Annotated in this window: 455 protein-coding genes, 1 tRNA gene, 14 pseudogenes, 5 riboswitches and 1 other annotated feature (2 of these 476 cut by a window edge); of the genes and pseudogenes, 74 read left to right on the forward strand and 396 right to left on the reverse strand. The window is 53.6% G+C overall.

The genetic code is table 11. From position 1 onward, the window contains the following. Positions 1–506, forward strand: the 3' portion of a protein-coding gene (locus B9L21_RS09425) for a hypothetical protein (RefSeq protein WP_413229274.1). 115 nt of this gene lie to the left of the window's left edge; 506 of the gene's 621 nt are visible here — the last part of the coding sequence; the start codon falls outside the window, past its left edge; its stop codon occupies positions 504–506. 32 nt (positions 507–538) lie between these two features. Here the strand turns inward: B9L21_RS09425 and B9L21_RS09430 are convergent, their stop codons facing one another. The 8 genes and pseudogenes from B9L21_RS09430 to B9L21_RS09465 form a co-directional block, all read right to left on the reverse strand. Beyond that, positions 539–1,504, reverse strand: a complete 966-nt coding sequence (locus B9L21_RS09430; RefSeq protein ID WP_063166157.1) for a siderophore ABC transporter substrate-binding protein — start codon at positions 1,502–1,504, stop codon at positions 539–541. A gap of 385 nt (positions 1,505–1,889) precedes the next feature. Continuing rightward, a complete protein-coding gene (locus B9L21_RS09435; RefSeq protein ID WP_063166158.1) occupies positions 1,890–2,645 on the reverse strand; it encodes an ABC transporter ATP-binding protein in 756 nt (251 codons plus the stop codon). Further along, positions 2,639–3,589 (reverse strand): iron chelate uptake ABC transporter family permease subunit, encoded by a 951-nt coding sequence (locus tag B9L21_RS09440; protein WP_063166159.1) that lies wholly within the window; start codon positions 3,587–3,589, stop codon positions 2,639–2,641. Before B9L21_RS09440 ends, B9L21_RS09435 begins: the two co-directional genes overlap by 7 nt. After that, on the reverse strand, positions 3,582–4,529 hold the full coding sequence (locus tag B9L21_RS09445; RefSeq protein WP_063166160.1) for an ABC transporter permease: 948 nt from the start codon (positions 4,527–4,529) through the stop codon (positions 3,582–3,584). The genes B9L21_RS09440 and B9L21_RS09445 overlap by 8 nt, the downstream gene beginning before the upstream one ends. 434 nt (positions 4,530–4,963) lie before the next feature. Next, positions 4,964–5,323, reverse strand: coding sequence for a hypothetical protein (locus tag B9L21_RS17940; RefSeq protein WP_225995646.1), 360 nt, complete (start codon positions 5,321–5,323; stop codon positions 4,964–4,966). Next, positions 5,280–5,835, reverse strand: a pseudogene (locus tag B9L21_RS09455) (aldehyde dehydrogenase family protein); the annotation flags it as partial. The gene B9L21_RS17940 and the pseudogene B9L21_RS09455, both read right to left, overlap by 44 nt. 100 nt (positions 5,836–5,935) lie before the next feature. After that, positions 5,936–7,657, reverse strand: coding sequence for an assimilatory sulfite reductase (NADPH) hemoprotein subunit (gene cysI / locus B9L21_RS09460; RefSeq protein WP_063166161.1), 1,722 nt, complete (start codon positions 7,655–7,657; stop codon positions 5,936–5,938). Positions 7,658–7,683: 26 nt separating this feature from the next. Next, complete coding sequence (locus B9L21_RS09465) at positions 7,684–9,513, reverse strand: assimilatory sulfite reductase (NADPH) flavoprotein subunit (protein ID WP_063166162.1); 1,830 nt, start codon at positions 9,511–9,513, stop codon at positions 7,684–7,686. 239 nt (positions 9,514–9,752) lie between these two features. On the opposite strand from B9L21_RS09465, the gene B9L21_RS09470 reads away from it, so the two are divergent. Continuing rightward, the gene (locus tag B9L21_RS09470) at positions 9,753–10,649 is read left to right on the forward strand and encodes a LysR family transcriptional regulator (protein WP_063166163.1); all 897 of its coding nucleotides are present in this window, start codon (positions 9,753–9,755) and stop codon (positions 10,647–10,649) included. A 30-nt stretch (positions 10,650–10,679) separates the two neighbouring features. On the opposite strand, the pseudogene B9L21_RS09475 reads toward B9L21_RS09470, so the two are convergent. Beyond that, positions 10,680–10,889 (reverse strand): annotated as a pseudogene (locus B9L21_RS09475) (cation transporter); the annotation flags it as partial. A 456-nt stretch (positions 10,890–11,345) separates the two neighbouring features. Here B9L21_RS09475 and B9L21_RS17335 point away from each other — a divergent pair. Then, positions 11,346–11,564: pseudogene (locus tag B9L21_RS17335) on the forward strand (IS701 family transposase); the annotation flags it as partial. A gap of 917 nt (positions 11,565–12,481) precedes the next feature. On the opposite strand, the gene B9L21_RS09485 reads toward B9L21_RS17335, so the two are convergent. The 5 genes from B9L21_RS09485 to B9L21_RS09505 form a co-directional block, all read right to left on the reverse strand. Continuing rightward, positions 12,482–13,732: an MFS transporter gene (locus tag B9L21_RS09485; protein WP_063166166.1), complete on the reverse strand. Its 1,251-nt coding sequence runs from the start codon at positions 13,730–13,732 to the stop codon at positions 12,482–12,484. Next, positions 13,729–14,988 carry an ATP-grasp domain-containing protein gene (locus B9L21_RS09490; protein ID WP_063166167.1) on the reverse strand — a complete coding sequence of 420 codons (1,260 nt, stop codon included), beginning with the start codon at positions 14,986–14,988 and terminating at the stop codon, positions 13,729–13,731. The genes B9L21_RS09485 and B9L21_RS09490 overlap by 4 nt, the downstream gene beginning before the upstream one ends. Before the next feature lie 15 nt (positions 14,989–15,003). Beyond that, positions 15,004–16,209 (reverse strand): ATP-grasp domain-containing protein, encoded by a 1,206-nt coding sequence (locus B9L21_RS09495; protein ID WP_063857349.1) that lies wholly within the window; start codon positions 16,207–16,209, stop codon positions 15,004–15,006. 15 nt (positions 16,210–16,224) lie between these two features. Then, a complete protein-coding gene (locus tag B9L21_RS09500; protein WP_063166170.1) occupies positions 16,225–16,815 on the reverse strand; it encodes an O-methyltransferase in 591 nt (196 codons plus the stop codon). Between the two features lie 163 nt (positions 16,816–16,978). Further along, positions 16,979–17,743, reverse strand: a complete 765-nt coding sequence (locus B9L21_RS09505) for a ferritin-like domain-containing protein (protein WP_063166171.1) — start codon at positions 17,741–17,743, stop codon at positions 16,979–16,981. 293 nt (positions 17,744–18,036) lie between these two features. On the opposite strand from B9L21_RS09505, the gene B9L21_RS17660 reads away from it, so the two are divergent. Together B9L21_RS17660 and B9L21_RS09510 are read left to right on the forward strand one after the other, a co-directional pair. Continuing rightward, on the forward strand, positions 18,037–18,174 hold the full coding sequence (locus tag B9L21_RS17660; RefSeq protein ID WP_156485821.1) for a hypothetical protein: 138 nt from the start codon (positions 18,037–18,039) through the stop codon (positions 18,172–18,174). A 334-nt stretch (positions 18,175–18,508) separates the two neighbouring features. Then, on the forward strand, positions 18,509–19,678 hold the full coding sequence (locus tag B9L21_RS09510) for an IS701 family transposase (protein ID WP_143424849.1): 1,170 nt from the start codon (positions 18,509–18,511) through the stop codon (positions 19,676–19,678). A gap of 185 nt (positions 19,679–19,863) precedes the next feature. Here B9L21_RS09510 and B9L21_RS09520 read toward each other — a convergent pair. Continuing rightward, positions 19,864–20,004, reverse strand: a pseudogene (locus B9L21_RS09520) (UPF0236 family transposase-like protein); the annotation flags it as partial. Positions 20,005–20,329: 325 nt separating this feature from the next. Further along, positions 20,330–20,402 (reverse strand) — tRNA-Arg (locus tag B9L21_RS09525). A gap of 751 nt (positions 20,403–21,153) precedes the next feature. Here B9L21_RS09525 and B9L21_RS09530 point away from each other — a divergent pair. Next, on the forward strand, positions 21,154–21,921 hold the full coding sequence (locus B9L21_RS09530) for a DODA-type extradiol aromatic ring-opening family dioxygenase (protein ID WP_063166172.1): 768 nt from the start codon (positions 21,154–21,156) through the stop codon (positions 21,919–21,921). Positions 21,922–21,983: 62 nt separating this feature from the next. On the opposite strand, the gene B9L21_RS09535 is transcribed toward B9L21_RS09530, so the two are convergent. After that, complete coding sequence (locus B9L21_RS09535) at positions 21,984–23,150, reverse strand: HEAT repeat domain-containing protein (protein ID WP_014195544.1); 1,167 nt, start codon at positions 23,148–23,150, stop codon at positions 21,984–21,986. A gap of 275 nt (positions 23,151–23,425) precedes the next feature. Between B9L21_RS09535 and B9L21_RS09540 the strand changes: the two genes are divergently transcribed. After that, positions 23,426–23,779: a hypothetical protein gene (locus B9L21_RS09540; RefSeq protein WP_047818198.1), complete on the forward strand. Its 354-nt coding sequence runs from the start codon at positions 23,426–23,428 to the stop codon at positions 23,777–23,779. 53 nt (positions 23,780–23,832) lie between these two features. Here the strand turns inward: B9L21_RS09540 and B9L21_RS09545 are convergent, their stop codons facing one another. From B9L21_RS09545 to B9L21_RS09555, 3 genes are all read right to left on the reverse strand, one after another. Further along, complete coding sequence (locus B9L21_RS09545) at positions 23,833–24,738, reverse strand: pseudouridine-5'-phosphate glycosidase (protein WP_063167368.1); 906 nt, start codon at positions 24,736–24,738, stop codon at positions 23,833–23,835. A gap of 2 nt (positions 24,739–24,740) precedes the next feature. Then, positions 24,741–25,676: a carbohydrate kinase family protein gene (locus B9L21_RS09550; RefSeq protein ID WP_172796409.1), complete on the reverse strand. Its 936-nt coding sequence runs from the start codon at positions 25,674–25,676 to the stop codon at positions 24,741–24,743. Between the two features lie 124 nt (positions 25,677–25,800). Further along, the gene (locus tag B9L21_RS09555) at positions 25,801–27,021 is read right to left on the reverse strand and encodes a YeeE/YedE family protein (RefSeq protein WP_063166174.1); all 1,221 of its coding nucleotides are present in this window, start codon (positions 27,019–27,021) and stop codon (positions 25,801–25,803) included. 150 nt (positions 27,022–27,171) lie between these two features. Here B9L21_RS09555 and mscL point away from each other — a divergent pair, with 150 nt between their 5' ends. Continuing rightward, positions 27,172–27,567, forward strand: coding sequence for a large conductance mechanosensitive channel protein MscL (mscL, locus tag B9L21_RS09560; protein ID WP_063166175.1), 396 nt, complete (start codon positions 27,172–27,174; stop codon positions 27,565–27,567). A 380-nt stretch (positions 27,568–27,947) separates the two neighbouring features. Here the strand turns inward: mscL and B9L21_RS09565 are convergent, their stop codons facing one another. The 15 genes from B9L21_RS09565 to B9L21_RS09640 form a co-directional block, all read right to left on the reverse strand. Then, positions 27,948–28,484: a DUF4871 domain-containing protein gene (locus B9L21_RS09565; RefSeq protein ID WP_063166176.1), complete on the reverse strand. Its 537-nt coding sequence runs from the start codon at positions 28,482–28,484 to the stop codon at positions 27,948–27,950. 140 nt (positions 28,485–28,624) lie between these two features. After that, positions 28,625–29,953, reverse strand: a complete 1,329-nt coding sequence (locus B9L21_RS09570) for a YjiH family protein (protein ID WP_063166177.1) — start codon at positions 29,951–29,953, stop codon at positions 28,625–28,627. 98 nt (positions 29,954–30,051) lie between these two features. After that, positions 30,052–31,326, reverse strand: coding sequence for an imidazolonepropionase (hutI, locus tag B9L21_RS09575; RefSeq protein WP_063166178.1), 1,275 nt, complete (start codon positions 31,324–31,326; stop codon positions 30,052–30,054). A 15-nt stretch (positions 31,327–31,341) separates the two neighbouring features. Further along, entirely contained in the window at positions 31,342–33,003 is a 1,662-nt protein-coding gene (gene hutU / locus B9L21_RS09580) for a urocanate hydratase (protein ID WP_063166179.1), read from the reverse strand. A 162-nt stretch (positions 33,004–33,165) separates the two neighbouring features. Continuing rightward, the gene (locus tag B9L21_RS09585) at positions 33,166–34,653 is read right to left on the reverse strand and encodes a helix-turn-helix domain-containing protein (protein WP_063166180.1); all 1,488 of its coding nucleotides are present in this window, start codon (positions 34,651–34,653) and stop codon (positions 33,166–33,168) included. A gap of 46 nt (positions 34,654–34,699) precedes the next feature. Then, complete coding sequence (hutG, locus tag B9L21_RS09590; RefSeq protein ID WP_063166181.1) at positions 34,700–35,680, reverse strand: formimidoylglutamase; 981 nt, start codon at positions 35,678–35,680, stop codon at positions 34,700–34,702. 162 nt (positions 35,681–35,842) lie between these two features. After that, a complete protein-coding gene (locus B9L21_RS09595; protein ID WP_063166182.1) occupies positions 35,843–36,259 on the reverse strand; it encodes a PaaI family thioesterase in 417 nt (138 codons plus the stop codon). 238 nt (positions 36,260–36,497) lie between these two features. After that, a complete protein-coding gene (locus B9L21_RS09600) occupies positions 36,498–36,953 on the reverse strand; it encodes an RNA-guided endonuclease InsQ/TnpB family protein (protein ID WP_225995647.1) in 456 nt (151 codons plus the stop codon). Positions 36,954–37,186: 233 nt separating this feature from the next. Next, positions 37,187–37,669 carry a PaaI family thioesterase gene (locus tag B9L21_RS09605; RefSeq protein ID WP_063166183.1) on the reverse strand — a complete coding sequence of 161 codons (483 nt, stop codon included), beginning with the start codon at positions 37,667–37,669 and terminating at the stop codon, positions 37,187–37,189. A gap of 325 nt (positions 37,670–37,994) precedes the next feature. After that, positions 37,995–38,378 carry a VOC family protein gene (locus B9L21_RS09610; RefSeq protein ID WP_063166184.1) on the reverse strand — a complete coding sequence of 128 codons (384 nt, stop codon included), beginning with the start codon at positions 38,376–38,378 and terminating at the stop codon, positions 37,995–37,997. A 16-nt stretch (positions 38,379–38,394) separates the two neighbouring features. Further along, the gene (locus B9L21_RS09615; RefSeq protein WP_063166185.1) at positions 38,395–38,730 is read right to left on the reverse strand and encodes a hypothetical protein; all 336 of its coding nucleotides are present in this window, start codon (positions 38,728–38,730) and stop codon (positions 38,395–38,397) included. A 71-nt stretch (positions 38,731–38,801) separates the two neighbouring features. After that, a riboswitch (SAM riboswitch) is annotated at positions 38,802–38,906 on the reverse strand. A 353-nt stretch (positions 38,907–39,259) separates the two neighbouring features. Next, a complete protein-coding gene (gene glpK / locus B9L21_RS09625) occupies positions 39,260–40,753 on the reverse strand; it encodes a glycerol kinase GlpK (protein ID WP_063166187.1) in 1,494 nt (497 codons plus the stop codon). A gap of 65 nt (positions 40,754–40,818) precedes the next feature. Beyond that, positions 40,819–41,643 carry an MIP/aquaporin family protein gene (locus B9L21_RS09630; RefSeq protein WP_063166188.1) on the reverse strand — a complete coding sequence of 275 codons (825 nt, stop codon included), beginning with the start codon at positions 41,641–41,643 and terminating at the stop codon, positions 40,819–40,821. A gap of 201 nt (positions 41,644–41,844) precedes the next feature. Beyond that, entirely contained in the window at positions 41,845–42,246 is a 402-nt protein-coding gene (locus B9L21_RS09635; RefSeq protein WP_063166189.1) for a sporulation protein, read from the reverse strand. A 194-nt stretch (positions 42,247–42,440) separates the two neighbouring features. Next, entirely contained in the window at positions 42,441–42,692 is a 252-nt protein-coding gene (locus B9L21_RS09640; RefSeq protein WP_020959480.1) for a hypothetical protein, read from the reverse strand. Positions 42,693–43,014: 322 nt separating this feature from the next. On the opposite strand from B9L21_RS09640, the gene cspD reads away from it, so the two are divergent. Then, entirely contained in the window at positions 43,015–43,215 is a 201-nt protein-coding gene (cspD, locus tag B9L21_RS09645) for a cold-shock protein CspD (protein ID WP_003251474.1), read from the forward strand. Positions 43,216–43,339: 124 nt separating this feature from the next. Further along, positions 43,340–43,609: a DUF2564 family protein gene (locus tag B9L21_RS09650; protein WP_063166190.1), complete on the forward strand. Its 270-nt coding sequence runs from the start codon at positions 43,340–43,342 to the stop codon at positions 43,607–43,609. Positions 43,610–44,072: 463 nt separating this feature from the next. On the opposite strand, the gene B9L21_RS09655 is transcribed toward B9L21_RS09650, so the two are convergent. Further along, complete coding sequence (locus tag B9L21_RS09655) at positions 44,073–44,288, reverse strand: zinc-finger domain-containing protein (protein WP_063166191.1); 216 nt, start codon at positions 44,286–44,288, stop codon at positions 44,073–44,075. Between the two features lie 6 nt (positions 44,289–44,294). Continuing rightward, positions 44,295–44,960: a ribonuclease H family protein gene (locus tag B9L21_RS09660; RefSeq protein WP_063166192.1), complete on the reverse strand. Its 666-nt coding sequence runs from the start codon at positions 44,958–44,960 to the stop codon at positions 44,295–44,297. A gap of 232 nt (positions 44,961–45,192) precedes the next feature. On the opposite strand from B9L21_RS09660, the gene B9L21_RS09665 reads away from it, so the two are divergent. Next, on the forward strand, positions 45,193–46,119 hold the full coding sequence (locus B9L21_RS09665; protein WP_063166193.1) for a DMT family transporter: 927 nt from the start codon (positions 45,193–45,195) through the stop codon (positions 46,117–46,119). A 297-nt stretch (positions 46,120–46,416) separates the two neighbouring features. On the opposite strand, the gene B9L21_RS09675 is transcribed toward B9L21_RS09665, so the two are convergent. Further along, on the reverse strand, positions 46,417–46,893 hold the full coding sequence (locus tag B9L21_RS09675; protein WP_063166195.1) for a divergent PAP2 family protein: 477 nt from the start codon (positions 46,891–46,893) through the stop codon (positions 46,417–46,419). Between the two features lie 81 nt (positions 46,894–46,974). On the opposite strand from B9L21_RS09675, the gene sspL reads away from it, so the two are divergent. Next, positions 46,975–47,112: a small, acid-soluble spore protein L gene (gene sspL, locus B9L21_RS09680; RefSeq protein WP_020959474.1), complete on the forward strand. Its 138-nt coding sequence runs from the start codon at positions 46,975–46,977 to the stop codon at positions 47,110–47,112. A 36-nt stretch (positions 47,113–47,148) separates the two neighbouring features. Here the strand turns inward: sspL and acnA are convergent, their stop codons facing one another. Beyond that, a complete protein-coding gene (gene acnA / locus B9L21_RS09685) occupies positions 47,149–49,869 on the reverse strand; it encodes an aconitate hydratase AcnA (RefSeq protein WP_063166196.1) in 2,721 nt (906 codons plus the stop codon). A gap of 233 nt (positions 49,870–50,102) precedes the next feature. On the opposite strand from acnA, the gene sspO reads away from it, so the two are divergent. Continuing rightward, entirely contained in the window at positions 50,103–50,252 is a 150-nt protein-coding gene (gene sspO / locus B9L21_RS09690; RefSeq protein ID WP_008879509.1) for a small acid-soluble spore protein O, read from the forward strand. Positions 50,253–50,323: 71 nt separating this feature from the next. Here sspO and B9L21_RS09695 read toward each other — a convergent pair whose 3' ends face one another. After that, on the reverse strand, positions 50,324–50,584 hold the full coding sequence (locus B9L21_RS09695) for a hypothetical protein (RefSeq protein WP_063166197.1): 261 nt from the start codon (positions 50,582–50,584) through the stop codon (positions 50,324–50,326). Positions 50,585–50,711: 127 nt separating this feature from the next. Here B9L21_RS09695 and B9L21_RS09700 point away from each other — a divergent pair, with 127 nt between their 5' ends. Next, complete coding sequence (locus B9L21_RS09700) at positions 50,712–50,858, forward strand: small acid-soluble spore protein P (protein ID WP_011230843.1); 147 nt, start codon at positions 50,712–50,714, stop codon at positions 50,856–50,858. A gap of 470 nt (positions 50,859–51,328) precedes the next feature. Here the strand turns inward: B9L21_RS09700 and B9L21_RS09705 are convergent, their stop codons facing one another. After that, on the reverse strand, positions 51,329–51,979 hold the full coding sequence (locus B9L21_RS09705) for a cell wall hydrolase (RefSeq protein WP_063166198.1): 651 nt from the start codon (positions 51,977–51,979) through the stop codon (positions 51,329–51,331). Between the two features lie 354 nt (positions 51,980–52,333). On the opposite strand from B9L21_RS09705, the gene B9L21_RS09710 reads away from it, so the two are divergent. Further along, on the forward strand, positions 52,334–52,768 hold the full coding sequence (locus tag B9L21_RS09710) for a DUF2621 domain-containing protein (protein WP_033023234.1): 435 nt from the start codon (positions 52,334–52,336) through the stop codon (positions 52,766–52,768). A 269-nt stretch (positions 52,769–53,037) separates the two neighbouring features. Here the strand turns inward: B9L21_RS09710 and B9L21_RS09715 are convergent, their stop codons facing one another. From B9L21_RS09715 to B9L21_RS09725, 3 genes are all read right to left on the reverse strand, one after another. Continuing rightward, positions 53,038–53,517, reverse strand: coding sequence for a CcdC family protein (locus tag B9L21_RS09715; protein WP_409071359.1), 480 nt, complete (start codon positions 53,515–53,517; stop codon positions 53,038–53,040). A 103-nt stretch (positions 53,518–53,620) separates the two neighbouring features. After that, positions 53,621–53,977, reverse strand: a complete 357-nt coding sequence (locus tag B9L21_RS09720) for a response regulator (RefSeq protein WP_063166199.1) — start codon at positions 53,975–53,977, stop codon at positions 53,621–53,623. Positions 53,978–54,043: 66 nt separating this feature from the next. Next, the gene (locus B9L21_RS09725) at positions 54,044–54,751 is read right to left on the reverse strand and encodes a cytochrome c biogenesis protein CcdA (RefSeq protein WP_063167370.1); all 708 of its coding nucleotides are present in this window, start codon (positions 54,749–54,751) and stop codon (positions 54,044–54,046) included. A gap of 170 nt (positions 54,752–54,921) precedes the next feature. Between B9L21_RS09725 and B9L21_RS09730 the strand changes: the two genes are divergently transcribed. Beyond that, complete coding sequence (locus tag B9L21_RS09730; RefSeq protein WP_063166200.1) at positions 54,922–55,101, forward strand: aspartyl-phosphate phosphatase Spo0E family protein; 180 nt, start codon at positions 54,922–54,924, stop codon at positions 55,099–55,101. 22 nt (positions 55,102–55,123) lie between these two features. Here B9L21_RS09730 and B9L21_RS09735 read toward each other — a convergent pair whose 3' ends face one another. The 8 genes from B9L21_RS09735 to yneA form a co-directional block, all read right to left on the reverse strand. Next, a complete protein-coding gene (locus B9L21_RS09735; RefSeq protein ID WP_063166201.1) occupies positions 55,124–56,902 on the reverse strand; it encodes an ABC transporter ATP-binding protein in 1,779 nt (592 codons plus the stop codon). Between the two features lie 20 nt (positions 56,903–56,922). Then, positions 56,923–58,662, reverse strand: a complete 1,740-nt coding sequence (locus B9L21_RS09740; RefSeq protein ID WP_063166202.1) for an ABC transporter transmembrane domain-containing protein — start codon at positions 58,660–58,662, stop codon at positions 56,923–56,925. A 125-nt stretch (positions 58,663–58,787) separates the two neighbouring features. Further along, positions 58,788–59,000: a YneF family protein gene (locus tag B9L21_RS09745; protein ID WP_063166203.1), complete on the reverse strand. Its 213-nt coding sequence runs from the start codon at positions 58,998–59,000 to the stop codon at positions 58,788–58,790. A gap of 88 nt (positions 59,001–59,088) precedes the next feature. Further along, positions 59,089–59,526 (reverse strand): sporulation inhibitor of replication protein SirA, encoded by a 438-nt coding sequence (gene sirA, locus B9L21_RS09750; RefSeq protein ID WP_063166204.1) that lies wholly within the window; start codon positions 59,524–59,526, stop codon positions 59,089–59,091. Between the two features lie 185 nt (positions 59,527–59,711). Continuing rightward, positions 59,712–61,721 carry a transketolase gene (gene tkt, locus B9L21_RS09755; protein ID WP_063167371.1) on the reverse strand — a complete coding sequence of 670 codons (2,010 nt, stop codon included), beginning with the start codon at positions 61,719–61,721 and terminating at the stop codon, positions 59,712–59,714. Between the two features lie 122 nt (positions 61,722–61,843). Further along, a complete protein-coding gene (locus B9L21_RS09760; protein ID WP_063166205.1) occupies positions 61,844–62,074 on the reverse strand; it encodes a DUF896 domain-containing protein in 231 nt (76 codons plus the stop codon). A gap of 98 nt (positions 62,075–62,172) precedes the next feature. After that, positions 62,173–62,823, reverse strand: coding sequence for a recombinase family protein (locus tag B9L21_RS09765; protein ID WP_063167372.1), 651 nt, complete (start codon positions 62,821–62,823; stop codon positions 62,173–62,175). A 29-nt stretch (positions 62,824–62,852) separates the two neighbouring features. Continuing rightward, positions 62,853–63,158: a cell division suppressor protein YneA gene (gene yneA, locus B9L21_RS09770; RefSeq protein WP_063167373.1), complete on the reverse strand. Its 306-nt coding sequence runs from the start codon at positions 63,156–63,158 to the stop codon at positions 62,853–62,855. Positions 63,159–63,315: 157 nt separating this feature from the next. Here yneA and lexA point away from each other — a divergent pair, with 157 nt between their 5' ends. After that, complete coding sequence (lexA, locus tag B9L21_RS09775; protein WP_063166206.1) at positions 63,316–63,939, forward strand: transcriptional repressor LexA; 624 nt, start codon at positions 63,316–63,318, stop codon at positions 63,937–63,939. A 62-nt stretch (positions 63,940–64,001) separates the two neighbouring features. Here the strand turns inward: lexA and glnA are convergent, their stop codons facing one another. The 4 genes from glnA to hflX form a co-directional block, all read right to left on the reverse strand. Continuing rightward, the gene (gene glnA, locus B9L21_RS09780; RefSeq protein ID WP_033010129.1) at positions 64,002–65,336 is read right to left on the reverse strand and encodes a type I glutamate--ammonia ligase; all 1,335 of its coding nucleotides are present in this window, start codon (positions 65,334–65,336) and stop codon (positions 64,002–64,004) included. Positions 65,337–65,375: 39 nt separating this feature from the next. Then, a complete protein-coding gene (locus tag B9L21_RS09785) occupies positions 65,376–65,777 on the reverse strand; it encodes a MerR family transcriptional regulator (protein ID WP_033010130.1) in 402 nt (133 codons plus the stop codon). A 76-nt stretch (positions 65,778–65,853) separates the two neighbouring features. Continuing rightward, entirely contained in the window at positions 65,854–67,125 is a 1,272-nt protein-coding gene (locus B9L21_RS09790) for an aminotransferase class I/II-fold pyridoxal phosphate-dependent enzyme (protein ID WP_063166207.1), read from the reverse strand. A 13-nt stretch (positions 67,126–67,138) separates the two neighbouring features. Then, entirely contained in the window at positions 67,139–68,386 is a 1,248-nt protein-coding gene (gene hflX / locus B9L21_RS09795) for a GTPase HflX (RefSeq protein ID WP_063167374.1), read from the reverse strand. 151 nt (positions 68,387–68,537) lie between these two features. Between hflX and B9L21_RS09800 the strand changes: the two genes are divergently transcribed. Then, the gene (locus B9L21_RS09800) at positions 68,538–69,155 is read left to right on the forward strand and encodes a trimeric intracellular cation channel family protein (RefSeq protein WP_063166208.1); all 618 of its coding nucleotides are present in this window, start codon (positions 68,538–68,540) and stop codon (positions 69,153–69,155) included. 95 nt (positions 69,156–69,250) lie between these two features. On the opposite strand, the gene B9L21_RS09805 is transcribed toward B9L21_RS09800, so the two are convergent. The 14 genes from B9L21_RS09805 to B9L21_RS09865 form a co-directional block, all read right to left on the reverse strand. Further along, positions 69,251–70,129 (reverse strand): DMT family transporter, encoded by an 879-nt coding sequence (locus B9L21_RS09805; RefSeq protein WP_063166209.1) that lies wholly within the window; start codon positions 70,127–70,129, stop codon positions 69,251–69,253. A gap of 98 nt (positions 70,130–70,227) precedes the next feature. Beyond that, positions 70,228–70,797: a Uma2 family endonuclease gene (locus B9L21_RS09810; RefSeq protein ID WP_062898541.1), complete on the reverse strand. Its 570-nt coding sequence runs from the start codon at positions 70,795–70,797 to the stop codon at positions 70,228–70,230. Between the two features lie 150 nt (positions 70,798–70,947). Then, on the reverse strand, positions 70,948–72,099 hold the full coding sequence (locus B9L21_RS09815) for a thiolase family protein (protein WP_172796410.1): 1,152 nt from the start codon (positions 72,097–72,099) through the stop codon (positions 70,948–70,950). Further along, complete coding sequence (locus tag B9L21_RS18080; RefSeq protein ID WP_257722305.1) at positions 72,081–72,206, reverse strand: hypothetical protein; 126 nt, start codon at positions 72,204–72,206, stop codon at positions 72,081–72,083. The genes B9L21_RS09815 and B9L21_RS18080 overlap by 19 nt, the downstream gene beginning before the upstream one ends. Positions 72,207–72,227: 21 nt before the next feature. After that, entirely contained in the window at positions 72,228–73,079 is an 852-nt protein-coding gene (locus B9L21_RS09820) for a 3-hydroxyacyl-CoA dehydrogenase family protein (protein ID WP_063166210.1), read from the reverse strand. 13 nt (positions 73,080–73,092) lie between these two features. Continuing rightward, a complete protein-coding gene (locus tag B9L21_RS09825) occupies positions 73,093–74,712 on the reverse strand; it encodes a long-chain fatty acid--CoA ligase (protein ID WP_063166211.1) in 1,620 nt (539 codons plus the stop codon). Positions 74,713–74,715: 3 nt separating this feature from the next. Next, complete coding sequence (locus B9L21_RS09830; RefSeq protein ID WP_063166212.1) at positions 74,716–75,789, reverse strand: CaiB/BaiF CoA transferase family protein; 1,074 nt, start codon at positions 75,787–75,789, stop codon at positions 74,716–74,718. A gap of 15 nt (positions 75,790–75,804) precedes the next feature. After that, a complete protein-coding gene (locus tag B9L21_RS09835) occupies positions 75,805–76,950 on the reverse strand; it encodes an acyl-CoA dehydrogenase family protein (protein ID WP_063166213.1) in 1,146 nt (381 codons plus the stop codon). Between the two features lie 24 nt (positions 76,951–76,974). After that, the gene (locus B9L21_RS09840) at positions 76,975–78,549 is read right to left on the reverse strand and encodes a fatty acid--CoA ligase (RefSeq protein ID WP_063166214.1); all 1,575 of its coding nucleotides are present in this window, start codon (positions 78,547–78,549) and stop codon (positions 76,975–76,977) included. 165 nt (positions 78,550–78,714) lie between these two features. After that, on the reverse strand, positions 78,715–79,647 hold the full coding sequence (gene spoVK / locus B9L21_RS09845) for a stage V sporulation protein K (RefSeq protein WP_063166215.1): 933 nt from the start codon (positions 79,645–79,647) through the stop codon (positions 78,715–78,717). A gap of 309 nt (positions 79,648–79,956) precedes the next feature. After that, on the reverse strand, positions 79,957–80,184 hold the full coding sequence (hfq, locus tag B9L21_RS09850; protein WP_063166216.1) for an RNA chaperone Hfq: 228 nt from the start codon (positions 80,182–80,184) through the stop codon (positions 79,957–79,959). Between the two features lie 34 nt (positions 80,185–80,218). After that, entirely contained in the window at positions 80,219–81,166 is a 948-nt protein-coding gene (gene miaA / locus B9L21_RS09855) for a tRNA (adenosine(37)-N6)-dimethylallyltransferase MiaA (protein ID WP_063166217.1), read from the reverse strand. A 199-nt stretch (positions 81,167–81,365) separates the two neighbouring features. Next, entirely contained in the window at positions 81,366–83,057 is a 1,692-nt protein-coding gene (locus tag B9L21_RS09860; RefSeq protein ID WP_063167376.1) for a methyl-accepting chemotaxis protein, read from the reverse strand. A 125-nt stretch (positions 83,058–83,182) separates the two neighbouring features. Then, a complete protein-coding gene (locus B9L21_RS09865) occupies positions 83,183–84,532 on the reverse strand; it encodes an MDR family MFS transporter (RefSeq protein ID WP_063166218.1) in 1,350 nt (449 codons plus the stop codon). A gap of 194 nt (positions 84,533–84,726) precedes the next feature. Between B9L21_RS09865 and B9L21_RS09870 the strand changes: the two genes are divergently transcribed. Continuing rightward, positions 84,727–86,247, forward strand: a complete 1,521-nt coding sequence (locus tag B9L21_RS09870; protein WP_063166219.1) for a BCCT family transporter — start codon at positions 84,727–84,729, stop codon at positions 86,245–86,247. 232 nt (positions 86,248–86,479) lie between these two features. Here the strand turns inward: B9L21_RS09870 and B9L21_RS09875 are convergent, their stop codons facing one another. The 37 genes and pseudogenes from B9L21_RS09875 to dpaA form a co-directional block, all read right to left on the reverse strand. Further along, positions 86,480–87,502 carry a LysM peptidoglycan-binding domain-containing protein gene (locus B9L21_RS09875; RefSeq protein WP_063166220.1) on the reverse strand — a complete coding sequence of 341 codons (1,023 nt, stop codon included), beginning with the start codon at positions 87,500–87,502 and terminating at the stop codon, positions 86,480–86,482. 200 nt (positions 87,503–87,702) lie between these two features. After that, the gene (gene mutL / locus B9L21_RS09880; RefSeq protein WP_063166221.1) at positions 87,703–89,634 is read right to left on the reverse strand and encodes a DNA mismatch repair endonuclease MutL; all 1,932 of its coding nucleotides are present in this window, start codon (positions 89,632–89,634) and stop codon (positions 87,703–87,705) included. Positions 89,635–89,647: 13 nt separating this feature from the next. Next, positions 89,648–92,371 carry a DNA mismatch repair protein MutS gene (gene mutS / locus B9L21_RS09885; protein WP_063166222.1) on the reverse strand — a complete coding sequence of 908 codons (2,724 nt, stop codon included), beginning with the start codon at positions 92,369–92,371 and terminating at the stop codon, positions 89,648–89,650. Between the two features lie 95 nt (positions 92,372–92,466). Then, positions 92,467–93,015, reverse strand: coding sequence for an outer spore coat protein CotE (locus B9L21_RS09890; protein ID WP_063166223.1), 549 nt, complete (start codon positions 93,013–93,015; stop codon positions 92,467–92,469). A 335-nt stretch (positions 93,016–93,350) separates the two neighbouring features. Continuing rightward, positions 93,351–93,782: a RicAFT regulatory complex protein RicA family protein gene (locus B9L21_RS09900; RefSeq protein WP_063166225.1), complete on the reverse strand. Its 432-nt coding sequence runs from the start codon at positions 93,780–93,782 to the stop codon at positions 93,351–93,353. Position 93,783: 1 nt separating this feature from the next. Further along, positions 93,784–95,355, reverse strand: a complete 1,572-nt coding sequence (miaB, locus tag B9L21_RS09905; RefSeq protein WP_063166226.1) for a tRNA (N6-isopentenyl adenosine(37)-C2)-methylthiotransferase MiaB — start codon at positions 95,353–95,355, stop codon at positions 93,784–93,786. A 230-nt stretch (positions 95,356–95,585) separates the two neighbouring features. Further along, entirely contained in the window at positions 95,586–96,452 is an 867-nt protein-coding gene (locus B9L21_RS09910; protein WP_063166227.1) for a 2-oxoacid:ferredoxin oxidoreductase subunit beta, read from the reverse strand. After that, positions 96,419–98,191: a 2-oxoacid:acceptor oxidoreductase subunit alpha gene (locus B9L21_RS09915; protein ID WP_063166228.1), complete on the reverse strand. Its 1,773-nt coding sequence runs from the start codon at positions 98,189–98,191 to the stop codon at positions 96,419–96,421. Before B9L21_RS09915 ends, B9L21_RS09910 begins: the two co-directional genes overlap by 34 nt. Positions 98,192–98,362: 171 nt before the next feature. Beyond that, positions 98,363–99,286, reverse strand: coding sequence for a dipeptidase (locus tag B9L21_RS09920; RefSeq protein ID WP_063166229.1), 924 nt, complete (start codon positions 99,284–99,286; stop codon positions 98,363–98,365). A 92-nt stretch (positions 99,287–99,378) separates the two neighbouring features. Continuing rightward, positions 99,379–99,639 carry a stage V sporulation protein SpoVS gene (gene spoVS, locus B9L21_RS09925; RefSeq protein ID WP_008878506.1) on the reverse strand — a complete coding sequence of 87 codons (261 nt, stop codon included), beginning with the start codon at positions 99,637–99,639 and terminating at the stop codon, positions 99,379–99,381. A 129-nt stretch (positions 99,640–99,768) separates the two neighbouring features. Further along, positions 99,769–100,563, reverse strand: coding sequence for a TIGR00282 family metallophosphoesterase (locus tag B9L21_RS09930; protein ID WP_063166230.1), 795 nt, complete (start codon positions 100,561–100,563; stop codon positions 99,769–99,771). A 109-nt stretch (positions 100,564–100,672) separates the two neighbouring features. Beyond that, positions 100,673–102,229: a ribonuclease Y gene (gene rny, locus B9L21_RS09935; RefSeq protein ID WP_063166231.1), complete on the reverse strand. Its 1,557-nt coding sequence runs from the start codon at positions 102,227–102,229 to the stop codon at positions 100,673–100,675. 476 nt (positions 102,230–102,705) lie between these two features. Continuing rightward, on the reverse strand, positions 102,706–103,521 hold the full coding sequence (gene recA, locus B9L21_RS09940; RefSeq protein WP_225995659.1) for a recombinase RecA: 816 nt from the start codon (positions 103,519–103,521) through the stop codon (positions 102,706–102,708). Positions 103,522–103,591: 70 nt separating this feature from the next. Further along, positions 103,592–105,409, reverse strand: a complete 1,818-nt coding sequence (ltrA, locus tag B9L21_RS09945) for a group II intron reverse transcriptase/maturase (RefSeq protein WP_063166233.1) — start codon at positions 105,407–105,409, stop codon at positions 103,592–103,594. A gap of 835 nt (positions 105,410–106,244) precedes the next feature. Further along, positions 106,245–106,538: pseudogene (locus B9L21_RS09950) on the reverse strand (DNA recombination/repair protein RecA); the annotation flags it as partial. A gap of 180 nt (positions 106,539–106,718) precedes the next feature. Beyond that, a complete protein-coding gene (locus B9L21_RS09955; protein WP_063166235.1) occupies positions 106,719–107,963 on the reverse strand; it encodes a competence/damage-inducible protein A in 1,245 nt (414 codons plus the stop codon). A 26-nt stretch (positions 107,964–107,989) separates the two neighbouring features. Then, on the reverse strand, positions 107,990–108,568 hold the full coding sequence (gene pgsA, locus B9L21_RS09960; protein ID WP_063166236.1) for a CDP-diacylglycerol--glycerol-3-phosphate 3-phosphatidyltransferase: 579 nt from the start codon (positions 108,566–108,568) through the stop codon (positions 107,990–107,992). Between the two features lie 78 nt (positions 108,569–108,646). Continuing rightward, positions 108,647–109,531 carry a helix-turn-helix domain-containing protein gene (locus tag B9L21_RS09965; protein ID WP_063166237.1) on the reverse strand — a complete coding sequence of 295 codons (885 nt, stop codon included), beginning with the start codon at positions 109,529–109,531 and terminating at the stop codon, positions 108,647–108,649. 24 nt (positions 109,532–109,555) lie between these two features. Then, positions 109,556–110,347 carry a DUF3388 domain-containing protein gene (locus B9L21_RS09970; RefSeq protein WP_063166238.1) on the reverse strand — a complete coding sequence of 264 codons (792 nt, stop codon included), beginning with the start codon at positions 110,345–110,347 and terminating at the stop codon, positions 109,556–109,558. A gap of 127 nt (positions 110,348–110,474) precedes the next feature. Continuing rightward, positions 110,475–110,723: a DUF3243 domain-containing protein gene (locus tag B9L21_RS09975; protein ID WP_063166239.1), complete on the reverse strand. Its 249-nt coding sequence runs from the start codon at positions 110,721–110,723 to the stop codon at positions 110,475–110,477. Positions 110,724–110,786: 63 nt separating this feature from the next. After that, entirely contained in the window at positions 110,787–111,503 is a 717-nt protein-coding gene (ymfI, locus tag B9L21_RS09980; protein WP_063166240.1) for an elongation factor P 5-aminopentanone reductase, read from the reverse strand. 57 nt (positions 111,504–111,560) lie between these two features. After that, on the reverse strand, positions 111,561–112,850 hold the full coding sequence (gene yfmH, locus B9L21_RS09985; RefSeq protein WP_063166241.1) for an EF-P 5-aminopentanol modification-associated protein YfmH: 1,290 nt from the start codon (positions 112,848–112,850) through the stop codon (positions 111,561–111,563). After that, positions 112,831–114,129, reverse strand: coding sequence for an EF-P 5-aminopentanol modification-associated protein YfmF (gene yfmF / locus B9L21_RS09990; protein ID WP_063166242.1), 1,299 nt, complete (start codon positions 114,127–114,129; stop codon positions 112,831–112,833). The genes yfmH and yfmF overlap by 20 nt, the downstream gene beginning before the upstream one ends. Before the next feature lie 164 nt (positions 114,130–114,293). Further along, positions 114,294–115,253 (reverse strand): ABC transporter permease, encoded by a 960-nt coding sequence (locus B9L21_RS09995; protein ID WP_063166243.1) that lies wholly within the window; start codon positions 115,251–115,253, stop codon positions 114,294–114,296. After that, positions 115,254–116,300, reverse strand: coding sequence for an ABC transporter permease (locus B9L21_RS10000; RefSeq protein WP_063166244.1), 1,047 nt, complete (start codon positions 116,298–116,300; stop codon positions 115,254–115,256). It lies immediately after the preceding gene. Then, complete coding sequence (locus B9L21_RS10005) at positions 116,297–117,826, reverse strand: ABC transporter ATP-binding protein (RefSeq protein ID WP_063166245.1); 1,530 nt, start codon at positions 117,824–117,826, stop codon at positions 116,297–116,299. Before B9L21_RS10005 ends, B9L21_RS10000 begins: the two co-directional genes overlap by 4 nt. Before the next feature lie 183 nt (positions 117,827–118,009). Then, a complete protein-coding gene (locus B9L21_RS10010; protein ID WP_063167377.1) occupies positions 118,010–119,101 on the reverse strand; it encodes a BMP family lipoprotein in 1,092 nt (363 codons plus the stop codon). Between the two features lie 82 nt (positions 119,102–119,183). After that, positions 119,184–119,915: a GntR family transcriptional regulator gene (locus tag B9L21_RS10015; protein WP_063166246.1), complete on the reverse strand. Its 732-nt coding sequence runs from the start codon at positions 119,913–119,915 to the stop codon at positions 119,184–119,186. Positions 119,916–120,124: 209 nt separating this feature from the next. Continuing rightward, the gene (locus B9L21_RS10020; protein WP_063166247.1) at positions 120,125–122,455 is read right to left on the reverse strand and encodes an FtsK/SpoIIIE family DNA translocase; all 2,331 of its coding nucleotides are present in this window, start codon (positions 122,453–122,455) and stop codon (positions 120,125–120,127) included. 108 nt (positions 122,456–122,563) lie between these two features. Beyond that, positions 122,564–122,788 carry a YlzJ-like family protein gene (locus B9L21_RS10030; protein ID WP_063166248.1) on the reverse strand — a complete coding sequence of 75 codons (225 nt, stop codon included), beginning with the start codon at positions 122,786–122,788 and terminating at the stop codon, positions 122,564–122,566. Continuing rightward, complete coding sequence (locus B9L21_RS10035) at positions 122,785–123,522, reverse strand: ClpP family protease (RefSeq protein WP_063166249.1); 738 nt, start codon at positions 123,520–123,522, stop codon at positions 122,785–122,787. The genes B9L21_RS10030 and B9L21_RS10035 overlap by 4 nt, the downstream gene beginning before the upstream one ends. Before the next feature lie 117 nt (positions 123,523–123,639). Next, complete coding sequence (locus tag B9L21_RS10040; protein ID WP_063166250.1) at positions 123,640–125,310, reverse strand: ribonuclease J; 1,671 nt, start codon at positions 125,308–125,310, stop codon at positions 123,640–123,642. A 172-nt stretch (positions 125,311–125,482) separates the two neighbouring features. Next, positions 125,483–126,358, reverse strand: coding sequence for a 4-hydroxy-tetrahydrodipicolinate synthase (dapA, locus tag B9L21_RS10045; protein ID WP_063166251.1), 876 nt, complete (start codon positions 126,356–126,358; stop codon positions 125,483–125,485). A gap of 5 nt (positions 126,359–126,363) precedes the next feature. Next, the gene (gene dapG, locus B9L21_RS10050; protein WP_063166252.1) at positions 126,364–127,617 is read right to left on the reverse strand and encodes an aspartate kinase; all 1,254 of its coding nucleotides are present in this window, start codon (positions 127,615–127,617) and stop codon (positions 126,364–126,366) included. 20 nt (positions 127,618–127,637) lie between these two features. Further along, a complete protein-coding gene (asd, locus tag B9L21_RS10055) occupies positions 127,638–128,681 on the reverse strand; it encodes an aspartate-semialdehyde dehydrogenase (RefSeq protein ID WP_063166253.1) in 1,044 nt (347 codons plus the stop codon). A gap of 119 nt (positions 128,682–128,800) precedes the next feature. Then, a complete protein-coding gene (locus B9L21_RS10060) occupies positions 128,801–129,409 on the reverse strand; it encodes a dipicolinate synthase subunit B (RefSeq protein ID WP_020959399.1) in 609 nt (202 codons plus the stop codon). After that, a complete protein-coding gene (gene dpaA / locus B9L21_RS10065; RefSeq protein WP_020959398.1) occupies positions 129,406–130,311 on the reverse strand; it encodes a dipicolinic acid synthetase subunit A in 906 nt (301 codons plus the stop codon). The genes B9L21_RS10060 and dpaA overlap by 4 nt, the downstream gene beginning before the upstream one ends. A gap of 190 nt (positions 130,312–130,501) precedes the next feature. On the opposite strand from dpaA, the gene B9L21_RS10075 reads away from it, so the two are divergent. Then, entirely contained in the window at positions 130,502–130,744 is a 243-nt protein-coding gene (locus tag B9L21_RS10075) for a YlmC/YmxH family sporulation protein (protein ID WP_020959397.1), read from the forward strand. 74 nt (positions 130,745–130,818) lie between these two features. On the opposite strand, the gene B9L21_RS10080 is transcribed toward B9L21_RS10075, so the two are convergent. From B9L21_RS10080 to B9L21_RS10530, 91 genes and pseudogenes are all read right to left on the reverse strand, one after another. Next, the gene (locus B9L21_RS10080; protein ID WP_020959396.1) at positions 130,819–132,066 is read right to left on the reverse strand and encodes a M16 family metallopeptidase; all 1,248 of its coding nucleotides are present in this window, start codon (positions 132,064–132,066) and stop codon (positions 130,819–130,821) included. Next, positions 132,053–133,036: a polysaccharide deacetylase family protein gene (locus tag B9L21_RS10085; RefSeq protein ID WP_020959395.1), complete on the reverse strand. Its 984-nt coding sequence runs from the start codon at positions 133,034–133,036 to the stop codon at positions 132,053–132,055. Before B9L21_RS10085 ends, B9L21_RS10080 begins: the two co-directional genes overlap by 14 nt. An 86-nt stretch (positions 133,037–133,122) precedes the next feature. Next, positions 133,123–135,291: a polyribonucleotide nucleotidyltransferase gene (gene pnp, locus B9L21_RS10090; RefSeq protein WP_063166254.1), complete on the reverse strand. Its 2,169-nt coding sequence runs from the start codon at positions 135,289–135,291 to the stop codon at positions 133,123–133,125. A gap of 137 nt (positions 135,292–135,428) precedes the next feature. Next, a complete protein-coding gene (gene rpsO / locus B9L21_RS10095; protein ID WP_020959393.1) occupies positions 135,429–135,698 on the reverse strand; it encodes a 30S ribosomal protein S15 in 270 nt (89 codons plus the stop codon). Positions 135,699–135,785: 87 nt separating this feature from the next. Beyond that, positions 135,786–136,766, reverse strand: coding sequence for a bifunctional riboflavin kinase/FAD synthetase (gene ribF / locus B9L21_RS10100; protein WP_020959392.1), 981 nt, complete (start codon positions 136,764–136,766; stop codon positions 135,786–135,788). Positions 136,767–136,807: 41 nt separating this feature from the next. Beyond that, on the reverse strand, positions 136,808–137,716 hold the full coding sequence (truB, locus tag B9L21_RS10105) for a tRNA pseudouridine(55) synthase TruB (protein ID WP_063166255.1): 909 nt from the start codon (positions 137,714–137,716) through the stop codon (positions 136,808–136,810). 53 nt (positions 137,717–137,769) lie between these two features. After that, positions 137,770–138,156 (reverse strand): 30S ribosome-binding factor RbfA, encoded by a 387-nt coding sequence (rbfA, locus tag B9L21_RS10110; protein WP_063166256.1) that lies wholly within the window; start codon positions 138,154–138,156, stop codon positions 137,770–137,772. Between the two features lie 15 nt (positions 138,157–138,171). Further along, entirely contained in the window at positions 138,172–138,450 is a 279-nt protein-coding gene (locus B9L21_RS10115; RefSeq protein ID WP_063166257.1) for a DUF503 domain-containing protein, read from the reverse strand. Further along, on the reverse strand, positions 138,447–140,660 hold the full coding sequence (infB, locus tag B9L21_RS10120) for a translation initiation factor IF-2 (protein ID WP_063166258.1): 2,214 nt from the start codon (positions 140,658–140,660) through the stop codon (positions 138,447–138,449). Before infB ends, B9L21_RS10115 begins: the two co-directional genes overlap by 4 nt. A 19-nt stretch (positions 140,661–140,679) precedes the next feature. After that, positions 140,680–140,982 carry a YlxQ family RNA-binding protein gene (locus B9L21_RS10125; protein ID WP_063166259.1) on the reverse strand — a complete coding sequence of 101 codons (303 nt, stop codon included), beginning with the start codon at positions 140,980–140,982 and terminating at the stop codon, positions 140,680–140,682. Beyond that, positions 140,972–141,262 carry an RNase P modulator RnpM gene (rnpM, locus tag B9L21_RS10130; protein ID WP_063166260.1) on the reverse strand — a complete coding sequence of 97 codons (291 nt, stop codon included), beginning with the start codon at positions 141,260–141,262 and terminating at the stop codon, positions 140,972–140,974. Before rnpM ends, B9L21_RS10125 begins: the two co-directional genes overlap by 11 nt. A gap of 12 nt (positions 141,263–141,274) precedes the next feature. After that, the gene (gene nusA / locus B9L21_RS10135) at positions 141,275–142,426 is read right to left on the reverse strand and encodes a transcription termination factor NusA (protein WP_063166261.1); all 1,152 of its coding nucleotides are present in this window, start codon (positions 142,424–142,426) and stop codon (positions 141,275–141,277) included. Positions 142,427–142,450: 24 nt separating this feature from the next. Continuing rightward, a complete protein-coding gene (rimP, locus tag B9L21_RS10140; RefSeq protein ID WP_063166262.1) occupies positions 142,451–142,924 on the reverse strand; it encodes a ribosome maturation factor RimP in 474 nt (157 codons plus the stop codon). Positions 142,925–143,122: 198 nt separating this feature from the next. After that, positions 143,123–147,427 carry a PolC-type DNA polymerase III gene (locus B9L21_RS10145; RefSeq protein ID WP_063166263.1) on the reverse strand — a complete coding sequence of 1,435 codons (4,305 nt, stop codon included), beginning with the start codon at positions 147,425–147,427 and terminating at the stop codon, positions 143,123–143,125. Positions 147,428–147,533: 106 nt separating this feature from the next. Next, the gene (locus tag B9L21_RS10150; protein ID WP_063166264.1) at positions 147,534–149,237 is read right to left on the reverse strand and encodes a proline--tRNA ligase; all 1,704 of its coding nucleotides are present in this window, start codon (positions 149,235–149,237) and stop codon (positions 147,534–147,536) included. A 30-nt stretch (positions 149,238–149,267) separates the two neighbouring features. After that, a complete protein-coding gene (gene rseP, locus B9L21_RS10155) occupies positions 149,268–150,533 on the reverse strand; it encodes an RIP metalloprotease RseP (RefSeq protein WP_172796412.1) in 1,266 nt (421 codons plus the stop codon). A gap of 2 nt (positions 150,534–150,535) precedes the next feature. After that, entirely contained in the window at positions 150,536–151,684 is a 1,149-nt protein-coding gene (gene dxr, locus B9L21_RS10160) for a 1-deoxy-D-xylulose-5-phosphate reductoisomerase (RefSeq protein ID WP_063167378.1), read from the reverse strand. Between the two features lie 20 nt (positions 151,685–151,704). Further along, positions 151,705–152,499, reverse strand: a complete 795-nt coding sequence (locus B9L21_RS10165; RefSeq protein WP_063166266.1) for a phosphatidate cytidylyltransferase — start codon at positions 152,497–152,499, stop codon at positions 151,705–151,707. Further along, entirely contained in the window at positions 152,496–153,269 is a 774-nt protein-coding gene (locus tag B9L21_RS10170; RefSeq protein ID WP_063166267.1) for an isoprenyl transferase, read from the reverse strand. The genes B9L21_RS10165 and B9L21_RS10170 overlap by 4 nt, the downstream gene beginning before the upstream one ends. 82 nt (positions 153,270–153,351) lie before the next feature. Continuing rightward, positions 153,352–153,909, reverse strand: coding sequence for a ribosome recycling factor (frr, locus tag B9L21_RS10175; protein ID WP_063166268.1), 558 nt, complete (start codon positions 153,907–153,909; stop codon positions 153,352–153,354). Positions 153,910–153,911: 2 nt separating this feature from the next. Next, positions 153,912–154,634 carry a UMP kinase gene (pyrH, locus tag B9L21_RS10180; protein ID WP_063166269.1) on the reverse strand — a complete coding sequence of 241 codons (723 nt, stop codon included), beginning with the start codon at positions 154,632–154,634 and terminating at the stop codon, positions 153,912–153,914. Between the two features lie 68 nt (positions 154,635–154,702). Beyond that, positions 154,703–155,587, reverse strand: coding sequence for a translation elongation factor Ts (tsf, locus tag B9L21_RS10185; RefSeq protein WP_063166270.1), 885 nt, complete (start codon positions 155,585–155,587; stop codon positions 154,703–154,705). Positions 155,588–155,743: 156 nt separating this feature from the next. Continuing rightward, entirely contained in the window at positions 155,744–156,451 is a 708-nt protein-coding gene (gene rpsB / locus B9L21_RS10190; protein ID WP_021322279.1) for a 30S ribosomal protein S2, read from the reverse strand. A gap of 153 nt (positions 156,452–156,604) precedes the next feature. Then, the gene (locus B9L21_RS10195) at positions 156,605–157,192 is read right to left on the reverse strand and encodes a hypothetical protein (protein WP_063166271.1); all 588 of its coding nucleotides are present in this window, start codon (positions 157,190–157,192) and stop codon (positions 156,605–156,607) included. An 8-nt stretch (positions 157,193–157,200) separates the two neighbouring features. Further along, a complete protein-coding gene (locus B9L21_RS10200) occupies positions 157,201–157,446 on the reverse strand; it encodes a hypothetical protein (RefSeq protein ID WP_063166272.1) in 246 nt (81 codons plus the stop codon). A gap of 21 nt (positions 157,447–157,467) precedes the next feature. Then, complete coding sequence (locus B9L21_RS10205; RefSeq protein ID WP_063166273.1) at positions 157,468–158,223, reverse strand: FliA/WhiG family RNA polymerase sigma factor; 756 nt, start codon at positions 158,221–158,223, stop codon at positions 157,468–157,470. Positions 158,224–158,253: 30 nt separating this feature from the next. Continuing rightward, on the reverse strand, positions 158,254–158,751 hold the full coding sequence (locus tag B9L21_RS10210) for a chemotaxis protein CheD (protein WP_063166274.1): 498 nt from the start codon (positions 158,749–158,751) through the stop codon (positions 158,254–158,256). Next, on the reverse strand, positions 158,748–159,380 hold the full coding sequence (locus B9L21_RS10215) for a chemotaxis protein CheC (RefSeq protein WP_063166275.1): 633 nt from the start codon (positions 159,378–159,380) through the stop codon (positions 158,748–158,750). The genes B9L21_RS10210 and B9L21_RS10215 overlap by 4 nt, the downstream gene beginning before the upstream one ends. A 23-nt stretch (positions 159,381–159,403) precedes the next feature. After that, positions 159,404–159,841 carry a chemotaxis protein CheW gene (locus tag B9L21_RS10220; RefSeq protein ID WP_063166276.1) on the reverse strand — a complete coding sequence of 146 codons (438 nt, stop codon included), beginning with the start codon at positions 159,839–159,841 and terminating at the stop codon, positions 159,404–159,406. Positions 159,842–160,037: 196 nt separating this feature from the next. Further along, positions 160,038–162,044 (reverse strand): chemotaxis protein CheA, encoded by a 2,007-nt coding sequence (locus B9L21_RS10225; protein WP_063166277.1) that lies wholly within the window; start codon positions 162,042–162,044, stop codon positions 160,038–160,040. A 13-nt stretch (positions 162,045–162,057) separates the two neighbouring features. Next, entirely contained in the window at positions 162,058–163,104 is a 1,047-nt protein-coding gene (locus tag B9L21_RS10230; RefSeq protein ID WP_063166278.1) for a protein-glutamate methylesterase/protein-glutamine glutaminase, read from the reverse strand. Between the two features lie 9 nt (positions 163,105–163,113). Beyond that, on the reverse strand, positions 163,114–163,977 hold the full coding sequence (locus tag B9L21_RS10235) for a MinD/ParA family protein (protein ID WP_063166279.1): 864 nt from the start codon (positions 163,975–163,977) through the stop codon (positions 163,114–163,116). Beyond that, on the reverse strand, positions 163,971–165,083 hold the full coding sequence (gene flhF / locus B9L21_RS10240; protein WP_063166280.1) for a flagellar biosynthesis protein FlhF: 1,113 nt from the start codon (positions 165,081–165,083) through the stop codon (positions 163,971–163,973). The genes B9L21_RS10235 and flhF overlap by 7 nt, the downstream gene beginning before the upstream one ends. Beyond that, positions 165,080–167,125, reverse strand: a complete 2,046-nt coding sequence (flhA, locus tag B9L21_RS10245; RefSeq protein WP_063166281.1) for a flagellar biosynthesis protein FlhA — start codon at positions 167,123–167,125, stop codon at positions 165,080–165,082. The genes flhF and flhA overlap by 4 nt, the downstream gene beginning before the upstream one ends. 18 nt (positions 167,126–167,143) lie before the next feature. Then, positions 167,144–168,226, reverse strand: coding sequence for a flagellar biosynthesis protein FlhB (flhB, locus tag B9L21_RS10250; RefSeq protein ID WP_063166282.1), 1,083 nt, complete (start codon positions 168,224–168,226; stop codon positions 167,144–167,146). Position 168,227: 1 nt separating this feature from the next. Continuing rightward, positions 168,228–169,001, reverse strand: coding sequence for a flagellar biosynthetic protein FliR (gene fliR, locus B9L21_RS10255; protein WP_063166283.1), 774 nt, complete (start codon positions 168,999–169,001; stop codon positions 168,228–168,230). Positions 169,002–169,007: 6 nt separating this feature from the next. Further along, a complete protein-coding gene (fliQ, locus tag B9L21_RS10260; protein ID WP_044741296.1) occupies positions 169,008–169,277 on the reverse strand; it encodes a flagellar biosynthesis protein FliQ in 270 nt (89 codons plus the stop codon). A gap of 15 nt (positions 169,278–169,292) precedes the next feature. Continuing rightward, positions 169,293–169,961: a flagellar type III secretion system pore protein FliP gene (gene fliP, locus B9L21_RS10265; protein WP_063166284.1), complete on the reverse strand. Its 669-nt coding sequence runs from the start codon at positions 169,959–169,961 to the stop codon at positions 169,293–169,295. Further along, the gene (fliZ, locus tag B9L21_RS10270) at positions 169,954–170,607 is read right to left on the reverse strand and encodes a flagella biosynthesis regulatory protein FliZ (RefSeq protein WP_063166285.1); all 654 of its coding nucleotides are present in this window, start codon (positions 170,605–170,607) and stop codon (positions 169,954–169,956) included. Before fliZ ends, fliP begins: the two co-directional genes overlap by 8 nt. 23 nt (positions 170,608–170,630) lie before the next feature. Then, on the reverse strand, positions 170,631–170,990 hold the full coding sequence (locus B9L21_RS10275) for a response regulator (protein WP_063166286.1): 360 nt from the start codon (positions 170,988–170,990) through the stop codon (positions 170,631–170,633). Between the two features lie 25 nt (positions 170,991–171,015). Next, positions 171,016–172,203 (reverse strand): flagellar motor switch phosphatase FliY, encoded by a 1,188-nt coding sequence (gene fliY / locus B9L21_RS10280; RefSeq protein WP_063166287.1) that lies wholly within the window; start codon positions 172,201–172,203, stop codon positions 171,016–171,018. After that, positions 172,193–173,197 carry a flagellar motor switch protein FliM gene (gene fliM / locus B9L21_RS10285; protein WP_063166288.1) on the reverse strand — a complete coding sequence of 335 codons (1,005 nt, stop codon included), beginning with the start codon at positions 173,195–173,197 and terminating at the stop codon, positions 172,193–172,195. Before fliM ends, fliY begins: the two co-directional genes overlap by 11 nt. Positions 173,198–173,224: 27 nt before the next feature. Beyond that, a complete protein-coding gene (fliL, locus tag B9L21_RS10290; protein ID WP_063166289.1) occupies positions 173,225–173,653 on the reverse strand; it encodes a flagellar basal body-associated protein FliL in 429 nt (142 codons plus the stop codon). After that, on the reverse strand, positions 173,640–173,864 hold the full coding sequence (locus tag B9L21_RS10295; RefSeq protein WP_063166290.1) for a flagellar FlbD family protein: 225 nt from the start codon (positions 173,862–173,864) through the stop codon (positions 173,640–173,642). Before B9L21_RS10295 ends, fliL begins: the two co-directional genes overlap by 14 nt. Positions 173,865–173,908: 44 nt before the next feature. Continuing rightward, on the reverse strand, positions 173,909–174,907 hold the full coding sequence (locus tag B9L21_RS10300) for a flagellar hook-basal body complex protein (protein WP_063166291.1): 999 nt from the start codon (positions 174,905–174,907) through the stop codon (positions 173,909–173,911). Between the two features lie 16 nt (positions 174,908–174,923). Then, the gene (gene flgD, locus B9L21_RS10305; protein ID WP_063166292.1) at positions 174,924–175,352 is read right to left on the reverse strand and encodes a flagellar hook assembly protein FlgD; all 429 of its coding nucleotides are present in this window, start codon (positions 175,350–175,352) and stop codon (positions 174,924–174,926) included. An 11-nt stretch (positions 175,353–175,363) separates the two neighbouring features. Continuing rightward, the gene (locus tag B9L21_RS10310) at positions 175,364–176,515 is read right to left on the reverse strand and encodes a flagellar hook-length control protein FliK (protein WP_063166293.1); all 1,152 of its coding nucleotides are present in this window, start codon (positions 176,513–176,515) and stop codon (positions 175,364–175,366) included. Further along, positions 176,512–177,123: a MotE family protein gene (locus B9L21_RS10315; RefSeq protein WP_063166294.1), complete on the reverse strand. Its 612-nt coding sequence runs from the start codon at positions 177,121–177,123 to the stop codon at positions 176,512–176,514. Before B9L21_RS10315 ends, B9L21_RS10310 begins: the two co-directional genes overlap by 4 nt. Beyond that, positions 177,124–177,570: a flagellar export protein FliJ gene (gene fliJ, locus B9L21_RS10320; protein WP_063166295.1), complete on the reverse strand. Its 447-nt coding sequence runs from the start codon at positions 177,568–177,570 to the stop codon at positions 177,124–177,126. It lies immediately after the preceding gene. Positions 177,571–177,610: 40 nt separating this feature from the next. Further along, positions 177,611–178,882, reverse strand: coding sequence for a flagellar protein export ATPase FliI (fliI, locus tag B9L21_RS10325; RefSeq protein WP_063166296.1), 1,272 nt, complete (start codon positions 178,880–178,882; stop codon positions 177,611–177,613). A 19-nt stretch (positions 178,883–178,901) separates the two neighbouring features. Continuing rightward, positions 178,902–179,681 carry a flagellar assembly protein FliH gene (gene fliH / locus B9L21_RS10330; RefSeq protein WP_063166297.1) on the reverse strand — a complete coding sequence of 260 codons (780 nt, stop codon included), beginning with the start codon at positions 179,679–179,681 and terminating at the stop codon, positions 178,902–178,904. After that, on the reverse strand, positions 179,665–180,684 hold the full coding sequence (fliG, locus tag B9L21_RS10335) for a flagellar motor switch protein FliG (protein ID WP_063166298.1): 1,020 nt from the start codon (positions 180,682–180,684) through the stop codon (positions 179,665–179,667). Before fliG ends, fliH begins: the two co-directional genes overlap by 17 nt. 12 nt (positions 180,685–180,696) lie before the next feature. Then, the gene (gene fliF, locus B9L21_RS10340; protein WP_063166299.1) at positions 180,697–182,283 is read right to left on the reverse strand and encodes a flagellar basal-body MS-ring/collar protein FliF; all 1,587 of its coding nucleotides are present in this window, start codon (positions 182,281–182,283) and stop codon (positions 180,697–180,699) included. Positions 182,284–182,373: 90 nt separating this feature from the next. Further along, on the reverse strand, positions 182,374–182,670 hold the full coding sequence (gene fliE / locus B9L21_RS10345; protein WP_063166300.1) for a flagellar hook-basal body complex protein FliE: 297 nt from the start codon (positions 182,668–182,670) through the stop codon (positions 182,374–182,376). A gap of 19 nt (positions 182,671–182,689) precedes the next feature. Beyond that, positions 182,690–183,142: a flagellar basal body rod protein FlgC gene (gene flgC / locus B9L21_RS10350; RefSeq protein ID WP_063166301.1), complete on the reverse strand. Its 453-nt coding sequence runs from the start codon at positions 183,140–183,142 to the stop codon at positions 182,690–182,692. A 3-nt stretch (positions 183,143–183,145) separates the two neighbouring features. Continuing rightward, on the reverse strand, positions 183,146–183,535 hold the full coding sequence (gene flgB / locus B9L21_RS10355; protein WP_063166302.1) for a flagellar basal body rod protein FlgB: 390 nt from the start codon (positions 183,533–183,535) through the stop codon (positions 183,146–183,148). Positions 183,536–183,741: 206 nt separating this feature from the next. Next, positions 183,742–184,521 carry a GTP-sensing pleiotropic transcriptional regulator CodY gene (gene codY, locus B9L21_RS10360; RefSeq protein ID WP_063166303.1) on the reverse strand — a complete coding sequence of 260 codons (780 nt, stop codon included), beginning with the start codon at positions 184,519–184,521 and terminating at the stop codon, positions 183,742–183,744. 16 nt (positions 184,522–184,537) lie between these two features. Next, a complete protein-coding gene (gene hslU, locus B9L21_RS10365; protein ID WP_063167379.1) occupies positions 184,538–185,932 on the reverse strand; it encodes an HslU--HslV peptidase ATPase subunit in 1,395 nt (464 codons plus the stop codon). Between the two features lie 19 nt (positions 185,933–185,951). Further along, on the reverse strand, positions 185,952–186,494 hold the full coding sequence (gene hslV, locus B9L21_RS10370) for an ATP-dependent protease subunit HslV (RefSeq protein ID WP_063166304.1): 543 nt from the start codon (positions 186,492–186,494) through the stop codon (positions 185,952–185,954). Between the two features lie 23 nt (positions 186,495–186,517). Further along, positions 186,518–187,420: a tyrosine recombinase XerC gene (gene xerC / locus B9L21_RS10375; protein WP_063166305.1), complete on the reverse strand. Its 903-nt coding sequence runs from the start codon at positions 187,418–187,420 to the stop codon at positions 186,518–186,520. Positions 187,421–187,514: 94 nt separating this feature from the next. After that, positions 187,515–189,590 carry a type I DNA topoisomerase gene (gene topA, locus B9L21_RS10380; protein ID WP_063166306.1) on the reverse strand — a complete coding sequence of 692 codons (2,076 nt, stop codon included), beginning with the start codon at positions 189,588–189,590 and terminating at the stop codon, positions 187,515–187,517. Between the two features lie 75 nt (positions 189,591–189,665). Then, positions 189,666–190,550 (reverse strand): DNA-processing protein DprA, encoded by an 885-nt coding sequence (dprA, locus tag B9L21_RS10385; protein WP_063166307.1) that lies wholly within the window; start codon positions 190,548–190,550, stop codon positions 189,666–189,668. 64 nt (positions 190,551–190,614) lie between these two features. Next, positions 190,615–191,517, reverse strand: coding sequence for a succinate--CoA ligase subunit alpha (gene sucD, locus B9L21_RS10390; RefSeq protein ID WP_063166308.1), 903 nt, complete (start codon positions 191,515–191,517; stop codon positions 190,615–190,617). A 17-nt stretch (positions 191,518–191,534) separates the two neighbouring features. Next, a complete protein-coding gene (gene sucC / locus B9L21_RS10395; protein WP_063166309.1) occupies positions 191,535–192,695 on the reverse strand; it encodes an ADP-forming succinate--CoA ligase subunit beta in 1,161 nt (386 codons plus the stop codon). Between the two features lie 115 nt (positions 192,696–192,810). Next, positions 192,811–193,098, reverse strand: coding sequence for an EscU/YscU/HrcU family type III secretion system export apparatus switch protein (locus B9L21_RS10400; protein WP_063166310.1), 288 nt, complete (start codon positions 193,096–193,098; stop codon positions 192,811–192,813). Further along, positions 193,095–194,648 carry a hypothetical protein gene (locus B9L21_RS10405; RefSeq protein ID WP_063166311.1) on the reverse strand — a complete coding sequence of 518 codons (1,554 nt, stop codon included), beginning with the start codon at positions 194,646–194,648 and terminating at the stop codon, positions 193,095–193,097. Before B9L21_RS10405 ends, B9L21_RS10400 begins: the two co-directional genes overlap by 4 nt. A gap of 62 nt (positions 194,649–194,710) precedes the next feature. Then, positions 194,711–195,508, reverse strand: coding sequence for a ribonuclease HII (locus B9L21_RS10410; protein ID WP_063166312.1), 798 nt, complete (start codon positions 195,506–195,508; stop codon positions 194,711–194,713). 94 nt (positions 195,509–195,602) lie between these two features. Next, positions 195,603–196,469: a ribosome biogenesis GTPase YlqF gene (ylqF, locus tag B9L21_RS10415; RefSeq protein WP_063166313.1), complete on the reverse strand. Its 867-nt coding sequence runs from the start codon at positions 196,467–196,469 to the stop codon at positions 195,603–195,605. A 12-nt stretch (positions 196,470–196,481) separates the two neighbouring features. Further along, complete coding sequence (lepB, locus tag B9L21_RS10420; RefSeq protein ID WP_063166314.1) at positions 196,482–197,036, reverse strand: signal peptidase I; 555 nt, start codon at positions 197,034–197,036, stop codon at positions 196,482–196,484. Positions 197,037–197,155: 119 nt separating this feature from the next. Beyond that, positions 197,156–197,512: a 50S ribosomal protein L19 gene (gene rplS, locus B9L21_RS10425; RefSeq protein WP_063166315.1), complete on the reverse strand. Its 357-nt coding sequence runs from the start codon at positions 197,510–197,512 to the stop codon at positions 197,156–197,158. 134 nt (positions 197,513–197,646) lie between these two features. Next, complete coding sequence (gene trmD, locus B9L21_RS10430; protein ID WP_168157897.1) at positions 197,647–198,381, reverse strand: tRNA (guanosine(37)-N1)-methyltransferase TrmD; 735 nt, start codon at positions 198,379–198,381, stop codon at positions 197,647–197,649. Beyond that, on the reverse strand, positions 198,381–198,899 hold the full coding sequence (gene rimM / locus B9L21_RS10435) for a ribosome maturation factor RimM (RefSeq protein WP_063166317.1): 519 nt from the start codon (positions 198,897–198,899) through the stop codon (positions 198,381–198,383). The genes trmD and rimM overlap by 1 nt, the downstream gene beginning before the upstream one ends. A 15-nt stretch (positions 198,900–198,914) precedes the next feature. Continuing rightward, complete coding sequence (locus B9L21_RS10440) at positions 198,915–199,301, reverse strand: YlqD family protein (protein ID WP_063166318.1); 387 nt, start codon at positions 199,299–199,301, stop codon at positions 198,915–198,917. 46 nt (positions 199,302–199,347) lie between these two features. After that, the gene (locus B9L21_RS10445; RefSeq protein ID WP_063166319.1) at positions 199,348–199,584 is read right to left on the reverse strand and encodes a KH domain-containing protein; all 237 of its coding nucleotides are present in this window, start codon (positions 199,582–199,584) and stop codon (positions 199,348–199,350) included. An 11-nt stretch (positions 199,585–199,595) separates the two neighbouring features. Next, entirely contained in the window at positions 199,596–199,868 is a 273-nt protein-coding gene (gene rpsP, locus B9L21_RS10450; protein WP_008878614.1) for a 30S ribosomal protein S16, read from the reverse strand. Between the two features lie 94 nt (positions 199,869–199,962). Further along, entirely contained in the window at positions 199,963–201,303 is a 1,341-nt protein-coding gene (gene ffh, locus B9L21_RS10455) for a signal recognition particle protein (protein WP_063166320.1), read from the reverse strand. Positions 201,304–201,315: 12 nt separating this feature from the next. After that, the gene (locus B9L21_RS10460; RefSeq protein WP_063166321.1) at positions 201,316–201,648 is read right to left on the reverse strand and encodes a putative DNA-binding protein; all 333 of its coding nucleotides are present in this window, start codon (positions 201,646–201,648) and stop codon (positions 201,316–201,318) included. 270 nt (positions 201,649–201,918) lie between these two features. Further along, the gene (gene ftsY, locus B9L21_RS10465; protein ID WP_063166322.1) at positions 201,919–202,908 is read right to left on the reverse strand and encodes a signal recognition particle-docking protein FtsY; all 990 of its coding nucleotides are present in this window, start codon (positions 202,906–202,908) and stop codon (positions 201,919–201,921) included. An 18-nt stretch (positions 202,909–202,926) separates the two neighbouring features. After that, complete coding sequence (smc, locus tag B9L21_RS10470; protein ID WP_063166323.1) at positions 202,927–206,490, reverse strand: chromosome segregation protein SMC; 3,564 nt, start codon at positions 206,488–206,490, stop codon at positions 202,927–202,929. Between the two features lie 172 nt (positions 206,491–206,662). After that, on the reverse strand, positions 206,663–207,403 hold the full coding sequence (gene rnc / locus B9L21_RS10475; RefSeq protein ID WP_063166324.1) for a ribonuclease III: 741 nt from the start codon (positions 207,401–207,403) through the stop codon (positions 206,663–206,665). Between the two features lie 177 nt (positions 207,404–207,580). Then, positions 207,581–207,814 (reverse strand): acyl carrier protein, encoded by a 234-nt coding sequence (locus B9L21_RS10480; protein WP_020959317.1) that lies wholly within the window; start codon positions 207,812–207,814, stop codon positions 207,581–207,583. Between the two features lie 60 nt (positions 207,815–207,874). Beyond that, the gene (fabG, locus tag B9L21_RS10485) at positions 207,875–208,618 is read right to left on the reverse strand and encodes a 3-oxoacyl-[acyl-carrier-protein] reductase (protein WP_063166325.1); all 744 of its coding nucleotides are present in this window, start codon (positions 208,616–208,618) and stop codon (positions 207,875–207,877) included. 2 nt (positions 208,619–208,620) lie between these two features. Further along, on the reverse strand, positions 208,621–209,562 hold the full coding sequence (fabD, locus tag B9L21_RS10490) for an ACP S-malonyltransferase (protein ID WP_063166326.1): 942 nt from the start codon (positions 209,560–209,562) through the stop codon (positions 208,621–208,623). A 17-nt stretch (positions 209,563–209,579) separates the two neighbouring features. Then, positions 209,580–210,566: a phosphate acyltransferase PlsX gene (plsX, locus tag B9L21_RS10495; protein WP_063166327.1), complete on the reverse strand. Its 987-nt coding sequence runs from the start codon at positions 210,564–210,566 to the stop codon at positions 209,580–209,582. Further along, a complete protein-coding gene (gene fapR, locus B9L21_RS10500; RefSeq protein WP_063166328.1) occupies positions 210,550–211,146 on the reverse strand; it encodes a transcription factor FapR in 597 nt (198 codons plus the stop codon). The genes plsX and fapR overlap by 17 nt, the downstream gene beginning before the upstream one ends. A gap of 625 nt (positions 211,147–211,771) precedes the next feature. Then, positions 211,772–212,071 (reverse strand): annotated as a pseudogene (locus tag B9L21_RS10505) (RNA-guided endonuclease TnpB family protein); the annotation flags it as partial. A 187-nt stretch (positions 212,072–212,258) separates the two neighbouring features. Next, on the reverse strand, positions 212,259–214,307 hold the full coding sequence (gene recG / locus B9L21_RS10510; protein WP_063166330.1) for an ATP-dependent DNA helicase RecG: 2,049 nt from the start codon (positions 214,305–214,307) through the stop codon (positions 212,259–212,261). Then, on the reverse strand, positions 214,304–215,188 hold the full coding sequence (gene sdaAA, locus B9L21_RS10515) for an L-serine ammonia-lyase, iron-sulfur-dependent, subunit alpha (RefSeq protein ID WP_063166331.1): 885 nt from the start codon (positions 215,186–215,188) through the stop codon (positions 214,304–214,306). The genes recG and sdaAA overlap by 4 nt, the downstream gene beginning before the upstream one ends. Before the next feature lie 73 nt (positions 215,189–215,261). Beyond that, complete coding sequence (sdaAB, locus tag B9L21_RS10520; protein ID WP_063166332.1) at positions 215,262–215,924, reverse strand: L-serine ammonia-lyase, iron-sulfur-dependent subunit beta; 663 nt, start codon at positions 215,922–215,924, stop codon at positions 215,262–215,264. A gap of 65 nt (positions 215,925–215,989) precedes the next feature. Continuing rightward, positions 215,990–217,660 (reverse strand): DAK2 domain-containing protein, encoded by a 1,671-nt coding sequence (locus B9L21_RS10525; protein WP_063166333.1) that lies wholly within the window; start codon positions 217,658–217,660, stop codon positions 215,990–215,992. Between the two features lie 17 nt (positions 217,661–217,677). Next, a complete protein-coding gene (locus B9L21_RS10530; RefSeq protein WP_063166334.1) occupies positions 217,678–218,040 on the reverse strand; it encodes an Asp23/Gls24 family envelope stress response protein in 363 nt (120 codons plus the stop codon). A gap of 229 nt (positions 218,041–218,269) precedes the next feature. Between B9L21_RS10530 and rpmB the strand changes: the two genes are divergently transcribed. After that, positions 218,270–218,455, forward strand: a complete 186-nt coding sequence (rpmB, locus tag B9L21_RS10535) for a 50S ribosomal protein L28 (RefSeq protein WP_008878630.1) — start codon at positions 218,270–218,272, stop codon at positions 218,453–218,455. 39 nt (positions 218,456–218,494) lie between these two features. On the opposite strand, the gene spoVM is transcribed toward rpmB, so the two are convergent. The 17 genes from spoVM to B9L21_RS10620 form a co-directional block, all read right to left on the reverse strand. Then, on the reverse strand, positions 218,495–218,575 hold the full coding sequence (gene spoVM / locus B9L21_RS10540) for a stage V sporulation protein SpoVM (protein ID WP_017437127.1): 81 nt from the start codon (positions 218,573–218,575) through the stop codon (positions 218,495–218,497). A gap of 81 nt (positions 218,576–218,656) precedes the next feature. Then, the gene (locus B9L21_RS10545) at positions 218,657–219,304 is read right to left on the reverse strand and encodes a thiamine diphosphokinase (protein ID WP_063166335.1); all 648 of its coding nucleotides are present in this window, start codon (positions 219,302–219,304) and stop codon (positions 218,657–218,659) included. 363 nt (positions 219,305–219,667) lie between these two features. After that, entirely contained in the window at positions 219,668–220,324 is a 657-nt protein-coding gene (gene rpe / locus B9L21_RS10550) for a ribulose-phosphate 3-epimerase (protein WP_063166336.1), read from the reverse strand. Between the two features lie 3 nt (positions 220,325–220,327). Then, positions 220,328–221,209: a ribosome small subunit-dependent GTPase A gene (rsgA, locus tag B9L21_RS10555; RefSeq protein ID WP_063166337.1), complete on the reverse strand. Its 882-nt coding sequence runs from the start codon at positions 221,207–221,209 to the stop codon at positions 220,328–220,330. Positions 221,210–221,213: 4 nt separating this feature from the next. After that, complete coding sequence (gene pknB / locus B9L21_RS10560) at positions 221,214–223,184, reverse strand: Stk1 family PASTA domain-containing Ser/Thr kinase (protein ID WP_063167381.1); 1,971 nt, start codon at positions 223,182–223,184, stop codon at positions 221,214–221,216. 5 nt (positions 223,185–223,189) lie between these two features. Continuing rightward, complete coding sequence (locus B9L21_RS10565; protein WP_063166338.1) at positions 223,190–223,939, reverse strand: Stp1/IreP family PP2C-type Ser/Thr phosphatase; 750 nt, start codon at positions 223,937–223,939, stop codon at positions 223,190–223,192. Positions 223,940–223,944: 5 nt separating this feature from the next. Beyond that, positions 223,945–225,045, reverse strand: a complete 1,101-nt coding sequence (rlmN, locus tag B9L21_RS10570) for a 23S rRNA (adenine(2503)-C(2))-methyltransferase RlmN (protein ID WP_063166339.1) — start codon at positions 225,043–225,045, stop codon at positions 223,945–223,947. Between the two features lie 2 nt (positions 225,046–225,047). After that, positions 225,048–226,382 (reverse strand): 16S rRNA (cytosine(967)-C(5))-methyltransferase RsmB, encoded by a 1,335-nt coding sequence (gene rsmB / locus B9L21_RS10575; RefSeq protein WP_063166340.1) that lies wholly within the window; start codon positions 226,380–226,382, stop codon positions 225,048–225,050. Further along, complete coding sequence (fmt, locus tag B9L21_RS10580) at positions 226,369–227,328, reverse strand: methionyl-tRNA formyltransferase (protein ID WP_063166341.1); 960 nt, start codon at positions 227,326–227,328, stop codon at positions 226,369–226,371. The genes rsmB and fmt overlap by 14 nt, the downstream gene beginning before the upstream one ends. 7 nt (positions 227,329–227,335) lie before the next feature. Further along, entirely contained in the window at positions 227,336–227,809 is a 474-nt protein-coding gene (gene def, locus B9L21_RS10585) for a peptide deformylase (protein ID WP_063167382.1), read from the reverse strand. Positions 227,810–227,825: 16 nt separating this feature from the next. Further along, positions 227,826–230,231 carry a primosomal protein N' gene (priA, locus tag B9L21_RS10590; protein ID WP_063166342.1) on the reverse strand — a complete coding sequence of 802 codons (2,406 nt, stop codon included), beginning with the start codon at positions 230,229–230,231 and terminating at the stop codon, positions 227,826–227,828. After that, complete coding sequence (coaBC, locus tag B9L21_RS10595) at positions 230,228–231,433, reverse strand: bifunctional phosphopantothenoylcysteine decarboxylase/phosphopantothenate--cysteine ligase CoaBC (protein ID WP_063166343.1); 1,206 nt, start codon at positions 231,431–231,433, stop codon at positions 230,228–230,230. Before coaBC ends, priA begins: the two co-directional genes overlap by 4 nt. A 49-nt stretch (positions 231,434–231,482) precedes the next feature. Further along, a complete protein-coding gene (gene rpoZ / locus B9L21_RS10600) occupies positions 231,483–231,683 on the reverse strand; it encodes a DNA-directed RNA polymerase subunit omega (RefSeq protein WP_063167384.1) in 201 nt (66 codons plus the stop codon). A 2-nt stretch (positions 231,684–231,685) separates the two neighbouring features. Then, on the reverse strand, positions 231,686–232,303 hold the full coding sequence (gmk, locus tag B9L21_RS10605) for a guanylate kinase (protein WP_081206827.1): 618 nt from the start codon (positions 232,301–232,303) through the stop codon (positions 231,686–231,688). Positions 232,304–232,314: 11 nt separating this feature from the next. After that, entirely contained in the window at positions 232,315–232,578 is a 264-nt protein-coding gene (gene remA / locus B9L21_RS10610; protein ID WP_063166344.1) for an extracellular matrix/biofilm regulator RemA, read from the reverse strand. Positions 232,579–232,634: 56 nt separating this feature from the next. After that, positions 232,635–233,510: a YicC/YloC family endoribonuclease gene (locus B9L21_RS10615; protein WP_063167385.1), complete on the reverse strand. Its 876-nt coding sequence runs from the start codon at positions 233,508–233,510 to the stop codon at positions 232,635–232,637. Positions 233,511–233,599: 89 nt separating this feature from the next. Further along, a complete protein-coding gene (locus B9L21_RS10620; protein WP_063166345.1) occupies positions 233,600–236,272 on the reverse strand; it encodes a cation-translocating P-type ATPase in 2,673 nt (890 codons plus the stop codon). 315 nt (positions 236,273–236,587) lie between these two features. On the opposite strand from B9L21_RS10620, the gene B9L21_RS10625 reads away from it, so the two are divergent. Beyond that, on the forward strand, positions 236,588–238,327 hold the full coding sequence (locus B9L21_RS10625; protein ID WP_063166346.1) for an NFACT family protein: 1,740 nt from the start codon (positions 236,588–236,590) through the stop codon (positions 238,325–238,327). Between the two features lie 200 nt (positions 238,328–238,527). Here the strand turns inward: B9L21_RS10625 and B9L21_RS17665 are convergent, their stop codons facing one another. After that, on the reverse strand, positions 238,528–238,686 hold the full coding sequence (locus B9L21_RS17665) for a hypothetical protein (protein WP_156485822.1): 159 nt from the start codon (positions 238,684–238,686) through the stop codon (positions 238,528–238,530). Between the two features lie 207 nt (positions 238,687–238,893). Here B9L21_RS17665 and B9L21_RS10635 point away from each other — a divergent pair, with 207 nt between their 5' ends. Then, positions 238,894–239,241 (forward strand): hypothetical protein, encoded by a 348-nt coding sequence (locus B9L21_RS10635; RefSeq protein WP_089135003.1) that lies wholly within the window; start codon positions 238,894–238,896, stop codon positions 239,239–239,241. Positions 239,242–240,123: 882 nt separating this feature from the next. Here the strand turns inward: B9L21_RS10635 and pyrE are convergent. The 46 genes and pseudogenes from pyrE to B9L21_RS10875 all read right to left on the reverse strand — a co-directional run bounded on the left by pyrE (position 240,124) and on the right by B9L21_RS10875 (position 286,801). Beyond that, positions 240,124–240,747, reverse strand: a complete 624-nt coding sequence (pyrE, locus tag B9L21_RS10645) for an orotate phosphoribosyltransferase (RefSeq protein WP_063166348.1) — start codon at positions 240,745–240,747, stop codon at positions 240,124–240,126. Positions 240,748–241,132: 385 nt separating this feature from the next. Next, on the reverse strand, positions 241,133–241,867 hold the full coding sequence (gene pyrF / locus B9L21_RS10655) for an orotidine-5'-phosphate decarboxylase (RefSeq protein WP_063166349.1): 735 nt from the start codon (positions 241,865–241,867) through the stop codon (positions 241,133–241,135). Further along, positions 241,839–242,780 carry a dihydroorotate dehydrogenase gene (locus tag B9L21_RS10660; protein ID WP_063166350.1) on the reverse strand — a complete coding sequence of 314 codons (942 nt, stop codon included), beginning with the start codon at positions 242,778–242,780 and terminating at the stop codon, positions 241,839–241,841. The genes pyrF and B9L21_RS10660 overlap by 29 nt, the downstream gene beginning before the upstream one ends. Then, positions 242,777–243,550, reverse strand: coding sequence for a dihydroorotate dehydrogenase electron transfer subunit (locus B9L21_RS10665; protein ID WP_063166351.1), 774 nt, complete (start codon positions 243,548–243,550; stop codon positions 242,777–242,779). The genes B9L21_RS10660 and B9L21_RS10665 overlap by 4 nt, the downstream gene beginning before the upstream one ends. After that, positions 243,547–246,744, reverse strand: a complete 3,198-nt coding sequence (gene carB, locus B9L21_RS10670; RefSeq protein ID WP_063166352.1) for a carbamoyl-phosphate synthase large subunit — start codon at positions 246,742–246,744, stop codon at positions 243,547–243,549. Before carB ends, B9L21_RS10665 begins: the two co-directional genes overlap by 4 nt. Then, entirely contained in the window at positions 246,737–247,831 is a 1,095-nt protein-coding gene (locus B9L21_RS10675; RefSeq protein ID WP_063166353.1) for a carbamoyl phosphate synthase small subunit, read from the reverse strand. The genes carB and B9L21_RS10675 overlap by 8 nt, the downstream gene beginning before the upstream one ends. A 2-nt stretch (positions 247,832–247,833) precedes the next feature. Continuing rightward, positions 247,834–249,120, reverse strand: a complete 1,287-nt coding sequence (locus B9L21_RS10680; RefSeq protein ID WP_063166354.1) for a dihydroorotase — start codon at positions 249,118–249,120, stop codon at positions 247,834–247,836. Beyond that, entirely contained in the window at positions 249,083–250,009 is a 927-nt protein-coding gene (locus B9L21_RS10685) for an aspartate carbamoyltransferase catalytic subunit (protein WP_033006049.1), read from the reverse strand. Before B9L21_RS10685 ends, B9L21_RS10680 begins: the two co-directional genes overlap by 38 nt. Positions 250,010–250,175: 166 nt before the next feature. Next, entirely contained in the window at positions 250,176–251,474 is a 1,299-nt protein-coding gene (locus B9L21_RS10690; RefSeq protein WP_063166355.1) for a solute carrier family 23 protein, read from the reverse strand. Between the two features lie 156 nt (positions 251,475–251,630). Further along, on the reverse strand, positions 251,631–252,170 hold the full coding sequence (gene pyrR / locus B9L21_RS10695; RefSeq protein WP_063166356.1) for a bifunctional pyr operon transcriptional regulator/uracil phosphoribosyltransferase PyrR: 540 nt from the start codon (positions 252,168–252,170) through the stop codon (positions 251,631–251,633). Positions 252,171–252,355: 185 nt separating this feature from the next. Next, positions 252,356–253,270 carry an RluA family pseudouridine synthase gene (locus B9L21_RS10700; RefSeq protein ID WP_063166357.1) on the reverse strand — a complete coding sequence of 305 codons (915 nt, stop codon included), beginning with the start codon at positions 253,268–253,270 and terminating at the stop codon, positions 252,356–252,358. After that, complete coding sequence (gene lspA, locus B9L21_RS10705) at positions 253,271–253,762, reverse strand: signal peptidase II (RefSeq protein WP_082816557.1); 492 nt, start codon at positions 253,760–253,762, stop codon at positions 253,271–253,273. It abuts the gene before it with no gap. Between the two features lie 82 nt (positions 253,763–253,844). Next, positions 253,845–256,619: an isoleucine--tRNA ligase gene (gene ileS / locus B9L21_RS10710; RefSeq protein WP_063166359.1), complete on the reverse strand. Its 2,775-nt coding sequence runs from the start codon at positions 256,617–256,619 to the stop codon at positions 253,845–253,847. Between the two features lie 55 nt (positions 256,620–256,674). After that, positions 256,675–256,897, reverse strand: a binding site (T-box leader). Between the two features lie 89 nt (positions 256,898–256,986). Then, positions 256,987–257,499, reverse strand: coding sequence for a DivIVA domain-containing protein (locus tag B9L21_RS10715; protein ID WP_025039064.1), 513 nt, complete (start codon positions 257,497–257,499; stop codon positions 256,987–256,989). Positions 257,500–257,575: 76 nt separating this feature from the next. Continuing rightward, positions 257,576–258,349 (reverse strand): RNA-binding protein, encoded by a 774-nt coding sequence (locus B9L21_RS10720; protein WP_063166361.1) that lies wholly within the window; start codon positions 258,347–258,349, stop codon positions 257,576–257,578. Between the two features lie 102 nt (positions 258,350–258,451). Then, on the reverse strand, positions 258,452–258,724 hold the full coding sequence (locus tag B9L21_RS10725) for a YggT family protein (protein ID WP_063166362.1): 273 nt from the start codon (positions 258,722–258,724) through the stop codon (positions 258,452–258,454). A 3-nt stretch (positions 258,725–258,727) separates the two neighbouring features. Next, entirely contained in the window at positions 258,728–259,159 is a 432-nt protein-coding gene (locus B9L21_RS10730) for a cell division protein SepF (RefSeq protein ID WP_063166363.1), read from the reverse strand. A gap of 12 nt (positions 259,160–259,171) precedes the next feature. Further along, on the reverse strand, positions 259,172–259,846 hold the full coding sequence (locus B9L21_RS10735) for a YggS family pyridoxal phosphate-dependent enzyme (RefSeq protein ID WP_063166364.1): 675 nt from the start codon (positions 259,844–259,846) through the stop codon (positions 259,172–259,174). Between the two features lie 2 nt (positions 259,847–259,848). After that, positions 259,849–260,667, reverse strand: coding sequence for a peptidoglycan editing factor PgeF (pgeF, locus tag B9L21_RS10740; protein WP_063167386.1), 819 nt, complete (start codon positions 260,665–260,667; stop codon positions 259,849–259,851). Between the two features lie 132 nt (positions 260,668–260,799). Further along, entirely contained in the window at positions 260,800–261,042 is a 243-nt protein-coding gene (locus B9L21_RS10745; RefSeq protein WP_063166365.1) for a YlmC/YmxH family sporulation protein, read from the reverse strand. A gap of 95 nt (positions 261,043–261,137) precedes the next feature. Then, the gene (gene sigG, locus B9L21_RS10750) at positions 261,138–261,917 is read right to left on the reverse strand and encodes an RNA polymerase sporulation sigma factor SigG (RefSeq protein ID WP_063167387.1); all 780 of its coding nucleotides are present in this window, start codon (positions 261,915–261,917) and stop codon (positions 261,138–261,140) included. 120 nt (positions 261,918–262,037) lie between these two features. Beyond that, complete coding sequence (gene sigE / locus B9L21_RS10755; protein WP_063166366.1) at positions 262,038–262,757, reverse strand: RNA polymerase sporulation sigma factor SigE; 720 nt, start codon at positions 262,755–262,757, stop codon at positions 262,038–262,040. Between the two features lie 50 nt (positions 262,758–262,807). Beyond that, complete coding sequence (gene spoIIGA, locus B9L21_RS10760; protein WP_063166367.1) at positions 262,808–263,716, reverse strand: sigma-E processing peptidase SpoIIGA; 909 nt, start codon at positions 263,714–263,716, stop codon at positions 262,808–262,810. Positions 263,717–263,940: 224 nt separating this feature from the next. Then, positions 263,941–265,074 (reverse strand): cell division protein FtsZ, encoded by a 1,134-nt coding sequence (ftsZ, locus tag B9L21_RS10765; RefSeq protein WP_063166368.1) that lies wholly within the window; start codon positions 265,072–265,074, stop codon positions 263,941–263,943. Positions 265,075–265,100: 26 nt separating this feature from the next. After that, entirely contained in the window at positions 265,101–266,369 is a 1,269-nt protein-coding gene (gene ftsA / locus B9L21_RS10770) for a cell division protein FtsA (protein WP_063167388.1), read from the reverse strand. A gap of 200 nt (positions 266,370–266,569) precedes the next feature. Continuing rightward, positions 266,570–266,932, reverse strand: coding sequence for a small basic family protein (locus B9L21_RS10775; RefSeq protein WP_063166369.1), 363 nt, complete (start codon positions 266,930–266,932; stop codon positions 266,570–266,572). 1 nt (position 266,933) lies between these two features. Then, positions 266,934–267,650 (reverse strand): DUF881 domain-containing protein, encoded by a 717-nt coding sequence (locus tag B9L21_RS10780; RefSeq protein WP_063166370.1) that lies wholly within the window; start codon positions 267,648–267,650, stop codon positions 266,934–266,936. A 30-nt stretch (positions 267,651–267,680) separates the two neighbouring features. Beyond that, positions 267,681–268,385, reverse strand: a complete 705-nt coding sequence (locus B9L21_RS10785; RefSeq protein WP_063166371.1) for a DUF881 domain-containing protein — start codon at positions 268,383–268,385, stop codon at positions 267,681–267,683. Beyond that, complete coding sequence (gene divIB / locus B9L21_RS10790) at positions 268,366–269,151, reverse strand: cell division protein DivIB (protein ID WP_082816605.1); 786 nt, start codon at positions 269,149–269,151, stop codon at positions 268,366–268,368. The genes B9L21_RS10785 and divIB overlap by 20 nt, the downstream gene beginning before the upstream one ends. 244 nt (positions 269,152–269,395) lie before the next feature. Beyond that, positions 269,396–270,496: a stage V sporulation protein E gene (spoVE, locus tag B9L21_RS10795; protein WP_063166372.1), complete on the reverse strand. Its 1,101-nt coding sequence runs from the start codon at positions 270,494–270,496 to the stop codon at positions 269,396–269,398. 52 nt (positions 270,497–270,548) lie between these two features. After that, positions 270,549–271,904: a UDP-N-acetylmuramoyl-L-alanine--D-glutamate ligase gene (murD, locus tag B9L21_RS10800; protein ID WP_063166373.1), complete on the reverse strand. Its 1,356-nt coding sequence runs from the start codon at positions 271,902–271,904 to the stop codon at positions 270,549–270,551. After that, positions 271,905–272,879 (reverse strand): phospho-N-acetylmuramoyl-pentapeptide-transferase, encoded by a 975-nt coding sequence (gene mraY / locus B9L21_RS10805; RefSeq protein ID WP_063166374.1) that lies wholly within the window; start codon positions 272,877–272,879, stop codon positions 271,905–271,907. Continuing rightward, the gene (locus tag B9L21_RS10810) at positions 272,864–273,331 is read right to left on the reverse strand and encodes a hypothetical protein (protein WP_063166375.1); all 468 of its coding nucleotides are present in this window, start codon (positions 273,329–273,331) and stop codon (positions 272,864–272,866) included. Before B9L21_RS10810 ends, mraY begins: the two co-directional genes overlap by 16 nt. After that, the gene (locus B9L21_RS10815) at positions 273,328–274,797 is read right to left on the reverse strand and encodes a UDP-N-acetylmuramoyl-L-alanyl-D-glutamate--2,6-diaminopimelate ligase (RefSeq protein WP_063166376.1); all 1,470 of its coding nucleotides are present in this window, start codon (positions 274,795–274,797) and stop codon (positions 273,328–273,330) included. The genes B9L21_RS10810 and B9L21_RS10815 overlap by 4 nt, the downstream gene beginning before the upstream one ends. A 110-nt stretch (positions 274,798–274,907) precedes the next feature. After that, the gene (locus B9L21_RS10820; protein WP_063166377.1) at positions 274,908–276,842 is read right to left on the reverse strand and encodes a stage V sporulation protein D; all 1,935 of its coding nucleotides are present in this window, start codon (positions 276,840–276,842) and stop codon (positions 274,908–274,910) included. 71 nt (positions 276,843–276,913) lie between these two features. Then, a complete protein-coding gene (locus B9L21_RS10825) occupies positions 276,914–279,124 on the reverse strand; it encodes a penicillin-binding protein (RefSeq protein ID WP_063166378.1) in 2,211 nt (736 codons plus the stop codon). A gap of 6 nt (positions 279,125–279,130) precedes the next feature. Then, positions 279,131–279,487 carry a cell division protein FtsL gene (gene ftsL, locus B9L21_RS10830; protein ID WP_063166379.1) on the reverse strand — a complete coding sequence of 119 codons (357 nt, stop codon included), beginning with the start codon at positions 279,485–279,487 and terminating at the stop codon, positions 279,131–279,133. A gap of 46 nt (positions 279,488–279,533) precedes the next feature. Next, positions 279,534–280,466, reverse strand: coding sequence for a 16S rRNA (cytosine(1402)-N(4))-methyltransferase RsmH (gene rsmH, locus B9L21_RS10835; protein WP_063166380.1), 933 nt, complete (start codon positions 280,464–280,466; stop codon positions 279,534–279,536). A 277-nt stretch (positions 280,467–280,743) separates the two neighbouring features. Continuing rightward, positions 280,744–282,372, reverse strand: coding sequence for a bacillithiol biosynthesis cysteine-adding enzyme BshC (gene bshC / locus B9L21_RS10840; protein WP_063166381.1), 1,629 nt, complete (start codon positions 282,370–282,372; stop codon positions 280,744–280,746). 73 nt (positions 282,373–282,445) lie between these two features. After that, positions 282,446–282,832 carry a DUF3397 domain-containing protein gene (locus tag B9L21_RS10845; RefSeq protein WP_063166382.1) on the reverse strand — a complete coding sequence of 129 codons (387 nt, stop codon included), beginning with the start codon at positions 282,830–282,832 and terminating at the stop codon, positions 282,446–282,448. After that, positions 282,793–283,716 carry a 2-dehydropantoate 2-reductase gene (locus B9L21_RS10850; protein WP_063166383.1) on the reverse strand — a complete coding sequence of 308 codons (924 nt, stop codon included), beginning with the start codon at positions 283,714–283,716 and terminating at the stop codon, positions 282,793–282,795. The genes B9L21_RS10845 and B9L21_RS10850 overlap by 40 nt, the downstream gene beginning before the upstream one ends. A gap of 97 nt (positions 283,717–283,813) precedes the next feature. Then, positions 283,814–284,389, reverse strand: coding sequence for an RsfA family transcriptional regulator (locus B9L21_RS10855; protein ID WP_063166384.1), 576 nt, complete (start codon positions 284,387–284,389; stop codon positions 283,814–283,816). A 70-nt stretch (positions 284,390–284,459) separates the two neighbouring features. Continuing rightward, positions 284,460–285,215 (reverse strand): enoyl-CoA hydratase/isomerase family protein, encoded by a 756-nt coding sequence (locus tag B9L21_RS10860; RefSeq protein WP_063166385.1) that lies wholly within the window; start codon positions 285,213–285,215, stop codon positions 284,460–284,462. 234 nt (positions 285,216–285,449) lie between these two features. After that, positions 285,450–285,746 (reverse strand): annotated as a pseudogene (locus tag B9L21_RS10865) (RNA-guided endonuclease TnpB family protein); the annotation flags it as partial. 189 nt (positions 285,747–285,935) lie between these two features. Then, the gene (gene rpmF, locus B9L21_RS10870) at positions 285,936–286,109 is read right to left on the reverse strand and encodes a 50S ribosomal protein L32 (RefSeq protein WP_063166387.1); all 174 of its coding nucleotides are present in this window, start codon (positions 286,107–286,109) and stop codon (positions 285,936–285,938) included. Between the two features lie 149 nt (positions 286,110–286,258). Continuing rightward, entirely contained in the window at positions 286,259–286,801 is a 543-nt protein-coding gene (locus B9L21_RS10875; RefSeq protein WP_063166388.1) for a YceD family protein, read from the reverse strand. A 363-nt stretch (positions 286,802–287,164) separates the two neighbouring features. Here B9L21_RS10875 and B9L21_RS10880 point away from each other — a divergent pair, with 363 nt between their 5' ends. Beyond that, complete coding sequence (locus B9L21_RS10880; protein ID WP_063857298.1) at positions 287,165–288,385, forward strand: nucleotidyltransferase; 1,221 nt, start codon at positions 287,165–287,167, stop codon at positions 288,383–288,385. Here B9L21_RS10880 and B9L21_RS10885 read toward each other — a convergent pair. Together B9L21_RS10885 and B9L21_RS10890 are read right to left on the reverse strand one after the other, a co-directional pair. Further along, a complete protein-coding gene (locus tag B9L21_RS10885) occupies positions 288,358–289,377 on the reverse strand; it encodes a SepM family pheromone-processing serine protease (RefSeq protein ID WP_063166389.1) in 1,020 nt (339 codons plus the stop codon). The genes B9L21_RS10880 and B9L21_RS10885 overlap by 28 nt on opposite strands. After that, on the reverse strand, positions 289,374–290,201 hold the full coding sequence (locus B9L21_RS10890) for a patatin-like phospholipase family protein (protein ID WP_413229273.1): 828 nt from the start codon (positions 290,199–290,201) through the stop codon (positions 289,374–289,376). The genes B9L21_RS10885 and B9L21_RS10890 overlap by 4 nt, the downstream gene beginning before the upstream one ends. Before the next feature lie 92 nt (positions 290,202–290,293). Here B9L21_RS10890 and ylbJ point away from each other — a divergent pair, with 92 nt between their 5' ends. Further along, entirely contained in the window at positions 290,294–291,529 is a 1,236-nt protein-coding gene (ylbJ, locus tag B9L21_RS10895) for a sporulation integral membrane protein YlbJ (RefSeq protein WP_063166390.1), read from the forward strand. A 150-nt stretch (positions 291,530–291,679) separates the two neighbouring features. Here ylbJ and coaD read toward each other — a convergent pair whose 3' ends face one another. Continuing rightward, positions 291,680–292,174: a pantetheine-phosphate adenylyltransferase gene (gene coaD / locus B9L21_RS10900; RefSeq protein ID WP_063166391.1), complete on the reverse strand. Its 495-nt coding sequence runs from the start codon at positions 292,172–292,174 to the stop codon at positions 291,680–291,682. Further along, positions 292,140–292,748 carry a 16S rRNA (guanine(966)-N(2))-methyltransferase RsmD gene (rsmD, locus tag B9L21_RS10905; RefSeq protein ID WP_063166392.1) on the reverse strand — a complete coding sequence of 203 codons (609 nt, stop codon included), beginning with the start codon at positions 292,746–292,748 and terminating at the stop codon, positions 292,140–292,142. The genes coaD and rsmD overlap by 35 nt, the downstream gene beginning before the upstream one ends. Positions 292,749–293,112: 364 nt before the next feature. On the opposite strand from rsmD, the gene B9L21_RS10910 reads away from it, so the two are divergent. Further along, positions 293,113–293,502, forward strand: a complete 390-nt coding sequence (locus B9L21_RS10910) for a hypothetical protein (protein ID WP_063166393.1) — start codon at positions 293,113–293,115, stop codon at positions 293,500–293,502. Positions 293,503–293,555: 53 nt separating this feature from the next. Here B9L21_RS10910 and B9L21_RS10915 read toward each other — a convergent pair whose 3' ends face one another. The 7 genes from B9L21_RS10915 to B9L21_RS10945 all read right to left on the reverse strand — a co-directional run bounded on the left by B9L21_RS10915 (position 293,556) and on the right by B9L21_RS10945 (position 297,208). Beyond that, positions 293,556–293,825: a YlbG family protein gene (locus B9L21_RS10915; protein WP_063166394.1), complete on the reverse strand. Its 270-nt coding sequence runs from the start codon at positions 293,823–293,825 to the stop codon at positions 293,556–293,558. Between the two features lie 19 nt (positions 293,826–293,844). Continuing rightward, positions 293,845–294,291 carry a YlbF family regulator gene (locus B9L21_RS10920; protein ID WP_063166395.1) on the reverse strand — a complete coding sequence of 149 codons (447 nt, stop codon included), beginning with the start codon at positions 294,289–294,291 and terminating at the stop codon, positions 293,845–293,847. Positions 294,292–294,525: 234 nt separating this feature from the next. After that, positions 294,526–294,897 carry a hypothetical protein gene (locus B9L21_RS10925; protein WP_063166396.1) on the reverse strand — a complete coding sequence of 124 codons (372 nt, stop codon included), beginning with the start codon at positions 294,895–294,897 and terminating at the stop codon, positions 294,526–294,528. 40 nt (positions 294,898–294,937) lie between these two features. Further along, positions 294,938–295,171, reverse strand: a complete 234-nt coding sequence (locus B9L21_RS10930) for a YlbE-like family protein (RefSeq protein WP_063166397.1) — start codon at positions 295,169–295,171, stop codon at positions 294,938–294,940. Positions 295,172–295,183: 12 nt separating this feature from the next. Continuing rightward, positions 295,184–295,567 (reverse strand): YlbD family protein, encoded by a 384-nt coding sequence (locus B9L21_RS10935; protein WP_063166398.1) that lies wholly within the window; start codon positions 295,565–295,567, stop codon positions 295,184–295,186. 80 nt (positions 295,568–295,647) lie between these two features. Then, the gene (locus B9L21_RS10940; RefSeq protein ID WP_063166399.1) at positions 295,648–296,655 is read right to left on the reverse strand and encodes a CAP domain-containing protein; all 1,008 of its coding nucleotides are present in this window, start codon (positions 296,653–296,655) and stop codon (positions 295,648–295,650) included. Between the two features lie 127 nt (positions 296,656–296,782). Further along, positions 296,783–297,208, reverse strand: a complete 426-nt coding sequence (locus B9L21_RS10945; protein ID WP_063166400.1) for a CBS domain-containing protein — start codon at positions 297,206–297,208, stop codon at positions 296,783–296,785. A 174-nt stretch (positions 297,209–297,382) separates the two neighbouring features. Here B9L21_RS10945 and B9L21_RS10950 point away from each other — a divergent pair, with 174 nt between their 5' ends. Continuing rightward, positions 297,383–297,742, forward strand: a complete 360-nt coding sequence (locus B9L21_RS10950; protein WP_063166401.1) for a YugN family protein — start codon at positions 297,383–297,385, stop codon at positions 297,740–297,742. Positions 297,743–297,779: 37 nt separating this feature from the next. Here the strand turns inward: B9L21_RS10950 and B9L21_RS10955 are convergent, their stop codons facing one another. The 8 genes from B9L21_RS10955 to cyoE form a co-directional block, all read right to left on the reverse strand. After that, a complete protein-coding gene (locus B9L21_RS10955; RefSeq protein WP_063166402.1) occupies positions 297,780–298,073 on the reverse strand; it encodes an Asp23/Gls24 family envelope stress response protein in 294 nt (97 codons plus the stop codon). A gap of 74 nt (positions 298,074–298,147) precedes the next feature. Beyond that, positions 298,148–298,603, reverse strand: a complete 456-nt coding sequence (locus B9L21_RS10960; protein ID WP_063166403.1) for a DUF420 domain-containing protein — start codon at positions 298,601–298,603, stop codon at positions 298,148–298,150. Between the two features lie 43 nt (positions 298,604–298,646). After that, entirely contained in the window at positions 298,647–299,549 is a 903-nt protein-coding gene (ctaG, locus tag B9L21_RS10965; protein WP_063166404.1) for a cytochrome c oxidase assembly factor CtaG, read from the reverse strand. Positions 299,550–299,656: 107 nt separating this feature from the next. Further along, positions 299,657–299,989, reverse strand: coding sequence for a cytochrome c oxidase subunit IVB (ctaF, locus tag B9L21_RS10970; RefSeq protein ID WP_063166405.1), 333 nt, complete (start codon positions 299,987–299,989; stop codon positions 299,657–299,659). Positions 299,990–299,993: 4 nt separating this feature from the next. Continuing rightward, entirely contained in the window at positions 299,994–300,614 is a 621-nt protein-coding gene (ctaE, locus tag B9L21_RS10975; RefSeq protein WP_033010279.1) for a cytochrome c oxidase subunit III, read from the reverse strand. Further along, positions 300,614–302,485, reverse strand: a complete 1,872-nt coding sequence (gene ctaD, locus B9L21_RS10980; RefSeq protein WP_063166406.1) for a cytochrome c oxidase subunit I — start codon at positions 302,483–302,485, stop codon at positions 300,614–300,616. The genes ctaE and ctaD overlap by 1 nt, the downstream gene beginning before the upstream one ends. A 22-nt stretch (positions 302,486–302,507) precedes the next feature. Continuing rightward, the gene (gene coxB / locus B9L21_RS10985) at positions 302,508–303,572 is read right to left on the reverse strand and encodes a cytochrome c oxidase subunit II (protein WP_063166407.1); all 1,065 of its coding nucleotides are present in this window, start codon (positions 303,570–303,572) and stop codon (positions 302,508–302,510) included. A 75-nt stretch (positions 303,573–303,647) separates the two neighbouring features. Beyond that, positions 303,648–304,577: a heme o synthase gene (cyoE, locus tag B9L21_RS10990; RefSeq protein ID WP_063166408.1), complete on the reverse strand. Its 930-nt coding sequence runs from the start codon at positions 304,575–304,577 to the stop codon at positions 303,648–303,650. Between the two features lie 382 nt (positions 304,578–304,959). Between cyoE and B9L21_RS10995 the strand changes: the two genes are divergently transcribed. Continuing rightward, on the forward strand, positions 304,960–305,913 hold the full coding sequence (locus tag B9L21_RS10995; protein ID WP_143424850.1) for a COX15/CtaA family protein: 954 nt from the start codon (positions 304,960–304,962) through the stop codon (positions 305,911–305,913). A gap of 86 nt (positions 305,914–305,999) precedes the next feature. Here B9L21_RS10995 and pyc read toward each other — a convergent pair whose 3' ends face one another. The 3 genes from pyc to B9L21_RS11010 form a co-directional block, all read right to left on the reverse strand. Beyond that, positions 306,000–309,443: a pyruvate carboxylase gene (pyc, locus tag B9L21_RS11000; protein ID WP_063166410.1), complete on the reverse strand. Its 3,444-nt coding sequence runs from the start codon at positions 309,441–309,443 to the stop codon at positions 306,000–306,002. Between the two features lie 58 nt (positions 309,444–309,501). Next, positions 309,502–310,713, reverse strand: a complete 1,212-nt coding sequence (ftsW, locus tag B9L21_RS11005; RefSeq protein WP_063166411.1) for a putative lipid II flippase FtsW — start codon at positions 310,711–310,713, stop codon at positions 309,502–309,504. 122 nt (positions 310,714–310,835) lie between these two features. Next, positions 310,836–311,123, reverse strand: coding sequence for a YlaN family protein (locus B9L21_RS11010; RefSeq protein WP_081206761.1), 288 nt, complete (start codon positions 311,121–311,123; stop codon positions 310,836–310,838). A 164-nt stretch (positions 311,124–311,287) separates the two neighbouring features. Between B9L21_RS11010 and B9L21_RS11015 the strand changes: the two genes are divergently transcribed. Beyond that, entirely contained in the window at positions 311,288–311,794 is a 507-nt protein-coding gene (locus B9L21_RS11015) for a hypothetical protein (RefSeq protein WP_063166412.1), read from the forward strand. An 85-nt stretch (positions 311,795–311,879) separates the two neighbouring features. Here B9L21_RS11015 and B9L21_RS11020 read toward each other — a convergent pair whose 3' ends face one another. Beyond that, the gene (locus B9L21_RS11020; RefSeq protein ID WP_063166413.1) at positions 311,880–313,211 is read right to left on the reverse strand and encodes a PhoH family protein; all 1,332 of its coding nucleotides are present in this window, start codon (positions 313,209–313,211) and stop codon (positions 311,880–311,882) included. Positions 313,212–313,348: 137 nt separating this feature from the next. Here B9L21_RS11020 and B9L21_RS11025 point away from each other — a divergent pair, with 137 nt between their 5' ends. Continuing rightward, the gene (locus tag B9L21_RS11025; RefSeq protein ID WP_063166414.1) at positions 313,349–313,951 is read left to right on the forward strand and encodes a YhcN/YlaJ family sporulation lipoprotein; all 603 of its coding nucleotides are present in this window, start codon (positions 313,349–313,351) and stop codon (positions 313,949–313,951) included. A 342-nt stretch (positions 313,952–314,293) separates the two neighbouring features. Next, a complete protein-coding gene (locus tag B9L21_RS11030) occupies positions 314,294–314,494 on the forward strand; it encodes a YlaI family protein (protein ID WP_063166415.1) in 201 nt (66 codons plus the stop codon). Positions 314,495–314,549: 55 nt separating this feature from the next. On the opposite strand, the gene B9L21_RS11035 is transcribed toward B9L21_RS11030, so the two are convergent. The 3 genes from B9L21_RS11035 to typA form a co-directional block, all read right to left on the reverse strand. Then, on the reverse strand, positions 314,550–314,834 hold the full coding sequence (locus B9L21_RS11035; RefSeq protein ID WP_063166416.1) for a hypothetical protein: 285 nt from the start codon (positions 314,832–314,834) through the stop codon (positions 314,550–314,552). Positions 314,835–314,853: 19 nt separating this feature from the next. Then, entirely contained in the window at positions 314,854–315,162 is a 309-nt protein-coding gene (locus tag B9L21_RS11040; RefSeq protein WP_063166417.1) for a YlaH-like family protein, read from the reverse strand. A 106-nt stretch (positions 315,163–315,268) separates the two neighbouring features. Continuing rightward, on the reverse strand, positions 315,269–317,113 hold the full coding sequence (gene typA / locus B9L21_RS11045; protein WP_063166418.1) for a translational GTPase TypA: 1,845 nt from the start codon (positions 317,111–317,113) through the stop codon (positions 315,269–315,271). Between the two features lie 117 nt (positions 317,114–317,230). Here typA and B9L21_RS17675 point away from each other — a divergent pair, with 117 nt between their 5' ends. After that, positions 317,231–317,404, forward strand: a complete 174-nt coding sequence (locus tag B9L21_RS17675) for a DUF5325 family protein (RefSeq protein ID WP_168157888.1) — start codon at positions 317,231–317,233, stop codon at positions 317,402–317,404. Positions 317,405–317,456: 52 nt separating this feature from the next. Here the strand turns inward: B9L21_RS17675 and B9L21_RS11050 are convergent, their stop codons facing one another. The 4 genes from B9L21_RS11050 to B9L21_RS11065 form a co-directional block, all read right to left on the reverse strand. Next, on the reverse strand, positions 317,457–318,251 hold the full coding sequence (locus tag B9L21_RS11050; protein WP_063166419.1) for an inositol monophosphatase family protein: 795 nt from the start codon (positions 318,249–318,251) through the stop codon (positions 317,457–317,459). A gap of 100 nt (positions 318,252–318,351) precedes the next feature. After that, the gene (locus B9L21_RS11055) at positions 318,352–318,567 is read right to left on the reverse strand and encodes a hypothetical protein (RefSeq protein WP_172796445.1); all 216 of its coding nucleotides are present in this window, start codon (positions 318,565–318,567) and stop codon (positions 318,352–318,354) included. Positions 318,568–318,664: 97 nt separating this feature from the next. Further along, on the reverse strand, positions 318,665–318,961 hold the full coding sequence (locus tag B9L21_RS11060; RefSeq protein ID WP_063166420.1) for a UPF0223 family protein: 297 nt from the start codon (positions 318,959–318,961) through the stop codon (positions 318,665–318,667). Positions 318,962–318,977: 16 nt separating this feature from the next. Next, positions 318,978–319,937, reverse strand: coding sequence for an NAD(P)H-dependent flavin oxidoreductase (locus tag B9L21_RS11065; RefSeq protein ID WP_063166421.1), 960 nt, complete (start codon positions 319,935–319,937; stop codon positions 318,978–318,980). Positions 319,938–320,093: 156 nt separating this feature from the next. On the opposite strand from B9L21_RS11065, the gene B9L21_RS11070 reads away from it, so the two are divergent. Beyond that, entirely contained in the window at positions 320,094–321,566 is a 1,473-nt protein-coding gene (locus B9L21_RS11070; protein ID WP_063166422.1) for an aminotransferase class I/II-fold pyridoxal phosphate-dependent enzyme, read from the forward strand. Between the two features lie 114 nt (positions 321,567–321,680). Here the strand turns inward: B9L21_RS11070 and B9L21_RS11075 are convergent, their stop codons facing one another. Further along, on the reverse strand, positions 321,681–321,806 hold the full coding sequence (locus B9L21_RS11075) for a GapA-binding peptide SR1P (RefSeq protein WP_063167392.1): 126 nt from the start codon (positions 321,804–321,806) through the stop codon (positions 321,681–321,683). Between the two features lie 201 nt (positions 321,807–322,007). Between B9L21_RS11075 and B9L21_RS11080 the strand changes: the two genes are divergently transcribed. Then, entirely contained in the window at positions 322,008–322,385 is a 378-nt protein-coding gene (locus B9L21_RS11080; RefSeq protein ID WP_063166423.1) for a DUF1885 family protein, read from the forward strand. A gap of 125 nt (positions 322,386–322,510) precedes the next feature. On the opposite strand, the gene B9L21_RS11085 is transcribed toward B9L21_RS11080, so the two are convergent. From B9L21_RS11085 to pdhA, 5 genes are all read right to left on the reverse strand, one after another. Continuing rightward, a complete protein-coding gene (locus B9L21_RS11085; protein ID WP_063166424.1) occupies positions 322,511–322,753 on the reverse strand; it encodes a hypothetical protein in 243 nt (80 codons plus the stop codon). Positions 322,754–322,969: 216 nt separating this feature from the next. Then, positions 322,970–324,382 (reverse strand): dihydrolipoyl dehydrogenase, encoded by a 1,413-nt coding sequence (lpdA, locus tag B9L21_RS11090; RefSeq protein WP_063166425.1) that lies wholly within the window; start codon positions 324,380–324,382, stop codon positions 322,970–322,972. Positions 324,383–324,386: 4 nt separating this feature from the next. Then, positions 324,387–325,682, reverse strand: a complete 1,296-nt coding sequence (locus B9L21_RS11095) for a dihydrolipoamide acetyltransferase family protein (protein ID WP_063166426.1) — start codon at positions 325,680–325,682, stop codon at positions 324,387–324,389. 72 nt (positions 325,683–325,754) lie between these two features. After that, positions 325,755–326,732: a pyruvate dehydrogenase complex E1 component subunit beta gene (pdhB, locus tag B9L21_RS11100; protein ID WP_063166427.1), complete on the reverse strand. Its 978-nt coding sequence runs from the start codon at positions 326,730–326,732 to the stop codon at positions 325,755–325,757. 3 nt (positions 326,733–326,735) lie between these two features. Continuing rightward, positions 326,736–327,845, reverse strand: coding sequence for a pyruvate dehydrogenase (acetyl-transferring) E1 component subunit alpha (gene pdhA / locus B9L21_RS11105; protein WP_063166428.1), 1,110 nt, complete (start codon positions 327,843–327,845; stop codon positions 326,736–326,738). A gap of 526 nt (positions 327,846–328,371) precedes the next feature. Between pdhA and def (B9L21_RS11110) the strand changes: the two genes are divergently transcribed. Then, a complete protein-coding gene (gene def / locus B9L21_RS11110) occupies positions 328,372–328,926 on the forward strand; it encodes a peptide deformylase (RefSeq protein ID WP_063166429.1) in 555 nt (184 codons plus the stop codon). A 178-nt stretch (positions 328,927–329,104) separates the two neighbouring features. On the opposite strand, the gene B9L21_RS11115 is transcribed toward def (B9L21_RS11110), so the two are convergent. Beyond that, positions 329,105–329,881, reverse strand: coding sequence for a Cof-type HAD-IIB family hydrolase (locus tag B9L21_RS11115; RefSeq protein ID WP_063166430.1), 777 nt, complete (start codon positions 329,879–329,881; stop codon positions 329,105–329,107). Between the two features lie 183 nt (positions 329,882–330,064). Between B9L21_RS11115 and B9L21_RS18085 the strand changes: the two genes are divergently transcribed. From B9L21_RS18085 to rnjA, 3 genes are all read left to right on the forward strand, one after another. Further along, on the forward strand, positions 330,065–330,199 hold the full coding sequence (locus tag B9L21_RS18085; RefSeq protein WP_257722307.1) for a hypothetical protein: 135 nt from the start codon (positions 330,065–330,067) through the stop codon (positions 330,197–330,199). A 145-nt stretch (positions 330,200–330,344) separates the two neighbouring features. Beyond that, positions 330,345–330,560, forward strand: coding sequence for a DNA-dependent RNA polymerase subunit epsilon (locus B9L21_RS11120; RefSeq protein ID WP_063166431.1), 216 nt, complete (start codon positions 330,345–330,347; stop codon positions 330,558–330,560). Beyond that, positions 330,557–332,224 carry a ribonuclease J1 gene (gene rnjA, locus B9L21_RS11125; protein WP_063166432.1) on the forward strand — a complete coding sequence of 556 codons (1,668 nt, stop codon included), beginning with the start codon at positions 330,557–330,559 and terminating at the stop codon, positions 332,222–332,224. Before B9L21_RS11120 ends, rnjA begins: the two co-directional genes overlap by 4 nt. Positions 332,225–332,369: 145 nt before the next feature. On the opposite strand, the gene B9L21_RS11130 is transcribed toward rnjA, so the two are convergent. From B9L21_RS11130 to B9L21_RS17685, 12 genes are all read right to left on the reverse strand, one after another. Next, positions 332,370–333,032: a potassium channel family protein gene (locus B9L21_RS11130; protein ID WP_063166433.1), complete on the reverse strand. Its 663-nt coding sequence runs from the start codon at positions 333,030–333,032 to the stop codon at positions 332,370–332,372. A gap of 40 nt (positions 333,033–333,072) precedes the next feature. After that, the gene (locus B9L21_RS17680) at positions 333,073–333,213 is read right to left on the reverse strand and encodes a hypothetical protein (RefSeq protein ID WP_156485823.1); all 141 of its coding nucleotides are present in this window, start codon (positions 333,211–333,213) and stop codon (positions 333,073–333,075) included. A gap of 73 nt (positions 333,214–333,286) precedes the next feature. Next, a complete protein-coding gene (locus B9L21_RS11135) occupies positions 333,287–333,835 on the reverse strand; it encodes a peroxiredoxin (RefSeq protein ID WP_063166434.1) in 549 nt (182 codons plus the stop codon). 242 nt (positions 333,836–334,077) lie between these two features. Then, positions 334,078–334,320, reverse strand: a complete 243-nt coding sequence (locus B9L21_RS11140) for a YkuS family protein (protein ID WP_063166435.1) — start codon at positions 334,318–334,320, stop codon at positions 334,078–334,080. Between the two features lie 52 nt (positions 334,321–334,372). Then, complete coding sequence (locus B9L21_RS11145) at positions 334,373–335,506, reverse strand: N-acetyldiaminopimelate deacetylase (RefSeq protein WP_063166436.1); 1,134 nt, start codon at positions 335,504–335,506, stop codon at positions 334,373–334,375. 309 nt (positions 335,507–335,815) lie between these two features. Continuing rightward, positions 335,816–336,526 carry a 2,3,4,5-tetrahydropyridine-2,6-dicarboxylate N-acetyltransferase gene (gene dapD, locus B9L21_RS11150; RefSeq protein ID WP_063166437.1) on the reverse strand — a complete coding sequence of 237 codons (711 nt, stop codon included), beginning with the start codon at positions 336,524–336,526 and terminating at the stop codon, positions 335,816–335,818. Positions 336,527–336,619: 93 nt separating this feature from the next. Then, on the reverse strand, positions 336,620–337,075 hold the full coding sequence (cbpB, locus tag B9L21_RS11155) for a cyclic-di-AMP-binding protein CbpB (protein WP_063167393.1): 456 nt from the start codon (positions 337,073–337,075) through the stop codon (positions 336,620–336,622). 104 nt (positions 337,076–337,179) lie between these two features. Continuing rightward, the gene (gene abbA / locus B9L21_RS11160; protein WP_063166438.1) at positions 337,180–337,377 is read right to left on the reverse strand and encodes an antirepressor AbbA; all 198 of its coding nucleotides are present in this window, start codon (positions 337,375–337,377) and stop codon (positions 337,180–337,182) included. A 124-nt stretch (positions 337,378–337,501) separates the two neighbouring features. Continuing rightward, on the reverse strand, positions 337,502–337,735 hold the full coding sequence (locus B9L21_RS11165) for a hypothetical protein (protein ID WP_063166439.1): 234 nt from the start codon (positions 337,733–337,735) through the stop codon (positions 337,502–337,504). A gap of 48 nt (positions 337,736–337,783) precedes the next feature. After that, positions 337,784–339,001, reverse strand: a complete 1,218-nt coding sequence (locus tag B9L21_RS11170; protein ID WP_063166440.1) for an EAL-associated domain-containing protein — start codon at positions 338,999–339,001, stop codon at positions 337,784–337,786. Between the two features lie 216 nt (positions 339,002–339,217). Further along, the gene (fadH, locus tag B9L21_RS11175) at positions 339,218–339,985 is read right to left on the reverse strand and encodes a 2,4-dienoyl-CoA reductase (RefSeq protein WP_063166441.1); all 768 of its coding nucleotides are present in this window, start codon (positions 339,983–339,985) and stop codon (positions 339,218–339,220) included. A 35-nt stretch (positions 339,986–340,020) separates the two neighbouring features. Further along, positions 340,021–340,176: a hypothetical protein gene (locus tag B9L21_RS17685; protein ID WP_156485824.1), complete on the reverse strand. Its 156-nt coding sequence runs from the start codon at positions 340,174–340,176 to the stop codon at positions 340,021–340,023. Between the two features lie 72 nt (positions 340,177–340,248). Here B9L21_RS17685 and B9L21_RS11180 point away from each other — a divergent pair, with 72 nt between their 5' ends. Then, positions 340,249–341,124, forward strand: coding sequence for a metallophosphoesterase (locus B9L21_RS11180; protein WP_063166442.1), 876 nt, complete (start codon positions 340,249–340,251; stop codon positions 341,122–341,124). A 52-nt stretch (positions 341,125–341,176) separates the two neighbouring features. Then, entirely contained in the window at positions 341,177–341,611 is a 435-nt protein-coding gene (locus tag B9L21_RS11185; protein ID WP_063166443.1) for a YkyB family protein, read from the forward strand. A gap of 199 nt (positions 341,612–341,810) precedes the next feature. Here B9L21_RS11185 and B9L21_RS11190 read toward each other — a convergent pair. The 6 genes and pseudogenes from B9L21_RS11190 to corA all read right to left on the reverse strand — a co-directional run bounded on the left by B9L21_RS11190 (position 341,811) and on the right by corA (position 348,579). Continuing rightward, positions 341,811–343,159, reverse strand: a pseudogene (locus tag B9L21_RS11190) (glycosyltransferase family 2 protein). A 53-nt stretch (positions 343,160–343,212) separates the two neighbouring features. Beyond that, entirely contained in the window at positions 343,213–344,238 is a 1,026-nt protein-coding gene (locus B9L21_RS11195; RefSeq protein WP_063166444.1) for a HEAT repeat domain-containing protein, read from the reverse strand. Then, complete coding sequence (locus B9L21_RS11200) at positions 344,238–345,878, reverse strand: diguanylate cyclase (protein WP_063167394.1); 1,641 nt, start codon at positions 345,876–345,878, stop codon at positions 344,238–344,240. The genes B9L21_RS11195 and B9L21_RS11200 overlap by 1 nt, the downstream gene beginning before the upstream one ends. Positions 345,879–346,390: 512 nt before the next feature. Beyond that, a pseudogene (locus tag B9L21_RS11205) lies at positions 346,391–346,687 on the reverse strand (RNA-guided endonuclease TnpB family protein); the annotation flags it as partial. Between the two features lie 174 nt (positions 346,688–346,861). Beyond that, complete coding sequence (locus B9L21_RS11210) at positions 346,862–347,512, reverse strand: glycoside hydrolase domain-containing protein (protein WP_063166446.1); 651 nt, start codon at positions 347,510–347,512, stop codon at positions 346,862–346,864. 71 nt (positions 347,513–347,583) lie between these two features. Then, entirely contained in the window at positions 347,584–348,579 is a 996-nt protein-coding gene (gene corA, locus B9L21_RS11215; protein ID WP_063166447.1) for a magnesium/cobalt transporter CorA, read from the reverse strand. A gap of 193 nt (positions 348,580–348,772) precedes the next feature. Here corA and B9L21_RS11220 point away from each other — a divergent pair, with 193 nt between their 5' ends. Then, positions 348,773–349,000 (forward strand): IDEAL domain-containing protein, encoded by a 228-nt coding sequence (locus B9L21_RS11220; RefSeq protein ID WP_063166448.1) that lies wholly within the window; start codon positions 348,773–348,775, stop codon positions 348,998–349,000. Between the two features lie 155 nt (positions 349,001–349,155). Next, positions 349,156–350,313 carry an aminotransferase A gene (locus B9L21_RS11225; protein ID WP_063167395.1) on the forward strand — a complete coding sequence of 386 codons (1,158 nt, stop codon included), beginning with the start codon at positions 349,156–349,158 and terminating at the stop codon, positions 350,311–350,313. Positions 350,314–350,490: 177 nt separating this feature from the next. Here B9L21_RS11225 and B9L21_RS11230 read toward each other — a convergent pair whose 3' ends face one another. The 11 genes from B9L21_RS11230 to B9L21_RS11280 form a co-directional block, all read right to left on the reverse strand. Further along, complete coding sequence (locus B9L21_RS11230) at positions 350,491–351,465, reverse strand: quinone oxidoreductase family protein (protein WP_063166449.1); 975 nt, start codon at positions 351,463–351,465, stop codon at positions 350,491–350,493. After that, positions 351,462–352,244, reverse strand: a complete 783-nt coding sequence (locus B9L21_RS11235; protein ID WP_172796403.1) for a 2-phosphosulfolactate phosphatase — start codon at positions 352,242–352,244, stop codon at positions 351,462–351,464. Before B9L21_RS11235 ends, B9L21_RS11230 begins: the two co-directional genes overlap by 4 nt. A 9-nt stretch (positions 352,245–352,253) precedes the next feature. Further along, a complete protein-coding gene (locus B9L21_RS11240) occupies positions 352,254–353,312 on the reverse strand; it encodes a phosphotransferase family protein (protein ID WP_063166451.1) in 1,059 nt (352 codons plus the stop codon). Positions 353,313–353,362: 50 nt separating this feature from the next. After that, the gene (locus B9L21_RS11245; protein WP_063166452.1) at positions 353,363–353,938 is read right to left on the reverse strand and encodes a TetR/AcrR family transcriptional regulator; all 576 of its coding nucleotides are present in this window, start codon (positions 353,936–353,938) and stop codon (positions 353,363–353,365) included. 96 nt (positions 353,939–354,034) lie between these two features. Continuing rightward, on the reverse strand, positions 354,035–355,654 hold the full coding sequence (locus B9L21_RS11250) for a long-chain-fatty-acid--CoA ligase (protein ID WP_063166453.1): 1,620 nt from the start codon (positions 355,652–355,654) through the stop codon (positions 354,035–354,037). Between the two features lie 22 nt (positions 355,655–355,676). Further along, complete coding sequence (locus tag B9L21_RS11255) at positions 355,677–356,459, reverse strand: SDR family oxidoreductase (protein ID WP_063166454.1); 783 nt, start codon at positions 356,457–356,459, stop codon at positions 355,677–355,679. A gap of 23 nt (positions 356,460–356,482) precedes the next feature. After that, complete coding sequence (locus B9L21_RS11260) at positions 356,483–357,691, reverse strand: acyl-CoA dehydrogenase (RefSeq protein WP_063166455.1); 1,209 nt, start codon at positions 357,689–357,691, stop codon at positions 356,483–356,485. Positions 357,692–357,823: 132 nt separating this feature from the next. Next, a complete protein-coding gene (locus B9L21_RS11265; RefSeq protein WP_063166456.1) occupies positions 357,824–358,690 on the reverse strand; it encodes an NAD(P)-dependent oxidoreductase in 867 nt (288 codons plus the stop codon). Positions 358,691–359,233: 543 nt separating this feature from the next. Further along, positions 359,234–360,517, reverse strand: coding sequence for a 2-oxoglutarate dehydrogenase complex dihydrolipoyllysine-residue succinyltransferase (gene odhB, locus B9L21_RS11270; protein WP_063166460.1), 1,284 nt, complete (start codon positions 360,515–360,517; stop codon positions 359,234–359,236). A 25-nt stretch (positions 360,518–360,542) separates the two neighbouring features. After that, on the reverse strand, positions 360,543–363,398 hold the full coding sequence (locus tag B9L21_RS11275) for a 2-oxoglutarate dehydrogenase E1 component (RefSeq protein ID WP_063166461.1): 2,856 nt from the start codon (positions 363,396–363,398) through the stop codon (positions 360,543–360,545). Positions 363,399–363,725: 327 nt separating this feature from the next. After that, on the reverse strand, positions 363,726–365,702 hold the full coding sequence (locus B9L21_RS11280; RefSeq protein WP_063166462.1) for a methyl-accepting chemotaxis protein: 1,977 nt from the start codon (positions 365,700–365,702) through the stop codon (positions 363,726–363,728). A 147-nt stretch (positions 365,703–365,849) separates the two neighbouring features. Here B9L21_RS11280 and B9L21_RS11285 point away from each other — a divergent pair, with 147 nt between their 5' ends. From B9L21_RS11285 to yyaC, 3 genes are all read left to right on the forward strand, one after another. Then, entirely contained in the window at positions 365,850–366,047 is a 198-nt protein-coding gene (locus B9L21_RS11285; protein WP_063166463.1) for a YbxH family protein, read from the forward strand. Between the two features lie 152 nt (positions 366,048–366,199). Beyond that, entirely contained in the window at positions 366,200–366,868 is a 669-nt protein-coding gene (locus B9L21_RS11290) for a GNAT family N-acetyltransferase (protein WP_063166464.1), read from the forward strand. A gap of 90 nt (positions 366,869–366,958) precedes the next feature. Further along, positions 366,959–367,507, forward strand: a complete 549-nt coding sequence (gene yyaC / locus B9L21_RS11295; RefSeq protein ID WP_063166465.1) for a spore protease YyaC — start codon at positions 366,959–366,961, stop codon at positions 367,505–367,507. A gap of 42 nt (positions 367,508–367,549) precedes the next feature. Here the strand turns inward: yyaC and ptsP are convergent, their stop codons facing one another. The 4 genes from ptsP to glcT all read right to left on the reverse strand — a co-directional run bounded on the left by ptsP (position 367,550) and on the right by glcT (position 372,760). After that, positions 367,550–369,271 (reverse strand): phosphoenolpyruvate--protein phosphotransferase, encoded by a 1,722-nt coding sequence (gene ptsP / locus B9L21_RS11300; RefSeq protein WP_063166466.1) that lies wholly within the window; start codon positions 369,269–369,271, stop codon positions 367,550–367,552. Beyond that, positions 369,271–369,534 carry a phosphocarrier protein HPr gene (locus B9L21_RS11305; protein WP_063166467.1) on the reverse strand — a complete coding sequence of 88 codons (264 nt, stop codon included), beginning with the start codon at positions 369,532–369,534 and terminating at the stop codon, positions 369,271–369,273. The genes ptsP and B9L21_RS11305 overlap by 1 nt, the downstream gene beginning before the upstream one ends. 112 nt (positions 369,535–369,646) lie before the next feature. Further along, positions 369,647–371,662 carry a glucose-specific PTS transporter subunit IIBC gene (gene ptsG, locus B9L21_RS11310; RefSeq protein WP_063166468.1) on the reverse strand — a complete coding sequence of 672 codons (2,016 nt, stop codon included), beginning with the start codon at positions 371,660–371,662 and terminating at the stop codon, positions 369,647–369,649. 240 nt (positions 371,663–371,902) lie between these two features. Beyond that, the gene (glcT, locus tag B9L21_RS11315; protein ID WP_063166469.1) at positions 371,903–372,760 is read right to left on the reverse strand and encodes a glucose PTS transporter transcription antiterminator GlcT; all 858 of its coding nucleotides are present in this window, start codon (positions 372,758–372,760) and stop codon (positions 371,903–371,905) included. 162 nt (positions 372,761–372,922) lie between these two features. Between glcT and B9L21_RS11320 the strand changes: the two genes are divergently transcribed. The 3 genes from B9L21_RS11320 (at position 372,923) to B9L21_RS11325 (ending at position 374,547) form a co-directional block, all read left to right on the forward strand. Continuing rightward, positions 372,923–373,699 (forward strand): alpha/beta fold hydrolase, encoded by a 777-nt coding sequence (locus B9L21_RS11320; RefSeq protein WP_063166470.1) that lies wholly within the window; start codon positions 372,923–372,925, stop codon positions 373,697–373,699. 15 nt (positions 373,700–373,714) lie between these two features. After that, positions 373,715–373,843 (forward strand): hypothetical protein, encoded by a 129-nt coding sequence (locus tag B9L21_RS18090; protein WP_257722308.1) that lies wholly within the window; start codon positions 373,715–373,717, stop codon positions 373,841–373,843. A 65-nt stretch (positions 373,844–373,908) separates the two neighbouring features. After that, positions 373,909–374,547, forward strand: coding sequence for a nitroreductase family protein (locus B9L21_RS11325; RefSeq protein ID WP_063166471.1), 639 nt, complete (start codon positions 373,909–373,911; stop codon positions 374,545–374,547). A gap of 39 nt (positions 374,548–374,586) precedes the next feature. Here the strand turns inward: B9L21_RS11325 and B9L21_RS11330 are convergent, their stop codons facing one another. From B9L21_RS11330 to B9L21_RS11345, 4 genes are all read right to left on the reverse strand, one after another. Next, positions 374,587–375,882 (reverse strand): ATP-binding protein, encoded by a 1,296-nt coding sequence (locus tag B9L21_RS11330; RefSeq protein ID WP_063166472.1) that lies wholly within the window; start codon positions 375,880–375,882, stop codon positions 374,587–374,589. Between the two features lie 55 nt (positions 375,883–375,937). Further along, positions 375,938–376,183, reverse strand: coding sequence for a YueH family protein (locus B9L21_RS11335; RefSeq protein WP_044745524.1), 246 nt, complete (start codon positions 376,181–376,183; stop codon positions 375,938–375,940). 66 nt (positions 376,184–376,249) lie between these two features. Next, on the reverse strand, positions 376,250–376,999 hold the full coding sequence (locus B9L21_RS11340) for an SDR family NAD(P)-dependent oxidoreductase (protein WP_063166473.1): 750 nt from the start codon (positions 376,997–376,999) through the stop codon (positions 376,250–376,252). Positions 377,000–377,273: 274 nt separating this feature from the next. Next, the gene (locus B9L21_RS11345; protein WP_063166474.1) at positions 377,274–377,948 is read right to left on the reverse strand and encodes a hypothetical protein; all 675 of its coding nucleotides are present in this window, start codon (positions 377,946–377,948) and stop codon (positions 377,274–377,276) included. Positions 377,949–378,120: 172 nt separating this feature from the next. Here B9L21_RS11345 and B9L21_RS11350 point away from each other — a divergent pair, with 172 nt between their 5' ends. The 3 genes from B9L21_RS11350 to B9L21_RS11360 all read left to right on the forward strand — a co-directional run bounded on the left by B9L21_RS11350 (position 378,121) and on the right by B9L21_RS11360 (position 379,482). Then, a complete protein-coding gene (locus tag B9L21_RS11350) occupies positions 378,121–378,315 on the forward strand; it encodes a hypothetical protein (RefSeq protein ID WP_063166475.1) in 195 nt (64 codons plus the stop codon). A gap of 193 nt (positions 378,316–378,508) precedes the next feature. Further along, the gene (locus B9L21_RS11355; protein WP_063166476.1) at positions 378,509–379,093 is read left to right on the forward strand and encodes a cell wall hydrolase; all 585 of its coding nucleotides are present in this window, start codon (positions 378,509–378,511) and stop codon (positions 379,091–379,093) included. A 212-nt stretch (positions 379,094–379,305) separates the two neighbouring features. Further along, positions 379,306–379,482, forward strand: coding sequence for a YkvS family protein (locus tag B9L21_RS11360; protein WP_082816559.1), 177 nt, complete (start codon positions 379,306–379,308; stop codon positions 379,480–379,482). Positions 379,483–379,513: 31 nt separating this feature from the next. On the opposite strand, the gene B9L21_RS11365 is transcribed toward B9L21_RS11360, so the two are convergent. From B9L21_RS11365 to B9L21_RS11405, 9 genes and pseudogenes are all read right to left on the reverse strand, one after another. After that, a complete protein-coding gene (locus B9L21_RS11365) occupies positions 379,514–380,209 on the reverse strand; it encodes an NAD(P)H-binding protein (RefSeq protein WP_063166477.1) in 696 nt (231 codons plus the stop codon). A 44-nt stretch (positions 380,210–380,253) separates the two neighbouring features. Continuing rightward, a pseudogene (gene queF, locus B9L21_RS11370) lies at positions 380,254–380,583 on the reverse strand (preQ(1) synthase); the annotation flags it as partial. Positions 380,584–380,881: 298 nt separating this feature from the next. Then, positions 380,882–381,055, reverse strand: a complete 174-nt coding sequence (locus B9L21_RS11375) for a hypothetical protein (RefSeq protein WP_370454522.1) — start codon at positions 381,053–381,055, stop codon at positions 380,882–380,884. Positions 381,056–381,102: 47 nt separating this feature from the next. After that, positions 381,103–381,837, reverse strand: a complete 735-nt coding sequence (gene queE, locus B9L21_RS11380) for a 7-carboxy-7-deazaguanine synthase QueE (RefSeq protein ID WP_063166478.1) — start codon at positions 381,835–381,837, stop codon at positions 381,103–381,105. Continuing rightward, positions 381,837–382,274 carry a 6-carboxytetrahydropterin synthase QueD gene (queD, locus tag B9L21_RS11385; RefSeq protein ID WP_063166479.1) on the reverse strand — a complete coding sequence of 146 codons (438 nt, stop codon included), beginning with the start codon at positions 382,272–382,274 and terminating at the stop codon, positions 381,837–381,839. Before queD ends, queE begins: the two co-directional genes overlap by 1 nt. Then, positions 382,271–382,936 carry a 7-cyano-7-deazaguanine synthase QueC gene (gene queC / locus B9L21_RS11390; RefSeq protein WP_172796402.1) on the reverse strand — a complete coding sequence of 222 codons (666 nt, stop codon included), beginning with the start codon at positions 382,934–382,936 and terminating at the stop codon, positions 382,271–382,273. Before queC ends, queD begins: the two co-directional genes overlap by 4 nt. Before the next feature lie 178 nt (positions 382,937–383,114). Further along, complete coding sequence (locus B9L21_RS11395) at positions 383,115–384,227, reverse strand: GerAB/ArcD/ProY family transporter (protein WP_063166481.1); 1,113 nt, start codon at positions 384,225–384,227, stop codon at positions 383,115–383,117. Between the two features lie 26 nt (positions 384,228–384,253). Then, a complete protein-coding gene (locus B9L21_RS11400) occupies positions 384,254–385,339 on the reverse strand; it encodes a Ger(x)C family spore germination protein (RefSeq protein WP_063166482.1) in 1,086 nt (361 codons plus the stop codon). Between the two features lie 11 nt (positions 385,340–385,350). Next, a complete protein-coding gene (locus B9L21_RS11405; RefSeq protein WP_082816561.1) occupies positions 385,351–386,862 on the reverse strand; it encodes a spore germination protein in 1,512 nt (503 codons plus the stop codon). Positions 386,863–387,003: 141 nt separating this feature from the next. Here B9L21_RS11405 and B9L21_RS11410 point away from each other — a divergent pair, with 141 nt between their 5' ends. Then, complete coding sequence (locus B9L21_RS11410; protein WP_063166484.1) at positions 387,004–388,614, forward strand: methyl-accepting chemotaxis protein; 1,611 nt, start codon at positions 387,004–387,006, stop codon at positions 388,612–388,614. Between the two features lie 126 nt (positions 388,615–388,740). On the opposite strand, the gene B9L21_RS11415 is transcribed toward B9L21_RS11410, so the two are convergent. Both B9L21_RS11415 and B9L21_RS11420 read right to left on the reverse strand, forming a co-directional pair. Continuing rightward, positions 388,741–389,778, reverse strand: coding sequence for a hypothetical protein (locus B9L21_RS11415; protein ID WP_063166485.1), 1,038 nt, complete (start codon positions 389,776–389,778; stop codon positions 388,741–388,743). A 110-nt stretch (positions 389,779–389,888) separates the two neighbouring features. Continuing rightward, positions 389,889–390,632, reverse strand: coding sequence for a FixH family protein (locus B9L21_RS11420; RefSeq protein WP_063166486.1), 744 nt, complete (start codon positions 390,630–390,632; stop codon positions 389,889–389,891). 279 nt (positions 390,633–390,911) lie between these two features. On the opposite strand from B9L21_RS11420, the gene B9L21_RS11425 reads away from it, so the two are divergent. Further along, positions 390,912–393,047, forward strand: coding sequence for an ATP-dependent Clp protease ATP-binding subunit (locus B9L21_RS11425; RefSeq protein ID WP_063166487.1), 2,136 nt, complete (start codon positions 390,912–390,914; stop codon positions 393,045–393,047). A gap of 281 nt (positions 393,048–393,328) precedes the next feature. On the opposite strand, the gene larC is transcribed toward B9L21_RS11425, so the two are convergent. The 9 genes and pseudogenes from larC to B9L21_RS17690 form a co-directional block, all read right to left on the reverse strand. Further along, positions 393,329–393,811: a nickel insertion protein gene (larC, locus tag B9L21_RS18095; protein ID WP_020959115.1), complete on the reverse strand. Its 483-nt coding sequence runs from the start codon at positions 393,809–393,811 to the stop codon at positions 393,329–393,331. Between the two features lie 25 nt (positions 393,812–393,836). Further along, positions 393,837–394,751 carry a LarC family nickel insertion protein gene (locus B9L21_RS18100; RefSeq protein WP_063166489.1) on the reverse strand — a complete coding sequence of 305 codons (915 nt, stop codon included), beginning with the start codon at positions 394,749–394,751 and terminating at the stop codon, positions 393,837–393,839. Positions 394,752–394,756: 5 nt separating this feature from the next. Continuing rightward, positions 394,757–395,506 carry a nickel pincer cofactor biosynthesis protein LarB gene (larB, locus tag B9L21_RS11440; RefSeq protein WP_063167396.1) on the reverse strand — a complete coding sequence of 250 codons (750 nt, stop codon included), beginning with the start codon at positions 395,504–395,506 and terminating at the stop codon, positions 394,757–394,759. A 4-nt stretch (positions 395,507–395,510) separates the two neighbouring features. After that, entirely contained in the window at positions 395,511–395,780 is a 270-nt protein-coding gene (locus B9L21_RS11445; RefSeq protein ID WP_063166490.1) for an FGGY family carbohydrate kinase, read from the reverse strand. Between the two features lie 147 nt (positions 395,781–395,927). Beyond that, positions 395,928–396,731: an ATP-dependent sacrificial sulfur transferase LarE gene (gene larE, locus B9L21_RS11450; RefSeq protein WP_063166491.1), complete on the reverse strand. Its 804-nt coding sequence runs from the start codon at positions 396,729–396,731 to the stop codon at positions 395,928–395,930. 27 nt (positions 396,732–396,758) lie between these two features. After that, positions 396,759–397,252, reverse strand: a pseudogene (locus B9L21_RS11455) (SDR family oxidoreductase). Between the two features lie 21 nt (positions 397,253–397,273). After that, positions 397,274–397,579, reverse strand: a complete 306-nt coding sequence (locus B9L21_RS11460) for a hypothetical protein (protein ID WP_174539025.1) — start codon at positions 397,577–397,579, stop codon at positions 397,274–397,276. 23 nt (positions 397,580–397,602) lie between these two features. Then, positions 397,603–397,830 (reverse strand): annotated as a pseudogene (locus B9L21_RS11465) (glycoside hydrolase family 2 TIM barrel-domain containing protein); the annotation flags it as partial. Next, entirely contained in the window at positions 397,808–397,966 is a 159-nt protein-coding gene (locus tag B9L21_RS17690; RefSeq protein WP_156487387.1) for a hypothetical protein, read from the reverse strand. The gene B9L21_RS17690 and the pseudogene B9L21_RS11465, both read right to left, overlap by 23 nt. A gap of 62 nt (positions 397,967–398,028) precedes the next feature. On the opposite strand from B9L21_RS17690, the gene mntA reads away from it, so the two are divergent. Together mntA and hepT are read left to right on the forward strand one after the other, a co-directional pair. Beyond that, complete coding sequence (mntA, locus tag B9L21_RS11470; protein WP_063167397.1) at positions 398,029–398,424, forward strand: type VII toxin-antitoxin system MntA family adenylyltransferase antitoxin; 396 nt, start codon at positions 398,029–398,031, stop codon at positions 398,422–398,424. After that, on the forward strand, positions 398,414–398,833 hold the full coding sequence (hepT, locus tag B9L21_RS11475) for a type VII toxin-antitoxin system HepT family RNase toxin (RefSeq protein ID WP_063166496.1): 420 nt from the start codon (positions 398,414–398,416) through the stop codon (positions 398,831–398,833). Before mntA ends, hepT begins: the two co-directional genes overlap by 11 nt. Before the next feature lie 27 nt (positions 398,834–398,860). On the opposite strand, the gene B9L21_RS11480 is transcribed toward hepT, so the two are convergent. The 6 genes and pseudogenes from B9L21_RS11480 to B9L21_RS11505 form a co-directional block, all read right to left on the reverse strand. Beyond that, the gene (locus tag B9L21_RS11480; RefSeq protein ID WP_063166497.1) at positions 398,861–399,514 is read right to left on the reverse strand and encodes a TetR/AcrR family transcriptional regulator; all 654 of its coding nucleotides are present in this window, start codon (positions 399,512–399,514) and stop codon (positions 398,861–398,863) included. A gap of 11 nt (positions 399,515–399,525) precedes the next feature. Continuing rightward, positions 399,526–399,996, reverse strand: a pseudogene (locus tag B9L21_RS11485) (ABC transporter permease); the annotation flags it as partial. Continuing rightward, a pseudogene (locus tag B9L21_RS11490) lies at positions 399,996–400,175 on the reverse strand (ATP-binding cassette domain-containing protein); the annotation flags it as partial. The pseudogenes B9L21_RS11490 and B9L21_RS11485, both read right to left, overlap by 1 nt. Before the next feature lie 24 nt (positions 400,176–400,199). Then, positions 400,200–401,405 (reverse strand): YhgE/Pip domain-containing protein, encoded by a 1,206-nt coding sequence (locus B9L21_RS11495; RefSeq protein ID WP_063166498.1) that lies wholly within the window; start codon positions 401,403–401,405, stop codon positions 400,200–400,202. 137 nt (positions 401,406–401,542) lie between these two features. Then, entirely contained in the window at positions 401,543–402,058 is a 516-nt protein-coding gene (locus B9L21_RS11500) for a GNAT family N-acetyltransferase (protein WP_063166499.1), read from the reverse strand. A gap of 220 nt (positions 402,059–402,278) precedes the next feature. Then, the gene (locus B9L21_RS11505) at positions 402,279–403,973 is read right to left on the reverse strand and encodes a M3 family oligoendopeptidase (RefSeq protein WP_063167398.1); all 1,695 of its coding nucleotides are present in this window, start codon (positions 403,971–403,973) and stop codon (positions 402,279–402,281) included. Between the two features lie 349 nt (positions 403,974–404,322). After that, positions 404,323–404,501, forward strand: a riboswitch (Lysine riboswitch). A gap of 88 nt (positions 404,502–404,589) precedes the next feature. Here B9L21_RS11505 and B9L21_RS11510 point away from each other — a divergent pair. The 3 genes from B9L21_RS11510 to B9L21_RS11520 all read left to right on the forward strand — a co-directional run bounded on the left by B9L21_RS11510 (position 404,590) and on the right by B9L21_RS11520 (position 408,721). Then, positions 404,590–406,014, forward strand: a complete 1,425-nt coding sequence (locus B9L21_RS11510) for an amino acid permease (RefSeq protein WP_020959096.1) — start codon at positions 404,590–404,592, stop codon at positions 406,012–406,014. 118 nt (positions 406,015–406,132) lie between these two features. After that, a complete protein-coding gene (locus B9L21_RS11515) occupies positions 406,133–408,151 on the forward strand; it encodes an alpha/beta hydrolase family protein (protein WP_020959095.1) in 2,019 nt (672 codons plus the stop codon). Positions 408,152–408,169: 18 nt separating this feature from the next. After that, positions 408,170–408,721, forward strand: coding sequence for a short-chain dehydrogenase (locus B9L21_RS11520; protein WP_020959094.1), 552 nt, complete (start codon positions 408,170–408,172; stop codon positions 408,719–408,721). Between the two features lie 61 nt (positions 408,722–408,782). Here B9L21_RS11520 and B9L21_RS11525 read toward each other — a convergent pair whose 3' ends face one another. Then, on the reverse strand, positions 408,783–409,352 hold the full coding sequence (locus B9L21_RS11525) for a phosphate propanoyltransferase (RefSeq protein ID WP_063166500.1): 570 nt from the start codon (positions 409,350–409,352) through the stop codon (positions 408,783–408,785). Between the two features lie 81 nt (positions 409,353–409,433). Beyond that, positions 409,434–409,895, reverse strand: coding sequence for a MarR family winged helix-turn-helix transcriptional regulator (locus tag B9L21_RS11530; RefSeq protein WP_063166501.1), 462 nt, complete (start codon positions 409,893–409,895; stop codon positions 409,434–409,436). Positions 409,896–410,109: 214 nt separating this feature from the next. Here B9L21_RS11530 and B9L21_RS11540 point away from each other — a divergent pair, with 214 nt between their 5' ends. Next, positions 410,110–410,841 (forward strand): ZIP family metal transporter, encoded by a 732-nt coding sequence (locus B9L21_RS11540; RefSeq protein ID WP_063166502.1) that lies wholly within the window; start codon positions 410,110–410,112, stop codon positions 410,839–410,841. 279 nt (positions 410,842–411,120) lie between these two features. Here the strand turns inward: B9L21_RS11540 and B9L21_RS11550 are convergent, their stop codons facing one another. The 5 genes from B9L21_RS11550 to B9L21_RS11570 form a co-directional block, all read right to left on the reverse strand. Next, a complete protein-coding gene (locus tag B9L21_RS11550) occupies positions 411,121–411,663 on the reverse strand; it encodes a 1,2-dihydroxy-3-keto-5-methylthiopentene dioxygenase (protein ID WP_020959090.1) in 543 nt (180 codons plus the stop codon). Positions 411,664–411,693: 30 nt separating this feature from the next. Then, entirely contained in the window at positions 411,694–412,329 is a 636-nt protein-coding gene (locus tag B9L21_RS11555; RefSeq protein WP_020959089.1) for a methylthioribulose 1-phosphate dehydratase, read from the reverse strand. Beyond that, a complete protein-coding gene (gene mtnX, locus B9L21_RS11560) occupies positions 412,326–412,988 on the reverse strand; it encodes a 2-hydroxy-3-keto-5-methylthiopentenyl-1-phosphate phosphatase (protein ID WP_063166503.1) in 663 nt (220 codons plus the stop codon). Before mtnX ends, B9L21_RS11555 begins: the two co-directional genes overlap by 4 nt. Continuing rightward, entirely contained in the window at positions 412,985–414,226 is a 1,242-nt protein-coding gene (mtnW, locus tag B9L21_RS11565) for a 2,3-diketo-5-methylthiopentyl-1-phosphate enolase (protein ID WP_063166504.1), read from the reverse strand. Before mtnW ends, mtnX begins: the two co-directional genes overlap by 4 nt. Positions 414,227–414,293: 67 nt before the next feature. Then, positions 414,294–414,401: riboswitch (SAM riboswitch) on the reverse strand. A gap of 97 nt (positions 414,402–414,498) precedes the next feature. Further along, positions 414,499–415,674, reverse strand: a complete 1,176-nt coding sequence (locus tag B9L21_RS11570; protein ID WP_063166505.1) for a pyridoxal phosphate-dependent aminotransferase — start codon at positions 415,672–415,674, stop codon at positions 414,499–414,501. Positions 415,675–415,790: 116 nt separating this feature from the next. Between B9L21_RS11570 and B9L21_RS11575 the strand changes: the two genes are divergently transcribed. From B9L21_RS11575 to B9L21_RS11600, 6 genes are all read left to right on the forward strand, one after another. Next, a complete protein-coding gene (locus tag B9L21_RS11575; protein WP_063166506.1) occupies positions 415,791–416,606 on the forward strand; it encodes a carbon-nitrogen family hydrolase in 816 nt (271 codons plus the stop codon). Between the two features lie 93 nt (positions 416,607–416,699). Then, positions 416,700–416,868, forward strand: a riboswitch (SAM riboswitch). Positions 416,869–416,953: 85 nt separating this feature from the next. Continuing rightward, complete coding sequence (mtnK, locus tag B9L21_RS11580; protein WP_063166507.1) at positions 416,954–418,144, forward strand: S-methyl-5-thioribose kinase; 1,191 nt, start codon at positions 416,954–416,956, stop codon at positions 418,142–418,144. A gap of 70 nt (positions 418,145–418,214) precedes the next feature. After that, positions 418,215–419,282, forward strand: a complete 1,068-nt coding sequence (gene mtnA / locus B9L21_RS11585; RefSeq protein WP_020959083.1) for an S-methyl-5-thioribose-1-phosphate isomerase — start codon at positions 418,215–418,217, stop codon at positions 419,280–419,282. Then, entirely contained in the window at positions 419,269–420,432 is a 1,164-nt protein-coding gene (locus tag B9L21_RS11590; protein ID WP_063166508.1) for a sugar ABC transporter substrate-binding protein, read from the forward strand. The genes mtnA and B9L21_RS11590 overlap by 14 nt, the downstream gene beginning before the upstream one ends. Then, the gene (locus B9L21_RS11595) at positions 420,429–421,979 is read left to right on the forward strand and encodes a sugar ABC transporter ATP-binding protein (RefSeq protein WP_063166509.1); all 1,551 of its coding nucleotides are present in this window, start codon (positions 420,429–420,431) and stop codon (positions 421,977–421,979) included. Before B9L21_RS11590 ends, B9L21_RS11595 begins: the two co-directional genes overlap by 4 nt. Further along, on the forward strand, positions 421,921–422,934 hold the full coding sequence (locus B9L21_RS11600) for an ABC transporter permease (protein ID WP_020959080.1): 1,014 nt from the start codon (positions 421,921–421,923) through the stop codon (positions 422,932–422,934). The genes B9L21_RS11595 and B9L21_RS11600 overlap by 59 nt, the downstream gene beginning before the upstream one ends. A gap of 61 nt (positions 422,935–422,995) precedes the next feature. Here the strand turns inward: B9L21_RS11600 and B9L21_RS11605 are convergent, their stop codons facing one another. Both B9L21_RS11605 and B9L21_RS11610 read right to left on the reverse strand, forming a co-directional pair. After that, complete coding sequence (locus B9L21_RS11605; protein WP_063166510.1) at positions 422,996–423,487, reverse strand: methylated-DNA--[protein]-cysteine S-methyltransferase; 492 nt, start codon at positions 423,485–423,487, stop codon at positions 422,996–422,998. Continuing rightward, entirely contained in the window at positions 423,477–425,693 is a 2,217-nt protein-coding gene (locus tag B9L21_RS11610) for a PAS domain-containing sensor histidine kinase (protein WP_063166511.1), read from the reverse strand. The genes B9L21_RS11605 and B9L21_RS11610 overlap by 11 nt, the downstream gene beginning before the upstream one ends. Positions 425,694–425,890: 197 nt before the next feature. On the opposite strand from B9L21_RS11610, the gene B9L21_RS11615 reads away from it, so the two are divergent. Next, positions 425,891–427,663, forward strand: a complete 1,773-nt coding sequence (locus tag B9L21_RS11615; protein ID WP_063167399.1) for a B12-binding domain-containing radical SAM protein — start codon at positions 425,891–425,893, stop codon at positions 427,661–427,663. Positions 427,664–428,022: 359 nt separating this feature from the next. On the opposite strand, the gene B9L21_RS17700 is transcribed toward B9L21_RS11615, so the two are convergent. The 10 genes from B9L21_RS17700 to B9L21_RS11655 all read right to left on the reverse strand — a co-directional run bounded on the left by B9L21_RS17700 (position 428,023) and on the right by B9L21_RS11655 (position 437,589). Further along, positions 428,023–428,175: a hypothetical protein gene (locus B9L21_RS17700; protein WP_168157889.1), complete on the reverse strand. Its 153-nt coding sequence runs from the start codon at positions 428,173–428,175 to the stop codon at positions 428,023–428,025. Further along, the gene (locus B9L21_RS17705; RefSeq protein WP_011230441.1) at positions 428,168–428,335 is read right to left on the reverse strand and encodes a hypothetical protein; all 168 of its coding nucleotides are present in this window, start codon (positions 428,333–428,335) and stop codon (positions 428,168–428,170) included. Before B9L21_RS17705 ends, B9L21_RS17700 begins: the two co-directional genes overlap by 8 nt. Continuing rightward, complete coding sequence (locus B9L21_RS17710) at positions 428,332–428,487, reverse strand: hypothetical protein (RefSeq protein ID WP_168157890.1); 156 nt, start codon at positions 428,485–428,487, stop codon at positions 428,332–428,334. Before B9L21_RS17710 ends, B9L21_RS17705 begins: the two co-directional genes overlap by 4 nt. Positions 428,488–428,547: 60 nt before the next feature. Then, positions 428,548–429,684 (reverse strand): zinc-dependent alcohol dehydrogenase, encoded by a 1,137-nt coding sequence (locus tag B9L21_RS11625; RefSeq protein ID WP_063166512.1) that lies wholly within the window; start codon positions 429,682–429,684, stop codon positions 428,548–428,550. Then, positions 429,656–430,924 (reverse strand): MFS transporter, encoded by a 1,269-nt coding sequence (locus tag B9L21_RS11630; protein WP_063166513.1) that lies wholly within the window; start codon positions 430,922–430,924, stop codon positions 429,656–429,658. Before B9L21_RS11630 ends, B9L21_RS11625 begins: the two co-directional genes overlap by 29 nt. A gap of 172 nt (positions 430,925–431,096) precedes the next feature. Further along, a complete protein-coding gene (locus tag B9L21_RS11635) occupies positions 431,097–431,924 on the reverse strand; it encodes a carbohydrate ABC transporter permease (protein WP_063166514.1) in 828 nt (275 codons plus the stop codon). A 15-nt stretch (positions 431,925–431,939) separates the two neighbouring features. Further along, positions 431,940–432,839 carry a carbohydrate ABC transporter permease gene (locus tag B9L21_RS11640; RefSeq protein WP_063166515.1) on the reverse strand — a complete coding sequence of 300 codons (900 nt, stop codon included), beginning with the start codon at positions 432,837–432,839 and terminating at the stop codon, positions 431,940–431,942. 125 nt (positions 432,840–432,964) lie between these two features. After that, positions 432,965–434,233, reverse strand: a complete 1,269-nt coding sequence (locus B9L21_RS11645; protein ID WP_063166516.1) for an ABC transporter substrate-binding protein — start codon at positions 434,231–434,233, stop codon at positions 432,965–432,967. A 61-nt stretch (positions 434,234–434,294) separates the two neighbouring features. Beyond that, a complete protein-coding gene (locus tag B9L21_RS11650; protein WP_063166517.1) occupies positions 434,295–436,391 on the reverse strand; it encodes an amylo-alpha-1,6-glucosidase in 2,097 nt (698 codons plus the stop codon). A 181-nt stretch (positions 436,392–436,572) separates the two neighbouring features. Next, a complete protein-coding gene (locus B9L21_RS11655; RefSeq protein ID WP_063166518.1) occupies positions 436,573–437,589 on the reverse strand; it encodes a LacI family DNA-binding transcriptional regulator in 1,017 nt (338 codons plus the stop codon). Positions 437,590–437,766: 177 nt separating this feature from the next. On the opposite strand from B9L21_RS11655, the gene B9L21_RS11660 reads away from it, so the two are divergent. Beyond that, positions 437,767–437,967: an alpha/beta-type small acid-soluble spore protein gene (locus B9L21_RS11660; protein WP_020959067.1), complete on the forward strand. Its 201-nt coding sequence runs from the start codon at positions 437,767–437,769 to the stop codon at positions 437,965–437,967. A gap of 12 nt (positions 437,968–437,979) precedes the next feature. Here B9L21_RS11660 and B9L21_RS11665 read toward each other — a convergent pair whose 3' ends face one another. The 3 genes from B9L21_RS11665 to B9L21_RS11675 all read right to left on the reverse strand — a co-directional run bounded on the left by B9L21_RS11665 (position 437,980) and on the right by B9L21_RS11675 (position 441,506). After that, positions 437,980–439,029, reverse strand: coding sequence for an anti-sigma factor domain-containing protein (locus B9L21_RS11665; protein ID WP_063166519.1), 1,050 nt, complete (start codon positions 439,027–439,029; stop codon positions 437,980–437,982). Continuing rightward, a complete protein-coding gene (sigI, locus tag B9L21_RS11670; protein ID WP_063166520.1) occupies positions 439,026–439,766 on the reverse strand; it encodes an RNA polymerase sigma factor SigI in 741 nt (246 codons plus the stop codon). The genes B9L21_RS11665 and sigI overlap by 4 nt, the downstream gene beginning before the upstream one ends. A 324-nt stretch (positions 439,767–440,090) precedes the next feature. Next, entirely contained in the window at positions 440,091–441,506 is a 1,416-nt protein-coding gene (locus B9L21_RS11675; protein ID WP_063166521.1) for an amino acid permease, read from the reverse strand. A 318-nt stretch (positions 441,507–441,824) separates the two neighbouring features. Here B9L21_RS11675 and B9L21_RS11680 point away from each other — a divergent pair, with 318 nt between their 5' ends. Together B9L21_RS11680 and B9L21_RS11685 are read left to right on the forward strand one after the other, a co-directional pair. Then, positions 441,825–442,166 carry a DUF485 domain-containing protein gene (locus B9L21_RS11680; RefSeq protein ID WP_063166522.1) on the forward strand — a complete coding sequence of 114 codons (342 nt, stop codon included), beginning with the start codon at positions 441,825–441,827 and terminating at the stop codon, positions 442,164–442,166. Beyond that, positions 442,166–443,701 (forward strand): cation acetate symporter, encoded by a 1,536-nt coding sequence (locus tag B9L21_RS11685; protein ID WP_063166523.1) that lies wholly within the window; start codon positions 442,166–442,168, stop codon positions 443,699–443,701. Before B9L21_RS11680 ends, B9L21_RS11685 begins: the two co-directional genes overlap by 1 nt. 61 nt (positions 443,702–443,762) lie before the next feature. Here the strand turns inward: B9L21_RS11685 and B9L21_RS11690 are convergent, their stop codons facing one another. The 6 genes from B9L21_RS11690 to B9L21_RS11715 form a co-directional block, all read right to left on the reverse strand. Next, complete coding sequence (locus B9L21_RS11690; protein ID WP_063166524.1) at positions 443,763–444,257, reverse strand: GNAT family N-acetyltransferase; 495 nt, start codon at positions 444,255–444,257, stop codon at positions 443,763–443,765. Between the two features lie 57 nt (positions 444,258–444,314). Continuing rightward, a complete protein-coding gene (gene menC / locus B9L21_RS11695; protein WP_063166525.1) occupies positions 444,315–445,442 on the reverse strand; it encodes an o-succinylbenzoate synthase in 1,128 nt (375 codons plus the stop codon). Positions 445,443–445,465: 23 nt separating this feature from the next. Then, entirely contained in the window at positions 445,466–446,278 is an 813-nt protein-coding gene (locus B9L21_RS11700) for a GNAT family N-acetyltransferase (protein WP_063166526.1), read from the reverse strand. Next, the gene (locus B9L21_RS11705; protein ID WP_063166527.1) at positions 446,253–447,422 is read right to left on the reverse strand and encodes a M20 peptidase aminoacylase family protein; all 1,170 of its coding nucleotides are present in this window, start codon (positions 447,420–447,422) and stop codon (positions 446,253–446,255) included. Before B9L21_RS11705 ends, B9L21_RS11700 begins: the two co-directional genes overlap by 26 nt. Before the next feature lie 115 nt (positions 447,423–447,537). Further along, a complete protein-coding gene (locus B9L21_RS11710) occupies positions 447,538–447,963 on the reverse strand; it encodes a threonine/serine exporter family protein (RefSeq protein WP_020279520.1) in 426 nt (141 codons plus the stop codon). 12 nt (positions 447,964–447,975) lie between these two features. After that, on the reverse strand, positions 447,976–448,719 hold the full coding sequence (locus B9L21_RS11715) for a threonine/serine exporter family protein (protein WP_063167400.1): 744 nt from the start codon (positions 448,717–448,719) through the stop codon (positions 447,976–447,978). Positions 448,720–449,045: 326 nt separating this feature from the next. Between B9L21_RS11715 and B9L21_RS11720 the strand changes: the two genes are divergently transcribed. Continuing rightward, positions 449,046–450,107 (forward strand): DUF5667 domain-containing protein, encoded by a 1,062-nt coding sequence (locus tag B9L21_RS11720; RefSeq protein WP_225995649.1) that lies wholly within the window; start codon positions 449,046–449,048, stop codon positions 450,105–450,107. Between the two features lie 349 nt (positions 450,108–450,456). On the opposite strand, the gene B9L21_RS11725 is transcribed toward B9L21_RS11720, so the two are convergent. Next, complete coding sequence (locus B9L21_RS11725; protein WP_063166529.1) at positions 450,457–451,395, reverse strand: diacylglycerol/lipid kinase family protein; 939 nt, start codon at positions 451,393–451,395, stop codon at positions 450,457–450,459. Between the two features lie 110 nt (positions 451,396–451,505). Next, positions 451,506–452,420 (reverse strand): UDP-N-acetylmuramate dehydrogenase, encoded by a 915-nt coding sequence (gene murB, locus B9L21_RS11730; RefSeq protein ID WP_063166530.1) that lies wholly within the window; start codon positions 452,418–452,420, stop codon positions 451,506–451,508. Between the two features lie 224 nt (positions 452,421–452,644). Between murB and B9L21_RS11735 the strand changes: the two genes are divergently transcribed. Next, positions 452,645–453,238: an IMEF encapsulin system ferritin-like cargo protein gene (locus tag B9L21_RS11735; protein WP_063166531.1), complete on the forward strand. Its 594-nt coding sequence runs from the start codon at positions 452,645–452,647 to the stop codon at positions 453,236–453,238. Positions 453,239–453,252: 14 nt separating this feature from the next. Continuing rightward, entirely contained in the window at positions 453,253–454,107 is an 855-nt protein-coding gene (locus B9L21_RS11740; protein ID WP_063166532.1) for a family 1 encapsulin nanocompartment shell protein, read from the forward strand. 155 nt (positions 454,108–454,262) lie between these two features. Here B9L21_RS11740 and B9L21_RS11745 read toward each other — a convergent pair whose 3' ends face one another. Then, a complete protein-coding gene (locus B9L21_RS11745; RefSeq protein ID WP_063166533.1) occupies positions 454,263–454,727 on the reverse strand; it encodes a hypothetical protein in 465 nt (154 codons plus the stop codon). A gap of 136 nt (positions 454,728–454,863) precedes the next feature. Here B9L21_RS11745 and B9L21_RS11750 point away from each other — a divergent pair, with 136 nt between their 5' ends. Then, on the forward strand, positions 454,864–455,217 hold the full coding sequence (locus B9L21_RS11750) for a 2Fe-2S iron-sulfur cluster-binding protein (RefSeq protein WP_011230415.1): 354 nt from the start codon (positions 454,864–454,866) through the stop codon (positions 455,215–455,217). 129 nt (positions 455,218–455,346) lie between these two features. Then, complete coding sequence (locus B9L21_RS11755) at positions 455,347–455,883, forward strand: HD domain-containing protein (protein WP_011230414.1); 537 nt, start codon at positions 455,347–455,349, stop codon at positions 455,881–455,883. Between the two features lie 459 nt (positions 455,884–456,342). Here B9L21_RS11755 and B9L21_RS11760 read toward each other — a convergent pair whose 3' ends face one another. From B9L21_RS11760 to asnB, 3 genes are all read right to left on the reverse strand, one after another. Next, the gene (locus B9L21_RS11760; RefSeq protein WP_063166534.1) at positions 456,343–457,383 is read right to left on the reverse strand and encodes a ribonucleotide-diphosphate reductase subunit beta; all 1,041 of its coding nucleotides are present in this window, start codon (positions 457,381–457,383) and stop codon (positions 456,343–456,345) included. Positions 457,384–457,493: 110 nt separating this feature from the next. Then, positions 457,494–459,776, reverse strand: coding sequence for a ribonucleoside-diphosphate reductase subunit alpha (locus B9L21_RS11765; RefSeq protein WP_063166535.1), 2,283 nt, complete (start codon positions 459,774–459,776; stop codon positions 457,494–457,496). A 128-nt stretch (positions 459,777–459,904) separates the two neighbouring features. Then, positions 459,905–460,100, reverse strand: a riboswitch (cobalamin riboswitch). Positions 460,101–460,302: 202 nt separating this feature from the next. Further along, a protein-coding gene (asnB, locus tag B9L21_RS11770) for an asparagine synthase (glutamine-hydrolyzing) (RefSeq protein ID WP_063166536.1) crosses the window boundary here: on the reverse strand, positions 460,303–461,373 show its 3' portion. 837 nt of this gene lie beyond the right edge of the window; the window shows 1,071 of its 1,908 coding nt (coding positions 838–1,908); its start codon lies off the right edge, out of view — the gene reads right to left on this strand; it ends in the stop codon at positions 460,303–460,305.

Genomic DNA, 461,373 nt, shown 5'->3' on the forward strand with positions numbered 1-461,373 from the left:
AACAGCAAGAAATGCGCAAAGAGCAGCAGGAGATCCGAAGAGAACAGCAAGAAATGCGAAAAGAACAGCAGGAGATCCGAAGAGAACAGCAAGAAATGCGAAAAGAACAGCAGGAGATCCGAAGAGAACAGCAAGAAATGCGGAAAGAACAAGAAGAATTCCGACTCATCCAGCAAGCTCTCCTTGAAGGCCAAAAGCGGTTGGAAGAAGAACAAGCCCATATCAAAGCCGGCCAAAAAGAGCTGTATGACTTGATGTCTGCCCTGCTTCACCGCCAGGATGAAACCGACGCTGCACTTGAAGCCCTCGCCATGGACGTGCATAAACTTCACGGTGAAGTCTCTTCCATCCATCAAAGGCTCGACTCCTTAGAGAAAAAGGTTGACGCCCATGTCCAATCATTCACCGACGAGCTGAACAACGCAAAGCTTGATATCGCCTTCCTCTCAAACAAAGTCATCGAACACGAACGGGACATCTATAAAATAAAACAGGTCATTTTATGAATACAGGCGGGCCGTCTAAGCCCGCCTGTTCCTCATTTCAATCCTTCTTCTACTTGTTTGATCATTTCTGATACCGATGTCAGACCGCCCCCCGACAAATACCAATAATTCGGGTCCAAGTACACAATATGGCCGTTTTGATATGCCTTCGTCTTTTTCACGAGCGCGTTTTCAATCGTTTGTTTCGCTGTCGGTTTTCCTTCGACAACGGCGTCACGGTCAATGACAAACAAGTAATCCGGATTTTGCTCGGCAATGTATTCAAACGACACGTTTTGCCCGTGCGGTGTATCCGCTTTTAAATTCGGGTCAACGGCCTGGACGCCAAGCACATCATGGATAATCCCAAAGCGTGACCCTTTTCCATATGCACTCACTTTCCCACCGGTCGTTAAAATGATCAACGCTTTTTTGTCGCCTGCTTTCGCTTTTACGGAGTCAATTTGTTTTTGGATATTCTCCAATTCTGCAGCGACTTCGTCTTTCTTATCAAAGATTTGCCCCAATAATCTCATGTTACTGGAAAAAGAATCAAGATAGTTTTTCGTATCAACAGCCATGTACACCGTCGGTGCAATTTCGCTCAACTTATCATACAGCTTGGCTTGACGTCCGGAAATAAAGATGACATCCGGCTGAATTTCACTTAATTTTTCAAAGTCCGGTTCCTGTAAACTCCCGACGTTTTCATAGCCACCGCTTTTATATTTTTCCAAATACGATGGCACGTTCATTTGCGGCAAGCCCGTCACGTTTACCCCTAAGCGATCAAGTGTATCGAGCACGCCAAAATCAAACACAACGACTTTTTCTGGATTTTTCTTCACTTTCACCTCGCCAAGTTCATGACTGACAGTGATCTCTTCGACTTGAACTGTTTTTTCCTCGTTGTTGTTATTGCTCGTATTGCCGCTTGCCTTTTCACTGTTGCCGTTTCCGCAAGCCGCTAATACAACAAGAAGCAAGGCAACAACAACCGATAACCACCGCTTTTTCATCAGCTTTTCCCCCCATTTGTATGATGATCGACATAATCAATATGTTGACAGCTTTTTCTCCTGCTTAGCCAGGGGCGCCCAATCTTGCCTAAGCAAATGCAAAAGCTGAATCAACCATAAGAATCTAGAAGGCCGGTGATGAAAGGAGCAAGTCGCTTTACTGCCTTGTTTCTCAAATGGAGAAACTTTGCGGCATCGGCTTCTCATTTCACGCGATCTAACGTCAGCTAGGAGTGATCGTTGTTTTTCACCAGCCTTGTTGAAAACCATGCACGTCATGCCGACAATGAAACGGGCGCACAGTCCGCCACGTTATGGATCACACAAGCTACATCTCGTCCGAATAAGTCTTCTAGCCATATTCGCGCCATTGCAATGACTGGTCTTAAAAATATACACAAATGCGTCTGTTCTCAATCGTTTGGATATGAACATCCATATCGTAAATGCCACGCAGTACTTGGCTGCGCATCATGGTGGATACATCGCCTTCGGAAACGACTTTTCCATCCTTTAAGGCAACGATGTAATCGGAATAACAGGAAGCGAAATTGATATCATGCATGACGATAACAATCGTCTTATCCAGCTGATCCACTAAGTTGCGCAACACTTTCATCATTTGCACCGAATGTTTCATATCTAAATTGTTTAGCGGCTCATCTAAAAAGATGTAATCCGTATCTTGCGCAAGCACCATGGCAATATACGCCCGCTGCCGCTGTCCGCCGCTCAATTCGTCGAGATAGCGGTGCTGTAGGTCATTAAGCTCCATGTAGTGAATGGCTTCGCGCACATATTCGTTATCTTGGCGCGTCAGTCGGCCGCGCGAGTACGGAAATCGGCCGAATGAAACGAGTTCCTTCACTGTCAGACGAGCGGCAATATGGTTTGACTGCTTTAAAATCGAAATCTTTTTCGCTAGTTCCTCTGTCCGATAATGGCTGATTTCTTTTCCATCGATCCATACTTCACCGCTATCTTTTGGAATGAGGCGGCTCATGATGGAAAGCAATGTGCTTTTTCCCGCTCCATTCGGACCAATCAGCGATGTCAATTGACGCCGGGGAATCGAAAGCGACACTTGATCAACGACTTTTTTTCCGCCGTATCGTTTCGATACTTCTTTTACTTCTACCATGCTTTTCGCTCCTTTAACAACAGATATAGGAAATATGCTCCACCTACCATATTGATAATGACGGACAATGTCGTCGAAAACGTGAACACCCGCTCAACTACCCATTGACCACTGACAAGAGCGATAACACCAAACAACGCCGCCCCTACGAACAAATACCGATGTTCATACGTTTGAAAAAACGCGTAAGCGACGTTCGCAACAATCAACCCGAAAAACATGACTGGTCCAACAAGCGCCGTCGATACGGAAACGAGCACGGCGATAATCATCAACATCCGCTTGACAACCGTCTCATAGGAGACGCCTAAGTTAATCGCGTGATCTTTTCCGAGTGACAATACGTCGAGCTCGGGAAGATGCCGGTATGTGTACCATATAGCAATCACAATGACAATGCCAGCCGGCCAAAGCAACTCGGTTTTCATATTGTTGAAACTAGCAAACATTCGGTCTTGGATAATCGAAAATTCATTCGGGTCAATCAAATATTGCATAAACGATGTCACACTTTGAAAAAACGTCCCCAGAATCATCCCGGCAAGCAGGATGAAATACACCGTCTGCCCTTCCCGCCGAAAGAGGAAAGAATAGAGAAGAATCGAAAAGCCAATCATGCTCCCAGCGGAAAGGAGAAAATGCACCGTATCGTTCATCATCGTCAATGTCGTCGACCCGAACAAAAACACAATCGCTGTCTGAATTAACATGTACACAGAATCAAGTCCAATAATGCTTGGCGTTAAAATCCGGTTGTTCGTTATCGTTTGAAACAAAACGGTTGAAATCGCTCCCGCCCAGCCAACGAGCACCATCGCCGTCACTTTTTCACCGCGGGAGCGTAAAATATATTCAATGTTGCCGCGCAGCTCAGTAAGCAAGAACAACGCAATAAAAGCTAAGGCCAGTACAACGAGCACTGCTGTTTTCATCCGGTTAGACATATTGCTTCGTTCTCCTTATAAGCAAATATAAAAAGATGCCGCTCCCGATCACCCCTACTGTTAAGCCGATCGGAATCTCATATGGATAAATGACAATCCGACCGAGCAAATCGCAAACAAGTACGAACAACGCCCCAGCAAGCGCAGTTACCGGTAATACTTTGCGTAAATGATCGCCATAATACATTGACACAATATTCGGAATGATCAACCCTAAAAACGGCAGAGAGCCGACCGTCAACACTTCAATCGATGAAATGATCGCAACAATGATCAGTCCTGTATACACAATCGATCGGTAACGAAGCCCTAAATTCGTGGCCATCTCTTCTCCCATGCCTGCGATGGTAAACCGATTGGCATACGCGTAAGCGACCACCATAAGCGGGACGCTAATGTATAACATCTCATAGCGTCCTTGCATCATAACCGAAAAATCGCCTTGTAGCCAAGCGGACAGCGATTGGATCAAATCATATTTATACGCCAAAAACGTTGTCACCGAGCCGACGATATTCCCAAACATGAGACCGACAAGCGGAATAAACACCGAATCTTTATATTTGACACGATCTAACACCGTCATGAACAACAGTGTTCCAACAAATGCAAACAAAACAGCAACAGCGGCCTTGACGATGGGCGCAGCCGAAGCGAACAAAATCATGGACACTAATAGCCCAAGCCGAGCCCAGTCCATCGTTCCTGCCGTCGTCGGCGACACGAACTTGTTTTGGCTAAGCTGTTGCATAATTAAGCCGCAAATGCTGACGCTCGCCCCAGCGATGATGATGCTGACGAGCCGCGGCAGCCGGCTGATCAAGAAAATTTCCCACGCATCACGATCCCTCTCCCACAGCTCACGGGGCGATAAATCATGTACCCCGACAAATAAGGAAAGAAGCGATAATCCAAAAAGCAACAACACCCATTTTTTCATCGTCCTCATCCTACCGTTTGTCTTCTTTTATCTGCGCTCATCCCATCCGTCCAACCGTTCCATAAAAACTAAATGAAGCGACAACCGAGCGCGATTTGACTATGTATCCTTTTTCTTTCTGTTGTCCAACCTCTCGCCGAAGCATTCAACCACGCTTGGCTTCTTAGCTCCCATTTTTCTACCTCTCAACTAAGCATGTAGAAACCAATACGTCGACAAATTATTTTGAAATAGATAATCATTATCACCAACACAGATTTATTCTAATTGATAAAAATTATCATTGTCAATATATTTGATGGTTTTTTTCATTTTCTCATTTTTTTCTCATTTCGAATGCTCCTCACCACGAAAACAGGCAGGCCCACCTCGGCCTGCCTGATCGCTCACAGAGCATGATATAGGATTGAGATAGAGAATGACATTCCCCCTTGCTATATGCCATTGGCCAGATCGATCTGCATCGTCAGCAGAGCATAGCTTAACGTTTTGCCGTGCGGATCAAGGGCCAGCGAAGTGGTGACACCACCATCGAGTGCGTTGTGGCAAACAAACTGCAGCGCTGCAATGTTAGGAAGCTCGTAGCGAACGATCTCTCCTTTCACAATGTCGCACAAATGATCCTTCACTTTTCTGTAAAGCAAAAAACAGCTGTTCTGAAAGGCTGCTTTCTTCAAGAGAAACAAAGCATTCTCCTCCTGCCTATATAAAAAAGGGCCCCGCTGCATGGAGACCCCTTTGGCTGCTTTCTTACCCTTTGACAAAGACGGTTTTGATGGCAGTGAAAAATTCAATGGCCGCCCGTCCTTGTTCCCGCGAATGGGAGCTCGATTGCTTCATGCCGCCAAATGGCGCCTGAAGCTCGACGCCAGCGCTTTCTTCGTTAATCCGCACGAGCCCGGCTTCAATATCTTGGATAAACGTTAACATTTTTTCCAATATTTCGGGTGAAAATCGAGGCGCTGAGGCCAAACGGCGTGTCATTGGCTAAAGCTATCGCTTCTTCAAACGTGTCCACTTTGATTAAGGCGAGCACCGGTCCGAAAATTTCCTCGCGGGCGATCGTCGTGTTTGGGGATACATTTTCAAGCACCGTCGGCTCCACATAAAATCCGTTGGCCAACTCCCCGTCGTCCAAGCGGCGGCCGCCACAAAGCAATGTCGCTCCCTCTTCGATCCCTTTTTCGATATAAGAAAGAACCGTCTCTAATTGCTTTTGGCTGGCACATGGCCCCATCCACACGCCTTCTTCCAGTTCGTTGCCGATTTTCAGCTGTTTGATCTTCGCTAACACTTGTTTTTTAAATTCAGATTCATTCAATGGCATTTACCATCTTGACAGAGAAGCGACAAAAAACCGGCCTCCCCAACACAAGAGAGACCGGTTCGAATGAAACCGCATCAGTTTAATCGTGAAAATTCGTCCCATCCGTCACTTCTTTAACGATGCCGGCGCGGATGACGAAGTCGCCGAAATGTTCGCCGTCAAGCCGCTCTTTGGCATAGCGGGACAAAAGGACGCGCAGTTCGCGCAAAATGTCTTCTTCGCCGATGTTTTCGCGGTACAGTTTGCCAAGGCGCGTGCCGTTGAAGGCGGCGCCGAGGTACATGTTGTATTTGCCGACCGCTTTGCCGACAAAGGCAATTTCGGCAAGCACATGGCGGGCGCAGCCGTTCGGACAGCCCGTCATGCGGATCGTGATTTCTTCGTCGCGCAAGCCGTTTTCATCGATGATTTCCTCGATTTTATCGAGCAGTTTCGGCAAGTACCGCTCCGCTTCCGCCATCGCGAGGCCGCATGTCGGCAGCGCGACACAGGCGAGCGCGTTGCGGCGCAAGGCGGTGTACCGACGTCCGTCGGTCAGGCCGTACTTGGCGATCAGCGCCTCGATTTCCGGTTTTTTCTCGCTCGTGACGTTGGCGATCACTAAGTTTTGGTTTGCTGTCAGCCGGAAATCGCCGGTATGAACGTTGGCGATTTCGCGCAGGCCAGTCATCAGCTTGTAATCGTCGTAGTCTTTGACGCGGCCGCCTTCGACAAACAGTGTGAAATGCCACGTTCCGTTGACGCCTTCGACCCAGCCGTAACGGTCGCCGTTATGCTCGAAATGGTACGGGCGCGCTTCGCCGAGCTTCCAACCGAGGCGGCGTTCAATTTCCTCTTTCACGACTTCAAGGCCAAGCCGGTCGATCGTGTATTTGAAGCGGGCGTTTTTGCGCGACGAGCGGTTGCCATAGTCGCGCTGAACGGTCATAATTTTTTCCGCCACCTCAACGACTTGATCCGGCGTGCAGAAGCCGATCACTTTAGCAAGCTGCGGGTACGTCGTTTTGTCGCCGTGGGTCATCCCCATGCCCCCGCCGATGGCGACGTTAAATCCGGCGAGCTTGCCGTCTTCCACGATGGCGATCAACCCGATATCTTGTGAGAATACATCGACATCATTGGACGGCGGGACGGCGATACCGATTTTAAATTTCCGCGGCAAGTACGTCGGACCGTAAATCGGTTCTTCCTCGCCGTCGACTTGCGGCGTGCCAGCTACTTTTTCTTCATCCAGCCAAATTTCATAATACGCCCGTGTCCGCGGCAACAAATGGTCGCTTAACAGTTTCGCCCATTCATACACTTCCGCATGCACTTCCGACTGGTATGGGTTCGGATTGCACATGACGTTCCGGTTGACGTCACCGCAGGCAGCGAGCGTTGTCATGAGCGCGCCGTTAATGGCTTGCATCGTTTTTTTCACGTTCCATTTCAGGACGCCGTGCAATTGGAACGCTTGGCGCGTCGTTAATTTTAACGTGCCGTTCGCGTACTTGCGGGCGATTTCGTCCATGACAAGCCACTGCTCCGGCGTCGCCACCCCGCCCGGTGTGCGGACGCGAATCATGAACTGGTACGCCGGCTCCAATTTTTGTTTTTGCCGCTCGGTGCGGACATCACGGTCGTCTTGCAAGTAGCTGCCGTGAAACTTCATCAGCCGGTTGTCATCATCCGGGATGCCGCCGCTGATCGGGTCTTCCATCGTTTCGGCGAGCGTGCCGCGCAAGTAATGGCTTTCCTGTTTAATGCGCTCGACATCGCTTGGCGGTCCGTCCGGCGCTTTTAACACGACTTTCGCCATTTCCGATTCCACTCCTTCTTTAGAGATTAATAGACGTCGCGTTGGTACCGTTTTTGTTTTTGCATTTCCGTCAAATACGCTTCTGCTTGTTCGCGGCTCATGCCGCCTTCTTTTTCAATAAGATCAATGAGCGTCTGGTGGACGTCGCGCGCCATGTGCTGCTTGTCGCCGCAAATGTAGACGACGGCGCCTTCCTCGAGCCAGCCGAACAGCTCTTTGCTTCGTTCAAGCATCCGGTGCTGGACGTATACTTTTTTCTCCGTATCGCGCGAGAAAGCGACATCCATTCTTGTCAGCACACCGCTTTTCAGCCAGGCGAGCCATTCCGTTTGATACAGGAAGTCAGTCACAAAATGCTGGTCGCCAAAGAAAAGCCATGATTTTCCGTTCGCTCCTGTCGCCTCGCGCTCTTGCATAAAGGCGCGGAACGGCGCCACCCCCGTGCCCGGTCCGACCATAATGATCGGCGTCGACGGATCTTTCGGCAGCTTGAAGTTCGGATTCGGTTGAATAAAGACCGGGAGCGTATCACCGATGTGAATGCGCTCGGCGCAAAACGTCGAGCACACCCCTTTGCGCAGGCGGCCGTAAGACTCATAACGAACCGCACCGATCGTCAAATGCACCTCGTCCGGATACGCAGCTAAGCTGCTCGCGATCGAATACAGGCGCGGCGGCATTTTTCGCAAAATGGAAATGACTTGTTGCGGCGCAGCGTCCCACGAGCCAAAATCGCGCAGGGCATCGAGCAAGTCGCGGCCTTTGGCGTATTCTTTTAATTTCGCCTCATTGCCCGGAGCAACAAGCTCTTGAAGCGCGCTGTTTTTCGATAACGGCGCCAGTTTTTGCAGCAGTGCTTTCGTCAAAACGGTGATTTCAAAATGGGACGTGAGCGCTTCTTTCAGCGACCGCACTTCTCCGTCCTTGTCAATCGTCACTGTTTCTTCCGGGTTCCATTTCATTTCTTGGATGACAAGGTCAACAAGCTCTGGATCGTTTTTCGGGAAAATGCCAAGCGCATCGCCCGGCTCATATTTCAAACCCGATCCTTCGAGCGACAATTCGAGATGGCGCGTTTCTTTATTCGATCCGCGGCCGTTTAAGTTAATGTTTTCCAACACCTCAGCTAGGAACGGGTTTTTCCGCGAATAGACGACGGCAGGCTCAGCTTTCGGCGCCGCAGCCACAGCCGACAAGAGCGGAGTTGTTCCACCGTTGGCATTGGCTTGTTTGCTCAACTCGCCAAGCACGCCATCGAGCCATTTCGCCGCTGCTTCCTCGTAATCGACATCGCAATCGACGCGTGGATAAAACCGCGTTCCGCCAAGCTCCTCCAACCGCTTATCGAAATCTTTCCCCGTCTGGCAAAAATGCTCGTACGACGTATCGCCGAGCGCGAGGACGGAGAAACGGAGATGATCCAGTTTTGGCGCCCGCTTGCTGTGAAGAAATTCGTAAAACGACACCGCGTTGTCCGGCGGATCGCCTTCCCCATGCGTGCTCACGACGATGAGCAGCGTCTCGACTTTCTTCAATTCATTCGGCTTAAAGTCAAGCATGGACGACACTTTCGCCTCGAATCCGCGCTCCTTGAGCGCCTTGCCGGCTTTTTCAGCCAACTTTTGCGCGTTGCCGGTTTGTGAACCGTAAAGAACAGTCACTTCTTTCGAAACCGGCTTGCCACCCCCGGCAAACAGCGTCGGCGCCTCGGCATCGAGAACGCTCACCGCGGTCTCGGCTGCGGCCAAATACCCGCTCAGCCACAGCTTTTGCGACGGCGTCAACGTCGGCAACAAACGGTTCAGGAGCTCGATCTGCTCCTGACTAAACGGACTGTTAGTGACTTGCAGCTGCAACGTGTCCACCCCTCAATATAAAATAGAATGATGGCGGAATTTCTTTCTGAACTTTTATCGGTGTGGCCGCCAAACATCCATTATTCCTATAAAACAAGTAGGCTTTAAATGTTATATCATATTTACACTTTACCGCAAAACAAAACATTAGTAAAATAAATATAAATTATTAAAACTATTAATATTTCTAATCAATATCTACGCTTGGATGAAGCCATCACGGGCAGGGGGGAATGAGTATGTATTATGACGAATTAAAAACGTTTATTACGTTGGCAGAAGTGAAAAATTTCACAAAAACAGCTGAAATCCTCCACCTCTCCCAGCCGAGTGTCAGTTTGCACATTAAAAATTTAGAAAAGGAGTTTCAAACCAAACTGTTCATCCGTTCCCCGAAACGGCTGCGCATGACGCCAACCGGTGAACTTCTGTATGACCGCGCCAAACAAATGATGGCGCTTTATGAACAGACGAAACAAGACATTTTAGAGCATCACCACTCGGTGAAAGGCGAATTAAAAATCGGCGCCAGCTTTACGATCGGGGAGTATATTTTGCCGCCGTTTTTGCTCGACTTCCAACAGCGCTACCCGGAACTCGAACTTGAGGTGATGATCGGCAACACAAAAGAAATCGTCGAACTCGTCCGCTCGTACCAAGTGGATATCGGCTTGATCGAAGGACAAACGAACGAAAAAGAACTGTCCGTTCACCCGTTCATGCAGGACGAACTTGTCATCGTTGCTTCAAACTGCCACGAATTGGCACAAAAAGAGGAAGTGACGATCACCGATTTGCAAAATGAAGCATGGGTAGCACGCGAAATCGGTTCCGGCACACGCGAATACTTCAACCACTTCATCCGCTCAAACGGATTAAAGGTGAAATCGCTCATGATCATCAGCAGCAACCAAGGCATTAAAGAAATGTTAATCAACGGCAACGCCTTGTCCTTGTTGTCGCGCAGCGTCGTCGCCCGCGACATCGAGCACGGCCACCTGTCCATCGTTCGCCTGAAGCACCCGCCGTTTTACCGGATGCTTTCTTATATTTATTCGCCGGTTATGGAAAACAAACAAAGCGTCCGCATTTTCCTTGAAACGTTGCAAACCAACTGGACGGGCGCCAACAAATAACAGAAGGGCGCGGTCATCGATGACCCGCCCTCACACTTCCATCTCTCCATGACGAATGTGCGGCATTTCGATTTGAATCGTCGCATGGCGAATGTGAAAGCGCGTTTCGACCAAATCAATCGCCCGCTGCAAAACCGCCTGTCCATCGCATCCTTCCTCAATGAGCAAATGGCAGCTTAACGAATCAAGCCCCGAGGTGATCGTCCAAATATGCAAATCGTGGACATCGATCACCCCATCAGTGATCTATTGATTTGTATCAAATTATTCTTATGTTTATTAATCATTGATTTTAAGCCAATTTCGAAGCTTATCCAATCTATAAAATCTAACAAAAATCATTGATTTCTATTAAAAATGTGGTCAAAATGTGGTCACGTGGTCAAGAAGGCCGGAGTCTTACTCCGCCTTCTTTTTTTCAGAAGTCCTGCTTACACAACACCTCATGCTACACGCAATATTCGTTCTTGGAGTATTTCTCTGGCTTTCCAAAAAAATTACTTCAAGGTAATCGGACAGATACTTATGTCGAAAAATTAATCTGAATTTATATAACCAAGAAATATTTTTTGATATTTTTGAATATTACACTTATTTTATTTGCTAATCACACTCTTTCTTCTTATTACTGTAGATGAGCAAATTCACTAACATAAATTGACAACCAAACAAAAAAGGAGACATGAACCCGACTCCTTGGTTAAAATAGATGTGCTAACCAACCATTCACAAGGAGGTTCATGTCTCATGAATAGATTAGCACATCATCAAGGAATCCACAAGTTTTTCTTCGCATTGGGGTTGGCATTGCATTTCTCGAAGCCGGTTCTGAAGCATCTCGTTCATATCGTCGATGCCTTGACCACCAAGGGATTCTCGGGAACGCTGACGGATCTCCATCACTGGAGTTTTCATTTTATAACGCCGCGAAGCAAGAGATTCCCATTGATGTGATCAAAAAACAGCTCCATGTCGCCTAAGGGGTTCCCTGTTTGTCTCTCTAACCATGGAAATTATTGTAATGAAAAATGCTCATCTACAGCTTATTATTTTTTTGCTAACAAAGTCATTATAATACAGTTCATAATATGCTAAATTTCCGCAAAAATAACACTTGCAACGACTATATGTTTTTTGTACATGAGGAATGTGAAGTAACTTTAATCCCTCTCTTATATGTTTTTGACAAACAAATATCATAAATTATCCCCCCCGATTAAATACACACTAATGGATTACTCCAATTTCCTCATAATTCATTACCGGCTAATAGAGATACACTTTATTCTTAGGAATGTAAGGGGATGTCAGCCGTACCATACTTCATTAGGAACTGTCATATGAAAGCATTGGTTCATCAGGTTCGCATACACGTTGTAGGGAAGATTACGCTCATCTTTTCCTTATATTTCCGTACCGTATCAACCACAAACCTTCTTCGATCATGACGAAAGCCTGTTTATTACAAAATAAAAGTGTAAAGATTTGCAGAGAATTGGATTTGTGCCAACTTTACATGAAGAAGTGGGCGTGATAGCCTCGCTGGGCGAAGCCAACCATTGATATTGCTGGCTTTTTGGCTTGATAGTCACGCCTACAGAGACTCCATGTCAAGTTGCAATTCTTTGCACTTCCTTTTGCAAAACTCTATATTTTTTCTTTTCCAAAAACATACGAGCCACAATCTTTGGAAACACACTGATCCCTTGTTTACTAAGTTTTTGCCTATAACAACCTATGTGAAAAACGACTATCGAGTTGAAGTTTTTTGGAAGTCATCATCCCACAAAACGTTGAACCCCTAGCACGAGGTAAAATCTCGCTGTTTCGTTTTAATTTATATCAATCTCCGTAGAAATATTTTTTCGTTGATATGGTTTGCAAGCAAACACCCAAATAATCGCTACAATTCCTCCCTGCACAGCATAGATCCAGCGATAACTGAGTATCTCCCCAAGGAAGCCCATTGCTATATATACAACAAGTGATATGACGGAAAAAAAGGTATTAAAAGTAGAATAAACTCTTCCTTGATAATCAAGTTCGGTACTTTTCAGAGCCTCAGTTAAATACATAATTCTCGTTTGAAAAGTGATACCGATAAGAAAATAGCCCAGAACTGCCATCCACATATTTTGAGACAAGGAAAAAAATATAAGGCTAAACGCCAAAGACAATAAACCCAAATGCATTAATGGCTTATCCCCGTATATACGCGAGACAATCGGTAAAACCAATCCCCCGATTAGTGCTCCAACACCAAAGGAAGCATCGATAAACCCGAATCCATTTGTTCCAACCTTTAATTCATTAAGTGCAAAAGGGGCGATAATCACATTAATGGTGCGAAGAATCACAATAAACAGGAGAACCATTAGATATTTAGGAATGATTTCTCGATGGAATCGTATATACGTGATTCCATCGTTCAACTCACCCCAAAATTTCGTCCATGCTCCACCTTTATCAGTTATTCTGGCTGGTCTTATCACTTCTCTTCTCATAGCCAACAAGCAGAACGCCGAAAATATGAATGTACTGGCGTTCAAGATCATGATGACCATAGGAGAAGAGTAAGTAATGATCAATCCGGCCGCGCTTGCACCAATCAATCCACCGATTTGGTTTGCGATCGAACTGAAGGAGTTCGCTGAAAGGAGCATTTCTTTTGGAATAACCTCACGAATCAGTGCCATCGTGGAAGGATTATACACTTGGTCACCCAGCGCAACGAAAAAAGCCATCGCATACAAATGCCATGGTTGAAGCTGTCCCAGCCACCAAAAAATAGGTATAGCAAGCACAATAACAGCTCGAAAAAGATCCATATAAACTGATAGCAACCTACGGTCCCATCGATCGACAAATACACCGATAAACGGTGACAACAAGATACCAGGAATAGCAGCACAAACAAGAACAACAGCAACTGAAAAACTTGCTCCGGTTAACTTTATTGCCAACCAGCTATTAGCAATAAACTGCATCCCCGTACCAAACATCGAGACTGTCGTACCGATAAAGTAAAATAGGAACGGTCGTTGGCGCAATATCTCAAATCTTTCGCGTATAAGTTCATTCATAAAGAGTCATCACCAATCTGATCGTTTACTTCTACTACTATTTGATTTAATAATTGATCTACAATTCTATTTGCAGCCGTTGCATCGTCTGCAACAACCACTAAATCGCCTATCCAGTCATCATTTGATGTTGGATATCGTACCTGATCGCCTATTTTGACTTTCCATTGAAATTTCTCGACAAACTGGCAACCTTCAATTAATTCCATACCTTTCAATACGCAAATCTTCCCTGTTTTTGGTGCAGTGAAATGATATACACTTGCACCTTTTTTCCATTTTGGCGTCAAATCAGGTTTTTCACCAACAAACATCTTGATAGTTTCACGAATAGGGTCTATTCCCGTCGCTTTATAAATCAGTTGCGGGACAATACCACCAGCTAATCTAGGATTTATCTCTACAAGATAGGGACCTCTCTTGGTAAGAATGAGTTCTGTGTGACACGGACCGAAATCATATCCAATCGTTCCAAGAAGATGTCTTACGTAGTTAGTAATTTCTTTGGAATTTTTAATTTCAACAGGAAAACTTGCTCCTACCTCTACAAAATAAGGATAACCCGTTAGCTTTCGATCGGTAATTCCTAAAACGTGGTGATCACCGTTCATGGAGAAAGTTTCGACACTAACTAAGTGACCTTCCAAATACTCCTCTATCAAAAAATCGGACGAGCGCTTCAGTCCACGATTGTTATCAAGGTTTAGTCTGTTTTTTTCGTACATCTCTTCCAATTCGGATTTATTGTAAACAATTCTCACGTTTCTACTTCCTGTGTTGTCCACTGGTTTAAACACACATGGATAGCCTATTTGTTCAGCAAGAAAATAGGCTTCCTCCAAACTATTTCCACTTCCCCATCGTGGGACAGGAATTCCATTTTCGGAGCATACCTGTCTAGTGATATGTTTGAGACGCGCTGTCTTTACAGCTTTAGGATTACATGCAGGCAGACCTAATCTTTTTGCAACCTCAGCTACAATTGGTGCGTAAAATTCACTGAAGCTTAATATTCCGTCAAAAGGGTGTTGCATTTTAAATTGCTTTAAGTATTGCAATAATTCATCTGGCTCATTTGTTGGACATTCTTTGATACGGTCTGCGTACCGTAATGGATGATCGTCTAATCTCCTTCCCTTCATATAGTGTTCAAGATTTGCTGTCACAAACGTCACGCTATAACCAAGTTCCTTTGCGATGCTTATAGCTTCAATCCCGTTTCCTGGATTACTCTCAACAAATACAATATGCTTCAACTCAAATTCCTCCTTTCACACATGATGATTCTCAACATTATTTATGACAACATTTATCCTTCTTGAAGCTGCTTCTGCCCGGTTGATAGCTTCCTCAACAGTATCACCTTCAGCTACCACGTAACCAACTCGATCCAAACTACTACTCAACTCCGAAATATAGGTTCCAACTTCTTTCAACATTCTCACTTCTCTGATTCCAGCCATCGCTTTGACTGATTCAATCCCTTCAAAACGTTCAATCATCCCAATGTTTGCATTAACGTAACGGATAGCAGCTGCTTTCGATCGAGTTGCAGTTAAATCAACTGGCCTACCAAGAGCCGCTTCAACCATTATTTTATATATGTTACAACCTGTTGCGATATCTACTAACATAGGAATCCGATCGCCACCTGGACGAGTCTGGGTTTCAATGATGTGAACCCCTTTTGATGAGAGCTTTACTTCCGTGTGAGCTGGACCAAAGGTGTGACCGACGGCGTCTAACAATTCTTGCACTTCGTCGAATATTGCTGTTTTTTCTTCGTGGCTAACACGAGCCGGAACAGCATGCCCCATTTCAATGAAGTGGGGCGCTCCAGTTGTTAATTTTTCTGTGATAGCCAACAGCGTATGTCGTCCATCAATTGTCATTGTTTCAACGCTGAACTCAACCCCATCTATATACTCTTCCACCAAACATGGAAACAATATATTATTTCGAGATTTTTGCTCTTCCAACTCAGACATGTCTATGATCAGCCTGACACCTTTGCTTCCAGTTCCATCAATTGGCTTTAAAATGATAGGTCCTCCAACACTTTGAAAAAAACGAACAATCTCTTCGAAATTGTTGACAACGCTAAAACGTACAGGATTGCAGTTGGAAGCCAACATTTGCTGTCGCATTTTGTATTTATCACGGGTATTTTCTACCGCTTTAACAGGGGTATTGAGCAAACCAAACTCTTCTGCCATCTTGGACGCAGTCAATAGCGAAAATTCCGTTACGCTCAGTACCGCATCAAACGGGCGAATACGATGTAAACAGCGAATGAATTCTTCCAGATCAGGATTGTCGTTGAGCTCCATCATGTGCACGACATCAGCAATTTGTAAATCTTGAGGACGCAAACGATTTTTGTGCTGAATAAAAGTAAGGTGAATATTCTCCGCTAGTTTGGCATATTCAATTGCTTGAGTGTACCCTCCAACCATCAATACTCGTTTTATCGACATTTCGATTCCCCCGTTTCAATTAATTTTTTTATAGAAAAGTGAAATTCCTTTTCCAATTGGAACCAAGACTTCCTCATACATTCCACAAGCACGAATGATTGAAAAAAACGGAACTAAATCATCTGGATTTGGATACAATGAATTATCAACCAACAATAAACCACCAGGAACTAAAATGTCATCAATATATCTCCACCAATCAACATAATAAGTTCGGACAGCATCTAGAAAGATAACATCTTGTTTTCCTTTAAACGACTGTAAAACATCGCCGATGTTCTCGTGGATGGGGTTTATTAATGTTTCTGTTCTCGCTTTTTTAAAATGTTCCAAAGCAATGAGATATTTCTGTTCATGCCATTCCACTGTAGTTACGATACCGCCGCGCTGTCTCAGTGCTTCCGCTATCCATATGGTAGAATAGCCACAACCTGTGCCAAGCTCAAGTACAGTTGAGTAGTGACTGAGAGAGAGCAGAATATATAAAAATCGCCCTGCATCTTCACCTATAATCAGCATCTGATCCTTCTTTTCCGTTGTACGGCTGTCATGTTCGGTAGCAAATTGTTGTATGTCTTTTAAAATTAGCAATGTTCGTTCGTCCATTCATTGTTCCTCGCTTTCCAAAATGATATTCTTCTATGTATCATGAATAAGTATCATGAATAAAATAAAAATAGTGAAAACACTCGTACCTTCTCATGTAACACCATGAAAAGGAAACGAGTGTACGCTCTTTTATCCTAATTATTTGTTTGACGAGGGAACACTAGCAATAATATTTTGCAAGATAGTCCATCATACGGCTCATGTCCGTCCACGTCTCTCTGTTTGTCTGACGGAATGCCTCCTCTAGTGCTGCTTCCACTTCTTCTTGTTTTCCGTTTGCAGCCCACTCGTGCAAAAGCATACCTGTGTAGCCAACATGACGAATCTCATCGTTCAAGATCACTTTCAGAACGTCCAAGGTTTTCTCCGGCCATCCTTCTTTCACAAAGTCCGTCTTGCTTAGATAGTCAATATACAGCTTTAGACAACGCCAAGAGCGCATTTCAATTGTATGGACACGAGCAGTAAAAACAATGAGGTCTTCATGATAATCTTTTATATCGTCCCACTTTTTTAACATTTCTTCACTCTCTGCGATTTCAAGCTCACCACCCAAATCTTGAAGAAGACCTCCAAAAAGACGCGAATGTCTCTCCTCATCAAGAGCATGACGGTGCATTAACTGTTGAATTCGAGGGTCTCCGCTGCGTTCACCCATTAAATCGACACGCAGAGAACCAGATGCTTCATCGGTCGTATTCTGGTGCAACATGTGATATTTCCAATTAGGAATTTCTTTCATTAGAAAGTGGACTAAATTTTTAAACACATCTGTCTCATATGAAAGGAAGTTGTTGATCAACGAGCTCATTTTTTTAGAATAGGGGTTATTTATATCAAAATTACTATCATAATCCTTGAGTAATTGGAACAAATCTTGACGGATACTATCCGATCCGACAATAGTTTGCAGTTCATTTGCCATTAGTAAAAACCTCCTTCTAATAATAGTAGAGAGGGTTCCGTACCAAGTTCTCTTGATACGGAACCTATGAGGAAGGATTAGTCTTCCTTGCTGAATGAAGAATTCAAGCGAAGAAACTTAGGTGGAACGGCTTCTGCTGAACCCTTTGTTAACTTTAAAGAACAAAGGGTTTTTGCTCTCAATTTACTGAGATTCATACGCTGTAACTATTCAGCCACATCATAAAGTGAGCTGAATATTTTCTTCTTTCCTTGTCTATGATGTGAATACTGATAGACAAGGAGGTGAATCGCATGTTGACGGTACAACAAGCTGTATTTACAGTTGAAAGCTTAATCAGCAAAGTCCAACAACAAAAGCAGCTCATTACTCACATTTCGCACCCTAACAAGGTCAAAACAAAGGATTTTTTATTTAGTTTTTCAGAATAACTTTTTGACCAACACGACGAGCGATGGCTATCCTTTTTTTACCATCGCTGGTCGTTCCGTATGACGATGTTGACCATCACCATCATAGCAGGGAGAGAGTCCTTTTTGCATGACATTTGCTTTTTTCTACCGCGCTTCGCTTGGTGGCCCCGACGAGCGTCGCGAACAAAAGTTCGCAACCCTCGTCGGGGAATCATTCCTGAATGTCACCCACAAATATTTTACTCACACTTCGCATTGGGGTTGGCATTGCATTTCTCGAAGCCGGTTCTGAAGCATCTCGTTCATATCGTCGATGCCTTGACCACCAAGGGATTCTCGGGAACGCTGACGGATCTCCATCACTGGAGTTTTCATCTTCGCATTGGGGTTGGCATTGCATTTCTCGAAGCCGGTTCTGAAGCATCTCGTTCATATCGTCGATGCCTTGACCACCAAGGGATTCTCGGGAACGCTGACGGATCTCCATCACTGGAGTTTTCATCCCAATCATCGAACAACGCTCAGCCATTTTTTCACGAAAAGCCCTTGGGATGAAGAGACGTTGCTTCGCAAACTCCAGCAATGGATCCTTCATCGCATCAAGCGAATCGCCAAACGGGAGAATCAACCCCTTTTTGTTTCGATTGATGATACCATTTGCCAAAAAACGAAGCCTTCGTCACGGGCTGCACACGCCATTCAAGGGTGTGGTTGGCATTTCTCTCACAAAGATCATCAATCGGTCTGGGGGCATTCGCTCGTTTGGCTGATGGTGCACACCTTCACGCAGGCGTTCCCATTTGCGTTCCGCCTGTATGACAAGAAGGCGGGAAGGAGCAAAATCGACCTGGCGATCGAGATGCTTTCCTCACTCAAGGTGGAACCGGATCGGCCGGTGTATGTGCTCATGGATTCGTGGTACCCGTCCAAAAAGCTCATCGAAGCCTGCTTGAGCAAGGGATTTCATGTCATCGCGATGCTCAAGACGAACCGGATTCTTTATCCGAAAGGCATTGCGATCCAAGCGAAGCAGTTCGCCCGCTATATCGAGCCCCAAGACACCCGCCTCGTCACGGTGGGGAAGGAGCGTTACCGCGTGTATCGCTATGAGGGGGCGATCCATGGCCTCGATGACGCGGTGGTGCTGCTGGCTTGGAAGGCGGATCAGCCGATGACACCGGAACATCTCCATTGCGTCTTGAGCACCGACCGGGAGCTAGGCGATGAAGACATCTTGCGTTACTATGCCCAGCGTTGGACAATCGAATGCTTTTTCCGACAGGCGAAAGATCAACTGAAGCTGGATGGATACCGCGTCCGCCACATTCGGGCGGTGAAACGGTATTGGGCGGTGGTGCTCTTGGCCTGCGTGTACAGCATAGCGGAATCCCAGCAAGACCTCTCCACCGGATTGGAGCTTCTTCGATCGCGGAAAGGCCACAGCGTCGTCGAGTTCATTTATAACGCCGCGAAGCAAGAGATTCCCATTGATGTGATCAAAAAACAGCTCCATGTCGCCTAAGGGGTTCCCTGTTTGTCTCTCTAACCATGGAAATTATTGTAATGAAAAATGCTCATCTACAGATAGACCTTTTTGACTTGAACGTTCATGAGAGAAAAACTCCTTCACTTTCCTTGTGTGTCAAGGATTCATTCGACATCGGAACGAAAAAATCCTCCCGATTTTCGTTGGGAGGGTGCGAAATGTGAGATCCACGACGCCGCGTCGCCGTTGATGATCAAAAGGTCCCGGCACGGATCATAGGCATATTCGTTCATCAGCCACTCTTCAAACCGTTCCCACACGTCTCCCGCCCCTTCATGGAGGTAGTGGCGCGATGTTGACAATCACCATCATAGCAGGGAGAGAGTCCTTTTTGCATGACATTTGCTTTTTTCTACCGCGCTTCGCTTGGTGGCCCCGACGAGCGTCGCGAACAAAAGTTCGCAACCCTCGTCGGGGATCATTTCGGAATGTCACCCACAAATATTTTACTCACACCACTTACTCCCTTTGGTCGTTGAAGTGGGGGTCTCCTCGCCAAAGACGATGAAATACATTCGCCATGACAGGATCTTTCCGCCATTTCCGCAAACGCTCGATCGGGGTGAGCTGCGGCGAATATGGCGGGAGATAAAGAAAAAACCCCCGCATCGCAAGGGTTTTCACTAACGGCCCCGAGAGGATTCGAACCTCCGACGCACGGTTTAGGAAACCGACGCTCTATCCACTGAGCTACGGGGCCATGATAAGAATGTACACCTAAGCGCTGGGACGGCTAGGGGAGAGACTCCATCCCCTCGAGACGTCGAGAATTCCGATTGTTTGATCCGTTCCTGGTTTTTTGAGGAAAAACATCGAAACGAGACCGCTCCTTGCCTTTGGCGCTGTGCAACCGATCAAACGCGCGGCCAGTTTGAGAATATGTTCATTGTTTGGTTGCCAGTGAACTGGGGGCAGGCTCTAGTCATGTTTGTTGATGCATACCGTTTATGGCGTGTCAGACGGGTATATTATAACTGATTTTTTGCTGTTTTAAAAGGTTAAATGGACAAGGAAAAGTTTTGCAAGTGCATAGAATGGCAAAGGATGCTTATGCTACACTAAGGGTAAGGGGATTGGCAAGGGAAGCGGCCCATACACCGTTTTTCGTCGAATCGTCTAGAAAGGCCGACGAGGAATGAAAAAGGCGGCTCATCCCCATTATTTTTTTCAATTAGGGAAGCCTTGTCAGATCTGTCCCCCTTTCTGATGAACTGCCACCGGTTCAAGCAAAAAACAAATTTTTCACCAGCTCTCTAGGAGGTTGGTGATTTACTTGCGCAACCGCTTCTGGAAATCGGTTCTCAAGTAGAAAAAACTTGTTGCATCAGCCTCTATGTTCGCGCGTTCAATCATCGATCAAGTCAAACAGTGGTTTTTCACCAACCTTCTAGAGGCGGCATCAGGCTGCAAAGTGTTGATCCGTCAATATGACTCAAGGGAGGAATGGAACGATGAACCCCCCTGCCCTATTTCTCGCCCACGGTTCGCCGATATTGGCGATCGAAGACAATGCGTACACGGCGTTTTTGAAAAAGCTTGGGGAAGGAATTCGCCCGCAGGCGGTCGTCATCTTTACAGCGCATTGGATGACGCGCCAACCGACGGTTTCGGCGGTTGAGGGGACGTATGACATGATTTATGATTTTTCCGGGTTTCCGCGCGAGCTGTATGAAGTGGTGTATCCGGCGCGCGGGTCGGTCGAGTGGGCGGAGCGCGTGCGCGAGCGTCTCGCTGGTGTGGCGGAAGTGGCCGTTGATTCCACGCGCGGGCTGGATCACGGTTCTTGGGTGTTGTTGCACCGCCTATTTCCCAACGCTGACATCCCGATTGTGCAAGCGTCGGTCGTGCCGTGGTGGACGCCGAAGCAATTATTCCAGCTTGGTGAGGCGCTGCGTCCATTGCGTGACGAAGGATTGATGGTCATCGGCAGCGGCGGGACGGTGCACAATTTGATGGCGCTCCGTTGGGAAGGGCATGCGGAGGCAGAAAGCTGGGCGGCCGCTTTTGATGACTGGCTGTTGCGCGAGTCAGCCGCCCGCAGTGAGGATGTATTCCATTATGAAGAAAAAGCACCTTACGCCAAGCAGGCCGTACCGACCCCCGAACACCTCGCGCCGTATTGGATCGCTTACGGCGCAGGCGATCGCGGCGGGGCGCCGCGCGTGTTGTTCCGAGAATATCAATATGGAAGCTTAAGCCTCATGGCTGTGTCTTTTTAAAAGGCCCGCCTCCGACGCCACCGCGTGGGGGCGGGCTGTTTCTTTGAGACAAAGCAGCGTTCTCATTTGCCACAGCACTTTTTATACTTTTTCCCGCTGCCGCACGGACATGGGTCGTTACGGCCGATTTTTCGCTCTTTTCGGCGGTATGGGATGTTGGTCGGCCGCGGAGGTGTTTGCAGCACGGCTTGAAAATGGCGATACCGCTGCTCGGCAATGGCTCTCCACGTTTCCAGCTTCGGGTGATCGATCTCTAGAATCGTATAATAGGCGTACGCGTTCTGTTCGACATCAATCATCCAAGAACGCCCTCGTTTTTCCGCTCTTTTTACATACTGCTCTACTTCTGGGAGCGCCTCTTTATCCAGCTGATGGCAAAGCGCCTCAAAGCAAAATGCTTGGAGGTCATCATCGCGCTGCTTGGAAAAGACTTCTCGCAATACACGCACGGCCTGTTTAGATTTGATGTTGGCGAGCACATGAATAGCGGACAGCGCCGTGTCTTCCTGAAACGCATATGGGCGCACCGCTTCGATCGTTTCTTCACGTTGGAACATCGATAAGGTGGAAACGGCTTGATCAACAAGCACATCACCGTCTTGTTGTTCCAACAGTCGGGCGAGGCGGGGAATATATTCAGCGGCGCCGACGAGCGAGACCGCATACACCGCCAAAATGCCGTCATACGAAAACCAAGGCTGTTGCTCGTTTTTCATCCATGTCAGACCGATATCTTCCTTCGTCATCCATCCGCGTTCAACGAGAATGCGCACGGCTTGCTTGGCTACTAAAAACCAATCGTGATTGTGAAACTCTTCCTCGTGCAAATGCGAAAGCACTGAAAAATAGTGTTCCCATACGTCATCTTCCGTTCCTTCTAAAGCAAGGCGGACAGCTCGCTGCCAAGACCGCGGGAAGTGAGGGAGCAGCTGTTCTCCGTATTTTTCGAGCTGGGCGGCTGGAAACGGGAAAAACCAACGGATGTACTTCGCTGCATCTTTCATGCTCAACAACTGCTCAAGCGCTCGGTCGGTCAACGGCTGTTTGGAGATGCCGTGCAAAATCATCCTCCGTGTTTCTTCGTTGTCCGCCGTTACAGCCTCATCCACCAAACGCTCCACAAGCGCGGCTGGAATATCCGGATACTCTTCGATTGCGTCAAACGCAAACTGGCGGAGGACAGGATGGTCGCTAAACAAATGCGGCTCGATTGTTTGAATAAAGGACATGATCACACCTTCTTTTTTTCTGAAATTTCCCCCCGTCGCTGACAGAATATCGACATTCAACCTCCTCGCGACGGGTTTGCGGGTTCTTCCTTCATACATGGAACACAAGCAGCGGCCGATGCGATGGAAATGGGCAGCCAAAGGAGCTCTTGGTCATTTCAAACATCACAGCATCTCCTCCTCTATCATAGACAAAATCCGCTTGATTTGAAACCGTTTTTCCTTCTCGCAAACTCGCTTGTTTGATATGCTAGAAATGGAAGGAGGTGAAGAGGGTGGAAGAAAAAACGATATTGGCGCAAATTTTGCAAGTGCTTGATTTGTACGCGTCCGATATGCGCAAGCAGTTCGAAGCGCTCCATGAGAAATTCGACTCGCTCCAACGCCAAGTCCAAGCGTTGAATGAAAAAACGGATGAAATGGACAAGCGCATTGAGGAGATGGACGGACGGTTTGAGCGGCAGATTGCCCAGTTGGAGCGCACCGTGAACGAACGGTTCGAACGGCTCGAAGCGAAACTCGGCCACATCCGCGTCGAACCAGTTGAAACACAAGAAACAGTCGACTTCCACTCCGTCAAAATCGCCCAGCATGATCGAAAAATCCGCCATTTGCTTCACGCTCGATAAATCCTCCACCGCCATCATGCCCCCGCCCTCCCATCAAGGCGGGAGCGTTCGCATCAAGAAAGCTCTCGGGCAAGGTCGGCCGCCAAGGCGGCGTTGTTTTTCACTAAGGCGATGTTCGCTTTTAAACTTTTCCCTTCAGTTAATGTTTTCACCCGGTCAAGCAAAAACGGGGTGACCGCTTTGCCGGTGATGCGCTTTTCTTCCGCTTCCTTGAGCGCTTGTTCGATGATGGCCGTGATGTACGATTCCTCGAGCTCGTCCTCTGGTGGAACTGGATTGGCGACGACGATGCCGCCGTCTAAGCCGAGCGCCCATTTGGTTTCAATGAACGTGGCGATCTCTTTGGCGCTATCTAAGCGATAATCGACGGGAAACGGGCTTGTCCGCGAGTAAAACGCCGGCAGGACGTCCGTCTGATAGCCGAGAACCGGAACGCCGTGCGTCTCGAGGTACTCGAGCGTCAACCCTAAATCCAAAATTGATTTCGCCCCGGCGCAGACGACCGCGACGTTTGTCCGCGCCAACTCTTGCAAGTCAGCCGAGATGTCCATCGTCCGCTCGGCGCCGCGGTGCACCCCGCCGATGCCGCCGGTCGCAAACACGCGAATCCCCGCCATCGCCGCACAAATCATCGTCCCCGCCACCGTGGTCGCCCCGTGTTTCTTTTTCGCGACGACATACGGCAAGTCGCGGCGGCTCACTTTTTCAATGTCGCGGCTTGTGCCTAAAAACTCAAGCTCGTCATCCGTTAGCCCGATTTTGATTTTTCCATCGATGATCGCGATCGTCGCCGGCACGGCGCCGCGGTCGCGGATCAGTTGTTCGACGTCTTTCGCCGTTTGCACGTTTTCCGGGTACGGCATGCCGTGGGAAATGATCGTTGATTCCAAAGCGACGATCGGCTTTTGTTCCGCTTTCGCCGCGGCCACTTCTTCAGAAAAAACAAGGATGTCGTTCATCATCATTCTCCTCCTTCGCGAAAATACTGTTCATGCGCTGCTCGCAACTGTTGTTCCGTCAGAGCGGGATGCACCGTTTCAGCCGTCTGCAGCGTCAATGCCGCGTTGCTCATCCCGAGGCGGCAGGCGTCTTTAACCGAATGTCCATTCAGGACGCCGTACAAAAATCCGGCCGCAAACGCATCGCCTGCTCCGGTAGCGTCGATGACCTTGATGGCGGGAGCCGCGATCGTTCCCCTCTTCCCTTTCCTTGTCGCGTACACGACACCCTCGGCCCCACGCGTAATGACGATGGTTTCCACTCCGAAACGAAAAAGCGATTCGATCGCATCATCAAGGCGGCGTTTCCCCGCAAGCGCCATGGCTTCCGCCTGATTCGTGACGAGCCACATGACACCGGCGAGATCGGCCGGCAATCGCTTCACTTTAGGCACGGACACGGTCACGGCGCAAAGAGGGAGGCGTTCTTGGCGGCACTGCCCGATCACCCAGGAGATGACATCGGGCGGAAAATTCGTATCGAGCACGACAGCGGAAATCGGACCGAGCTCCCGCCATCGCTGCTTCAGCCATTCGCTTCGTACGGCATCATAAATCGCCATATCGGCCAAGGCGAGCACCATCTCGCCATGCTCATCAAGCACCGCTGTATACGCCCCGGTGTTCGCTTCGGGGATCCGCGTGACCAGCCTTGTGTCAACATATGGACTCGTGGCATCAATGAGCCATTGCCCGTCATGATCGTCACCGACCACGCTGAGGAGGGCAACGTTTTGCCCGAGCCTCCCGAGATTTTCAGCGATGTTTCTCGCCACCCCGCCTGCGGTCTGCGCGCTCGCGACAGGGTGGGACGTGCCGAGCTCAAGCGGCACAAGCAGCCGCGCTTTCCGATCGACATTCGCCCCGCCGATGCAGACGATGGAAGCTTTCGTTCGCATGCCTTTCATCCTTTCTATCGCATCCATTCGAAACTGACGCGCCTTCTTCCAACCTTTACTATTGTATCATACAGCACCTGCAAATGAAAAACGCATCCCGCCTATATAGCGGGATGCAAGATTGCTAGTTTTTATATGCGCAATACGGACGCAACTTGACACCAATCAAGCTGCCAAGGAAGGCAAACACAAACCAAATCCAGCCATGGACGCTGAAGGAAGCGATGCCGCTGAAGTACGCGCCGATGTTGCAGCCGAACGCCAACCGGGCGCCGTAACCCATCATCAATCCGCCGATGAGCGCGCCAATCGTCATGCGCGTCGGCCGCTTCCATTGCACCGGCTTCGCATAGCGGCCAGCAAACGCCGCGGCCAGTAAAGCACCGAACATTAAGCTAATGTCCATGACCGTCGTTGTGTCATAATAAAGTGGATTGGCGAGCGCCTGCTGTTTCGCCTCGCCTTGCCAATAAGCCCATGCCGTCGGATCGGCGCCAAACAGCTGAACAAACTTCGCCCCCCACAGAGCAAACGCGGATGTGATCCCCCACGGCGAACCTTTGAACATGAGAACAAGCACGTTCATCAGCGCCAATAATAGCGCGCCGACCAGCAATGACCACGGACCTTTGTAAATGGTTTTCCATCCGTGGCGGCGTTCAAGCGGTATCGTCAACAGCTTGCCGTGGCGCCGCTTTTCCATCACCGTCACGACGTAATAGACAACCGCTAGCAAAACAAGCTGCAATAGAAAGCCGCCCCACGCGCCGAACGAGGCAATAAGCGAAATCGGCTCAACGTGCGGCATACGCATCCAAACATCAAAATGCGTCGTTGCAATGACCGATCCGGCGATAAATCCGATCAAAGTAACGACGCCGTTCGCATCACCGCCACCGATATGATACAGCGTCCCGGACGCGCAGCCGTCACCCAGCTGCATGCCGATCCCGAAAATAAAGGCGCCAATCATAACGGCAATGCCGACTTCATGCACATTCCCGGCCACGGAATGGCCGAATATCGATCCTTTCAGCAGCAACGGCAAAAACAATGCACTGGCCACCGCCATCATGATCATCTGCGCTCGAATGCCTTCTCCTTGGCGGTACAAAATGAATTTCCGCCAGGCCGAAGTAAAACCGAAATGGGCCTGGTAAAGCACAAAGCCGCCGAACGCTCCCAACAAATACAACAGCGCTTGTTGCCAGGACACACGGCTGTATAAGAACAATGCTCCACCGATTAACACGAAGCAGGAGACTGCAATGATCCATGCCGTCGGATTTTTCGGAGCGTTCGCCGCCTGTTTCGCGCGAACGTCTTGTTGTGCAGTCATTTCCATGGTGCACTTCCTCCTTTGCTGTTTGTTCATTAGCTTACTTTATAATACTATAAAATAGATTGTTTTTCTATGAATTAAATCAGAAAGTTTCAATGTTGCCACTGATCGGGTATAATGCAAACGAATCGTTTCAATAAGGAGGAGATCGGCATGTGGAACGAGTTTAAAAAATTCGCCGTCCGCGGCAATGTCATCGACTTGGCCGTCGGGGTCATTATCGGCGGGGCGTTTGGCAAAATCGTTTCTTCGCTCGTCAATGACATCATCATGCCGCTTGTCGGGCTGATTCTAGGCGGCATCAATTTCAGTGATTTGTCTTGGAAAGTCGGCAAAGCGGAAGTGAAATATGGGGCGTTTATCCAAACAGTCGTCGACTTTTTGATCATCGCGTTTTCGATTTTCCTGTTTGTGAAATTGATCAACACGCTGTATGAACGGGTGAAAAAGCAGGAAGAGGTGAAGGAAACAGCGCCGACGTTGACAAAAGAAGAGGAGCTGCTCACCGAGATTCGCGATTTGTTAAAGCAGCAGCGGGAAACGACGTGAAAGCCTGTCTCGGAGGTGGACAGGCTCTCAAAAACGGTAAACGAATCTCTTAACTATGTGAATATGTTACGGTGACTTGAGGGTGGATCGGCCTCCCCTGATTTGGAAGGGGGTGATGCCGATGACAGTATTTGAAGCATTGATGTTTTTTCGCAAGTCGCATGGTTTCAATACTGTCGCACAATCAAAAGAAATAATCCACCCTTAAGTTAACGAGGCGCTTAGGCGGATTATTTCCTTCTGCTCGCGCCGACCCCCTTTATGGGAACCGTCTATTGCGGGGCTGAAGGTGCAGCAACACCTTTGGCTTCACTTGTTATTTTGTCATCTCGAACCGAGAAGACCGCCACTTCCCAGCGTGAGCGTAAGTGGGAGAGCGTTCAATTTACGTCGATTACAACGTAATCCCAGTACGTTTTTCCAAGATAGACGAGTAATGCCCATTTTCCCGATTCACCAAGCCTTATATTTGATGGTATATGTGCGTCTGCACCATTATTCGAACCTCCTGGAACTCCCGTTGTCCAAACGGTTTTTCCGTCTAGTGTTAACGCAGGAGCTATATCGTTGCTGCCTTTTTTCACTGCAACGATTGTCAGTTCTCCTTCTGGAATGGAGTCCCCCCAGAAATGCCACATGTATTTGCTATCTTTGTTTGCTATAAACGGTGCATCAATGAAACCCACTTTGTTTGGTACTCCGCGCATTTTATAATTTCCAGATTGAAAAACCGGGCTTACTTCCCAATTGATATGACTGATTACTTTTTGATCTATTTTAACAGGTATTTTTTCAATATCACTCATCTCTTTTACCGAAGCTGTAGATTCAGCATTTTGGGCTTGTTTTTCATTCTTTTCCCATATACTGCATGCGGATAAAGAAAAAAGGATTACGATGACTAGCAAATGTTTCACATTTTCACCACCTTTCACTAATTTAATGATATCATATTTTTAGCGATTCCTCCCCGACTTTCGCTATCGCTTAGAAGTCGGGTTCTCCTCGCTTATTCCCAAGATGAAAGGAACATAACCCCCCAGGCGCCAACCCGTTGTCAAAGCAGCCAGTACGCAAGCGGAGCGGTGAGGACGAGCGTCAAGACGGTGCGTTCGAACCAGATGACCAGCAGCCTCGGCAAGCTGAGCGGAATTTCTGTAGATAAAATGCATGGAATGACAGCGGAAAAGAATAGGATCGCTGATACGGATACAACCGCAATAATGAATTTTGTGACAAGCGGTGCTTCGGTGACAAGCAAGGCTGGCAAAAACATTTCTGCGATTTCGATGGCCGAAGCTTTCGCGGCCAACAGCGGTTCAGGGATTTGCAACAGAAGGGTGAATGGATAGAACAGGTAACCCAACCAGTCAAACACCGGCGTATATTCAGCGAGCAGCAGCCCGATCAGCCCGACCGACATAATGGAAGGCAAAATGCCCATCGTCATGATAAAACCATCGCGCAAGTTTTCCCATATGTTCGTCCCAATCCCTTTTGACTGCGCTACCGCTTTCATCGCCTCAGACCAAGCTTGTTTCATATAGTTCCCCGTCACTCTTTGCTCGGGCTCCCCCTTGCCGTCGTAGTATTCGTCGCTCATGCGGCTTAGCGGCCACATCCGAGCGGTGAACGCTGTAACGGCAAACGTGACGAGAAAGGTCACCCAAAAATACGTATTCCATATTGACATTAACCCTAACGTTTTCGCGACAACCACCATAAATGTGACGGATACGGTGGAGAAGCCGGTAGCGATGATTGCCGCCTCTTTCACCGTATATTTGCCCTCTTTGAACACTTTGTTCGTGATCAAAAGACCGATGGAGTAGCTGCCGACAAAGGAGGCAACGGCATCGATGGCCGAGCGGCCCGGCGTTTTCCAAATCGGCCGCATGATCGGCTGCATCCACACACCGACGAATTCAAGCAGCCCGTAGCCAACAAGAAGAGCGAGAAAAACCGAGCCAATCGGCACAAGCAAGCCGACGGAAACGACGAGCTTATCGTACAAAAACGGCCCCATATCCGGCTGAAACAGCCATGCCGGACCAATCCGAAACACAAGCATAACGGCCACGATCAATCCAAGTACTTTGAGAATGGAAAAAACAGCGGTGACCGCGTCTTTGTTCCACGTCTTACTATAGAACGGATAAACCGCTCCAAGGGCAATAACGATAAGCGCATAATACGGGACGAGTCCCGGAAACTGCGCGCGAATCCATGTCACAATATGATCGAGCAAAATTGACGATGTGCCGCCGATCGAAACCGGGACGAAAAATACGAAAATGCCGATGGCGCTAAAGACGAAAAACTTCCATGCCCCGCTTGCCGGCGTTGGTGTCGGCGTGGATGGCGCCATGTTCGGATTCGCTTTCATTTCTCTCCACCCCCATTGTTCTTCGTTACGCAAGACTGGTACAACCGGAAGCATCCCGCTTCCGGTCGCCAACCGCTTCAACGGAAGACCATTCCCCTTCAAGCGCGCACCTTTCCTCCCGCCACCACCACCTTCCCATCCTTGATCACCGTCTCCGCATGGTTGACGCCGTAATAGTACATGATTTGTACGTAGTTCGGGACGTTGAAAACGACCAAATCCGCTTTCTTGCCTGGTTCAAGGCTGCCGATCACATGGGCGCGGCCGATGGCGTGGGCGGCGTTGATTGTGGCGGCGGCAAGCGCCTCGGCCGGGGTCATGCGCATATGCAAGCAGGCAAGGCTCATGACCAGCGGGAGCGAGACGGTCGGCGATGAGCCAGGGTTGCAGTCGGTCGCTAAGGCGACTGGGACGCCGGCGTCGAGCAAGCGGCGGGCGTTGGCGGCGTTGGTTAGTAAGAAAAACGCTGTGCCTGGCAGGAGGACGCCGATCACGCCGCGCTCCGCCATGCGGCGGAGGCCGTCATCAGAGGCACGAAGCAAGTGGTCGGCCGATATCGCCCCCACCTCAGCAGCCAGTTCGGCGCCGCCGTACGGTTCGATTTCATCGGCGTGGATTTTCGGCGTCAAGCCGTGCGCTTTGCCCGCTTCGAGGATGCGGCGCGCCTCATCAGGGGTGAACACGCCGCGCTCGCAAAAGACGTCGTTGAACTCAGCCAACCCCTGACGGCTGACTTCAGGAATCATTTCTTCGATGATCAAACGGATATATTCCTCCCGGTCGTGCTTCCACTCCGGCGGAACGGCGTGGGCGCCAAGAAAGGTGGAAACGACATCAACCGGGTGGGTATCATCGAGCCGCTTGACGACGTTAAGCTGCTTCATTTCATGCTCAAGGCTTAACCCGTAGCCGCTTTTCGCCTCAACGGTCGTGACGCCGTGAAGCAAAAACTGATCGAGCCGCCGCTTGCTTTCTTCATACAGCGTCTCTTCCGACGCCTCACGGGTTGCCTTTGTCGTCGCGTGAATGCCGCCGCCGGCGTTCATGATCTCCATATACGTCGCCCCGCCGAGGCGCATCGTCCATTCGTGTTCACGGCTGCCGGCGTAAACGAGATGGGTGTGCGGGTCGACAAGGCCGGGGGTGATCGTTTTGCCGCGGGCGTCGATCACCTCTGCTTCGGCAAGCCGGTCGGCAAATCGGTGAGCCAGTTCGTCGTCGGGACCAACGGCGGTGATCGTGCCGTTTTCAATCCAGACGCTGCCGTTTTCCATGATGGAAAGGTCGCTCATGTTCTTTCCCACAAGCGGGGCCGCGGAGCTTCCCGCCAGCGTGACGAGCTGGCGGGCGCGGCGGACAAAGAGCGGTCGCATAGGCGGTTCTCCTTTCTATTTGAGCATCGGCATATCGATGCCTTTTTCTTTCGCCGTCCGAATGGCGAGCTCATACCCGGCGTCGGCGTGGCGGACAACACCAAGACCAGGGTCGGTCGTCAACACGCGTTCCAGCCGTTTTTCCGCCTCTTTCGTCCCGTCGGCGACAATGACCATGCCGGCGTGAATGGAGTAGCCCATGCCGACGCCGCCGCCGTGGTGAACCGACACCCAGCTTGCGCCGCCGACTGCATTCAACAGCGCGTTTAAAATCGGCCAGTCAGCGATGGCATCGCTTCCGTCTTTCATCGCTTCCGTCTCCCGGTTCGGCGAGGCGACCGAACCCGAGTCCAAATGGTCGCGACCGATGACGATCGGCGCCTTCAATTCACCGCGGGCGACCATGTCGTTGATGAGTTTCCCAAACTTCGCCCGCTCGCCGTAGCCAAGCCAGCAAATGCGCGCCGGCAGCCCTTGGAATTGGATTTGTTTTTGCGCCATGCGAATCCAATGGCAAAGGCGTTCGTTCTCGCTGAACTCGCGCAAAATGACTTCATCGGTTTTGTAAATGTCTTCCGGATCGCCGGAGAGCGTCACCCAGCGGAACGGGCCTTTTCCTGCACAAAAGAGCGGGCGGATGTACGCCGGCACAAAACCCGGGAAGGAGAAGGCATCTTCGACTCCTTCGTCTTTCGCTACTTGGCGGATGTTGTTGCCGTAATCAAACGTCACCGCTCCACGATTTTGCATCGCCAGCATCGCCCGTACGTGCTCAGCGATCGATTGTTTGGCGCGGGCAACGTATTGCTTCGGATCGCGCATTCGCAGCTCGGCCGCCTCCTCAAGCGTCAACCCCGCGGGGATGTAGCCGTTTAACGGATCATGGGCGGACGTTTGATCGGTCAAGACGTCCGGAACAAAACCCATATCAACGAGCCGCGGCAACACTTCGGCCGCATTGCCGACAAGGCCGATCGACAGCGCTTTTTTCTCTTCCTTCGCCCGTTTGGCCATGGCGAGCGCGGCGTCCAGACTGTCGGTCATCGTGTCAAGGTATTTCGTGTCAAGGCGGCGCTGGATGCGGGCCGGGTCGACTTCAACGGCGAGACAGACGCCGCCGTTCATCGTCACCGCCAACGGCTGCGCCCCGCCCATGCCGCCAAGGCCGGCCGTGACCGTGATCGTTCCTGCCAGCGTGCCGCCAAAGTGCTGGCGCGCCACTTCGGCAAACGTTTCGTACGTCCCTTGGACGATCCCTTGGCTGCCGATGTAAATCCAGCTGCCGGCCGTCATTTGCCCGTACATGATCAACCCTTTTTTGTCGAGTTCATGGAAATGGTCCCATGTCGCCCATGCCGGCACGAGGTTCGAGTTGGCCATGAGCACGCGCGGTGCGTCCGGGTGGGTGCGAAACACCGCGACCGGCTTGCCCGATTGAATGAGCAATGTCTCATCGTTTTCCAACCGGAGAAGAGTGTCTACAATCGCCTCGTAACATTCCCAGTTGCGCGCCGCTTTCCCGATGCCGCCGTAGACGATCAACTCATCGGGCCGCTCGGCGACATCCGGATGCAAATTGTTGTGCAACATGCGCAGCGCCGCTTCCTGAATCCATCCTTTCGCTCGCCGCGTTGTTCCGGAAAGCGCTTGCACCGTTCGCTTGTCTGTCACCGTCATCCTCTCCTTTTCCCTCTTTGTTTTTATTGTAAAGAAGGGAAGAGAACGGAGATAGATGCACCTCTTTTAAAGGTGAGTCATTTTTTTCGAAATTTCATATTTCTTTCTCCTTCATTGATCCATTTCTTTTGATCGCTGTTCATTTTTTTTGAAAAAAACCGCCTACCGCGGTGATGACCGATACGATCGTTGTTCATCGCGGTAGGCGGTCGGCGTCTCATTCAGTTCGGCTTTGAAGACGCGCGTCAAATAATGGGCGGTGCGAAACCCGGTTTGTTCGGCGATTTCTTTAATCGACAAATCCGTCTGCCGAAGCAGCCGTTTCGCTTCCTCAAGCCGCCGGTTCGTCAGCCACTGGCGAAACGTCACGCCGCGCTTTTTCGACAACAAATGGCTGAAATACGCGGGGCTGCGGCCGGCTGCCGCCGCGACCCGCTCCAACGTGAGCGACGGGTCGCGAAAATGGGCTTCCATATAGCGGAGCCCCCGTTCGATGGCGTCGACGCGCGCGTCTGTGTCAGCCCGCCTCGCCTCGTAGAGAAGCCGATATAAAAACAATATCAATTCTTGAACGATGCGATACAGCACAGGATTGTACAAAATCTCTTGAAACAGGCGCATATACTCGCGTTCGGTCGTGCCGCGGTCCAGGCGGTACGTCTTCATAAACCGCCGGATTTGCGCCAAGATGCTCGTCAGCCGCGTGCGCACCATCTCCGGGCTCGGAAACGGAGGCGTCCAATGGGAAAATTCCCGCTGAAGCCATCGCTTGACCGCTTCATGGTCAAACCGCTCAAGCATCTCGATCCATTGCCGCTGCTCTTCCGGCGTCAGAAACGGATCCAAGTCACGCCACCGCCCATCATCCGGCGCCGGAGCAATCACTTGCCGGTAGCCGATAAAAAACGTCGTCTCGAGCAGCCGACGAGCGGCTTGGTATCGCCCACGCACCGTTTGTCGGCCATCCGGCGGCATGATGACGACCGCCAATGGCTCATGATGTTCCTCCTCCCAATCGCGCAACATCTTCCACGCTTCCTCTTTCCCGTCGCCCGGCAGCTCGGGAAAGAGACAGGCCGCCATATAGGTCAACGGCAAGACGCGCGCCCGCCGGCGAAACGGATAGTTCGTTAAAAAGCGGACCACTTCAGAAGAGAAGGCAGGCTGTTCGGCCTGCACAAGCCATACGTGGGTCGACACGTCAACACAGTCATCGGCAAATAGCGAGCGATAATCGCCATCATGACCGCCAACGCCCGCGGACGGCCGAGAGCGCCCGTCCCCGGCGGCAAATGAAGCCGCCGTTCGCAACGCTTGCTTCAATTTGGCGGGCTCAAGCGGCTTCACAAGCAAATCGACGCATTGCCAGTCGATCGCTTGCTTCGCCCGCGCGAATGTCGCCTCCGCGGTTGCAGCAATCACCCGTTGGCAAAACAAGCGGATGCAAGATGTCGCTTTCCCCCACTGTTCATACGGAATCATATCCAATTCGACGTACAACAGCTCCGGCGCCTCCCGCTCAAGAAGCGCCATCATCTCCTCGACCGTAGCCGCCGTATATACTTGCTCAATCGGCAAGGAATACGCGGACACGAGCCAGCGGATCGCCTCCCGTTCGTTGTCATCCCGTTCGGCAATGACCAATTTCATCTTCTCACCGCCCCGGCTGCTTTGTGGAATGACTCGTGCAACGTGTTCATCGAACGTTTTCGACGCGGCTTTGCAAACGTCGAAAATGAAGAAGGATGTCTAGGCAAAAAGCAGCGGCGAGCGCCACGGTTTTTCCGCCTTCATCCACGAGCGGATTGACTTCGCAAAGATCAACGCTGATCGTGTTCGGATGCGCAACGATGCGGCGAATGAGCGCGCGCACCAGCGACGGCGCGAGCCCAAACGGCGACGGCGCGCTCACCCCCGGCGCGGCGGCAGCGCTGATGGCGTCCATGCAAATGGTCAACATCACACCGTCATACGTTGAGGCAAATCGTTCGATCTGTTCATAAGCCGCCTCCATCGGCCCTGCAGTCAGCTGTTCTTCCAACATGTACTCGCATCCATACCGCTGTGCATCCGCAAACAGCGCCGCCGTGTTGCCGAGCTTCTGAATCCCTAAGCAGCAATACCCCACCTGTTTGTCCTCATCCAAAATTTGCCGAAACATCGTCCCGGATGTTGGCCCGTCATCATACGGCCGCAAATCGAAATGGGCATCAATGTTGATGATGCCAAGGCGGACATCCGTCCCTAACGCTTCGCGGACGCCCAAATAATGGCCATACGCCGTCTCATGGCCGCCGCCGATCACCACCGGCGCCGCACCGCTTCGCAGCAGGCGGGAGACAGCTTTGCCGAGTTCAGCTTGGCTTTGTTCGAGACGTCTATCCACGCAAACGACATCGCCCGCATCAAAGACAGACACTCCTTGCGGAAGATGCCATGGCAGCCGGCCCAACGCCGCTTTCACAGCGGCTGGCGCCTCTTTCGCCCCTTGGCGGCCTTGGTTGCGGCGCACCCCCTCGTCGCAGGCAAAGCCGATGAGAGCCGCTGCTTGTTCCATCGGCGCCAACGGCTGCGTCAAATCCAACAAACGAATGCGCTGGTGGAGGCGAAACGCCCGTTCATCGCTCACACTGTCCACCCGCCCCGTCCAGCGGCTTTTCTCGGGTTGTTGGTACATCGAATCATCCCCTTTCGACGATCAGCTACCTGTTTCTTTCGCTGCCGCTTCGCCGTTCTCCTTCCTGCAAGGTCAGAAAGAGGTGGGAGAGGGGTTGCTCGAAATGCCGCTTGGTCCGCTTTCGGAATCCCCTATGTCCCGCTCGCACGAATGACCGGTGTTTCATCGTTTTTCCATGATCAGTACAGATGACGTGGCGCTCGCCACCTCTTTGCCGTTTTGCCGCACGATGGCGGTCACATAGGCGATTGTGCGGCCGAACTTTTCCACTTGCGCCTCGATTTCCGCCTCCCCGGCTTCCATCGGACGATGAAACGTCGTTTGTAAGTTGATTGAAGCGTGCATTTGATCATCATGAAGCAAGGTCGTCACCGCATACGCCATCACAATATCCGCAGCTGCGCCGACAAATCCCCCCATAATGACGCCGTTGCCGTTGAGCAGCGATTCACTTACCTTCCATCCCCCTTTCGCATAGCCGTTTTGTGCTTCTGTCAAGCGAACGCCGAGCGTTGTATCGCACGGCGGCGGCGCGCTTTGGCCGGCGATGACGTCATGCAAGTTGACGGTTGATTTCATGCTGTGCCACCCTTTCTGTTTTCGTATCGTGTTACTTTATTCGCGGGAAGGACGCGATTTCCGTTACAGAAAACTTATAAAACTTTTATAAAGCCTTTATCAAACTTTATAAAAGTTTATGTTTCTTTCCTTGTTCATCGCACCCGATTTCGCCAAAGCTACTCTCGTTGGATGTGGCGCTCCGAAGGCTTCAATTCCCCACTAACGAATGGGTACATGTCAATAGCCGCTTTTCGTGCTAGGCTATTGACTCACCATATTTTTTTAAGTTTCTACTTGCGTTCACATCCCTGTCTATTTTACTTCCACATTCATCACATACAAACGTTCTTTCTGACAAAGAAAGTTTCTCTTTTACAGCCCCACAATGGCTGCAAGTTTTAGACGAAGGGAAGAATCGATCGGCAAGTATCAACTTGATCCCATTCCAGGCACACTTATATTCCATTTGCCTTTTAAATTCATGGAATGTTTGTTCTTGGACGGCTTTCGATAGCTTTCTGTTCTTTAGCATTCCATGAGTATTTAAGCTCTCCATGACTACATACTCTGGCTTGGTTTTCACCAAAGATGCAGTGATTTGATGAATAGAATTGTGCCTGATGTGTTTTAGCCTTCGATAGGTCTTTCGAACAAGGAATTCCAACTTCTTTATATTGTTTGTTTTTCTGTAACGGTATTCACCTCTATACACAACTTGTATAATAGTTTTTGCAAATTGTATATAGAGTTTTACGAAATTTTATAAATTTATTTTAACTGTTCCATGCCTTCCTAGACCCCAACAATGACAAGGGGGATGATGGGCTTGGCCCGCCAGCGCGAGCTGAACTGCAGGGGGCGCTCAATTCTTCACCGCCCTCAGCGGCAAAGCGCCGAAGAAAGCGCTAACAAAAACAGCGGCTTTTCGGCGCTTTTTGCTGTTTGTTAAGGGCGGACAAATGTTTTCGGCATCACGACGGCGATGACTTGCCCGCGGGCGCATAATTCGCCATTGGCGAACACTTCGGTGTCAACTTGCCATTTTTTCGGATGAATTTCCGTCACTGTGCCGACGGCCACAAGCGGCACCCCGTGCGGCGTCGGTTTGAGAAAATCAACATGCAATGAAGCGGTGACAAAGCGCGGTGGCGCTTCCCCGCTGCCCGGCTCATGGCCGTTTTTCCGGTGCAGCGCCAGCGCCGCTGAACCGGTGCCGTGGCAGTCGATGAGCGAGGCGATCAGCCCGCCATACACAAATCCAGGGATGGCTGTATGTTCGGGGCGCGGCGTGTATACGGTCACCGTCTTGTCCCCTTGCCATCCGGTGCGGAAATGGTGGCCGTGCTCGTTCAAACGGCCACAGCCATAGCACCAAGCGAATTCATCCGGATAGTCGTCTTGAATAGCGTGAACGATCGTTTCTTCCACGAAATCTCCTCCCCTCTTTTTCTAGTATATCATCCAATCGGAAAGGCCTCGACCCCTAAAGCGCACTTTTCGCCCCAAAGTTGCTGTCCATGCCACAATGAGCGTCGTGAACAACGAAGCTGCTCCATCGGGAATCGTTCCCGAATGTCAGCCCTAACACACACGGACCGCCATCCGTACAAAGCGAAGCTGACAGACCTATGCCACCGCTCGGCGTGCGGTCAAGGCAAGAAAATAGAAGGAGGCGCCAGCCACGCTCTGGCGCCCAAAGCCCGATCGATGGCGACAGGCGGCCGAAATCGCAGGCCGCCTGTTTTCATTCTTCTTATCGTTCCGGCTCGTAAAATTCGATCCATTCCCCGTCCGGGCCGAGGAAAAACAAATATTTCGCCCCGTTCGGAAGCTCCGTAATGTCCTCCCAAACGAGCGGGACGCCAAGCGACACGAGCCGCTCTTTCTCCTGCTCAATGCCTTCGACTGTAAAGGCAACATGATGCACTTTTCCTTCCGTCGGCAAATTCGGATTGTATCCTTCAATCAGCTCGACGATGATCTGTCCGTCAAGCCCTAAAAACGCCAGTTTCATCGTCCCGTTTGTATGGATCATCTCGCTGAGCAGCTCGAGGCCGACGACGTTTTGATAAAATGCTTTTGATGTTTCAATATCTTTCACCTGGATGCCAACGTGTTCAAATTTTTTGACTGCCATTCGTTGTTCTTCCTTTCTATGATTCAATGGAAAACACAGCCCGCAAATACGGGGTCATTCGTGGTGGGAAAATGTCCTTTTTTCCTAGCTCCATCCATACATAGCGGTCAAGAGCATACGGTCCTTCCGCTTTCCATTCCTCCGCCTCATCGTTCGTCAGCACGATGGAAAACATCGCTCCTTGCGCTTCCCCATACAAGTGGATATAGCCGTCCCCGCGGTCGATATGCACCACCGCCTGCCGATCGAACCGGATGAGCTCCGTCCGCACGCAGCGCATGACATGAACAGCAAACGTCGCCGCCGGCAAATGCGCCGCCATGCAAGCGCGCAGCGACAGTCGTTCCGCCACTGCTTCCCCCTCACCTCCCTTTCAATAAAAAACCCCCTTCCGCCTCGGAATGATGCGAAAGGGGATAGCCGTTCTTATCATCCAAAGCGACATCGCTTTGCGGGTGTTAGCACCTTGCCAGCGGCAGGTTGCTGTGGGGTCATCAAGCCCGTTCTCTCGCCCACTCTTGATAAGACGTATGTAATTTACCTCTTATGTTACCATAAGTGGGCAAAGGCAACAACTTTTTTGTTTATTCTGTCTACTTCAACCTTTGCGATGTTGACTGTTTGACGCTGAGACATAGACGAGACGACAGGCCGTTTCGTTTCTTCGCAGCTGTTGTGTTTCATTTTGTTTGAGCATTTAGCACATAGTTTTAGGAAATAGGATAGTGGCTTTCTCTCGTTTTTCGTGCCGCCCGCTAATAAATCGAAGCTTGTGAGGGCTTGCATTAGAACCGATTTCCGCTGCCAAACTGGCAACTGCGCCTCTCGTTTCAGCCACAAAAAAACGGACACCCTTAGCGAAGGGCATCCGTCTTCCCTTGTTATTTAAACGCCATCGCCGCCCGCACCGCTTTTTTCCATCCTTCATAGAGCGCGGTCCGCTTAGCGTCGTCCATCTTCGGCTCAAAGCGGCGTTCGAGCTGCCACTGAGCGGCAATGTTTTCGCGGCTGTCCCAATAGCCGACCGCCAGCCCGGCCAAATACGCCGCTCCGAGCGCCGTCGTCTCGTTAATGATCGGCCGCTCAACCGGCACAGCGAGCAAATCGCTTTGAAACTGCATCAATAAGTTGTTTTTCACCGCCCCGCCGTCGACGCGCAATGTCGTCAGCGGGAGGCCGGCATCCGCTTCCATGGCGGCGAGCACGTCTTTTGTCTGGTAAGCGAGCGATTCCAATGTCGCGCGGATGAAATGCTCTTTCGTCGTGCCGCGCGTGAGGCCGAACACCGCCCCGCGCACCTCGCTGTCCCAATACGGCGTGCCGAGGCCGACGAACGCCGGGACGACGTACACCCCATCCGTTGACTCGACTTTTTCCGCGTACGTCTCGCTGTCGGCCGCCGTTTTGATCATCCGCAAGCCGTCGCGCAGCCATTGAATGGCCGAACCGGCGACAAAGATGCTGCCTTCAAGCGCATATTCGACTTTGCCATCGATGCCCCAGGCGATCGTCGTCAGCAGCCCGTGTTTCGATTGGACCGCTTTTTCTCCCGTATTCATCAACATAAAGCAGCCGGTGCCGTACGTATTTTTCGCCATCCCTTCCGTAAAGCACGCCTGACCGAACAAAGCCGCCTGCTGGTCGCCCGCGGCTCCCGCGATCGGCACCTCCACGCCGAAGAAATGATACGGAACCGTTTTCGCGTATACTTCCGAGGACGGGCGCACCTCAGGAAGCATCGCCTTGGGCACGTTTAAAATTGCAAGCAGTTCGTCATCCCATTCGAGCGTATGAATGTTGAACATCAAAGTGCGCGATGCGTTCGAGTAGTCGGTCACATGGGCGCGGCCGCCGGATAACTTCCAAATGAGCCACGTGTCGATCGTGCCAAACAGCAGCTCGCCGCGCTCCGCCCGTTCGCGCGCCCCCTCGACATGATCCAAAATCCATTTCACTTTCGTTCCCGAAAAATAAGCGTCAATGAGCAGTCCCGTTTTTTCGCGAAACAGCGGATCATACCCTTTTGCTTTCAACTCGTCGCAAATATCAGCTGTCTGCCGCGATTGCCAAACGATGGCGTTGTAAATCGGGTTGCCGCTCTCTTTTTCCCAGACAACCGTCGTTTCCCGCTGGTTCGTAATGCCGATCGCCGCCACTTGTTCCGGCTTCACTTGCGCCTCGGACAAGACGCTGGCAATGACCGCAAGCACCGATCCCCAAATTTCGTTCGCGTTATGCTCGACCCAGCCGGGCTGTGGGAAATATTGAGTGAACTCTTTTTGCGCCATATGGACAATTTCCCCATTTCGGTTGAACAAAATGGCGCGCGAGCTCGTTGTACCTTGGTCAATGGATAAAATGTATTGGTCTGTCATGAACATTCCCCTCTCTTGTTCGATTTTTCTGCCTAGCAGCTCCTCCTCCAACGCCGGACGTTCTGTCAGGTCGAACGGCGTTCCGCTGCAGCTGATTCCCTCTCTTTTCGATGAACCATGCCGACCCCAGCCAGCACCGCCGCCGCGGCAATGAGCGCTCCCCATAGCGCCGGGCTTGCCTTGCCTAAAAACAGCGCTTTATACACCAAGCTGCCTAACGCGCCGCCAAGCAGCGGCCCGACAATCGGCACCCATGCATACGACCAGTTCGACGACCCTTTTCCCGGAATCGGCAGCAAAAAGTGAGCTAACCGCGGCCCAAAGTCTCGCGCCGGATTAATGGCATATCCGGTCGTACCGCCGAGCGACAGCCCAATCGCCACAATCAAAAAACCAACAACAAACGGATTGAGTCCATCGGCGAATCGGTTGGCGCCAATGGCCAAAATGGCCAGCACGAGCACAAATGTGCCGATGATTTCACTCAACAAATTGGCTGCCGGATTCGGCACGGCCGGTCCGGTCGCAAACACACCGAGTTTCACTGCTGGATCATCCGTTTCCTTCCAATGCGGCCAATAGTGAAGATAAACAACCGTCGCACCGGCCATCGCCCCAAGCACTTGGGCAATGACGTACATCGGTACATCTCCCCATGGGAAGTCGCCGCTCAACGCTAACGCCACCGTCAGCGCCGGATTGAGATGGGCGCCGCTGTACTTTCCGACCGCATAAGCGGCCACCGCCACCGCCAGCCCCCATCCCATCGTAATGACGATCCAGCCGGAATTTGCGGCATACGATTTCTTTAAGTTCACGCCGGCGCACACCCCAGCTCCGAAAATGATAAGCAGCGCCGTGCCGACGAGTTCTCCTAAAAATGGTGACATTTGCTCGCTTCCTCCTTTTCATTCGCGGTTTCTTCTTTTATTTCCTGCTTCGGCGGACCTTCCGGAAGGATGCCTGTTGGGCGAAAAACAAAAAACCCACACACTTCCCCCTAACAAGGGAACATGTGTGGGTCTCCGTTTCTCCGCCACAAACTCATTAACTTGTCTCTAGCATAGCGCAAATGTGTAAGCGTTGTCAACCTATTTTTTCGGCAAAATTTGCACATAGTCGAAGTCGAGCGTATCGACCGCGTCTTCGATATGAAGGCGGGTGATGAACCGGTACGACCGGCCCGGGCGCGATGGCGGCAAGGTTTCCGGAATCGTGTAGGAAAACGGGATTTCCTTTTTCTCGCTCGGCTTGATCGCGAACGCTCCGGCCGCCGGGATGACAGCCACGACCGCATCGCGCTCCTTGCCGTTTTCGATCGTTTTTTGCACAAGCTCGACGTCGAGCCGCTCGATCCTTTGTTCCACCGTTCCGCCGTAAATGTGGACGATCCCTTGAATCACTTCTCCTTGGCGCCATAACGATTTATTTAAGATCAAGTCGACGTGCGCCGACCCGACTCCGACTTTTGACATCATTTTGCGCAATAACACCGTAGTCACCTCTTTGTCTCTCTTGTCATATCATCATACGAAAAAACGAAGCCGCCTGTTTCAACGCGAGCCAAAAAAGAAACAGACGATGCTCTCGCGGCACGTCTGCCCCTGGGAGAAGCAGGGACGAATGCGGCTTGTTTTGTTACCGCTTACATTCGAGATTACCGCATTCGCCTTCCGCTGTCAATTGATTATTCGTACACATTTTCGTTCTCGATAATGTAGTCGATCCGGATGACCGGGACGTCTTGTTGCTCGACTTCCGCGACAATCAAGCCGACGCGATCGTTGTAGATGCAAAACGTGTCCTGCCCTTTGCGGAACGCTGATTCCCCGTACGAAAGAACCATGTGGTAAATTTTATTGTCGCTGAAATAACGGCGGCTCACCCGGTTGCCCAGCCGGACGATCACTTCTTGGCCCGCGATTTTTCCGCGGTACATCCGCTTCTCCCCCTTTTTGTCATTCCTATTCCAATGTATGGTTTTTTTCGGCCGTTCATGACTTTTTTCTCCTTCAGCCGCCCGTTTTCCTTTTCCATGCGGCGTTTTTTAGACGGGCAAGCCACTTTTTTCGGAAATTTCCTTTCTTTTGCTTGACGCGGTAACCTTCGGTAGTGTATAGTAAAGTCATCACATAACAGAATATATTTCAGGCATTCAGCACGAATACGCTTCTTGGATTGCTGTGGAGTATATTTTGTTATTTGATAAAAATCTTGAGGTTAGCCAAGCTGGCTAAAGGTATTAGGAGGAATTCAGTATTATGCAACGTGGTAAAGTAAAATGGTTTAACAACGAAAAAGGCTACGGTTTTATCGAAGTGGAAGGCGGTTCGGACGTATTCGTTCACTTCACGGCAATCCAAGGTGAAGGGTTCAAAACGTTAGAAGAAGGCCAAGAAGTTTCGTTTGAAATCGTACAAGGAAACCGCGGACCGCAAGCAGCGAACGTTGTCAAATTATAAGGCTTCGTTGACATAGACGAAAGAACGGGAGCGGAAACAAAAGGCACCTTAGTCAAGGTGCCTTTTTCCATTTCAATGCATAGATTCAGTCAAGAGGCAAACAATAGCAAAGGGAGGTGTTCATATGGCAAAACGCGATGCCGACGTACATACAGGGTACAACGATTTAAGACAAGTGGAAATGTTCGTCGAGACGGCAGAAAAAATGGTCGGTCAGGCGACAATGCAGCTTGATCCGGAAATGCTTGACCACGCGGAACAAGCGATCGAAAACGCCCGCCGCCAGCTTGCCCGCGCCCGGCAGGAAGCGACCGGCGTGGACGACGACGTTCTTGCCCGATGCGAACAAAAGTTGACCCGCGCTGAGCACCAGCTTCGCGAGGCGCAACAATAACCCGGGTCGGTCGGAGCTTCGCGAGGCGAAGCTCTTTTTGCTGCCGGCCTCTTCGGGCGCACTTCCCCCGCTTCGCCCGCCGGGCGAAGCGCTTTTCGCTACGCTGCCGCGCCATCCCCGCCGCCTGCCGCCCCTAGAAGGCTGGGGAAAAACAGCGACCGCCCCTAGCGGACGCCGGATGACGTGAAACGAGAAGCTGATGTCACAAGGTTTCTCCATTTGAGAAACAAGGCGGTGAAGCAACCTGCTCCTTTCATCACCGGTCTTCTAGAAGATCGGTGAAAATCACTGTTTCCTCAACATGAATCGTTTTGGAAAGCTTCCGCTATTTACAACAGTGAAACGTCGTTTGACACCGTATGATCGGCTAAATCACCGCTCTTCTAGACGCGCAAAAACGCCGGTTGCCCCCCATCGGCCGCACAAACCGCGTAAGAGAAACACCGCCTGTTCCCATCGCCTGTCATTGGCGCGGCCGCGGCGGTGCGGAAAGCAGCATCTCCCCGTACTGCCGCATTTGTTCCCCGACCGTGCATTGCTGGATGCAAAACGATTGGGCGTACGTTTTGCCGTACTCTTTCCGGAACGTGCTTTTTAAAAAGCAGCCATCGCAGTACGTTTCCTCCAGCCAAGCGATTTGGTCCAATATTTCTTTCCGTCGGTTTCGCTTCTTTCCCATCGACCCTTACCCTTTCTCCGTCAATTCCATTCGGCTCGTGATCAGCTGTCCGTCGAGCGCTTGGCGCGCGAGCGAATCCGCCTCTTTATTTTGCTTGCGCGAAATCGGCTCATACGCCGGCTGAATGCCAAGGTCGCGCATTTTTGCTTCAATGCGGTCAAGCCAAGCGTTATAATCGTCTTCCAAACACGGCCAGTCGCCTGACAGCTGTTTTAACACAACATGAGAGTCGCCGCGGAACGTCACTGGCAAATGGCGGACGCCAAGCTCCTCAAGCAGCTGCATCACAAACCAAAACGCCGCATATTCCGCTTCGTTGTTCGACTTGATTTCGCCGAGCTGGCGGTTGGCGCGCAGCCGGTAGCGGTGGTCATTTTGCTTATAATACACGACCGCGCCGACGCCGCCTTGAGCCGTCTCATGGTCAAACCCGCCATCAAAATACGCTACGACGTCATGCGGCTCGCTTTCGATTTCCTTCAGCAGCTTCTCGAGCTCTTTTTTCGACCACGCGGTCCCATTTCGGTCGACGAACTCAAGCGCCTTCGTCCGCCCGGTTTTTTCAAAATCGTCAGCCAACCGAAGCGACTCTTGGGCATCGATCCAATCTGATACGAGAACGGTTTCTTGCTTTTTCGGCGTGATATATGTCCAATGGATTTGCACATCCAACGGTCGTCACCCTTCCGCGTTGCGATGATCGAAGCTGATTTTTATTTTACCACACTTCCGCCCTTGTTCATTACCTATTTTTATGCACGATGAACGGTTGTATCAACCGTTTTGTGCTGCCGCCCACCCTTTTTCCAAAAAAGTATGTTTTTTTCGGCGCATTTATGATACACTAGCGGCTAGCAGCCGATCAAATGGCTCGACGTGAACAGACAAACAAGGAGGAATCGAATTGAAGCAGCAAACCGTCGCCGATCTTAGTTTGCTGGCGGTGGCGTTCGTCTGGGGGGCGACGTTTGTCGTCGTCCAAAACGCCATTTCCTTTTTAGAGCCGTTATCGTTTAACGCCGTCCGCTTCAGTTTGGCCGGCTTGTCCTTGTTCGCATGGACGGTCATCGTTTCCCGCCCGCTGCTCGGCCAGTTATCATGGCGGATCGTCGGCGCCGGGGCTTGGATGGGGCTGTGGTTGTTTAGCGGCTATGCGTTCCAAACGGTCGGGCTTTTGTATACAACTTCCTCGAAAGCAGGCTTTATTACCGGGCTGAGCGTCGTGCTCGTGCCGCTGTTTTCGTTTTTGATGCTAAAGCAAAAACCGACCGCAAATGCAGCTGTCGGAGCGGTGCTCGCCGCCTTCGGTTTATATTGGCTGACGGGCGGAGCCGAGCTGTCATTCAACCGCGGCGACGTCTTCGTCTTCTTTTGCGCCATTTCCTTTGCCATGCACATTCTTATCACCGGTCAATATTCGTCACGTTATTCGACATTGCTGTTAACGATGGTGCAAATTTTTACCGTCGCTGTCCTCTGTTTCATCTTTGCTTTTTGGTTTGAGGAGGCGACAAACATGTGGAACACGGCGGTGCTCCGCCGTCCGGAAGTGTGGGGGGCGCTCGCGATCACCTCGCTATTGGCGACGACAGCCGCCTTTTTCATCCAGACAAAGGTGCAAAAATATACGACGCCAACCCGCGTGGCGCTCATTTTCGCTACGGAGCCGGTGTTCGCTGCTCTGACCGCCTATCTTTGGGCCGGCGAGCGGCTGTCGCCGTCTGCTTGGCTCGGCGGCATCGCCATTTTGGCCGGCATGATCCTCTCTGAACTTCCAAGTGCACGCTTATGGGGGAAACGGTGGCGGGAAAAACGGAACATCTCCTCATAGCAACAAAAGCTGTCCTGCATGAAAGGCGGGACAGCTTTTTTCGCATTGGGCGTCACTGTCCATCATCCCAGCAGCGAACCGATCCACGTCTGCAACGTTTCTCCGCTTGAAAAACGAAAGGACGGCGCTTCCTTGCTCGTTCACTTGCCGGCCTTCCCGAAAGACGGTGAAAAACACGTTTTTCTAAGGGAAAAAGAAACATGGCGTCCATCCTGCTTTCCAAATTAAGAAATGGCATAATGCAGCTTCATTGTCCGGTCCATCTCATCCTCCCGAAGCGCCAATGCCTCATTCGCTTCATCGTCTAGCCTTTCGCCGGCGGCGGCACGTCCAATGGGAAACAGCGCCAGTCACGATCCCAAGAAGCACCCCGCCGACGACTTCGATCGGCTCGTGGCCGAGGCGGGCGCGGAGCTGTTGCTGCCGTTTTTTGTATACGGCCTGTTGCGGATCGTCTTCGAGCTTTTTCACCTCTTCGGCAAGCTCGTTCAGGCGCAAGGCGAGTTCGCCCGCCTGGCGCCGCACTCCTTGCGCATCGTACATGACGATCAATCCGAACAGCGCGGCGAGCGCAAAATCAATCGTCCGCATCCCCCGCTCTAACGCGATAAACGTCGCCAACGCCGAAACGCCGGCGGAGTGGGAGCTCGGCATTCCCCCTGTTTCGAAAAACAACCGCCAATTCCACCGGCCTGTCTCAAGCTGTTTGATCGGGATCTTTAAAAACTGTGCCAGCGCGATCGTTGCGAGCGCCGTTTTTAACCCTTTGTTCATCACTCTTCCCTCCTTTGCCGGCCGTGCTTTGCTTATATTTTCACCTAGACCGGCCATACTATCCAAGTGGAGGTGAAAACGATGGCGAAAAACGGCGGCCGCAATCGCGGCACGAAGGCGCCGGGCGTCAACCCGCAAGGCTTCGGCCAAGACGGAACGCTTACTCCGGACCCGAAAAGCAAGCTCGAAAACGCGGCGAAAAAGCTCAACACAAAATAAAGCAGGCTTCCCGGTGCGGAAGCCTGCTTTTTATAGTTATTGCTTCACCTTCGCCAGTTTTTCGCGCAGCACCATTTGCAAAATGCCGCCATGGCGATAGTAATCGATTTCCACTTCACTGTCGAAGCGGACGATCACTTCAAACTCTTTTTTCTCGCCCGTCTCTGGGTTTGTCGCCGTCACTTTGACGAGGTCGCGCGGTTTGACGCTCTCATCGATCTGGACTTCGAACACTTCTTTGCCCGTTAAGCCGAGCGTTTCTGCGTTTTCGCCTTCTTTGAATTGAAGCGGCAAGACGCCCATCAAGACGAGGTTCGAGCGGTGGATGCGCTCAAAGCTTTCGGCGATGACCGTCTTGATGCCGAGCAAGAATGTTCCTTTCGCCGCCCAGTCGCGCGAGCTGCCCATGCCGTAGTCTTTGCCGGCAACGACGACAAGCCCGGTGCCGTCCTGTTTATATTTCATGCACGCGTCATAAATCGACATCACTTCACCCGTCGGCCAGTACGTCGTGTAGCCGCCTTCCGTGCCCGGCGCGATTTGGTTGCGGATGCGGATGTTGGCAAACGTGCCGCGCATCATCACTTCATGGTTGCCGCGCCGCGAACCGTATGAGTTGAAGTCTTTCGGCTCGACGCCTTTCGAAATCAAATATTGGCCTGCCGGCGTGTTTTTCCCGATCGAGCCGGCCGGGGAAATGTGATCGGTCGTGACCGAGTCGCCGAACTTGCCGACGACGCGCAAGCCGGTAAGCGGCTCGACTTTGCGCACATCCGGAGACAGCCCTTCAAAGAACGGCGGATTTTGGATGTACGTCGAGTTTTCGTCCCATTGGTAGAGCGGCTCGTCCGTCGTTTCGATGGCGTTCCAGCGCGGATTGCCGTCGAACACGCGCTCATATTCTTTGCGGAACAGTTCCGGATCGACCGCCCGTTTGACGACGTCTTTCACTTCTTCCATCGACGGCCAAATGTCGCGGAAGTAAACGTCATTGCCGTCTTTTCCTTTGCCGATCGGCTCGTTCAGCAAATCAATATCGACCGTGCCGGCAAGCGCATAGGCGACGACAAGCGGCGGCGACGCCAAATAGTTGCCTTTCACCAGCGGATGGATGCGGCCTTCAAAGTTCCGGTTGCCGGACAGGACGCTTGTGACAAGCAAATCGCTTTCAGCAAGCGCTTTTTCCAGCTCTGGCGCAAGCGGGCCGGAGTTGCCGATACATGTCGTGCATCCGTAGCCGACGACGTTGAACCCAAGCTGCTGGAGATACGGAAGCAAGCCCGAGTCGCGCAAATAGCCGGTGACGACTTTCGAGCCCGGCGCGAGCGACGTTTTGACGTATTTCGGCACCGTGAGGCCGTTTTCCACCGCTTTTTTCGCCACCAAGCCAGCCGCCACAAGGACGTACGGGTTCGACGTATTCGTACAGCTTGTGATCGCCGCGATGACGACGGCACCTGTTTTTAATTTCACTTGTTCGCCGTTCAGCTCGACCGTAATTTCCCGCTCCAAGTCCGCTTCCGTCAAGCCAAAGCCTTGGTTGCCTTGCGGCGCTTTCACCGCGTCGCGGAACGACTGTTTCATTTTCGAGAGCGGAATCAAGTCTTGCGGCCGTTTCGGGCCAGACAAGTTCGTTTCAATTTCCGACAAGTTGATTTCCACAACATCCGTAAACACCGGCTCCGGTGCATCCGGCGTGTAGAACAAACCGTTCGCTTTGCAATACGCTTCGACGACTTGAACGTGATGTTCGTCGCGGCCGGTCAAGCGCAAATAGTCAAGCGCTTCAGCGTCGACCGGGAAGAAGCCGCACGTTGCCCCGTATTCCGGCGCCATGTTGGCAATCGTCGCCCGGTCGGCAAGCGGCAAAGTCGCCACTCCTGGTCCGAAAAATTCAACGAATTTGCCGACGACGCCTTTTTTCCGGAGCACTTGCGTCACCTTAAGCGCCAAGTCGGTGGCCGTCGCTCCGTCCGGCAGCTTGCCTGTCAGGCGGACGCCGATGACTTCCGGCACCGGGAAGTACGACGGTTGGCCGAGCATGCCGGCTTCCGCTTCAATGCCGCCGACTCCCCAACCGAGGACGCCGAGGCCGTTGATCATCGTCGTATGCGAGTCCGTGCCGACAAGCGTATCCGGGAACGCTTCGTACTCGCCGTTCTCCCCTTCGACCGCGTGAACGACGCTTGCCAAATATTCCAAGTTCACTTGGTGGACGATCCCCGTTGCCGGCGGAACGGCACGATAGTTGTTAAACGCTTTTTGCGCCCATTTCAAAAACTTGTACCGTTCGGCGTTCCGTTTGAATTCCAAATCCATGTTGTACTCCAGCGCATCGTCTGACCCGTAGCGGTCGACTTGCACCGAGTGGTCGATGACGAGATCGACCGGAATTTCCGGGTTGATTTCGTACGGATCGCCTCCCAAATCGGCCATCGCTTTGCGCATCGAAGCCAAATCGACGACAGCCGGCACGCCGGTGAAGTCTTGCAAAATGACGCGCGACGGCTTAAACGGCACGTCGATGTCTTTCATTTCCGGCGTTCCCCATTTCGCCAAGTTTTCGACGTGCTCTTTCGTGATGACGCGGCCGTCGACTTGGCGGAGCACCGATTCAAGCAATACTTTGATCGAGTACGGCAGGCGGCTCACCTGGCCGATGCCCGCTTCTTCAAGCGCTTGCAAACGGTAATAATTGTATTTTTTACCGTTGACTTCGAATGAAGAGCGGGCGTTGAACACATCTTGTTTCGCCATATGTATAACCCCCTTCACTTCATAATAATACTATACTATTTTTTCGCACAAAAGTCGAAAAAATAGCATGAATTCTCCCAATCCCCATAAAGTTCGGCACGACTTTATCTTATTATAGAACAGCACAAGTTGTAAATAATGATTTCCATCATTTCGCCATTTTCATGCCTGACAGCGGCTGAAAAGGAATAAGGGGCCCGTTTCGTCGCAAACTAGAAGCGGAGGTGAAACGAATGGCAAAGCGAAAAGCAAACCACGTGATCCCTGGCATGAACGCCGCCAAAGCGCAAGGGATGGGCGCCGGCTACAACGAAGAGTTCTCGAATGAACCACTGACAGAAGCACAGCGCCAAAACAACAAAAAACGAAAAAAGAACCAATAGCGTGGCGGCCGTTCCGCCATCCCGGCTTGCCATAGCCATCAGAAAAGGGAATGTCCGCCGCCGGCATTCCCTTACTCATCTTGGTTGATCTCTGCGACAATTCCTTGCAAATCGTTGCGGAATTTCTCGAGCTGAACGCGCTGCGTTTCGGAAGCGACCTCGAGCGCGTTTTCGATTTGGGCAAACGCCTCATTCACTTCTTGCCGCAAATGGGCTAACTGGTGGCCGTAGTCGGCCTGGTCGCGCACTAAATGGTCGTGCCATTCCTTTGCTTCCATCGTCGCCTTTTGCGCCGCCTGAAACGCATCTTGCTTCGTTTTATGATATACCATGGCTCGTTCCTCCTTTGCGATCATGCCCATTGTTCACTACTTATCGTTTCAAACCGCCGGCAAATTATACACCGAATAAGCGGCAGCCATCGTCGGCATGCTAATCAACAAAAGGAGGGACAAGGCGATGACGAACAAAAACGACGGCAAAGACATGCGCAAAAACGCGCCAAAAGGCGACAACCCCGGGCAGCCGGAACCGCTTGACGGCTCAAAAAAGGTGAAAAACCGCAATCATACGCGGCAAAAGCATAATACAAGCCACGACATGTGAGTGCCTTGGCAACCAGCGGCGCTTGGCGCTTCTTTTTTCCTGCAAAGAGGAAGCCCGCGCCGCTTCTATCGTCCTAAAGACGGCCGGCATGGCGACCCGCACATAAGAAACCATCACGCCTAAAAGTTTACATAACATATTTATTGTTTATTCAAAAACCTATTTCGCCAGTTTCGGACAGCACCTATATACCGTTCACTCTTTCATGCGGTTTCAAGCGGACCAAACCTCGGCTCTTTCACCGCAAGCTGAACGGGAAGCTTTAGGGACCCCTTCTTGCGGCAACAGCGGGGCATGTGCAGACCGTGATCGTTGTTGGTTCCGCCCTAACCAGCCCTAAACGAAGCGTCCCCCTCACTCGACAGCTATGGCCGTCTTCTCTCCCATCGCGGCAGCTGTCATCAAACCGAGGCCCGCTTTGGTGATGTTTTTTGTCAGGACCGAAAAAAAGAGGCCCCATTCGGCCCCGTTTACTTTGCAAAGACGTGATGTCCGATGCGAATCGTCACCGGACGCGACAGCATCCATTTGTCTTTCGTGATTTTCGGATTATAGAAATAAAGCGAACCACGGCGGTCGTTTGGGAAGAGAGCAAGCGCCTTGTCCACCGCCTCGTAATCTTGCTTCGTCGGTTGAATGCGGGTCAATTTTCCTGTTTTGACCGGCACAAACGCATAGCCCGATTTTGTTTTTTGATAAATGACGCCGCGCACTGTCTTCGGAAACTCTGGATGCTTCGTGCGGTTGAAAACGACGAGCGCCACCTCCACTTTGCCGGCAAACGGCTCGCTCGAACCGGTCTCCGCCTGCACCAATTGAGCGAGCAGCTTCCGGTCGGCGGCGCTCAATGAAACCCCCTTTTTGTTTGCGGACGCTGTCGTTGTCGTTTTCGCTGCAGCCGGCACTTTCAACTTCTCACCAATATAAATCATGTCGCTTTTTAACCGATTTAACGACTTTAGCGTCGTAACAGTTGTATGATATTGTTTGGCGATCCTTGACAACGTATCGCCTTTTTTCACTTGATAGTATGTATACGAGCCCGCGGCTTCCGCCGATGGCGCCTGCCAGCCGAATGCCATGCAACAAGCGGCAGCGAGCGCGACAATCGTTTTTTTCATTCCTTCGATCCCTCCCGACCACAGTATTTCGACCTGCTTTGTTTGTCTACTAGATTAGCAGGCAACAAGAAGAATGTCACTGTCTATCATTTCCATTGACGCCGACTGCCATCACCCGAGCGCTTGATGTTCTAAGACGAGACAGGCTTTTTTACAGTTGCATTACAGTTGCGTTACGATTGATGACAGACTAGAACAGCTGCTTTCCGCCCGTCTTTCAGGCTCTGAGAGCGGCGGGTCGAAACTTGCCAAACCGTGCGCTTTTCGACATAATAATAGACGAGCTTGTATGAACCGCTTGGCTGCCAGCAACGGCCTGGCGGCAAACTACCGATGATCGTTGAGGTGGGCATCGTGCTGACCGGATGGTTTCTTTGGTTTATTTTGTTTTGGGTCGTCTTTTTGCTTGTCATGATGTCGATCGGCGGCTTTTTTATGTTCCGCAAGTTTTTAAAACGTTTGCCGAAGGAAGACGGAAAATCGGAGCTTGACTGGCAGGAGTATTACATCGAACAGACGCGCCATTTATGGGGAGAGGAAGAAAAGGCATTGCTTGAGGAGCTCGTCCGCCCTGTGCCGGAGCTGTTCCGCGATGTGGCACGGCAAAAGATCGCCGGCAAAATCGGCGAGCTTGCCTTGAAGGAACAAGCCCCCCGCATCACGCGCGATTTGCTCATCCGCGGCTATATTATCGCTACGCCAAAGCGCGACCATAAGTTTTTAATCCGGACGTTGCAAGCGAAAAACATCGATCTTGCCCCGTATCAACATTTGCTGGAAAGCCGCTGACCGTCCCGCCCTTTAAGCCGGATGTCAGCGGCTTTCGTCCGTTTTGGCCACGCAACTCCTCCGGCGTGGCAGAAAGGTGTTAGGCGGCAATAAACTAAAAAAATGGCCAAAACCATTGGCCTCCTGCAAAAGGCAAAGTACACCGCCATGAAGCTGTTTGGTGCGTATGTAGTATAGTGAAAGAGGGTGTCCCGTTGCTTTTGGGACACCCTCCTTGATCTTCCCGGAAACCTCCCGCTTCAACATGGCACATACAAGCGGGGAGAACGTCAAGTGAGCACCGGAGGCTTCAGCTGCGCCGCCAACTTTTTATACGACACATACATGGCGATCCGCCACGGGACGATCATGGAAAAAGCGAGCAAATAAAACATGCCGCTTAGTTGGCCATAGTCGATCGTCCGCCCTAAATATGTCTTCAAACCGAAGCGGATGGCGATCAAGCCGAGCAAAATCCAAATAAACGCCTTTGAGCGCTTTAAGTAAATGTCGTGGCCGCGAACTTCGAATTTCGACGTTTTAATGAGAAATAATGAGAAAAACATGCCGAGTATCACCGCTTCAACGAGCTCTCCGCGCGTAACGCGGAACACCGGATCGATGAACATGAGCGCCCCGGTGCTCATAAACAGCGGCGGCAAAAGAATTTTTTTCGCGTTCGTCGGCTTTTCCGCTGCTTTCATGCGCACAAAAAAGACGAAAAACGTCATCACAATGGCGATGAGCGATGTAACAAGCGCCAAAGCCATCACCTTCTTCCCGCAAAATTCATAGGCAACGCTATTATTATAGCAAAAACTCCTCCACTTGCCTATCATCCCCCCTTCAAACGCTCCGTCGGCGCCAGGCTGTCTATAAAAGGCGGGCGACCGCCTCGAGCACGCGGCTTTCCTCAAACGGTTTGACAATAAAGTCGGCGGCGCCCGCTTCAATCGCCTCGACGACCATGCGTTGCTGCCCTAGCGCTGAGCAAATAATGATTTTCGCTCCCGGGTCGATTTCCTTGATCGCCCGCACCGCTTCGATTCCGTTCATGACCGGCATAGTAATATCCATGATGACTAGCTCCGGGCGCAGCCGGCGGTACAGTTCGACCGCTTCTTTGCCGTTTTCCGCCTCACCGGCTACCGTATGGTCCGCTTTTTGCAATATGCGCGCCAACGTCACCCTCATAAACTTCGCATCATCCACAACCAAAATGGCAGCCATCTTTCCATCGTCCCCCCGAACGGTTTTATATTCGCAGCGGCCGTCCAAAAAGCCGCTTCATTCCCGCTAGAAGCCGGTAAATCCACCGAATAGGCTTGTCGTGTAGGCAATGATTTTCGTCATCCAGTCAAAATAAAGGACGACCCCCATCGCCATCATGACATATCCGCCCGCTTTCATAATGGACGCACTATGGCGGCGAATCCATTGCAGTTTGCCGATAAAAAACGACAAAATGAAAAACGGGACAGCAAAACCGAGCGTATAGGCGAGCATATACATCATCCCTGAGCCCGGATTGGCCGCCGCGAGAGCGATCACCGCCACTAAAATCGGCCCCATGCACGGCGTCCAACCGGCAGCGAACGCCATTCCAATCAGCACCGAGCCGGCATAGCCCGACGGCCGCTCACGAAACGAAATGCGCCGGTCTTTTAACAAAAAGGCCGGCTTCCACAGCCCGGCGACAACGAGGCCGAAAGCGACGATCACAACGGCGCCGATTTGGCGGATTGCATCTTGATAGTCGGCAAACAGCCGGCCAAGAAACGACGTGCCGAAGCCGAGCGAAATGAAAATGAGCGAAAACCCGAGCAAAAAACAGAGCGTATGCCATAAACTGCGGCGATTCAGCATCGCATTTTCCTCTTTCAGCTCGCCGACCGACACCCCGGTAATATAGGACAAAAACGCCGGGTAAAGCGGCAGACAGCACGGGGAAATAAACGACAAAAACCCGGCGCCAAACGCTAAAAATATATTCAAATCATTCATCGCTAAATCAGCCCCTACCTCATTTTTTACTTTTATTTTAGCAAAAATCCGTTCTTCCGTAACGTGTTTCTCATTTTCCCTGGTCAATTTTTCTATTTTCCCTTTTTGCGTTCATTGGTAAAATAGTATAAAATACAATACACGACATTGATGAAAAGGACGGTTTATTCGTGCCGAAACGTAATCTCTTAACCTTGATCGAACAAAAACGGATGGAACTTGTCGACACCGTAGCAAAGACGGGATTAAACTCCGCAGCGGCGATGAAAGTGAGCAGGGAGCTCGACACGCTGCTGAACGCCTATCAGCGCGAGCAAGTGAAACAACGAAAACAAAGCGCCTCCCGCTAAGCGGGAAAAGGCGCTTTTTTCTTTACGCACGGACGTCGACCAGCCCGTTTTGCAGCAAGTACATTTGATAGTATAGCCCTTTTTGTGCCAACAGCTGCTGATGCGTACCGCGTTCAACAATTTCACCGCGGTGGAGGACAAAAATTTGGTCGGCGTCTTGAATCGTCGACAGACGATGGGCGATGGCAATCGTCGTCCGCCCTTTCCGCATTTGCGCCAATGCTTCTTGAATCGCTTCTTCCGTTTCCGTATCAATATGGGCGGTCGCTTCATCAAGCAGCAATATTTTCGGATCGGCCGCGATCGTGCGGGCGAATGAAAGAAGTTGGCGCTGTCCGCTTGATAACGTCGCCCCCCGCTCAGCAAGCACATGATCGTACCCGCCTGGCAATTGTTCAATAAATGCATCGGCCTGCACGAGGCGGGCGGCGGCCTCAAGCTCTTCGTCGCCTAATTGCTCGTTATACATGCGAATGTTCTCTCTCACCGTCCCGTAAAACAAAAACGGATCTTGCAAGACGAGACCGAGCGAGCGGCGCAGCTCGGCGCGCGAATAATCGCGGATCGACCGGCCGTCAAGCAAAATATCGCCGCGGTCAAATTCATAAAACCGCATAAGCAAATTGATGATCGAGCTTTTGCCGCTGCCCGTATGGCCGACAAACGCCACCGTCTGTCCCGGACGGATCGTAAATGACAGCCGTTTTAGCACATCGCGCTTGCCATCATATGAAAAGCTGACATCGCGGAACTCAATTTCCCCGCGTTCCACCGCATACGGCGCTTGTTCCGGATTGAACGGCGCCTCTTCATCATGGTCAAGGAGCGCAAAGACGCGGGAGGCGGAAACGATCGCTTGCTGGTAGAGCGACAATCGCATCATCATTTGCGTCACCGGCTCAAAAAAGCGTTCCAAATAGTTGACAAACGCGTACAGCACCCCGATCTCGACCGGACTCTCAAGCGCCGAAACGCCAAAAAAGCTGAGCACGACCATGATCGCCAACATGTAGATAACATCGATCGCCGGCCGAAGCAATAGTCCGTCAAGGCGAATGTTTTTCATTCCCGCTTCGTAATGCGCCTCATTCACAGCGGCAAACTCTTGGTACAAGCGGTGCTGCTGGCGGAACGCTTGAATGATGGCCATCCCTTGCAGCGACTCATTCAATTTGGCGTTCAGCTCGCTCAGCCGTTCGCGCATCTGTTGGTAAAACACCGAACTGTAGCGGCGGTACGTTTTCATAATGAATCCGATGGCCGGGATAATGAACAGACAAAACAGTGCAAGCCGAACGTTGAGCGAAAACATGGCGATAAAAACACCAATGACAAACAAACCGTTTTGTACAAACACCGCTAAAACGCTAATAAACATGTCTTTGATGGCTTCCGTGTCATTCGTCACCCGCGAGACAATGCTTCCGCCCGGCGTCCGGTCAAAGTAGCTCATCCCGAGCCGATGCACTTTGGAAAAGACGTCCATCCGCAACGCTTGGATAATGTATAAGGCGAGCCGCTGAAACCCGACAAGCTGGAAATACCAAATGACCGTTTTCCCGACGAGCACGCCGAGATAGGCGGCAGCTAGCGCCGTCACCGGTCCCGGAGCGAGGCGGTTCGGCATCAAATAATCGTCGATAAACACTTTCACCAAATACGGGCCGGCCAGCTCCCCCGCGGTCGCCAGCAGAAGGAGCGCGAAGGCGAGCGCGGCCTCTTTTTTGTATCGCCCCATATACGCGAGCAGCCGCCAGAGGACGCGCCGCTGCTCTTTGGCCGTCAATGTTTGTTCGTTCATACGCCCCCTCCTATCCGTCGTCATTCCACAAGCGCCTCAAGCTGTTGGCGCCGGTACATCTCACGATACCAGCCGTCTTCAGCCATTAAGTCTTCGTGCGTCCCCGCTTGGATGACGCGGCCTCCATCGAGGACGAGAATCCAATCAGCGTGCTCGACCGCGCTTAAACGATGAGCAGCTATGATCGTCGTTTTCCCGCGCCGCTCCTGCTTTAACGCCGTTAAAATCCGCTCTTCCGTTTTCGCATCGACCGCCGACAGCGCATCGTCTAAAATGAGCAGCTCCGCGTCGATCAGCAGCGCGCGAGCGATCGACAGCCGCTGCTTTTGCCCGCCGGACAGCGAGACGCCGCGCTCACCGATGACCGTCTCGTAGCCGTCCGGGAACTGAAGAATATCCTCGTGAATGTCAGCCAGCTTTGCTGCGTTGACGATTTCCTCCTCGCTCGCCTCCGGCTTGGCAAAGGCGATGTTATTGCGGACAGAGGCAGAAAAAAGAAAATGATCTTGCGGCACATAGCCGATCGCCATCCGCAAGGCAGAAAGCGTATAGCGGCGAATGTCGCGGCCGTCGAAACGAATGTCGCCGTCATAGTTGTCAAACTCGCGCAACAACAGGCGCAGCAGCGTCGTTTTCCCGGCTCCGGTTTTGCCGACGACGCCGAGCGTCGCCCCGCGTTCAAGCCGGAAGCGGACATCGACAAGCGCCGGTTTTGCCTCGCCCGGGTAGGCGAACTGGCGGATGTCATATTCGATGCTCCCTCGCGGCGGGACGGCAAGCGCGCCCGGCATTTCCTTGATCTCGTCGTCTTCAGCGAGCAGCGCCCGCACCCGGTCATATGAAGCGCGCCCGCGCTCGACAATGTTAAACAGCCAGCCAAACGCCAGCATCGGCCAAATGAGCAAGCCAAGGTACGTCGTAAACGACACGAGTTCGCCGATCGTCAACTCGCCGCCAACGACCATCTGACTGCCGAACGCAACAGCAAGAAAAAACGACAGCCCGACAAGCAGCCCGATCGTCGGATCGAAGAGCGCATCAATTTTGGCCACCGCAATGTTTTTCGCTGTGACGTCTTCCGATTGGCGGCGGAACGCTTCCACATCCTTTTCTTCATAGCCGAACGCTTTGATGACGCGGATGCCGCTCATGCTTTCTTGCACTTTATCATTCAGCGACGAAAACGCTTCTTGCGCCGTTAAAAACCGCCGGTGGAGCATCGTCCCATAGCGGCTTGTCGCTATGGCCATCACCGGCAGCGGAAGCAAGCTGACCAACGTCAGCTTCCAGCTGATCGAAAACGCCATCGTCGCCAGCACAAACCCGCCGAGCATCACCGAATCAACGAGCGTTAAAATGCCGCTTCCAGCCGTTTGCTGGATCGCCTGCAAATCGTTGGTGGCATGGGCCATTAAATCGCCGATCCGCTTCCGCTGGTAAAACGCCGGCGCCATTTTCGTAAAATGGGCGTACAGCTCGTTGCGCAGCTGGCGGGCGAGCTTGACAGATGAGCCGAAAATGCAAATGCGCCAAGCGTAGCGGAGCACATAGAGCGCTCCGGCGATGACAGCGAGCGCGGCCATCCAACGAATGAGCACTTCTTTCGTCATCGTGCCGTTTTGCATATGGTCAACTAAAATGCCGATCACTTTCGGCGGGATCGTTTCCAAAAAGGCAACGATCACAAGCAATAGAACACCGGTGATATACGCCTTTTTCTCTTGGCGAAAAAACCAGAACAAATCACGGAACACGCTCATGCAGTCCGCTCCCCCCTTCGTTCAGCTAACGGACAATCGCCATATTATTGTAACAAAACTAGAAAAATTTTGAAATAACATTTTTCCAAAATAAAAAGACACTCTCAATCGAGTGTCCGTTTCGCTTATTTCAGCTGGTTGTTCATCATTTTCATCATTTGATTGATTTTCTTTTGCGACGGGGTCATGCCCATTTGCATCATCATCATGCGGATCATTTGTTCATTGATCGGCGGATTTTTCTTCAAATAATTGATCATCGTTTTGCGGGCGATGAAAAACCCGAGCGCCACACCGGCGATCAGCGCCAGCACACCAACGAGAATCGTGTCCCACATACAGCGATTTTCCTCCTTCTTGTTGTCTCCCTAACAGTGTACTAAACGATGTGCCATTAGACAATATTTCACGGCAAAAATCTTCACGTTACGCGAATTTTCTTCCTTGCGCCGGCGCAGACAGCCAATAGTAGTCGGCAAAATCAGCAGCGACCGCCAAAAACGACGGCGCTAGGTTGGCGAGCGCCCGGCCGATGTCGGCAGCCAACGGCGCGCTGTCACAGACAAGAAGCAGGCGGCGCTTTTGCACGACAAGCAGCGCTTCCTCACCGTCGTCATTTTGCAAAATGAACATGTTGCGCTCTAAATTTTTGCCGACACGCCCGATAAAATATTGCTTTAACCCTAACTCAAGACGCGAAAACGACAACTGTTCGGTAATAAATTCGACTTGCTTGCGGCAAATCGTTTTCAACGGCGCCTTCGCATACTGATGTTCCCGAAGCAATTCGACGACTTTTTCCGTCCGATGGCGGTAGTGCGTCGCCACCTCATCATTTAATAAATATATCCAATAGCGAACCATGCCCCATCCCCCATTTCTGTTCATCTATTTCTATTATAGAAAAGAAAAGGGGAAAAATATGTCTACTAACGGCAATTTTTTTCACTAACATTGTCGATTTTTGTTTACAGGACCAGCCGACACAAATCGATCAAAAAAAAGCCGCCCTTGCGCCGTTGCAAGGGCAGCCTGTTGTCACGGCCGTTTCATTGCTTGCCAAGCAGCGTTTTCACGCGACGGACGACGTTGTCAACGGTAAATCCGTACTCGGCCATGATCGTTTCTCCCGGAGCGGAGGCGCCAAACCGATCGATGGCTAAAATGTCGCCTTCTGCACCGACGTAGCGCTCCCAGCCGAGCGAGGCGCCCATTTCAATGGCCAGCCGCTTCGTCACCGCCGGCGGGATCACTTCATCGCGGTACGCTTTCGGCTGCGCTTCAAAACGATCCCACGATGGCATGCTGACGACGGAAACGTGAATTCCTTCAGCGGCGAGCGCTTCTTGCGCTTTTACCGCCAAGCTGACTTCCGATCCGGTCGCCAAGAGCAGCGCCTCGGGAGCGCCGTTTTTCGCCGGCGAGACGACGTAGGCGCCTTTTTTCACGCCTTCATACGCCAGATCAGCCGTTGTCGAAAGCGTCGGTATGTCTTGGCGCGTCAGAACGAGCGCGGTCGGCTTGTCCGTCGATTCAACTGCCAGCCGCCATGCCGCCGCCGTTTCGTTCGCGTCAGCCGGTCGGATGACTGACAAGTTCGGCATCGCCCTTAAGGAAGCGAGCTGTTCGATCGGCTCGTGCGTCGGGCCGTCCTCGCCGACGGCGATGCTGTCGTGCGTCAACACATACGTGACCGGCAATCCCATGAGCGCTGCTAACCGGATCGCCGGGCGTAAATAGTCAGAGAACACGAAGAACGTGCCGCCGAACACTTTCACCCCACCATGGAGCGCCATGCCGTTTAACGCCGCTCCCATGGCAAATTCACGCACCCCAAACCAAATGTTGCGCCCTTCATAACTGCCCGGCAGGAAATTGCCGCCGCCTTTGATGAGCGTTTTGTTCGAGCTTGCCAAGTCGGCTGAACCGCCAAACAATTGCGGCACCGCTTTGGCGATGGCGTTGATCACTTCCCCGGAAGAGGACCGGGTCGCCAAGCTTTTTCCGGCTTCATACACCGGCAGCGCAGCTTCCCAGCCGTCCGGAAGCTTCCCTTCGATCGCCTGCTTCAGCTGGGCGGCCAGCTCTGGATGCGCCTGCTCGTAAGCAGCCAGCTGTGCGTTCCATTCCGCTTCTTTTTTCGCCCCGGCTTCTTGCACCGTTTCCCGGAAATGGGCATACACTTCTTCCGGCACGTAGAAATCTTCGGCGAACGTCCAGCGGTATGCCTCCTTCGTCAGTTTCGCCTCTTCAGCGCCGAGCGGAGAGCCGTGAACGCCGGATGTGCCCGCTTTTGTCGGCGCGCCGTAACCGATCGTCGTTTTCACTTCAATGAGCGTCGGCCGGTTGAGGTCAGCCCGCGCCTCTTCAAGCGCTTTGGCGATTTCATCAATGTTGTTGCCGTCTTCGACGCGCAAATATTGCCAGCCGTATGCTTGGAAGCGTTGGGCAACGTTTTCTGAGAACGACAAATTCAGTTCCCCGTCTAGGGAGATGTCGTTCGAGTCATACAGGACGATCAAGCGGCCAAGCTGCAAATGGCCAGCGAGTGACGCGGCTTCGCTCGCCACCCCTTCCATTAAATCGCCGTCGCCGCAAATGGCGTACGTATAATGATCGATTATATCAAACCCGTCGCGGTTGTATGTAGCCGCCAAATGCCGTTCGGCCATCGCCATGCCGACTGCCATTGCGATTCCTTGGCCGAGCGGACCAGTCGTCGCTTCCACTCCCGGCGTATGGCCGTATTCCGGATGCCCTGGCGTTTTGCTTCCCCATTGGCGGAACTGCTTCAAGTCGTCCATCGATACGTCGTAGCCGCTTAAATGAAGCAAGCTGTAAAGCAGCATCGACCCGTGTCCCGCTGACAGGACAAACCGGTCGCGGTTAAACCAGTTTGGGTTCGCCGGATTATGGTTCATAAATTTCGTCCAAAGCGTGTACGCCATCGGCGCCGCGCCCATCGGCATGCCGGGGTGCCCGGATTTCGCCTTTTCGATCGCGTCAATCGACAGCGTTCGAATGGTGGTAATCGCTAATTCTTCGATCGAATGCGCCATCGTTTTCCTCCCTTTCATCAACATGGTGTCACTTACTATCATATAGAAAATTGACTTCCTTGTACAACGATATTTTCACTGTCAGAAAAAAACAGGGCGCTCCCGCCCTTCTTGCCCGCCGCTTAATGAAGGCGACGGCGCTGACTTTCCTTCAATTTTTTTGGCGTCACGTCATTGCCGTTCGGGTCGATGACCGTCACCGTATGAAGCATATCGGTCATCGCTTTGCGGAACGCCTGAATGTATTCGCGGCGCAGCTTTGCCTGCTCGATCGTTTCTTCCGCCGACAGGCCGGACGTTTTCGCCTTTTTGGCCAGTTCGTTGATGCGGGCTAATTTTTGTTTCGAAAGCATTGGTTATCTTCTCCCATCTGTCGCATCGCTATTCTGTTTTATCTTATTCGATCGGACAGGCTAATGGCAACGGAGAAACCTTGGCCGTCTTGCGCGGCCTAACGACGTTCCTGTTCGTCCATATACTCTTGATAGCGGCGATGGACAGTCGCTTTGGACGCCGCGTAGCCAAAGCTTCGGAGCGTCGCGGCGATGTCCGCAAACGTCAAGCCGCTCCCGCGCAGGCGGACGATCTCTTCGACCGGAAGCTCGATCCGATCGCGCCCGGCGTTTTCGCCACGGCGCGTTAAGTTCCGCTCCGGACGGTAGCCGCGGGCGATGGCCCGCTGCATGCCGCGCTTAATTTTCGCATTATGTATTTTCCGCTGGTACTCCTCGACGATGGCGATGATCGACAACACCATCTCATCAGCCTCTGACAGCGGCATCTCCCCGCGGTGGCTAGCGCTGTATATTTTCACTCCCCTTTTTTTCAGGCAGTGCAGCACCGCCATGCGCGCATGGCCGCGTCCGAGCCGCGTTTCATCTTGAATGAGCAAGGCGTCGACCGCCCCTTCTTCACAAAGCGCAAGCAGCTCGAGCACCCCGTCACGGTCAGCTTCGTAGCCGCTCGCCTGCTCGGCGATCACTTTAACGACGTCAAAGCCGCACTCTTTGGCTAGCTTCTCCAGTTCGGCGCGCTGCCGTACAAGCGACGTTTCCTGCTCCGTTTTATCCGTGCTGACGCGGCAGTAAATGACCGCCTTCATGGCCAAAGCACATCCCCCCCTTCTTTCTGTTACCGCTTGACAGCCAATGAGCCGTCTTGCTCTGATTTTAACACAGGAATGACGATTTGTTCACCGGCGGTGAGGCGCGCGCTCGGCAAACGATTGACATCGACCACCCAGCGGATAAATTCATCCGGCGACAAGCCGTGCGCCGGCTCATACTGCTTCGCCAACCCCCAAAGCGTATCGCCGGAAGCGACCGTTACCGTCATGTATTCTTTTTTGTCAACCGGGCTGCTGGCATAAACAAACCCCGCCAAAACGAGCGTGAGCAAACATGAAAAAATGAGGTAGTGCAGCAACGTTTTCTTCATCTCCCCCACCCTTTTTTTAGAATATGTGTTCGCTTTTTCTTCATTATAGCCAAGAACGTTTGTTTGCGTCAACAAAAAAATTCGAACTTATGTTTGTTTTTCTATTCCCCCCATGCTATAATGAAAGCAAACGATGTGGCAAGAGGTGTGAAAAGGGATGACGAAACTGTCCAAACGCCAGCAACAAATTTTAGAATTTATCAAACAGGAAGTGAAAACGAAAGGCTATCCCCCGTCAGTAAGGGAAATCGGGGAAGCAGTCGGTTTGGCGTCGAGTTCGACCGTCCACGGCCACCTTGCGCGCCTAGAAAGCAAAGGGTTCATCCGCCGTGACCCGACGAAGCCGCGCGCCATTGAAATTTTGGACAGCGATCTGACGAAAGAAAGAGAAAAAGAGGAGGTCGTTTCCGTGCCGGTGATCGGCAAGGTGACGGCCGGCCAGCCGATCACTGCCGTCGAAAACATCGACGACTATTTCCCGCTGCCGAAACGGCTCGCGGCCGGCGAGGAACAGCTGTTTATGCTTGAAGTGATGGGTGACAGCATGATCGAAGCCGGCATTTTGGACGGCGACTACGTGATCGTCCGCCAGCAGTCGTCGGCCAATAACGGCGACATCGTCGTCGCCATGACGGAGGAAAACGAAGCAACAGTGAAACGGTTTTTCAAAGAAAAAGACCACATCCGCCTGCAGCCGGAAAACGCCCATCTCGAACCGATCATCGTCCGCGACTGCACGATTCTCGGCAAAGTGATCGGCGTCTATCGCCTGATCGACTAAGGGTCCGGCCGGCGCCGCGCGCCATAACAAAAGCTGCCCCGTTTGTCGGGGCAGCTTTTCGATTAGTACAGCTCCATATATTGGTCCAACTCCCATTGATGGACCGTTGTCCGATACATATCCCACTCGATTTCTTTCGCTTCGACGAAATGCTCGAATAAATGTTTGCCGAGCGCTTGGACGATCACCTCGTCCGATTTTAAGTTGTCGAGCGCTTCGATCAGCGTTGCCGGCAAATCGACAATCCCTTCCTCGAGCCGCTCTTCTTTCGTCATGACGTAAATGTTTCGGTCAACCGGCGCTGGAGGAGTGAGCTTGTTGCGAATGCCGTCAAGCCCGGCTGCCAACAGCACAGCCATCGCCAAGTACGGGTTCGCCGCCGGATCGACGCTGCGCACTTCAATGCGCGTGCTCATGCCGCGCGAAGCTGGAATGCGGATAAGCGGGCTGCGGTTGCGCGCCGACCAGGCAACATAACATGGCGCCTCATAGCCCGGAACGAGCCGCTTGTACGAGTTGACCGTCGGGTTGGTCACCGCTGTAAAGTTCGGCGCATGCTTCAGCACGCCGGCGATAAACTGGCGGGCCGTATCGCTCAACTGCAAATCGCCGTTCGGGTCAAAAAAGGCGTTTTCGTTGTTGCGGAACAGCGACAAGTTGCAGTGCATTCCCGAACCGTTAATGCCAAAAATCGGCTTCGGCATAAACGTCGCGTGCAGCCCATGTTTGCGGGCGATCGTTTTAACGACGAGCTTAAACGTTTGAATGTCGTCGCATGCTTTGATGGCATGGGCGTATTTAAAATCGATCTCGTGCTGGCCCGGGGCGACTTCATGGTGCGACGCTTCAATTTCAAAGCCCATCTCCTCAAGCTCAAGCACGATATCGCGCCGGCAGTTTTCCCCTAAGTCGGTCGGCGCCAAGTCGAAGTAGCCGCCGCGGTCGTTCAGTTCCATCGTCGGACGGCCATTTTCATCGAGCTTAAAGAGGAAAAACTCCGGTTCCGCTCCCAAGTTGAACGCCGTAAAGCCGAGCGCTTCCATCTCTTTCAACACGCGCTTTAAATTGTAGCGCGGGCAGCCTTCAAACGGCGTGCCGTCCGCATTGTAAATGTCGCAAATAAAGCGGGCGACTTTTCCTTTTTCCGACGTCCACGGGAAGATGACAAACGTGTCCAAATCCGGATACAAATACATGTCCGATTCTTCGATGCGGACAAACCCCTCGATCGAAGACCCGTCAAACATCATTTTATTATTGAGCGCTTTCTCAAGTTGGCTGATCGGGATTTCGACGTTTTTGATCGTCCCCAAAATATCGGTGAATTGCAGGCGAATGTACTTGACGTTTTCTTCTTTGACGATGCGCATAATGTCTTCGCGCGTATATTTTGCCATGTTGAAACTCCTCCCCGGCTCCGAAATCATTTCCCATCATTAGTGAAAGAAGCGAGCGAGATCTCCTTGGCGAAGCGATGCGCGCTGAAACCGTCCGGCCTGCAGCAGCTCCGTCCGCAAAATCTCGCGCAACTCCTCGTCGGACAGCTTCGGTTTCCCCACTTTTTCGACCTTTTCCGGCTGCTCATGGCGCCCTTCTTGCCGGGCGGCGAAAATTTGCTTGATGCCGGCGAGGTTTACGCCTTGGTCAATCAAGTCTTTAATCTCGAGCAAACGGTCGATGTCGTTGAGTGAAAACAGCCGCCGGTTGCCCTCGGTGCGCGCTGGCGTGACGAGGCCGTGCTCTTCGTAATAGCGGATTTGGCGGGCGGATAGATCCGTCAGCTGCATCACAATCCCAATCGGAAACAATGGCATGGAACGACGAATATGGCTGCTCATGCCAATTCCTCCTCGCTTTTGATACTTTCATTTTACCATAATGTCAAGAAACGAGTCAATCAAGCGTTACATTTTCTCACAAACAAATCAACTGCTGTTCAAGCAAGCGGTGAACGGCTGAACAAACAGCGATTTTCACGTGCGAATACGTCAAGCCGCCTTGAACGTATGCGACATATGGCGGACGCAGCGGCCCATCTGCCGTCAGCTCAATGCTCGCCCCTTGCACGAACGTGCCCGCGGCCATGATCACTTTATCCTCGTAGCCGGGCATCTCGCCTGGGTACGGGGTAAAATGGGCGTTCACCGGGGAAGCCGCTTGAATGGCCTGGCAAAAAGCAACCATTTGCTCCGGGTCGTCAAAACGAACCGACTGTACGAGATCGGTGCGCTTAGCGTCCCATGCCGGCGACGTCTCAAGCCCTATCCGCTCGAGCAGCGCAGCGGTGAACACCGCCCCTTTGAGCGCCTGTCCGACAACGTGCGGAGCAAGGAAAAACCCTTGGTACATATCAGGAAGGCTGTACAGTGACGGGCCGACTTCGGCGCCGATGCCCGGTGAGGTCATCCGGCAGGCGCACGCGTCGACGTATTTTTGCTTTCCGACGATATAGCCGCCCGTTTTCGCCAAGCCCCCTCCTGGGTTTTTGATCAGCGAGCCAGCCATAAGGTCGGCGCCGACATGGCACGGCTCTTTCTCCTCAACAAACTCGCCGTAGCAGTTGTCGACAAACACGACGACGTCGGGCTTGACCGCCTTCACAAAGGCGATCATCTCAGCGATTTCATCGACCGTAAACGACGGGCGTGTCGCATAGCCGCGCGAACGCTGAATGCCGATCATTTTCGTCCGCTCGTTCATCGCCGCGCGCACCGTTGGAAAATCAACGGCCCCGTCCGCCGTAAGCGGCACGCTCCGATAACGAATGCCAAACTCTTTCAGCGAGCCGACGCCGCTGCCGCGGACGCCGACGATCTCCTCGAGCGTATCGTACGGGGCGCCGGTGATGTAAAGCAATTCATCGCCAGGGCGCAACACGCCAAACAGTGCAATGGCGATCGCGTGCGTGCCGGAAATGATTTGCGGGCGGACAAGGCCGGCTTCCGCACCGAATACGTCCGCGTAAATGCGGTCAAGCGTGTCACGGCCCGCATCGTCATAACCGTAGCCGGTCGACGGGATGAAGTGGCCGTCGCTCACTTGATGGCGGCGGAAACTGTCGAGAACGCGATATTGGTTCTCATCGACACGCTCATCGATCAAGCGATGGATCGGCGCAATTTGTGTTTCAACTTCTTCGATGAAAGCAGCGATTGTTTCTCCGTATCTCCACTGTGTCCAAAACATAGATGAACCCTTTCTACCGTTGAAATGATTGCAGCTCCCCGTAGAGCGGGTGCGTCGGCAGCACGTACCCTTGACACTCGTACGTGCCCCCTTGTTCATTATAATGCCATTCATGCAAAATCGTGTCCGTTTTTAACTGGGCGAGCAATTTTCCTTTCCCGCTCGGAATCGACACGTCATAACGGCTCATTTGCTGTTTCACCGCTTCTTCGATAAAGCGGCGGAGCCGGTCGACATCGGCGGCCGAGAGCGCGCTCATCACGATCGCATCGGTTGTCGTCGGGAGAAATTCCGGCGTTTGCCGGTCGCTTTTATTGTAAACGGTGACGGCCGGAATTGAAGAAGCTCCTAGCTCCGCCAAGAGCCGCGATACGGTGCGCTCATGTTCGGCATAATCCGGATGCGACGAATCGACGACATGAAGCAGCAAATCCGCTTCCTTCACTTCTTCAAGCGTTGAGCGAAACGCAGCGACAAGCGTCGTCGGCAAGTCTTGAATGAATCCGACCGTATCGGTGAGAAGCACCGTATACCCGCACGGCAACACGCACTTGCGCGTAAGCGGATCGAGCGTGGCAAACAGCAAGTTTTCTTCCAATGAGTCGGCGGCCGTCAGCCGGTTAAAGAGCGTCGACTTGCCGGCGTTCGTATAGCCGACAAGCGCCACTTGAAAGGCGCGGTTTTTTTGCCGGCGCTCCCGGTACCGCCCGCGATGCTCGGCGATGCGCCGCAGCTCGCCTTTAATGTCGTCGATGCGGCGGCGAATGTGGCGCCGATCCGTTTCAAGCTTCGTCTCCCCCGGACCGCGCGTGCCGATGCCGCCGCCAAGGCGGGATAGCGCCTCCCCTTGGCCGCTCAGGCGCGGCAGCATGTACTCGAGCTGAGCGAGCTCAACTTGCAGCTTTCCTTCTTTCGAACGGGCGCGTTGGGCAAAGATATCTAAAATGAGCTGTGTCCGGTCAATGACTTTCACTTCGCCAAGCATGTTCGTCAAATTGCGGGCCTGGCTTGGCGACAGTTCGCTGTTGAAGACGATGAGATCCGGTTCGAGCTCCTTGACGAGGGCGGCCAGCTCTTCCGTTTTCCCTTTGCCGATATACGTGGCTGGATGCGGCGCTTCGCGTTTTTGCACAAGTTGAGCCGCCACCTCGCCGTTCGCCGTCGCAACGAGCGAAGCAAGCTCTTCCATTGAATAACGAAACCGCTCGTCATCAACACCGGCGAGTTGGCAGCCGACGATGATCGCTTGTTCGCGGCCCATGACATCCCTTCCTTTCTGACGGACCTTTTTGCCTGCTTTCATCATACCAAATCGGCCGCCCTCCTGCTAGTTCGTTCAAAAAATGATTGATTTTCCGCCGTTTTTGCCCCTACAATGATACAAGAACACCGCACGGAAAGGAACAGCGAGAATGACGTGGGAAGTGTTGAGCATCATCGGGACGATTGCTTTTGCCATCAGCGGGGCGATCGTCGCGATGGAAGAAGAGTACGACTTGCTTGGGGTGTACATTTTAGGGATCGTCACCGCCTTTGGCGGCGGGGCGGTGCGCAATTTGTTGATCGGGGTTCCGGTGTCGGCGCTGTGGGAACAAGGTCCGCTTTTTCTCGTCGCCTTAGCTTCAATGACGATGGTCTATTTATTTCCGAAACAAATGCTCCCGCCATGGAAACGATGGGGCAACTTTTTTGACGCCCTCGGGCTGTCAGCGTTTGCCATCCAAGGAGCACTGTATGCCGCAAAAATGGGGCATCCGTTAAGCGCGGTCATCGTCGCGGCGGTGTTGACCGGCAGCGGCGGCGGCATCATCCGCGACGTATTAGCCGGGAGAAAGCCGCTCGTGCTGCGTGCGGAAATTTACGCCGCTTGGGCGATTTTAGCCGGCATCGCCGTCGGCCTGAAATGGGCGGAATCGCCGATTGAGCTGTATGTGCTGTTTGTGGCGGTCGCTTCGTTGCGCGTTTTGTCGTACACGTACGGCTGGAAACTGCCGCGGCGGGCGGCCGGAGAACAGGCGGGCGGGCAATAATGGGCCAAACCGTTGCAATCGGGCAAGAAGTAAACCGGTAGGCACGAAAGCGAAGCGCCGCGCCATGGTTCTTCGCTTTTTTGCCGCTGTATTCGCTAGGCGCTTTGGCCGCTCCGCACTGCCACCGCCACTCCCGCGACAATGAGCGCCCCGCCCGCCCAAAAGGAAGCGTCAAGCCGCTCATGCAAAAACAGCCAGCCAAAGAGCGAGCCGACAAGCGGCTGAAAAAAGAAAAAGAGCGAGCCAATGCCGGCGTCGATCATCTCCATCCCTTTGTTCCACAAGAAAAACGCGCCCGCCGTTGACACGATGCCAAGGTACAACACCCCCATCACGACGGGCGCATTCCATTGAACGGCCGTCAGCCCTGGACGTTCCACCATCAGCATCGGCGTCATGCCGACAAACGCCGCCAAGATGGCGAATGTGGTAATGGAAAGAACGGTCAAGCGAGCCGACGCCATTTTCACCAGCACCGACAACAGCGCCCAAGTGACCGCCGCGCCGACTAACGCCATATTTCCGGCCAACGTCGACTCCCCGCTGCCCCCGAGGCCGACGATGACGATCACTCCCGCTGCCGCCAACAACAACGCCGCAAGCTTCCGCCATGTGAGCGCTTCACCAAGAAGCCAGCGGGCAAATAAAACGACAAACGCCGGTGTTGAAGCCGTAATGAGCGAAGCGGTATGGGCGTTTGACCATTTCGTGCCGACAAATTGCAACGAAATGGAAATGACATAGCCGATGACGCCGATCGCGATGACCATCGCCCAATCGCGTCCGTGCTTTGGAGGGCGCTCGCGTTTCGCTGCCGCGATCGCGGCAAGCACGATCAAGGCGACACCGTAGCGCAGCCAGACGAGCGTCAGCGGCGGTATGTACTCCAACACGTATTTGCTTACGACATACATCCCGCCCCAAATGCCAGCGGCAAGGGATAAATAGAAGGAAGCGAGAAAGGCTTGCTTCATGACATCGATCCCCTTTGCTTTCTTCTTTCTGCTGCTGACACCAAAAGCGAAGCCGTTATTTCCAGAGATGGCAGCCAAACAAGGTTGTTCTCCATCAGCTACACATCGCTTTCTTCCGGAGGAAACACGGGGGCGAGCGAAACCGTCAAATCCGGTTGCCAAAAAGAAACCAACTCATCGCTTGGCCCGAAAACCGCTCGCTGTTGAAATCGTCCATCTTGCCAGCTGAGCACTTCGATCGTTCGATTGCTGGGGTCTACAATCCAATATTCATGCACACCATATTTTTCGTATAAATAGTATTTCTGGTTTCGATCACGCAAGGCGGTGCTTGGTGACAGCACTTCCACAACGAGATCGGGAGCCCCTTTCATTCGCCGATTCCCGATTTGCTCAACCCGACAAACAACTGATAAATCCGGCTGAACAACCGTTTTCGCCATCCGTTCCGGCTCCTCAGGATCAAGCTGAACATCAAACGGGGCAAGAATGACATGACAGCCACGCGCCTGAAAATACAAAGCCAATGCAAGGTGCAGTTGTCCGACCACATACTGGTGCTCAAACGACGGAGACGCCAATAAATAGGGAACACCATCGATCAGTTCCCAATTTCCTTCCCAATTTTCAATGTCGCGATACGTGTAAAACGGCTTCTCCTTCTGCACTGCGCTTCCCCTTTCACTTGCTTTTCTTTCATCTTATCACATCGCTCCAGTTCCGTCTCATATTTTTATTTTCTCGTCATGACAGAAAAAACAGCGGCCGCCACCGCTGTCGAGTGTGTGTCAAACAAATGTTTTTTCCACGCGTTGCTCTTACTCCCGCTCGATGATCGTGGCCGTCGCCATGCCGTGCCCGATGCAAATCGTCAATAACCCATAGCGGCCTTCCCGCCGCTCCAGCTCATGAACGAGCGACGTCATGAGCTTGACGCCGGTGGCGCCGAGCGGATGGCCGAGCGCGATGGCGCCGCCGTTGACATTCACTTTCGCAAGCGGGGCGCCGATTTCTTTTTGCCAGGCGAGCACGACCGGGGCGAACGCTTCGTTAATTTCAATGAGATCGATGTCCTCGATCGCAAGTCCGGCTTTTTTTAGCACTTGTCTTGTCGCCGGAATGACGCCATCAAGCATATACGTCGGGTCGGAGCCGACGACCGTCTGCGCGATGATGCGCGCTTTCGGCTTCAGTCCAAACCGGCGCGCCGCCTCCCGCTCCATCAGCAAAATGGCGGCCGCCCCGTCGCTCATTTGGCTCGCATTGCCGGCGGTGATGACGCCGTCTTCTTGAAACACCGGCTTGAGCGCGGCGAGCGCTTCCGGCGATGTATCGGCCCGCGGCCCTTCATCATCGGTGACAAGGATTTCGCGGCCATCACGGTCAAGCCCTTTGACCGGGACGATTTCGGCGCGAAACTTCCCTTCGCGCATGGCGGCCAAGGCACGCCGATGGCTTTCGTAGGCGTAAGCGTCAAGCTGTTCGCGCGTCAATCCGTATTTGTTGGCGATCCGCTCCGCCGAGACGCCTTGGTGGATGAATTCATACTTTTCATGAAGCGACGGCGGAATCGTCCGCTCATTGCCGTCGCTTAAAATCGGGACTTTCGTCATGCTTTCGACCCCGGCCGCAATGGTGACATCCATATCGCCGGAGCGGATTTCTTGAGCGGCAAAATGGATCGCCTGCTGCCCGGAGCCGCACATCCGATTGATTTGCACGGCCGGCACTTCGATTGGGAATCCAGCCTCCAACGCCGCGAGCCGGCCGATGTTGTATCCTTGCTCGGCGATCGGCGTCACGCAGCCCATGACGATATCTTCTACCTGTCCTTTTTCTATGCCCGCCCGGCGCACGACTTCATCCAACACCGCCGCGGCCAGATGGACCGGATGAACGTCGCGGAAGACGCCGTTCCGCTTGCCGACCGGCGTTCTGACGGCTTCCACAATCACCGCTTCACGCACCATCTTCCCCTCCTTGTTGATGTTGTCAACGCCACTCCTTGACGGCGCAGCTGCACCGTTGTATCCAACGATGCACCGCGGCGCCGCCAAACGAGCCCGTTTCTGTCCACCTCTCCGTGAGAGGCGCTTGTTCATTTTGTATACGCATAAAACCCTTTCCCTGTTTTCCGCCCTAAATGCCCGGCTTCAACGAGCTTGCGCAAAAGCTGCGGCGCCCGGAAGCGGTCGCCGTACGCCTCGGTCATGTTTTCGCTCACAGACAGGAGCGTATCAAGCCCGACCATGTCAGCGAGCTCAAGCGGCCCCATCGGGTAATTGAGGCCGAGCCGCACCGCTTTATCGATATCCTCAGCAGAAGCGATCCCTTCTTCATACATGCGGATGCATTCAATCATATGGGCGGCGAGCGCCCGCGTTGTGACAAACCCTTGCCGGTCTTTGACGACGACTGTTTCTTTGCCAAGCTCCGCGGACAGGCGGCGGATGGCGTCGACCGTTTCATCGGCCGTCGTTTCGCCTTTGACAATTTCAATGAGCTTCATCACCGGCGCTGGATTGAACCAATGCATGCCGATGACGTTCTCCGGCCGGTTGGTCGCAGCGGCAAGCGCTGTCACGCTCAGCTCCGATGTGTTGGTCGCCAAAATGGCGCCTGGCTTCGTGAGTTCGTCAAGCTTTCGAAACACCTCTTTTTTCAGCGTCAAGTTTTCCGGCGCCGCTTCAATGACGACGTCCGCTTCACGCACCGCTTCCGCCAAATCCGTCGTCGGACGGATGCGGCCGAGCGCCGCCTGCGCCTCTTGTTCGGACAGGTGTCCGGCTTTGACAAAGCGGCGCAAGCTTTTTTCGACCGAAGCGAGCCCGTTTTGCAAGGCCGCTTCGGACACGTCATATAAATGCACCGTTTTTCCCGCCATCGCCGCTGTTTGCGCGATGCCGCTTCCCATCACCCCAGCGCCGATGACCGTCAGTGTCTCAGCCACGATATTCGCCCCCTTACTCGGCTGCGGCATCCGCATAGCGCGCCGCCATCTCATCGCGCAGCTTTCGCTTTAAAAATTTGCCGACGCTCGTTTTTGGGATTTCATCAAGAAAGACGATGTCATCCGGCAGCCACCATTTCGTAAACTGCGGGCGCAAAAAGTCGTACAGCTCCTCTTTCGTGACGCGTTTTCCTTCTTTCAACACGACGCAGGCGATCGGGCGTTCCTGCCATTTCGGATGCGGCACGGCGACGACCGCCGCTTCAAACACCGCCTCATGGGCCATAAGCGCATTTTCCAAATCAACGGACGAAATCCATTCGCCGCCGCTTTTAATGACGTCTTTCGTCCGGTCGACGATTTTGACAAACCCTTCTTCGTCAACGGTGACGACATCGCCGGTATGCAGCCAGCCGTCGCGGAACGCGTCTTTCGTCCGGTCGTCGTTGTAGTATTCGGCGGCAATCCACGGCCCGCGCAAGCAAAGCTCGCCCATTTCCTGGCCGTCCCAACGAACCGGGCCATTTTGGCCGATGACTTTCATTTCGAGTCCCGGAGCGAGCAGCCCTTGCTTGGCGCGAATGTCGAGTTTCTCCTCGTACGACAGCGCGTCTTGATAACTTTTCGGGCGCGAGACGAGCACAAGCGGGCTCGTTTCCGTCATTCCGTAAGCATGGATAAACGGAATGCCGTATTTTTCTTCAAAGGCGCGGATCACTCCTTTCGGCGCAGCCGAACCGCCGCAAATGACGCGCGTCAAGCTCTTTACATCATAGTTTCCTTTCTCCAATTCTTGCAGCAGCCCAAGCCAAATCGTCGGCACACCGGCAGTAATCGTCACCCGCTCAGCGTCAATCAGCTCGGCAAGCACTTTCGGCGTAAACGCCGGCCCCGGCATGACGATCGTTGAGCCGAACCACGTGGCAGCAAACGGCAGCCCCCAGGCGTTGACATGAAACATCGGCACGACCGGCATAATGACATCGCGCTCGCATAGCCCTTGCGTATCGGCCAGTCCTAGCGCCATCGCGTGCAAAACAGTGCTCCGGTGCGTGTAGACGACCCCTTTCGGATTGCCCGTCGTCGCTGACGTATAGCACATACCGGCCGGTTGGTATTCATCGAGGTCTTTGAAGAACGGGAATGTCGGATCGCCTTCAGCAAGCAGCTTCTCATAATGGTACACCGGCGACAGCGTCGTTTCCGGCAGCTCGTCGGCGTCAGTCATGATGATGAAAGCGCGTACGTTCGGAATCTCGTCTTTCACCGCTTCAATGGCCGGCAGCAGATCGTCGTCAATGAGCAAGACGCGGTCATCGGCATGGTTGATGATATAGGCGATATGCTGTGCAGAAAGGCGAATGTTGATCGTATGCAGCACCGCCCCGATGCCCGGAATGGCAAAATACGCTTCCAAATGACGGTGATGGTTCCAGGCGAACGTGCCGACGCGGTCGCCGACTTCCACGCCAAGCTGCTTTAACACGCTTGCAAGCCTGCGCGTCCGCGCGCCGATTTCCTTGTATGTATGGCGGACGACGCCCCCTTTCATGCGGGAGATGACTTGTTTTTTCGGAAAAAACATCTCCGCCCGCTCAAGCATCATCGAAATGTTTAACGGCGTTTTCATCATCGGTTACTCCTCCCCCTTCAACAAATGTGCGTGTTCGTTCACTTGCGGCGCCGCCCCGCCGCTCCATTGTCCATCCAGCCCGTGCGCGGCCGTCCATGCTTCGTTTGACTGCAGCCGGACAAGACGGCGAATCCGGTCACCGGCAAACAGCTGCTTCGCTTCATCCGTTTCGAGCACCGGAGCGAGGCAAGCGTCGACCGTTTCCGCAAACGCGCTCCATTCGGAAAACGTTTTTTCGCGAAACAAAGCGGCAAGTCCTTCATACACTTCTTCCCCGGGCTCGGCCGGCGCCCATTGCGCCTCAATCCATTCCGGATGGCCGACCGCCTCGCAAAACTGGCGCCAAAAGTGCGGTTCGAGCGCTGCTAGGCTTATATAGCGGCCGTCCTTTGTCTCATACAGCTGATAACAGACGACTTCCCCAGCAAGCTCCGCAAGGCCGTTTTTCGGCCCGCCGCCATGCGCAATGGCAAAATGGCCGGCCATCATCGCCGTTAGGCCGTCGACCAAGGAAACATCCAAATAGGCGCCTTTGCCGGTTCGCTCGCGGGCAAACAGCGCTGCCAAAATGCGCTCGGCCGCCGCCATGCCGCCAATAAAATCAGCGAATGTCACCTTCGGATGAACCGGGCGGCCGCTTCGGTCCACAAGCTGCGCCAACAGTCCGGAGACCGCCATATAGTTTAAATCGTGGCTGCCGAGCAGCGAGCGCCCGCTCTGCTGGCCGAAGCCGCTGATCGAGCAGTAGACGACCCGCTCGTTGTTGCGGCGAATATCGCCATAGCTGAGCCCGAGCCGCGCCATCACCCCGGGGCGGAAGCTCTCGATCACCACATCGGCGCGGGCGGCAAGCCGCCGGGCTTGCTCGCGCCCCTCGTCCGTCTTTAAGTCCAAGGCGACGCTTTTCTTGCCGGCGTTGTACGCGGCAAACAGCCGGCCCTCGGCGAACGGGCGCAGCCGATCGCCGGATGGCGGCTCGATTTTGATCACCTCGGCCCCGAGCTGGGCGAGGCGCCAGCTCGCAAACGGGCCGGGCAAGTAATGGGAAAAGTCAAGCACAACGATACGATTCAGCATGAAACGCCCCTCTTTCTACAAGTCTAGCTGCCGGGCGATGATCGTTTTCATCATCTCGTTCGTCCCGGCGTAAATGGCGCTCACCGGAATGTCGCGATAGCGCCGGGCAATCTCGTATTCTTCCATATAGCCGTAGCCGCCGTGCAGCTGCATGGATTCGGCCGCGACGCGCTTCGCCATCTCCGTGATCCACCATTTCGCCATCGACACTTCTGCGACGATTTGTTTTCCCGCCATGTGCTCCTCGATGACGCGGTCGACAAACGTACGCCCGAGGGCGATGTCAGTCGCCATTTCGGCGAGACGGAACTGGACGGTTTGAAACTCGCTCACCCGCCGGCCGAACGCTGAGCGCTGTTTTACGTACTGCTTTGTGAGCGAAAACATCACTTCGGCCGCCGTCTGCGCGGCGATGGCGACAACAAGCCGCTCCTGCTGAAGCTTTTCCATCAAATAGTAAAAACCTTTTCCTTCCTCGCCGAGCAAGTTGCACGCCGGCACTTTCGCGTCTTGGAAAAACAGCTCAGCCGTATCTTGAGCGTGTAGCCCGACTTTCTCGAGCTTCCGCCCGCGCGTAAATCCCGGCGTATCGCGTTCGACAACAAGCAGGCTGATGCCGCGGTGCGGCGGTTTGGCATGCGGGTCGGTTTTGCAGGCGACGATGATCAAATCGGCGTGGATGCCGTTTGTAATAAACGTTTTTTGTCCATTGACGATATAATCATCGCCTTCTTTCACCGCTGTTGTCGAAATGTTCGCCAAATCCGATCCAGCTCCCGGCTCCGTCATGGCGATCGCCGTAATGACCTCGCCGCTGACGCATTTCGGCAGCCATTTTTGCTTTTGTTCTTCCGTTCCGTATGAAGCGATGTACGGCGTCACGATGTCGTTATGCAAGCCGATGCCGACAAGGCTGGAACCGACTTTTTCCAACTCTTCATTGATGACGACCGAATAGGCAAAATCAGCGTTTACTCCCCCGTACTTCTCATCGACCCATGGACAAAGAAAGCCGTTTTCCCCCATTTTCGCCCAAAACGACCGCGGAATGATGCCGCGTTGTTCCCATTCTTCATAATATGGATACGCCTCTTTTTCCAAAAACTTGCGGAACGCCTCGCGAAAAATATGGTGCTCTTCGCGCAAATAGCGGGCTGCCATCCATCATCCCTCTTTTCCGTTCCGTCACTTTTCCGTTGTTCCGCCCGCCGCCTGCTGTTTTAGCCGCTCGCGCAGCAAAAACTTTTGGATTTTGCCGCTCGCGTTGCGCGGCAGGGCGTCGATGAAATAATAGGCACGCGGCCGCTTATACGGGGCGAGGCGGTCGCTCGTTTGGCAAAACCGCTCAAGCTCCTCAGCGGTCAAGCGGTTATCTTTTTTGACAATGAAAGCGACGACTTTTTCCCCCCACAGCTCATCCGGCTCGCCAAGCACGGCGACGTCAAGCACGCCGGGATGCTCGTACAGCACATCCTCCACCTCGCGCGGGTAGACGTTTTCCCCGCCGCTAATGACCATATCATCAACCCGGTCAGCGACGTACAAGTAGCCGTCTTCGTCAACGTAACCGAGGTCGCCGGAATGGTACCAGCCTTTGTACAACGCTTGTTCTGTCGCCTCTTCGCGCTTGTAGTAGCCAGCCATCATGCACGGGCCGCGCATAATGATCTCGCCGACTTCACCCGGCGGCAGCACATTGTCTGGGTCGGACGGCCCGTCTTCCCGCGCGCGGACGACGCGGATTTCATGGTTCAGGCAGGCACGTCCGGCAGAACCGGCTTTTTTCAGCTGTTCGTCTTCCAATAAAAACGTGACCGCCGGTCCCATTTCCGTCATGCCGTACGCCTGCACTAAACCGATGCCGAGCCGCTCTTGACACTGCCTCACAAGCGCCGGGGCCATCGGGGCGGCGCCATACAAGCCGAGGCGGAGCGAAGAAAGGTCGTAATCGCTTACATTTTCCTGCAAGATCATATTCCACATCGTCGGAGCGCCGAACATGAGCGTAATCCGTTCGCGTTCGATCGTCTCGAGAACGAGCTTGGCGTCAAAATGATGCAAAATGATGCTCGCCGCTCCGGCATGCACGCGCGGCAGCAAGCAGCAATGCAGTTCGGCGCAATGAAACAGCGGCGCTGCGGCCAACCCGCGGTCCGTTTCCCGGATGCGCATCACGCCATGGCAAATGACGCTTTGCTCGATCATGTCGCGGTGCCGGTGCATCACCCCTTTGGGCCTCCCGGTCGTTCCGCTTGTGTACATAATGGCGTAAAGATCGCTCTCTTCCACATGCACGCGCGGCGCTGCCGCTGAAACCCGGGCAGCTTCTTCGTGAGCGCTTTTGGCAAACGGCGGTGGATCGCCATCAATCGACCAAAATGCCACATGCGGAAAACGGCTGTGAATCGCGGCGAGCTGCGGTTCGACCGCCCGTTCAAATACGACGATTTTCGGTTCGGCGTCCGTCAAAATATAGGCGATTTCTTCCGCTTTCAGCCGAAAATTGATCGGATTGAACACCGCGCCGATTTTGGCGCAGGCAAACAGGGCGGTGGCGAGTTCGAGCGTGTTGTACAGCACCGTCGAGATGCGGTCCCCTTTGCGGACGCCGGCTTCAAGAAAAGCGTTCGCCCATCGGTTCACTTCCCGCTCCCATTCGGCGTACGTATAGCGGCGTCCGGTCGCCACCTCAACGACCGCCTCGCGTGTCGGAAATTTTCTCACTGTTTGAGAAAACATCTCCCCAATCGTTACGTACAAGCGCGTTTCCCCCTTTTTTCCAAATGGACAGAGGGCAAGAAGATTGATTCGACAGACAATTCAGATCATTTGGCGCATGCGCCCTCGTTGTTTATGTATTCGCCCTTTTTCGTGACATTCCTCTTTTGCCTCCAAAAAAAAGAAAGGGAGGCTTCCCTTTCTTTTTTAAGAGTAGATGGCTAAATCGCGGTCGCGGATCGTCATCAGCTCCTTTTTGTCGTAGCGCCCTTCATGAAGAAGACGAACCGCCTGCTTGCGGATCGCTTTTTCGATCAAGTTGCGGACGTAGCGGCCGTTGCTGAACTTCAGCCGGCCCGCGGCCTCGAGCGTCCCCTCTAAATGGACGTACAGCTTCCGTTCCGCCTCCGGCGTCATTTCGTACTCACGCTCGCGCAACATTTGCTTAGCGATTTGCACAAGCTCCTCGACCGTATAATCGGGAAACTCAATCGTCAACGGAAAACGCGACGGCAAGCCGGGGTTTAATGACAAAAAATAATCCATTTCCTTCGGATAACCGGCTAAAATGACGACTAAATCGTCACAGTAATCTTCCATCCCTTTGACGAGCGTATCGATCGCTTCTTTGCCGAAATCTTTTTCGCCGCCGCGGGCGAGCGAATACGCTTCATCGATAAACAATACACCGCCGCGCGCTTTTTTGATCAAGTCGCGCGTTTTGCTTGCCGTATGCCCGATATATTCCCCGACTAAATCAGCCCGCTCGGCCTCAATGAAATGCCCTTTCGACAGCACGTTCATTTCAAAAAACAGTTTGCCGAGCAGACGCGCCACCGTCGTTTTCCCTGTTCCGGGATTTCCTTTAAAAATCATATGAAGTGCTTGGCGGTTCGCTTTCAAGCCGTTTTCTTTGCGCATCCGGCTAATGTACAGCCAGGCATAAATTTCCTTAACGATTTTTTTGACATGATCGAGCCCGATCAGTTGGTCGAGCTCTTTTTGAATATTGCGAAGCGCCTGATGTTCTTCGCCATCAAGCCAGTCATTCCGCTCTTCTTTCACTAAGTGATTCACCGTTTTCGAATTCAACACAATATTAATTTGCCCTTTCGCTTTGTTCATCGTCACCTCTGACAAGGGGCGTCACCTCGCTTCCCGTTTTTGCCATCCACACCCATTCCGATTTGGCTGTCGACGCCTCGCCTTTTCCCTATTAGTATACGTACGCCGCCGCCAATCCGTGACAATCGCCCAAACGAACAGCCGGCCGGCTGATCTTAGCACGGAAAAGTTTGTATATTTTTATTCAAATCGGCGGCCGTTTACGCATCGGAAATAAAAAAGCGACGTGAGCTGGGGCGGGAAGGGCGGAGCGAGAAATGCAGAAAAAAGACGCCCCCCCTAAGGAGAGCGTCTCTTTTCTCGGCGGCTTATGTACCGGCGGCATCATTGCTCGGTTTCAAACTGGATGTTCCGCTCCGGCGCAAACGTCGAAATCGCATGTTTGTAGATGAGCTGCTGTTTTCCTTGCACTTCGAGCAACACGGTGAAGTTGTCAAAGCCTTTAATGTACCCGCGCAGCTGGAAGCCGTTCAATAAGAACACAGTTACTTGGATGCTTTCTTTGCGCAGCTGGTTTAAAAACTGGTCTTGAATGTTGATCGTATTTTTCATGGAACGTCCTCCTCTTTTCTCTCTAAGGATATGGTTATATATTCGCTTCGAGTTGAAGCTTTCCTGCTATGTAGTGAAAAATTTCCTCCACCTTGGCGGCGAACTGTTCGGGGTCCGTCATGTCAAACCATCTAACCGGCATTTGGTTGCGAAACCATGTCAGCTGCCGTTTCGCATAGCGGCGTGAATTTTGTTTCAGCTGCTCGATCGCTTCGTCGAGGGAGACGCGGCCGTCAAAATAGTCGTACAGCTCTTTGTAGCCGATCGCCTGCACCGCCTGACAATCGCGCAAGCCGCGGTCGTACAGCGACTTCACCTCTTCCATCAGCCCCCCGGCGATCATCTCGTCGACCCGTTCATTAATGCGGCGGTAAAGCACGTTCCGCTCCGCCGTCAATCCGATGATGGCCGTTTCGTATAAAAGCTGCCGCTGCTGCCCCCGCTGCCACTCACTGAACGGTTTCCCGGTGCAATGATACACTTCGAGCGCACGAATGACGCGGCGGATGTTGTGCGGATGGATGCGCGCTGCGCTTTCCGGATCAACCGTCTCAAGCTGCCTGTAAAGCACTTCCGCCCCTTGCTCGGCTGCCAGCTGTTTAAGCGCTCGGCGATATGCTTCATCGGAAGGGGCATCGGAAAATTGGTAATCGTAAATGGCGGCTTGAATGTACAGCCCGGTGCCGCCGACGATGATCGGCAGCCGGCCGCGCGCGGAAATATCGGCAATAAGCGCACGGGCGAGCCGCTGAAATTCGACGACGGAAAACGGTTCGCACGGCTCTTTAATGTCGAGCAAATGGTGCGGAACCCCTTCCATTTCATCCGGCTTCACTTTCGCGGTGCCGATGTCCATTCCTTTATAAATTTGCATCGAATCGCCGCTGATGATTTCCCCGCCCAGCTTTTTCGCCAACGCGATGCCGAGCTTCGTTTTGCCGACTGCCGTCGGTCCGACGATGACAACGACTTTTTCTGCCATGGTGTGCCACTGCTTTCTGTTGCTAAACTCGTATCAAACACCATTATACATAAAAACGGCAACGCATGAAACAATTTCTTTCCTACGTTTTCGCCATCCGCCCGCCGTTTTATACATAGCAACGCGAAAAATTGCCGTCCGTTCCTTTCGCCGCGCCGAACGGGGCAAAAAAAATGAACGCCGTCAGAGGCGTTCATCATCAGAGCGAAAATTTGCCGACAATCGCCTGCAAATCATCAGCCATTTTCGACAGCGATGCAGCGGAAGCTGAAATTTCTTCCATTGATGCCAGCTGTTCCTCGGTCGCCGCCGATACTTCCTGCGTGCCGGCCGATGTCGATTCGGCGACGTCAGCAACAAGCCGAACGGAACGTACGATTTGTTCCGAGGAAGCGGCCATCTCGCCAACCGAAGCCGATACGTCGCGAATTTGCGCGGCCACTCCGTCAACGGCGGCGCGGATTTGAGCAAACGTCTCGCCCGAAGCGCGGATGACTCCCGTTCCGGCTGTCACTTCATTGACGACCGATTCCATCGATTGGACGGCATGAGCCGTTTCTTCTTGAATGGCAGCGATCAATTCTGCGATTTGCCGCGCCGATTCGGCCGATTGCTCCGCCAGCTTCCGCACTTCATCGGCGACGACGGCGAAGCCGCGCCCGTGCTCGCCGGCGCGTGCGGCCTCAATGGCGGCGTTTAAGGCGAGCAAGTTCGTCTGCGCCGCAATGTTGCGAATCGCCTCAATAATCGAGCCGATTTGCTCAGAACGGCGGCCGAGCCCTTTAATCACTTCGGCCAGCTGTTCGACCGTGTCGTTCACCTTGTTCATTTGCGCGACGCTCGCCTCGATCGTTTGTCCGCCGTCCGCGGCTTGTTTCGATGTTTCAGCGGCGATAGCCGCGACGCGTTGCGCGCGCTCGGAGATTTGCCCGATTTGTTCGGACATGGAGTCGACGGCGGCCGATGTTTCTTCGACGCTTTGCATTTGCTTGTCCACACCGGAAGCAACGCCTTGAATCGTCATGGCGATTTGCTCGGTCGCTTTGCTCGTTTGTTCGGCGCTCGCCGCCAGCTCTTCTGAGGAAGCGGCGACTTGTTCGGCATTTTGCGCCACTTCATGCAGCACGCCGCGCAAGTTTTTCGCCATTTGTTCAAACGAAGCGGCAAGTTCACCGATTTCATCGCGGTTGCGCACGCCGGTTTTCGTCTCGGTCAAATCGCCGGCGGCAATCCGCTTCGCTGCCTCTGACAGAGCAAGCAGCGGGCGGGAAAGCGAACGGCTGATGTAATAGCTGACGATCGCCCCGGCCGCTACCGCCAACACACCGACAATGACGATAAGCCGGCGAACGGCGGCGGCTGATGCGCTCGCGTCATGGCTCGCTTGGTCTACTTCCTGTTGCTGCAAGGCAACGAACTCGTTAATTTTTTGATCAAATTGGGTCGTTATGTCGCGCCCGGTTGTCATGACGAGCGCGGTATATTGCTCCGGTTTGTTTTGATCCTTCAATTCAAACGCTTTTTGGCCGAGCGCGTAAAACTGTTGCTCAAGCAAATCGAGATCAGCCAGCAGCTGTTTCGTTGTTTCTTGCGTTAACGAAACTGCGAGCTTTTCGCTTGTTTTTTTGTACTCCTCATGCGCCTTTTCAAAGTTTTCCCGCGACGTCTCGTCACCGGTCAACAAATAGCCGCGCATGCTGCCGACTTGGCGGCGGACGAGCACTTCAAGCTGTTTCGCATTTGCGAGTTTGGGCATGCGATTGTCGGTAACGTCCGTGTATGTACGGTCAAGCGTTGAAATCTCGTAATAAGCGAAACCGACCAGCAGCACAATTAACACGTAGACGAGACCGAAGCCAGCGAGCAGTTTTTTGCGAACGGTCATCTTCATCGATACATCCCCCGTTTTTGTAATGAAATCAGTCGTTCCACTTATATTATCGGATGATAGCCGCCGATGTTTAGCCATTTTTTGACGGACGTGCCGCGGCGGCAGCATTCCTCCTTCGACCGACTTTATGTCGTCCCCTCCGGCTGCCACGTGTTTCGGCTGGCTTCCGCTTCATCGCGGATAAAAAAGGAGGTAATGAGCGCGATGATGCTGCCAATTAAGCCAAATAAAAACAGGTGGCGAATGCCGGTCATAAATGTCGGCGCCTGCGCCAAAAACGCCCCCATCACCGTGACGCCGATCGCCGTGCCGATATTGCGGCAAAACATAAAAAAGGAAGTTGCAATCCCCTTTTCGTGGGCATCGGCCAATTGCTGCGAGCCGATGACGCCAACGGTCGACGTCAAGCCGAACGATAGCCCTTGCAAAAACATGATGAAAAAGACGTACCAAAACCCATGGCTTTCATTAAGCAAGGCGAGGAAAAGGCCGGAAGCGACAAGCAGCACGTTGCCGATGATCAGAAGCGGGCGGTAGCCATAGCGCAAAATCCACTTCCCCGCTGGCACGGCGGCGATCATCCAGCCGACAGACGAGCCAAGCAAAGCAACACCGCTCATAAACACGGACAAGTGGGCGACATTTTGCAAAAAGAGCGGGATGTAGCTTGACGTCCCAAACAAGGCGACACAGCTGACAAAGCCATTAATGTTCATCCATTTAAGCGTCCGATGATGGACAAGCGACAGCGGCACAAGCGGAGATGGCTGCCGTTTTTCGAAATAATAAAAGGCGACAAGCAACAACGCCCCGACCGCACCGTACCACCATTGCCCCCGTTCAACGACCGTCACAAGCAAAAGCAGGCTGATCGCCGCCGCAAACAGCGCCGCGCCCATATAGTCGACCGCCGCCCGCTTCGGTTCATACACTTCTTTATACGGAAGCAGCGTCAAAAGCGAGAGCAAGCAAATCGGAATGTTGACATAAAAAACCCAGCGCCATGTCGCATACTCGACAAACAGCGAACCTAAAAGCGGCGCCAACACGGCAGAAAGTCCCCACATGGCCGTAAAAAATGCTTGGATTTTTCCACGCTTTTCCACGGGGAACAAATCGCCGGCGATAATTGCCGGAAACGGCATCATAAATCCGGCCCCCACCCCTTGCAAGGCGCGGAATAAAACAAGCTGCACCATGTTTTGCGACAACCCGCAAAGAAGTGAGCCGATTAGAAATAAAATAATGCCAAAGCTGAATACTTTTTTGCGGCCGAATAAGTCCGACAGGCGACCGGCAATCGGCGACAGGACGGTGGTCGTAATCATGTACGATGCAAACGTCCACGCATACAGGGAAAATTCCCCAAGCTCTTTGGCGATGATCGGCATCGTCGTGTTCATAATCGTCGTATCCATAGACGCGACGAGCATCGCCAGCACGATGCTGATCATGACCGACAGGCGGCTGTTCATACCAATGACCTCCTTTTTTAAGTAAGCTACGAATATTTTATTTTACATGATAAAAAATGATGGCACCAAATGATATGCGTTGAACATCCGAATCATTTGTATTCGTTGTCGAATTTTGTTACCCTGTAAATGGAAATCCCCAAAACTGCTAACCTGACTCCCATCATATCATCGCGCCAGTAAGGAGGAGAGAGATGAAAAAAACGACGATTGTCTTTTCGATTTCGATTGTGATTGCCATTGCGTTTATTATTTGGGGGATGATTCCGGAATCTTTATGGCCGCGCTACAATTTAAATGCGGTCAGCAGCGCGGTACACACGTTTCTAATCGATAAATTCGGCTGGTTTTATTTGCTCAGCGCTTCGTTGTTTTTAGCGTTTTGTTTGTTTCTCATTTTTTCCCGCTACGGAAATATCCGTCTTGGCCGCGACGGAGAAAAACCGGAATACAGCTATATGACATGGTTTGCCATGCTGTTCAGCGCCGGAATGGGAATCGGGTTAGTGTTTTGGGGAGTGGCCGAACCGATGTCCCACTATTACACGCCGCCAACAGGGGAAGGGGCGACAGCGGAAGCGGCCCGTCTGGCGATGCGCTACTCGTTTTTCCATTGGGGGCTGCATCCATGGGCGATCTACGGTGTCCTGGCCTTGGCGCTCGCTTACTTCCAGTTTCGCAAACGGGAGGCCGGTGTTGTTAGCCGCACGCTGCGCCCGCTGTTTGGCGCACGCACAGAAGGCGGCCTCGGGGTAGCCATTGATACATTAGCCGTCTACGCAACCGTGTTTGGCGTCGCCACTTCGTTAGGGCTGGGAGCCATTCAAATTAGCGGGGGATTGCATCAGCTGTTTCCCCGTATTTCAAACAGCTTTTCGACGCAGCTGCTCATCATTGTCGTAGTCACTGTCTTGTTTATGCTCTCAGCGCAAACCGGCCTTAACAAAGGCATAAAATGGCTGAGCAACTTAAATATTGCGCTCGCGTTGCTGCTCATGGTTTTCATGCTGTTTGCCGGGCCGACGAATTTTATCATGGATGTGTTCACAGCAACGATCGGGACGTACTTGCAAAACCTCCCGTCGATGAGTTTCCGGCTGAACCCGTTTGAACAAAATGATTGGCCGAAAGTGTGGACCATTTTTTATTGGGCGTGGTGGATCGCGTGGGCGCCGTTTGTCGGGACGTTCATCGCCCGCATTTCCCGCGGGCGCACGATCCGTGAATTTATGATCGGCGTTTTGGCAGTTCCAACGATTTTCAGTGCTCTCTGGTTTTCTGTTTTTGGCGGTTCGGCCCTTTATCTCGAACAGTTCCGACATGCCGGCATTGGCGAAGTGATGAATGAAAAAGGGATAGAAACAGCCTTGTTCTTTACATTCGAACATTTCCCGCTCGCTACATTGCTTTCGGGAATCGCCATTTTGCTCATTTGCACGTTTTTTGTCACATCGGCCGACTCGGCGACGTTTGTGCTTGGGATGCAGACGACCAACGGCAGCTTAAACCCGCCAAACTCGGTCAAATTCGTCTGGGGCATTGTCCAATCAGCGACAGCGGCCATCCTTCTGTTCGTCGGCGGACTTGAATCGCTGCAGACAGCATCTATTATCGCCGCGTTCCCATTTGCGATCATCATGATTTTGATCGTTCTGGCCCTTATCCGCTCCTTCCAGCAAGAAACAGCGCGAAAAGCGCAAAAACCTGTCGAATAATGACTAAAGGTGTCCCGCTTTTAAGGACACCTTTTCTTATTTATATACCTAATGATTGTCAAACGCTATCATTCACACCGCCCTCCTGATGGGCAGCTACGGCAAAGGTCATGCATCGAAAGCACAAGAAAAAGGCTGCCCGCCAAAACCACAAAGCGCTTTATGCGAGCAGCCTTCCGCCGCATTCGGTTATGTGTTTAGGCGACAGGCAAAACGCCCATCCCCCATTCCGTTAGTTAAGCACCCGAACCGCTTTTACAAACCGCGTTTTCCAATACGAGGAAGTGAGCGATGAATACGTAACGCCTAACGAAACAGTCGCATTGATCATTTGCCCGTTGCCGGCATAAATGCCGACGTGGTTGATCGTGCCGTTCGAATCGGTGTCAAAAAAGACGAGATCGCCTTTTTGCAATTGGTTAAACGACACCGTTCTTCCGGCTTGCGCTTGGGCCGATGATGTGCGCGGCAGCGAAATGCCCGCCTCGCTAAAGACGCGCATCGTAAACGAAGAGCAGTCAAACACATCGGTGCGCGATGGGCTCGCCCCGTACAAATATCTCGCCCCTAAATATTTTTCACCGATTTCGATGATTCGGTCGGCAAGTGAAGCGGACGATTCAGCCGCAACCGGCTTGACGGCCGATACGCTTTGCTCGGCGCGGACAGCGGTTGCTCCGCCCGCCACTTTAATGGCTTGGCCGATGCGAATCACGTTCGGGTTCGTAATTTGCGGGTTAAGCGCCAACAGACGGTCGACGGTCGTTTGAAACTTGTTGGCAATCCCCGACAATGTGTCCCCTTTTTGGACGATGTACTGGCCGTTCACAGCCGCGGCCGCCGGCTGCACAGTATATGTATTTGTGCTTGCCTGTCCGCCCGTTACTTGGAGCGCTTGTCCGGCGCGGATAAAGTTCGGATCGGCAATGCTTGGATTCAGCTTGAGCAACGCGTCTACCGTTGTGCCAAACTTCCGGGCAATTCCGCTTAACGTGTCGCCGGGCTGAACGGTGTATGTATTGGAAACGGCTTGTTCGCTCTCGCTTTGTTCATCGATTTGCAATACTTGACCTGGAAAAATGAGATCAGAAGATAAATGGTTTTGTTGTTTTAATCGATCAACGGTCGTATCATATTTCTTCGCAATTCCCGAGAGCGTATCGCCTTTTTGCACCGTATAGCTCGCGGCTGAAGCGGCATGGCCGGCTAATAACGATCCGATCAATGTTCCGGTAAATAGAAGTGTTTTTTTCATGCTGCATCCCCCTATGACATCAATTTGACATTCCTCTATTTCTTTAGGTAAATTTCGCTATCACTCTACAAAATTCGCCATGTATTCCTGCACATGAGCCATTATAGTAAAATAAAAACAAGACGTCTGTAACAAGAAGAATAAAAGTAGATTACAAAATGATTACAAAAAAAGCTCCCTTGTCACAAAGGGAGCGTCATTTACATTACCCGTTTAAATAACTTTTCAATTTCATAGGTTGAAAAATGCACGATGATGGGCCGGCCGTGCGGGCAAGTGAACGGGTCGGTTGTCTTCCGCAACGCTTCGAGCAAAACGAAGATTTCATCGTTGCGCAAATGTTGGTTCGCTTTAATGGCGCGCTTGCAGCTCATCATGATGGCGGCTTGCTCGCGCAGCTGCTTGATATCGACCGTTTTGGCCGCCAGTACGTGTTCAATCATTTCCTCGATGATTTCTTTTTCTTTCCCTTTCGGAAACCACACAGGATGGGAGCGAACGAGAAACGCCCGTAGGCCGAACGGTTCAAGAAATACGCCGCAGCGGGCGAGTTCGTCGCGGCAGGCGGCGATTCGCTCGTATTCATCGGCCGGGTATTCAAACGTCAGCGGAACGAGCAGCTCTTGCACCTCATTGGTCACTTCACCAAGTTTTTCCCGGAAATATTCGTAGTTGACCCGTTCTTGCGCCGCATGCTGATCGATCATATAGAGCCCGTGTTCATTCTCAGCCAAAATATACGTGCCGTGCAGCTGACCGATTGGATAAAGCGGCGGGAGGCGGTCGGCCGCCGGTTTCCCGTCGGCCCGTCCGGTATCCGGCAGGTGCGCCGCCGGTTTTTCCCCGGCCTCGGCAGCCGGCTTCGGCTCGGCCATAAACGCGTCATCAGCACCCGCCTTTTTTTCTGAAATTATCGGCGCCGCCGCTTCTTCCCATCGGGCAGGCGCATCGGCTTGGGCGGCGGCGGGAGGCGGGCCAAGCGTTTCTTTGCCGGCTAAAGGCGCTGCTGCGGTCACATCGCTCGTTTCCCCCGCTTTTCCGTCGAGCGGGGCGGCTGGTTCATGAACGCGGTGGGCCAATGTCCAGGCCGCTTGCTCCGCCTTCGCTTTGGCCGTTTTGCTGTCGGCAGATACGGATGGAATGAGCGTCCGTCGGCGGAACGCTTGGCGGATTGCAGCGGTGACGAGCTCGTTTAACTCGGCTTCTTTGCTGAAGCGGACCTCGAGTTTCGCTGGATGGACGTTCACATCCACGAGCACCGGATCCATGTCAATCGCGAGAAATACAATCGGATAGCGGCCGATCGGCAACAACGTATGGTAGCCGGCCTCAATCGCCTTCATCAGCGGCATGTTGCGCACGTAGCGCCCGTTGACAATGAGCGATATATAATTGCGCGAAGCGCGCGTCACTTCCGGCAAGGAAACATAGCCGCGAACAGTAAAATCGAGCGACTCCGCCTCAAGCGGTATCATTTGCTTCGCCGTTTCCATGCCGTAAATGGCGGCGAGCACATGCCGGACATCACCGCTTCCGTTTGTCGCAAGCAACGTTTTGCCGTGATGGCGAAGCCGGAACGACACGTCCGGATGAGCAAGCGCTAACCGGTTGACGACATCGGCCGCATGACCGAGCTCAGTATGGATCGTTTTCATATATTTCAGCCTTGCCGGGGTGTTGAAAAATAAGTTGGACACCGTGATGTCCGTTCCTTTGCGCCCGGCTGCCCGTTCGCAAGATATGAGCGCACCGCCTTGTAACACAAGCTTCGTCCCCGGGCCGCGTCCAGTGCTGGTCACCAGCTCCACTTCGGACACCGAGGCAATGCTCGGCAGCGCCTCACCGCGAAAGCCAAGCGTGCGAATGCGGAACAAATCGTGTTCGTCTTGAATTTTGCTTGTCGCATGCCGTTCAAAAGCGAGAAGACAGTCATCCTCTTCCATTCCGTCACCGTTGTCAATAATGCGGATTTTCGTCATCCCGGCTTCCTCGAGTTCAATGTCAATCACCGTGCTATGGGCGTCGATGGCGTTCTCGACGAGCTCTTTCACCACCGAAGCCGGCCGTTCGACCACTTCGCCAGCGGCGATTTTGTTCGCTAGCTGATCGTCGAGCTTGCGAATGCGTCCCATCGCCCCACCTCCGTTATTTAAGCAGTTTTTGCAGTTCATACAGCTTGTTTAACGCCTCAAGCGGCGTCATCTCAAGCAAATTGACTTCCTTAAGCGCCGCGAGCGCCTTTTTCTCTTTGCCGGACAAGTGCGGCTCGGCAGGCGCCGGGACGAAGTCGGGAAACATGCTCAACTGTTCAAAGGCCGCTTCGTTTACTGCGTCTGCTCTATCTCCCGCTTCCTGCCTAGCGCTTCGCTCGTCAGCGCGGCCGGCGGCCGATTTCGCATTTGATTCCAACCCGCGCGGCGGCCGGAGCGCTTCTTTTGTGGCCGCACCATTCTCCGGCCCGGTTTCAAGCCCGTGCGCAAGGGCGCTGTTTCCAGCCGCTTGCTCGAGCTTGGCTAAAATATCGCGGGCTCGTTCGATGAGCGGAGCAGGCAGCCCGGCCAATTCGGCGACATGGATGCCGTAGCTGCGGTCAGCTGGTCCGTCGGCGATTTGGTGCAAAAAGACGACCTTGCCGTTTTCTTCGACGGCGCGGGCATGGACGTTGCACAGCCGCTCGAGCGAGCCTTCTAACGCGGTCAGCTCATGGTAGTGCGTGCTGAACAACGTTTTCGCGCCGATATAGTCGTGAATGTATTCGATCATCGCTTGCGCGAGTGCCATGCCGTCATACGTCGATGTGCCGCGCCCGATTTCATCGAACAAAATGAGGCTGTTTTGCGTCGCGTAGGCGATGGCGCGGCGCGCCTCGAGCATTTCGACCATAAACGTGCTTTGACCGGCCGACAAATCGTCAGCAGCGCCGATGCGGGTAAACACTTGATCGAAAATCGGCAGCACCGCTTGCTCCGCCGGGACGAAGCAACCGATTTGCGCCATGATGGCGGTGAGCGCCACTTGCCGCATGTACGTGCTTTTCCCGGCCATGTTCGGCCCGGTGATCAGCAGCATTTCCCGCTTGCGGTTCATATAGCAGTCGTTCGGCACGTATGTTTGCGCGCCGAGCACTTTTTCGACAACCGGGTGGCGGCCGCCTTGAATGGCCAAGACGCGATCGGCGGAAAATTGCGGGCGCACGTAGCGCCGCTCATCGCTCACCGTCGCCAGCGACTGAAGCACATCAAGCTCAGCGACCGCCTTAGCCAGCTTTTGCAGGCGCGGAATATATCCTTTCACCTGCTCGCGAATGGCGACAAACAGCTCATATTCGAGCTCTACACTTTTTTCTTCCGCTTCTAAAATGAGCGCCTCTTTTTCTTTCAACTCAGCGGTAATAAAACGCTCGGCGTTGGCGAGCGTCTGCTTCCGCTCATAGCGTCCTTCCGGAATGAGCGGAAGGTTCGGCTTCGTCACTTCAATATAATAGCCGAATACGCGGTTGTAACCGACTTTGAGCGATTTAATGCCGGTCGCTTCCCGCTCTTTCGCCTCCAGTTCGGCGATCCACGCTTTGCCGTTGCGGCTTGCGTCGCGATAGCGGTCAAGCTGCTCATCATACCCGTCTTTAATGATGTTTCCTTCCTTCACGGAAAGCGGCGGCTGTTCTTGAATGGCGCACTCAAGCAAAGCGACAAGCTCTTCGCACGGGTCCAGGCGCCCAGCCAGCTCGTCCGCTTCGGCAAGCGGCAGGCTGTCCACCGTCTGGCGAAGCGCTGGCACTTGAACGAGCGATTTTTTCAGCTGCACGAGATCGCGGGCGTTGGCGTTGCCGTAGGCGATGCGGCCGACGAGCCGCTCGATGTCATAGACGCCGCGCAGCTTGTCGCGCAGTTCGTGCCGTTCAAAATAGGACGTTTTCAATGTTTCTACGAAATCGAGGCGCCGTTCAATGGCACGCTGGTCAATGAGCGGCCGGTCAAGCCATTGCTTCAAGAGCCGGCCTCCCATGGCTGTCACCGTCTCATCGAGCAGCCATAGAAGCGATCCTTTCCTCCCTTTTGACCGCACCGTTTCCACTAACTCTAAGTGCAGCTTCGAATGCCGGTCCATTTTCATATACTGATCGACCTGGTACAGCTCAGCCGGCTGCAAATGGTCAAGCTGCCGTTTTTGCGTGCGGACGAAGTAATGGAGCAGGCGGGCGACCGTCGCCCGCAGCTTTTCTTGCGTCACATGGCCGGCGACGACGCTCCATTCGTCCCGCAGCGATGTTTCGTCTTCGTACGAGACGGCCGCTCCGTACCGTTCTTTCAGCTCGCGCACCCACTCCTCGGCACTGTCAGAGCCGATGACGATTTCCCGCGCCCCGATGGCGTGCAGCTCGTTTATCGTCTCCTCCCATGAAGAAAGGAGCGTCAACCGGACTTCGCCGGTCGATAAATCCGCGTAAGCCAATCCGTATGTACCGTCAGCAAACGGCGTCAGCGTCGCTAAATAATGGTTTTCTTTCTCGATGAGCCCTTTGCCTTCCATGAGCGTGCCCGGAGTAACTAGCTGAACGACTTCGCGGCGCACGACGCCTTTTGCTGTTTTCGGATCTTCCACTTGTTCGCAAATAGCGACTTTGTAGCCTTTTTCCACGAGTTGTTCAATATAGCCTTGCGCCGAATGGTACGGCACCCCGCACATCGGCACCCGCTCATCGCCGCCTCCGTCGCGGCTTGTCAATGTAATTTCTAACTCTTGCGCCGCCTTTATAGCGTCATCAAAAAACATTTCATAAAAGTCACCGAGCCGAAAAAACAAAAACGCGTCCGGATATTGCGCTTTAATATGCAAATATTGCTGGATCATCGGTGTATACGATGGCATTATTTCTCCCCAACCTTTTCGGCCAACAGACCGTTGATTGCGCTACTATTATAACAAGCGGCAAAAGAAAAAACTAGGAAAGAAATTTCCTAGTTTTACTCTTCTTCGCCGAGCAACAGGTCCGGGCTTAAATCTTCCAATTCTTCGTCAAGGTCGTCGTCATCGCAAAAATCGTCGTCTTTGCCGCACCCTTCTGGGTTGATGGCGACACACACTTTCGTTTCGCCGATCACTTCGGCGACAAACTCCCGCTCGACATCGACGACGATTTTGTTGCCGTTCGGCGAAATGGTGCATTCAAGGCAGTTTGGCTGCTGGATGACGCGGACGATAATATCGGTATCGTCGCTAATTAAATTGTCTTTATCGCGATATTTTAACTTGACCACATCGGTGTACGAGACCGTTTCCGTGACGACTTCCGTTTTCGTATTGTTGTTGTATGAATACCAGACGTTAATGTCGTAGTGGCCGTGAATTTCCACCGTTTTATCGCATTTTTTCGCTTCATAGCGGTGATTGATGATCCAGCAGCCGAGAATGCTTGACGGGCGGTTCGGCGCCGTCACCGTATGGGTCGATTGCGTGAACTTGCGGCCTTTGCCGACAACGGCTTTTGTAATAATTTCTCTGTATTCAGACATCGAACGGAACCCTCCTCAAATGAATCTTCATTTCATCCTATGCGTGATCTCCGCTAATGTGCACAGCAAATGAATCATTATTCCGTATAGTTCATTGTATGCATGTGTTCCGTTCAATGTGCCTGCTTTTTCACCACCGAACAGCCGCGCTGATCAGACGAGGGTCAGACGCCTGCCGATCGGAAAAAGACTCGTTGCCTAGCGCATCGCTGCAAGAGGCTTTTTCGAAAACGTTCCGCGCCGCCTGCACGCACAAAAAAGCCCCTAAACCGTCCTTGCAGGCCCGCTGCCCATGACAAATGAAAAAAGCGCCCGAAAGGACGCTTTTTTGTTCGTTAATGGCAGCCGCCATGCTTGTTGTAGCGAAGCGCGGCGCCCGTTTCACCGCGCAGCACATCGCCGCCGGTCGATGCAAGAATTTCATCAGTCACCGTATTGGAAATCGTCGAGGCGATGAGCTGAAGCAAATCGTTCACATCGGCTTGCGATTGCTGAAATTCGCTGACGATCGGAATTTGCTCCAGTTGCTCATAAATGGCGTCGATTTTCGCCTCGACGCGCTTCAGCGCTTCATGTTTGCCGTAGTGCTGGAGGTTGACCGCTTGTTTTTGCAGCGACTTTAACTCATTGATTAACGTGCGCACTTTTTCGTTTTGGTGGATTTTTTCTTCCGCCCGTTTGAAAAAGTCGACTTCTTCCGTTTCAGCGATCATTTTCGCCAGCTGCTTCGCCTTCGCCAAAATCTCGTCCCGCGTATATTTTGCCATCTTAGTTCACCTCGATCGCTTCATTCACTAATTCGCCCGTCAACGTCCACGTTTTCGCCTGCGTAATGCGCACGTTGACCAACTGGCCGACGAGCGATTTCGGGCCGACGAAGTGGACAAGCTTGTTTTTGCGCGTATATCCCGCTAGCACATCTGGATTCGTTTTGCTTTCGCCTTCAACGAGCACTTCGACGACTTGACCCTCGTATTGTTTCATTTTCTTCGCCGCAATCTCCTGAACGAGGGCGTTCAGGCGCTGAAGCCGCTCTTTTTTCACTTCCATCGGCACGTTGTCATTCATTTTCGCCGCCGGGGTGCCTTCACGCGGCGAGTAAATGAACGTATACGCCGAATCAAACTGGACTTCACGGTAAAGCGACAACGTTTCTTCAAACTGCTCGTCCGTTTCGTTCGGAAAGCCGACGATAATGTCGGTCGTCAACGCGACATCCGGAATGGCCGCTTTAATTTTGCGGACGAGTTCCAAATACTCCTCGCGTGTATATTTCCGCCCCATCATTTTCAAAATTTCCGTGCTGCCCGATTGCACCGGCAAATGAATATGTTCGACTAAATTGCCGCGCTTGGCAAGCACTTCGATGAGCCGGTCGTCAAAGTCGCGCGGATGGCTTGTCGTAAAGCGGATGCGCGCGATATCAATTTTGCGCAGCTCGTCCATCAAATCGCCAAGGCCGTATTGAATATCGTTGAAGTCTTTCCCGTAGGCGTTGACGTTTTGCCCGAGCAGCGTAATTTCTTTGTAGCCTTGGGCCGCGAGCTGGCGCACTTCTTGGATGATGTCTTCCGGACGGCGGCTTCGCTCCTTGCCGCGCGTGTACGGAACGATGCAGTACGTGCAAAACTTGTCGCAGCCGTACATAATGTTGACCCATGCTTTAATGTCGCCTTTGCGCACCTTCGGTAAGTTTTCGACGACATCGCCTTCTTTCGACCATACTTCGACGACCATTTCCTTCGACATGTACGCCTCATGCAAAATGTACGGCAGGCGATGGATGTTGTGCGTGCCGAAAATCATGTCGACATACTGGTATTGTTTTAAGATTTTATTGACAACCGCTTCTTCTTGCGACATACAGCCGCATACGCCAAGCAGCAAATCCGGGTTCGTCGTTTTGAGCGGCTTTAAGTAGCCGAGTTCGCCGAACACTTTGTTTTCCGCATTTTCGCGGATCGCACACGTGTTGAGCAAAATGACGTTCGCCTCTTCCGGACGGTCGGTCGGCTCATAGCCGAGCGCCATGAAAATGCCGGCCATCACTTCCGTGTCATGCTCGTTCATCTGGCAGCCGTACGTGCGGATGTAAAACTTCCGCCCGCGCCCCATGCCCCGGAACTCATCCGGAATCGTAAAGTCTTTCACATACTGCACTTCTTCCTTGCCGCGTTTTTTCGCCTCTTTTAAGTTGGGCGGAAGAAAGACGCTCGTGAAATATTTCTCATAGTCTTTCGTCGTTTTTGCTTTCAGCCGATCCAAGTCGGATTTTCTGTCCGCTGGATGGCTGGCTGTTTGAATTTGTCCGGTTTGTTCCAAACGTTGCTTTTCGTTCATAACAATCTCCTTTCCTCGTCAAATGTTTGAACGCACACAGCCAGGCGGCTTTCATTTTCGCGGCCGCCCATGTTGTCTCGGCAAATTTCTTCCATCACACACACTACCATAGTATATCGCGGGTGACAATGAAACACAATGGTTTTTGTTCCGGATGTCCGGAACATGTTATAATAGCAAAAAAACACCCGATGAGGCAAGTCCCCATCGGGCGTGAATCATTTCCATTTTTACATAAACTCCGCGACCAGTTCAGCAAATTTTTCTTTGCTTAGTTTCAAATCCGCTTCAGAAAGCGGCGTCTCGCTGTAACCGGGGACAAGCTCTTGGTACGACTTTTGCTCTTGATTTTGGTAGATGAGCCCGGTGACAAGCCCGTTATATTTCATCACCGTTTGCATCGCCATCTCCCGGTTGGATGGATCGTACCCTTCGATGTCGTCCACTTTCACCAAATGCTCTTTAAACCATTCGTACGTGTTCACTTTATTGTATGTGACGCACGGGCTAAAGACGTTGATGAGCGAAAAGCCTTTATGTTTGACGCCTTCTTCAATTAAGCTTGTCAACTCTTTTAAGTCGCTCGAGAAGCTTTGCGCGACAAACGTCGCTCCGGCGCTCAAAGCGATTTCAAGCGGCGACAACGCCGGCTCGATCGATCCTTGCGGCGTGCTTTTTGTTTTAAATCCGGCGGCGCTGCGCGGCGATGTTTGCCCTTTCGTCAGCCCGTAAATTTGGTTGTCCATGACGATGTACGTAATGTCGATGTTGCGGCGAATGGCGTGAACCGTGTGCCCCATGCCGATTGCAAATCCGTCGCCGTCGCCGCCGGCGGCGATGACCGTCAAGTCGCGGTTCGCCATTTTCACTCCTTGGGCAAGCGGCAAAGCGCGTCCGTGCGTGCCGTGAAACCCGTAAGAGTGAATGTAGCCGGAAATGCGACCCGAACAGCCGATCCCGGAAATGACAGCCAGCTGGTGCGGTTCCAACCCGAGGTTGGCGGCTGCGCGCTGGATGGCGGCTTGAACAGAAAAGTCGCCGCAGCCCGGGCACCAGTTTGGCTTCACATCATTGCGGAAATCTTTAAAGGTGGCCATTGTGCTAACAACTCCTTACATTTGGTATAAACGTCGCCTGGCAAGAATGGATTGCCGTCAAATTTCAAGACGCTTGCGATTTTATCGGCATGCCCGACGTTCATTTTCAACAAGCTCGCCAATTGCCCGGTCGCATTTTGCTCGATGACGACGACCCGTTTCGCTTTTTCAACAAGCGGCCGCATGTCGTCCACCGGGAACGGATGAAGCAGGCGGATGTGCGCGTGGTTGACTTTGACGCCGTCCTGCTCGAGGCGCTCAAGCGCTTCCTCGATCGCTCCGCGCGTTGATAAAAAGCCGACAAGCAGCAAATCCGGCTCTTCGTGGCGGATGTGCTTATGCACCGGCGTTGGGAAATGGATGTGCTCGAGCTTGCGCAGCCGCTTCTCCATTTGCGCCTGGCGGTTTGCCGCTGTTTCAGACGGACGCCCTGTTTCCGCGTGCTCGACCCCGGTGACATGGTGGATGCCGTGTTTCGTCCCTGGCAGCACCCGCGGTGAGATGCCGTCCGGCGTCACCTCATACCGTTTAAAATTGTCTTTGCCGGCAAGCGGCGGCAACTCCCCGTTCACAAGCTTGCCGCGGCGAATTTCAACACGGTCGTAGTCGAGCGGTTCGACCGTCTGTTTGCCAAGCGACAGCTGCAAATCCGACAGGAAAATGACCGGACATTGGTATTCCTCGGCTAAGTTCAACGCCTCCGCCATGTCGTAAAACGCTTCCTCGACGGTGCTCGGCGCCATAACGATTTTCGGAATTTCCCCGTGCGTGCCGTAAATCATCGCAAGCAAGTCCGATTGTTCTTGCTTCGTCGGCAAGCCGGTGCTCGGGCCGCCCCGCTGCGTATCGACGACAACGAGCGGCGTTTCCGTCATTCCAGCTAGGCCGATCGCTTCAGCCATGAGCGACAGCCCCGGTCCGGCAGAGGCCGTAAACGCCCGGGCGCCGGCGTAGTTGGCGCCGATCGCCATCGTGCAAGCAGCGATTTCGTCCTCCGTTTGAATGACCGCACCCCCGAAGTCAGGCAATTTTTTGATCAAATATTCCATGATTTCAGAAGCCGGGGTAATCGGATACGCGGCCATAAAGCGCGCCCCGCCGGCAAGAGCCCCTAACGCGATGGCATCGTTGCCGATCATAAACATCCGCTGTTTGCCGTCGGCTTTTGCGAGTTTCATAGGCTCAGCGCGGCCGTCAAGCTGCTTTTCCATATATTGCGCCCCGGTGCGGATCGCTTCCATGTTTTTCTCGACGACTTGTGCCCCTTTGCGGGCGAACGTGTCGGCGACAACGCTTTCGAACACGCCGGCATCTAAGCCAAGCACCGCGCTCGTCGCACCGATGGCAACCATGTTTTTCATCAGCGAGTTGCCAAGCTCCGTCGCGATATCGGTGAACGGAACAGCGTAAAGCGACACCCCTTCCCGTTCGGGAATTACCGGGTTGAATTTGGCGTCCGCAATGACGATGCCGCCGCTGCGGAGCTCGTGAAAGTTGAAATCGATCGTCTCTTGATCGAACGCGACCAAGATATCCAAATCATCCGCGACCGCCCGCACCGGTTTCGTGCTGACGCGGATTTTATTGTTCGTATGCCCCCCCTTAATGCGGGAAGAAAAATGGCGGTACCCGTATAAATAGTACCCGAGGCGGTTCAGCGCCGCGGAGAAAATTTCCCCTGTGCTTTCAATCCCTTCCCCTTGCTGGCCGCCTACTTTCCATGACAGCTGTTCGATCATGTTTTACACCCCTTTATGTTCACTACAGCCTCTCGATATCATTGTATCACTTTTCTGACAAAGAGACTACATTTTTGGACGCCTTTCGCCTGATAATTGTATTTTGTTAACGCTGTCATCGTTCCGCCTTTTATTCTAGGCTTAATAGAACTATATATTCAATGATATTTATCACTCCGGCAAATGCTCATAAAAATTGCGGAACAAAAAGCGCTCCACTTGACTGCTGGAGTAGTGCTTGTACAATTCATTGACAAGCCGAAGGTAGTCCTTCACGGCTTCAAGGCCAGCCACCGTCTCCGTAATGCCGTCAAAGTCAGAGCCAAACCCGACGTTGTTTTCCCCTCCGAGCGCGCATACGTAATCAAGATGGCGGAGCACATCCGCGACCGTCGCTCCCCGTTTGTCACCTGTCAAAAAATATGGCACAAAATTAATGCCAATCATTCCGTCTTTTTTGATCAGCGCCTGAATTTGCTCGTCCGTCAAATTGCGCGGATGCGGACAGAGGCGATGGGCATTTGAATGGGAAGCGATCGGAAAACGAGCCGTCTCCATCACATCCCAAAACGCTTTTTCCGATAAATGCGACACGTCCACCCATCGTTTCGTTTCATTGAGCAGCCCGATGACTTGCCGGCCGAACGCAGTCAACCCGGCGCCACGCTTTTCCCACGCCCCGTCGGCGACGGCGTTCGGAAAGTTCCACGTCAAGCCGACAGAAGCGACACCGAGGCGAAGGAGCGTCTTTAACTTGACAAGGTTGGCGCCAATCGCATCGCATCCTTCAAGCGTCAACATCGCGCCGATCTCCCCTTCTCTAAGGGAGGCAATGTCTTGTTTCGTCCGCACCGCCTTCACAGACGGAAACATGTCGACAATGCGGGTGAAAAACAGATCCACCATCTCAAGGGCCGCAGTGAACCGGGCCTCTTCCGGCACCGTTTCCGGCACGTAAATGGCAAAGCATTGCACTTTCACCCCAGCATCCGCCATTCCCGAAAGCGTAACATGAAGCGATGGCCCGTCCTGAAACGACAATGACCGGTCTTGCCATAGTTTCATCAGCGCGTCACAATGAGCATCAAAAATCATTCGCGTTCCCCCTTAAAAAGCAAAAATAACCTGCCTGCCTTCGAAATGGAAGGCGCCAACAGGTTATATTTTACCATTTACCGGTCATCCAGTTAACGAGGTTCGACGATTAATTTAATCGCTGTTCGCTCTTCTCCATCAATCATAATATCCGTGAATGCCGGAATGCAAATTAAGTCCATGCCGCTTGGTGCCACAAATCCTCGTGCGATCGCTACTGCCTTAACGGCTTGGTTCAATGCACCTGCGCCGATCGCCTGAATTTCCGCCGCGCCGCGCTCGCGCAGCACCCCGGCAAGTGCACCAGCTACAGAGTTCGGATTCGATTTTGCTGAAACTTTTAATATTTCCATTTCTAGCTCCTCCCTCGTTTCCTTGGAAAATGAATTTCGATAAAAAGTCTTCATTGTAACTATATTCACTGCTTCGACAACTATTCCTGCACAGGGGGAGCATGTTTTTAAAAATTTATAAAAAATAAACTATTCAAAATATGGATGGTCATCGTTAATCATTAAGCGCTCAATGCGAAGCGCCCGCCCACTTTTGGCGTCAACATCGACCAGCACAGCGTTCAGCTGGCTTCTTCCTTCCTTGATGCCAAAGCGAACCGGCAGCCCGGTTAAAAACTTGCGCAATACCGCCTCGCGGTCGACCCCTAAAATGCCGTCATACGGGCCGGTCATCCCCACATCGGTAATGTACGCCGTCCCTTTCGGCAAAATGCGGTGGTCGGCCGTCTGGACGTGCGTATGCGTGCCGATGACTGCGGACACGCGGCCGTCCAAATACCAGCCCATCGCCTGTTTTTCGCTCGTCGCCTCGGCGTGAAAATCGACGATGATGACCGGCGTGCGCGCGGCGGCAGCGGCAATCAATTCATCTGCGGTTTGGAACGGGCAGTCAATCGCCGGCAAAAACGCCCGCCCCTGCAAGTTGATGACCGCCGCCTCGCCATGCTCGGTCGGCACGTAGACGATGCCTTTCCCCGGCGTGCCGGGCGGATAGTTCGCCGGGCGGATCAACGCTTTGGCCTGATCGATAAATTCAAAAATATCGCGCTTATCCCAAGCGTGATTGCCGAGTGTGACAGCGTGGACGCCTTGCGCAAGCAGTGAACGGTAAATCGCCTCGGTGATTCCTTTCCCTCCAGCGGCGTTTTCCCCGTTAATGATGACGACATCCGGCCGGTGCTTTTCCTTTAATTTCGGCAAATAATGCTCGACCATTTTTTGCCCCGGCGCACCGACGACATCGCCGATAAATAAAATTCTCATCATCAATCCCTTTCTAACTTGAACGTATCGCCACGGCAAAGACCATCGAGCGATCGGTATACTCTCTTATTTTACGGGCAAAAAAATAAAGTGGCAATAGGCTGCCACTTTATTTCGCGTATTCGACCGCACGCGTTTCGCGGATGACGGTCACTTTAATATGGCCTGGATAATCGAGCTCTTCTTCGATCCGTTTGCGGATATCGCGCGCTAACCGATGCGCTTCCAAATCGTCGATCAGATCCGGTTTAACCATGATGCGCACTTCGCGTCCAGCTTGAATGGCGTACGATTTTTCCACACCTTCGTACGATTCGGCGATTTCTTCGAGCTTCTCTAAGCGGCGGATGTAGTTTTCCAGCGTTTCGCTGCGCGCCCCCGGCCGTGCCGCCGACAAGGCGTCCGCCGCCGCGACGAGCACGGCGATGACCGACGTCGGCTCAGTGTCGCCATGATGGGAGGCGATGCTGTTAATGACGACCGGGTGTTCTTTATACTTCGTCGCCAGCTCGACGCCGATTTCCACATGGCTTCCTTCCACTTCATGATCGATCGCCTTGCCGATGTCATGAAGCAAGCCAGCCCGGCGCGCCAGCATTTCGTCTTCTCCGAGCTCGGCCGCCATCAGCCCGGCTAAAAACGCCACTTCCACGGAATGTTTTAAGACGTTTTGCCCGTAGCTCGTCCGGAACTTGAGCCGCCCTAAAATTTTGATTAAATCCGGATGCAAGCCGTGGACGCCGACTTCAAACGTCGTCTGCTCGCCGACTTCGCGGATGTGTTCATCCACTTCACGGCGCGCCTTTTCAACCATTTCTTCAATGCGCGCTGGGTGGATGCGACCGTCCTGCACGAGCTTATCTAGCGCAATGCGCGCCGTTTCGCGGCGAATCGGGTCAAATCCGGACAAAATGACCGCCTCCGGCGTATCGTCGATAATTAAATCGATGCCGGTCAGCGTCTCAAGCGTGCGAATGTTCCGTCCTTCGCGTCCGATGATTCGCCCTTTCATTTCATCGTTTGGCAGATTGACGACAGAAACGGTCGTTTCGGCGACATGATCGGCGGCGCAACGCTGGATGGCGAGCGACAAAATCGCCTTCGCCCGCTTGTCTGCCTCCTCTTTCGCCCGCGTTTCCGCCTCTTTGACCATCATCGCAATCTCATGCGACAGCTCCTTTTCGACGCGTTCTAAAATGAGCTGGCGCGCATCGTCGCGCGTCAATCCGGAAATGCGTTCCAGTTCGGTTTGTTGCTGTTTGACGAGCGTTTCCACTTTGCTTTCCATTTGTTCAATATGCTGTTGTCTTTCGTTTAACGCTTCTTCTTTCGCTTCGAGCAGCGCCTCGCGTTTATTGAGCGCTTCATCTTTGCGGTCGAGGTTTTCCTCCTTTTGCATCAAGCGGTTTTCTTGTTTTTGGAGCTCGCTTCTCCGGTCGCGGATGTCGCGCTCCGCCTCCGTGCGCAGTTTATGAATCTCGTCTTTCGCCTCGAGAAGCGCCTCTTTTTTCAAGGCGTCCGCCGCGCGTTTCGCCTCTTCAATCAGCTGCTCGGCAGCTGCTTTCGCCCCGCCGATTTTCGCTTCGGCAATCGATTTGCGAATAAAAAAGCCAACAACGGCACCAATGACTAAGGCAAGCAAAGCGGAGATGATGATCGAACCCATCGTTTCACCTCCTCTTGCTGTACAGTTTTCTTTCGCTCTTTCTTCGCGCCACTGTTGTCCCCAACTGTCCGGCGCACGTGGACATTCCCGTTTTCAACGCATTGGCTCGGTCGTTTTGCCTGGCGTTCCCCATGCGGCCTTCGCCGCACGAAAGCGGTTCGCCTTCTCAGGCGGGCCTGTGGCCCTGCCGTGTATATGGACAAATATACATGTTCATTGTAAAGGCGGCAACATGAATTGTCAAGATATTACACAGGCGCGCCCGAACCGCCGCCTGTGCCGCTAAGGTGTATGGCCGGACATCGTCCCGCCTGCCCCGGGCGGAACGCAGCGAATCAGTCTCCCTTCGCTCAACGGTTCCCGATCACGGCGAAGAGCAACATGCTTCTCGACGCAAATATAGCCGCATTTGTCGTGACATCCACCGTCTTTTAAGAAAAAGGCGCCCCAGCAGTAGCTAGGACGCCTTCGTACGGTTACTCGTCAAGCAGCCCGAACTCGTCTTGCTGCGGTTCGCCGCCCGCCTCGCCGGCATCGATGCCGTAATGTTTGCGGATGGCGCGGGCGATCTCGTCGGCGATGTGAGGGTTTTCTTTCAAAAACTGCTTCGCGTTTTCCCGTCCTTGGCCGAGCCGTTCGTCTTTGTACGAATACCACGAACCGCTCTTTTGCACGATGTCAAGCTCGGACGCCATATCGATAATTTCCCCTTCGCGGGAAATGCCTTCGCCGTACATAATGTCGACGTCGGCCGTTTTAAACGGCGGAGCGACTTTGTTTTTGACGACTTTGATTTTCGTTTTGTTGCCCACCATGTCATTGCCTTGTTTAATTTGCTCGGCGCGGCGCACCTCTAAGCGGACGGAAGCGTAAAACTTAAGCGCCCGTCCCCCCGGCGTCGTTTCCGGATTGCCAAACATAACCCCAACTTTTTCGCGAATTTGGTTGATGAAGATGGCGATCGTTTTCGATTTGTTAATGGCGCCGGACAGCTTGCGGAGCGCCTGCGACATGAGGCGGGCTTGCAAGCCGACGTGGGCGTCGCCCATCTCCCCTTCAATTTCTGCTTTCGGCACGAGCGCCGCCACTGAGTCGATGACGATAATATCGACCGCACCGCTTCGTACGAGCGCTTCGGCAATTTCGAGCGCCTGCTCGCCCGTGTCGGGTTGGGAAAGCAGCAATTCATCGATGTTGACCCCTAATTTTTGTGCATAAACCGGGTCAAGCGATAGCGATAGGTAATAGTCACCCTCGGCGTTACCCGGAGGGGCTATTTTCCCCCGCTTCACACCGTGCGTGCGAGTTTCCCCGCACACGGCGTTCCATCGAGTACCTCGGTTACTAATCACGCCCAAGACTTCACCCGTGTATATATTTCCTGAATTTCTCTAATTTCTTGATAGCACTAGCTTTTAGGTGTCTAGTGTCTGTTTGATCAATTTCTTTCTTATGGATTAGTGTATGGCATTTGTCGCAGACCGATGCAAGGTTACTTATTTTATTTATTTCATTTAGCGGAAGTTTGTTGTTTATGTGGTGTGTTCTAGTGTTGAAAGGTTGTAGTATGTCACCACATATTTTACATTTCCCTTTATCCCTGTTGAAGGCGTAACATCGGTTCATAAAGAACTCGAAGTTGTATAGCTGACTGGATTTGACTCCTTGTATTAGGTTAAGGTATCCACTATCCAGGAGCCATTGTGTTCTAACTGTGAGTGGTTTCTTACCTGTGTTTTGGAGACGTATTCTTCTTCCTTCCGCTGTATAAGGTGTTTCCTCTTGGTTCTTTTGACTTGCTTTAATCCAAGTTGCGAATCCGATGCTCATTATGCCGAGCCATTTACCGTTTAGTTTAACCGCGGGTACTTGTTCGGTTCTGTCTGGGTATAGCGGTGCTAGGTTATAGCACTGATTGGCAGGTATCCATTGTGCTCCGTATTTCTTGATCGATTTGTAGGACGTATATTTGAGATTTTCTCTAAATTTTCTTACGTCCTTATTAATGCCAGGAGCGCTTGAGTAGTAATTGATGATGCCTCTAATTTTACTATTTATTAGATTGATGTCAGTTGCGAGCCACTCCTGGTCAGAGGAGTATTTTAATTTTCGAAGGTCCTTTTTAATTTGTTCGACCTTCTTCTTAATTTTGTCTGTGTCTGCACTCGCGTATCCGATGTATTTTCCATCTTTACCATGAGGTAACATTTTGATTTTGAAACCCAGGAATTTCATAGGTTTCTTTTTGATGTTGGTTATGAGGGTTTTATCATCGGATAGTTCGAGTTTCAGGTTTTCCTTTAAATATTTCTTAATTCGGTATTTCCATTTCTCCGCATTTTCCCTGCTGTCAGTAAATAGTACCCAATCGTCTGCGTATCTTACATAAAACTCGGGTCTGGTTATGGTTGAGTAGTTCCTGAGTGAGTTGAATTTTGCCGTGCGAATGGTGGTTCCATTTCGCATCCTCTTTTCTTCCCACTCTCTGGTTATCCATTGATCGAGTTTATGAAGATACACATTTGCCAGTAGAGGGGAGATTATTCCACCTTGTGGTGTGCCCATTTCGTTTACTTTGGTTTCTTTCATAACTCCTGCTTTAAGCATTGCTTTGATAATCATAAGCATACGTCTGTCTCGTATACCCATATGCCAAAGTTGCTTAATCAGGATGGTGTGATCCACATTATCAAAGAAACCTTTGATATCCCCCTCTATTACCCAGTTGTACCCTATGCGGTTACATATGAATACGCATCTTTCGATTGCGTGTTTTGTGTCTCTGTAGGGTCTGAACCCATATGAGTGTTGAAAGAATTGTGCCTCTAGAATTGGCTCGATTGTCATCCTCACACATTCTTGGATTATTCGGTCTGCAATTGTTGGAATGCCTAGGGGTCTCTTTTCCTTTTTCCCGGGTTTTGGGATGAATACCCTTCTGATTGGTTTAGGTTTGTATTTTTTGAAGCTTCTTTTGACGAAGTTTATTACCGCGTTGTAATTCTGTGTTAGTATGTCGTTGATGGTTTGTCCGTCTGTACCTGCTGTTTTACTTCCTCGATTAGCTTTGATCTTATGAATCGCAGATACGATGACGACATCACTACTCGCGATTTCAGTTAACCCCTTAAATCTTGGAATATCCCCTTTTTCTAAGCATTCCTTCGTGATTGCATACATTCTGTCCTGTAGGTCGCGGAACTCTTGTTCCGTCCTCGGGCTGATTAGTTCTTGAAACGTGTTTGTGATAATATCAAATCCTTTCTTTCAGGATTTGCATTATACACGTTGTTAGTCAGTTTCGCTCACCGAAACCCTTACGGATTTCCTCACGGCTTCCTAATCGACGTCTGGGGTTGGTAACCTAAAAGGTACTCGACTATGCCCCTTCGCTCAGCAGGCATTACCCTGCTTCATCACTACTACGGGCTGCTGCCCCATCCCTTCAGCAGTCATTTCCTACTGCTTAGTGACATCGGGGTGCGCACCCCTTATCATCCACTGGGATGGTTCACCTGTACCGCATCACCTATCCTTACATACTCCCTTAGGCTCCGCCTCTGACCCGTCAGCCGCCTTTTTGTCCGTGGTTGGAGGACTCAAGGCAAAGATCCTCTACGGGATCGATCCAGATCGAGCAAACACGAATACTCGATCCAGGGCTGAACCTCTTTTAGGAGGTGAACACCTTCTTTATTCGGTGTTCCACGCCTTACGAGCCGTACTTCCGGCGGTTCGTTCCAACGCTTCTGCGTTCTCTAGCCATAGGAGTTTTATGGACCCCCGGCTACTTCGCTAACCACTTCACAGGTCCGCTTTTCGCCGTCCTCTCCGAGTTTCGCACAGTAATGTTGCGCACCATTACCGCACGTCGGGGTATTAGGGCAGGAATGCCAACCTTCATTCCTGTCTTGGACTCTCACCAAGCTCTCGGTGATGCAGTTAGGACTGACTGTGTTTCAGTCCCGCTAACTTTTCGTATGGTGTTTCCACCATACTTGGGTTAGCAACAGGTCACACCATGCTCAGCATCGATGAAAGCTGCCTGTCCGCCCCGTTTTTGCACTTCAGCGATCGCATGAAGGGCAACGGTCGTTTTCCCGGACGATTCCGGACCGTAAATCTCGACGATTCGCCCGCGCGGATAACCGCCGACGCCCAACGCGATGTCGAGCGCCAGCGAGCCGCTCGGAACGGTCGAGATTTGCCGCTCCGCCTGCTCGCCGAGCTTCATAATAGCCCCCTTGCCAAACTGTCGTTCAATTTGTTTTAATGCCTGCTCTAAGGCGGCTTGACGATCTTGGTTCACTAACCTACTCCTCCTTATTCTAAAGCTACTTATACTATACCGCGTTTTGCGGCCATTGCCAAGCAAAAAAACGAACGTTTATTCGTTTTTTTCAATGGAGAAACTAGCAACGATTACCATGCTTATGCGGTGGAAGACAACAGTGTGCGGTGGAATAGTTTAAGGGGAAGAAGCGGCCGGTCAGCCGCCGGCCGCGAGCGTCTCTAACAAAAAGAAGCAACCGTATTTGGCGGTGCGGACGCGAATGTCATCGCGCGTGCCGGATAAGGTGAGGCGGTGGACGGCTGTGTCACGCCCGCGGACGGCGATGCCGACATAAACGGTGCCGGGCGGGTGGCCCTCAAGCGGGTCGGGGCCAGCGACGCCGGTAAAGCTGATGCCAACATCAGCGCCGCACATCGCACGGACGTTTTCGGCAAGCAAGCGGGCGCACGGTTCGCTCACCGCCCCGTCCGTCTCAAGCAGCGGCTGCGGTACACCAAGCACCTGTTCTTTCACGCCGTTTGTGTAGCAGACGACGCCGCCTTGCACGACAGCCGACGCGCCCGCGATGGCTGTCAGCTGTTCGAGAAACCACCCGCCGGTCAGACTCTCAGCTGCAGCGACCGTCCATCCTCTTTCTTTTAACCGTTCGATCGTTTTCGTAAACAACGTTTCGTCGTTATATCCGTAACAATAGCGGCCGACGCGCATCAAAATGGCCGCTTCCGTTTCATCAAGCAACCGTTTCGCTTCCGCCCCGTCCCGGTGCTTCGCCGTCAGGCGGAGCGTCACTTCCCCATCGCCGGCCAGCGGGGCGATCGTCGGGTTGGACTGGGCGTCAATCAAATCGGCGAGCGCTGTTTCCAGCGCCGATTCACCGATGCCAAAAAAGCGAAGCACGCGCGATTCGATGCGCTCTGAAAGCGAAAATGCACTGCGCAAAAACGCGCGCCCGTATTTTGTAAACATCGGCCTCATTTCTTTCGGCGGCCCGGGCAGCAGCATGTATGTAATGCCATTGACTGAAAGCGCCATCCCCGGCGCCATGCCGTGCTCGTTTTTCAACACTGCCGATCCTTCCAAAACGAGCGCCTGCTTTTTGTTGTTTTCTGTCATTGGCCGGTTCGTGCGGACAAAGTACGCTTCAATCGCCCGCAACGCCTCCTCGTCAGTGACGAGCCGGCGGCCGAGCAGGCGGGCGATCGTCTCTTTCGTCAAATCGTCTTTTGTCGGGCCGAGCCCGCCGGTAAAAAGGATTAAGTCCGCCCTCGTCTGCGCTACGTTGACCGCCTGTTCAAGACGGGCAGCATTGTCGCCGACGGCGGTATGGAAATAGACGTTAATGCCAAGTTCGGCGAGCTGCTGCGACAAAAACTGGGCGTTCGTGTTGGCAATTTGTCCGAGCAGCAACTCGGAGCCGACAGCGATAATTTCCGCATTCAACGGACGTTATCCCCCTTTCTGGCCGGCTATTTTGAATGAGAAAAAGCATGTTTGTTTTTCACAAAGTAATCCCAGCCGGACCAAATGGTGAAAACTACCGCCACCCAAAGCGCCAAATCGGCAAATGGGAACGGGATGAGCGAAAATGGGACATTATGCAGCAACAGGGCGGAGATCGCCACAATTTGCGTCCACGTCTTAATTTTTCCAAGCACGTTGGCGGCGACCACTTCCCCTTCGCCGGCGAGCACCAACCGCAGCCCGGTGACAGCAAATTCACGGCTGATGATGACGATCACCATCCACGCCGGAGCGAAACCAAGCTCGACAAGCACGATCAGCGCCGCCGATACAAGCAATTTATCAGCGAGCGGATCTAAAAATTTCCCTAAATTTGTCACTAATCCGTATTTGCGGGCGTAATACCCGTCAATCCAGTCAGTCGTTGAAGCGATGATGAAAATGAGCGCGCCGATCAGATGGGCGATCGGGAGCACCGTCTTACCGATTTGGATGCTTCCCCATCCGAACGGAACAAGCATCACGATCAAGAAAAACGGGATGAGCATAATGCGCGCTATCGTAATTTTATTCGGCAAGTTCACAACGAATACCTCCGCTAGTTCAACATCGATCCGGACAACGAAGCGGCTTCCTTTCCGCGAAAAAGCCGCTTCTTGTCATTATTTTTTCAGGATGAAATGCAGCTTTTGGTACACTTCGTCTTTCGGGGCAAACGGATAGGTAAACGGCTTACCGTTTACTTTCATGTCGACGTCGAGCGTGCGCCCGATCTTCACCCATACTTCGCTTTCGGCTGACAAGTCGAATGTTTTCGTTTGCCCTTTGGTTAAGTTGCCGCGGTAAAACGAATGGCCTTTCGTGTTGTACACTTCGATCCATGACGTCCCTTTGGATGCCAATTCAATAGCAAAAGAACCATCATGTTTCACCTCGATGGTCGCTGTATTGCCTTGCTTTGTCGTCACGCTGAGCGCAGCGGTTGGGGAAGCCGGCTTTTCTTCCCCGGCCGCCGGCTGTTCGTTTTCCTCTTTGGCCTTCTCATCCGTTTCCTTCGCTCGTTGTTTTTCTTTCGCCTGTTCAAGCGGCGAGTTTTTCGGGCTTTCGACCTCTGCCGTCTCCGGGCTCGTCCGCGCCGGCGGCTCGCTCGCCGTGCCGCGCTGAAGCAGCACCCAAACAAGAACAGCCGCCCCGATGACAACCGCCGCAGCGATCAGCTTCGGCAGCCAATCGAGCCATTTCGCCCCCTCGGCAGAAAGCTGCTGGCGCGTTTTCACGCGTGACAGCGGCTGCGGCATATCATCTTGATAAGACTGCGGAATGTCTTGTTTATATTGTTCAAACAGCTCGTCCGGGTCGAGGCCGACCGCCTCGGCGTATTGCCTGATGAAGGCGCGCACATAAAAGTTGCCCGGCATGATGGCGTAATTTCCTTCCTCGATGCCGATCAAATACCGCTTCTGAATTTTCGTCATCTCTTGCAGTTCGTCCAAGCTAATTTGCTTTTCCTCCCGCGCTTCCCGCAAACGTTTTCCTAATTCCGTCAACGGCCAACACCTTCCATTTTTTAATTAAAACCCAAATTCAGAAAAGCCGTCGCCGCCCAACAAGGACGGGCGCTCGATCGCTTCGTAGGAAATATCTTCGTCCGGCTCATGGCGCAGCTCGATAATATAATGAAAATCGTCAAGCGTATATTCCGTATGGCGAACAAAAATGTCCGGATGTTCCACGACTTTCGTCGCCTCAAGGCGCATCAGTTCGCGAACGAGCTGCCAGTGCTGCTCATTCGCCCGGCGCGTCGAGACGATGCCGTCAATGATGAAAATGTTGTCCTCGCTATATTCATCCTCCATCAGCTGGGTGCGGATCGTCTGTTTGATCAGCGTCGATGATACAAACAGCCATCGCTTATTGGCGCACACGCTGGCGGCGACGATCGACTCCGTCTTGCCGACGCGCGGCATTCCGCGAATGCCGACAAGCTTATGCCCTTTTTCTTTAAACAGTTCCGCCATAAAATCGACAAGCAGTCCGAGTTCGTCGCGGACAAAGCGGAACGTTTTTTTATCGTCGGCATCGCGCTGGATGTAACGGCCATGGCGGACGGCCAGACGGTCAAGCAGCTTCGGTTGGCGCAGCTTCGTCACCGTAATGTTGTCCATCGTCCGCAAAATCGTCGCCAGCCGCTCAATTTGCTCGTTGTTGTCGCAAAGAAGCAGCATGCCGCGGCGCGAATCCCGGACGCCGTTGATCGTCACGATGTTGATCGACAACATGCCAAGCAGCGATGCAACGTCACCTAACAGCCCCGGGCGGTTGACATGAATTTCGTACTCTAAATACCATTCCTGCTTGCCCATCCCGTCTCCTCCCTTGTCGGTGTCCGCACGAACGCCTTATGCTAAGTTCATACTACTATAATCGTGAACGGAAAAGCAACCGAAAAGGGGAAAGAAAAAAGAGAGGGATTCCCCTCTCTGGCGATTGTTATTTTTGTTGGACAAGCTTCACCATCATGTTGGCAAGAACGTGCTGTTCCTTTTCATCGGCCACTTTCCAAAGGTCGGCCAGCACCCGTTCCTCCGGATTTTTCGGATCGACGTTTCTTGCTAAGTAGTCCCCGATTTGATAGGCCACGTCCGAGATCACTTGCTGGGTCAGCCCTTGTTGTTGCGCTTGTTGGAGCCGATCGGCTAAAAAGTCTTTCCATTGTTCAAAGTTATCCAATACCGACATATGCATTCCCTCCTTGATGAACGTTTCAAGGATAGTTTGCCTGCCCCAACAGAAAATATACGCTTAGCAATGCCAACCGCCGTTGACAGAAATGACTTGGCCGGTGATGTAGGAAGCCGCGTCGGATAAAAGAAACGCCACCGTTTTCGCCACTTCTTCAGGCGTGCCGAGCCGACCGGCCGGAATTTCGTCGGCCAGCGCTTCAAGCTCCTCGGCGCTGAACGCCCGCAGCATATCGGTAGCAATCGCCCCGGGCGCGACCGCGTTGACGCGGATGCCGCTTGGGGCGAGCTCTTTGGCGAGCGCTTTGGCGAACGCATTCTGCCCGCCTTTTGTCATCGAATACACCGCTTCACACGATGCGCCGCAAAGCCCCCAAATCGACGAAATAAACACAATATGGCCGCGCTTTCTCGAAATCATTGGCGGCAGCAGTTTTTTCACGAGCTGCGCCGGACTTGTCACATGGAGACGCACCATCCGTTCGATCAGTTCATCATTCATATCGGTCAGCAATCCGTAATAGCTCGCTCCACTGTTATAAATGATGGCGTCCACCGGACGGTCGATTTGCGAAAGAAGCTCCTCGACTCCGCCAGGCATGGACAAGTCGGCTTCAAGCGGGACGACGTGCGTGTCTGCCAGCTCTTTTTGTAACAGTTCGACCGGCGCCCGCCGCCGATAGTAATGAAGCAGCAGCCCGTAGCCGACTTTGGCCAGCTCGCGGGCGATGCTTTGCCCGATGCCGCCTGAAGCGCCGGTGATTAATGCGTAATTCATCGAACGTCCTCCCCTTCCTTTTGCCGCAAAAAAGCATCCTTCTCATGAAGGATGCCGTCATTGTCCTTTTGGCACAACTTCACAAACGGCGATTTGCGAGTCGCGGAAGCACGAGTCGGCGACAGCAGCAATATCGTCAAGCGCAAGCGACGAGAGCGCCGGCAAAATGTCAAACAAACTGGCGCCGTAAAACGCGTAGCGCGTAAACTGGTTGGCGATATATTCCGGCGAGTTGAGCGCGCGCAAAAAGGCGCCCATTTTTTTCTTTTTCACCCGCTCGAGCTCGTCTTTTTGCACTGCATCGGCTGAAAACGACCGCAGCACCTCCTGCACCTCTGCCGCAAGCCGTTCCGCATCTCTCGTGTCGCCGCCGACGAGGGCAAAGCCAAATTCGCGCTCTTCCGTATAGTCGTACATAAACGTATCGTCAATCAACCCTTCGCGGTACAGCCGTTCGTAATGCGGCGAGCTTTTGCCGAACAAGTAATCGAGCAGCACGTGAAACGCGAGCTCATGGCGAAGCTTTTGGCCGCCGGCATTCGGCACGGACGGCGCTTTAATGCCGACAAAACATTTATTCGTCTGCACGTGCATCGGAATGACTTTTTTCTTTTCCGCCACGCCGCTTGGCTCTTCGTACACAAACCGCTTCACCTCCGGCGCTTGCGGGAACGACTTCTTCGCCTGGTTGTCGCGGATTTGCTGCATCATTTTTTGTTCATCGACCGGGCCGACAACAAACAACAGCATGTTGCTCGGGTGATAAAACGTTTCGTAACATTCATACAGCAGTTCTTTTGTAATCTCGGCAATCGATTCGATCGTGCCGGCGATGTCGATTTTGACCGGATGGTGATGGTACATGCTTTCGATGGCGCCGAAGTAAACGCGCCAATCCGGGTTGTCGTCGTACATGCGGATTTCCTGGCCGATGATGCCTTTTTCTTTTTCGACCGTCTTGTCGGAAAAATACGGCGTTTGCACAAAATCCATCAATGTCTCCAAGTTTTTCTCGACGTTGTCGGTGCTCGAAAACAAATAGGCGGTGCGGGTAAACGTCGTAAAAGCGTTCGCCGAGGCGCCTTGTTTGCTGAACTGCTGAAACACGTCGCCATCCTCTTTTTCAAACAGCTTATGCTCCAAAAAATGGGCGATGCCATCCGGGACGCGTTTCATTTCCGATTTTCCGAGCGGGACGAACTGGTTGTCAACCGAACCGTAGTTCGTCGTAAACGTCGCATACGTTTTGTGAAACCCTTTTTTCGGCAAAATGTAGACATCCAGGCCATTGTCCATTTTTTCATAAAACAGCGCTTCTTGCAGCGTTTCATACACCCGTTTTTCCATCTTCCGTCGCCCCCTCCATTCCGGTCAGAAAGTACACCGTATCGAGCGCCACCTTTTCGGCGACGCGCACGACATCCTCGCGCATCACGCCATCCGTGCCGGCAAGCCATTCATCTAACGGGCGTTTCCGCGTTGAGACGACGTTATGGTACAGCACCTCGACAAGCCCGCGCGGCGTATCAAGCGTCTCAAGCAGCTGGTTGCGGATCACCGCTTTTGTTTGTGCCATTTCTTCATCCGTAAAATCGCCGTTTTTCATCGCCTGCATTTGTTCATCAATGATGCGGCGCGCCTTCTCGTAATTGGCCGGCTCAATGCCGGACATGACGAGCAAAAGCCCTTTATGGCTTTCAAGCCGGGATGCGGCATAATAGGCGAGGCTCGCCTTCTCGCGCACATTGATAAACAGCTTCGAATGGGAAAACCCGCCGAAAATGCCGTTAAACAGCTGCAACGCGTAATAATCGTCATCTTCGTACGTCACGTTTGTGCGGTAGCCGATGTTCAGCTTCCCTTGCTTGACATCTTGCCGCTCGATGACTTCATTCACTTCCCCACGTGCTTTTGCCGGAGCGAGCGGCGCGCGCGCCGGCTGCGGACGGTCAGGGAGAGAAAAGCGCCGCTTAACGGCAGCGAGCACGGTCTCCTCATCGACGTCGCCGATGACATACAAGTCAAGCTCATCTTCGGCTAGCGCCTGTTCGTAATAGCGGTACAGTTGTTCGGCTGTGATGGCATCTACATCCCCAAGCTCGCCGTTTGGCGAGAGGGCGTAAGGCTCGCCTTTGCACATCTCTTGCACAAGGCGCATGCTCGCATAGCGCATTTTATCATCATATACCGCTTGAATGCGCTGGCTTAGCGCCCGCTTTTCCCGGGCGACGATGTCCTCAACAAACCGGCCGCCTTCGAGCGCCGGGCGGAACAAGAGATCAGCGAGCAGTTGAAGCGCTTTCTCTAGAAGCGGCGTTTGCTCCGGCAAAAACCGTTCGTTCGCCACATCAATGCGGACCGTCATAATATGGTCTTCACCTTTTTTCGTTAAATCGACGTTCAGCGTCGCGCCGTACAGCTCATCCAGGTAAGTGCGCAGCGCCTTGACGCTCGGGTAATCGACCGTGCCGCTTTGCAGGACGTACGGAAGCAGCGCGCGCAGCGTCACCGTTTCCTTGGCGAGCGGCGCTTTCATTTTCCAGACGAGTGTATTCGTTTTGTATTTATCGGTCGAAATCGTATGGACACGAACCGGTCCGACCGCCGTTACTTTTTCATCGACCAATCCAACTCCTCCTTTTCCTTCGTAAAGTGGACGGTATGCTTATTGTGAGATGTCTTATCAACAATATACCTTTTGCCAAGCGGAAAATGCAAATAAATCCATCGCCCCTCTCCGCCGGACCAACAAAAAACGGCTGCCCGTTTTTGTTCGGACAGCCTGTCTGCTTACCGTTTTCCTTTCACATATGGCGTGCCGGCCGCTTTCGGCGCTTCGGCACGGCCGATAAAGCCGGCGAGCGCTAAAATCGTGAGCACATAAGGGGCAATGAGCAAATACACTGTCGGAACGTTTTCCAAAAACGGGATTGTTTGTCCAACGATGCTTAAACTTTGCGCCAATCCGAAAAACAGCGCCGCCCCCATCGCGCCCATCGGATGCCATTTGCCAAAAATCATCGCCGCAAGCGCCATAAATCCGTGCCCGGAAATCGTTGCATGGCTGAAGTCGCGGGAGATGATCGTCGCATACACCGCACCGCCTAGGCCGCCGAGCGCTCCGCTGATCATGACGGCGATATAGCGCATTTGGGCGACGTTGATCCCCATCGTATCGGCCGCCATCGGATGTTCGCCAACAGCGCGCAGCCGAAGGCCAAACGGAGTTTTATAAATGACGTACCAAGAAACGAATGCCAAAAGAATCGCGATATACGACGGCGCGTACGCATTGGAAAACAGCAGCGGGCCGATGACCGGAATATCGCTTAACACCGGCACGTCAATTTTGTCAAATCCGACTTGAATTTGATCTGTTTGCCCTTTGCCGTACATTTTTTTCACCAAAAACAGCGACAAGCCGAGGGCTAAAAAGTTGATCGCCACCCCGCTGACGACTTGATCGGCGCGAAACGTCACCGAAGCGACCGCATGGAGCAAAGAAAACAATGCGCCGACCACGATGGCTGCCACCAAGGCGAGCCATGGCGTCAACGGGCCGAGCTGGTCGGCAAACGTTAGATTAAAAACAACGCCGATAAACGCACCGATGATCATCAGCCCTTCAAGCCCGATGTTGACAACGCCGGACCGTTCGCTAAACACGCCGCCAAGCGCGGTGAAAATAAGGGGAGCAGCAAAGAAAATCGCTGTCGGGATAATCGTTTGCAGTACGTCATACACGTTCACTTACTCCGCCCCCTTTTGCCAACGAGATAACAGCCAGCGAATCATATAGCTGGATGCGACAAAGAAAATAATAAGCGCGATAATAATATCGACGAGTTCCGTTGGCACGCCGGCGCCCGAGGGCATCTCAAGCGACCCGACTTTCAAGGCGCCGAACAGCAACGCGGAAAGCAAAATGCCAAACGCGTTGTTGCCGCCAATTAAGGCAACAGCAATGCCGTCAAACCCAAGGCCGGTAAACCCGGCTTTCGTCGAAATATTGCCGAACGTGCCGAGCCCTTCCATCGCCCCGGCCACGCCGGCAAAGGCGCCGGAGATGACCATGGCTAAAATGATGTTGGCGCGCACGTTCATGCCGGCATATTGTGAGGCATGCTGGTTGAATCCGACCGCCCGCAGCTCAAATCCTTTCGTCGTTCGTTCAAGCAAAAACCACATGACAAACGCGGCGGCAATGGCGATCAAAATGCCGTAGTGCATCGTCGAATGGTACGTGATGGACTCCAAAAATTCCGATTGGAGCGAGGCGCTTTCCTTGACCGGGTCGGACTTGAACCCTTCATCCGACAGCACGGAACGGATGATGGCGTTCGTCACGTGCAAAGCGATATAGTTCATCATAATCGTAATAATGACTTCATGCACTTTTACGTACGCCTTTAATACGCCCGGAAGCAATCCCCATAGCGCCCCGGCTAAAGCGGCGGCCAAAATGGCTAGCGGCAAATGGATGATCTTCGGCAAGTCGAAAGATACGCCGACCCAAACGGCGGCCAGCCAGCCGACGATGAGCTGACCCTCGACCCCGATGTTAAACAAACCGGTGCGAAAGGCAAAGGCTACCGCCAGCCCCGTTAAAATGTAAGGCGTCGTCTGGCGGATCGTTTCCCCGATGTAATACGCATCTCCAAACGCCCCGTATATGAGGGAGCCAAAACCGGCGACCGGATTGTAGCCGCTTGCGAGCATGACGACCGAGCCGGCGATCATACCGAGCAAAACGGCCAACAATGGAATCAAAAACTGCTGGAGACGATTCGACCTCATGACGACACACCTGCTTCCTTCCGTTTGCTTCCAGCCATCAGCAGTCCGAGTTCTTGTTCCGTCGTTTCTTTCGGATCAACGATGGCGACAATTTTCCCTTCATAAATCACGGCGATCCGGTCGCTGACGTTCATGACCTCATCAAGCTCAAACGAAACAAGCAACACCGCTTTTCCCCGGTCGCGCTGCTCGATGAGCCGCTTATGGATGAACTCAATCGCTCCGACATCAAGCCCCCTTGTCGGCTGGGCAGCAATCAATAAGTCCGGATTGCGGTCGACTTCGCGGCCGATGATCGCTTTTTGCTGGTTGCCGCCGGATAGCGCCCGCGCTTTCGTATATTCGTCCGGCGTGCGCACGTCAAACTCGCGGATGAGCTGACGGGCTTTTTCATAAATCGCTTGAAAGTTTAAGATGCCCCGTTTCGAATACGGCGGCTTATAGTACGTTTGCAGCACCATGTTTTCGCCGATCGGAAAATCAAGCACAAGCCCGTGCTTATGCCGGTCTTGTGGAATATGGCCGATGCCGGCTTCAATGATTTGGCGCGGCGGCAAGTTCGTAATCTCTTGGCCGTTTAGCCTAATCGTTCCTGATTCCGCCTTAATCAGGCCGGTTAGCGCTTCAATCAGCTCGGTTTGCCCGTTGCCGTCGACCCCGGCGATGCCGACGATCTCACCGGCGCGCACCGTCAAGTTCAAGCCGTTGACCGCCGTGACCCCTCGGGCGTCTTTGACGATTAAGTTTTCGATTTCGAGCACCGGCGTTCCCGGTTCGGCCGGCCGTTTTTCGGTCGTAAACTGCACCTCGCGGCCGACCATGAGCGCCGCCAATTCGTTCGGATTCGTTTCGGCAACGTTAAGCGTTGCGATTCCTTTGCCGCGGCGGATGACGGTGACGCGATCGCACACTTCCATAATTTCTTTGAGCTTGTGCGTAATTAAAATAATCGATTTTCCTTCGCGGACAAGCGTACGCATAATTTCGATGAGCTCGCGGATTTCCTGCGGCGTTAAGACGGCTGTCGGTTCGTCAAAAATCAAAATGTCAGCGCCCCGATAGAGCGTCTTTAAAATTTCGACGCGCTGCTGCATGCCGACGGAAATATCGGCGATTTTCGCTGTTGGGTCAACCGCCAGTCCATACCGCTCCGACAGTTCGCGCACTTCTTGTTCAGCTCGCTTCATGTCGATCGTTCCCGTCCGTGTCGGCTCGCTGCCTAAAATGATGTTTTCCGTCACTGTAAACGTATCGACGAGCATAAAGTGCTGGTGCACCATCCCGATGCCAAGGTCGTTGGCGACATTCGGGTCGGTGATGCGCACCGGCTTCCCTTTGACGCGGATTTCCCCGCCATCCGGCTGGTAGAGGCCAAACAGCACGTTCATCAGCGTCGATTTACCGGCGCCGTTTTCGCCAAGGAGGGCATGAATTTCCCCTTTTTTCACCTGCAGCGTAATGTTGTCATTGGCGACGAACGTGCCGAACACTTTGCGAATATTGAGCATTTCAATTACATATTCCAAGCCATTCACTCCCTACTTCGGCAAGGTCAAAATCACAAAATGAGAGGCGGCAGCATTTAGATAGATGCAACAAAAAAGCGGATCGTATCGTTGCGGAACAAATCGCTCCCTATATATAGGCCGCCCTTCATTTCGTGATTTTGAAAAAGGCTAGCGGCACGCACTAGCCTTTTTCCACTTTCCTTATTTCACCGTTGCGGCAAATTGTTCGTATTCTTTCCGGTTCGTCGGCACTTTCACTTCACCGTTAACGATTTTTTCCTTCCATTCGTCAACCGCCTTTAGCACATTGTCCGGGATGTTGTCTTGCGTCGGAGCAATGCCGACCCCGTTTTCTGGCAAGCCGTACTCAATCGTTTGGCCGCCTGGGAAGTCGCCTGCTTGCGCCCGTTTGGCAACGTCATAAACGGCCACATCGACCCGTTTCACCATCGAGGTGAGCGTCACGTTGTACGTTTTGTCGCCGATTTTCACTTCGCCTTCCGGAGCTTGGTCTTTATCAACGCCAATGACCCAAATTTCGCGGTTCGGATCTTTCTTCTTCAAATCTTTCGCTTCCGAGAAGACACCGTTTCCAGTCCCACCGGCCGCGTGATAGATAATATCAATGCCGGACGCGTACATGCTCGAGGCGATCGCTTTCCCTTTATCCGCTTGGTCGAAGGCACCGGCATATTGCACTTTGACAGTCGCTTTCGGGTTGACCGCTTTCACGCCGGCCCGGAATCCGCTTTCGAACTTCTCAATCAACGGAATTTCCATCCCGCCGACAAAGCCAATTTTATTCGTTTTCGTCATCAATCCGGCAACAACACCGACAAGAAACGACCCTTCGTGCTCTTTAAACGTGATGCTGGCAACATTCGGCGCATCAACGACCGTATCAACAATGGCAAAATGTTTTTTCGGATTTTGCTCGGCGACTTCTTTCACCGCATCGCCCATCAAATAGCCGATGCCGTAAATCAAATCAAAATCGCTGCGCACGAGTTTGTTTAAGTTTGTCACATAGTCGGCATCGCTGGCGGACTGCAAGTAGTCATAGCCGCCGCGCCCTTTCTCAAGGCCGTTGTCTTTGCCGAACTTTTGCAGCCCTTCCCAAGCTGACTGGTTGAACGATCTGTCGTCAACGCCGCCTACGTCCGTGACCATAGCAACGCTGAACGTATCTTCCTTATTGCCCCCTGCATTGTCGCCTCCTTGGCCGCCGCAGGCAGAAAGCAGCGTACCGGCAGCGAACAAAACGGAGAGCGCCCATCCGAATCGCTTTTTCATCATCCGTTACCCCCTACTTGAAAAATTTGTTCCTAATTAGTATGAAACTTCCGCTCTCTTTCTATGTACCGATTTCACCCCCTTAAAAACCGAATCGTTTCCGCATGACGTGGAAGCTGAACTTGTCGGAGCGGAAATAGTTCGTTGAGTAAAAAATCGGCTCATCGTTTTTATCGAAATGCATTTGTTTGAGCACGAGCAAGGCCGTTTCCGGGTCACATTGCAAAATCGGCGACACTTTTTCGTGATAGCCGAGCGGCTCAATGCGCGCGATGGCATAGGCAATATCGCGGTGCGCCTGATTGTGCAAGTTTTCAAACAGCGACTCATGCTCATACGAAATGCCTTTCGGCAAATATTTGCACAAAATTTTATCAAGGCAATAGACGACCGGCTCTCCATCGGCGGTGCGCACCCGCTCGATCAGCAAAATCTCATCGTCCGGGCGGCATTGAAAGCGGCGCATATCGTCTTCCGTCGGCTGCTGAATGGAGGAAGACAAAAAAATCGTCCCCGGCTTGCGCCCGGCTTGGCGGATCATGTCGGTGACGCTTGTGAGCTGCTCAATGCCGGACGTAAACAGCGGACGGGCATTGACAAACGTTCCGACGCCATGGCGGCGGATGATGATGTTTTCCTCCTCAAGCACCCGAAGCGCCTCCCGCAGCGTCGCTCGGCTGACCCCGAGCTGCTTGGCGAGCTCAAACTCAGACGGCAACTTTTGCCGTTCTTTGTATACTCCGGTTTCAATATCGTGTTTAATCCGGTCGATGACTTGCAGGTAAAGATGGCGGCTGTCTGATTTGATTGACATGACAACGTCCTCCACGTTCTGCATTTCCCCTGAGATCAGACCTCTGACATTAGACATATAACCTTTTTGAGATTACTATATCATTTTTTACCGGTCAAATAAATAGGGTCAATCAATTTTTGTCGAAAAAAAAGAAACAGGATTGGCAACGCTTCCAATATGATATACCGTTTGGCAGGCAGGTGAAATGAGCCTGCCTGCTTCTCCGTTTATGACGTCTTTTTTAAATCTTCTTTTGACCAAAGCACGGCGCGCGGCTTGCTCCCCTCATACGGGCCGACGACGCCGCGTTCCTCCATGGCGTCGATGAGCCGGGCGGCGCGGTTGTAGCCGATGCGGAAGCGGCGCTGCAGCATCGAAACAGAGGCGCTTTGCATTTCGACGACAAGGCGGACCGCTTCCTCGTACAGATCATCTTCGAGTGCCGGGGAGCCCGCCTCCCCCTCTTGGACGATCATTTCCTCATAGTATTGTGCCTGCTGCTGGCCGATGACAAACTGAACGACTTCCTCCACCTCTTGGTCGGATACAAACGCCCCTTGGACGCGCACCGGCTTTGAGGCCCCCATCGGCAAAAACAGCATGTCGCCGCGGCCGAGCAGTTTCTCCGCCCCGCCCATATCCAAAATGGTGCGCGAATCGATCTGCGATGAAACGCTAAAGGCGATGCGCGACGGGATGTTCGCCTTAATGACGCCGGTAATGACGTCGACAGACGGGCGCTGGGTGGCGATGATTAAATGGATGCCGGCGGCGCGCGCCATTTGCGCCAAGCGCGTGATCGCTTCTTCGACATCCGACGACGCCACCATCATTAAATCAGCGAGCTCGTCGATGATGACGACGATGTACGGCAGGAGCGGCTGCTGTTCCGGCACCGTTTCGTTCTGTTGGCGGATATGTTCGTTATACCCTTCAATGTTGCGCGTGCCGGTATGGGAAAACAGCTCATAGCGCCGCTCCATTTCTTGGACGACTTTTTTCAGCGCCTGGGCTGCTTTTTTCGCATCGGTGACAACCGGTGTCAACAAATGGGGAATGCCGTTATACACGCTTAACTCGACCATTTTCGGGTCGATCATCATCAGCTTGACTTCATGCGGCTTCGTGCGCATGAGCAGGCTGACGATCATGCCGTTAATGCAGACGCTTTTGCCGCTGCCGGTGGCGCCGGCGATCAATAAGTGCGGCATTTTGTTCAATTCAGCGGCAACGACTTCCCCGGAAATGTCGCGCCCCAGCGGGATTAAGAGCTTCGCCTCGGGCCGTGTATGCTCGACGGCCTCAAGCACTTCGCGCAGCGACACAGTGGCGATTTCTTCATTCGGCACTTCAATGCCGATCGCCGACTTGCCGGGAATCGGCGCTTCAATGCGAATGTCTTTCGCCGCCAGGGCGAGCGCCAGATCGTCGCTTAAGCTGACGATTTTGCTCACTTTCACCCCGACGTCCGGGTAGACTTCGTATTTCGTCACCGCCGGGCCGAGATGCACTTGCGTCACTTTCGCTTTGACGCCAAAGCTTTGGAACGTTTTCTCCAACTTGCGCGCATTGGCGTAAATGTTGGCATGGTCAGCCGATTGCCCAGCCGGTTTCGGCAAGCGGAGAAGCTCAAGCGGCGGCAAATCATAGTTCGTGTTTTCATGCTCGGAAAACGCCAGCGGAGGTGCTGGTGCGTCCCCGTTCCCGTCATCGCCGCCTTCAGCCGGCGGCTGCTTCTCTTCCTCGAGTTCGGCCGTCGACCGGACGGCGGCAAAATCGGATATGATCGGCGGTGGGGAAAGGAGCTCGTCCTCCAGTTCAGCGGCACCGGCTTCGGTCAGCTCATCTTCCAGCCGGGCGGCCGCCCGCCGCGAACGCCGGTTTCGTCCGGCATTCGTCCGTCGTTTTCGTCCTGCCAGCCATTGCTTCAAATCCCTGACAAACGCCAGCCATTCTTGGCGTATAAAGGCCGCCGCCAAGACGACGAGTCTGCCGGCCGTTTCGCGCAGCGATTTTCCGGTCAGCACGATAAAGCCGACGACGAACAAAAGAAAACAAATCCATTTCGTCCCAAGCGCATCAAATAGCTGGTAGCTGGCGGCAAACAACAACGCGCCGACCATCCCGCCGCCTAAATCGACAGCGGCCGCCTTGCCGTTCGCCTCGTTCCAAAACAGCGTCCATGTTGTGCGAATGACGCTTGGGTCAAGTTCACCGCGCCGCGACATGAGTTCAAACAGCTTCCCATGGCTTAACAGCAAGAGCGCCGCCGCGATGACCGAAGCGCCGACAAACGGGCGGCTCGCCCATGACGGCCACTCCCGTTTCCACATTAGGATGAACGATAAAATGAATAAACCGCCTACTAATAGCATGTACCATTCGCCGAAAAAAAAGCGGCTGATCAGCACAAGCGTTTCTCCGACGAGCCCGAGGCGGGCCATCGCCACGACGGCAACGGCCAGCAGCCCAAGGCCGATCAGTTCAAAGCGAATCGCCTCCGTCCACGGCTGCTTCTTTGGCGGCTTTCCCTTTTTTTGTCGCTTTCGTTTCGCCATAATTGCTCACTCCAGCATGAATGAATTGGCAAGCCGGAAAAAAGCAGCCAACAATGGCTGCTTTTTTCTGTTTCCCTATTATTATATCATGAACGGCCGAACAATTCATTACGATGTTGCCGCGGAAATCGGAAACCGCGCCCCGGGTGCATAGTTGGCGTTTAAAAAGTGGTACGGGTTTGTGCTTAAATTTTGCACAATTTCATATTCACCCGTTTCCGTAATTTGGACAAGAAACGGAATGCCGTCGTAATACACCCTTTTTTGCTTTTCATAGACGGCCGCATCGACCGGGAACAGCAAGTGTTCGGGCATGATGGTATATAAAATCATTGGATCATCTTCCCTTCGCCGCCTTTTTTCATCTCGATCAATTGCCGCAGCTTCGCCATCGCCTGCGACACGCCGCCGACTTCATCGATCAGTCCGTATCGGACGGCGTCAGGACCAACAACGTTCGTGCCGATATCACGCGTTAAATTTCCTTTTGAAAACATGAGCTCTTTAAATTTTTCTTCGCTAATCTTGGAATGCTTCGTCACAAAACGGACGACGCGCTCTTGCATTTTATCCAGATACTCAAACGTTTGCGGCACGCCGATGACAAGCCCGGTTAAACGGACCGGATGAATCGTCATCGTCGCCGTCTCGGTGATGAACGAATAGCTGCACGACACGGCGATCGGCACGCCGATCGAATGGCCGCCGCCAAGCACGACAGAAACGGTCGGTTTCGAGAGCGAAGCGAGCATTTCCGCGATGGCGAGCCCGGCCTCGACATCGCCGCCGACCGTGTTTAAAATGACGAGCAGCCCTTCGATTTTCGGATTTTGCTCAATGGCGACGATTTGTGGAATGACATGTTCATATTTCGTCGCCTTGTTTTGCGGCGGCAGCTGAATATGGCCTTCGATTTGGCCGACGATCGTCAAACAGTGGATGTTCGTATCCGGCTCCATTTGCGGGATGTTCGTTTGCCCAAGCTGGGTAATGGCTGCGGTCGCTTCTTCCGTTTTCGTTTCTGCTTTTTCTTCCGTCTCTTCCTGGAAGTAACGCTCCTTCTCCATCCATTTCTTCTCCTTTCTGTTGGTCATACGTTTAGTATGGCCGAAAGGAAAAAGAAAAATGCCGGCAACGGCTGACCGTTTCCAGCATTTCCCCTGTGGACTTTGAGCATGATTGCATTATACTTCCATAATAATGGGCAAAATCATCGGTTTTCGCTTTGTCTTCTCAAATAAAAACTGGCTTAGCGCTTCGCGAATGTTTGCCTTTAATGACGACCATTCAAGCATGTACGACTCAAGGCAGCGCTTGATGATCGCCGCCACCATTTGTTCCGCTTCCTCAAGCAGCGTTTCGGACTCGCGCATGTACACGAAGCCGCGCGAAATGATTTCCGGGCCGGCCGCAATCGTTTTCGCTTCTTTGTTGAGCGTGACGACCGCGATCAAAATGCCGTCCTGCGACAATAGGCGCCGGTCGCGCAACACGATGTTGCCGACGTCGCCGATGCCAAGGCCGTCGATTAAAATGTTGCCGTACGGCACTTTGCCGCCAGGGCGGGCGGTGCCGCCGCGGAATTCGATCACTTCGCCTTTATCGAGCAAAAATGTCCGCTCTTCCGAGATGCCGACCGCTTTCGCCAGGCGAGCGTGCGCCTTTTGCATCCGATACTCCCCGTGCACCGGAATGAAATATTTCGGCTTCATTAAATTGAGCATCAACTTTAATTCTTCTTGGCAACCGTGCCCGGACACGTGCACTTGCCGGTCGCGGTAAATGACGTTCGCCCCGGCGCGGTACAGGGCGTCAATCGTTTTGGCGAATCCGAGCTCGTAGCCCGGCATGACGGAAGCGGCGACGATGACGGTATCCCCTTCCTTGATGTTCACTTGCTTGTTCGCCTGCCGCGCCATGCGCCAAAGCGCGCTCATCGGCTCTCCGTGCCCGCCGGTTGTCAAAATGACGAGCTCTTGATCGCCATAGCGGTCGAGGTCATGAGCGGAAATCGTCACCTTATCCGGAAGATGCAAATAGCCGAGGCGGACGGCAATGTCCATCACTTTATGCAGCGTTTTGCCGATCACCGCCACTTTGCGCCCGTATCGATGGGCAGCATAAAGCACTTGCTGGATGCGCGTAATGTTCGAGGCATAGCAGGCGACAAACACCCGCCCCTTCGCATGACCGATCACATCGGCGATCTCATGGGCGACAGCGGCATCGGAGCCGCTGTATCCGGGGCGCTCAGCGTTCGTGCTGTCCGACAGCAAACATAGCACCCCTTGCTCGCCGATTTGCGCCATTTTCCCCAAGTCAGCGCGGTTGTTGCCGTACGGTGTTTGGTCAAATTTAAAATCGCTCGTGTACACAATCGCCCCTTGCGATGTATGCAAGCTGATGCCGACAGAATCGGGGATGCTGTGAATCGTGCGGAAAAACGTCACTTTCGCCTTGTCAAACGACAGTTCGGCGTCGGGGTGAATTTCGTTCAGGTTGGCGTTCGTGACACCTTGCTCTTTTAAAATGGCTTCCACCAAACCGAGCGTCAGCTTCGTGCCGTATACCGGCGCGGACAGCTGCTTGAGCACGTAGGCGATCGCCCCCATATGTTCCTCATGCCCGTGGGTGAGAAAGATCGCCCGGATGCGATGCTGCCGTTCAATTAAATAGGTAATATCCGGAATCACTTTGTCGATGCCAAGCATTTCATCTTCCGGATACATGACCCCGGCGTCGAGGACGAAAATGTCCTCGTCCAGTTCGACAACATACATGTTTTTGCCGATTTCTCCGACTCCCCCAAGGGCAAAAATACGTATTTTCTCTACCGGCTTTATGTTTGATTTCAAGGCTGCGTCCTCCCAATCATGATGCTAACCCGCTCAAAGTCACTTGCTTTTATTATAACGAATCGGCGCTGAAAAACACAAGATTGTTCCTAAGCAGGGAGACGATTTTGCGGCGAAGAAAAAAACGCCCCAACGCGCAGACAGCAGCGTTGGGGATGCGTCGGTGTTGATGTTATGACAAAGCGCTGAGCAAACGGCTGAGTTCGTTCCGTTCTTGCTCAGTGAGCGGAACGAGCGGAAGGCGCACCGGGCCGACATCCAATCCGCGCAATTGCAGCGCGGTTTTCACCGGCACCGGGCTTGGCGCCGCAAACAGCCCTTTCATGAGAGGCAGCCATTTCCGGTGCAGCGCCGCCGCTCCCTTGTGATCGCCCGCTTGGAAAACGCGGATCATTTGCTGCATTTCGTTGCCGATAATGTGCGAAGCGACCGAGACGACGCCGGCGCCGCCGATCGCCAATACCGGAAGCGTCAAGCTGTCATCACCGCTATACAACAAGAAATCGTCGGGGGTCCGCTCAATGATTTCCGCCATCGCCTCCAAGTTGCCGCCCGCCTCTTTGACGGCGACGATGTTTGGAATCGCCGCAAGCCGGATGACGGTCTCAGGGGCGAGATTGACTGACGTGCGTCCCGGGACGTTATACAGCATGACCGGCAGCGGCGTGCTTTCGGCGATCGCTTTAAAATGCTGGTACAGCCCTTCCTGGTTTGGTTTGTTGTAATACGGTGCAACGAGCATGACGGCATCAACGCCCGCTTCTTCCGCCCGCTTCGTCAGCTCAATCGACGCGCGCGTATCGTTCGTTCCCGTCCCGGCAATGACCAACGCACGGCCATTGACGACAGAAACGACGTGTCGGAACAACGCGACTTTTTCCTCCGCCGTTAAAGTCGGCGATTCGCCGGTCGTGCCGGCGACAACGAGCGCATCGGTGCCATTGTCGAGCAAATAGTTGACAAGCTCCGTCGTTTTCACTAAATCAAGGTTTCCTTTCTGGTCAAACGGTGTTACCATCGCCGTTACGATGTTTCCGAACTGAACCACTGTTTTCACTCCTCGTTCCAAATCGCTTCGTATCCACCCGCCTCCGCCTCGGACAGACAAAAGGCGTCGTGCAGGGCGTTAACCGCTTTTTCCATATCGTCCTGCCTCACTAGCACCCAAATCGTCGTATGGCTGTCAGCCGATTGCAAAATTTGAATGCCTTGCTCCGATAAAGCAGTGACAATTTTTGCCGTCACCCCCGGCACGCCGGCAATGCCGGCGCCGACAACCGACACTTTGGCGCAGCGGGGCGTCACCGCCGGCTCATAACCGACGCGGCGCAAAGCGGCAATCGCTTTTTCCGTCATGTCGCCGCTTACTGTGTAAACGACACCGTATGGCGAAATGTTGATAAAGTCGACGCTGATCCCTTCGTGGGCCATCGCTTGGAACACATCAGACTGCAGCTCATAGTGCCCCTCTTTCGCCAGCACTTTGATTTGTGTGACGTCGGCGACATACGTAATACCGGTGACGAGCCGCTCTTTCACATCGCTTCCTTTTTGACCGCGAACCGATGAAGTGACAAGCGTTCCGGGCGCATCGGAATATGTCGAACGGACGCGCAACGGCACTTTCGCTTGCATGGCGATTTCCACTGCGCGCGGATGAATGACTTTCGCTCCTTGGTACGCCATATTGCAAATTTCCGTGTAAGTGACGACTTCCAGCGGCCGGGCGCTTTCGACGATGCGCGGGTCGGCGGTCATGACGCCGTCGACATCGGTGAAAATATCGACCCACTCGGCGTTTAAAGCAGCACCGAGCGCCGCTGCTGATGTATCGCTTCCGCCGCGGCCAAGCGTCGTGATGTCGCCGTTTTCTGCCACCCCTTGAAAGCCGGCGACGACGATGACATCGTATTGCTCGAGCGCCTCAAGCAGCCGGTCGCAGCGCATTTCGAGAATTTTCGCATTCGTATGGTCGCCGTTCGTGCGGAATCCGGCTTGCGCGCCAGTGAACGCCGTCGCCTTAATGCCGTGTTCGTTCAGCAAGTTGCTAAATACGACGCTTGAAATGATTTCCCCGCACGCCATTAATAGATCTTGTTCGCGCTTTGTCACATGATGGCCGGCGCCGCCGATCAGGCTAAGAAGCGTATCGGTCGCGTATGGATCGCCATAGCGGCCCATGGCCGAGACGACAACAACGACTTTGTAGCCGTCTTCAAGCGCCTTTTCAATATGGCGGCGCGCCAAGTTCCGCCCGCGCTCATCGCGGACGGACGTGCCGCCGAACTTTTGGACAATGATTTTCATGCTAACACCCCGATGCTTATTCAAATCAGCCCGAGCTTCAATAAACTTTCTGCAATTTGCACCGAGTTGGAGGCTGCTCCTTTTAATAAGTTGTCAGCAACGATCCATAGATGAAAGCCGCGGCGATTGTCCAGGTCGCGGCGAATGCGGCCGACAAAGACGTCATACTTTCCGACGCAATCCGCCGGCATCGGATACAGCTGCTCGTTCGGGTCATCTTGCAAAACGACGCCCGGCGCTTCGCGAAGCACCGCCTGCAGATCGGCAGCGGTGACGCCGTCTCGTTCAATTTCGATGTACACCGATTCCGAGTGACCGCTCGCCACCGGGATGCGTACGCACGTCGCCGCGACGCTCAGCTCAGGCATATGCATAATTTTTTTCGTTTCATTAATCATTTTCATCTCTTCAAATGTAAAGCCATTGTCTTGGAACTTATCGATTTGCGGGATGGCGTTGAACGCGATTGGGTAATGTTTCCGATCCGATTTCACCGGCAAAATGTTGGCCTCAACCGGCTTGTTTTCAAGCACAGCCTTCGTCTGCGCATGCAGCTCTTCGATAGCCTGCGCCCCAGCCCCGGAAACAGCTTGGTACGTTGAAACGATGACGCGCTCTAAACCGAACGCCTTCCGGATCGGCTCCAACGCCACGACCATTTGAATCGTCGAGCAGTTCGGATTGGCGATAATGCCGTTGTGCCACGTCAAGTCGCTTTCATTCACTTCCGGGACGACAAGCGGCACATTTTCATCCATCCGAAACGCGCTCGTATTGTCGATGACGATCGCTCCGCGCCGGACCGCTTCCGGCGCCAATGCCTTCGATACCGCCCCGCCGGCGCTGAACAAGGCGATGTCCACCCCATCAAAACGCTCGGGCGCCGCCGCTTGCACCTCAATTTCCTCGCCGCGGAAACGCATTTTTTTGCCTGCCGAACGTTCCGATGATAACAGCGTTAATGTTCCGACCGGAAAGTTCCGGTCTTCGAGCGTCCGCACCATTTGTTGCCCGACTGCCCCCGTTGCTCCGACGACAGCAACATGATATTGTTTTTGAGCCATCAACCATTCTCCTTCCACATCGTCACTCTTAGAAGTGAATTCATAGTCTTTATTTTATCACATTCCGCTGTGGACGAGAGAAAATTTTTCTGCGCGGCGCCGATTTTCCGCGATGGCCTTTAATCATTGTAACGGAAGCGCTCGATCACGACCGGCTGCAGCTGTTTCCCCTCAAGGGCGGCGAGCACCGTATCGCGAAGAAGCGGCATGCGCGCTACCATCGAGTTCGGTTTCGCGTGTGGCGCGTCTTGGCCGAACGGAATGAAATAAATGTTTTTTGCCGCCATCAGCCGCATCAAGTTGACGCCGTTTAAACCGAGCGCATCGTTTGTCGAGATGCCGAGCACGACGGGGCGGTGGTTGCGCATCGTCGCCTTGGCGGCCATAAGCACCGGGGAATCGGTCATGGCATTCGCCAGCTTGCTCATCGAATTGCCGGTCAGCGGGGCGATGACCATGCAATCGAGCGGAATTTTCGGCCCGAGCGGTTCGGCCTTGACGATCGTGTCAATCACCTCGTTCCCGGTCAATTGCTCGAGTTTTTTCACCCACTCTTCCCCTTCACCAAACCGGGTGTTTGTCGTCTTCACCGTGTACGTGACGATTGGCAGCACCTCCGCCCCTTCATTGACGAGTTTTTCAATTTCCGGGAACACGGCGTCATACGTGCAGTGCGACCCGGTGAGGCCAAAGCCGATCCGTTTCCCTTTTAAGCTGTTTCCGCTCATCGCTTATTCTCCTCCCGTTTTTGTAAATCTTGATATAACAATTGCGCAAGGACGTTGGCGATAATTTGCCCGGCCGTTTTCGGCGCCACTACCCCCGGCAGCCCGGGCGCCAAGATCGCTTTGACTCCGCGCTTTTCGGCGTAGCGGAAGTCGGTGCCGCCCGGCTTTGATGCCAAATCGATGATCAGCGTATGGGCCGGCATTTTGGCGATGACGCTCGCTGTCACGATCAAATGGGGCACGGTGTTAATGCAGACGTCAATATCGCGCACTTCTTTTTCCAAATCGTTCAAATGAAACGGCACGAGCCCCATTTCTGTAATGCGCGCGAGATGCTCCGACCGGCGCGCCCCGACTTTCACTTTCGCCCCTAGGGCGGCAAACGTCCGGGCAACGGTCATGCCGACGCGTCCTAACCCGAGGACGGCAACGTGCGAGCCGTGAATCGTAAAATCGGTATGCTGAATGACCATCATGATCGTTCCTTCGGCGGTCGGAATGGAGTTGTAAATGGCGACATCGTCGCGCTCAAACAGCTGGATATATTTGCGCCCGGTTTTTTTCATTAGTTCGTCTAAATACGAGTTGCTGATGCCGGAGTAAATGGTGCACCGTTTCGCTGTTTTTTGCACCATCTCTTCCGTAAACGGAATCGGCTCGTGGGAAAAGACGCTGTTTACCTTTCCGTCCAACGTCGTACCGTGAACCGGCAAAATGATCGCATCCAAGTCGGCCAAATCGACTTCGTCGATCGGCAGCTTCACCGCTCCGGTAAAATGGTGGGCGAGCTGATCAAAACCGACGAGCGATAACTTCGCATCGAGTTCGACGAGTTTGCGAATGACTTCAAGCTGCCGCGCATCGCCGCCGATAATGGCGACATGCATCCCTGTCAGCATCATGTTGTACGCTCACCTTCTTTATTGGCAAACTGCTCCGTTTCTTTTCCCATCTTATGTCGGGGGGAAAATATAGGTGAATATCCTTGGCGGGAAAAATGGGCAATATATTCCGTTTCCGGCCGGCGGCAGTCATTTTTTTCTGTTTTGTTCCTTACAATAGAAATAAAGACGCGAAGAGGGGGAAACAAGCGTGAGGCTGAGCGAATTAAGCGGCAAAGAAATCGTCGATGTGAGGCGGGCGGAGCGGCTCGGGGTGCTCGGGCAAACCGATTTGGAAATCAACGAGCAAACCGGGCAAGTTGAGGCGCTGCTCATTCCGACCGGAAAATGGTTCGGGTTTCGCAAAGACGGACAAGAAATTCGCGTGCCGTGGAAATATATCCGCAAAATCGGCGCCGATATGGTGATGATCGACGTCCCTGAAGAAGGGTGATCGAGTAGGCTGTACAAAATGAAAAAGCTAACAACCTCACAAAGGTCGTTAGCTTTTTTATGCGCCGGTGGCGGCTAGGAGCGGAGCGGCTGCGGCAGCATACCGTCGGGACTGATGAGGGCGAGGGCATAGTCTTTCTCGAAAACTGCGCGCGCCAGCTCGTTCACTTTTTCAACCGTGACACTTTCGATCTCTTCGATAATTTCATCAAGCGATCGATGGCGGCCGAGAAGAAGCTCGTTTTTGCCGTTGCGGCTCATGCGGCTGTTTGTGCTTTCGAGCCCGAGCATCAAGCTTCCTTTCATTTGCTCTTTGCTGTTGCGGAGCTCTTTTTCCGTAATGCCGTCTTCTGTCAGCTGGCGCAGCGTCCGTTGGATCGTTTCAAACAAAACGTCAAGCTGGCCGCTTCCCGTGCCGGCGTAAATGGCGAGCAGGCCGCTGTCTTGGTAGGCGGAATGGTAGGAGAAGACCGAATATGCCAATCCGCGCTGTTCGCGCACTTCTTGAAACAGCCGGCTGCTCATGCTGCCGCCTAAAATGTTGTTTAAAATAAGGAGCGGGTACGCGTCCGGATGGCCGATCGGCAGCCCCCTGAATCCGATGCATACGTGCGCTTGCTCGGTGTCTTTTTTGCGCGCGAGCTTTTGCGGCACGAACGACGGCGTTCCCGAGGAGGCCGGCTTATTGGCGGCCGTAAACGAGCCGAAATAGCGTTCAATCTCCCCGATAAACCGCTCATCAACGTTGCCGGCAACCGAAACAACGACGCGGTCCGGCGTATAATAGTCGGCCATATATTGGCGCAGCGTGTCGCCGGTAAACGTGCGCAACGTCTCTTCTGTGCCTAAAATCGGGTAGCCGAGCGGGTGGTTTGCGTAGCATGCTTTGCCGAGCAAGTCATGGACGATGTCATCCGGCGTATCTTCATACATTTTGATTTCCTCAAGCACGACGTTGCGCTCTTTTTGCAGCTCATCCTCAACGAAAGTTGAGTGGAAAAACATATCAGCGAGCATCTCAAGCGCCAGCGGTGCATGTTCATCGAGCACTTTCGCGTAATAGCACGTATACTCCTTGGATGTAAAAGCGTTCACTTGTCCGCCGATGCTGTCGAACGCTTCCGCAATGTCCCGGGCCGTACGTGTGGTCGTCCCTTTAAAAAACATGTGTTCTAAGAAATGGGAAATGCCATTATTTTGTTCCGTCTCATTGCGCGAGCCTGTGCCGATCCATACGCCGATGGCCACCGATCTTACGGTCGGAATTTGTTCCAGCACGATTCGCACACCGTTTTTGCACGTATATTTGTTAATCAACTCCATGTTCCTCCTGTTTTTTTGCCAGTCTTTTCTCGTCGAATAAGGCCGTTAAGCTGCCGATGGCGTAGCCTTGGCGCTTAATCGAAACGATCAGCTCATCAAGCGCGGCCGCCGTCGGCATCGTTGGATGCATTAAAATCATGGCGCCGGGATGGACTTTCGATGTTACCCGTTTCACTATAACAGATGGCGACGGTTTTTGCCAATCAATTGTATCGACACTCCATAGAATCGTCTTCATGCCAAGATCAGCGGCAATTTCGACGACCTCGTCGCGATAGCTGCCGCTTGGCGGGGCGAACCACTTGCATTTGACCGCGGTCGCCGCTTTGATCACTTCGTTCGTTTTCTCGAGCTCGCGGCGGATGTTGTCGCTGCTGAGCGTTTTTAAATCCGGATGGCTGTAGGAATGGTTGCCGATTTCATGGCCGGCGTCTGCTATCATTTTTGCCATCTCCGGGTGATTTTTTACCCATCGCCCTTCCAAAAAGAACGTCGCCTTGACATCATGCTTTTTCAACGTCTCGAGCATATCAGGGATATATTCTTCCCCCCAGGCGACATTGATCAAAAACGAGACCATCGGCTTGTCGGGATGGCCGCGGTAAATCGGCGCCGGCGGCAAATCGTCCAAATGGATGCGCGGCGGCACTTGGCGGAACACGAGTTTCTGCTCATCGAACGTCCCTGTTTTTTTCATGTTTTTATAGGAAGCGTCAATATCGACCGCGAGCCCGTTATAGCCGGGCGTCGCCTTCCATACTTTATCAATAACCGCATCTTGAGCGGGAATTTCGTATTGCTTTGCCTGTTTGGCGATCGTTTCGTACAACTTGTCACGTTCCTTCACAGCCGTCGTTTCCGCGGGGCGCCAGCTCTCGATGTAGTCGCCGACCGGCGGCCAATGAACCACCACCCAAGCGATGAGGAACATGACCGCTAACGCCATATAGCGAGCATAACCGTTGTTCACCCTTGTCCCCCTCCTTTTTTACTACTACAAATATGTAGCAGAGGGACACGTTAGAACATAACAAAAGAGCCTTAAGAAACAAATTCCTAAGGCTTCATGCGTTGGCGCTCTGGCCGTCTTCCTCGTTTTTCCCGCGCCTCTTTCGGCGGATCCTCGGCGCCGCGCTGCTCGCGCAACACCGCTTTGCGCGACAAGTTGACGCGCCCTTGCTTATCGATCTCCGTCACTTTCACTAAAATTTCATCGCCGATCGAGACGACGTCCTCGACCTTGCCAACCCGTTCTTCAGCGAGCTCGGAAATGTGGACGAGCCCGTCTTTGCCGTTAAACAGCTCAACGAACGCGCCGAATTTTTCGATCCGTTTCACCTTGCCTAAATACACTTGTCCCACTTCAACTTCGCGGACGATATCTTCGATAATTTGCTTCGCTTTTTGGTTGGCTGCCTCATCTACAGACGAGATGAAAATCGTGCCGTCTTGTTCGATATCGATTTTTACGCCGGTTTCATCGATGATTTTGTTGATTTGTTTGCCGCTCGGCCCGATGACTTCACGGATTTTATCTGGATTGATGTGCATGATCAAAATTTTTGGCGCATATTTCGACAGCTCTTTACGCGGCTCGCTCAACGTCTGCATCATATGGTCTAAAATTTCCATCCGTCCTTTGCGTGCCTGCTGCAGCGCTTCTTCCAAAATATCGCGCGTCAGTCCTTTAATTTTAATGTCCATTTGCAGCGCCGTGACGCCTTTTCTCGTGCCGGCGACCTTAAAGTCCATATCGCCAAGGTGATCCTCAATGCCTTGAATATCTGTTAAAATTGTATAATGATCCTCATTTTTCACAAGCCCCATGGCAATGCCGGCAACTGGCGCTTTAATCGGCACCCCGGCGTCCATCATCGCCAGCGTGCTCGCGCAAATGCTCGCTTGCGACGTCGAACCGTTCGATTCGAGCACTTCGGAAACAAGGCGGATCGTATACGGAAACTCGCGCTCCGACGGCACGACCGGCTCTAACGCCCGCTCGCCGAGCGCCCCGTGCCCGATTTCACGCCGCCCCGGCCCGCGCATCGGCCCCGTTTCACCGACAGAAAACGGCGGGAAGTTGTAATGGTGCATGAACCGTTTCGATTCTTCGAGATCGAGCCCGTCTAAAATTTGCACATCGCCGAGCGCTCCGAGTGTGCAGACGCTTAACACTTGTGTTTGCCCGCGCGTAAACAGACCGGAACCGTGCGTGCGCGGCAAGACGCCAACCGCTGACGACAGCGGACGAATTTCATCCACTTTGCGCCCGTCGGGACGAATTTTCTCAACCGTAATTAAGCGGCGCACTTCCTCTTTGACGAGCTTATGCAAAATTTCCTGCACTTGCTTCAGCTTCTCTTCATCGGCTTCTTCCGCTTCATATTTCGCGATCACGCCGGCTTTCACGTCCTCAATCGCGGCATCGCGCGCCAGTTTCTCCGGCACTTGCACCGCCTTTTTAATATCGGCTTCCGCAAGCTGGCGGATTTCCGCTTCCAGTTGCGGGTCTGGCTCGTATAGGACGATTTCCATTTTTTCTTTGCCGACTTGGGCGGCGATTTCCTCTTGGAAAGCGATGAGCCGTTTCACTTCCTCATGGCCGAACATGATCGCTTCCAGCATTACTTCTTCCGGCACTTCGTCCGCGCCGGCTTCAACCATGTTGATCGCGTCTTTCGTGCCTGCCACAACGAGGTGCAGATCGCTTTTTTCCATTTGTTCGACCGTCGGGTTGATGACAAACTGGCCGTCAACGCGGCCGACGATGACACCGGCGATCGGCCCTTCAAACGGAATGTCGGAAATGGTCAGCGCCACTGACGAGCCGATTAACGCCGCCACTTCCGGCGAGCAGTCTTGATCGACGCTCATTACCATCGACACGACTTGCACTTCGTTGCGGAATCCTTCAGCAAACAGCGGCCGAATCGGACGGTCGATGAGCCGGCTCGCCAAAACCGCTTTCTCGCTCGGACGGCCTTCGCGCTTAATAAACCCGCCCGGAATTTTCCCGACGGCGTACAACCGCTCCTCATAGTTGACGGTCAGCGGGAAAAAGTCGACGTTTTTCGCTTCCCGCGATGCGGTGGCCGTACTCAGCACAACGGTATCGCCGTAGCGGACGAGCGCCGCGCCGTTCGCCTGTTTCGCCAACTCGCCGGTCTCGATGACGAGCGGACGCCCGGCCACATCGATGGAAAACACGCGTTTCTCTTGTTCCATATAGACGAGTACTCCTCTCTATGTATAAAAATATGGATGCCGCTGATGATTAGTATAGACGAATTGGCGCCATTGTATCAGCTGTGGCGCAAACTGCGCCTATAAACTAGCAAAAAAGCGGGAATGCTCCCGCTTTTTTATCGACGTAATCCAAGTTTCCCAATCAATTCACGGTAGCGCGCCACGTCTTTCTTGCGCAAGTAAGCCAATAAGTTGCGGCGTTTCCCGACCATTTTCAGCAGGCCGCGCCGTGAATGGTGGTCTTTTTTATGAACGCGCAAATGCTCGTTCAAGTTGTTGATTTGTTCCGTCAGGATCGCAATTTGCACTTCCGGAGAACCGGTGTCGTTCTCATGGACTTTAAATTGCTCGATAATTTCACGTTTGCGCTCTTGCGTCAATGCCATTCTCGTTCACCTCCCTGACTTGAAATCCCCGGTTGCCGAGCGGGCGTCGGTGACTCGCCTGGCCAAGCAACGGTTCGCATACATTGATTAGAATACCTCTTTTTCCGGCAAAATGCAAGTCTTTTCGTCTAAGCGGCGGAAATACTGCTCCGCTTCTTCTTTGTCGCGGGCGATTTGCGCCGTCAACTCAGCGACGCCCGCAAACTTCCGCTCGCCCCGCAGGCGGCGGTGCCACTCAATCGCCACCGTTTCCCCGTAAATGTCGCGCGCAAACCCAAATAGATGCACTTCGACGCTCGGCAGCCCTTCACGCGTCTCATGGAACGTCGGTTTGTAGCCGATATTGGCCACCCCCTCATATACTTGCCCGCCGATCGTCGCCTTGACGGCATAAACGCCGATTGCCGGCAATAAATAATCGCCGTTTAAGGCGATGTTCGCCGTTGGAAACCCGATCGTCCGACCGCGCCGTTCCCCGGCGACGACCGTCCCTTCGATGTCATAAAAGCGGCCAAGCAGGCGGGGAAGCTGTTCGACCGCCCCTTGTTCAATGAGCTGCCGCACGCGTGTGGAGCTTACTTTCTCGCCGTCGACCGTCAGCTTCGGAATGACCGTCTGTCCAAAGCGGCCGCGCGCATGAAGCGGCATCGTCTCCATCGTTCCTTTTCCGAACCGCCCATAGGTGAAATCAAAGCCGGCAACAATATGTTTCACATGGAATCCGTCCAAATATTGGTCGACAAACTGTTCCGGCAACAGCCCGGCGAACGCCGGCGTAAATTCGACGATATATAGCCGATCCACCCCGAGCGCCGCGATCAGCTGCTCTTTTTTGCCAAGCGGGGTGATCAAGCGAAGCTCCGGCTGTTTGCCAAGCACAACGGACGGATGGGGGTGAAACGTCATCACCGCACTTTCATACCCGCGTTGTTTGGCCACCTCGACTGCCGTAGCGATCACCTTCTGATGACCGAGATGAATGCCGTCGAAATACCCGAGCGCCATCACCGTCGGGGGAAGCGTCTGGCGTTCGAAGTGGTGTGGATGCGAAATAAATACTGTTTTCATATCAATGATCCACCTTCTTCATTTCCGCATGTCACCCGGCGTCAACGAAACACTTTCAGCGGCTTCATCACACCGGGGCGCGCCGGATGCTTCACGTACAGGGCCAGCGCCTCCCGCTCGGGCGTCACGAGCACAACCGGCCCGTCAAGCTCCTGCAAAAAGGCGGGGAGACGGAGCAGCGCCCCGTTTTTTACTTTCTCTGCTACTTTATCATTGATTTCGTATTTCGGCAAATGAAAAAGCGCTTGCTCGATCGAAATGAGCAAGGCATCGGCCGTCCCATCGGCCGCCCGGCGCTCGACCTCTTCAAGCGTTACGCAGTCGGCCAGCTGAAACGGCCCGGACGCTGTACGGATGAGATCGGACATATGAGCCGGGTAGCCGAGCCGTTCACCGATGGTGACGGCGAGCGTACGGACGTACGTGCCCTTGCTGCACGTGACGCGAAAGCGAAACGACACCGTTGCCCCGGCGAACCGCTCGCGTTCATCAAGCAGCTCAAGCTCGTAAATGGTTACACGCCGCGTCGGACGTTCAACTTCGAGGCCGGCGCGCGCATATTCATACAGTTTTTTTCCATTCACTTTCACCGCCGAGTACATCGGCGGCGTTTGTTCGATGTCCCCGGTAAGGCTGCGAAATACCGCTTCGATCTCCGCCCGCGCAATCGTCCGATCCACCGGCCGGGCGGCGATGATGTCGCCATCGGCGTCTTCAGTCGTCGTCGCTGCGCCGAGCGTCACTTCTCCTTCATACGTTTTTGTCGCTCCGGTTAAAAATTCAGCGATGCGCGTCGCCTTGCCGAGACAAATCGGCAGCACGCCGGACACGTTCGGATCGAGCGTGCCCGTATGGCCGACCTTTTTTATGCCCAGCAGGCGGCGCACTTTCGCCACGCAATCGTGCGACGTCATTCCCTTCGGTTTATTGAGCAGCAATACCCCGTCCATCGGCGCCCCCTTCCCGTGTCATACTCACTAATGGAAATGGATAGACGATTCGTCTATCCATTGTTCGGTTCATCGTTCGCCTCTTCCGGTCCGCGGCCGTCCTCGTCGGAAATTTGCCGGATCAGTCGTTCGATGCGGCTGCCGTATTCGATGGTTTCATCGATTTCGAACAAAATCTCCGGCGTTTTGCGCAGGCGGATGCGCTGGCCGATTTCCGAACGAATAAACCCTTTGGCTTTCTCGAGCGCCTTCAGCGTGTTTTCCCGCTGCTCGTCGTCGCCGAAGACGCTAATGTACACTTTTGCCTGCTGCAAGTCGCCGGTGACGCGCACATCGGTTACAGTGACAAAGCCGATGCGCGGGTCTTTCAGCTTGCGGCCGATAATGTCGCTCAATTCTTTTTTCATTTGCTCGCCAACGCGAGTTGCCCGTATGTTCATCACCCATCACCTCGATTACAACCACTCAAATGATGTCGCCGCCCGCTCCAATTCGGGAAACGAGTCGATCAAGGCCAGCGCCCGCTCGAGCTCCCGTTCGGCCGCCGACCGGCTTGACGCAATGGCAACAAGGCCGATTTTCGCCCGCTGCCATGCGTCTTGATGATCAAGCTCGGCCACAGAAACGTTGTATTTTTGTCGGATTCTTGTCATCACCCGCTGAAGGACAGCCCGCTTGTCTTTTAACGACCGGGCGTTGTAGATGATGCATTCGCATGAAGCGAAGCCGATCATGTCCGGGCCACTTCCTGCATGACGTACGCCTCGATGACGTCTCCTTCTTTAATATCGTTGAAGTTTTTGATGGTCACGCCGCACTCGTATCCTTGCGCCACTTCGCGCACATCGTCTTTATACCGTTTGAGCGAGTCGATTTCGCCTTCGTACACGACGATGCCTTGACGGATCAGGCGCACTTTGCTGTCGCGGGTGATTTTGCCGTCGGTGACGTAACACCCGGCGATCGTGCCGACTTTCGACACTTTGAACGTTTGCCGCACTTCCGCCTGGCCGATCACTTTTTCTTCGTATTCCGGATCGAGCATCCCTTTCATCGCCGCTTCAATTTCTTCGATGACGTTGTAAATGATGCGGTGGAGGCGGATGTCGACGTTTTCCGATTCGGCCGCGCGCTTCGCGTTGGCGTCCGGACGGACGTTAAAGCCGATGACGATGGCGTTGGAGGTCGTTGCCAATAAAATATCCGACTCGGTGATGGCGCCGACCGCCGCATGGATGATTTTTACGCGCACGCCTTCGACATCGATTTTTTGCAAAGCGGCGACAAGCGCTTCGACCGATCCTTGGACGTCGGCTTTGACGATCAAGTTCAGCTCTTTCATTTCACCTTGTTTAATTTGCTCAAACAAATCGTCCAAGCTGACGCGCGTTTTCACGCTCCGCTGCTCCTGCAGCTGCCGCTGCGCCCGCGCTTCTCCAATTTGCCGCGCTTTCTTCTCATCTTCAAACACCATAAAGCGGTCGCCGGCTTGCGGCACATCGTGCAGCCCGGTAATTTCGACCGGCATTGACGGGCCGGCTTCTTTGACGCGCCGCCCGCTGTCGTTGACCATCGCCCGCACGCGCCCGTACGTCGTGCCGACGACGATCGGGTCGCCGATTTTCAGCGTGCCGGCTTGGACGAGCAGCGTCGCTACCGGGCCTCGCCCTTTGTCAAGCTTCGCTTCGATCACCGTACCGATGGCGCGTCGGTTCGGGTTCGCTTTTAATTCTTCCATTTCGCTGACAAGCAAAATCATTTCCAACAGCTGATCAATGCCGTCTTTCGTTTTCGCCGACAGCTTGCAGAAAATCGTATCGCCGCCCCATTCTTCCGGAACGAGGTTGTACTCCATCAACTCTTGCATGACGCGATCCGGGTTGGCTTCCGGTTTATCCATTTTGTTAATGGCGACGATAATCGGCACGTTCGCCGCTTTGGCGTGGTTGATCGCCTCGACCGTCTGCGGCATGACCCCGTCATCGGCAGCGACAACAAGAATGACGATATCCGTCACTTGCGCGCCGCGCGCCCGCATCGTCGTAAACGCTTCATGCCCCGGTGTATCAAGGAACGTAATTTTTTTGCCGTTGACCGTTACTTGATAAGCGCCGATATGCTGGGTAATGCCGCCGGCCTCCTGCTCGGTTACTTTCGAGTGGCGGATCGCATCAAGAAGCGTCGTTTTCCCGTGGTCAACGTGCCCCATAATCGTGACGACCGGCGGCCGTTCGGTTAAGTCTTCGGGCGCATCGACAATTTCGATCGTTTCAAAATTCGTTTCATCGATCGTCACTTTTTCTTCGACTTCAACGCCGTAATCAGAGCAGATGAGCTCGATCGCATCCTTGTCTAAATCTTGGTTAATCGTCGCCATCACGCCGAGCATAAACAGCTTTTTAATGATTTCCGACGGCTCGCGGCCAAGTTTTTTCGCCAGCTCGGCCACTGTGAGCGAACCTTCGAACGTAATTTTTTTCGGCAGCTCTTTTTCTTTTTTCACTGGCTGCGGCGCCTGCTTCGCGGCCGAGGCGGCTTGTTTTTTTCCTTTCGCCGGCCCTTTTCCTTTTTTCTTCGCCGCTTGGAACAGCTTCTTTTCCTGCTGCTGCGCTTCTGTTTTTTTCGTTTCCTTTCCTTTCACCGCTCCCTTCTTCTTCGCTGGCTTCGCCGTTTCTTTCGTTTCACCAAAAATTTCCTCATCGGCAAAATCGGCGGCTTTCGCCGGCGTCGGGCGCTTCGGCTTTTCCGTTTTCTTTTCCGCTTTTTTCTCCTCTTTTTTCCCGGCGTTCGGGCGGTACTGATGGTCGAGCTTTTCGACGACATCAGCCTCGAGCATGGCCATATGGTTGTTTACTTCAATGTTCATTTCTTTCAATTTATGGATAACGTCCTTGCTTGGCACGTTCTGTTTTTTCGCGTATTCGTACACACGCATTTTTGACATACATTCACCCCCATAAAAATCAGTCGAGCATCGTTTGCAATTGGCGCGCGAACCCTTCGTCGGTGACAGCGACGACGACGCGGGCGTCTTTGCCGATCGCGCCGCCGAGCGTATACCGGTCCGGCACTTTGCAAAGCGGGACGCCATAAAACGTACATTTATCGGTCACTTTTTTTTCCGTATTGGCCGATGCGTCTTCCGAGAGCAAAACGAGCCGCGCCTTGCCCCGCTGCACTTCCTTCACAACAAGCCCCTCGCCGGAAACGACTTTTCCGGCTCGCTGCGCCAACCCTAACAGCGATGCCCAGCGGCTACTTCTCATATCCTGCCTGTTTCTCCTTTTCCGCCAAAGCGAGCAGCTCCTCATACAGCGCATCGGCGATCTCAGCTTTTAAATGGCGGGCCAAAATGTTTTTCTTTTTCGCCTGCAAAATACATTCCGGATCGAGGGTAATATACGCGCCGCGCCCCGCCTTTTTGCCGGTCGGGTCAATCGATACGTCCCCTTCTTTCGAACGGACGATGCGCACCATTTCCCGTTTCGGCTTCATTTCTCCAGTGACGACGCATTTGCGCAACGGAATTTTCTTTTGCGCTGCCATCTTCATTCCCCCTCACTCGATTTCCGCCGTTGTATCAAATGGCTGGCCGCTCTCATCACTATTTTCATTATCGGCCGTCACGTCGCCGAAATCAAGCGAAGTGGATGGCGCATGCGGGTCGATGCCCATTTCCCGCGCTTCCGATTCGCTTTTAATATCGATTTTCCAGCCGGTCAATTTTGCGGCCAGCCGGGCGTTTTGCCCGCGCTTGCCGATGGCGAGCGACAGCTGGTAGTCCGGGACGATGACGGTCGTCGCCTTTTGTTCTTCATTCACGATGACGCGCAGCACTTTCGCTGGGCTTAGCGCGCTGGCGACAAACTCGACCGGGTCGGCCGACCAGCGGACGATATCAATTTTTTCCCCGTTCAGCTCATCGACGATCGCCTGCACGCGCTGCCCCTTTGGCCCGACGCAAGCGCCAACCGGATCGACTTCCGGATTGTCGGAATGAACGGAAATTTTTGAGCGGTCGCCGGCTTCACGGGCGATCGATTTAATTTCAACCGTGCCGTCGTAAATTTCCGGCACTTCAAGCTCAAACAGCCGCTTCAGCAAGCCCGGATGAGTGCGGGAGACGAAAATTTGCGGCCCTTTCGTCGTTTTTTCCACTTTTGTAATGTAGACTTTCAGCCGATCGTGCGGTTTGTACGTTTCGTTCGGCATTTGCTCGTTCGCCGGCAGGAGCGCTTCCGCTTTGCCGAGGCTGACATAGACAAAGCGCGGGTCAATGCGCTGGACGATGCCGGTCATAATGTCCTCTTCACGGTCGACGAATTCGGCGTAAATGATGCTCCGCTCCGCTTCGCGCACGCGCTGGGTAACGACTTGTTTCGCCGTCTGCGCGGCGATGCGGCCGAAATCGCGCGGCGTCACTTCGAGTTCGACGACGTCGCCGATTTGGTAGTTCGGGTTGAGCCGTTGCGCCTCCTCAAGCGAAATTTCAAGGCGCGGGTCGGTTACCTCTTCAACGACATCTTTGCGGGCAAGCACCCGGATCGTTCCCGTGTCCATATTTAAATCGACGCGCACGTTTTGCGCCTGTCCGAAGTTGCGTTTATACGCTGAAACGAGCGCCGCTTCAATCGCTTCCATGACGACTTCTTTGCTGATGCCTTTTTCCCGCATCAGATCGGCTAACGCCTCAAGCAACTGCGTGTTCATGAAACGAAAATCCCCCTTTTATCATTAGAAGAAAATGACGGCTAGTCTTGCGCTCGCCACTTTTTCATACGGAATGGCGACCGTTTTTTGCCGTCCGCGGTCTTTGACCGACAGCGTGACGGTCGTTCCGTCAAAGGCGGTTAATTCGCCTTCAAACTGCTTTTCTCCTGCAATGGGCTCGTACGTTTTGATATATACATTTTTCCCAATCGCTTTGACAAAATCTTTTTCATTTTTTAACGGCCGCTCCGCCCCCGGCGACGAGACTTCTAAAAAATAGTTGTGCGGAATCGGATCAGCCTCATCGAGCTTTTCGCTCAGCTTTTCACTGACGACGCCGCATTGTTCAATATCGACCCCTTCGTCTGAATCAATAAAAACGCGTAAAAACCAGTTTTTTCCCTCTTTCACATATTCAATGTCTACTAATTCCAATTCCATCTCGTTCAAAATCGGCGTGACAAGCTGTTCGACCGTTTCTGTCACTTTTTTGCTCATCGTTTTCCTCCTTACCGAGCAAACCTGCATGTATGGCATAATGAGAAAATCCCCTGCACAGGGCGGGGAATGAACGAAAGACGGATGCCAATTCAAGACGAAAGAGTGGGTTTCCCCACTCTTTGCTTGCCATTATCTTTGCCAATTCCACTAAAACTATAACACATTGGAAAATATATTGCAACGAAAAACCGTCTGTCAGAACAGAGACAGCTGGTTGTGATCCGGAAGCGAGTCGAGGCAGCCGCGGCTTTCGAGATATTCAAGAAGCGTTTTCGACACTTTGCCGCGCTGCTGCAAATCCTCTTTCGACAAAAACTCCCCTTCTTCACGGGCGCGTACGATGTTTTGCGCGACGTTCGTCCCGAGACCCGGAATGGCGTTAAACGGCGGAATGAGCGAACGGCCGTCAATGACAAACTCGGTCGCCTGCGAGCGATACAAGTCAATATTTTTAAAGGAAAAGCCGCGCTCGCACATTTCCAGCGCCACCTCAAGCACGGTAAGCAAACTTTTCTCTTTCGCTGTAGCCTGGATGCCTTTGGCGTTAATTTCTTCAATCCGCCTGCGGATGGCGGCCGAGCCTTTGATCATGGCGTCAAGGTCGAAATCTTCCGCCCGCACCGTGAAGTAGGACGCGTAATACAAGAGCGGATGGTGCACTTTAAAATAGGCGATGCGCACCGCCATTAACACGTAGGCGGCGGCATGCGCTTTCGGGAACATGTATTTGATTTTTTTGCACGAATCGATGTACCACTCCGGCACGTCATGCTTGCGCATTTCCGCTTCAAATTCCGGCGTCAAGCCTTTCCCTTTGCGCACCGATTCCATAATTTTAAACGCCAACGACGGCTCGAGCCCGCGGTAAATGAGATATACCATAATGTCGTCGCGGCAGCCGATCACTTCCGACAGCGTGCACGTCCCGCTCTGAATGAGCTCTTGCGCATTGCCGAGCCACACATCCGTGCCGTGCGACAACCCGGAAATTTGCACGAGCTCAGAAAACGTTTTTGGTTTTGTTTCTTCCAACATTTGCCGGACGAAGCGCGTGCCAAACTCTGGAATGCCGATCGTGCCGACGTTGCACATAATTTGCTCCGGTGTGACGCCAAGCGGCTCGGTGCTGCTGAAAATGCCCATCACATCCGGATCATCGGTCGGAATGGTCTTCGGATCAATGCCGCTTAAGTCTTGCAGCATGCGGATGACGGTCGGATCGTCGTGCCCAAGAATATCAAGCTTCAGCAAATTATCGTGAATCGAGTGGAAGTCAAAATGGGTCGTCCGCCACTCCGATGACGTATCATCAGCCGGATATTGAATCGGCGTAAAGTCGTAAATTTCCATGTAATCCGGAACGACGATAATGCCGCCCGGGTGCTGACCGGTCGTCCGTTTCACCCCGGTGCAGCCGGATGCAAGTCGGTCGATTTCCGCACCGCGCAACTCTAGGTTATGGTCGCTCGCATAACCTTTGACAAACCCGTACGCCGTTTTATCGGCAACCGTGCCGATCGTGCCGGCGCGGTAGACGTTGTCTTCGCCAAACAGCACTTTCGTATAGTTATGGGCGCGCGGCTGGTATTCCCCCGAGAAGTTCAAGTCGATATCCGGCACTTTATCGCCTTTAAAGCCGAGGAACGTCTCAAACGGGATGTCGTGCCCGTCTTTTTTGTATTTCGCCCCGCATTGCGGGCAGTTTTTATCCGGCAAGTCAAAGCCTGAGCCGACCGAGCCGTCATTAAAAAACTCGGAATGTTTGCAGTTCGGGCAGACGTAATGCGGCGGCAGCGGGTTCACTTCGGTAATTTCGGTCATCGTCGCGACAAACGACGAGCCGACCGACCCGCGCGATCCGACGAGATAGCCGTCATCAAGCGATTTTTTCACCAGTTTATGGGAAATTAAATAAATGACGGCAAAGCCGTGGCCGATGATGCTTTTCAGCTCTTTTTCGAGCCGCTCTTCGACGAGCTTCGGCAATGGATCACCATAAATTTCCTTCGCCCGCCGATAGCTCATTTCCCGGATTTCCTCTTCCGCTCCCTCAATGCGCGGCGTATACAGTTCGTCTTTGATCGGTTTGATGTCGCCGATTAACGAGGCGATTTTTTGCGTGTTGTCGACGACGATTTCTTTCGCTTTTTCCGTCCCTAAAAACGAGAAACAGTCAAGCATTTCATCCGTCGTGCGGAAATAGACATCCGGCAGCTCGTGCCGGTTGAGCGGGTTCGCTCCGCCTTGCGAGTGGATTAAAATTTTCCGGTAAATTTTATCTTCCGGGTTCAAGTAATGAACGTTGCCGGTGGCGACGACCGGGATGTTCAGCTTCTCGCCGAGGGCGACGATGCTGCGAATCATGTCTTTAATCATTTCCTCATCTTTGACATAATCCATTTCGATCAGCGGCTTATACACCTCGGGCGGATGCACCTCGAGAAAATCGTAAAAGCGGGCGATCTCTTCCACTTCCTCGGGCGCCTTTTGGATCAAGTTATCAAACAGCTCCCCTTTGTCGCAGCCCGAACCGACAAGCAAACCGTCGCGGTGCTTCACAAGCACGGAGCGCGGAATGCGCGGCATGCGGTGGAAATACTCAACGTGCGACAAGGAAACGAGCTTAAACAAATTTTTCAGCCCCGTCTCGTTTTGCGCCAACAGCGTCACGTGAAACGGGCGCGACAGCCGATATGATGCTTCGCTATGCGTGCGGCTGTTCAACTCATCGTGATACAAAATGCCCCGCTCTTCCGCTTCTTTTAACAGCCGCATAAGCAAATGACCGGTCGCCTCGGCGTCATAAATGGCGCGATGGTGCTGTGTCAATTCAATGTCAAACTTTTTGCAAAGCGTGTTGAGACGGTGGTTTTTCAAATCTGGATATAAAAAGCGGGCGAGTTCAAGCGTATCGATGACCGGATTGATGACTTTGCCAAGCCCCATCTTCGTAAGCCCTGCATTTAAAAAACCGATGTCAAAGCTGGCGTTATGGGCGGCAAGCGTCGAATCGCCGGCCCACTCGATAAAACGGCGGAGCACGTCTTCGACATCCGGGGCGTCTTTCACCATCTCATCGGTAATGCCGGTCAGTTCCATCGTCGTCACCGACAACGGATGGTGCGGATTGGCAAACGACATAAACCGGTCGATGATTTCACCGTCTTTCACTTTCACCGCTGCCAGCTCGATGATCGTGTTGTATACAGCTGACAATCCCGTCGTTTCGACGTCAAAGACGACATACGTCTCATCGGAAAGCCGGCGGTGCGCCTCATTGTAGGCGATCGGCACCCCGTCGTCAACGACGTTCGCCTCCATGCCATACAACACTTTCACACCGTGTTTTTTCGCCGCACTGTATGCTTCCGGAAACGATTGAACAACGGCATGGTCGGTGACGGCAATCGCCGGGTGGCCCCATTTTTTCGCCTGCTCAATGAGCTTTGCCACGGAAGTGACGGCATCCATTTGGCTCATCGGCGTGTGCAAATGGAGCTCAACCCGTTTTTCCCCTTCCGGCGCCGTATCGCGCCGCTCGTTCGCCGCCACTTCGTTTAAGTCGTTGGCGATGATGACTAAATCGCGGACGAACGTATCGTTTTGCACGCTGCCGCGCACTTTCACCCACATGCCTTTTTTCACGCCGGCCATCAGCGCGGCGTCTTCTTTGTCGCGCGAGAACATTTTGACTAAAATGGAGTTCGTGTAATCCGTAATTTTTGCCGTCAGCAGTGTACGGCCGCTTTTCAGTTCGCTCACTTCAGCATCAAACACATACCCTTGCACGACGACGCGCCGCTCTTCCTCGACGATCGTCTCGAGCGGGCGCACCGCCTCCTCGTCGCGGATCGGGTAGCCGATGACCAGCGGGCCGGACGGAGAAACCGCTGCCGCTTTTTCCTCCTCCTTCGCCAAATCCGTCAGCACAGCGAGCGCCCGTTCTTCATCTTCTTGCTGTTTTTGCGCCAAAAACTGCTCCATTTCTTGTTCAGCCGGCCGAATGCCGACTTCGAGATGAAGGAGAGGAAACCCGAACGAAGCGTATACATCGGCGATTTTTTTGGCGAATCGCCGCTTGACCGCCAACGCTTCCGCCTCATGGCGGGCGGTGACAACGAGCTTGTTTCCTTTCACCGCCGGCGTCTGCCGGTTGAGCAAATCGACGAGCGGCGATACGCCTTCTTGCAGCTGTTCGAGGCAAAGCGGCCAATACGCCTGCACATCTGTTTCGGTCACATGCGGCGCTTCCACATGCACGGTATGCCGGACGGCAGCGATATGGCGGAATGCCGCCGCCAGCCGATCCGTAAACGGCTTGTACACGTCAATGGGCAACACGTTTGCAAATTGGAAATGAAAGTGCCAACTTTTTTCCTCTTTATCAATCACGACTTTGCGAATGGCCGCCTCACGGAAATACGGCATCCACTCATCCGACGTCATCTTCAGCTGCTCGAGCAATACGAGGAACCGCTCTTTTTGTTCTTTCGTAACCATGACTTCTCCTCTCAACGAAATCGTTTCTCTTTTCCTATCATACCATACAAACGGCAACAGCGCCGGCGAAAAAAGAAACGGGTTCTCTTTCGCCGGCGCCGTTCGTTTATCCTTGCAAAAGACGGCGCACTGTTTCGATCAGCTCACTGACCGGCACATCAAACGTTTCGCCTGTTTTCCGAACTTTTACTTCAACCACACCTTCACTCGCCCGCTTGCCGACGGTGACGCGGAGCGGGATGCCGATCAAATCGCTGTCGGCAAACTTCACCCCGGCCCGTTCCGGACGGTCGTCATACAACACGTCAAACCCGGCCTGTCCGAGTTTACCATACCAGTCTTCCGCCAACGCGCGCTGTTCATCGCTTTTTGCGTTCGCCGTCAGCAAATGAACGTGGAACGGCGCGACCGAAGCCGGCCAGACGAGCCCATTCTCATCGGCGAACTGCTCGGCGATCGCCGCGACAAGCCGAGAAACGCCGATGCCGTAGCAGCCCATAATCATCGTCTGCGTCTGGCCGTTTTCATCCAAGTATACGGCGTTCATCGCTTCGCTATATTTCGTGCCGAGCTTAAATACGTGCCCGACTTCAATGCCGCGGGCGAAACGGATCGTCCCGTTGCCGTCCGGGGACGGGTCGCCTTCTTGGACAAAACGCAAATCCGCATATTGGCTGACGGTAAAATCGCGGTCTGGGTTGACGCCCGTGTAATGATATCCTTCTTCATTGGCGCCGCAGACGCCGTTGACGATCGCCGCGACGGCATGATCAGCGATAATCGTCACCTCTTCACTGACGCCGATCGGGCCGAGCGAGCCGACCGGGCAGTTCATCACCCGTTCTGTTTCTTCCGGCGCCGCTAACTCAACGACCGTGGCATCGAGCACGTTTTTCACTTTCACATCGTTCGCCTCATGGTCGCCGCGGACGAGCACAAGCACATAGCGGCCATCGACGTTAAACAAGAGCGATTTGATGCAACGCTCTGGCGCGACTTGCAAATATGAAGCGACTTCGGCGATCGTTTTTTGCCCCGGGGTCGCCACTTTTTTCAGTTCGGCCGGCGGCTCATGACGTTTTTCATACGTGGCGACGACCGGCGCCATTTCAATGTTGGCCGCATAGTCGGACGCATCGGAATAGGCGATCGTATCCTCGCCGATGTCAGATAACACCATAAACTCGTGCGTGTCTTTCCCGCCGATCGCCCCCGAGTCGGCGATGACGGCGCGGAAGTTTAACCCGCAGCGGCGGAAAATGTTCGCGTACGCTTCATACATGTGATGGTACGTTTCGTCCAAACTTTCTTTCGATGTATGGAACGAATACGCGTCTTTCATGATGAACTCGCGGCCGCGCAGCAGTCCGAAGCGCGGGCGCTTTTCATCGCGGAATTTCGTTTGAATTTGGTACAAAACAAGCGGCAGCCGCTTATACGTTTTCACCTCATCGCGAACGATCGTCGTAATCATCTCTTCATGCGTCGGCCCGAGGGCGAAATCGCGCTCATGGCGGTCTTTCAGGCGCATGAGTTCCGGTCCGTACGAATACCAGCGCCCGGACTGCTGCCAAAGCTCAGCCGGCTGCAAGGCCGGCATAAGAAGCTCCATCGCCCCGATGCGATTCATCTCTTCACGGATGATCGCTTCCACTTTTTGCAAAACGCGCTGCCCGAGCGGCAAAAACGTATAGACGCCGCTCGCGCTTTGGCGGATGAAACCGGCCCGCAACAGGAGCTGATGGCTTTTTACCTCCGCGTCCGCCGGCACTTCACGCAATGTCGGAATAAACGCTTGACTTTGTCTCATCAATAGCCACCTCGTTTTCTCTCTCTGTCATTATAGGAAAAATTTTTGAATGTCGTTCCATGTCACAACAAGCATGAGCAGCATGAGCAAGGCGAAGCCGATAAAATGGACCATTCCTTCTTTTTGCCGGTCGACCGGCTTGCCGCGCACCGCTTCAATGGCGAAAAAGAGGAGCCTTCCACCGTCTAGCGCCGGCAATGGCAACAAGTTGACAATCCCAAGGTTGATGCTCAAAATCGCTCCCCATTTCATCAAGTAGTAAATGCCGGACTCAGCGACCTTGCCGGTCGATACGGCGATGCCGACCGGCCCGGACAACATATCAAGCTGAAACTGGCCGGTAATCAATTGGCCGAGTCCGACTAAAATTTGCCGCGTCCAATAGTACGTCTCCACAAGCCCTTGTTTCACTGAACCGAACACCGATTTTTCCATCGGCTGGTACACCCCGATTAAGCCGATCGTCTCCCCTTGGATCGTTTTCTCTTCCGGGGTGACCGTCACATTCATTTCTTTCCCGTTCCGCTCAATTTGAAACTGAAGCGGTTCGTTCGGATGGGCGCGAATCGTATTGACAATTTCCGCCCATGTTTCCATCCGTTCGCCGTTGATCGCGATCACTTCGTCCCCTTGCTTCAAGCCTGCCGCACGCGCCGCCCCTTCCGGCGTCAGCTCGCCGATGATCGGCTTGTCGACCGGATAGCCTTGCAAGAGGCCGATCAAAATAAAAACGACAAGAGCCAGGATAAAGTTGGCGAGCGGTCCGGCCAAAATCGTCATCGTCCGTTGCCCGAGCGTTTTCGAAGCAAACTGGCGATGGTACGGGGCGATTTGAATTTCTTGGCGGTCGGCGACGAAAAACGCCGGCTCTTTGATGGCAAAACGCTCAAGCCGCTCCCCGTCGGTATAGCCAGTCACATACATCCCATGCTCCAAATCGGCGTCTTCCACCTCAATCACCCGGGCGTTCGGGTAATCGTCCTTATGATTGATGACGATTTTCTCTACCTGCCCTTCGCCATCAAGCAGCAAGCCGACGACTTGCCCGCGCTTCAGTTCAATCATTTCCGGATCTTCGCCGGCCATGCGCACGAAGCCTCCAAGCGGGAGAAGCCGAATCGTATATACCGTTTCGTTTTTCTTAAACGAAAACACTTTCGGCCCGAAACCGATGGCGAACTCGCGGCAAAGAATGCCGGCCCGCTTCGCTAACAGCAAATGGCCGAGCTCGTGAAAAAACACGAGGGCGCCAAAGACGACAATAAACGAAATGATCGTTTCCAACGTTTCAACCACCTTTACGATAGTAGTGAGCGAACATAAGCGCGCGTGTCCGCGTCGATTTCGCGAATCTCCTCAAGCTGCGGATCGCTCACCGGACGATGGCGCTCAAGAGCGCGCTCGATCCACTCCTCGATCGCTAAAAACGGAATGCGGCCGGCCAAAAAGGCAGCCACCGCCTCCTCGTTGGCCGCATTTAAGACCGCCGGCAGCGAGCCGCCGCGTTTCCCAGCTTCATAGGCGAGCCGCAGACAACGGTAGCGGTCAAAATCAACCGGCGCGAAATGGAGCGCCCCTAGCGCCGCCAAATTTAGCGGTTTCGCGACAGAAAGCGGCAGCCGCTCCGGATACGTCAACGCATATTGGATCGGAACGCGCATATCCGGCGTGCCAAGCTGAGCGAGGACGCTTGTATCGCGAAACTCGACGAGCGAATGGATGACGCTTTCTCGGTGCAGCACGACCTCGATCCGCTCATACGGCAGCCGAAACAGCCAATGGGCTTCAATCACTTCAAATCCTTTGTTCATCATCGTCGCCGAATCGATCGTAATTTTCGCTCCCATCGACCAGTTCGGATGACAAAGCGCCTCTTCAACCGTCACATGGGCAAGCTCCTCGCGCGTCCTGTCGCGGAAGCTGCCGCCGGACGCTGTAAGAATGAGCCTCTCGACGTGCTCGTGCTTCTCCCCTTGCAAACATTGAAAAATGGCGGAATGTTCACTGTCGACCGGCAGCAGCGGCACACCGTGCTTCTCTGCCGCCGCCGTGACGAGATGCCCGGCGACAACAAGCGTCTCTTTATTGGCGAGGGCGATCGTTTTTCCCGCCTCGATCGCTTTTAACGTCGGCACAAGCCCGACGCTGCCGACGATAGCGGTGACGACGATATCCGCTTGCGGGAATACAGCTGCTTCAATCAGCCCTTCCTCCCCGTACACGATCGTTGTCCGCCCGCCGTATTCGCTGCAAAGCGTCTCATAGGCGCCGCGGTCGGCGATCGCGACGAGGCGGGGAGAAAATTCAACGATCAGCTGCCGGGCCGCTTCCATATTTCTCCCGACCGATGCCGCGGCTAAGCGGAATTTGTCCGGATGGGCGCGGATCACATCGAGCGTTTGCGTGCCGATCGATCCGCTTGCCCCTAATATACTAATATATTTCAACGTTTTCACTCCTCACCCGCTTATCGTACCGCTTCGATAAATATGTATAAGAGCGGCAGCACAAACAGCAAACTGTCAAATCGATCCAAAATGCCGCCGTGCCCCGGCAAAATCGCTCCCGAATCTTTCACGCCGTAATGGCGTTTGAAAGCCGATTCGACTAAGTCGCCAAGCTGGCCGAATATCGAAAGCAAGAGCGCGATCCCCACCGCTGCGCCGAGGCTGTCGAACGGATCGGCCGCCCACTCGTAGACAGCGGCAACGACAACGGCGGAACCGATGCCGCCGATGGCGCCTTCGATTGTTTTCTTCGGGCTGATTTCCGGCCATAGCTTGCGCCGGCCGAACGCGCGGCCGAAAAAATACGCCCCGATGTCGGTCGCCCAAATGACAAACAGCGCATAAATCAAGTACAGCAAACCGGCTAAACGGATGGCGCCGAAGCAGAAAAACCCGACGCCGACATAAAGGACCGCCAACACGATAAACGCCGCCTCATCGAACGTCAGCGCATTTTTCGTCACGACGGTGCCGACAAGCAACAAAAAGGCGAGGGCGGCAAGCACGCCGAACTTAACGGCCCCGGACGACAGCCACTCGCTGCCGTAGCGGGCGGGAACGAGCAGCAGCCAAAGGGCCGCAAAACCGGCGCCCCCGGCGAATGACAGCGGAGACATCCCTTTCATCCGCAACAGTTCAAACAACCCGACCGTGGCCAATATATATGTTACTATTATAAACGGAAATCCGCCAAAAATAACAATCGGCAAAAAGAGCGCCGCCGCTATGACTCCGGTAATGATTCGCTGCTTCATCGTGCTGACACTCCTCCAAATCGGCGGTCGCGCCGCTGGTAAGCGGCAATCGCCTGCAAGAAATGTTGTTCTGTAAAGTCCGGCCATAATACGTCGGTAAACCAAAACTCCGTATACGCCAACTGCCAAAGCATAAAATTGCTTAAACGAATTTCCCCGCTCGTGCGGATGAGCAAATCCGGGTCATCGAGCCCGTCCGTCATTAAATAAGAGGAAATGAGCGGCTCGGTGATGTCCTCCGGCGCAAGCGCCCCGCGTTGGACGTCTTTGGCAATTTGCTGGACAGCCGCGGTAATTTCCGCCCGGCTCCCATAATTGAGCGCAAAGTTTAAAATGAGGCCGGTGTTGCCGCTCGTTTCGTGAATGGCCCTCCCGACCGCTTGGCGCGTATGATCCGGAAGTTCGTCTGTACGGCCGATCACTTGCACTTTCACATTCTCCGCGACAAGCTCGGGAAGGAATGTCGTCAAAAACTGCTCCGGCAGTTTCATTAAATAATCGACTTCGCTTTTCGGACGTTTCCAATTTTCCGTTGAAAACGCGTAAAGCGACAAAACGCGCACCCCGAGCTCGTTGGCGAAGCGGGTGATTTTGCGCACGACTTGCATCCCTTCATAATGGCCGGCCACCCTCGGCAAAGCCCGCTTTTTCGCCCACCTTCCGTTTCCATCCATGATGATGGCGACATGGTTCGGAATCGGATACCTGAGCACATCCTCTTTCGTCAACGGGGCGCCTTCCTCTTTATTTTTCCGCATTTTATTGAACATACGTGTCCTCCGCGAACGTGTTTTGCCTTTCCATTATAGCAAAAAAACCCTCCATCAACATAGAGGGTTTGCATCGTTTTTCCTATACTTCCATCACTTCTTTTTCTTTTTCTTTTGTGATGGTATCAATTTTGGCGATATGGTCGTCAGTCAGCTTTTGCACTTCGTCGGTATAGCCGCGCAGCTCATCTTCCGTAATCTCGCCGTTTTTCTCGAGTTTTTTCAGCTCGTCGTTCGCGTCGCGGCGGATGTTGCGCACCGCCACTTTCGCCTCTTCCGAATATTTTTTGACGAGCTTCACCAGTTCGCGGCGCCGTTCTTCAGTAAGCGGCGGAATGACCAAGCGGATGACCGACCCGTCATTGGACGGCGTCAATCCTAAGTCCGACGCTAAAATCGCTTTTTCCATTTCTTTAATGACGGATTTGTCGTACGGCTGAATGACAAGCATGCGCGCTTCCGGCACGCTGATCGTAGCGAGCTGGTTGATCGGCGTGGCGACACCGTAATAGTCGACAGTGACTTTCTCAAGCAGCCCGGCGTTCGCCCGCCCGGCGCGCACGGTCGCCAGCTCGCGGCTGAACGCTTGCACAGCTTTGTCCATTTTTTCTTTCGCCTGTTGAATCACTTGCTTTGCCATCGTTATTTCCCCCTTACGATCGTTCCGATATTTTCGCCTAATACAGCGCGTTTAATGTTGCCCTCTTCCATAATTGAAAAGACGATAAGCGGAATATTGTTGTCCATGCAAAGCGAGGAAGCGGTCGAGTCCATGACCCCAAGCCCTTGCTGAATGACATCCAAATACGACAGCTCCTCGTATTTGACTGCATTGGCATCAACGTTCGGGTCGGCGCTGTAGACGCCGTCAACATTGTTTTTCGCCATCAAAATGACGTCCGCTTCAATTTCTGCCGCCCGCAGCGCAGCGGTCGTATCGGTTGAAAAATACGGGTTTCCTGTACCGGCGGCGAAAATGACGACCCGCTTTTTCTCGAGATGGCGAATCGCCCGCCGGCGGATGTACGGCTCGGCTACTTGCCGCATTTCAATCGACGTCTGCACCCTCGTTTCGACGCCGAGGTGCTCGAGGCTGTCCTGCAAGGCGAGCGCGTTCATCACGGTCGCTAACATGCCCATGTAGTCGGCCGTCGCCCGGTCCATTCCCATTTCGCTTCCTGTTTTTCCGCGCCAAATGTTGCCGCCGCCGACAACGATGGCAATTTCGACACCGAGTTCAGCCACTTCTTTTACTTGTTTGGCGATCGACTGGATGACGGCCGGCTGGATGCCAAACCCTTGCTTTCCGGCGAGCGCTTCCCCGCTTAACTTTAAAACGACGCGTTTGTATTTTGGTTGTTCCATGTCAAACCTCCATGATGCGAATCGCTTTGAAAAACAGGGAACACGCGCGTGTTCCCTGTTGCGGTCCGTCATTGCTTTCTTACTTGGCTCATAACTTCCTCGGCGAAATTATCTTGACGTTTTTCGAGCCCTTCGCCGACTTCGTAGCGGATAAACTGCTTCACAGTCGCTCCGTTCGACTCGACGTATTGGCGCACCGTCACATCCGGGTTTTTCACGAACGCTTGCTCAAGCAGGCAAACGTCTTCGTAAAACTTGTTCAGCCGGCCTTCCACCATTTTCTCAACGATTTTTTCCGGCTTGCCTTCATTTAACGCTTGTTGTTTCAACACTTCGCGTTCGCGCGCAATCTCTTCTTGCGGCACTTCATCGCGCGAAACGTATTTCGGATGGAGCGCAGCGATATGCATGGCCACATCTTTGGCGATCTCCTCGCTTGCGTTGCCGGCTAATAATGTTAATACGCCGATGCGCCCGCCCATGTGCAAGTACGCGCCAAACGTTTCGCCGTCCGCTTTGTTGACGACAGCAAAGCGGCGGAGCGTAATTTTTTCGCCGATTTTCGCGATCGCTTCGTTAATATAATCTTGGACAGTGGAACCGTTGTCCATCGTTTGTCCGAGCGCTTCATCAAGCGAAGCCGGTTTTTGTTTCAGCAAGTGCGCAGCCAGCTCCTTAACGAGCGTTTGGAACGCTTCGTTTTTGGCAACGAAGTCCGTTTCCGAATTCACTTCCAAAATGACGGCCGCATTGCCTTCGACAGCGATGTATGTCATTCCTTCCGCCGCGATGCGGTCCGCTTTTTTCGCCGCTTTCGCAATTCCTTTTTCACGCAGCCAGTCGATCGCTTTCTCCATGTCACCGTTTGTTTCGGTGAGCGCCTTTTTGCAATCCATCATGCCTGCGCCCGTTTTTTCGCGCAGCTCTTTGACCATTTGTGCTGTAATCGCCATGAAAAGATCCTCCTTCTCTTTATCGCGTATATGTATCGATGTCGGCAGCGGGTGCCTGTTTTGCCCTTATTCGTTAGTATAGCCAAAAGTTGCTGATTTCTGTCTCAAAAAAAGGTGATAAAAGGCTTTCCCTCTTATCACCTTTCTTGAGCGCCATTACTCCGCTGCGACGGCCGCCTCTTCGCCTTGTTTTGCCTCAAGTACGGCATCGGCGATTTTCGACGTCAACAGCTTGACGGCGCGGATAGCGTCATCGTTCGCTGGGATGACGTAGTCGATTTCATCCGGATCACAGTTCGTGTCGACGATGCCGATGATCGGGATGTTCAACTTGCGCGCTTCCGCCACTGCGATCCGCTCTTTGCGCGGGTCGATGACGAACAGCGCATCCGGCAGCTCTTTCATGTCTTTAATGCCGCCTAAAAATTTCTCGAGCCGCTCTTTTTCCTTTTTCAAGCCGATGACTTCTTTTTTCGGAAGTACGTCAAATACGCCATCTTCTTCCATTTTTTCAATTTCGCGCAGCCGTTTGATCCGTTTTTGGATCGTTGCGAAGTTCGTCAGCGTACCGCCAAGCCAACGTTGGTTGACATAAAACATGCCGCAGCGTTCCGCTTCCTCTTTGACCGATTCTTGCGCTTGTTTTTTCGTGCCGACGAACAAAATTTTGCCGCCGTTCGCTGCCAATTCGCGCACAAAGTTATATGCTTCCTCGACTTTTTTCACCGTTTTTTGCAAGTCGATAATATAAATGCCGTTGCGCTCCGTGAAAATGTATTTTTTCATTTTTGGATTCCAACGGCGCGTCTGATGTCCGAAGTGGACGCCAGCCTCAAGCAGCTGTTTCATCGAAATCACTGACATGTATGCTCCTCCTGTTTCCTTGTGGTTTTTGCTCCTCCGCCTGTTTCATCTTTCAGCAAGACTGGCCATGCCAGCACCGTTGCTGAAATCATCAGGCGTGTGTATTCACACCATGTAAAAATATATCATAACCGCCGGCGGTAAATCAAGCTGTTATTCGTCTATTTCGTCCGCTTTTCGGTCAAATTTCAACAGCAGCTCCACTTCCGTTTTTCCTTTTTGCAGCTTTTTGGCAATTTCCTCGACCGTTGCCCCTTCGGCATACAGGCGGCGGGCGGCGTCGGCAACGCTAGCGGATGGCAAAAGGTCAAGCACATCTTCGATCACTTCGATGTCCGGGAAATAATCATGCGCCGCGTCGGGGCCATTCTGTCCCGTTTTTTCGCTTTCCTTCGTTTTTCCTTCCGCCGTGCTTTCATGGCTTTCCGCGGGCGACATCGAACCGCTGTCGCCGCTGATCGCGCCCGGTGCAAATGCGGTTGGTTTCGGCTCTGTCGGCCGTTTGGCAGGCCCGGCGGTCATTTTCGTCCGAAGCAGCGCATCAAGCTCGCCGAAAAAACGCTCGTTTTCCTCTTTCCAGAGGGCGAGATGAGCCGCCATCGCCTCTTCGAGCTCTTCAGCCCGCCTTGCCGCGCGCTGTTCCGTCTCTCTAAGCCTTGACAGGCGCATGTAAAGCAAAATGATGAGCAAAAACGAAAATGCATGCAGCAGCAAACTGATGGTTAGCCAAAATGCTCCCATGATGTTCACTATCCTTTAATGTCGATCGTTTTTCCTTTATAAGGATGGCTTCCAAACCGCGACGCCTCCCACCGTGCGCGCTCGCCTGTCCGCTTGTCCGTCACTTGGCGGCGCGCCCGCTCCGCCCGCTTTTCGCCGGCCGCCGCCATTTGCGCCTGCACGGCATAAGGGTGGTGCTGCGCGGCGGCATACATGCTTCCCGCTTCGGGCGCTTTAGGTATTACGCTTTGCAGCGCTGGCAGCTGAATATCCACCTTCCCACTCCCTTTCCCCTTTCACCGCTCCTCATCAAAAAAGCGGCGCAGTTTCCACAGCGCTTTGGCGTGAATTTGCGAAATTCTTGATGTGGACAGCTGCAAGAGGCTCCCAATTTCCGTAAACGTCAGTTCTTCTTTGTAAAACAAGCTGATGACAAGCTGCTCTTTTTCATTCAATTGCTCAATCCCCGCGGCCAGCTTTTCGATCATCTCTTGCTTGAGCACTTGTTCTTCCGGGAGGGCAACGCGGTCGTCGCGGATCGCGAGCGGCTCGTCATCCTCTTCACCAGCTGTCTGTCCAAGTGAAAGCCAATTGGAAAAAAACGTTTCATTAACCGCCGCCTGCACTTCCTCTTCCGTCATGCCGAGCTCGGCGGCGATTTCTTTCGCTGTCACCGACCGCATGTACCGCTGTTCGAGCCGCTCGGCCGCCTCTTCAATTTTTTTGGCTTTGTCGCGCACGCTGCGCGGCAGCCAATCTTCTTTGCGCAAACCATCGAGGATGGCGCCGCGGATGCGAAACGATGCATATGTGTCAAACTTCAAATCGCGCGATGGGTCAAACTTTTCAAGCGCATCGTACAAGCCGACGAGTCCGTAACTGACCAACTCTTCCCTTGGCACGGAGCTTGGCAGCGTGGCGGAAATCCGCTGCACATGGTAAGAAACGAGCGGCATATAGCGCTCTACAAGCTCCCCGGCCGCATGCCGATCGCGGCCGTTGACCCAGTCGTCCCAATATTTCCGCTCTTTTCCTTTTAGCGCGCTCCCCATCGTTCTCCCCCTCGCCTTGCGGAAACGACATTATATTTCCTTGATTTCTTGGCTAGCCTTGCGAATGGACAGCACGCCCGTTTGCGGGTTAAACTCAATCGTCCGGCCGCTATGGCCGCCGACATCCTCAGCAACAACCGGAACGTGCAGCCGCTCGAGCTGCCTTTTCACTTCTTCGACGTTGCGCGCACCAATGTGCATCATATCCCCGCCAGCCGAGGAAAACGAAAACATTTGCGCCCCCCCGGCAAGCTTCGCTTTGAGCATCCCTTTTCGGCCGCCGGCGGCGATGACGAGCTTACAAAGCGCTTCAACCGCCGTGTCGGCGTACTTCGCTGCATTGACGACCCCTCCGCGCGCCATTGAGGAATGCGGAAGCATAACATGCGCCATGCCGGCGACCGCTTTTCCGCTGTCATAAATGACGACGCCGACGCACGACCCAAGCCCGCACGTGCGAATGACAGCGGGCGCTGCAACGACTTCCATCTCGGCGATGCCGACTTTGACCGTTTGGATCGTGCTCATCCGCTATCCACACCTAATGCCCGAAAGATGGTGGAAAATGACTCCGGATCGGGGAGGAGAAAGAAATGGCCGTCAATGCTTTCATTTGGCCGCCGCCCGTCATAAATGGCCGTATCGATCAAAATGGCGTAATCGCCGGCACGTGACAGCTCAAGCAAGCCAAACGACAGTACAGCCCCGATCATATCAAGCGCCAGCGCCGGCACGGACGGCTGCAAAGCAAGCTGTGTAAAATCGGCGAGCGCTGACAAATACGAACCGGCTAAAATGTTGCCAAGCTCCTGAAGCGCCGAACATCCGAGCTCATGGGCTTCACCTTGAAACGAAAACGAGTCGTCGCCGGTCATCTGACGGACAAACCGCTCCGCCTGCTCCGGCGGCAGCACGAAAAACATATTCCCCGGCGCTTCCCCCTCGATGCGCAAATACACACACGCAACGACTTGTTCCGGTCCGCCGATCAGCTCCATCATCTCGGCAAACGTCGCAATTTGCACGCGCGGCACGGCCATTTCAATTTTTTTGTTTAACAGCGTCGACAAGGCGGTCGCCGCGTTTCCAGCCCCGATGTTTCCGATTTCGCGTAAAATGTCGATATGCGCCCCTGTCAAATGGAAAATGTCACCCAACCGTCAACGCCCCTCTCTGCGATTTATTGATCAAGCACCTTCGCTAAATCAAGCAAAATGAGGAGCCGCCTCTCCATTTTCGCCACCCCGTAAATGTAGGCCGCCTCCACAGCCCCAATTGCCTCCGGCGGCGGCTCGATGCTCGATGCCGGAATATCGAGAACATCATTCGCTGCATCGACGATCAGCCCGACTTCGACATCTCCCAGGGTGACAATAATCATGCGCGTCTGTTCTCCGTATGGTTCAGGCGCAAACCCAAACCGCTCGCGCAAATCGATAATCGGCGTCACAACGCCGCGCAAATTGATGACTCCTTTTACATAACGGGCCGTTCCCGGCACGCGCGTAATCGGCTGCATTTTTTCAATCGAGCGGACGTGCTGCACCGGTAAAGCGTACTCTTCCCCTTTCAAGCGAAAAGCGATCACTTTCCAGTCAGTCTGAACGCTGGCGCTCATCGGCCACTCCCCTTTTCCATTGAAAATGTAAACGGAACAAACTATCGTTAGGCGCCCCGCCTTTGTTCTTATGTTTCTGCTAACGATGGCGGTGCACCGGTATTTCCCAATAGGGCAACGTCGCCAACGAAGCTTTTTTAATTGGCTGTAAACTTGCTTTTCAGCCGGCCATAGCGATCGGTACGCTAGCCGCCGCTTATTTCACGAGCGCATTGCAATCGATGATCAGCGCCACCCGGCCGTCGCCTAAAATCGTCGCCCCGGAAATCGCGAAGACAGAAGATAAATAGTTTCCGAGCGATTTCAGTACTACTTCCTGCTGTCCGATAAATGAGTCGACCGCCAACGCCGCCAGCTTTTCCCCTTTTCGGACGATGACAGCCGCCACCGTATCCCCCTCATCCGATGCATCCGGCACGGAAAACACGTCTTTCAGCCGGACGAGCGGCACGACTTTGCCGCGAAAATCGATGACCGGCTGGTTATGAGCGGAGAAAATCTCCTCTTTTCTCACTAACGCTGTCTCCATAATCGAGGACAGCGGAATGGCATACGTCTCGGCGGCAATTTGCACGAGCAGCACGGAAATGATCGACAAAGTCAACGGCAGCTGGATGGAAAAGAGCGATCCTTTTCCCGGCTGTGAATCGACGGTCACCGCACCGCCGAGCGATTCGATCGTGCTTTTGACTACATCCAAACCGACACCGCGCCCGGAAATATCGGAAATGTGGTCGGCGGTGGAAAAACCAGGGGCGAAAATGAGCCCATACACTTGCTGATCGGTCAAATGAGCCGCCGCCTCCGGCGAAACGATGCCGCGGGCGATCGCCTTTTGCAGCACTTTCTCCCGGGAAATGCCGGCGCCGTCGTCCTCAATTTCAATAAAGACGTGGTTGCCGCTATGGTAAGCGCGCAGTTTGACCGTCCCTTCCTCCGGCTTTCCGCATGCCGCCCGGGCGTCCGGCGCTTCAATGCCATGGTCGAGCGCGTTGCGGATCAAATGGACGAGCGGGTCGCCGATTTCATCGATGACCGTCCGGTCAAGCTCCGTTTCCGCTCCGATAATATCAAGGCGCACTTTTTTGCCGAGTTCGCGGGCAAGCTGGCGGACCATGCGCGGAAAGCGGTTGAACACCGTTTCGACCGGCACCATGCGCATGTTTAAAATGATCGTTTGTAAGTCGCTCGAAATGCGCGACATCCGTTCCACTGTTTCCGTCAGTTCGGCATGGTTCAAATCACGGGAAATTTGTTCGAGCCGCCCGCGGTCGACAACTAGTTCCTCAAACAAGTTCATTAACATATCAAGCCGTTCAATATTGACGCGGATCGTCTTCCCTGCTTGTTTCGCCGCCTGCTTTTCCACCGTCTCCGCTTCAGCCTGCGCCGCCGCTGCTTGTTCAAAAGCGGTGGACGCCGGCAGTTCAGATGCGGCCTGCTCCCCGCTTTTGGCAGTCGGCTCGTTGACTGTCACCGCGGCGATCTCGACCCCGTCAATTTCGGAAATGCCCATCAGCCGCGTTCGCAGTTCATCCGCCGGCGTTTTTGATACAACGGTGACGAGAAACTCTTGGCCAAATTGCTCTTCTTCAAGCATGTCAGACGGCGGCGTCGATTTTACAATTTCCCCCGCCTCACTGAGCAGTTCAAACACCATATACACGCGCGCGGCTTTCAACAGGCAGTCCTCACGAAGGCGGATGCGAATTTCATAGACGGAAAACCCTTGCTCTTTTGCCTGTTGCAACACATGGTATTCAAACTCCCCGTATGCATGCTCGAGGGGCGGCTTTTCGCCTGCTGTCTGTTTGTCCGGCATCCCGCCCTGCTCGATTCGTTTCAGCTGCTCGACTGTCTCGCTTACATCGCGCTTCCCGTCGCCGCCCGAGGCGATCGACATAATCATCGCCTCCAAATGGTCGACTGCTTGAAAAACAACATCAAGCAGTTCCGGAGTGACGATCAGCTGCCGATTGCGGATGCCATCAAGCACATTCTCTAGTTGGTGCGTCAAATTGGCCAAATCTTCAAACCCCATCGTGGCCGACATTCCTTTTAGCGTATGGGCCGAGCGGAAAATTTCATTAACAAGAGCCATATCGTCCGGAGTTTGTTCGAGTTCAAGCAGCCGCTCGTTGATTGTTTGTAAATGCTCCTTGCTTTCATCAATAAAGATGTCTAAGTATTGATTCATATCCATCCCATGTTCCCCCTCATTCCCCGATCGATTGGACGATGGCGGCGGCAATGCCGTCAAGCGGAGCGATGACATCGATGACGCCGGCCTCGATCGCCGCCCTTGGCATCCCATAAACGACCGCTGTCTCGCGCGCCTCGGCGATCGCTTCCACATCCCCGCCTTCTTTCAGCTTTTTCAACCCTGCCGTCCCATCTGATCCCATTCCGGTCATGATCACCGCCACGATCCGACAGCGGCGAATGGCAGCGAGCGATTCGAACAACACGTCAACGGCCGGGCGATGGCCGGCGCGCGGCAGCGATTCATCGAAACGGGCTTTCAGCACACCGTTTTCCTCGCCGACAACAAGATGAACGCCGCCCGGAGCGATATAAGCGGTGCCGTTTCGCAGCACCTCTCCGTCTTCCGCCTCTTTGACCGTTATGGCCGATAGTGCATCAAGCCGGTTGGCAAGCGATTTCGTAAACCCTTTCGGCATATGTTGGACGATGACGACCGGGGCGGCCAAATGGGGCGGCAGCTGCGTCAGCACCGTTTCGAGAGCGCGCGGGCCGCCGGTTGAGGTGCCGATCGCGACGATCGCTTTTTCGGCGCGCACTGTTTTGGCAGGCGGACGCCAAAGCGCCGCTTTCGGGCGCCGAGCGGCGAGCGCCCTCATGTTCGCTTCGCTCGCGTGCAGCACTTTTCGGATGAGTTCATCCTTCACTTTATATAAATCAAGCGAAATCGGGCCGGACGGTTTCGCCACAAAGTCAACCGCCCCATATTGCATGGCGGCTACCGTATTTTCCGCTCCTTCCTTCGTCGTGCTTGATACCATGACGACCGGCAGCGGATGCTTCTCCATGATGCGCCGCAATGTTACGAGCCCGTCCATGACCGGCATTTCGACGTCGAGCGTCACAACATCGGGGCGACAAACAGCGATTTTCTCAAGCGCCTCTTGACCATTGCGGGCCGTCCCGATGACTTCAAGGCGCGGATGTTCGGACAAAAAGTCGCTGATCCATTTGCGCATAAACGCCGAGTCATCGACGACAAGCACCTTGATCGTCTTCATTTTCCGTCTCTACCTTTCTAGCAAAAGTTGGCGCAGCTTGGCAAAAAAGCGGTTCGCCCGCCCCGGCCCTTCCTGGCGCCCCGGCGCATAACGAAATGCCATTTGACGCACCGCCTGGCTCGCCTTCGCCGCAGGGTCAAGCAACACAAACGGCGTTTGGTTGACAACCGCGCGGGCGACCGCCCGATCTTCCGGAACGATGCCAAGCAACGCAATTTCTTTGTTTAAAAACCGGCCGGCGACATGCTTGAGCCGCTCAAAGACTTCATGCCCTTCCCGCTCCTTGCCGGCGCGGTTGACAATGACAGAAAACGGCGCCTCGCTGCCGGCGGCGTGCATGTATTTCATCATGGCATACGCATCGGTCATGGCGGTCGGCTCCGGCGTTGTCACGACAAACACGTCGTCAACCGACTTCAGAAAATACAACCGTTCCCCTGATGCCCCCGCCCCCATGTCAAAGACGAGATAATCATACCGTGACGCCACGGCCTGCATTTCGGTCAAAAAGTAGTCGATGCCAGCCGTATCAAGCGCCCGCCATTGTGCGGCGCCCGTCCCTCCGGCAATGTACGACAGATGCTCCGGCCCGCTTTTCACCAGCTCTGAGAGCGGCAGCCGGGCCGAAAGCCAATCGGCCAATGTCAACGACGATGACTGGCCGAGCAAAATATCGATGTTGCCCATGCCAATATCCATATCGAGCAGCAAGACGCGAAACCCGAGCTTAGAGAGCGACAGCGAAAAGTTGAGCGAAAGATTCGATTTGCCGACCCCGCCTTTTCCGCTCGTCACCGCGATGGTTCGCGGCGATGGCTGCTGCCGGAGGCGGCTCAGCTCGAGGCGAAGCCGTTCCGCTTGGTCTTTCACCATCGCTCCGCCCCAAACAACAGGTGAACGAGCCGGTCAGCCGACGCCTCCGCCATGTCGTCCGGCACGTTTTGCCCGTTCGTAAAATAGGCGGCGCCAAGCCGGCTGTCAATCAGCAAGCTGAACACGGCCCCGTACGAGTCGGTCTCGTCGAGTTTGGTAATGATCAGCCGATCGAGCGGCAGACGGGAAAAGCGGTCATAAACGGCTTTCATGTCCTCGTACTTTCCGGTGGCGGCAAGCACGAGAAACGTTTCCGTCTCGCTGTCAAACTCAAGTGTTTGCTGCAATTCAGCCACATATTGCGGATTGCGGAAATTGCGGCCGGCTGTATCCACAAACACGAGGTCGCAATCGGCCAAGTTTCGCTTCGCTGTCCGGAAGTCATCGGCGTTGTAGCATACTGCAAACGGCGCCTGTAAAATATTCGCGTACGTCTTCAGCTGGTCGATGGCGGCAATCCGGTACGTATCTGTTGTAATGAATCCTACTTTTTTCCTTTGTTCAAGCACAGCGCGCCCCGCCATTTTGGCGAGCGTCGTCGTTTTTCCGACCCCCGTCGGACCGAGCAAAATCACATATTTTTTTTGCCTTGCGGCTTCGGCAAACGGAAGCGGCGACAACATGCCGCGCACCGCCTCCTTCGCCCAACCGGCGACGGCAGAAGCCGAGCGCCCCCCTTTGTCGGCGTACCACCGTTCAAGCAAGCGATCCATCACCTCACGAACGTAACGCTCTGCCATTCCCTGCCGCACAAGCCGCCGCTCCGCTTCAGCGAGCGGCGGGGGATATACTAACGAAGGCGGGCGGCTGGCCAACTGGCGGATGAGCGTTTTCACTTCCTGCAGCTCCCCCGCAAGCGAACCATTCGTCTCCTCCTGCCTGACGGCCGATGGCCAGTCAGCTGGCGCCGCCGCAGCTGGCGGACGCGGCAATGGATCGGGGTCAACGCCGGCTAACACTTCGATCTTTTTTTTCGCAAACAGGCCGAAAAATCCGCCGGTATGGATCACTTTTGAATGTAAAATGACGGCATCGCGGCCGAGCTCGGCGCGAACCATCTTCATCGCTTCGTTCATGGACGGGGCGACAAACTTTTTCACTTTCATTCGATTTCCACCATCCCCACGCTTTGAACTTCGACGTCAGCTTCGAGCTCGTTGTATGACAGCACCGGGATCGTTGGGAAATGGCGCTCGATCAGCTGGCGGACGTACATGCGCACCGCCGGGGAACAGAGCAAAATCGGCGTTTGGCCGGCGAACGGATAGCGGTCAAGCGCCTGGGCCACCGCCTCAACGAACATCTGCGCCCGCGTCGGGTCAAGCGCCAAATAGCGGCCATGCTCCGTTTGCTGCACGGCATCGGCGATGATTTTCTCCGCCCTGCCGGACAGCGTCATGACGCGCAGCGGCTCGCCTGGCACGGCGTATTGGCCGGTAATTTGCCGCGCCAGCGCTTGGCGGACATATTCGGTCAACAAGTCGGTGTCGCCGGTCAAGCGGCCAACGTCGGCGAGCGTCTCAAAAATAAGCGGCAAGTTGCGAATCGACACTTTCTCTTTCAGCAGTTTGGCAAGTACTTTTTGAACGTCGCCGATCGACAGCGGATTCGGCGTCACATCATCGACAAGCACCGGGTACGACTCTTTCAAATGATCGATCAGCTGCTTCGTTTCTTGGCGGCCGAGCAACTCATGAGCATGAGCTTTAAGCACTTCCGTCAAATGCGTCGAGACGACCGACGGCGGGTCAACAACCGTATAACCGAGCATTTCAGCGCGATCTTTCATCGCTTCGGAAATCCATTTCGCCGGCAGGCCGAACGCCGGCTCGACCGTTTCAATGCCGTCGACTGAATGATCATCGACGCCGGGACTCATCGCCAAATAATGGTCAAGCAGCAGCTCGCCGCGCGCCACTTCCTCGCCTTTAATTTTTATCCGGTATTCGTTCGGCTGAAGCTGAATGTTATCGCGGATGCGCACGACCGGGACGACGATGCCGAGCTCAAGCGCGAGCTGGCGGCGGATCATGACGATCCGGTCAAGCAAATCGCCGCCCTGGGCCGCATCAGCGAGCGGAATGAGGGCATAACCAAACTCAAACTCAATCGGGTCGACATGCAACAGTTGGATGACGCTTTCTGGGCTTTTCAATTCGTCCGCTGCCGCCGTTTCCTCTTCCGGCCCGGCGCCGGCCGCTTCCTCCTGTTGTTGGCGTCCGGCAAACCGGTAGCCGCCGAGCGCTAACAGCCCGGCAATCGGCATCGTCAACACGTCGCTAATCGGCGTAAACAAGCCGAGCAAGAAAATCGTTCCGGCAGTGACGTACAACATTTTCGGAAAAGCAAACAGCTGGCGCATAATATCGCCGCTTAAGTTGCTGTCGGACGCCGCACGCGTGACGATGATGCCGGTCGCGGTCGAAATCAGCAGAGCCGGAATTTGGCTCACAATTCCATCACCGACCGTCAGCAGCGTATAGCGTTTCGCCGCCTCGGCCATATCCATCCCTTGCTCGACGACGCCGATGACCATGCCAAACAACATATTGATCACGACGATAATCATCCCGGCGATGGCGTCGCCCTTGACGAACTTGCTCGCCCCGTCCATGGCACCGTAAAAATCAGCCTCTTGCGCGATCTTTTCCCGCCGCTGCCGCGCTTCCTGCTCTGAGATCATACCGGCGTTTAAATCCGCGTCAATGCTCATTTGTTTTCCCGGCATCGCATCGAGCGTAAAGCGGGCCGCCACCTCAGAGACGCGCTCCGATCCTTTCGTAATGACGATGAACTGGATAATGATTAAAATTAAAAACACAACAAATCCGACGACGACATCGCCGCCGACGACGAACGTCCCGAACGTTTCGACGACGCCGCCCGCCTCCCCTTTGCTTAAAATCGAGCGGGTTGTCGAGACGTTCAACCCTAATCGGAACAAGGTCAGCACTAAAAGCAATGACGGAAAAATGGAAAACTCAAGCGGTTCTTTCGTATTCATCGCTGTCAGCAAAACGAGCAAGGCGAGCGAAATATTGACGATGATCAAAACACTGAGCAGCCATGTCGGCAACGGGATGACGAGCATGGCGACGATGAGCACGACCAGTAACAGAACTGATAAATCTTTCCATTGTGCTTGCATGTTTTTCTCTCCTTGCTGCTACACATTTCGTTTGAGCCGATAAACGTACGCCAAAACTTCCGCCACCGCTTTAAAAAACGCCTCCGGAATCATATCGCCGACCTCCGCCTGCCGATAAAGCGCCTGAGCGAGCAGACGGTTCTCAACGGTGACGACACCGTTGGCTTTGGCGATTTCCTTAATTCTTAAGGCGACATAGTCCGCCCCTTTCGCCACAACGAGCGGCGCTTCCATTTTTCCGTCTTCATACTTGAGCGCGACCGCATAATGGGTCGGGTTCGTAATGACAACATCTGCGTTCGGCACTTCTTGCATCATCCGTTTCATCGCCATTTCCCGCTGTTTCTGTTTGATGCGCGACTTGATGAGCGGGTCGCCTTCCGTCTTTTTGTACTCATCTTTAATGTCCTGCTTCGACATGCGAATGTTTTTCTCAAATTCAAACCGCTGGTACAAATAATCAAACAACGCTAAAAATAAGAGCGCCGCCGCGGCATACAGCCCCATTTTCACCGTCAAACCGCCAATGACCGCGAGCATGGCACCCGGCGGTTTGGAGGCAAGCGCCATGAGTTCGTTTCGTCCGGAAAGCAGCAGCGCAAAGACAATTGCGCCGATGATGCCGGCTTTGAGCACTGATTTCAACAATTCGACAATGGCGCGCAGCGAAAAAAGCCGCTTCATTCCTTGCACCGGATTGAGCCGGTTCCAGTCCATTTTCAGCGGTTCAACAGTAAAAAGAGCGCCGATTTGCAAAAAGTTGGCCAGCCCGGCCGCCAGCACGGCAGCGGCAAAAAACGGAGCCAAAAGGAGCGCCGCATGGCGGAGCCAGTCAAGAAACAGCAGGTGAAGCGAATCGATCGTCAACGGAACGGACGCATAATCGGACAGCGCGCGGGCGAACAGGCGCAGCAAGCCATCGCGTTCGTACTCCCCCGCCAAAGACAAGGTGAGAAACGTTGCAAGCAAGACGGCGGCGGCAACTGCGTCACCGCTTTTCGCCACCTGCCCTTTTTCCCGTACTTCTTGCCGTTTGCGCGGCGTCGCCTTTTCCGTTTTTTCTCCCGCAAAAAATTGCAAATCAAGCCGCCAGCGGCCCATCTTACGCGCCTCCCAACAACCGCATAAACTCGCGCAGCGACGCAAACATGAGCTGAAACAGTTCACGGGCGGAAAGCAAAATTCCGCCGATCGCTGCAAACAGGAGCAAAAACGCCGCCGCCGTCTTCAGGGAAAAACCGACGGCAAAAATGTTCATTTGCGGCACGGCGCGGGCGATGATGCCAAGCGCCACATCGACTAAAAAGAGCGCTCCGACAAGCGGGGCGGCCATTTGCACGGCGATGGCAAACATCGCAGCGAACGCGCGAACCGCATACTCGACCGCCCGCCCGTCGGCAATATGCGGCCATCCGTCGAGCGGCAGCCAGCGATAGCTGTAAAACATGCCATCCAGCAACAGATGGTGACCGTCAAGCGCCAGCAACAACAAAAGCGCCAGCGAGTGAAGGTATTGGCCTAAGAGCGGGCTTTGCGCCCCGGTTTGCGGATCAATGACATTGGCGATGGCAAACCCGATTTGAAAGTCAATCAACCCGCCGGCCATTTGCACCGCCGCCATAACGGTCGCCGCGATCAGTCCAAGCGCCAGTCCGACGAGCACCTCTTTAAAGATCAGCAGCATATACACATCATTTAATGGCAGCGTCGGTTTGGGCACCGCCAAAAACAACAGCCAGCTGAAAAAAAACGCCAACCCGATTTTATACGAAGCCGGCACCGTCCGATACGAAAAGAGCGGCATCGCAGCAAAAAACGAAGCGGTGCGGGCGAAAATAAGCAAAAACGCCGGAAAGTGAGTCCATAATTGTTCCATGATCGATCAGCCTATAAAGGAAGCCAAATTGTTGAAAATATCATGGGCGTACGACACCATTTTCGAGAGCATCCACGGCCCGAACAACACAAACCCGAGCAGGACAGCGACAATTTTCGGCACAAAGGCGAGCGTCTGCTCCTGAATTTGCGTCGCCGCCTGGAAAATGCTGACGACAAGCCCGACAACAAGCGACAGCAACAAGAGCGGGCCGCAGACAATCAACACGATATAAACACCTTGCTCAGCAAGGCGAATGACCAAATCGGCACTCATGGACGCCACCTATCTTTATTGAAAACTTTGCAGCAATGATTTGACGACTAAGTGCCAGCCGTCAACAAGAACAAACAACAAAATTTTAAACGGCAGCGAAATCATCACCGGCGGCAGCATCATCATTCCCATCGACATTAAGACGCTGGCGACGATCATGTCGATGACTAAAAACGGAATAAAAATCATAAAGCCCATTTGAAACGCCGTCTTCAGCTCGCTAATCGCAAACGCCGGAACGAGCGCGGTGAGCGGGATGTCGTCGACCGTTTTTGGCGGTTCGGCGCCGCTGTATGATAAAAAGAGCGCTAAATCCTGCTGCCTTGTATGCTTGCTCATAAACTGCTTGAGCGGAACAGCAGCGCGTTCGTATGCCTCATCCAAATCAATTTTTTCAGCGAACAGCGGCTGCAGCGCCTGGTCATTGATGTCTTTCCATGTCGGCGCCATAATGAAAAACGTTAAAAACAATGCCAACCCAATCAACACTTGGTTTGGCGGCATTTGCTGCGTGCCGAGCGACGTGCGCACGAACGACAAAACGATAACGATGCGCGTAAAACAAGTCATCATAATTAAAATGCCGGGAGCAATCGACAAAACGGTGAGCAACAGCAGCAATTTCACCGATGTCGACACATGCTCGGGAGCCATGGAATTAAACATATGGACAAATTCATTCATCGCCGGCCGTTCCTTCCTCTTTCAGCCGACTAAGCCATTCGTTTCGCTTTTCGGCCATTTGTTTCATTTCCTCGGCAAACAGCACCGAAAATGGAAGAGATGAGTTGCCTTTCGATCTTGATTTTGTCGCCCAATATTCGCGAAGCCGGGAGCCGAATCGGCTGAAATCAGCCATTCGTTCAAGCCGTTCATTATGCTGCGCGAGCAGTTCGTTCATTTCATTTTCGTCGCTAATTTCCCGCAATAGTTGAATCGAATCGCCGACGCCGATCACAAGCAACCGGTTGCCGACTTTAATGAGCTGGACGGAACGATTCGATCCGACGCTCGTCCCACCAAGGTGTTCGATGACACCTTTTTGACCGGGGCCAAATGGCTGGCGGCGGGAAAGCCATTTCAGCAGCATATAAAGAAGAATAAGGACAAAGGCGGTCGCCCCGATGAGCCGGAGCACATCGGAAGCAGAAACGGCATCAACCGATTTGCCGGACGATTGCATCTGTTGCCCGGCCGGCGCCGACGGCCCGCACGCATCCGGGTGCTGCAGGCAGTCGGCGACCGTCGGGCTTTGGGCGGCCGATGCCGGCGATGCGCTCAATACGATGGCTGCCATAAACAACGCTGCCGCCCATCGCCATATTGACATCAATACGCTCCTCCTCTTATCGCTTATCCGATCGTTTTGTTAATCGCTTCAATGACGCGGTCCGCCTGAAACGGCTTGACAACGAAATCTTTCGCCCCCGCTTGGATGGCGTCAATCACCATCGCCTGCTGCCCCATCGCTGAGCACATAATGACTTTGGCGTTGCTGTCGATTTTTTTGATTTCTTTCAACGCTGTAATCCCGTCCATCTCCGGCATCGTAATGTCCATCGTCACAATGTCAGGGCGCGTCTCTTTATATTTTTCGATCGCCTGCCGACCGTCGGCCGCTTCGGCAACGACCTCATGCCCATTTTTGGTCAAAATGTCTTTAATCATCATCCGCATAAACGCAGCATCATCGACTACCAGTATTCTAGCCATGTCCCCCTACCTCCTGTATTGCCTATTATTTTAGCCGTTTTAGCCGATCGCTTTGGCTGACAATGTCGGTGATTCGGACGCCGAAGTTTTCGTCGATCACGACGACTTCGCCTTTCGCGATCAGCTTGTTGTTGACAAAAATATCGACTGGTTCACCGGCCAGCTTGTCGAGCTCAATGATCGATCCGGCCGACAGCTGCAAAATTTCCTGCACCGAGCGCCTCGTCCGTCCAAGTTCGACCGTCACTTGCAGCGGCACATCAAACAACAGCTCTAAATTGCGCGCCTCCGTCGCGGCAAGCGGCGGATCGTCGAGCTCCGCAAAATCAGCCGCTTGAATATGCCGCTCAGCCATCCTTGTTTCTTCCTTAGAACGTCCGACCGGTTCATTTGTGAAGCGGCCCGCCGCCGGGGAGGAAGGCATGCCGCCCCCCACGCGGGCGTAAGCAGGCGCCGGTTGTGGCTCTTCGAGCGGCACCGCGCCCGCGGGCGATGGTTCAAGTTTATTCTCCTGGATTTCCGCCGCTCCGGCCGCCTCAGCCGGCGAACCGAGCAAATGGGAGACGAGCTCTTTGGCGAAATCAATCGGCAACAGCTGCATAATGTTCGAGTCAATTAAAGCCCCGATTTTCAGCCGGAATGACACTTTAATGAACAAGTCCTCGTCCGGTAAATATTCCAATCCTTTTCCTTCAGCCAAATCGAGAAGATGGAGCGTCGGTGGAGAAATATCCACCCGTTTCCCAAAAACAGTTGACATCGACGTCGCTGCTGAGCCCATCATTTGATTCATGGCCTCCTGGACTGCGCTCAGCTGAATCTCGCCCAGCGAACTGTCGGCTGTCGTTCCGTCGCCTCCAAGCATTAAATCCGCAATAATGGCCGCATCTTGCTGCTTTATAACAAGCAAGTTCGTCCCGAGAAACCCTTCCGTATAATTGACTTGGATGGCAACGTACGGCTGCGGAAACTCATCGGCAACGCTTGTCCGCTCAATGATAGACACGCTCGGTGTCGTAATTTCCACTTTTTGATTCAACAACATTGACAGCGCCGTCGCTGAACTGCCGAATGAAATATTGCCAATTTCCCCAAGGGCATCTTGCTCGAGCGGGGTGAAAATATCGTGGAGCGCCGGAACGTGATCGCTATTGTCCATTCCGCGCAATAAAGCATCGATTTCATCTTGCGACAACATTCCATCATTCATCATGGCTTTCTTCTCCCCCCTCGATCATCGCTAAAATTTGCACCGCCAGCTTTTTGTTCCGCTTCCCCGGCTGGCCGATAAATTTTGGGATATGGCCGATTTTGACGACAAGCGGCTCATGAATCGACTGCTCGAGTTCGATGACGTCCCCCACCTCGAGCTGAAGAAATTCACCGACGGTGACGACCGCTGTGCCAAGCTCGGCGACAATCGGCAATTGGGCCGTGCGGATGCGCCGTTCGATTCGTCCCGCCTCCTCGGGAGAACGCTCTTTTTTTTGCGCCTGCATCCAGTAATGCACCGACAGCCGCGGCATAATCGGCTCTAAGACGACGTGCGGGATGCAAACGTTCATCATGCCGCGCGCTTCGCCAATCTGCGTGTTGAGCGAAATGACAACAACTGTGTCGTTCGGTGCGATCATGCGCAAAAATTGCGGATTGACCTCAAAATCAACAAACAACGGATCGATCTCAGCCACCGACTCCCATGCATCGCGCCAATGGGCAAACGCTTTGTCAAACAGGCTGGACATGATGCGCGTTTCAATTTCGGTTAGATGATCCACTTTGTCCATGCTGGCGCCGCGGCCGCCCATCACCCGATCAAGCATGGCATAAGCGATGTTCGGGTTCACCTCAAGCAGCACATGCCCGTCTAGCGGCGGCACTTCAAAAACGTTAATGATCGTCATCTTTGGAATGGAACGGACGAACTCCTCGTAAGGAATTTGATCAGCCGATGCGACCGAGATTTGCACGTATGTGCGCAACTGAGCGGAAAAAAATGTTGTCAACAAGCGGGCAAAGTTTTCGTGAATGCGCGTCAAGCTGCGAATTTGGTCTTTGGAAAACCGAAGCGCCCGCCGGAAATCGTATGTTTTGACGCGCCGCCCTTCCTCTTCCTTTTTAAGTTCTTCCGCGCTCATTTCCCCAGCGGAAAGCGCGGCAAGCAGCGCGTCAATTTCACTTTGCGACAGTACTTCCCCGGCTGTCATGTCACCTTCCCCCCTTTAGATGGCAGGCTACTGGAGGATAAAGGAGGTAATGTAGACGTTCTCCACTTTTCCTTCCTGCATCAATGCGTTAATGTCTTGCTTGAGCCGCTCTTTCAGCGCCGCCATTCCTTCCTTTCCTTTAAAGTCGGCCGCCTTCATTTCCGAAAGCTGCTCGATGATCGCATCTTTAATTTGAAAATCGCGTTTCTCCGCCTCTTCTTTTCCTTTATCGCTGTCGGTCTGGATTTTAAATGATATTTTAATATAGCGACCGTCCGCTAAATTCGTCGTCATTTCCGGGATGTCGATCGAGCTTTCAGCAAGTTCATCGGCGCTCGGCGCCTCCTGTTTCCCTGCGTTGGCCATTTTCATCACCGCCACGAGCGCCGCTGTGCCGGCTAAGGCGATGATCGCCAGCATAATGGCCATCGTTTTGATCACTTTATTCCCTTTCACGATCCAATCCCCCTGCCTCCGGTAAGCGAAACGCGCCGATTTGCCGGTAAAATTCGCTTGTGAGCGCCACGACTTGTTCGACCGTTTCACGAACGACAAATTTTTTCCCGTTCGTCAGCGTCACGGTCGTGTCGGGAAACGCCTCAATTTGCTCGATGTAAAGCGCGTTAAGCATAAACCGTTTACCGTTGAGCTTCGTTAACGAAATCATCGGTGAACGGGCGTTAGGAGTCTGCTAACGCCCTTCCTCCTATTCTATTTTTTCAAGTTGACCAACTCTTGCAAAATTTCATCCGACGTTGTAATGATGCGCGTATTCGCCTGGAACCCGCGCTGGGCGACAATCATTTCGGTAAATTCTTCAGCAAGGTCGACGTTGGACATTTCTAGCGTGCCGGATCGAACAGAACCAATGCCGGCAACATTGGCAAAATTCAATATTGGAGCGCCGGAGTTCATTGTCTCTGTATATACACTTCCTCCTGCTTTTTCCAATCCGTCATTATTCGAAAACTTGGCCAACACAAGCTGCCCGGCCCATCGGAGTGTCCCAAACTGGTCAACATAAGTAATTGAACCATCTTGACCGATATTTATACTTTTTGCCTCTTTCGGTATTTTGATCGGCTTATATTGAACAGCAACAGATCCGGTTCCTGTTCCACTGCCGGATGGAACAGAAACGTTAATTGTTCCTCCATTGTAAACCGGTGGGTCAGCAGTAAAATTAAACTGTGATTGAGCGATATCCTCCGGCGTCGGACTCAGCGTAATGGTCATACTAGTACCTCCTGTCGGAGTGTACGTTACATCTCCGTACGCCGCAAATCCAACGACATAATAACCATCGCTGGTCACTAAATAGCCTTCATCATCCAAATAAAAATTCCCTGCTCTCGTATACCGGACATTAGTAAAGCCGGACTGATTCACCGATTCCGCCACTTGGAAAAACCCATCTCCCGAAATCGCTAAGTCAAGCACGCGTCCTGTTGTTTGTAAACTCCCCGATGTATGGATAGTGTCGATCGCAGCGAGCTGCGAGCCTAAACCGACTTGTTTCGGGTTCGTGCCGCCAAGGCCGCCGCTTGGCCCACTCGCACCAGAGATCGTTTGACTCATTAAATCTTTAAAAATGGTTCTTCCTTTTTTAAATCCATACGTGTTGACATTGGCAATGTTGTTGCCGATCACATCCAGCTTCGTTTGGAAATTGCGCATGGCGCCAATACCGGAATACATGGAACGAAGCACCGGTTTCCCCTCCCCTTCATCCTTTTTGTTCGACTCTTGTGACTGCATCAGCAGCGATCGTCGTTCCGTTATTCAGCTCGAGGACAATTTGTCCATCTTGTTGCACGACTGATTGAACGACCGCGCTCATTGTTGAATCATCCTCTTGCCAATATACCGTTTTACCGATCCACTCGCTGTAGCGCAAAAGCGCGTCGCGTCCGCTTGTCTGCATCCATTGTTGCATGAGATCGGCGATGTTCATCATTTGCTCGAGAGACGAAAAACTCGCCATTTGTGCGATAAAGTCTTTATCTTCCAACGGATTGAGCGGATCTTGATTTTGTAGCTGGGCGAGCAAAATCTTTAGAAAGTCATCTTTCCCTAAAATGCGATCGCCCGTTTTCCGTTCCGGCTGGGCAGCGTTGGCCAGCCATAAATTTGAATCAATTGTGTTTGTTGCCATCCTCAATCCCCCTATGCATCCGCCTCAATCCCGTCTAACGCAAACGGGGAAGAAGGCGATGATTCCTGCTTTTGTTCCTGCTGTGACTCGCCATGTTGACGGCCGCCTTGGCGCTTCTCGGAATGCGGCGGCATGGCAGGACCTTCAAAATCGGTCCAAACCGTCCATTTTTCGACGGTAATGTGGCTCGCATCGAGCAACTGGGCGAGCTGCGGCAGATGGGCATGAAGCAACTCTTTTACGGCGTCATTTGACACAAGCAGTTTGGCGGCGAGCTTCCCGCCTTCGTGCACCATTTTCACGGTAACCGTCCCGAGATGTTCCGGGTGGAGGCGGATGACGAGCTGCGTTGCACCATTTGGCAGCTTCATCCACCGCCCCAACCGCAAGGCGCGGGCGACTTGGTTAATCAGAGAACTGCCGTTATCGGCTTCTGTTCTGCTTGTCTGACTGTCCAAACTAGCGTCAACAGACAACAGTGAGGCCATATTTGCTGAAAAAGCCGTATGGCCATCTGGCTGGAAACGATTCTCTCTATGCCACCCATGACGAACCTCATATTCCGCCGGCTGAACCCGCAACGAAAAGAAAGATTCGACCGATGCGTTTTTGCCGTTTAACTTTCTCCCCTCTTCACGGATATTCCCATCTGGCCACCTGTTTCCCAGTCCGGCACCAGTCAATTCGCTCTGACTATGAGCGGCTTGGAACAAACGTTGAGTCGTAGAAACTTGTGTGTTTTCAACTCTCTCACCAGCCAATTGGGTTTCTCTATGATCAAACGGCAGCAGCGGGTTTCTTATGTTCCTGCCGTTTGCGTCCGCGGCGACGAAAGAAGCATGATTTCCGCTTTCCCCATCGACTGCTGCCGGCAGCTGATCATGGCTCCCTTGCGCCACGCTTTGAGCGGAAAAGCTTCCTTCCGCCTGCATGGCTATAACAGGTAGCCAAGCTAGTTCCGCCTGCTCATCCGTTTTTCTCGTTTTATTTTCTGACAAAGATGGCGGTTGAGCCGCCTCTGTTTCAACTGAATCTGTCTCGGTCTGCCTGCGCGCAAGCAGCGCCGCGAACGCGCCGGTTGTCCCTGTTTCCTTTTTTGACATCGCCGGTGTCATTTCAACGCCTGTAGAGCGCAACAAGCTTGCTGCGATCACCGCTTTCATTCGGCCGCCTCCTCTCCCATCGCCCATTTGCGCAACGACGAAAGCAAGTTCGCCGCTTGTTCAATCGGCATTTGTTCCAAAATGGCTGCTGCCTTGTCTCCATCGATACGGCTCAACACAGCGAGCGCTTCGTCATCCGACAGCTCGGCTAAAATGGCAGCCGCCTGTTTTTCTGACATCGCCCCGTACATCGCGGCCACATCGTCCGTCGTCACGGCGGGCTTGGCAGCGTGATCGGCTTGTTCGGTCGAGTCCTCATCTGGCGCCGATAAGCGGGCGATTTCATGCTCTTTTACAGTTAATTCGTTCTGGAGCTGCTGAATTTGTTTTTTCTGGTTCTCAATCATCTCTTTTTGCTGTTTGATCGTCTGTTGCTGCGCCGCGATCGTTTTTGCCAGCGCTTTCTCCTTCTTTTTCCAGTCGATCCATTCGGACACAAACGGCACGTTCGCTGTCCATTGTTTTGTTTTTGCCGCCACATCGATGTCGGCTACTTTGACGATTAACAAGAGGAAGAAGGCGGCAAATAAACTTGGGATCACAATGACGAACAAGATCCATTGCCACCAGCTTGCCCTTTCTTCCTGTTGGACTTTGCTGCTTGCCATCTACGACTCCCCTTGCCGTGCAAAACGCTGAACAGCCATTTCGTCAAGAAAGCGGCTTTCTGCCTCTTTCTCGCGTTGCTCCGTCCATCGCCGCACACGTTCGCGCATTTTTTCATATTTTTTTACTTCTATATTCAATTCGATCAGGCGTTGCTGCCGGCGCTGCATCTGCTCGCGCGCTTGCATGACGATGAGCTGATAATGATCAATGGACCGCTGTACATTGCTGATATATTGCAGCATATGGCGAATCGCGCCGATCGATAAGCCGGTCCGCAGCTGTTCATCTCTCGCCGCTTCGCATTTTTCTTTTTCCTTGAGCAAGTGATACAGCGCTTCGGCCGCTTGTTCAAACCGGCGAACCGCCTCTTCGTACTCGCCAAGCGCCTTCTCTTTTTCTTTTTCTTTCATCGTCAATACTTTTTGCAGTCGGAATGTTGGCGCCACGCCTGCTCACCCTTTCAGCGTCCGAAAGTTTCGCCTCAACTCATCCCTCTGACGCCATTAGGCGAAAGAGGGCATCCATGCTTTCAGCACGCGTCGTTGTTTCGTCGATCTCCTGACGGCAAAACGCCATAATTTGCGGATAAAATTGAATCGCCTCATCAATTTCTCGAGAAGATCCGCGTTTGTACGCCCCTATTTGAATTAAGTCCTCCGAATCGATATAAGTAGAGAGAAGGCGGCGAAGCCGATTGGCCGCTTCGCGATGCTCTGCGCTAATGATATGGGGCATGACGCGGCTCACGCTTTTGAGCACGTTAATGGCTGGGTATTGCCCTTTATTGGCCAGTTGACGATCAAGCACAAAATGGCCGTCTAAAATACCGCGCACCGCATCGGCAATCGGCTCATTCATATCGTCGCCGTCGACAAGCACCGTATAAAAAGCGGTGATCGTGCCTGAGGCGTTTGCCCCCGCCCGCTCAAGCAGCTTTGGCAGCAAGGCGAACACCGACGGTGTATATCCTTTCGTTGTCGGGGGTTCGCCGACAGCGAGACCGATCTCCCGCTGCGCCATCGCAACGCGGGTGACCGAGTCCATCATCAACATGACATCCGCTCCTTGGTCGCGGAAATATTCAGCGATCGCCGTCGCGGTGTACGCTCCTTTGACACGCATGAGCGCCGGCTGGTCCGAGGTGGCGACGACGACAACCGAACGGGCCAAGCCCTCCGGGCCGAGGTCGCGCTCCAAAAATTCACGCACTTCGCGGCCGCGCTCGCCGATTAAGGCAATGACGTTCACATCGGCCGACGTGCGGCGGGCGACCATTCCCATGAGCGTGCTCTTGCCGACGCCGGAGCCGGCAAAAATACCGACACGCTGACCTTTGCCGACCGCGAGCAAGCTGTCGATGACGCGCACGCCGACTTCAAGCGGTTCGGCAATCGGCGGCCGGGTGAGCGGGTTCGGCGGATCGCGTTCGACCGATACCGGCTTCAGCCCAGGCGGCAGCGCACTTCCGTCAAGCGGTCGACCGAGCGGGTCAAGGACCGCGCCAATGAGCGCATCGCCGACGTATACTTCAAGCGGCTTGCCGGTCGCCTCAACGAGGCAGCCGGGAGCGATATGCGCCATAGAAGAAAAAGGCATAAGCAAGACGTGCTGCTCATGAAAGCCGACGACTTCCGCAGGAATTTTTCGGCCGCCGCCCGCTTCGTGAATGTAACAAAGGTCGCCGATCGAGCTTTCCGGCCCTTTCGATTCGGTCATTAATCCGATGACACGCGATACTTTGCCGAACCGTTTATACAAATCAGCGGCGACGATTTCATCAAGAAGCGCCTGCCAGTTCAGCGGACATTCCCTCCTTCAGCCGCCTGTAGAGCGCCTCGCGCAGCCGTTCAAGCTGCGTATCTACGCTGGCATCGACGCGTCCGAACGGCGTTTCTACAAGGCAGCCGTATTCCGGCAGTGTATCGTCCGGGTAAATAAATAAATCGACATGGTGCGGAAAAACGGATCGCAGTATCTCTTGCTGGCTGGCTACCGTTTCATAGCAATGCGGGTGCACATAAACGGCGACCTCCGTCTGCCGGCGCACTTCGTGCAGCACTTGGCGCACGAGCGGCAAAAACGCGCCTCGGTCGTTCTCGAGCGTAACACCGATGATGCGTTCAGCCGCTTTTACTGCCACTTCAAGTATCGTTTCTGCCGCCGATTCGAGCCGGGCATAAAACTCGTCATTGGCCCGTTCTGCTAAGCGGCGGGCTTGTTCGACCCATTCGCGATGCTCGCTCAGCGCTTCGTCGCGCCCAGCGGCATAGCCGTCTTCATACCCTTGAGCGCGCGCCTCCCGCATGAGCCGCTCTTTCTCGTGCCGCCATTGCTCCTGTTCGCGGGCCAGCTGTTCGTGCACTGTCGCATAATATTGTTCGGCTTGGCGGCGAAGCTCGGCCGCCTCCTCTTTGGCCGCAGCGATCGCTTCCAGTTCCCGTTGCCGATCATCCGCAGATGGCGGGACATTCGGAACATAACGCTGCACGGCGATCGTCTTTTTGCCGGTGCGGGCCGTCACTGCCGGCGCTTTAATGACGTTAGACAATAATATCATCTCCTCCCCCGCGGGCGATGACGATTTCCCCTGTCTCCTCGAGTCGGCGGATCACCGCGACGATGCGCGACTGCGCTTCTTCCACATCGCGCAGTCGGACCGGACCCATATATTCCATCTCTTCTTTAAACGTCTCGGCCATTCTTGTTGACATGTTGCGGAAGACGATGTCTTTCACTTCATCGCTCGCCACTTTCAGCGCCAGCATGAGGTCGTTGTTGTCCACTTCGCGGATGACCCGCTGAATGGCGCGGTTATCAAGCGTTACGATGTCTTCAAAGACGAACATCCGCTTTTTGATTTCTTCGGCCAGTTCCGGGTCTTGAATTTCCAAAGCGTCTAGTATCGTCCGCTCCGTGCTCCGATCAACTTGGTTTAACACTTCAACGACCGACTCAATGCCGCCGGCTTGCGTATAATCTTGCACAACGGTCGCCGACAGCCGCCGCTCGAGAATTTGCTCGACCTCGCTAATAATTTCCGGCGACGTGCTGTCCATCAGCGCAATGCGCCGAGCGACGTCAGCCTGCATCTCCTGCGGCAGCGCCGATAAAATTTGCCCCGCCTGCGCCGGCTCCAAATACGAGAGAATAAGCGCGATCGTTTGCGGATGTTCGTTTTGAATAAAGTTTAGCAGCTGCATCGGATCGGCTTTGCGGGCGAAATCAAACGGCCGCACCATGAGCGCCGATGTCAAGCGGTTAATAATGTTCATCGCCTTGTCTGGGCCAAGCGCCTTTTCAAGCACTTCTTTCGCGTAGGCGATGCCGCCTTGGGCGATGTAGTCCTGCGCCAAAGCAAGCTGGCGAAACTCCTCGAGCACCTCTTCTTTTTGTTCGGACGTCACTTGGCGGACGTTGGAAATTTCGAGCGTCAGCTTTTCGATCTCTTCTTCCGACAAATGTTTATAGACGGAGGCCGACACGTCTGGGCCGAGGGAAATGAGCAGGATGGCCGCTTTTTGCCTGCCCGACAGCCCGCCTTTCCGTTCGCGCTTTGCCATACGCCGTTCCTCCTACTCCTCTGATAGCCACGTTTTTAATAGTTTGGCAAACTCATCCGGCTTTTCTTTCGCCAGTCGTTCAAGCTGCCGGCGGCGCAGTTTCTCCTCCGTCTCCGGCGGTTCCGGCAGCTCCGGCTCTGCCGAAAGCGGCGGGGCGAATACGAGTTCGTCTTCCTCTTCCTCGTCTTCGCGGCGGCGACGCAGCCAGAAGAACAACAGCAGGGCGATCAGCAACAGCGCCCCCGCTCCCGCCGCATACCACCACCATGCCGGACGAACCGGCGCCGATTCGGTGAATGATGGCTTGCCGTTAAACTTTTGCACTGAGACGACGATGCGGCTGTTGATCTCTTCGTCAGTCAATGGTTGTGCTTCGCTTTTATCAATCGATGTTCGGACGATCGTTCCTAATATTTTCTGAATATCATTGACCGCCTCCGGCGGCAGTGAATTCGGGTCGTCCGGATCGGGCGGCTCGACCATCACTTGAATGCCTAAGTCGCGAATTTTATATGGACTTTCCACGATTTGTTTTTTAATTTTGTTCACTTCATTGTTGACTGTTTCCTCGGTCCGCTCATAATCGCCGTTCGTCGCACCGTTTGCCCCCTGATAGCCCGGCGTTTCGTTCGTGCCCGTTCCGGCGATGCCGCCCGGCGGCGCCCCGCTTCCCGAATACGTTTCTTTAATGCGCTGGACGCTGACGGCAATTCCTTCATTGTTCTCCTCGTCAACAGGAGCGACTAAGTTTTCTTCCCGCTTTTCTTGCGTAAAGTCGACGTCAGCCGTTACAGAAACGACGACTTTGTCCTGTCCCATCATCGCGCCAAGCATTTGCTGCACTTGACGTTGGATGTCGCGTTCGATTTGTTTTTTAATTTGCTGTTGCGAAGCGAATGTCGTCCCTGTCGAATTTTCGTCGTCATTTTTTAAATCAAAATACTCAAAAAACTGGTTCATAATGACGATATTATCGGTAGAGAGGTTCGGAACACTTTTGGCGACGAGGTGATACAGCGCCCGAATTTGCTCGTCGCTGAACTGATAGCCCGGCTTCGTCTTCAGCACAATCGAAGCCGAGGCGTCTCCTTTTTCATCGGAAACAAATACGCTCGGCTGCGGAAGGTTGATCATCACTTTCGCATCCTCGACGCCGTCGATCGTTTTCATTAAGTTGGCGAGCTCGGTTTGCATCGCCTTCAGCTTCACCATATTAAACTCGTTGTCGGTCATGCCGAAGCTCGCGTTTTGGCCAAAAAACGAATAATCGATGACCCCGCTGTTCGGGATGCCTTCAGCGGCCAGCTCCACTTTCAACGCATCGACTTGCTCTTTCGGCACTTTGATCGTCGTGCCGCCATCGGCCACTTCCGCCGGAACGCCGCGCCCATCGAGCGTCGCTTTAATTTGCCCGGCTTCTTGCGGTGTTAGATTGCTATATAGCGGCGCCATTTCCGTCCTCATGGCAAAAAACATTCCAATGCCGATGGCGAAAAGCGCGACCGCCGTCCCGCCTATGGCGAGCTGTTTCTGTTTTTTCGTCCGTTCTTGCCAAAACGCACGAGCGCGGCCCCACCACTCTTTCCATTTGCTGTCCATACGATTCCTCCGATCATCCAGCCATACAGCCGTTTGCCGCCATCGCCCGTCAATGGCGGCAGCCCCTATATGTATTTCAGCTTATGGCCGCTACAACGGCATGCGCATCATTTCTTGATACGCCTCGATCGCCTTGTTGCGGATCTCAAGTGTCAGCTGCAGGGTAATGCTCGCCTTTTGTGCGGCGATCATCACATCATGCAATTGGACGTTCTCTCCGCGGACGAGTTTTTCCGTCAGCGCGTCCGCTTGAATTTGTGCGTCGTTTACATTGTTGAGCGCCTCTTTCAAAAAAGCGGCAAACTGTTTTTGCACCGCGGCCGGCTTTACCGGGCTCGGGGCGGCGGCGGCCGGCGTCAGTCCGACGCGGCTTGCTCCGTCGATCATGGCATATCCTCCTTACGCGCTATTTCCCAATCTCAAGCGCCTTCATCAACATCCCTTTTGAGGCGTTCAGCGCAGTAACGTTCGCCTCGTAGGAGCGTGTGGCGCCAATCAAGTCGACCATTTCTTTGAGCGGGTCAACATTCGGCAGGCGGACGTAGCCGTCAGCGCCCGCATCCGGGTGGTCCGGATCATATACGAGTTTAAACGGCGCCGGATCGTCAGTGATTTCGCGCACCCGCACCCCGTTGCCGACCGCGCCGGTGCGGCCGAGGGCAGCCTGCAAATAACTCGAAAACTGTTCACCGCGCGGTTCGATAACGACGACTTTGCGGCGGTACGGCTCCCATTCCCCGTTGACAAAACGGGCCCGCGTCGTATCCACGTTGGCGATGTTGGACGAGATCACATCCATGCGCAGCCGCTCGGCTGTCAAGGCCGAGGCCGAGATGTGCAGGCTTTGAAACATGGGCATTGTCTATTTCCCTCCTTTAATGACCGTTTTTAACGTATTGAATTTGCCGTTTATCCGCTCAATGAGCGCATTGTAATAAATTTGGTTTTCTGCTAATTTTGACATTTCTTGATCAATATCGACACTGTTGCCATTATGATTGTAACTGATATTTGCGTTCGTCGTCACGATAATTTTCCCATTTTGCTCGTTTCGAAACGGAAAATGACTCGGATCCGTCCGTTTCGCCTCGAGCTGGAGCGCCCGGTCGAGCTCGGCTTGAAAGCGCACGTCTTTCGCCTTATAGCCCGGTGTATCGGCGTTGGCGATGTTGTCGGCAATCGCCTGCTGGCGGAGCGAGGCATAACGGAGTCCTTGTTCAAGCCAGTGGATCGTCGATGAAAACAGCGACAATGGAATCCCCTCTTTTAGCCTATTTTTCGACAATTTCTGCTAGCTTTCATTTTACGGGAAGGAAAACCTAATGTATAGCCGGAACTTGGTACTATTTTTCACCCCGTCGATGCGACGATAGAAGGAGTGAGCATGAACAAGCGCCGACCAAAACAGAAAAAGCCCGCCAGGCGAAGATGCCTAGCAGGCGCCAACGGCTGATTGCATCAGCTCGATTTCAGTTTTTCAAGCTCAGTCAAAAACTTGTCGTTCAACACTTTAATGTACGTTCCTTTCATGCCGAGCGAACGCGATTCAATCACTCCGGCGCTCTCAAGCTTGCGCAGGGCGTTGACAATCACCGAGCGGGTGATGCCGACGCGGTCGGCGATTTTGCTGGCGACAAGCAGCCCTTCCGTCCCGTCAAGCTCTTCAAAAATATGTTCAATCGCCTCAAGTTCGCTGTAGGAAAGCGAGCTGATCGCCATTTGCACGACCGCCTTGCTGCGTGCTTCCTCTTCGATTTCCTCTGTTTTTTCGCGCAAAATCTCCATGCCGACAACCGTCGCCCCGTATTCGGCCAAAATAAGGTCGTCGTTATCAAACTCCCGGTCAAGGCGCGACAAAATGAGCGTGCCGAGCCGTTCGCCCCCGCCGTTGATCGGGACGATCGTCGTCAAGCCGGTTTTAAATAAGTCACGATTTTCCACTGGAAACGCCGTATATTCGCTATTAATATCGATGTTAGGGGACGTTTCCGTGATGTTGAACAAGTTTCTCGTATATTCTTCTGGAAACTGCCGCTCTTCAAGCATCCGTTTCATCCGCTCGTTTTCAATCGATTGTTTAATGGCAAATCCAAGCAGTTTGCCGCGGCGGCTGACAACGAACACGTTTGCTTCGATGACATCGCAAAGCGTTTCCGCCATTTCTTTGAAATTGACCGGCCGCCCGGCTGCTTTTTGCAGCATGGCGTTAATTTTTCGCGTTTTCTCTAGCAAATTCATTGGTTCCATCTCCTCCTCATAAAATAAACTCGCTTAAATCTTTGTTTTTGACGATGCTGCCGAGTTTTTGTTCGACGTATTGCGGCGTGATGACGATCCGGTCAAGCCCAATATCCGGCGCCTCAAACAGCAAATCTTCGAGCAGCTTTTCCAAAATCGTATGGAGCCGGCGCGCGCCGATATTGTCGGTCGTCTGGTTCACTTCAAACGCCACTTCGGCAATCTTACGAATAGCATCGTCAGAAAATTCAAGATTTATACCTTCCGTCGCCAAAAGCGCCTGATATTGTTTAATGAGCGCGTTATTCGGCTCGACTAATATACTTACGAAATCGTCGACCGAAAGTTTCGCCAGTTCGACGCGAATCGGGAAGCGACCTTGCAGCTCAGGGATCAAATCCGACGGCTTCGCCATATGGAACGCGCCGGCGGCAATAAATAAAATATGGTCGGTTTTGACCGGCCCGTATTTTGTCATGATGGTCGATCCTTCGACGATCGGCAAAATGTCGCGCTGAACCCCTTCGCGCGAGACGTCGGCCGAACCGGACACCGCTCCGCTGCGGGCGATTTTGTCAATTTCGTCGATAAAAATGATGCCGGACTGCTCGGCAAGGCGGACCGCCTCTTGCGTTACTTCATCCATGTCGATCAGTTTTTGCGCTTCTTCATTGATGAGCACCTTGCGCGCCTCGCTCACCTTCAGACGCCGCTTTTTGCGCCGCTTCGGCATGAGGCTGCTTAACGCATCTTGCATGTTAACACCCATTTGCTCAATGCCCGCCCCTTGCAAAAAGTCAAACAGCATGGGCGGCTGCTCCTCGATTTCAATCGTCACCATCTCGTTTTCCAGTTGGCCGTTGGCGAGCTGCCAGGCGACTTGGCGCCGCTTTTGCTCCACCTGCTCATCGTCATGGCTATGGCCGTTGTCCGGTTGGCTCGCTTGACCGCCAAATAGCAGCTCGAGCGGGTTTTTGATCGTTTGCTTTTGTTTGCCGGGAACGAGCAATTCGACAAGCCGTTTATTCGCCTGCCGCTCAGCTCGGTCTTTCACCTCGCTCATTTTCCGTTCCTTCACGAGCCTGACCGACGTTTCCACTAAATCGCGCACCATCGATTCGACGTCGCGCCCAACGTAGCCGACCTCGGTAAATTTCGTCGCCTCGACTTTAATAAACGGCGCGCCGACGAGTTTGGCGAGCCGGCGGGCGATTTCTGTCTTCCCGACTCCGGTCGGGCCGATCATTAAAATGTTTTTCGGCATCACTTCATCGCGCAATTTTTCATCGAGCAAACTGCGGCGATACCGGTTGCGAAGCGCAATCGCCACCGCTTTTTTCGCCTCTTTTTGCCCGACGATAAACTGATCGAGCTTCTCGACAATTTGTCGTGGAGTCAAAGTTTCCGCCATCATCGGCCTCCTCCTTTTTTTACAGCTCTTCAACAATAATATGGCCGTTCGTATAGACGCAAATGTCAGCGGCAATCTCGAGCGCAGCTTTCGCAATCTCTTTGGCGGTCATCGAAGCGCCGGCATACTGTTTTAAGGCGCGCCCGGCAGCGAGCGCGTAATGGCCGCCCGAACCGATTGCGAGCATGCCGTCATCCGGCTCGATGACTTCACCGGTGCCGGAAATCAGCAATAAATGATGCCCGTCCATGACAATCAACATCGCCTCAAGGCGGCGCAGCACTTTGTCGCTCCGCCACTCTTTCGCCAGCTCGACGGCCGCACGAGGCAAGTTGCCGTTGAACTGTTCAAGCTTGCCTTCAAACATCTCAAACAGCGTAAACGCATCGGCGACCGAGCCGGCAAAACCGGCGAGCACTTTGCCATGAAACAGACGCCGTACTTTCTTCGCCGTATGCTTCATGACAACCGCGTTGCCAAATGTCACTTGGCCGTCGCCCGCCATCGCCGCCCTGCCGTTATGACGGATGGCGAAAATCGTCGTCGCATGAAAACGGTCCATTGTTCTCCCTCCTTGCCTGCAGGCTACGCCCGCGGATGGGCCTGCAAATAAATATGCCGCAACCGATCCTTCGTCACATGCGTATACACTTGCGTTGATGATAAATGCGCGTGGCCGAGCAGTTCTTGCACGGAGCGAAGGTCAGCTCCTTCGTTTAGCAAATGGGTCGCAAACGTATGCCGCAGCACGTGCGGGCTGATGTTTTGCGTCAGCGCCGCCGCCTCAACGATGCGGTCCAAAATGTAGCGCACTCCCCGGGGCGTGAGCGGGTTGCCGCGGGCATTGACAAACAAATAGCGGTGGTCTGCCGGCAGCCTGCTTACGAGCTCGCGCCGTCCGCCGCCGATGTACCGTTCAAGCGCCTCCCTAGCCGGGCGGCCAAACGGAACGTAGCGCTGCTTGTTTCCTTTTCCGTGAATGAGCACGGCACCCGCAGCAAAATCGAGGTCAGACAGACGAATGTGACAACATTCACTAACCCGGGCGCCAGTCGCGTAAAGCAGCTCAAGCAGCGCTGCATTGCGCTGGCCGATGGCGGTATTTCCATCATTGACGCGAAACAGCGCTTCTAACTCTTCATGATATAAAAAGTTAGGAATTTTTTGCTCTTTTTTCGGCAGCGCCGCAAGGGCAAATGGATTTTCGGCCGCCCATCCTTCGCGCAGCAAAAACTTGTAAAAGCTGCGCAGGCTGGAAATTTTACGGGCGACCGAACGGCTGGAGAGATGCTGCCTGTACAGTTTCGTCAAATATAAGCGAACGTCGCTGTAGGCCACTTCATCGAGCCCGCCGATTCCTTCTTCGTTCATGAACTGAAGAAACTGCTCAATGTCGCGCCGGTAGCACGCAATAGTATATTGTGAATAATTTTTCTCGATTTGTAAATATTCTACGAACGATTGTAACGCAAATTTCGTATTTTTCATCGCCTCACCCCGCAACGGCTACTACATCGTACCATACAATTCCACATTGGCGCAACTATTTTTTATAAAATTCTGAATTGTATCCGATACCTGGTCAAGCTTCTGGCTGTTCTTCATAGTCGCACGCCGTGCATTGCACTTGCACGCCCTTTTTCAGCTTTTTCTCGATAAGCAGTCCCCCGCACTTTGGGCACGGGCGGGCAAGCGGTTTATCCCATGAAACAAAGTCGCATTCCGGGAAGCGGTCGCAGCCGTAAAACAATCGCTTGCGCTTGCTGCTGCGCTCGACGATATTGCCTTCATGGCATTTTGGGCATTTGACGCCGATTTCTTTCACAATCGGCTTCGTATGGCGGCACTCCGGGAAGTTCGAGCAGGCGATAAACTTGCCGAAGCGGCCCATTTTGTACACCATCGGGCTGCCGCACACGTCGCAGTCGATGCCGGCCGGCTCATCTTTAATTTCCACTTCGCGCATTTCTTCTTCAGCCACTTTCAGCCGCTTCTCAAACTCGCGGTAAAATTCATCGACGACTTTGATCCACTCTACTTTTCCTTCTTCAATTTCATCAAGCTCTTTTTCCATTTTCGCCGTAAACTCGACGTCGATAATCTCCGGAAAAAATTCTAACATCAACTCGACGACAATTTCACCGAGCTCCGTCGGAACGAACCGCTTGTTCTCCAGAACGACATAATTGCGCTTCTGGATCGTGTCAAGCGTCGGCGCGTAAGTGGACGGACGGCCGATGCCGAGCTCTTCTAACGTTTTCACTAGGCGCGCTTCCGTATAGCGCGGCGGCGGCTGAGTAAAATGCTGCTTCGGCTCGATCGTTTCGCTTTCAACCGTCTCTCCTTCCTCGAGATCAGGAAGCAGCCGATCTTGTTCCTCCGTCTGATCGTCCGTTCCCTCGATGTATACTTTCATAAATCCCGGAAATTTCACCTTCGAGCCGCTGGCGCGGAACAGCACTCCGTTGCTTTCGAGTTCGACGCTCATCGTGTCGAGCACGGCCGCGGCCATTTGGCTGGCGATAAACCGTTCCCAAATGAGCTTATACAGCCGGAATTGGTCGCGCGTCAAATACGGCTTCACTTTATCTGGATCGCGAAATGCCGATGTCGGGCGAATGGCTTCGTGGGCATCTTGGGCGTTCGTGCTTTTCTTTTCCTTTCGCTTTTCTTGATTGACATAGGAAGCGCCGAACGTCGCTTCGATATATGCCGACGCCTCTTGTTGGGCTGTTTCGGCAACGCGCGTCGAGTCGGTGCGCATATACGTGATCAGCCCGACCGTCCCTTCGCCGCCGAGGTCGATCCCTTCATACAGCTGCTGGGCGACCATCATCGTCTTTTTTGTGCGGAAATTCAGCTTGCGCGCGGCTTCCTGCTGAAGCGACGACGTTGTAAACGGCGGCACCGGGCTGCGCCGGCGCTCACGTTTTGTCACCGTTTTCACCGTAAACGCCCGCCCGTTTAAACGGGCGAGCACTCCTTTTACGTCCGCTTCCGTTTTTAACTCGAGCTTTTCCCCATCAACGCCGTAAAACGAGGCGGCAAATATCTCCGTCCCTTTTTGAAACTTCGCTTGGATCATCCAATATTCTTCCGGTTGAAATTGGCGGATTTCGTTTTCCCGGTCGGTGATGAGGCGCAGCGCGACCGACTGGACGCGGCCGGCGCTCAGCCCTTTTTTCACTTTTTTCCACAGGAGAGGGCTGATGTTATAGCCGACGAGGCGATCGAGCACGCGCCGCGCCTGCTGGGCGTCGACGAGATTCATATTGATTGACCGCGGTTGCTGAAACGATTGTTGAATCGCGTCTTTTGTAATTTCATGAAAGACGACGCGGCAATCGGAGTGAATATCGAGATCGAGCATGTTGGCCAAATGCCAGGCGATCGCCTCCCCTTCTCGGTCCGGGTCGGCGGCGAGAAACACTTTTTTCGCCTTTTTGGCCGCCGTTTTCAGCTCTTTAATCACCTGGCCTTTGCCGCGGATGGTAATGTATTTCGGCGCATAGCCGTGATCTATATCAACGCCCATTTGGCTTTTTGGCAAATCGCGAACGTGGCCCATCGAAGCTTTGACCGTATATTTTTTTCCTAAGTACCGTTCAATCGTCTTCGCTTTCGTTGGCGATTCGACGATAACCAAGTAGTCTGACATCCATCTTCCACCCCTAGGAAGTAAATTGAAATCCTCATTATTATTAATGATTATTGCCGGGTTTGTCAAACATGATCATTGCACATACGGGAATTCGATGGTTATGTCCGCTGCCTCCTGCACTAGTTTTGCCCCGTGCTGAATGAGCATATTCGGTCCGGCAGCCTCCGCTACGTTGATCGGACCAGGGACGGCGAACACTTCCCGCCCTTGCTCGAGCGCGTACGACGCTGTGATGAGCGACCCGCTTTTCACTTTCGCCTGCACGACGAGCGTGCCGAGCGACAGCCCGCTAATGATGCGGTTGCGCGCCGGAAACTGCCACGTTTGCGGTTTCGTTGCCGGCGGATGTTCGGCGATGATGAGCTGCTCGTTCATGAGCCGCCGGGCGAAGGAGCGGTGCTCTTTCGGGTAAATATGGTTAAGACCGCCGGCGATGACCGCGATCGTCGTTCCGCCGTGCCGTACGGCGAGCTGATGGGCGCAAACATCAATGCCAAAGGCAAGACCGCTCACGATCGTCCAACCGGCGGCGGCAAGCGGCGGCACCAGTTTTTCGAGCGCTTCGATTCCTTCTTTTGTTGGACGTCTCGTGCCGACGATGCTAATCAGCTTAGTTTCTCGAAGCAACCGTATATTTCCTTTCGCATACAGCACCCAAGGCGGATCGTATATATGCTTGAGCAGGGGGGGATAGTCAAGATCGAACACAGTGATGATGCGAATGCCTTGATCGCTATATGTTTTTACTACACTTTGCATGTCAATGGAATGCAAATCATGGAAAAAAGCAGCCCATTGGGCGCCAGAGAGTGGAACGAGCGGACGTAGAACAGCGGGGGGCAAAGAAAACGGTGCAGACAAGGTCGGGTCAGCCTCCATCAAATAGCGGATCGTCTTCCATCCTGCTCCGCGGCAATGATGGAGATGGATGAGCCGGTCGCGGACCGTATCGTACATCGTATTCTCCTTTCTCGCAAAATGATAAACAGCACCCCGCACGTGATCGTGCGGGGCAGGAACATTAATGCGTTTTGCATTTTTCGTACAATCCGCGCTCTTTCAGGACGGAAATGAGCGTTTCGCCGATGACGGCCGGCGTTTCCGCCACTTTGATGCCGCACTCGGCCATTTTTTTGATTTTTTCCGCGGCTGTACCTTTGCCGCCGGAAATGATCGCGCCAGCATGGCCCATCCGTTTGCCCGGAGGCGCCGTTTGCCCGCCGATAAAGCCGACGACCGGTTTCGTCATGTTCGCTTTCACCCATTCGGCCGCTTCTTCTTCCGCCGTGCCGCCGATTTCGCCGATCATAATGACCGCGTATGTCTCTTCGTCCTCGTTAAACGCCTTCAGCACATCGATGAAGTTCGTGCCGTTGACCGGGTCGCCGCCAATGCCGACCGCCGTCGACTGGCCGATGCCGGCTTGCGTCAGTTGATGGACCGCCTCGTACGTCAGTGTGCCGGAGCGAGAGACGATGCCGACATGCCCTTTTTTGTGGATGTAGCCCGGCATAATGCCGATTTTGCACTCTTCCGGCGTAATGACGCCCGGGCAGTTCGGGCCGATGAGGCGTGTCTTTTTGCCTTCCATGTACCGTTTCACTTTCACCATATCAAGCACCGGAATGCCCTCGGTGATGCAGACGACGAGATCAAGCCCGGCATCGACCGCTTCCATAATGGCATCAGCTGCAAACGCCGGCGGAACGTAAATGACCGAGGCGTTCGCCCCCGTTTTTTCGACCGCTTCCGAAACGGTGTCAAACACCGGCACGCCTTCGACTTCCGTGCCGCCTTTGCTCGGCGTGACCCCGCCGACAATGTTCGTTCCGTATTCAATCATCTGTTTTGTATGAAACAGCCCTTGCGAACCGGTAATCCCTTGTACGATCACTTTCGTGTCTTTATTGACAAAAACGCTCACGTGTCTCCCTCGCTTTCTTAACGTACTAGCTCGACGATTTTTTGCGCGCCGTCCGCCATCGATTCCGCCGCCGTAATGTTCAAGCCCGACTCTTGCAAAATCTTTTTCCCGAGCTCGACGTTCGTTCCTTCGAGGCGAACGACAAGCGGAAGCGTCAAGCCGACTTGCTTCGTCGCTGCGACGATGCCGCTCGCAATAACGTCGCATTTCATAATGCCGCCGAAAATATTGACGAAAATGCCTTTCACGTTCGGGTCAGACAAAATGATTTTGAACGCTTCCGTCACTTTTTCCTCGCTGGCGCCGCCGCCGACATCGAGGAAGTTGGCCGGCTCGCCGCCGTAATATTTAATGATGTCCATCGTCGCCATCGCCAAGCCGGCGCCGTTGACCATGCAGCCGATGTTGCCGTCAAGAGCGATGTAGTTCAAGTCGTATTTCGACGCTTCGACTTCTTTCGGGTCTTCTTCATCCAAGTCGCGGTATTCAAGGATGTCCGGATGGCGGTATAAGGCGTTTGAATCGAAATTCAGCTTCGCATCAAGCGCCATCACTTTGCCGTCGCCGGTGACGACAAGCGGGTTGATTTCGGCGATCGAGCAGTCTTTATCGACAAACACTTGGTACAAGCCCATCATAAATTTGACCGCTTGGTTGACGAGATGCTTCGGAATGTTGATGTTGAAAGCCAATCGGCGCGCTTGGAACGCTTGGAGCCCGACGGCTGGATCGATGTATTCTTTAAAAATTTTCTCCGGTGTTTTCGCCGCCACTTCTTCGATCTCCGTGCCGCCTTCTTCCGAACCCATTAAGACGACGCGCGAGGTGGCGCGGTCGACGACAAGGCCGATGTAATATTCTTTTTGGATGTCGCACCCTTCTTCAATCAACAGCCGTTTCACTTCTTTTCCTTCCGGGCCGGTTTGATGGGTGACGAGCACTTTGCCGAGCAATTCGCTGGCGTATGTACGGACTTCCTCGAGGCTTTTTGCCACTTTCACCCCGCCCGCTTTGCCGCGCCCGCCGGCATGAATTTGCGCTTTGACGACGCACACCGGCGCGCCGAGCGCTTTCGCCGCTTCGACCGCTTCATCCACCGTGAACGCGACGCGGCCGTTCGGCACGCTCACACCATAGCTTCGCAAAATTTCTTTTGCTTGGTATTCATGAATGTTCATGCGCCAACCTCCTATGTATAAAATCAAAAAAGTCTTAGCGCTTTCATTTTATACCTAACATTTCGCGCTTGTCCACCGTTTCGCCGCAAAATTAAGAAATTGGGGAATAGGAAAATTATCCCTCCCCCAACGTCTCTTCTTTCACCGCCCGGTCGAGCTGATAAAGAAAGGCAAACAACTCCGCTACGAGGGCATACAGCCCTTCCGGAATCGCTTCGTTGATCTCCACTTCGCTTAACAGCTCAACAAGCGACGGGTCTTTTCGCACCGGCACGCCGTACTGCTCAGCCGCGGCGATGATCGCCTCGGCGATCTCCCCGCTTCCTTTTGCCTTGACGACCGGCGCCTCATCGACCGCCGCATCGTACGACAAAGCGACCGCTTTTTTCCGCTCTTCATTCATATGCGCCAATCCACCTCACTATATGTGCCGGAAAACGGGAAACGAGACGGGGGCGGCGGTGCGGCATCCGTTGCTTTCACATCGACGCCCGAGAGCGTATAGCCGTGCGCCTGCAATCGCTCTTTCACAAGCGGGGCGAAACGGGCGGTGAGCGCCGGCAGCCGCGGGTCGCTGTGAAATATCGAAATGTGGACAATCCGCCGCTGGATGCGCACATCGACAACGATCTCCTGCAGCGCCTCGAGCGTTAAGCAACAAACCATGCGGCTATAATCGTCATCAAGCCGTCCGTTAGGTGTCCGCTTCCCTTGCCAGCAGACGGCAAAATCGCTCAAACGCGCGCCAAGCGGCAGTGGAAACGCAAGCCATACATGTTCGAGCAGCCCATCGCCGCCAGCGGTAATGGCCATTCCGTCCATCTGGGTGAGGAGCGCTTCGGCTGCCTGTTTCGCCTCCCTGTCCCCCGGCGCGCGGAGAAAGTGAAGAAGCAGCCTTTTCAACGATGGGGACCCTTCCGGCAAAGCCCCCGCTTTCACGGCACGAGCGAGCGCCGCCTCGTCTTCAAGGCCGAGGCGTCCGGCGATCCGGCGCAGCCAGTGAAACAACGACAACGCCGGGTCGCTCGCAGCTCTGGCGGCTGCCCACAACGCCGCTTCCGCTTCAGTGAGCGCCCCGCTTGTGCAGGCGGCATCCACAGCGGCAACCCGTGCCAAAAACGTTTCCTCATCAGCTAAGCCAAGCTGTCTGTACACCTCGGCAAACTGCCGCTGCCGCACCGCCTCTTGAAGCGCTGAATGCCGATCCTCCGGCAGCGGGGCCAATCCGAGGCGGGCGAGAAGCGCACGCGCCGGCCCCGCTTCTTCTCCCTCGGTCGAAAGAAGCAAGTGCACAACCGTCTCATAGACGAACAACGGCGGGGAAAGAAGCCGCTCGATCGCCCGGCCGAGCTCGGGCGCCGCCGGATGGGCGGAAAGGGCGGCAATGGCCGCTTTCAGTTTCCCCAACCCCTCAGCGAGCGGCACCCCGGTTTTTGCCGCCCACAATGCCCGAAACACGGCGGCAGACGGCGGCAGGCGGCGGCGGAACAAGTATGCGAGCACCTCTTCGGCATCGGCCGGCCGCTCTGTTTCCCTCACCGCCTCGGTCAGTTCCGCAATCTCCCCCTTCGTCACGGCCGCGCCTGCTTTGAACGCCTGGCGGAGCACCGGCAAGGCGGCGTCCGGCAGCTTCCACGTCTGCTGCCATCGGCGCGCGGTGTCCTCGTCAGACAAAGCGGACGAACGCCCGGGGAAAGAGGCGGCTTTCCAATAAATCGTTCCCTCCTGTTGTTTGATTTCAAACAAGTACGTGCGCCCGAGGAGAAGCGGTGCCTCGAGGCGGGCGCGTACGAGCTGGCTGCCAACGCGGACGAACGCCACCTGTTCTCCGTTTTTCGTTTCCTCCACCTGCTCGACCCGGCCGACGACCGCCTGTCCGGGCTGAAACCGTTGGCTGAATGTTGCATCACGGACAGCGGTCACCGGAATGGTTCGTTCCATCCGCTCTACCATTCGCTTCTCATCCTTTCATTCCGGCCTAACTTAGGCGGGGCATCCCTCTTCCATCCGCACCGTCAAAACGCGCCTTGGCCGCTATGTCGAACATCGAGCGCTTCCCTTACTGGGGCGAATGAGCGGCGGTGCTCCTCTGTCACGCCATAGCGGCGAATCGCCGCAAGATGTTCCGGCGTCCCATAGCCCATATGGCGGGCAAAACCATATTGCGGATAGCGGCGATCGAGCTCATGCATCCATCGGTCGCGCGTCACTTTGGCGATGATGGACGCGGCAGCGATCGAGGCGCTATTGGCATCGCCTTTTACGAGGCGCTGCTGCGGCAGCGCACACGGCACGGCCATCGCATCGACAAGCAAATGCTCCGGCGGCGGCGAGAGCGCAGCGACCGCTTTGGCCATCGCTTGTCTTGTCGCCTCGTAAATGTTCCACTCATCAATTTCAGCCGCGCTAACAATGCTGACGCCAATCGCAACGGCGCACGCCTCGATTTGCGCAAACAGCGCCTCGCGCTTGGCTGGCGTCAACCGCTTCGAGTCGTCAAGCCCCGGCAAATAAGCATCTTTCGGCAAAATGACGGCCGCGGCGACAATCGGGCCGGCCAGCGGTCCGCGTCCGGCTTCGTCAATGCCGGCAATTCGTTCAATGCCGGCGGCATATAGTTCACGCTCATGGCGCATCAGCTCTTCCCAGCGCTGCCGCGCCGCTTTCTCCCGCTCCTTTTGCCTAATAAAGCGGGCCAGAAGCGCCTGCACGCTTTTTCGTTCATCGCGCCGCAGCATCTCCCAGCGCGGGTCGCTTTCTCCCCCGAGTTCTGGAAGCAGCGCTTCAATTTCTTTCACCGTATACTGTTTCATAATCCTCTCCCTTTTCTACTTATACTATCGGCTGCATTCCGACCGTTGTGAAGCGAAAAGTTCTTCAGCCAATGAAAAACGCCCGCCGGACGCATTACGTCCATAAAGCGGGCGTTTCAAAGCTGAGCCGTCCTAACTTTTCTGTGCGAATGTCATACAAAACGATATCGGCCACTTTATCGTAATCGATGCCGCCGCCCGCCGTCAGGCAGCCGCGCCGCCGGCCGATGGCGTCAAACAAGGCGACCATGTCATCGGGAATGCTGTCGAGGCCATATCGCTCCATAAGCCGCTCCGGATAATGGTCAGATAAAAAGCGGAGCGCATACACCGCAACGTCTTGCAAATTTAAAATTTCATCCTTAATCGCGCCGGTGACCGCCAGCCTGTAGCCGACATCCTCATCCTCAAACTTCGGCCATAAAATGCCGGGTGTATCAAGAAGCTCCATCTCTTTGCCGACTTTAATCCATTGCTGCGCTTTCGTCACCCCCGGCTTATCGCCGGTTTTGGCGATATGGCGGCCGGCAAGCCGATTGATGAGCGTCGATTTGCCGACGTTCGGAATGCCGACGATGAGCGCTCGCACCGGACGCGGGTTTTTAATTCCTTTCGCCCGCATTTTGTCGAACTTGTCTTTCACCATCTCTTTCGCTGCCGCCGCGATTTGCCGGACTCCTGTTCCGCTTTGAGCATCGATGGGCAAAGCCAGCCGCCCTTGATCGTGGAAATAGCGGATCCACTGTTCGGTCACCGCCTCATCGGCCATATCAGCCTTATTGAGCAAAATGAGGCGCGGCTTTTGTCCGAGAATCTCGTCGATCATCGGGTTGCGCGAGGACATCGGCACACGGGCGTCAAGCAGCTCAAACGCTACGTCGATCAACTTTAATTTTTCTTGCACTTCCCGCTTGGCCTTCGCCATATGGCCGGGGAACCATTGAATCACTGTCATTGGCATCACCTGCCTCGTTTATTTCACAATCCGGGCGTCAGCCAACGGCCAATACACAAGATTCGCCTTGCCAACGACTTTGGACATCGGAATGAAGCCGATATGGCGGCTGTCTTTGCTGAAACGGCGATTGTCGCCCATGACAAACAAATGCCCCGGCGGCACCGTGCTTCGCCCGGTCAGTTCCTCCAAAGTGAACGATTCCGTCAGTGGACCGCCGTCGGACAACTGCTTTTTATACTCGTCCAAATACGGCTCTTCATACGGCTTGCCATTGATATAGAGCGTATCATTTTTGTATTCAATTCGGTCGCCCGGCAGGCCGATGACTCGCTTAATATAGTCTCTCCCTTCTTCAGCTTGAAAAACAATGATATCGAAACGGTGCGGCATGCCGATTTTATACGCCAGTTTATTGACGATCATCCGCTCATGGTTATGTAATGTCGGCATCATCGAATAACCGTCGACGATGATCGGAGCGAAAATAAAGTAGCGGATGCCCCCGGCGAGCAAGACGGCAACGACGATCGCTTTCATCCATTCACGCCATTCGCTTTTTTTCTGTTCCATTGTCCACCCACCTAAATCAAAGTTTGCAGTCGTGGATCACTACCGTAATCATCATTGGCGGTAGTGAAAAAAGGAGCTTGAAAGCAAGCTCCTTTTCCGCTGTGATCCACCGTTGTCCATTATTGCGCTGCGTTCGTATTTTCCTTGATGCGCGCCGCTTTGCCGCGAAGTTCGCGCAAGTAGTACAATTTCGCGCGGCGGACTTTCCCGCGGCGGACAATTTCGAGCTTGGCGATTTTCGGCGTATGCACCGGGAATGTGCGCTCAACGCCGACGCCATAGGACACTTTGCGGACCGTGAACGTTTCGCTGATGCCCGCTCCGCGCCGTTTAATGACGACACCTTCAAACACTTGGATGCGTTCGCGGTTGCCTTCGACGACTTTCACATGAACGCGCACCGTGTCGCCCGGGCGGAAATCCGGCAAATCGGTCCGCAATTGTTCTTTCGTAATTTCTTGGATTAAATGATGCATCATTTTCCACTCCTTCCACAGATGTTCATGCCAATGATCTCTTCATTGCAGCGGAACATCGTTTTCCGTCCTTAAGCATGCCGCTTAAGTCACACAAAGAATATGATAGCATAAACACCGGCTGCAGGCAATAGCTATTCGCGCTCTCGCTCCCATTCTTTCAGCCATTGCTTTTGCCTGTCGGTAAGCGGGTAATCGGCAAGCAAATCCGGACGGCGCAAAAACGTGCGCCGGAGCGATTCCTTCTCGCGCCACTCGGCGATGAGCTGATGGTTTCCTGACAGCAACACCTCCGGCACTTTCATGCCGCGGAAATCGGCCGGTCTTGTGTATTGCGGATACTCAAGCAGCCCGGAGCTGAACGAGTCATCGACCGGCGACGCCTCATTGCCGAGCACCCCGGGGAGAAGACGGACGACGCTGTCGACAATGACCATGGCGCCGAGTTCCCCGCCGGTCAAAATATAATCGCCGATCGAAATTTCGTCGGTCGCTAAATGTTGGCGAATGCGCTCATCATAGCCTTCATAATGGCCGCAAATGAGCACCAAATGCGTTTCTTTCGCCAGCTCTTCCGCCTTTTTTTGCGTGTAGCGCTCGCCTTGCGGGCAAAGCAAAATGATGCGGGCGCCAGGCGATCCAGCCGTCACGTGTTCCACCGCGTCAAAAATCGGCTGCGGCTTGAGCACCATGCCGGCGCCGCCGCCGTACGGATAATCGTCGACCGTTTTATGCTTATTGTCGGCAAACTCGCGGAAATCAACGAGGCGGATAGTCACCGCTCCCTTTTCTTGCGCCTTCTTTAAAATCGACTCATTCAGCACGCCGGAAAACATGCCGGGAAACAGCGTTAAAATATCGATCCGCATCATTCAAGCAGCCCTTCCATCGGCCGGATGATGATCGTTTTCCGCTCCGTGTCGACGCGCAAAACGACGTCATCAATATACGGAATGAGCGCGTCGGTGCCATCTTGGCGCCGAACGACCCAAACGTCGTTCGCCCCCGGCGTTAAAATTTCCCGCACCGTGCCGATCGTCTCCCCATTTTCTGTCACGACCGTGCAGCCGATAATCTCATGGAAATAATACTCGCCTTCATCGAGTTGGCCAAGCTGGCTCTCCGGCACTTTCAGCATCGCCCCTTTAAACGGCTCGACGTCGTTAATGCTGTCATACCCTTCAAACGACAGCAAATCAAACGATTTATGGACGCGGTGGCTTTTTACGGTCACCTCGACCGGTTCGGCGTCGCGTTCACGGAAAATGTACAGCTTGTTTCCTTTTTTGTACCGCTCTTCGGGAAAATCGGTCCGCGAAATGACGCGCACCTCGCCGCGAATGCCGTGCGTGTTGACGATCTTGCCGACGTTAAACCATCGTTCCATCACCTTCATCCCTTCTTAACGAATCTCTTTGACGACGCCATCTTCAACGATGATGGCGCGCGCCTTTGTCACCTCTTCCCAGCGGTCGCCGACGTTCACCTCAATGAGCGCCTCGACTTCCCGCTCCTTCAGTTCGCTGCCTAACGGTAGCATATGTAATTGCTCAAGTTGAAACTCAAGCAGCTTTATTTTCTGTATGCGGTCATCAATTTCTTTCGCAAAATATTGTTTCACTAAAGCGGGCGAATATTTTCCGCTTTTCTCCATTTTCTTTTGTTCGAAACGAAGCTGGTCGCACTCGCGCTCGAGCTGCTGCTTGCGCGCCGCAAACGCCGCGGCGAGCGTCTGTTTGCTTCGCTCGGTGACAACTTGCCGCACCTCGACCGTTTGAATGAGCTTCATCCTCATCCCCCTTTACGGCGATATCAAAAAAGGGAGAGGAACATCCTCACCCTTTTTCTTTCACTTGCACGATGATCCGCTTTGGCGACCCGGCCGCGGCAGCATAGACGACCGTACGAATGGCATGGATCGTTCGTCCTTGCTTGCCGATCACTTTGCCGACATCCTCATCATGCACCGACAGCTCATAGACGACCGCCGTCTCTTCTTCACGGCTGTCGACCGCCACCGCTTCCGGATGATCAACAAGCGCCTTAACGATCGTTTCAATGAGCGGTTTCATGCCTGTCTCGCTTATTTGCCGTATTTTAAGTTATGGAACTTCTCTAAAATGCCTTGTTTCGACAGCAAGCTGCGCACCGTATCCGACGGTTTGGCGCCGTTTTGCAGCCATTTGAGCGCCAGCTCTTCATTGATTTTAATTTCCGCCGGCTCGGCGACCGGGTTGTACGTGCCGATCGTTTCAATGAAACGGCCGTCGCGCGGCGAGCGCGAGTCTGCCACAACGATGCGGTAGAACGGGTTTTTCTTTGCACCCATGCGTTTTAAACGAATTTTTACTGCCATAGTTTGTACGCACCTCCGTATATAGTTCACACAAGATAGTATATTAACAATTCTTTTTCCGTTTGTAAAGGTTTTTCGCTTAACAGAACATCATTTACATAAATGGGAAGCGAAATCCTTTTTTCTTCCCTTTGGGCATATTCGTCATCATTTTCATCATTTTTTTCATGTCGTCAAACTGCTTCAAAAGCCGATTTACTTCCTGCACGGTCGTGCCGCTTCCTTTGGCGATCCGCTTTTTCCGGCTGCCGTTAATGATTTCCGGATGCATTTTTTCTTCTTTCGTCATCGAGCGGATGATCGCTTCAACGCGGGCGATTTGCTTTTCGTCGACTTGGATGCTATCGAGCCCTTTGATTTTATTGGCCCCCGGCAGCATTTTTAAAATTTCGTCGAGCGGGCCGAGCTTGCGCACTTGGCCGAGCTGGTCCAAAAAATCGTCGAGCGTGAACGTTGCCGTGCGCATTTTTTGCTCAAGCTCCTTCGCCTTCTCCTCGTCAACGGCGGCCTGCGCTTTTTCAATGAGCGTCAGGACATCACCCATTCCTAAAATGCGGGACGCCATCCGCTCTGGATGGAACGGCTCTAAAGCGTCGAGCTTTTCGCCCAACCCGGCAAACTTGATCGGCGCCCCGGTGACGGCGCGGATCGACAGCGCCGCTCCGCCGCGCGTATCGCCGTCGAGCTTCGTTAAAATGACGCCGGTAATGCCGAGCTGCTCATGAAAGCTTTGTGCGACATTGACGGCATCTTGCCCGGTCATGGCGTCAACGACAAGGAAAATTTCATCCGGCTTGACCGCTTCTTTCATTTGCTTCAGCTCATCCATAAGCGCCTCGTCGACGTGAAGGCGGCCGGCCGTATCGATGAGCACGTAGTCGTAATGCTCCTCTTTCGCCCGCTCGAGCGCCTGTTTGGCGATCTCCACCGGGTTAGCGTGCTCGCCTAGCGAAAAAACGGGCACGTTCAGCTGCTTGCCGAGCGTCTCGAGCTGCTTGATCGCCGCCGGACGGTAGACGTCAGCGGCTACAAGCAGCGGCTTGCGGTTATGCCGCTTGCGCAGCAAGTTGGCGAGCTTCCCGGTCGTCGTCGTTTTCCCGGCCCCTTGCAGCCCGACCATCATGACGACCGTCGGCGGCTTCTTCGCGACGGCGATTTTGCTTTGCTCGCCGCCCATGAGCGCTGTCAGCTCTTCTTTGACGACCTTAATGACTTGCTGGCCGGGCGTTAAGCTTTTCATCACTTCCTGCCCGACGGCCCGCTCGCTCACCCGTTTAATAAAGTCTTTCACGACTTTAAAGTTGACGTCGGCCTCTAGCAAGGCAAGGCGCACTTCGCGCATCATCTCTTTTACGTCGGCCTCGGTCACTTTCCCTTTGCCGCGGATTCGATTCATGACATGTTGCAAGCGTTCGGACAACCCTTCAAACGCCATAGCGGTCCCCCCTTAATCGAGCTCATCAAGCTCGTTGACTAGCGCCGCCAATTCAGCATCAGCGCTATAATGTTGGCGAACGTAGTCTTTTAGTCGCCCAATGAGCCGCTGTCGCCGTTCATATTTTTGCAGCAGTCCGAGCTTTTCCTCATATTGCTCCAGCATCGCTTCCGTGCGCCGGATGTTATCGTACACCGCCTGGCGGCTCACCTCATATTGTTCAGCAATTTCCCCGAGGGAGTAGTCGTCCAAGTAGTACAGCGCCATGTAATTGCGCTGTTTCGGCGTCAGCAGCGCGTGATAAAAATCATACAAATAGTTCATGCGCATCGTTTTTTCGAGCACCGAACGCTCCCTCCCTCGTTGTTAAGTGAAAATCCTTTACAAGAGTGAGTGTACTTTGTTTCTCGCCAATTGTCAAGATAACGGCCATTCGTTTTGTTTCACTTCCTTGTCGCAACAAAAGCAGGGCTGGCGGCGATGGCCGCCAGCCCCGACGAGAAGCGGATGCCGTTTCAGTGCGGGCCGCCCCGCTGCCGAAAAACGAGATGATCCGGCAATCAGCATCTTGCTTTGAACTGGCTGCTTGCACGATGGCTTGCGGACAAGGCGGCGTTATTGTTCATCAAACAACCCGGCAAACAGCCCGTAAACGTATTTTTCCGGATCAAACGGCTGCAAGTCGTCCATTTTTTCGCCGAGGCCGACAAATTTCACCGGGATGGCAAGCTCGTTGCGAATGGCAAGCACGATGCCGCCTTTCGCCGTGCCGTCGAGCTTCGTCAACACAATGCCAGTGACATCGGTCGCTTCCTTAAACAGCTTCGCCTGGCTCATGGCGTTTTGTCCGGTCGTCGCATCGAGCACAAGCAGCACTTCATGCGGCGCGCCCGGAATTTCGCGGCTGATGACGCGCTTCACTTTTTCAAGTTCTTTCATTAAATTCACTTTGTTTTGCAGCCGCCCAGCTGTATCGCATAACAATACATCGACGCCGCGCGCCCTTGCCGCTTGAATCGCGTCGTACATGACCGCCGCCGGGTCAGAGCCGGCCGCTTGCTTAATGACGTCGACACCGACGCGCTCGCCCCACACCTCGAGCTGCTCGATCGCCCCGGCGCGGAACGTGTCACCGGCGGCCAACAGCACCGATTTTCCTTCCGATTTCAGCTTATGGGCAAGTTTTCCGATCGTCGTCGTTTTGCCGACGCCGTTGACGCCGACGAACAAAATGACGGTCAACCCGCCTTCTTGCATATTTAAGGCGGCCAGTTCCTCATCGCCGGCGCCGGCGCGATAAATGTCGATGAGCTTCTCGGCGATGACGTCGCGCATTTGCGCTGAGTCTTGAATGTTGCGGCGCTTCACTTCCATTTTCAGCTCGTCGACCAACTCCATGACGGTCGCGACGCCGACATCGGCGGCGATTAAAATTTCCTCGAGCTCTTCAAAAAACTCTTCATCCACTTTCCGGTAGCGGGCGATCAGATCATTCACCTTTCCGGCAAGCGAATCGCGCGTTTTTGACAGCCCTTCTTTAAACTTTTCGGTGACGGCATCGGCTTGTTTCGTCCATTTTTCTTTCAACTTTTGAAAAAAGCCCATGAAGGGTCCTCCTTTCCACTATGACTGCACAAGCTGCTTCGAATCTTCAAGGCGAACGGAAACGAGCTTCGAGACGCCCGATTCCTGCATCGTGACGCCATAAAGCACATCGGCCTCTTCCATCGTCCCTTTTCGATGGGTGATGACGATAAACTGCGTTTGCCTGCTAAACTGTTTTAAATATTGCGCGTACCGCTGCACGTTCGCCTCGTCGAGCGCTGCCTCGACTTCGTCAAGAACGCAAAACGGCACCGGGCGCACTTTTAAAATGGAAAACAAAAGGGCGATCGCCGTCAGCGCCCGCTCGCCGCCAGAGAGCAAGCTTAAATGCTGCAGCTTTTTCCCCGGCGGCTGAGCGACAATGTCGACTCCGGTTTCTAGCAGGTCGCTCGGATCGGTCAGCCGCAAATCGGCGCGGCCGCCGCCAAACAGCTCGCGGAACACCTCGCCAAACTGAGCGCGGATTTGTTCGAACGTCGAGAAAAACCGTTTTTTCATTTCCTCATCCATTTCGTCAATCACTTGGTGAAGCGTCGCTTTCGCTTCTTCGAGGTCGGTTTTTTGCTCGCTTAAAAAGCGGTGCCGCTCGGAAACGCGCTCATATTCGTCGATCGCCCCTAAATTGACAGTGCCAAGCTCATCAATGGCGCGCTTGATGAGCTTCACCCGCTTGCGCGCCTCCTCGACCTCGATATGAAGCGGGTACGCGGAACGGGCCGCATCAAACGACAGCCCGTACTCTTCACGGAGGCGGGCAAGCAAGTTGTCGAGTTCCACATCCAGCCGGTTCAGCTTCACTTCCTCGTCTTTCACCGCCTCGGCGAGCTGTTTATGCTGCCGCTTCGCTTCTTTCCATTCCCGCTCCAAATGCTCGAGCCGCCCTTGGCAGTCAAGCCGCTGCTCGCGGCGGCTGGCGATCAGTTCAATCGTTTTTTGCTTGTCTTCCAGTTTTTGCTGACGCTGCGCTTCGAGTTCGTCTTCGTTCCACGCCGGTGCGTTCATTTCCGCGACCAAAGCGGCCCGCTCCTGTTCGGCTGCCCGAAGCTCGCCGTCGGTTTCCGCCAGCTCGGCTTCCAACTCCTCGGCTTTCCGGCGCGCGTGCTTCACCCGCTCCCTCGTTTCCGCCAAGGCGATTTTTTCCTCGGTGATCGCTGCCTGAAGCGCCTCTTTTGTCGTTTGTTCCGTCTGTTTTTGCGCCTGCAGCCGGCCGATGTCCCTGTCGATCGCCTGCAGCTTCTCGGCCAGCTGCTGAAGCTGCCCGTCAATGGCGTGCAGACGGTTGTTCAGCTCCGCGATTTCACGCTCATCGTTTGCTTTTTCTTCGTCATATAAGGCGAGCCGCTCATCGATTCGCTTTTTTTGCCATTCGATTTCGCGCTGTTCATCTTTTTGTGCCTGCATTGCCTGCTGCAACCCCGAGAGCTCTTGCTCGAGCGCGGCCGCCTCTGCTTCCCGTTCCGCCCGTTCGCGCTGTTTCGCCGCGATGTCGCGCTCAAGCTGCGCGATTTTTTCATCCATTTCCTGTAGTTTCACCGCAAGCGTTTCGAGCTCGCGGTTTCGGCTTAATAGGGAGGCCGCCTTTTTCGTCGCCCCGCCGCCCGTCATGGCCCCGCCCGGGCTGACGACATCGCCGTCGAGCGTCACGAGCCGGTAGCGATAATGAAGAAGCTTTGCCAGCTCGTTCGCCCCTTTTAAGTCAACCGTCACGATGACGTGGCCGAGCAAATGGGCGATCGCCGCCGCATACGCGCGCTCACACTCGACGAGCTCGCTCGCAACGCCGACAAACGCCGGGTGGCCGCTAACCGCCGCCCGCTCTCGTTCGGAAAGGAAGCGCGCCTGGATGACGTCAAGCGGCAAAAACGTCGCCCGTCCGTAGCCGTTCGCCTTCAAATAATGAATGGCTTGCCGCGCCGCCGATTCGCTGTCGACGACAATATGCTGCATCGCCCCACCGAGCGCCGTTTCGATCGCGGTTTCGTAGCGGTCCGGAACGCGGATGAGCTCAACGACCGCACCGTGAATGCCAGGCAGCCGGCCGCGCGCTTTTAATACTTCTTTCACCCCTTGAAAAAAGCCGGCGTAATCGTGCTGCATCTCTTCAAGCCATTGCTGGCGCGCCTTTGCCTGTTGCCGATATTGGCGCGCCTGATGGAGCAGCGTTTCTTTCTGTTCAAGCTCCGTGTTTTGCGCCTTAAGCGCGGCAGCGAGGACGGCTTGTTTGTCGCGCGCTTCGGCCATGGCCCGTTCGAGGCGGGATTGCTCGGCGGATAAAGCCATCCGCTTTCGCTCGAGCTGTTCGCGTTCGGCGAGATGATGGCCGTTCGCTTCCGCCAGCGACGCCTGCTTGGCGCGCAGCCTGCTGATCGCTTGCTCTACATGCATACGCTCGTTTTTCAACGCCGCCTGTTCGTGGACAAGGTCAATGTAGTCACTCTTTCGCTGTTCAATTTCTTCGTCAATATTCATCTCATACGCCGAAAGCGACGCCTGCTTCTCTTTCAACGCTTTCTCAAGCGCCGCGGCGGCTGCCTCGAGCTCGGCGAGCGCTGCCTGCTCCGAATGGAGCTGTTCCGTGAGGCGGCGCCGTTTCGCCGCTAGGGCAGCGGTCGCTTCATCGAGCTGCGCGATTCGTTTGGCGGCATGGTTTTTCCGCTCTTTCAGCACTTCTTTCCGCCCTTCCAGCTTTTCAAGCTCCTCGCTCGCTAAGAGGAGCACTTGCTGCAAGCCGTCGACGGATTCGTCAATGGCGGTGATTTGGTCGCGCAACTGCTCAATGTCCGCTTCCATTTTTTGCAACACTGCCGCCAGCGCCCCTTCATCTTGCTGGTGCTGATCAAACGCTGCCTTCAGCCCGTTCCATTGCTCATACAGCTGCTCGATGTCATGCACCATGAGCGCCACTTCAAACCGCTCGAGCTCCTCCCGTTTCTCCAAATATTCTTTGGCGGCCGACGCCTGCATCCGGAGCGGCTCAAGCTGCTGCTCAAGCTCGTGCAAAATGTCGTTCACGCGGTGCAAGTTATCTTGCGTTTCCGCCAGTTTCGTCTCCGCCTTTTTTTTGCGCAGCTTATATTTCAAGACACCGGCCGCTTCTTCAAAAATCGTGCGCCGCTCTTCCGGCTTGCTGCTTAAAATTTCTTCGACCCGGCCTTGACCGATGATCGAAAACGCCTCCTTGCCGAGCCCGGAGTCGAGAAACAGGTCGACAATATCTTTAAGACGGCACGGCTGACGGTTGATGAAAAATTCGCTTTCCCCGGAGCGATAGACGCGCCGGGTTACGCTGACTTCCTGGTACTCTAACGGCAAAAAGCCGTCCTCGTTATCAAGCGTGATCGTCACTTCGGCCACGTTGAGCGGCTTGCGCGAATCGCTGCCGGCGAAAATGACGTCTTCCATTTTCGCGCCGCGCAGCGACTTCGCGGACTGTTCCCCGAGCACCCAACGGATCGCATCCGTAATGTTGCTTTTGCCGCTTCCGTTCGGGCCGACGACTGCCGTCACGCCGGGAACGAAGTCAATCGATACGCGATCGGCGAACGATTTGAAGCCGATCACATCCAACCGTTTGAGGAACATGGTCTGGTGCCTCACCATCTTTCCGCTGTAATCCGTTATGAACATCCCCTCCCGCCGGACAGGACGGCGGACGAGAAGATTGTATCTTTTATCAATATACCATACAAAGACAGAAAAAAACGCTAATAGGAAAAATGTTCATAGAAAAAGACTGACGTCAAGCGCCAGCCTTCTATTGCCTGTCGGCGGCCCGCAACGTTTCGAGCGCCATTTGCGCCGCATGCTGCTCCGCCTCTTTTTTCGAGCGGCCGACGCCGATGCCAAGTTCTTGGCCGTTCAGCGCCACCCGGGCGACAAATTCTTTATTGTGGGCCGGTCCTTTTTCTTCCAAAATGGCGTATTCAAGCGTTCCGCTCCCGTCGCGTTGCACCAATTCCTGCAATTGGCTTTTAAAATCCATCACATGAGAAAAAGCACCTTCGTCGATCTTCGGGAACATCGTTTGGCCTAAAAAACGAATGACCGCGTCCATTCCTTGGTCCAAATAAAGAGCGCCGATAAACGCCTCGAACACATCAGCGAGCAGCGCCGGCCGCGTCCGCCCGCCGGTCAGCTCTTCGCCTTTGCCGAGCAAAACAAGCTCGCCGAACGACAAAGCGTTGGCAAATTTCACAAGCGACGGCTCGCAGACGATGGCCGCCCTTAGCTTCGTCAATTGCCCTTCGCTCATATGCGGAAACTTTTGAAATAAATATTGAGAAACGGTCAGCTCCAGCACGGCATCGCCTAAAAACTCGAGCCGCTCGTTGTCCTCATGGAGCCGCCGCCGATGCTCATTCACATACGATGAATGGGTGAACGCCTGCATCAACAGCCTTTCATTTTGGAAGGTGATGCCGATCTTCTTCTGCAGTTCTTGAAACTTCGCCCGCCTTTTTTCATAAATGCGCTCTTTATCTTTTTGTTTTGACATAAAAATGCCCTCCGACTTCGTTCCAGACAAACTGGCCGTATGCTATTTTTATTATATCCGTTCGCCGCCCCGCTACGCCAACGGGGACGGTTCGCTTTCCCCCAGGAACCGCCAGGCATTCTTAAAAAAGCAGAGAAAGCCCCGTTCGGAGCAACGGGACTTTGCAAAAAAGCGGCATTACAGATGGCTTTTTATGTAGTTCACAGCATCTCCGACTGTGACGATTTTTTCCGCTTCTTCATCGGAAATTTCCATGTTGAATTCATCTTCGAGCTCCATGACCAGTTCGACGATGTCGAGCGAGTCGGCGCCCAAATCATCTTTGAACGACGCCTCAAGCGTCACTTGTGATTCGTCAACCCCTAAGCGGTCGACAATAATTTTCGTTACACGCTCCAATACGTCTGCCATTGCGTTCACCTCCCTTCATGATTATAGTCCATTCGCCAAAAAAATACTAGAGGCGTTTGATTATGGCATCACCATGCCGCCATCGACATGAAGCGTCTGGCCGGTCATATAGCCGGCCGCGTCCGAAGCGAGAAACGCGGCGACGCGGGCGACGTCATCCGGCTCGCCGAAGCGGGCGAGCGGAATTTGCTTTAACATTTCTTCTTTCAGCTCCGCGTTGAGCGCTTCCGTCATGTCGGTCGTAATAAATCCCGGCGCGATGGCGTTGACCGTAATGTTGCGGCTGGCGAGTTCGCGCGCCGCCGTTTTCGTCAATCCGATGACGCCGGCTTTGGCGGCAACGTAATTCGCCTGCCCGGGGTTGCCGATCACGCCGACGACCGAAGCGACGTTGATGATCCGCCCATAGCGCTGTTTCATCATCGGTCGTGTAACGGCCTTCGTACAAAGAAATACCCCTTTTAAGTTCGTGTTAATCACGGCATCCCATTCTTCTTCTTTCATCCGCATCAATAAATTGTCGCGCGTAATGCCGGCGTTGTTCACCAAAATGTCGAGGCGGCCGAATTGGTCGAGCACCGTTTTTACCATGCGCTCCACATCCTCGGCGCGGGCGACATCCGCCTGCACGGCGAACGCCTCGCGGCCAAGCGAACGGATCGTTTCAACAACTTCGTTCGCCTTTGCTTCGCTGCCGGCATAGTTGACGGCAACGTTCGCCCCTTGCCGGGCGAGCTCAAGAGCGACTGCCCGGCCGATGCCGCGCGACGCTCCGGTGACGAGGGCGATTTTTCCTTCGAGCATCGTTATTCTCCTTTCAGCGCCGCAACGGTCGCTTCTAGGGAAGCAAGATCGTTTACCGCATAAACGCGGGCGTTGCGGTCGATTTTTTTCACGAGGCCGGCCAGCACTTTCCCCGGCCCAATTTCCACAAACGTGTCGACACCAAGCGCCAAAAGCGTGCGCACCGACTGCTCCCAGCGCACCGGCGAATACAGCTGCTCAATGAGCAGGCGGGCGATGTCTTCTTTCTTCGTCATCGGCTCGGCAGTCACATTGGCGACGACCGGAATGTCGGCATCCCGGATGCTCAAGCCGGCAAGGACTTGTTGCAGCTGCTCCGCCGCCGGTTTCATGAGCACGGAATGAAACGGCCCGCTCACTTCAAGCGGAATGACGCGCTTAGCGCCGCGCTCTTTTGCCAGCTGCCCCGCTTTTTCCACTCCCGCTTTCGAGCCGGAGATGACAATTTGCCCCGGGCAGTTGAAGTTGGCCGGCTCGACCGGATCACCTTGGGCAGCAATTTCGTTCGTCACCGCCTCGAGCGCCTCCGCTTCCATTCCTAACACCGCAGCCATCGTACCTTCGCCGGCCGGCACCGCTTCGTCCATCAGTTCGCCGCGGCGGCGCACCGCGTAGACGGCGTCGGCAAACGACATGGCGCCGGCGGCGACGAGCGCTGTATATTCGCCTAAACTATGGCCGGCGACATAATCAGCCTTGAAACCGGCGGCTTTGACGAGCTCCAGCAAAGCGATGCTCGCGGTCAAGAGCGCCGGCTGGGCGTTGTACGTGAGTGTCAACTCCTCTTGCGGCCCGTTGAACATGAGCGCTGAAAGCGGAAATCCGAGCCGTTCGTCGGCCGCTTCGATGACCGCTCGGGCGCGGGCGTCATGGTCGGCGGCGTCTTTCGCCATGCCGACCGTTTGTGATCCTTGGCCTGGAAATAAAAAGGCGATTTTCCCCATTCCCGTTCCTCCTTGATTTATGATGTCCGTTCCAGCTCCGCTTTGATCGTGCCGATCACGTCATTCGCCACCATTTCGCGCGCCTGGCGGACGGCGTGGAAAATGGCGTTCGCATCGGATGAGCCGTGCGCTTTAATGACCGGGGCGTTCAAGCCAAACAGCGCGGCACCGCCGTATTCAGAGTAGTCCATCATCTTTTTCAGCCCGGAAAGCTTCGGCTTGAGCACAGCGGCGGCGAGTTTGGCCGCCACGCTGCTTGTCAGCGTCTGCTTGAGCAAAGAAAAGAGCGCCATCGCCGTCCCTTCGATCGTTTTTAAAGCAACATTGCCGGAAAAGCCGTCGGCGACGACGACATCGGCCACTCCTTGCAGCAAGTCGCGCGCTTCGACGTTGCCGATGAAATGAAGGTTCGTTTCTTTCAGCAGGACAAACGCCCGCTTCATCGTTTCATTCCCTTTTTGATCTTCTGTGCCGACATTGAGCAAACCGATGCGCGGATTCGCGATGCCCCGCACTTGCTTGGCGTACACATGCCCCATCAGCGCATATTGCTGCAAGTGTTCGGGGCGGGCGTCCACGTTGGCGCCGACGTCTAAAAAGACAAACCCTTTTCCGTCCACCGTCGGCAGCGTCGGCGCGAGCGCCGGCCGGTCGATGCCGGCGATCCGTCCGACGACAAACAGCCCGGCGGCCATGAGCGCCCCGGTATTGCCGGCGGAAATGCAGGCGTCCGCGCGCCCTTCTTTCACCTCTTCGGCCATGCGCACCAGCGACGAATGTTTTTTGCGCCGCACCGCCCGCACCGGCTCATCGGTCGCTTCAATCACTTCATCGGCGTGGATGACCGAAATGCGCTCCTCACTCGGCAAGTACGGGCGAATTTTCGCTTCATCGCCAATTAAGGTAATGCGGATATCGGAAAAATGCGCGGCGGCTCTTGCCGCCCCGCGCACGATTTCTTGCGGGGCATGGTCTCCCCCCATAGCGTCAATCGCGATGTTCATTGCTGTCGCCATCCTTTTTTTCCATGTTTGAGCGATACATTTCGAACGTTCCCGAAAACACGAGCTCTTGGCCGACATAGCTGTTCACGTCAACGACCGTGCGCCCGCTCTTCGTTTTGCCGGTCACTTTCGCTTTTGCCACGACCCGCTCGCCTTCTTTCACTTGACGCACGAAGCGGATCGTCGCTTTCGCCGTCAGCGCCAATTCGTCGTGGATGACGGCAACAGCAAGCGAATTCGCCTGGGCGAACAAATGGTGGCCGCGGGCGATACGGGTGCGCCGAAAGACGTGTTCCTCTTTGACATCGAAAATCGAAATGGCGCTCGCGTCCGGCTCGATGTCAATGATGTCGCCAATCACTTCCTCAAGCGGCAGCGCCCGCACTTTATCGGCGAACGATTGGCGGGCGACGTGCTTGATGCGCTCGCGCAACTCGGGAATGGACAGCTCAAGCCGGTCGAGGCGGATCGTCTGCACGCTGACGGAAAATTTCTCCGCCAGCTCTTCGTCAGTCACAAACGGGTTTTCCCGGATCGTCTCCTGCAGCAGCCGTTGCCGTTCGCGTTTGCTTTTTCTCATCGATTTGTTACACCGTCCGATTTTATGACTAGGTACTAAAAGTAATATATAATATCAAAAAACGGAATGCAAGCGAAAAAAGTGAAAAGCGTCCACATGTTGCCGAAAACCGTTTGTCAGCAAAAATATGATTCGGACTCAACCTGCCATGCCGATGAAAAGCCATCGGTTCCTTCCAGCGATGATGTGTGATCGCCCAAAAATCAAGTTTTTACAGAAATCCATTCATCCAACCTTTAGAAGGCCGGTGAATTAATGGGGCATAGACTTCCCACATGTCGAATTTTGGAGGCCATTCTCCCCGCCGTTTGGCGCCAAAGGATGGGAAGACGAGCAGGACTTCCTGCTCCCAATTCCGGTTTTGTGAGTCGAAGGGTTTTTGGGGGCTTTCATGATCCGCTCACGCTCCATTCCAACGATTTTTCTTCCTTTTTCGACATAAGCCCCCTAAATCCCTGCCTCAGGGTGTACTTTTTTCACCGGCCTTTTAGGCCCTGAAAGAAAACAGCCGTGAACTACCCCCACTTAATTTTCTAGCGAAAATTTGAAGTGGGGGCTTCCAAAGAAGTTTGACTGCTTCAAGCAATCCTTATTCTTTGAGGCGTGTCCACTTCGCCGCTAGAGCATAAGACACTTTTCCTTGTTTGGCAAGACTGATCAAACCAAAGAAAGATTTAAAGGCTTCATTGACCTTTTTTAAAATTTGCTGTGCCATGTTGCTGTTTAACAGCTTATAGTTTTCGTTAGTTTTTGCAAGATGATCGTTTTTCTCATAATTAAGAAATTCCTTGTGTTCAAAATAGTATTGTCTGACATTGTACAATCCGACGTTGTACATGTTCTTGGCAATATGGCACAGTTCTCGAAGAGTCAAGTATTCTTCTTTGGTCAAACCATTTAGCTGTTGTTTGATACAAAAATACATGTTTTCACCTCCCATCTAACTATATGATACTATATTTTACTGAATCTATCCTATTTTCAGCAAAATATAGTTAAGGCGATTCATCTCCCACTTACTCCGCTTCGCTTCGTTGAAGTGGGAGTCTTCTCGCCTAATTAAGATAAAAAACAGCGGGGCGCGCATGCGCGCCGGCCGCTTCGCTCGCCTATTAATCTAACTTTTCCCCGTCGAGCACGCCGGACGCTTCCAGCTCGGCGCGCAACCCGGCGTACATCTCGTCGCGCCAAAACGCGGCGGATGAAACGAGCTTGGCCGCATCGCGGCGAGCGACTTCTAAAATGCGGTAATCATGCACTGGGTCGCCGAACCGGAATTCCGGAAGCCCGCTTTGCTTCGTGCCGAAAAAATCGCCCGGTCCGCGCAGCTCTAGGTCTTTTTCCGCAAGCACGAACCCGTCCGCCGTTTCCGTCATAATATGCATTCGTTCTTTGCCGATTTCCGACTTCGGGTCAGCGATTAAAATGCAGTACGACTGGGCGTCGCCGCGTCCGACCCGGCCGCGCAACTGGTGAAGCTGGGCAAGCCCGAACCGCTCGGCATCATAAATGACCATCACCGTGGCGTTCGGCACGTTCACCCCGACTTCGACGACCGTCGTTGAAACAAGGATGTGAATGCGGTTTTCGCTGAACGCCCGCATGACCGCTTCTTTTTCATCGGCCGACAGCCGGCCGTGCATGAGACCGACTTCGTATTTCCCGCGATAGTAGTGGACGAGCTGGCTATGGACATCAATGGCGTTTTGCACATCCAATTTTTCCGACTCTTCAATGAGCGGGCAAATGACGTACGCTTGATGGCCGCGGCGCAGTTCGTTTTCCATAAAATCGAGCACGCGGGCAAACTGATTATGCTTCACCCAATATGTCTCCACTTTTTTCCGTCCGGCTGGCATTTCATCAAGCACCGAGACATCCATATCGCCAAACGCTGTGATAGCGAGCGTCCGCGGAATTGGCGTCGCCGTCATCATCAACACATCCGGTGCGTGCCCTTTCTCGCGCAGGATGCGGCGCTGCTCGACGCCGAACCGGTGCTGTTCATCGGTGATGACGAGACCGAGCCGGCGGAACTGCACCCCTTCTTGAATTAAGGCGTGCGTGCCGATGACAATATCCACCATCCCGTTCTCTAACTCCGCAAGCAACTCTTTGCGCCGTTTTCCTTTCACCGAGCTTGTGAGGAGCGCGGCGGTCACGCCCGTATGAGCAAGCAGTGCAGCGAGCGAGCGGGCGTGCTGTTCAGCTAAAATTTCCGTCGGCACCATCAACGCTCCTTGGAACCCGGACAGCACGGCGGCATAAAGCGCAACCGCGGCGACGACCGTCTTGCCAGAGCCGACGTCGCCTTGCAAGAGCCGGTTCATTTGCCTTGGCGCCCGCATGTCGGCCAAAATTTCTCCGATGACGCGCCGCTGGGCGTTCGTTAATGAAAACGGCAACCCGGAAACAAACGAGGCGACCTGCTCTTCCGAAAACGAATGGATGATGCCGCGCCGTTCGTCGCGCATAATCTTCCTTAATGCCTGCATTTTCAATTGATAAAGCAAAAACTCTTCATAGACGAGCCGGCGCCGCGCCTGATGCAGCTCTTCGCGCGAACGCGGAAAATGAAGGGCCCGAACCGCCTCTTGTTTGTCAACGAGGCGGTAGGCCCGGCGCAAGGCGGTCGGCAGCAAGTCAGGAATATGCGCGCCGAACTGGGCGAACGCTGACTTGATCAGCCGGCGCATCGATTTGACCGTCAGCGGGCTGCGCACCGAATAGACCGGCTCAATGCCGGCCGCCTCCGGAGCCGCCCCGAACCGGAGCTCATATGCGTTGATCGTCTGCCGATGCCGATCCCATTTGCCGATGACCGTCACTGTTTCGTTTAAAGCGATTTTTTCCTTCAAATACGGGCGGTTAAAGCAAACGACGGTGACCAAATAGCGGCCGGCCAACAGCCGAAAGGAAAGGCGCGACTTTTTTTTTCCGTAATACGTCAAAAGCGGAGCGCTATGCACTTTCCCTTCCACCGTCACCTTTTCTTCATGACGGACGGCGGCCAAATCTTTTTGTTCGTAATCATCGTATCGGTACGGCGCGTAGCTAAGCAGCTCGCCGACCGTCGCGATGCCGAGGTCGGCGAGCGCGGCCGCCGTTTCTTCGCCGATGCCTTTGACCGCTGTCACCGGTTGTTGCATCATTTCATTCACTTTGTTGCCGCAGCAGCGCCGAAAATGCGGGCCGCAATGGCGCGGCCTGTCGGCGTGGCGGCCAGCCCCCCTTGCGCAGTTTCTTTGAGCGCTACCGGCATGGCCGCACCGATGCGATACATCGCTTCGATCACTTCGTCGCATGGAATGCGGCTTTTGATGCCGGCTAGCGCCATATCGGCGGCAATCATGGCGTTGGCCGCCCCCATGGCGTTCCGCTTCACACATGGCACTTCAACAAGGCCAGCGACAGGATCACAAACCAATCCAAGCATATTTTTTAACGCGATCGCCATCGCTTCCGCCGCTTGGCTTGGCGTCCCACCAGCCAGCTCGACAAGCGCGGCGGCAGCCATGCCGGCCGCTGAGCCGACCTCGGCCTGGCAGCCGCCGGCAGCGCCGGAAATGGACGCGTTATTGGCGACGACATACCCAAACGCTCCGGCCGTAAACAAAAATTCGATCATTTCCTTTCTTGACGGCTGCAATTTTTCTTTTACCGCAAACAGCGTCCCCGGGACGACGCCGGCCGAGCCCGCTGTCGGTGTAGCGCAAATGACGCCCATTGCCGCGTTCACTTCGTTTGTCGCCATCGCTTTGCTGACGGCATCCAAAATCGTTTCCCCTGACAAAAACCGGCCCGCCTCAATATAGCGTTGCATCCGCATCGCATCGCCGCCGGTCAACCCGGAGCGGGACACGACCCCTTGCAGCCCTCTCTCGACCGCCCGCTCCATCACCTCAAGATGCCGATCCATTTGCGCGACAATCTCTTCCCGGCTGCGCCCGCTCACCTCTACTTCTTGGCGGATCATCACTTCAGCAATTTTGATTTGCTCTTTTTCGGCTAGCTCGACAAGCTCAGCGACATTGCGAAACATTCGTTATCCCATCCTTTCCTAGCAAAGCCACGCTGTTGTTTAACCTTGCTCCCACTCGCAACCGCTTTCTTGATTAGTCGACAAGCTTTGTGACTTGAATGATGTTCGGCAGCTGTTCCAATTCCTGAATAAGGTCATCTGTCAGCGGCTGATCGACCTCGATCGTCATCAACGCCTCTTTCCCCTTTTCCTTGCGCGACACTTCCATATGGCCGATGTTAATCGCATGCCTCGCCAACGCGCTGGCCACTGCCCCAATCGTCCCGTAGCGGTCATTATGCATGATTAATAGCGCCGGATGGTGGCCGGACAACTTCAAGTCAAAGCCGTTCAACTCGACGATTTCGATTTTCCCCCCGCCGATGGAAACACCGACAAGCTCGAGTTTTCCCCTGTCATCGCCAATCCGCAGACGCGCCGTATTCGGATGATGCGGAATCGCCTCCTCGGTGAAAAAGGATACATCGAGCCCTTCGATGCGGGCGATCTCAAGCGCGTTCGGCAGGCGGTCATCAAACGTGTCAAAACCGAGCAGCCCGGCGACGATGGCGACATCGGTGCCGTGACCGCGGTACGTTTCAGCAAACGAGCCGTAAAACGAAATGCGCGCCCACGCCGGTTTTCTGCCGAACAGCTTGCGCGCGACAAGGCCGATGCGCGCCGCCCCCGCCGTATGCGAGCTCGAAGGCCCCACCATCACCGGACCGATAATATCAAAGACGCTTTTGTATTTCATCGCTGCGACCCCCGTTCGTGTAGAAAAATATAGAAGGGAATTCTCCCTTCTATTATCTTACCATATTACTCAACAGAAATGACAAACGGGTATAGCGGCTGTTGGCCGTTATGCACTTCGACTTCCACTTCGTCATGTTCCTTTTCAAGATAGGCAACGATCGTTTCCACTTCCACTTCGGTCGCATCTTCACCGTATAGGATGGTGACGATTTCGCTTTCCTCGTCGATCAGCGCGTCAAGCAGCTGCTTCGTGACCGCGATCTTGTCCTTGTCGGCGACGATAATGCGGTCGTCAAACAGTCCCATGTAATCGCCTTTTTGAATCTCGATGCCATCGATCGTTGTATCGCGCACGGAAACCGTCACTTGCCCTGTTTTCACCTTTGAAAGCGCCGCCATCATCGCCCGTTCATTTTGCTCAGCCGATTGCGCCGGACTGAAGGCTAAAAGCGCCGCCATACCTTGCGGAACGGTTTTCGACGGGATGACAATCACGCGCCGTTCCGAAAGTTCCGCCGCCTGCTTGGCCGCCATCACAACGTTTTTGTTGTTCGGCAACACAAACACCGTTTCCGCGTTGGCGCGGCGGATGGCGTCGGCGATTTCTTCCGTGCTTGGATTCATCGTCTGCCCGCCTTCAATGACCGCGTGCGCACCGAGGCCTCGAAACAGTTCGGCCACGCCGGCGCCCATCGCCACCGTGACGATGCCGTATGGCTTCGCTTCCTCCGCAGCGGCGCGGGACGGCGTTTCCGCCTCTTTGCCGACGATGCGGGCATGCTGCTCGCGCATGTTTTCAATTTTAATGTTGATTAAGCTTCCATAGCGCTGGCCGTAAGTCAATACGTCACCCGGCGTTTCCGAATGAATGTGCACTTTGACAAGCTCGTCGTCAGCGACCACAAGCAGCGAGTCGCCAAACTGGCTCAGCTCGCGGCGAAACGTTTCTTCGGAAAACGGATGCCGCGCCAGCTTGTCCGCCTCAAAGCGAACCATAAATTCCGTGCAATAGCCAAATTCGATGTCATCGGTGTGAATATGGCTTTGCGCGCTTTGATGGTGCGCCATTTTCACCAAATCGTCCATCGACACTTCGGCGCGCGCCGTTGAGATCGTCTCCCCTTTCAAGGCGGCGAGAAACCCTTCGTACACATATACGAGCCCTTGGCCGCCACTGTCGACAACCCCGACTTCCTTTAGGACGGGCAGCAGCTCCGGCGTGCGCTGCAATGCTGCCTTGGCCTCGATAAGCGCCGCTTCCATCACCGCGGCGACGTCGCGCTCTTTTTTCGCCACTTCAATCGCTTTGCGCGCCGCTTCTTTGGCAACGGTGAGAATCGTCCCTTCGACCGGCTTCATGACCGCCTTGTAAGCCGTATCGACCCCCGCTTGCAAAGCAGCGGCAAATTCGAAGCCGTCCACTTGTTGTTTGCCTTCGACCGCCTTGGCAAACCCGCGGAACAGCTGCGACAAAATGACGCCGGAATTGCCGCGCGCCCCCATCAACAATCCTTTCGCCAGCGCCGCGGCGACGTTGCCGATATGGTCGGAGACGTTCGCCTTCACTTCTTTCGCCCCGGACGTCATCGACAAGTTCATGTTTGTTCCCGTATCACCATCTGGAACCGGAAAGACGTTCAGCGCATCGACCGCTTTGGCGTTGTCCGCTAAGTGGGCAGCCCCTTGCTGCACCATATCGGCAAACCGTCTTCCGTCAAGCGTCCTCATTGTCACCGACTAATTCCTCCTTACTACGGATTCGTCACCCGAACCCCTTGAACGTAAATGTTGATCGACTGAACCGCCAACCCGAGCGTTTGGTCGAGCGTATACTTCACTTTTGACTGCACGTTATGGGCGACTTCGGAAATTTTCGTCCCGTAGCTGACGATGATGTACATATCGATATGTACTTCGCCGTTTTCCTCCCGGACGATGACCCCTTTGGAGAAGTTTTCGCGGCGCAAAATTTCCGACAACCCGTCGCGAATTTGGTTTTTGGACGCCATCCCAACAATGCCGTAGCAATCGACGGCTGCTCCCCCCGCAATCATGGCAATGACTTCATTGGCGATTTCAATGCGCCCGTATTTTGTTTGCCATTCGATCGACATGCTCGTTCCCCCTTTTTCGTATCATCGCACAGCTACCTTTATTGTACTATAATGCTTACCGTTTTCAAAGCGCTCCGGCCGCCCACTAGTATTATTTAGCCGAAAACGTGAATAGATGTCAAGGCCATTTTCTTGAAAGGGAAAAGGCGTGTCTATTGCAATCCCTTCGGTTGTATGATAAATTATAATAGTGTTTTTAGAGGGATGTTAAAGCAAGGAGGGAAAACAAATGGCGAAATGCTTTGTCACCGGCAAGAAAAAATCGTTCGGCAACACGCGTTCACACGCTATGAATGCCAACCGCCGCACGTGGAAAGCCAACTTGCAGAAAGTGCGCATTTTAGTCGACGGCAAACCGAAACGCGTCTGGGTTTCGGCGCGGGCACTGAAATCCGGGAAAATTAAGCGCGTCTAACCATTCAACAAAAAAAGCACCAAAAATGGTGCTTTTTTCTTATCCTTTTTTGAATGCGTTCAACATCGCCCGCACAATCCCGCCTAAAAACTTCGGCAGCTTAATGGTATAAAACTTCATCCCGATTCCCTCCTCACACCCATCGTAACGAGCTTCCCGCCATTTCCTTATCCAGTATATTCCCGAATTGGCCAATCGCGACTACGGGCAGCTGGAATCGCTGCTCCTTATCATCATTAATATGCCTTCAGAAAACGAAAAAGTACCGGAAGATTGGATAAGTTCGTTACTAATACATAGTGTCGAGCCGCGGGAAATATGACAATTCGTTAACGGATATTTAAATCCGATGAGCGTGAGTTCGGCCACCGTTTCGGAAACCGGGATGTACGATACGTAGCGGTACCGCGCGTCATGTGCGACCGTGTATGTGCCGGGCAGATGAACGGTCAGCACGTTTTGCCGGTCGACGATTTCAATCGGCCGGCCGGCGTATTTCAACAGCAGTTCGACGTTTCCGAACAAATGATCGAGCCGTCCGCCGGTCGCGCCGAACAAGCGGATGCAGCGGGTTGTTTGTTCCACCGCCCAATCGAGGGCGATCTCCATATCGGTTTTGTCTTTTTCCGCCGGCCATACGTCAAGATGAGGAAACGCCTGCTGCAGCTTGGCAACGTCCCCGGCCGACAGTGAATCGAAGTCGCCAAACGCCCGCACCGGCCGAAAACCTGCCTCAAGCAGCGCTGCTGTGCCGCGATCGACGCCGACCCAGCACACGTCTTCTCCGTCATACAAGCGCAAGTCAGGGAGAAGCTCGCGCGGGCCGCCGCCGACGATATGGATGATCATTCTCTCCCCCCTTTTTATTCCGTGAACTCCCCGCCACCTACGCTTCGCTTAGAGGTGGAGGCTTCAAGCGACTTGTGCGTGTTCGCCGAACGGTAAGCCACGCACAAGAACCCTTTACGCTTTCCTTACGCTCCGAAGGCGTTCGTTCTAACAATAGATGACTACATCAGTTGGCGATCGCCAACCGACATTCATCTCCCGCCTGCTCACTGGGCTGTGCCCTTCACGTTCCTTGAGGCGGGAGAGTTCTTTCGGAAATTACGTTAACCCGTTGGTTGCCAAAAGGCAGGCTTGCCGCCTACCGCCGTTTGCGGCGGCTCAAATAGGAATCGGTCTATAGGGCGTTGGGCGCCGCCTCTGGCGCTATTTGGCGCACGCTTCACGGAGGGCGCGAATGGCGGCCGCCCGGTCGGGATCATTGTAAATGGCGGACCCAGCGACAAGCACGTTCGCCCCCGCTTCGACGCAAAGCGGCGCCGTCTTCGCATTGACGCCGCCGTCGACCTCAATGTCGATCGCCTTGTTTTGCTCATTAGCGAGCCGGGCGACCTCGCGGATTTTCGGCACCACGGCCGGAATAAACGCCTGTCCGCCAAATCCTGGGTTGACCGTCATCAATAAGACGAGATCCACCTCGGCCATGACATGGCGGATCATATCAACCGGCGTATGCGGGTTTAACACCACTCCGGCTTTCGCCCCTTGTTCTTTAATCAACTGGATCGTCCGGTGCAAATGTACGCACGCCTCGACATGGACGGAAATGAGATCCGCCCCAGCCTCGGCAAACGCCGGAATATACCGGTCCGGGTCAGTGATCATTAAATGGACGTCCAGCGGCAGCTTCGTCACCGGACGAATGGCGGCCACAATCGGCGGACCAAGCGTCAAGTTCGGCACAAAGTGTCCGTCCATCACGTCAACATGAATCCAGTCGGCTCCGCCTTCTTCCACAGAACGAATCTCCTCGGCCAGGCGGGCAAAATCGGCCGATAAAATCGATGGCGCAATTCGGATCATTGTTCAATACCTCGGCTTTCGTTCTTTCATTTCAGCGACAAAACTTAAATAATGGTCATAGCGGTACGGTGCGATGTCCCCGGCCGCCGCCGCTTCGCGCACCGCGCATTTCGGTTCAGCGACGTGGAGGCAGCCGCGGAACTTGCACCCTTCTCCGTACACCCGGAATTCCGGAAAATAATGCGGCAACTCATCAAGTTCAATCTGATCCAACTCAAGCGCGCTAAACCCGGGAGTATCGGCAACGAGCCCGCCGGCAACCTCAAGCAGTTCAACATGGCGGGTCGTATGTTTGCCGCGCCCTAAATGGGTGGAAATATCGCCCGTTTTTAGCTGCAAGTCCGGGCGGAGTGCGTTTAGCAGCGATGACTTGCCGACGCCCGACTGCCCGGCGACGACGGAGACGCGGCCGCAAAGATGCGAGGCCAGCTCGTCGAGACCCCCTTTTGTCACCGCCGACGTCTCAATCACCTCATAGCCGATGCGCCGGTAATCGCGCACATATCGGGCGATCGTCTCTCTCGCCCCGCCGTCAAGCAAATCGATTTTGCTAATGACAATGATCGGGGTGATGTTCTTTGACTCGACTAAGACGAGAAAGCGGTCAAGCAGCTTGGCACTGAAATCCGGGCTTACAGCAGAAAAAACTAAGATCGCCTGTTCGACGTTAGAGATCGGCGGCCGCACCAATTCATTTTGCCGTTCACAAATTTCCAAAATATAGCCTTCCGTCTCGCCCGTCGCCGTAAAGACGACGCGGTCGCCGACAAGCGGCGTCACTTTTTGCTTACGAAACACGCCGCGCCCCCGGCATTGAAACACGCTGCCTTCGGACAGGACATAGTAAAACCCGCTCAACGCTTTAATGATTTGCCCTTCTGCCATAGCTTCACTCCTTTTTCCCGCCGTTTTCTGGATACGGAATCGCCCCTTCATCTTTGACGACATTGTTGACAATGACGCGGTAATAGGCCGTCTCCCCATACGGAATTTCAAACTCAACCGTCTCTGTCACCGGATGTGTCAGCCGATACGTTTTATATGGCGTTGTCATATTATGGTTGGCGTCTTGAATGTACAGCTGCGCTTCGACCATTTGCCCGTTTTCCGCCGGTTCGTACGGAATGGCGATGTCTTTAATCACCGTTTTTGACGGCTTCGGCTCCGGACCGCGGGAAATAACGACCGTGATGGTTTCACCTTTTGCCACCTGTTCGCCTGCCGCCGGCGTTTGCGAAATGACAAGCCCTTCCGACACATCATCGGAATATTCATACGCCACTTCGATGCGCAGCCCTTGGTCTTCGCCGTAGTCGCGCACGCTCTTCTCTGTGTAGCCGGTCAAATCTTTGAGCTTCACTTTTTCCGGCCCTAAGCTGACGGTAAACATGACTTCTGTTTCATCCGGTACGACTTCATCGCCGGCGTACGGGTATTGATCCAAAATCGTCCCTTCCGGTTTGTCGCTGTAGCGGCCATTGCGCGTAATGCGGGTAAATCCTTCGGCGCGCAACTCCTCTTCCGCCACCGAAATATCATCGCCAATAAAGCTCGGAAATTCGATTTTCTTTTTTCCGACACTCTTATAAATAACGACGCCGGCCCCCGGCTTCACCGTCATGCCGGCTTCCGGATCGGTGCGCACGACTTTTCCTTCTTCTATTTTATCATCTTCCACATCGATCGTATCCTTAATTTCGAGGCCGAGCGCCGACAGCTGTTCAACGGCTTCATCGTAATCTTTATTGATGACATCAGGCATGGTCACGTCTTTCGGAAAGACAAGATCTGGAATCCAAGTCAGCGCGCTTACGCCAGCTGCGCCTAACAGCAGCAAGGCAGCCGCAAGCCAGGCGAGCCACGCCCGCTTCCGTTTCGGCTTCAGCCCGTCGTCCGCCTTCACCGGTTCGTTCGCTTTTTCCTCATAAACGAGCGTCTCTTGCTCTAGCGCCGCGCTTTCCGGTCGTTTTATAATCGGAATGGCTTTCGTCGCCTCTTCGTCATCATCGGGAATCGTAAACTTCGCCTCATTGCGCCGGCTTGGATCAAGCGCCGTCCGGATATCCTCGTTCATTTCACGCGCGGATGGATAGCGATAAAACGGATCTTTCGCCATCGCTTTTAAAATAATGTTTTCCACGCTTTGCGGAATCTCCGGATTCCACGCCTTCGGCGACGGCGTTTCCCCCTGCAAGTGCTTTAGCACGATCGAAACGGCCGATTCGCCGGAAAATGGCAGCCGGCCGGTGACGAGTTCAAACATGACGATGCCAAGTGAATACACGTCCGACTTTTCCGTGGCGATGCCGCCGCGCGCCTGTTCCGGCGACAAATAATGAACCGAACCGAGCACTGAATTCGTTTGTGTGATCGTCGTCCCGCTCAGCGCTACAGCGATGCCGAAGTCGGTGACTTTCACATTGCCATGCTCATCGATCAAAATATTTTGCGGTTTAATGTCGCGGTGGATGATGCCGTTCTCATGCGCATGGGCGATCGCTGAGGTCAGCTGGTCCATGATGCGGAGCGCCTGTTCGACCGGAAGCGGGGCGTGCTGCTGAATGTATTGCTTGAGCGTCGAGCCGCGCACATACTCCATGACGATATAATAGACGCCTTCCTCTTCACCGACGTCATAAATGGAGACGATATGTTCATGGTTTAAGCTCGTTGCCGCCTGCGCTTCACGGCGAAACCGTTTAATAAATTGGTCATCGTTGGCAAAATCAAGGCGAAGCACTTTGACAGCGACATCGCGTTCCAAAATGATGTCGCGGGCTAAATAGACGTTGGCCATGCCGCCGCCGCCGACGAGGCTGATGATTTTATAGCGATCATTCAATCGTTTTCCAATGAGCACGCTGATCACCCACCTTCACGTTCCGCTGAAAAATCGATGACCGCCAGCGAAATGTTATCTTCTCCGCCCCGCTCGTTCGCCAAACCGATGAGCACCTCGGCCTTCTCCTCGAGCGTGCCGCTGCCTGTCAAAATATGTACGATGTCTGCTTCCGGCACTTTGTTTGACAACCCGTCCGAACATAAAAGAAGCATGTCGCCGTCGTCAATGGCGACGGTTTTGACATCGATCTTCACCGCCGGTTCGGTGCCAAGCGCCCGCAAGAGCACATTTTTGCGCGGGTGGTGCTCGGCATCTTCCTTGGAAATTTGGCCGCTTTTGACAAGCTCATTGACAAGGGAGTGGTCATCCGTCAGCTGCTGGATTCCGTTTTGATTCAGCAAATAGCAGCGGCTGTCGCCAATATGGGCGATCGTAACAAACGGGCCGGCGCAAATCGCGCCGACAACCGTCGTCCCCATCCCTTGGCACTCCGGGTGGGAAAGCGCATGCCGAAACAGCTGGGCGTTGGCCGCCTCAATCTGCGTCTTTAGCCATTGCTCGGCCTCGGCCGGCGACGAAAGGCCGGGCGCTTCCTCCCACTGCGCCTGCAAATACGCCACCGCCATCGAGCTGGCCACATCGCCGGCGCGGTGACCGCCCATCCCGTCGGCGACGACCGCTAAATATTGGCCGCTTTGATTGACAAACACGCCGCCGCTGTCTTCGTTATGTTCGCGAATTTGCCCGATATCGGTTCGGAAAACGGCTCGCATCCGATTCACCTCGTCTCTTCTTTTCGCTCCTTCGCGCGAAGCTGTCCGCAGGCGGCATCGATGTCATGTCCGTGTTCGCGACGAATGGTCACGTTAATTCCATGTTTTTTCAACGCCCGTTCAAAGGCGAAAATTTGACTGCGCGGCGTGCGCACATAGTTGCGCTCCGGTACGTAGTTGACCGGAATTAAGTTCACATGGCATTTCAGCCCTTTCAGCAGCTCAGCTAGCTGCTCAGCATGCTCGAGCTGGTCATTCACCCCGCCGAACAGCCCATATTCAAACGTGACGCGCCGCCCCGTCTTTTCAATGTAATACCGAACTGCCTCCATCAGCTTCGGCAGCGGATACGCCTTATTGATCGGCATGAGCTTCGTCCGCAGCTCGGTCGTCGGCGCGTGCAGCGAGATGGCGAAATTCACTTGCATCCCTTCATCAGCAAATTGGTAAATTTTTGGGATGATGCCGCTCGTGGAAACAGTAATATGGCGGGCACCGATGTTCAGCCCTTTCGGATGGTTGACAATGCGCAGAAACTTGATGAGCGCATCATAATTGTCAAACGGCTCACCGATGCCCATCACGACGATGCTGCTGACGCGCTCCTCGGTTTCATCGAGCGCCTTTTGCACTTGCACGACTTGGGCGACGATTTCGCCCGCCTCTAAATGGCGTTTCAGCCCGCCGAGCGTCGAGGCGCAAAACGTGCAGCCGATGCGGCAGCCGACTTGCGTCGTCACGCATACGGAATTCCCGTAGTTATGGCGCATGAGCACCGTCTCGATCGAATAGCCGTCATGCAGCTCGAACAAAAATTTGATCGTCCCATCTTTCGATGTTTGTTTCACGATCGTTTTCAATGTGGTGATGGAAAACGACGCGGCGAGCTGTTCGCGCAGCCGTTTGGGCAAGTTCGTCATCTCAGCAAAGTCGGTGACGCGCTTTTCGTACAGCCACTCATAAATTTGCGTGGCGCGAAACGGCTTTTCACCGTGAGCGACGAGCCATTCCTTCCATTCGTCAAGCGTCAGCGAGTAAATTGACGGCAAGGTTGGCAGCTGCGCTTCGCCGGCGGGCCGGCGGGCAGCTGTATGAGTGATTTCCATTTTTACCCCTTCTTTCGTAACCGGGCGATAAAAAACCCGTCAGAGTCAAAATCGTGCGGCAACAGCTGCAGCATGCCGCCTTTCACATGCGGCCGCACCGCTTCCGGCAGCCGCTCGGCGAGACGGTCGTCAAGTGAAAAGTCCGGATGATCGGCCAAAAAGCGGGCAACGGCTTCTTCATTTTCCTCGCGCTCGACTGTACATGTGCTGTAAACAAGCGCGCCCCCTTTTTTCAACAGCGGGGCGGCCGCCCGCAAAATGGCTTGCTGAATGTCGACAAGCGCCGCGACATCGTCTTTCCCTTTCGTATACTTGATCTCCGGTTTGCGGCGGATGACGCCGAACCCGGTGCACGGCGCATCGACTAAAATGCGGTCAAACGACTCGGGAGCGAACCGCTCGCCGAGCCGGCGGCTGTCAAGGGCGAGCGCCGTGATATTGTCAAGGCCGAGCCGTTGCGCCTGCTGTTCAATGAGCTTCACTTTATGCTCGTGAATGTCGATGGCGACCACTTCGCCGCGGCCGTCCATCCGTTCGGCGATATGAGTCGTTTTTCCACCCGGCGCCGCGCAACAGTCGAGCACCCGCTCCCCTGCTGCCGGATCGAGCGCCCGGGCAACGAGCATCGAGCTTTCATCTTGGATCGTCAGCCAGCCGGCGCGAAACGCCTCCGTATGGGCCAAATTCCCTTTTTCCGCTCGGATGGCTTCCGGGGCAAGTTGACCTTGAACGGCCTTCACTCCTTCGTTGTCAAGCCGCTCAAGCGCCTCCTCTACCGTTGCCTTCAACCGGTTGACGCGGGCGGTCGATTGCGGCGGGCGCAAATTGATCTCGCACATGCGCGACGTCTCCTCAAGGCCATATTGTTCGATCCAGCGCCGGACAAGCCACTCCGGATGGCTTGTCGCGACGGCGAGCCGCTTTCCGGGATCGTTAATCGCATCGAGCGACGGCAGCCCCTCGCGGCCAATGGCGCGCAAAACGCCGTTCACGAGCGAAGCGATGCCGCGATGGCCGCGCCGCTTGGCGATTTCCACCGCTTCAAAGATGGCAGCGCGATCCGGGACGCGGTCCAAATAGACCATTTGGTACACCGTCAGCCGGAGAAGCACCCGCACCCATGGCTCGAGCCGGCGCGCCTTGCGCAAAAACGGCGTCAAATAATAGTCGAGCGTATCGCGCCGCTGCACCGTTCCGTACACGATTTCCGTCAGCAACGCCGCATCGCGCCCGTCAAGACGCCCTTTCCGGATGGCGTCATTCAACTGCAAGTGGCTATAGGCTCCTTTTTGTTCGATGGCTAACAGCGTATCTAAAGCAAGTTCACGTACGTTCATTGTCCTCTCCTAGCTTCATGCCGGCCGCAAGCCGGCTGCCGGCGCCGCGCAAAAACTCGCCGGCGGCCATCCGCTTTTTGCCGGCCGGCTGCAATTCAGTAATTTTAATGGCGGTCTCATTGCCGGTCGCGACGACGATGCCATCCTCCTCAAGCGCCAAAATCGTCCCCGGCGGCGCTAGGCTTGGCGCCGGCACTTTGTCGCCCCACCAGATTTTCCAAACGTTCCCGTCGTGCGTCGTATACGTAACCGGCCACGGGCAGAAGGCGCGAATATGGTTGTAAATGACCTCGCCAGGCTGCGTCCAGTCAATCCGCTCTTGTTCGCGCCGGATATTCGGGGCATATGTCGCCTTCTCTTCGTCTTGCGGAACAGGCGTGATGGTTCCTTCGAGTAAAAGCGGGAGCGTTTCTGATAATAGTTTAGCCCCGGCAGCGCTCAATTTATCATGCAGCGTGCCGACGGTATCCGTTTCTTCAATCGGCACCTCGACTTGCGCCAGCATGTCGCCGGCATCGAGACGCTCGACCATGTACATGATCGTGACGCCCGTTTTCGTTTTTCCCTGCCAAATGGCGTAATGGATCGGCGCCCCGCCGCGCAGCTCGGGAAGAAGCGAGGCGTGAACATTGATGCAGCCGTATTTTGGCGCATCGAGCAGCGCCTTCGGCAAAATTTGCCCAAACGCCGCCGTCACGATCAAGTCAGGCGCGAACGCCAGCACTTGTTCGTATTGTTCCGGCTCACGAATTTTCGCCGGCTGCAGCACCGGAATGCCCTGCTTCTCAGCCTCCACTTTCACCGGGGGCGGAACGAGCTCGCGCTTCCGCCCTTTCGGCTTGTCCGGCTGCGTGACAACGGCCGTAACCCGATACCCGTCATCAAGCAGCTGCCGCAAAACCGGCACGGCAAAGTCAGGCGTTCCCATAAAGACAATGTTCGTCATTGGCCATCTATCCTTCCAATTCTTCAAGATCACAGTAACGAATCACTTTCGACGTAAACAGCACGCCGTGCAAATGGTCGATTTCATGCTGCAGGGCGCGGGCCAAAAAGCCGGTCGCGGAGAGAGTAAACAAGCGACCGCGCCGGTTTTGCGCCCGCACTTTCACGTACTCGGCGCGCGGCACTTCGCCAAACAGGCCGGGAAAGCTCAAGCAGCCTTCGACATCTACTTGTTCGCCGCGCGCCTCGACAATAACCGGATTGATGAGCTCAATCCGGCCGTGCTCATCGCCGACATCGACGACAGCAACCTGTTTGGCGATGCCGACTTGCGAAGCGGCCAAGCCAACCCCGTCTGCGGCAAGCATCGTCTCATACATATCATCAAGCAGCCGGCCGAGCTGGCGGTCAAAGGCCGTCACCGGCGCGCACGGCTGTTCCAAAACCGGAGCAGGGTAAGTGACAATCGGCAGTACAGACAACGTCATTCCTCCATTTTCACATCATCATATACGGGTTTGTATCGACGGTAATCGTCACCCCACCGTGGGCGGCATCCGCCTGGTAGCGGTCGATGACCGCTTTGAGCGCCGCCGTTACGTTCGGTTCCCGCTTGTATTTTATCATGCATTGGTAACGATATCTATCATGAAGGCGGGCGATCGGTGAGGCGACCGGGCCGAGGATGACCGCTTCGTTCGACAGCTGCTTGCGCAAATAGGCGGCGATTTTTTCAGCCGCTTTGGCCGCGGCTGGCGCTTCTTCGTGCGCGGCGGTAATGAGCGCCAAATAATAGTACGGCGGATAACCGTGCGCCTTGCGCAGCGTCATCTCCCGCCGGTAAAAAGCGCGGTAATCATGGCGGGCGGCGAGCGCAATGCTGTAGTGGTCCGGCGTATACGTCTGGATGACGACTTCACCGGGCAGCTCATGCCGGCCGGCGCGCCCGCTCACTTGCGTCAGCAGCTGGAACGTTTTCTCCGCGGCGCGGAAATCAGGCAGATGGAGCATCGTATCGGCAGCGAGCACGCCGACGAGCGTCACGTCAGGAAAATCAAGCCCTTTGGCGATCATTTGCGTGCCGAGCAAAATATCGGCTTCTTTGGCGGCAAAGCGGGAAAGCAGCTCTTCATGCGCCCCTTTCCGCCCGGTCGTGTCGACATCCATGCGGATGACGCGCGCCGTTGGCAACAGCTTGGCCAACTCTTCTTCCACTTTTTGCGTGCCGGTGCCGAAAAAGCGGATATGTTCGCTCCCACACGACGGACAGCGGGGGGCCAGCGGCTCTTCATGGCCGCAATAATGGCATTTCATCCGCTCCCCGGCGCGATGGTATGTGAGTGAAATGTCACAATGCGGACAGCGGATGACATAGCCGCAGCCGCGGCACATGACAAACGTCGAATAGCCGCGCCGGTTTAAAAACAGTACCGCCTGCTCGCCGCGTTCGAGCCGAAGGCGCAGCTCATCAAGCAGCCGGCGCGAAAACATCGAACGGTTGCCGCTGCGCAGTTCCTCGCGCATATCGACAATATGGACGTCCGGCATGCCGCGCTCAGCAATCCGCTCCGGCAGTTCAAGCAGCTCATACACCCCTTTGGCGGCGCGGGCGAACGTCTCGAGCGACGGAGTGGCGCTGCCGAGCACGACCGGACAGCCGTGGCGGCGGGCGCGGTAAATGGCGACATCCCGTGCATGGTAGCGCGGCATCTCCTCTTGCTTATAGCTCGTCTCATGCTCCTCGTCGATAATGATCATCCCTAAGTTTTCAAACGGGGCAAACACCGCCGAGCGCGCGCCGACGACAAGTTGCACCTCTTTGCGGTGAATTTTCCGCCATTCGTCATATTTTTCGCCGACCGACAGCCCGCTGTGAAGCACCGCTACTTTCGGGCCGAACCGGCTTTTGAAGCGCTCAACCATTTGCGGCGTCAGCGAAATTTCCGGCACGAGCACGATCGCCTCTTTTCCTTGGCGCAACACTTCCTCGATCGCCTGCATATACACTTCCGTCTTTCCGCTGCCGGTGACGCCGTAAAGCAAAAACGTGCGATGTTCCCCGGCGCGCACTGAAGCGGTGATCTTCGCCAACGCTTGCGCCTGCGCCGGGGTGAGCGCCAGCGGCTCGCTCGGCTGAAACGTGCGATGCGCATACGGATCGCGATACACTTCGACATCGCGAACAACAACCAATCCTTTCTCCACAAGCGCCTTCAGCGGGGCAGAGGAAATGCCGAGTGTTGCTTGCAGTTTGGCAATGGGGACCGCTTCCCCCCGCTTGAGCAAAAACGACACCACTTCCTTTTGTCGCGCCGGCAGCGAATGAAGCGCCTGTTCCGCCTGTTCGGCCGAAACGGCAAGAGCGGCGGACTTCACCGTTTTCTTCCCCGCTTTGTCTTTCACGTTGTAAACGGCTTCGAGCACGCCTTGTTGCACCGCTTTTTGCGCCGCCCGCCATAAACCGGCGGCCTCAACCTCGTTCCACGCCACTTCCGTCCTTCCGGCAACCAGCGACTTCAACTCATCGGGAAGCTCGCCCCGTCTTTCCTCTTCCGCCAAGCGGAGCACCTTCTCATATTTCGCTCGCATCGCCGCCGGCAACATCGCCTGGTACGCGGAAATGGCAAAACAAAGCGTCGTCTCCGTCAAATAGCGGCCAAGGTCGAGCAGCTCCTCATTTAACACCGGCACGACGTCGAGTACGTGTTCGATCGGCTTCAGCTGTTCGATCTCGGAATGGTCTTTTACCTCAATGACAAATCCTTGCAGACGACGCGCCCCGAATGGCACCGTCACCCGCATGCCCGGCTGGATGACGCCATGCCAGCGCTCGGGAATCAAATAATCGAACGGGCGATCCGTTTGCCGTGTCGGGACATCGACAATGACCGATGCTACTTTCATCGAATCCCCTCGATATACGCATAAATTTCTTTTAAAAGTTCCTCGGCGGCCTCGCGTTTTGTCATGAGCGGCAGCGAACGGACGACGCCGTCACGGCGGAAAATGGTGATGATGTTCGTATCACCGGCAAAGCCTGCTCCTTCTTCGGTCACATTGTTGGCGACGACAAGGTCAAGCCGCTTTTCTTCGAGTTTTTTTAACGCATATTGTTCAAGGTTGTCCGTTTCAGCCGCAAATCCGACTAAAATTTGCCTTGTTTTCCGCTCGCCGAGCGTTTTTAAAATGTCGACTGTCCGTTCCATCTCGACGACATAATCGCCGGGCTGCTTTTTAATTTTCGTCTCCGCTACATATTTCGGCCGGTAATCGGCCACCGCCGCCGCTTTAATGACAACGTCCGTTTCCGCAAAGCGGGACAAGACCGCTTCATACATCTCAGCTGCCGACTCAACCGGCACCGTCTCGACACCATCGGGCGAAGAAAGGGCTGTGGGGCCGGAGACAAGCGTGACGGATGCACCAAAGCGGGCCGCCGCCTCGGCGATCGCATAGCCCATTTTGCCGCTCGAATAATTGGAAAAATAGCGGACCGGGTCGAGTTTTTCCCTTGTCGGCCCGGCGGTCACAAGAATGCGTTTCCCGCGGAACAAAGGCGGATCGGCGGCGAAAAACCGCTCGATATGGGCGATGATGTCTTCCGGCTCTTCAAGCCGCCCTTTGCCGATATAGCCGCACGCCAAGTAGCCTTCCGACGGCTCGATGAACCGATAGCCGAACCGGTGCAGCGTTTCAATGTTCGCCTGCACGGCCGGATGTTCGTACATATGGACATTCATCGCCGGGGCGATCCACACCGGCGCTTTCGTCGCCAAAATCGTCGTCGTCGCCATATTGTCGGCGATGCCGGCGGCCAGCTTGGCGATCGTATTCGCCGTCGCCGGGGCGACAAGAACGAGGTCAGCCCAATCGGCCAAATCGATATGGGCAATAACGGCCGGATTGTTTTCTGCGAACGTGTCAACATATACTTCTTGGCGTGACAATGCTTGGAACGTAAGCGGCGTAATAAACTGGCACGCCCCTTCGGTCATGATGACTCTCACTTCCGCGCCGCGCTGGGTTAACTGGCTTGTCAGCGCCGCGGCCTTGTAAGCGGCAACCCCCCCGGTTACACAAAGCAAAATATGTTTCCCCTTGATCATCTTGACCACCCCCGATATTGAAAAAAATAACAACCTAACAGCTAGGTTGTTATTTTTCCTCTTCCACTAATTCGACCTTGTCGCCGGCAATTTCCTCTAACGCCTGGCCGACAAATTTTTTCGACACCGGCTTTTTCACCATCAGCTCGGCCCCGTCTTGAAGCTGCCGCGCTCGTTTGGCGACAACGGTGACAAGCTTATATTTCGAGTCGACTTTTTTCATAAGCAAATCAATAGAAGGATACAGCATCGTCATTCCACCCCCAACATCCGTTTATACCGCTCGGCGACGCGCTCGCGCCGGCAATGCTCGGCGATGACGATCGCCTTAATCCGCTCGCAGGCAAGATCAACCTCGTCGTTTTCGACGACATAGTCGTACGCATCCATCATTTCGAGCTCCTCTTTTGCTGCCTGCAGCCGATTTTCGATCAGCTCCTTTGACTCGGTGCCGCGCCCGATGATCCGCTTCTCAAGCTCCGACAGGCTCGGCGGAGCGAGGAAAATAAAGAGCGCTTCCGGAAACGCGCGGCGCACTTTCATCGCCCCTTGCACTTCGATTTCCAAAAACACGTCTTTTCCCTCGGCGAGCGTTTTTTCCACATAGTCAATCGGCGTTCCGTAATAGTTGCCGACGTACTCGGCCCATTCGAGCAGCTTGTTTTCGCGGATCATTTGTTCAAACTGCTCGCGCGTCCGGAAGAAGTAATCGACGCCTTCCACTTCGCCTTCCCGCGGCTTGCGGGTCGTGACCGACACCGAATAATGAAGTTTGATGTCCGGGCGCGAAAACAGCGCTTTGCGCACCGTTCCTTTGCCGACGCCGGACGGCCCTGACATGACGATTAACAACCCTCGTTCGTTCCTCAACGTTGAAAACCCTACCCTTCCTCGGAGAAATCGTCGCTTCCGTACAAGCGGTTTGCCACCGTCTCCGGCTGCACGGACGATAAAATGACATGATCGCTGTCTGTAATGATCACCGCACGCGTCCTCCGGCCGTGCGTCGCGTCGACGAGCTTGCCGCTTTCGCGCGCATCCTGGATCATCCGTTTGATCGGCGCCGAATCGGGGCTGACAATCGTAATGATGCGGGCGGCCGACACCATGTTTCCGTACCCGATATTAATAAATTTCATCATCATGACACGCCCACCTGCCATACTCGTTATTGTTGCCGCCGGCAAGCCGTTTTAAACGGTTATTCCACGTTTTGCACTTGCTCGCGCATTTTCTCGAGCGCGCTTTTCATCCCGACGACCTGTGCGGCAATGACGCTGTCATTCGCCTTGGCGCCGATCGTGTTCACTTCGCGGTTTAGCTCCTGCACTAGAAAGTCCAGCTTCCGCCCGACCGGTTCGTCCGCTTCGAGCGCGTCCGCCATTTGCGCCAAATGGCTGCGGATGCGCTTCAACTCCTCGTGAATGTCCGCTTTCTCGGCAAACACCGCCACTTCCGTGAGCAACCGCGCCTCGTCGACCGGGGCGGGCGCCCATTCGCGGAGACGGCGCTCAAGACGCTCACGGTATTGCTCGACGACGAGCGGCGCCCGCTGCTCAATGACTTCCACCCCGGCTTCGACTTCATGAAGGCGGGCGCGCAAATCCGCGGCCAGCGCCTCCCCTTCGCGCCGGCGCATGGCCACAAGTTCCTTTGCCGCCTCATCGACGGCGGCGAGAAGAAGCGGCTCGATCTCCTCATTGCCGCCTTCCTCCTCCGCCATTTCGACGACCCCGTCAAGCTGAAGCAGCTCGGCGGCCGTCACGCTGCCGTCAACGGAAAATCGCTTTGCCGCCTCCTGCACCCCGGCCCAATATTGACCGAGCAAATCCCAATCGATATGTACTTTCCGCTTCACGAGCCCTTCGCCGGCGATCGTGACGAACACTTCGACTTTTCCGCGCCGCACATAGGACAAAATCGCTTTTTTTATTTTATCTTCAAACACGAGCCATTGTCTAGGGAGGCGGATGGAAATTTCGCAAAACCGGTGGTTGACCGATTTCATTTCCACCGTCACCATCAGGCGATCCGTTTTTTTCATGCTCGCGCCAAAGCCAGTCATGCTGTAAACCATGCCATCACACCCGTTGCTGTCATTGATAAAAAAAGAAAAGGCCATAGAGTGGATCTCTATCACCTTTTTCATTATATCATACGCGTTATTTATTTTCTCGCAAAAAACGAACCGGCAAACAAAAACGTCGGCAAGGCGGACAGCCCGGCAATGAGCAGCCAGTCGAGTGCAGCGATCGGTTTCGTATGGAACACCGCAGCCAGCGGCGGATAGTAAATCACAACGAGCAGGAGTAGCAGCGACACAACGACCGCTGCCACAAGATAGCCGTTCCCCAACGGATTGCGGTCAAAAATCGAACGCTCGCAACGGCAGTCAAACACGTGGATGAGCTGCGCCAGCACCAACGTCGCAAACGCCGCCGTCTGGCCGTAAACTAAATCATCGCCGCTCCGTTCATACGCGGTCATAAACGCCGCCAGCGTGACAAGGCCGATCAAAACGCCGCGGCTTACGATTTTCCAGCCAAGCCCGCGGGCGAACACCCCTTCATCAGGACGGCGCGGCGGCCGCTTCATCACATTTTCCTCCGGCCGATCAAGCCCAAGCGCCATCGCCGGCAAGCCGTCCGTCACGAGGTTCACCCATAAAATTTGAATCGGCACAAGCGGCAGCGGCAACGCCAGCAGCATCGCAAACAACATGACGAGAATTTCCCCGACGTTCGAGGCGAGCAAGTAGCGGATAAACTTGCGAATGTTTTCGTAAATGTTGCGGCCTTCTTCAATCGCAGCCTCAATCGTCGCAAAGTTGTCATCCAACAAAACGAGCGACGCCGCCTCTTTCGCCACATCCGTCCCCGATCGGCCCATGGCGACGCCAATGTCAGCCGTTTTAATCGCCGGCGCGTCGTTCACCCCGTCGCCGGTCATGGCGACGATATGGCCGCGCCGCTTGAAGGCGTTGACGATTTTCAACTTATGTTCCGGCGCGACGCGGGCAAACACGTAAATATTGTCGATCTCACGCTCGAGCTCATCGACCGACAGGCGCGATAACGTCGCCCCGTCCATCACTTTGCCGCCGGGCGGCAATATGCCAAGCTGTTTGGCGATCGCGGCGGCCGTCACTACATGGTCGCCGGTAATCATCACCGTTTTCATGCCCGCCTCTTTACAGCGCGCCACCGCCTCTTTCACCTCGGGGCGCGGCGGGTCGATCATGCCGGCGACGCCGAGGAACCGAAGCTTTGTCTCCGCATCCTTCTCCGACTCGATCCGTTCCGTTTCCGCAAGCAGCCGATACGCGACGGCGATCGTGCGCAAGGCGGAAGACGCCATCTGGCGAATCGCCTTCTCGATCGTTTCTTTCCACGCCGGGGTCAGCATCTGCTCGCGGCCGTTCCATTCAAGGCGGTCCGCCCGCTCAAGCAGCACATCGGGCGCCCCTTTCGTCACGACAAACCGACGGCCGTTTCGGTCGCGGACGATCACCGTCATCATTTTCCGCTCGGAATCAAACGGAAACTCCTGTTCGATCGTGTACTCACGCAAAAGCATTCCTTTCGCCAATCCAGCTTTGGCCGCCGCGACCAGCAGCGCTCCTTCCGTCGGATCGCCGTCGACGTAACGCCGGCCGTTTTCCTCTTTCAACTCCGAACTATTGCAAAGCACCCCCATTGTCAACAGGCGAGCGAGCTGGGGAACGCGGTTCGGATCAACCGTCCGGCCGCGTTCAGAAAACTCGCCATCCGTTTCAAGACCAACGCCGCTTACCGCAAATGTCCGCCCGCCTGCCCATACTTGCGTGACGGTCATCATGTTTTCCGTCATCGTCCCCGTTTTGTCGGAACAAATGACCGAAGCGCAGCCGAGCGTTTCCACCGCCGGAAGCTTGCGGACGATGGCGTTTCGTTTGATCATCCGCTGCACGCCAAGCGCCAAGACGACCGTCACAATGGCCGGCAACCCCTCCGGAATGGCGGCGACCGCGAGCGACACACCAGCCAAAAACATTTCATACAGGTCGTGCCCTTGAATGACACCTACGGCCACGACCGCTGCCGTCAGCGCCAATGCGACGACAAGCAAAATTTTCCCAAGCTGCTCGAGCCGGCGCTGGAGCGGGGTTGCCCCCGCATCCGCCTCTTCGAGCATCGTTGCGATTTGTCCCATCGCTGTTTTCATCCCAGTGGCGATGACAATCCCGACCCCATTCCCTCTTGTCACGAGCGTCCCCATAAACGCCATATTGTGCAAATCGCCCAACGACGCCTGTTCTGTATGAAGCGGGGCGGCGGATTTGGCCACCGGCACTGATTCGCCCGTCAGCGCCGACTCCTCGATTTCCAGGCCGGCCGCCTCAATCAAGCGGATGTCGGCCCCGACCCGGTCGCCGCTTGCCAGCCTCACGACATCACCGACGACAAGCTCGCGCGCCGGAATTTTCACCCACCTGCCATCGCGCCGCACAACCGCTTGCGGAGCGGACAGCCGTTTTAAGGCGGCCAGCGACTTCTCGGCCCGCCGCTCTTGGATAAACCCGAGAATGGCGTTCATGATCACGATCACAACAATCGCCGCCGCATCGACATACTCGCCTAACAATGCGGAAATGACGGTCGCCGCAAGCAGCACCAACACCATAAAATCTTGAAACTGGCGAAAAAAGACAACGATGGCCGACTCCTTCTTCCCTTCCGCCAGCTCGTTGTACCCGAACTGCCGCAGCCGTTTTTCCGCCTCCGCCGCAGTAAGCCCGGTCTTGACATTCGTCTTCGTCTCGTGCGCGACATCGCTTGCCGCGAGCGTATGCCATTGCATCTGTCTCCCTCCGTCCTTCCATTTTTTTCGCACGCCGTTCCCGCTTCTCTATGCTTATTCATACATGTCCCAAAAAATGATAGTCCCCGCCATGATGTTTAGCGACACAAACATAAGGAGTCGTGGGGCCCTTTGCCACGCCATCTCCCCCATAAGGGAAAAAATCGTGTCAAAAAAGCGGGCCTCCCCATTTTATGCAACATGTTCGTCGGGCATCTTCGTCCGTCTTCAGGTAATATTCAAAGAAATGTTCAAAACGGCGGGTCGTATGGTAAGATCGAAATAGCAAACAAACGAAATAGAAAGGTGTTTTCCATGTCCTTTGACGGAGTGTTTACGTACGCCATTGTCGGTGAACTCGAAGAGGCGCTTGCGGGCGGGCGGATCACGAAAATCCACCAGCCGTCGGCGTATGAGATCGTGCTGCTTGTGCGCGCCCGGGGCCATAACCATAAAGTGATGCTGTCGGCGCATCCGACGTACGCCCGCGTCCATTTGACAAACGAAACGTACAACAACCCATCCGAGCCGCCGATGTTTTGCATGCGGCTGCGCAAACAGTTGGAAGGAAGCGTCATCGAAGCGGTCCGCCAAGTCGATTTTGACCGCATCATCGTCATAGACACAAAAGGCCGCGACGAACTCGGCGACGTGCAGACAAAGCGGCTCATCATTGAAGTGATGGGCCGCCATAGCAACATCATCCTCGTTGATGCATCGACCGACACGATCATCGACAGCTTGAAACATTTGCCGCCGTCGGTCAACCGCTACCGGACGGTGCTTCCCGGGCATCCGTACGTCGCCCCACCGACGCACGGCAAGCTGAACCCGCTTGAGGCGACGGAAGAAATGGTGCTGAAAAAAATCGACTTTCACGCCGGCAAGCTCGCCCATCAGCTTGTTTCCGCCTTCAGCGGCATTTCGCCGCTATTTGCCAATGAGGCGGTGTTCCGCGCTGGACTCGCCAACCGGACGACGCTGCCGAAAAGCTTCCTCGCGCTCATCGATGACGTTCGGCGCCGCCGCTTTGCCCCGATGATGTACACGAACGGGGAAAAAGAATGGTTTTACGTTTTGCCGCTTAAGCACTTAAAAATCGAAGGCCAACCGTTTACGAGTGCAAGCGAGCTATTGGACCGCTTTTATTTCGGCAAGGCCGAGCGCGACCGCGTCAAGCAGCAAGCTCATGACATCGAGCGTCTCATGGCGAACGAAAAGGCGAAAAACGAGAAAAAGCTCCTAAAGCTCGAACAGACGCTCGAAGAAGCAAAGAAAGCCGACGTTTATCGACTGTACGGCGAACTGCTCACCGCCCATTTGTACGCCATAAAGCGCGGCATGACGGAAATCGAGGTCGCAAACTACTACGACGAAAACGGAGGCACCATCACCATTCCGCTCGACCCGCAAAAATCGCCGTCCGAGAACGCGCAACAGTACTTTCAAAAATACCAAAAAGCGAAAAACTCGTTCGCCGTCGTTCAAGAACAAATCGAGCGGACGAAAGAAGACATCGCCTATTGCGACACGATTTTAAGCCAGCTTGAAACCGCCTCGCCGAAAGATGTCGAGGAAATCCGCGACGAGCTCATTGAACAAGGCTATTTGCGCCCGCGCGCGGCGAAAGGAGCAAAAAAGCGCAAACCAACCGCACCCGAGCTTGACCGCTACGTCGCAAGCGACGGCACGGAAATACTCGTTGGCAAAAACAACAAACAAAACGATTATCTCACAACAAAGCTGGCCCATAAGGACGATGTTTGGCTGCATGTGAAAAACATTCCCGGCTCGCACGTCGTCATCCGGAACAAGCAGCCGTCTGACGAGACGCTCTTGGAAGCGGCGAATCTTGCCGCCTACTTCAGCAAAGCGCGCCATTCCGGCTCCGTGCCTGTCGACTACACGCGCATCCGCTATGTAAAAAAACCGAGCGGCGCCAAGCCGGGATTTGTCATTTACGAAAACGAGCAAACGCTCTACGTCACACCGGATGAAGAACTCGTCCGCACCATGAAACAGAGGCAAAAAGAACAAGCGGCGAAACGGTCGTAAACAAAGAATGTCCCTATAGCCATGATTGTCTTGATATGGTAATGTTTCTCCTTGAGAAACGATTCCGAGAAGCGGTTGCGCGAGTTAAATCCGCCACATCCCGGCCGGAACTTTTTTCAATGTTTAGGATCCGGCGTCGATTCGTAGCATAAACCATCCCGCCGCTATGGGGAGCGGCGGGCTCTATTCGTTACCGCGCGTTATTTCACCTGTACGACAATGGAACCCGGCAGCCAGTCATGCCGAATCACCATGATCAGCTGCTCCGCGCTCTTCGGCACCTCAAACGTCAACAGCACTTGCGCTTTCCCCGGCGCTTGAATTTCGAATTGACCGATCCAATTCTTGTTTTCGACCACCTCTATCTTTTTTGCTCATCTACAGTTCAATATTGCTTTTTTATTAGGTATGTTATCATCCAAAAAACACACGGAGTATACACAAATAGAAATACATTATAGGCTACCCGTGGTGCTAGATAAACTTGAGCAAGCATAAAAATAGCCCTTGCTGGCGGATCTCCTGTAGAATGAAAGTGCGACCTGCCATTCGAAAGGAGAATCCCCATGCAAGAGCACTTTCATTTTACTACAGATCAAGCAAAGATTCAAAAGCAATATGCCGCCATTTTCGTTTTTGTTTCTGCTCAACTTTCATGCATTCAGGTGCATCTTCATCGTCGAAATCGCCATTTGGTCAAGCAAGAGGACGCTGTCATCATCGCCATTCCGTCTGAGACATGGGAGCAGTGGATCCAACAAAAACGCAAAGTGATCGAGACGGTGTTCTCGGTTCTGGTTGACCACTATCGCATCACGGGGATCCGAGCCAATTCGATTATCGGATTTGAAGTGGCGTTAGACGGTATATTGTTAGCCTATTCCCTGGTTACACTTGGGCTAGTTGAGCGCTAAAGCTCAACTAGCACCACGGGTTATAGGCTATTTCTGGCTCCGCCATATATATTATTTTATCTACTCCAAAACTGATTCCCCAATATATTATTACGACAATAAAATAGGCTATGGCATGAAGGAGAAATGATATAACAACATTCCTTTGATTGAATCTTTGTAATACATAGTCTATAAGTAAAGAGATCGGTATACCGAATAAAATAACTAACGGAAGCACACATATAGAGTAGATTAAGGACTTGATAAGAACTTCGAATAGTCCCTCTACAATATTTAATTCGTTTGATACGATTCCACCTTTGGACTCAATTAGATAATATAAAAAACCTGAATTGATTGAGGTTAGTATTCCTGATATCACTTTGATCTTTATATCCCTAAACAATGAAATCCTCCTTATCTTACAGTCTGTAGATGAGCATTTTTCATTACAGTCATTTCCATTCCCTAAGAGACAAACAGGGTACCTCCCATAGTCATCAAGTCATCACTAGTTCGATTGACTTTGTCCGTTCTATCGCCATTTCCGTCATCATCGAAGGCGATGGAAGTCCCGTTCGCCAATAACACATGACAAAAGCGCGAACCTCACATTTCGCACCCTAACAAGGTCAAAACAAAGGATTTTTTATTTAGTTTTTCAGAATAACTTTTTGACCAACACAACGAGCGATGGCAATCCTTTTTTTACCATCGCTGGTCGTTCCGTATCACATAGACCTTTTTGACTTGAACGTTCATAAGAGAAAAACTCCTTTACGTTCCTTGTGTGTCAAGGATTCATTCGACATCGGAACGAAAAAATCCTCCCGATTTTCGTCGAGAGGGTGCGAAATGTGAGGCGAACCATCCTTTGGTCCGCGCTCCTCTTTTTCTCTTTTAGCTCCCCCACTCCTCCGGATTCTCCCGCCATTTTCGCAATGTCGCCAGATCGTGTTCGCTGACGGCGCCAAGGCGAACGGCCGTTTCGATGAGGGTGTTGTAGTCCGTAAGCGTGTAGGCAGGCAAATTCTCTTCGGCAAACGCCTGTTTCGCTTTTTCGAGCCCGTATGTGAAAATGGCGGCGACGCCCAGCACCTCGCAGCCCGCCTCTTTCAAGGCGCGGACGGCCGCAAGCGAGCTGCCGCCCGTCGAGATCAAGTCTTCGATAACGACCACGCGCTGGCCCGGTTCGGCTTTGCCTTCAATTTGTTTTCCTTTGCCGTGCGCTTTCGCCTGGCTGCGGACGTAGCACATCGGCAGCTCAAGCCGCTCGCTCACCCAGGCGGCGTGCGGGATGCCGGCGGTCGCTGTGCCGGCGATGAGATCTGCCTCAGGGAAATGGGTGCGGATGAGTTCGGCGAGGCCGTCGGCGATCGTGCGGCGCACGTCGGGGTAAGCGAGCGTCAGGCGGTTGTCGCAATAAATCGGCGATTTCAAGCCCGAAGACCATGTAAACGGCTCGTTCGGCTGCAGGGCGACCGCCCCGATTTGAAGCAGTTTGGCGGCGATGTCGTGTTTCATCCTATTTCGCGCAGGAGACTCCCACTTCAACGACCAAAGGGAGTAAGTGGGAGAGGAATGCGCGTTCCCCCCTTTCTTTTGTGTATGATATAATAAAGGCGTGGAGAAAACCGTTCAATAAAGGCACTCCAATCACGGCTACTCGATGTATGGAGTTGGTTACAGGAAACGTTGTAACCGTAAAACATCGAGCGTAGGTCCGTCTGTTGTGTGTGGAAGCCAAGTACTGCCAACAGACACACCGAGAGAATCGGTAACGATGCAGGCATGACCTGCGTCGTTGGGTAGTCGTCAACCTGCCCCCTGATGCAACCCCAAGTCAAGGAAGGAGGACGAAGTCCGTTTGCACTTCTGGGGAGTTGCAAGCCCCCACTTCAAGCGTTAGCTAAGTGGGGGTAGTTGACTCTCTCTCTCCTCCGTTCCATTCGTGTTGCAGGCGGGCATACGCCCCGAGCGGATCGGCGGCGCGGGTGAGGCTGCGGCCGACGACGATGTAGTCAGAACCAAGCGCACGCGCTTTCCTTGGGGTGACGACGCGCACTTGGTCGTGCGCCGCATCATCAGCAAAGCGGATGCCCGGGGTGACGGCAAGGAACGAGGCGCCGCACCGTTCTTTGATGAGCGGCGCTTCGTTCGCTGAACAGACGACGCCGTCAAGGCCGCTTTCTTTCGCCAAGGCGGCGTAATGGGCGACTGTTTCCACAAGCGGGCGGGAAATCCACAGCTCCTCATGAAGCATTCGCTCGTCCGTGCTTGTCAGCTGGGTGACGGCGATGCAGCGCGGTCGGGCGGCGCCGCTTGGCGTGCCGGCGTCAAGCCCCTCGATCGCCGCTTCCATCATGCGCCGGCCGCCGGCGGCGTGGACGTTCACCAAATCGGCGCCGACACGGGCGAGCCCTTTCATCGCCTGTTTCACCGTATTTGGGATGTCATGCAGTTTTAAGTCTAAAAAGACGGCATGTCCTTGTTCTTTGAGAAACGCGACGATGGCTGGACCTTCCTGATAGTACAGCTCCATGCCGACTTTGACGAACAGCGGCGTTCCGGCAAACGGCCGCAAAAACCGCTCCACCTCTTGTTTTGATGGGAAATCAAGCGCGACAATGAACGGCGTGTGCACTGGTTTTCCAGCTCCTTCCTATGCATTCGGAAATGTGGCCGATCCCGAGGTCGTCCAACAGCGCCGGCAGGTCGTTGATGATCGTCGGGCAGACGAACGGATCGACGAAGTTGGCTGTGCCGACCGCAACCGCGCTCGCGCCGGCGTAGAAAAACTCGAGCACGTCTTCCGCCGTTTGCACGCCGCCCATGCCGATGATCGGAATCGACACCGCTTGGCTCACTTCGTAAATCATGCGGATGGCGATCGGTTTGACCGCCGGGCCGGATAAGCCGCCGGTGCCGTTGGCCAAAACGGGCCGGCCTGTTTTCACGTCGATGCGCATGCCGACGAGCGTGTTGATCATCGTCAAGCCGTCAGCGCCCGCTTGTTCAATGGCTTTCGCCATCGCGACGATGTCCGTCACGTTAGGCGACAGCTTCACATACACTGGGACAGCCGACACTTCCTTGACAAGCCGCGTCAGCTCGGCGGCCACGTCCGGCACGGTGCCGAAGGTGATGCCGCCTTTTTTCACGTTCGGGCAAGAAATGTTGAGCTCTAACGCATGGACATTGGGCGCTTTGGAAATCGCTTCGGCTACCTCGACGTACTCTTCCACCGTCGAGCCAGCGATGTTGGCGATGATCGGTACGTCAAACTGTTCAAGCCACGGCAGTTCTTCTTCGAGCACTTTGTCAAGGCCGGGGTTTTGCAGGCCGATGGCGTTTAACATCCCGCCCGGCGTTTCTGCCACCCTTGGTGTCGGGTTGCCAAAGCGCGGCTCTTTTGTCGTCGCCTTGATCATCATGGCGCCTAACACGCTTAAATCGTAAAACCGGGCGTACTCGCGGCCAAATCCAAAACAGCCGGACGCCGGCATGATCGGGTTTTTGAGCGAAAGACCCGGCAGTTCGACCGCAAGCCGGTTCATAGCACCACCTCCCCGGCCCGAAACACCGGGCCGTCGCTGCATACTTTTTTATACGCCGTCTCGCTCCCTGGCACATGGCAGACGCAGGCGAAACACGCCCCGACGCCGCAGCCCATCCGCTCCTCGAGCGACACGTACACCGGCCGGTTCGGAAACCGTTCCGCAAGCGCCCGAAGCATCGACTTCGGGCCGCAGGCGTACAACACGTCAAACTCAAGCGAGCGCGCTTCGATCACATCGGTGACGCGCCCGGCCGTTCCGTGCGAGCCGTCATCGGTCGCGACATGCGTCTCGCCGAACGCGGCAAATTCCTCTTCGTAAAAGACCGCCGCTTTCGTTTGGAACCCGAGCACGCTCACCACTTTGACGCCGCGCTTTGTGAGCTGTTTCGCCAGTTCATAGAGCGGCGGGACGCCGATGCCGCCGCCGACTAGCAGCGCCCGGCTGCCCGCCGGCGCTGCCTCGAGCGGAAAGCCGTTGCCGAGCGGGCCGAGCACATCGACCGTGTCGCCCGGCTGTTTTTGCGCCAACAGCGCCGTGCCTTTCCCTTCCTGGCGGTAAATGATCGTGCATTGCCCCTGCTTGTGGTCGATATGGCAAAGGCTGAGCGGGCGGCGCAGGAGCGGATCGGCGGATGCGGCCACTTTCACATGAACGAACTGGCCCGGTTGGCGCATCTCTTGCACGAGGCGGCCTGAAAGCGTCAATTCATACGTCCGCTCGGCGATCAACCGCTGGCTTGCGACCGTCATTCGTTCGCGGCCGATCATGACCGCACCAGCCCTTCCGTCATCGCCGTCGTTGAAAACGTCATCGATTCGAGCACTTGCAGCATCGCCCGGGCCGTATCGAGCGACGTCAAGCACGGGATGCCGTTTTCGACCGCTTCGCGGCGGATGCGGAAGCCGTCGCTTTCCGGCTGCTTTCCTTTCGTCAGCGTATTGATGACGACTTGCGCCCTCCCTTGGCGGATGACATCCAAAATGTTCGGTGACGCCGAGTGGATTTTATTGACGACCGTCACCGGAATGCCGGCCGCTTTCAACGTTTCCGCCGTGCCGTTCGTCGCCAACAGCTGGTAGCCGATGTCGGCAAAGCGGCGCGCCAGCTCGACCGCTTCTTCTTTGTCTTTGTCGGCCACCGTCAACAGCACCGCCCCATGCGGCTGGATATGGATGCCCGAGGCGACAAGCCCCTTATAGAGCGCTTTTTCAAACGTCACGTCCTTGCCGATCACTTCGCCGGTCGATTTCATTTCCGGGCCGAGCGAAATGTCGACGTTGCGCAATTTCGCAAACGAGAACACCGGCACTTTCACGTACACGCCGGGGCGCACCGGGCAGACGCCCGTCTCATAGCCCATCTCGGCGAGCTTCGTCCCTAAAATGGCTTTCGTGGCGAGATTCGCCATCGGCACGCCGGTGATTTTGCTTAAAAACGGCACCGTGCGGCTTGAGCGCGGGTTCACTTCCAAGACGTAGACATCGCTTCCCGAGACGACAAACTGAATGTTCAACAGCCCGACAATATGCAGCCCGCGCGCCAGTCGGATCGTGTAATCCGCGATCTTGTCGATCACTTCCGCGCTTAATGTCTGGGGCGGGTAGACGGCAATCGAATCGCCGGAATGGACGCCGGCCCGCTCGATATGTTCCATGATCCCGGGGATGACGACCGTCTCGCCGTCGGCGATGGCATCGACTTCGACTTCCTTGCCAGTGATGTAGCGGTCGACAAGCACTGGGTGCTGTGGATTGACGCGCACGGCGTGTTCCATGTAATGAAGCAGCTCGCCGCGATTGTACACGATTTCCATCGCCCGGCCGCCGAGCACGTACGACGGGCGGACGAGCACCGGATAGCCGATCTCTTCGGCGATGGCGACCGCTTCTTCGACCGAAACGGCCGTTTTGCCGGCCGGTTTGGGAATGCCGAGTTCGGAAAGCGCCTGTTCAAATTTGTCGCGGTCTTCGGCGCGGTCCAAATCCTCCAGCGTCGTCCCGAGCAGGCGGACGCCGCGCGCCTCGAGTTCCGCCGCCAAGTTGATGGCCGTCTGACCGCCGAATTGGACGATGACGCCGATCGGCTGCTCGAGGTCGATGACATGCATCACGTCTTCGGCCGTCAGCGGCTCGAAATACAGTTTGTCCGACGTGCTGAAGTCGGTCGAGACCGTTTCCGGGTTGTTGTTGATGATGATCGCCTCATAGCCGGCCTGCTTAATGGCCCAGACGCAATGGACGGTCGCATAGTCAAATTCGATCCCTTGGCCGATGCGGATCGGGCCGGAGCCAAGCACGATGACGCTCGGTTTTTCCGTCACGATCGATTCGTTTTCTTCCTCGTACGTGCTGTAGTAGTACGGCGTTTCCGACGTGAATTCGGCTGCGCACGTATCGACCATTTTGTACACCGGCATGATGCCTCGTTGGCGGCGCAGCGCGTAAACGTCGCGCTCCGTTTTGTTCCATAACGCCGCTATCGCCGCATCGGAGAAGCCGAGCCCCTTCGCTTTTTTTAACACGTCAAGGTCGCCCGGGTGGTTTTTCAAGACCGTTTCCATCTCAATAATGTTTTGAATCTTATGCAGGAAAAAGCGGTCGATTTGGCTCCATTCATGCAGCGTCTCCACCGTCACCCCGCGGCGGAGCGCCTCGGCGATGTAAAAGAGCCGTTCATCGCCCGCCTTGCGGATCCGTTTTTCCATCACGTCGTCGGCGGCCGTTTTCGCCTCGTTCAATTCCAGATGATGCACCCCGATCTCGAGCGAACGAACCGCTTTTAACAGCGATTCTTCAAACGTCCGGCCGATCGCCATCACTTCGCCGGTCGCTTTCATTTGCGTGCCAAGGCGGCGGTTCGCCGATTCAAATTTGTCAAACGGAAAGCGCGGAATTTTCGTGACGACATAATCGAGCGCCGGCTCGAAGCAGGCGTACGTTTTCCCGGTAACCGGGTTGATCATTTCATCAAGCGTCAACCCGACGGCGATTTTCGCCGCCAGTTTCGCGATCGGATACCCCGTTGCTTTGGACGCCAACGCCGACGAGCGGCTGACGCGCGGGTTCACTTCAATGACGTAATAGCGGAAGCTGTCCGGGTCAAGCGCCAGCTGGACGTTGCAGCCGCCTTCGATGCCAAGCGCGCGGATGATCTTAAGCGACGCGTTGCGGAGCAGCTGGTACTCGCGGTCGCTTAACGTCTGGCTCGGGGCGACGACGATCGAATCACCCGTATGAATGCCGACCGGATCGATGTTTTCCATGTTGCAGACGACAATCGCGTTGTCGTTGGCGTCGCGCATCACTTCGTATTCAATCTCCTTGTAGCCGGCGATGCTCCGTTCAAGCAAGCATTGATGCACCGGACTCAGCTTCAGGCCGGTTGACACAATCTCGACAAGCTCTTCTTCGTTCGTGCAAATGCCCCCGCCCGTGCCGCCGAGCGTGAACGCCGGACGGACGATGACCGGATAGCCGATTTGTTCGACAAAGGCGTACGCTTCTTCCAAGCTGTGAATAATCGCGCTTTCCGGCACCGGCTCGCCAAGCTCGTTCATGAGAGCGCGGAACTGTTCGCGGTCTTCCGCCTTTTCGATCGCTTCAAGCTTCGTGCCGAGAATTTCGACGCCGCACTCCTCGAGCACCCCGGCTTTGGCGAGCTCGACCGCCAAGTTAAGGCCCGTCTGGCCGCCGAGCGTCGGCAAAATCGCATCCGGCCGCTCCTTGCGGATGATGCGGGCGACAAACTCAAGCGTCAGCGGCTCCATATACACTTTATCGGCGATTTCCGTATCGGTCATGATCGTCGCCGGATTCGAGTTGACGAGAATGACTTTGTATCCTTCTTCTTTCAACGCGAGGCACGCTTGCGTTCCCGCATAGTCGAACTCAGCCGCCTGGCCGATGACGATCGGCCCCGAGCCGATGACTAAAATCGTTTCAATGTCGCGGCGTTTAGGCATGGATGACTTCCCCTTTCTTGTTGAACTGGCGGATGAGCGCCAAAAACTCGTCAAACAGCGGATTGGCATCTTCTGGCCCCGGCGACGCTTCCGGATGGTATTGCACCGTAAACGCCGGGAAATCGAGATGGCGGAGCCCTTCGACCGTGCCGTCGTTTAAGGCGACATGCGTCACTTCAAGACGCGTGCCGGCAAGCGATTCATGCGTGACCGTATAACCATGGTTTTGCGCCGTGATGGCGACTTTGCCGGTGCGCAAGTCTTTGACCGGATGGTTCGAGCCGCGATGGCCGAATTTCATCTTCTCCGTATTCGCCCCGCACGCCAAGGCGAACAGCTGATGGCCGAGGCAGATGCCAAAGAGCGGCGCTTTGCCCAAGATCCCGCGGATCATCTCGATCGCTTCCGGCACGTCTTTCGGGTCGCCCGGTCCGTTCGAGAGCATGACCCCATCCGGATGCCAGCTCAATACGTCTTCCGCCGTCGCATTGTACGGCAACACGATGACATCGCAGTTTCGCTTGTTCAGTTCGCGCAAAATGCCGTGCTTCATTCCAAAATCGATCAAGACTACGCGCTCGCCGCGCCCCGGGCTCGGATAGGCGCTTTTCGTCGAGACGCGCCGCACTTGGTCGCGCGGCCACTCCATCGCCCGCAGGTGGGCCGCCGCTTCCGCCGGATGGACGTCCAGCCCGCAAATCATCCCTTTTAGCGTTCCGTGCTGGCGAATGAGGCGCGTCAGTTTGCGCGTATCGATGCCGGCCAGCCCCGGGATGTCTTTTTCTTTTAAGTAGTCATCGAGCGTCATTTCGCCGCGCCAGTTGGACGGCTTCACACACGCCTCTTTCACGATGAATCCGTGCACATACGGGCGAATCGCTTCAAAGTCGTCGCGGTTGATGCCATAGTTGCCGATCAACGGATACGTCATCGTCACGATTTGTCCGCAATACGACGGATCGGTCAAAATTTCTTGGTATCCGGTCATGCCGGTGTTAAAGACGACTTCGCCGGTCGTCTCTTTCGTGCTGCCAAACGCTTCGCCGACAAAAAACGAACCGTCTTCCAAAATGAGCTGCCGTTTCATCTTTACGCCCTTCCTTTCTCCCATACGAGTGTACCGCCGACAAACGTCATCACCGGCCAGCCTTGGCACACCCAGCCGGCAAACGGCGTATTTTTCCCTTTGGACGCAAACGTCTCGGGATCAATCGCTTCTTCTGTTTCCAAATCAATGACCGCAATATCCGCCGGCGCCCCGACGGCAAGCCGCCCGGCCTTGAGGCCGAAACATTGCGCCGGCTTGATCGTCAGCCAATCGACAAGCTGCTTTAATGTAAACACGCCTGTTTTGACAAAATGCGTATATAGGAGCGGAAACGCCGTCTCGAGCCCGACGATGCCAAACGGCGCCGCCTCGATGCCTTTCGCTTTTTCCGCTGCTGTATGCGGCGCATGATCCGTAGCGATAAAATCGATCGTGCCATCGAGCAGGCCCTCAATGAGCGCCTCGCGGTCCGCGCGGCTGCGCAGCGGCGGGTTCATTTTGTAGTTTGCATCCAACCCTGGAATGTCTTCGTCGCACAAGAGCAAATGGTGCGGCGTCACTTCGGCCGTGACGCGGATGCCGGCCCGCTTCGCGTCGCGGACGGCGCGCACCGACTCTTTCGTGCTGATATGGCAGACGTGATAATGGCATCCCGCTGCTTCCGCGAGCAGGACGTCGCGGGCGATGTGCACCGCTTCGCAGACGGATGGAATGCCGGCGAGCCCATGCCGGCGGGCGAACTCGCCGTCATGCACCGCGCCGCCGTTTTTTAATGTATCGTCCTCGCAATGGGCGACGATCGGCATATCGAGCGCCGCCGTCCGCTTCATCGCCTCATACATCATCCCAGCCGACTGGACGCCGACGCCGTCATCGGTGAACGCGAACGCTCCCGCTTCTTTGAGCGCCGCAAAGTCAGCCAGCTCTTCCCCTTTTTGCCCAATCGTGATCGCCGCGTACGGAAGCACGTTGACGCGCGCCGTTTCGCGGATGCGGGCTTGCAGCCGTTCCATCTGTTCTTTCCGGTCCGGCACCGGATTTGTGTTCGGCATGGCGGCAACCGTCGTAAAACCGCCTTTCGCCGCGGCGAGCGTGCCCGTTTCAATCGTTTCTTTCGCTTCGCCGCCCGGTTCGCGCAAATGAACGTGCAAGTCGATCAAGCCGGGAGCGATGAGACGACCGCCGACGTCGATCACGTCCTCCCCATCCGCTTCGAGCGGCTGTTCATAGAGGATCGCTGCAATGGTTCCGTGTTCGATTTTGATATGTGTCCGCATCAATTCCCCATCTTTATTGAACGACATGCCATTTTTCAGCCATACGCCCATGCTCCATTCTCCCTTCCATTGCCCGTTTTAAGACCGCCATCCGCACGTAGACGCCGTTTTCCATTTGTTTAAAAATGCGCGATGCCTTCGCTTCGACGAGTTCGCTGGCGATTTCGACCCCGCGGTTGACCGGCGCTGGATGCAAAATGACAGCCCCTGGTTTCATCCGCCGCGCCCGCTCAAGCGTCAGCCCGTACCGCGCATGGTACTCTTCTTTCGTCAGCCCCATCGTTTCCGCATGGCGTTCATGTTGGATGCGCAACAGCATCACGACATCGGCGCAGGCGATGGCCTCATCGAGTTCGACGTACGTCCCGTGCGGATTCGTTTCGTCTTTCCACTCTTCCGGTCCGGAAAACAGGACGTTCGCGCCCAATCGTGTCAACACTTCCGCATTGGAGCGAGCGACGCGGCTGTGGCGGATGTCGCCGATAATCGCCACCGTCAAGCCAGTGAAAGCGCCAAACTCTTGGCGAATCGTCAATAAGTCCAAGAGCGACTGGGTCGGATGATGCCCGCAGCCGTCGCCGGCGTTGATGACCGGGATGCCGACCGCATGACGGAGCGCTTCGAAATACGCATCTTCGTGGTGGCGGATGACAACCGCGTCAACGCCGATCGCTTCAAGCGTCTTGACCGTATCGTACAGCGTCTCCCCTTTTTGCACGCTTGACCGTTCCGGGTCAAACGGGATGACATGAAGCCCAAGCTTCCGTTCCGCCATCTCGAAGCTGCATTTCGTGCGCGTGCTCGGTTCGAAAAACAAATTGGCGACGTACATCGGCGCCGCCGGGCGCCAAGCGCGGCCGCGGCGGAACGCTTCCGCTTCATCAAGCAGCCGGGTGATGTCGGAAAGCGGCAGTTCGCTCAATGTAAAAAGATGGGTCATTGGCCTCTCTCCCTTTCTTTTTTTGCAAAAAAACACCTTGCCGGCTGGGCAAGGTGTGACGATCGGCGCATGGCAGAGCCGAAGAAGGTGCACTCCGGCCCTGGATGCGCCTGTTTTCACACCTTTTTAAGCCTCGCGGGACTTAATTAAAAGGTGCTTTCTCCTATTAGGCGACATGGTCGCTCTGGTTTTCTTCAAATAGGTTTTCCGCGGCTTGCGGACGCCCCGGCAGCACTAAGTTGAGCAGGACGCCGACAATGGCCGAGAGCGCCATGCCGGTGATTTGGAAGCTGTCGCTGATTTTCAGCACCGCACCGCCGATGCCGATCACCAAGATAACCGAGGCGATGACCAAGTTGCGCGTCGCGCCGAAGTCGATGCGGCTGTCAACGAGCATCCGCAATCCGGACGAGGCGATGATGCCAAACAGCAAGATCGACACGCCGCCCATGACCGGTGTCGGAATGGAGCTGATCAGCGCCGTCACTTTGCCGACAAAGCCGAACACGATGGCGATCACCGCGGCGCCGGCGAGCACATAGACACTGTAAACCCGGGTGATCGCGAGCACGCCGATGTTTTCCCCGTACGTCGTTTTCGGCGGCCCGCCGAGCAAGGCGGAAATCATCGTCGCCGTTCCGTCACCTAAAATCGAGCGGTGCAACCCCGGCTTTTGGATGAGGTCGCGGCCGACGACTTTGCTTAAGACGAGCTGGTGGCCGATATGTTCCGACAAGGTGACGATGGCGACCGGCACCATGAGCATCACAATCTCCGCGGTGATGCGCACCGGATAGTCAGCAAACGGGATGAGGAAATCCGGCCATTCAAACCATTTCGCCGTTGCCACCTTCGACAAGTCGACCAGTCCGACGGCGAGGGCGTAAACATAGCCGACGACAATGCCGACAAGCACCGGAACTAAGCTCAATATGCCGCGCGCCAGCACCGAGCAAATGATCGTGGCGGCGAGCGTCACCAACGCAACGGAAAAGTGGAGCAGACTGTAGTTGCCGTCCGGGCCGTTCATCGCCATCCCGACCGCCGTGCCCGCTAAGCCGAGACCGATGACGATGATGACCGGACCGACGACAACGGGCGGCAACAGTTTCATCACCCAGCGATAGCCCGCTTTTTTAATGATGAGAGCAACAATGCCGTATACAAGCCCGGCAAGGAAGCTGCCGATCATGGCCGCCCCCGGGCCGCCGGCCGTTTTCGCCGCGATGATCGGCGCGATGTAGGCAAACGATGAGCCAAGGTACGCCGGCACTTGCCATTTCGTGATGAGCAAAAACGCGAGCGTCCCAAGCCCGCTCGTGAGCAAGGCGATTGACGGATCTAAGCCGACCAAATACGGCACCAAAATCGTTGCCCCGAACATGGCGAACAAATGCTGCAAGCTTAACGTCACCCATTGCCCGGCCGTCGGGCGGTCTTGAATATCCAATATCGATTTGTTCACTTTCCGTCACTCCTTTCGCAATATAAGCAAATGTATCTTCTCGTGTGCACAAAAAACCCTCTTGGCCCGCGAAGGCACAAAGAGGGTGCAGAAACAGCCGAAACCATTCCGCCCCTTTTGCAGCCTCGCGGGACTGCGCTTAAAAGGGAGCTTGCTTTATTTTTCATGAATCGATACTTGATCGACGCCATCCACTTCCGACAATTCGACGACAATGACTTCGGCGCTGGACGTCGGGACGTTTTTGCCGACGAAATCGGCGCGGATCGGGAGTTCCCTGTGTCCGCGGTCAACGAGCACGGCGAGCTGGATGCGCGCCGGGCGGCCCAAATCCATGACCGCATCCATCGCCGCCCGCACCGTCCGGCCGGTAAACAGCACGTCATCAACCAAAATGACTTTCTGTTCGCTCACCGGAAACGGCACGTTCGTCCCTTTCACAAGCGGCTCATGATCATCCGTTTTTACCGTCAAATCGTCGCGATACAGCGTAATATCGAGTTCGCCGACCGGAACGGACGCCCCTTCGATTTGTTCGATCCGCTCGGCCAAGCGGCGCGCCAAGTAAATGCCGCGCGTTTTAATTCCGACCAGCACGCAGCCGTCAATGCCTTTGTTCCTTTCGATGATTTCATGGGCGATGCGCGTCAACGCGCGGCGAATCGCCTGCTCATCCATCACAACCGCCTTTTGCATGCAAGTCACCTCCGTTGGCACAAAAAAATCCCCCGCCTGTGAAGCGGGGGGTGCGGCTTACAGCCGCGGAACGAAATGGACATACGCCGCCTATTTCCTTGATCCGACCCCTTCTCAGCCTCACAGGACTGAACTTAAAGGTTCCTGTTCACCTGTTCTCATTGTAAAGGGAGCGTGTTCGTTTGTCAATCGTTTTTTCGCAGCCATTCGAGCAGCTCGGCAAACTCCGGCGGCAACGGCGCTTCAAATTCCAAATAGTCGCCGCTTCGCGGGTGATGGAAGCCGAGCACCCCGGCATGAAGCGCCTGGCCGTCGATCGGGAGCGTCTTTTTCGGCCCGTATTGCGGGTCGCCGGCGAGCGGGTAGCCGATATATTTCATATGGACGCGAATTTGATGCGTCCGTCCCGTTTCCAGCTGGCATTCGACATACGTATACTGGCGAAACCGCTCGAGCACGCGGAAATGGGTGACGGCTTCTTTGCCGTTTTCTTCGGTGACCGCCATTTTTTTTCGGTCGCGTTTGTCGCGGCCGATGGGAGCGTCGATCGTTCCGTAATCATGCGGAATGACGCCATGGACGATTGCCTTGTAGCGACGCGTCACCGTTTTGTTGACGAGCTGCTCAACAAGCGAGCGATGGGCGGCGTCATTTTTTGCCACCATCAACAATCCTGATGTATCTTTGTCAATCCGGTGGACGATGCCGGGGCGCAGCACGCCGTTGATGCCGGAGAGGTCACGGCAATGGGCGAGCAAAGCGTTCACGAGCGTGCCGCGCATATGCCCGGGCGCCGGGTGGACGACCATGCCGCGCGGTTTGTTGACGACAAGGACATCCTCGTCTTCGTAATAAATGTCAAGCGGAATCGGCTCCGGATCCACATGAAGCGGCTCCGGATCCGGCGGTGAGACGGCGACCGAGTCGCCCGCTTCGCATTTGTAATTGGCCTTCACCGTGCGGCCGTTGACCGTCACGAGCCCGTTTTTGATCCATTGCTGCACTTGCGAACGCGACCATTCGTCATTTAGCGCCGCGATCACTTTATCGATCCGCTCGCCGTCATATTCTTCTTCGATGTGAAACGTGATCGTCTCCATCTACTCATTCCCTTTCTCTGGTGTCGCGAAAAAAAACATATGGATAAACAACAGCACAACGCCAACCGTCAGCGCCGAGTCGGCGATATTGAACACCGGAAAACTGTACGTGCCGATATACGTATGAATAAAGTCGACCACTTCTTTCCGGAATACGCGGTCGATAAAATTGCCGATCGCCCCGCCGAGCATCAGGCCAAGCCCCACGCCGGCCAATCGTTCCGAAGGCTGCAAGCGGCGGATGTAGATAATGATTCCTGCCACAACGATGACTGTCACTAAATAAAACAACCAAAACTGCCCTTGCAGCATGCCCCACGCCGCCCCGCGATTGCGATGCGACGTAATGTAGAGCACGTTGTCGATGATCGGGATGCTTTCCCCAAGCCGCATATAGCGGACGACAAGCCATTTCGTCCATTGATCGAGGATGATGACCGCCGCCGCAATCCAATAGTATGCCACCGTGCCAAGTCCCCCTGTCCTTCTCATTCATCCTTTTTGCATTGTAGCATAATTCGCCATGGCAAACAAATGAAGCGGCAAAGCTGCCGAAGCAGCCCCGCCGCTTTTGTTATGCCGAATAATGCTCGGTTACGATGTGCGCACAGCGTGGACAAAGCGTCGGATGGGACGCGTCAGCACCAACATCCGGCGTCACCGTCCAGCACCGCTCGCACGTCTCGCCTTCCGCCGGGCGGACGATCACCGCTACATGGTTAAGCCGTTCGGCTTCGGCCGGTGCGGCGTCATACGGCTCATCGGCAACGGAAAACGCGGAAACGATGAGAAGCTGGCGCAAGTCGGCATCAAGCGACGCCAACAGCTTCCGCGCCTCGTCTTTCGGGTAGACCGTGACGCTCGCGGTCAGCGATTTGCCGATCACTTTTTCGTTGCGGGCATTCTCGAGCGCTTTTAACATGTCATCTCGTACATCCATAAACGCATCCCATTTCGCGAGCAGCGCTTCTTCGCCGTCGATCGCGATCGGCTCTGGCATATCGGTGAGCTGGATGCTTTCGACGTTTTCTCTTCGATTCGGGATATGCTCCCACACTTCATCGGCGGTATGCGGCAAAATCGGCGCAATGAGCTTCGCCAACGCGACGACCGTCTCATACAGCACCGTCTGCACAGCGCGGCGGGCGCGGGAATCGGCCGCTTCGATGTACAAAATGTCTTTCGCCATATCCAAGTAAAATGCGCTCAGCTCAACGGTGCAGAAATGGTTCATCTCATGGTACACGGCGGCGAAATCGTAGCGGTCGTAGGCCTTTTTCACTTTGGCGATCAGCTTGTTCAACTTCGCCAGCATGTAGCGGTCGACTTCGCCCAGCTCCCCGACCGGCACGGCGTTTTCGCTCGGGTCAAAATCGAATAAGTTGCCGAGCATAAACCGGAACGTGTTGCGGATTTTTCGGTACACTTCCGACACTTGTTTTAAAATATGGTCGGAGATGCGCACGTCCGCTTGGTAGTCGACCGACGCGACCCAAAGGCGCAAAATGTCGGCGCCGAACTGTTCCATTACTTTCGCCGGCACGACGACGTTGCCGAGCGACTTGCTCATTTTCCGCCCTTCGCCGTCCAAGACAAAGCCGTGGCTCAACACGCCTTTGTACGGCGCTTTGCCGGTGACGGCAACGGCGGTGGACAGCGATGAGTTGAACCAGCCGCGATATTGGTCGGACCCTTCCAAGTACAGATCAGCCGGGCGCGCGAGATCATCGCGTTCGACCAACACGGCTTGATGCGACGAACCGGAGTCAAACCAGACGTCCATAATATCCGTCTCTTTCGTAAAGAGGCCGTTCGGGCTGGACGGATGGGTGAATCCTTCCGGCAGCAAGTCTTTCGCCTCGCGCTCAAACCAGACGTTCGATCCGTATTGGCGGAACAAGTTCGACACATGCTCGATCGTTTCATCGGTGATGATCGGTTCGCCGTTTTCGCCGTAAAAAACCGGAATCGGCACGCCCCAGGCGCGCTGGCGGGAAATGCACCAGTCGCCGCGGTCGCGCACCATGTTGTGGATGCGGATTTCCCCCCATTCCGGAATCCATTTCGTGTCTTTGATCGCTTGAAGCAGCTCGCTGCGGATTTTATCGATCGACGCAAACCATTGCGTTGTCGCCCGGAAAATCGTTGGCTGCTTCGTCCGCCAGTCGTGCGGATACGAGTGGGTGATAAACCCAAGCTTCAGCAAAGCGCCGGCTTCCTCAAGCTTCTGTGTAATCGCCTTGTTGGCGTCTTCGTAAAACATTCCTTCAAACCCCGGCGCTTCGCTCGTCATATAGCCGCGCTCGTCGACCGGGCAAAGAACGGGAAGCCCGTATTTTTGCCCGACGAGAAAGTCGTCTTCCCCGTGGCCCGGCGCCGTATGGACGCAGCCCGTGCCGGCGTCGGTCGTGACGTGCTCACCGCAGACGACCAACGAATCGCGCTCATAGAACGGATGTTTCGCGACGACGTACTCAAGTTCTTTTCCTTTTACGGTTTTAACGACGGACCACGCCTCCCAGCCGACTTCTTTCGCTACCGATTCGGCCAAGGCGGCGGCGACGACGTATTTCTGCCCATTGGCGTTAACGACGTGGTAGTCCAGGTCCGGGTGAACAGCGATCGCCAAGTTCGCCGGAATCGTCCACGGCGTCGTCGTCCAAATGACGATTCGCTCATCGCCCTCAAGCACGCCTTTGCCGTCTTTCACCGGGAAGGCGACATAAATCGACGGCGAACGCTTGTCTTTATATTCGATTTCCGCTTCAGCGAGCGCCGATTCGCTTGACGGGGACCAATAGACCGGCTTCAACCCTTTGTAAATGAGCCCTTTTTTCGCCATTTCGCCGAACACTTTAATTTGCTGGGCTTCGTATTCCGGTTTGAGGGTGATATACGGGTTGTCCCAATCGCCACGCACGCCGAGCCGTTTAAACTGCCGGCGCTGGTTGTCAATTTGTTCATACGCATATTGTTCGCACAGCTTGCGGAACTCAGCGACGCTCATTGATTTGCGGTCGACGCCTTGTTTCGTAAGCGCCGTTTCAATCGGCAGGCCGTGCGTGTCCCAGCCCGGCACGTACGGCGCACAAAAACCGTTCATCGATTTATAGCGGACAATGATATCTTTTAAAATTTTGTTTAGCGCATGCCCCATATGAATATCGCCGTTGGCGTACGGCGGACCGTCGTGCAGGACAAACAGCGGCCGACCTTTCGTCCGCTCCTGCACTTTTCGGTAAATGTCCATGTCGTCCCATTTTTTTTGCATTTCCGGCTCCCGCTTCGGCAAGTTGCCGCGCATTGGGAACTCCGTTTGCGGCATGAGCAGCGTCTCTTTGTAGTCCATCTTTCTTTGCTCCTCCTCCAAGTATCAAATCAAAATAAAAAACCGTTCTCTCCCGGCAAGGGACGAGAACGGTCTCGCGGTACCACCCTTTTTGGCCATGGCAACTCAACGCATAGCCCACTTTCCATTCGTAACGGGAATGACGCGCCATGGCCTACTTGACGTTCGGCATGGAACTCCAGGGTGATGTTCACTCTTGCGCCGATGCCGGGCTTCCACCGTCCCCGGCTCGCTGCGATCAGCTGTTCAAGAGCTACTGTCCCTTTCATCGTCGCTCACATGTTCTCCTCGACCAAAGCCAACCGCACCAATGACGGTCAGCACAGCGATTTTTGCCATTTATTATAAATGAGACAAATAGCGCTCGTCAAGGCTGAGACAACGGCTCTTTCGCCTCTTCTTCCAAATCGGGCGTCTCGTATTCCATCAACTCGTCCCAGTCACGGCTGTTGATCATATCGAGCTGCGCCTCGACCAACATGCGGAAGCGGGCGCGGAACACCTTCGACTGCCGCTTGAGTTCCTCGATTTCCAGCGCGATTTTCCGCGATTTGGCCAGCGCATCGCCGATGATGCGCTCCGCGTTTTTCTCCGCTTCTTTAATGATCAGCTTCGCCTCTTTTTGTGCGTTGCGCTTCACTTCTTCCGCTGCTTCCTGAGCCACAAGAATCGACTTATTTAACGTTTCTTCAATGTTGGAAAAGTAATTCAATTTTTCCGTCAGTTCGGCCACTTTTTCTTCCAGCTGCTTTTTTTCACGGATGAGCATTTCGTAATCTTTAATAATTTGATCCAAAAACTCATTCACTTCATCTTCGTCATACCCGCGAAATCCGCGGCTGAATTCCTTGTTGTGAATATCTAATGGCGTTAACGGCACAACGGCCACCTCCGTCTCCATCGTTCCTTTTCTTCGTTAATTCGACACGATTTGCCCATTTCCTGCTCCCGCTCGATTATTTTTGTCGACCGATGCGCACAAGCCAGCGTTCCTTTTTCGTCGGCCCTTCTACAGAAAACAGCTTGCAGCGGCCAAAACCGCGCGCCGACAGCACATCGCCCGGCCCGCAGACGAAATCAGGCTTGTCCACCACCTTCCAATTCACTTTGACAAGCCCGCTTTCGACAAGCGTCCGCGCCTTGTCGCGCGCGAGGCGGAATGCTTGGGCAAGCACCGCATCGAGCCTTAGAGAAGACACCGTGACCGTTCCTTCCTCCCACGTTTCGGCAAGCGGCATGGCAGCTGACAGCGGCAACAGCTCAAGCGAAACCGGCGCTTTGCCGATCGTCCCAACATGGAGGCGAATGTAATCGGCCACCTCGGCGGCGGCAAAAAATTGGATCTCTCCTCCTTGGACGAGAATGTCGCCGAACTTGCCCCGCCGCAAGCCGAGCGACATGAGCGCTCCTAAGACGTCGCGGTGTTCAAGGGAAACGAATTTGCCTGGATAGCGGACAGCGAACAAGGCGATGTCATAATCCTCCTCATTCGGTTCGAAATACGGCGGATACAAAAGCGCCCGCTTCCGCTCGACAAACAGAGCGCCGCCGAAAAAGGACACGCGCACGTCTCCGTCGCTGCCGACGATGCTTTGCACGATTTGCTGCTCGCGCGGATCAAGAAAATCGGTCAGCTTCGGAGCGTACTGATGTTCTACCATTTCCTTCCATTCCATTACATGATCGATGAATTGATGTTCCTCTTTGCGGAAGTGCTGATACAGCTCCATTCCCATTCACCTTGCCTCATAAAGAAAGGAACCCGGAACGGATTCCTCCCGCTATTCCGCCCGCCTGCGCCTGGGCCAAACGATGCGCGCTCCGTCCGGCTGCTAAAACTGCGCTTTAAGGATATCAAACAACGCATACAGCCCTCTTGTCGCAAATTCAAGGACAATAAAGGCGATGATCGGGGAGATGTCAATGATGCCAAGCGGCGGAATAACGCGCCGAAACGGCTCTAAATACGGCTCGCAAATGGCGGCAAGCAGCTGGCCAAACCGCGTCTCGCGGGCGTTCGGAAACCATGACATTAAAATATAAATGATCAGCGCATATGAATATACTTGAATGAGCGTCGTTAAAAACGTAAGCACATAATCCAACGGCTACCACCTCTTTATCGGTCTGTCATCCTCGCCATCAAGCGAAATTGCGCCGCTGACGTCGACGTTTTCCGGGGTGCATAAAAAAATTTTCGTGCCGACTTGCTGAATGTCGCCGCCAATAGCGTACACGGTGCCGCTTAAAAAGTCGACGATCCGCTTCGCCTGCTCGTGCTGAATGCGCTGCAAATTGACGATGACTGCCCGCCGGCTTTTCAAATGGTCGGCAATCTCTTGCGCCTCGGCGTACACCCGCGGCTCGGCGAGCACGACCTTCGCCGATTTTTGCACGCTTTGCAAGCTGACGACATTCGCCTTGTTTGCCGCCTTCAGCGGCGGCGCCTCCTCTTCTGGCTGCGGCGCTTCATATTCTTCTTCATAGTCTTCGTAGTCTTCCTCTAAAAAATAATCGCGAAATTTTTTCATCAATCCCACCGGTCTCACCTCCTACATTGATCCGACAAGCGCGCTGCCGATGCGTACAAACGTCGCCCCTTCCTCGATCGCGATCTCATAGTCGTTTGACATGCCCATCGACAGCTCGGTGCATGGCGCATGAGCCAAATTTAACACCTGAACGCGTTCTTTGAGCGTTCGCAATCGTCGGAAACAGGCGCGCAATATGGCTTCATCCTCCGTATGCGGCGCCATCGTCATCAACCCGATCACTTCAATGCGCGAAAACGAACGAAGCTGTTCGATAAACGGGACCGTTTCCTCGGGAACGAGTCCGTGCTTCGTCGCTTCGCCTGATACGTTCACTTGCACAAAACATTTCACCGGACGCACCGCCCGCTTTTCGATCTCCTTAGCAAGCGACAGACGGTCAAGCGAATGAATGTAATCGACTTTATCGATGATCTCCTTCACTTTGCGCGACTGGAGCGTCCCAATAAAATGCCACGTCGCTTGATTCCCGATCGCCTCGTACTTTTCGAGCAGTTGGTCGGAACGGTTCTCGCCGAGGTCAGCGATGCCGGCGTCAAGCACTTCTTGCGCCCTTGCCGCATCAATATATTTCGTTACGGCTACGATGCGTACGTCGGCCGGATTGCGGCCAACGCGGGCGCAAGCCGCTTCAATTTGCCGGCGAATGGCAGCCAAGTTGTCGCGTACCGTCATGATCATCCCTCCCTTCGGCCGATGAACGCCAGCATCCGTCCTGTCGTCCCGCGATCGCGGCGGTGGGAAAAAAACAACGTCTCCTCACAGCTTGTACAGCGTTCCGACACGTAAATATGGCGATCCGGAACGCCGGCAGCGATAAGCTGCAGCCGATTGGCCTCCTTTAAGTCAAGCGCATATTGCCCTGGGCTTGTTTCGCGCCATGGCAACGGGCTGCCTGCAGGAAGGATCGAGCGCAAACCGTTGATCACCCGATCATCGACCGTGTAGCAGCACGGGCCGATGGCTGGCCCGATGGCAGCATACATATCAGTAGGCGCGATGCGCTCTTGCTCCTGCCAAAGACGCACCATATTTTTGGCGATGCCGCCGGCCGTTCCCCGCCACCCGGCATGGGCAAGGCCGACCAAGCCGGCTGATGGAGCCAGAAAATAGACAGGCACACAGTCAGCAAAACAAAGGGCAAGCAACACTCCCGCTTCGTCCGTATACAATCCGTCAGCACCCCGAATCGCCGCGGCGAAATCGTGCGCCCCGCTCCCTCGGTCGCTTTTTGTCACTTTCCGAATCACGGCGCCGTGCACTTGCTCACAGCACACCCAATCATCGAGCGGAAAAGCGAGCCATTCCGCCAAGCGGCGCCGGTTGTTGACGACAGCGGTGCGGTCGTCGCCAACATGCAGCCCCATATTCAACGAAGCGAACGGCCCTTTGCTTTCCCCGCCTTGTTTCGTCGTCATCCCTGCGATGGCTCCGGCGAACGGAGATGCCTCGCAGCGGAGCCATCCGCGGGCCATTTGTTGAAAAATGTCCGGCATTCGCGTCAACCTCACGCTTTTTTTGTAGATTTTTATCACTTTTTTTCCTATTTTATCATAGTTTGCTTAAACGTGATAACCTTTATTTGCAATTTTGTCGAAACATTCGTGGCATCACGCCGTCTCCTCGCTTCAGTCCGTATCGTGAAGGCGGACTAAAATGACATCGGCCCCGATTTTGACGATGTTTTGCCACGGAATGACGACCGCCTCCTCACGCCCGAACAGCCCGAGCATCTTTCCGGAGCCTAAAATAATGAGCGACCGGATTTTGCCTGTATCTAAATCGATGTCAATATCCCCGATGTTGCCAAGCTTCTTCCCGTTGGCCACATTGACGACATCTTTCGTTTGAAACTCGGAAATTCTCATCACGGTTCAGTCCCCCGCCTTTCCTCTCCTCTTTTTCATCTATATGACGCCGCCCAACCGGTTATGTGCCAAAGAAAAAAGGCTGCCCCAGCAGCCGTTCACACTTGGATGTTTTTATTCATTTGCCGGATCGCTGCCTTTTCAAGCCTGGACACTTGCGCCTGGGAAATGCCGATTTCCTCGGCGACTTCCATTTGCGTCTTTCCTTGGAAAAACCGTTTGCGGATGATCATTTTTTCACGCTCATTTAACCGCCTCAAGCCCTCTTTCAATGCGATTTCTTCAATCCATTGGCTGTCGCGGTTGCGCTCGTCGCTCAGCTGATCCATCACGTAAATCGGGTCGCCGCCGTCGTTGTATATCGGTTCAAATAAGGAAACAGGATCTTGAATGGCATCAAGGGCAAACACCACTTCCTCGTGGGCGACGCCGAGTTCCCGCGCAATATCTTCCGTCGACGGCTCTTTCGCCGTCTCGCTCATGAGCCGTTCCCGCACTTGCAGCGCTTTGTAAGCGATGTCGCGCAGCGAGCGCGAGACGCGAATTGGATTGTTATCGCGCAAGTAACGGCGGATTTCGCCGATAATCATCGGCACCGCATAGGTGGAAAACTTAACATTTTGATTTAAATCAAAATTATCAATCGATTTCATAAGTCCGATGCAGCCGACTTGAAACAAATCATCAACAAACTCGCCGCGGTTGTTAAAGCGCTGGATGACGCTCAACACGAGGCGCAAATTGCCGTTTACTAACTTTTCTCTCGCCTCCAAATCCCCTTCATGCATCCGTTGAAACAGTTCACGCATTTCTTCATTTTTGAGGACGGGAAGCTTTGAAGTATCCACGCCGCAAATCTCGACTTTGTTCCTCGTCAAGTTGTTCCCTCCCATCAGGAGATGCTAAGTCGTCAGTTTTCAGTATCTCCTTGGGAGGGAAAAATATGCACAGCCTGTCCGCGCCGAAAAAAGCGGCGGAGCATCCGCCCTCGCCGCCAGCTACATCATTTTATTGAATTCTTTGCGCAACCGTTTAATGATCCGCTTTTCAAGCCGCGATATGTACGATTGCGAAATGCCGAGCAAATCGGCGACATCTTTTTGCGTTTTTTCTTCACCGCCGGAAAGGCCAAAACGCAGTTCCATAATTTGTTTTTCGCGGTCGCTCAACTGGCGCAAGGCGTTCAGCAGCAGGCGCCGGTCAACGTCCGCTTCCAAGTCTTTCGTAATCACGTCGTCTTCCGTGCCGAGCACATCGGACAGCAGCAGTTCGTTGCCGTCCCAGTCAATATTCAACGGCTCATCAAACGACACTTCCGCCCGCACTTTATTATTGCGGCGCAAATACATTAAAATTTCGTTTTCAATGCAGCGCGAGGCGTATGTCGCCAGCTTGATCTTTTTCTCCGGGTTGAACGTGTTGACCGCTTTAATGAGGCCGATCGTCCCGATGCTGATCAAATCCTCGATATGAATGCCGGTGTTTTCGAATTTGCGCGCGATGTAAACGACAAGGCGCAAGTTGCGCTCGATAAGCAGCGACCGCGCCGTCTCATCGCCGGTTGCCAACCGCTCGATCAGCCGTTCCTCTTCCTCTTTCGTCAGCGGCGGAGGGAGCGCTTCACTGCCGCCGATATAGTAAATCTCATCCGTCTTCAAACCGAACTTGGCAAGGAGCTTATACAACCAATACATGAAGCGAAGTTTCCACCTTTTCATCAAAATCCCCCTTCTAAACGGATAAAAAGCGAGTATGATATAGTAACGAACTACGAAGCGGTCAGTTTTCTTCCCGCCTGCACCATTTTCGGATGAACGATGCAGCTATACTCCCCGTCGGCCGATAGCGGATCGGCGCTTAAGGCGACGAGCCCTTGTTTCACCTCAAGCCATTGATCTTCATACAAAAGCAGTATGCGGTCCGGCTTGACCGCCATCATCATTTGCGGGCCGCTCCCGATCACGCGGTACGGAATGAGGCGGAGGCGATGGGCCCACTGCCTGGGCGGATCGTCAAACGTCATGGCCGCCATGTGCATCGTCAGCTCCTCGGGCAGCACTTCCTTTGCTTTTTCTCGGTCAACAACCATCACCGGCGTTTTCGTCACCGGATCGAACAGCTGATTGCCGCTGTCAATGAGCCCGCGCAGCGCCAGCGGCCGGCCCTCCCAGACAACGATGACATCGATAATATGTTCAAAACGGAGTTTTTTCTCACGAATATTTTCCACACGGCGGCGGGAAAAGAGCCATAAAACCGGGAACCCGATCACGACAAACAGCCAGCTGACCGGATCGCCCGCCCCCGGGGGCACCATTAACCATTCTTGCTGAACGGACAGCTGCGGCGCGAACAAATAATGAACTGCCAGCATGCCGCCGCCGACCGCGAACGTCGCAAAGTAAAACGCCAGCATGTTCTCGATGATATAGCGCGGCCGCTTAAAGCCAAAAGCAGCGAGCACGATCAAGACCGACACAGCCACTTTCACAAGCGGATGCTGGGCGATGGCAGAAAACGGGGTGAACAGCAACACGACAGACAGCGAGCCGATCAACGCCCCAGCCAACAGGCGCCACCAGATGACTGGGCGCTTGAGCATGAGCGCTGCCAGCCAAAGAAGCAACGCGTCAAAACAGACGTTCAGCAGCCAAATCACATCGACGTAAACGACCAAACGGCAAGCCCCTCCCCCGCCCACATTGGCTTTGTCTGAAACAAGTATATAGCACATCATGAGGGAAAGTCTGTCAATCGGTGATGGTGAAAAAAAGGATGTTTTGTCAAAGCGAGGGGAAATGCGGCGGATCCAACAGGCGAAGAGCAGCCAGGCGAGGCGAAAAACGCGATTTCAATAAAAAACAGGCATGAACAATCGGCTTGCTCATGCCTGTTTTCAGCTTAACGGCGGCGGTTGCGGTTGCGCAAGAAGGCTGGAATGTCAAGCGGATCTTCTGCTTGCCCCGAACGGAGCGCCGCATAGTCTTGCGCCGGCTCTTCGCGCTTTTCCCGTTTCGGCGCCGGCGTCACTTTTGGCACGGTGCTGATGCCGACGCGCGATGGCCGCGGTTGCGAAGCAACGTTTTCGTTAAACCCGGTCGCGATGACCGTGACGACAATTTCGTCTTTTAAATTTTCGTTGATGACCGAGCCGAAAATCATGTTCACTTCCTGATCGGCTGCCGAAGCGACAATGTCTGCCGCTTCCTGTACTTCGTACAAGCTTAGGTTCATCCCGCCGGTGATATTCATGAGCACACCTTGCGCCCCGTCAATGGACGTTTCCAACAGCGGGCTGGAAATCGCCTTTTTCGCTGCCTCTGCAGCCCGGTTTTCGCCGCTGGCGACCCCGATGCCCATCAACGCTGAACCTTTGTTCGACATGATCGTTTTCACGTCAGCGAAATCAAGGTTGATGAGTCCCGGTACAGCGATCAAGTCGGAGATGCCCTGTACCCCTTGGCGCAGCACGTTGTCCGCCTCGCGGAACGCCTCGAGCATCGGCGTATTTTTATCGACAATTTCAAGCAACCGATCGTTCGGGATGACGATCAGTGTATCGACCGCTTCTTTCATGGCGGCGATGCCACTTGCGGCCTGCGTCGCCCGTTTCCGTCCTTCAAATGTGAACGGGCGCGTAACGACGCCAACCGTCAGCGCTCCTAATTCGCGCGCGATTTGGGCGATGACCGGCGCCGCACCTGTTCCTGTGCCGCCGCCCATCCCGGCGGTGACAAACACCATATCCGCGCCACGGAGCGCTTCTTCAATTTGTTCTTTGCTCTCTTCCGCCGCTTTTTTTCCAACTTCCGGGTTCGCGCCTGCGCCTAAGCCGCGCGTCAGCTTCGCCCCGATTTGCAGCTTCGTCGGCGCCTTCGACAAGTTGAGCGCCTGCGCATCCGTGTTGACCGCAATAAACTCCACGCCTTGCACTCCGTGTTCAATCATCCGATTGACGGCGTTGTTGCCGCCGCCCCCGACCCCAATCACTTTGATCGTTGCTAACTGATCGACTGTTGTATCAAACTCCAACATGGCCAAATCCTCCTAAATTTCAATCTCTATTCAAAGAAAGACCCGAAAAATTTCTTGACCTTCTTCCCGAAATGGTCTTCTTTCTTTTTTGGTTTCGGCTGCTGTTTTTGCGCGGGACGCTCGACCGGCTCTGCCGCAGCGGCAACCGGAACTGTTTTTCCTTGCAGCTGCGCCTGCCGATAGGCGAATTTGAGCAAGCCGACGCCGATCGTATATTGCGGGTCGCGCACCCCGATATAATCCGGCATGGCGACACGGACGCTCGTCCCTAAGACGACGTGCGCTAGCTCTAGCACTCCTGGCATATTCGCCACGCCGCCCGTCAGCACATAGCCGCCTGGAAGGTCGCGAAACCCGAGCCGGCGCACTTCATGCTGCACCATTTGCAAAATTTCCTCCAGCCTCGCTTCAATAATATCGGCGATCTCAAGCTGGCTGAACTGCTGGTGTTGATCGGTGCCCATAATAGGCACGGTGAATACCTCTTCTTCCGAAGCGTAATCGTAAAATGCATGCCCATGCTTCAGCTTAATTTTTTCGGCGTCTTCTGTTGTCGTGCGCAACCCGATGGCCAAATCTTTTGTAATATGCTCCCCGCCGACTGGAAGCGACGATACAGCCTGCAGCCCGCCTTGCTCAAAGACGGCAACCGTTGTCGAGCCGCCCCCGAGGTCGACGAGCGCAACGCCTAAATGCCGTTCGTCATCGGATAACGCAAGTGAACCGGCCGCCAACGGTTGAAGGCAAATATCGCTGATTTCCAGGCCGGCCCGTTCCACACAGCGAAGGAGATTATGTAAAACCGTCTTCGCTCCGGTTACCATTGTCCCTTCCATTTCGAGACGGACGCCAAGCATGCCGCGCGGATCATGGATGCCGTCTAGTCCATCAACGATAAACTGGCGCGGAACGATCCCGATAATTTCCCGGTCCGGCGGGATGGAAACGACTTGCGCGGCATCGATGACGCGAGCGACATCCTCGTCGCCAATTTCGCGATTTTCACTCGCGACAGCGACGATGCCATGACAGTCATGGAGCTGAATATGGCCGCCTGCCACCCCGACGATCACGCGGCGAATCGACAGGCCGACCATCCGCTCTGCTTGTTCGACCGCTCGCTTGATCGAGTGCACTGTTTTATCTATATCAACAATCGCCCCTTTTTTGAGCCCTTCCGCTTTTACATTGCCTACTCCGATAATGTTAATCGAGCTGCCTAACATTTCCCCGATGATGACTTTGACGCTCGATGTCCCGACATCCAGGCTAACGACGATCTCATTGCTGCTCATCTTTTGGCATCTGCCTACTAAAAACGCGCCGGTGTCGGCCGGCGTTTCAGTAAGCAGCGACACCTCCTTTTTCGGCTGAAATTTCTCGATCCATCTCTTTGTCTATTTGTCTATGTCTAGTTTGTGAATTTCACAAAAACATCATATTTTGGTTTACTCCATATAATTCAACATGCCAAAAGACTTTCCCTGTCTTTTGCTTAACTTTTTTCGCGATTTTGCCGCCGCTCCGCCCATTCGGCAAGCCAAAGACGGCGGATGATGGCGATGTTTTGAAAAAGGCGGACACCGAACGCAAACACGGCTGCTAAATACAAGTCTACACCAAGATGTACACCAAGAAAAGTTAAAGTTGTGGCAAGGATGATGTTGAAAAAAAACCCGGTTATAAATACAAGTTCGTCGTATGTCCCCTGTAAATGGGCGCGCCATCCCCCTATTAATGTATCAAAGGCTGCCAAAATGGCAATCGACAAATAATTGGAATATTCATCGGGGACTTCCCAGCCGGCAAGAACGCCGATGGCAAACCCGAGCAACAACCCGAGAAGCGGGAGCCACATGCTACTTCTCCTCCTTGCCGGCGCTCGCCGTCTCCATATATTTGATCTTCGGCCGTTCGATTGATGGCGGAATGACGATCGCCGGTTTTGGCTTGGAAATCGAAAGCTCCAAGTTTTCGACGATGAAATCGTCGCGGAGCGGCGAAACCGTTAATCCGCTATAGAGCTTGTCCGCATCGTCCGCAATCGCCTTCACCTCAACCGGCAGCCTGATTGGGCGGCGTCCGACGTTCGTCATGCCGTTGATATCGCGAATCGCCGTCCAGTTCGTCAGCCGCTCGCCGTCGATAGCGATTTCCTTTGCTCCATATTTGTTCAACTCGTTCACTAATCGTTGCAGCAGCTCCGGGGACACGGTAGCAGTGACCGGTCCGACGTAGCCGGCTGCCGAGAACGGCGCAATCATTAGGATGATGCCGCTTCCTTTCACTTCCGTCAGGCCGGCTTCTTCTCTCAGTTCAGCGACGGTCGCCTCGAGCGCCGCCCCGCCGCCTGCTGCCTCCTTCTGCCGATAATGGTGCAATTTCTCCTCGTAATCTTCGAGCTCCTCAAGCAAGTGCTGCTCGAGCTGCTGCTCTTTCGTTAAATCGGCGCGCAGTTCCCAAATGTCGCGCGTGTCGCGCCCTTCCGAAGGCATCGTCGTCCGCAACCCGACCGCAAGCATCACGCCGAACACGGCGGCAACAAAGGCAAAAGATAACCGTCTTTTTCTCTCCAATGCACTTCACCGCCCCTTTCCGCCCTCTTTTTATGGTTTGGGCGCAAATACCGGATCGAGAACGATGTCCTTTTGTTTTTCCACTTTCACATCGACATGGTCTTCGACAAGTTCGTCGATGACGCCGCCGGCCAATCCAAGCGCGGATGATAGCACGTCCGGATCGCCGATCGCCGAAATGACAAACGGAGCGGCATGCTGCGTCCCATCCACTTCAATGACCGGACCGTTGCAGACAATGTACGAGCGGTGGGAAATGCGCTGGCCATTGATGGCTACCGCTTCGGCGCCGGAAATCAGCAGTTCGTGAACGACTTTCCATACGTGCTGTTCGTGAACAATGTAGTCAGTAGCACTCGCTTCAGAGGGGATATAAGAGGAATCGGAAAGCGTGACTGCTACGCCTTTCCCTTTAACCCTCGCCTTTCCGACATGCATGCGCAGCTGTTCGGCCTCTTTCGCCAATCCAGCCTCGTTCGACTGGTCTTCGGCCAGTTTTTTTTCCCATGCGGCCAGTTCCTCTTGCTTTTTGACAAGCTGTTGCTTTAACGACCGGTTTTCTTTTTGCAAAGCGATCAGCGCCGAGCGATACTCGTATTCCTTTTTCCACTCGCTGTCGCTCCATTGGCGGCGGGGCGCCTCCTTTTGCGCATGCTGGTACGAAAACCCGAGCATGGCACCAAAGACAAAACAAATAAAAGTAAGGAGGACGCGGCTACGGGCTTGTCGTCTCATCGTCATCCTCCTTTTTCGTCGGTTCGTACGGAACAAAATAGCTGCCCACTTCCAGGTGAATGACTCCTTTGACGTTCCGGTCGAGCTCGGCGATAATGGACGGATAATGCGACAGCCTGTCGGCAAAGTTATGGATGGTCGCACTCACCTCATAGCCGTCGTTCATATAGACGACGACGCGGTCTTCGTACTCACTGTTCGGCTTGTAGTGAATTTCCGACATGGCGCCAAGCACGGCCGCCGGCAGTTCAGCGAGCTGCCCGGTCATTTCCGCAATGGCATCGCCGCTTTTCCAGCCGACTAATACCGGCGCATCGCTCGGAGCCGTTTTCGCCGCTTCCTGCTTTAGCAGCCGTCCGTTTTCAAGCAACGGAAAAAACGTTTGCCGGTTATATACGTAGGCGATCCGCCGCCATTCACGGACGTGGATGACGATCGTATTTGGCAGCCGCTTTTCCACAGCGGCTTGCTTAATTTCCGGATGACGGGCGATTTTCGCCTCGACGTTTTGTTCGTTCACTTTCCAAAAGCTTGTCCGCTTTGTGATGCCGCTCAAACTGATGATGCGCTCCGCCGGCAGATGACGGTTGCCGCTCACTTCCACATGCTTCACCGCGCTGAGCGGCGATTGAAAGTAAAGGACGCATAAGATGAACAGGAAAAAGAAGGACAAATACAAAATCAGCCGGCGGTTCGCCTTTTGGCGGCGCCGCTCTTTCAGTTTCGGCACGCGGTCCTCTAGAACGACGACCTTTCCTTTTTCCATCGCATTCACCGCTTTCTTGTCCAACGCCCGCATTCTTGCCCATGGACCAACACATTGCCGCATATAGATAAAAACAAACGGCATCTGCTGCCGTTTTTATGTTCTTTGCACTTGCTTTCATTATATCACAAATAGACCGAGAGAGAGAGCCTGTTTTTTATCCCATTTGCCGCCACTATTCGACGGTATATCAGAACGATATCAAGGCAAACAAAAGCGGCGGACAACCGCCGCCTGCCTAGGCCTAGTAGCGGGCATGCCGGCTAATATTGAGCAGCACGCCGACCGCCATCAGCATAAGCGTCAGCGATGACCCGCCATAGCTTAAAAACGGGAGGGTAATGCCGGTGACGGGCATCAGCCCGGTGACAACGCCGATATTGATCATCACTTGAATGGCAATCATCGAAATGATGCCGAGCGCCAAAAAGCTGCCGTACAAATCGGGAGCGCCAAGGGCGATGCGCACACCGCGCCAAAGAAGAAGGCTAAACAAAAGAATGACGAGCGAACCGCCGATAAAACCGAGTTCTTCAGCTAAAATCGCGAAAATAAAATCCGTTTGCGGCTCCGGCAAATAAAAAAACTTTTGCCGACTTTGCCCAAGCCCGAGGCCGAACAAGCCGCCCGGCCCGATGGCGTACAGCGACTGGATGATTTGAAACCCGCTTCCGAGCGGATCTTCCCACGGGTTTAAAAACGACGTAATCCGCTTAATCCGGTACGGTGCCGATAAGACGAGGGCGACAAACCCGGCGAGCCCCAATACACCGAGGCCGGCAAAATGACTGAGGCGGGCGCCGGCGACGAAAATCATCGTCACACATGTCCCAACCATGACGGTGCCCGTCCCTAAGTCCGGCTGCAGCATGATCATGCCAAAGGCGGCAAACACGAGCAACAGCGCCGGCAGCAGCCCTTGCTTAAACGACGTAATCTTTTTTTGATTTTCGGATAAATATTTGGCCAAAAAGGCGATCATAGCGAGTTTCATAAACTCGGACGGCTGAATGGAAAACGCCCCGACGCCGATCCAGCTGCGCGACCCATTGCGCACCATGCCGATCCCCGGAATGAGCACAAGAATGAGCAGCACAAAACAAACGCCAAGCAGCACTTTCGACCAGTCGCGCCACGTCCAATAATCGATGTTCATCACAAACAACATCGCGATCACGCCAACGCCGGCAAATAACAGCTGGCGCTTGGCAAAGAAAAAGGAATCGTTAAACTTGTACTCCGCCCAAATGGCGCTCGCGCTGTACACCATGATCAGCCCGATGGCTAAGAGCGAAAACGTTAAAATAATGAGCAAAAAATCCGGCGCAGACTTTTTCCGCGGCAATGCCCAACACCTCTATTTTGTAAACTAGAGGGAAAGGGCTGTCCCTTTCCCTCTATTTCAACTTATGCACGGCGTGAATAAAAATGTCCCCTCTCTCCTCGAAAGTTTTGTATTGATCCCAGCTGGCACATGCCGGAGAGAGCAAAATGACATCGCCCGGCTCTGAGAGCCGAAAGGCAACCGGGACAGCCTGTTCCACATTATCGACATATTCCACTGTTTCTATTCCCGCTTCCCGGGCGACACGGCCGATCTTGGCCGCCGTTTGGCCGAACAGCACGACCGCTTTCACCCGCTGCAAGTACGGAAGAAGCGCATCAAACTCATTGCCGCGGTCAAGCCCGCCGGCCAGCAAAATGACCGGCTCGCCGGCGAATGCCGAGAGCGCCTTTTGCGTCGCTAATAGGTTTGTCGCCTTCGAATCGTTGTAAAACCGCCGCCCGTTGACCTCGGCTACATACTGAAGCCGATGTTTCACACCCGCAAACGTCGTCAACACCCGGCGGATCGCTTCATTGCCTGCGCCGGCTAGTTTCGCAGCCGCTATCGCCGCTAAACTATTTTCCAAATTGTGTTGACCGGGAAGAACGATGTCGGCGGTGCTGATGACCGGCTCACCGTTCCAATAGACGGCGCCGTCTTGGACGTACACCCCTTCACCAAGCGGCTTCGTCGCCGAAAACAGCACCTTTTGCGCCCGGACGGACGAGGCGACGTCCATCACAATGGGATCATCCGCGTTCACGACGGCGTAATCGCGTTCCGTCTGGTTACGGAAAATATTCGCTTTCGCTGCCACATACGCCGCCTTCGTCCCATGGTAATCCAAATGGGCGTCAAAAATGTTGAGCAAGACGGCGATTGCCGGACGAAACTCGCCGATGCCGGCGAGCTGAAACGAAGACAGCTCGGTGACAAGCCATTGATCCGGTTTCGCTTCCTTTGCCACCTCGCAGGCGACAAGGCCGATATTGCCGGCGAGCAGCGCGCCCTGGCCGTCCGCCTTTAACATCTCATAAATGAGCGTCGTTGTTGTCGTTTTTCCGTTCGACCCAGTAATGCCGATAAACGGCGCCTCAGAAATATGATAGGCGAGCTCCACTTCCGTCACGACCGAGAGCCCTTTTTCGAGCGCCTTTTCGACCAACGGGTTTGTATACGGAATGCCCGGATTTTTCACGACGAGGTCAAACGGCTCATCAAGCAGCTCGAGCGGATGGCCGCCGCATACGACGCGGATGCCGAGCTCTTCAAGCTGCTTCGCTTCTGTATTTTCCGCCAACGGCTTCTTGTCGTTGGCGACGACTTCAGCGCCTAATTCCGCAAGCAGCCGAGCCGCCGCCGCTCCGCTTTTCGCCAATCCAATGACAAGCACACGACGATGTTGATAAAAAGGAGTCGGTTTCAATTACATCCACACCTCGATATAAATTCCTAGCATTGCGAATAAAAGGCCGACCGCCCAAAACGTGACGACAATGCGCCATTCCGACCAGCCGATGAGCTCATAGTGGTGGTGGAGCGGACTCATGCGAAAGACGCGCTTGCCCGTCATTTTGAATGAGGCGACTTGAATGATGACCGACAGCGTCTCAATGACAAACACGCCGCCGATCACGACAAGCAGCAGCTCAAGCTTCGTTAAGACAGCGACGGCCGCAATCGCCCCGCCGAGCGCCAGTGAGCCGGTATCACCCATAAACACTTTCGCCGGGTGGGCGTTAAACACTAAAAAGCCGAGCACGGCGCCGACAACAGCCACACAAAATACGGCGACGTCGTACTGGCCTTGGTTCCAAGCCAAGACGGCGTAAGCGCCAAAAGCGATCGCCGCCGTCCCAGCAAGCAGCCCGTCAAGCCCATCGGTCAAGTTGACAGCGTTCGAGCCGCCGACGAGCATGAGCAACAGCAGCACCCCGTACGCCCACCCGAGGTCAAACGACCAGTCAGTGCCGGGAATATGTAGCGCCGTCGAAAAGCCGCTTTGTCGATAGACAAAAAAGAAAATGACCGCGATGATGAGCTGGCCGACAAATTTTTGGCGGCTTGTCAGCCCAAGATTTCGCTTCATCACAACTTTAATCATGTCGTCCAAAAAGCCGAGCACCCCGTAGCCGACCGTAACCAGCAGCAACAAATACGTTCCCGCTGAAAGAGCGGCGAATTTCGCCGTCATCCATACAGTCGTCGCGACGGTGGAAAGCAAAATCATGATGCCGCCCATCGTCGGAGTGCCCGATTTTTTTTGATGCGACTTCGGTCCTTCCTCGCGGATGCTTTGCCCAAATTTTAACCGTCGCAAAAACGGGATGAACAGCGGCGACAAAATGACCGTGACCAAAAAGGAGACCGCCATCGCAATGACGATTAGTTGCTCTGGCATGAATCGTCACACCCTTCTGCCGGCCGCGCGCCTAGCCACCGTTTTTGCAATTCGGCGAGCCGCAGACGGACCGCGGCATCAGCCGGAGCGTACGTCCCGCCTTTTTCCGGGAACGCAAACGAAAATTCCGTGCCCCTATCGCCCCCGCTTTGCGCTAAGTACCGCTCAAGCAATACGGCAGCTGCTTCAAGCGGCGACGGAACGAAAAAGAGCGGAAACTGGTTTGGGATATAGCGGGGCAGCGGCTCGCCGATCGGCCAAAATGAAGCGATCGCCCCATGCTCAATGGCCGTTTTCAACGTTTCCGCCCCGTTTTCGAGCGGAACGAACAACCCTTTTTTCACTTGCTTCTCCGGGTTGACAAACACCGCATGAAAGCGAATCGTCTCATCGACGATGCCGCGCGCTTCCGCTGCGATTGATTGCACCATTCCATACGTGACCATCGTCATCTTCTCTCCTTCACCGCCGCTCGGGCGACGGCGCGATCGTCAAAGTCGATCACATCGTCGCCGATAATTTGATACGTTTCATGCCCTTTGCCGGCGATTAACACGACATCCCCTTCTTGCGCCTGCCCAATGGCGTACCGGATCGCCTCTTCGCGGTCCGGAATGGTCACATACGTCCCATCCCCAGCGCTGACGCCGGCCTCCATATCGCGCAAAATTTGCTTCGGGTCTTCCGAGCGCGGATTGTCGGAGGTAAAAATGGCAACATCCGCATAACGCACCGCCGCTTGCGCCATGAGCGGCCGCTTTGTCCGGTCGCGGTCGCCGCCGCAGCCGATCACAACATACACGTTCCGCTTTGCAAACTGTCGCACTGTTTTCAACGCGTTTTCCACGCTATCCGGCGTATGGGCGTAGTCGACGATAATAGTAAAATTTTGCCCTTCATCGACCGTTTCAAACCGCCCCGGCACCGGTGCGGCATCAGCGAGCGCTGCGGCAATCGTCGCAAGCGGAAAGCCGGAGGCAAGGCAAGCGGCCGCGGCAGCGAGGAGGTTATAGACGTTAAACAAGCCGACCAGCTTCGTTTCGACCGCCGCCGTTCCGTGCGGGGTGCGCAGTTGAAACGCCATGCCGCCGGGGGTCATTTGGATTTGCTCTGCCATTACGTCGCTTTTTTCCTTTATGCCGTATGTGATGATCGGTGCAGCCGTCATATGTTTATAATATTGTGAAACGGGGTCATCATGATTGAGAACGGCAAATTTTGGCCGCCGCTCGTCATAGCGGTTGCCAAGCTGGGCAAACAAGAGCCCTTTGGCGTTCCGATATTCTTCCATTGTCCCGTGATAGTCTAAATGGTCTTGCGTCAAGTTCGTAAACACGGCCACATCGTAATCGCAGCCGTGCACCCGTCCTTGGTGAAGGGCATGCGATGACACTTCCATGGCTGCAAACTCCACACCTTCATCGACCATTTGTTTAAACGTGCGCTGCAAGACGAGCGACTCTGGCGTTGTATTCACGGCCGGGTAGGAACGGTCGCCGATTTTCGTCCCGACCGTGCCGATGAGGCCGGTTTTCTTGCCAGCCTTTCTGGCAACCTGCTCAATGATATGAGTCGTCGTCGTTTTCCCGTTTGTGCCCGTCACTCCGATTAAATGGAGATGGTGGGTCGGCTGCCCGTAAAACGCATCCGCTAAAATCGCCATCGCCCGCCGGCTGTCTGGCACGAGGACGACCGGCACGTTCACTGAGAGCGGACGCTCAGCGACAATCGCCACCGCCCCGCGCGCCACCGCCTGTTCAGCGAAGTTGTGCCCGTCCACGGTAAATCCTTTCACACAAAAAAAGAGCGAACCGGGCGTGACATGACGCGAGTCCATCTCCAGCGCAACGATGTCCGGGTTGCCCCCGCGATGCACCCAAAAGCCGGGCAAGCGTGACAGCAGCGTTTGTAATTTCATGGTTGCTTCATCCCTTTCGCTTATAATAGCCCGCCCAACGATGCGGACAGCGGAAAAAGGGGCCCAACCAACCCGATGAGTCATCGCATCGGCCGCCCCTTGCCTGATCTTTACTGCTCCTCTGCCGCCTCGTTTTTCGCCAAATAAATGCGAATCGTCGATCCCTCTTTCACTTTCGCCCCTGGCTCTGGGGATTGTTCAACGACCACATTTCCCTCGCCACTAACATCTAATTTTAAGTCAAAAAGCTGTTCTTGCAAATCATTTTTTGTCAATCCGATTAAATTGGGCACTTCAATCACTTTCGGCTCGTTCCAGTCCCGTTCTTTAGCAAGTTGATCTTTGCGCGGCTTCACGTTCATGGCGCGCAGGCTGTCTTCCATCACTTTGCCGACGATCGGCGCGGCGACCGTGCCGCCAAACTGAACCGTCCCTTTCGGATTGTCAACGGCGACGTATACGACAAGCTGCGGATCATCAGCCGGAGCGAAACCGATGAACGATACGATATGGTTGTTTTGCAAATAGCGGCCGCCTTGCGCTTTTTGCGCCGTCCCGGTTTTTCCGCCGACCCGGTATCCTTCAACATACGCCTTTTTCCCTGTTCCTTGGGCGACGACACTCTCAAGCGCATACCGAACTTGTTTCGACGTTTCCTCGGAAATCACACGCCGTTTCGCCTTTGGCGTACTGCGGCGGACGATTTCGCCCGTCTCCGGATCAACCCACTCCTTGGCAATGTAGGGGGTGTATAAAACGCCGCCATTGATTGCAGCCGATACGGCGGCGATTTGCTGGATCGGCGTCACCGACACCCCTTGGCCGAACGCGGTCGTCGCCAGCTCCACCGGCCCGACCCGTTTTAAATCAAACAAAATTCCGGTTCCTTCCCCTTGCAAGTCGATGCCGGTTTTCTCGCCAAACCCGAACTGCTTAATGTACTTAAACAGCGTTTCTTTTCCAAGCCGTTCGCCCAGCGCCACAAACCCCGGGTTGCACGAGTTTTGCACAACTTCTAAAAACGTTTGCTCTCCGTGGCCGCCTTTTTTCCAGCAGCGCAGCGTAGCGCCGGCTACTTTGGCATAGCCTGGATCAAAAAAGTGGTCTTTGAGCAAATTCACTTTCTCTTCCTCAAGAGCCGCCGCAAGCGTAATGATTTTGAACGTTGACCCTGGCTCATATGTACTCCAAATCGGCAAGTTGCGGTTGTAAATTTCCGGAGGGACGTTGCGGTAGTTGGCCGGGTCGAAGGTCGGGCGGCTCGCCATCGCCAAAATTTCGCCCGTATTCGGATTCATGGCGATGGCGATGATGCCGTCCGGATTGTATTTCGCCTCCGCGATATCAAGCTCCCGTTCGATAATCGTCTGGATGCGCGAGTCAATGGTCAGCACTAAGTCCAAGCCGTCGGTCGGGGGCGTATAATCATCCGCCATATCAGGCATGCGCCGTCCTTTTGCATCGGAATAAAATTGGACCGAACCGCGCTCGCCGCTTAGTTCTTTGTCATAATACAGCTCAAGCCCGGTGAGCCCTTGATTGTCAATGCCGGTGAAGCCGAGCACATGCGACAAATAGCTGCCAAACGGGTAGTAGCGCTTCGTATCTTCGGCGATATACACCCCGTCTAAATCGAGCGCGCGCACGTTCGCCGCCTTTTCATCAGAAATTTTCCGTCCTTCCTTCAGGCGGACGATCGACGTTTTTTGCGTAATTTGCCTATAGATCGATTCGACTGAAGCGCCCAACACAGCGGACAGCTTTTCCGCCGCTTCCGCCGGGTTTTTCACTTGCCGGGGGATGATATACACTGTCGGCGCGCTCATATTTGTCGCCAGCGGAACGCCGTTGCGATCCAAAATTTCGCCGCGCTTCGGCTCAAACGGGATGTTCCGGCCCCATAGCCCTTTCGCCCGTTCCGCTAACATATCGCCGAGCCAAAATTGAACGTAACCAAGACGGAGATCGATAATCGCAAAGATGAAAATACCGATCAAAAACACGATCGTCAACCGCTTGCGCACGGTAACGTACGACACGCGCATATGGCGGAACCTCCTTCGTGATGGGCTCGTTCCACTATATGCTTGTACGCCCCGTTATAGAACGGCAAAAATCATTCGTGCGGCTCGTCGTCTTTCCGCTCAGCCGCCTCTTTTTCTTTCCTCGCCGCTGTTTCTTCCCATTGGCGCGGCGGGGCCAACTCGACAATCAAATAATCCCCTTTGCGCACTTCCGCTCCCGGGCGAATGTTTTGGCTGACAACATAACCGGTTCCTTTCGTGCTCGGCCGCAGCCCGAGCACGTTGGCCACTTTCATGGCATCCCGCAGCGAAAAGCCGCGCAAATCAGGCATCGTTGCCGCTCCGTCCGTTTTCAGCACGACCCGCTCTCCCGGAAGAACGCGCTCCCCACCGCTCGGAAGCTGCTGTTCGACATATTTGCCGCTGCCGATGACGACCGGCACATATCCTTTTTCTTTCAGCTGTTCCGCCGCCGCGACGGCCGTCTGGCCGATCAACGAGTCAAGCGCGCGCCGCTCCGTTGTCTTCGTTTCCGGTCGTTTCTCCTCTACCGGCTCGATATGCAAATATTGCAGACTGCTTTTCATTACCGTCGTAAAAATTTGCGACACCGGCGCCGCCCCGGTTTCGGTGACATCGAGCTGCGGCTGCTGGACGGCCACGTACATCACGAGCCGCGGATCATCAGCTGGCGCCATGCCTAAAAACGAGAAAATATAGTTTTCCCGGCCGGTCAAGTAGCCGCCGGCGGCCGACGGAATTTGCGCCGTCCCTGTTTTGCCGGCGACACGGTAGCCATCAATTTGGTACGGGCGGCCGGTGCCGTGTTCCGAGGTGACGACCGTCTCTAAAATATCGCGCACTTTGCGCGCCGTTTCCGCCGTGATCGGTTCACCGGCTACGGTCGGCTCATGATCAAGAACGACTTTGCCGCTGTCTGGATCGACGACTTTTTCAATGACGTACGGCTTCATCATTTTCCCATCGTTCGCGATCGCTGTTGCCGCTTGAATTTGCTGAATTGGCGTCACCGACGTCCCTTGGCCAAAACCGGTCGTAATCCGTTCGATCGGATATCGGTAGCGGATTTGCCCGACCGCTTCGTTCGGCAAGTCGATGCCGGTTTTCTGGTCGAAACGGAAACGGTGCAAATATTGCAAAAACCGATCTTCGCCGAGCTTTTCTTTCACTAAAATGGAAAAGGCGACGTTCGATGAACGCTGCATCCCTTCTTGAAACGTAATCGTCCCCCAACCGACATCGTTATGGTCGCGAATGATGTTTGGCCCGACCTTGTACGACCCGGAGCGGTACGTTTCCTTGCCGTTATATACTCCTTCATTAATGGCCGCAGCGAGCGTAAACACTTTCATCGTTGACCCCGGCTCGTACGGATAGGAAATGGCGTCATTCAAAAAGTTCGTAATGTCGCGCTTGTTCGGATCGAAACTTGGACGGGTCCCCATGGCTAAAATTTTTCCTGTTTTCGGATCAGCGACGATGGCGATCATTTTTTTCGGTTTGTACTGCTTCTCAACGCTGTTCATGGCGTCTTCTAAAAACGTTTGGATTTTTCCGTCGATCGTCAAATAGACGTTCGCTCCATTGTCCGGCTTAACGATCCGTTCTTTTGCCTCCGGCAGGCGAAAGCCGTTCACATCGCTGGTAAACGACACATAGCCGTCCGTTTCGTGCAAATAGCGATCAAGCCATTTTTCCACTCCCATTTTGCCCACTGTTTCATTTTCCTCGTTTTTCTGCGCATAACCGATCACGTGCGAAGCAAACGTGCCGTTCGGATAAAACCGGTTTGTATCGCGGATGAAAGCGATGCCCGGCAAGTCGAGCGCCTCAATTTTTTGCTTGAGTTCAAAGCTGATGTTGCGGCCGTAGGAGCCGAACTCGACTTGCTTCGCCTTTTTCGTTAAAATGCGCTCCATGTCCTCGACATCCATGCCAAGCAGCGGAGCAAGCTTTTTCGCCGTTTTTTCCGGATCGACGACATGGCGCGGCCGGTCCGGGTCGGTCGTCATCTCTGGATCCAAAATGGCCACGACCGTATACGACGGCACATCCTGCGCCAAAATGGTGCCGTTGCGGCCAAAAATCGTCCCGCGCTTCGCTTCGATCGTCCGCGTTTGTTTATGCTGCTGTTCGGCTTTCGCGGCCAGCACATGGCCGTCCGCTTTTCCGGTCCATTGCAGCTGGACAAAACGGGCAAAGAGCAGGAAAAAGAGCAGGCCGAAAACGATAAACAAAACTCCTGCCCCCCGATGGGTGTTGGCATGCTTTTTCATTTCCATCGTCCATCATTCCTGCACGACTTTTACATGGTTTTCGTTAAGCGACAGCCCGAGCTCCTTCGCCTTTTCCAAAATGCGTTCATATGCGCTCAATCGCTGCACTTCGACATACAGGTCATTATTTTCCTTTTTTTGTTCATCAATGGCCGTTTCCAACTTTTGCACTTCTTTATTCAGCTCGTAAATTTGCACTTGGCTTGAGATGAACTGAACCGCCACATAAAAGACAAACAGCAAAAACGAGACGATCAACAGCTTCTCAGCCAGCGTAAGACGAAAGCGCCGTTTTCGCTGCGGCTGCGGGCTCGGCGGCGCAGCCGGGCGCTTTTGCTCGCGCACTACTTTAACTGCCAAATCGTTCACAGCTTTCCCCTCCTGTTTCTCCACTCGTTCTTTTTCATCATCAGCGTCACCGTTTTTCGGCGATGCGAAGCTTTGCCGAACGGGCGCGGTTGTTTCGTTCCAGCTCCTCGGCAGAAGGAACGATCGGTTTTTTTGTAATGATTTTCAGCACGGGGCGGTAATCATCGGGGAGAACCGGAAGCCCCGGAGGCAATGGCGGGCTCTCGCTTGCTTTTTTAAACGTTTCTTTGCAAATGCGGTCTTCGAGCGAGTGAAACGTAATGACGCTCACACGGCCGCCTGGCGCTAACAGTTCAATCGCCTGTTCGAGCGCCTCGCGAAACGCTTCGAGTTCATCGTTGACGGCGATGCGGAGCGCTTGGAAAATGCGCTTGGCCGGATGTCCGCCGCTGCGGCGCGCCGGCGCCGGAATCGCCGCTTTGATCACCTCAACGAGCTCCCCGGTCGTTTCGATCGGCCTTTCACGGCGCACCTCCTCAATTTTGCGCGCCACCTGCTTTGAAAACTTTTCCTCGCCGTAGCGAAAAAAAATGCGGACAAGATCCTCGTATGGCCAGCGGTTGACGATCTCCTCCGCCGTAAGCCGCTGCTTGCGGTCCATCCGCATGTCAAGCGGCGCATCATGCTGATAGCTGAAGCCGCGCTCCGGCTCGTCGAGCTGCGGCGAAGAAACGCCTAAATCAAACAATATACCGTCAACAGTATCGATGCCAAGGGCCAAAAGCTCCTCGCGCAAAAACCGGAAGTTCCGGTTTATCAACTGCACTTGTTCGCCGTAGCGGGCGAGCCGCTCGCGCGCGTGCAAAATGGCGGTCTCGTCCTGGTCAAAAGCAAACAGTTTCCCTTGTTTCGAGAGACGGGAGAGCAAATATTCGCTATGGCCGCCGCCGCCTAACGTGCAATCGACATAGACGCCGTCTGGACGGACGTTCAGCCCATCGACCGCTTCCTTTAACAACACGGTTGTATGTTGAAACACATGTCCACCACCTTTACTGCTTCCGAACGCACTTGCATCGGCCAGTGGCCGCTTCCTTATTATATCGCAAAGACGGACAAAATTTTAGCTTTTTTTGTAAAAAAGCGTCCCTTTTTGTTTATTTTTGTCGGATGCAACCGATAAAACCTATAATTGTAAAACCCCCCTTTACTTTTATTTCCATCCGTTTCGTGTTGTTTTGTTACTATTCATTTCAAGAAAAAAAAATCCTGCTCGAAACAGGATTTTTCTTTTCGACTTTTTCTTTGAAAAAGCCTTATATATATACAATTTTGTGCATTCCGTTTTCCGGATGGCGGATTGCCAAAAGTTTTTCTACAAAATCAAATCCGTAACGGTTCACGTAGTAAAACACGTTCCAAACCCGCTCTTGGGGCGCACCGTTTGGGCGCAGCGCCGTTTCCACACGCCAAAATTTCCGCTGCTCGGCCTCATGTTTGCGCAACAGCGCCCGCTCCAACGTTTGCTGAAGAAACTCGATTTGTGCCTGAATGAAGGCGGCATTTTTCGCCACCAATCCCTCTAATCCGCGGTCAATTTCCATGCCGAGCTCGCGCAGCGGCCGGTGCGCCGCTTCAATGCCGGCTTTCGCTTTGGCAAACGCCTCCGCCAGCGGGGCTTCGGCCGTTGCCTTGAGCCATTGCTGCTTGACCTCCTCAAGGCGCCCGGACAGTACATCATTCGCCTCAAGACCGATATCGGCGAGGTCGGTTTGCAGCGAACGGCTGACGATCGTCGCCTGCAAACGCGGCACCACCGGCGGCATTTCCATCCTAAACAGCGGGAACACCTCTTTCAACTCCGCCCAATAGGCGATCTCCCCAGGACCGGCAACAAAAGCGAGCGTCGGCAGCAAATATTCTTGCATAAGCGGACGGGTGACAACATTGTTGCTTAAACAGGCCGGCTTCGTTTCAGCGAGCTTGAGCAGCTGTTGCTTCGTCAAAATGACGCTCCCTGCTTTATTGCGAAACAGGCCGCTCTCCTCATCATAGTGCAAAAGAGAGCGTTCATGGCCATCGTAATAAAACAAGTTGGCCGCATCCGGCGCGATCTCAATGAGCGGTGCATATCCGAGCGCACGCAGCGCCTCTTGCTGAGACAGCACGGCTGACGTCACATCGCGATGGCGGTCAACGAGCGCGGCGAAGAAACAGCGCTCGAGCGGGCGCACCGCCGCATCGCCGGCGTTGAGGACGACTAGGCCGTCATCGGCAAACAAGCGCAGGACAATAGCGGCAAAAAAGTCGACAAACGTGCGGGAATCGTCCAAGCACGCCGCTAGAAATGAGAGCAGTTCATTCGTCACGTCCGTTTCCCCATATGTTTTGACGACGCGCTCAATCCACTCGTCAGCAAGCTGGCGATCGAGCGGGACATCGGCCGCCATCCTCCTTTCGTTCCGCCTGTGCGGGTACACCGCTTTTTTGACTTCGCCACCCTCGACGACGTATACATGGTCAACTTCACCGATGTCATGGTCTTCGCCGGCGATCCAAAACAGCGGCACAACCGGTACACCGAGTTTTTGCTCCTGCTCTTTGGCCAGCCGAATGATCGTAACGATTTTGTAAATCGTATAAAGCGGCCCGGTCAATAGCCCGGCTTGCTGCCCGCCGACGATGACAACGCTGTTTTCATCGCGCAGCTTGTCGATATTGCTCATCGTTGCCACGCTGGCCGAAAACCGGCGGTGATAGGCGTCTAAGTAATCAGCCAGCCCGCGGCGGTCATACGTCCTTCCTTGCAAGTGGGACAGCCGCCGGCGAAACGCCTCATCATCCGCCCGGGCATAGGCAAACCCTTTTTCAGCCGGGAATGCACCGGTTATGTAAGCAGCAGCCAGCTTCGTTGCCGCCGGCAGCGGAACCTCGCGAACTTCCATGACAAAAACTCCCTTTCCTATGTATTCTTTCATGAGTATAGCACGTTCGGTGCAAAGAGAGAAAAATCATTGCTCAAAGGTTGGCGGCGACGCGCGCCACCATGCCGTATGCGAGCAACCCGGCATAAAGGGAAGCAAAAATGAGAAAACTCGCCCGCCAAAATAGGCGGAACACCTCCGCCAAGCGAAAATCCCCCTTTTTCCTCCAATAACCGAGCGCGATAGCGGCGTGCAGCCCAAGCAAAAAGAGAAGGAGATGAATAAAATACGATTTTCCGAACAACACAGTCAACAAAAAATAGACCGCGGCGATGAAAAATGCGGTCGCAACGTTGACTGCGGCGTAAAACGCCGCCCGCTTCCGCCCGCCAAACAGACGCACTCCAAAATAGACGAGCAAAAATAGCAAGAGCGGCAGCGTCACAAATGTCGCCAGCACCGGTGCGAGCCAATCACCCATCCGCGTCCCCCCCCTTCCTTCCCTTTCAGCGCGCAAAAGACAAAACGGACGAGCGGCAGCGCCACACCGCGCGCTTCTCCTTGCTTGAGCACATAGCCTAAAATCGCATCGATTTCCGTCCGGCGCCCGTTCGCCACATCCATATACATCGACGAATAGTTGTCCGCCGTGTTTCGGCATATGTGGACAATGCGCTGCCACGCCTGCTCGGCGCTGTGAAGCGGCAGCACTTGCCGCACTTCATCAAACAGCTGCGCCATCATGTCCCGATACGGCGCCACCTCAAGGAGCGCCCCGTTTTTTACTTGCAATAGCGCTGTGAGCGGATTGATCACCGCGTTAACGACGAGCTTGTCGACAAGAACCCGCTCCCAATCATCCGCCCATTCGATCGGAAAATCATCGTCCCCGGCCAATTCGGCGGCCATAGCAGGCGACCCGTATAACGGTGCGAGCGTCAGCTTGCCCGCGCCTGTATGCGCCACCGTCCGGTCGTCAAGCTTCAGCGCGCCATGCTCCACAACGCCGACGACGATGTTTTTGTCGGCAAAAGCGGACAACGTCTCGAGATGGCCCATGCCGTTTTGCAAAAACACAAGCGTGCGGATGCGGCAAAACGAATCAAGTTGTGCGCAAACAGCCGCGAGATCATACTGTTTGACCGTCACGAACACGAGCGGCTCAACGAGCTCCGCTCCGGCAAACGGCCGCGCCCGAACCGCCGCGACCGCTGTTTTCCCATCTTTTTTCAGCGCAACACCGTGTCTGGCCAGCTGCTCTGCTTGGGACAAGCGTCTCGTATAAACGGTCACTTCGTGGCGCTGCCCGAGATAGGCGGCAAGCAGCAGCCCGACCGCCCCGCCGCCGATAATGCCAATGTTCACGCCCCTCCCCCCGCTTTCTCGCAAAGTCACGTTAGCCTTATTTTAGCAAATGTCCCCTCGATCCGTTAAGAAAAAAAGCCGGCTAAAAAGCCAGCTTTTATCCTTCACCGACGCCCTCGGCCGCCTGTTCCGCTTGGTTTTCCGCGCCCGCCACCATTTTCCGCGCCCGCTCCATAATGGCGAGCAGCGTTTTATACTCCTCTTGGACAGCCGCCAGCTGTTTTTGCAACGCTTCTTTTTCCAGCTGCAATTTTGTGACCATTTGCTGCAGCTGTTCCATATCGTTTTTTAATGCCCGATTCTCATCGGCTGTCCGCCGGGCGTCGCGCGCCTTTTGCCCTTCAGCTTGCAAAAAAGCCAGCACCTCCGGCCATGACAGCTTGCTCTCAACCGCCGCTTCCATTTCCGTTTGCCCCCCGCCTTCTTTTCCGGTTGCCGTCTCTTTTTTTCGCGTTTTCCGCTCCTGTTTTGCCTGTTCGATCTCCTCTTTATACTGCTTACGGACATACGAGTTCCAGCGAAATCCGCACGCCGCGGCCGTCCGCGACAAGCGCCGCCCTACTTCAGCAAACGCTTCTAGCTGGGTGCCGCCTTCGCGAATATACTGGAGCACGACGTCGGCCAACAGTTCATCCTCTTCTTTCGTCCATGCGTCCTGGCGTACTCCTGTCATCCCCTTCCCCTCCTTATCGCCGCTTTGTCATTATATGTATGCGGCTAATAGAAACGGTAGAAGGAAAAAATTACTTCTTGCGTAAAAAAGGACGCAGTGCCTGTTCATGCTCCGCCGATCCCCAAAGCCCGGCACACCGATCGATCTCGGCGAAAAACTGTTCGCGAAACCAAGCTGTTCGCCATTTTTCGCACGATACAGCCTTATAGGCTTGCAAGACAGTGAGCGATCGTGCCGCATAAGGGGCAAGCTGCGCCTGCCATTGTTCGCGCCAACGATCAGCCGGCAGAACGGCATCGGCCCAGCCGCACGCCGCCATCGCCTCAGCCGTCATCGGCTCGGCGCGCAACAACAAGTCGAGCGCCCGCGCGTATGGAAGCTTTTCCAACAGCATGGACGCGCCGCCCCAGCCGGTCGTAATGCCGAGCTGGCCTTGAACAAACCCAATCCGGCTTCCCTCCTTGACAAAGCGGAAATCACAGGCGGTCGCGAGCTCGCAGCTCCCTCCCATTGCCGTTCCGTTGACGAGCGCTGCTGTCGGTTTTGGAAACGTCAATAGTTTGTACAGCAGCTCCCCCATGCGCGTAAGCATTTGTTTTGCCTCCGCGCCGCGCAAATGTCCGAACTCGCTTAAATCGCCGCCCGAACAAAACGCCTCGCCGCCGGCGCCCGTAATGGCGAACACTTTTACGCCGTCATCAGCCGCCGCCTGCTCGATTGCCTGTTCAAGGGCATGCATAACGGCAAAATTGATCGCGTTGCGCTTTTCCGGGCGGCAAATCGTAAACAGCGCGACGCCGTTATGATGTTCCACCATCGCTTCCATGCCATGTCTCCCCTTTCGTATGATAAATTGGGCATGGATGCACCATTTTCCTGCCCCGCGGCGAAAAAACGAATCCGCGGACAAACAGCGTTGATTTTCCCCAACCAGTGAACTACCCCCACTTAATTTTCTAGCGAAAATTTGAAGTGGGGGCTTCCAAAGAAGTTTGACTGCTTCAAGCAATCCTTATTCTTTGAGGCGTGTCCACTTCGCCGCTAGAGCATAAGACACTCAGTCATATTTTCCTTGTTTGGCAAGACTGATCAAACCAAAGAAAGATTTAAAGGCTTCATTGACCTTTTTTAAAATTTGCTGTGCCATGTTGCTGTTTAACAGCTTATAGTTTTCGTTAGTTTTTGCAAGATGATCGTTTTTCTCATAATTAAGAAATTCCTTGTGTTCAAAATAGTATTGTCTGACATTGTACAATCCGACGTTGTACATGTTCTTGGCAATATGGCACAGTTCTCGAAGAGTCAAGTATTCTTCTTTGGTCAAACCATTTAGCTGTTGTTTGATACAAAAATACATTTTTTCACCTCCCATCTAACTATATGATACTATATTTTACTGAATCTATCCTATTTTCAACAAAATATAGTTAAGGCGATTCATCTCCCACTTACTCCGCTTCGCTTCGTTGAAGTGGGAGTCTTCTCGCCTAATTAAGATAAAAAAGGCTGTCCTAGTTTCGGACAGCCTGTCGCGCGATGCCGGCGATTATTTGTTGACGACATCTTTTCCTTTGTATGTTCCGCATGCTTTGCAGACGCGGTGCGCCAACTTCCATTCGCCGCAGTTCGGGCATTGCACCATGCCTGGCACTTGCAGTTTAAAGTGTGTACGGCGCAGTCTTTTTCTCGTTTTCGATGTTCTTCTAAAAGGTACTGCCATCGTTCCCACCTCCTTGTCCGGCACATTCAGCTTATCGATGCCGGCAGGCGGACGGCCGCTTGTGTTGGACTTCCGCCTGCCGGCAAACAAGGCAGCTGCCGGACGGTGCGCATTTCATCGGCGCCATCGACCGGCAACGCCGGTAAATGTCATTCCTCGTTTTTCTCTTCAAAAAACTTGGCCAACCCTGCTAGACGAGGATCGACTTTGCTCGCCGCTCGCTGTTCCATCGCCTTCTCCCATTGCTCTTCCGAGAGGACGTCCCATCCTTCTCCGTGCTGCGGCGCCCCGTCGGCGGCCGGATTGTCAGCAATGAGCTGCAGCGGGATTTCTAGCAAAATAAGTTCGCGAATAATCGGATTCAGATCAATCGTTTCCCCGGTTACGACATGAGTATCCTCGTCCGTTTCGACAAAGTCGCCGCCGTCAGCAAAAAACGTCTCCGTCGTCTCGATGGAAAACGGATACGCCACATCGACGAGCGTCCGAGAACAAGGCAACACCATCGTCCCCGACAACGTCAAATGAAACGTAAACTTTGTCGAACCGACGTCCGCTTTTCCTTGGACGCGAACCGGTGAAATATCACGGATCAACGTGTCGATTTGCTTTAAATCAGACACATCGACCGTCTCATCAATCGCCATTTCTTTATGCTGGAAACGGCGAAGCTGTTGAACCGTCCATTTCATATGATCACCTCAAGGCAACGAATAAAATTATACGTTCCGTTTTTATTTTTGTCAATGTTTTTTCTTTACAACCGTTGTCCCTTTCGGAAAAGAGAAATGAGGCAGGAGGAAAGGCATACTCCCATCATTGCCAAATTTCGCTGCCGGCATGCACGCTTTCGTCTCGCGGCAACTGCGCAAAAGTCGACACCGCTCCACCTGCCTGCCGGCGGCGCTTTTATCTCTTTGGCAGGCCCCATCCTTATACCCGCAGTTGACCTCCGCTGCCGCTTATTCCATACTAGATGACATACAGGAGGTGTAGCCATTGACAAACGATCGTTTTGGCATCGGGCGACATGAATTCCGTTCGGGAGGGCGGCTATGAAAGCCGTCGGCGTCATCGTTGAATACAATCCGTTTCATAACGGCCATTGGCATCATCTGCAAGAGACAAAAAAAACGACGGAGGCAGACTGCATCATTGCCGTCATGAGCGGAAATTTCCTGCAGCGCGGCGAACCGGCCATCGTTTCGAAATGGGCGCGGGCGAAAATGGCGCTGGCGGCAGGCGTTGATCTCGTCATCGAGCTGCCGTACGCGTTCGCTGTTCAAGCGGCGGAGCAGTTTGCATATGGAGCGGTGCAGCTGCTTGATGCCCTCGGCTGTCAGGAGCTTTGCTTCGGCAGCGAATCAGGAGACATTACCGCCTTTTTGGCTGCCGCGGAAACATTGTTTCAACAAAAAGGAAAGTTTGACGTCCTCGTCCGCGCCGGGCTTGCGCGCGGGCAAAGTTTCCCGAAAGCGAACGCTGAAGCGTGGCGGCAGCTCGGTTCCGCCCCGCTCGACTTATCCAAACCGAACAACGTGCTCGGCTTTGCGTACGTGAAAGCGATTCAGCAACATAAGCTGGCGATCGTACCGCGCACCATCCCGCGTCTAGCGGCCGGGTATCATGACGAATCGTTTTCCCATCCGTCCATCGCCAGCGCGACAAGCTTGCGGAAAGCGCTTGGGAAAACCGGACAGCTGGAACAAATCGCCGCGTACATCCCGCCTGCCACCGCCGAACAGCTGCGGCGATATCGAGAGACGTACGGGCGCTGGCACAATTGGGAGGCGTATTTTCCGTTGCTGAAATATCGGCTGCTGACGGCCACTGAAGGGGAACTGCGCCGCATTGCCGGAGTTGAGGAAGGCATCGAATATCGGCTGAAGCAAAAAATTGCCGGCGCCGAAACGTTCGCCGCCTTCATCGCCGCAACGAAGACAAAACGGTACACATGGACGAGGCTTCAACGCCTATGCGTGCATGTGCTGACGAATTTCACGAAGGAGGAACAAAATCAGGCGTCCACTCCGACGTACATCCGGCTGCTCGGCATGAACGACACCGGCCGCCGCTACTTGCAGCAGGTGAAAAAGAAGCTGATGCTGCCGCTCGCCGCCAAAGCGGCCAAACTGAACGGCGACCCGCTGTACGAGCAGGAAAAAAAGGCGACAGCCGTCTATGCTGCCGCCTTCCCTGAGCCGTTGTACAGCGCCGCGCTGAAGGAAGAATACGCGACGGCGCCCATTTACGCCTCCGGCATGGAACGCAAATAGCGGATCGCCTCGTCAAACGTATCGACCGGGACGATTTTCATCTTCGTCCCGATTTTTTTGGCCGTCCGGACCGCCTCCCGGTAGTTCGATGATGGTGCACCGTGTTCGTTCGGAGCGAAGAACACATCCGCCCCTTCGCGGTCGGCCGCTACCACTTTTTGCGAAATGCCGCCGATCGGGCCGACCTCCCCGTGAATGTCAATCGTTCCGGTGCCGGCGATTTTCCGTCCTTTTGCAATATCCTCATCGACGAGCTGATTGTAAATTTCAAGCGAAAACATGAGTCCGGCCGACGGGCCGCCGATTTGTTCCGAATCGACGTCCACCGGCGGGTCGGTGCGAACGTCATAATCCGTCATCAACGTCACGCCAAGGCCGACCTGATTCGGATGGTTCGGAAACGGCTTCAACACAAGCTCCGCTTCATGCTGCTCCTTGCCGCGGACAAACGTGACACGGACACGATCACCGGCCTTTTTTCCCCGAACGTAGTTCACCATTTGTTCGAGCGTGTTGAGCGGCCGGCCGTCGATCGCGGCAATGCGGTCGCCGGCTTCGAGGCGCCCGGCTGCCGGCATATCAGGAAGGACGCTCATCACGTACACGCCTTTCGCCTCATACGTGGCCGGCTTTCCAGCGTGCCGGTAGGCCACGACGATCGCCGCCTCTTTCGACTGTTCCATCAGCTGAAGCTGGCGCATCGTATATTCTTTATCGCTCTCCCCTTCCCGCTTGATCTCCTCGACTGGGTGCAGCTCATAAAACGGGCGGATATGGGCGAGCAAATACGCGACAACATTCGCCCGCCCCATGCGGACCGTCGTCAGCATGAACGTTCCCGCATCGCGGTCGCCGTGTTCGACATGAACGAGCGGCTTTAAATTTTGCGCGCTTCCCGGCATCGTCACATAATACGGCAGTTTCATAAAAATCAGCAAAAAAGCGAGGACGATCCCAAAGAAAAATGCTGCGATGTACGTCCGTTTTTTCATTCGTGCCCTGGCTCCTTCCACTGTTCAATCGCTTGGCGGATCGCTCCGATCTGTCTCCGCGCTTCTTCCTCGCCGCGGGCGATGATTTCCTCAACATCGGTAAACGCCCGCGAGCTGTACCGCTCAACACGCGGCCGGATCATCACATCCGAGGCGAGCTGGCGGTAAGCGACGAGCTCGGCTTGCAAAATATCGAGGCTCTGCCAGATGACATCGACAATCGATGCAATTTCCGCCTCCGTGTTAAGCGGGGCGACATCGACGGCGATGACGATATCCGCTCCCATCGACCTTGCGACCGACACCGGCACCCGGTCGACGACGCCGCCGTCGACAAGCAGCCGTCCGTCTATCTCGGCCGGCACAAAAATGCCGGGAATTGAGATGCTCGCCCGCACCGCCTGGGCTGCTTCTCCTTGCCGGAATACGACTTTTTCCCCCGTCTGCAAATCGGCGGCGACAACCGCGACCGGCGGAGAAAGCTCCTCGATTTGCTTCCCTTTCGTCAACAACCGGATGAACTCGGCGATGCGCTCGCCGGCGATCAATCCCATTTTCGGCACCGTCCAGTCGAGAAAATCGTTGCGCCGGAACGATTTGGCAAGCCGGTAGAGCCGGTTGAGTCCGTGGCCGCTCGCATAAAGGACGGCGATCAGCGCCCCGATGCTGCTGCCGGCCAAGCAGGACACCGGAATGTCTTCTTCCTCCAATACTTTCAATACGCCAAGATGGGCAAATCCGCGCGCCCCTCCCGAGCCGAGCGCCAATCCGACTTTCGGCGGCACGATCCTTCCCCCTTTCGCTGCGGCGCTCCCCGCTTTCATCTTATGGTCTAAAACGCCCCCCTATGCTCGTATATTAGGTTATATGAGGTTGTACCGCGCGAAGCCGCGCAGCGAGAAAAGGGGGGGGAACATTGAAACGAAACTGGGGAACGAAACTAAAAACGGCACTGCTCGCTTCCGCCGTCACCTTATTCGCGTTTTCGCTCATTTGCTACCCAAAGCAGTCGCTTGAGGCGTCCATTCGCGGGTTAAATATGTGGTGGGAAGTCGTCTTTCCGTCGCTCTTGCCATTTTTCATCGTCTCGGAGCTGCTGATTAGCTTTGGCGTCGTCAACTTTCTCGGCGTCCTGCTCGAACCGCTGATGCGCCCGTTGTTTCGTGTCCCGGGCGTCGGCGGGTTTGCCTGGGCGATGGGAATGGCGTCCGGCTACCCGTCCGGAGCCAAGCTGACCGCCCGCCTGTACCAGGAAAAGCAACTGTCTACCATTGAGGCTGAGCGGCTTGCTTCCTTCACCAATTCATCGAACCCGCTGTTCATTTTTGGCGCGGTCTCGGCCGGATTTTTCAACAACCCGCATCTCGGTCTTGTACTGGCCGTTTCTCATTATTTAGGGAACATTAGCGTCGGATTGATCATGCGGTTTCACGGCATCCGGAAAGAAAAGGGGCGGCCAAAGCGAAGCCCCCGGCCGTTTTCATTTCCGTACGCGCTGCGCACGTTGCACAAAACGCGGTTGAAAAACGAACAGCCGCTTGGCAAGCTGCTCGGCGACGCTGTCCGCTCTTCCGTCCAAACGCTGCTAATGATCGGCGGTTTCATTATTCTCTTTTCTGTCGTCAACAAACTGCTGTACATGATGCACTTGACTGAACAGCTCGCTCCGTTGCTGCGCCAGCTGCTTCGCCTCACCCAGCTGCCGGAGCAGCTTGACATCCCGGTGTTTTCCGGCTTGTTTGAAATTACACTCGGCAGTCAAATGATCAGCCAAACAGAGGAAGCCATGCTGCTTGAAAAGGCGGTGGCGACAAGCTTCATCCTCGCTTTCGGCGGATTTTCCGTTCAAGCGCAAGTGGCCAGCATCCTTGCCGAGGCCAACATTCGCTTTCAGCCGTTTTTCGTCGCCCGTCTGATGCATGGAGTGTTCGCGGCTTCATTTACATACTTGCTTTGGAAGCCGTTGTATGTACGGACAGCCACCGGAGAGCCGGGCAGCATTCCGGCGTTTCTTCCCGCCGTCCCGGGCGGCGCTTGGGACGAAGGCTGGCGGCTGCTGCAGCAATATGGACCGCTCGTGACGCTTCTCTTTCTTTGCCTTTATATATGGCTGACCGCCAAAGCGGCCAATGGAACCCGCGGGCGCTTGTAACCGTTAGGCGCCCGGCCTTCGGGCTCATCCAGCGAGTAAAGCTGCACGGTCCTCGTTCCGTTGTCAGTCGGCTTCATCTGCTCATCAATATGCGTCCAGCTTCAAAGCCGCGCTTCAGCTGCCAACTGGAGAGTGTCCTCCCCTTGGCTGTCAGTCGGCGGCTGCGGACGCAAATTTCCGCTTTAACGCCGCTTCCACGACCGGGGGGACGAGCTCGGAAATGTCGCCATTATATTTCGCCACTTCCTTGACGATGCTCGAGCTTAAAAACGCATACTGGCTGTTTGTCATCATAAAAAACGTTTCGATGTTCTCATCGAGGACGCGGTTCATCGACGTAATTTGCATTTCGTACTCAAAATCGGACACCGCCCGCAAGCCGCGCAAAATGGCGTTCGCCTTTTTGCTGCGGGCATAATCGACAAGCAGGCCGTGGAACGATTCAACATGAACATTTTCGAGCGTCCGCGTCACCTCGCGCAGCAACTCCATCCGCTCCTCGACGGTAAACAGCGGCTTTTTCGACGAATTATTTAACACCGCCACATAAACTTGGTCAAACACTTTCGCTCCCCGCTTAATAATATCCAAATGCCCATACGTCACAGGGTCAAAGCTCCCCGGGCAAACGGCAATGCTCGCCATCGCTTTCGTCCCCTTTCTGTTCGTCTATCCGGCGATAAATGGTGATGCCGGTAATGCCATACGTTTCGCGTTTCCATTGCCTCAAGTTGCCGACTTCTTCCGGCAGCTCGGCCCCGGCGGGATGTTCGGCGACGACAACGCCGTCCGCCTCTAGCAGGTCACGCTCGGCGATCAACGATAAAAGCGTCGGCCATTTTTTCTCCTTGTACGGCGGATCGAGAAAAATGGCAGAGAAGCGCAAGCCGCGTTTCGCAACCGCCTTTAAGGCCCGCTCGGCATCATTGCGGTAAATTTCCGCCCGTTTCTCAAGCCCGCAGGCGGCAACGTTTTTTCGGACCGTTTGCACCGCCTTCGCATCGTGATCAACAAAAACGACACGCTCGAGCCCGCGGCTGAGCGCTTCAATGCCTAAACCACCGCTGCCGGCGAACAAGTCAAGGCCGATGCCGCCCGCAAAATACGGCCCGATCATATTGAAGATCGCCTCTTTGACTTTATCGGTCGTCGGACGCGTCGACACCCCTGGAACCGCTTGCAGATGCCGGCCTTTGCACATTCCGGAAATGACTCTCATCGCGTTTCACCTGATTCGTCGTTTTCACCGTAATCTTACCATAAAGTCGTCCATCGTCAAACCGAAGAATTTTTTATCAGCGCATGTATAGAAATCGGCAAACCGTCCATAATGAGTAATGGCAACATCGTTAATGGCGTTGTTGCCAATGACGGAGAAGACTTACGTTTCCCCATAAGTTCTTCCTCCGGTTTCTCCTCTCCCTTTTCTTTTTTCTTTCCGTTCCTTGTTCCGCTCCACGCGGAGGCAAGGAACTGGAAAGGACCTTGCGGATCATTTGAACCGCAAGGTTTTTTTTTGATTGCAATTTTGGCAGATGACCGGTAAAGTTAAGGATGGACGATGATTGCAAGGGGGACCATACATGATCCAACGTTTTATCGAACTTGGTGAAGGCTACTCCGATATATATGAATTGATCGAGCTGGCGCGGGCCAATCGTCATCGCTTATCCGGCTTCTTTGCTTTCCATACGGTGAAAAAAGACCGGCCCGTCGTCTCCTTGGCTGTTGTTCTTCATCCAACCGACCCGGGTGACTTTCAGCCGCTTTATATTTGCCGCGAAGGTATTCCCGATCCGTCCGTCAAGCCGAACAAACGGTACGAACTGTTCGCGGAAACCGCAAAAGAGCTTAACACAACCGTCATCCACCTCAATGTCAAGCCATCGACAATGTTCGCTGATCTTGACCTATACTATCAACACTTAATCGGCATTATGCGGATGAACCGCTTTATTCCGCCGCTTCAATAGCGAGAAAAGAGCAGGCCCTGCGGCTGATGCCAGACGGGGTCTGCTCTTTTCTTTCATCCAAGCGGATACGGGGAGTCTTTTTCCTTCTCCCCTTTCGGTTCAAATTCCAGCCTTAAAAACGGTCGGTACGACGGCTCGACCCGCTTGACAAACGGCAGTGCGGCAAGCTTTTTCATCATATGGTCAACTTGTTCCATATCGCAGTAAAGAACCGCATACTTCAGCCGCTTGGAAATGTAATGAATGTTGCCAAACTTGCGCAGCTGTTTTCCGTATTTCAGTGAATGAAGCCAAACGATAATCCCTTGCCGTTTTGGAAACATAGTCCCTTCCCCTTTTTTTCTATGTGCGGCAGCCGCAGCCTCCGCCGCTCCCGCAACCACCGGAACAGCCAGCCGACAAAAAATATGGATTCCCGGTGGGCACTTTCACGTGTTCCGATACGGCCTTGCCGATCAGCACGCTAATGTCGTCAAGCAGCTGCTGCAGCGCCCTTTCCGCCTCTTTAAAGGCGGCGACCGTTTCATGCAAGTCAAGCTCCCGTTTCGCTTCGCGCACTTCTTTCATCACGTCGCGGTAATCGGGATGGTATTTGCCGAAGCGCTGCACTTCCTCGTACCGTTCCTTCAACTTGACAAAGCGGGCGATCAGCTGCTGGGCGCGGCGGTCTTGCTTGAGCCGCCAAAACGCGCGGCGATAGTCGTCCGCTACGTCTGATTCTACAACCATGTTCGCTAATGCTTCTGCTTTATCCAAAATCTCGATGCGCTCGAGAGTAGCAATCCTCACAAATATGGCACCTCCATCATTCATCATATCATGAATGACGGAAAAATGGAAAGAGAAGAGATGAGACGAGGAAAGCATAAAAAAAGGATATCCGAAAGCCGGAAAGACTTTATCGGATAGCCTTTTTAGCGAACTGCCGATCCCGCAGTGCCACCTTGCCTTATGCCAGCGCGCTGGCGCGGATATTCGAGCGCCTTGTATATGTTTAGTGGACAGCAGACTGCACAGGCCTCTTTATGGAATCTCGACGTCAAACTCATGTGCCATGCCAGTCATCTTTCCATCGTTATAGGCGAGCTCAAGGCGAATGACATGCTTTCCGCTTGGCAGACCGCGCACGACAAAGGCGGCTGTATACACTTCCGTCATCTTTTGCCCGTTGATATACACGTTGATGTGCCCGCCGCCGTTCCCTTTGCGAAACGGAAATTGAGCGGCAAAACACTCAATGAAGACGTCGTTCCCTTTCACCTCATGCTTTACTTCGAGCAGCCCGGCTGCCGATGATGCATGGGGGGCAGCTGCCGTTGCGTCCGTCCGGCCGATCGCAGGCGTCAATAACAGTATAGCGCATCCGAGCCATACAATCCATCTCAGCAAAGACATCACTCCCTTTCAAGGCTAGTCTTTGCCGTTTGCCGTCAAATTAATCGCGCAACGCTTTAAACATTTGCCACATGAGCGAGGCCATTTGTAGCGATTGAGCCATTTTTTCTACCTTATCGGGGATTGTTTGCTCATAATGGCGCAAGGCGGCCAACTGAAACGCCGACAGCTCATGCGGGCGGCGGGCAAGCAGCCGATACCAGCGCGGCTGTTCGCGCAAAAACGCACGCAACATCGGGTTTGCCTGCACATATTGCCATACGTCCTTTCTCATCGCCACCACCCTTTAGTCTTTGCGGAACGAAAACGGGTGCTCCTCTTTGTTTGGACGCTGCAAGCCGGCCCCTTGAAATTCAGACAGAATGCGTTGAATCGCGGTGATCGCCTGTTGGACGTTCGCCAAATGTTTTTGCACTTCTGCCGCATCAAGCTGCCCGAGCATTGCAGCCAGCTTATCAAGCCATTTGTTTGTTCCTTTTTCTTCCTCTTTCTTCTTACCGCTTGCTTCGCGATACGGGTCCCATATTTCATCGTCTTCCCCGAACAAATACCAATCCTCGTACACTTGCTTCCACGTCTTTTTGCCGCTGCGCACCTCTTGGATGATTTTCGGGTGTTTTTTTACAAACTGTTTGAACTGTTCAACCGAAGGATGCAGAGGCTTGGCCATGGCGGTTCTCATCCCTTTCATCCACTCATGCCTATCTGCCATATCATATCGCGCCCAGCAAGCGAAGGTGCGCCCAATTTTTACAGCGGGGTAAAGAAGTTTTGCGTGTAATAATCGTCATAGACGCCAACACCAAGGTGAGTGAATTCCTCATTTAGCATAATTTTCCGATGCTTCTCACTGTTGAGCCATCCAGCGGTCGCCTCTACACCATCCACCTGGTGGGCAGCGATATTTTCCCCGGCCAATTGGAAAGAAACGTTCAACGCGCCGAGCCGTTTGGACAAATCGCCGTATTGCGGCGACTCGTGGGAGAAAAACCGATGGTCATGCATATCCCGGCTATGCTTGGCGGCGGCGGCGGCCGCTTTGCTATCCCAAATAAGAGGGGGGAGGCCATGACGGCGGCGGATCAAATTCGTCCAGTCAAAAATTTGTTTCGCATTGGCTGCATCAACGTTTCGTTGCTCTTCTTCCGACAAAGGGGCGGCCGCGGGCAGGCGGCCGCGGTAAACAAGCTCGTACGGCCGCAACTTAACGAACGTTTCCGCGTCCATCAGGCGAACGGCCGCCACGCTTCCGGTAAACCGGTCGATGTACAGCTGAGCATACGCATCGCCGACTTTGACGACCGGCCTTGACGAGTAGTCTTGTTCAGACAGTTCAAACCGGTATGTTCCGCTGCTTAGCTTAATTTCAACGTTCGATAAGACCGGCATTGTTTGGAAAATCGTCTGCAGGCGCTGACCGACCGCAAACGGCTCGACGTTCACCTTTTCTCCGCCGACCAAAGCGGTGACAACCTTGCCGCGAAGCACGCCGATTTGCACGTACGATTCAGGACGGCGGCTGTACACCCACCAATCATAACCATAGGCGGATGGGTCGATCCGATCTGGCGCACCGAGCTGTTTTTCCGCTTCTTGCGCCGGTTGGCCGATCAAGGCGACGATGCCAGCGGTCGCCTTTGGCTCTTTCAGCAAGTAGCCATCTGTCTTCGGTTGCTCCGGAGGGCTTGGCGGCGGCGGGCTCGGTGCGAAGTAATAAAACCCAATCATGAATAACAAAAAAAGGAAGAACCATTTCACGCAGCAACTCCCGCTTTCTACACAATATCCTTACTGCCATTATAGCCGTTTTTCAAAGACAAAAAAAAGAGGACGCCCAAAAAGAGCGTCTTATCCGGTGAAAAGAAGGCACGTCTTGTCCGTTTGGTTAATGGACGGTATGTTGTTCGGAAATCTCGCTCAGCGCACGGCCGGCGCTTTCGTCGGAATAGCGGTTCGTCGCCAAATCACCGAGCGCCACAATGCCGACTAAACGGCCATTTTCAACAACTGGAAGGCGGCGAATTTGATGGCGCGCCATCACGTCTGCCGCCTTTTGCAACGAATCGTCCGGAGACAGCGTCACAAGATCGCGGCTCATTACTTCCGTCACTGCCGTCGAGCCGGGGTGCTTTTCCGCCATACCGCGCACGACTAAATCGCGATCTGTAATCATCCCAACAAGACGGCCATCATCGACGATCGGAATGGCGCCAACATTAAATTCACGCATTTTCACCGCCACTTCGTAAATGTTGTCGAGCGGAGTGCAATATTGCACATCGGTGGACATGACGTCCCGTACTGTTTGCATGGCCCGTCTCTCCTTTCTGTTTGTTATTGTGCGCGCCGTAGCGAGAAAAATACACGCAAAACGGAAACAATGGGAAACAATTCGTTGAAAAGCAAACCGTTTTCGTACTATTATAAATGAGGGGATAATTTCCGTTTTCGCGCTTTCCATACTGCGTTGTTAGGAGGAAGAAAGATGAAATTTGAAAATAGCGGACTGGAAAATCAGACGGTTAAACTGTCCCGCCTTGATGACATGATGGAGCGGCTCGGTTTTGTGCGCGCGGCGCAATGGGATTATGAACGAGTCACGTACGACCGGAAATACGTTATTAAGGAAGGGACATACTATTTGCGCGTTCAAGGGTACGCGGTCGAGGGAGATGTCGATTCGCGTTATGCCCTCATCAAGCTGCTCACGCCGATTTTAGGGAAACATTATTACCCGCATGGCGTCGAATACGGCGAGGGCGAGCATTTTCCATCTTCTCTTGTCAGCCAGTGCCAAAAAGTATTATCACAAATCAAAAGCGAACTCGAGAACATCAAAGAATAATGAAAAAACGCATGAGAGCTCGTTTCTCATGCGTTTTTTACGGCATGACAAGCCGCTTGACCATGACATCGATGGCCTCAGCCGCATACGGCGTCATAGCGGCAATCTCCTCGGCAATTTGCTGCTGCAGCCCGCGGCAAACAGCGAGCACCGGCGCCCCATACCGGATCGACAGCTTCACGGTGATGCGGCATCGGCCGTTTTGGGAGACAACTACAAACACATCGCAGTCATCGAGCACAACCTCTTCCCACTCACGCACACACATCATGACAACCGTCAGCAGCGTCGCTTCCACAGCGCTTCGCTTCCGGTATCGGAACGTATTCACCGCACACTCCCCCGCTCTGCATTCTCTGCTTATGTTATGCTATGCAGCGCCGGCGGCCGATGCTACCCGATTGGCTAAAAACCGAATACTGCTTTAATGAGCGAGGTCGTCTGTCCCCCCGGGTAAAGCACGTAAAGCAAGCAATATACAACAACCCCAGTTGAGGCGCTGCCAAACCAAATGATGCTTGTCACCGGACCGAGACGGCGGTGGCGGGCTCGCTGATCTTTTAATCCGGTCCAAAGCGTTACGAGACCAAACACCGCCCCCACCGTCGCTAAAACAATATGGAAAATGAGGAATGCTGTATAATACAACTTGATGTCCTCCGGTCCGCCAAAACTTGTGTTGCCGATAAACAACGTCCGCGACATATAAATGACAAAAAACAAAAGCGCAAAAGCGGCAGCGGTCAACATCACCTTTTTATGCGCTTCGATCCGCCTGCGGCTGATCAAGTACCAGCCGTAGGCGACAAGCAAAGCACTGATCACGATGCAGCTTGTGCTGATCGTCGGTAAAATCGCCATAGCTTCTCTCCCTTTCCTTCGTCTCTTTATGGCGTATGGCGCCTTACAGTTTCGTCGGCCGCGGCGCCATATCCATGCTCGGTTCTTTTTCTCGTTCTTTCCGATACCACTCGCTAAAAATAAAGAACAACATCACTCCGTATACAATTTCTTGAATAATTTTCATCAATACTCCGCCGAGCTGCTGATCATGAAGCGGGGACATCGACAAAAACATTTGCGGTCCGGTCAAATCAAGCGACGCCAACACCCCCTGCGGCACGCAAAGCGCCAACCCAGTCATCCATGCTTCCGGATCCGTGTACGTCTCATACAGCGGAGTGCCGGCGAAAATAATGAGCGCACAAGCCGGTGTGAGCAGCATGCCGTCGGCAAAAATATAGCCCATTTTTTTTAACCCGGATAATGTCGTCCATCCGGAAAGTTTATTCACAAGCGGCCACCACATGAAGAAGGCTGCAATGAAAATGACCGTTGTGACAGACGCATGCAAAAACATGTTCGTTTTCACGATGTCAAAAACCATTGGGACGTGGTACAAAGAAAATAACCCATTAAACAAAAGCAAAGACACAATCGGCTTTGTCAACAGCTGAAACGAACGGCGCACCGCTGCAATCCGGAACATCCGCTCATAAAACTGCTCCGGAATCCCTAAAATAAAACATTGCGGCACTGTTAAGTAAAGCAACGCCATTTGCACCATATGGGCGGTGAACGTCAAATGGCCCAGCAAGTCGAGCGGGGAGCCTTTGCATACGTAAAGAAGCACTATTCCTGTCAAAAAGTACGCTTTTTGTTTCCTCGAAACGGGGGCATCAAGGCCAAAGCGCTGCCGCCACGGTCCGGTGACTCCGAGATACAACAAGGCAACAGCCGCCAACGCCAACAGAAAAAACGGACTCCAAAGCGCAACTGGACCAAACATTTGCAGCGATTGAAACATAGAAATTCCCTCCTGCCTTGTCCTTTCCCCATTATACTACATGCCGCCGCATGAGCGCTATTAAAAAAAGGGGAAACCGGTGCTGCAACACCGATCCCCCCCTTTGCTTACCACCAAATGACCGTCGAAAACGCCCACACAAGCAGAAGCATGACAAGCACACCGCCGTACATAAACATCGATGGAAATTCATGCCCTTTATGACTCATATGCATGAAATAGTACAACTGAAACGCCACTTGCACGCCAGCTAAAAGCAAAATAAACGGAATGACAAACCAATGGGAAAACTCTTCGTAGCCGACCGCAGCAAAGGCGATGAGCGTCAATAAAATCATCAGCACAAAGACAATCACTTGATGACGCATCTCTTCCGCATTTTTCCGGCGGCGATACGCTAAGTCGATGCGCTCATTTCCTGAGTTCGTTTGGTTCGCCATACGTTCACCCCACCATTCCCATTAAATATACGACGGTAAAAATGAACACCCAGACGACGTCGATAAAGTGCCAATAAAGGCTCGCGACGTAAAACTTCGGGGCATTATACAAGTTTAACCCGCGCTTGGCATTGCGAATCATCAATGTTAAAATCCAAAGCAACCCAAACGCAACGTGGGCGCCGTGCGTGCCGACGAGCGTGTAAAAGGCGGACGCGAAGGCGCTCGTCGTAAACTTATGGCCTTCATGAACATACTCATAAAACTCATAAATTTCCAAGGCCAAAAACCCAGCGCCAAGCAGCACCGTAATGCCAAACCAAAGTTGCATTTTTTGAAAATCAAAGTTTTTCATATGATAAATGGCGTAAACGCTCGTTAAACTGCTCGTTAACAGAAGCATCGTCGCCATAAACACGATCGGCATTTGGAACAGCTCTTCCGCGGAAGGGCCGCCGTTCGTTTTGTCTTTGAGCGCCAAATAGGTGGCGAAGAGAGAGGCGAACAGCACCGTCTCTCCGCCTAAAAAGAGCCAGAAACCGAGAAACTTATTTTTCCCCTCAAGGGTGGCACGTTCCGGCGCCGCCGGGAACGTCTCGGCCGTCAGTTTTTCCTCCACGTGCATCAGGCGTTCGCCCCCTTCTTCTCAAGTTCAAGCACTTCCTCTTTATGAATGTGGAAGCCGTGATCATCAATCACCGAGCGCAAGAACATCGCACCGAGCGTAATGAGCAAGCCGAGAACGCCGACCGGCAAGCCCCAAGCCGTCTCTTGATGATACGTAAAACCGAATGCCGCGACAAACAAGCCAAATGAAATGATAAACGGCAAGAATGATGAATTCGGCATATGAATATCGCCAAGCGGCTCGGCCGGCGTCAATTCTTTTTTGCCTTCCATTTTTTCAAGCCAGAAAGCGTCCAACCCGCGGACGAGCGGCAGTTGGGCAAAGTTGTACACCGGCGGCGGCGAAGCGATGGCCCATTCGAGCGTGCGGCCGTCGCCCCACGCATCACCCGGCACTTTTTCGCCTTTTGCGGTCGTAATCACGATGTTAATGAGTAAAATGACCGTGGCGACCGCCATAAAGAACGCCCCGACCGTACTGATGAAGTTGCCGGTCTCCAATCCTTGCCCCGGCAAGAATGTGAACACACGGCGCGGCATTCCCATTAGACCAAGAAAATGTTGGATAAAGAACGTCAAATGGAAGCCGATAAAGAACAGCCAAAACGTCATTTTGCCAAGCGTCTCATTCAGCATGCGGCCAAACATTTTCGGCCACCAATAATGGGTTCCGGCCAGCAAGGCGAACACAACCCCGCCGACAATGACGTAATGGAAGTGGGCCACAACGAAATAGCTGTCGTGATACTGATAGTCGGCAGCTGCTGATGCCAGCATAACGCCAGTCACCCCACCCATAACGAACGACGGGATGAAAGCAACCGCATAGTACATCGGGGTCGTAAACTTGATGCTTCCGCCCCACATCGTAAACAGCCAGTTAAAAATTTTCACCCCGGTCGGCACCGCAATCGCCATCGTTGCCACAGCGAAGATCGCGTTCGCAATCGGTCCCATCCCGACGGTGAACATATGGTGCGCCCATACCATGAACCCTAAGAATGCGATCAATACCGTCGCAAACACCATCGACGAATAGCCGAACAGACGCTTTCGCGAGAACGTCGCAAAAATTTCCGAGAAAATACCGAACGCCGGCAATACAAGAATGTATACTTCCGGATGTCCAAACACCCAGAATAAGTGCTCCCAGATAATCGTATTACCACCGGCAGCGGGGTTAAAGAAGTTGCCGCCAAACAACCGATCCATCATCATGAAAATTAACGCCACAGTCAGCGGCGGAAACGCAAACAAAATGAGCGCTGACGTCACAAACGTCGCCCATGTGAACATCGGCATGCGCATAAACGTCATGCCCGGGGCACGCATATTAATGATCGTAACAAGAAAGTTGATTCCACCTATTAACGTGCCTATTCCAGAAATTTGCAATCCAAGCGTGTAAAAGTCGACACCGTGGTGCGCTTTCGAATCGAGCGCCAACGACGCATACGACGTCCAACCGGCGTCAGGAGCTCCTCCTAAAAACCACGAACAGTTCAAAAACACTCCGCCGAAGAAAAAGAGCCAAAATCCGAGCGCGTTCAAGAACGGGAACGCAACGTCGCGCGCGCCGATTTGCAACGGCACGACTGCGTTCATAAAGGCGAAAAGAAGCGGCATCGCAGCTAGGAAAATCATCGTCGTTCCATGCATCGTCAGCACTTCGTTGTACAAACCACCGACAAGAAAATCATTGTTCGGCTTCGCGAGCTGAATCCGGATGAACAGCGCCTCAAGACCGCCAAGCAGGAAGAAAAATCCTCCGGCGATTAGATACAGATGGGCGATTTTTTTATGATCGACTGTTGTCAAGTAATCCCATAAAACGGCGCCGACACCCTTTTTGCGAGTGATCGTACTCACAGTGAAACCTCCCTTTTATGCCTTATTCCACTTTTAAGCTCATTAAATATTTCGTCAATGCATCAAGCTGCTCTTCTGTCAGTTCGCCATATGTACCTGTCATTTTGTTTCCAGGCTTTATGCTTTCGGGATCACGCAGCCATCTTTTTAAGTTTTCTTCATTGTGTTCTAAAATACCGGCAATCCGTTCACGATCGCCAAAGTTCGCCAAATTCGGCGCTGTGCGTGCCGGACGCTTGTCCACCGGCGACACGGCATGGCAGCCAATACAGCTTTTATTGAAAATGGCTTCCCCTTGTTTGGCGACCGGATCTGTCACAACCGGTTTTTTCGCATTTTGCATTTTTTCGACCCAAGCATCAAACTCCGTGCGCGGCAACGGACGCACTTTGAAGTCCATCAACGCATGGGACGGCCCGCAAAGCTCCGCACATTTGCCGTAAAAGACGCCGCCCGCTTTGTCTGTCGCTTCTTGGTCAAAGACGAGCCAAAACTGGTTTTTGTTGTCGGTGTTTGTGTCCATTTTGCCGCCGACCGCCGGAATCCAGAACGAGTGTTTGACGTCTGACGCAATCAAATTAAAATAGACTTTTTCGTTCGTCGGCACGACTAAGTCTTGGCTCGTAATAATGCCGTAATCCGGGTATTCAAATTCCCACCAGTACGAGTTGGCGCGCACGTTGACCACAACCGTGTCTTTATCACGGTTCTTGTCATTCATCGGCTTGACATCCGCCAGCTTAAACGTCGCCGATACTGTCGGCACCGCTAAAATCAGCAAGAGGATAATCGGAATGACAGTCCAAATAATTTCCAGTTTATGGCTTCCTTCCACTTGCTTCGGAATTTTATTTTCTTCCCCTTTGCGCCGCCGGAAGCGGATGACAACATAGACGAAGATGATCGCTACGACGACAATGACGAGCACCATGATCGACGTGCTCAACAACATGAGCGAATACTGCATGTCCGCTACTTCACCGGCAGGCTGAAGCGTCGATAAAAACGGCTTGCCGCAGCCGGCGAGCAACAGCGCCATCATCCCGAACAAGGAAAATAAGCGCCAGTTTCGTAGCCCTTTCTTCATAGCCTAATCAAACCCCTCTTTCTTTGATGGATAAATGTATATAAATTCTTTCGCGGAGAAAGAATTTTAACCTGTTCACCAAAGCGTGGCGATGACCATCGCCACGAACAGAATCGTCAAATAATTGAGCGAGTAGACGAACATCCACTTCGCCCACTTTAAGTCATCTTTCATTTTCAAGCCCCACAGCCCCAAAAACAGCCAGCCGATGTTCAGCAGCGTCGCGACCGTTAAAAACGGCGCGCCGAGCGAGAACAAATAAAACGGCAGCGGCAGCAAACAGGCCACCCAGACGATGATTTGCCGCTTTGTCATGGCGAAGCCGTGAACGACCGGCAGCATCGGAATGCCGGCGGCGCGGTATTCTTCACACCGCTTCATCGCCAGAGCCAAAAAGTGAGGCGGCTGCCATAAAAACATGATCAAAAAGAGAACAAGCGGGACGACATGGAAACTTGGGTCAACCGCGGTCCAGCCGATCACCGGCGGCACGGCGCCGGAAATGCTGCCGACGACGGTGTTGAGCGTATAATGGCGCTTCGTCCAAAGCGTATAGAAAAAGACGTACGTCACCATGCCAATGAGCCCGACCACCGCTGCCGTAACCGTTGTCATGAGCAAGCTCATCGTGCCGACGGCGACCAGGGCAACTCCGAGCCAAAGCACGCGCCGCGGCTCCATCGTTCCAGTTACCGTCGGCCGCACTTTCGTCCGCTCCATATATTGATCGATGTCGCGGTCAATGTAGTTGTTAATGGCGCATGAACCTGCGATGACGAACGCGGCGCCAAACAGCGTAAAAAACACAAGATGCAAATTCTCCAAAAAGTGCTCTCCAGTAAAATAAAACGCCAGCCACATTCCGGCAAACGTCGTGATCAAGTTCGAATTAACAATCCCGATTTTGACAACTGCCGACAATTCTCTCCAAATCGCCTTTGCGCTTGCCTGCGAACGATGGCGAGCATCGGCCGCGGCCCCATGCACCGCTTTCAAATCGGCCATTTCTCCTGTTCCTCCTCACTGCGCCGCCTGCGATGAGACAGCGCCGTCATATGGCTTGAAATTTCATCCAATGCGAACGCGAAATAAAAAGAGTCGTTTTCTCTTTATATTAAATCACATTTTTTTCTCATCATGTGAACTTTTTTTGAATAATTTGTGTCAAATTTTTGAATCCCTGAGGCCGAAAACGGCTTGTACGCTTGTCCCATTAATATTTCTAGCAAACTTAACCGACTTATTCAATATGTAAACGTCATTTTGTGTTTCTTCGTCGCATCGTGTAAAATAGACTTGGCTTGGACGCACCGTTGGCTGCAATAAATTCCATCACTTTACTAATATGGACAAAATCATAATTTCTCAATACAAGAAGGTGAAGATTTTGCAACGTTCATTAAAATGGTTTGCTTCGGCAACAACGCTGGTGATGCTGTTTGTGCTGATCGGCGGGGCGCTCGTGACAAAAACGGGCTCCGGCATGGGATGCGGCCGGTCATGGCCGCTGTGCAATGGTCAATGGGTGCCGGACAACATCACGCCAGAACTCGTTATCGAACTGAGCCATCGCCTCGTTTCCGGGCTCGCCGGCATCATGGTGCTCATCCTTTCCATTTGGGCGTGGCGGGCCGTCGGCCATATGCGGGAAACGAAGTGTTTGGCTGTCGTTTCGTTCGTCTTTCTCGTCCTGCAAGCATTAATTGGCGCCGCCGCGGTCGTCTGGGGGCAGTCCGATTTCGTTTTGGCCTTGCACTTTGGCATTTCCCTCATTTCGTTCGCCGCTGTGCTGTTGTTGACATTGCTTATTTTTGAAATCGACAAAAAGTTTTCCGCCGCTTCGCTCAACCTTGGCAGGCCAATGCGGTTTCACATTTACGGCATCATCATTTACTCGTACATTGTCGTTTATACCGGGGCGCTCGTCCGCCATACGAACGCCAGCCTTGCCTGTCCGAGCTGGCCGCTATGCGCCAAGTCGCGCCCCCTCCCGATGCAGTTTCACGAGTGGGTGCAAATGGGCCATCGGCTGGCTGCTGCGGTTATCATCGTTTGGATTGCTGTTGCAGCGGTGCATGCCATCCGTCATTACCGCGAACAACCGGTCATTTACTGCGGGTGGATCATCGCCCTTCTTCTGGCTCTCGCGCAAATGGCGACCGGAGCGCTTGTCGTTTTTACCGGGCTGAATTTGTATATCGCTTTGGCACACGCCTTTTTTATCTCCTGCCTGTTCGGCGTGCTCAGCTATTTGCTGCTCTTGGCGCTCCGCACCCGCCGCAAGCCGGAGAAGGCCGCTGGCCATCCGGTCAGGGAAACGGCGCCGGCGACGTTAAAATAACGGTCAGACTCCTCAAAAAAGGGATGCCCGCAAACGTTGGGCATCCCTTGTTTTTGGCAAACCGGTTTGTGGCGGTCGCGATGATTTTATTTGGACAGCTCAATCAACAAGTCTCCCGCTTGGATCGCATCGCCACTTTTGACGTAAATGTCTTTGACGACGCCGGCAAACGGGGCTTGCACCGTCGTTTCCATTTTCATCGCTTCCGTGACCATTAAATGGTCGCCTTTATCGACTTTTTCCCCTTTTTCGACGAGCACTTTTACGACCGTCCCCGGCATTGTCGCCGCAATGTGGTTTGGGTTCGTCCGGTCCGCCTTAATACGCTCGACGACCGCAGCTTTAATGCTTTCGTCACGGATGACGACTTCACGCGGCTGGCCGTTCAGCTCAAAGTAGACGACGCGCGTCCCGTCCGCCTGCGGCTGGCCGATCGACACGAGCTTAACGATCAGCGTTTTTCCGCGCTCGATTTCCACTTCGATTTCCTCGCCGAGGCGCATGCCGTACAAGAACGTCGGTGTATCGAGCACAGACACATCGCCGTATTTTTCAACCGTTTCCGCATACTCAAGAAACACTTTCGGATAAAGGGCGTACGCGATGACGTCGAAGTCGGTCACTTCGCGGCTGAGCTTGTCGTACAACTCCCGCTTGATTTGCTCGAAATCCACCGGCTCAAGCAGTTCTCCCGGACGGACGGTGATCGGCTCGCGCCCTTTCAAAATAATGCGCTGCAACTCTTTCGGGAACCCGCCGTGCGGCTGGCCTAAATAGCCCTCAAACAGCTCGACGACCGAATCCGGGAAGTTCAGCGTTTCTCCGCGCTCGAAAATATCTTGCTCCGTCAAGTTGTTTTGCACCATATAAAGCGCCATATCGCCGACGACTTTCGATGACGGCGTCACTTTAACGATATCGCCGAACAAGTCGTTGACGCGGCGGTACATTTCTTTCACTTCATCCCACCGGTCGCCGAGGCCGACCGCCTTCGCCTGCTGCTGCAAGTTGCTGTATTGGCCGCCTGGCATTTCATGCATGTACACTTCCGTATGCGGCGCGTTCATGCCGCTTTCAAACTCCTGGTAAAACTTGCGCACATCCTCCCAATAGCGCGCCAGCTGCTCAAGGCCGTAAATGTCGACTTCCGGCGCCCGCTCGGTCCCTTCGAGCGCATAGTAAAGCGTATTGGCGCTCGGCTGTGACGTTAGGCCGGCCATCGAGCTGATGGCGACATCGACAATGTCGACGCCGGCTTCGATCGCTTTCGCATACGTATAAATGCCGTTGCCGCTCGTGTCGTGCGTATGCAAATGAATCGGAATGTCGACCGTTTCCTTGAGCGCGGAAATGAGCACGTGCGCGGCCTGCGGCTTCAAGAGCCCGGCCATATCTTTAATGGCCAAAATGTGCGCGCCGGCCTGTTCAAGTTCTTTTGCAAGCGTCTTATAGTAGTCCAAATTGTACTTCGGCCGGCTTGGGTCTAAAATATCGCCCGTATAGCAAATCGCTGCCTCGGCGATTTTGCCGCTCTGCCGAACGGCGTCGATCGCCACCGTCATTCCTTTCACCCAGTTTAAGCTGTCAAAAATGCGGAACACATCAATGCCGGCTTGCGCCGATTTGTTAACGAACTCGCGGATGACGTTGTCCGGATAGTTTTTATATCCCACGGCGTTGGCGGAGCGGAGCAGCATTTGGAACAACACGTTCGGGATGCGCTCGCGCAGCTTGAGCAGCCGATCCCACGGATCCTCTTTTAAAAAGCGATACGCCACATCAAACGTCGCCCCGCCCCACATCTCAAGCGAGAACAAATTCGGCAATAGGCGCGCCGTCGGTTCGGCTGCCCGCACTAAATCGACCGTGCGGACGCGCGTCGCCAACAGCGACTGATGGGCGTCTCGGAACGTCGTATCGGTCAAAAGCACGCGCGGCTGTTCTTGAATCCAGCGGACAAGGCCCTCTGGGCCGCGTTCATCCAAAATTTGTTTCGTTCCGGCCGGAATCGGCTCCGCCTCGCTCAATTTCGGCAAGCGCGGCTTATCAAACACCGGCTTTTTCTTTTTGCCGATGCCCGGGAAGCCGTTGACCGTCACCGTGCCGATGTATGTGAGCATTTTCGTTCCGCGGTCTTTCCGGCGCGGGAACACAAACAGTTCCGGCGTCGTATCGATGAACGACGTATCGTATTCGCCCGATAAAAACTTCGGATGTTGGACGACGTTTTCCAAAAACGGAATGTTCGTTTTGATACCGCGAATGCGGAACTCACGCAAGTTGCGCAGCATTTTTCTTGCCGCCTGCTCAAACGTCAGCGCCCATGTCGACAGTTTAACAAGCAAGGAATCGTAATACGGCGTAATGACGGCTCCCTGGAAGCCGTTGCCGGCGTCCAAACGCACGCCGAAGCCGCCGCCGGAGCGGTACGCCATAATTTTCCCAGTGTCCGGCATAAAGTTGTTGAGCGGGTCTTCCGTCGTCACCCGCGATTGAATGGCATAGCCGTTAATGCGGATGTCTTCCTGCTTCGGAATGCCGACTTCCGGGCTGTGGAGCGAAAATCCGTCGGCGATTAAAATTTGCGACTGGACGATGTCAATCCCGGTGATCATTTCGGTGATCGTATGCTCGACTTGAATGCGCGGGTTGACTTCGATGAAATAAAACTCGTCGCCCGAAACGAGAAACTCGACCGTGCCGGCATTGACGTAACCGACGCTTCTCATCAGCTGGACCGCCGCCTCGCAAATGCGCTGGCGCAGCTCGTCCGACAGCGAGACGCTCGGCGCGACTTCCACGACTTTTTGATGGCGGCGCTGCACCGAGCAGTCGCGTTCATAAAGGTGAACGATGTTTCCTTCGTGGTCGCCCAAAATTTGCACTTCAATGTGCTTTGGCTTTTCGATTAATTTTTCAACGTACACGTCATCGCTGCCAAACGCCGCCTTCGCTTCCGATTTGGCGCGCTCGAACGCCTCTTTCACTTCCGACTTCGAGCGGACGATGCGCATGCCCCGGCCGCCGCCGCCAAGCGCCGCTTTAATGATGATCGGGTATCCGTGCGTCTCGGCAAAGCGGACGACATCCTCAAGGCCGCCGACCGGTCCGTCGCTGCCCGGGATGACCGGAATGCCCGCCTTCATGGCCGCATGCCGCGCTTTCACTTTATCGCCGAACATATCCAAATGTTCTTCATTCGGGCCGATGAAAATAATCCCCTCTTCGCGGCACCGTCTGGCAAATTGAATGTTTTCCGACAAAAACCCATATCCCGGGTGGATGGCATCAACATCGTGGGCTTTGGCGATCTCAATGATGCCTTCGATGTCCAAGTACGCTTCGATCGGTTTTTTCCCTTCCCCGACTAAATACGCCTCATCCGCTTTGTAGCGGTGGTACGATCCGGCGTCTTCCTTCGAATAAATCGCCACGGTGCGGATATCAAGCTCCGTGCAGGCGCGGAAAACGCGAATGGCGATCTCTCCGCGGTTGGCTACCAGCACTTTGCGAATTCGTCTTGTCCTCATCGTCTCTCCTCCTTTCTAATTAAACTATAAAAATTTTTCTATTTTGTAAATACAGTTTCTAAAAAGTCAGACCTTTTTTCTGCCGGTCAGCAGCCATTTTTTCACCCTTTTTATACCGTTGTTCATACTTCGTAAACATCGAAATGTTGACGAGCAAGCCAAGCGAAGCCATCATGAGAACGAGCGACGTTCCCCCATAGCTGACGAGCGGCAGCGGCACCCCTGTAATCGGAATAAGGCCAACGACCCCACCAACGTTAATGAACGTTTGAAAGCCGATCATGACGGAGATGCCGATCGCAAGCAGACTCCCAAACGCATCGTGGGAGCGGCGGGCAATCCAAAGCCCGCGCAGCACGATAAACGCCAATAACCCAAGCGTGAACGCTACACCAAATAAGCCGAGCTCTTCGGCGATGACCGCCATAATAAAATCGGTGTGCGACTCTGGCAGGTAGCCGTATTTTTGAATGCCTTTGCCAAGCCCCACTCCTTTCAGCCCGCCAAGCCCGATCGCCAAATACGAATTAACGAGCTGGTAGCCATCGCCGTTTGCGTATTGAAATGGATCCAAAAAGCTGTAAAGACGCGATACCCGTTCAGGAGAAAAAATTTTTTTGCCGGCAACCGGGAGCCAAAACGGTGACAGCACCGTCCCGATCAATGTAAAAAAAAGCAGCTGCTTTAGAAGCAACACGAGGCGCAAACCGGACGAAACAATGATGCACATCGCGATGGCAAACACGATCGCCGCCGTTCCGAAGTCAGGCTGTATGGCAATCAGGAAACAAATCACCAATGTATAATAAATGGGGAACAAATTGCTTTTCGCCGGCTCGGCCAGCCGCTTCCGCTTGTTGGCAAACGCTGCGGCCAAGTATAAAATCAGACCGAGCTTCGCGAGCTCCGCCGGTTGGATCGAAAGCGCCCCGACGCGAAACCAGCTTGTTGCGTTGTTGGCCGTATGGCCGAGAAAAGCGACGGCGATCAGCATCAATGGAGATGCAAAAAAGACGAGTTTCACCCATCGCTCCGCCCGCCACACTTTATACGGAATCGCCATCATGATGGCGAACGCGATGAATCCGGCAATCAGCCACAGTTTTTGCCGCTCGTAAAAATAGTCGCTTGGCACTTCAAAGCGGATGACAGCGGTGACCATGCTTGAGCTGTACACCATAATCAATCCGAACAACGACAGCATGATGACCGCGGTGATCAGCGGATAATCATAGCACTTCAATACTTTTTTCCATAATTGTCGTTCCATCGTTCCTCTTCCCTGTGAACATGTATGTACTTAAAATCATTCGCAGCGACGCACCGTTTTCCTGCCGAAAAACAGAAAAACTCAAACGACGGCAGGCCAATCGTTTGAGTTGCCATGTATGGTTATCGTACGCGCTTTTTCGTTACTGCCTCATGCAACGCGGAGAGCTCACGCTCGAGCCGGTCAAGGAGCGCCTTCCCGTCTTTTGCCTCGACAAGGCCGAGGCGCACCGCAAAATCAATTTCTCGCGACAAGCCGAACATTTGCGTGTCCAACACTTCTTCATACAACGGGCATTGCGGCATCGTCAAATGGTCCATTTGCACGCGGATGAGCTGAATAATTTTTTCCGCATCCGCTTGCAAAAGCGCGTACGCCTTTTCCCGATAGCTCATCGATCCGTCCGTCACATCGATCCCTCCGTTCTCTCCCCTATCCTTCTTTCAATCTTAACGTGAAACAAGCCATTTTGCAAGTTGAAACAGTTGACAGCCAAACGGCTTGGAACATGACAAACCTTTCATTTATTATTATACTAAAAACAGCGGGAAAATGCAGAGGAGAGGATGTTTTGATGAGCGATATTATGATGCTGACTGGAAAAGTAAAGTTCACGATCACGCTCGACCCCGGCGTGTGGATTTTTGACGACCGAAAAATCGATTTGGACACGTATTTTTCGCAACCGAAACCGGAAGTGATAGAAACGGACCAAGAGGAAGAGGAAATCAAAAAATGGTCGGCTTTTTGGGACCGGGAAATTCAGGAAGGCGCCGTTTTTCCGCCGACGTTGAAAACAGAGCGGCGCTTTTTAAAGGAGAAAATCATCACCGGTTCGTTCGGCATGCCGTTTGCCCCGTTTTTGCGAAACGCCGAACCGCATGAAGACGCTTCCGAACTTGTTATCGTGACGGAAAACGGGGAAGTTGCACTCCCGCTTGAGACAGCCTATGACTTGATTTTCGCTTTTTCAAAAAACGGAAAACCGCTGCGCGATGACGGTCCGGTACATATTTATTTTGGCGACGGCTCAAACCGCGAAGCCCCGATTACGAATGTGCGCCAGCTGATCGTCCGCTAACCGGGCGCCCCATGAAGGGGCCGCCCGGTTTTTGACTCCTTTTAGGGTGTCCGCTTTGGGCGGCCATTTGTTCCGGGAAGCGTGGCTAAAGCAAGTCGGCGGCAAGCTGCGCGAGCGCCGAGCGCTCCCCTTTGATGAGACGGATATGGCCGGCGATTTTTTGATCTTTAAACTTTTCGACCACATACGTCAAGCCGTTGTTATATTCGTCCAAATACGGATGGTCGATCTGCTCCGGATCACCCATTAAAATAATTTTGCTTTTCTCGCCGACGCGCGTTAAAATCGTCTTCACTTCATGCTTTGTTAAATTTTGCGCCTCATCGATGATGATAAACTGCTCGGGCAAGCTGCGGCCGCGAATGTAGGTGAGCGCCTCAACTTCGATCGAGCTCATGCCGGCTAAAATGGCGTCCAGCTCTCCGGGTTTTTTCGTGTTGAACAAATATTCAAGGTTATCAAAAATCGGCTGCATCCATGGGCGCAGTTTTTCTTCTTTTTCCCCCGGCAAGAAGCCGAGATCCTTCCCCATCGGCACAATGGGCCGGGCGACGAGCAGTTTTTTATACGTTCGCAAATCCTCGGTTTGCATCAGCCCGGCGGCAAGGGCGAGCAACGTTTTTCCGGTTCCGGCTTTCCCGATTAATGTCACGAGCGGAATATCGTCGCGCATGAGCAGCTCAAACGCCATCGTTTGCTGCACGTTGCGCGGACGAATGCCCCATATATGCTCGTGATGGAAGACGAGCTTTTTCACCTTTTTTCCGCTTTGGTCGACGATGCCAATCGCCGAGGCCGAACTGCCAAATGCATCCTTCATAATGATGAACTGGTGCGGATAAAATGGATGGTCGGCGAGATCGGCCAACACAAGCTCTCCTTTCTCGTAAAACCGCTGCAGATGATCTTTTCCTATGTACAGCTCCAAAAACCCGGTGTAAATGTGGTCGACGTCAACGACGCGGTCGCTTAAAAAGTCCTCGGCCTGCAGCCCGATCGCATCGGCTTTGACGCGCACGAGCGCATCCTTGCTCACCAAAATGACAGAACGTCCGTTTTCTTTCGCCTGTTCCTCGAGCGATAAATTTTTTGCCACCGCCAAAATGCGGTTATCGTTTGTTTTTTCGACAAAAATTTCTTGCAGTTGGTGAAAGGAGCGGTGGTTCAGTTCAATGCGCAGCACCCCTCCGTTTTCCAGCGGAATTTTCTCGTGCAGCTTGCCGTTTTCACGCAGGCGGTCGATCAGCTTCGACACTTGGCGGGCGTTTCTCCCGACTTCATCCATATACCGCTTTTTTGAATCCACTTCCTCCAACACAACAGCCGGGATGACGACCTCGTTATCCTCAAAGGAAAAGATCGAATACGGATCCTGCAGCAATACGTTCGTATCGAGCACATAGATTTTCTTTCCCAAATTCCGCTTCCCCCTATAATATCCGTTTTTCACCTTTTGCACCGGATGGGAATGGCTGTGGTATAGCATATGAAAAAATGTATAAAGATAGAAGGATATTTGCAAAATAAAGTAAAAAAAGTCGAGGTGGACAGATGATGAAAAGAAACTGCTGGCTGGCTGTTTTATGCTTTCTCCTTTTAAGCCTTTTAAGCGCGTGCACCATCGGAAACGATGATGAGGCGAGGGAATCCGACCGCTCGCTCGTGCGCGTGAAAAATACGGTCGATGAGCGGGTGGAAAACAAATCCGGGCAGGAAATCGCCCGCCGGTTGGCAGAGATCGCCAACCGCGTCCCAAACGTTCATGACGCGGCAGCGATCGTCGTCGGCAAGTACGCCATCGTCGGCATTGACGTCGGCGCGAACGTCGATGCCTCGCGCGTCGGCACGATCAAATATTCCGTTGCCGAGGCGCTGCAAAAAGATCCGTACGGCGCCAACGCGATTATTGTGGCCGACCCGGACCTTTACGCCCGCGTGCGCAACATCGGTCGGCAAATTGATGACGGCCGCCCGGTGCGGGCGTTTATGGACGAGATTGCCGATATCGTTGGGCGGGTGATGCCGGAAGTGCCAAGCGACTTGTTTGAAACGACGCCTGAACCGACCGAGGAAAATGACGGGCAACTGAATGAGCGGGAAGAACGGCAGCTGAACGAACGCCAAGACAAACAGTCGAACGAACATTTAAACCGCTAAACGATTCCGTGCGGCTATGGTGCAAGGAGATGGGGCAACAGCTCGCGACTTCGCTTCCCATTTACGAACAACAATCGGTTTCATCCCATGCACGGCACAAACCGTCTTTTGACATGGAATGAGCCGATTGCTTTGGCGTCGTGGAAGATGATATAATGTTCCTGCAGAGAGGAAACATTCCACGTTTTGCATCGGGCGTACAGGGCGTTAAGCACCACTTGGGGTGTTTGCCCATGAACGTCTTGCGGAACAAGGGCGAGCTTGGCACGCAGTGCATGAGAACCCCTTCTGTACGCAAGACCCCCGCGGCGTCCGCCGTCGGGAGATTCAGTGAGGTGAACAATGAGAGTCAAATGTATGCTTTGCGAACAAATTGATACGATTGATGATGAATCACCGCTCGCCAAACGGCTGCGCAACCGCCCGATCCATACGTATATGTGCCGCCAATGCCATGACCGCATTGCTGAAAAAACAAAGCAGCGACTGGCGACCGGAAAATTCCGTTTCTACCGCGGCGTCCGCGCTGACGATGACTGGTGACCGCAAAAAGGGACGGCACTGAAAAGCGATCGCTTTTCAGTGCCGTCTTTCACTGCTACGAACCGTACTTTTCTGGTTCCGCTTCGATTTGCCGCCACATTGCCTCGGCCAACTCCACAGGAAAATAGGCCGACTTTTTTTCCCCGCCTCGCACATATTCGACAACGTATCGGCCGTTCGTTTCATCTTTAACGGCATTCACCGCCGTCACGCCAAAATCGCTTTCCAAGATGGCGAGAAAAAACGACGCCGTGTCGCGCGCCGCCGCATCGTGCGGGCGGGCGTCAGCGACAAGATGAATCGTCAGCCAATTGTAAAGGGCGTCTTGCACCGATTTCATCGCGCCACCGCCTTTTTATTTATGGCTTCTCTTCCTGTTTCGCCTGCTTGAGGCGAACTTTGTAAATGATTAATACGAGAGCGGCCACCGCCAATCCTTCCGCAACCGGCAAAAAAACGGCGAAAAACGTCAAAATCGTGCAGCCGAGCGCGAGCAACGTATAAATGATGACGCTTTTTAACAGCGGCAGGCGGCGGGCAAAGCCAAGCCGATACACGAGCGCCGAAAGCAGCAACACGGTGGCATAAAGCAGCCACATGCCGCGCTCGGGATTGCCGTGCACGTCATAGAGTGAAGCGAAAAACGTCAGCCGTTCGAGCACATTCACACTGTTCCCTCCCCATTCACCCGGATGGCCTGCCGAAACTAAGCCATTCCAGATTTCTCAAGCGCTGAGCGCTGCAGCCAGCGGCCATGCATACGTCCGCTGCCTGTTATTTCGCCTGTTGGGCGGCTTTCTTTTTCTTCTCCGCTTTTTCGCGCTCACTTTTGTTTAAGATTTTTTTGCGCAAGCGGATCGATGTTGGCGTCACTTCGCAGTATTCATCGTCATTCAAATATTCAAGCGCTTCTTCAAGCGTCAAAAGACGCGGCTTTTTCATCGTTACCGTCTGCTCTTTCGTCGACGAGCGCACGTTTGTAATATGTTTTTCGCGGCAAATGTTGACGACAAGGTCGTTTTCGCGGTTGTGTTCGCCGACGATCATCCCTTCATACACTTCCGTACCCGGCTCTACAAAAATCGTGCCGCGGTCTTCAAGCTGCATGATGCTGTAAGCTGTCGCCTTGCCGGTTTCCATCGAGACGAGCACCCCTTGGCGGCGGCCGCCGATTGCACCGGGCTGCACCGGGGCGTAATGGTCAAACGAGTGGTTTAAAATGCCATACCCGCGCGTCAGCGACATAAACTCGCTCCGGTAGCCAATCAAGCCGCGCGACGGCACAAGAAAGACGAGGCGCACTTGCCCGTTGCCGCCGTGCACCATATCAGCAAGCTCGCCTTTGCGGCTGCCCAGCGATTCCATAACGGCCCCGGTGTATTCTTCAGGAACATCGATGACAACCCGCTCGACCGGCTCACATAGAACGCCATCGATCTCCTTGACAATAACCTCTGGCTTCGATACTTGCAATTCGTATCCTTCACGGCGCATATTTTCGATTAAAATGGCTAAATGGAGCTCGCCACGGCCGGAAACGACCCACGCATCCGGCGACTCCGTCGGCTCAACGCGCAAACTGACGTCAGTCTCAAGCTGGGTGCGCAGCCGCTCTTCCAGCTTGCGGGCGGTGACATGCTTGCCTTCACGCCCGGCAAACGGGCTGTTGTTGACGAGAAACGTCATTTTCAACGTCGGCTCGTCAATGTGAAGCGGCGGCAGCGGCTCTTGGTGGTCAGGCGGGCACACCGTTTCACCGACGTTAATGTCTTCCATTCCGGCGACAGCGACGATATCGCCCGCGTGCGCCTCTTCAATCTCGATCCGCTTTAAGCCGATAAAGCCAAACAGCTTCGTGACGCGGAACAATTTCACGGCGCCGTCGCGCTTTAACAAAGCGACTTGCTGGCCGGTTTTCATCGTGCCGCGAAAGATACGGCCGATGCCGATGCGGCCGACGTATTCATTGTAATCGAGCAGCGCCACTTGAAATTGCAGCGGCTCGTCGCGGTTGTCAGCCGGCGCCGGAATATGGCGGATGATCGTTTCAAACAAGGCGGTCATGTCGCCATCTTGCCGGTCCGGATCAAGGCTTGATGTTCCGCGCAGCGCCGACGTGTATACAACCGGAAACTCAAGCTGCTCCTCGGAAGCGCCAAGCTCGATAAATAAATCGATCACTTCATCGACGACTTCCGCCGGGCGGGCGAACTCGCGGTCGATTTTGTTGACGACGACGATCGGCACGAGCTGCTGCTCAAGCGCTTTTTTCAGCACGAACCGCGTTTGCGGCATGCATCCTTCGTATGCGTCGACGACGAGCAAAACACCGTCGACAAGGCGCATAATCCGCTCAACCTCCCCGCCGAAATCGGCGTGTCCCGGCGTATCTAAAATATTAATGCGTGTTCCTTTATATAACACCGCTGTGTTCTTCGCCAAAATCGTAATGCCGCGCTCCCGCTCCAAATCATTGCGGTCAAGCGCCCGCTCCTCGACTTGCTCGTTTTCACGAAACGTCCCTGACTGCCGAAGCAGCTGGTCGACGAGCGTTGTTTTTCCGTGGTCGACGTGGGCGATAATCGCAATATTGCGCAAATCCAATCGTTGATTCGTCAATGTCGTTCACTCCTATTAGGCAAACTGCTTGTCTATTATATCACAACCATAGAAAATCGGCATATTTTCCGGTAAACTAAAAACAAGTGCCTATTTTGCCAGAAAGGAGTCAAGCGGATGAAACGCATCCAGCTCGTGCCGCTGCTGCTCGCGATTTTCGCGGTTGCCGCCATCATGGCGATCGGCGTTTTTATCGCCGAACAAAGCGTCATCGGCATCGCTGCCTCCACACTCATTTTTATCGCCATGATGGGCGTCGGGTTTGCTTATAAAAAACGGACGCGCGAATAAAAAAGGACAAGCTCCAGAGGCTTGTCCTTTTTTGTTGCGGCGCCCCGCGCTGTCATTGTTGCAGATAACGCTGCAAAATTTCCCCGTGTACTCCCGGTTTGGCGGCGAGCACCGAATTGCGGCTGAGCAGATCAAGCGGCTCACCGTCTAAGTTCGTCACGACCCCGCCCGCTTCCTCGATTAAAATCATCCCGCCGGCAAAATCCCATGGCGACAGGCGCGGTGAAATATACGCATCCAAACGTCCGGCAGCAACATACGCCAGCTCGAGCGCCGCCGACCCATACGAACGCGTGCCGCGCGCCTCTTTGGCCAGCCGCACGAGCGGACGGTGGTCGATGCGGCGGTTTTCCATCAGCCATGTCGCGTTGACAGCGATGATCGATTCCGCGATCGGCACCGGCTGCAGGCGGTCGAGCGGCTTGCCGTTGAAAAACAGCCCCCGCCCTTTTTGCGCGGAGTACAGCTCGTCAAAGACGACGTCATACACATAGCCAAGCTGGCCGGCTCCATCTTCAAAAATGCCGACCGACACAGCGAAATGACGCTGCTGGTGGATGAAGTTCATCGTTCCGTCAATCGGGTCAATGACCCATACAATGCCGTCCAAGGCAGCGAGTTCATCGCCGAACCCTTCTTCACCCAATACATGATGGCTGGGAAACTGACGGCGGATGTGTTCGGCAAAAAATTGTTCAATGCCGCGATCAACGTTTGTTACTAAGTCGTTGCGATTTTCTTTCGCTTCGACAGTCAGCTGTTCGGCAAACGAGGCGCGAATGCGCCGTCCTGCTTCTTTAATCCATTGCCGGGCATATTGGTCGATCTCTTCCCATTTTCCTGCCATGTCGATTCCTCCTGCCTTCGTTATGTATGCAGCAACCGGAAAGGGGTGGGCACCGTTCAAGAAAAAAACGAACCGCAAAGATGGTTCGCCTTAAAAATGGTCATACTTGAAGGCGCATCAGTTCTTGGCGCAGCTTTTCAAGCCGCCGTTTGCACTCTCTTTTCTTTTCTTCATCATTTTCCATCATGGCTTCATACAGCGTCGCTAATTCGTAATCAAGTTCGAGCCGCAACACCGCCATGCGTTTGTCTCCGTCTGGCCGTTTCAGCGAATTGGCGGTTTTTTTCATCCCCGTCCGCACCCCTTTCCATATCATCCGCTAAACTTCCGGCGCCCTTCACGGAATGTGCTGCTTCGTTTTGTTTTATATTATATTATGTGGAAAAAGGGGTGTATGCAACTAATTTGTGCATTTACCTACCGCGCTTCAGCCCGCTTGGTTCGATGCGGATCCAGTCACCGTTTTTCGCCTCTTTCGCCCGCTTCATGACCGCATACGACGAATAGCCGCTTTCTTTTTCAAACTCGGCATACAGCCGGTTTTCCTCGCTTTTCGACGGGACGATCTCTTTGAACCGACGGTAGACGTCCATCAGCTCTTCGCGCCTCATCCCTCGTTCATACACCGTTTCAACCGCCGTAAAAAATTTAATGACATCAATGATTTCCTTTGTTGACCAATCATAGGAAAACGGGTAGGAATACCCCATTGTTTCACCTCCGCCGTTAGTTTGCCCAGCGGCGCCGAATTTGTTCCGCCTCACCGATCATGCGGGCAAACAGCTCCGCGACGGACGGAATGTCGCGAATGAGCCCGATCGCCTGCCCGGCCCAAGCGAACCCTTCATCCACCTTTCCTTCATAAATGAAGCGCCGGTTTGCCTCCCCGCTAATATATTCTTTCAAGTCTTCGTACGTGCCGCCTTGGCGCTCGATTTCCAATATTTTTTCCGTCCACTGGTTGGCGATCGCCCGCCCCGGCGCCCCGAGCGACCGTTTAATGACAACCGTGTCATGCTCCGTGGCGTTAACGATCATTTCTTTATACACCGGATGGGCGTGGACGCATTCTTTCGTGGCAATAAACCGCGTCCCCATTTCGATTCCTTCGGCCCCGAGCGCCAGCGCCGCCATCAGCCCGCGCCCATCGGCGATGCCGCCAGAGGCGATGACCGGAATCGATACGGAATCAACGACTTTCGGGATGAGGACGAACGTGCCGGTGTCATATTTGCCAAGGTGGCCGCCCCCTTCCTGCCCGACGACCATCACCGCATCGGCGCCAAGCTCTTCCGCTTTGACCGCTTGGCGAACAGCTGCGACAAGCACTAATGTTTTGACGTTCGTTCCTTTCAGCAGTTCAAAAAACGGCGCCGGATTGCCGCCGGTGACCGAGACGACCGGCACGCCCTCATCAAGCGCCGCCTCAAGCATATGAGCGAACGGGCGGCCGTGCTGGCCGATGGCAAAATTAACTCCAAACGGCCGGTCGGTTTTGTCTTTCACTTTGCGGATTTCCTCGCGCAGCCGCTCCGGGCTTTCAAGCGACATCGCCGTAATTTGTCCGAGGCCGCCCGCATTCGAGACAGCCGCGGCCAAATCGGCGTACGCCAAGTAGGCAAGCCCCCCTTGAATGATCGGGTATGTAATGCCAAGCAGTTCTGTCACTCTCGTTTTCCATTCCATCATCTTGCGCCTCCTTTTCGTTTTATTCTTCTTTTATTTCTTGTTTGCATCGCTGTTTTCCTTTTTTCGCGTGACATTCATTTCTTCTTTGCAAACGAAAAAATAAATGCTATAATGCATTTGTTTTATTTTAAGGTAAAGAGGTGTGGAAAACCATTGTCGCAACTTGAAACACCATTGTTTACCGGACTGCTGGAACACGCCAAAAAAGATCCGGTCCAATTTCACATTCCCGGCCATAAAAAAGGAGCCGGCATGGATCCGGAATTTCGCGCCTTCATCGGCGAAAACGCCTTGGCGATCGATTTAATCAACATCAGCCCGCTCGATGATTTGCACCATCCGAAAGGGATGATTAAGCGGGCGCAAGAGCTCGCTGCTGAAGCGTTTGGCGCCGATTATACGTTTTTCTCGGTTCAAGGGACGAGCGGCGCGATTATGGCGATGGTCATGTCGGTCGCCGGACCGGGCGATAAAATCATTGTACCGCGCAACGTCCATAAATCAGTGATGTCGGCGATCGTGTTTTCCGGAGCCACGCCGATTTTTATCCATCCGGAAATCGATAAGGAGCTCGGCATTTCGCACGGCATTACGCCGCAGGCGGTGGAAAAAGCGCTTGAGCAGCACCCGGACGCCAAAGGAGTGCTCGTCATCAACCCGACGTACTTCGGCATTGCCGGCGACTTGAAAAAAATCGTCGAGATCGCCCACTCGTATAATGTTCCTGTACTCGTTGACGAAGCGCACGGAGTGCACATCCATTTTCACGAAGACTTGCCGCTCTCGGCGATGCAAGCCGGCGCCGATATGGCGGCGACAAGCGTTCATAAGCTCGGTGGATCGCTGACGCAAAGTTCGATTTTAAACGTGCGCGAAGGGCTCGTCTCGGCTAAACATGTACAGGCGATTTTAAGCATGTTAACGACGACGTCGACATCGTATTTGCTGCTTGCTTCGCTCGATGTCGCCCGCAAACAGCTGGCGACGAAAGGGCGGGAACTCATTGACAAGGCGATCCGCCTCGCCGACTGGACGCGGCGGCAAATCAACGAGATCCCGTATTTATATTGCGTCGGCGAGGAAATTCTAGGCACAGAGGCGACATACGACTACGATCCAACGAAGCTGATCATTTCTGTCAAAGAGCTCGGATTGACCGGCCATGATGTTGAGCAATGGCTCCGGGAAACGTACCACATCGAAGTGGAACTTTCCGACTTATATAACATTTTGTGCATCATCACCCCGGGTGATGGCGAGCGCGAGGCCAGCCTGCTCGTCGAGGCGCTCCGCCGCTTATCAGAGCAATTCAGCTACCAAGCTGAAAAAGGGGTGAAACCGAAAGTGCTGCTCCCGGACATCCCAGCGCTCGCCTTGACGCCGCGCGATGCGTTTTATGCCGAAACGGAAATCGTGCCGTTTCACGAGTCGGCGGGCCGGATTATCGCCGAGTTTGTGATGGTGTACCCGCCGGGCATCCCGATTTTTATCCCGGGCGAGATCATTACGGAAGAAAACTTGAAGTACATCGAAACGAATTTGGCCGCCGGCCTTCCCGTTCAAGGCCCGGAAGATGATACGCTGCAAACGTTGCGCGTGATTAAAGAATATAAACCGATTCGCTGACCGCACAGGCTGGGCAAACACCGGCTTGTGCTTTTTTTGGGCAAAACAAACGGCGCACATGTGCCCCTTTCACATGTGCGCCTATCCGTTCCTTCCCCCGTTTGTTTGACCGTCTTACTCTCTTTCTCCGCCTTCGTCGTCGTGTTCGCAGCAATCGCATTTTCCGTAAAGCGTTGTCACTTTTTCGTCTTCAAAATACGCAATCGTCGCTTCGCACGCTTGACATACGATCGTGCCCATCCCCAAAACCCCTTTATGATGATAAATTTCGTTGTTGACTTTATAATAATATATCATATTTTGATTGTCAACCCCTAATCTGTATGTCACATTTAAAAAAAGGATCACTTTTTCCATCCGCAAACTTTTTCGCCCTCGGCCGGAAAAACGTGGTACAATGAACATAAAGAGACAAAAGGTTGGTGAAAGGAGAGAGGAGAGTTGAACACGCGCCTGAAGCTGCCGGAAGGGAAAACGATTACAATCGAGGAAGCGAAACAGCTGCTCGAGCGCTACCGGACGGCGTTAAGCAAAACCGGGGAGCAGCTCGGCTGGGCGTACGAACAGGCCGCTTTCCCGTATACGGTGCATGAACGCGAGGCTGTGCTATATTTGCAAGGGGACGGCCGTCTATACAAAGGAATGGCCATTTCGGTGCAAACAGCCGGAGAAGAAACGTTCATTGATGTGGCGCTGCCGCCGGGAGCGACAAACGGGGATAAAGGGAAAGCGAATGAATTCAGCAAATGGCTGGCGAAAACGCTTGGCGGTGAACTGCATTTGTTCAGCGGCCGAACGATGACATTTGGCGGCTTGTAAACAGCGGGTGTTCAACCGCTGTTTTTTATGGCTCCAAAGACGGATAGAGAAGCGGCAACCGGACTTGCCTCGCTGAAAGGGGAACGCCGGAATCCTTGGCTCAAGCCGCGGATAAGCGGGGTGAGTCAATGGACGGCTTGCCAAATGAAATGCTGGCCGGCAAAATAAACAGCTGCCGTTACGACCGTCGTCAGCGCTGCCTTCCGCGTTGCCAAGCCGAGCTGGCGCGCCAGCAAAAACGCGATGTACATAAAGACGCACAACATCAGCCCACGGAAAAACAGCCGATCCCGCCCTGACAACCACTCGATTAATGAAAAACTGCTCCAAATCATCATCTGCAGCAAAAAGGCAACATACGCTTTCATTTTGACCCCATCTCCCGCTTTTCTTTACCATAACGATATGAAACAACAGCGGAAAATAGTATGGGAAGTTGGACAAGAAATGGATGATCATCCGCTTTGGTGGGGGCATAAACAAACAAAAACCGTCCCTCTTCGGCCAGCCGTTACTCCGAAACGGCCATCTCAATATAAAAAGCGACCGGATGAAGTCCGCGCTTCAATCCGGTCGCATTGCCGTTACTTCGCAATGATATGAATCGGTGTGCCAAGCGCCACCTCGGCCGCTTCCATGGCGATTTCCCCAAGCGTCGGATGGGCATGGATCGTCAATGCGATGTCTTCTGCCGTCATGCCGGCTTCAATGGCCAATCCCAGCTCGGCGATCATATCGGATGCGCTCGGACCGATGATTTGCGCTCCGATGACGACGCCGTCTTCTTTGCGGACGACAAGCTTCAGGAAGCCGTCCGTGTCGTTTAACGCCAAGGCGCGGCCATTGGCGGCAAACGGAAACTTCGCCGCGATGACATCGATGCCTTCATCTTTCGCCTGCTGCTCAAAGTAGCCAACCGAAGCGCATTCCGGATCGGAGAAAACGACCGCCGGAATGGCGACATAATCAACGACGGACGGATGGCCGGCGATGGCTTCGGCCGCTACTTTCCCTTCATACGATGCCTTATGGGCAAGCGCTGGCCCCGGCACGATGTCGCCGATGGCGAAAATGTTCGGGACGCTTGTGCGGCATTGTTGATCCACTTCAATTAAGCCGCGGTCCGTCATTTTAATGCCGATTTGTTCAAGGCCGAGCTCGTCGGTGTTCGGCCGGCGGCCGACCGTCACAAGCACGTAGTCAGCGTCAACGGTTTTCGTTTCACCGTTGGCTTCGTACGTGACGGTAACGCCATCTGCGCGCTCTTCGGCACCTTTTGCGAGCGCATTCGTTACCACTTCGACGCCTTTTTTCTTTAGGCGGCGTTTAATGATGGCCGCCATTTGCTTTTCAAAACCGGATAAGATTTCGCCGGCCCCTTCTAAAATCGTCACTTTCGTTCCGAAGTTGGCGTAAGCTGTACCAAGCTCGATGCCGATGTAGCCGCCGCCGATGACGACGAGCGATTTCGGAATTTCCCCGAGGCTGAGCGCTCCGGTCGAGTCGAGAATGCGGTTAGAAAACTTGAAGTTCGGCAGCTCAATCGGGCGCGAACCGGTGGCGATAATAGCGTTTTTAAACGTGTACGTCTGCGCGCTGTCGCCGTTGACGACACGCACCGTGTTCGCATCGACGAAATAGGCTTCCCCTTTGACAATCTCCACTTTGTTTCCTTTTAACAGCCCTTCAACGCCGCCCGTCAACTTTTTGACGACGCTTGCCTTCCATTCCTGCACTTTTGAGAAGTCTACCGTGACGTTTTCTGCCTTAATGCCTATCTCCTCGGAATGTTTCGCCTGCTCATAGCGATGGCTGGCCGAGATGAGCGCTTTCGACGGGATGCAGCCGACATTTAAGCAGACGCCGCCTAAATTCCCTTTTTCAACAATCGTCACTTTTTGGCCGAGCTGTGCGGCGCGGATGGCGGCGACATAGCCGCCAGGGCCGGCGCCGACGACGAGCGTTTCCGTTTCAATTGCAAAATCGCCAACTACCATCGTTTTACGCCTCCATTAATAATAGTTCTGGGTCGCTTAACAGCCGTTTTATGTGGTTGAGCGCTTTTTGCGCCGTCGCTCCGTCGATCATTCGATGGTCAAAGCTCAACGAAAGCGCCAGGACCGGAGCGGCGACGATTTCACCGTCGCGAACGATCGGTTTTTCCGCGATGCGGCCGATGCCAAGAATCGCTACCTCCGGATGATTGATGACCGGGGTGAACCATTGCCCGCCGGCGGAGCCGATGTTCGTAATCGTGCACGATGCGCCTTTCATTTCATTTGGCGCTAGTTTGCCGTCGCGCGCTTTTTCAGCGAGCTCGTTAATTTCTTGCGCCAACGCGAAAATCGGCTTCCGGTCAGCATGTTTAATGACCGGCACGAGCAAACCACGGTCCGTGTCAGCAGCGATGCCGATGTTGTAATAATGCTTATGGATGATTTCTTCCGTTTCATCATCGATCGACGTATTCAGCACTGGATATTCACGCAGCGCCGAAACGAGCGCTTTGACGACATACGGCAAGAACGTCAGCTTGATGCCTTTTTCCGCTGCGATCGCCTTGAACTTTTTCCGGTGGGCAACGAGTTTCGTCACGTCGGCTTCGTCCATGAGCGTCACATGCGGAGCTGTATGTTTCGAATGCACCATCGCTTTGGCGATCGCCCGGCGAATGCCGCTCATTTTCTCGCGCGTTTCCGGGAATTCGCCTTCCGGCACAGCCGGTTTCGCCGCTGCCGGCGCTGCTTTTTCTTCAACTTCCGGTGCCGGAGCCGGTTGGGCTGCCGGTTGCGCGCCGCCGGCGAGGAAAGCGTCGACATCTTCTTTTAAGACGCGGCCATTTTTGCCCGTCCCTTGAACGAGGCGAATGTCCACTCCTTTTTCACGCGCATATTTGCGCACAGACGGCATCGCGATGACGCGGCGGTTTGGATCGGCTTCCGCTGCGGCTGCCGGGGCAGCGGCCCCAACGTTTTCCTCTTTCGACACCGTTTCCGTTTTTTCCTCTTTTTTCGTCTCTTCTTCGTGCTCTTGCCCTTTAAACGTCATGTTTTCATATCCCGGCGCATCAAGCGTAATGAGCGTTTGTCCGACCGTTGCGACCGTTCCTTCCGGGACGAGGATCTCAAGCACTTTCCCTTTCACCGGGGACGGAATTTCCACGACCGCCTTGTCGTTTTGCACTTCGCACAATACGTCATCTTCGTTCACTTCATCGCCCGGCTTCACAAACCATTTAACGATCTCGCCTTCATGAATGCCTTCGCCAATGTCCGGCAGCTTAAATTCAAATGCCACTGTAGGTCGACCTCCTATCGTTTGCCGAAAATAGGCGGGGGAAAGCGTTCCGTTCCCCCGGCTTGTCCGCTATTAGAAGTTCATCACTTTCTTCGCCGTTTCCATGACATCTTTAAAGTTCGGCAGCCACACCGATTCCGCTTGGGCGAACGGATACACGGTATCCGGCGCGGCAACGCGGAGCACCGGCGCCTCGAGGCTTAAAATGGCCCGTTCGTTAATTTCAGCAACGACGTTGGCGGCGATGCCAGCCTGCCGCTGCGCTTCTTGAACGACGATGGCGCGGCCTGTTTTCTCCACCGAGCCGATAATCGTTTCGATATCGAGCGGCTGCACGGTGCGCAAGTCGACGACTTCGGCAGAAATGCCTTCCTTCTCTAATTCTGCCGCCGCTTTTAACGATTCATGCACCATGGCGCCGTAAGCGATGATCGTGATGTCTTTTCCTTCACGCTTCACGTCCGCTTTGCCGATCGGAATCGTGTACTCCCCTTCCGGCACTTCTTGGCGGAACGAGCGGTACAGCTTCAAATGTTCAAGGAAAATGACCGGATCGTTGTCGCGGATCGCCGAAATGAGCAGCCCTTTGGCGTCATACGGCGTCGACGGAATCACGACCTTCAGCCCTGGCTGCTGGGCGACAAGCCCTTCTAGGCTGTCCGAGTGCAATTCCGGCGTATGGACGCCGCCGCCAAACGGTGAGCGGACCGTAATCGGCATATGGTAGCGGCCGCCGGTGCGATAGCGAATGCGCGCCATTTGTCCGGAAATCGAATCCATCACTTCGTAAACGAAGCCAAAAAACTGGATTTCCGGCACCGGACGAAATCCTTGCAGCGCCAAGCCGATTGCCAAACCGCCGATTCCCGATTCGGCCAGCGGCGTGTCAAACACGCGCTCTTCACCGAATTCGGCTTGCAGCCCTTCGGTCGCCCGGAATACGCCGCCGTTGACCCCAACGTCTTCCCCGAAAACAAGCACGTTCGGATCGTTTTTCAACTCGATGCGCAGCGCATCGGTGATCGCTTGAACCATTGTCATTTGCGCCATGGCTTACTTCGACTCCTTCTCTTTATAAATTTCATACTGCTCTTTCAAGTTAAACGGCAGCTCTTCGTACATGATGCTGATCAAGTCGGTCACTTTTTGCTTCGGCGTTTCGTCTGCTTTTTTGATCGCCTCTTTGATATCCTCTTTCGCCTGCTCGATGACGCGGTTTTCTTCTTCCTCGCTCCATAAACCTTTCGCTTCTAAAAACTTGCGGAAACGCACCAGCGGATCTTTTTTCGCCCATTCGTTTTCAAGCTCTTTCGAACGATAGCGAGTCGGATCGTCGCCGGACATTGTGTGCGGACCGTAACGGAAGCAAAGCGTTTCGATAAGCGTCGGCCCTTCGCCGTTAATGGCGCGCTCGCGGGCTGCTTTCACCGCTGCATAGACCGCAAGCGCATCCATGCCGTCGACTTGGATGCCCGGAATGCCGGCAGCAACCGCTTTTTGCGCCAATGTTTTGGCGATCGTTTGCTTTTCAACCGGCGTCGAGATGGCAAAACGGTTGTTTTGCACGACAAAGATGGCCGGCGCTTTAAACGCCCCCGCAAAGTTGATCCCTTCATAGAAGTCGCCTTGCGATGTGCCGCCGTCACCCGTGTATGTAATGGCTACCGCTTTTTTCCCCCGCATTTTCAGCCCAAGCGCCACGCCGGCTGCTTGAATGTATTGGGCGCCGATGATGATTTGCGGCGGCAAGACGTTGACGCCTTCTGGAATTTGGTTGCCGTGGAAATGGCCGCGCGAGAACAAAAATGCTTGGTAAAGCGGCAGCCCGTGCCAGATGATTTGCGGAACGTCCCGGTATCCCGGCAAAATGAAGTCCTCTTTTTCAAGCGCAAAATGGCTGGCGATTTGGCTCGCCTCTTGCCCGGCAGTCGGCGCGTAAAAACCGAGACGGCCTTGGCGGTTTAACGAAATGGAGCGCTGGTCGAGAATGCGCGTATACACCATGCGGCGCATCAGCTCTTTCAGCTGCTCATCGCTTAAGTCCGGCATCGCCTCTTGATTAACGATTTCGCCTTCTTCATTCAAAATTTGAAACATCGGAAACTGCTCGGCCACTTTCTCGAGCTGCTCCGCAAACGGAAACTGGGAGGTCTTCACACCCATTTTGTTCACCTCTGCCTTTCATCAAAATTTGGAAACCAGGCTACATTCACCCATATACTATTAATGTACCCAAAATGAAGAAGAAATAAAAAATGGCCACCGTCCGGGGCAACGGCAAACAAATAAAACACCAAAAATCTGTATTATTGTTTTTCCTCTTTAAATTAGTACAATGCCCATTCACAAACTTTAGTTTACACTTTATTTTCAGAGCCGTCAACATCTTTGATTTTCCCTGCTTTCTTTATCACTACTAAGGATAAATTTGGAATACGGAGGCTGACGTTATAAAACTGTTATATTACATCTTCAACAATCTGTATTAATCCTGTTTTATATTTTTGGAAAAATATAAATCATATTGCCATCTTTCTTATTGTTGAGAGCGTTTTCTAAATTTAAACCTTCTTTTTCTTTATTCCTCAATAATATATCTAGGCAACCGCGTTTTCATTTACGGAAGCCGGGCATTTTTGTTAGACTAACATGTAGACAGCGATGCCAAAGACAGGGAGTGAAAAAGCGGATGATTACGATGAAAGATATTATTAAAGAAGGGCATCCGACGCTGCGGAAAGTCGCCGAACCAGTTCCGCTGCCGCCTTCAGAGGAGGATAAGCGCATTTTGCAAAGCTTGCTTGATTATGTCAAAATGAGCCAAGATCCGGAGCTGGCGGCTAAGTACGGGCTGCGGCCCGGCATCGGACTCGCTGCCCCGCAAATTAACGTATCAAAACGGATGATCGCCGTCCATGTGACTGACGAAAACGGAACGTTATACAGCTATGCCTTGTTCAATCCAAAAATCGTCAGCCACTCCGTACAGCAATGTTATTTGACGACCGGGGAAGGCTGCCTGTCGGTCGACCGCGATGTGCCGGGATATGTGCCGCGCTATAGCCGCATCACCGTCACCGGCACGACGATCGACGGCGAAGAAGTCACCTTGCGCCTGAAAGGACTGCCATCCATCGTCTTCCAACATGAAATTGACCATTTAAACGGCATTATGTTCTACGACCATATTAATCCATCGGATCCCTTTAGCGTTCCGGACGGGGCGGTTCCGATCGGTCGGTAGCAACGGCCGGGGGCTAGAGGAGCGGCCGTTTCCTGCCAAGTGAGTGATTTCCTACATGAAGAAATGGTGTTCTCCACCGTACCTAACAACGGTTGCATGAAGGGAAACATTTCCGGGCGGCAGCTGACGTGTCTCACAAACAAAAGGCGGTCCCGCTGGATGAGCGGAGGCCGCTTTTTTATGGAAGCAATTGCAATTGCTTCAGCCCGTACCATATCCCTTCCTCGCCGACCGGTTTCGTAACAAAGTCAGCGACCCGTTTTACTTCCTCATGGGCGTTGCCCATCGCCACCCCGGTTCCGACGAACGACAGCATTTCGATGTCATTTAATCCGTCGCCGAACGCATACACATCCTCTTTGCCAATCCCGAGCTTCTCGATCATAAAACGGATGCCTTCCGCCTTTGAGCCGCCCGCCGGCAGCACGTCCGTCGATACATCGTGCCAGCGGACGAAGCGGAACTCCGGATAGTTGCGCACATATGGCGCCTCTTCTTCCGCGCGGCAAAACAACAGCGCTTGATAAATGTCTTTGTTTTCGTAATACAACGGGTCAACGGGCGGATGGGCGAATTTCAGGCTCTCCATGCTGACGTGAATGTGCGGATGATCGTCGACGCTCGCTCTCATTTGCTCGGCGTCCATAAAGACGAGCGGGTGGCCGTTTTGGTGGGCCTCTTCCGTCAGCGCCCTCACTTTCTCGCGGCGGAGCGGCTGTTTATACAGCACGTTCCCTTCAAAGACGACGTATTGTCCGTTAAAGCTGACGAACGAATCGATGCCAAGCTGGCGGCGCACATGTTCAAACATAAACGGCGCCCGCCCGGTGGCGATGGCCACATAGACGCCGGCCGTTTTCAACTGGCGGATCGCTTCAATGGTTGACGGCGGCAGCTGTTTTTGCTCGTCAAGCAGCGTGCCATCGATGTCGAAAAACACGATTTTTCTGCCCACATTCTCTTCCCCTTGCCAAAAATAAATTCATTGTCTACCGTACTGAAAAACAAGCTGAATGTCAACCAAAACGCCACGATCCGTTCCATTTTTACCCATGAAAAACAAGCCTTCGCCTACATATCATATATAATAGAACATTTACTTTCGTCGCAAAATGAGTACAATAAAAAGTAAGGAGTGATGAAAAATGTTGAAAAAGCTGAAAAAAAAGCTGCTTCAACAATGGAAAGATTTGCTCCGAAAAAAGTTGATCGCCTAACCGTTACAACGACAGCCCTTCCGTACGAAGGGCTTCTTTCCCACTTTGGCGAATGAAACGGTCAAAACTCGTCAAAGATGGTACATATCGTCGGCACATCTCCCGCCTGTTTTTTGCTGTTGGCAATAAAAAACATGAAAACGAGGATGAATTCCTATATAATAAAAAAGCAATCATTGTACGATAAGGAGAGATTTCGCGATGATTTTCAAAGTGTTTTACCAAGAAAATGCGGACGAAGTGCCCGTGAGAGAAAAAACGAAAACGCTCTACATCGAAGCAGAATCAGAGCGGGACGTACGCCGAAAACTGCAAGATCGTCCGATCAATATCGAGTATATTCAGCCGTTAGAGGGGGCGCATCTGGAGTACGAAAAGCGAAGCGCTAACTTTCAAGTATTGGAGACTTCATCATGAAACTATTAACAGATCAACAAGTTGGCGTTTTTGCCCTCGGCGGACTCGGTGAAATCGGGAAGAATACATACGGCGTACAATTTCAGGACGAAATTATTGTGATCGACGCGGGCATTAAATTTCCGGAAGACGAACTGCTCGGCATCGACTACGTCATCCCGGACTATTCGTATTTAGTGAAGCATGCGGAAAAAGTGAAAGGGCTGTTCATTACCCACGGGCATGAAGATCATATCGGCGGCATTCCGTACTTGCTCCGGCAGGTGAACATCCCCATTTACGGCGGCAAACTGGCGCTCGGGCTCATTCGCAACAAACTCGAAGAACACGGATTGCTTCGCCAAGCTAAGCTCATTGAAATTCGCGAAGACGATGTCATCCGTTTTCAAAAAACAGCGGTCACCTTTTTCCGGACGACGCACAGCATTCCGGACAGCTACGGCATCGTCGTCAAAACGCCAGTCGGGCAAATCGTCCATACCGGAGACTTTAAATTCGACTTTACGCCGGTCGGCGAACCAGCCAATTTGACGAAAATGGCTGAAATCGGGAAAGAAGGCGTCCTTTGCCTGCTTTCAGACAGCACGAACAGCGAAATTCCGCATTTCACGATGTCAGAGCGGCGCGTCGGCGAAAGCATTCACGACATTTTCCGCAAAGTGGACGGACGGATTATTTTTGCGACGTTTGCCTCCAACATCCACCGGCTTCAGCAAGTGACGGAAGCCGCAGTCGCCAACAACCGGAAAATCGCCGTCTTTGGCCGCAGCATGGAAGCGGCCATTGAAATCGGCCAAGATCTCGGCTACATTAAATGTCCGAAAGGCACGTTCGTCGATGCAAACGAAATCAACCGACTGCCGGCGAATCGGGTGACGATTTTATGCACCGGCAGCCAAGGTGAACCGATGGCCGCCTTGTCGCGCATCGCCAACGGCACGCACCGGCAAATTCAAATCATCCCGGGTGACACCGTCGTCTTTTCTTCATCGCCGATTCCGGGCAACACGGTGAGCGTCAACCGAACGATCAACATGCTGTACCGGGCCGGCGCCGAAGTGATCCACGGCCCGCTCAGCGACATCCACACGTCCGGGCACGGCGGACAGGAAGAACAAAAGCTGATGATCCGGCTTATGAAGCCAAAATATTTTATGCCGATCCACGGCGAATACCGGATGCAAAAAATGCACGCCAAGCTCGCCATCGACTGCGGCGTGCCGGAGGAAAACTGCTTTATTATGGATAACGGCGAAGTGCTCGGCATCAGCGACAGCGAAGCGCGCATCGTCGGCAAAATTCCGTCCGGCTCGGTTTACATCGACGGCAGCGGGGTCGGCGACATCGGCAACATCGTCTTGCGCGACCGCCGCATTTTGTCGGAGGAAGGGCTCGTGATCGTTGTCGTCAGCATCAACATGAAAGAGTTCAAAATCGCTGCCGGGCCTGATATTATCTCCCGCGGCTTCGTCTACATGCGCGAGTCGGGCGATTTGATCAGCGAGGCGCAGGCGCTCATCGCCAAACATCTCGAAAAAGTGCTTGAGCGAAAAACGAATCAATGGTCAGAAATTAAAAATGAAATTACTGAAACGCTCGCCCCGTTCTTGTACGAACGGACGAAACGGCGGCCGATGATCTTGCCGATCATCATGGAGATTTAACAAAAAAAGGGGGCTTTCGCAAAGTCCCCCTTTTTCTATGACGTGAACGATATAACGCCGCCGGCTGCTGGATACAACGCCCGAAAAATCTCCCAAACGACCCGGCTGGGTCGAATTTGAAGAACAACCGTTTCCGATTATGCCGCTAGCCGACGACTTTTTCCTCAAACCGGTCGATGTCGCTGTCAGCACCGATCACGACCAACACATCGCCTTTGCGGATGATTTCCGAAGCAAGCGGTGAGACGATGACGCTCGCTCCGCGCTTAATGGCGACGATGTTAATGCCGTAGCGGGCGCGGATGTCAAGCTCGAGCAGCGAATGGCCGTCAAGCCGTTCGCTCGCGACAATCTCGACGATGCTATGTTTGTCCGACAGCTCCAAATAGTCCAAGACGTTGTTCGAAATAAGGTTATGGGCGATCCGCTCCCCCATGTCCCGCTCCGGATGCACGATTTGGTCGGCGCCGATTTTTTTCAGCACTTTTTCATGGTAATCGTTTGTCGCCTTGACCGTAATATGGTTGACACCGAGCTCTTTTAAAATGAGCGTCGTTAAAATGCTCGCCTGAATGTTGTCGCCGATCGCAACAATGACATGGTCAAAGTTGCGGATGCCTAAGCTTTTCAGCACGTTTTCGTCCGTCGTATCGCCAACAACAGCGTGCGAGGCGATGGCTGCAAATTCGTTCACCCGATCTTCGTCAATGTCAATCGCGAGCACTTCCATCCCTTGTTCGCTCAATGTCCGGCAAATGCTGCCTCCAAATCGCCCGAGACCGATCACCGCAAACTGTTTCTTTTTCATCGTTGATTCCTCCACCAATTGTCAATCGTCGCTTCCCCCCTTATTGTAGCAAAAAAGAAAAGGAACGAAAACGATTCTTCGCTCCTTGTCGATCGTCGGTTACGCCTGCTCTGTCTTTTCCGTTTCTTTTTAACATGGCTGTTGCTCCGGTCAGCTCCGGCATTGGTTCACGCAGTTTCACGCTTCATTCCTCCATTGGAAAAGAAAGGCCTAACGCCCCGTTAGACCTTTCTCCATGATTCACGCGAATGGCCCTACACCGTCAACGTCGCTTGCCCCGGCTTCCAGTTGGCCGGACAGAGGCCGCCGGTTTGCAGCGCTTGCAGCACGCGCAATACTTCATCAACATCGCGGCCGATGTTGTTATGGTGAACGACGGCATATTTCAGCTCGCCTTCCGGATCGATGATGAATAGTCCGCGCAGCGCGACGCCCTCTTCTTCAATGAGCACGCCGTAATCGCGCGAAACTTGCTGCGTCCGATCGGCAGCGAGCGGGTATTTAATTTGACCGATGCCGTTTTGGTCGCGCGGCACATCCATCCACGCCTTATGCGAGTAAACCGAGTCGGTCGACGCGCCGATCACGACCGCGTCTAAGTCTTCGAACTCGTCATAACGGTCGGAGATGGCCGTAATTTCCGTCGGGCAAACGAACGTAAAATCGAGCGGATAGAAGAACAGCACGGTCCACTTGCTGTTTTTCATGTTTTCTTCAAGGCTGACGCGGCCGAATTCTCCGTTCGGCAGGACAGCCTCCATTTCAAAACGCGGAGCTTGTTTTCCGACTAGGCGCTCTGCCATATGTAATCCCTCCACTGCCAAAAAATAGCGATGCCTACCGTTCGCTGACATCATTCATTGCAACACTCCGAACCTTCGGACAGAGGTTAAAAAGAGGCGAAATGATTTCCCATCTTCTTTTCATCGGTTCTGTTTTAAGGAGAAACGGCCGCTATGTCTTGATTTCGCCCAACCTTGATTGGTTTGCTCAGGCGAACGGCCCCACAAAAAACGGGCTGCTGGCGCACACAGCCCGATAATTGTTACCGAAGCTTTTGTTCAATTTTTTGGCAAATTTCTTCCGCGGTAAGTCCGCTCGCTTCAATGACCGGACCGGACGTGACCATGTTTTGAATGCCGGTGACGTTTGTATCTAAGCCGGTAATGACGCAACAATCGCAGCCTTTCGCATCTTGTTCGCTACGCAGCGGAACAACGTCATACCCTCTTTCCTTCAACGCCTCCTGCACGTCGGTCAGCGATTGCTCGACACCGATTTTCGCCATCACACTCCACCTCCTCACACATAATGTGTCTTAATGGAGGCGGAACTATACTTCATTCCATATTCCCTTTCCACGAAAAATAGTCGATTAAAAAAGCGATGGCCCGATCGATCGCCGCCTCATTTGGGGCCAGCTTCGCATGGTGCAGCCCGTATGGCGAATCGACGCCAAGCCAAAACATAAAACCGGGGATCTCTGCCAACATATAGCCAAAATCTTCACCGGTCATCGCCTCTTTGCAGCGGATGACATTCATGTCGGCATGCGTTTCAGCAAATTGGATAAACTCTGTCGTCAACGACGGGTCGTTGTACACTTCGTGGTACATGGCGCCGTAATCAATCGCCGCCTCACATTCGTAAGCCACTTCCACCCCGCGGACGATCGCTTCAATCCGCCGCTTCACTGCCTGCATCGCCGCCGTCGACAGCGTCCGGATCGTCCCTTCGAGCCGAGCGCGTTCGGCGATGACGTTTTGCACGGTTCCGCCGGTAATTTTTCCGATCGTAATGACGGCGCTGTCAAGCGGATCAACGTTGCGGGCGACGATCGATTGCAGCTGGGTGACGAGCGTGCAGGCGGCGACGACCATATCGTTGGCTAAGTGCGGAAACGCCGCATGGCCGCCTTTCCCTTTTAAATCAATAAACAGTTCAGACGTATTGGCAAACAGCAGCCCTTCTTTCGTCGCGATCGTGCCGACCGGATATTCCGGGGCGATATGCAAGGCGACGATCATATCCGGCTTCCACTCGCGCATTATATCGCTTTCTAACATCGGCTTCGCCCCGCCCGGTCCTTCTTCGGCCGGTTGGAAAATAAACAGCAAATCGTCTTTGAGCGGGTGATGGGCAAAATGAGTCAACACGCCAAGAGCGATGCTCATATGGACGTCATGGCCGCACGCATGCATTTGCCCTTCATGTTCGGAGCGATACGGCAGGCCGGTTTCTTCGCTGATCGGCAAGCCGTCGATATCGGCGCGGTAGCCGATCGTTTTTTGCGGCGCTGTTCCGTTGACTTTCACAAAAATGCCGGTTTTCCACGTCCGGACATCAAGCCGCTCCTGCGGCAGCGACCGAATATACTCCAGCAAATATTGCTGTGTTTTAAACTCTTGAAACCCGAGTTCGGGAATTTTATGCAAGTCGCGGCGAATGGCGACAAATGGGCTGATCGCTTCCATCTTCTCTCCTCCAATCGAGTAGGAGAGGGTGACTAACCCTCGTCCTCTCACACCACCGTACGTACCGTTCGGTATACGGCGGTTCCATTAAGTCTGACGCAGAGATTCATATCGTTGATAAAGACTCTTCAGCCCTTGGGGAAGTTTGCCGCCCGCTTCCTTCAGATTCTGCGTCGCCGCAGACACCCTTGCGTTAAGCTAACTGCTACTTCTGCCTTCGCAGTTCGGGACTTTCACCCTATAGACTGCACCCATGCCGGGCGCACTCGGAAAAAAGCTGCCCTGTGAGCGGACAGCTTTTTCATGTCATTATAATTGGCGAAGCTCTTGTTTAATTTCCGTTTTCGCTCTCGTTTGTTCGTCAATTTGCTTAATGACGCGCGCCGGCACGCCGGCCACGACCGTATACGGCGGCACGTCTTCGACGACGATTGCCCCAGCAGCGACGACCGCCCCTTTGCCGACGGTGACACCTTCCAAAATGACGGCATTAGCTCCAACGAGAACATCATCTTCAATCACGACCGGCTTGGCCGATGGCGGTTCAATCACTCCGGCCAACACCGCGCCAGCGCCGATATGGCAGTTTTTCCCGACCGTTGCCCGGCCACCGAGCACGGCGTTCATATCGATCATCGTCCCTTCGCCGACGACGGCGCCGATGTTGATGACTGCTCCCATCATAATGACCGCATTGTCGCCGATCTCGACGTGATCGCGAATAATGGCGCCCGGCTCAATGCGCGCTTTCACCCCTTTTAAATCCAATAGCGGAATGGCGGAGTTGCGGCGGTCATTTTCGACGACATAATCCTCGATTTTGTCCCGATTCGCCTCGATAGCGGCTTGAATGTCTTGCCATTCGCCAAACACCACGCCGGTGTTGCCAGCGATAAACGTTTTCGCGCCCGGGCCGAAGTCGATGCCTTCCACGTTCCCTTTTATGTATACTTTGACCGGGGTTGATTTTTTGCTGTTTTGAATAAATGAGATGATTTCATTCGCATCCATCATTTTCATGGGCCATTGCTCCTCCTTGTCCATGTTCGTTTCTTCTTTACTGTAGCAAAACAAAGATGATCGTGGCAAGCGTCAATTCCCGGGCGCGCCCAGCTATGGCTTAGGCGTGCCTTTTTGTTTACGCAGTTCTTTATTTAGCTGCTTTAAAATTTCCCGCCGGGTAAAAATCCCTTCAAAATAGCCGTCATCGTTTTCTACGCAGACGAATGGATGATTGACGACAAGTCCGACCGCCTTCATCAAGCTGTCGTCGAGCCGGAGGCGCGGAATGTTTCGATTCATCACTTCTTCGACCTTCATCGTTTCGAGCCGTTCAAACTCGATGCGCTCTAATCCTAACATCGCATCCATAATCATCGTCATGCTGATGAGCCCATGCAGTTTATACGATGTATCGAGAACTGGGATCGCTGAATAACCGGTTTTTGTCAAGACGAGCAGCGCATGATCCAAATAGTTTTCAGGCTGAACGTGCGCGACTTTATCCGCAGGGATGAGGAATGGTTTAACCGTCATGTTGGCCGGCTGTTTGTTTCCTAACCATGTCATGCCAATGTTCCGCCTTTCTCTTTTTTGCATCTTTCCCTCTCCACTTTTATCATACCATAAAAAAGACTATCGCTTCTTGCCAAGCGATAGTACAAAACGACATGTTACCTTTCTTCAGTTAAAAGGCGGTCGTACAAACGTAAAAGCTGCCGATATCGTCGTTCGTCAGCCTCCTTATCCCCGTTTTCAATATCCGCCAGCTCCGAACGGACAAGTTCGAGCGCATATTCCTGGCTGAACAGCACCTCAAGCAACAATGACGCCTCCTCGCCCGACAGCTGCAGCGGCAGCCGCTTCGCCATCTTCACTCCCCCTTTGCCTCTTCCGCTTTCATATATATTCAGCGGCAAAGGAAAAAAGTCGTGGAAAAAAGCGTCATTTGCGGACAGGCAAAAAGGCCACCCATATGAATGGAATGGCCTTTTTTCAATAATAGCGCAACGCCAAATAACCAATGGCAAAAATGGCGAGCAAGGCCGCAAGTACGTAAGCGAGAAGCAGCGGGTTGCGCAAGTAGGCATGCTCCTCGACCGTTTTCGGAATCGGCCCGTCAAGCTCCCCTTGCCAACGCTGTTGGCGTCCGAGGCGAACCGTATAGACGAACCCGATGACCGCGATCAATACAGAGAGGGCGGATAACACAAAAGTCAACTGTGCCATAAGTTTCACCTCATGTTTACTTTGCCTCAATGAGAGGATTTTATGCGGTCAATAATGGGCGTCATGCTCAAACAAGTAGCTGTACGACAAGTCGATAAACAAATAATGGCGCTCATCAATCGGGTATGAATACGTCCGGATCGTCTCCCCGGTTTCAATGTCTGTATATAAATCCGATAAAATCCCTCTCCGGCGCGAACGCATGCGAATAATGTTTTCCAAAAAATACGGGCGCCAGCTCCAATTTTTCATGTAATATTGTTGCTGCAACTCCCAGCGGCCGCCGCGCTTAAACATATTGCCCGACTGTTGAAAGCCGTCTTCATCACAGACGTAAATGCGGAAGCAAACGTCATCGAGTTCGTCGGCCAGCAGCGAAATCAGCTCATTAAAGCCGCCCGCTTTTTTGTATTTGCCAAGCAGTGCGGCAATCCGTTGCTGAAACTGCTCGGAAATTTGATACAGCGTCTCGAGCTTTTTCTTTTCCTGTTGGATAAAGCGATGGCATTCTTGGCGCAGCAGTTCTTTCAACAGATCACGCGGCACGACTTCCGGCGCCGGCTTAGCCAAATAGTATCCTTGGTAGTAGCGGCCGCCATGCCGCCATGCGTACTGAAGCTGAAATGATGTTTCAATATCCTCATACAGAAGCGTCGCTCCGATTTTGCGCGCCAACAGCGAAATGGAATGAACGATTTCTTGATAAGCTTGGTGGACCGACGTTTTTCGCAATTCATGCAAGTCGATTTTTAAAATGTCAGGCGACAAAACGCCGATCCGCTCAAGATGAATGCTATGTTCGGCGATATTATCGACCGCCACTTTAATACCGTACGTGCGGATATACGTCAATAAATGGCTGAGCTGATCCAGGTCGCCTTTAAAATGCTGCTCGTTAATTTCCAATATGATGCGGCTAAGCGCCAACCCTTTCGCCTCGTAACCGAGAAGCAATTGCAAAAACGATTCGCCGCGGTCAAGCATCAATAAATTGGCGTCGCGGTTGAGAAAGATGAGCGGCGTCTCGTCATCGAGCGACAGAAAATAATCGAGCGCCTTTTTAGTGATCACATCATCCACTTCCATGCGAAACTCTTCCGGAATCGTTTCATCATGAAAAAACGGCCCGAGACTGACTGGCCCCGCTTCCGTTTGGAATCGCCCGAGCACTTCATATCCGATGACTCCATGCTCATCGGCGCTAAAAATCGGTTGATAGTACGGGATCACTTGCGACAAGTTGGCCATCACGTCTAATGCATCCATCATGCTCACCTCATTCTGGTCGACCATCTTTGCCTTTATTATAGCATAATTGCCCAATCGTTCCTGACTCGTAAAAAAAGCGGCTCCCCTGACAGCAGGGAATCCGCTTGTGACAAAGGCCGTTGCGTGCAATGAGCCGGTTGCCCGCGATAAATGAAGAAATACCGCCTGCAATCCCTTTTGGGTGAGGACCATCTTGCTTTATGGCAAATTTGATTAAAACGGCCGCCGGTTCAGCCATTGGCCGCCGTCGACTGTGATGCAAGCGCCGTTAATGTAAGCGGCTTCATCCGAAAGCAAAAACGAAGCGACCGCCGCGATTTCTTCCGGCGTCCCGAGCCGCCCGAGCGGCACGCTTTCCAACGTCATCCGCTCCGCTTCCTCTGATTCCCAAAGCCGCTCCGCCCCGCCTGTCCGCTCGATCGGCCCCGGGGCGATGGCATTAACGCGGAAGCCGTATTTCTTCCCCCACTCGACCGCCAATGTGCGCGTCATCGCCAGCACCCCGGCCTTGGCGCTTGCCGAATGAATGACCCCCGCGCCGGCATGCCAGGCGTACGTCGCAATGATGTTGATGATGCTCCCTTTCAAGCCGCGCGGAATCCAATAGTTGCCGACTTCACGGCTGCAGTAAAACGTTCCGTTCAATACGATGTTGATGACGCTGTTCCAACCGTTGATCGACAGCTTTTCCGCCGGACAAATAAAATTGCCGGCCGCGTTGTTAACGAGAGCATCAATGCGGCCAAACTCCGCATCGACCCGTGCGACCATGTCCGCGACTTGCTCCGGATTGCGCACATCCATCGGAACAACAAGCACCCGCCCGCCGCCGGGCGTTTCCATTTCCCGCTTAGCCTCTTCCAGCGCTTCGGCCCGCCTTCCCGTAATGACAACGTTCGCCCCTTCAGAGACAAACCGCTTCGCCATATATTTTCCCATTCCGCTCGACCCGCCGGTAACAATGATGACTTTTCCGTTCATTCGCCTCTCCCCCTATGACTGATTGCTCATTCATTTTACTGTTTCTTCAGTTCTCTTTCTTTTTCTAGCATAGGGCAAATTCTTCTTCTTTTCAACAAAAATAACTGATTTTTTTGAAAATCAAAGCTCACTGATTTCTTTCCTGCTTTCCCTTTTCCTAAGAGTGAGGGGCCTTCTTGATTAGGCAACATGATTTTTCTCCTATTGTTCTTCCCTTCTAGTTTTCGTTATAATAAAGCTACTTGTGAAAGGACGACGAGACGATGCATCGTATTGAAACAGCCAAAATGAACCGACGCGCGTTTTTAAAAAAACTGACACGCACCGGCTTTGCCGCGGCGCTGGCGACATCGCTCGCCTACGGCTACGCCCGCTGGGTTGAACCGTCACAATTGACGGTGACGCACCATACACTGTCACACCCGCTCATCCCGAGGGCGTTTCACGGCGTAAAACTGCTGCAATTCAGCGACCTCCATCTCGGGCATTATGACAGCTTGAAGCGCTTTTACCACGTGATCGACCGAATTAACACGCTGGAGCCTGATCTTGTTGTTTTTACCGGCGATTTGCTCCATGAGGCGAACCGATACCCGCACACTGAGACGGTCGCTGAAGCGCTGGCAAACATCCGCGCCCCGCTTGGGAAATTCAGCGTTTATGGCAACCACGACCACGGCGGCTACGGAACGGACATTTACCGCCGGCTGATGGAACGGGCCGGGTTTCGCGTCCTTGTCAACGAGCATGCGCTCGTTCGCCGCGGACAAGAGGCGATCGCTGTGGCCGGCGGTGACGATATGATGCTCGGCCGGCCCGATTGGGCGAAAATGACGGCGGGCATTCCGCCGGCAACATATACGATCGCCCTCGTTCACGAACCGGACAGCGCCGTTGAGACGTGCCGCTACCCGATTCATGCCCAACTTTCCGGCCATAGCCATGGCGGACAAATCCAGCTGCCGTTTATCGGTCCGCTCATGACTCCGCCGCTGTCTGAACGGTATTACGAAGGATTTTACCACGTCGGCGGGCTTGTGCTGTACGTCAACCGCGGCCTCGGCACAACAAGGGTGCCGCTTCGCTTTTTCGCTCCGCCGGAACTGACGGTCTTTTCGCTCACTAATCGCGAAAAATAGGTCAAGCAAGTCACAACTATGTTATAATGGAAAGAAAAAAGGAGACATGCCGATGAAACCGTTGCAGTTGACGGTCGACAATATCGCCAAAGCCATTTTTACAGTCAACCGCCATGCGAAGACGGCATTGAACCCTTCGTTTCTTTATCTTCTCAAGAAAAAAGCCATCGAAAAGCTGCTTGAGGAAGGCAAGGCGAAAAAGGTCGGCCTCCATTTTTCCCGCAATCCAAAATACAGCCAGCAGCAATCTGATGTGCTCGTGGCCGTCGGCGACTACTATTTCCACATTCCTCCGACAAAACAAGATTTCGCCGCCCTCCCGCACCTCGGCGCGCTCAGCGACTCATACCGAAATCCTTCCGTTCGGATGCCGCTATCGGAGGCAAAAGCGATTCTCATCGCCTACACCGGGATCAAGGAATCGACGGAACGAAAGCCGAAACGGTTGACAAAGCCGATGTTTAAGCGGCTTGGCGACCGCTACTAAACAAGGCGCCGGAATGTTCCCGACGCCTTCTTTTCTTTCCCCTGCTTACTCATGATGGAACTCAGAGCTCCGCTCCCCCGGCAGTGAAGCGGATTCAGTGGCCATTGTTTCACTTCATCTGAAAGTGGATGCTCCCCGCTCAAAATCAGAAACAGGAGCGGCCTTTACACATTGAGAAAATGGGCCGATTACGGGAGATTCAGACCGATACCCCCTTTCGCTTCATGCTTCCCCATTGTTTTCGGCGACGGATGGCGTCGATGATTCCTTCGCACCGCCACCATGCCGTCAGCGGGCGATACCAAAACGTCTCCGTCAGCGAGAAGAAAAAGAGCCACACAAAATCCGAGACGTTCGGAAACTTCCGCTCGGTCCATTCCTCAAGCAACACGGCGGCAGCGGACAAAAGCGAGCCGTACAAAACAGAAACCACCAACAAAAGAAGAGCAAACTCGATATATAGGCTTCCGAGAAACAGTGAGAGAACCATGACGATATATCCGGTTAGCTCCACAACCGGACCGAGAAACTCAATGAACCAAAAATATGGGAAAGAAAGGAGGCCGATCGAACCGTATTTCGGGTTGAACAACAGCGTCCGGTGGCGCCATAAGCTTTCAAGCAGCCCGCGATGCCAGCGTCGCCGCTGTTTACGCAAGTCGCCATACGTTTCCGGCGCCTCCGTCCAGCAGACCGGGTCCGGGATGTAGATAATTTTTTTCGCCTCATTTTTTTCCCGCGCCAGCCGGTGCAGACGCACGACAAGTTCCATATCCTCGCCGGCCGTATCCGCATACCCGCCTGCCTCGATTACCCACTGTTTGGAAAAAACGCCAAACGCACCAGAAACAATCAGCAGCAAATTATGGCGGCTTAAGCCGAGACGGCCGAGCAAAAACGCGCGCAAATATTCGATCGTTTGCATAATGACAAGCGGCCGCCGCGATAGCCCGACCTTCACAATGTCACCGCGCTCAATCCGGCAGCCATTGGCGATGCGGATGCTGCCTCCTGAGGCGATCACTTCCCCGTCCGACTCGATCATCGGTTTCATCACTTTTAAAAAGGCGCGCCGCTCCAACACGGAATCGCCGTCAATCGAACAAATATACGGGTAGCGGGCGGCGTTGATCCCCGCGTTTAACGCATCCGCCTTCCCGCCGTTTTCTTTATCAAGGACGAATAAGTGCGGATAGGCCGGCGATCGTAGATGGCTTTGATTTCTTTTGCCGCCAGCTGGCGGCGAATCACGCGATACACGGGCCGAAGCCCGAAATGCTCAATCAGCTGCTCAAGCGTCCGATCCGTCGAACCGTCATTGATGACGATCACCTCATATTGCGGATATTCAATGCTGAGCAGCGAGCGGATCGAGCCGACGATGCCGGCTTCCTCATTATAGGCGGGAACGAGGATGGACACCGGCTTTGCATAGCTCACATCGAGCAGCTCCTCGTACGGCTCCCAATCGTCAAGCCGATGGGTGCGCCGTAAGTGGACAAAGGAAACGGCGAGCAGAAACGTATAAAAAACGACGACACCGGCCATATAAACGAGCACAGCCTGCCCGATGGCCGCCACAATTGTCTGCCATGGCCCCACTATATCTCCTCCTCTTCGAGCCATTGCCTTGCCATATCGCGGGCGTAGCGGTCGTCCACATGTTGAGCCGCTGTACGCAATACAGCCCGGCCGTTCGGAAGGCGGGCGATGGCCGCGGCCGCCTCGGAACGAACGGCAAAGGAACGGTCTGAAAGCCGCTCGCACAGAAGCGGGAGCAGCTTTTCTTCCCGGTATTTTCCGGCAAGGCGGGTCGCTATCAATCTCTCTTGCCAATGCGGCGAGCGCAAGTGGCGCTCGAGCTGCCGCGCGCCAAGTGGCACACCGATTTCCGCCATCGCCTTGAGCGCACGAACGCGGATTTCCAAATCTTCCGATGCTAATAGCTGCTCCAAAAACAGTCCTTCCTGACGGCGGCGGATGCCGATCATGTCGATCAACGCATATTTTCCCGCCGGCGGCAGTTCAGCAAACCGTTTTTTTACCTGTTGAAGCAGCTGCTCGCTCATATGGCCAAAAATGATGCGATACGCAAATTCCGTCAACTCATATTTCGGTTGAAACACATATGTCACGACCGGACGATAATCAAATTTGGCGAAAATGGCCAATATTTTCGCTGTCTCCCCTTCTGTGACCCCAGCGGAACGGTACAGCCGTTCGATGTCGGGCAGCATCCCCTTCATCTGCAAGTCTTCGATCAGAAACAGCGCGTTCATCCGCTCGCTCCATTGCCGGCTTGCCAGCCGGTGGCGCAGCCAGCCTTGAAAGTGCGCTTCAGCAAACGCGCGCAGGCGCGTCTGCACATGCTCCCCTTTCAATAACGAGGCAAAGCTATCCAACAGTTGGAGCACAGCCTCCCGTTCAAGCGGCGATGAAAAACGAAACGAAAGCTCCTCCTCTCCGAGCAAATAGCGAAGCAGCGGGAGACGGCGTTCTTCCTTATAGGCGCGCAGCCGGGCCTGGCGCCGGTTTTCCCGCCATTTGCGCACGATCAAATAAATGAACAGCCCGGTCAGCACCGCCGACAAAGCAGCCGCCACCGCGACGGCGAAAACGAGCGCCATTACTCATCCAGCTCCTTTAGCAGCCGGCGCAGCCGCGCTTCAAGCTCAAGCCATTTGAACGGCTTTGTCACATACTCATCGACCCCTTTTTCGAGAGCATCAGCGATTTCCCGCTCATCTTGGCGCGACGTCAGCATCATCACTTTATGCGGCGTCCGCCGGCGGCGGAGGCGGTGCAACACCTCAAGGCCGTCCATTTTCGGCATCACCCGGTCTAAAATGACGACGAAGCGCCGTCCATGTTCACAGAGCGGCGATTCGAGGAAGGAAAGCCCGTCGCCAAACTCATAAATGTCCACCTCCCGCTCCTGCTCGGCGGCAAGCTTGCGAACGAGATCAGCGATGACCGTTCGCGCCAATTCATCATCGTCGACAATGGCAACAGCCCACCGCTGTTTGCCCGCCTGGCGATGTTGTGTTTCGTTCTGAGCGCCATTGGCGTGAGACGGTTGCCTCCGCGCTTCTTCAACTCGGTTGCCGCCCTTTCTTTTGGCTGCATACAGCGCTTTGTCGGCCAGCTTGAGCCAATGATCGAGCGGTTCGTTCGGATCGTCGCATTCGACAAAACCGGCGGAAAACGTACACGATAGGCGCGCGCCGTCCGCCTCAACTTCCTCGGAAGCGAACTGGCGCTGCAGCCGCCTAAGCACACGGCGCGCTTCTCCTGTCGATGTTTTTGCCAGCCAAACGATAAACTCCTCGCCCCCAAAGCGGACGACCGTATCCATTCCCCGCGTATGTTGAAGCAAAAAGGCAGCCAGCTTTTTTAACACCGCATCACCCATCAAGTGGCCGAAACGGTCATTGACTTGCTTGAAATGGTCCAAGTCGAGCAGCGCCAGACAGCTCGGTGTCCCGGAACGCTCGAGATCGCTGCGCAGGCGGGCATACACTCGCGGCAAGTATTTACGATTGTAGACGCCGGTTAACTCATCAATAAGCACAAGTTCATCAATTTTCCGCTTTTTTTCTACGAGACGCCGGACACGAATGAACAGCTCGCCAGCTGCAGCCGGCTTCACGACGACATCGTCGGCGCCAAGCTCATACCATTTTAGATGGACGGCTTTGCGCCCGTCTGTGCCGACGATCACTACCGGAATGTAGGAAGCGCGACCGGCGTTCTCCAGCAGAGCAAGGAAAGAAGGAGTTTCTAAATGATCTTCCCCGATGTCGACGATGATGCAGTCCGGGTTGAGGCGAAACATGGATGCTGCCGCCTGTTCGAAGGAAGGAAGTGTGATGAAGCGCCACGATACGGTTTGCAGTGATCCGCGGAGATAAGCAAAAAATAGCGGATCATTTCCGCAGAGAAGAACGACGGCTTCCGGTCCTCCGCGTTGCGGGAGGGAAGTGATTGGAGAAGAATCGGTTTCTTCGGCTTCATAGCAGCGGCGAAGGAGCGGAACCATCTCCGCCAGCGCCTCCTCCGCCGTCCATTGCCGTTCCTTTTGCCTGTTCGTGCGCTGAAGAATCCGTTCCGCTTCGGCAGCGATATCATTGCGGCCGATCACCTCCGCCGCCCGGCCGATGGCACCGAAAAACCGGGTCAACTCCGCGCTGCTGAGCGGCGGTGAAGCCTCCCATTGTTCATACTGTTCTTTTATCCGGTCTAGTAACGAGACGACATAGGAATCCAACTTCCCTCTCCTTTCCTCATGGTAAACATTTCCTAATTGTGATAAAAAAAAGCCCCGAGCTGCTTCCGTTTTCACGTTCCCCCCCTTTTTTCCTATTATTAATATAGTCGACACGGTCTAAAAACATTCTGGTCTTCCTCCTTCACTTACCCGGGGCAGAAGAGGGGACCTCTCACACTCCCCTGCGCTCAAGCGCATTCGGTTGCCGTTCGTCTCGGCTTTCTCCTTATCTAGAAGGCTGGTGAAAAACAACGCCTGCCCCTAGCTGACATCAGATCACTTGAAATGAGAAGCCGATGCCGCAAAGCTTCTCAATTTGAAAAACAAGGCGGGGAAGCGACCTGCTCCTTCAATCACCGATCTTCTATGCAACGGTATCAAGAGCGTGAACTACCCCCACTTAATTTTCTAGCGAAAATTTGAAGTGGGGGCTTCCAAAGAAGTTTGACTGCTTCAAGCAATCCTTATTCTTTGAGGCGTGTCCACTTCGCCGCTAGAGCATAAGACACTCAGTCATATTTTCCTTGTTTGGCAAGAATGATCAAACCAAAGAAAGATTTAAAGGCTTCATTGACCTTTTTTAAAATTTGCTGTGCCATGTTGCTGTTTAACAGCTTATAGTTTTCGTTAGTTTTTGCAAGATGATAGTTTTTCTCATAATTAAGAAATTCCTTGTGTTCAAAATAGTATTGTCTGACATGGTACAATCCGACGTTGTACATGTTCTTGGCAATATGGCACAGTTCTCGAAGAGTCAAGTATTCTTCTTTGGTCAAACCATTTAGCTGTTGTTTGATACAAAAATACATGTTTTCACCTCCCATCTAACTATATGATACTATATTTTACTGAATCTATCCTATTTTCAGCAAAATATAGTTAAGGCGATTCATCTCCCACTTACTCCGCTTCGCTTCGTTGAAGTGGGAGTCTTCTCGCCTAATTAAGATAAAAAGGCCGTTGCCTTGTTGCAACGGCGCTGTTTAATATAAAAAGTCAAGCAAGCGGCGGTCCGCCAAATTCGTATCCACCGGACAAACTTCCGCGTCGCGCCCGTACTGCCAGACCCAGACGTTCGCGCTGCAAGGCGGGGCGGCCGGCTGGTAACGCGGCGCTTTTTGTTCTTTCGTCGTTCCCGGCCTTGGAGCCGCGCTCCAAATGACGGCCTGCACCGCCACTTGGTTGTTCCTCCCCACCGCCTCGCAATAAGCGGCGGCGAAATCTCCCTTCGTTGGATCGGCGTACAGTCCCGGGCGATACCCGGTCGGATAAAGCGTTTCCACCCAAGCAGCGATCCAAGCCGCGTCGACGGCAAAAAAGTCTTCAATGTTGGCAAACAGCAATTTATTTTTCGGAATGCCGAGCCGCCGCGCATGGAACACCGCATTGCGCGCCGCCACTTGCCCGTTCGCATAGCCGACCGCCTCACGAAAGGCGTTGTAGATGGGCATCACTTTGACTCCATAGTTGCGGATGCGGGTGATCTCGTCCCGCGTCAACCCTTCCGACACATTAGGCACTTCCACCAAATAGCGGCCCCAAAATTTCGGATAACCGAGCTCTGTCCGTACGCATTGAAACAATTGGTCCGTTACGACTTGCGCCGAATCAACGCCCCAAACACCTCTTACCATCCTTCCCCCTCCTTCGCGGTCACATTGCCACAGTTATGTATATGAGAGGGACAGCTTGTTTTATACGGCTGCTAGCGGCGCTCCCGATCCTCTTTCGCCCAGTCGCCTTTTAACAGTTGGAACCATCCGTTGCGCTTAAACCAGACAAACATCGTTATGCCGATGGTTGCCATGACAGCCAATACGGCAAAGTACCCATATTTCCAGCGCAGTTCGGGCATATAGTCAAAGTTCATCCCATAAATGCCCGCAATAAAGGTGAGCGGCATAAAAATCGTCGTAATGGCCGTAAACGTCATCATAATGTTATTCATTCGGTTGGAGTTGAGCGACAAATAGCTGTCGCGAATATCGGCGGTAATTTCCCGATTCGTCTCAATCATTTCTGACAGCTTTAATAAATGATCGTAAATATCATAGAAATACAGCTGCCGCTCTTTCATGCGCTGCAGCCGATCGGAGTGGATGATGCGGTACAATAAGTCGCGCATCGGCACAATCGTCCGGCGCAATCTCGATAAATCGCCGCGAATGTCAAACACTTTTTCGATAATGTCATGAATCGGCTCGTTGTTCGTATTTTCCTCTAAATCATTCAACACATCTTCAATGTAGTACAGCGGAGGGAAGTAATCATCAACGAGCTTGTCGATCAGCCGATACATGACATGAAACGGCCCCTGCTGCACGTCCTGCTCGCTCTTCAGCCGCTCCCATACGTCCTCGACCGCATGAACCGGCGACTTATGAAACGAAACGATAAAGTTTTGTCCGACAAACAGATCGACTTCCTCAGCCTCAAGCGTCGTCCCCGCAATCGCATGGAGGACAACAAATAAGTAGCGGTCATAAAAATCGAGTTTCGGCCGCTGCACATATTCCAAACAGTCCTCAATCGCGAGCGGGTGGAAACGGAAAAACGAGGCGAGCAAGTCGGATTCCTCTTCCGTCGGCTCATGAAAATCGACCCAATACCATGAAACGTCCGGGCTGTTGACGAGCGTTAAATCGACATCATGCATAACCTCAAACTCTTTTGTTACGACACACGTGCGGATCATCGCCATCTCACCTTGCCATTTTTTTCTCTTCTTATCATAACCGAAAAGACGTTACACCCCAACAAAAAACGGGTATAGAAATCGTGTAGAGAAAAAAATGACAAAAAATATTTATCTAAATTTTCTTTACATTTTCACCAAAAACGATGATAATATAAAAAAGGGAACTCCTTCGTTCCCATATGGGAGGGAATCAACGATGTACGAAAAACAGTATCCGAACGAAGGCGCCGTATTGTTCAACCAGCCGGAAGAAAAAAGCAGCTATGGTCCAATGGCCGAACGAGTATTGAAAGAAGCGATCTTCCAGTTTCAGAGAAAAAAACTGATGGAAAAAATTGATGAGGCGCTCGCTGCCCGCAACAAGCCGCTGTTTTTCAAACTTTCCGCCCAGTATAACGACTTGTTGAAAAAATACGGCGCGTAAAAGGAGCGAACGAAGTTGGAGTGTGAATCGTCCATGACAGGGTGAGCCCCATTTCCGTCTGCGGAAACGATCCGAACGGAAAGGGGCTCATTTTTGTTTTTCTGTTTTTCATTCTCAATGGTACAATAGAGAAAAAACGGAAAGGTGGACAACTCGTGAAACACCTCTTTCAGCCACGCGTCCAAGCCATTCAACTGTCAGGCATCCGCCAGTTTTTCAACCTTGTCGCCGGCCGGCCGGGGCTAGTTTCCTTGACGATCGGCCAGCCGGATTTTCCGACGCCCGATCATGTCAAAGCGGCCGCCCAAGAAGCGATCGCCGATGATTTCACCACGTATACGGCGAACGCCGGCCTCCTTGAGCTGCGCCAGGCGGCTTGTCAGTTTGTCGCCGATAAATACGGGCTTCGCTACAGCCCGGATGAAGTGATCGCCACCGTCGGCGCCAGTCAAGCGCTTGATATTACGTTTCGCACCATTTTAGAAGAAGGGACAGAAGTGCTTCTTCCTGCGCCGGTCTATCCCGGCTATGAGCCGCTCATCCGCCTGTGCGGGGCGAAACCGGTGCACATCGACACAAGACAAAACGGCTTTCGTCTGTCGGCCGAGCTGATCGCCCCTTACATCACCGACAAGACGCGCTGCCTTGTCCTTCCGTATCCGTCCAATCCGACCGGAACGACGCTGTCAAGTGAAGCGCTTGAAGCCATCGCCGCGCTGATGAAAGGACGGCCGATTTGGATCGTGTCTGATGAAATTTACAGCGAGCTCGTCTATCGCGGACGCCACCGCTCGATCGCTGAATGGCTGCCAGAGCAGACGATCGTCATCAACGGGCTAAGCAAGTCGCACTCGATGACCGGCTGGCGCATCGGGTTTGTCTTCGCCCCGTCCTTTGTCATCGAACAGATGGTCAAAGTGCACCAATACAGCGTCTCCTGCACGTCATCCGTCAGCCAAAAAGCGGCGGTTGAGGCGCTTACCGCCGGCAAAAACGACGCCGAGGCGATGCGCGCCGCTTACGCCGAACGGCTTGAGTACGCATACAATCGCCTCACGGCCATGGGGCTTCCGGTCGAAAAACCGGACGGCGCGTTTTATTTATTTCCATCGATCGCTGCGTTTCATATGCCATCGTTTGATTTTGCCGTTGATGTCGTTGAAAAAGCCGGCGTCGCCCTCGTCCCCGGCAGCGCCTTTTCGGAATACGGCGAAGGCTATGTCCGCCTGTCGTACGCCTATTCGCTTGACGTGCTCAAAGAAGGGCTCGATCGGCTCGAGCGATACGTTCAGGCGAAGAGGAACAGCCGGTAAAATGAGAGCGGCTTTGTTTTCCTTTCAGCGCGCTGCCGCATGCGGATTCCACCGGCTGATTTGCGCACATATGCAAAAAAGGAGGGCCCGCAAAAGCAACGGGACCCCTTTTTCATCGCTATATGCGTTTTCTTTTGGGGAAGGCGGCCTTTTTGGTCAGATCGTTTCCTCTCTTTTTTACGGCACAAGCAACAGCTTGCCGCTCGTTTTCCGTCCTTGCAGCAGCTCGTGCACCATGGCAGCCTGTTCAAGCGGATAGACGCCGCCGATGGTCAGCTCTAAACTTCCTTCTTGCACCCAATGGAGCAGTTCGCGCAAGCTTCGCTCGTACAGCGCCCGCTTCCGCATGATCTGCGGCAAGAAAAAGCCGATGACGGACCAGTTTTTCGCCATCAGGCGAACCGGGTTCAGGCGCGTCATCTCCCCGCTTGCCGCACCGTAGACAACAAGGCGGCCGAACGGGGCAAGGCAATCAAGCGTTTGGTGGAAAATGTCGCCACCCGCCATTTCCAAAGCAACGTCAACGCCGCGCCCTTGGGTCGCCTCCATCACGGCCTTAGACCAGTCGTTTTTCGTATAATCGACCGTCACATCGGCGCCAAGACGGCGAGCGAGCGCCCGCTTCTCCTCGGTGCTCGCCGTGGCGATGACGGTTTTCGCGCCAAACCGTTTCGCCAGCTGTACAGCGAGCGTGCCGACGCCGCCGGCTGCCGCATGGATGAGCACTGTTTCCCCTTCTTCAAGGCGACCCATCGTTTTCAAAATGTGATAGGCGCTTAACCCTTGCACCGGCAGCGCTGCCGCTTGGCGGGCATCAACTCCGTCCGGCAGCGGCACGACCGCCCGCTCATCAACAACGACATACTCGGCGTAGCCGCCCGCCTCGATCAAGGCGACGACGCGCTGTCCTGGACGGATCGTCTGCACGTTGGGACCGACTTCGCGGACGACGCCCGCCACTTCGGTGCCGGGCACGAATGGAAGCGGCGTCGGTACAACATAGCGTCCTTCCCGCCTCGCTGTGTCGGCGTAATTGACGCCGATCGCCTCCGCTTCAATCAACACATGCCGTTCGGATGGCGACGGGCGCTCGATCTCTTTCACTTTGAGCACGCCCGGACCGCCGTACTCTGTAAATTGCACCATTTTCATTGCCGTTTCCCCTCCCTTGTTGCTTTCATTTGCGCCATATCGCGCATTTCCGGTCCAAACGGCCCGGGCTCGAGCTTCGGAATGACGGAAAGCGCTCCGTGCCGATTGATGTAGTCAATCTCCTTTTCAAGGCCGCACGCGGCCATCCAGCGGCCAACACGCGAGGAGGATAGCACCTCTTTCGCCTTTCCTTCGCCGCCGTATTGCCGGTAAAACAGCCAGGCGGCCATGGCGCTGTCAGAAAGCTCTGCCGCGGTGATTCCTTGCTCAATCAAGCAATGGACAAAATAGCCGGCGCCATAAAAATCTTCAAGGCAAAAGCGGCCGGATGAGCCGGAGCAAATGACAATGATCGTCTCATTCTGATGCGCCCGGCAAATATGTTCGCCAACAGCTGGGCTGTTAAGCAAACTCGCCGCATACACGGCCCGGGCTTTCATCGCCTTGCGAAGCGCCACCGTGCCGTTTGTCGTCGACAAAATGACGGTCTTCCCCGGGCAAACCGTTTGCAAAAACAGCGGCGTCGGCGGGTGGAAGCCGGTGATCGTCCTTCCTTCGCTTTCACCGGCAAGTTCATACCCCCCATCCGGCAATCGGCGCCCAACTTCTTCGGCTTCGGCCGCGCTATACACCGGAACGACCGAACGAGCGCCGGCAGCCAACGCCGCTGTAATCGATGACGTCGCGAGCAAAATATCAAACACAACGGCTACTTTGCCGTCAGCGAGCGCCGTTTCGTCAATGTCTTCCTTGCGCAGCACAACATGCACTTTCGTGATCATCCTTTTTCACCGCCCTGTCGCCAGCTGCCACGCATGCCCGATGAGCGCCTCGACAAACTGGTTGAAATGACGAAACCGCTCATCATTTGTTTGTCCGCGGCGGTAACGGTAATAAATTTGTTGGCAGATGACGGCCAATTTAAAATAAGCAAACGTTAAATAGATATGCATATCAGAAACGTCGCGCCCGCTTTTTTCCGCATACGCAGCAATAAACTGTTCGCGCGTGTAAAAGCCGGGCCGGACGGTGACCGGCGCGCGGCCGAAGCCGTGTTTGACAAGCGGCGGGTCGCCTTCTTCAATCCAATAGCTCAGCGCCACTGCCAAATCGGCAAGCGGGTCGCCAACGGTCGACATTTCCCAATCGAACAAGCCGACCATTTTCGTCACATCGTCCTTAGCAAACAAGGCGTTATTCAGCTTAAAATCGTAATGAATCACCGTCGCCTCGCGCTGTGGCGGAATATGGGAAGCAAGCCACTTCATGAGCGCCTCGGCCGCTGGAACGTCATCTGTTTTCGCCCGCTCGTAGCGTTGAATCCAACCGTGCACTTGCCGCTCCATAAACCCTTCCGGCTTAACCATCTGAACGAGACGCGTTTTCGTATAATCGATTTGGTGAATTTGTACAAGCGTCTCAACCATCGTTTCGGAAATGCCGCGACAGACGTCTTCCGTCGGGTTGACGCCTTCTGGAAAATCACTATCAATAACGATGCCGCGGCGTCGCTCCATCACAAAAAACGGGCTGCCGATCACTGATTCATCTTCACAAAAGTAGAATGGCTTCGGAGCCAACGGGAACAGCGGGTGAATTTCGGCAAGCCACGTGCTCTCCCGCTTCATATCGTGCGCTTTTGGCGGCACCGGGCCAAACGGCGGGCGGCGCAGCACCGCTTCCCACTCCCCGCAGCGAAGCAAGTACGTCAAATTCGAGCGGCCGGCGGAAAATTGCTCGATCTCGAGCTCCCCATTCGGCATATCCGGCAACACCGCCCGTAAAAACGTAGCCAGCTTTTCGGCCGGCAGTTCCTCCCCTTTGCGCACCGGAATAATGGCGCTCATCTCCCTCTCCCCCTTTGCGAACCCGCTTCGATGCACGCCGTTTCGCTTGTTTACGGAATATGCGGCGCACCCATTCCGTCAATTAAAATCGCCACCATTTGTTCAGCGACTTCCGCATCAGTCAGCTCGCCGTCCGGACGGAACCAGTGGTAGCTCCAATTGGCCGCCCCAAGCACCGTGAGCGCGGCGATCGCTGGCGACAAATCGCGGCGCAGTTCGCCGTTTTTCATTCCTTCTTCAATTAACGCCTGCAGCTGATGGCGGAACAAGTCGCGCTTTTCCTTCACCTTTTGCAAATGTTCCTCGTTCAAATGCTTCATCTCACGGAAAAACACGCGCGCTTGCCGCCCTTGCCGCTCGACATTGTGAATGAGCATATACACGATGGCGTACAGCTTTTCCCGCACTGACCGCCGCTCGTCATTCATCATGCGCGCCTGCTCGCTAAGCAGCCCCTCAATATAGCGAAGGTGAATGTCCATAAGCAGCTCTTCTTTGCTTTTGAAGTAGTAGTAAAACGTCCCTTTCGTCACTCCGAGGGCATCGACAATATCTTGAATCGACGTTTCGCTGAAGCCTTTTTGCTCAAACAGTTCAATGCTGGCAGCGATAATTTTTTCCCTCATTCTTTCCCACCTCTTGCCTTACATGTAGTCACTGCCAGCTATTGTACCATAAAACGGCCAAGTCTGCTCGGGACTTGGCCGTCAGCCGCGCCGACGTCATTGCGGGCGGGACGCCTCTTCGCGCAAGGCGCGGCGCAAAATTTTGCCGACGTTCGTTTTCGGCAGCTCAGCGCGGAATTCGACGATGCGCGGCACTTTATAGGACGCCAAGTTTTTTCGGCAGTGGGCGAGAATGTCGTCTTCGCTCGCCTGTTGTCCATCTTTTAAAACGATGACCGCCTTCACCGTTTCGCCGCGGTACGGATCCGGCACACCGATGGCCACCGCCTCTTTCACCGCCGGATGCTCGTACAGCACTTCCTCGATTTCGCGCGGATAAACGTTGTAGCCGCCAGCGATGATCATATCTTTTTTTCGGTCGACGATCGTCACATACCCTTCCTCGTCAATCGAGGCCAAATCCCCGGTGTACAACCATCCGTCGCGCAGCGTCACCGCCGTTTCCTCCGGCATGTTCCAATACCCCTTCATCACTTGCGGGCCGCGGATGATGAGCTCACCGACTTCCCCCGGCGGCAATTCTTGCGTACCCGTCGCCACATCGACGACTTTGTATTCCGTCAGCGGCATGCCGATGCCGACCGTCCCTGGCTTGCGCGCTGCAAACGGCGGATTGCAATGCGTCACCGGCGATGCTTCGGACAGTCCGTACCCCTCAAGAACAACCGCCCCGGTTTTCCCCTCGAAATCGCGCATCAGCTCAAGCGGCATTGGCGCGCTGCCGCTGTTGCACGTTTTAATGCTGTTGATGCCGTACTGCTCGACTCCCGGCGTGTTCGTAATGGCGACGTACATCGTCGGCACGCCGGGGAACACGGTCGGCTGCTTGTTGCGGATCGTCTCGAGCACTTCTTTCAGCTCAAAGCGCGGCAGCAAAATGTTTTCCGCCCCTTGGTAAATGGCTAAGTTCATTCCTGAAGTCATCGCGAAGACATGGAAGAGCGGGATCACGGTCAAATAGCGCTCTTTTCCCATTTCAAACGTTCCTTTAAAAAACTCGGCGCATTGCAAAACATTGGCAAAAATGTTGCGATGGGTGAGCATCGCCCCTTTCGAGCGCCCTGTCGTTCCGCCCGTGTATTGCAGCACAGCGACGTCATGCGCCGGCTCGATCGGCACCGGACGCACTTGCCCGCTTCCTCCGGCGAGAAACTCCTCAAACGTGACGTCTCCGGCGGCCAACGAAGCGGATGGCGGCGCCCCGAAGCTGACGGTGACCGCCCGCTTGACGGCCGTCTCCCCTCTTACCGCAACAAGGCGCGGATAAAGCGGCTCGTAAATGATGATCGTCTCAGCTCCGGAATCGTTCAGCACATACGCCAGCTCGCGCTCGACGAGCATCGGGTTCACTTGGGTGACGATGGCGCCGGCCTGCAAAATGCCGTAATAAGCAATGACGTATTGCGGGCAGTTCGGCAGCATAATCGCGACGCGGTCGCCTTTTTGCACCCCAAGCGCCTGCAGGCTCGAAGTGAAGCGGTTGACCGCGGCGGCGAGCTCGGCGTACGTGATCGTTTTGCTGTAAAACGTCAGCGCCGGCTGGCTGCCAAATTGCGCCGCCCGTTCATGGAGCACATCGCATACCGTTTTGTCCGGAATGTCAATATGAAACGACACATGTTCCGGATAAAGAGACAAAGCCCGTTTTTCGCTCATTTGCTTCTCCCCCTTACTTTCGTTAAATGCCGGTCGCATGACTGCCGCCGTCAACGACAAGAAGCGCGCCGGTGACAAACGCGGATGCCGGCGAAGCGAGGAACAAGACGGCGCCTTTTAGGTCATCTTCACCGCCAAAGCGGCCGAGCGGCGTATGTTCCAATACTTTTTGACCGACTTGCTCAAGGACAACGCGCGACATTTTCGTCGGGAAAAAACCGGGGGCAACCGCATTGACGCGAATGCCGTGTTTTCCCCATTTAGCAGCCAAATCGCGCGTAAACGTAATAACCGCCCCTTTGCTCGTGTTGTAGCCGATCGTATTTAAAATATCGGGATGCGTGCCGCCAAGGCCGGCGACGGAAGCGATATTGATGATAGCGCCGCCGGTTTGCTTGGCAATCATCACTTTGCCGGCCGCCTGGCTCATCAAAAACGTGCCGGTGACGTTGACGTTGATCACCTTTTGCCACGCTGCAAGCGGCATCTCCTCGACCGGCGCCCCCCATGTCGCCCCGCTGTTGTTCACCAAAATATCGATTCCCCCGAATTCTTTCGCCGTCGTTTCGACAACATGGTTTACGTCATCCGGATTCGTCACATCGCACGGCAAAGCAAGCGAGCGGACGCCGAGCCGTTCAATTTTTCCTTTTACTTGTTCACACGCTTCCACCTTGCGCGAGCAGACGACGACGTTCGCCCCGGCTTCAGCGAGGCCGATGGCGATCTGTTCGCCGAGGCCTCGCCCACCGCCGGTGACGATGGCTGTTTTTCCTTCAATTTTAAATAAGTCGAGCACATGCATAAGACGCCACTTCCTCCCCCATGTTATTGATACTGACGCAGTTCAAGCTTTGCCACTTGCTCTTTATGCACTTCATCGGGTCCGTCGGCCAAACGGAGCGTGCGCGAGTTCGCCCACAGGGCGGCCAGCGGGAAGTCGTTGCTCACCCCGGCGGCACCGAACGCCTGAATGGCGCGGTCGATCACTTTTAAGGCGACATTTGGAGCGACCACTTTAATCATGGCAATTTCTTTGCGCGCGACCTTGTTGCCGACCGTATCCATCATGTACGCTGCTTTCATCGTCAACAGGCGCGCCTGCTCGATTTCGATGCGCGACTGGGCGATCCACTCGCGGATCACGCCGTGCTCGGCGAGCGGCCTGCCGAACGCCACCCGCGACTGCACGCGCCGGCACATGAGCTCAAGCGCCCGCTCCGCCGCCCCAATGAGACGCATGCAATGGTGAATCCGCCCCGGGCCGAGCCGCCCTTGGGCGATGGCGAACCCTTTTCCTTCACCCCAAATGATGTTTTCTTTCGGCACCCGCACGTGGTCATATGTAATCTCCGCATGGCCGTGCGGCGCATGATCAAAGCCAAACACCGGCAGCATCCGTTCAATTTTCACCCCCGGCGTATCGAGCGGGACGATGATCATCGACTGCTGTTCATGTTTTGGTGCGTCCGGGTTCGTTTTGCCCATGACGATGGCGACTTTGCAGCGCGGGTCGCCGGCGCCGGACGACCACCATTTCCGGCCGGTAATGACATATTCATCGCCGTCGCGGATGATCGACGCCCGAATGTTCGTCGCATCGCTTGACGCCACATCCGGTTCGGTCATCGAAAAGCATGAGCGGATTTCCCCGTTTAAGAGCGGGATGAGCCATTTTTGTTTTTGTTCCTCGCTTCCGTAGCGGACGAGCACTTCCATGTTGCCGGTATCCGGCGCATTGCAGTTGAACACTTCCGGAGCGATGAGCGACCGGCCCATAATTTCGCAAAGCGGCGCGTACTCGACGTTGGTTAAGCCGGCTCCGTATTCACTGTCCGGCAAAAACAAGTTCCAAAGCCCTTCTTTTTTCGCTTTTTCCTTCAGTTCTTCGATGATCGGGGGTACGCTTGACCATCTCGACTCTTGGGCGTTCAGCTGCTCCTCGTACACTTTTTCATTCGGATAAATGTACTCCTCCATGAAAGCGCTTAATTTTTTGATCAGCTCTTGGACTTTCGGCGAATAGGAAAAGTCCATGCCATCCCCTCCCTTTATACTAACCGGTTAGTATGTGTCCCCTTATTTTTACTATACCTCTACAGAAAGAAATATTCAATATTTTTTGATAAATATGTTTAACATCAAAAAATGGGGCGAAACCGCCCCATTTTACTCCGGAATGTAGCGCTTATATAACGCCTGTGTGCCGCTGTTTTCCTCGCCGGCTTGCGCCAGTTCTTCGTACATCGATTTGGCGAGCGCTAGGCCGGGAAGCGGCAAATTCATTCGTTCCGCTTCTTCAAGCGCAATTTTCATATCCTTAATGAAATGTTTAATGTAAAACCCGGGCGCAAAATCGCCGGCGAGCATGCGCGGCGCCAAGTTGCTCAACGACCAGCTGCCTGCCGCCCCTTTAGCGATGCTCTCAAGCACGCGGAGCGGGTCGAGTCCCGCCTGCTTCGCATACGCCATCGCTTCGCAAACGCCGATCATATTCGTAGCAATGGCGATCTGGTTGCACATTTTCGTGTGCTGGCCGGCTCCGGCTTTTCCTTGCAGGACAATGTTCGTCCCAAGGCGCTCGAGAATCGGCTTGCACGCCAAAAACACCTCTTCATCGCCGCCGACCATGATCGTCAGCGTCCCTTCGCGGGCGCCGATATCCCCGCCGGACACCGGGGCATCCAACGCGTGGATGCCTTTTTGCTTTGCCGCTTCGTAAATGGCTTGCGCTAGCGTCGGCGTCGAAGTGGTCATATCGATGACATACGTTCCCGGCCGCGCCTGCTCCAAAATTCCGCCCTCGCCGAAATACACTTGCTCAACATCGTACGGGTAGCCGACCATGGTCATGACAACGTCCGCTTCCTTCGCCAAATCGGCGACCGTTTCCTTCCATACCGCCCCTTCTTCAAGCAAGTCGAGCGCCTTTTCCTTTGTCCGTGTATGAACGAGAAGCGGGTAGCCCGCTTTTAATAAATGGCGCGCCATGCTTTTCCCCATGACGCCAAGGCCGATAAACCCGATCGTTTTCATGCTGCCTCTCCCCTTCTGTCCGTTTTGTCTAAACGGCTGGCGAACATCACTGTGCCCTGCCACTCAGCGGTTCTCAAAAACGACAGAGCGCTAGATTCAAAAAAAGTTTCCCCGTGAACTACCCCCACTTAATTTTCTAGCGAAAATTTGAAGTGGGGGCTTCCAAAGAAGTTTGACTGCTTCAAGCAATCCTTATTCTTTGAGGCGTGTCCACTTCGCCGCTAGAGCATAAGACACTCAGGCGTAGTGGGTTCGTTTCGCGATATCAATACCCACGACAAGCGTTTGTTCGGTTACTTGATCAATTTTATAGTTTTGTGTACAATTCATCTGAAGTCCTCCTTGGTATGGTGAGTGATGTGGTTGATACCCCTGCATCATACCAAGAGGGCTTTTTTTGATCAAGTCCCCGGAAAAGCTCCTAACGGGAATGCTCCTTTTTGACGGTAGTTTTCCGTCAAACAGGGAAGTTCATTCGCCGCGCTGTGCCGTTTCGCTGATAAAAACGAGGAGCCCGCACGCCGCGGACTCCTTTTTTCGGTATTAACTTTCAAGCAATAAGTCTTCCGGATTTTCGATCAAGTCTTTCACCGTTTTTAAGAACCCAACCGCTTCCTTGCCGTCAATGATGCGGTGATCGTACGACAGGGCGACGTACATCATCGGACGGTTTTCAATCCGCTCCTCATCGATGGCCACCGGACGCAGTTTGATCGAATGCATCCCTAAAATGCCGACTTGCGGACCGTTTAAGAGCGGGGTCGATAAAAGCGAGCCGAATACGCCGCCGTTTGTGATCGTAAACGTGCCGCCTTGCAAATCGGCGAGCGACAGCTTGTTGCTGCGCGCTTTCGCCGCTAATTCAGCGATGTCCCGCTCAATTTCGGCGAAGTTTTTCCGGTCGCAGTCGCGCACAACCGGAACGACAAGCCCCTCATCGGTCGAAACGGCCACGCCGATGTCGTAATATTTTTTCAGCAAAATTTCATCGCCTTGAATTTCCGCGTTGACGTACGGATATTTTTTCAGCGCCGCCACGGCCGCTTTGACGAAAAACGACATAAAGCCAAGGCGGACGTCATGCTCTTCAAAAAACTTGTCTTTTTTCCGTTTGCGCAACTCCATGACCGCTGACATGTCGATTTCGTTGAACGTCGTCAGCATCGCGGTCGATTGCGAAACTTCAAGCAGCCGCTTGGCGATCGTTTGCCGGCGGCGCGACATTTTTTCACGGATGACCGGCTTGCCGCTTTCCGCTGCGGGAGTCGGCGTTGGCGCCGAAACGGGCGCCGCCGTCGGAGCCGGTTGCGGCGCCGCTTGTAGAACAGCGGCCGGCTGGGCGGCAAATGAAGCAACGTCCTGCTTGCGGACGCGCCCAAGCGGATCAACGGTCGGCACTTGCGTCAAATCGATCCCTTTTTCGCGCGCCATTTTTCGGGCGGCCGGCGAAGCGACCGGGCGTTGGCCCGGCGCTTGGGCGACAGCGACCGGCTGCGGCGCCTGTTGCTCGGCGCGGTCAGCCGGCATGACCGTTTCCGTTTCGTCAACCGGCTTTGTTGCGGCCTGCGGGGCAGCGGCTGGTGCTGCAGCCGCTCCCTCGCCGATGATGGCGATCGCTTGGCCGACGGCGACCGTGTCGCCTTCATTCGCCAGCAGCTGCTGCAAAACGCCCGACTCTTCCGCCATAATTTCGACGTTCACTTTATCCGTTTCCAATTCACAAATCGACTCGCCTTTTTCCACATAGTCGCCCGGCTTTTTCAACCATTGAGCGATGGTGCCTTCGGTGATGGACTCTGCTAGTTCCGGGACTTTGATCTCAGCCACGTTGATGCCCTCCTCAAACGTTCAATCATCGTTCATATTTCGTTAATGCACAGCGAATAATGCGCTCCTGCTCTTTCCGGTGGACGACCGGATCGCCTTCCGCCGGACTCGCCCGCCGGCGCCGCCCGATATAGCTGACATCGACGCCGTCTGGAGCAAGGGCCCGCAGGCGCGGCTCCATATACGTCCAAGCGCCCATGTTTTTCGGCTCCTCTTGCACCCAAACGAGCTCTTTTACGTTCGGGTAACGCGCGATAATCGCCTGCACCGCTTCTTCTGGGAACGGATACAGCTCTTCAACGCGCACGACATGCAGCCAGTCAAGCCCTTCCATTTTGCCGATTTGTTCCGCTAAATCAATCATCAGCTTGCCAGTGCCAAACACGATCCGCTCGACCTTGCTGGGGTCCGTCCCTAATCCCGGCTGCTCGAGCACCGGCGAGAATACGCCATGAACAAGCGCTTCGGCGTCGGATGCCGCCAGCGGATGACGGAGCAAGCTTTTCGGCGTCATTAAGACGAGCGGGCGCACTTCTTCTTTTTGCAGCAGCGCCGCTTGCCGGCGCAAAATATGGAAATATTGCGCTGCCGTCGACAAGTTGGCGACCGTCCAGTTGTTTTCCGCCGCCAGCTGCAAAAACCGCTCGACGCGGCCGCTCGAATGTTCCGGCCCTTGCCCTTCATAACCGTGCGGCAAGAGCATAACGAGCCCGGACTTTTGCCCCCATTTTGCCCGTCCCGACGAGATAAACTGGTCAAACATGACTTGCGCCATGTTGGCGAAATCGCCAAACTGCGCTTCCCAAAGCACGAGCGTTTCCGGTGCGTACACGTTGTAGCCGTATTCATAACCGAGCACAGCCGCCTCAGTCAACGGGCTGTTGTAAACGACAAACGAAGCTTTCGCGCCGCTGATATGATGAAGCGGAACGTACTCTTTGCCCGTTTTCACATCGTGCAGCACTAAATGGCGCTGGGCAAACGTGCCGCGCTGTGAATCTTGGCCGGTGAGGCGGATCGGCACGCCATCTTGCAAAATCGTCGCAAACGCCAACGTTTCCGCGTGCGCCCAGTCGATTTTGCCATTTTGCATAAATACGCCGCTGCGCCGCTTTAAAATGCGCTCAAGCTTGTTAAAGACATGGAAGTCAGCCGGGAACTCGAGCAGCTCCTCATTGATGCGGTGAAGCACGTCTTTCGCCACGCCTGTTTTCACTTCCGGAAGCCGAGCGACGACCGGTTTCGGTGGATCCATAATGAAATCGAGTTCCTCTTCACTTTTCGGCACCCGTTCATAAGCAATTTTCAACCGTTCGGCCACTTCCTGTTCCATTTCTTCGACTTCCTGCTCGGCGATGATCCCCTTTTCAATCAGCTTTTGCGCATACAGCTCGCGCACGGTCGGATGCTGGTGAATGATGCTGTACATGATCGGGTTCGTCGCCATCGGCTCATCCATTTCGTTATGGCCGAAGCGGCGATAGCCGATCAAGTCGATGACAAAATCTTTTTTAAACCGCTGGCGATACGCAAACGCCAAGCTTGCCGCCGCCAGGCAGGCCTCCGGATCGTCGGCATTGACATGCACAATCGGCACTTCAAACCCTTTCGCCATATCAGAAGCATACGTTGTCGAACGGGAATCGTAACTTTCCGTCGTAAAGCCGATCATGTTGTTGGCGATAATATGAATGGCTCCGCCGGTCGTATAGCCGCGCAGCTGGCTTAAGTTGAGCGTTTCAGCCACAATGCCTTGCCCCGGGAAAGCAGCATCGCCATGAATTAAAATGGCAAACGAAGCCTCTGTCTTTTGCTCCGGCACGCCCGGTTTGGTCCGGTCTTCTTGCGCGGCGCGCGTATAACCGAGCACGACCGGATTGACGACTTCAAGATGGCTCGGGTTGTTGGCGAGCGTAATTCGCATCGTATGGGCGCTTTGATTGCGTAGCCGGCGCGCTGCCCCCAAATGGTATTTCACGTCGCCCGTCCAGCCGTAGGTGATGGCCACCGCTCCTTCAGACGGAATAAAGTTTTTGCTCTCCGCATGCTGAAACTCGGCGAAAATCATTTCATACGGCTTGCCAAGCACATGCGCAAGCACGTTCAGCCGGCCGCGGTGCGCCATGCCGATGTTGACGGCGTCAATCTCCTGTTCGATCGCCTGGCGAACAAGCTCATCAAGGAGCGGCACCATGGCGTCAAGTCCCTCAATCGAAAAGCGCTTTTGCCCGACATACGTCCGGTGGATGAATTTTTCAAACCCCTCCACTTCCGTCAGGCGGCGCAACAAGGCGACCCGCTCTTTGTTCGCCAAGCTCGGATAGTACGCTCCGGACTCGATTTGCTGGATGAGCCAGTTCCTTTCCTCTAGATTATGTACTTGCGAGAATTCAAAGGCGATTTTATCTGTATAGATTTTGCGCAAGTGCATGATGGCATCCCAGCCGTTTTTGACATGCGCCGGGGCATGCGGACAAAGAAATGCGACCGGAATGCGCTTTAAATCTTCCTCCGTCAAATCATACTCATCAAGTTCGAGGCGGCGCAGCTTTTTCTCCTCTTTCACAATCGGGTTCGTATCGGCGGCCAGATGGCCATAATGGCGAATGCTGTCCGCCAATTTGACGGCGGCGACAAGCTTGCTGAACACGGTCGGTGTTTCCGGCAGCCGGAACGTTTGATGCGTCTGCGCCGCTTCGTGATCCGCAGGAGAAACCGGCTCCTCGACGACCGGCGCCCCCCATTGTTCAAACAATTGTTTTAGTTCCGGATCGACGCTGTCCGGGTCATCGAGATACTGTTCGTACATTTCGATGACATAGCCGAGGTTCGGCCCGTAAAACTGGCTCCACGGTTGAGCGTAGTTCGTCTGTTTTGCCATCGTGAAAAAACCTCCAACTAGTTTTCGTGTCCCTCGGGTCAGCCGGCGGCGGTGATTAAGACGCCGCGCCCCCATTTGGCTACCATTATTCCCGAATGAACAACAAAATAACTGTATAAACGTTTTCACTGTTTATTTTAGCACTATTAGCCGCTAAAATCGACGCAGAAACTTAAAAAAATTCAACTCATTATCATTGTATGAATAGTGTGAATAGAAAAAATAATAATGTCCGTTTGAGAGGCAGCCGGCTAAACGGCGGTCACCGCACGTCCGCAGCCTGGCTGCGCCAATGAAAAAACGCAGCCGGACAAAGGCTGCGCTTTTTTATGAGAGCTTGAATTTTTCCACAAGCTGCTTCAACTGCCGACTCATCTCGCTTAACGTTTCGGCTGATTCGGTCACTGTCGCAAGCGCCTGCAGCTGGTCATCAGCCGAAGCGGCCACTTCTTCTGCCGCTGCCGCCGATTGCTGGGCAATGGCAGCAATGTTTTGCATCGCGCCAATCACATCGTCTTTGCTTCCGTTCATCCGCTTCGCTTCTTCCATCACAGCGGTGAGCGCAGCGGTTAATTGTTCCATCATGCCGGTGATTTTCATGAACGAATCGCCGGTCGTATGCACCGCTTCCCGCTGTTCGTTGTACGCTTGCTTGGAGCGGCCGACGGCCTCGATCGCCAATCCGGCTTGCTGCTGAATGGCCGCAATGGTCGCACGGATCATTTCGGTCGCTTTGGCTGACTGTTCCGCCAGCTTGCGCACCTCGTCGGCGACAACGGCAAACCCTTTGCCATGCTCGCCGGCGCGCGCTGCCTCAATGCTCGCGTTTAACGCAAGCAAGTTCGTCTGTCCGGAAATGGCGGTAATCGTTTGAATGACTCCATCAATTTCATCCATTTTTTTGACCAGATCGCTAATGACGTTTTCTACCGCGGACAGCTCGTGTTTCGCTTCCTCCGATTTTTGCTGCAAAACATTTAAATGTTCTAGGCCGTCGTAGCTGGCCGTTTTCGTGTCGTTCGACAGCGATCCCATGCCGGCTGTCGCACTTGTGACCGCTTCAATTTGCTGTGACAATGCCGACGTCTGCTCATTGATCGTATCAAGACTTCCGGCTTGATCGGTCGTCCCTTTCGCAATTTCACCGATCGCTTTCGCCACTTGTTCGCTTGTTGCCATCGTTTCTTCCGAGACGGCACTTAAATGGTCGGCTGAAGCCGCCAACTCGTTCACCGATCGGTTCACTTCACCGATCAGCGCGCGCATATGCCCGATCATGTCGTTGAAATGGCGGGCGAGGCGTCCGATCTCATCTTTTGCCGCTACACGCGCCTGCACCGTTAAATCACCGGCTGCCGCCTTTTCGACTTGCTCTTGCAGAACAATAATCGGTTTCGTAATCGAGCGCGCCAAAAAGTAAATGACAACAAGCGCCACAATGAGCGCGATCACCGTAATGACGAGCATGTTCATCCCAAGCGAGCGGCTCATCGCCGATAAATCTGCTTCCTTATAGACAGCGCCTATTTTCCAGCCAAGTTCCGGAACCGTCGTAAAATACATGACCAGCTGTTCACCGTCTTGCTCGTATTGCCGCATTCCTTTTTCATGTTCGAGCATATAGCGAACCGCCGCGTTTTGTGCCATGTTTTTTCCTTTATATTGCGGGTGGACGACCGCCGTTCCTTTTGCATCAAACAACACCGGATAGCCGTGATAGCCAACGTCGCTCGCATTGACAATTCTCGTCACTGCATCAAGCGTCATGTCAATGCCGATCACGGCCAAGATGCGGCCGTTTTCGCTCACTGCCTTGGCCAATGTCACAACATGTTTGCCTGTAATCGCATCGACATACGGTTCTGTCCACACGACTTCGTCCGGCTTCTCCATCGCTTTTTTATACCATGGGCGGCTCGTCGGATCATATCCATCCGGAAGTTCCGTCGTCGGCGTAATGTGCATCTTCTTCCGCTCCGTGCCAATATAGATGAACTGCACATTTTCATGAACGCGCAAAAACGTGCGGAACTGCTTTTCCAGCTGCGGCCATGCTTTTTCGTCTTGAATCATTTGCATCGCCGACGGTGATTCGCTGAACTGCATTAGGCTGTTCTCCTCGCTTTGAAAGCTGTCGCGGATATCGCCAAGCAGCCCGTCGAGCGCCGCCTGCGCCCGCTGTTTGACATCAGCGTCAACGAGCTGCCGCATTTGCACAACACCGACGAGCTGCGTTGCCGCCAACGATAGAATCAATAATAAGGCCATCAAGACAATCAACTTGCTGCGCAATGTCCGGAACACTCGCTATTTCTCCCCTCTGTTTCCGATTTTTGTCGAACCATGTTCCATTATAAAAGGACGATAGTCCCGCGTCTATAGGATTAGCTTCTTATTCATACATAGCGGGCGGCGGCGGGCGGAACAATAAAAACAGGCAGGTGAATAGCGATGGGTGCCATTGAACATGAAGGCTATCGATTCGAAATCGAATACAGCGTCCTGTTGCAAAAAGGAGCACTGCACGTCTACCGTGACGGTGAATTGATCGAGGAAATTGTCTTTCCGTTTCACGGCCAAAAGCCGGACGAACGGCAGATCGAAGCGTTGGTCAGCGAATACGTTGAACAACACGCCCACAGCCGCTAACAGCGGCTGTTTTCTTTTCGGCGAAAATCCCGCCGGCAAGCGGTGAGTTTCATCCCCGGGTCGAGGGCAAACCGTTGCCCATGGATGTTTTCTTGGCGTTTTTTCTAGGTTTCGGTTATGATGAAGGTAAAACGAACGAAAGGGGGATCGGCGTGTACAAAAAACGGCTATACGTCTTTGACGGCGATACGCCGCGGCAAGCCGTCATCCGCAATTATACGAAAAACGATTTTTCCGCCCTCATCCGCGTGCAGCAGGAAAGCTTTCCGCCTCCGTTTCCGTCCGACCTGTGGTGGAACGAGGCGCAGCTTGAAAACCATGTCACCTTGTTTCCCGAAGGGGCGCTATGCGCCGAAGTCGATGGGCGCATTGTCGGATCCATGACCGGGCTCATCGTCGACTTTGACCCGAACCATGCCGACCATACGTGGGAAGAAATAACCGACGGCGGTTATATTCGCAACCATCGCTCGGACGGCAACACGCTTTATGTCGTCGACATTTGCGTTTCCCCGCCGTACCGGAAGCTCGGCCTTGGCAAGTGGCTCATGCAATCGATGTATGAAGTCGTCGTTCATCTCGGGCTCGACCGGCTGCTTGGGGGCGGACGGATGCCTGGTTATCACCGCTATGCGAACGAACTGTCCCCGGAAGAGTACATCCGCAAAGTGACGGCCGGTGAGTTGAAAGATCCGGTTATTACGTTTTTGCTTCGCTGCGGGCGCACACCGCTTGCCGTTGTCCGCAATTATTTAGAAGACGAAGAATCACTCAACCATGCAGTGTTAATGGAATGGCGCAACCCGTTTAAGCAAATATAAGGAAAAATTTTCAATCCTGAAAAGAAAGGAATCGCCGGCGGCAGCCGCGAATAAGAAAAGGAGAACATAGACGGAAAGGAATCGCTATCGATGAGACCGATTTCCTACAGCGATCCGCTCGCTCCTTTACTCATTCGCAATGAACTGTTTTCCTTGCTGCCGGCGCACACCCGCCATCTGACCGTTGTTTGCATCGGCAGCAACCGCATTAACGGCGATAGCTTAGGTCCGTTTGTCGGCACGCTGCTTGAGAATGTGTATCCGGATCATCTAACCGTCATCGGCACGCTGCAAGAGCCCGTCGATGCCACCAATCTCCGCTTCGTGCATGAGCGGCTGAACGAACGCGGCTCCTACGTGCTGGCGATCGACAGCATCGTCGGTCCGCGCCCGTTTGTCCATACGATCGCCATTCGCCCCGGCGCGCTCGCTCCCGGCACGGCGCTTGGCAAATCGCTCCCCCGTATCGGCGATGTAAGCATTATGGGCGTGATGATGGAAGAAACAGCTGATATGAGCACGCTGCCGTATACGAATTTGCACATTGTTTATCAAATGGCGAAAGTCATCGCCTTAGGCCTCTCGTTAACGGTCCGGCAACGGTATGGCTACGAATCGTCCGCCCCGCTTTTGGCGTAAATAGAAAAGGCGCAGCGAACACGAATGTCGCCGCGCCTTTATTTAGGCGATATGGAACGTTTGTTTGATAAACGCCACAACTTCCTCCGCCGTGCCGAGCGACAGCACCGTCTCTTTGATGCCGGCCGCCTCTTCTTTCGACAGCTGTTTCAACTGGGCGCGCGCCGGCAAAATCGAAGTGGCGCTCATGCTGAACTCATCAAGCCCTAAAGCAAGCAAAATCGGAATCGCAATCGGGTCGCCGGCCATTTCCCCGCACATGCCAACCCACTTCCCTTCGCGGTGGGCAGCGTCGATGACGTGGCTGATGAGCCGTAAAATCGCCGGATTGTACGGTTGATATAAATATGAAACGCGCTCATTCATCCGGTCGGCGGCCATCGTATATTGGATTAAGTCGTTCGTGCCGATGCTGAAAAAGTCGACTTCTTTCGCGAACTGATCGGCCATCACCGCCGCCGCCGGGATCTCCACCATCATGCCGACTTCAATGTCCTCGGCGACCGGCGCACCTTGGCGGAGGAGCGCCTCTTTTTCTTCAAGCAATATCGCTTTCGCTTGACGGAATTCCTCAAGCGTGGCAATCATCGGAAACATGATCTTCAAATTGCCGTGTACGCTCGCCCGCAGCAAAGCGCGCAGCTGGGTGCGGAACATGTCTTGCATTTCTAGGCAAAGGCGAATCGCCCGGAACCCTAAAAACGGGTTCATTTCTTTTGGCAAGTTTAAATACGGGAGCTCTTTATCGCCGCCAATGTCAAGCGTGCGGACGACAACCGGCTTGCCATTCATTTGTTCAAGCACCGTTTTGTAGGCGGCAACCTGCTCTTCCTCCGTCGGCAGCTCCGAGCGGCCCATATATAAAAACTCCGTCCGATACAAGCCGATGCCTTCCGCTCCGTTAGCAAGCGCCCCTTTTACATCGTCCGGCGTGCCGATGTTGGCCGCCAGCTCGACGTGTACGCCGTCGGCCGTCACCGTCGGCTCATGGACGAGTTTCGCCCATTCCGCTTTTTGCGCTTCATAGCGGGCTCGTTTTTCTTCATAATGGGCGAGCCGCTCCGGCGACGGATTGACAACAACTTGTCCATCAAGCCCATCGATGACGACGATGTCGCCGTTTTTCACTTCCGCCGTCACCGCCTTCGTGCCGACGACGGCCGGGATTTCGAGCGAGCGGGCCATAATGGCCGAATGCGATGTCCGTCCGCCGATGTCGGTCGCAAACCCCTTGACATATTGCCGGTCGAGCTGCGCCGTATCGGACGGCGTCAAATCTTCGGCGATAATGACGACTTCTTCCGAAATCAAACTCGGGTTTGAAATCGTGACGCCAAGCAAGTGGGCAAGGACGCGCTTCGTGACATCGCGGATGTCGGCAGCCCGCTCCTTCATGTATTCATTGTCCATTCCTTCGAACATGGAAATGAAAAACGATGCCGTTTCGTCAAGCGCATACTCGGCATTCACTTGCTCTGTTTGAATTTTTTCTTTAATCGGGTTCAAGAGTTCCGGATCATCAAGCACAAGCAAATGGGCAGCAAAAATGGCAGCTTTGTCTTCGCCGAGCTTCTCTAACGCGTGCTGTTTAATCGCCTCGAGCTCTTCTTTCGCCTTGGCGACCGCCGCCTCGAGCCGCGCCACTTCCGCCTCAGCGTCGGTGACCGATCGTTTTTCAGCCGCCAAATGAGGGGCTTCTAAGCGGTATGCCTTGGCAATGGCAATACCGCTTGATGCAGCAATCCCATGAATGGTTTTTTCCATTACTCAGCAAGGCCTTCTTTCGCCAACGTGTCCGTTAACGCTGCCATCGCCTCTGCTGCATCGGCCCCTTCTGCCGTAATTTTAATCGTTGCCCCTTTCGGAATGCCTAACGACATGACGCCCATGATCGATTTCAAGTTGACGGTTTTCCCGTTGTATTCGAGCTGGATTTCGCTGTTAAATTTGCTCGCGGTTTGCACTAAAATCGTCGCCGGACGGGCATGGATGCCAGAGTCTGAAGTCACTTTAAACGTTTTTTCCATCGTTCATCAATCCCCTTCTTCATCATTTTTCTTTGCCATCATACCAAATGCATGGGCGAGGGAGCAACGGAAAACGCTTGTCCCTCCCTCGCATCAATGATGGACAGGCCGTTCAGCCGATTTCAACGACACCGTCTTCGCCTTGAGCAACCGCACCTTGCTTTTTGACGCGCACCACTTCACCGGCTTGCAAGTTCGTGAAAATGATCGGTGTAACAATGGACGGCGCGTTATTTTTCACATAGTCGAGATCGACGCGCAAAATCGGCTGCCCTTTTTTCACTTCGTCGCCTTCCTTGACGAGCGCTTCAAATCCTTCGCCGTTCAGTTTCACTGTATCAATGCCGAAGTGGATTAACACCTCATGCCCCCCGACCGACTCGATGCCAATAGCATGCTTTGTCGGGAATACGTTGATGATTTTCCCATCGACCGGGGAGACGACCGTGCCATCCGTCGGCATGACCGCGAAGCCGTCGCCCATCATTTTTTGTGAAAATACTTGATCCGGCACGTCGGCGAGCGACACGATTTCCCCGGCGAGCGGCGAAGCGATTGCTTCCGCCCGCGCTGCAGCCGGCGCCGCTTCCTTCGGCTCTTCTTTCGTTTTTACCGGTGCTTTTCCTTGCATAATATCGTGAATTTGTCCCTTTAAGATGTCCGACTTCGGACCGAAAATCGCTTGCACGTTGTTGCCGACTTCGAGCACACCGGCAGCGCCGAGCTCTTTCAGCCGGTCTTTATCGACTTGGCCGATGTCGCGGACCGACACGCGCAAGCGCGTAATGCACGCATCCAAATGTTCGATATTTTCCTTTCCGCCAAGAGCGGCCAGCACTTCATACGGCAAATCGCCGGCCGCCGCTTCCGCTTTTGGCGCTTCGTCGCCCGTTTTTTCACGGCCTGGCGTCGCCAAGTTCCATTTGCGAATCGCAAAGCGGAACCCGAAGTAATAAATGACAGCAAACGCCAATCCGACCGGAATGACAAGCCACCACGCCGTCCGGTTCGGCAGGACACCGAACAGCAGGAAGTCAATGACCCCGCCGGAGAACGTCATCCCGATTTTGACGTTCAACATGTGCATGATCATAAACGATAGCCCGGCAAAGACGCAATGAACGGCAAACAAAGCCGGAGCGACGAACAAAAACGAAAACTCGATCGGTTCCGTAATCCCGGTTAAAAACGACGTCAGCGCCGCTGAGCCCATGATGCCGGCGACAACTTTTTTGTTTTCCGGACGCGCTTCATGATAAATCGCGAGCGCTGCTGCCGGAAGACCGAACATCATAAACGGGAACTTCCCGGTCATAAACGTGCCGGCTGTCAGCTCCACACCGTCTTTTAGCTGTTCGAAAAAGATTTTTTGGTCGCCGCGCACAATTTGGCCGGCCTTATTGACATATTCACCAAACTCATACCAAAACGGTGAATAAAAAATATGGTGGAGGCCAAACGGGATCAATGCCCGTTCGATCACACCGAAAATGAACGCTGCAACCGTTCTGTTCGCATCAATCATGTTGTGCGAAAACGCATTTAACCCGTGCTGGATCGGCGGCCAGACAAACGTCATAACAATGCCAAGCACAACAGCAGTAGCCGCTGTCACGATCGGCACGAACCGCTTGCCGGCGAAAAAGCCGAGATATTGCGGCAGTTCAATATTAAAATATTTGTTGTACATATACGCGGCCAAAATCCCGACGATAATCCCGCCGAACACGCCCGTTTGCAGCGTCGGAATGCCGAGAATGTTGGCGTAGGACGGGTCAGATCCGACCATATCGGCGGTTACGCCTAAAACGACGCCCATCGTGACGTTCATAATTAAGTAGCCGATGATTGCCGCCAAGCCTGCGACCCCTTCACCGCCGGCAAGACCGATCGCCACACCGACGGCAAACAGGAGCGACAAATTAGCAAAAACAATGCCGCCCGCCTGTTCCATGACGTTTGCGATCAGCACGATCCAGTCGGCTTTTAACGCCGGAATTTTGTCGGTGAGCGCCGGGTTTTTCAATGCGTTGCCGAACGCCAGCAAAATCCCTGCCGCCGGCAAAATCGCCACCGGGAGCATGAGCGCTTTCCCGACTCGTTGCAACGTGCCAAACGCTCGTTTCATCCTCACGACCTCCTTTAAGTTTCCTTTTCTTAAGTTTTGCAGCAAACGGCGGATTCATGTACTGAAAAATGGACGGGCAATCATTTTTTAGACAAACCGAGGGCAATAAAAAAGACACGAATAAAGAGAGACAAAAGAACGCTTACAACGGCCCGAATGCAAACATTCGGTCGTTGCCGCCCTGTTTTGTCCTCTTTACTCATGCCTGATCGAATCAGTAACACGTAAAGCGAGACAATGTTATCCCGTTATGCCGCTCTTTTTTTCCGCCAGCCGCTGCAAATGCAACGTCAAATAGACCGCCTCGGCATCATCAGCCGGCAGATGAAGTGTTTGCTGCATGACTTTAACTAACTTCCATGCTAGATTATAGCATAGCGGGTAAGTCTCTTTCAAGATTTTCGACAAATTTTTTGGCTCTTCGACTTTTTCGCCTCTTTTCATCCGATCGATCGCATAGCGCAAATGACGGACGAAACGCAAATAGTGGATGCTCTCACGGTCGATGTCGACGCCCAGCTGTCGTTCGACCATCTCGACGAGCTTAGCAATGAGCTGAGAATATTGATTCGCTTCCGACAGGCTTTGTTTTGAAATCGCACTATGAATATGAAGGGCGATGAAGCCAGCTTCCCCTTCCGGCAGTGCGACCCCAAGCCGATCGCCAATCAGCTCGGCCACTTCAACAGCGATTTCGTACTCAAGCGGATACAAACTTTTCGTCTCGGCCAAAAACGGGTTTTTGACGTCCAACCCTTGCTCGAGCCGCTTTAGCGTAAACGCGATATGATCGGTCAGCGCGACGTGGATGTGTTCGTTTAACGGTACGCCGACGCGCCGCTTAATATGTTGAATCACCTCGTTCATGAGGGCGATAAACTCTTCGCTCAATTCAGGGAGCAGTTTTTTGTATTGTTCTTGTTCGCGCTCATTTTTGAGAACAAAACACTTTTCTACGGCGCTCTCCGCAATTTCATCCCCCCTTTTTTTGCCAAAGCCGATCCCTTTGCCAAGCAAAACGACTTCGCCATACGCTGGGTGGGAAGCGATTAGCACATTGTTATTGAGCGCCTTTTCCACACGAAACGGCTGTTCCATCAAGCTCCCTCCTTTCCATGACGCTTGCCCGTTATTCATTACGCGACTAATTATAAACCGGAAATGCCATCCTGCTCAATGAAAAAAGATGGCGTTTTTTTGGATGGGACGCCGCCCTTCTTTCCATACTATAGAGGGCCAAGCCAAGAGAGGGGGATTGATATGCCATACGTTTCCATTAATGAGCGCGTCCGCCTTTATTATGAGGAAAAAGGGGAAGGGCCGCCGCTTTTATTCATCCACCCCCCGGGGCTAGGACATATCATTTTCCGCCAGCAAGAGCCGCTTGCCCGTCATTTTCGCCTGATTTTGTACGATATGCGCGGAAATGGGAGAAGCAGCCCATCGGACGCGCCGATCACCGTCCCGCTGCTTGCGGATGACGTTTCCATATTGCTCCGCTTCCTTGGCATCGAGCGCGCCATCGTTTGCGGCTATTCCAACGGCGGATCGATCGCGCTCGATTTCGCGCTTCGCTATCCGCAGCACGTCGAGCAACTCGTTTTGATCGGCGGGTTTCCGGAAGTGTGCACGCCGCTTTTGTACGGTGAGTTTTGGCTTGGCATTTCGGTCGCCAAACTAGGGGCCTTCTCTTTGCTCTCCTCGGCGCTCGCCATCGGGCATGGAACGAACCGGCGCGAACCGAAGCTGTTCAAACAGTACGTCCGGCTCGCTGACAAACGGGATTTAGACACCACGTACCGGGCTGGGCTTGTCTACTGCTGCACGAGACAGCTGTCTTCCCTGCGCTTGCCCTTGCTGCTCATTTACGGGGCGCGCGACCGTTACATCCATCCTTATATCGCCATGTTCCGCCGTTATGTGCCGCACGCCGACGTCGTGTTTATCGATCGGGCCCGTCATCAAATCCCGACTAAACATAGCAGTGAATTAAATAGCATCCTGCGGGTGTACAGCCGGCGGAAATCACTGGAATGAAAGGAGGGAAAATGGATGTCCAAAAAAGGAAGGCAAAATAAAGTCAGTCAGGAAGTAGCCAATCCGACCGTTTCGAAGGCGGAAGCAGAATTGGCAAAAGACAGCATCGATACAGCAAAACAAGCGAAGAAAAACCGCTCATAACGACCACGGGGGTGTCTCAAAAGCAGCGGGACACCCTCGCGAACTTCGCCAAAGGGGGATTGATTATGCCAGTTGTTACAACGCCGCTCATCAAAGACTTGTTTGCCGTCATTGAGGAACGAAAGGCCGTACGCCAATATGATGCCAACGCGACAATCAGCAAAGAAGAGCTGCGTGCCATTCTCACGGCTGCCACGAAAGCGCCGTCTGCTTGGAATTTGCAGCCATGGCACTTTCTCGTCATCCACGGCAAGGAAACGCAACGGCGGCTTCAGCCGATCGCTTACGGCCAACAACAAATCGTCGATGCCTCCGCTGTCGTCGTTGTGCTTGGGGATTTGGAAGCGAACCGGAATACGGATGCCGTTTACGATCCGCTCGTTCGCGAAGGAGCGATGACAGAGGAGGTGAAACGGCAGCTTGCTGAACAAATTGAGACCGCCTATGCGAACAAGCAATACGCCCGTGATGCCGCGTTTCAAAACGCCGCTTTCGCTGCGATGCAGCTCATGCTGGCGGCAACAGCGAAAGGCTGGGCGACGTGTCCGATTGGCGGCTTTAACCCTGAGCGGCTGAAAGAAGAGTTTCACATCCCGAACCGCTATGTGCCGACGCTGCTGATCACGATCGGAAAGGCGGCTGCTCCCGCCCATCATTCCATCCGGCTGCCTATTGAGGCCGTGTCGACATGGGTTGAGCAATAGCCAAACAGGCGTCCCCTCACCATGTGGGGACGCCTGTTCCTATGATAGCGCCTTCTGTTGGCCATTCGCATCCACAACTGCAGACCCAGACGGAAACGTCAAATGGACGACCGTTCCCTTCCCGACTTCGCTTTCAATCTGCATTGTTCCTTTATGTTCCTGAACGATTTTCATGCTTGTTGTCAGCCCGAGCCCCATTCCTTTTTCCTTCAAGGTGAAAAACGGTTCACCGATTTTTTGCAACCGCTCTTTCGAAATGCCGATGCCAGTATCGGCAATGGCTAAGCGGATTATGCCTTCAGCTTCGGACACACGGACATATAAGTTCCCGCCGTCGGGCATCGCTTCAATGGCGTTTTTCATCACGTTTAAAAGCACTTGAACAATTTGGTTTTGGTCACCGTACACGCAAGCTTTTGGCGCGTTGTTATGGACGGAAATGGACACGTCGTTTAATGTCGCCTCATGACCGATCAGACTAATGACATACGAAATGGCCTCGTTCAACAAAAACAGCCGGTAATCATGGCTTTGCGGCTTGGCAAGCACCAAGAGCTCGCTGACGATTTGGTTGACGCGGCCAAGCTCACTCAGCATAATGCGCACGTGGTCGTCATTCACTTCGCGCGTTTCTTGCATCATCTGCATAAATCCTTTCATTGATGTGAGCGGATTGCGAATCTCATGAGCGATGCCGGCCGCCAGCTCCCCAAGCACCGACAGCTTCTCTTTTTTCAATAGCAGCTCCTCCGTGCGCTTTTGCTGGGTAATGTCGCGACCGATCGTCAACAATCCTTTTCGCATGCCATTGTCTTCAAACAACGGCACTTTAATGACGTCAAATGTCTTCCGCTCCCCATCCAACGTCTCGAACGACTCCTCGCGACGCGTCAATGTCCCGCTTTTCCACGCCTCGCGATCCGATTCAATGCACTGCTCGAACGCGTCTTTGAAAAACGGTACAAGCTCGCCAAGCTCGCGATCCGTTTTTCCGACATAGTCAATATGCTCGAGATGGTACAGCCGCCGGCCGAAGTCATTGACGCGCAGCCAACGCCCTTCACTGTCTTTAAAACAAACAAAGTCGGGCATCGAGTTGATGAGCGTCAGCAGCTGCTGTTCTTTTTCTTCCGCTTTTTCAAGCTGTTCACGCTTTTTTAGCAACTGGTATAAAAACACGGCCGACAGCAAAATAAAGACCGCCCCTTTGGCGGCGCTAAGCGCAACATACACGCCGCGGCTGATCGGCAGCACATTGATCAGAGCGTCGGTGACAGCTAGCCATAAAACGCTGCCCACAACGTAACTTGCCATGACTTTTGATTTGTTTACCACTTTGTCATCGAACCCCTAACATGCAAAGTCAGTGGCGGCCGCACCATCCGCCAAGCTACATTTCCCGCGCCCATCCTAGCAATCGGCCGGCCAGCATGGCAGCGCGTTCATGGCCGATCCGCTTTTGCAGCGACGTCTCGAGCCGCTGCGCCACCGCCTCCGCTTCCTCCTCATAGAAGAATGAAAAGGACCACTCGAGCGCCGGAATGGCGAGAACGATATACTCCTCTTTTCGATTTTCGTAAATATATACATGAGCCGGAGCTTGTCCGTCGACTAGCGGCGTTTTGCGGATTTTCATCGTTCCATCCCACCTTTTTGCTAGTAAGGCGTCTCCATTTCATTTATTTTAGCAAACGGCCGTCGCCTACTCAATATAAATCATTTTCCTCGTCATCCCCCCGTCGATGACGAAATTTGCTCCGGTAATAAAATCGTTTTCCTCATCGCATAAATAAAGGCAGGCGCGGGCGATGTCATCCGGTTTGCCGACGCGGCCGGCCGGGTGCTGTCGGTGGTCAATCTCCCGCAATTTTCCGTAATCACCCGTTTCAATCCAGCCGGGGCTGATGCAGTTGACGCGAATGCGATCGGCGGAAAGCGACACGGCGAGCGCATGGGTGAGAGCGATGAGGCCGCCTTTAGACGCCGCGTACGCCTCCGAGTTCGGTTCGGACATGAGCGCTCTTGTCGAGGCGATGTTAACGATCGCCCCGCCTTTACGGTTGCGGCGCATATGTTTCGCCGCCTCCCGTGAAGCCAAAAAGGCGCTGCGCAAATTCGTCGCCAACACATCGTCCCACTCGTCCACTGTCAGCTCGTACGGCGATTTCCAGCGCGAAACGCCGGCGTTGTTGATTAAATAGTCAATGCGTCCAAAACGGCTGGCGGCTTCCTCGACAAACCGCTTAATGTCGCCCGCGTTCCGTACATCTGCCGCCACAAATATGGCGGTTCGTCCGCCTGTTCGCAGCTGTTCAACGAGCGCTTCTCCATTTTTCGCATCAACGTCCACAATCACAACGTTCGCCCCTTGTTTGGCAAACATCGCGGCAATCGCCTTGCCAATTCCGTTCGCCCCGCCGGTGACAACCGCCGTTTTCTGCTCCATGCCCATTTTGCCATTTCCCCTTTCTTGCCTCGTTAGCAAATCTTATATTCTTTCCTTTGTTTCGCACGAAAATTTCCTCCTTATTATACCACCAGCGGCAGCCGAAACATATAGCTGTCACATAAGGATGTTCGGAGGTTCTCGCCGCCGATGTGAAGTTTGCTGTGAAACAAGGCAATGAAAACACTTTTCCGTCGGTGGCAACCGGCCATCTTTCTGGCACGGAAAAGCGTTTCCCATCAAAAAAAAAGACCGCAGTCAGGCGGTCTTTTTTTGCGGCTTACCGGTATGGGCCGTACGGCATCGGAAAACCGGGCGCATACGGGACTGTTCCGCCGTAATATGGCGGCTGCGGTGCGGCATAGTAGCCGTACGGCGCGACCGGGGCGTACGGCATCGGTGCGGCCGACGGATAGTACATCGGCGCATACGGAGCGGGACCTGGTACTGCGCCGGGCAGAACGCCGGGAGTCCCGCTCGGCAGCGCGCCTGGAACAGCCTCAGGTGCCATGCCGGCGACGGTCGGTTCCGCCCCCATATACGGAGCAGCCATGTCGTACGGGGCAGCGGCCCCGCCAAGCGGCGGTACATTTTCTTTCCCGCCCATCGGCCAGACGGAAGCCGGAGCCACATTAGGCACCGCTCCCAAATGAAGCGGCGGCGCTGGAGGCATCATGTCGGAGCTGTCAGGGCTGTCAAACCCATCCGGGCTATCATCAAGGTGAACTGGGCTGACAAACGGTGCCGGCGGCGCGACTGGCGGACACCAATACCCGTGCGGTGCGACCGGTGGATAATAGGCCATCGGCATCACTCCTGTTGGTATCGCTCCAGTTGACATGGCTGCCGGCATTGGTGCCATCGGCGGCGCATTATTGTCGATCCGTTCCGTCCCATCGCCATGGCCGGAGGCGTTCAGAAACGGATCATTCGCATACGAATCCCATTGATTCATTGTCCTCTCCCTTTCTCGCTCATAATTGTCGGGGCGCGTACCCACCCATATTGTATGTCGGAACAAGCAAAGGGTGTTTGCCCGGCCAAAATATAGGTATTTATCCCGCCAGCTGATTGCGCTATGATGAATAGCGACAACGATACTTAGGTGAATGCTTGGGGGGAATGCGATGGACGAAGCACTGGCAGCCAAACAAATCGCCGAATTGCGCACTGGTGTCATTGCCGAACTGTTAGTAAAAAAAGAGGACTTCCTCACGTTTCGGGCCGTGCTCGTCAAACAGCCCGATTTTAAACAGTTTCGCGGCATCGCCCAGCGCGGCGGCCACGTTCTCTACCATTACATGAATACCCCGCGCAGCTGACTTCTTTGTGTTCATCGTTCAACATCCGGCTTTCAGGGGAAGAAAGCCGGATGTTTCTTTTGGCGGAGAAATTTCCAATGTTTCTATGAAACTAGTCATATCAACGCTTCGCACACTTTTCCATCATTTAGATAATGAAGAACGACGCCATCCTTGTTACTCTAGTAGCGAGTTTGCGAGAGGAGGGATGTGGATGAAACAAGGAAAGGCATGGGTGATGGCGATATTGTGTGGAATGTTTTTCTTTGCCGGCCACGCCGATGCTGCGACGGTCCATACAGTCAAACGCGGTGATACACTTTGGAAAATCGCAAAACAATACGGTGTGCCGCTGAAACAACTAAAGCAAAAAAATCGCAAAGGCGATTGGCTATGTCCTGGCGAAAAACTCATCATCCCGAATGCAGGCATTACAGCGGCAGAAAAAGATTTGCTTGCCCGTCTCGTTCATGCCGAAGCGAAGGGAGAACCGTATGCCGGGAAAGTGGCTGTGGCGACGGTCGTGCTTAACCGCGTCGATCACCCTGATTTTCCAGATACCATCCGCGACGTCATTTATGAGCGCTCTGGCGGCCATTATGCCTTCACACCGGTGGCAAACGGAACGATCAACGAACCGGCTGACCGTGAGGCATATCGCGCCGTTGAAGAAGCACTTGCTTTTCGCGGTTTAGGAAACGGCTCGCTCTATTTCTATAATCCGAAAACGGCGAAAAGCAACTGGCTGCGCTCTCGCCCGGTGACCGTTGTCATCGGCAACCATGTGTTTGCTAAGTAAACGAAAACAAAGGGCGGCTTCGCCCTTTGTTTTTTTAAAAATATGAAATCTTAGGAAAGAAACCCCTTTACTTGTGCATAAAAATAAGGCAAACTAGTAAAAAAGCTGCCGAGCCCCGCCGAGACTGGCGCTGCTGGCAAGAGTGGGCGCGCGATCGGCCCGGTTGGCGGCTGATGAGATTTATCACTATTTGTTTAAAGGGGAATGATATGATGAAAAAAGCGAAAGTCGGGGATATTATTGAATTTAAAAACGGATTGCGCGGCATCGTGGAAAAAGTGAACGAAAACTCGGTCATCGTGGATTTGACATATATGGAAAACTACCGTGAACTTGATTTGCAAGAACGAACGGTCGTCAATCATAAAAACTATAAAATCCTCGAATAGAAAAAAGAGGCTGCCAACAGCCTCTTTTTTCTTATGAAATGCGGGCTAATTCATCGCATTCATATATATGGACGCCGTTGGCCGCCGATGCCGCGCGGTAAAACATGGCCAAGGCCAGCTGGCTGGCGTCGACCGGCTTATATTTTTTCCACTTGCCGACAAACAAAAACGGCAGCCGGCATAACAGCCATCCGGCGAGCGCCTCGCCGAGGCGGAATTCCCGGCGCTTGCCGACAAGCAGCGACGGGCGAAAAATATGGAGCGATGGAATGGACAGCCGTTGCAGCGCTTCTTCCGTTTCCCCTTTGACGCGTTGGTAAAAAAACGGCGAGCACGGATTGGCGCCAATCGAGGAGACGGTCAGAAAGCTTTTCGCCCGGCACTTTTCCGCCAGCGCCGCGGCGCGCAACGTATATTCATAGTCGACCTGAATGAACTGCTGCTTTGTTTTCGCCTTTTTCCGCGTCGTTCCGAGACAGCAAAAGACGTCATCGACGTAAAAATACCGCTCATACGACTCAAGCCGGGCAAAATCGGCGACGACTTGCTGCAGCTTTTCATGTTCCAACGGCAGCGGGGTGCGGACGAAAATAGTCACTTGCCGGTATAAATCCGACTGCAGCAGCAAAGCCAGTAGTTCACCGCCCACCAAGCCGCTCGCTCCAAGCAAAAGCGCTGTTCTTCGCTCCAACGCCAAAACCTCCAAGGCAAAACATTCATTGTTCATTATATATGAGGTTTGGCGAAAAAACTACCCTTTTTTTGCCGGCTTTAGCGGTTGTCGATTTTTTCCGGGTATAGGTCATGGTTGAGCAGCCGATATTCAGCCATTTGTTCATATTTTGTCCCGGGGCGTCCCCAGTTGCAATACGGGTCGATGGAAATGCCGCCGCGCGGGGTGAATTTGCCCCATACTTCGATGTAGCGCGGCTCCATCGCGTTGATTAAGTCGTTCATAATGATGTTGACGCAGTCTTCGTGAAAGTCGCCGTGGTTGCGGAAGCTGAACAAATACAGCTTGAGCGACTTGCTTTCGACGCATTTTTTGTCCGGGATGTAGCTGATGTAAATGGTCGCGAAGTCCGGTTGTCCGGTTTTTGGCAACTGTTTGCCGACGCAAACAGGTGGACTATCTCTTATTCTTATTCAGCTGCGATACTGAATAAGAACCCTTGCGCTTCCACCGCGGCAACAATGTGCAACGGTGTACTCTACTCTCTTCCTTCAGAGCTACTCTTACTCGCTTCACTCTGAAGTGATTTCGATAGTCTCTGCACCTTCCTCAAACGGAGCAACCGCTTGCCGTCTGAGGCTTGGCTCAGGGTCGGAAAAGTAGAGGGCCCTTTCTTCCCCTGAATTCACAAGGTTTAGCCGACAGCGTCACCGCTGAAGTGTGCCCTTATTGACACAGCGTCGTAAACTCCGGACAATTGAACTTCACGAAATAATCCCGGTCAGGATGTTTGTTGTCAAACACTTCAAGAAGATTCGGATTGTACGTGAACGAATACGTCGTCCCTTGATTGCCAAGCAGTGTCAAGTCTTTCAATTCTTCCTCTTTTCTTCCAGACATTCTTCCTTCCTCCTTCGCTGTCATTTTGCGCTCGAACCGCTTTCGCTTTACACGCCGCGCTTGTTTCCCCAAAGGAGCGTGTGCAGCTGCGGCAGGATGTGGACGTCGGCCAGCTCCTCCGACTCGGCGGCTTGCTCCACGAGCCATTCCAACCGGCCGAGAAGCTTTGCGCGAAGCGCCTCTACATCCAAATCCCCTACATCGGCGTTGCCGGTCTGCAAATAAAACGGAACGCCCGGGTAACGGCGGTGCGCTTCTTTTGCGTACGCCAAATCAACCTCATCAAAGACGACGACTTTCAAACTGACGCGCCGCGTCCGGTTTTGATCTTTCTGCAACCGCCCGATGATGGCATCGAGCGCCGCCCAGTCGGTGTCCATCCCCGAACTTGGCGGTTTCGGGGAAATGGTGACATCATCAACATCAAGAAGCCAGTCTTGCCAGCGGCTTCCTTGCGTTTCGACCGCCACCCGCACCCCTTTTTCATGAAGAAGCGCAACGAGCTCACCGAGTGCGGCGATCAGCAGCGGGTTGCCGCCGGAGATCGTCACATGGCGGAAGCGGAGCCCGCCAATGGCTTCAAGCCGCCGCCAAATGTCGTCGGCCGTCAGCTGCTCGATCTCCTCTTTCGCCGACCCGTCCCACGTAAACGCCGAATCGCACCAGCGGCAGCGGTAATCGCAGCCGGCGGTGCGCACGAACATCGTCTTTTGGCCGATCACCATTCCTTCCCCTTGAATGGTCGGACCGAAAATCTCCAATACCGGAATCGTGCGCGCCATCACCGCTCCCCCGCTTTCGGCCGGTAGACGACGTAGCTTGTTGGCGATTCACGAACAAACACTTGCAAACATTTCGGCTTGTGCGGCAGCGCATCCAAATAGCCCTGAACGATCTCATAAATCGTGCGCGCCACCACTTCCGTCGTCGGAAACCGGTTCGGGTCATAGCGGTCAAACCAATCGGTGTGATCATTAAGCAGCGTGTGGTCTAATTTTCCGTGGACAAGCTTCTTTAACGTTTGGAAGTTGACTAAAAAGCCGCTTTCATCCAACTCATCGCCAGCGACGGTCACATTGACGATGTACGTATGGCCGTGCACGTTGGCGCAGCGGCCGGCCGCTTCATGAGGGATAAAATGGGCAGCGGCGATCTGCATATCTTTGTTGAGTTCGTAGCGATAATGATGGGCTACTTGCGGATAAAGCTGATGCATCATCGCGCTTCCACCTCCGCTTTCCCTCGCAAATATTCATCCAACCCGCGCTTGCGCAACACGCACGCCGGGCACTCGCCGCAACCGTCAGCGATCACGCCGTTATAGCACGTCAGCGTCTTCGTGCGAACGAATTCAAGCGCCCCAAGCTCATCGGCCAATTTCCACGTTTCCGCTTTCGTCAGCCACATGAGCGGCGTATGAATGACAAACGGATAATCCATCGCCAAATTCAGCGTCACATTCAGCGATTTGATAAAGATGTCGCGGCAATCCGGGTAGCCGCTAAAATCCGTTTCACACACTCCGGTGACAAGATGGCGCGCCCCCCGCTGCTTGGCAAGCACCGCAGCGAACGATAAAAACAATAAATTGCGCCCATCCACAAACGTTGTCGGCAACTCGCCTTCCTTTTGTTCAATGGCGATCTCGCCGCGCGTTAAGGCGTTCGGCGCCAATTGTCCAAGAAGCGACATATCAAGCACCGTATGGCGGACACCGAGCTCGTCGGCGATCGATGCGGCGACGTCGATTTCCCGCCGATGACGCTGGCCATAATCAAACGTCACCGCCTCTACTTCCGCAAACTGCTTTTTTGCCCAAAATAAACACGTTGTGCTGTCTTGGCCGCCGCTAAAGACGACGACCGCCTTTTCTTCCTTCATCTTCATCACAATCAACCTCCTTCTGAATCGGCAGAAGAAGAGGTTTCCGAAACAAAAAAGGCCATACCCCTAGGATACAGCCGTCCCTAGTTTTTTATAGAGGGTTTTGCTAGAAACCTCTCCCGTACAAGCGTACGGAATTGTGATTCTTCTGTTTTCTTTATTTACTATACCATACTTATGGCTTTTGTTGTAGCGCCTTTTTCACTTTTTCCGCCGTCCATACGTATAGATACAAAAGCGGAACATACACCGCGACAAGATAAAACCCTGCCTTCGCTGTCCATTGCGTCAACTGCTCAATGTCTGTCTTCTCTTGGAAAAACAGCGTCCCGACAAACAAGCAAGCGAGCAACACTGGAAGCGAACGGCGCTGCTGAACGGCAAACAGCTGTTTGATCACGCGCGTCGCTGCCCAAACGGAGACAGCGATGATCGGAAACACGACAAGCACATAAATCGAAATGACGATATATTCCATCCGCTCGATAAACGGCACTTCCGGAATTTTGGCCAGCGTCAACGTCGGCCATGTCACATGCTCGATCTGCTCTTTGTTGTAAAAAATGATGGAGATAAACATGACGGTCAAATAAATGAACGTCGTCAGCGCGTTGGCCGCATGCGCCCACTTTTGCGAGGACGGAGCCTGTTTTAAAAACGGGTAATACATCAGCAGCATTTCAAACCCTAAATATTGCAGCACCATCTCTTTCGATGCTTTTGCCAATTGCCCAAACGAATGGTCGAACACCGGCAATAAGTTCCGGTATTGAGCATGCTCAAGCGGAAAGAAAACCATCGGAAAAATCGTCAACAGCGGAATCACCACCCCCCAAACGCATAAGCCGACAACGACGCGAAACCCGCCGGAGACGGCGTAATACGTCATCAGCAAAAACATAAGGCTGAACTGCCACGCCCCCATCAACGGGAACACCCATACTTTAATGATTTCAATGTATGATTGAAGCACCATAAACGCCGCCAACGCGTAGTAAAAAAGAAGTCCAAGGCTCAGCACCCCGCCGATCCACCGCCCGAAGTACTGTTCATGAAGCGACACGAGGTCTCCGCCTGATGGCAAATGCGACAGCAGCCGATACATGAGCCAAATCAACACGTGCGCCGACAGCCCGGCCATTAAGACTGCCATCCAGGCATCCTGCCCCGCCTCTTTCATCAGTGGACGCTGAAAATTGAGTGCCCCGACCCCAACTTGCGTAGCATGAATGACAAAAAACACAAGAAACGGGGAGATGAGAAACCGTTCCTGAATGGCCTGCTTCATCCTAATCCCTCCTCATGTTCCCCGTCTTATTCGCCAATGCCGGTATGGACGATATCCACCGTGACGTGCGGGCGGATGTCTAGATCCGGGTATTCACGGTAAAACGCGTCGGAATCCCAATGTCTTGTCACACTGCGAACAAAATCGCCGATGCCGAGCGGGTCAATCCGTTTTTTCTGAAAATAACGGAATAACCGACGCATATTATGCTCCAATTCATTTTGCATTTTTTTCTTCACATCAGCAAACAAATCTTGACCCGGCTGATCGAGCCATGACGGGTAATCCCGCACCGACGCATGGATATGGACGAACACATCAAGCACATGGCGGCCTCCATCACGCTTCCATTCATATTTCGGCTTCGCCCATAAGTTTTGCAGCATCACCCGATCCTCGCCCTGTTTCCCGCGATTCCCAACCTTCAGCTGGTAGACGCCGTTTTTCGTTTCTCCAAGCAAAATTTTCATTAAAAACGAATCACGCAAACTCACATGCCCCACGTATCGGTCGTCGCGAAACAACGCGACCCCTTCAAGCTTGGCGAAATCTCCTTTTTTCTCAAAATACGGCAAAAACGGATCGCTGCCTGGGGAAAAATAGCGATACAAAAACAAGTGCAAATTCGTTTTCGGCAAGTTCATTGACTGTTCGTTTTGCTTAACGAGGTTCGGCAAATACAACGTATCGCTCAACGTCGTCTTAGCCGTAATCTCTAACAGCTCCTTCGCGCTTCCTTCCGCCACGCCGAGGAACAAATGACTGCCGACTTTGTTGTTGCGCGCGAGGCTGTGCGTAATTTGCGTCACCCCCCGCTTGGCAAACTCCTTGCCGAACAAAATCAAGCGCAGCTGCCCTTCCTCAACCGGCAGCGCTGATTTCGATGACAGGCCCGGAATCAAGTCGTAGATCGTCGGCGACATCGTCGTCAGCATATTCGGCTTTGTCATCGGCCCTTGCTTGAACGTCGGGTACACCGCAGTGCCCGTGTAGCGGCCGTTCTCGAAATCATACCCCATCTGTTGAATAATTTGAATTTCGTCAATCGGCCACGAACTGACGCAGCCGCCAAGCAACAGCAGCGCACCGACCCATGCGAGCCCACGCCTCATCATGATCCCCCTTACTCATCAATATCGCGTTTTTGCTTCGCCGCATTCGGATCGTAACGAAACCGCGACCGCGGACGAAGAAACATCGGCCGCTCCGCCGTTTCACTGTATGGCGAACGAATGAATGTATCGCGGAAGCTGCGAACACGAAATGGATAAAACGGCAGCAAATACGGATAACCAAACGACTGCAGCCGCCCTAAATGAATGAGCAGTCCACAGACAGCAAAGATGATGCCGATCCCGCCCCAGAAAGCGGCAAACAAAATAAATGGGAACCGGATAAACCGGATCGTGTTGGACATTTTGAAAATCGGCGTTGTAAACGAAGCGAGCGCCGCCAACGCGACGACAATCAACAAAATCGTACTCGTCAGCCCGGCATCAACGGTTGCTTGCCCGATGACAATCCCGCCGACAATCCCGAGCGTTTGTGCGACTTTCGTCGGCAGCCGCGCCCCGGCCTCGCGCAGCAATTCAATCGTAATCTCTAAAAACAGCACTTCGAGCACCGGCGGAAACGGGACGTTCGAACGCGAATAAATGATCGGGCCAAGCAAGTCTTCCGGGATCATTTCATAATGATACGTCAACACCGCGACATAAATCGGCGACGCTAACACCGAGAACGCAACGCCGAAAAACCGGATGAGCCGGAAAAACGTGGCGAGCACCCATGGCAAATAATAGTCTTCCGGCGACGTAAAAAAATCGAAAAGAGCGGCGGGGCCAATCACGGCATACGGGGAGCCGTCGCAAAAAATGGCCACCTGACCCGACACAAGCGCATAGATGGCCCGGTCGATCCGCTCGGTCGAGATAAACAGAGGAAACGGCGTCCGTGAATTGTCCGCAAGAAGCTGATCCAAAATAGCGTTGTCAAACACGACGTCAAAATGAATGGACTCAAGCCGCTGCGTCACCGTTTGAATGACTTCCGGATTAGCGACACCGTCGATGTAGGCGATGACCACTTTCGTTTTCGACATCGAACCGATCGACATTTCCCGAAACACAAGATTCGGCGTCACCACTTGCCGGCGGATGAGATGCAAGTTGACCCCGACGTTTTCCACAAATCCGACTTTCGGTCCGACGACGCTGAATTCGTTTTCCGAATCATTGTTTTCCCGAAGCCCCAAATTTTCAGCCGCGGCGCCCATGAGCGCCGCTTTGTTTGGCTGCTCGCGGAAGGTGACCGCGACAAACCCTTTCAGCACCTTCTCTTCAATCAGTGCCGTGTCTTCACTCACCTCAATGCGCTGAATCGGCACGATTTGCTGCAAATCTTCCAACTGCACATTCGGATGGCGGGAAAGATCATTTTGCAGATGACAAAGGATATGTTCCTGCAGCACTTTCGGGTCGACGAGCGAATCAAAATAGTAAATCGACAGCTCCTTGTCCCCAACCGCAAACGACACTTCGACAAAATCGCTGGACCGCCGGAGCTTTTCCCATAATTGCGGCATCGTTGGCTGCGGAGAACGCTTTTTCTTTTTAAAAAATGATAAAAAGCCCACGGCCATCCCCTCGCCTTTCCGTTTACGGCATAGTCTTCCAATAGAAGGGCATTTTTATGCATCCCTCGCATTCCCTATTGATTCGACAGAATATTGTATATATTATTGTGAATAGACAAAAAATAAAAAGGAGAATCGTAAATGAGTGAGCTGACGAAACAGCGTCGGTCGAAACGAGCGTTGAAAAAAGTGACAGAAACGGCGGAAGCGCTGCGAAAGATGATCGACCGAACGCGTCCGCTTGAAGAGCAGCTCGACCGCATCCGCGCCTTGTTGGATGAACAGCTTGGCCATGATGAATATTTTGTTCTTGTCGATGAAAGCGGATACGGAGTTGTCCATACGAACCGCCTCCGCGAGGGAAGGGTGTTTGCCGACCCAGTCGGGCTGGCTGCCGCCCGCACGAATGAACCGCTCTTGCAAGTGTACGAACGCGATACGGGCGAGGTGCTGATTGACGCCAGCTGCCCGTTTTGGACGGAGCCAGGCGGAAGGCGGTTCAATTTGCGGATGGGGCGGCTGATGCATCGCCCGTATTTGCAATGGGTGTTAGCAAGCGTCGCCATCGCGCCGGCAGCTGTTAGTCTAGCAGCCGCCCTTATGGGAGCATCGCCCGTTTTTGCCGCGCTGCTTGCCGCGGCGGCCGGACTTGGGCTTGGCGCCATCTGGCATCAAACGCTTGCCGGACAGCTGCGCCATTGGTACAGCGTCGCCCGCACTGTCTCGTCCGGCCAGCTGCAGACGGAAGTCAAGACGGCCAAAAAACGGGATGAATTCCATCAAATCGCCTACGAAATCAATAAAATGATTCTCGGCATCCGCACGATCATAGACGGATTGGCGAAAGCAGCGAAAACGGTGCACGATGTCAGCCAAGAGCAGCAGACAGAAGTGCGGCGGTTGTCCGAGTCGTTTGACGAAATCGCCACCGCGGTCGAAACGTTCCGCGAAGGGACAAAACAACAAACAGCGGCGGTTGAACAAGCGGATGAGGTCATTCAAAAAATGGTAGAACGCGTGCAGCTTATGCGCGCCGCGGTCGAACGCGTCGTGAGGCAAGCAGGCGAGGCGTGGTCGTCAGCGGCCGAGGGCATTCGCCTGATGAATGAAACGAAAGCGAACATGGACGCCATGCAGCAAGACATCAGCGAGACGACCGCCCTCATTGACAAAGCAGCAAAAGAGGCGGCGCGCGTTCATGAAATGATTGCCGCCATTCGCACGATCGCCAAGCAGACGAACTTGCTTGCCTTAAACGCTTCGATTGAGGCGGCGCGCGCCGGTGAGGCGGGCCGCGGCTTTTCGATCGTCGCCCAAGAAGTGCGGACGCTCGCCGAAGACACGAACACCTTCGCCGCCAAAATTTTCGCCTCGCTCGACGCCATGACAAACGCGCTCGAAGCAGCTGTACGGTCGGTTCAAGGAAGCGGCCGCCACGTTGAAAAAACAAAAGACTCCCTTTGGCAAACAGGGGAGACGTTTTCCTCGTTCGGTGACATGTTCGCCCAGCTAAACGATCTGCTTCAACAAAACGAAGAGTACGTCAACACCATCACCGCCGACGGTGAGGAGCTAGGCAAATTGATGGGCGGCGTACGCACCGTCGCTTCCGATTTTTCCGACATGGTGCAAGAAACGGCAGCAGGGCTTGAGCGGCAAACCCTCGCCCTTCACGAGCTGGCCGGTGAAGCGGATGCGTTGGCTGCGGCGGCGCGCGATTTGGAAACGATGATCGCCCGCTTTCGCTCATGACAGCGCTTCGTGCGGGATGTTCCCATCCACAGCCAACCTCCTGCCGTCAAAAAAGCAGGACGAAAACATCAAGCCCTTTCACCTCCCGCCCCTAAACAGAGGAGCGCGGGAGATGAAAGGGCTCAGTTATTGCCGCGGCAACTGTCGTCGCCAAAGAAGCCATAGCAATCCAAGACTGATGTAGCCAAACAGCGGATAAATAAACGACAGCAGTTCTCCGTAACGAAACGAGCTTACGGTCGCAAACAGCGCGACAAGCAACATAGTGAGCCATTTTCCGCGAAGCGGCACCCAAACCCGCACTTGGCGCTCGAGTCCGAATAGCCCGCCGATAATTGACGTAAAAATTTCCCCGTAAATGACAAGGACATAAAACCAGTACAAAACGGCAAAAAACGTATGGACGACCTCTGCCATCGGAATATCATACCCGTTCTTGTGCGGAAACGACAACAGCACCGTATGGTTCAGCAGCAACAAAATCGTCAGCACGGTTCCGCCCAACAACGCCCCCCTCTTCACCACCCGTTCGTTTGTTGCCTCACAAGCAAGGGGAACGAGTACAGCTTGGGCCATGGCCAAATTAAACGCTGCATACGAAAATGGCGACAGCACCGCCTTCAGTGAATAGTCCGCCGCTGCCATGTCCGGCCGGCACAGCTCCCCGGCCATCATCGTCTTAACGAAGGCGATCGCGCTAAACAACACCATCATCGGCGCCACAAACACGTTGATGCCAAATAGCCCTTTGCGATCAAACAACATAATGATAAGCGCCAAGACGAGTGTCAGCACAACCCCTGCCTGCCGTGTCCAACCAAGCTGTTCTTCAAACACCGCCCCCGCTCCGGCGATCATCACCGCCGTCACCCCAGCGATCATCGCCGTCATGACAAGCGTCACGAACGGGCTTAACATTTTCCCGAATAAATACCGATTCAACTCATCGTATGACACCGCTCCGATGCGGCGCGCCATCACCATAAGGCGCGCTCCGCCCCATGTAAACAAAAAGCCGCTCACGGCCACGCCGACTGTCCCCACTGCCCCGTAGCGGGTAAAAAATTCAACAATTTCCCTTCCGGTCGCAAATCCCGCGCCAACGACTGTGCCAATATAGACAGCGGCGATTTGCCACGCCTCTCCCCATTCTTTTCCGTTCATTGCGCCATCCCCTTCTCCCTTGTCCGCTGTTTATTTCCATATATATGTCTAACGTGGACAAGAAAGACGAAACGGAAGAAAAAAGGATGCCTTTCTTTGGCATCCTTCACTTAATTGACAGTTACTTGTTCCACTTGATGTTCATGCAGCCCGCTCGCTTCGACATGCACTTTGACCGAGTACGTCCCTTTGTTCGCGAACGCGGCCGCTGCCTCATATTCGCCATTTCCTTTTTCCGTCGCATCGATAAATTCATGCTTGTTGTCCGCCTGCCAAATTTCAAAACGAACGGTGGCGTCCGTCATCGGCTTTCCGTCTCTCGTGATGCGCACCCCTAACGTCACCGGTTTTCCCGCTTCGAACGAATGAGAGGATAACGACATGGAGACACCGCCGTCATGATGATGGCCTTCCTCCTTGTTCGCTTGACCATCCGAGATCACGCCCTCAGCTGCGGCCTGTTCCGGATTCCCGACGACGACATCTTGTTTCGGCATGTTGTGCATATCGCGCGCCGTTACATGGGCGACAACCGAATACGTTCCCGCTTCTTTGAACGTTTTCGTCACCGAATAGCGTCCATTTCCATCATGCTTCGCTTCAAGCATTTGCCGGTCGCCATCGCCATGCTTCCATACTTCAAATTTCACTTCGCTTGCATCATCGACGTTTTCGCCGCCGTAGGTCACGACACAGGCGAGCTTCGTCGGCTTGTCCACATCGATATGATCGGGCACATCCATTTTCACTTCAAGCATCGCCGGCGTTTCCGCTTGTTCGTTGTTGTTCGAGCAAGCGGCGATGACGATGCCAGCGAGCATGGCGATCATCGCTAAAAACAAACGTCTCCTCATCTCTTTATCTGTCTCCTTTTTTCCTAATCTTTATAACAGATCGTTTCCGACCGCTCCGCTGCAAACGCCAGCCGCAGGCGTTTTCGGCCTTTTTTCTGTTTTTCACTTTATCATAGTTTTCCTGCACCTACATTAGTATTCACCATTTTTCCAAAAAGATTTCATCGTTATAACAATTTTTTTGTAAAAAACACTTGAAAGTCAAAAAAGGTCAAATTATAATAAAGTCAGAAGGTCAAAGAAAGTCAAAGTCAAGGTGCGGAAAAGGAGGTATGCCTTATGCGTTGCCAAGCATGCCAACAACGTGAAGCAACAGTGTTTGTCAACTTGCAATGGAACGAGGAAAAACAACAACTTCACCTGTGCCATGAATGCTATGAAAAGCAAAAACAACAACTGTCCATTCCGATGAACTTCGGCTTTTCGCCGTTTTCGTTTGACGACTGGTTCGCTGGCCATTTGGCGGCGGCCAACGCGCAAGCGGCCGCGCCGGAAACGGCGGCCAAACGCCCGCAGCGCCATGGCGGTGGATTTTTGGATCAATTCGGCCGCAACTTGACGCAAATGGCCAAAGCGGGCTTGATCGATCCGGTCATCGGCCGCGACAAAGAAATTGCGCGCGTCATGGAAATTTTAAACCGCCGCAACAAAAACAACCCGGTGTTGATCGGGGAGCCGGGCGTCGGGAAAACGGCCATCGTTGAAGGGCTGGCGCTGAAAATTGCCGAAGGGCAAGTGCCAGAAAAACTGTTGAACAAAGAAGTGTACTTGCTTGACGTCGCTTCGCTTGTCGCCAACACCGGCATCCGCGGCCAGTTTGAAGAGCGGATGAAACGGCTCATCGCCGAACTGCAAGAGCGGAAAAACATCATCTTGTTCATTGACGAAATCCATCTGCTCGTCGGTGCTGGAGCCGCTGAAGGCTCGATGGACGCGGGCAACATTTTAAAACCGGCGCTTGCCCGCGGCGAGCTGCAAGTCGTTGGGGCGACGACACTCAAAGAATACCGGCAAATTGAAAAAGACGCGGCTCTTGAGCGCCGCTTCCAACCGGTCATCGTCCACGAGCCGACCGTTGAGGAAGCGATCGCCATCTTAAAAGGCATTCAGCCAAAATATGAACAATTCCATCATGTCCGCTATACGGACGAGGCGATCGAAGCGTGCGTGAAATTGTCGCACCGCTACATTCAAGACCGCTTCCTCCCGGACAAGGCGATCGACTTGCTTGACGAGGCCGGCTCGAAAGCGAACTTGCGCCTCGGCCCGACCGATGAAAAGCAACTGCAAGAGCGATTGATCCAAATCGCGAAAGAAAAAGAACAAGCGGCGAAAGAAGAAAACTACGAATTGGCGGCGAAACTGCGCGCTGAAGAGCTGAAGCTTGAGAAACAACTCGAGCAAGGCGTCACCCAAGAACGCCCAACAGTCGATGTGGCGGACATCGAGCAAATCATTGCCGAGAAAACCGGCATCCCAGTCGGCAAACTGCAAGCCGATGAAAAAGAAAAAATGAAACATCTCGAAGAAAACTTGGCGAAAAAAGTGATCGGCCAAGCGGAAGCGGTGAAAAAAGTCGCCAAAGCGATCCGCCGCAGCCGCGCCGGCTTGAAAGCGAAACACCGCCCGATCGGTTCGTTCTTGTTCGTCGGCCCGACCGGCGTCGGGAAAACGGAGCTCGCCAAAACGCTCGCTGAAGAGCTGTTTGGCACAAAAGACGCCATGATTCGCCTCGATATGAGCGAATACATGGAGAAACATTCGGTCTCGAAGCTGATCGGTTCGCCGCCGGGCTATGTCGGCTTTGAAGAAGCCGGCCAGCTGACGGAAAAAGTGCGCCGCAATCCGTACAGCATCATCTTGCTCGACGAGATTGAAAAAGCGCACCCGGATGTACAGCACATCTTCCTGCAAATTTTGGAAGACGGCCGCTTAACCGACAGCCAAGGCCGCACCGTCAGCTTCAAAGACACCGTCATCATCGCGACAAGCAACGCCGGTGTGACCGACAAAAAAATCACCGTCGGCTTTGAAAAACAAAGCGGTGGCGCATCAAGCGTGCTCGACTCCTTGAACGCTTACTTCAAGCCGGAATTTTTGAACCGCTTCGACGCCATCATCGAGTTCAAGCCGCTTGAAAAAGCGCACTTGCTTCAAATCGTCGACTTGATGCTTGCCGAGGTCAAAACGGCAATGCGCGAACAAGGCATCGAACTCGACGTGACCGAAGCGGCGAAAGAAAAGCTGGCTGAGCTCGGCTACCATCCGGCCTTCGGCGCCCGCCCGCTCCGCCGCGCCATCCAGGAACATGTTGAAGACAACATCGCCGACTGCCTGCTTGACGCCGATCAATCGGTGCGTGCGATCCGCATCGATGTCAAAGGCGATGCCATTGTGGCGGAAATCGCATCATAACCGTCTGACGAATGCCGCCTCACCCCGTGTTCGGGGTGGGGCGGTTTTTTGAATCAAAAAAAGGCTGCGCTCCGATGTTGCGCAGCCTTTTTTGGTTAAAACAATCCGCCTTCCCGGCCGACTTCATAGAGATAATAAACGCCATAAACGAGACTGATGGCAGAAACAACCTGCACAAGCGCGCGATACAACGTTTGTTTCGGGCGGGCGAACAAAAACGGCAAACCGAGAAAAGAAGGCCAAATAACAAAGTAAGCGCCAAACCGCTCATCATCGTCCTCCTAGGTTTTCTCCGGTTTCTCATTCAGCTGTTTCCAAACTTGTTCATACACGTTTTTCAACGGAACGCCATTTCTCTGGGCGATCGTTTTGCATTGTTCAAACTCCGGGGCTCTTTGGACGACTTGGCCGCGGTAAATGCCTTCCTTTACCGCCACCGTCCCCCACTCCGTTTCCACCTCACGAAACCGCCGCTCGAGCCGATGCACCGTCAGCGGGTAATAACGCACCCCCAGCGTCGTCGTTTCACGAAACAAAATCTCTTTCATGTCCTCAAGCTTCCCGTGCGAACATAACAGTTGCAGCAAAACGCCGGGGCGATTCTTTTTCATATAAATCGGCGTGTAAAACACATCGTTTGCCCCCGCCTCAAACAACAACTCCATCACGTAGCCGAGCCACTCCCCCGGCGTGTCATCAAGATTCACTTCCATTTTGACCATTTGTTCGTCAATATGTTCATGATGAGGAGGATGGCCGCCCATCGTTCGTCCTCCCTTCCGTACACCTCTACCGTTGTTCACCGATCACTACGCGCAGCACATTCGGGCGGTTCGGGAACGTTTTTGTCCCAGCTCCATATCCGATGGCAGTTACTTTCATCGACGGGAGCGGGCCAAAGCGCTCCGCCAGCACGGAAACAATCGCTGCCCCTGTCGGTGTCGTCAACTCGCCTTTCACCGCCGACTGTTCAATCGGGACGCCTTTTAACAGTTCGAGCGTCGCCGGAGCCGGCACCGGGTATTCGCCATGTGCGATATGAACCGTACCCGACCCGACGGGAATCGGAGACGACTGAATCGACACCGCCCCTAACTGATGGATGAGAATCGCCGTTCCGACAATATCAATGATCGAATCGACGGCTCCGACTTCATGAAAATGAACATCATCCAATGGAACGTGATGAATCCGTCCTTCTGCCTCGCCGATGCGGCGGAAAATCGCCAACGCCGTTTCTTTGACTTCCGCAGCTAACTCAGACGCTTCAATCATCCCCGCAATTTCTTTGTATGACCGGTGATGGTGGCCGTGCCCATGATGATGATCGCTGCCGCCATGAGTGTGTGCGAGATGACGGCCATCGCCGTGATCATGTTCGTGATGATGGTGATGATTGTCATCATGACCGTGCCCGTGATGATGATGGTGTCCGTCATCATGAGCGTGCTCGTGATGGTGGTCACGATGATCATGGCCGGAGTGATGTCGATGATGGTCATCATGCTTGAGGACAACATCAAACTTTGTGCACGTAATGCCGTTTTTGACGATCTTCCGCCATGTTAACGTGTATTCCTCTTCCAACGGGAGTTTCTTTAATTCTGCTTCGAGCAGCTTCGGGTCGGCGCCGGCATCGATGAGCGCGCCGATCACCATATCTCCGCTGATTCCCGAGAAACAATCGAAATAGATTATCGTCATTCGTTTCACCCCTTTTGGCAGGCGAGCCGGTGAATTAAGGCAGCGCTATATCCGCCGCCAAATCCGTTATCAATATTGACGACACTAATGCCCGGCGCGCATGAATTCAACATCGTCAATAATGCCGATAACCCTTGGAAGTGGGCGCCATAGCCGACGCTTGTCGGCACGGCGATCACCGGGTGGGAGACAAGGCCGCTGACGACGCTTGGCAACGCCCCTTCCATTCCGGCCACGACGATCGAAACGGTCGCCGCACGAATGGCTTCGATATGGTGAAACAGCCGGTGAATGCCCGCCACGCCGACATCGTAAAACCGCCGCACTTCACAGTCGAACATCTCGGCGGTGATCGCCGCTTCCTCGGCGACGCCGAGATCTGACGTGCCGGCACAAATCACAGCGATATACGCATCCGTTTCCTTCGTTTTCGCCTGTTCCTTTTTCCAATATAACAGACGCGCGACATCATGATACACCAGCTCGGGAAACAGCGCACGCACAGCCGCTGCTTTGTCTTGTGTCACGCGGGTGACGAGCACGCGGTCGTCATGTTCTTTTAGTGTTCGGACAATGGCGATGATTTGGTCTGCCGTTTTTCCTTCCCCGAACACCACTTCCGGAAACCCTTGCCGTTTCGGGCGATGAAGGTCGACGTTGGCAAATCCTAAGCGGTCAAACGGCTTCAACCGCTCCTTCGCCTCTTCGACACTCAGTTCCCCTGTTTGTACTTGTCGCAAAATGTCTTCGAGCATCACATCACCTATTCCTTTTGAAAGTAGCTCGCCATATGGCGGACAAGGCGCTCGTAGCGTTCATAAACCTCTTTATTTGTTCGATTGCTTCGCGCACGGCCAAGACCGCGGAACGCTCAATTTCCGCCGCATCTTGTTCCACCCACCCTTGTTTCGGGTAATGGAACGTATTCATTTTTTCAGCCTCGGCCATCAATTGGCCGCTCCTATGAAACACACATGCTTTCACACTTGTCGTTCCAAGATCCAACCCGATCACATATTCTTTTGCCATGATGCCTCTCCTTTTTCGCATTCAACCAACCATTTCGAACGCTAGTCCATTGATTCGAAAAAAGTAATTCCGGAACAGAAACACGTCAGAAATCTTTACGCTTAAGAACCTGCTTTCGACATGCTGGCCCGTTCGCTGATCGATCGCTTACGGCAACATTTTGTTCATACTTCCGCTCTGATAGCCGACTAAATCGAGCGTCACATATTGATAGCCGTACGTTTGCAGCTGTTTCGCAATGCGGTCGCGATGCGCCAAAATGACCGCCATATCGTTTGGCTCCACTTCAATTCTTGCAACCTCTTGGTGAGTGCGGACCCGCACTTGGCGAATCTGAAACGTCTGTCTGAGAAATTGTTCTGCTTTTTCCACCCTCGTCAATTTTTCCACTGTAATCGATTCGCCATAGGCAATGCGCGACGACAGACAGGCAAAAGACGGTTTGTCCCATGTCGGCAAGCCGAGCCGGCGGGAGAGTTCACGAATTTCTTTTTTGTATAAGTTCGCCTCTTGAAGGGGGCCGCGCACCCCTCTTTCTTTCGCCGCCTTCATTCCCGGCCGATATTCGTTGGCGTCATCGGCAATGACACCGTAAACGACATTTTGAAACCCTTTTGCCTCCATAAGGGGGATCAAATGGTCAAACAAACTGCTTTTGCAAAAATAACAGCGGTTTTTCGAGTTTTCCGCATAACCCGGGATCGCCAGTTCCGACGTTTCAATAATTTCATGCGGAGCCCCGATCCATTTCGCCAGCCGCTTTGCTTCCTCGAGTTCGCTGGACGGATACGTCTCTGAATCAGCGGTGACGGCCAGCACATGATCTGCTCCGAGCGTGTCCACCGCCGCTTTCAGCAAAAACGTGCTGTCGACCCCGCCGGAAAACGCGACCACCACTGATCCCATATCCCGAAGAATGGACTGCAGCTTTTCATATTTTTGCTCAAGCATCGGCTTCACCTCCCTGCCTACTTTACATTAAATCGTCATGGCGCCAAACCCGCCGTCAACGCGGATGAGCGCGCCGGTGACGAAGCTTGAAGCACGGTCGGATGCCAGCCATACCGCCGCTCCTTGCAGTTCTTCCGGCTCGCCGAACCGTTTCATCGGCGTATGGCGCATAATCGCTTCAACCCGTTCATCATCCAATATTTTCCGGTTTTGCTCAGCCGGGAAAAATCCAGGAATAATGGCGTATTGAGCAAAATGTCCCAGCCTTCTGCCCATTGCTCAATGCGCTCAGCCACTTGCAAAAGCGAAGCGCGGTCGCTGACATCGGCTTGAAACGCTTGAGCCGTCCCGCCGTGATGGCGGATGTCTGCGGCGACTTGTTCCGCCTTGTCCAAATTGCGCCCCACAATGGCGACCTTCGCTCCGTATGCAGCCAATCCTTTGGCCATCGCTGACCCTAATACACTATTTCTCCCGATGGCTACAGCTACTTTTCCTGTCAAGTCAAATAAGCGATCCATGTTGTCCTCTCCCTTTGCTTGTTAAAATAATTGTCCATGTTTATCAAACACCCATTCATATGGACCGGCAACGACTTCCATATTCATGACAAGCACGTCAATTTGGTCAAAAAACAGACGCGGCAGCAGCTGCTTCGCTTTTTTCTGCAGCTCCGGCTCCTTCTCAATGATTTCCTTTGGCGTCAGCACATCCACGACCGCCACTTTGTCAAACGCATTTTCAATCGTCGCCCCCCCGAACAGCACCGGTTTTTTCTCTATCATCATTTTCGCCATCGCCGGAACGTTTCCTGCTGGATGCGCTGGCGTTTCGTCTGTCATCTTCACTTTTTATTTTACCATTTGCGATCCGTTTCTGGGGCGGCCCCAAGGTGGACGACAATTGTCACCGGCCGCTTTTGCGGGTCAAGCTGTTTCGCCAGTTCAACAAGCGGTTGGAAATATTCGTAAGCCCCTTCTTCCTCTGAAGCCGGCTCGTTGGCGATCGACCACATCACGACCGATGGGTGATTCTTGTCGCGGGCGATCAGCTCTTTGATCACTTGCTTATGTTGTTCAAACGTTTGAAGCAATTCCCATTTGCACGTAAACATGCGGTGTCGTATAAATTTTCACCGGTCGGTACAGCCCGGCATAATTGAAAAAATCAAAGTTCGGATTGTTGCGCACCACCGTGCCAAGTCCTTTTAGTTTCTTTTTCCCGCTTTTCGCCAAAAACAAGAACATTTTGCTATAATGGAGGAAAACATAAGGGGGTGCCGTGATTGCCAAACCAAATGGAGACGGTCATCATTCAGACCCTCCGTCCGGTTCTTGACCCGTTCGTCATTTATCTGTTCGGTTCAGCCGCCCGTGGGGCGATGCGCCCGGACAGTGATGTCGATATCGCCTTTGTCAGCGACGGCGAACCGCATGATCCGTATGAGCTGTTTCGGCTCGCGGGGCATTTGGCTGACAAGTTAGGGCGAGATGTCGATCTTGTCGATTTGCGCCAAGCCAGCACCGTGTTTCAAGCGCAAGTCGTCTCGACGGGAAAAGCCATTGATTGCCGCGACGAGCGGAAACGGGCTGAGTTCGAAATGAAAACATTGAAAATGTATGTGAAACTAAACGAAGAAAGAGCGCCGGTGTTAAAACAAATTACGGAAAGCGGGAGCATATATGAAAAGTGATGTCATTTTAAACAAGATCAGCGTGATCGAACGCTGCCTGAAACGAATTCGTGAAGAATATAACGGCGATCCAAAAAATTTACAAAATTACACAAAACAAGATTCGATCGTTCTGAATTTACAGCGGGCGTGCGAAGCCTGCATCGATTTGGCCATGCATATCGTTGCCGAGCAAAAATTCGGATTGCCGCAGCATAGCCGCGATGCGTTCGCTCTTCTCGAAGAACATGGGGTCATCTCCCCTTCCGTAAGCAAAAAGATGAAGGCGATGATCGGATTCCGCAACATCGCTGTTCACGACTACCAACAACTGAACCTCGGCATCGTGCAAGCCATCGTTGAACACCATCTTGATGATTTCAAACAGTTTGCCGAAGCTATCCTCCGTTATGCGAAAGAAAACAACTAGGCCGGCTCCTGCGCGGAAGCCGGCCGGTTAGCGCCGCAGACCGTTCATCAATACGTGAATCGTCCGCTCCATCTCCGCCTCATCGTCCCAATGGTGGTCAGGCAAAAGGAGAAAGCGGGCGGCCAAAAAGCCGGCGAGCGATGTGATCGTCAGGCGGATGACGGAATCGACCGGCAGCTCGGCCAACTCCCCTTTCTCTTGAAAGTGGCGGGCAATGCGGGCGAATTTCGGATACACATGCTCGACAAACACGCGTTGAAAGCACTGTTTGATCTCGGAATGAAAGGCCAGCTCCTGCCAGAGCACGCGAATCGCCGGCAAATACGTTTTCACAAACGCGTAGCGGTTAGCGAGCACCGCGCGCAAAAACTGTTCGTACGTCTCATATTCGTTGTCAAACACTTCGCGAACAAACTCTTTCGCCAAAAACGGGGCGACGGACTGAAACAATGTCGGCGTGACGATCGCCAACAATAAGTCTTTTTTCGTCTTATAGTGGCGGAAGATCGTCCCTTCCGCCACCCCGGCCTTTTTGGCGATTTCACTCGTGGAAGTCGCCGCATAGCCTTTTTCAGCAAACATTTCCACCGCCGCTTCCAAAATTTTCAGCTGTTTTTCACTGAACTTCCCGTCCTTGCCGCCGATTTGCAGCAATTCCTGAATCCATGAATGCTCGCTCATTGCTCTACCCCTTACAGCTTGCGATATTTTTTCAGCGTTACTACATTTAGTACCATAAACAGCAGCGTGAAACCAAGCAGCACGTATACGTCAACAGCGATAGCGCTCCACCCCTCTCCGCGCACCATAATATCGCGCAGCGCATCCGCCCCGTAGTTGAGCGGCATGACGACGCTCAGCGAACGCAGCCATTGTTCCATCGTGTCAAGATTGAACAAGCCGGAGAAAAACACTTGCGGCACGACGACAAGCGGGATAAACTGCACCATTTGCAGCTCGTTGTTGGCAAACGCCGACAGCAGCATCCCGAGCGCCAGCGCCGTCATCGCCAGCAAAAACGTAATGAGCAGCACATACCCGAACGAACCCTCCATCATCATGTCGAGCACATCAATAGCAAACCATGAAATTAAGCTTGCTTGAATCGTCGTAAACAGCCCGAACCCGACCATGTAGCCGGCGACCATTTCCCAGCGCCGAATTCACTCGCTTGATCAATGCCGGCGATCATGCGCACCAACGTCGTCTTGCCCGCCCCCGACGGGCCGAGCAGGCCGAATATTTCCCCCGTCTGGACTTCCAACGACACATCGTCGATGACTACTTTTTTTCCAAACCGCTTGGAAACACGCTCGACTTGAATAGGTGGATGAGTGCGCATTGTTCATTCCCCCTTTACACCTCATCATGACGTCACCAGTTTGCCGGATTCCTCCGATTCCTGAACCATACGTTTCTTGAATGCCGAAACGATGACGAGAACAACCCCGACAAACGCCAGCCAACATAAGACGGAAACGGGTTCGTTCCATTGAAATGTCGGATCAAAGAAAAAGAGTTCCCGAAGCCCCTCGACCATGAAGCGCTGCGGCAGCCATGAATAAACCCAATCGCGGTAAAATGATGTCATCAATTCCGGCGCCATGGAAAGCAGTGGAGCGCCGAAGAACAAAAGAAGAATAAAAATCAGGATCCCTTTTAACCCAATCCAAGCGAACACGGCGCTTTCAATGGCAAAAAAGCTAAAAAAGGCAAGGGAAACAAACAGCGCCATATCTATAAATGAAGGGATATGAAATCCGATCGCATCCGCCATCCCGATAAGTCCAAATCCTGCGATCAGCGCCAGCAGCAGCCCAACAACCGTTTTCATCACCTGTGCAGCTAGCTTCTCGCGTCGATGGGCAAACGCGCGTCGATCCATCGCTAAATGTAGCAGCGCCGCTGCAGCGAGGCTTGCCACCCAAATCGGCTGAACGAACGAAACAGGCGCATTGCCGTTGGCGCTGTGTGTGCCGACCGCGTGAATGACGGCCGTCTCTTTCTCAACAGGCGAGGCGAGAAGAGCAGCCTGTTCAACCGTCACCATTCCCCCTTTTTTAGCCATCGCTTGCAACAATTGTTGGCGCACGTTGGCATTGATATGGTCCGCCGCTTGATTCAAGATTTGCTGCACGATGGCAGACGCTGCGGCATTCATTCCTTGATTGACGACGATTTTCACTTTTGGGGCAGAAGGACGGGGCGTCTGCAGGGACGCTACTTTCTTGCTGAAATCTTTTGGAATGATGAGAGCGCCATAATAGTGTTGCTTATCCATTCCTTTTTTCGCTTTGTTCTCGCTGTCAACTTGCATCCAATCAATTGGGGGGTGATCCTTTCCAGCTGCATTCGATTTCGCCATGTTTTGGATGGCTTGTTCAATGTTCTTCCCCATGTTGATCGGGGGCTGATTCGGCAATTGCACCCCTTCGTCCTCGTTGACAAACGCAACGGGAAGCTTTTGCGGCTTCGGATGCACGGTTGGAACAAGAACAAGAGAGAAAATCAATACTACAATGGCCACCATGACAGGCGACAAGGCCACCCACTTACTTCTCAAAATGCTCATGCACCTTTCCTCCTTCTTGAAATAAAATAGTGAGTAATCACTCACAAAAAGTATAAAACAGGACAAACGTGTTTTTAAAGTGAGTAATCACTCGCAAAACAAATTTTTTGAGCTGCCGAACTGTCGGCAGCCCCTTCCTAGTTCATCGTTTGAATGTCTTGCCAGCCGTAGCACCACTCCGATAACACTGTTCCGCCGATTTCCACCCTTTCCTCGGCCAGTTTTTCACCGCCAAGCCGTTCGTAGAAACCGCGCGACGGATTGGCGGCAAGCACCCAGACGACGAGCGAATGAATGCCTTTTTGCGCCAAGTCGCGGGCCAAGGCTTGCACAAGCCGCCGTCCCCATCCTTTTCCTTGGGCCTCTTTGAGCAAATACACCGCGTACAGCTCCCCGTCATATCGGGCCGCTGGGCCGTCGCTCGCCCGGTTTCGTCCGCCGGAGATGAATCCAACGACGCGCCCGTGTTCCTCGGCGACAAACACGGAATGGTCCGCTTGGCTGAGCCCCTTCTCCCATAACGCTTGTTTTTCTTCCACTGCCAACGTCTCCAAGTACGCGTCCGGCACGATGCCGCTATACGTCGTCTTCCAACTTTCGACGTGGACCGAAGCGATGGCCAGTGCGTCGACCCATGTGGCTTTACGGATCATCGTTTTCCCCCTTTTCCCCAGTTTGATAGAAGTTTTCAAATTGAACGCTCTCCCACCTACGCTTGAGCTTTGAGGTGAGAGATTGTTGGAAACACCCGCCCCACAGCAGGCTGTCAACCAAGCCATCCCCGCCCAACACGTGGAAGTGGGGGTCTTCTCGGCGCGAGATGATAAAGAAAAGCAGGGCGGTGCTGTTCCCGCCCGCCTTCTTTGCTTCTTTTTACAAGGCTTTGTCATCGACACTGTCCAGCCACCGTTCGATATGGCCGGCGACTGAAGCGACCGCCCCGTCGGCAAACGGCGACTGGAGGTTGGCGCATTGGACGAGCTCGGTAAACGGCCGGCTGCCGCCCAATCGGCAAAGCGCCACATAGTCGCGCCACGCCGCAGCCCGGTCGTCTTGCGCCCGCTTCCAAAACTGGAACGCGCACACTTGCGCAAGCGTGTAGTCAATGTAATAAAACGGGTCGGTGTAAATATGCCCTTGCCGCTGCCAAAAGCCGCCCCGTTCAAGGTAATCGTGGCCGTCGTAATCCCTTGTCGGCAAATACACGTTCTCAATGTCACGCCATGTTTTCTTCCGCTCGGCCGGCGTCATATCCGGGTTCTCGTAGACCGCGTGCTGAAATTCATCGACCGCCACGCCGTACGGCAAAAACAAGAGCGCGTCGCTCAAATGGGCGAACCGGTATTTGTCGGCGTCGTCGGCGAAAAACAGCTCCATCCACGGCCAGGTGAAAAACTCCATGCTCATCGAATGGATTTCACACGCCTCAAGCGTCGGCCAGTTGTATTCCGGAATGTCGTAATGACGGCTTTCATACACTTGGAACGCATGTCCGGCTTCATGGGTCAATACGTCAATGTCGCCGGATGTGCCGGTAAAGTTCGAGAAAATAAACGGCGCCTTGTAATCATCGATATACGTGCAATAGCCGCCGCCCGCCTTCCCTTTTTTGGCGACGAGGTCCATCAATTCGTGTTCGACCATATAGCGGAAAAACGCGCCGGTTTCCGGCGACAGCTCTTCATACATGCGCCGGCCGTTGTCGACGATCCAAGCGGCGTCCCCTTTTGGCGCCGGGTTGCCGCTTGGGAACATGAACGGCTCATCATAATACGTAAGCCGGTCGACCTGAATCCGCTGCCGCTGGCGCTCGCGCAGCTTGGCGGCGAGCGGGACGATGTGCGTTTTCACTTGCCGGCGGAAGTTGGCAACCATCTCGGCATTGTAATCGGTCCGGCCTAAACGGGCATAACCGAGCTCGACAAAATTTTTGAACCCCAGCTTCTCGGCGATCGCCGTGCGGACATGGACGAGCTCATCGTACAGCTCATCAAGCTCTTTTTCATGATCGGTGAAAAACGAAAACCTTGCTTCGCTCGCCCGTTTGCGCATCGAGCGATCCGGCGATTCGACGAACGGCTGCAGCTGGGCAAGCGTCCGCTCTTCGCCTTCAAACATGATTTTTGCCGATGCGATGAGCTTCGTATATTCGCTCGCCAGCTTGTTTTCTTTTTGCAAGTCTTCCATCACTGCCGGAGCGTACGTTTTCAGCTGCGTTTCCGCTAAGGCAAACAGCTGCGCGCCCCACGTTTTTTCGAGCTCAGCGCGAAACGGCGACTCGACAAGGGCGCGGTAATAATCGTTGATGAGCCCTTTGACGACCGGTTCCGTTTCATCAAAAAAGTCTTGTTCTTTCTTATAGAACTCATCGTTTGTATCGATCGTATGGCGGATATGACAAAGGTTCGCCATCGTGCTGTAGCGGCGGCGCAGTTCGTTGACCCGTTTCATCGCCTCGTGCTGCCCGGCAGCGCTCCCGGCGCGGCGGAACGCATCGAGCGCCTCCTGAAACGATGCCTGCAGCTGATCCATGTCGGGCCGCTCATAATGAAATGCGGAAAATTTCAAGCCAATCCCTTCTTTCTTTATTTTTTCGCCAAACACGGCGGCAATTTCTTCTTTTGCTTCAACCAATTGCTTATTCGCCGTTTGTCGCAAAAATCCTTCTCATTGCCAACTTTCTGAATATAATTCCATTTTATTGCATGTTTCAGAAGTGAGGCAACTATGCTGTCGCCGTCCAAATGCTACGTTATTTTCTCCAAAAACATAACGATCGCCAATTTTTTTCGCACGCCCGGAGGTCGCGGCAACAGACGGAAGACCTACACGCTTAACCTTATTTCAGAAAAATATATTGACGTTTTTTGTCGAATCGGGTAAGATAATGTCGGCAACGATATCCCCCTCTCCACTTCAATGGGATAGAGGTTGCGATGGGTAAAAGTAGTTTCGCTGAGGCCGGAGCGCTGATGAAGCGGAATGAAAGGATTCATCGCCGAAGTTTGCGGCGCGCTCCGGCGGCGCAAGCTGGGCCTGCGGCCGAACAGACGCAGGACTGCCATCGTTCTAAGGCGATGGAGCGCTATCGCATTCAGTTGGATGCGGATGTGTCATGCACCCGTTGAAACGATAAGGGTGCTTTTTTATTGTTTATCTTTGGTGAAGAAAGGAGTTTTCCATCTTGAATAACAACCGGCAACTCGGATTTTGGGTGTTAACGGCGTTAGTCGTTGGCAATATGGTCGGATCCGGCATTTTTATGCTGCCGCGCTCATTGGCAGAGGCGGCGAACCCGATTGGCGTCATGTTCGCCTGGCTATTGACCGGCGTCGGCGTGTTAATGACGGCGCTTGTGTTTGGCAACTTGGCGATCCGCAAGCCGAACTTGGGCGGCGGGCCGCAAATTTACGCGAAGGAGCTGTTTCCGAAAGGTTCGAACTTGTCGATTTTATCCGGTTTTATGTCGTCGTGGGGCTATTGGGTCGGCAACTTTGCCGGCAATGTCGCCATCATCACGACGTTTGCGAGCTACTTGTCGACATTTTTCCCTGTATTAACGAGCGACAAAACCGTTCTCACGATGGGCTCGTTTACGCTAAAGCTTGGGAATTTGCTTACCTTTCTCGTCTGCACGGCGCTTCTTTGGGTGATGCACGCCATTATTTTGCGCGGCGTAGAAGATGCCGGCAAGTTGAATTTCGCGGCGACAGCGGCGAAAGTGCTCGGCTTTTTCCTGTTTATTGTCATTGCCTTATTCGCTTTTGACAGAGCGATCGTCGGTCCGCTTGATGCCCCGCGTTATGACGGAGACGGACAGCCGCTCGGCCTGCTTGGACAAATTAACAACGCCGCGTTAGCGACGCTTTGGGCGTTTGTCGGTGTTGAATCGGCGATGGTGTTCGCTTCGCGGGCGCGCAAACAGGCGGATGTGAAGCGGGCGACGATCGCCGGTCTTTTGATCGCTTTGGCCATTTATATTGGCATCAGCTTTTTGGTAATGGGCGTCTTGCCGCAAGACAAGCTCATTCAATCGGAGAAGCCGCTCGTTGATGCCATTGTCGCCATCGTCGGCCCGGGCGGCGGCTACGTGCTTGCTGGTCTTGGTCTCATCAGCTTGCTCGGTTCGACGCTCGGCTGGATTTTGTTGAGCGCAGAAGTGCCGTACCAGGCGGCGAAACAAGGGCTGTTTCTGCCGGCCTTTTTGAAAGAAAACAAGAAAAACGTGCCAAGCTTCTCGTTGACGCTATCGAATGCATTGGCCCAGCTGTTCATTTTCTCGACCATTTCCCATTCGATGGCGGCAGCGTTCGACTTTGTCATTTACATCGCTACGCTCGCCTATCTCGTTCCGTATTTGATCGCCTCTGTCTTCCAGCTGAAACTCGTGCTCACCGGGGAAACGTATGGGGCAGCGCACGGACGGCTGGCTGACGGCGTGATCGCTGCTTTGGCGACCGTCTACTCCGTCTGGGTCGTCATCGCTGGCACAGCGGACATGAAAACGTTCCTGCTCGGCGTCGCCTTGCTGGCCAGCGGCGTGATCTTCTACCCGCAAGTGAAAAAAGCGGCGCAGCAAACAAACGAAAAAGAAAAATTATCAGCGTAACAAACACCGAACGTCCTTCAACGGGACGTTCGTTTTTTTATTGCCGGCAGGATTTTTCTTTCGAAACACGAAATAAGATACTATCCTAACTTTACTTTATGGAAAGAGGAGGTCGCTCATGAACAATGGACAACCGCTGAAACACCGCGGCATGACTGTAGAAGATCTGCTTCGCCTCCGCTCGGTGCGCGATCCGCACTACGCGCCGGACGGAACGCGCGGCGTGTTCGTGCAAAAATCGATCGATGAGGAAAAACAATACCGTTCCCATCTATACATATGGACCGAAGGCGGCGCCGTCCGCCAGTGGACGTTCGGCCGCTGGCGCGACACGAGGCCGCGCTTTTCCCCGGACAGCAAAACGATCGCGTTTTTGTCCGACCGCTCCGGGCGCACACAGCTTTGGCTGTTGCCGGCTGACGGCGGCGAAGCGCGCCAGCTGACGTTTTTCAAAAACGGGGTGCGCGATTACGTTTGGACGCCGGACGGGGCGTTTCTCATCGCTTTGACAACGCTTGGCGACAACGAAACGATCGACGACCGGGAAGAGCCGGAAAAAAAGGAAACGAAGCCGGCTGACCTGAAACCGCGCGTGGTGGAGCGGCTCTACTACAAATCAGACGCATCGGGTTTTCTTGACGGCAAACAGGCGGTGCTCGTGCGCATCGATGCAACGTCAGGAAAAGCGGAAGCGTTGACAAACCTCGAGGAAGAAATCGGCTCATTTGCCGTTTCGCCAAACGGGCAGACGCTCGCCTTTGTCGCCAATCGGAACAATGATCCTGACACCATGTTTACGCGCGACATCATTTTGCTCGATCTCGAGAAAAAAACAGAAACGAACTTGACGAACGGATGCGGCACATTCGCCTCGCTCGCCTGGTCGCCGGACGGAATGAAGCTCGCGGCCATCGGCCATGATCTCGCTTATCTCGGAGCGACCATTCACCGTCTCTACGTCTTTGAACTAGAACGTCAAACGAAGCGGGTGCTGACCGCCGATTGGGACGTTCATCTCGGCGATGCGATGGTCGGCGATACACACGCCGATGCAAAAGGCCCAGGCCCGGTTTGGAAACATGACGGAACCGGTGTATACGTCACCGCCTCGGAGCGCGGACGCGTCAACGTATTTTTCATCCCGCTTGACGGACCCGTCGTTCCGATCATCGAAGGGGACTTCCATGTATACGGCCTCGCCATCCATCCGAACGAACAGCAGGCCGTTGCCGCGATTAGCGAGCCGACAGTGATTGGGGATTTATATGCCATCTCACTTGAAAGCGGCGCAAAAACGCGGCTCACCACGGTCAATGAAGCGCTCGAGAACGAAGTCGCGCTCGCTGATGCCGAACCGTTTACCTACCAATCAACAGACGGTTCGGACATTCAAGGTTGGGTCATGAAGCCGCCCGGGCTTGGCGGCGGAGAAAAAGCACCGCTTATCGTCGAAATTCATGGCGGCCCGCATACAATGTACGGATTTACGTTTTTCCATGAATTTCAGCTGCTCGCTTCTTCCGGCTATGCTGTGCTGTTTACGAATCCGCGCGGAAGCCATGGATACGGCCAACCGTTTGTCAATGCAGTGCGCGGCGATTACGGCGGCATGGATTATGAAGACATTATGGCCGGCGTCGACGCCGCCATCAAGCAGTTCGCCTTTATTGACGAGACACGTCTTGGCGTTACCGGCGGCAGCTACGGCGGATTTATGACGAACTGGATCGTCGGGCACACCGACCGCTTCCGAGCCGCCGTCACCCAGCGCTCGATTTCCAACTGGCTCAGCTTCGCCGGCGTGAGCGACATCGGCTACTTTTTCACGAAATGGGAAGTTGGGTGCGACGTCTGGGAAGACGCCGAGCGGCTTTGGCATCATTCGCCGCTCAAATACGTCCAACATGTGCGCACGCCGCTCTTAATTTTGCATAGCGAGCATGACTATCGCTGCCCGATCGAGCAGGCGGAACAGTTGTTTATCGCATTGAAACAACTCGGGCGGGAAACGAAACTTGTCCGCTTCCCCGATGCCAATCACGATTTGTCGCGCACCGGCAACCCGGCACTTCGCCTCGAACGGCTTCGCCAAATCGTCGGTTGGTTTGATCATTATTTGAAAGGACCACTGGATTAATTTGAAAGGAGACGCGCCATGCACGCCCTTGTCATCGGCGGGACAGGCATGTTGGCTGATGTGTCGCTTTGGCTTGTGCGGGAAGGATATGATGTGTCCGTCATCGCCCGCCGCTACGGACGGATGAAGCAGCTCATCGACCGCGCTGGACAAATGGCATCCATCAATCCGCTTCTTGTTGACTATCGCGATCAAGAAGCGCTTTGTTCCCTAATTTCCCGGGCCGTCCAAAAAAACGGAACGTTTGCTCTAATCATTGCGTGGGTGCATACAGACGGAAACCAGGCGCTGTCCACTGTCATCAAAAAAAATAGCGGACATCCCGGCCCTTGGCGGTTGTTTCACGTGCTCGGCAGCCGCGCCGATCCAGCCGAGGCGAAATCGGAACTCTGTTTGCCTGTCGCTTGCCTTTATCGGCAAGTTCAGCTCGGTTTTGTCGTAGAAGAATACGGTTCGCGCTGGCTCACCCATCAAGAAATCAGCGGCGGCGTCATTGATGCCATTCGGCGTGATGCGCCGTTTCATCTGGTCGGCACCCTAGATCAATCAGAGAAGAAGCGCCCGCGTTAACGGGAGGCGCCCGCTCGGGACGAACGAGAGGGCGCCTTGTCTCCCATTGCTGCGGATGATTTCACGACGGGAGCAACTCCACATAATCGCCCGTTTTTAAACCGGCCGCGTTCGCTTCATCGGTGTCAATGTGCATATCTAACGCAAAGTCTTCGCTGACGCGGACGATCACTTCGTCAAAAATGAGGGCGCGCTCCCCTTGCGTTTTCACTTTCACGACTTGCTTGTCGCGGACGCCAAACGTTTCCGCATCTTTCGGCGTCATATGAATGTGGCGCTTGGCAATGATGACCCCCTTGTCCACCGTCACCGTCCCGTTCGGCCCGTGAATCGTAATGCCCGGCGTTCCTTCAATATCGCCAGATAAGCGGACAGGCGGCACAACACCGAGCTTGAAGCTGTCCGTTTTCGAGATTTCAAGCTGGGTGAGCGAACGGACCGGGCCAAGGACGCGGACATTTTCGATTTTCCCTTTCGATCCTTCCACCGTTACTGTTTCCTTAGCGGCAAACTGGCCGGGCTGGGACAGCGGCTTGAGCACTGTCAACTCGGCGCCTTCCCCGAACAGCGCCGCCATATGTTCTTTCGATAAATGAATATGGCGATTCGATACCCCAACCGGAATCATCATGACGATCTCTCCTTTTTCTAATGTTGTTTTCTTTAAATAACGTGTCCATTTTCGGCAAAAATTAAAGAGACCGACGAATGGTCAGTCTCTGTTTGGCTGGGCGTTTTTCGCTCCGTATCCTAATTTTTTCAGCAAGGCGATCGCTTGCTCTTTTTCCTCCGCCGTAAGCGCTGATACCGTTTCATGAATTTTTTCTGCATGTTCCGGAAAGACGTGCTCAATGAACCGCCGGCCTTCTTCCGTAATCGATGCATACGTGACGCGCCGATCCCGTTCACAGGCCCGGCGGACGATCAACCCTTTGTTTTCCAGTTTGTCGACAACGTAAGTGATGCTGCCGCTGGCGAGCAAAATTTTTTCGCCGATTTGCTGGAGCGGCTGGTCGCCTTTATGGTATAGCAGTTCTAACACCGCAAACTCCGTCGGATTCACCCCGAACGAGTGGATCGATTTGTTTACTTGGTCGCTGACGGACCGATATGCCCGTGACAGTACGATAAACAGTTTCAATGATTGCTCAAGCGCCTGCTCTTTCTGTTCCATGGCATCCAACCCTTTACAATTGACCGTTTCCTACTTGCATTATACCGAAACGGCGAACAGACAGGCAACCGTTTTTGCCGGCTGCCTATGCATTTTGCTCGCCACCGTTTGTTCATTTCGTTATGATAATTTATTATATGGCGGCGCTTGGGCGATTGTCACATTTTTATTATTGGCGCATATGAAAAAGTAAAGGAAGATGAGGAGGGATCGAATGAACCAAGTGTTAGCCGGCAGTGTGCTTTCCGCCTTATCCACCGGGCTTGGCGCCGTGCTGATTTTGTTTATGGCCAAATCGCTCACCCACCAGTGGCGTGACGTACTGCTGGCCTTTTCCGCCGGCATTATGATGGCGGCTTCGATGATGAGTCTCATTCCGGAATCGTTAAAATCAGGGGGCTTCAGCACGTTAACAGTAGGGCTTTCCGCTGGCGTACTTATTTTGACGTTGCTTGAAATGACCGTCCCCCATATTGACTTGGAACATACAAAAAGCGGCTTGCAATTTGATGAAAAAGCGATGCTCATCATCGCTGCCATTACGTTGCACAACCTTCCTGAAGGATTATCGGTGGGAGTCAGCTATGCATCCGATGCCGAGACGACTGGCAATTTGATCGCGTTGGCCATCGGCTTGCAAAATGCGCCGGAAGGATTTTTAGTCGCCTTGTTTTTAGTCAATCAGCACATCAGCCGCTTCAAAGCCTTTCTGATTGCCACATTAACGGGGGCGGTCGAAATCGTCACATCGCTGCTCGGTTTTTATTTAACTTCCCTCTTCCGTGGTTTAGTCCCGTACGGATTGGCGTTTGCCGCCGGAGCCATGCTGTTTATTATTTACAAAGAGCTTATTCCCGAAAGCCATGGCGACGGAAATGAATGGACATCGACATATGCGTTTATTATTGGTATTTTGTTTATGATTTTTCTAACGGAATCGTTTTAACGTAATGTCCGACAGAAGTCTCCCACCTCAAGGAATGTGCAGGGCAAAGCCCGATGGTAGGTGGGAGATGAATGTCGGTTGGCGATCGCCAACTGATGTGGTAATCTATTGTTAGAACGGACGCCTTCGGAGCGAAGGAAAGCGTAAAGGGTTCTTGTGTGTGGCTTACCGTTCGGCGAACACGCACAAGTCGCTTGAAGCCCCCACCTCCAAGCGAAGCGTAGGTGGCGGGTAGTTCACCAAAAACCCCGCTGCCGCACAGGCAACGGGGTATGTTCATTAGTGGCTGACTTCCTCCTTTTCTTCGTACGGATGGGCAACCCAGCCGGACGGATCGATAAACAGACGGACAGCCACAACTTGCCGGTCATCCATCAATGTGAAGTAGTGCGGATTCCCTTCCGGCACGGAAATGACATCGCCCGCTTCCAGCTCGACATCAAAATAACCGGTTTCTTTGTCGCCTTTGATGATGAAAATGCCGTGGCCGGCCGTAATGGCGCGCACTTCATCTTCCGTATGGACGTGCACTTGTTCAAATTTTTTCAGCAGCTCTTCCAAGTTTGGCGTCGCCTCAGACAAAGCGACGATGTCCCACGTTTTGTAGCCGCGGCGCGCTGCCAAGTCTTCGATCTCGTCTTTAAATGTCGTCAAAATTTCCGCTTTCTCTTCATCGCTTAACACATACTTGTCACGCAAATGTTCCGGCAGTTTCGTAATGTCCCAATGCTCGTACAAGACGCCTTGGCTGTTTAAAAAGGCGCGGACATTGTCTTCACCTTCGATTACTTGACCCGTTTTTTTCACTTTGATGACTGCCATCGTCAAAATCCCCCTTTAACAGTGTATCAATTAGTCAGCTAGCGGCACGGCGGCCCGTTGCAGAAGCAGCCGCTTCACCTGCCAGCTGAACAAAAACTCCCACGCTTCCAAATGTTTTTTCGCTTCAAATGCATCGCGGCCCCAGACGGTAATGCCATGGTTATGGATCAATACCGCGCCCGTATCGCCGTCGACATGTTTCGCAAATTCGGCGGCCAACGTCGGGATGTCGGCGTCATTGTCAATGATCGGAATGCGCACCTCGGCATTTTCTTCCCAAATACCGAACGCTTTAATGATTTCCTGGCCGGAAAAAACCGCTTCCCCGTTTTGGGCGTACACGTCGGAAATGATGTTGTTGTCGACCGTATGGACGTGCAACACGCAGCCAGCGTTCGTCTGCCCATAAATTTTTGTATGCAACAGCGTCTCCGCTGACGGCTTTACATGTGTTTGCTCCGCTGGTCGGCCAGCGGCGTCAACGAGCAGAAAATCTTCGTCTGTCTGCTTCCGTTTGTCTTTGCCGCTGGCCGTGACAAGAAAGGTGAGCGGATCGTTTGTCACTTTGATCGATAAATTGCCGCTTGTCGCGAAAAACCAGTCACGGGCGGCAAGCTCGGCCTTCACCTCGGCGAGCTCGTTCCATTTTTGCACGACGATGCTCATGCCGTCACCTCCATCTGCTGCAAATGATCCATCACATCAAAAAACGTCGCAAACGGCGCATGGGGCAAATCGAGCGCTTGGCATTTTTTGAGCAGAAAATCGCGCGCCAGCACGTAATCCGCTTGTTTTGCCGCCGCTAAATCGGTAATCGAATCGCCGATGACGACATGATACCCGTTCGGGTGGGCCAGCTTCCGAAGAAGCGACGGCTTGCAGCAGCCGCAGCCGTTTTGGCACTCGCCGTCGCACGCGTAGGGCCATGTGATGCGGATCGTCTCGCCGCTGAAATCGGAGCCGTTGCAAAAAATGCGCTCTCGTTCGATGATCCCGTCAAGCAGCGGGTAGACAAAAAAGTCGATCCCGCCGCTCACCACATAGAGCGGAATGCCCTGCTCTTTCGTCCAAGCGGCGAATTCGCGAAACCCTTCGCGCAAACGGGCGGTGCGCCGCAGGAAATCGACGATCTCGCCCTTTAGCGAAGACGGAAGGAGGGAAAACATGTTTCCGACCCCTTCTTGAACCGAGATGCGCTCGGCGAGAATGTCGTCTTTGAGCGCCTCCCACTCCGGCGGGGCAAACTGTTTCATAATAGCGATAATGTTGTCGTTTTCCGTAATCGTGCCGTCAAAATCACAAAAGAGAACAAGCTGTCTTGTCATGCTTCCACCTCAACAGCGCCCCAGCGGTCGATCGCTTTTTGCAGCGCTTCGTTTTCTGTCGCCGCTTCGCGGAGCAGACGGCCGGCAAGAGCCGCGTCGATGGCAGCGCGAAACGCCTGCCCGCCGCCGATCGCCCCGTCCGGATGGCCATGAATGCCCCCGCCGGCGTTGACGATGCTGTCAAGGCCGAAATCGCGGACAAGAAGCGGCACGAGCCCCGGATGAATGCCGGCCGATGGCACCGGAAACGCCCGCGCAAACGGCTCTTGTTCATCGGTGAGCGCCCGGGCGATGCCAAGCGCCTGCTCGCGCTCAAGAGCGACGCTGCCGTACGGCGACGGGAACAGGACGAAATCAGCTCCTGCGAGCCGCAACAGCTTGCCGAGCAACAGCGACGGGGCGACCCCGTAAAACTCAGACGGCGTGATGGCGCCGCTAAACGCCGGATGAGCCATGATCGGCACGGTGATGTTCTCATCCGCGCGCAGCTCTTGCAACACATCAAGCCCGTAGGCGAACACGTTAAACAACAGCACGTCGGCGCCAAGCTCGGCGGCCCGTTTCGCTTTCTCTTTCAGCTCAAACGTTTTGCCGGTCAAGTTGACGGCATACAGCGTCCGTTTGCCCGTTTGTTCATACACTTCCCGAAGCGCGGCCTTTCCTTCCGTAATCCGCTTTTCCAACGGCAGCTGCTCGCTGTCAAACAAAATTTCGTCATCTTTCACTAAGTCGACGCCGCCAAGCGCCTGTTTTTTCAATTCGGACGTCAAATACGCCAAATCGCGGCCAATGATGCCTTTAAAAATGCTCATCAACAGCGGGCGGTCATGCACCCCAACTTTTTCGCGAATGCCGCTGATGCCAAAGCGCGGCCCCGGGAATTGCCGCTTCCACTCGTCCGGAAACTCAAGGTCAAGCAGCCGCACTTCCCCATCAAGCGACAGCTTGCCGAACGTCGTCACCAAGAGCGCCGGCAAATCAGCGCTGAAGTTGACCGTCGGATAGGCGATTTTGACGATCGCCCGCTTCAGCCGCTTGCCGAAATACGCGTTCGTCCGCTCGCTTTCGCCAAGCTCTTCCATAGCGACGACTTCCCCTTTATGTTTGCGAAGCTGCTCCTGCTCCAACGCCGGCAAGTCGGTCCATGTGCCGACCGTCAAGCCGAGCGCGATTCCTTCCGCCTTTTTACGAATGTCTTTCTCGTCATGAAGCAAATACGTTGCAATCACTGCACTCATCATTCATCCCTCTTTCCAAAGAAAAAAGCCTCTTCATAAGAAGAGGCGTCATTCGTTTATGGCGCTCTTCTTATCTCTCAGCGTTTCCGCTGCAAGAATTAGCACCGTGCTTGAATGTACCAAGCCGGTTGCCGGGCTTCATTGGGCTCGTCCCTCCGCCTGCTCTTGATAAGAATGCTTGCGTAACTATACACTTGTCAAACAATTTTGGCGAGTATGGCAAATTTACTTTGAATTATGACAGCCTTTGCCGCCGTTGTCAATCATTTTTTTCAAAACAGTCCGAGGCGTCCGATCCGTTCGGCTGCTTCACAGAGCCTCGCCTCATCGGTCAACAGGCCGACGCGCACATACCCTTCGCCGTGCTCGCCAAAACCGATGCCCGGAGCGACGGCAACATGCGCCCGCTCAAGGAGCACATCGGCAAACTCAGCCGACGACCATCCTTTCGGTACGGGGAGCCAGGCGAAAAACGACCCGGACGGCGCCGGTGCTTCCCAGCCGATGCCGCGCAAGGCAGAAATGAACGTATTGCGGCGCGCTTCATACAGGGCGACAAGCTCGTTGACGCAATCTTGCGGGCCGAGAAGCGCTGCGGCCGCCGCTTCCTGGACGGCGCCGAACAGGCTGACGTACAAATGGTCTTGCAGCAGCTCAAGCGCCCGAATGATCCGCTCGTTGCCGACGGCAAACGCGACGCGCCAGCCGGCCATATTGTACGTTTTCGAAAACGTGTAAATTTCAACCCCGACGTCTTTCGCCCCGTCAACTTCGAGGAAGCTGACCGGCTTTTTGCCGTCAAAACCGATCGCCCCATAGGCAAAGTCGTGCACGACGGCAATGCCGTGCTTGGCGGCGAACGCCACCGTCTCGGCGAAAAACTCGTTCGTCGCCGTCGCACCGGTCGGGTTGTTCGGATAGTTTAAAAACATCAGTTTCGCCTGGTCGGCGACCGCCGCCGGAATGGCGCTGTAATCGGGCAAAAATTGCTGCTCGGCGACAAGCGGCATCATTTCCATCCGCGCGCGGGCGAGCGCGATTCCCGACCAGTAATCCGGATAGCCTGGATCCGGGACGAGCACCGCATCGCCCGGGTTGACGAGGCAAAGCGGCAGCTCGACAAGCCCGGCCTTGCCGCCAAACAAAATGGCGACTTCGCGGGTCGGGTCAACCTCAACTCCGTATTCGCACGCATAAAAGGCGGCAACGGCTTCTTTCAAAAAGGAGTAGCCTTGAAACGGCGAATATTTATGGTACTTCGGATTGGCCGCCGCCCGTTGCATCGCCTCAACGATATGCTTCGGCGTCGGCTGGTCCGGATTGCCTTGCCCTAAATTAATGACATCATGCCCGGCCTTGATTTTCTCTCCCACTTTGGCGACAAGCGAAGCAAAAAACTGCTTCGGCAGCTGTTCAAGCAGTTCGGAAAATGGAAATTCGATCGTCATCGCCCACACCTTCTCAAAAATTCTTCCTTCTCAAAAATTCTTGAAATTCTAGTGCAAAATCATATATCGTAAAAAGCAAAATGTAAAGCAAATTTTTTTCATTGGGGTGAAAAACAATGACCATCCGCATCGCTTGCCTCCAACTCGATATCGCGTTTGGCGATCCGCAAACGAACGAACAGCAAGCCGAAACAGCCGTGCAATCCGTCGCCAACGAAGGAGCCAACATCGTCGTGCTTCCGGAACTATGGACGACCGGCTATGACTTGACGCGCTTGGACGAAATTGCCGATGACGATGCCGTGCGGGCGAAAGCGTTCGCCTCCCGCCTGGCGCAAACATATGGCGTCCATTTCGTCGCCGGCTCAGTCGCCAAAAAAACCGCTGCCGGTGTGACGAACACGATGATTGTCGCCGACCGAAGCGGCCAAATCGTCAGTGAATATAGCAAACTTCATCTGTTCCAACTGATGGATGAGCATTTGTATTTGCAGCCGGGAAACGAGCCAGGCTTATTTTCACTTAGCGGGCTGCCGTGCGCTGGGGTCATTTGCTATGACATCCGATTTCCGGAGTGGATTCGCGCCCATGCGTTGGCCGGAGCGGAAGTGCTGTTTGTCGTCGCCGAATGGCCGCTTCCCCGCCTTCACCATTGGCGGACGCTCCTGATGGCGCGGGCGATTGAAAACCAATGCTATGTCGTCGCTTGCAACCGGGCCGGACGAGACCCGAACAACGTGTTCGCCGGCCATTCGCTCGTCATCGACCCGTGGGGCGAAATCATCGCCGAGGCCGATGAAAAGCCGGGCGTTCTTCTAGCGGACATCGACCCGGCGCTCGTTAAAGAGGTCCGTGCGCGCATCCCGGTGTTTGCCGACCGCCGGCCGCGCGATTACGACGAGGCGGCAAAAAAAATTTTTAAAACGTATTGACAATCCGCCTGCCCAACCTGTATCATTCGAATCAAGCAACCAAACGATTGTTAACATCGTGAAAATTGCAAAAACTCAATAGCCAGATCGGTACTCTTATCAAGAGTTGGCTGAGGGAATTGGCCCAATGAAGCCCAGCAACCGACCGTAATGCTATCGTGAGATAGGGCGCACGCCAAGGGCGGCGCCGGAAGCGACCCGCTTCCGCAGGGCACGGTGCTAAGTCCAACAGAAAGACCGATGTCTTTCTGAAAGATAAGAGGCGCGAAGACGATGCATCTTCAAGCCTCTTTCCGTATGCGAAAGAGGCTTTTTCATTTGCCAAAACCTAAAGGGGGAACGTGAAAATGACGATTGTCCAATCAGCTGTTTACGAACCGCTCACCGAACAAAAAGCGACCGCCCTTGCCGTCCGCCTCGGCTTGTTCCGCGACGGGGCGCCGCTTCTGTGCCGCGAGATCGGCGATGGCAACTTAAACTTAGTGTTTCATATCGTCGACCAAGAGACAAAGCAAGGCATCATCATCAAACAAGCGCTGCCGTACGCGAAAGTCGTCGGTGAAAGCTGGCCGCTCACATTAAAACGCGCGGTCATTGAAAGCAACGCGCTGCGCACGTTTGCCAGCTATGTGCCGCAATATGTGCCAAACGTCTACTACTCTGACGAATCGCTCGCCATCACGGTGATGGAAGATTTGTCCCACTTGCAAATCGCCCGCAAAGGGCTGATCGAAGGGAAAACGTATCCGCTTTTGTCCCGGCATATTGGCGAATTCATCGCCAAAACAGCGTTTTACACGTCTGATTTCGGCATGAATCAACAAGAGAAAAAGAAGTTGGCGCAAAGCTTTGTCAATCCAGAGCTATGCAAAATTACGGAAGATCTCGTCTTTACCGATCCGTTTTTCGACCATGACACGAACAACTTTGAAGACGAATTGCGCCCAGACGTTGAAGCGCTTTGGGAAGATGACCGCCTCCGCCTCGAAGCAGCGAAGCTGAAGCGCAAGTTTTTAACTGAAGCGGATGTACTGCTGCACGGAGACTTACACACTGGCAGCATTTTCGCCAGCGACGACGAAACAAAAGTGATCGACCCGGAATTCGCCTTTTACGGCCCGATCGGGTTTGACCTTGGCCAATTTTTCGCCAACTTGCTGTTAAATGCGTTGTCCCGCCCTGAATCGGAGCGCCGTCCGCTCTTTGATCATATCGACCAGACGTGGGACGTTTTTACGTCTGTATTCTCGGAGCTTTGGCGCACCGAAAGCGTCGAAACGTACGCCGCGACGCCCGGACTGCTTGATGAGGTGCTGCGGCAGGCGTTCGTTGACGCCGTCGGTTTTGCCGGCTGCGAGGTCATCCGCCGGACGATCGGCCTCGCCCATGTGGCGGATCTCGACGGCATTGACCAAAAAGTCGAACGGCTCGCCGCGAAACGGCACGCACTCCGTCTCGGCCGCCGCCTGATCGTTGAGCGTGCCGAACTGGCGGGAACGGACGGCTTCCGCCGCCTGTTCGTCGAAACGGAACGATGACACCCTCTGCCCGGGCCGGCCGTCCAACGCCAGCCCGGGCCAATCGACCAACCGAGAAAGGAAGACGACGATGAACTCATTTGTCATCCCGCGCTCTGTCGAATGGCATGAGACGCATGTCACGATTTTAAACCAACAAAAACTGCCATCGATCACCGAATACATGGACTTGCATACGCTCGAAGACGTCCATGAGGCGATCGCGACGTTGAAAGTGCGCGGGGCGCCGGCGATCGGCATCACGGCTGCCTACGGCTTGGCGCTCGCCGCCTCGCGCTATGAAACCGAATCAGTGGACGAATTTCAGCGCCGCTTGCAACAAGACCGCGACTACTTAGCGAGCGCCCGCCCGACGGCCGTCAACTTGTTTTGGGCGCTCGACCGGCTCGTCGCCGCCGCGAAAAGCGCCGCTTCCGTCAACGAAGCGAAAACAATGCTCATTCACGAAGCGATCCGCATCCAAATCGAAGATGAGGATGTGTGCCACCGCATCGGCGAATACGCCTTGTCCCTTTTCCGTCCGGGCGACCGGGTGATGACGATTTGCAACGCCGGTTCGATCGCCACCGCCCGCTACGGAACGGCGCTCGCCCCGTTTTATTTGGCAAAAGAAAAAGGAATCGAGCTGTCCGTCTACGCCCTAGAAACGCGGCCGGTGTTGCAGGGAGCGCGCCTGACCACATGGGAGCTCATGCAGGCGGGCGTCGATGTGACGCTCATTACCGACAACATGGCGGCGCAAACGATCAAGGCGAAACACATTAACGCCATCATCGTCGGCGCCGACCGGATCGCGCGAAACGGCGATACAGCGAACAAAATCGGCACGTTTGGCCTCGCTTTGCTCGCCCAATCGTTCGGCATTCCGTTTTACGTTGCTGCCCCGCTGTCAACGATCGACATCAAGACAAAAACAGGGGCGGATATCCCGATTGAAGAGCGCCACCCGGATGAAGTGACGCATCTCGCCGGCGTGCGCATCGCCCCGGAAGGCGTCAACGTGTACAATCCGGCGTTTGATGTTACGCCAAACGAGCTCATTACCGCCATCATTACTGAAAAAGGCATCGTCCGCGGCCATTACGAAACGGCGCTGCCATCGTTATTCACAAAGGAGGAGCACCATGAAACAATTTAAGGCCTTATCGTTCCTTTTTCTTCTTTTCTTTGCCGTGTTCTCCATCTTAGCCGGCTGCACAAATGAGCAAGATGCCATGAGCGCCAAGCCGGCCAACGAAACGAAACAAACGGGCCAGCAAGGCGCCGCCTCATCGGCAAACAGCTCCACCGCCGCAAGCAGCGGGCAGGCGGCCATTCCGGAACAACTGAAAAAACCGGTGAAAATCGCCGCCATCATGCAAATGTCGATCGGCACATTCTCCTCGCAATACATCGCCGGCGTGAAAGAACAAGTGCAAAAGTTCGGCGGCGAAGTGCAAGTGTATAACGCCGACAACGATTTGACGAAGATGGCATCATATGTTGAAACGGCCATTACGCAAAACGTCGATGCCATTTTGCTTGACCACGGCCGCGCCGATGCGCTCGAAGGGCCGGTGAAAAAAGCCGTCGCCAAAGGCATTCCGGTTGTGGCGTTTGACAACGATTTGAACATTCCCGGCGTCACCGTCATCGACCAAGACGACTATAGCCTCGCTTGGAAAACGTTAAAGACACTTGCGGAAGACTTAAACGGCGAAGGTGAAATCGTCACGATTTGGGTCGGCGGCTTCACACCGATGGAGCGACGTCATGTCATTTACGACGCATTTAAAAAGCGCTACCCGAACATAAAAGAAGTCGCCAAGTTCGGCACAGCGAGCGCCAACACCGCGCTGGACACGCAAACGCAAATGGAGGCCATTTTGAAAAAATATCCGAATAAAGGCGACATCGATGCCGTCTTCGCCACATGGGACGAGTTCGCCAAAGGGGCGACGCGCGCCATCGAACAAGCCGGGCGCACGGAAATTAAAGTGTACGGCATCGATTTAAGCGACGAAGACTTGCAAATGATCCAAAAACCGAACAGTCCGTGGGTGGCGACGACGGCGACGGATCCGGCGGAAGTCGGCCGCGTTCAAGTTCGCTTCGCCTATCAAAAAATTGCTGGTGAAAAAACGCCGAACATTTACTCGCTCGAGCCGCATTTAGTGAAACGGTCTGACCTGCCGGACAAACAAGTATCGATGAGCGATCTCTCGCAATACATCCCGGGCTGGGGGCAATCGAACGTCGCCATCTCGCCGTGGATGAAAACGCTGGAAGCTCAGGTGAACAAAAAATGAACGGGTTGTCAATGCGGGGCATGGAAAAATCGTTTGGCGCCGTGCGCGTGCTTGACGGCGTGGACTTCGACGTCCGTCCGGGCGAAGTCCACGCCCTTTTAGGCATGAACGGCGCCGGCAAAAGCACGCTGATGAACATGTTGGCCGGCGCCGTTCCGCCCGACGCCGGCACGATCACGATCGACGGCACTCCATGCGCGTTTTCATCGCCGCGTGAGGCCAAGCAGGCCGGCATTGGCCTTGTCGTGCAAGAAGTGGACACAGCGCTGTTTCCCGGCCTGCCCGTTTACGAAAACCTGGCGGCTGACGAGCTCGCTGATGTGAAAAACCGGCCGATCCGCTCGCTGCGCCAAGAAAAAGAGCGGGCCGCCGCTCTGCTTCGCCGCGTCGGCCTTTCCATCCCGCCGACGAAGCTCGTGCGCGACTGTTCGCTCCATGAAAAACAGCTCATCGTGCTGGCAAAAGTGTTGTCGTCAAACGCGCGCTACATCATTTTGGACGAACCGACCGCCGCGCTGAGCGAGGCAGAAACGAAGCGGCTGTTTGCCATCATTCATGAGCTGAAACAGCAAGGCGTCGGCTTTATTTATATTTCTCATAAGCTGAAAGAAGTGCAAGAAATCGCTGACCGGCTGACGATTTTGCGCGACGGCCGCGTCGTCTATCACGGCGCGGCCGGCAGCCTGTCGCTTGAAGACATCATCCTTCATATGACCGGGACGAAGCGAAGAACCTCTGCCAAACAGGCGCGCACGTACGGAAGCGACATCGCCTTTGCCGCCCGCGGAATCACGATTGACAAAACCGGCACGACCATCGACCTATACGCCCATCGCGGGGAAATTGTCGGCATCGCCGGCTTGGTCGGCGCCGGCAAGACGGAGCTTGCTGAAAGCCTCATCGCCCATCGAAAGACGGCGGGCGAATGGGAAATCGATGGCCGGCGCTATGTGTTCTCGTCACCTTATGAAGCCATCGAAGCCGGACTTTCCCTTATTCCCGAAGAACGGCGCAAGCAAGGGCTGTTTTTGCCCGAATCGGTGCGGACGAACATCACCGTGCGCCTTCTTTCCCGCCTGGCGCGCTGGCAATGGATCAAGCGGGCACAAGAAGCGGAGGCCGCCGATACCCTCGTTCGCTCGCTCGCCATCCATCCGCCGTCAAGCGCCACGGCTGTCCGCCACTTAAGCGGCGGCAACCAGCAAAAAGTCGTGATCGGCAAATGGCTGAACACGAACGCACACGTCTTTTTGTTCGATGAACCGACGAAAGGAATCGATGTTCACGCGAAACAAGACGTCTTTTCCATCATCCGCACCCTCGCTGATGAAGGGAAAACCGTGCTGTACTTTTCAAGCGAATGTCATGAGCTGCTCGAGGTTTGCGACACCATCTATATTATGGTCGACGGTCGGCTGCTCGCCCGCCTGCCGGCCGCTGAACTCACGTACGAGCAGCTTGTTTATTATTGCAGTGGAGGTGAAATCGATGAATCAGCCGGCCGTTTCCGCGACGCCGTCGAAAAAAACGGCGCCGTCTATTCTTGAGTTTTTGTATAAACATGGGACATTGCTCGCCATTCTGGCCGTGATCGCCTATTTTGGCATCACACAAGACCGGTTTTTCACGTATGAAAACTTCAGCGACATTTTGCGCTCGATTTCGATCGTGACGCTCGTGGCGATCGGCATTACGTTTTCGCTGATCGTTGACGGCTTCGATTTATCGGTCGGCTCAACGGTAAGCCTTGCGACGATCGCCAGTGCGGCGGCGCTTGTCTTGCACCGTCAAGAAATTTTCGTCACCTTGCTCGTGCCGCTGTTGCTCGGCGTCGCCGTCGGACTGCTCAATTCGCTCTTGATCGTCAAATTCAAATTGCCTGATTTGCTCGCCACCTTAGCGACGATGTATGCCATCAACGGCGTACAACTCACCTATACGAAAGGATTTTCGATTTACAACGATATGCCGCTGCCAGACGGCGGCACGGCGCCGGGCAAATTCATTCCTTCCTTTTTATTTATCGGCCAAGGAGAGCTGTTCGGCGTACCGTTTTCCGTTTTGCTGATGCTGTTCGTCGTCATTGCTGCCCACTTGTTTTTGACATACACCAAACCGGGACGCCTCTTTTATTTGACGGGGGAAAACCGGGAAGCGGCAAGGCTGTCGGGGATTCCGGTGAACCGTTACCGGACGTATGCGTACATCATCAGCGGCTTTTTCGCCGCCCTAGGCGGCATCGTCCTCGCTTCGCGCATTGGCACCGGGCAAGTATCAGCTGGGGCCTCATTTTTGATGGACGGCGTCGCCGCCGCCTACATCGGTTTTTCCGTCTTTGGCGCCGGCAAGCCGAACGTCATCGGCACGTTGTTCGGCTCGATTTTGATAGGTGTGTTGTTAAACGGCTTGACGATGGCAAACGTCCCGTACTACGCCCAGGACATTATAAAAGGCGCCATTTTAGTCGGCGCCCTCGCCCTGTCACATTGGCAAAAAAAATAACGCCCGATCCCGCCCCTGTGGACTCGAGCCCCGGGGGCGGCGTTTTTTTCCACCATTCCGTCTATTTGTGGCGCCGCTCGAGCGCCAACAGTTTCTCCTTCACATCGGTGCGGCTTCCGGCATAGCCGGTCAAGGCGCCGTTTTTGCCGATCACGCGATGGCACGGAACGACAATGGCCAGTTTATTCGCCCGGTTCGCCTGTCCGACGGCGCGCACCGCTTTCGGACGGCCGATTTGCGCGGCAATATCGGCGTAGGTCGCCGTTTCGCCGTACGGAATGCGGCACAGCGCCTTCCACACGTCTTGTTGAAAAGCCGTGCCTTGCCACCGAAGCGGCAAAGCGAACGCTTGGCGGCGGCCATGAAAATATTCATCCAACTGCGCAAGCGCGCGTTCCAAAAGCGGCGACCGTTTTTCTACAACCGGATGCCCGCTCGCAAACGCGCGCCATTCTTTCGAAAACAGTTCGACTTTCACAATCGCATCGCCGTCAGAAGCGATGTAAATATCGCCGAGCAGCTCTGAACGGTATACTGCATAATCAATCGTCATCGTTGTCCTCTCTTTCCGTTCGTTCGATCGGCAGCGTAATATGAAACGTCGTGCCGACGCCGACCTCGCTTTCCACGTCAATTTTCCCTTGATGTTCTTCGATAATTTTATAGCTGACCATCAAGCCGAGCCCGGTGCCGCGCTCTTTTGTCGTATAAAACGGCTCGCCGAGCTTTTTAATTTTATCCTTCGGAATGCCGCACCCCTGGTCGGTGATCGAGATGCGCACATGGCAGCCGTCACGGGCGATGCGCACCGTAATGTCCCCGCCTTTTGGCATCACTTCGATGGCGTTTTTCAAAATGTTAATGAACACTTGCTTCAGCTGATTCGGCTCACAATACACCGGCGGCAGCCCGCGGTCGAAATCGGCAATGATTTGCACGTTATGCATCATCGCCTGGGCGCTGATCAAATCGATCGTATCTTGCATAATTTTGCAAATATCATTTTGCTTGTATTGCACGGCCTGCGGTTTGGCCAGGACAAGAAACTCGGTGATGATCGACTCAATCCGCTTCAACTCCGACATAATGACATTAAAATACATCGAATAGTCGCCGTCAATGCTTCCTTGCAGCAGCTGGATAAAGCCTTTTAATGCCGTCATCGGGTTGCGAATTTCATGGGCGATGCCCGCAGCCAGCTCGCCGACGACATTGAGCGTATCCGATTTGCGCAGCTGCAACTCCATTTCTTTGCGCTCCGTAACGTCGCGAAACCTCATCATCCCTACGCCAGGAATGACTTCTTTTTTCAAGGAAAACTCAACGATTTTCCCCTTTCCCTCATCAGAAAACTCAACTTCACCGTTCGCCTCGCCGGCGCGCTGGCATTGCTGGAGGAGCTTATTCAGCTGGCGGCGCGCCCGCTCTGGAACAAGCTCCATCACCGTTTGACCGAGCAGCGTTTCTTTTGCGGCAGCGAAAAAGTCGCAGGCGATCGGATTCGCGTCGATGATGCGATGCTTCTCATCCCACAGCAAAATGCCGTCCATCGCATGGTCGAAAATGCTGCGAAACTTTTGCTCGCTTTCGCGCAGCTCACGTTCGATTTTCCTTCGCTCGCTCACATTGCGGAAAATCGTCAAATGATAGCCGTCGATCGCCCCTTTTTTCATCGTAAACTCGAGCTGCTTATCCTCACCGTTCGGCATATGGAACGTCAATTCATCGCGAATTTCCCCTTTGCGGCGGAACTCGCTGAAAATGCGTTTCACCTTTTCGTCCCCATATTGCACAAAATCAAGCAAATTGCGGCGCACAAGCAAGTTCAACGGCAGCTCAAACGTCCGGCTCGCCGCTGGGTTGGCGTTCAATATGTAGCCAAAGTCGTCCCAAATGAGAATCGCTTCATGCGCCTGCTCAAAAATGGCCCGGAATCGTTCTTCGCTTTTTTGCAATTTAATCTCCATGTTTTTCCGTTCGGTCACATCGCGCATAATGGCCATATAAAAGCCGCTGTACACGTTCGACGTCGCCGTCAGCTCGAACATTTTCACCGTTCCGTCGAGGCGGACAAGCGATAGCTCGCCTTTGGCCGTCCCTTTTTCCTTTACTTCCGACAACAGACGGGCGAACTCATCGGCGCATTCGCGGGCGACAAACTGCTGAAACGACAAATTCAGCAGCTTTCCTTTTTCCAAGTTCAGACTCATCGAAAACGCTGGATTCACATCGATAAACCGCCCGAACTCATCAAAAATGACGATCCCGTCGACCGCGCGGTTAAAGACGTCTTTAAACAAAAATTCGTGGATGATTCGCTCGCGTTCGAGCGCCTTATGGGCCGAAACGTCGCGCATCATCACCAAATCAAATTTGTTAAACACATCCTTTTTCATCGAAAATTCAACATGCTTCACCTTGCCGTCCGGCAGTTTGATGAGCAGTTCATCGCTGAACGAACCGAACTTTTGCAGCATCGACTGCTGAAACAGCAAAATATCCGGCGGCACGAGCTCTAAAAATGAAGAGAAGGAACGGCCGATCAAGGAAAACTTATCCATTTCAAACAGCTTGCACGCTGCTTCGTTCACATCGACAAATTCGCCGTTTTTATTTAAAATGACAATTGCGTCGAGCGACCGCTCGAAAATGATCGAATAGCTGTTCAACCGCTCCTTTAGGCGCCGGTTTTCCTCTTCAAGCAGCCGCACGTCCGACGTCGCATTTTGTCCTTCACGGGGAGAAAGGCTTTGGGCCATATGAATCTCTCCTTGTCTATTCAAACCATATTAACTAAATATATATTCTATGTGGAAAAATTTACTCCTTCCTTCATTTACGAAGATTTTTCAAAAATCTTTTCCGCAACGTTCGACAAGTTTTTCTTCTTTTTCATTTGGTGAAACTGCGCTATAATGAAGGGTTAGTACGAATGTTAAAAGGGGTTTTCATTTCAATGAACATTATCTGCACGACCTTAAACGCGAAATACATCCATATGAACTTAGCTGTTCGCTATTTGAAAGCATACGCCCAGCCGGAGTTTGACGTCAAGCTCGTTGAATATACGATCAAAGATCCGGCCATGAACATCGTCACCGACTTGTACCAGCGCCGGCCTGATGTCGTCGGCTTTAGCTGCTACATTTGGAACATTGAAGAAACGATCAAAGTCGTAAAAATGTTAAAAAAAGCGGCGCCGGACGTGACGATCGTCGTCGGCGGACCGGAAGTATCATACGACGTACGCGAGTGGATGGAACGAGTGCCGGAATTTGATTTTATCGTGATCGGCGAAGGGGAAGAAACGTTTAAGCAACTGCTGTTCGCTCTAAACGGCAGCGGGGACGTAAGCAGCATCGCCGGATTGGCGTTTCGTGACGGGGACCGCATCGTCATCAACCCACAGCGGAATAAAATCCGCTTGGCTGACATGCCGTCACCATTTCGCTTTCCAGAAGACATTCCCCATCTTCCAAACCGGATCGTTTATGTCGAGACGAGCCGCGGCTGCCCGTTCAGCTGCCAGTTTTGCCTGTCGTCCATTGAGGTTGGCGTCCGCTATTTTGACCGCGAAAAAATCAAAGACGACTTGCGCTACTTGATGCAGCACGGGGCGCGGACGATCAAGTTCGTCGACCGGACGTTCAACATCAGCCGCAGCTACGCGATGGACATGTTTCGCTTTTTAATTGACGAGCATGTGCCGGGGACGGTGTTTCAGTTTGAAATTACCGCAGACATCATGCGCCCTGAGGTGATCGAGTTTTTAAACAACGAAGCGCCGCCTGGGCTGTTCCGCTTTGAAATCGGCGTTCAATCAACGAACGATGAGGTGAACCGCCTGATCATGCGCAAGCAAAACTTCGCCAAGTTGTCGCGGACGGTGACGATGATTAAAGAAGGCGGGAAAATTGCCCAGCACTTAGATTTGATCGCTGGGCTGCCGGAAGAGGATTACGACTCGTTCCGGAAGACGTTCAATGACGTATTCGCCCTTCGTCCCGAAGAGCTGCAGCTTGGGTTTTTGAAATTGCTGCGCGGCACCGGGCTGCGCCTGCGCGCCCATGAATACGGCTATGTATATATGGATCATGCGCCGTACGAGATACTGAGCAACAACGTTCTTTCCTTTGAGGACGTTATTCGCATCAAGCAAGTGGAAGATGTGCTCGAGAAATATTGGAACGCCCATCGGATGGATGAAACAATTGAATATTTAGTCACTGACGTCTTCCCATCGCCGTTTGACTTTTTCCAACAGTTTGGCACATATTGGGATGAACGCGGCTGGGCACGCATCGGCCACCAGTTAGAAGACTTGTTCCGCCGTCTCCATGAGTTTTTGCGCACATCTGCGCCAGACGCTTTGCCGATCGCCGAATCGCTCATGAAATACGACTACTTGCGCAACCAAAAATATAAGCCGCGCAAGCCGTGGTGGGACGAAAAGACGGAGAAAGCGACGCGCGCGGCCGTCTACCGGGCGCTGCTTGAGCGCCCTGAGGCGCTCGGAGCGGATTTTGCCGCCCTTGGGCTCGGGGAAAAAGAGCTGTTTAAACATACGGTCGTTGAAATCGTGCCGGTGGATGTCGGCTGCTACACGTCCAAAAAACAGCTTTCGTTTACGCCAACCGTCATCGTCGCCTACTTCGACCCGTCCGGTGCCGGTGCGACGCTGTTTTCCGCGCCGCTTTCAGCGTTGTCGGTTTCTTCGGCGTCGGCTTAGACCGGAAGCTTTTTGTCATGGCCGGCCGCTTCTCCATGAAAACGGAGGCCGGTGAACAGGCGCTGACAACCCTTCGTTTCCTTACGTCCGGAGTGTTGTCAGTGCTTTTCTTTTCCATTGAGCACCCGCTTACCGACTACTTCCGTCAGCACATGCGGATGTTCCCGATTCGGGACGATCAACGGTTGGCTAGTTTCCCTGAATCGATGAAGCCGTGTCTCATCACCGCCGCTGTTTCGCCACATTCCATTCATTCGCAAACGGGAGCTGCCCATTCATGGCACAAAAAAAGAACGCCGCTTCCGGCGCCCTTATTTTTTCGCTTGCCCGCTGTGAAAGCGGCTGGCAGACAGTCCCCCTCACCGCGGTGGGTCTTCCTTTTTTGTTTCCTTTCCCTTCGCCCGTTTTTGCTCTTCCATCAGCCAAATGGGTTGATGAGCGGCAAAATCGCCCCATTCAAACGCCATTTCTTCATTTCGTTGGACAGGCCGCTCCTTCTGATCGTTATCCATCTCCGCCTCCTTGGCGTCCTTTTTTCGAATTGCGGTTCGCGCCGCGAATCATGTCTTCTTCGCCGGCGTATTGCGCAGCAAATTCCGTATCCGGCAGGCTCTCGGTCGGCGTTTTATTGTTGTTTTTCGCTGCATCGAATTTCACTTTTCGTTTCATCATCGTTTCGTCTCCCCTTCATCTGTCGTTTTCCGTTGATAAGCGACAAGCACAATTTCTTCCCCCGTCTCTTCGCGCAGCCGCTGCTCCAACTGCTGCAGCTGGCGAAGCGTCCCGTCATGAAGACGGGCAACCGGGAATGCGATGTCAGTCACATCGATCCTCCTTCCACATTTTTTCTTATCGTGCCTCGGCCAGGCACGCTTTATGCACCATTACGGCTTCAGCACGACTTTGATGCAGCCGTCTTTCTTTTCATCGAAAATTTCATACGCATATTGTGCCTCATCGAGTGGAAGGCGATGCGTAATAATATCGGTCGGGTCAAACTTTCCTTCGACAATCCACTCATACAGCATCGGAATGTAATGAATGACCGGCGCCTGCCCCATTTTCAGCGTAACGTTGCGTGAAAATAAATCGCCAAGCGGAAACTGGTTGTAGCGGGAGCCATACACTCCGACGAGCTGAATCGTTCCGCCTTTGCGCACCGCCTGCGAGGCGATGACGATCGCCCCCATCGCGCCCCCTTGCAGCTTCAGCGCCGAGCCGATGAGCTCAAGCGGGGTCATTTTTCCGTCTAGGCCGACGCAATCGATGACTACATCCGCCCCGCCGCCGGTCAGCTCCTTCATGTATTCACCGGTGTTTTCGTATTCGGTAAAGTTGATCGTCTCTACTTTATTCGTCTTTTTCGCGTGCTCAAGCCGGTAATCGATGTAATCAACAGCGATGACGCGCTTCGCTCCTTTCAGCCAAGCGAACTTTTGCGCCAACAGCCCGACCGGCCCGCAGCCGAGCACGACGACTGTGTCGCCGTCTTTCACTCCCGCTTCGTCGACGCCCCAAAACGCGGTCGGAATAACGTCGGACAAAAACAATAATTTTTCATCTTCCAATTCACAATCGTCGGGGACGACAAACGGGGTGAAGTTGGCAAACGGCACGCGCAAATATTCAGCTTGCCCGCCCGGGTAGCCGCCAAACGTTTCGGAATAGCCGAAATACGCCCCCGACTCGCCGTTTGGGTTTGACGCGTCACATTGACTCTCAAGCCCGTGCTGGCAATACCAGCATTGTCCACAGGCAATCGTAAACGGCACGACGACACGGTCGCCTTTTTTGACTTTCGTCACCGCCGGCCCGACTTCCTCGACGATGCCCATCGGCTCATGGCCGATAATAAAATCTTCCGGCATGTTCGGGACCATGCCGTGCACGAGATGAAGATCAGAGCCGCAAATGGCGGTGCTTGTGATTTTTACAATAATATCATCATCCTTCAAAATTTTCGGATCTGGCATTTGTTTCACCGCGACATCTTTAATGCCTTGATATGTCACCGCTTTCATTTTCTTTCCCTCCGTCCATTTCTGGATGTATGAGCCAAAAGGCAAGCCCTCCGCCGACGAGCGCCAGCGCACTAAGCAAGAAAAGGAGCGGGGCGACACCGCTGCTCATGAGCCACGCCGCCAACGGCGGACCGACGGCCACCCCGATAAAGCGAAGCGAGCTGTAAACCGATGTCACCGTCCCGCGTTCCTTTTTCTCAATCCCCTCTGTAATCAAGGCGTCCAAACACGGAAGGGCGGCGCCGATGCCGATGCCGGCGGCGGAAAACAGCGCCAGCCAAAAGAAAAGGGACGAATCAACGGGAACGAGGAGCAACGCAGCGGCGGACAAAATGCAACCCGCGACCGCCCCCCATTTCATTCGCTCCTTCCGGCCGCCAATCAGCCTCCCGGCGACAAACGAGGCAAAACAGAGCGCCCCGAGCGGGATGGCGAGCACCCATCCTTTCCTCACCCCGTCGATGTGATAAACCTCTTCAAGGCGGCTCGAAAGAAAAAATAAAAAGGCAAACAACACAAGCATGAGCAGACCGCCAATCGCAAAAACAGCAGCAAGCCAGCGCCCTTCACGCCGGAAAATCACCTTCACCGCCGCCGCGAAGTCCCGAAACGGCAACGGCCGCTCCCGACGCGCCGGCGCCTGGATAGACCAAACCATCATTGCTGCCGATAGCAGGCAAAAGACAGGAAATGAAAAAAACGGCAAAAACCAAACGATGCCAGCCAGCATCGCCCCGAGAATCGGACTTAGCACTTTGCCGAAGGTGTTCGCCGTTTCAATCGTCCCTAAACAGCGGCTCGCCTCCTCCTCATCCGGAAACAAATCGCCGACAAGAGGCAGCACGATCGGGAAGGCCCCGGCCGCTCCAAGTCCTTGCAGCATGCGCCCGGCAATGATCCACCCGTATGGGTCATCCATCCGCCAAGCCGCCCATCCGGCCATCCCTCCGCCAGCCGCAGCCAACAACAAGCTCGGAATGATCACGTTCTTTCTTCCAATGCGGTCGCTTGCATATCCGGCGAGTGGAATGAACAAAATCGCCACAACGGAATACATCGTAATCAGCAAGCTTGACTGCAGCGGCGTAATGCCGAGCTGGCGCTCCATCACCGGCAGCACCGGGATGAGCATGGAATTGCCAAGCGTCATCACTAACGGAATCGAGGCGAGCGCGGCCGCCGTCCACCCCCGCCCCACCCGCCTTCCCTCCTGACTCGGCAGCCGCATCGTCCATTCCATGGCTCCGATTCCTTTCCTCGCAGAGTGGGTATTTCACCTATATGATGCTCGTTTTTTCAACGCCTATGCCGCATGAAAAAAGGCTGTTCGCCAAGGTCGGAAAGACCTTGGCAAACAGCCTTATCACAGCCCCTTCTTCCGTTCTCAACGCGCAGACAGAAACAAATCACCTTTATTTCCCGCCCGTAAACGAAATTCCTTTAATGAAATAGCGATTGAAAAACGTATAAATGACCAACACCGGCAAGGTAAACACCATTGAAGCGGCCATGATGTAGTTCCAATAGCTGATATATTGTCCTTTGAAGCTGTTCAGGCCCAGCGGCAAGGTAAACAATTGCGGATCTGACAAAATAATGAGTGGGCGCATGAAATCGTTCCACGAACCCATGAAGACGAAAATGGCCTGAGCCGCCAGCGCCGGGCGGGCGAGCGGCAGGACGATCCGGAAAAAGATCCCGAGCCGGCCAAGGCCGTCAAGCTCTGCAGCCTCTTCCAACTCTCTTGGAAAATTGATAAAAAACTGCCTCATCATAAAAATAAACGTAGCATTAATCATCGTCGGCACGATCATTCCTTGATACGAGTTTAGCCAGCCGAGCTGTTTTAAAATCAAATAGTTCGGGATCATCGTCACTTGCGCTGGAATCATTAAGACGGCCAAAATGATCAAAAACAACGGCTTTCTCCCGGGAAACTGCAGCCGCGCTAACGCATAGCCGGCCATGGAGTTAAACAATAAGTTGAGCACGGTCACTGCCGCGGCAATGATGACACTGTTTAACAACCAACGTGGAAACAGCTCCTGCTCAACAAAAATTTGCTTGTAATTATCAAATGTGAACTGTTTTGGAATAAACGACATTGTCCCGCTGACAATTTCCTCAAGGGTCTTAAACGAGGAAGACAGCGCCCATAAAAATGGAATCAGCGTAATGATCGCATACACGACAAGCACAACATACAATAACGCTTTCCCGATCCCTATTTTTCTTTTCATTTCGTCCTCCACTCCTTAATAAAGGGACTCCTCTTTCGATAGCTTTCGCTGGAGCAATGTCGCGATTAAAATCATGATGGCTAACGCAAACGCCAACGCAGCAGCGTACCCCATCGTTCCTAACGTTTTGAACGCATATTGGTAAATGAGAAGTACAACGGTTAACGTAGAGTTGTTCGGTCCGCCAGAACCGGCTGAGAAAATGTACGATTGATCAAACAATTGGAAAGTGCCGATCAGCCCCATGACTACTACAAACGATGTGACCGGACGCAAATACGGGACAGTGACGTGCCAAAACTTTTGCCAGGCATTAGCTCCGTCTAATTCCGCTGCTTCGTACAAGGAATCAGGAATATCTTGCAATGCTGCCAAATAAATGACCATAAAGTACGGAGCCGTTGACCAAATGTTCATGATCATGATCGCATTCAAAGCGACGTCCGGGTCGCCGAGCCAGTTGTACGTTGGCAGTCCAACCGCTTCAAGCACATGGTTAATTAACCCGTTTTGGTTGTACATCCACATGAAAATGAGTGTCAATACTGCCGAAGAAGTCAAAGTTGGCAAAAAGTAAACGATGCGGAAAAATTTTTCCCCTTTCAGCCCGGCGTTTAAGGTAGCAGCTAACACAAGGGCTAAAATCGTTTGGCACGGAACGACAATCGCTACATATTTTAACGTGTTCCAGAGCGCGATTTTCGCTCGGGTATCGTCAGCTATGCGGGCGAAGTTATCGAGTCCAACAAACTCGAACGATGTCGTCCCTAACAATTGCACTTTATGAAATGCCAAAAAAACTGCGAACACGATCGGACCGATAATGAATAAAAGAAGCACAAATAAAGCCGGAGATAAGAATAAATAAGCCGATCCTGTTTCCCGCCACATTTTTTTCGTCAATGTCTGCTTCATCCTTTTTCATCCCCTTGCGGTCAAATCGCTATTCCCCTCTTTCTAACGCGGCCGCGAAGCCGCTGTTAGAAAGAAAGGAACAGCTCTCCGGCAGAGGCTTTTTTCTGCCGGAGGCCTGTTTTTATTTATCTGCTTTCGATTTCGCTGTTCGCCGTTTTTTCTGCTTCTTTCAACGCGTCAGCAAGCGGGCGCTCCCCTAAGAAAGCACTGACAAACTGGTTATTGAAGTTGTTGACAATAATCGGCAAGTTCGTTCCGTTTTGCCATACGGTAGCGTACGGCGCTCCGGCTACTAATGGAGCCCGCAACGGATCTTTATCAAATCCAAGTTCAGCAGCGACCGATTTGCGTGTCGGCAAAGCGTAGCCCTTGCTTGTCCACGTTTTCATGCCTTCTTTCCCGGTCAAATACGAGATGAGTTCCCAAGCTGCTTCTTTCTTTTGTGAATCTTTATTCATCACATAGGCTACCGTATACGCCATCGTTGCCTTTTTGCCGTTGATCGTTGGGATTTCGGCCGTTCCGAATTCTAAATTCGGGAATGTATCTTGCAAAAACGGAATCGCCCAGTTGCCTTCAATGACCATAGCAGCCTTGCCTTGGCCGAACATCTCGCCACCCCATGTTGCCCCGACTTCGTTCGGCTGAGCCGCCGTTTTATCTTTCAAGTGCATATCAACGATCGGCTGGAGTGCGTCGACCACCTTTGAATCAGCAAAACTTGCTTTGTTGTCCGTGACGACTTTGCCGCCTTTTGACTCGGCGATATAGTATAGACGGGCCAATTCTGGAGCAACGCCAAACCCATATACATCTTTCCCTTTCGTCAGCTTTTTCGCTGCCTCTCTCAGTTCATCCCACGTTTTCGGCACTTCGACGCCTGCCTCTTCAAACATTTTTTTATTGTAAAACAAAGCTAACGTCGAATAATCTTTTGGGAAACCATAAATTTTCCCGTCTTCCCCCCTAAATGCATCGAGCATCGGCTTTTCAAAATCGTTTACATCAAACTCATCGGTCACATATTTGTCGAGCGGCTCGAGCGCTCCTGTTTCAATCAGAGCCGGGGCTTCAAACGCATCGAGATAAAACACGTCCGGCCCTTGTCCCCCCGCTAAACGGGTTTTAATGACATCCATATACTGATCGGCGATTACCTCATATTTAACTTTAATATTCGGATGTTTTTTCTCAAAGTCATCAAGCGTTTGTTGCAGCAACTTTTGCTCGCTTGGGTTGCCCCCCCAGCCGGCTAACGTGACTTCCACTTTCTCGCCTTGCTTGCTTCCTCCGTTTGCCTGCTCACTTTTCTCACCGCCGCCGCAACCGGCCAATACACTCCCAAACAGCATCGTCGTAATGCCTAGTGCCGCTATCCATTTTGTTTTGCCCATGTAAACAACCCCCTTAAAAAATGGTTTTATATTATAGAGGAAGGGAGTCCTTCCCCTGTTTTTAACGAATCACAACATCCCAGCCTGTCGTATTTTCATCGATTTGGACGTTGAAGTTCTCATGCTCACGCATGATGGTCAGCGACAACCGCCCGCCGCCGATCGAGATGTTTTCCACCCGTAACATATTCATTGAATCAAGTAGCATCGGCGATAAATAAATGTTCTTTTCGAGCGCATTTGGGAACAATCCTAGTAAAGCTTGAATAAACGCAAGCGGCGTTCCTGCCGCCCATGCCTGCGGCGAGCAGGCGACAGGGTAAGGAACCGGGTTTCCGACCGAGCGGCTGTATCCGCAAAACAGTTCCGGCAGCCGGTCGTACTCAAAGTAGTTCGCCGCCTCGATCAGCCCTTGAATCACCGTCTTCGCCTCGCGCTGCTTGCCTAACTTGCTGAGGCCAAGCAAAGTCAAGCTGTTGTCATGCGGCCATACGCTTCCGTTATGGTAACTGATCGGATTGTATCCAGCTTCACCCTCTCCCATTGTCCGAATCCCATAGCCGGAGAACATCTTCGCAGATAAAAGCATCCGAACAACCGCCTCGGCCCGCTCTTTATTCAACATTCCTGACAACAACACATGTCCGGGGTTTGACGTCACCGTGCCAACTTGCACCTTCTTTTCGTCTAGAGCAATGGCGTAAAATTTCACATCTTCCATCCAAAATTGCTCGTCGAACCGCTCTTTCAACGCTTTCGCCTGATGGCGCAACTCCTTAGCCCGCTCCGGTTCGCCAAGATGCTCGAAAATATCAGCAAGCGCCGTTTTCGCTTGGTATACATACCCTTGCACTTCGACAAGAGCGATTGGAGAGCGGGCGTATTCACCGTTCCGGTGAACAATCGAGTCCCCGGAATCTTTCCACCCTTGGTTAGCGATTCCTTTGCTCGATTGCTGATGGTACTCAACAAACAAATCCCCGTCGCGGTCGCCGTACTGATCGATCCAAACGAGCGCCGCATCAATATGTTCGCGCAGTTGGACGACAAGATCAAAATCTCCCGTCCATTTTACGTACTCAGCCAGCAACACTAAAAACAGTGGAGTGGCATCAATCGTTCCATAGTAAGGGGTAAACGGAATTTGATTCGTGTTGGCCAGCTCGCCAAAACGAATTTCATGCATGATTTTTCCCGGCTGCTCATCCCGCCATGGATCTTCCTTTTTCCCTTGATAGTGAGCCATCGTCAGCAACGTCCCTTTGGCGACCTCATGGTTGAACGGCAACAGCTGCAGTGCGGCGATCAGGCTATCACGGCCAAACGGCACGCCAAACCATGGCAGCCCGGCAACAGGAAATGGCCCATACCCTAAGTCTGTCAGCAGCACCCGCAAATCGACGATTCCGCGGCGAACGAGACGCTCCAGGCGATGATCGTCCGTTGTGACTTTCGCTGTCTTTTCCTCCCAGCGGCAGTATGATTCTTTTAGGCGGTAAAATGCTTCCTCTAACGGAACGAATTGTTTCCCTTCCTCTTGGCCTATATGCGGCGCAATCGCAAATGTGACGGTTTGCTCTTCTGCATGTTGGAGAGCAAAATGAAAAGAGATTTCTCCGTGTTCAAACACCGCTTTTTCCGGCCGATCCCAGGCGACTCGTGTCGCCCGCTTGATTCCATCCGCCCCCACATAGCCAAACGTTAACGAACGATGCCCCATCGTCTGCCCAGTCCGCTTTCCTACTTCTCCGGTCTGAAATCCCCGCACGATAAACATGTCGGCAAAATCAGCATCGATATGTACACTGACTTCAAACTGTACCGGCTTTGGGTGATAGTTTTTTAGTTTTATCGTTTCATAGAGAACGTCCTCATATATGAAGCGCTTCCGCTCAATTTCAACCGATTCGCGCCATAACACCACTTCCCCGCTTTTCTCCATATGCGGGTTCGTCAGCAAAATCGTGGCAACATAGTTTTCCGCAGCATCAGAAGACAGCAAAATCGGTTTTTCCCTGTTAATGCGCAAATCCCATTTGCTTAAAAAACGGGTGTCTTTCATGTATAAACCAAGTCCGTACGGATGGTGTTCTGGAATATTTCCCTCACGGTCTGTTAATAAAAATAAATCATTTTCCTTGATCACACGGTAATCCATGTTGCTTCCCCCTGTTGATGTTTTCTGCTTTATACCAAGCCCAAAACGTTTCGGAATTAAATAAAAAGAAATTTGCCATGAGATCGCTTTTATCAATGGGTATGCTTCCTTTTTAACCCGAAACGTTTTCAGTTTTTCGCAAAAAATATATTCCCCTCTTCTTTCACCAATAACCCATCGGTTACTTGACTCCTTTGACTGTCGATTCCCGAACCTTTAACTCTGTTTGCAAAATTTTTACATGCGAATCTGCCTTTCCTTCCAGCATAGCGATGAGCAGCTTGGCGGCTTCATATCCCATAGCGAACTTATCTTGGGCGATTGTTGACAGCGAGGGCGCGGAATATGAAGCTAAAATAATGTCGTCATAACCGATGACCGCAACGTCATCTGGCACCTGCTTTCCAAGCCGTTTTGCCGCTTTAATCACACCTAATGCCATTAAATCGCTGGCGCAAAAGAACGCCGTTATTTCTGGATAGTACTGAAGCAATCGCAACGCTTCTTGTTCGGCAATTTCTTCACGAAACGCCCCGTTCGCAATCCAATATTCCCGTACCGGCAACCCAGCTTCAAGCAGCGCCTCCTTAAATCCTTTCAACCGCTGTTCGCTCACAAAAGCGTATTCGTAGCCGTTAATCATGGCAATTCGTTTATGCCCAAGTTCAATTAAATGGCGCACCGCTTTTTTCGCCCCAAGCACATTATCCGTCGTTACATAGCCGACCGTCTTCGACTCGATGGGAATATCGATTAAAACGCACGGGATATTACTCTCCACAACCTCGTGCAAGTATGGGTCGTCGGTGCGAATTCCTTGCAAAATCGCTCCATCGACACGGCGCTCGCGGCACAATTGGGTGTACGTTTTTTCCCGCTGTTTTGTCGATGTCGTACTGAACAGCACCATATCGTAATCGACCTCACTTACATATTCGTTAACACCGGCTAGCACTTCAAACGTAAAATTGTCTTTGGCGCTGTCCCTTGTCAGTCCGGAAACGAGCAATCCGATCGTTTTCGATTTGTTCATGACAAGCCCGCGCGCGAGCGTATTCGGACTGTAGTTTAATTGCTTAGCGATATCAATGATCTTTTGCCTCGTATTTTCATTGACATCGGAATAGCCGTTTAATGCACGTGAAACGGTAGTAATGGAAACCCCTGCTGCTTTGGCGATATCTTTAATCGTTGTCACTGCTCTTCCTCCAAAACGTTTCGGATCCTGTTGTTAATTTCATTATAACCACGAATCGAAAACGTTTGCAATCTTTTTTTTGTGATAAACTCTCCCTTTAATTCCCACCTATACCTCACCAACAGTTTGCTTATACTAATGATGCCATATCGAAACATGACGAAGGAGGCAAAAAGAATGGCACGTGGAAGCAACAAACTGCTTGTTCCAGGCATTGAACAAGCATTGGAACAAATTAAATACGAAATCGCCCAAGAGTTTGGCGTGCAGCTCGGGGCTGGCACTGTTTCGCGCGCCAACGGCTCCGTCGGCGGGGAAATTACGAAACGGCTCGTCGCCCAAGCGCAAAGCGAGCTGGCAGGACGGAGAACAGAATAAAGCCGAGCGTGATCACTCGGCTTTTTTCGTTTTGGAATCGATGATTGTCGGCTGGCGGTGGACATTCGCCGGATCGCGGCGATCTTTCTTGTTGCTGCGGTCGTGCCGGCCATCCGCCGCCTTTTTCTCTACATAATGACCGCCCGGCCGCGACGGACGGGCGTTCCCATGGTTTTTCCCTTTCGGAGAAATCTCTTTGTCCGACGGGGGACTTTCTTTATTTGAATCGGTGTTTTTTCGCTCGTGCAACGGCTGTTTTTCTTTTTTCTGCTGCTTTGGTTTCTGTTCGCCATGCTTTTGTTTCATTTGCGCCGGCTGCTCTAGTTTTTGCCCTTTTACTGGTGATGGTTTCTTTTCCTTCTTTCCGCTTTGTCCTTTCTCTTTGTCTGGCTTGGTGGATGTGGACGAGGCCGGTTTTGCTTTTTTCTCGATCTGCAACAGTTTTCCGGTCGTCATTCCTTGCTCAGCTGCCCGGCTGCGCACTTCCATTGTGCTGTTTGCCGTTTTGATAACGATCCGGTCGTCCGCCACCGACCGCTCGATTTCAGCAAGCTCAGCGGACAGCTTCCGCGCCGAGGAGGCGTTACGCTCTTTTTCCACCGTTGTAATGAGCACTTCGCCGCCTTCCTTTAAATAGCCCTTTTTTTCGCTTAATACAATAATTTGTTCCGCCACCGCAGAAAACGGTTTATTTTTCCATGCAGGGAGCGCAGCGAGCACGTTTTTTCCTTCTTCATTATACGCCTTTAACGTCAATACGTGCAGATCATCGTCGACCCCCGCTTCAATGCTCGGATTAATGTCGATCGACATATATGCGTACACCGCGCCGGAAGGCCACTGAATCCAAGTGGTGACAAGCAGCACGGCCGCTGCCAAAGCGCTCACCAATGCATATCGAAACGAACGACGGTGAAATGGAAAGGTTTTTTTTACTGCACCTGCTTCAATCTCTTCTCCAACTTCATACTCCCCTTCCTTTTTCACCCGGAGAAATTCCCCCTCGGTCGTCAATACGGTGACAAACTCTTCGTCCAATTCCAGCACAATCCCCTTCTTCACGATGGAAGCACCCCTTTTATATAGTCCTTTAAGTAAATATAATCGCCCGCCAAAATGACCGCGACCGCAATAATATATTTTCTGTTTCTCTCAATCGTCTTGCGGCTGACGGACGCCATCGTTTCCAACTGTTTGATCGGCAGCTGTTTTTTTTGAAACAACAGGCCAAGCAGCTCCTCTTTCTCTACGAGGAGTTGGGCTACGCGGATGGCGTTTAGGCGGGCGTCTTTATGTTTTGGCGACTGTTCAACTAAATCGTGAAAATGAATGCCGAATTGTTTCAGCACTTGCTGGTAATGGATGATTTCTTCCCGACGCTGCTCTTGTTCGATTTGCTTGTAAAATTCATCGACAGAGAGCTTGGCGTCCAAGTACGCTTGCGCCGTTTGCTCGCCGTCTTCCTTGTCCTCCGTATACCATACTGCATCCCGTGCTCTCGCCTCTTTCCGAATGTAATCGATAAGGCGCCGTTTAATGAGCAGCTCGGCAAACGAGAGGAAAGAACCTCCTTTATGCGGCGCATATTTCTCAATCGCCTCGTTAAAAGCGATCAACCCGATGCTCGCTTCGTCATCCTCTTCGCGAATGAACCGCTTGCACACGCTCGAAACCGTTTTGGCGATAAACGGCTTATATTGTTGGATGAATTCGTTGCGAAGCGCTTCATTCCCCTGTTGAATTTCCTCAACCGTCCGTTCAAGCGTTCTTTCTCTCTTTTTTAATAATGTGCCAAACATCGATTTCACCCCGCTTATACAAGACGGACTGACGCTTTTTCCTTACACTATTCGTACATAGTAAGGGAAATACGGGCGTCATTCAAGAAAAAAATCATTCCAGGCGGGAGTCTAAACGGATCGGATCGCTGATCTTACTCACCGAACTCGAGAAGTACACGTATACACCTTGCAAAATGATGGATTTTTCCTCGTTCGTCCATATCATCATTTTTCTGTCTATGATGGAGTATATGGTTTCGTTGCCATTCGCATGTAACCGAACGAAAAAGAGGCTTTCCCACCTCTCGGTTCAGGAAAGCCTCTTCTTTTTCAGTTGGCCAATTAACCGACTTTTTCTTCACTTTTAGCTATTTCGTTAAGCGCGCTATGCTTGCGGCCGTAGACAAAGTAAATGACCAAACCAATCAGCAGCCACGAGATAAAACCGATCCATGTCGTCATCGGGAGCTGAAGAACTAAGTAGCCGCAGAACAAGACGGCTAAAATCGGGATGACCGGAACGAACGGGACGCGGAACGCCCGCTTTAAGTTCGGCTGCGTTTTGCGCAGCACAAGAACGCCAATTGAAACGGTAATAAAGGCAAAGAGCGTCCCAATGTTCGTCAGTTCCGCCAGTTTGTTCAGCGGGATGATGCCGGCGAATACCGCTACAGCCGCTCCCGTCAGCCACGTATTGACATACGGCACTTGGCGCGTCGGGCTGATGCGAGCAAACACTTTCGGCAGCAAACCGTCGCGGCTGATCGCATAAAAGAGACGTGTCTGCCCGTAAAGCATGACAAGCAGCACCGTCGTGATGCCTCCGATCGCCCCGAGCGAAATAAAGCCGGCGACCCAGTCTTGATTGATATAGTTTAACGCGAACGCCACCGGGTTTTTTACGTTCAATTGATCGTACGGAACGATGCCCGTCAGCACGAGCGAAACAGCGATGTACAATAACGTGCAGACAAGCAACGACACGATGATGCCAATTGGCATATTGCGTTGCGGGTTGCGCACTTCTTCCGCCGCGGTCGACACCGCATCAAACCCGATGTAAGCGAAAAACACTGTTGCAGCGCCGGTCGCAACACCTGCAAATCCATATGGCATAAACGGCGTCCAGTTTTCCGGCTTGACATACCAAACGCCAACCGCCAAGAAAAGCAAGATGACAGCCACTTTAATAAAAACCACGACCGTATTGAAACGGGCCGATTTTTTCGCACCCATGTTCAGTAAAAACGTAATGAACAAAATAATGAGAATAGCCGGCAAATCGATGATTGTGCCTTTCTCCGGATTATATGCGCTCGTGAGCGCCTTCGGCAGCTCAATGCCAAACCCAGCGAGCAGGCCTTGGAAATAGCCGGACCAGCCGGCGGCGACCGCTGATGAAGCGACCCCATATTCCAAAATCAAGTCCCAACCTAAAATCCAAGCGAACAGTTCACCAAATGTGGCATAGCTATATGTGTACGCGCTTCCCGACACCGGTACGGTCGAAGCAAACTCAGCGTAACAAAGCGCCGCAAACACGCAAGCCAAGGCAGATAAAATAAACGAGAGAACGAGCGCCGGACCGGCATGCTCTGCCGCAGCCACCCCGGTCAGGACGAAAATGCCCGTCCCGATAATGGCACCGATGCCGAGCATCGTTAAGTCGAATGCCCCTAACTCTTTCCGCAGCGAGGCTCCTTTCGCCCCCGATTCGTTTAAAAGCGCCTGAATCGGTTTTTTACGAAACAAATTCATCGGATGTCTCCCCTTGTTGTTTTTTGTAGAAAATTGTCGAATTTGATCGACAGGCACAGTGAGCATTTTACATGATCTTTGTTTTTTTGTAAAGTGCGAAAATAAGAAAAACAGAAAAAAATTTTTTTGTTTTACGCGGTAAAGCAAAAAACATTTCTCTAATAATAACAAAAAAAATCAATTTACAAATTTTTCAGATAAATATATAATGAATGTGTGACAAATTTGTGACAAGAAAGGAGGTTTCCTGACGCTGCCGGCCTTTATGTTCCGTCATCTCATTTGAAAACGCTTTAACAAAGACAGGGAGGGATCCATATGGCAGTAAAAAAACAATCCTTTGCCGAACAGGCAGTTGTTGATTATGAAGCAATCGCCCAATCCGCCTCGTTTCGTGGCCTTATCCGAGAGAAAAAAGCCTTTATTATTCCAGCGACGTTCTTTTTCTTTGCATTTTACCTCATCCTTCCGATCTTGACGTCGTACTCAAAGGTGCTCAACGCGCCAGCAATCGGGCCGGTTAGTTGGGCGTGGCTGTTCGCCTTCGCACAATTTGCCATGACTTGGGCTTTATGCATCCTTTATTCGAAACGGGCTGCCAAGTTTGACGACATCGTTGAACAAGTAAAACAGGAAGCGAAGGAAGGAGGAAACGCTTAATGAACGGATTAGCCTTTTTCCTCTTCCTCGTCATCGTCGCCTTGACGCTTGTCATTACGTACTATGCCTCGAAACGGACGAAAACGACGAGCGATTTTTACACCGCTGACAGCAGCCTAACCGGATGGCAAAATGGACTGGCCATCGCCGGCGATTATATGTCTGCCGCCTCCTTTTTAGGCATTGCCGGCATGATCGCCCTGGCTGGATTTGACGGCTTCTTCTACAGCATCGGTTTCCTTGTTGCCTATCTTGTCGTCCTGTATATCGTCGCCGAGCCGCTTCGCAATCTTGGCAAGTACACGATGGCCGACATGATCGCCGCCCGTTTTGATGATAAAAAAGTGCGCGGTGTCGCCGCCTTGAATACGATCGCCATCTCGACTTTTTATATGATTGCACAACTTGTCGGCGCCGGCGGCCTTATTAAGCTCCTGCTTGGGCTCGATTACATTTATTCCGTCTTGATCGTCGGCATTTTAATGACCGTGTATGTCGTGTTCGGCGGCATGACGGCCACGAGCTGGGTGCAAATCATCAAAGCCGTCTTGTTGATGGTCGGTACGTTTATCATTTCCATCATCGTCTTTGCTAAATTCGACTTCAGCATCGCCAAAATGTTCCACGAGATGAAAACAGCAACACCGCTTGGCGATGCGTTTTTAAACCCGGGCAACAAGTTTAAAAATCCGCTGGACACGATTTCGCTCAACTTGGCGCTCGTCTTAGGGACGGCTGGATTGCCGCACATTTTAATCCGCTTCTTCACCGTCAAAGACGCACCGACTGCGCGCAAGTCAGTCGTTTATGCAACATGGGTTATCGGCATTTTCTATGTTTTAACCATCTTTTTAGGATTTGGCGCTGCTGCGTTTGTCGGTCATGATAACATCGTCGCCGCTGACCCTGCCGGCAATATGGCAGCCCCGCTTCTAGCCGAAGCGCTTGGTGGAGATTTCTTATTTGCTTTTGTTGCCGCGGTTGCCTTTGCCACGATTTTGGCGGTTGTCGCCGGGCTTGTGTTGTCAGCGGCCTCGGCGTTTGCCCACGACTTTTACAGCCATATTTTGCGGCGCGGCCAGGCAACGGAAAAAGAACAAATGCTTGCTGCCCGCTGGGCATCGGTCGGCGTCTCGGTATTATCGATTTTGTTAGCGCTGTTTGCCCAAAAAATGAACGTTGCCTTCCTTGTGTCGCTCGCCTTTGCCGTCGCTGCAAGCGCCAACTTGCCGACGATCGTCTTTACGATCTTCTGGCGTCGCTTTAATACGACAGGAGCCATTACTGGCATGCTCGTTGGCTTGATCAGCGCCCTGTTGCTCGTCTTCTTCAGCCCGAACGTCTGGTCGCCGCAGCCAGGAGCCGCCATTTTCGTTGGCGAACCGCTCTTTAAACTCGCCAATCCAGGCATTATTTCCATTCCGCTCGGTTTTATCGGCGCCATCATCGGAACGCTCGTCTCATCGAAAAAAGCGGACGAAAAGAAATATACCGAAATTGTCGTCAAGGCGAATACTGGGATCGGACGCGTGTAACACAACGAAGAAGGGGCTGATCCAAAACGCGAATGCGTTTTGGGTCAGCCCCAAATTGGCGTTACAACAGTTTGTATAGGTAATATTCATTGACAAATTCTCCGCCCACTCTTAATGATTGAACCCTCTCGCCTTCTAATACGAATCCCATCTTCCTATATAAGTTGAACGCCTTATCGTTCCCTTTCATGACCGTAAGTCCTAATCTCGAAATTCCAACTTCCTTTGCCCACTCAAACGCTTTGTTGAATAGTTTAGTGGCAATGCCCTGTCCTTGATAGTCTTCAAGAACTCCCAAAACAACATTGGCAGAATGTCGATTTCGTTTTACATCGCCTCCTATGACAGCAAGGAACCCGACAAGCTTGTTTTCAGTTTCAGCAACAAAGATCATTTTATTCGGTTCAAACAACATTCTTTCAATCGATTTACTTTGTTGTTCAACCGTTGTTTGCCGTTCGCCAGGCTCAAATAACATAAAACCAGATTCATCAATTTTTTTGCACAACTCCAAGAAATTTTCCGCATCGCTAACGTCAATCGGTCTTATGATCATTTTTTTCTTTTCCCCTTTATGTAAACTCCTTGGAATGCTTATTGAATGCGATCCGCTTTATGCCGTCGTCGCGCAATGGAACAACTTGGCAAACTGTGTATACCGCTCGACTTGGCGGCGGTCGACATCATAGCCGATGCCGGGGGCGTCCGGCACGCGAATCAAGCCGCCTTGCACCTCGACTTCCGGCGTGATAATATCCCGCTCCCAATAATGGGACGACGCGGCGGTATCGCCGGGAAGGGTAAAGTTTTCTAATGTCGTGATGGCGATATTGTGGGCACGCCCAACGCCCGCTTCGAGCATTCCCCCGCACCAGACCGGCACGCCGCGCTCAAGGCAAAGATCATGAATGCGCCTCGCTTCCTCCAATCCGCCGACACGCCCAATTTTGATATTGATGATGCGGCAACTGCCAAGCTCAAGCGCCTTGCGTGCATCGTCATAGGAACGAACGCTTTCATCAAGGCAAAGCGGCGTCTCAAGGAGCGCCTGCAATCGCGCATGATCGATGAGATCGTCAGCTGCCAGCGGCTGTTCGATCATCATCAGCCCAAACTCATCGAGCGCCTGAAGCCGCTTGGCGTCAGCGAGCGTATACGCCGAATTGGCATCCGCCATGAGCGGCACGTCGGGAAACGCGCGCCGCACGTCGCGAATGACATCAACATCCCATCCCGGTTTGATCTTCACTTTGATCCGCCGGTACCCTTGCGCCACATACCGCTCAATCACCTGGAGCAGATCGGCAACCGTCGGCTGGATGCCGATGCTGACGCCGACTTCAATCTCCCTTTTCGTTCCGCCCAATAACCGATAAAGCGGAACGCCAAGCTGCTTCGCATACAAGTCCCACACCGCCCCTTCAAGCGCCGCTTTTGCCATGTTGTTTTGGCGGATGGCGGCAAATCGCTCTGGCAATTCCGCTGGATGCCTAAGCGGCTCCGAAAACAAGAGCGGCACGAGAAACTCTTCAAGCATATGCCAGTTCGTTTTCACCGTTTCCTCGCTGTACCACGGGGCGGAAAACGCAACCGATTCGCCCCAGCCGGAAACGCCATCGCAGTCGACCGCCTCCACTAAAATCAACTCTTTCGTTTGAAACGTGCCGAAGCTCGTTGTAAACGGCGACTTCAACTCCATGTGCAAATGGCGCAATATGACGTACTCAATGCTGATCGTCATTCCTCTTCCCCTTTCTGCGGCAGTCATTCGTTTCTCCTCACCCATATGTAGTGCATCGCCGGCTCCCCGGAACGGCGCCAAGCGCCGGCGGCAATCCAGCCTTCCGTGAGCAACCGCTGAAACAGAGCGCGCGTCGCCAGCCGCCACTCAAGCGCCAGCGCGAGATCCCGCTCTTTCAGCTGCGGAAAGTCAAGCGGAACCGCAGCCAACAACAACGGCGCCGCTGTTTCATCGATGTCTCTCAGCACGGGCCGCAACAGACCGTCAGCCCTTTGACCTGCCTCGAGCACCGTCAGACTTCTGGCCTTGAGAAGATCAGCTTTAGCCAAGCTCCGCTCCCCGGTCGGACGCTCATCAAGCCGCCATTCGACAATGAAGCGGTCGGACGGCAGTTGACCGTTCAACGCGTCATTCATTTCGCCGTAGCAGTTTTCCACATACTCGACGCCAAGGGCCCCAAGCTTCGCCAAGTTCAAATAGCCGTTTCGACTTTGCAACGGGTCATACGTCCAGCGGATGACTCGATAACCGCGCCGCCGCGCTTCTTCGGCTTGCTTCATTTTTAAGCGGTAGCCGATCCCTTGATCGCGAAACGGTTTGGCAATCCCCATCATGTGCGAACAAAGATACACTTCCCCGTTTTGCATTCCAGGAAAACTATAGACAAAGCCGACAAGTTTTCCGTCCGCGTACGCCCCGATCGCAATGCCGCCGTTTTTCACCGCTGTCAACGTTTGGTGAAGCGGGATTGGCGCTGTCCCCCAAACGTCCGCCTCCAACTCAGCCATTTCTTTTAGCTGTTCCATCGTCTCAATGATTTGCAGCGACAGAGGCACGCTCGTTCTCCCCCTGCGGCGCAAACGTCGCAAACGTGTTCATCACAACCCGCGCCAAAATTTCCACGCCGGAAAGCAAATCATCGCGCCGGAACGTCATGTTCGGGTGATGGAGCCCTGGACGCAAGTCGCAGCCCAATCCGAGCATCGTTGTTTTCAGCTCCGGTTTTTTAAAGGAATAAAAATGGAAATCCTCTCCTCCCGACGTCACGACCGGCGGAACGCATTTTTCCGTCCCTAAAGTCGTGATAATCGCCTCCTCCATCAGCCGCACAGCATCTGGATCAGGATCAGCGGCGACGATGCGCGTCCGCTCAACAAGCTCAATATCAGCTCCGTAAATCGCAGCGACCCCATTGATCACATGGCGCAGCCCCTCGACGAGCCGCTCCATCGCCTCGTTCGTTTGCGCCCGCAAATCAAGGGCAAATTCCGCGTAGTCCGGGATCGTGTTCGCATCTTTTTCACCGGCGTGAAACTTCGTCATTTTGATCGACGCTGGCACTTGTGGGTCGATATGAATTTTGCTGAGCTCCTGCACGATGGCGCTGCCGACTTCAATGACATTGACGCCTAGATGAGGCCGCGCTGCGTGCGCCGCCACACCGCGAATCCGTCCTTCAATGCATTGCGCCGCTCCGTGAATGATCGCCGGAGACGCATAACCGCTTTTGACTTCTTGAACCGGCCGCAAATGAACGCCGTACAAAAACGACATTCCATCGACCGCTCCCTTTTCCATCATCTTCAGCGCCCCCGTGCCTTTTTCCTCAGCCGGCTGGAACAAAAACCGGAGCGTCCCCGGCGGCTCATAGCCGATGCGGCGAAGCAGCTTCGCCACCCCGAGCACGATCGTCATATGAGCGTCGTGCCCGCACGCATGGTTCGGCTGCCAAACGCCGTTCACTTCTTGCCAAAGCGCATCCATATCACTGCGCACCCCAACCGTAAACGGTCCGGCGCCGATTTCCGCCACCACGCCCGGACAATCGGCAAACGTCCGCGCCCGATACCCTTCGCGCTCCAACTCTCGGCGAAGAAATTCGGTTGTTTGCCACTCTTCCCAACTGATTTCTGGATGACGATGAAGGTGATCGAAAATCTCCCATAGCTCCGCTTTCATCTGCTGAACAATTTCTTTCATCCCGCTCTCCCCCGCTGTTTAAAATCAATAGAAAAAACATCGTTATATTCATTATAATATTCAAGCAAACAAATACAACGATAGGCAAATGATTGGAAAAAACAACTACACGCAGTTAAGGGCGGCGCTTGACCAGTTGGTTGACGACCTCAGAAAAAATGAGCCCCATCGCAATCGCCCCAGAAATCATGAACGCTTTTGCCGCTAGTGAAATGGCCGCATTGTAATCGTTCATGACAACATGGCGCATCGCCTCAAACGCTGTTCCGCCCGGCACAAGGGGAATAATGCCAGAGACGATAAAAATCGTCGCCGGCGTTCGATAGCGGCGGGCGAACCCGTTGCTTACAAAAGCGACGAAAAACGCCGCTGCAAACGTGGCGGCGACACCGTCCACCCCCGACCGGGCGGCGGCCATATACATCGCCCAGCCGCTCATGCCGACAAATCCGCTGTGCGGCAGCAATCGTTTCGGAATATTGAAAATGACGCCAAACAGCGATGACGCCACAAAGCTAAGCAACAGCTGCACAATCATCATCGGTACTCCCTGCTAACGAATCGATAAAATAAAGGCAATGCCGGTGCCGATCGCAAACGCGGTTAAAAACGCCTCAGCACCGCGCGACAAACCGGCGATCAAATGGCCGGCCATTAAATCGCGCACCGCATTGGTAATCGCCAGCCCCGGCACGAGCGGCATCACCGAGCCAATCATCATGTTTCCTACGTCCCTGACAAATCCGGCACTTTCCATCAACAGCACGATCCCACCGGCGACAAAAGCGGCAAAAAATTCAGCGAAGAATCGGATTTTCACGAACCGATGCATCATTTCAAAACACCAAAACGCCATTCCACCAGAAAGAAGGGAAGGGAGAAAATGATTCATGCCGCCTAACAGCGAGGCAAAACAAGCGCTCGCCGCCGCTGCGGCAGCGGTTTGCTGCCAAAGCGGATAACCGAGTGGCAGCTGCTGAACGCGTTCCAGTTCTTTGCGCGCTCCGTCGAGCGACAGTTCGCCGCTGCTGATGCGGCGGGAAATGTGGTTGACAAGCGCCACCTTGGATAAATCGGTCGAACGCTCGGAAATGCGAATAAACCGTGTTACATTCGTTCCCTCAACGGAAAACATGATGCCCGTTGGGGTCACATAGCTGTGTGAGCGGGAAACACCGAACGAAGCGGCGATGCGCCCCATCGTATCTTCCACCCGGTACGTCTCCCCACCGCTTTCAAGCATCAATTTTCCCGCTAATAAACAAACATCAACAATGTCATCCACCCGCTCCGTCATGACCGGTTTGCTCCTTTCGTTTTCGCCCGGCATGGCATTGGCCGGTGCCCCCTTATCCCGTCAGCCCCACTAGGCGCTCATCGCAAAAACAAACTCCCACCAAACGGATTGGCAGGAGTCGCCTTGGATATCGTCGTTACCAAACTTATTTCCATTATACCAAACAGGCGGCTAACTGCCAAACCGTGAAGGGAATCTCACCGTTTCCCTTTCTTTCCTATTTTTCTGCTTCTTTCGCCTGATTTTTCGCGCCTACAGTCGAAAACAGACGGGTCAACTGCGAAAACGTTATAACGAAACCCAAAGCAAAAGGAGGAACGATGGTGATGAACAAGCGATTTTCGCTCCCTCGCATACTATCAACAAGCGCACTTGCCGCTGCTGTTGCGCTCACTCCTTACAGCCCGGCGGTGTTCGCCAGCACAGGAATCGAGGGGAAAACAGACGGCAACACGGCAACCGAAGCAGATGCCGGTGTCAACCACGACGTCCCGGTTTTGTTGCCAGGCGACTTTTTCTACTTTGTCAAAACCATGATGGAAAAAATCGAACTTGCCCTCACGTTTGACGATGCGGAAAAGGCGAAACGGCTCGCTGAATTCGCTGAAGAGCGGCTAGCCGAAGCAAAGGCGCTGCTTGAACGCGGAGACGTCGAGCAAGCAAAAGAAGTGCTCGCCAATGCCCTGAAACAACAAGATCAAGCATGGAATGTGTATGAAAAAACAAAACAAGCGGATGAACCAAGCGGGGAAACCGCAAAACCTGATGCCGAAGCATTGCGCCAACAGCTGGAAGAAAAATTTTCGCAAAACATCACGGCCTTGCAAGCCGCACTTGAACGGGTGAAAAACCCGCGCGCCAAAGAGGTGCTCGCCCGCAACATTGAAAAAGCGAAACAAAAACTGGAAGCCAAAATAGAAAAACGGTTGGCGAAACAGGCAGAACAAAGCAGCCAAGTAGAGGAAATAGGCGATGAACAAACAGCACCGACAGCACCGGCCGGCGAAACGGAGGAAGCGAAAAACGAGAGCGCACCAACGGCTCCTGAATCCATCGAAACAGAAAAGCCAGCCGCTGCACCGGTGGAAGACGATACAGCGGTTCGTCTAGATGAACAAACGAACACCGCCCCCAAAGCAGACACGAAATCGTCGCTGACGCGAGCCATAAAAGCGGAAGCAAAGGGCAGTGTCCGCCAAGGTGTCGCCGCGAGCGCCAAAGCAAACGGCCGGGAACATCAAGCAGCGGCAGCCGGAAAGCAGCAAGCAGCGTTCCGCGCCTCTGTCTCTGTTTCACAACCTCCGAAACAAACAGCCAAACCGCAGGTGAAAAACGACCATTCGCCGGCCCATAGAAAACAAGACAAGGAAGAAAAGAACAAAAAATAAGTTCCGTTTTGAAGCTGTTGCTAAAGCAAGGGCTGTTTTCCGAAGCGAACGGGAAACAGCCCTTTCTCCTTGACAATAATGGACATCGTCGTTCCATTGTTCTTTCACCTCCGCCTTAACCGCTCGCTTCCTTGCTCTTGCTTTGCTTATTCAGAATATTTGCCATGCTGGTAAATCCCTAGCTAATCACTTCGCGAATCACAATCGCTCGGTCAAACGCCTCGATGCTATAGCGAATAATCAAATGCGCCTTGATTGCCGCCGGCAATCCATCGCGCAGGGCAAAGCCAACAGTGCTTCCCCATGCCTCGCCCTCCTTACGTCTACTTGCAGTATACGAATGAATCACTCACCTGGTTTTCACGCCAATGACCCGCAAACGCCCCGGCTCAATCCAAGCAAATACTTCCCCTTCTCCTGCATCCTCGCCATCCGCGTGGATCGGGACAGGAGCGGCAGGGCGGATGCGCACGTTCCGACCAGTGAACACGCAAACTTCTTTCATTCGTACATGCCCGCCCCAAAATACGGTTAAAAACAGCGCAAGAATTTTCCAACGCGGCATCGGCCCGACGACCGTCACATGAAGCAAGCCGTCATCGGCCCGGACGGACGGAGCGATGCGCATTCCCCCACCGTAGTATGGGTGATTCGAAACCGTTGCCAGCCAGGCCTTCAAAAACGAATAATTCTGTCCATCCACACAAATATCAAGGTCAACCGGTTGATAGCGAAACAACTCTCTTACTAAATAAAACACATAAATGAACGAACCGAGTCCAAAACGATTCAGCCTCCCTTTCCATTTTGAACGGTTGGCCATGCGGGCGATATGGGCGTCAAAACCGCAGCCGATGCTGTTGGCAAACACGCCGTCGGGCACGGCGCTGCTGGCAAAACGGCCGAGATCGAAAGACAAAACCCTGCCTAGCCGAACGTCACTCAACAGCCGTTGGAGCGCCTGTTTCGATGTTCGGGCAAGCCGGAAGCCGCGGACAAAGTCGTTTCCCGTTCCGGCCGGAATGCAGCCAATCGCAACGTGCGGAAACGAACCCGCTCCGTTCACCACTTCATGCACGGTCCCATCGCCCCCGACCGCCGCAATCACCGTCGGCTCGACGCTTTCCTCGCCGATTCGTCGGGCGATTTCCTTTCCTTCTCCCTTTCGGCTCGTCCAATATGCCTGATAGGCGATTCCTTCCCGATCCAGCAGCGGTTGCAGCTGCTTCCAAATGGACACGGACCGGCCGTTTTTGGCGGCTGGATTGATCATGAAATAAAGGTTCATCCTCTTCCCCCATTCATAACCCCTTTTCTTACCTATTGGCGGTTGGTTTCATTTTTCCTCTCGTCGAAATGAGAAAAATCCGAACCCGCAAACCGGATTCGGATCAGTCATCATTCCTCACCGATAATTTTCACTTCCAGCTCTAAATCAACTCCGAACTTCTCCTTTACGGTTTTGCGCACCATGTCGATCGTCGCGATGTAATCGGCAGCCGTCGCATTGTTTTTGTTAATGATGAATCCGGCGTGCTTCGTCGACACTTCCGCACCGCCGAATCCTTTTCCCTGAAGGCCGCTGTCTTGGATGAGCTTGCCGGCAAAATAGCCCGGCGGACGCTTAAACACGCTTCCGACCGACGGATACTCAAGCGGCTGTTTCGATTCGCGCTGAAAGGTTAAATCATCCATTTTCGCCTTGATTTGTGCATAGTCGCCCGGCTGCAGGGAAAAGACGACTTCAAGCACAATATCATGCGTCCGGCTGATGATGCTTGTTCGATAACCGAGCTCCAGTTCCTCGTTTGTCAATGTTTTCAACTCGCCGGCGAGCGTCGCCACCTTGACATGGTCAAGCACATCTTTCACTTCCCCGCCGTACGCTCCGGCGTTCATCATAATCGCCCCGCCGACCGATCCCGGAATGCCGCAGGCGAACTCCAACCCGGTGAGGTGTTGTTCGAGCGCGAACCGCGACACCGCTTTAATATCCGCCCCGCTTTGTGCGATCACGTTGTTTCCTTCACGCCAAATGCGGTTCAAATGCTTCAGCTGCATGACAATGCCGCGCAGCCCGCCATCGCGGATGATGACGTTCGAACCGTTGCCAAGAAGCGTAAACGGCAGGCCGTACTCTTCTTTCAGCCGCAACACCTCAATGACCTGCTCGTACGTCTCCGGCCAGACGAGAAAATCGGCCTTGCCGCCGATCCGCACCAATGTATGGTTTTTCATCGGCTCATCGCGAAGGACATTTCTTTCTCCACAAATCTCTACGAGTCTTTGATAAATCTGTTCCGCATGTTCCATCGTTCTGTCACCTTCTTTACTTCTTCCGTGCCGCTTGGCGGCATTCATTCCACATCGTTTCCATTATCGCTGGAATCGCGTCGCATATCAAGTGGGCAATGTTCCTTATTCTGTTTTATTCCGGACCAGGAGAAAAGGTGACGTTCGAAGGAAGACGAGATGTTTATGCCTCTTTCAATATGGAAAAGATGATAACAATCAATCATAGTGTAGGAGGGAGTCCATTGTACGACACGTTAGCGGAAGTCAGCGCCATTCTCGGCCGGTCGAAAGAGGCGCTCAGCCAGTTTCAAGCGATTTTAGAGCCGACGATTGAAAAGGCCGCGGACGACCATGAACGGCTGTATTGGCATCATATTTACGAAGAAGAGGAACACCGGTTTGACCGTTTGACCGCCTTGCTTCCAAAGTTGGAGGAGGCATTGGCGGACGAAGCATTCTTATCGCGGGAAAACGGCGACTTTTTGCGCCTGTTGCAAGATATCAGCCTTGAAAAATTCGGCTTGCACAACTTTTTGGAGCATCTCGATTTGTCCCTCTTCCACTATAAAGGGACGGAACATGAACCACCCATTACGGCACTGCGCGACATGACCGCTGCGGACTACCAGCGGATGAAAGCCGCTCTCGAAACGCTCAATCGCGCGCTGGACGTGCCGGTTTCCTTCGCCGCCGCAACACCGACGGATGAAAAAGAAAATCAAAAAGAGCATTTGAAGCTAGCGCAATACGCCGCCCCGCCCGCCGCGTCGCCCCCCATCCGTCCACAAGAAGGGACACGGCGTCAGCTGACGGTTGGCAGCTTAAAAAACAGATAAGGAAGGAGAGAGCTATGGACAAAACAAAACTATACCCGGAAGCCCCGCTCACGAGCAGCCAATGGAGCGAGCTTGACGAAATGGTCATTGAAACGGCGCGCCGCCAGCTCGTCGGACGTAGGTTTATCGATTTGTACGGTCCGCTTGGCGAAGGCGTCCAGTCGGTCGCCAACGATATTTATATGAACCCGGAACAGGGGGACATGAGCTTCCACGGCAAAGAGCTGAGCCTTTCCGAGCCGGCGCGCCGCGTGCATTTAACGATCCCGCTTTTGTATAAAGACTTTATTTTGTACTGGCGTGACATTGAACAGGCGAAACAGCTCGGCAGCCCGATCGACTTTTCCGCCGCCGCCAACGCCGCCCAGCAGTGCGCGCTGCTCGAGGACGATTTGATTTTCAATGGTTCAACTGAATTTGATGTGCCGGGCATTATGAACGTCAAAGGAAAAATCGCCCACATTCGCAGCGATTGGATGAAATCGGGCAACGCCTTTACTGACGTCGTCGAAGCACGCAACAAGCTGCTTCAGCTCGGCCATACCGGCCCATACGCGCTCGTCTTGTCGCCGGAATTGTATGCGTTGATCCACCGCGTCCATGAAGGAACGCACGTGCTTGAAATTGAGCACATCCGCGAGCTGATGACCGCCGGCATTTACCAAACTCCGGTCATTAAAGGCAAACGCGGGGTCGTCATTGACACAGGGCGGCAAAACATCGACCTCGCTGTTGCCGTCGATGTGCAAACCGCGTTTTTAGATACGGAAAACATGAACTACTTGTTCCGTGTCTACGAATCGGTTGTGCCGCGCATCAAACGGCCGAGCGCCATCTGTACGCTTGAAGATCCAGCCGGGGCCTCGTAATTTCTCTTTTCAGGGAAAGAGGGGACACATTAGCGGGAGGCTGGCTAGACATGGGCCAAAGCGTCCGAAGGCGATTCAATAGCCACATCCGCTGCTTGCAACAATCGAAACGCCCAGCGGATTTACAAACCGCTGGGCGTCTTGCTAGTTGGCCATCAAGCCGTGCGGGCTGCTTGGTCTTGAACGTTCGAAACGAGCAGCGACAATTCGGGGCTGAGCGCCTCAACACCGATGTCATCGATAATCATTTTCGCTTCCTGCCAAAAATGGACGGTATAGCTGCCTTGATAAATATCGAACAGCCGTTTTAAATAGCGCCGCTTGTTGTTGATGGCTTCCCGTTTATAAGCGGCGTTGTTCAGCTCACGAATTTTTTTATGTTCAGGCGCAGAGATGACGCTGATGTCATGAACGTTGACGATGAGCCGTTCCCCTTGTTCGGTCACAAAACCGACCGAATAGTATTGGGCGCCTAGTTGATCGATATGAACGATGCAGACGTTTCGATATTCTTCGCCGGAACGGAGGCGGAGAAGCGCCGCTTCCACCGCGCCGCCGACTTTTCGCTCGTTGGCCAAAATCGCTTTCATATCGCGCAGTCCGTTCATCGGAATGCCCATGGTGTCTCCCCCTTGTCCCTAGCCAAGATGGCGTTTTCGCAATTCCTTTTACTATTATGATACCAATCATTCATTCGGATGTAAATGAGATTCATTTTCAAACTAACCATGTAATTTAAAGGAGATGTGTAAAAAAATGGGTAAAACATTCACGGTCGGCTCACTGAAGCCTGCCGTCCGGCCATCGGAGCGCTCCATTTCTGCCGCGCCGCCTAAGCCCGATGGGCCGTCCGCCGTGCGGCCGTCTGTCATTCAAATCGAACAAAAAGGGAAAACGTTCACCGTGCAGCCAGCCCCCGGCGTTTCGCTTCTTGACGCCGCCCTAGGACAAGGTGTTCTGCTCGATCACAAATGCAAAAAAGGAACGTGTGGCCGTTGCATGGTCACCGTTCTCGCCGGCGCTCACCTTCTCGCTCCGAAAACGCGGCGCGAGCGCGAAAAAACGGATCAACCAGCCAAACGGCTTGCCTGCCAAGCACAAATCCAATAAGCCGAGCGCTATTTTAGCACGATCGGCTTATTTTTTCCCATGCAACCGCTCCCACCTACTTTCTCTCATTGCCTGACTCTTTACGCCATGGTATGATGGTGAGAAATACAAAAAACGGAGGGGATGCCTATGAGAACGGTCACCTTAACCGACGTCTTTGCCCATCCGATTGCGCAAAAATATTTAAAACGATCCGGCCTCGCCCACGCCATCACCGCGGCGTACCATGCCTACCACCTTGCCCTCCGCCACGGAGTGAACGTCGACTTGGCGACAAAAGCGGCACTGCTTCATGATATCGGCCATTACACATGGTACAAAAACGGCCGTTGGGACTACGAACAATACCGGCAAAACGACATCCATGCCATCAAAGGGGCCGAGCGCGCCCATAAGCTGCTGATCCGCCTTGGCGAACATCCGCAAAACGCTAAGGAAATTGCCCTGGCGATTTTGCTTCATACCGATTCCTACCTTCCAGAAGGAGAATGGAAACGAACGCCGCTCCAAGCCATCGTCAAATGGGCCGACGAAGCCGACGAGGAGCCCGGCGGCCGCCACCATTATCGAACGATCAGCGACGACTTAGCGTGGAAAAAAATCCGCCAGCTCGACGAACTCGTCAGCCGTCAGCACGCCCAAAAGTGGCTCGGAGATATCATTTGAACAGTTGCTTTAATGTCGTCATTTCCCGTAAACAGGAAACGAGATATCGCCACAAACCATGTCTGCTCTGAACGGAAGCAGCTCACCCTTGAATCAGGTGGGCTGCTCGCGCGCCAGCAACACCAAGTCCCATCCCCATTGAATGATACATCGTTCGCTCACATTTCAAGACTGCTTGGCATCATCTGTCCTGCTAAAACGCCCGCTGCTGTTCGTTCAAAACTCATATTTCGCAATCTTTGCATAATATACAAAAAACAACCTCAATATTCACATAAAAATAAATGTTTTTCCAAATATTGTAAAATAACTAATTTTTATTCGTTAAAATCAGGCTTACTTTGAATTTTTATTCAGGGTGCGAAATGTAGGTCAAAAAACGGCAAGTCAAGCAAAAGGCGAACGGCCTTGCCTGACAAAAAAGCCACGCTGACCGTTGTCAAACGTGGCTTCTCTCATTTATAACTCATCAAATCCGTTGTCCACTTGCACTTTCGTATACTGGCGTGGTTTTTGCTCGAAGAAGTCTGATTTGCCAAGGTCAACTTCTTCATACGCTTTAATCCAGCGGAGCGGGTTCGTCCGGTAGCCGTCAAACGGGCGGTCAAATCCGAGCTGATGAGCGCGGACGTTGGCGTAAAACTTAATGTACGCTTCCAAATCAGCCAAGTCGATGCCATCGATGTCATTCCCGATGATTTCCCCGGCCCATTCGATTTCCAGCTCAGCCGCTTTCGTAAACGTTTCACGGACAAAATCGGAAAGCTCCGGCGTCCGATACTCCGGGTATTCGTTCAACACTTCTTTGAAAATTTTCGCAAACAAATCAACATGAATGTGCTCGTCGCGGTTGATGTAATTGATCATCGTGCTCGTCGCCACCATTTTTTGCTGGCGCGCAAGGTTGTAGAAGAACGCAAACCCTGAGTAGAAAAACAGTCCTTCTAAAATGACGTCAAAAACGATGGAGCGCAACAAGTTTTCCACATTCGGCTCTTCCGCAAACGCCTTGTAGCCGTTCGTCACAAAATCGTTCCGCTTGCGCAGCGTCGGTTCGTTCCGCCAAAAGTCGAATACTTCATCTTGCTTCGCTTTCGGCACAAGGCTCGAGAGCACGTACGAATAGGAATGGTTGTGAATGACTTCCTGCTGGGCGAGCATGATCATGAGCGCATTGATGCTCGGGTCCGTAATGTAATCAGCGACACGTCCGGCGTAATCGGTTTGGATGCTGTCAAGCAGCGCTAAAAGACCGATGATTTTCAAAAACGCCTCCTGTTCGCGGGCGGTCAGCTGCGGAAACTGCTTCACATCTTGGGCCATATTGATTTCAAATGGCGTCCAAAAGTTGGCGAGCATTCGCTTATATTTCGCATACGCCCATGGGTAGGCAATATCGTCCCAGTTCAACACATTCGAGCAGCGGCCGTTGATGATGCCCGTCGAACGGTTCGGCGCCTCCGGATCCATAATCGGTCGTTTGACTAAGCCGATCGTCATCGTCCATTCCTTCCTTTCGTTTTCTAGTATCATGTGCGCGGCCAACCTCGGACGCCCCTCCCGCACAAGGAAGGGAAAGCCCGACCAAAGGCGTTTGTTGCGCCCCATGGTCAGCTCGCGCAAGAATCGCACTCGTCGATCGTCCCCGATGTCGAACGCACGTAATACGTCGTTTTCAGCCCCGACTTCCACGCCGTCAAATGCAAATCGAGCAGCTCTTTTGCCTTAATCGTGTTCATGACGTAGAAGTTAAAGGAGATGGCTTGGTCGATATGGCGCTGGCGGGCGGCGTTTTGCTTGATGCTCCAACGTTGGTCGATATGGTACGCCGATTTGTAATACCATGTCGTCTGTTCGTTTAAATCCGGCACCGTAACGGGAATCTTATAATCTTTCTTTTCCTCGGCGTATACTTTTAAGAAAATGGGATCAATGCTCGCCGTGCTGCCGGCGATGATCGACGTCGATGTGTTCGGGGCGATGGCCATGATATAGCCGTTGCGCATCCCGTAGCGGGCCACATCTTGCTTCAGCCGATCCCAATCGAGTTCACCGTGGCTTTCGTAGCCGCGCCGCTCAAAATAAGCGCCCGTCTGCCAGTCCGACCCCGGAAACGCCGGGTAGCTCCCTTTCTCTTTGGCGAGCTCCATGCTCGCTTGAATCGCCAAATACGCGATCGTTTCATACAGCTCGTCGGCATAGCGGACCGCTTCGTCCGACTCCCAGCGAATGCCTTTTAACGCCAAAAGATGATGCCAGCCAAAGGTTCCAAGCCCGACAGCGCGGTATTTTTCGTTCGTCAGGCCGGCCTGCAGCACCGGAATATTGTTTAAATCAATGACATTATCGAGCATCCGCATTTGAATCGGGATGAGCCGCGCCAAAACCCCATCGGTCACCGCCCGCGCCAAGTTGATCGACGATAAATTGCAGACGACAAAATCGCCTGGGATTTTCTCAATGATGATCATCCCGTCTTTTACATATTGCCGCTTCGTCACCGTCGGGCTTTGGTTTTGCGCGATTTCCGTGCAAAGGTTGCTGCAGTAGATCATCCCGAGATGGCGATTCGGATTTTGCCGGTTCACTTCATCGCGGTAAAACATAAACGGCGTCCCCGACTCGAGCTGGCTGCGCATGATGCTTTTCATCACTTCGATCGCCGGCACTTTTTCTTTCGACAGTCTTGGTTCGTTGACACATTGCCAATATTTTTCCCGAAAGCTGCCGCTCCCTTTTTCCTCATCATAAAAGTCTTCCAAGCTAAATCCCATCACCTTCCGCACTTCATGCGGATCAAACAAGTACCAGTCGCCGCGCTGTTCGACTTGCTCCATGAACAAATCAGGGATGCAAACGCCGGTGAACAAATCATGCGTCCGCAGCCGTTCGTCGCCGTTGTTGAGCCGCGCATCGAGAAACGCAAAAATGTCTTTATGCCACACATCCAAATAGACGGAAATGGCTCCCTTTCGCTGTCCTAACTGATCGACGCTCACCGCTGTATTGTTCAGCTGCTTCATCCACGGGATGACGCCGGAGGAGACCCCTTTGAATCCTTTGATGTCGCTGCCGCGCGACCGGATTTTGCCTAAATAGACGCCGATGCCGCCGCCCGATTTCGATAAATTGGCGATGTCGGTGTTGCTGTCGTAAATCCCCTGCAAGCTGTCATCGACCGTATCAACAAAGCAGCTCGACAGCTGGCCGTATGACTTCCCGGCATTGGCAAGCGTCGGCGTCGCCACGGTCATGTATAAGTTGCTTAACGCCCAATACGCTTCCTTCACGAGCTCAAGCCGCCGCTTTGGCGGTTCATTCGCCATAAGCGTCATGGCAATGACCAAAAACCGCTCCTGCGGCAATTCATACAACCGCCGCTCATAATCGCGGGCCAAATACCGATCAGCGAGCGTGCGCAGCCCGATATACGTAAACAACAAGTCTTTGCCTGGATCAAGAAATGAGCCAGCCGTCTCGATCTCTTCTTTCGTATAACGCTCAAGCAATAGCGGGCTGTACACCCCTTGTTCCGTCAGCGCAACAAGCAGCGAGTAGAAATCGCCATACCGCTCGCGTTCATCGTACCCGCGCTGCCGCGCCGCTTCACGGTACAATTGCCGCAAATACAGCCGGGCGCACACAAACGTCCAGTCCGGCTCATCTTCATCAATGTAAGAAAGTCCTTCCAAAATAGCCGTTTGGTGCAGCTGTTCTACCGTGACGGACTCCTTTCGACTGAGAAGCTGCCAAACACGCTCGACGTATTCATCAAGCGACAGACGGCCGAATCCAGCGGCGGCTTGCCCAATCAGCGACGCAAACTCTTCACGTGAAAAAGAAACCGGCTTCCCTTGGTCATCGATGATGATCATTTTCGTCAATGCGGTCATTCGTTTCCCCTCTCCTCCATAAAAAAATCCGCTCGGGCAGGCGAGCGGATGAAACGACAGACGGAAAAAGGCAGACGAACCCCTTGTTCTTTTCCCCTATCGTTTCATCTTCTCACACCCCGAAGAACATGAAACGTTCCAAGCAAGGCAGGTCTCCTGACTCGTGCATCGTCCTACTTTGGGTCCTTCCCAGCGGCGCGCTGAATGGCTCTTGCCGCCAGTGGCCATCCCATTTCGTCCGCACATACAGTTGCGGGGGCAGTTCCGGATTCACACCGGATTCCCTATTAAGTCCTGATGGACACCGTTGCTTAGCAGAACAATATGTAGTTGTAAAAAAAGACCTCAAAACCAATATATAGTAGTTTAGCATCCTGATGGAACAAGCATATACCAAAACCGGGAAAATTGCAAGAGCGGGAGAAAGCAAATTTTCTCTTTCGCTTCGCCAAAGGCAAGGAAACTGTCCGCACCATCGAAAAAGGCGTTCTAGGTGTCGCCCTTAGAACGCCCTGTCGTTTCCCTGCTACACCTCCAAAACAGACGCTGGCCGCTTCTCGTTTTGTACGGATGGAGCAAAATCGTACTTCTTTTCCACATAGACTTGATGCCAAACCATAAACGCCAAGACCGTCCACAGCTTGCGGCTGTGGTCCGCCTTGTGGCGGGCATGTTCATCCAGCAGCCGATAGAGCACGTCCTTATGGAACAGATGATCAGTTTCGCTTTCGTGGATGAGCTGTCTCGCCCAGTCATACATTTCGTTTTTCAGCCAGTGGCGAATCGGCACGGGGAACCCTAATTTTTTCCGGTTTAACACATGATCCGGCACGATGCCCTCGGCCGCTTTGCGCAAAATATATTTCGTCGTACCGTTGGCTATCTTCATATCAGGGGCGATTTGCCTAGCAACCTCAAATACCTTTTTGTCTAAAAAGGGAACGCGCAGCTCAAGCGAATGGGCCATCGTCATTTTGTCCGCTTTGACTAAAATATCGCCCCTTAGCCATGTATGAAGATCAATATACTGCATCCGGTTGACGGGCGGGTCATGAAGCGTTTCGCGGTAAAACGGAGCCGTCACCGCCGTATATTCGCACCCTCCTCGGTACGTTTTGAGCAGCGCCGCTTTTTCCTTTTCGCTATAGATTTTGGCATTGCCGACATACCGCTCTTCAAGCGGCGTCGTGCCGCGCTCCAAAAAGCTTTTTCCTTTCATCCCGTCCGGAAGCATCTTCGCGATCACCCGCAACACCGCTTTTACGATGTTTGGCATGCGCGCAAACAGCCGCAACGACTCTGGTTCGCGGTAAATGTTGTAGCCGCCAAACAGCTCGTCCGCCCCCTCGCCGGAAAGCACAACCGTGACATGCTTTCTCGCCTCACGAGCGACAAAATACAGCGGCACAGCCGCAGGATCGGCAAGCGGATCGTCCATATGCCACATAATTTTCGGCAGCTCTTCCATATACTCCTGCGGTGAGATGACATAGCTAATGTTGTCTACCCCAAGCTTCTCTGCGGTTTCTTTTGCGACATCGATTTCACTGAACCCTTCCCGCTCAAACCCGACGGAAAATGTCTTCAGGTGCGGATG

Origin of the sequence: Geobacillus uzenensis, from assembly GCF_002217665.1 — a bacterium.
GTDB classification, from domain to species: domain Bacteria; phylum Bacillota; class Bacilli; order Bacillales; family Anoxybacillaceae; genus Geobacillus; species Geobacillus subterraneus.

What these genes read in the sequence shown, in the direction of transcription:
- asd (WP_063166253.1), bottom strand. Translation starts at nt 128,681, where the DNA reads ATGGCTCAAAAACAATATCATGTTGCTGTCGTCGGAGCAACGGGGGCA.
- B9L21_RS11305 (WP_063166467.1), bottom strand. Translation starts at nt 369,534, where the DNA reads ATGGAAAAAACGTTTAAAGTGACTTCAGACTCTGGCATCCATGCCCGT.
- B9L21_RS11230 (WP_063166449.1), bottom strand. Translation starts at nt 351,465, where the DNA reads ATGAAAATGGTGCAATTTACAGAGTACGGCGGTCCGGGCGTGCTCAAA.
- B9L21_RS10020 (WP_063166247.1), bottom strand. Translation starts at nt 122,455, where the DNA reads ATGGCGAAACGAAAGCGACAAAAAAAGGGAAAGCCGCCAAAGAAGCAG.
- B9L21_RS09860 (WP_063167376.1), bottom strand. Translation starts at nt 83,057, where the DNA reads ATGAAGATGACCGTTCGCAAAAAACTGCTCGCTGGCTTCGGTCTCGTC.
- B9L21_RS11615 (WP_063167399.1), top strand. Translation starts at nt 425,891, where the DNA reads ATGAACATTATCTGCACGACCTTAAACGCGAAATACATCCATATGAAC.
- B9L21_RS11035 (WP_063166416.1), bottom strand. Translation starts at nt 314,834, where the DNA reads ATGAAATCGGTGCAAGACGCCCTTTACAATTGGCTGACGATTCATCTT.
- B9L21_RS11425 (WP_063166487.1), top strand. Translation starts at nt 390,912, where the DNA reads ATGCGTTGCCAAGCATGCCAACAACGTGAAGCAACAGTGTTTGTCAAC.
- B9L21_RS11265 (WP_063166456.1), bottom strand. Translation starts at nt 358,690, where the DNA reads ATGAAAACGATCGGGTTTATCGGCCTTGGCGTCATGGGGAAAAGCATG.
- B9L21_RS09800 (WP_063166208.1), top strand. Translation starts at nt 68,538, where the DNA reads ATGACGTGGGAAGTGTTGAGCATCATCGGGACGATTGCTTTTGCCATC.
- B9L21_RS10665 (WP_063166351.1), bottom strand. Translation starts at nt 243,550, where the DNA reads ATGATCGGCCGCGAACGAATGACGGTCGCAAGCCAGCGGTTGATCGCC.
- lexA (WP_063166206.1), top strand. Translation starts at nt 63,316, where the DNA reads ATGACGAAACTGTCCAAACGCCAGCAACAAATTTTAGAATTTATCAAA.
- B9L21_RS09695 (WP_063166197.1), bottom strand. Translation starts at nt 50,584, where the DNA reads ATGGTATATCATAAAACGAAGCAAGATGCGTTTCAGGCGGCGCAAAAG.
- B9L21_RS10735 (WP_063166364.1), bottom strand. Translation starts at nt 259,846, where the DNA reads ATGACGGTACGCGACAACTTGGCTGCCATTCGCCGGCAAATTGAAGCG.
- B9L21_RS11750 (WP_011230415.1), top strand. Translation starts at nt 454,864, where the DNA reads ATGGGTAAAACATTCACGGTCGGCTCACTGAAGCCTGCCGTCCGGCCA.
- cbpB (WP_063167393.1), bottom strand. Translation starts at nt 337,075, where the DNA reads ATGACATGGTTAGGAAACAAACAGCCGGCCAACATGACGGTTAAACCA.
- B9L21_RS10910 (WP_063166393.1), top strand. Translation starts at nt 293,113, where the DNA reads ATGATCCAACGTTTTATCGAACTTGGTGAAGGCTACTCCGATATATAT.
- B9L21_RS09835 (WP_063166213.1), bottom strand. Translation starts at nt 76,950, where the DNA reads ATGGCAGCCCGCTATTTGCGCGAAGAGCACCATATTTTTCGCGAGGCG.
- B9L21_RS10785 (WP_063166371.1), bottom strand. Translation starts at nt 268,385, where the DNA reads ATGAGACGACAAGCCCGTAGCCGCGTCCTCCTTACTTTTATTTGTTTT.
- sdaAA (WP_063166331.1), bottom strand. Translation starts at nt 215,188, where the DNA reads ATGTTTCGCAATGTCGCTGAGCTTGTCGAGCTAGCCGAAAAAGAGCAA.
- B9L21_RS10145 (WP_063166263.1), bottom strand. Translation starts at nt 147,427, where the DNA reads ATGGTTACGAAAGAACAAAAAGAGCGGTTCCTCGTATTGCTCGAGCAG.
- fliR (WP_063166283.1), bottom strand. Translation starts at nt 169,001, where the DNA reads ATGGAACAATTATGGACTCACTTTCCGGCGTTTTTGCTTATTTTCGCC.
- B9L21_RS11170 (WP_063166440.1), bottom strand. Translation starts at nt 339,001, where the DNA reads ATGGATGCATTAGACGTGATGGCCAACTTGTCGCAAGTGATCCCGTAC.
- B9L21_RS10820 (WP_063166377.1), bottom strand. Translation starts at nt 276,842, where the DNA reads ATGCGCGTGTCGTACGTTACCGTGCGCAAGCGGTTGACGATCGTGTTT.
- rimP (WP_063166262.1), bottom strand. Translation starts at nt 142,924, where the DNA reads ATGAGCAAAAAAGTGACAGAAACGGTCGAACAGCTTGTCACGCCGATT.
- ffh (WP_063166320.1), bottom strand. Translation starts at nt 201,303, where the DNA reads ATGGCGTTTGAAGGGTTGTCCGAACGCTTGCAACATGTCATGAATCGA.
- B9L21_RS10675 (WP_063166353.1), bottom strand. Translation starts at nt 247,831, where the DNA reads ATGAAACGGCAGCTCATTTTGGAAGACGGTTCGTTTTTTGTCGGCGAA.
- B9L21_RS09815 (WP_172796410.1), bottom strand. Translation starts at nt 72,099, where the DNA reads ATGGTGCGTGAAGCGGTGATTGTGGAAGCCGTCAGAACGCCGGTCGGC.
- B9L21_RS11645 (WP_063166516.1), bottom strand. Translation starts at nt 434,233, where the DNA reads ATGGGCAAAACAAAATGGATAGCGGCACTAGGCATTACGACGATGCTG.
- B9L21_RS10480 (WP_020959317.1), bottom strand. Translation starts at nt 207,814, where the DNA reads ATGGCAGACGTATTGGAGCGTGTAACGAAAATTATTGTCGACCGCTTA.
- B9L21_RS11185 (WP_063166443.1), top strand. Translation starts at nt 341,177, where the DNA reads ATGAAACCGTTGCAGTTGACGGTCGACAATATCGCCAAAGCCATTTTT.
- B9L21_RS10530 (WP_063166334.1), bottom strand. Translation starts at nt 218,040, where the DNA reads ATGTCGATCGAATGGCAAACAAAATACGGGCGCATTGAAATCGCCAAT.
- pyrR (WP_063166356.1), bottom strand. Translation starts at nt 252,170, where the DNA reads ATGCAAAAGGCGGTTGTGATGGATGAGCAGGCGATTCGCCGCGCGTTG.
- B9L21_RS10925 (WP_063166396.1), bottom strand. Translation starts at nt 294,897, where the DNA reads ATGTCTTTGCTGAGATGGATTGTATGGCTCGGATGCGCTATACTGTTA.
- B9L21_RS11245 (WP_063166452.1), bottom strand. Translation starts at nt 353,938, where the DNA reads ATGAGGGAAAAAATTATCGCTGCCAGCATTGAACTGTTTGAGCAAAAA.
- hflX (WP_063167374.1), bottom strand. Translation starts at nt 68,386, where the DNA reads ATGGGCCGCGAACAAGCGATCATCGTCGGCTGCCAACTCGCCGGTGTT.
- flhF (WP_063166280.1), bottom strand. Translation starts at nt 165,083, where the DNA reads ATGAAAGTGAAAAAGTTTGTCGCCCCGTCCATGAACGAAGCGATGAAG.
- mraY (WP_063166374.1), bottom strand. Translation starts at nt 272,879, where the DNA reads ATGCCAGAGCAACTAATCGTCATTGCGATGGCGGTCTCCTTTTTGGTC.
- B9L21_RS11355 (WP_063166476.1), top strand. Translation starts at nt 378,509, where the DNA reads ATGAAACAAGGAAAGGCATGGGTGATGGCGATATTGTGTGGAATGTTT.
- B9L21_RS11135 (WP_063166434.1), bottom strand. Translation starts at nt 333,835, where the DNA reads ATGGCAGAGCGCCTAGTCGGAAAACAAGCTCCGCGTTTTGAAATGGAG.
- pnp (WP_063166254.1), bottom strand. Translation starts at nt 135,291, where the DNA reads ATGGAACAAGAGAAACGCGTGTTTTCCATCGATGTGGCCGGGCGTCCG.
- B9L21_RS11675 (WP_063166521.1), bottom strand. Translation starts at nt 441,506, where the DNA reads ATGAATTTGTTTCGTAAAAAACCGATTCAGGCGCTTTTAAACGAATCG.
- B9L21_RS11350 (WP_063166475.1), top strand. Translation starts at nt 378,121, where the DNA reads ATGGACGAAGCACTGGCAGCCAAACAAATCGCCGAATTGCGCACTGGT.
- B9L21_RS10625 (WP_063166346.1), top strand. Translation starts at nt 236,588, where the DNA reads ATGTCCTTTGACGGAGTGTTTACGTACGCCATTGTCGGTGAACTCGAA.
- B9L21_RS10080 (WP_020959396.1), bottom strand. Translation starts at nt 132,066, where the DNA reads ATGGAGTTGATTAACAAATATACGTGCAAAAACGGTGTGCGAATCGTG.
- smc (WP_063166323.1), bottom strand. Translation starts at nt 206,490, where the DNA reads ATGTTCCTCAAACGGTTGGATGTGATCGGCTTCAAATCGTTCGCCGAT.
- B9L21_RS11255 (WP_063166454.1), bottom strand. Translation starts at nt 356,459, where the DNA reads ATGCATGTGCTCGACTTATTTAAAATTGAAGGAAAAACAGCCATCGTC.
- B9L21_RS09700 (WP_011230843.1), top strand. Translation starts at nt 50,712, where the DNA reads ATGACGAACAAAAACGACGGCAAAGACATGCGCAAAAACGCGCCAAAA.
- trmD (WP_168157897.1), bottom strand. Translation starts at nt 198,381, where the DNA reads ATGCGGATCGATATTTTAACGCTGTTTCCCGGCATGTTTTCCGGCGTG.
- B9L21_RS11705 (WP_063166527.1), bottom strand. Translation starts at nt 447,422, where the DNA reads ATGAAAGAAATTGTTCAGCAGATGAAAGCGGAGCTATGGGAGATTTTC.
- B9L21_RS10035 (WP_063166249.1), bottom strand. Translation starts at nt 123,522, where the DNA reads ATGGAGAAGGAGCGTTACTTCCAGGAAGAGACGGAAGAAAAAGCAGAA.
- rplS (WP_063166315.1), bottom strand. Translation starts at nt 197,512, where the DNA reads ATGCATCATTTAATCCAAGAAATTACGAAAGAACAATTGCGGACCGAT.
- B9L21_RS11500 (WP_063166499.1), bottom strand. Translation starts at nt 402,058, where the DNA reads ATGATCCGTAAAGCCACATGGGTCGACGCACTGGCCATCGCTTCGGTC.
- coaD (WP_063166391.1), bottom strand. Translation starts at nt 292,174, where the DNA reads ATGGCGAGCATTGCCGTTTGCCCGGGGAGCTTTGACCCTGTGACGTAT.
- B9L21_RS09440 (WP_063166159.1), bottom strand. Translation starts at nt 3,589, where the DNA reads ATGTCTAACCGGATGAAAACAGCAGTGCTCGTTGTACTGGCCTTAGCT.
- B9L21_RS11285 (WP_063166463.1), top strand. Translation starts at nt 365,850, where the DNA reads ATGGGTGCCATTGAACATGAAGGCTATCGATTCGAAATCGAATACAGC.
- bshC (WP_063166381.1), bottom strand. Translation starts at nt 282,372, where the DNA reads ATGGAAGTTCGCGAGGTTCCGCTGCCGGCGGCAACGAAGCTGGCTGCT.
- queD (WP_063166479.1), bottom strand. Translation starts at nt 382,274, where the DNA reads ATGATGCATCAGCTTTATCCGCAAGTAGCCCATCATTATCGCTACGAA.
- B9L21_RS18100 (WP_063166489.1), bottom strand. Translation starts at nt 394,751, where the DNA reads ATGACGATAATCTATTTCGATTGTTTCTCGGGAATCAGCGGAGATATG.
- B9L21_RS10810 (WP_063166375.1), bottom strand. Translation starts at nt 273,331, where the DNA reads ATGACGATGGTCACGTATGGAATGGTGCAATCAATCGCAGCGGAAGCG.
- B9L21_RS11375 (WP_370454522.1), bottom strand. Translation starts at nt 381,055, where the DNA reads ATGTCTGGAAGAAAAGAGGAAGAATTGAAAGACTTGACACTGCTTGGC.
- B9L21_RS11595 (WP_063166509.1), top strand. Translation starts at nt 420,429, where the DNA reads ATGAACGGGTTGTCAATGCGGGGCATGGAAAAATCGTTTGGCGCCGTG.
- B9L21_RS11685 (WP_063166523.1), top strand. Translation starts at nt 442,166, where the DNA reads ATGAACGGATTAGCCTTTTTCCTCTTCCTCGTCATCGTCGCCTTGACG.
- B9L21_RS11340 (WP_063166473.1), bottom strand. Translation starts at nt 376,999, where the DNA reads ATGGGCATGGAGCAGAAAACGGCGGTTGTCACCGGCGGGGCGAACGGA.
- B9L21_RS09900 (WP_063166225.1), bottom strand. Translation starts at nt 93,782, where the DNA reads ATGGCAAAATATACGCGGGACGAGATTTTGGCGAAGGCGAAGCAGCTG.
- B9L21_RS11025 (WP_063166414.1), top strand. Translation starts at nt 313,349, where the DNA reads ATGAAAAGAAACTGCTGGCTGGCTGTTTTATGCTTTCTCCTTTTAAGC.
- B9L21_RS10010 (WP_063167377.1), bottom strand. Translation starts at nt 119,101, where the DNA reads ATGAAAAAGCGATTCGGATGGGCGCTCTCCGTTTTGTTCGCTGCCGGT.
- frr (WP_063166268.1), bottom strand. Translation starts at nt 153,909, where the DNA reads ATGGCAAAGCAAGTGATTCAACAGGCGAAAGAAAAAATGGACAAAGCT.
- B9L21_RS09550 (WP_172796409.1), bottom strand. Translation starts at nt 25,676, where the DNA reads ATGCGAACGAAAGCTTCCATCGTCTGCATCGGCGGGGCGAATGTCGAT.
- larE (WP_063166491.1), bottom strand. Translation starts at nt 396,731, where the DNA reads ATGCTTGAGCAAAAATATGAAAAGCTGCAGTCCATTCTTCGGGATATG.
- B9L21_RS09875 (WP_063166220.1), bottom strand. Translation starts at nt 87,502, where the DNA reads ATGAAAAAAACACTTCTATTTACCGGAACATTGATCGGATCGTTATTA.
- B9L21_RS11635 (WP_063166514.1), bottom strand. Translation starts at nt 431,924, where the DNA reads ATGAAAAGAAAAATAGGGATCGGGAAAGCGTTATTGTATGTTGTGCTT.
- B9L21_RS10230 (WP_063166278.1), bottom strand. Translation starts at nt 163,104, where the DNA reads ATGAAGACGATCAAGGTGCTTGTCGTCGATGACTCGGCGTTTATGCGC.
- flgD (WP_063166292.1), bottom strand. Translation starts at nt 175,352, where the DNA reads ATGGCAACAAACACAATTGATTCAAATTTATGGCTGGCCAACGCTGCC.
- B9L21_RS10635 (WP_089135003.1), top strand. Translation starts at nt 238,894, where the DNA reads ATGCAAGAGCACTTTCATTTTACTACAGATCAAGCAAAGATTCAAAAG.
- B9L21_RS09970 (WP_063166238.1), bottom strand. Translation starts at nt 110,347, where the DNA reads ATGGGCAAGCAGGAATGGTATTTAGAGTACGAAATTCATGTCAACCGC.
- rpsB (WP_021322279.1), bottom strand. Translation starts at nt 156,451, where the DNA reads ATGTCAGTGATTTCGATGAAACAGCTGCTTGAGGCTGGCGTCCACTTC.
- coxB (WP_063166407.1), bottom strand. Translation starts at nt 303,572, where the DNA reads ATGAAGAAAGGGCTACGAAACTGGCGCTTATTTTCCTTGTTCGGGATG.
- truB (WP_063166255.1), bottom strand. Translation starts at nt 137,716, where the DNA reads ATGGACGGGGTATTGCTGCTCAATAAACCGAAGGGAATGACGTCGCAC.
- B9L21_RS11625 (WP_063166512.1), bottom strand. Translation starts at nt 429,684, where the DNA reads ATGAAAGCGGTGACATATCAAGGCATTAAAGATGTCGCGGTGAAACAA.
- B9L21_RS11650 (WP_063166517.1), bottom strand. Translation starts at nt 436,391, where the DNA reads ATGGATTACCGTGTGATCAAGGAAAATGATTTATTTTTATTAACAGAC.
- divIB (WP_082816605.1), bottom strand. Translation starts at nt 269,151, where the DNA reads ATGGAAAAAGGAAAGGTCGTCGTTCTAGAGGACCGCGTGCCGAAACTG.
- B9L21_RS11420 (WP_063166486.1), bottom strand. Translation starts at nt 390,632, where the DNA reads ATGAGGAGACGTTTGTTTTTAGCGATGATCGCCATGCTCGCTGGCATC.
- B9L21_RS09920 (WP_063166229.1), bottom strand. Translation starts at nt 99,286, where the DNA reads ATGATTTTTGATGCTCATTGTGACGCGCTGATGAAACTATGGCAAGAC.
- rimM (WP_063166317.1), bottom strand. Translation starts at nt 198,899, where the DNA reads ATGGAACGATGGTTTAACGTCGGCAAGATCGTCAACACGCACGGCATT.
- larB (WP_063167396.1), bottom strand. Translation starts at nt 395,506, where the DNA reads ATGCTCGAAGACATTTTGCGACAAGTACAAACAGGGGAACTGAGTGTC.
- B9L21_RS11400 (WP_063166482.1), bottom strand. Translation starts at nt 385,339, where the DNA reads ATGAGGCGTGGGCTCGCATGGGTCGGTGCGCTGCTGTTGCTTGGCGGC.
- rpsO (WP_020959393.1), bottom strand. Translation starts at nt 135,698, where the DNA reads ATGGCATTGACGCAAGAGCGCAAACGTGAAATTATCGAGCAATTTAAA.
- B9L21_RS10885 (WP_063166389.1), bottom strand. Translation starts at nt 289,377, where the DNA reads ATGAAAAAACGGACGTACATCGCAGCATTTTTCTTTGGGATCGTCCTC.
- rpe (WP_063166336.1), bottom strand. Translation starts at nt 220,324, where the DNA reads ATGATCCGAATTGCGCCATCGATTTTATCGGCCGATTTTGCCCGCCTG.
- ylqF (WP_063166313.1), bottom strand. Translation starts at nt 196,469, where the DNA reads ATGCCAATGACAGTGATTCAATGGTTCCCCGGCCATATGGCGAAGGCC.
- B9L21_RS09495 (WP_063857349.1), bottom strand. Translation starts at nt 16,209, where the DNA reads ATGTCGATAAAACGAGTATTGATGGTTGGAGGGTACACTCAAGCAATT.
- B9L21_RS10440 (WP_063166318.1), bottom strand. Translation starts at nt 199,301, where the DNA reads ATGAAGCTCATTCAAACGGTCGAGGTGCGGCAAGTTGTCACCGAGCGA.
- sigI (WP_063166520.1), bottom strand. Translation starts at nt 439,766, where the DNA reads ATGTTTGGCACATTATTAAAAAAGAGAGAAAGAACGCTTGAACGGACG.
- larC (WP_020959115.1), bottom strand. Translation starts at nt 393,811, where the DNA reads ATGGGCGGCCATCCTCCTCATCATGAACATATTGACGAACAAATGGTC.
- coaBC (WP_063166343.1), bottom strand. Translation starts at nt 231,433, where the DNA reads ATGATCAAGGGGAAACATATTTTGCTTTGTGTAACCGGGGGGGTTGCC.
- queE (WP_063166478.1), bottom strand. Translation starts at nt 381,837, where the DNA reads ATGGCGCGCACGATTCCGGTATTGGAGATTTTCGGTCCGACCATTCAA.
- B9L21_RS11660 (WP_020959067.1), top strand. Translation starts at nt 437,767, where the DNA reads ATGGCACGTGGAAGCAACAAACTGCTTGTTCCAGGCATTGAACAAGCA.
- abbA (WP_063166438.1), bottom strand. Translation starts at nt 337,377, where the DNA reads ATGGCGAAGCGGCTGCCGCTGCAGCTGTCGGGCGAGGAGGCGTCATTG.
- priA (WP_063166342.1), bottom strand. Translation starts at nt 230,231, where the DNA reads ATGAAAGTAGCATCGGTCATTGTCGATGTCCCGACACGGCAAACGGAT.
- B9L21_RS09555 (WP_063166174.1), bottom strand. Translation starts at nt 27,021, where the DNA reads ATGGAAATGACTGCACAACAAGACGTTCGCGCGAAACAGGCGGCGAAC.
- B9L21_RS09630 (WP_063166188.1), bottom strand. Translation starts at nt 41,643, where the DNA reads ATGTCACCATTTTTAGGAGAACTCGTCGGCACGGCGCTGCTTATCATT.
- B9L21_RS11395 (WP_063166481.1), bottom strand. Translation starts at nt 384,227, where the DNA reads ATGAAGCAGGCCATTCAGGAACGGTTTCTCATCTCCCCGTTTCTTGTG.
- B9L21_RS11260 (WP_063166455.1), bottom strand. Translation starts at nt 357,691, where the DNA reads ATGGACTTTTCCTATTCGCCGAAAGTCCAAGAGCTGATCAAAAAATTA.
- B9L21_RS11590 (WP_063166508.1), top strand. Translation starts at nt 419,269, where the DNA reads ATGAAACAATTTAAGGCCTTATCGTTCCTTTTTCTTCTTTTCTTTGCC.
- rnc (WP_063166324.1), bottom strand. Translation starts at nt 207,403, where the DNA reads ATGTCAAAACAAAAAGATAAAGAGCGCATTTATGAAAAAAGGCGGGCG.
- fabD (WP_063166326.1), bottom strand. Translation starts at nt 209,562, where the DNA reads ATGGGGAAAATCGCCTTTTTATTTCCAGGCCAAGGATCACAAACGGTC.
- hslU (WP_063167379.1), bottom strand. Translation starts at nt 185,932, where the DNA reads ATGGCGGAAACTTTGACTCCACGACAAATTGTCGAGAAGCTCGATCAG.
- B9L21_RS11210 (WP_063166446.1), bottom strand. Translation starts at nt 347,512, where the DNA reads ATGGTAAGAGGTGTTTGGGGCGTTGATTCGGCGCAAGTCGTAACGGAC.
- B9L21_RS09470 (WP_063166163.1), top strand. Translation starts at nt 9,753, where the DNA reads ATGTATTATGACGAATTAAAAACGTTTATTACGTTGGCAGAAGTGAAA.
- B9L21_RS09735 (WP_063166201.1), bottom strand. Translation starts at nt 56,902, where the DNA reads ATGAACGAACAAACATTGACGGCCAAAGAGCAGCGGCGCGTCCTCTGG.
- B9L21_RS11710 (WP_020279520.1), bottom strand. Translation starts at nt 447,963, where the DNA reads ATGATGATTGTGCAGCTGTTGCTTAGCTTTGTGGCGTCATCGCTGTTT.
- ptsG (WP_063166468.1), bottom strand. Translation starts at nt 371,662, where the DNA reads ATGAAACGAGCGTTTGGCACGTTGCAACGAGTCGGGAAAGCGCTCATG.
- B9L21_RS11250 (WP_063166453.1), bottom strand. Translation starts at nt 355,654, where the DNA reads ATGAGCGAAAAACGGGCTTTGTCTCTTTATCCGGAACATGTGTCGTTT.
- B9L21_RS11720 (WP_225995649.1), top strand. Translation starts at nt 449,046, where the DNA reads ATGAACAAGCGATTTTCGCTCCCTCGCATACTATCAACAAGCGCACTT.
- sdaAB (WP_063166332.1), bottom strand. Translation starts at nt 215,924, where the DNA reads ATGAAATACAAAAGCGTCTTTGATATTATCGGTCCGGTGATGGTGGGG.
- B9L21_RS09505 (WP_063166171.1), bottom strand. Translation starts at nt 17,743, where the DNA reads ATGGCAAATGAACTGCAAACTATTGTCGGATCGGATAGTATCCGTCAA.
- B9L21_RS09705 (WP_063166198.1), bottom strand. Translation starts at nt 51,979, where the DNA reads ATGAAAAAAACGATTGTCGCGCTCGCTGCCGCTTGTTGCATGGCATTC.
- B9L21_RS09805 (WP_063166209.1), bottom strand. Translation starts at nt 70,129, where the DNA reads ATGAAGCAAGCCTTTCTCGCTTCCTTCTATTTATCCCTTGCCGCTGGC.
- B9L21_RS10115 (WP_063166257.1), bottom strand. Translation starts at nt 138,450, where the DNA reads ATGATCGGCTTCGCTTCATGCGAATGCATCATCTACAACGCCCGGTCG.
- B9L21_RS11640 (WP_063166515.1), bottom strand. Translation starts at nt 432,839, where the DNA reads ATGAAGCAGACATTGACGAAAAAAATGTGGCGGGAAACAGGATCGGCT.
- hutI (WP_063166178.1), bottom strand. Translation starts at nt 31,326, where the DNA reads ATGCGACCGCTCTTTGTCCGCCGCGCCCGCCAGCTCGTCACGCTGGCG.
- ymfI (WP_063166240.1), bottom strand. Translation starts at nt 111,503, where the DNA reads ATGAATTACGCATTAATCACCGGCGCTTCAGGCGGCATCGGGCAAAGC.
- remA (WP_063166344.1), bottom strand. Translation starts at nt 232,578, where the DNA reads ATGATGATGAAATTTATTAATATCGGGTACGGAAACATGGTGTCGGCC.
- B9L21_RS11690 (WP_063166524.1), bottom strand. Translation starts at nt 444,257, where the DNA reads ATGATCATAAGACCGATTGACGTTAGCGATGCGGAAAATTTCTTGGAG.
- B9L21_RS11740 (WP_063166532.1), top strand. Translation starts at nt 453,253, where the DNA reads ATGGACAAAACAAAACTATACCCGGAAGCCCCGCTCACGAGCAGCCAA.
- B9L21_RS17685 (WP_156485824.1), bottom strand. Translation starts at nt 340,176, where the DNA reads ATGTTGCCTAATCAAGAAGGCCCCTCACTCTTAGGAAAAGGGAAAGCA.
- fabG (WP_063166325.1), bottom strand. Translation starts at nt 208,618, where the DNA reads ATGCTCGAAGGAAAAATCGCCCTCGTCACCGGAGCGTCGCGCGGCATC.
- fliQ (WP_044741296.1), bottom strand. Translation starts at nt 169,277, where the DNA reads ATGAGTGCCGATTTGGTCATTCGCCTTGCTGAGCAAGGTGTTTATATC.
- rnpM (WP_063166260.1), bottom strand. Translation starts at nt 141,262, where the DNA reads ATGGCAGCGCAAAAGAAAATTCCGTTGCGCAAATGCGTCGTCACTGGA.
- rpmB (WP_008878630.1), top strand. Translation starts at nt 218,270, where the DNA reads ATGGCGAAATGCTTTGTCACCGGCAAGAAAAAATCGTTCGGCAACACG.
- B9L21_RS10880 (WP_063857298.1), top strand. Translation starts at nt 287,165, where the DNA reads ATGAAAGCCGTCGGCGTCATCGTTGAATACAATCCGTTTCATAACGGC.
- mtnW (WP_063166504.1), bottom strand. Translation starts at nt 414,226, where the DNA reads ATGAGTGCAGTGATTGCAACGTATTTGCTTCATGACGAGAAAGACATT.
- sucC (WP_063166309.1), bottom strand. Translation starts at nt 192,695, where the DNA reads ATGAACATTCATGAATACCAAGCAAAAGAAATTTTGCGAAGCTATGGT.
- B9L21_RS11480 (WP_063166497.1), bottom strand. Translation starts at nt 399,514, where the DNA reads ATGAGCGAGCATTCATGGATTCAGGAATTGCTGCAAATCGGCGGCAAG.
- B9L21_RS09535 (WP_014195544.1), bottom strand. Translation starts at nt 23,150, where the DNA reads ATGTCCTTTATTCAAACAATCGAGCCGCATTTGTTTAGCGACCATCCT.
- B9L21_RS10000 (WP_063166244.1), bottom strand. Translation starts at nt 116,300, where the DNA reads ATGAGGTCGAATCGTCTCCAGCAGTTTTTGATTCCATTGTTGGCCGTT.
- B9L21_RS10930 (WP_063166397.1), bottom strand. Translation starts at nt 295,171, where the DNA reads ATGAGAAAGGACGTATGGCAATATGTGCAGGCAAACCCGATGTTGCGT.
- B9L21_RS10945 (WP_063166400.1), bottom strand. Translation starts at nt 297,208, where the DNA reads ATGCAAACAGTACGGGACGTCATGTCCACCGATGTGCAATATTGCACT.
- B9L21_RS09785 (WP_033010130.1), bottom strand. Translation starts at nt 65,777, where the DNA reads ATGAGCAGCCATATTCGTCGTTCCATGCCATTGTTTCCGATTGGGATT.
- ribF (WP_020959392.1), bottom strand. Translation starts at nt 136,766, where the DNA reads ATGAAAACAGTATTTATTTCGCATCCACACCACTTCGAACGCCAGACG.
- B9L21_RS10405 (WP_063166311.1), bottom strand. Translation starts at nt 194,648, where the DNA reads ATGGTAGAGCGGATGGAACGAACCATTCCGGTGACCGCTGTCCGTGAT.
- glnA (WP_033010129.1), bottom strand. Translation starts at nt 65,336, where the DNA reads ATGGCAAAATATACGCGCGAAGACATTATGCGCATCGTCAAAGAAGAA.
- B9L21_RS10165 (WP_063166266.1), bottom strand. Translation starts at nt 152,499, where the DNA reads ATGAAGCAGCGAATCATTACCGGAGTCATAGCGGCGGCGCTCTTTTTG.
- fliM (WP_063166288.1), bottom strand. Translation starts at nt 173,197, where the DNA reads ATGACAGCCGGGGAAGTACTGTCGCAAAGTGAAATTGACGCGCTGCTT.
- acnA (WP_063166196.1), bottom strand. Translation starts at nt 49,869, where the DNA reads ATGGCGAAACAAGATGTGTTCAACGCCCGCTCTTCATTCGAAGTCAAC.
- rpsP (WP_008878614.1), bottom strand. Translation starts at nt 199,868, where the DNA reads ATGGCAGTAAAAATTCGTTTAAAACGCATGGGTGCAAAGAAAAACCCG.
- B9L21_RS09485 (WP_063166166.1), bottom strand. Translation starts at nt 13,732, where the DNA reads ATGAATGAACTTATACGCGAAAGATTTGAGATATTGCGCCAACGACCG.
- rnjA (WP_063166432.1), top strand. Translation starts at nt 330,557, where the DNA reads ATGAAACTATTAACAGATCAACAAGTTGGCGTTTTTGCCCTCGGCGGA.
- queC (WP_172796402.1), bottom strand. Translation starts at nt 382,936, where the DNA reads ATGAAGGAAGAAAAGGCGGTCGTCGTCTTTAGCGGCGGCCAAGACAGC.
- B9L21_RS11120 (WP_063166431.1), top strand. Translation starts at nt 330,345, where the DNA reads ATGATTTTCAAAGTGTTTTACCAAGAAAATGCGGACGAAGTGCCCGTG.
- ctaG (WP_063166404.1), bottom strand. Translation starts at nt 299,549, where the DNA reads ATGTTTCAATCGCTGCAAATGTTTGGTCCAGTTGCGCTTTGGAGTCCG.
- dpaA (WP_020959398.1), bottom strand. Translation starts at nt 130,311, where the DNA reads ATGATGCTGACAGGGATGCATGTCGCCATTATCGGCGGCGATGCGCGG.
- B9L21_RS09760 (WP_063166205.1), bottom strand. Translation starts at nt 62,074, where the DNA reads ATGCTTTCGAAACAAAAATTAGCCCGCATCAACGAACTGGCCAAAAAG.
- B9L21_RS18085 (WP_257722307.1), top strand. Translation starts at nt 330,065, where the DNA reads ATGAAAAATGTTGAAAAAGCTGAAAAAAAAGCTGCTTCAACAATGGAA.
- fliP (WP_063166284.1), bottom strand. Translation starts at nt 169,961, where the DNA reads ATGAATGAATTTGTCCATATGTTTAATTCCATGGCTCCCGAGCATGTG.
- B9L21_RS10890 (WP_413229273.1), bottom strand. Translation starts at nt 290,201, where the DNA reads ATGAAAGCGGGGAGCGCCGCAGCGAAAGGGGGAAGGATCGTGCCGCCG.
- B9L21_RS11765 (WP_063166535.1), bottom strand. Translation starts at nt 459,776, where the DNA reads ATGACCGCATTGACGAAAATGATCATCATCGATGACCAAGGGAAGCCG.
- murB (WP_063166530.1), bottom strand. Translation starts at nt 452,420, where the DNA reads ATGGAACATGCGGAACAGATTTATCAAAGACTCGTAGAGATTTGTGGA.
- B9L21_RS11085 (WP_063166424.1), bottom strand. Translation starts at nt 322,753, where the DNA reads ATGAAAGCGTATGTTGCCTTTTTGCTGCAGATGATGATTTGGAGCAGT.
- rpmF (WP_063166387.1), bottom strand. Translation starts at nt 286,109, where the DNA reads ATGGCAGTACCTTTTAGAAGAACATCGAAAACGAGAAAAAGACTGCGC.
- B9L21_RS10960 (WP_063166403.1), bottom strand. Translation starts at nt 298,603, where the DNA reads ATGGCGATTTTACCGACGATCAGCACAAGCTGCATCGTGATCAGTGCT.
- def (WP_063166429.1), top strand. Translation starts at nt 328,372, where the DNA reads ATGATTACGATGAAAGATATTATTAAAGAAGGGCATCCGACGCTGCGG.
- B9L21_RS09675 (WP_063166195.1), bottom strand. Translation starts at nt 46,893, where the DNA reads ATGAACAAAGGGTTAAAAACGGCGCTCGCAACGATCGCGCTGGCACAG.
- hutG (WP_063166181.1), bottom strand. Translation starts at nt 35,680, where the DNA reads ATGTACCAACAACCCGAGAAAAGCCGCTGGACGGGGCGGGTGGACAGT.
- B9L21_RS11145 (WP_063166436.1), bottom strand. Translation starts at nt 335,506, where the DNA reads ATGGAAGCGATCAGCCCATTTGTCGCCATTCGCCGCGACTTGCATAAA.
- B9L21_RS10545 (WP_063166335.1), bottom strand. Translation starts at nt 219,304, where the DNA reads ATGATCATCCATATCGTCGGCGGCGGCCCGCGCGAGCTTCTCCCTGAC.
- B9L21_RS11680 (WP_063166522.1), top strand. Translation starts at nt 441,825, where the DNA reads ATGGCAGTAAAAAAACAATCCTTTGCCGAACAGGCAGTTGTTGATTAT.
- B9L21_RS10825 (WP_063166378.1), bottom strand. Translation starts at nt 279,124, where the DNA reads ATGGAAATGAAAAAGCATGCCAACACCCATCGGGGGGCAGGAGTTTTG.
- B9L21_RS17700 (WP_168157889.1), bottom strand. Translation starts at nt 428,175, where the DNA reads ATGGATAACGATCAGAAGGAGCGGCCTGTCCAACGAAATGAAGAAATG.
- B9L21_RS11495 (WP_063166498.1), bottom strand. Translation starts at nt 401,405, where the DNA reads ATGAGCATTTTGAGAAGTAAGTGGGTGGCCTTGTCGCCTGTCATGGTG.
- B9L21_RS11180 (WP_063166442.1), top strand. Translation starts at nt 340,249, where the DNA reads ATGCATCGTATTGAAACAGCCAAAATGAACCGACGCGCGTTTTTAAAA.
- B9L21_RS10310 (WP_063166293.1), bottom strand. Translation starts at nt 176,515, where the DNA reads ATGAAAGCGGTGATCGCAGCAAGCTTGTTGCGCTCTACAGGCGTTGAA.
- pgeF (WP_063167386.1), bottom strand. Translation starts at nt 260,667, where the DNA reads ATGCCGGACATTTTTCAACAAATGGCCCGCGGATGGCTCCGCTGCGAG.
- B9L21_RS09930 (WP_063166230.1), bottom strand. Translation starts at nt 100,563, where the DNA reads ATGAGAATTTTATTTATCGGCGATGTCGTCGGTGCGCCGGGGCAAAAA.
- sspO (WP_008879509.1), top strand. Translation starts at nt 50,103, where the DNA reads ATGGCAAAGCGAAAAGCAAACCACGTGATCCCTGGCATGAACGCCGCC.
- mtnX (WP_063166503.1), bottom strand. Translation starts at nt 412,988, where the DNA reads ATGACAAGACAGCTTGTTCTCTTTTGTGATTTTGACGGCACGATTACG.
- B9L21_RS11555 (WP_020959089.1), bottom strand. Translation starts at nt 412,329, where the DNA reads ATGAGCATCGTCGTGCAAAAATGGAACGAGCTCGCCGAGGTGAAGGCC.
- B9L21_RS10170 (WP_063166267.1), bottom strand. Translation starts at nt 153,269, where the DNA reads ATGTTCAATAAAATGCGGAAAAATAAAGAGGAAGGCGCCCCGTTGACG.
- mutS (WP_063166222.1), bottom strand. Translation starts at nt 92,371, where the DNA reads ATGCCATCGTATACACCGATGATCCAGCAATATTTGCATATTAAAGCG.
- xerC (WP_063166305.1), bottom strand. Translation starts at nt 187,420, where the DNA reads ATGAAAAATACGAAATTTGCGTTACAATCGTTCGTAGAATATTTACAA.
- fmt (WP_063166341.1), bottom strand. Translation starts at nt 227,328, where the DNA reads ATGACGAACATTGTCTTTATGGGAACGCCTGACTTTGCCGTGCCGGTT.
- B9L21_RS09745 (WP_063166203.1), bottom strand. Translation starts at nt 59,000, where the DNA reads ATGTGGGACACGATTCTCGTTGGTGTGCTGGCGCTGATCGCCGGTGTG.
- B9L21_RS11060 (WP_063166420.1), bottom strand. Translation starts at nt 318,961, where the DNA reads ATGGGGTATTCCTACCCGTTTTCCTATGATTGGTCAACAAAGGAAATC.
- B9L21_RS11715 (WP_063167400.1), bottom strand. Translation starts at nt 448,719, where the DNA reads ATGACGGAGCGGGTGGATGACATTGTTGATGTTTGTTTATTAGCGGGA.
- nusA (WP_063166261.1), bottom strand. Translation starts at nt 142,426, where the DNA reads ATGAACACGCAGTTGCTTGAGGCGTTAGCCGATCTGATGCGGGAAAAA.
- ftsA (WP_063167388.1), bottom strand. Translation starts at nt 266,369, where the DNA reads ATGAGCAGCAATGAGATCGTCGTTAGCCTGGATGTCGGGACATCGAGC.
- B9L21_RS09445 (WP_063166160.1), bottom strand. Translation starts at nt 4,529, where the DNA reads ATGAAAAAATGGGTGTTGTTGCTTTTTGGATTATCGCTTCTTTCCTTA.
- B9L21_RS10150 (WP_063166264.1), bottom strand. Translation starts at nt 149,237, where the DNA reads ATGAGACAAAGTCAAGCGTTTATTCCGACATTGCGTGAAGTGCCGGCG.
- cyoE (WP_063166408.1), bottom strand. Translation starts at nt 304,577, where the DNA reads ATGGCCGATTTGAAAGCGGTGCATGGGGCCGCGGCCGATGCTCGCCAT.
- B9L21_RS11515 (WP_020959095.1), top strand. Translation starts at nt 406,133, where the DNA reads ATGAACAATGGACAACCGCTGAAACACCGCGGCATGACTGTAGAAGAT.
- B9L21_RS11220 (WP_063166448.1), top strand. Translation starts at nt 348,773, where the DNA reads ATGTACGAAAAACAGTATCCGAACGAAGGCGCCGTATTGTTCAACCAG.
- B9L21_RS10235 (WP_063166279.1), bottom strand. Translation starts at nt 163,977, where the DNA reads ATGGTGAAAGACCAAGCGGAACGGCTTCGCCTCGAGCTGAGCCGCCTC.
- miaA (WP_063166217.1), bottom strand. Translation starts at nt 81,166, where the DNA reads ATGGCAGAAAAAGTCGTTGTCATCGTCGGACCGACGGCAGTCGGCAAA.
- B9L21_RS11575 (WP_063166506.1), top strand. Translation starts at nt 415,791, where the DNA reads ATGACCATCCGCATCGCTTGCCTCCAACTCGATATCGCGTTTGGCGAT.
- topA (WP_063166306.1), bottom strand. Translation starts at nt 189,590, where the DNA reads ATGTCAGACTACTTGGTTATCGTCGAATCGCCAACGAAAGCGAAGACG.
- B9L21_RS11415 (WP_063166485.1), bottom strand. Translation starts at nt 389,778, where the DNA reads ATGAACGGAAAAGAATGGGGAGAGGCGTGGCAAATCGCCGCTGTCTAT.
- B9L21_RS10915 (WP_063166394.1), bottom strand. Translation starts at nt 293,825, where the DNA reads ATGTTTCCAAAACGGCAAGGGATTATCGTTTGGCTTCATTCACTGAAA.
- B9L21_RS11195 (WP_063166444.1), bottom strand. Translation starts at nt 344,238, where the DNA reads ATGGCGCTCGTTTTCGCCGTCGCGGTGGCGGCTGCTTTGTCGGCGGTG.
- hepT (WP_063166496.1), top strand. Translation starts at nt 398,414, where the DNA reads ATGAAAAGTGATGTCATTTTAAACAAGATCAGCGTGATCGAACGCTGC.
- pyc (WP_063166410.1), bottom strand. Translation starts at nt 309,443, where the DNA reads ATGAGGACAAGACGAATTCGCAAAGTGCTGGTAGCCAACCGCGGAGAG.
- B9L21_RS09765 (WP_063167372.1), bottom strand. Translation starts at nt 62,823, where the DNA reads ATGAAGGCGGTCATTTACTGCCGCGTCAGCACGGATAAAACGGAGCAG.
- B9L21_RS09870 (WP_063166219.1), top strand. Translation starts at nt 84,727, where the DNA reads ATGAAAAAAACGACGATTGTCTTTTCGATTTCGATTGTGATTGCCATT.
- B9L21_RS09865 (WP_063166218.1), bottom strand. Translation starts at nt 84,532, where the DNA reads ATGAACAGCCGCCTGTCGGTCATGATCAGCATCGTGCTGGCGATGCTC.
- B9L21_RS10615 (WP_063167385.1), bottom strand. Translation starts at nt 233,510, where the DNA reads ATGGTTTACAGCATGACTGGCTTTGGCGCGAGCATGAAAAAAACGGAT.
- ptsP (WP_063166466.1), bottom strand. Translation starts at nt 369,271, where the DNA reads ATGGAAAAAACCATTCATGGGATTGCTGCATCAAGCGGTATTGCCATT.
- B9L21_RS11760 (WP_063166534.1), bottom strand. Translation starts at nt 457,383, where the DNA reads ATGACGATCGGCTTAGTCAAACGACCGATTATGGATCCGGAGGCGCCG.
- B9L21_RS11360 (WP_082816559.1), top strand. Translation starts at nt 379,306, where the DNA reads ATGAAAAAAGCGAAAGTCGGGGATATTATTGAATTTAAAAACGGATTG.
- glcT (WP_063166469.1), bottom strand. Translation starts at nt 372,760, where the DNA reads ATGGAACAGCCGTTTCGTGTGGAAAAGGCGCTCAATAACAATGTGCTA.
- dapG (WP_063166252.1), bottom strand. Translation starts at nt 127,617, where the DNA reads ATGAAAATCATTGTCCAAAAGTTCGGCGGCACGTCCGTCCGCGATGAG.
- B9L21_RS10950 (WP_063166401.1), top strand. Translation starts at nt 297,383, where the DNA reads ATGAAATTTGAAAATAGCGGACTGGAAAATCAGACGGTTAAACTGTCC.
- B9L21_RS10935 (WP_063166398.1), bottom strand. Translation starts at nt 295,567, where the DNA reads ATGGCCAAGCCTCTGCATCCTTCGGTTGAACAGTTCAAACAGTTTGTA.
- mtnA (WP_020959083.1), top strand. Translation starts at nt 418,215, where the DNA reads ATGAACTCATTTGTCATCCCGCGCTCTGTCGAATGGCATGAGACGCAT.
- tkt (WP_063167371.1), bottom strand. Translation starts at nt 61,721, where the DNA reads ATGGCGCATTCGATCGAAGAATTAGCGATTACCACCATTCGAACGCTG.
- B9L21_RS10620 (WP_063166345.1), bottom strand. Translation starts at nt 236,272, where the DNA reads ATGCAATGGCATACGCTCGCGGCAAGCGATGTCGCGCACGAGACGAAG.
- B9L21_RS09715 (WP_409071359.1), bottom strand. Translation starts at nt 53,517, where the DNA reads ATGGCTTTGGCGCTTGTTACATCGCTCATCGCCATTGTGATGACGTTT.
- B9L21_RS11030 (WP_063166415.1), top strand. Translation starts at nt 314,294, where the DNA reads ATGAGAGTCAAATGTATGCTTTGCGAACAAATTGATACGATTGATGAT.
- B9L21_RS10125 (WP_063166259.1), bottom strand. Translation starts at nt 140,982, where the DNA reads ATGAGAAGTAGCCGCTGGGCATCGCTGTTAGGGTTGGCGCAGCGAGCC.
- B9L21_RS10205 (WP_063166273.1), bottom strand. Translation starts at nt 158,223, where the DNA reads ATGGGGAGCGCGCTAAAAGGAAAAGAGCGGAAATATTGGGACGACTGG.
- B9L21_RS09790 (WP_063166207.1), bottom strand. Translation starts at nt 67,125, where the DNA reads ATGTTTTGGACACAGTGGAGATACGGAGAAACAATCGCTGCTTTCATC.
- fliH (WP_063166297.1), bottom strand. Translation starts at nt 179,681, where the DNA reads ATGATATTATTGTCTAACGTCATTAAAGCGCCGGCAGTGACGGCCCGC.
- pyrE (WP_063166348.1), bottom strand. Translation starts at nt 240,747, where the DNA reads ATGAAACACGACATCGCCGCCAAACTGCTTCAAATCGGGGCGGTCGCC.
- B9L21_RS10195 (WP_063166271.1), bottom strand. Translation starts at nt 157,192, where the DNA reads ATGGGAGCATTTTGGCTAACCATCAGTTTGCTGCTGCATGCATTTTCG.
- B9L21_RS10720 (WP_063166361.1), bottom strand. Translation starts at nt 258,349, where the DNA reads ATGGAGCTGTATCAGCACTTCCGCAAAGAGGAACATCAATTCATCGAT.
- cspD (WP_003251474.1), top strand. Translation starts at nt 43,015, where the DNA reads ATGCAACGTGGTAAAGTAAAATGGTTTAACAACGAAAAAGGCTACGGT.
- B9L21_RS10015 (WP_063166246.1), bottom strand. Translation starts at nt 119,915, where the DNA reads ATGTCAATCAAATCAGACAGCCGCCATCTTTACCTGCAAGTCATCGAC.
- B9L21_RS09975 (WP_063166239.1), bottom strand. Translation starts at nt 110,723, where the DNA reads ATGTCGGTATTGGATAACTTTGAACAATGGAAAGACTTTTTAGCCGAT.
- B9L21_RS09585 (WP_063166180.1), bottom strand. Translation starts at nt 34,653, where the DNA reads ATGAAATTGGTCATTGCCGAACGGGATGACAACGAACGGGAGGCGATC.
- B9L21_RS11540 (WP_063166502.1), top strand. Translation starts at nt 410,110, where the DNA reads ATGAACCAAGTGTTAGCCGGCAGTGTGCTTTCCGCCTTATCCACCGGG.
- B9L21_RS09640 (WP_020959480.1), bottom strand. Translation starts at nt 42,692, where the DNA reads ATGTACCGCGGAAAAATCGCGGGCCAAGAAGTGATCGTCCGGCTGGGC.
- ctaE (WP_033010279.1), bottom strand. Translation starts at nt 300,614, where the DNA reads ATGCACGTGGAGGAAAAACTGACGGCCGAGACGTTCCCGGCGGCGCCG.
- sirA (WP_063166204.1), bottom strand. Translation starts at nt 59,526, where the DNA reads ATGGTTCGCTATTGGATATATTTATTAAATGATGAGGTGGCGACGCAC.
- yfmH (WP_063166241.1), bottom strand. Translation starts at nt 112,850, where the DNA reads ATGGAAAAACGGGTGTATGAAACGCTGCAAGAAGCGCTGTTTTATGAA.
- spoVS (WP_008878506.1), bottom strand. Translation starts at nt 99,639, where the DNA reads ATGGAAATATTAAAAGTTTCAGCAAAATCGAATCCGAACTCTGTAGCT.
- B9L21_RS10565 (WP_063166338.1), bottom strand. Translation starts at nt 223,939, where the DNA reads ATGCGAGCCGTTTTCCGAACCGATATCGGGCAAATTCGCGAACATAAC.
- B9L21_RS09530 (WP_063166172.1), top strand. Translation starts at nt 21,154, where the DNA reads ATGAACCCCCCTGCCCTATTTCTCGCCCACGGTTCGCCGATATTGGCG.
- cysI (WP_063166161.1), bottom strand. Translation starts at nt 7,657, where the DNA reads ATGGCGAAAGTCGTGTTAAAAGCGCCGGACGGACCGCCAAGCGATGTC.
- fliE (WP_063166300.1), bottom strand. Translation starts at nt 182,670, where the DNA reads ATGATCGACGGAGCAAGCCGCGTCGGACTGACGCCGGCCGCCGCCGCC.
- pdhB (WP_063166427.1), bottom strand. Translation starts at nt 326,732, where the DNA reads ATGGCGCAAATGACAATGGTTCAAGCGATCACCGATGCGCTGCGCATC.
- B9L21_RS11065 (WP_063166421.1), bottom strand. Translation starts at nt 319,937, where the DNA reads ATGGAATGGAAAACGAGAGTGACAGAACTGCTTGGCATTACATACCCG.
- fliG (WP_063166298.1), bottom strand. Translation starts at nt 180,684, where the DNA reads ATGGCAAAGCGCGAACGGAAAGGCGGGCTGTCGGGCAGGCAAAAAGCG.
- B9L21_RS11550 (WP_020959090.1), bottom strand. Translation starts at nt 411,663, where the DNA reads ATGGCAGTCATCAAAGTGAAAAAAACGGGTCAAGTAATCGAAGGTGAA.
- B9L21_RS10775 (WP_063166369.1), bottom strand. Translation starts at nt 266,932, where the DNA reads ATGTGGCTCCCGCTTCTCGGGTTGTTGCTCGGGTTTGCCATCGGCGTT.
- mscL (WP_063166175.1), top strand. Translation starts at nt 27,172, where the DNA reads ATGTGGAACGAGTTTAAAAAATTCGCCGTCCGCGGCAATGTCATCGAC.
- B9L21_RS11610 (WP_063166511.1), bottom strand. Translation starts at nt 425,693, where the DNA reads ATGGCCCAAAGCCTTTCTCCCCGTGAAGGACAAAATGCGACGTCGGAC.
- B9L21_RS11240 (WP_063166451.1), bottom strand. Translation starts at nt 353,312, where the DNA reads ATGAGCGCCATTATTCCGGTGCGCAAAGGGGAGGAACTGCCGGCCGAA.
- B9L21_RS09500 (WP_063166170.1), bottom strand. Translation starts at nt 16,815, where the DNA reads ATGGACGAACGAACATTGCTAATTTTAAAAGACATACAACAATTTGCT.
- B9L21_RS11325 (WP_063166471.1), top strand. Translation starts at nt 373,909, where the DNA reads ATGCCAGTTGTTACAACGCCGCTCATCAAAGACTTGTTTGCCGTCATT.
- yneA (WP_063167373.1), bottom strand. Translation starts at nt 63,158, where the DNA reads ATGAAGAAAACGTTGCTGCACTACCTCATTTTTTCATGTTTGCTCACG.
- fliY (WP_063166287.1), bottom strand. Translation starts at nt 172,203, where the DNA reads ATGATGAATGATGGAATGTTGTCGCAAGATGAAATCGATGCTTTATTG.
- B9L21_RS10845 (WP_063166382.1), bottom strand. Translation starts at nt 282,832, where the DNA reads ATGGGTGATTGGCTCGCACCGGTGCTGGCGACATTTGTGACGCTGCCG.
- lepB (WP_063166314.1), bottom strand. Translation starts at nt 197,036, where the DNA reads ATGGAACAGAAAAAAAGCGAATGGCGTGAATGGATGAAAGCGATCGTC.
- flhB (WP_063166282.1), bottom strand. Translation starts at nt 168,226, where the DNA reads ATGGGCCGCTGGCGGCTTGATTTGCAATTTTTTGCGGGAGAAAAAACG.
- B9L21_RS10445 (WP_063166319.1), bottom strand. Translation starts at nt 199,584, where the DNA reads ATGAAACCGCTCATTGAAACGATCGTTAAGGCGCTTGTTGATCATCCG.
- ftsY (WP_063166322.1), bottom strand. Translation starts at nt 202,908, where the DNA reads ATGGGCTTTTTTCAAAAGTTGAAAGAAAAATGGACGAAACAAGCCGAT.
- B9L21_RS11320 (WP_063166470.1), top strand. Translation starts at nt 372,923, where the DNA reads ATGCCATACGTTTCCATTAATGAGCGCGTCCGCCTTTATTATGAGGAA.
- rpoZ (WP_063167384.1), bottom strand. Translation starts at nt 231,683, where the DNA reads ATGCTGTATCCTTCTATTGATTTGCTTATGAAAAAAGTCGACTCGAAA.
- mtnK (WP_063166507.1), top strand. Translation starts at nt 416,954, where the DNA reads ATGACGATTGTCCAATCAGCTGTTTACGAACCGCTCACCGAACAAAAA.
- sigE (WP_063166366.1), bottom strand. Translation starts at nt 262,757, where the DNA reads ATGAAAAGGTGGAAACTTCGCTTCATGTATTGGTTGTATAAGCTCCTT.
- glpK (WP_063166187.1), bottom strand. Translation starts at nt 40,753, where the DNA reads ATGACAGACCAATACATTTTATCCATTGACCAAGGTACAACGAGCTCG.
- B9L21_RS11275 (WP_063166461.1), bottom strand. Translation starts at nt 363,398, where the DNA reads ATGGCAAAACAGACGAACTACGCTCAACCGTGGAGCCAGTTTTACGGG.
- fliZ (WP_063166285.1), bottom strand. Translation starts at nt 170,607, where the DNA reads ATGTCAATATGGCGATGGGCGGCAGCGTTGTTTATGGCAGCCATCGTA.
- B9L21_RS10815 (WP_063166376.1), bottom strand. Translation starts at nt 274,797, where the DNA reads ATGAAATTACAAACGCTGCTGTCACGCTTGCCCGGCTTTTGGGTGCAT.
- flhA (WP_063166281.1), bottom strand. Translation starts at nt 167,125, where the DNA reads ATGCAAGCACAATGGAAAGATTTATCAGTTCTGTTACTGGTCGTGCTC.
- B9L21_RS11605 (WP_063166510.1), bottom strand. Translation starts at nt 423,487, where the DNA reads ATGACGATTGATTATGCAGTATACCGTTCAGAGCTGCTCGGCGATATT.
- hutU (WP_063166179.1), bottom strand. Translation starts at nt 33,003, where the DNA reads ATGACGGTGACAGACAAGCGAACGGTGCAAGCGCTTTCCGGAACAACG.
- B9L21_RS09650 (WP_063166190.1), top strand. Translation starts at nt 43,340, where the DNA reads ATGGCAAAACGCGATGCCGACGTACATACAGGGTACAACGATTTAAGA.
- yyaC (WP_063166465.1), top strand. Translation starts at nt 366,959, where the DNA reads ATGAGACCGATTTCCTACAGCGATCCGCTCGCTCCTTTACTCATTCGC.
- B9L21_RS11050 (WP_063166419.1), bottom strand. Translation starts at nt 318,251, where the DNA reads ATGGCAGGAAAATGGGAAGAGATCGACCAATATGCCCGGCAATGGATT.
- B9L21_RS11015 (WP_063166412.1), top strand. Translation starts at nt 311,288, where the DNA reads ATGAGCGATATTATGATGCTGACTGGAAAAGTAAAGTTCACGATCACG.
- B9L21_RS09595 (WP_063166182.1), bottom strand. Translation starts at nt 36,259, where the DNA reads ATGAAATCAACCGTCAACTTGCATGACGTCATCGCCGGCCAAAGCGCG.
- B9L21_RS10210 (WP_063166274.1), bottom strand. Translation starts at nt 158,751, where the DNA reads ATGAGCACGATCCAAACGGTCAAAGTCGGCATCGCCGAGATGGAAGTC.
- infB (WP_063166258.1), bottom strand. Translation starts at nt 140,660, where the DNA reads ATGTCAAAAATGCGTGTGTACGAATACGCGAAAAAACAGAACGTGCCA.
- rsgA (WP_063166337.1), bottom strand. Translation starts at nt 221,209, where the DNA reads ATGGCAGAAGGGCAAATCATTAAAGCGTTGAGCGGGTTTTACTATGTC.
- B9L21_RS09740 (WP_063166202.1), bottom strand. Translation starts at nt 58,662, where the DNA reads ATGAGCGTGTTCCGTGATTTGTTCTGGTTTTTTCGCCAAGAGAAAAAG.
- B9L21_RS11075 (WP_063167392.1), bottom strand. Translation starts at nt 321,806, where the DNA reads ATGGGCACGATCGTATGTCAAGCGTGCGAAGCGACGATTGCGTATTTT.
- B9L21_RS10410 (WP_063166312.1), bottom strand. Translation starts at nt 195,508, where the DNA reads ATGAAACAGTATACGGTGAAAGAAATTGAAGCGCTGCTTCCAGAACTC.
- B9L21_RS09720 (WP_063166199.1), bottom strand. Translation starts at nt 53,977, where the DNA reads ATGGCTGCCATTTTGGTTGTGGATGATGCGAAGTTTATGAGGGTGACG.
- B9L21_RS17675 (WP_168157888.1), top strand. Translation starts at nt 317,231, where the DNA reads ATGAAACGCATCCAGCTCGTGCCGCTGCTGCTCGCGATTTTCGCGGTT.
- B9L21_RS10030 (WP_063166248.1), bottom strand. Translation starts at nt 122,788, where the DNA reads ATGATTTTATATACCATCATGCCCGAACACTTGCTGTTCCCGGTCGAT.
- codY (WP_063166303.1), bottom strand. Translation starts at nt 184,521, where the DNA reads ATGAATTTGCTAGAGAAAACGCGAAAAATTAACGCCATGCTGCAAAAA.
- mntA (WP_063167397.1), top strand. Translation starts at nt 398,029, where the DNA reads ATGGAGACGGTCATCATTCAGACCCTCCGTCCGGTTCTTGACCCGTTC.
- carB (WP_063166352.1), bottom strand. Translation starts at nt 246,744, where the DNA reads ATGCCTAAACGCCGCGACATTGAAACGATTTTAGTCATCGGCTCGGGG.
- B9L21_RS11410 (WP_063166484.1), top strand. Translation starts at nt 387,004, where the DNA reads ATGAGTGAGCTGACGAAACAGCGTCGGTCGAAACGAGCGTTGAAAAAA.
- B9L21_RS10875 (WP_063166388.1), bottom strand. Translation starts at nt 286,801, where the DNA reads ATGAAATGGACGGTTCAACAGCTTCGCCGTTTCCAGCATAAAGAAATG.
- hslV (WP_063166304.1), bottom strand. Translation starts at nt 186,494, where the DNA reads ATGGACCGTTTTCATGCGACGACGATTTTCGCCATCCGTCATAACGGC.
- dapD (WP_063166437.1), bottom strand. Translation starts at nt 336,526, where the DNA reads ATGAAAATGATGGATGCGAATGAAATCATCTCATTTATTCAAAACAGC.
- flgC (WP_063166301.1), bottom strand. Translation starts at nt 183,142, where the DNA reads ATGCCCATGTTTCAAAGCCTGCACATCTCGGCCTCGGCCTTGACAGCC.
- B9L21_RS10400 (WP_063166310.1), bottom strand. Translation starts at nt 193,098, where the DNA reads ATGAATGAAGAGCGGAAAAAAGCGGTCGCTTTGTCGTACGATGCGGCG.
- miaB (WP_063166226.1), bottom strand. Translation starts at nt 95,355, where the DNA reads ATGAACGAAAAGCAACGTTTGGAACAAACCGGACAAATTCAAACAGCC.
- B9L21_RS11140 (WP_063166435.1), bottom strand. Translation starts at nt 334,320, where the DNA reads ATGGCGAAAATCGGTGTCGAGCAATCGCTGACCGACGTGCAGGAGGCG.
- B9L21_RS11725 (WP_063166529.1), bottom strand. Translation starts at nt 451,395, where the DNA reads ATGAACCTTTATTTCATGATCAATCCAGCCGCCAAAAACGGCCGGTCC.
- B9L21_RS11165 (WP_063166439.1), bottom strand. Translation starts at nt 337,735, where the DNA reads ATGGCACAGTTGACTTTTGTGTTATCCGCCCTCTCTGTATTGATCGCG.
- B9L21_RS09910 (WP_063166227.1), bottom strand. Translation starts at nt 96,452, where the DNA reads ATGGCCACCTTTAAAGATTTCCGCAATGATGTGAAGCCAAACTGGTGC.
- B9L21_RS09570 (WP_063166177.1), bottom strand. Translation starts at nt 29,953, where the DNA reads ATGAAAGCGAATCCGAACATGGCGCCATCCACGCCGACACCAACGCCG.
- B9L21_RS10685 (WP_033006049.1), bottom strand. Translation starts at nt 250,009, where the DNA reads ATGACCCATCTTTTTACATTGAGCGAACTGCCGCTTTCCGACATCACC.
- B9L21_RS11630 (WP_063166513.1), bottom strand. Translation starts at nt 430,924, where the DNA reads ATGGAATGGACGATGCGGCTGCCGAGTCAGGAGGGAAGGCGGGTGGGG.
- B9L21_RS11530 (WP_063166501.1), bottom strand. Translation starts at nt 409,895, where the DNA reads ATGGAACAGAAAGAGCAGGCGCTTGAGCAATCATTGAAACTGTTTATC.
- pdhA (WP_063166428.1), bottom strand. Translation starts at nt 327,845, where the DNA reads ATGGGTGTGAAGACCTCCCAGTTTCCGTTTGCGGAGCAGCTCGAGAAA.
- B9L21_RS11345 (WP_063166474.1), bottom strand. Translation starts at nt 377,948, where the DNA reads ATGAATCAATGGGATTCGTATGCGAATGATCCGTTTCTGAACGCCTCC.
- B9L21_RS10220 (WP_063166276.1), bottom strand. Translation starts at nt 159,841, where the DNA reads ATGAGCGCCAGCGTTCAGACTGACTGGAAAGTGATCGCTTTTCGCTTG.
- B9L21_RS10275 (WP_063166286.1), bottom strand. Translation starts at nt 170,990, where the DNA reads ATGGCTAGAATACTGGTAGTCGATGATGCTGCGTTTATGCGGATGATG.
- sspL (WP_020959474.1), top strand. Translation starts at nt 46,975, where the DNA reads ATGGCGAAAAACGGCGGCCGCAATCGCGGCACGAAGGCGCCGGGCGTC.
- B9L21_RS11365 (WP_063166477.1), bottom strand. Translation starts at nt 380,209, where the DNA reads ATGAACAATGAATGTTTTGCCTTGGAGGTTTTGGCGTTGGAGCGAAGA.
- B9L21_RS11745 (WP_063166533.1), bottom strand. Translation starts at nt 454,727, where the DNA reads ATGGGCATTCCGATGAACGGACTGCGCGATATGAAAGCGATTTTGGCC.
- B9L21_RS11600 (WP_020959080.1), top strand. Translation starts at nt 421,921, where the DNA reads ATGAATCAGCCGGCCGTTTCCGCGACGCCGTCGAAAAAAACGGCGCCG.
- fapR (WP_063166328.1), bottom strand. Translation starts at nt 211,146, where the DNA reads ATGAGAAAAAGCAAACGCGAACGGCAACGGCTGCTGCAGGAGACGATC.
- B9L21_RS09610 (WP_063166184.1), bottom strand. Translation starts at nt 38,378, where the DNA reads ATGGCAGTCAAAAAATTTGAACACGTTGGCATCCAGGTGAAAGATATT.
- B9L21_RS17660 (WP_156485821.1), top strand. Translation starts at nt 18,037, where the DNA reads ATGTTGACGGTACAACAAGCTGTATTTACAGTTGAAAGCTTAATCAGC.
- B9L21_RS10315 (WP_063166294.1), bottom strand. Translation starts at nt 177,123, where the DNA reads ATGGCAAGCAGCAAAGTCCAACAGGAAGAAAGGGCAAGCTGGTGGCAA.
- ileS (WP_063166359.1), bottom strand. Translation starts at nt 256,619, where the DNA reads ATGGACTACAAAGAGACGCTGCTCATGCCGCAAACGGAGTTCCCAATG.
- B9L21_RS10860 (WP_063166385.1), bottom strand. Translation starts at nt 285,215, where the DNA reads ATGGAAGCGATGGTGGAACATCATAACGGCGTCGCGCTGTTTACGATT.
- B9L21_RS09545 (WP_063167368.1), bottom strand. Translation starts at nt 24,738, where the DNA reads ATGAACGACATCCTTGTTTTTTCTGAAGAAGTGGCCGCGGCGAAAGCG.
- B9L21_RS10680 (WP_063166354.1), bottom strand. Translation starts at nt 249,120, where the DNA reads ATGGGCGTATGGCTGAAAAATGGCATGTCGTTCAATAAAGATGGGGAA.
- rny (WP_063166231.1), bottom strand. Translation starts at nt 102,229, where the DNA reads ATGGGTTCGATCATCATCTCCGCTTTGCTTGCCTTAGTCATTGGTGCC.
- B9L21_RS10660 (WP_063166350.1), bottom strand. Translation starts at nt 242,780, where the DNA reads ATGAACCGGCTTGCGGTCGAACTGCCGGGTCTTTCGCTCAAAAACCCG.
- B9L21_RS10700 (WP_063166357.1), bottom strand. Translation starts at nt 253,270, where the DNA reads ATGGAGACGATCACGTTTCACATCGAAGAAGAATATGACGGCGAGCGG.
- rsmB (WP_063166340.1), bottom strand. Translation starts at nt 226,382, where the DNA reads ATGAACGTACGTGAACTTGCTTTAGATACGCTGTTAGCCATCGAACAA.
- mutL (WP_063166221.1), bottom strand. Translation starts at nt 89,634, where the DNA reads ATGGGACGCATTCGCAAGCTCGACGATCAGCTAGCGAACAAAATCGCC.
- B9L21_RS11335 (WP_044745524.1), bottom strand. Translation starts at nt 376,183, where the DNA reads ATGAAAATCCGCAAAACGCCGCTAGTCGACGGACAAGCTCCGGCTCAT.
- ftsW (WP_063166411.1), bottom strand. Translation starts at nt 310,713, where the DNA reads ATGGAACGACAATTATGGAAAAAAGTATTGAAGTGCTATGATTATCCG.
- B9L21_RS09655 (WP_063166191.1), bottom strand. Translation starts at nt 44,288, where the DNA reads ATGGGAAAGAAGCGAAACCGACGGAAAGAAATATTGGACCAAATCGCT.
- B9L21_RS11525 (WP_063166500.1), bottom strand. Translation starts at nt 409,352, where the DNA reads ATGATGATTCCGGTTGGGGTATCGAATCGCCATATTCATTTATCGAAA.
- B9L21_RS10225 (WP_063166277.1), bottom strand. Translation starts at nt 162,044, where the DNA reads ATGGATATGAATCAATACTTAGACATCTTTATTGATGAAAGCAAGGAG.
- dprA (WP_063166307.1), bottom strand. Translation starts at nt 190,550, where the DNA reads ATGTACGATACGGTCCGCGACCGGCTCATCCATCTCCATCATTGCCGC.
- B9L21_RS10855 (WP_063166384.1), bottom strand. Translation starts at nt 284,389, where the DNA reads ATGACAGGAGTACGCCAGGACGCATGGACGAAAGAAGAGGATGAACTG.
- lpdA (WP_063166425.1), bottom strand. Translation starts at nt 324,382, where the DNA reads ATGGTAGTTGGCGATTTTGCAATTGAAACGGAAACGCTCGTCGTCGGC.
- lspA (WP_082816557.1), bottom strand. Translation starts at nt 253,762, where the DNA reads ATGAGAAGGACAGGGGGACTTGGCACGGTGGCATACTATTGGATTGCG.
- hfq (WP_063166216.1), bottom strand. Translation starts at nt 80,184, where the DNA reads ATGAAAAATACGATCAACATTCAAGACCAGTTTTTAAACCAGCTGCGC.
- B9L21_RS10295 (WP_063166290.1), bottom strand. Translation starts at nt 173,864, where the DNA reads ATGATTTCGTTAACGAAGCTCAACGGTAAACGGTTTATGCTTAACGCG.
- B9L21_RS11445 (WP_063166490.1), bottom strand. Translation starts at nt 395,780, where the DNA reads ATGGCAAAAGAATATGTGATCGGGTTGGATCTTGGAACGACAAGTGTG.
- ctaF (WP_063166405.1), bottom strand. Translation starts at nt 299,989, where the DNA reads ATGGCGAACCAAACGAACTCAGGAAATGAGCGCATCGACTTAGCGTAT.
- spoVM (WP_017437127.1), bottom strand. Translation starts at nt 218,575, where the DNA reads ATGAAGTTTTATACCATTAAGCTGCCGAAGTTTTTAGGCGGGATTGTG.
- rsmD (WP_063166392.1), bottom strand. Translation starts at nt 292,748, where the DNA reads ATGAGAGTCATTTCCGGAATGTGCAAAGGCCGGCATCTGCAAGCGGTT.
- B9L21_RS09825 (WP_063166211.1), bottom strand. Translation starts at nt 74,712, where the DNA reads ATGATGAAAACGCCGTTAAACATTTCGATGATGCTTGAGCGGGCGGAG.
- corA (WP_063166447.1), bottom strand. Translation starts at nt 348,579, where the DNA reads ATGGCGATGATCCGCACGTGTGTCGTAACAAAAGAGTTTGAGGTTATG.
- tsf (WP_063166270.1), bottom strand. Translation starts at nt 155,587, where the DNA reads ATGGCGATTACAGCACAAATGGTCAAAGAGCTGCGCGAAAAAACGGGC.
- B9L21_RS18090 (WP_257722308.1), top strand. Translation starts at nt 373,715, where the DNA reads ATGTCCAAAAAAGGAAGGCAAAATAAAGTCAGTCAGGAAGTAGCCAAT.
- B9L21_RS11130 (WP_063166433.1), bottom strand. Translation starts at nt 333,032, where the DNA reads ATGAAAAAGAAACAGTTTGCGGTGATCGGTCTCGGGCGATTTGGAGGC.
- B9L21_RS09430 (WP_063166157.1), bottom strand. Translation starts at nt 1,504, where the DNA reads ATGAAAAAGCGGTGGTTATCGGTTGTTGTTGCCTTGCTTCTTGTTGTA.
- B9L21_RS11755 (WP_011230414.1), top strand. Translation starts at nt 455,347, where the DNA reads ATGAGAACGGTCACCTTAACCGACGTCTTTGCCCATCCGATTGCGCAA.
- rlmN (WP_063166339.1), bottom strand. Translation starts at nt 225,045, where the DNA reads ATGGAAATCACTCATACAGCTGCCCGCCGGCCCGCCGGCGAAGCGCAG.
- pyrH (WP_063166269.1), bottom strand. Translation starts at nt 154,634, where the DNA reads ATGGAACAACCAAAATACAAACGCGTCGTTTTAAAGTTAAGCGGGGAA.
- ftsZ (WP_063166368.1), bottom strand. Translation starts at nt 265,074, where the DNA reads ATGTTGGAGTTTGATACAACAGTCGATCAGTTAGCAACGATCAAAGTG.
- ltrA (WP_063166233.1), bottom strand. Translation starts at nt 105,409, where the DNA reads ATGTATGCAATCACGAAGGAATGCTTAGAAAAAGGGGATATTCCAAGA.
- B9L21_RS09830 (WP_063166212.1), bottom strand. Translation starts at nt 75,789, where the DNA reads ATGCTGAATCGTATCGTTGTGCTTGACTTTTCCCATTACTTGCCCGGC.
- fliF (WP_063166299.1), bottom strand. Translation starts at nt 182,283, where the DNA reads ATGGACAGCAAATGGAAAGAGTGGTGGGGCCGCGCTCGTGCGTTTTGG.
- fadH (WP_063166441.1), bottom strand. Translation starts at nt 339,985, where the DNA reads ATGAACGGAAAAGTCATCATTGTTACCGGCGGGTCGAGCGGAATGGGA.
- B9L21_RS17705 (WP_011230441.1), bottom strand. Translation starts at nt 428,335, where the DNA reads ATGATGAAACGAAAAGTGAAATTCGATGCAGCGAAAAACAACAATAAA.
- B9L21_RS09890 (WP_063166223.1), bottom strand. Translation starts at nt 93,015, where the DNA reads ATGTCTGAATACAGAGAAATTATTACAAAAGCCGTTGTCGGCAAAGGC.
- B9L21_RS10060 (WP_020959399.1), bottom strand. Translation starts at nt 129,409, where the DNA reads ATGAGCGGAAACAGCTTAAAAGGGAAACGGATCGGCTTTGGCCTCACC.
- B9L21_RS11520 (WP_020959094.1), top strand. Translation starts at nt 408,170, where the DNA reads ATGCACGCCCTTGTCATCGGCGGGACAGGCATGTTGGCTGATGTGTCG.
- B9L21_RS09435 (WP_063166158.1), bottom strand. Translation starts at nt 2,645, where the DNA reads ATGGTAGAAGTAAAAGAAGTATCGAAACGATACGGCGGAAAAAAAGTC.
- plsX (WP_063166327.1), bottom strand. Translation starts at nt 210,566, where the DNA reads ATGAACATCGCGATTGACGCTATGGGGGGAGACCATGCCCCGCAAGAA.
- B9L21_RS09725 (WP_063167370.1), bottom strand. Translation starts at nt 54,751, where the DNA reads ATGAATGATTTGAATATATTTTTAGCGTTTGGCGCCGGGTTTTTGTCG.
- B9L21_RS09915 (WP_063166228.1), bottom strand. Translation starts at nt 98,191, where the DNA reads ATGATCGAACAGCTGTCATGGAAAGTAGGCGGCCAGCAAGGGGAAGGG.
- rbfA (WP_063166256.1), bottom strand. Translation starts at nt 138,156, where the DNA reads ATGAACATACGGGCAACTCGCGTTGGCGAGCAAATGAAAAAAGAATTG.
- B9L21_RS11055 (WP_172796445.1), bottom strand. Translation starts at nt 318,567, where the DNA reads ATGATATGGAAAGGGGTGCGGACGGGGATGAAAAAAACCGCCAATTCG.
- B9L21_RS11570 (WP_063166505.1), bottom strand. Translation starts at nt 415,674, where the DNA reads ATGACGATCGAATTTCCATTTTCCGAACTGCTTGAACAGCTGCCGAAG.
- menC (WP_063166525.1), bottom strand. Translation starts at nt 445,442, where the DNA reads ATGACGATCAGCATTGAGTACGTCATATTGCGCCATTTGCACATGGAG.